Annotated in this window: 422 protein-coding genes, 15 pseudogenes and 2 riboswitches; of the genes and pseudogenes, 244 read left to right on the top strand and 193 right to left on the bottom strand. The window is 61.5% G+C overall.

Annotation, left to right across the window (positions count from 1 at the left end):
• The 3 genes from repC to repA form a co-directional block, all read right to left on the bottom strand.
• Positions 1 to 1215: a plasmid replication protein RepC gene (gene repC / locus RHE_RS26415; protein ID WP_011428312.1), complete on the bottom strand. Its 1215-nt coding sequence runs from the start codon at positions 1213 to 1215 to the stop codon at positions 1 to 3.
• Between the two features lie 154 nt (positions 1216 to 1369).
• A complete protein-coding gene (repB, locus tag RHE_RS26410) occupies positions 1370 to 2365 on the bottom strand; it encodes a plasmid partitioning protein RepB (RefSeq protein WP_011428311.1) in 996 nt (331 codons plus the stop codon).
• Complete coding sequence (gene repA, locus RHE_RS26405) at positions 2362 to 3558, bottom strand: plasmid partitioning protein RepA (RefSeq protein ID WP_042119915.1); 1197 nt, start codon at positions 3556 to 3558, stop codon at positions 2362 to 2364. The genes repB and repA overlap by 4 nt, the downstream gene beginning before the upstream one ends.
• A gap of 203 nt (positions 3559 to 3761) precedes the next feature.
• On the opposite strand from repA, the gene cobF reads away from it, so the two are divergent.
• From cobF to RHE_RS26380, 5 genes are all read left to right on the top strand, one after another.
• Positions 3762 to 4526 (top strand): precorrin-6A synthase (deacetylating), encoded by a 765-nt coding sequence (cobF, locus tag RHE_RS26400; RefSeq protein ID WP_011428309.1) that lies wholly within the window; start codon positions 3762 to 3764, stop codon positions 4524 to 4526.
• 63 nt (positions 4527 to 4589) lie between these two features.
• A complete protein-coding gene (gene cobG / locus RHE_RS26395) occupies positions 4590 to 5969 on the top strand; it encodes a precorrin-3B synthase (protein ID WP_011428308.1) in 1380 nt (459 codons plus the stop codon).
• A 2-nt stretch (positions 5970 to 5971) separates the two neighbouring features.
• The gene (locus tag RHE_RS26390) at positions 5972 to 6604 is read left to right on the top strand and encodes a precorrin-8X methylmutase (protein WP_011428307.1); all 633 of its coding nucleotides are present in this window, start codon (positions 5972 to 5974) and stop codon (positions 6602 to 6604) included.
• Positions 6601 to 7332 carry a precorrin-2 C(20)-methyltransferase gene (locus tag RHE_RS26385; protein ID WP_011428306.1) on the top strand — a complete coding sequence of 244 codons (732 nt, stop codon included), beginning with the start codon at positions 6601 to 6603 and terminating at the stop codon, positions 7330 to 7332. Before RHE_RS26390 ends, RHE_RS26385 begins: the two co-directional genes overlap by 4 nt.
• Complete coding sequence (locus tag RHE_RS26380; RefSeq protein ID WP_011428305.1) at positions 7329 to 8093, top strand: precorrin-3B C(17)-methyltransferase; 765 nt, start codon at positions 7329 to 7331, stop codon at positions 8091 to 8093. Before RHE_RS26385 ends, RHE_RS26380 begins: the two co-directional genes overlap by 4 nt.
• On the opposite strand, the gene RHE_RS26375 is transcribed toward RHE_RS26380, so the two are convergent.
• The gene (locus RHE_RS26375; protein WP_011428304.1) at positions 8057 to 8827 is read right to left on the bottom strand and encodes a cobalt-precorrin-6A reductase; all 771 of its coding nucleotides are present in this window, start codon (positions 8825 to 8827) and stop codon (positions 8057 to 8059) included. The two genes, RHE_RS26380 and RHE_RS26375, sit on opposite strands and share 37 nt — an antisense overlap.
• Here RHE_RS26375 and RHE_RS26370 point away from each other — a divergent pair.
• Positions 8826 to 10058, top strand: a complete 1233-nt coding sequence (locus tag RHE_RS26370) for a bifunctional cobalt-precorrin-7 (C(5))-methyltransferase/cobalt-precorrin-6B (C(15))-methyltransferase (protein ID WP_011428303.1) — start codon at positions 8826 to 8828, stop codon at positions 10056 to 10058. The genes RHE_RS26375 and RHE_RS26370 overlap by 2 nt on opposite strands.
• Positions 10059 to 10062: 4 nt before the next feature.
• Positions 10063 to 10821, top strand: a complete 759-nt coding sequence (gene cobM / locus RHE_RS26365; RefSeq protein WP_011428302.1) for a precorrin-4 C(11)-methyltransferase — start codon at positions 10063 to 10065, stop codon at positions 10819 to 10821.
• A gap of 59 nt (positions 10822 to 10880) precedes the next feature.
• Here the strand turns inward: cobM and RHE_RS26360 are convergent, their stop codons facing one another.
• Entirely contained in the window at positions 10881 to 11693 is an 813-nt protein-coding gene (locus RHE_RS26360; protein WP_011428301.1) for a TIM barrel protein, read from the bottom strand.
• 163 nt (positions 11694 to 11856) lie between these two features.
• Positions 11857 to 12885: a LacI family DNA-binding transcriptional regulator gene (locus RHE_RS26355; protein WP_011428300.1), complete on the bottom strand. Its 1029-nt coding sequence runs from the start codon at positions 12883 to 12885 to the stop codon at positions 11857 to 11859.
• Positions 12886 to 13014: 129 nt separating this feature from the next.
• On the opposite strand from RHE_RS26355, the gene RHE_RS26350 reads away from it, so the two are divergent.
• The 13 genes from RHE_RS26350 to RHE_RS26295 all read left to right on the top strand — a co-directional run bounded on the left by RHE_RS26350 (position 13015) and on the right by RHE_RS26295 (position 25798).
• Entirely contained in the window at positions 13015 to 14103 is a 1089-nt protein-coding gene (locus tag RHE_RS26350; RefSeq protein WP_011428299.1) for a fatty acid desaturase family protein, read from the top strand.
• Positions 14104 to 14125: 22 nt separating this feature from the next.
• Entirely contained in the window at positions 14126 to 14440 is a 315-nt protein-coding gene (locus RHE_RS26345) for a MocE family 2Fe-2S type ferredoxin (RefSeq protein ID WP_011428298.1), read from the top strand.
• 10 nt (positions 14441 to 14450) lie between these two features.
• Positions 14451 to 15677: an NAD(P)/FAD-dependent oxidoreductase gene (locus RHE_RS26340; protein ID WP_011428297.1), complete on the top strand. Its 1227-nt coding sequence runs from the start codon at positions 14451 to 14453 to the stop codon at positions 15675 to 15677.
• 25 nt (positions 15678 to 15702) lie between these two features.
• Positions 15703 to 16518 carry a 3-methyl-2-oxobutanoate hydroxymethyltransferase gene (locus RHE_RS26335; protein WP_187331741.1) on the top strand — a complete coding sequence of 272 codons (816 nt, stop codon included), beginning with the start codon at positions 15703 to 15705 and terminating at the stop codon, positions 16516 to 16518.
• A gap of 120 nt (positions 16519 to 16638) precedes the next feature.
• A complete protein-coding gene (locus RHE_RS26330; protein WP_020923246.1) occupies positions 16639 to 17535 on the top strand; it encodes an NUDIX hydrolase in 897 nt (298 codons plus the stop codon).
• A gap of 69 nt (positions 17536 to 17604) precedes the next feature.
• Complete coding sequence (nadA, locus tag RHE_RS26325) at positions 17605 to 18576, top strand: quinolinate synthase NadA (protein WP_011428294.1); 972 nt, start codon at positions 17605 to 17607, stop codon at positions 18574 to 18576.
• On the top strand, positions 18573 to 20114 hold the full coding sequence (locus RHE_RS26320) for an L-aspartate oxidase (protein ID WP_011428293.1): 1542 nt from the start codon (positions 18573 to 18575) through the stop codon (positions 20112 to 20114). Before nadA ends, RHE_RS26320 begins: the two co-directional genes overlap by 4 nt.
• 1 nt (position 20115) lies before the next feature.
• A complete protein-coding gene (gene nadC / locus RHE_RS26315) occupies positions 20116 to 20982 on the top strand; it encodes a carboxylating nicotinate-nucleotide diphosphorylase (RefSeq protein ID WP_011428292.1) in 867 nt (288 codons plus the stop codon).
• Positions 20983 to 21248: 266 nt separating this feature from the next.
• Entirely contained in the window at positions 21249 to 23204 is a 1956-nt protein-coding gene (locus RHE_RS26310; RefSeq protein WP_041679087.1) for a BTAD domain-containing putative transcriptional regulator, read from the top strand.
• 103 nt (positions 23205 to 23307) lie between these two features.
• On the top strand, positions 23308 to 23451 hold the full coding sequence (locus RHE_RS33860; RefSeq protein ID WP_166486945.1) for a hypothetical protein: 144 nt from the start codon (positions 23308 to 23310) through the stop codon (positions 23449 to 23451).
• A 13-nt stretch (positions 23452 to 23464) separates the two neighbouring features.
• Positions 23465 to 24727, top strand: coding sequence for a YcaO-like family protein (locus RHE_RS26305; protein WP_011428290.1), 1263 nt, complete (start codon positions 23465 to 23467; stop codon positions 24725 to 24727).
• Positions 24724 to 25467, top strand: a complete 744-nt coding sequence (locus tag RHE_RS26300; RefSeq protein WP_011428289.1) for a TfuA-like protein — start codon at positions 24724 to 24726, stop codon at positions 25465 to 25467. Before RHE_RS26305 ends, RHE_RS26300 begins: the two co-directional genes overlap by 4 nt.
• Positions 25468 to 25531: 64 nt before the next feature.
• On the top strand, positions 25532 to 25798 hold the full coding sequence (locus RHE_RS26295; RefSeq protein ID WP_004668299.1) for a hypothetical protein: 267 nt from the start codon (positions 25532 to 25534) through the stop codon (positions 25796 to 25798).
• Between the two features lie 41 nt (positions 25799 to 25839).
• Here the strand turns inward: RHE_RS26295 and RHE_RS26290 are convergent, their stop codons facing one another.
• The 3 genes from RHE_RS26290 to RHE_RS26280 all read right to left on the bottom strand — a co-directional run bounded on the left by RHE_RS26290 (position 25840) and on the right by RHE_RS26280 (position 28218).
• Positions 25840 to 26244 (bottom strand): helix-turn-helix domain-containing protein, encoded by a 405-nt coding sequence (locus RHE_RS26290; RefSeq protein ID WP_011428287.1) that lies wholly within the window; start codon positions 26242 to 26244, stop codon positions 25840 to 25842.
• A gap of 262 nt (positions 26245 to 26506) precedes the next feature.
• Positions 26507 to 27343 carry an amidohydrolase family protein gene (locus RHE_RS26285; RefSeq protein WP_020923242.1) on the bottom strand — a complete coding sequence of 279 codons (837 nt, stop codon included), beginning with the start codon at positions 27341 to 27343 and terminating at the stop codon, positions 26507 to 26509.
• An 89-nt stretch (positions 27344 to 27432) separates the two neighbouring features.
• The gene (locus RHE_RS26280; protein ID WP_011428285.1) at positions 27433 to 28218 is read right to left on the bottom strand and encodes an IclR family transcriptional regulator; all 786 of its coding nucleotides are present in this window, start codon (positions 28216 to 28218) and stop codon (positions 27433 to 27435) included.
• Between the two features lie 293 nt (positions 28219 to 28511).
• Here RHE_RS26280 and RHE_RS26275 point away from each other — a divergent pair, with 293 nt between their 5' ends.
• The 4 genes from RHE_RS26275 (at position 28512) to RHE_RS26260 (ending at position 31991) form a co-directional block, all read left to right on the top strand.
• Positions 28512 to 29246, top strand: a complete 735-nt coding sequence (locus tag RHE_RS26275) for an SDR family oxidoreductase (protein ID WP_011428284.1) — start codon at positions 28512 to 28514, stop codon at positions 29244 to 29246.
• Positions 29247 to 29324: 78 nt separating this feature from the next.
• Complete coding sequence (locus RHE_RS26270) at positions 29325 to 30602, top strand: L-fuconate dehydratase (protein WP_011428283.1); 1278 nt, start codon at positions 29325 to 29327, stop codon at positions 30600 to 30602.
• Positions 30603 to 31100: 498 nt separating this feature from the next.
• Positions 31101 to 31520 (top strand): hypothetical protein, encoded by a 420-nt coding sequence (locus tag RHE_RS26265; RefSeq protein WP_011428282.1) that lies wholly within the window; start codon positions 31101 to 31103, stop codon positions 31518 to 31520.
• A gap of 54 nt (positions 31521 to 31574) precedes the next feature.
• Entirely contained in the window at positions 31575 to 31991 is a 417-nt protein-coding gene (locus RHE_RS26260; RefSeq protein WP_011428281.1) for a hypothetical protein, read from the top strand.
• A gap of 140 nt (positions 31992 to 32131) precedes the next feature.
• On the opposite strand, the gene RHE_RS26255 is transcribed toward RHE_RS26260, so the two are convergent.
• Genes RHE_RS26255 through RHE_RS26240 form a run of 4 tightly spaced genes read right to left on the bottom strand, consistent with a single transcriptional unit; the run spans position 32132 to position 37165 of the window.
• Complete coding sequence (locus RHE_RS26255; protein WP_011428280.1) at positions 32132 to 32677, bottom strand: sarcosine oxidase subunit gamma family protein; 546 nt, start codon at positions 32675 to 32677, stop codon at positions 32132 to 32134.
• Positions 32670 to 35624, bottom strand: a complete 2955-nt coding sequence (locus RHE_RS26250) for a sarcosine oxidase subunit alpha family protein (RefSeq protein ID WP_011428279.1) — start codon at positions 35622 to 35624, stop codon at positions 32670 to 32672. The genes RHE_RS26255 and RHE_RS26250 overlap by 8 nt, the downstream gene beginning before the upstream one ends.
• Complete coding sequence (locus RHE_RS26245) at positions 35621 to 35902, bottom strand: sarcosine oxidase subunit delta (RefSeq protein ID WP_011428278.1); 282 nt, start codon at positions 35900 to 35902, stop codon at positions 35621 to 35623. Before RHE_RS26245 ends, RHE_RS26250 begins: the two co-directional genes overlap by 4 nt.
• 12 nt (positions 35903 to 35914) lie before the next feature.
• Positions 35915 to 37165, bottom strand: coding sequence for a sarcosine oxidase subunit beta family protein (locus RHE_RS26240; RefSeq protein ID WP_011428277.1), 1251 nt, complete (start codon positions 37163 to 37165; stop codon positions 35915 to 35917).
• Between the two features lie 87 nt (positions 37166 to 37252).
• Between RHE_RS26240 and RHE_RS26235 the strand changes: the two genes are divergently transcribed.
• The 17 genes from RHE_RS26235 (at position 37253) to minE (ending at position 53470) form a co-directional block, all read left to right on the top strand.
• The gene (locus tag RHE_RS26235) at positions 37253 to 38224 is read left to right on the top strand and encodes a GlxA family transcriptional regulator (protein WP_042119911.1); all 972 of its coding nucleotides are present in this window, start codon (positions 37253 to 37255) and stop codon (positions 38222 to 38224) included.
• A 79-nt stretch (positions 38225 to 38303) separates the two neighbouring features.
• Positions 38304 to 38987, top strand: a complete 684-nt coding sequence (locus tag RHE_RS26230) for a helix-turn-helix domain-containing protein (RefSeq protein ID WP_020923233.1) — start codon at positions 38304 to 38306, stop codon at positions 38985 to 38987.
• An 89-nt stretch (positions 38988 to 39076) separates the two neighbouring features.
• On the top strand, positions 39077 to 39982 hold the full coding sequence (locus tag RHE_RS26225) for a class II glutamine amidotransferase (protein WP_011428274.1): 906 nt from the start codon (positions 39077 to 39079) through the stop codon (positions 39980 to 39982).
• 56 nt (positions 39983 to 40038) lie between these two features.
• Complete coding sequence (locus RHE_RS26220; protein WP_011428273.1) at positions 40039 to 40725, top strand: GltB/FmdC/FwdC-like GXGXG domain-containing protein; 687 nt, start codon at positions 40039 to 40041, stop codon at positions 40723 to 40725.
• Between the two features lie 14 nt (positions 40726 to 40739).
• Positions 40740 to 42068, top strand: a complete 1329-nt coding sequence (locus tag RHE_RS26215; RefSeq protein WP_011428272.1) for an FMN-binding glutamate synthase family protein — start codon at positions 40740 to 40742, stop codon at positions 42066 to 42068.
• A gap of 80 nt (positions 42069 to 42148) precedes the next feature.
• Positions 42149 to 43456 carry a type III glutamate--ammonia ligase gene (glnT, locus tag RHE_RS26210; RefSeq protein ID WP_011428271.1) on the top strand — a complete coding sequence of 436 codons (1308 nt, stop codon included), beginning with the start codon at positions 42149 to 42151 and terminating at the stop codon, positions 43454 to 43456.
• An 88-nt stretch (positions 43457 to 43544) separates the two neighbouring features.
• Complete coding sequence (purU, locus tag RHE_RS26205; protein WP_011428270.1) at positions 43545 to 44429, top strand: formyltetrahydrofolate deformylase; 885 nt, start codon at positions 43545 to 43547, stop codon at positions 44427 to 44429.
• Positions 44430 to 44432: 3 nt separating this feature from the next.
• Positions 44433 to 45332, top strand: a complete 900-nt coding sequence (folD, locus tag RHE_RS26200; protein ID WP_011428269.1) for a bifunctional methylenetetrahydrofolate dehydrogenase/methenyltetrahydrofolate cyclohydrolase FolD — start codon at positions 44433 to 44435, stop codon at positions 45330 to 45332.
• 92 nt (positions 45333 to 45424) lie between these two features.
• Complete coding sequence (locus RHE_RS26195) at positions 45425 to 46558, top strand: aminomethyltransferase family protein (RefSeq protein ID WP_042119910.1); 1134 nt, start codon at positions 45425 to 45427, stop codon at positions 46556 to 46558.
• An 11-nt stretch (positions 46559 to 46569) separates the two neighbouring features.
• Positions 46570 to 47175 carry a dimethylamine monooxygenase subunit DmmA family protein gene (locus RHE_RS26190; protein WP_011428267.1) on the top strand — a complete coding sequence of 202 codons (606 nt, stop codon included), beginning with the start codon at positions 46570 to 46572 and terminating at the stop codon, positions 47173 to 47175.
• Complete coding sequence (locus tag RHE_RS26185; RefSeq protein ID WP_042119908.1) at positions 47172 to 48137, top strand: PDR/VanB family oxidoreductase; 966 nt, start codon at positions 47172 to 47174, stop codon at positions 48135 to 48137. Before RHE_RS26190 ends, RHE_RS26185 begins: the two co-directional genes overlap by 4 nt.
• 24 nt (positions 48138 to 48161) lie before the next feature.
• Positions 48162 to 49202, top strand: coding sequence for a heme-dependent oxidative N-demethylase family protein (locus RHE_RS26180; protein WP_011428265.1), 1041 nt, complete (start codon positions 48162 to 48164; stop codon positions 49200 to 49202).
• Positions 49203 to 49310: 108 nt separating this feature from the next.
• On the top strand, positions 49311 to 50648 hold the full coding sequence (locus tag RHE_RS26175; RefSeq protein WP_011428264.1) for an NAD(P)-binding domain-containing protein: 1338 nt from the start codon (positions 49311 to 49313) through the stop codon (positions 50646 to 50648).
• 179 nt (positions 50649 to 50827) lie between these two features.
• A complete protein-coding gene (locus tag RHE_RS34900) occupies positions 50828 to 51430 on the top strand; it encodes a methyl-accepting chemotaxis protein (protein WP_011428263.1) in 603 nt (200 codons plus the stop codon).
• Positions 51431 to 51640: 210 nt separating this feature from the next.
• A complete protein-coding gene (minC, locus tag RHE_RS26165) occupies positions 51641 to 52366 on the top strand; it encodes a septum site-determining protein MinC (RefSeq protein ID WP_011428262.1) in 726 nt (241 codons plus the stop codon).
• A 31-nt stretch (positions 52367 to 52397) separates the two neighbouring features.
• Entirely contained in the window at positions 52398 to 53213 is an 816-nt protein-coding gene (minD, locus tag RHE_RS26160; protein WP_011428261.1) for a septum site-determining protein MinD, read from the top strand.
• Entirely contained in the window at positions 53210 to 53470 is a 261-nt protein-coding gene (gene minE / locus RHE_RS26155; RefSeq protein WP_011428260.1) for a cell division topological specificity factor MinE, read from the top strand. The genes minD and minE overlap by 4 nt, the downstream gene beginning before the upstream one ends.
• 59 nt (positions 53471 to 53529) lie before the next feature.
• Here the strand turns inward: minE and RHE_RS26150 are convergent, their stop codons facing one another.
• Positions 53530 to 55899 carry a DUF1989 domain-containing protein gene (locus RHE_RS26150; RefSeq protein WP_011428259.1) on the bottom strand — a complete coding sequence of 790 codons (2370 nt, stop codon included), beginning with the start codon at positions 55897 to 55899 and terminating at the stop codon, positions 53530 to 53532.
• A 248-nt stretch (positions 55900 to 56147) separates the two neighbouring features.
• Between RHE_RS26150 and RHE_RS26145 the strand changes: the two genes are divergently transcribed.
• Complete coding sequence (locus RHE_RS26145) at positions 56148 to 57932, top strand: APC family permease (protein ID WP_011428258.1); 1785 nt, start codon at positions 56148 to 56150, stop codon at positions 57930 to 57932.
• A 133-nt stretch (positions 57933 to 58065) separates the two neighbouring features.
• Here RHE_RS26145 and RHE_RS26140 read toward each other — a convergent pair whose 3' ends face one another.
• Positions 58066 to 59097 carry an aldo/keto reductase gene (locus RHE_RS26140; protein ID WP_011428257.1) on the bottom strand — a complete coding sequence of 344 codons (1032 nt, stop codon included), beginning with the start codon at positions 59095 to 59097 and terminating at the stop codon, positions 58066 to 58068.
• A gap of 225 nt (positions 59098 to 59322) precedes the next feature.
• Positions 59323 to 60591: a flavin monoamine oxidase family protein gene (locus RHE_RS26135; protein WP_011428256.1), complete on the bottom strand. Its 1269-nt coding sequence runs from the start codon at positions 60589 to 60591 to the stop codon at positions 59323 to 59325.
• Between the two features lie 117 nt (positions 60592 to 60708).
• Between RHE_RS26135 and RHE_RS26130 the strand changes: the two genes are divergently transcribed.
• The 5 genes from RHE_RS26130 (at position 60709) to RHE_RS26115 (ending at position 65021) form a co-directional block, all read left to right on the top strand.
• On the top strand, positions 60709 to 61689 hold the full coding sequence (locus RHE_RS26130; protein ID WP_011428255.1) for a 3'-5' exonuclease: 981 nt from the start codon (positions 60709 to 60711) through the stop codon (positions 61687 to 61689).
• Between the two features lie 163 nt (positions 61690 to 61852).
• Positions 61853 to 61999: a DUF1127 domain-containing protein gene (locus RHE_RS32245; RefSeq protein WP_011428254.1), complete on the top strand. Its 147-nt coding sequence runs from the start codon at positions 61853 to 61855 to the stop codon at positions 61997 to 61999.
• Positions 62000 to 62536: 537 nt separating this feature from the next.
• Positions 62537 to 63373, top strand: coding sequence for a 5-dehydro-4-deoxy-D-glucuronate isomerase (kduI, locus tag RHE_RS26125; RefSeq protein WP_011428253.1), 837 nt, complete (start codon positions 62537 to 62539; stop codon positions 63371 to 63373).
• A gap of 4 nt (positions 63374 to 63377) precedes the next feature.
• Complete coding sequence (gene kduD / locus RHE_RS26120; protein ID WP_020923223.1) at positions 63378 to 64133, top strand: 2-dehydro-3-deoxy-D-gluconate 5-dehydrogenase KduD; 756 nt, start codon at positions 63378 to 63380, stop codon at positions 64131 to 64133.
• Positions 64134 to 64274: 141 nt separating this feature from the next.
• Entirely contained in the window at positions 64275 to 65021 is a 747-nt protein-coding gene (locus RHE_RS26115) for a FadR/GntR family transcriptional regulator (RefSeq protein ID WP_011428251.1), read from the top strand.
• 61 nt (positions 65022 to 65082) lie between these two features.
• Here RHE_RS26115 and RHE_RS26110 read toward each other — a convergent pair whose 3' ends face one another.
• The 3 genes from RHE_RS26110 to RHE_RS26100 form a co-directional block, all read right to left on the bottom strand.
• Entirely contained in the window at positions 65083 to 65856 is a 774-nt protein-coding gene (locus RHE_RS26110; protein WP_011428250.1) for a hypothetical protein, read from the bottom strand.
• Positions 65857 to 65894: 38 nt separating this feature from the next.
• Entirely contained in the window at positions 65895 to 69200 is a 3306-nt protein-coding gene (locus tag RHE_RS26105) for a GH36-type glycosyl hydrolase domain-containing protein (RefSeq protein ID WP_011428249.1), read from the bottom strand.
• A gap of 247 nt (positions 69201 to 69447) precedes the next feature.
• Entirely contained in the window at positions 69448 to 69936 is a 489-nt protein-coding gene (locus RHE_RS26100; protein WP_011428248.1) for a hypothetical protein, read from the bottom strand.
• A 253-nt stretch (positions 69937 to 70189) separates the two neighbouring features.
• Here RHE_RS26100 and RHE_RS26095 point away from each other — a divergent pair, with 253 nt between their 5' ends.
• Positions 70190 to 70600 (top strand): hypothetical protein, encoded by a 411-nt coding sequence (locus RHE_RS26095; RefSeq protein ID WP_011428247.1) that lies wholly within the window; start codon positions 70190 to 70192, stop codon positions 70598 to 70600.
• Positions 70601 to 70669: 69 nt separating this feature from the next.
• On the opposite strand, the gene RHE_RS26090 is transcribed toward RHE_RS26095, so the two are convergent.
• Complete coding sequence (locus RHE_RS26090) at positions 70670 to 72223, bottom strand: DHA2 family efflux MFS transporter permease subunit (RefSeq protein ID WP_011428246.1); 1554 nt, start codon at positions 72221 to 72223, stop codon at positions 70670 to 70672.
• A 35-nt stretch (positions 72224 to 72258) separates the two neighbouring features.
• On the opposite strand from RHE_RS26090, the gene RHE_RS26085 reads away from it, so the two are divergent.
• Positions 72259 to 72441: a hypothetical protein gene (locus RHE_RS26085; protein ID WP_042119907.1), complete on the top strand. Its 183-nt coding sequence runs from the start codon at positions 72259 to 72261 to the stop codon at positions 72439 to 72441.
• Here the strand turns inward: RHE_RS26085 and RHE_RS26080 are convergent.
• On the bottom strand, positions 72438 to 73346 hold the full coding sequence (locus RHE_RS26080; protein ID WP_011428245.1) for a flagellin N-terminal helical domain-containing protein: 909 nt from the start codon (positions 73344 to 73346) through the stop codon (positions 72438 to 72440). The two genes, RHE_RS26085 and RHE_RS26080, sit on opposite strands and share 4 nt — an antisense overlap.
• 315 nt (positions 73347 to 73661) lie before the next feature.
• On the opposite strand from RHE_RS26080, the pseudogene RHE_RS26075 reads away from it, so the two are divergent.
• Positions 73662 to 75684, top strand: a pseudogene (locus tag RHE_RS26075) (beta-N-acetylhexosaminidase).
• Positions 75685 to 75693: 9 nt separating this feature from the next.
• Here the strand turns inward: RHE_RS26075 and RHE_RS26070 are convergent.
• Positions 75694 to 76434 (bottom strand): helix-turn-helix domain-containing protein, encoded by a 741-nt coding sequence (locus RHE_RS26070; RefSeq protein ID WP_011428243.1) that lies wholly within the window; start codon positions 76432 to 76434, stop codon positions 75694 to 75696.
• Between the two features lie 278 nt (positions 76435 to 76712).
• Here RHE_RS26070 and RHE_RS26065 point away from each other — a divergent pair, with 278 nt between their 5' ends.
• Together RHE_RS26065 and RHE_RS26060 are read left to right on the top strand one after the other, a co-directional pair.
• Positions 76713 to 77627: a DMT family transporter gene (locus RHE_RS26065; RefSeq protein WP_042119905.1), complete on the top strand. Its 915-nt coding sequence runs from the start codon at positions 76713 to 76715 to the stop codon at positions 77625 to 77627.
• Between the two features lie 176 nt (positions 77628 to 77803).
• A complete protein-coding gene (locus RHE_RS26060; protein WP_042119904.1) occupies positions 77804 to 78109 on the top strand; it encodes a hypothetical protein in 306 nt (101 codons plus the stop codon).
• Positions 78110 to 78128: 19 nt separating this feature from the next.
• Here the strand turns inward: RHE_RS26060 and RHE_RS26055 are convergent, their stop codons facing one another.
• The 5 genes from RHE_RS26055 to RHE_RS26035 all read right to left on the bottom strand — a co-directional run bounded on the left by RHE_RS26055 (position 78129) and on the right by RHE_RS26035 (position 82808).
• Complete coding sequence (locus RHE_RS26055; RefSeq protein ID WP_011428241.1) at positions 78129 to 79331, bottom strand: ROK family transcriptional regulator; 1203 nt, start codon at positions 79329 to 79331, stop codon at positions 78129 to 78131.
• Positions 79332 to 79406: 75 nt separating this feature from the next.
• Positions 79407 to 80630, bottom strand: a complete 1224-nt coding sequence (locus RHE_RS26050) for an MFS transporter (protein ID WP_042119902.1) — start codon at positions 80628 to 80630, stop codon at positions 79407 to 79409.
• A 100-nt stretch (positions 80631 to 80730) separates the two neighbouring features.
• The gene (locus tag RHE_RS26045) at positions 80731 to 81507 is read right to left on the bottom strand and encodes an SDR family oxidoreductase (protein ID WP_011428239.1); all 777 of its coding nucleotides are present in this window, start codon (positions 81505 to 81507) and stop codon (positions 80731 to 80733) included.
• A gap of 25 nt (positions 81508 to 81532) precedes the next feature.
• Positions 81533 to 82396 (bottom strand): MurR/RpiR family transcriptional regulator, encoded by an 864-nt coding sequence (locus tag RHE_RS26040; RefSeq protein WP_042119901.1) that lies wholly within the window; start codon positions 82394 to 82396, stop codon positions 81533 to 81535.
• Between the two features lie 22 nt (positions 82397 to 82418).
• Positions 82419 to 82808, bottom strand: a complete 390-nt coding sequence (locus RHE_RS26035; protein WP_011428237.1) for a RidA family protein — start codon at positions 82806 to 82808, stop codon at positions 82419 to 82421.
• A 111-nt stretch (positions 82809 to 82919) separates the two neighbouring features.
• On the opposite strand from RHE_RS26035, the gene RHE_RS26030 reads away from it, so the two are divergent.
• The 5 genes from RHE_RS26030 to RHE_RS26010 all read left to right on the top strand — a co-directional run bounded on the left by RHE_RS26030 (position 82920) and on the right by RHE_RS26010 (position 87441).
• The gene (locus RHE_RS26030; RefSeq protein WP_011428236.1) at positions 82920 to 83402 is read left to right on the top strand and encodes a hypothetical protein; all 483 of its coding nucleotides are present in this window, start codon (positions 82920 to 82922) and stop codon (positions 83400 to 83402) included.
• 30 nt (positions 83403 to 83432) lie between these two features.
• On the top strand, positions 83433 to 84908 hold the full coding sequence (locus tag RHE_RS26025; protein WP_011428235.1) for a M81 family metallopeptidase: 1476 nt from the start codon (positions 83433 to 83435) through the stop codon (positions 84906 to 84908).
• A complete protein-coding gene (locus RHE_RS26020; RefSeq protein ID WP_011428234.1) occupies positions 84909 to 86009 on the top strand; it encodes a D-TA family PLP-dependent enzyme in 1101 nt (366 codons plus the stop codon). It begins immediately after the preceding gene.
• A 345-nt stretch (positions 86010 to 86354) separates the two neighbouring features.
• Positions 86355 to 86981, top strand: coding sequence for a TetR/AcrR family transcriptional regulator (locus tag RHE_RS26015; RefSeq protein WP_011428233.1), 627 nt, complete (start codon positions 86355 to 86357; stop codon positions 86979 to 86981).
• Position 86982: 1 nt separating this feature from the next.
• The gene (locus RHE_RS26010; protein ID WP_011428232.1) at positions 86983 to 87441 is read left to right on the top strand and encodes a cupin domain-containing protein; all 459 of its coding nucleotides are present in this window, start codon (positions 86983 to 86985) and stop codon (positions 87439 to 87441) included.
• 177 nt (positions 87442 to 87618) lie between these two features.
• Here RHE_RS26010 and RHE_RS26005 read toward each other — a convergent pair whose 3' ends face one another.
• Positions 87619 to 88377: an SDR family NAD(P)-dependent oxidoreductase gene (locus RHE_RS26005; RefSeq protein WP_011428231.1), complete on the bottom strand. Its 759-nt coding sequence runs from the start codon at positions 88375 to 88377 to the stop codon at positions 87619 to 87621.
• 172 nt (positions 88378 to 88549) lie between these two features.
• Here RHE_RS26005 and RHE_RS26000 point away from each other — a divergent pair, with 172 nt between their 5' ends.
• Entirely contained in the window at positions 88550 to 89449 is a 900-nt protein-coding gene (locus RHE_RS26000; protein WP_011428230.1) for an AraC family transcriptional regulator, read from the top strand.
• A gap of 51 nt (positions 89450 to 89500) precedes the next feature.
• On the opposite strand, the pseudogene RHE_RS25995 reads toward RHE_RS26000, so the two are convergent.
• The 5 genes and pseudogenes from RHE_RS25995 to RHE_RS25975 form a co-directional block, all read right to left on the bottom strand.
• A pseudogene (locus tag RHE_RS25995) lies at positions 89501 to 89790 on the bottom strand (ABC transporter ATP-binding protein); the annotation flags it as partial.
• Between the two features lie 13 nt (positions 89791 to 89803).
• Positions 89804 to 90313, bottom strand: a complete 510-nt coding sequence (locus RHE_RS25990) for a hypothetical protein (protein ID WP_011428229.1) — start codon at positions 90311 to 90313, stop codon at positions 89804 to 89806.
• Positions 90310 to 90798 carry a TspO/MBR family protein gene (locus RHE_RS25985; protein ID WP_041679081.1) on the bottom strand — a complete coding sequence of 163 codons (489 nt, stop codon included), beginning with the start codon at positions 90796 to 90798 and terminating at the stop codon, positions 90310 to 90312. The genes RHE_RS25990 and RHE_RS25985 overlap by 4 nt, the downstream gene beginning before the upstream one ends.
• Before the next feature lie 60 nt (positions 90799 to 90858).
• On the bottom strand, positions 90859 to 91083 hold the full coding sequence (locus RHE_RS25980; RefSeq protein WP_011428227.1) for a DUF378 domain-containing protein: 225 nt from the start codon (positions 91081 to 91083) through the stop codon (positions 90859 to 90861).
• Positions 91084 to 91109: 26 nt separating this feature from the next.
• Entirely contained in the window at positions 91110 to 91595 is a 486-nt protein-coding gene (locus tag RHE_RS25975) for a fasciclin domain-containing protein (protein ID WP_011428226.1), read from the bottom strand.
• A gap of 161 nt (positions 91596 to 91756) precedes the next feature.
• On the opposite strand from RHE_RS25975, the gene RHE_RS25970 reads away from it, so the two are divergent.
• On the top strand, positions 91757 to 92341 hold the full coding sequence (locus RHE_RS25970) for a helix-turn-helix domain-containing protein (RefSeq protein WP_011428225.1): 585 nt from the start codon (positions 91757 to 91759) through the stop codon (positions 92339 to 92341).
• Positions 92342 to 92518: 177 nt separating this feature from the next.
• Here the strand turns inward: RHE_RS25970 and RHE_RS25965 are convergent, their stop codons facing one another.
• The 5 genes from RHE_RS25965 to RHE_RS25945 form a co-directional block, all read right to left on the bottom strand.
• Positions 92519 to 93652: an ABC transporter ATP-binding protein gene (locus tag RHE_RS25965; protein ID WP_011428224.1), complete on the bottom strand. Its 1134-nt coding sequence runs from the start codon at positions 93650 to 93652 to the stop codon at positions 92519 to 92521.
• A 92-nt stretch (positions 93653 to 93744) separates the two neighbouring features.
• Complete coding sequence (locus tag RHE_RS25960; RefSeq protein ID WP_011428223.1) at positions 93745 to 94950, bottom strand: ABC transporter substrate-binding protein; 1206 nt, start codon at positions 94948 to 94950, stop codon at positions 93745 to 93747.
• A gap of 73 nt (positions 94951 to 95023) precedes the next feature.
• Positions 95024 to 95881, bottom strand: coding sequence for a carbohydrate ABC transporter permease (locus RHE_RS25955; RefSeq protein ID WP_004672438.1), 858 nt, complete (start codon positions 95879 to 95881; stop codon positions 95024 to 95026).
• Positions 95878 to 96762 (bottom strand): carbohydrate ABC transporter permease, encoded by an 885-nt coding sequence (locus RHE_RS25950; RefSeq protein ID WP_011428222.1) that lies wholly within the window; start codon positions 96760 to 96762, stop codon positions 95878 to 95880. The genes RHE_RS25955 and RHE_RS25950 overlap by 4 nt, the downstream gene beginning before the upstream one ends.
• A gap of 13 nt (positions 96763 to 96775) precedes the next feature.
• Positions 96776 to 97933 (bottom strand): Gfo/Idh/MocA family protein, encoded by a 1158-nt coding sequence (locus RHE_RS25945; RefSeq protein ID WP_011428221.1) that lies wholly within the window; start codon positions 97931 to 97933, stop codon positions 96776 to 96778.
• A 328-nt stretch (positions 97934 to 98261) separates the two neighbouring features.
• On the opposite strand from RHE_RS25945, the gene yghX reads away from it, so the two are divergent.
• A complete protein-coding gene (yghX, locus tag RHE_RS25940) occupies positions 98262 to 99149 on the top strand; it encodes a YghX family hydrolase (RefSeq protein WP_011428220.1) in 888 nt (295 codons plus the stop codon).
• Between the two features lie 65 nt (positions 99150 to 99214).
• Here yghX and RHE_RS25935 read toward each other — a convergent pair whose 3' ends face one another.
• Both RHE_RS25935 and RHE_RS25930 read right to left on the bottom strand, forming a co-directional pair.
• Positions 99215 to 99655 (bottom strand): DMT family transporter, encoded by a 441-nt coding sequence (locus RHE_RS25935; RefSeq protein WP_011428219.1) that lies wholly within the window; start codon positions 99653 to 99655, stop codon positions 99215 to 99217.
• Positions 99652 to 100137, bottom strand: a complete 486-nt coding sequence (locus tag RHE_RS25930) for a DMT family transporter (RefSeq protein ID WP_011428218.1) — start codon at positions 100135 to 100137, stop codon at positions 99652 to 99654. The genes RHE_RS25935 and RHE_RS25930 overlap by 4 nt, the downstream gene beginning before the upstream one ends.
• Before the next feature lie 313 nt (positions 100138 to 100450).
• On the opposite strand from RHE_RS25930, the gene RHE_RS25925 reads away from it, so the two are divergent.
• Positions 100451 to 100675, top strand: a complete 225-nt coding sequence (locus tag RHE_RS25925; protein ID WP_020923200.1) for a hypothetical protein — start codon at positions 100451 to 100453, stop codon at positions 100673 to 100675.
• A 372-nt stretch (positions 100676 to 101047) separates the two neighbouring features.
• Here RHE_RS25925 and RHE_RS25920 read toward each other — a convergent pair whose 3' ends face one another.
• The 3 genes from RHE_RS25920 to RHE_RS25910 all read right to left on the bottom strand — a co-directional run bounded on the left by RHE_RS25920 (position 101048) and on the right by RHE_RS25910 (position 104868).
• Positions 101048 to 103042, bottom strand: coding sequence for a glycosyltransferase (locus RHE_RS25920; RefSeq protein ID WP_020923199.1), 1995 nt, complete (start codon positions 103040 to 103042; stop codon positions 101048 to 101050).
• Positions 103024 to 104256: an HlyD family secretion protein gene (locus RHE_RS25915; protein WP_011428216.1), complete on the bottom strand. Its 1233-nt coding sequence runs from the start codon at positions 104254 to 104256 to the stop codon at positions 103024 to 103026. Before RHE_RS25915 ends, RHE_RS25920 begins: the two co-directional genes overlap by 19 nt.
• A 411-nt stretch (positions 104257 to 104667) precedes the next feature.
• Complete coding sequence (locus RHE_RS25910; RefSeq protein WP_041679080.1) at positions 104668 to 104868, bottom strand: hypothetical protein; 201 nt, start codon at positions 104866 to 104868, stop codon at positions 104668 to 104670.
• 564 nt (positions 104869 to 105432) lie between these two features.
• On the opposite strand from RHE_RS25910, the gene RHE_RS25905 reads away from it, so the two are divergent.
• Positions 105433 to 106575, top strand: a complete 1143-nt coding sequence (locus RHE_RS25905; protein ID WP_011428215.1) for a helix-turn-helix transcriptional regulator — start codon at positions 105433 to 105435, stop codon at positions 106573 to 106575.
• Between the two features lie 302 nt (positions 106576 to 106877).
• Here RHE_RS25905 and RHE_RS25900 read toward each other — a convergent pair whose 3' ends face one another.
• Positions 106878 to 107903 (bottom strand): LacI family DNA-binding transcriptional regulator, encoded by a 1026-nt coding sequence (locus RHE_RS25900; RefSeq protein WP_011428214.1) that lies wholly within the window; start codon positions 107901 to 107903, stop codon positions 106878 to 106880.
• A 172-nt stretch (positions 107904 to 108075) separates the two neighbouring features.
• Between RHE_RS25900 and RHE_RS25895 the strand changes: the two genes are divergently transcribed.
• From RHE_RS25895 to RHE_RS25870, 6 genes are all read left to right on the top strand, one after another.
• Positions 108076 to 109335: an ABC transporter substrate-binding protein gene (locus RHE_RS25895; protein WP_011428213.1), complete on the top strand. Its 1260-nt coding sequence runs from the start codon at positions 108076 to 108078 to the stop codon at positions 109333 to 109335.
• A gap of 60 nt (positions 109336 to 109395) precedes the next feature.
• Positions 109396 to 110277 (top strand): carbohydrate ABC transporter permease, encoded by an 882-nt coding sequence (locus RHE_RS25890; protein ID WP_011428212.1) that lies wholly within the window; start codon positions 109396 to 109398, stop codon positions 110275 to 110277.
• Positions 110270 to 111106: a carbohydrate ABC transporter permease gene (locus RHE_RS25885; RefSeq protein WP_020923192.1), complete on the top strand. Its 837-nt coding sequence runs from the start codon at positions 110270 to 110272 to the stop codon at positions 111104 to 111106. The genes RHE_RS25890 and RHE_RS25885 overlap by 8 nt, the downstream gene beginning before the upstream one ends.
• A 13-nt stretch (positions 111107 to 111119) precedes the next feature.
• Positions 111120 to 112262 carry an ABC transporter ATP-binding protein gene (locus RHE_RS25880; RefSeq protein WP_011428210.1) on the top strand — a complete coding sequence of 381 codons (1143 nt, stop codon included), beginning with the start codon at positions 111120 to 111122 and terminating at the stop codon, positions 112260 to 112262.
• Between the two features lie 54 nt (positions 112263 to 112316).
• A complete protein-coding gene (locus tag RHE_RS25875; RefSeq protein WP_011428209.1) occupies positions 112317 to 113678 on the top strand; it encodes a NosD domain-containing protein in 1362 nt (453 codons plus the stop codon).
• A gap of 108 nt (positions 113679 to 113786) precedes the next feature.
• Complete coding sequence (locus RHE_RS25870; protein ID WP_011428208.1) at positions 113787 to 115448, top strand: glycoside hydrolase family protein; 1662 nt, start codon at positions 113787 to 113789, stop codon at positions 115446 to 115448.
• Between the two features lie 134 nt (positions 115449 to 115582).
• Here RHE_RS25870 and RHE_RS25865 read toward each other — a convergent pair whose 3' ends face one another.
• Positions 115583 to 115990, bottom strand: coding sequence for a carboxymuconolactone decarboxylase family protein (locus RHE_RS25865; RefSeq protein WP_011428207.1), 408 nt, complete (start codon positions 115988 to 115990; stop codon positions 115583 to 115585).
• Between the two features lie 295 nt (positions 115991 to 116285).
• On the opposite strand from RHE_RS25865, the gene RHE_RS25860 reads away from it, so the two are divergent.
• Entirely contained in the window at positions 116286 to 117215 is a 930-nt protein-coding gene (locus tag RHE_RS25860; RefSeq protein ID WP_011428206.1) for a TauD/TfdA dioxygenase family protein, read from the top strand.
• A gap of 46 nt (positions 117216 to 117261) precedes the next feature.
• Here the strand turns inward: RHE_RS25860 and aspA are convergent, their stop codons facing one another.
• From aspA to RHE_RS25800, 12 genes are all read right to left on the bottom strand, one after another.
• Positions 117262 to 118689, bottom strand: coding sequence for an aspartate ammonia-lyase (gene aspA / locus RHE_RS25855; protein ID WP_011428205.1), 1428 nt, complete (start codon positions 118687 to 118689; stop codon positions 117262 to 117264).
• 92 nt (positions 118690 to 118781) lie between these two features.
• A complete protein-coding gene (locus RHE_RS25850) occupies positions 118782 to 119885 on the bottom strand; it encodes an asparaginase (RefSeq protein ID WP_011428204.1) in 1104 nt (367 codons plus the stop codon).
• Positions 119886 to 119954: 69 nt separating this feature from the next.
• The gene (locus tag RHE_RS25845; RefSeq protein ID WP_011428203.1) at positions 119955 to 121427 is read right to left on the bottom strand and encodes an amino acid permease; all 1473 of its coding nucleotides are present in this window, start codon (positions 121425 to 121427) and stop codon (positions 119955 to 119957) included.
• Between the two features lie 206 nt (positions 121428 to 121633).
• Positions 121634 to 122341, bottom strand: coding sequence for a FadR/GntR family transcriptional regulator (locus RHE_RS25840; RefSeq protein WP_011428202.1), 708 nt, complete (start codon positions 122339 to 122341; stop codon positions 121634 to 121636).
• A gap of 51 nt (positions 122342 to 122392) precedes the next feature.
• The gene (locus RHE_RS25835; protein WP_042119925.1) at positions 122393 to 123112 is read right to left on the bottom strand and encodes a FadR/GntR family transcriptional regulator; all 720 of its coding nucleotides are present in this window, start codon (positions 123110 to 123112) and stop codon (positions 122393 to 122395) included.
• A gap of 85 nt (positions 123113 to 123197) precedes the next feature.
• Positions 123198 to 124019 (bottom strand): bifunctional allantoicase/(S)-ureidoglycine aminohydrolase, encoded by an 822-nt coding sequence (locus RHE_RS25830; protein ID WP_011428200.1) that lies wholly within the window; start codon positions 124017 to 124019, stop codon positions 123198 to 123200.
• A 55-nt stretch (positions 124020 to 124074) separates the two neighbouring features.
• The gene (locus RHE_RS25825) at positions 124075 to 125931 is read right to left on the bottom strand and encodes an ABC transporter ATP-binding protein (protein ID WP_011428199.1); all 1857 of its coding nucleotides are present in this window, start codon (positions 125929 to 125931) and stop codon (positions 124075 to 124077) included.
• Positions 125932 to 125948: 17 nt separating this feature from the next.
• On the bottom strand, positions 125949 to 127145 hold the full coding sequence (locus RHE_RS25820) for an aminotransferase class V-fold PLP-dependent enzyme (RefSeq protein ID WP_011428198.1): 1197 nt from the start codon (positions 127143 to 127145) through the stop codon (positions 125949 to 125951).
• Between the two features lie 71 nt (positions 127146 to 127216).
• Positions 127217 to 127729 carry a RidA family protein gene (locus RHE_RS25815; protein ID WP_041679078.1) on the bottom strand — a complete coding sequence of 171 codons (513 nt, stop codon included), beginning with the start codon at positions 127727 to 127729 and terminating at the stop codon, positions 127217 to 127219.
• Positions 127730 to 127782: 53 nt separating this feature from the next.
• Positions 127783 to 128652 (bottom strand): ABC transporter permease, encoded by an 870-nt coding sequence (locus tag RHE_RS25810; RefSeq protein ID WP_011428196.1) that lies wholly within the window; start codon positions 128650 to 128652, stop codon positions 127783 to 127785.
• On the bottom strand, positions 128652 to 129593 hold the full coding sequence (locus RHE_RS25805; protein WP_011428195.1) for an ABC transporter permease: 942 nt from the start codon (positions 129591 to 129593) through the stop codon (positions 128652 to 128654). The genes RHE_RS25810 and RHE_RS25805 overlap by 1 nt, the downstream gene beginning before the upstream one ends.
• 79 nt (positions 129594 to 129672) lie before the next feature.
• Positions 129673 to 131199, bottom strand: a complete 1527-nt coding sequence (locus tag RHE_RS25800) for an ABC transporter substrate-binding protein (protein ID WP_011428194.1) — start codon at positions 131197 to 131199, stop codon at positions 129673 to 129675.
• A gap of 226 nt (positions 131200 to 131425) precedes the next feature.
• On the opposite strand from RHE_RS25800, the gene RHE_RS25795 reads away from it, so the two are divergent.
• The 12 genes from RHE_RS25795 (at position 131426) to RHE_RS25740 (ending at position 142286) form a co-directional block, all read left to right on the top strand.
• The gene (locus tag RHE_RS25795) at positions 131426 to 132010 is read left to right on the top strand and encodes a DUF1349 domain-containing protein (RefSeq protein WP_011428193.1); all 585 of its coding nucleotides are present in this window, start codon (positions 131426 to 131428) and stop codon (positions 132008 to 132010) included.
• A 95-nt stretch (positions 132011 to 132105) separates the two neighbouring features.
• Positions 132106 to 132202, top strand: a riboswitch (TPP riboswitch).
• Positions 132203 to 132242: 40 nt separating this feature from the next.
• Positions 132243 to 133046 carry a hydroxyethylthiazole kinase gene (thiM, locus tag RHE_RS25790; protein ID WP_042119898.1) on the top strand — a complete coding sequence of 268 codons (804 nt, stop codon included), beginning with the start codon at positions 132243 to 132245 and terminating at the stop codon, positions 133044 to 133046.
• A complete protein-coding gene (gene thiE, locus RHE_RS25785) occupies positions 133043 to 133678 on the top strand; it encodes a thiamine phosphate synthase (RefSeq protein WP_011428190.1) in 636 nt (211 codons plus the stop codon). Before thiM ends, thiE begins: the two co-directional genes overlap by 4 nt.
• Positions 133675 to 134508 carry a bifunctional hydroxymethylpyrimidine kinase/phosphomethylpyrimidine kinase gene (gene thiD / locus RHE_RS25780; RefSeq protein ID WP_011428189.1) on the top strand — a complete coding sequence of 278 codons (834 nt, stop codon included), beginning with the start codon at positions 133675 to 133677 and terminating at the stop codon, positions 134506 to 134508. Before thiE ends, thiD begins: the two co-directional genes overlap by 4 nt.
• Before the next feature lie 204 nt (positions 134509 to 134712).
• Positions 134713 to 135192 carry a GNAT family N-acetyltransferase gene (locus RHE_RS25775; protein ID WP_011428188.1) on the top strand — a complete coding sequence of 160 codons (480 nt, stop codon included), beginning with the start codon at positions 134713 to 134715 and terminating at the stop codon, positions 135190 to 135192.
• A 24-nt stretch (positions 135193 to 135216) separates the two neighbouring features.
• Positions 135217 to 136239 (top strand): glycoside hydrolase family 3 N-terminal domain-containing protein, encoded by a 1023-nt coding sequence (locus tag RHE_RS25770; protein WP_011428187.1) that lies wholly within the window; start codon positions 135217 to 135219, stop codon positions 136237 to 136239.
• Between the two features lie 43 nt (positions 136240 to 136282).
• Positions 136283 to 137929 carry an ABC transporter substrate-binding protein gene (locus RHE_RS25765; protein WP_011428186.1) on the top strand — a complete coding sequence of 549 codons (1647 nt, stop codon included), beginning with the start codon at positions 136283 to 136285 and terminating at the stop codon, positions 137927 to 137929.
• A 56-nt stretch (positions 137930 to 137985) separates the two neighbouring features.
• Positions 137986 to 138963 (top strand): ABC transporter permease, encoded by a 978-nt coding sequence (locus tag RHE_RS25760; RefSeq protein WP_011428185.1) that lies wholly within the window; start codon positions 137986 to 137988, stop codon positions 138961 to 138963.
• Position 138964: 1 nt separating this feature from the next.
• Positions 138965 to 139843: an ABC transporter permease gene (locus RHE_RS25755; protein ID WP_011428184.1), complete on the top strand. Its 879-nt coding sequence runs from the start codon at positions 138965 to 138967 to the stop codon at positions 139841 to 139843.
• A complete protein-coding gene (locus RHE_RS25750) occupies positions 139840 to 140643 on the top strand; it encodes an ABC transporter ATP-binding protein (RefSeq protein ID WP_011428183.1) in 804 nt (267 codons plus the stop codon). Before RHE_RS25755 ends, RHE_RS25750 begins: the two co-directional genes overlap by 4 nt.
• Positions 140640 to 141539, top strand: coding sequence for an ABC transporter ATP-binding protein (locus RHE_RS25745; protein ID WP_011428182.1), 900 nt, complete (start codon positions 140640 to 140642; stop codon positions 141537 to 141539). The genes RHE_RS25750 and RHE_RS25745 overlap by 4 nt, the downstream gene beginning before the upstream one ends.
• A gap of 69 nt (positions 141540 to 141608) precedes the next feature.
• Positions 141609 to 142286, top strand: coding sequence for a spermidine synthase (locus RHE_RS25740; RefSeq protein ID WP_011428181.1), 678 nt, complete (start codon positions 141609 to 141611; stop codon positions 142284 to 142286).
• Between the two features lie 6 nt (positions 142287 to 142292).
• Here the strand turns inward: RHE_RS25740 and RHE_RS25735 are convergent, their stop codons facing one another.
• The 3 genes from RHE_RS25735 to RHE_RS25725 form a co-directional block, all read right to left on the bottom strand.
• A complete protein-coding gene (locus tag RHE_RS25735) occupies positions 142293 to 143087 on the bottom strand; it encodes an HpcH/HpaI aldolase family protein (RefSeq protein WP_011428180.1) in 795 nt (264 codons plus the stop codon).
• A gap of 62 nt (positions 143088 to 143149) precedes the next feature.
• A complete protein-coding gene (locus RHE_RS25730) occupies positions 143150 to 143350 on the bottom strand; it encodes a hypothetical protein (protein WP_020923173.1) in 201 nt (66 codons plus the stop codon).
• Between the two features lie 85 nt (positions 143351 to 143435).
• Positions 143436 to 144344 carry a choline sulfate utilization transcriptional regulator gene (locus tag RHE_RS25725; RefSeq protein ID WP_042119897.1) on the bottom strand — a complete coding sequence of 303 codons (909 nt, stop codon included), beginning with the start codon at positions 144342 to 144344 and terminating at the stop codon, positions 143436 to 143438.
• A 95-nt stretch (positions 144345 to 144439) separates the two neighbouring features.
• Between RHE_RS25725 and betC the strand changes: the two genes are divergently transcribed.
• On the top strand, positions 144440 to 145954 hold the full coding sequence (betC, locus tag RHE_RS25720) for a choline-sulfatase (protein ID WP_011428178.1): 1515 nt from the start codon (positions 144440 to 144442) through the stop codon (positions 145952 to 145954).
• 8 nt (positions 145955 to 145962) lie between these two features.
• Here the strand turns inward: betC and RHE_RS25715 are convergent, their stop codons facing one another.
• Positions 145963 to 146823: a sugar phosphate isomerase/epimerase family protein gene (locus RHE_RS25715; protein WP_011428177.1), complete on the bottom strand. Its 861-nt coding sequence runs from the start codon at positions 146821 to 146823 to the stop codon at positions 145963 to 145965.
• A gap of 67 nt (positions 146824 to 146890) precedes the next feature.
• Positions 146891 to 148261, bottom strand: a complete 1371-nt coding sequence (locus tag RHE_RS25710; RefSeq protein WP_011428176.1) for an amidase — start codon at positions 148259 to 148261, stop codon at positions 146891 to 146893.
• 269 nt (positions 148262 to 148530) lie between these two features.
• Here RHE_RS25710 and RHE_RS25705 point away from each other — a divergent pair, with 269 nt between their 5' ends.
• Positions 148531 to 148806, top strand: coding sequence for a hypothetical protein (locus RHE_RS25705; RefSeq protein ID WP_187331742.1), 276 nt, complete (start codon positions 148531 to 148533; stop codon positions 148804 to 148806).
• A 108-nt stretch (positions 148807 to 148914) separates the two neighbouring features.
• Entirely contained in the window at positions 148915 to 149352 is a 438-nt protein-coding gene (locus RHE_RS25700) for a DUF1810 domain-containing protein (RefSeq protein ID WP_011428174.1), read from the top strand.
• Positions 149353 to 149388: 36 nt separating this feature from the next.
• Here the strand turns inward: RHE_RS25700 and RHE_RS25695 are convergent, their stop codons facing one another.
• Positions 149389 to 149895, bottom strand: coding sequence for a hypothetical protein (locus tag RHE_RS25695; protein ID WP_011428173.1), 507 nt, complete (start codon positions 149893 to 149895; stop codon positions 149389 to 149391).
• Between the two features lie 257 nt (positions 149896 to 150152).
• Between RHE_RS25695 and RHE_RS25690 the strand changes: the two genes are divergently transcribed.
• A complete protein-coding gene (locus tag RHE_RS25690; protein ID WP_011428172.1) occupies positions 150153 to 150671 on the top strand; it encodes a tetratricopeptide repeat protein in 519 nt (172 codons plus the stop codon).
• A gap of 111 nt (positions 150672 to 150782) precedes the next feature.
• Here the strand turns inward: RHE_RS25690 and RHE_RS25685 are convergent, their stop codons facing one another.
• From RHE_RS25685 to RHE_RS25620, 14 genes are all read right to left on the bottom strand, one after another.
• A complete protein-coding gene (locus tag RHE_RS25685) occupies positions 150783 to 151346 on the bottom strand; it encodes a hypothetical protein (RefSeq protein ID WP_011428171.1) in 564 nt (187 codons plus the stop codon).
• Between the two features lie 67 nt (positions 151347 to 151413).
• Positions 151414 to 152718 carry an ATP-binding protein gene (locus tag RHE_RS25680; RefSeq protein ID WP_011428170.1) on the bottom strand — a complete coding sequence of 435 codons (1305 nt, stop codon included), beginning with the start codon at positions 152716 to 152718 and terminating at the stop codon, positions 151414 to 151416.
• Between the two features lie 15 nt (positions 152719 to 152733).
• On the bottom strand, positions 152734 to 153678 hold the full coding sequence (locus RHE_RS25675; protein ID WP_011428169.1) for a type II secretion system F family protein: 945 nt from the start codon (positions 153676 to 153678) through the stop codon (positions 152734 to 152736).
• A gap of 7 nt (positions 153679 to 153685) precedes the next feature.
• Positions 153686 to 154639, bottom strand: coding sequence for a type II secretion system F family protein (locus tag RHE_RS25670; protein WP_011428168.1), 954 nt, complete (start codon positions 154637 to 154639; stop codon positions 153686 to 153688).
• Positions 154636 to 156066 (bottom strand): CpaF family protein, encoded by a 1431-nt coding sequence (locus RHE_RS25665; protein WP_011428167.1) that lies wholly within the window; start codon positions 156064 to 156066, stop codon positions 154636 to 154638. The genes RHE_RS25670 and RHE_RS25665 overlap by 4 nt, the downstream gene beginning before the upstream one ends.
• A 16-nt stretch (positions 156067 to 156082) precedes the next feature.
• Positions 156083 to 156646, bottom strand: a complete 564-nt coding sequence (locus RHE_RS25660; RefSeq protein ID WP_011428166.1) for a L,D-transpeptidase — start codon at positions 156644 to 156646, stop codon at positions 156083 to 156085.
• The gene (locus RHE_RS25655) at positions 156643 to 157785 is read right to left on the bottom strand and encodes a response regulator/pilus assembly protein (protein ID WP_011428165.1); all 1143 of its coding nucleotides are present in this window, start codon (positions 157783 to 157785) and stop codon (positions 156643 to 156645) included. Before RHE_RS25655 ends, RHE_RS25660 begins: the two co-directional genes overlap by 4 nt.
• 27 nt (positions 157786 to 157812) lie before the next feature.
• On the bottom strand, positions 157813 to 158439 hold the full coding sequence (locus tag RHE_RS25650; RefSeq protein WP_042119895.1) for a TadE/TadG family type IV pilus assembly protein: 627 nt from the start codon (positions 158437 to 158439) through the stop codon (positions 157813 to 157815).
• Entirely contained in the window at positions 158433 to 158912 is a 480-nt protein-coding gene (locus RHE_RS25645) for a TadE/TadG family type IV pilus assembly protein (protein WP_011428163.1), read from the bottom strand. The genes RHE_RS25650 and RHE_RS25645 overlap by 7 nt, the downstream gene beginning before the upstream one ends.
• Positions 158909 to 160510, bottom strand: coding sequence for a TadE/TadG family type IV pilus assembly protein (locus RHE_RS25640; protein WP_011428162.1), 1602 nt, complete (start codon positions 160508 to 160510; stop codon positions 158909 to 158911). Before RHE_RS25640 ends, RHE_RS25645 begins: the two co-directional genes overlap by 4 nt.
• A gap of 91 nt (positions 160511 to 160601) precedes the next feature.
• Positions 160602 to 160907, bottom strand: coding sequence for a hypothetical protein (locus tag RHE_RS25635; RefSeq protein WP_011428161.1), 306 nt, complete (start codon positions 160905 to 160907; stop codon positions 160602 to 160604).
• Positions 160891 to 162378 carry a type II and III secretion system protein family protein gene (locus RHE_RS25630; RefSeq protein ID WP_011428160.1) on the bottom strand — a complete coding sequence of 496 codons (1488 nt, stop codon included), beginning with the start codon at positions 162376 to 162378 and terminating at the stop codon, positions 160891 to 160893. Before RHE_RS25630 ends, RHE_RS25635 begins: the two co-directional genes overlap by 17 nt.
• A gap of 55 nt (positions 162379 to 162433) precedes the next feature.
• Positions 162434 to 163348, bottom strand: a complete 915-nt coding sequence (gene cpaB / locus RHE_RS25625; RefSeq protein ID WP_011428159.1) for a Flp pilus assembly protein CpaB — start codon at positions 163346 to 163348, stop codon at positions 162434 to 162436.
• 121 nt (positions 163349 to 163469) lie between these two features.
• The gene (locus tag RHE_RS25620) at positions 163470 to 163670 is read right to left on the bottom strand and encodes a hypothetical protein (RefSeq protein WP_042119892.1); all 201 of its coding nucleotides are present in this window, start codon (positions 163668 to 163670) and stop codon (positions 163470 to 163472) included.
• Positions 163671 to 163931: 261 nt separating this feature from the next.
• Here RHE_RS25620 and RHE_RS25615 point away from each other — a divergent pair, with 261 nt between their 5' ends.
• Positions 163932 to 164468 (top strand): prepilin peptidase, encoded by a 537-nt coding sequence (locus RHE_RS25615; RefSeq protein WP_042119891.1) that lies wholly within the window; start codon positions 163932 to 163934, stop codon positions 164466 to 164468.
• A gap of 36 nt (positions 164469 to 164504) precedes the next feature.
• Here RHE_RS25615 and RHE_RS25610 read toward each other — a convergent pair whose 3' ends face one another.
• Together RHE_RS25610 and RHE_RS25605 are read right to left on the bottom strand one after the other, a co-directional pair.
• A complete protein-coding gene (locus RHE_RS25610) occupies positions 164505 to 164705 on the bottom strand; it encodes a hypothetical protein (protein WP_042119889.1) in 201 nt (66 codons plus the stop codon).
• A 63-nt stretch (positions 164706 to 164768) separates the two neighbouring features.
• On the bottom strand, positions 164769 to 165392 hold the full coding sequence (locus RHE_RS25605; protein ID WP_011428157.1) for a TetR/AcrR family transcriptional regulator: 624 nt from the start codon (positions 165390 to 165392) through the stop codon (positions 164769 to 164771).
• A gap of 126 nt (positions 165393 to 165518) precedes the next feature.
• Here RHE_RS25605 and RHE_RS25600 point away from each other — a divergent pair, with 126 nt between their 5' ends.
• Complete coding sequence (locus RHE_RS25600) at positions 165519 to 165734, top strand: hypothetical protein (RefSeq protein ID WP_020923151.1); 216 nt, start codon at positions 165519 to 165521, stop codon at positions 165732 to 165734.
• A gap of 53 nt (positions 165735 to 165787) precedes the next feature.
• On the opposite strand, the gene RHE_RS25595 is transcribed toward RHE_RS25600, so the two are convergent.
• Complete coding sequence (locus RHE_RS25595; protein ID WP_011428155.1) at positions 165788 to 166315, bottom strand: winged helix DNA-binding protein; 528 nt, start codon at positions 166313 to 166315, stop codon at positions 165788 to 165790.
• Positions 166316 to 166400: 85 nt separating this feature from the next.
• On the opposite strand from RHE_RS25595, the gene RHE_RS25590 reads away from it, so the two are divergent.
• A complete protein-coding gene (locus tag RHE_RS25590; protein ID WP_011428154.1) occupies positions 166401 to 170012 on the top strand; it encodes a hydantoinase B/oxoprolinase family protein in 3612 nt (1203 codons plus the stop codon).
• A gap of 90 nt (positions 170013 to 170102) precedes the next feature.
• Here the strand turns inward: RHE_RS25590 and RHE_RS25585 are convergent, their stop codons facing one another.
• Positions 170103 to 170960: an SDR family oxidoreductase gene (locus RHE_RS25585; protein ID WP_011428153.1), complete on the bottom strand. Its 858-nt coding sequence runs from the start codon at positions 170958 to 170960 to the stop codon at positions 170103 to 170105.
• Positions 170961 to 171110: 150 nt separating this feature from the next.
• Here RHE_RS25585 and RHE_RS25580 point away from each other — a divergent pair, with 150 nt between their 5' ends.
• From RHE_RS25580 to RHE_RS25570, 3 genes are all read left to right on the top strand, one after another.
• Positions 171111 to 171950, top strand: a complete 840-nt coding sequence (locus RHE_RS25580) for an IclR family transcriptional regulator (protein ID WP_011428152.1) — start codon at positions 171111 to 171113, stop codon at positions 171948 to 171950.
• Between the two features lie 70 nt (positions 171951 to 172020).
• Complete coding sequence (locus RHE_RS25575) at positions 172021 to 172275, top strand: FitA-like ribbon-helix-helix domain-containing protein (protein WP_011428151.1); 255 nt, start codon at positions 172021 to 172023, stop codon at positions 172273 to 172275.
• Positions 172272 to 172718: a type II toxin-antitoxin system VapC family toxin gene (locus RHE_RS25570; protein WP_011428150.1), complete on the top strand. Its 447-nt coding sequence runs from the start codon at positions 172272 to 172274 to the stop codon at positions 172716 to 172718. Before RHE_RS25575 ends, RHE_RS25570 begins: the two co-directional genes overlap by 4 nt.
• Positions 172719 to 172739: 21 nt before the next feature.
• Here the strand turns inward: RHE_RS25570 and RHE_RS25565 are convergent, their stop codons facing one another.
• Both RHE_RS25565 and RHE_RS25560 read right to left on the bottom strand, forming a co-directional pair.
• A complete protein-coding gene (locus tag RHE_RS25565; RefSeq protein WP_011428149.1) occupies positions 172740 to 173948 on the bottom strand; it encodes an amidohydrolase/deacetylase family metallohydrolase in 1209 nt (402 codons plus the stop codon).
• 173 nt (positions 173949 to 174121) lie between these two features.
• Positions 174122 to 174991, bottom strand: a complete 870-nt coding sequence (locus RHE_RS25560; protein WP_011428148.1) for a sigma-70 family RNA polymerase sigma factor — start codon at positions 174989 to 174991, stop codon at positions 174122 to 174124.
• A 108-nt stretch (positions 174992 to 175099) separates the two neighbouring features.
• Here RHE_RS25560 and RHE_RS25555 point away from each other — a divergent pair, with 108 nt between their 5' ends.
• Positions 175100 to 175558, top strand: a complete 459-nt coding sequence (locus RHE_RS25555) for a carboxymuconolactone decarboxylase family protein (protein ID WP_011428147.1) — start codon at positions 175100 to 175102, stop codon at positions 175556 to 175558.
• Positions 175559 to 175623: 65 nt separating this feature from the next.
• Here the strand turns inward: RHE_RS25555 and rhaI are convergent, their stop codons facing one another.
• Both rhaI and RHE_RS25545 read right to left on the bottom strand, forming a co-directional pair.
• A complete protein-coding gene (gene rhaI, locus RHE_RS25550; protein WP_011428146.1) occupies positions 175624 to 176916 on the bottom strand; it encodes an L-rhamnose catabolism isomerase in 1293 nt (430 codons plus the stop codon).
• 217 nt (positions 176917 to 177133) lie between these two features.
• Positions 177134 to 179230: a bifunctional rhamnulose-1-phosphate aldolase/short-chain dehydrogenase gene (locus RHE_RS25545; RefSeq protein WP_011428145.1), complete on the bottom strand. Its 2097-nt coding sequence runs from the start codon at positions 179228 to 179230 to the stop codon at positions 177134 to 177136.
• A 198-nt stretch (positions 179231 to 179428) separates the two neighbouring features.
• Between RHE_RS25545 and RHE_RS25540 the strand changes: the two genes are divergently transcribed.
• From RHE_RS25540 to RHE_RS25500, 9 genes are all read left to right on the top strand, one after another.
• Positions 179429 to 180241 (top strand): DeoR/GlpR family DNA-binding transcription regulator, encoded by an 813-nt coding sequence (locus RHE_RS25540; protein WP_011428144.1) that lies wholly within the window; start codon positions 179429 to 179431, stop codon positions 180239 to 180241.
• 47 nt (positions 180242 to 180288) lie between these two features.
• The gene (gene rhaS / locus RHE_RS25535; protein WP_011428143.1) at positions 180289 to 181284 is read left to right on the top strand and encodes a rhamnose ABC transporter substrate-binding protein; all 996 of its coding nucleotides are present in this window, start codon (positions 180289 to 180291) and stop codon (positions 181282 to 181284) included.
• A 72-nt stretch (positions 181285 to 181356) separates the two neighbouring features.
• Positions 181357 to 182892, top strand: a complete 1536-nt coding sequence (locus tag RHE_RS25530; protein ID WP_011428142.1) for a sugar ABC transporter ATP-binding protein — start codon at positions 181357 to 181359, stop codon at positions 182890 to 182892.
• 10 nt (positions 182893 to 182902) lie between these two features.
• Positions 182903 to 183904, top strand: a complete 1002-nt coding sequence (locus RHE_RS25525) for an ABC transporter permease (RefSeq protein WP_011428141.1) — start codon at positions 182903 to 182905, stop codon at positions 183902 to 183904.
• Positions 183901 to 184908, top strand: coding sequence for an ABC transporter permease (locus RHE_RS25520; protein WP_011428140.1), 1008 nt, complete (start codon positions 183901 to 183903; stop codon positions 184906 to 184908). Before RHE_RS25525 ends, RHE_RS25520 begins: the two co-directional genes overlap by 4 nt.
• Complete coding sequence (rhaM, locus tag RHE_RS25515; RefSeq protein ID WP_011428139.1) at positions 184905 to 185225, top strand: L-rhamnose mutarotase; 321 nt, start codon at positions 184905 to 184907, stop codon at positions 185223 to 185225. The genes RHE_RS25520 and rhaM overlap by 4 nt, the downstream gene beginning before the upstream one ends.
• Positions 185222 to 186598, top strand: a complete 1377-nt coding sequence (locus RHE_RS25510; RefSeq protein WP_042119888.1) for an FGGY-family carbohydrate kinase — start codon at positions 185222 to 185224, stop codon at positions 186596 to 186598. Before rhaM ends, RHE_RS25510 begins: the two co-directional genes overlap by 4 nt.
• A gap of 88 nt (positions 186599 to 186686) precedes the next feature.
• Positions 186687 to 187445 (top strand): fumarylacetoacetate hydrolase family protein, encoded by a 759-nt coding sequence (locus RHE_RS25505; protein WP_011428137.1) that lies wholly within the window; start codon positions 186687 to 186689, stop codon positions 187443 to 187445.
• 100 nt (positions 187446 to 187545) lie between these two features.
• Positions 187546 to 188325 carry an ABC transporter ATP-binding protein gene (locus RHE_RS25500; protein ID WP_011428136.1) on the top strand — a complete coding sequence of 260 codons (780 nt, stop codon included), beginning with the start codon at positions 187546 to 187548 and terminating at the stop codon, positions 188323 to 188325.
• 7 nt (positions 188326 to 188332) lie between these two features.
• Here the strand turns inward: RHE_RS25500 and mmsB are convergent, their stop codons facing one another.
• From mmsB to RHE_RS25460, 8 genes are all read right to left on the bottom strand, one after another.
• Positions 188333 to 189214: a 3-hydroxyisobutyrate dehydrogenase gene (gene mmsB / locus RHE_RS25495; protein WP_011428135.1), complete on the bottom strand. Its 882-nt coding sequence runs from the start codon at positions 189212 to 189214 to the stop codon at positions 188333 to 188335.
• 9 nt (positions 189215 to 189223) lie between these two features.
• Positions 189224 to 190819: a GMC family oxidoreductase gene (locus RHE_RS25490; protein ID WP_011428134.1), complete on the bottom strand. Its 1596-nt coding sequence runs from the start codon at positions 190817 to 190819 to the stop codon at positions 189224 to 189226.
• Between the two features lie 30 nt (positions 190820 to 190849).
• A complete protein-coding gene (locus RHE_RS25485; protein WP_011428133.1) occupies positions 190850 to 191839 on the bottom strand; it encodes a branched-chain amino acid ABC transporter permease in 990 nt (329 codons plus the stop codon).
• A gap of 1 nt (position 191840) precedes the next feature.
• Complete coding sequence (locus tag RHE_RS25480; protein WP_011428132.1) at positions 191841 to 192728, bottom strand: branched-chain amino acid ABC transporter permease; 888 nt, start codon at positions 192726 to 192728, stop codon at positions 191841 to 191843.
• A 4-nt stretch (positions 192729 to 192732) separates the two neighbouring features.
• The gene (locus RHE_RS25475; protein WP_011428131.1) at positions 192733 to 193434 is read right to left on the bottom strand and encodes an ABC transporter ATP-binding protein; all 702 of its coding nucleotides are present in this window, start codon (positions 193432 to 193434) and stop codon (positions 192733 to 192735) included.
• Positions 193434 to 194216, bottom strand: coding sequence for an ABC transporter ATP-binding protein (locus RHE_RS25470; protein ID WP_011428130.1), 783 nt, complete (start codon positions 194214 to 194216; stop codon positions 193434 to 193436). The genes RHE_RS25475 and RHE_RS25470 overlap by 1 nt, the downstream gene beginning before the upstream one ends.
• Positions 194217 to 194221: 5 nt before the next feature.
• Positions 194222 to 195427: an ABC transporter substrate-binding protein gene (locus RHE_RS25465; protein WP_011428129.1), complete on the bottom strand. Its 1206-nt coding sequence runs from the start codon at positions 195425 to 195427 to the stop codon at positions 194222 to 194224.
• Positions 195428 to 195758: 331 nt separating this feature from the next.
• The gene (locus RHE_RS25460; RefSeq protein ID WP_041679072.1) at positions 195759 to 195998 is read right to left on the bottom strand and encodes a hypothetical protein; all 240 of its coding nucleotides are present in this window, start codon (positions 195996 to 195998) and stop codon (positions 195759 to 195761) included.
• Between the two features lie 216 nt (positions 195999 to 196214).
• Between RHE_RS25460 and RHE_RS25455 the strand changes: the two genes are divergently transcribed.
• Entirely contained in the window at positions 196215 to 197168 is a 954-nt protein-coding gene (locus tag RHE_RS25455) for a LysR family transcriptional regulator (RefSeq protein ID WP_011428127.1), read from the top strand.
• Here RHE_RS25455 and RHE_RS25450 read toward each other — a convergent pair whose 3' ends face one another.
• On the bottom strand, positions 197169 to 197507 hold the full coding sequence (locus tag RHE_RS25450) for a cupin domain-containing protein (RefSeq protein ID WP_020923129.1): 339 nt from the start codon (positions 197505 to 197507) through the stop codon (positions 197169 to 197171).
• Positions 197508 to 197681: 174 nt separating this feature from the next.
• Here RHE_RS25450 and RHE_RS25445 point away from each other — a divergent pair, with 174 nt between their 5' ends.
• The 4 genes from RHE_RS25445 (at position 197682) to RHE_RS25430 (ending at position 201368) form a co-directional block, all read left to right on the top strand.
• Positions 197682 to 198869: an acyl-CoA dehydrogenase gene (locus RHE_RS25445; protein ID WP_011428126.1), complete on the top strand. Its 1188-nt coding sequence runs from the start codon at positions 197682 to 197684 to the stop codon at positions 198867 to 198869.
• A gap of 89 nt (positions 198870 to 198958) precedes the next feature.
• A complete protein-coding gene (locus RHE_RS25440; protein WP_011428125.1) occupies positions 198959 to 199420 on the top strand; it encodes a membrane protein in 462 nt (153 codons plus the stop codon).
• Entirely contained in the window at positions 199417 to 200778 is a 1362-nt protein-coding gene (locus tag RHE_RS25435) for an FAD-containing oxidoreductase (RefSeq protein ID WP_011428124.1), read from the top strand. The genes RHE_RS25440 and RHE_RS25435 overlap by 4 nt, the downstream gene beginning before the upstream one ends.
• A 23-nt stretch (positions 200779 to 200801) precedes the next feature.
• Positions 200802 to 201368 carry a DedA family protein gene (locus tag RHE_RS25430; protein ID WP_011428123.1) on the top strand — a complete coding sequence of 189 codons (567 nt, stop codon included), beginning with the start codon at positions 200802 to 200804 and terminating at the stop codon, positions 201366 to 201368.
• A 15-nt stretch (positions 201369 to 201383) separates the two neighbouring features.
• On the opposite strand, the gene RHE_RS25425 is transcribed toward RHE_RS25430, so the two are convergent.
• Positions 201384 to 202427 (bottom strand): NAD(P)-dependent alcohol dehydrogenase, encoded by a 1044-nt coding sequence (locus tag RHE_RS25425; RefSeq protein ID WP_011428122.1) that lies wholly within the window; start codon positions 202425 to 202427, stop codon positions 201384 to 201386.
• A 464-nt stretch (positions 202428 to 202891) separates the two neighbouring features.
• On the opposite strand from RHE_RS25425, the gene RHE_RS25420 reads away from it, so the two are divergent.
• From RHE_RS25420 to RHE_RS25380, 8 genes and pseudogenes are all read left to right on the top strand, one after another.
• Complete coding sequence (locus RHE_RS25420; RefSeq protein ID WP_011428121.1) at positions 202892 to 203254, top strand: copper resistance CopC family protein; 363 nt, start codon at positions 202892 to 202894, stop codon at positions 203252 to 203254.
• A gap of 296 nt (positions 203255 to 203550) precedes the next feature.
• Positions 203551 to 203640: a K(+)-transporting ATPase subunit F gene (gene kdpF / locus RHE_RS25410; protein WP_020923123.1), complete on the top strand. Its 90-nt coding sequence runs from the start codon at positions 203551 to 203553 to the stop codon at positions 203638 to 203640.
• 53 nt (positions 203641 to 203693) lie between these two features.
• Positions 203694 to 205397 carry a potassium-transporting ATPase subunit KdpA gene (gene kdpA / locus RHE_RS25405; protein ID WP_011428120.1) on the top strand — a complete coding sequence of 568 codons (1704 nt, stop codon included), beginning with the start codon at positions 203694 to 203696 and terminating at the stop codon, positions 205395 to 205397.
• Between the two features lie 65 nt (positions 205398 to 205462).
• Positions 205463 to 207523: a potassium-transporting ATPase subunit KdpB gene (kdpB, locus tag RHE_RS25400; RefSeq protein ID WP_011428119.1), complete on the top strand. Its 2061-nt coding sequence runs from the start codon at positions 205463 to 205465 to the stop codon at positions 207521 to 207523.
• Between the two features lie 12 nt (positions 207524 to 207535).
• Positions 207536 to 208105, top strand: a complete 570-nt coding sequence (gene kdpC / locus RHE_RS25395; RefSeq protein WP_011428118.1) for a potassium-transporting ATPase subunit KdpC — start codon at positions 207536 to 207538, stop codon at positions 208103 to 208105.
• Between the two features lie 219 nt (positions 208106 to 208324).
• The gene (locus tag RHE_RS25390; protein WP_011428117.1) at positions 208325 to 211033 is read left to right on the top strand and encodes a sensor histidine kinase; all 2709 of its coding nucleotides are present in this window, start codon (positions 208325 to 208327) and stop codon (positions 211031 to 211033) included.
• Positions 211030 to 211722 carry a response regulator transcription factor gene (locus tag RHE_RS25385; protein WP_011428116.1) on the top strand — a complete coding sequence of 231 codons (693 nt, stop codon included), beginning with the start codon at positions 211030 to 211032 and terminating at the stop codon, positions 211720 to 211722. Before RHE_RS25390 ends, RHE_RS25385 begins: the two co-directional genes overlap by 4 nt.
• A gap of 53 nt (positions 211723 to 211775) precedes the next feature.
• Positions 211776 to 212223: pseudogene (locus tag RHE_RS25380) on the top strand (PTS sugar transporter subunit IIA).
• A 58-nt stretch (positions 212224 to 212281) separates the two neighbouring features.
• Here the strand turns inward: RHE_RS25380 and RHE_RS25375 are convergent.
• Positions 212282 to 213298: a porin gene (locus tag RHE_RS25375; RefSeq protein ID WP_011428114.1), complete on the bottom strand. Its 1017-nt coding sequence runs from the start codon at positions 213296 to 213298 to the stop codon at positions 212282 to 212284.
• A 361-nt stretch (positions 213299 to 213659) separates the two neighbouring features.
• Here RHE_RS25375 and RHE_RS25370 point away from each other — a divergent pair, with 361 nt between their 5' ends.
• The 5 genes from RHE_RS25370 (at position 213660) to RHE_RS25350 (ending at position 218528) form a co-directional block, all read left to right on the top strand.
• Positions 213660 to 214685: a sulfate ABC transporter substrate-binding protein gene (locus tag RHE_RS25370; protein WP_011428113.1), complete on the top strand. Its 1026-nt coding sequence runs from the start codon at positions 213660 to 213662 to the stop codon at positions 214683 to 214685.
• An 8-nt stretch (positions 214686 to 214693) separates the two neighbouring features.
• Positions 214694 to 215551 (top strand): sulfate ABC transporter permease subunit CysT, encoded by an 858-nt coding sequence (gene cysT / locus RHE_RS25365; protein WP_011428112.1) that lies wholly within the window; start codon positions 214694 to 214696, stop codon positions 215549 to 215551.
• A complete protein-coding gene (cysW, locus tag RHE_RS25360) occupies positions 215541 to 216413 on the top strand; it encodes a sulfate ABC transporter permease subunit CysW (RefSeq protein ID WP_011428111.1) in 873 nt (290 codons plus the stop codon). The genes cysT and cysW overlap by 11 nt, the downstream gene beginning before the upstream one ends.
• 10 nt (positions 216414 to 216423) lie before the next feature.
• Positions 216424 to 217464, top strand: a complete 1041-nt coding sequence (locus RHE_RS25355) for a sulfate/molybdate ABC transporter ATP-binding protein (RefSeq protein ID WP_011428110.1) — start codon at positions 216424 to 216426, stop codon at positions 217462 to 217464.
• A 245-nt stretch (positions 217465 to 217709) separates the two neighbouring features.
• Positions 217710 to 218528: a cell wall hydrolase gene (locus tag RHE_RS25350; RefSeq protein WP_011428109.1), complete on the top strand. Its 819-nt coding sequence runs from the start codon at positions 217710 to 217712 to the stop codon at positions 218526 to 218528.
• A gap of 30 nt (positions 218529 to 218558) precedes the next feature.
• On the opposite strand, the gene pepT is transcribed toward RHE_RS25350, so the two are convergent.
• Entirely contained in the window at positions 218559 to 219791 is a 1233-nt protein-coding gene (gene pepT, locus RHE_RS25345) for a peptidase T (protein WP_011428108.1), read from the bottom strand.
• Positions 219792 to 220097: 306 nt separating this feature from the next.
• On the opposite strand from pepT, the gene RHE_RS25340 reads away from it, so the two are divergent.
• Both RHE_RS25340 and ligD (RHE_RS25335) read left to right on the top strand, forming a co-directional pair.
• The gene (locus RHE_RS25340) at positions 220098 to 220412 is read left to right on the top strand and encodes a DUF982 domain-containing protein (protein WP_011428107.1); all 315 of its coding nucleotides are present in this window, start codon (positions 220098 to 220100) and stop codon (positions 220410 to 220412) included.
• Positions 220413 to 220585: 173 nt separating this feature from the next.
• Positions 220586 to 223234, top strand: a complete 2649-nt coding sequence (ligD, locus tag RHE_RS25335) for a DNA ligase D (RefSeq protein WP_011428106.1) — start codon at positions 220586 to 220588, stop codon at positions 223232 to 223234.
• A gap of 35 nt (positions 223235 to 223269) precedes the next feature.
• Here ligD (RHE_RS25335) and ligD (RHE_RS25330) read toward each other — a convergent pair whose 3' ends face one another.
• The 9 genes from ligD (RHE_RS25330) to RHE_RS25290 all read right to left on the bottom strand — a co-directional run bounded on the left by ligD (RHE_RS25330) (position 223270) and on the right by RHE_RS25290 (position 232501).
• On the bottom strand, positions 223270 to 224334 hold the full coding sequence (gene ligD / locus RHE_RS25330) for a non-homologous end-joining DNA ligase (RefSeq protein ID WP_011428105.1): 1065 nt from the start codon (positions 224332 to 224334) through the stop codon (positions 223270 to 223272).
• A gap of 3 nt (positions 224335 to 224337) precedes the next feature.
• Positions 224338 to 225156 (bottom strand): non-homologous end joining protein Ku, encoded by an 819-nt coding sequence (ku, locus tag RHE_RS25325; protein WP_011428104.1) that lies wholly within the window; start codon positions 225154 to 225156, stop codon positions 224338 to 224340.
• Between the two features lie 12 nt (positions 225157 to 225168).
• Positions 225169 to 226068 (bottom strand): non-homologous end joining protein Ku, encoded by a 900-nt coding sequence (ku, locus tag RHE_RS25320; RefSeq protein WP_011428103.1) that lies wholly within the window; start codon positions 226066 to 226068, stop codon positions 225169 to 225171.
• 228 nt (positions 226069 to 226296) lie between these two features.
• Positions 226297 to 227355: an ABC transporter ATP-binding protein gene (locus RHE_RS25315; RefSeq protein ID WP_011428102.1), complete on the bottom strand. Its 1059-nt coding sequence runs from the start codon at positions 227353 to 227355 to the stop codon at positions 226297 to 226299.
• 5 nt (positions 227356 to 227360) lie between these two features.
• Entirely contained in the window at positions 227361 to 228191 is an 831-nt protein-coding gene (locus tag RHE_RS25310; protein WP_011428101.1) for a carbohydrate ABC transporter permease, read from the bottom strand.
• 4 nt (positions 228192 to 228195) lie between these two features.
• Positions 228196 to 229131 carry a carbohydrate ABC transporter permease gene (locus RHE_RS25305; protein WP_011428100.1) on the bottom strand — a complete coding sequence of 312 codons (936 nt, stop codon included), beginning with the start codon at positions 229129 to 229131 and terminating at the stop codon, positions 228196 to 228198.
• 186 nt (positions 229132 to 229317) lie between these two features.
• On the bottom strand, positions 229318 to 230577 hold the full coding sequence (locus tag RHE_RS25300) for an ABC transporter substrate-binding protein (protein WP_011428099.1): 1260 nt from the start codon (positions 230575 to 230577) through the stop codon (positions 229318 to 229320).
• 32 nt (positions 230578 to 230609) lie between these two features.
• Complete coding sequence (locus tag RHE_RS25295) at positions 230610 to 231782, bottom strand: PLP-dependent transferase (RefSeq protein WP_011428098.1); 1173 nt, start codon at positions 231780 to 231782, stop codon at positions 230610 to 230612.
• A complete protein-coding gene (locus RHE_RS25290; protein WP_011428097.1) occupies positions 231779 to 232501 on the bottom strand; it encodes a FadR/GntR family transcriptional regulator in 723 nt (240 codons plus the stop codon). The genes RHE_RS25295 and RHE_RS25290 overlap by 4 nt, the downstream gene beginning before the upstream one ends.
• 200 nt (positions 232502 to 232701) lie before the next feature.
• On the opposite strand from RHE_RS25290, the gene RHE_RS25285 reads away from it, so the two are divergent.
• A complete protein-coding gene (locus tag RHE_RS25285; protein WP_011428096.1) occupies positions 232702 to 233277 on the top strand; it encodes a hypothetical protein in 576 nt (191 codons plus the stop codon).
• 32 nt (positions 233278 to 233309) lie between these two features.
• On the opposite strand, the pseudogene RHE_RS25280 reads toward RHE_RS25285, so the two are convergent.
• A pseudogene (locus RHE_RS25280) lies at positions 233310 to 233808 on the bottom strand (cytochrome c).
• Positions 233809 to 233999: 191 nt separating this feature from the next.
• On the opposite strand from RHE_RS25280, the pseudogene RHE_RS33855 reads away from it, so the two are divergent.
• The 4 genes and pseudogenes from RHE_RS33855 to RHE_RS25260 form a co-directional block, all read left to right on the top strand.
• Positions 234000 to 234248: pseudogene (locus RHE_RS33855) on the top strand (cytochrome b/b6 domain-containing protein); the annotation flags it as partial.
• Positions 234131 to 234955 (top strand): annotated as a pseudogene (locus tag RHE_RS25270) (TolC family protein); the annotation flags it as partial. The pseudogenes RHE_RS33855 and RHE_RS25270, both read left to right, overlap by 118 nt.
• A gap of 14 nt (positions 234956 to 234969) precedes the next feature.
• Positions 234970 to 235257, top strand: a complete 288-nt coding sequence (locus tag RHE_RS25265; RefSeq protein WP_011428093.1) for a copper-binding protein — start codon at positions 234970 to 234972, stop codon at positions 235255 to 235257.
• Positions 235258 to 235313: 56 nt separating this feature from the next.
• Positions 235314 to 235772, top strand: coding sequence for a DUF411 domain-containing protein (locus RHE_RS25260; protein WP_011428092.1), 459 nt, complete (start codon positions 235314 to 235316; stop codon positions 235770 to 235772).
• A 33-nt stretch (positions 235773 to 235805) separates the two neighbouring features.
• Here the strand turns inward: RHE_RS25260 and RHE_RS25255 are convergent, their stop codons facing one another.
• The 5 genes from RHE_RS25255 to RHE_RS25235 all read right to left on the bottom strand — a co-directional run bounded on the left by RHE_RS25255 (position 235806) and on the right by RHE_RS25235 (position 239744).
• Positions 235806 to 236174 (bottom strand): hypothetical protein, encoded by a 369-nt coding sequence (locus RHE_RS25255; RefSeq protein WP_011428091.1) that lies wholly within the window; start codon positions 236172 to 236174, stop codon positions 235806 to 235808.
• Between the two features lie 94 nt (positions 236175 to 236268).
• Positions 236269 to 236691, bottom strand: coding sequence for an EF-hand domain-containing protein (locus tag RHE_RS25250; protein WP_011428090.1), 423 nt, complete (start codon positions 236689 to 236691; stop codon positions 236269 to 236271).
• Positions 236692 to 236835: 144 nt separating this feature from the next.
• The gene (locus RHE_RS25245) at positions 236836 to 237141 is read right to left on the bottom strand and encodes a hypothetical protein (protein WP_020923106.1); all 306 of its coding nucleotides are present in this window, start codon (positions 237139 to 237141) and stop codon (positions 236836 to 236838) included.
• Between the two features lie 233 nt (positions 237142 to 237374).
• Positions 237375 to 238190: an endonuclease/exonuclease/phosphatase family protein gene (locus RHE_RS25240; protein ID WP_011428088.1), complete on the bottom strand. Its 816-nt coding sequence runs from the start codon at positions 238188 to 238190 to the stop codon at positions 237375 to 237377.
• 90 nt (positions 238191 to 238280) lie between these two features.
• Positions 238281 to 239744, bottom strand: coding sequence for a phospholipase D-like domain-containing protein (locus RHE_RS25235; RefSeq protein ID WP_042119922.1), 1464 nt, complete (start codon positions 239742 to 239744; stop codon positions 238281 to 238283).
• A gap of 161 nt (positions 239745 to 239905) precedes the next feature.
• Between RHE_RS25235 and RHE_RS25230 the strand changes: the two genes are divergently transcribed.
• The 4 genes from RHE_RS25230 (at position 239906) to RHE_RS25215 (ending at position 242836) form a co-directional block, all read left to right on the top strand.
• Positions 239906 to 240547, top strand: coding sequence for a UdgX family uracil-DNA binding protein (locus tag RHE_RS25230; RefSeq protein WP_011428086.1), 642 nt, complete (start codon positions 239906 to 239908; stop codon positions 240545 to 240547).
• 142 nt (positions 240548 to 240689) lie between these two features.
• Positions 240690 to 240962 (top strand): DUF2934 domain-containing protein, encoded by a 273-nt coding sequence (locus RHE_RS25225; RefSeq protein WP_020923104.1) that lies wholly within the window; start codon positions 240690 to 240692, stop codon positions 240960 to 240962.
• Positions 240963 to 241273: 311 nt separating this feature from the next.
• Positions 241274 to 241453: a hypothetical protein gene (locus RHE_RS25220; RefSeq protein WP_020923103.1), complete on the top strand. Its 180-nt coding sequence runs from the start codon at positions 241274 to 241276 to the stop codon at positions 241451 to 241453.
• Positions 241454 to 241630: 177 nt separating this feature from the next.
• Complete coding sequence (locus tag RHE_RS25215) at positions 241631 to 242836, top strand: MFS transporter (RefSeq protein WP_042119885.1); 1206 nt, start codon at positions 241631 to 241633, stop codon at positions 242834 to 242836.
• Positions 242837 to 242894: 58 nt separating this feature from the next.
• Here the strand turns inward: RHE_RS25215 and RHE_RS25210 are convergent, their stop codons facing one another.
• Genes RHE_RS25210 through RHE_RS25185 form a run of 6 tightly spaced genes read right to left on the bottom strand, consistent with a single transcriptional unit; the run spans position 242895 to position 248411 of the window.
• Entirely contained in the window at positions 242895 to 243587 is a 693-nt protein-coding gene (locus RHE_RS25210) for an amino acid ABC transporter permease (protein ID WP_011428084.1), read from the bottom strand.
• A 19-nt stretch (positions 243588 to 243606) separates the two neighbouring features.
• A complete protein-coding gene (locus tag RHE_RS25205; protein ID WP_042119883.1) occupies positions 243607 to 244314 on the bottom strand; it encodes an amino acid ABC transporter permease in 708 nt (235 codons plus the stop codon).
• 52 nt (positions 244315 to 244366) lie between these two features.
• The gene (locus RHE_RS25200) at positions 244367 to 245185 is read right to left on the bottom strand and encodes an amino acid ABC transporter substrate-binding protein (RefSeq protein WP_011428082.1); all 819 of its coding nucleotides are present in this window, start codon (positions 245183 to 245185) and stop codon (positions 244367 to 244369) included.
• A 15-nt stretch (positions 245186 to 245200) separates the two neighbouring features.
• Complete coding sequence (locus RHE_RS25195; protein WP_011428081.1) at positions 245201 to 245941, bottom strand: amino acid ABC transporter ATP-binding protein; 741 nt, start codon at positions 245939 to 245941, stop codon at positions 245201 to 245203.
• An 8-nt stretch (positions 245942 to 245949) separates the two neighbouring features.
• Positions 245950 to 247425: an NAD(P)-binding domain-containing protein gene (locus RHE_RS25190; RefSeq protein ID WP_011428080.1), complete on the bottom strand. Its 1476-nt coding sequence runs from the start codon at positions 247423 to 247425 to the stop codon at positions 245950 to 245952.
• On the bottom strand, positions 247422 to 248411 hold the full coding sequence (locus RHE_RS25185; protein WP_082239851.1) for a LysR family transcriptional regulator: 990 nt from the start codon (positions 248409 to 248411) through the stop codon (positions 247422 to 247424). The genes RHE_RS25190 and RHE_RS25185 overlap by 4 nt, the downstream gene beginning before the upstream one ends.
• 166 nt (positions 248412 to 248577) lie before the next feature.
• Here RHE_RS25185 and RHE_RS25180 point away from each other — a divergent pair, with 166 nt between their 5' ends.
• Both RHE_RS25180 and RHE_RS25175 read left to right on the top strand, forming a co-directional pair.
• Positions 248578 to 249060, top strand: coding sequence for a CMD domain-containing protein (locus tag RHE_RS25180; RefSeq protein WP_011428078.1), 483 nt, complete (start codon positions 248578 to 248580; stop codon positions 249058 to 249060).
• On the top strand, positions 249057 to 249632 hold the full coding sequence (locus RHE_RS25175) for a peroxidase-related enzyme (RefSeq protein ID WP_011428077.1): 576 nt from the start codon (positions 249057 to 249059) through the stop codon (positions 249630 to 249632). The genes RHE_RS25180 and RHE_RS25175 overlap by 4 nt, the downstream gene beginning before the upstream one ends.
• Positions 249633 to 249836: 204 nt before the next feature.
• On the opposite strand, the gene RHE_RS25170 is transcribed toward RHE_RS25175, so the two are convergent.
• Positions 249837 to 250319: an Lrp/AsnC family transcriptional regulator gene (locus RHE_RS25170; RefSeq protein WP_011428076.1), complete on the bottom strand. Its 483-nt coding sequence runs from the start codon at positions 250317 to 250319 to the stop codon at positions 249837 to 249839.
• A gap of 96 nt (positions 250320 to 250415) precedes the next feature.
• Between RHE_RS25170 and RHE_RS25165 the strand changes: the two genes are divergently transcribed.
• The 12 genes and pseudogenes from RHE_RS25165 (at position 250416) to RHE_RS25110 (ending at position 259362) form a co-directional block, all read left to right on the top strand.
• Positions 250416 to 251915 carry an aminotransferase class V-fold PLP-dependent enzyme gene (locus tag RHE_RS25165; RefSeq protein ID WP_011428075.1) on the top strand — a complete coding sequence of 500 codons (1500 nt, stop codon included), beginning with the start codon at positions 250416 to 250418 and terminating at the stop codon, positions 251913 to 251915.
• Entirely contained in the window at positions 251908 to 252786 is an 879-nt protein-coding gene (locus tag RHE_RS25160; protein WP_086005045.1) for an MBL fold metallo-hydrolase, read from the top strand. Before RHE_RS25165 ends, RHE_RS25160 begins: the two co-directional genes overlap by 8 nt.
• Positions 252787 to 252850: 64 nt before the next feature.
• Entirely contained in the window at positions 252851 to 253630 is a 780-nt protein-coding gene (locus RHE_RS25155; RefSeq protein WP_011428073.1) for a sulfite exporter TauE/SafE family protein, read from the top strand.
• Positions 253631 to 253891: 261 nt separating this feature from the next.
• Positions 253892 to 255271 carry a cation diffusion facilitator family transporter gene (locus tag RHE_RS25150; RefSeq protein WP_011428072.1) on the top strand — a complete coding sequence of 460 codons (1380 nt, stop codon included), beginning with the start codon at positions 253892 to 253894 and terminating at the stop codon, positions 255269 to 255271.
• Positions 255272 to 255334: 63 nt separating this feature from the next.
• Positions 255335 to 255622, top strand: a complete 288-nt coding sequence (locus RHE_RS25145; RefSeq protein WP_011428071.1) for a metal-sensing transcriptional repressor — start codon at positions 255335 to 255337, stop codon at positions 255620 to 255622.
• Between the two features lie 4 nt (positions 255623 to 255626).
• Complete coding sequence (locus RHE_RS25140; RefSeq protein ID WP_042119880.1) at positions 255627 to 256064, top strand: YqaA family protein; 438 nt, start codon at positions 255627 to 255629, stop codon at positions 256062 to 256064.
• Positions 256064 to 256795, top strand: coding sequence for a HoxN/HupN/NixA family nickel/cobalt transporter (locus tag RHE_RS25135; RefSeq protein ID WP_011428069.1), 732 nt, complete (start codon positions 256064 to 256066; stop codon positions 256793 to 256795). Before RHE_RS25140 ends, RHE_RS25135 begins: the two co-directional genes overlap by 1 nt.
• Positions 256796 to 256806: 11 nt before the next feature.
• Positions 256807 to 257355 (top strand): hypothetical protein, encoded by a 549-nt coding sequence (locus RHE_RS25130; RefSeq protein WP_011428068.1) that lies wholly within the window; start codon positions 256807 to 256809, stop codon positions 257353 to 257355.
• 28 nt (positions 257356 to 257383) lie between these two features.
• Positions 257384 to 257778: pseudogene (locus tag RHE_RS25125) on the top strand (PAS domain-containing protein); the annotation flags it as partial.
• A 138-nt stretch (positions 257779 to 257916) separates the two neighbouring features.
• The gene (locus RHE_RS25120; protein ID WP_011428066.1) at positions 257917 to 258231 is read left to right on the top strand and encodes a hypothetical protein; all 315 of its coding nucleotides are present in this window, start codon (positions 257917 to 257919) and stop codon (positions 258229 to 258231) included.
• 112 nt (positions 258232 to 258343) lie between these two features.
• Positions 258344 to 258634 (top strand): DUF3175 domain-containing protein, encoded by a 291-nt coding sequence (locus RHE_RS25115; protein ID WP_042119879.1) that lies wholly within the window; start codon positions 258344 to 258346, stop codon positions 258632 to 258634.
• Positions 258635 to 258636: 2 nt separating this feature from the next.
• Positions 258637 to 259362 carry a glutathione S-transferase gene (locus RHE_RS25110; protein WP_011428064.1) on the top strand — a complete coding sequence of 242 codons (726 nt, stop codon included), beginning with the start codon at positions 258637 to 258639 and terminating at the stop codon, positions 259360 to 259362.
• On the opposite strand, the gene RHE_RS25105 is transcribed toward RHE_RS25110, so the two are convergent.
• The 5 genes from RHE_RS25105 to RHE_RS25085 form a co-directional block, all read right to left on the bottom strand.
• Positions 259345 to 260373: a DNA topoisomerase IB gene (locus tag RHE_RS25105; RefSeq protein WP_011428063.1), complete on the bottom strand. Its 1029-nt coding sequence runs from the start codon at positions 260371 to 260373 to the stop codon at positions 259345 to 259347. The two genes, RHE_RS25110 and RHE_RS25105, sit on opposite strands and share 18 nt — an antisense overlap.
• A 15-nt stretch (positions 260374 to 260388) precedes the next feature.
• Positions 260389 to 262545: a glycogen debranching protein GlgX gene (gene glgX, locus RHE_RS25100; protein ID WP_011428062.1), complete on the bottom strand. Its 2157-nt coding sequence runs from the start codon at positions 262543 to 262545 to the stop codon at positions 260389 to 260391.
• A 98-nt stretch (positions 262546 to 262643) separates the two neighbouring features.
• Complete coding sequence (locus RHE_RS25095) at positions 262644 to 263438, bottom strand: SDR family NAD(P)-dependent oxidoreductase (RefSeq protein WP_011428061.1); 795 nt, start codon at positions 263436 to 263438, stop codon at positions 262644 to 262646.
• Positions 263439 to 263630: 192 nt separating this feature from the next.
• Positions 263631 to 264845, bottom strand: coding sequence for an MFS transporter (locus RHE_RS25090; protein WP_011428060.1), 1215 nt, complete (start codon positions 264843 to 264845; stop codon positions 263631 to 263633).
• 136 nt (positions 264846 to 264981) lie between these two features.
• Positions 264982 to 265464, bottom strand: a complete 483-nt coding sequence (locus RHE_RS25085) for a GNAT family N-acetyltransferase (protein WP_011428059.1) — start codon at positions 265462 to 265464, stop codon at positions 264982 to 264984.
• A gap of 327 nt (positions 265465 to 265791) precedes the next feature.
• Between RHE_RS25085 and RHE_RS25080 the strand changes: the two genes are divergently transcribed.
• Entirely contained in the window at positions 265792 to 266730 is a 939-nt protein-coding gene (locus RHE_RS25080) for a transglutaminase domain-containing protein (RefSeq protein ID WP_011428058.1), read from the top strand.
• A 172-nt stretch (positions 266731 to 266902) separates the two neighbouring features.
• On the opposite strand, the gene pcaF is transcribed toward RHE_RS25080, so the two are convergent.
• The 3 genes from pcaF to RHE_RS25065 are packed head-to-tail and all read right to left on the bottom strand — an operon-like array spanning position 266903 to position 269512.
• The gene (gene pcaF, locus RHE_RS25075) at positions 266903 to 268108 is read right to left on the bottom strand and encodes a 3-oxoadipyl-CoA thiolase (RefSeq protein WP_011428057.1); all 1206 of its coding nucleotides are present in this window, start codon (positions 268106 to 268108) and stop codon (positions 266903 to 266905) included.
• A gap of 10 nt (positions 268109 to 268118) precedes the next feature.
• Entirely contained in the window at positions 268119 to 268808 is a 690-nt protein-coding gene (locus tag RHE_RS25070) for a CoA transferase subunit B (protein WP_011428056.1), read from the bottom strand.
• A complete protein-coding gene (locus RHE_RS25065; protein WP_011428055.1) occupies positions 268805 to 269512 on the bottom strand; it encodes a 3-oxoacid CoA-transferase subunit A in 708 nt (235 codons plus the stop codon). The genes RHE_RS25070 and RHE_RS25065 overlap by 4 nt, the downstream gene beginning before the upstream one ends.
• A 147-nt stretch (positions 269513 to 269659) precedes the next feature.
• Here RHE_RS25065 and RHE_RS25060 point away from each other — a divergent pair, with 147 nt between their 5' ends.
• Positions 269660 to 270418: an IclR family transcriptional regulator domain-containing protein gene (locus RHE_RS25060; RefSeq protein WP_011428054.1), complete on the top strand. Its 759-nt coding sequence runs from the start codon at positions 269660 to 269662 to the stop codon at positions 270416 to 270418.
• Between the two features lie 204 nt (positions 270419 to 270622).
• On the opposite strand, the gene RHE_RS25055 is transcribed toward RHE_RS25060, so the two are convergent.
• The 3 genes from RHE_RS25055 to RHE_RS25045 all read right to left on the bottom strand — a co-directional run bounded on the left by RHE_RS25055 (position 270623) and on the right by RHE_RS25045 (position 274417).
• Complete coding sequence (locus RHE_RS25055) at positions 270623 to 271714, bottom strand: acyltransferase family protein (protein WP_042119876.1); 1092 nt, start codon at positions 271712 to 271714, stop codon at positions 270623 to 270625.
• Positions 271715 to 271800: 86 nt separating this feature from the next.
• Positions 271801 to 273315 carry a lipopolysaccharide biosynthesis protein gene (locus tag RHE_RS25050; RefSeq protein ID WP_011428052.1) on the bottom strand — a complete coding sequence of 505 codons (1515 nt, stop codon included), beginning with the start codon at positions 273313 to 273315 and terminating at the stop codon, positions 271801 to 271803.
• A 19-nt stretch (positions 273316 to 273334) separates the two neighbouring features.
• Positions 273335 to 274417, bottom strand: coding sequence for a polysaccharide pyruvyl transferase family protein (locus RHE_RS25045; RefSeq protein WP_011428051.1), 1083 nt, complete (start codon positions 274415 to 274417; stop codon positions 273335 to 273337).
• A 314-nt stretch (positions 274418 to 274731) separates the two neighbouring features.
• On the opposite strand from RHE_RS25045, the gene RHE_RS25040 reads away from it, so the two are divergent.
• From RHE_RS25040 to RHE_RS25000, 9 genes are all read left to right on the top strand, one after another.
• A complete protein-coding gene (locus RHE_RS25040; RefSeq protein WP_011428050.1) occupies positions 274732 to 275655 on the top strand; it encodes an ArsR/SmtB family transcription factor in 924 nt (307 codons plus the stop codon).
• Between the two features lie 211 nt (positions 275656 to 275866).
• Positions 275867 to 277375, top strand: coding sequence for an arabinosylfuranosidase ArfA (arfA, locus tag RHE_RS25035; protein ID WP_011428049.1), 1509 nt, complete (start codon positions 275867 to 275869; stop codon positions 277373 to 277375).
• A 177-nt stretch (positions 277376 to 277552) separates the two neighbouring features.
• Positions 277553 to 279457: an ABC transporter substrate-binding protein gene (locus RHE_RS25030; protein WP_011428048.1), complete on the top strand. Its 1905-nt coding sequence runs from the start codon at positions 277553 to 277555 to the stop codon at positions 279455 to 279457.
• Positions 279458 to 279574: 117 nt separating this feature from the next.
• Positions 279575 to 280579, top strand: a complete 1005-nt coding sequence (locus tag RHE_RS25025; RefSeq protein WP_042119874.1) for an ABC transporter permease — start codon at positions 279575 to 279577, stop codon at positions 280577 to 280579.
• Between the two features lie 2 nt (positions 280580 to 280581).
• Positions 280582 to 281439 (top strand): ABC transporter permease, encoded by an 858-nt coding sequence (locus RHE_RS25020; protein ID WP_011428046.1) that lies wholly within the window; start codon positions 280582 to 280584, stop codon positions 281437 to 281439.
• 1 nt (position 281440) lies between these two features.
• Positions 281441 to 282430: an ABC transporter ATP-binding protein gene (locus RHE_RS25015; RefSeq protein WP_011428045.1), complete on the top strand. Its 990-nt coding sequence runs from the start codon at positions 281441 to 281443 to the stop codon at positions 282428 to 282430.
• A 47-nt stretch (positions 282431 to 282477) separates the two neighbouring features.
• Complete coding sequence (locus tag RHE_RS25010; RefSeq protein WP_011428044.1) at positions 282478 to 283233, top strand: ABC transporter ATP-binding protein; 756 nt, start codon at positions 282478 to 282480, stop codon at positions 283231 to 283233.
• Between the two features lie 388 nt (positions 283234 to 283621).
• Positions 283622 to 286168, top strand: a complete 2547-nt coding sequence (locus tag RHE_RS25005) for an NB-ARC domain-containing protein (RefSeq protein ID WP_042119872.1) — start codon at positions 283622 to 283624, stop codon at positions 286166 to 286168.
• 560 nt (positions 286169 to 286728) lie between these two features.
• Positions 286729 to 287520, top strand: a complete 792-nt coding sequence (locus RHE_RS25000) for an 8-oxoguanine DNA glycosylase OGG fold protein (protein ID WP_157700423.1) — start codon at positions 286729 to 286731, stop codon at positions 287518 to 287520.
• Between the two features lie 281 nt (positions 287521 to 287801).
• Here RHE_RS25000 and RHE_RS24995 read toward each other — a convergent pair whose 3' ends face one another.
• Positions 287802 to 288698, bottom strand: a complete 897-nt coding sequence (locus RHE_RS24995) for a GGDEF domain-containing protein (RefSeq protein WP_042119869.1) — start codon at positions 288696 to 288698, stop codon at positions 287802 to 287804.
• A 446-nt stretch (positions 288699 to 289144) separates the two neighbouring features.
• On the opposite strand from RHE_RS24995, the pseudogene RHE_RS24990 reads away from it, so the two are divergent.
• Both RHE_RS24990 and RHE_RS34545 read left to right on the top strand, forming a co-directional pair.
• Positions 289145 to 289435: pseudogene (locus RHE_RS24990) on the top strand (ATP-binding cassette domain-containing protein); the annotation flags it as partial.
• A gap of 187 nt (positions 289436 to 289622) precedes the next feature.
• Positions 289623 to 289885 (top strand): annotated as a pseudogene (locus tag RHE_RS34545) (adenylate/guanylate cyclase domain-containing protein); the annotation flags it as partial.
• A gap of 3 nt (positions 289886 to 289888) precedes the next feature.
• Here the strand turns inward: RHE_RS34545 and RHE_RS24980 are convergent.
• On the bottom strand, positions 289889 to 290815 hold the full coding sequence (locus RHE_RS24980) for an AraC family transcriptional regulator (RefSeq protein ID WP_011428041.1): 927 nt from the start codon (positions 290813 to 290815) through the stop codon (positions 289889 to 289891).
• 243 nt (positions 290816 to 291058) lie between these two features.
• Between RHE_RS24980 and RHE_RS24975 the strand changes: the two genes are divergently transcribed.
• The 10 genes and pseudogenes from RHE_RS24975 to RHE_RS24935 all read left to right on the top strand — a co-directional run bounded on the left by RHE_RS24975 (position 291059) and on the right by RHE_RS24935 (position 300317).
• The gene (locus RHE_RS24975; RefSeq protein ID WP_011428040.1) at positions 291059 to 292489 is read left to right on the top strand and encodes an extracellular solute-binding protein; all 1431 of its coding nucleotides are present in this window, start codon (positions 291059 to 291061) and stop codon (positions 292487 to 292489) included.
• A gap of 129 nt (positions 292490 to 292618) precedes the next feature.
• Positions 292619 to 293497 carry a carbohydrate ABC transporter permease gene (locus tag RHE_RS24970; RefSeq protein ID WP_011428039.1) on the top strand — a complete coding sequence of 293 codons (879 nt, stop codon included), beginning with the start codon at positions 292619 to 292621 and terminating at the stop codon, positions 293495 to 293497.
• On the top strand, positions 293494 to 294327 hold the full coding sequence (locus RHE_RS24965) for a carbohydrate ABC transporter permease (RefSeq protein WP_011428038.1): 834 nt from the start codon (positions 293494 to 293496) through the stop codon (positions 294325 to 294327). The genes RHE_RS24970 and RHE_RS24965 overlap by 4 nt, the downstream gene beginning before the upstream one ends.
• Before the next feature lies 1 nt (position 294328).
• The gene (locus tag RHE_RS24960; protein ID WP_010052171.1) at positions 294329 to 294535 is read left to right on the top strand and encodes a DUF2160 family membrane protein; all 207 of its coding nucleotides are present in this window, start codon (positions 294329 to 294331) and stop codon (positions 294533 to 294535) included.
• A 4-nt stretch (positions 294536 to 294539) separates the two neighbouring features.
• A complete protein-coding gene (locus RHE_RS24955; RefSeq protein WP_011428037.1) occupies positions 294540 to 295580 on the top strand; it encodes an NAD(P)-dependent alcohol dehydrogenase in 1041 nt (346 codons plus the stop codon).
• A gap of 105 nt (positions 295581 to 295685) precedes the next feature.
• A pseudogene (locus tag RHE_RS32225) lies at positions 295686 to 295844 on the top strand (SDR family oxidoreductase); the annotation flags it as partial.
• A gap of 10 nt (positions 295845 to 295854) precedes the next feature.
• On the top strand, positions 295855 to 296925 hold the full coding sequence (locus RHE_RS24950; RefSeq protein WP_011428036.1) for an ABC transporter ATP-binding protein: 1071 nt from the start codon (positions 295855 to 295857) through the stop codon (positions 296923 to 296925).
• A 25-nt stretch (positions 296926 to 296950) separates the two neighbouring features.
• Positions 296951 to 297679, top strand: coding sequence for an SDR family oxidoreductase (locus tag RHE_RS24945; RefSeq protein WP_011428035.1), 729 nt, complete (start codon positions 296951 to 296953; stop codon positions 297677 to 297679).
• Positions 297680 to 297701: 22 nt separating this feature from the next.
• Positions 297702 to 298430 carry an SDR family oxidoreductase gene (locus tag RHE_RS24940; protein ID WP_011428034.1) on the top strand — a complete coding sequence of 243 codons (729 nt, stop codon included), beginning with the start codon at positions 297702 to 297704 and terminating at the stop codon, positions 298428 to 298430.
• 114 nt (positions 298431 to 298544) lie between these two features.
• The gene (locus RHE_RS24935; RefSeq protein WP_011428033.1) at positions 298545 to 300317 is read left to right on the top strand and encodes an adenylate/guanylate cyclase domain-containing protein; all 1773 of its coding nucleotides are present in this window, start codon (positions 298545 to 298547) and stop codon (positions 300315 to 300317) included.
• Between the two features lie 89 nt (positions 300318 to 300406).
• On the opposite strand, the gene RHE_RS24930 is transcribed toward RHE_RS24935, so the two are convergent.
• Positions 300407 to 301030, bottom strand: a complete 624-nt coding sequence (locus tag RHE_RS24930) for a response regulator transcription factor (protein ID WP_011428032.1) — start codon at positions 301028 to 301030, stop codon at positions 300407 to 300409.
• On the bottom strand, positions 301020 to 302930 hold the full coding sequence (locus RHE_RS24925; RefSeq protein WP_020923055.1) for a PAS domain-containing sensor histidine kinase: 1911 nt from the start codon (positions 302928 to 302930) through the stop codon (positions 301020 to 301022). The genes RHE_RS24930 and RHE_RS24925 overlap by 11 nt, the downstream gene beginning before the upstream one ends.
• Positions 302931 to 303337: 407 nt before the next feature.
• Here RHE_RS24925 and RHE_RS24920 point away from each other — a divergent pair, with 407 nt between their 5' ends.
• The 4 genes from RHE_RS24920 (at position 303338) to RHE_RS24905 (ending at position 306579) form a co-directional block, all read left to right on the top strand.
• A complete protein-coding gene (locus RHE_RS24920; protein WP_011428030.1) occupies positions 303338 to 304309 on the top strand; it encodes an alpha/beta fold hydrolase in 972 nt (323 codons plus the stop codon).
• A 98-nt stretch (positions 304310 to 304407) separates the two neighbouring features.
• Entirely contained in the window at positions 304408 to 305034 is a 627-nt protein-coding gene (locus RHE_RS24915; RefSeq protein ID WP_011428029.1) for a pyridoxamine 5'-phosphate oxidase family protein, read from the top strand.
• Between the two features lie 81 nt (positions 305035 to 305115).
• Positions 305116 to 305910, top strand: a complete 795-nt coding sequence (locus tag RHE_RS24910) for a GNAT family N-acetyltransferase (protein WP_042119917.1) — start codon at positions 305116 to 305118, stop codon at positions 305908 to 305910.
• A gap of 141 nt (positions 305911 to 306051) precedes the next feature.
• Positions 306052 to 306579 carry a cytochrome c gene (locus tag RHE_RS24905; RefSeq protein WP_011428027.1) on the top strand — a complete coding sequence of 176 codons (528 nt, stop codon included), beginning with the start codon at positions 306052 to 306054 and terminating at the stop codon, positions 306577 to 306579.
• 193 nt (positions 306580 to 306772) lie between these two features.
• On the opposite strand, the gene RHE_RS24900 is transcribed toward RHE_RS24905, so the two are convergent.
• Both RHE_RS24900 and RHE_RS24895 read right to left on the bottom strand, forming a co-directional pair.
• Entirely contained in the window at positions 306773 to 308125 is a 1353-nt protein-coding gene (locus RHE_RS24900; RefSeq protein WP_011428026.1) for a GAF domain-containing protein, read from the bottom strand.
• On the bottom strand, positions 308122 to 308607 hold the full coding sequence (locus RHE_RS24895; RefSeq protein WP_042119863.1) for a pyridoxamine 5'-phosphate oxidase family protein: 486 nt from the start codon (positions 308605 to 308607) through the stop codon (positions 308122 to 308124). Before RHE_RS24895 ends, RHE_RS24900 begins: the two co-directional genes overlap by 4 nt.
• 257 nt (positions 308608 to 308864) lie before the next feature.
• Between RHE_RS24895 and RHE_RS24890 the strand changes: the two genes are divergently transcribed.
• The 6 genes from RHE_RS24890 to RHE_RS24865 all read left to right on the top strand — a co-directional run bounded on the left by RHE_RS24890 (position 308865) and on the right by RHE_RS24865 (position 312714).
• Positions 308865 to 309326 (top strand): cupin domain-containing protein, encoded by a 462-nt coding sequence (locus tag RHE_RS24890; protein ID WP_011428024.1) that lies wholly within the window; start codon positions 308865 to 308867, stop codon positions 309324 to 309326.
• Between the two features lie 57 nt (positions 309327 to 309383).
• On the top strand, positions 309384 to 310229 hold the full coding sequence (locus tag RHE_RS24885; RefSeq protein ID WP_011428023.1) for an arylamine N-acetyltransferase family protein: 846 nt from the start codon (positions 309384 to 309386) through the stop codon (positions 310227 to 310229).
• 96 nt (positions 310230 to 310325) lie between these two features.
• Positions 310326 to 310877: a YceI family protein gene (locus RHE_RS24880; RefSeq protein ID WP_338060910.1), complete on the top strand. Its 552-nt coding sequence runs from the start codon at positions 310326 to 310328 to the stop codon at positions 310875 to 310877.
• A gap of 331 nt (positions 310878 to 311208) precedes the next feature.
• Positions 311209 to 311646, top strand: coding sequence for a curlin (locus RHE_RS24875; RefSeq protein WP_011428020.1), 438 nt, complete (start codon positions 311209 to 311211; stop codon positions 311644 to 311646).
• A gap of 66 nt (positions 311647 to 311712) precedes the next feature.
• Positions 311713 to 312108 carry a curli-like amyloid fiber formation chaperone CsgH gene (gene csgH, locus RHE_RS24870; RefSeq protein ID WP_011428019.1) on the top strand — a complete coding sequence of 132 codons (396 nt, stop codon included), beginning with the start codon at positions 311713 to 311715 and terminating at the stop codon, positions 312106 to 312108.
• Positions 312109 to 312300: 192 nt separating this feature from the next.
• Positions 312301 to 312714 carry a hypothetical protein gene (locus tag RHE_RS24865; protein ID WP_011428018.1) on the top strand — a complete coding sequence of 138 codons (414 nt, stop codon included), beginning with the start codon at positions 312301 to 312303 and terminating at the stop codon, positions 312712 to 312714.
• Positions 312715 to 312929: 215 nt separating this feature from the next.
• Here RHE_RS24865 and RHE_RS24860 read toward each other — a convergent pair whose 3' ends face one another.
• The gene (locus RHE_RS24860; protein WP_011428017.1) at positions 312930 to 313409 is read right to left on the bottom strand and encodes a VOC family protein; all 480 of its coding nucleotides are present in this window, start codon (positions 313407 to 313409) and stop codon (positions 312930 to 312932) included.
• A gap of 207 nt (positions 313410 to 313616) precedes the next feature.
• Here RHE_RS24860 and RHE_RS24855 point away from each other — a divergent pair, with 207 nt between their 5' ends.
• Positions 313617 to 316226 carry an AMP-binding protein gene (locus RHE_RS24855; RefSeq protein ID WP_042119860.1) on the top strand — a complete coding sequence of 870 codons (2610 nt, stop codon included), beginning with the start codon at positions 313617 to 313619 and terminating at the stop codon, positions 316224 to 316226.
• Positions 316227 to 316310: 84 nt separating this feature from the next.
• On the opposite strand, the gene RHE_RS24850 is transcribed toward RHE_RS24855, so the two are convergent.
• Positions 316311 to 317147 (bottom strand): AraC family transcriptional regulator, encoded by an 837-nt coding sequence (locus RHE_RS24850; protein ID WP_011428015.1) that lies wholly within the window; start codon positions 317145 to 317147, stop codon positions 316311 to 316313.
• A 96-nt stretch (positions 317148 to 317243) separates the two neighbouring features.
• Between RHE_RS24850 and RHE_RS24845 the strand changes: the two genes are divergently transcribed.
• Both RHE_RS24845 and RHE_RS24840 read left to right on the top strand, forming a co-directional pair.
• On the top strand, positions 317244 to 317495 hold the full coding sequence (locus tag RHE_RS24845) for a DUF1127 domain-containing protein (RefSeq protein ID WP_042119857.1): 252 nt from the start codon (positions 317244 to 317246) through the stop codon (positions 317493 to 317495).
• A gap of 46 nt (positions 317496 to 317541) precedes the next feature.
• Entirely contained in the window at positions 317542 to 318276 is a 735-nt protein-coding gene (locus RHE_RS24840) for a class I SAM-dependent DNA methyltransferase (RefSeq protein ID WP_042119855.1), read from the top strand.
• Between the two features lie 21 nt (positions 318277 to 318297).
• Here the strand turns inward: RHE_RS24840 and RHE_RS24835 are convergent.
• A pseudogene (locus tag RHE_RS24835) lies at positions 318298 to 319685 on the bottom strand (CpaF family protein).
• A 407-nt stretch (positions 319686 to 320092) separates the two neighbouring features.
• On the opposite strand from RHE_RS24835, the gene RHE_RS24830 reads away from it, so the two are divergent.
• From RHE_RS24830 to RHE_RS24780, 11 genes are read left to right on the top strand one after another with little or no spacing between them, the layout of a single operon-like run.
• Positions 320093 to 320296 (top strand): hypothetical protein, encoded by a 204-nt coding sequence (locus RHE_RS24830; protein WP_020923042.1) that lies wholly within the window; start codon positions 320093 to 320095, stop codon positions 320294 to 320296.
• Between the two features lie 14 nt (positions 320297 to 320310).
• Entirely contained in the window at positions 320311 to 320874 is a 564-nt protein-coding gene (locus RHE_RS24825) for a prepilin peptidase (protein WP_020923041.1), read from the top strand.
• A 5-nt stretch (positions 320875 to 320879) separates the two neighbouring features.
• A complete protein-coding gene (locus RHE_RS24820) occupies positions 320880 to 321677 on the top strand; it encodes a TadE/TadG family type IV pilus assembly protein (protein ID WP_011428011.1) in 798 nt (265 codons plus the stop codon).
• Complete coding sequence (locus RHE_RS24815; RefSeq protein ID WP_011428010.1) at positions 321674 to 323317, top strand: Tad domain-containing protein; 1644 nt, start codon at positions 321674 to 321676, stop codon at positions 323315 to 323317. The genes RHE_RS24820 and RHE_RS24815 overlap by 4 nt, the downstream gene beginning before the upstream one ends.
• Positions 323289 to 323969, top strand: coding sequence for a TadE/TadG family type IV pilus assembly protein (locus RHE_RS24810; RefSeq protein WP_011428009.1), 681 nt, complete (start codon positions 323289 to 323291; stop codon positions 323967 to 323969). Before RHE_RS24815 ends, RHE_RS24810 begins: the two co-directional genes overlap by 29 nt.
• Before the next feature lies 1 nt (position 323970).
• Positions 323971 to 324885 (top strand): hypothetical protein, encoded by a 915-nt coding sequence (locus RHE_RS24805; RefSeq protein WP_042119854.1) that lies wholly within the window; start codon positions 323971 to 323973, stop codon positions 324883 to 324885.
• Positions 324882 to 325811 carry a Flp pilus assembly protein CpaB gene (cpaB, locus tag RHE_RS24800; protein ID WP_011428007.1) on the top strand — a complete coding sequence of 310 codons (930 nt, stop codon included), beginning with the start codon at positions 324882 to 324884 and terminating at the stop codon, positions 325809 to 325811. The genes RHE_RS24805 and cpaB (RHE_RS24800) overlap by 4 nt, the downstream gene beginning before the upstream one ends.
• A 19-nt stretch (positions 325812 to 325830) precedes the next feature.
• Entirely contained in the window at positions 325831 to 327729 is a 1899-nt protein-coding gene (locus tag RHE_RS24795; protein WP_042119852.1) for an ATPase, T2SS/T4P/T4SS family, read from the top strand.
• A gap of 10 nt (positions 327730 to 327739) precedes the next feature.
• Positions 327740 to 328603 carry a type II secretion system F family protein gene (locus RHE_RS24790; RefSeq protein ID WP_042119851.1) on the top strand — a complete coding sequence of 288 codons (864 nt, stop codon included), beginning with the start codon at positions 327740 to 327742 and terminating at the stop codon, positions 328601 to 328603.
• A complete protein-coding gene (locus tag RHE_RS24785) occupies positions 328600 to 329505 on the top strand; it encodes a type II secretion system F family protein (protein WP_041679059.1) in 906 nt (301 codons plus the stop codon). The genes RHE_RS24790 and RHE_RS24785 overlap by 4 nt, the downstream gene beginning before the upstream one ends.
• Positions 329506 to 329507: 2 nt before the next feature.
• On the top strand, positions 329508 to 330383 hold the full coding sequence (locus tag RHE_RS24780; protein WP_020923034.1) for an FHA domain-containing protein: 876 nt from the start codon (positions 329508 to 329510) through the stop codon (positions 330381 to 330383).
• Between the two features lie 262 nt (positions 330384 to 330645).
• Here the strand turns inward: RHE_RS24780 and RHE_RS24775 are convergent, their stop codons facing one another.
• Both RHE_RS24775 and RHE_RS24770 read right to left on the bottom strand, forming a co-directional pair.
• Positions 330646 to 330888, bottom strand: a complete 243-nt coding sequence (locus tag RHE_RS24775; RefSeq protein WP_011428002.1) for a hypothetical protein — start codon at positions 330886 to 330888, stop codon at positions 330646 to 330648.
• Between the two features lie 515 nt (positions 330889 to 331403).
• A pseudogene (locus RHE_RS24770) lies at positions 331404 to 333335 on the bottom strand (adenylate/guanylate cyclase domain-containing protein).
• A 197-nt stretch (positions 333336 to 333532) separates the two neighbouring features.
• On the opposite strand from RHE_RS24770, the gene RHE_RS24765 reads away from it, so the two are divergent.
• On the top strand, positions 333533 to 334303 hold the full coding sequence (locus RHE_RS24765) for an SDR family NAD(P)-dependent oxidoreductase (protein WP_011428001.1): 771 nt from the start codon (positions 333533 to 333535) through the stop codon (positions 334301 to 334303).
• A gap of 116 nt (positions 334304 to 334419) precedes the next feature.
• On the opposite strand, the gene RHE_RS24760 is transcribed toward RHE_RS24765, so the two are convergent.
• Entirely contained in the window at positions 334420 to 335319 is a 900-nt protein-coding gene (locus RHE_RS24760) for a LysR family transcriptional regulator (protein ID WP_011428000.1), read from the bottom strand.
• Between the two features lie 118 nt (positions 335320 to 335437).
• Here RHE_RS24760 and RHE_RS24755 point away from each other — a divergent pair, with 118 nt between their 5' ends.
• Complete coding sequence (locus RHE_RS24755) at positions 335438 to 336301, top strand: NmrA family NAD(P)-binding protein (protein ID WP_011427999.1); 864 nt, start codon at positions 335438 to 335440, stop codon at positions 336299 to 336301.
• Between the two features lie 307 nt (positions 336302 to 336608).
• Here RHE_RS24755 and RHE_RS24750 read toward each other — a convergent pair whose 3' ends face one another.
• The 6 genes from RHE_RS24750 to RHE_RS24725 all read right to left on the bottom strand — a co-directional run bounded on the left by RHE_RS24750 (position 336609) and on the right by RHE_RS24725 (position 340426).
• A complete protein-coding gene (locus RHE_RS24750) occupies positions 336609 to 337436 on the bottom strand; it encodes an aminoglycoside phosphotransferase family protein (protein WP_042119848.1) in 828 nt (275 codons plus the stop codon).
• A gap of 44 nt (positions 337437 to 337480) precedes the next feature.
• The gene (locus RHE_RS24745) at positions 337481 to 337846 is read right to left on the bottom strand and encodes a VOC family protein (RefSeq protein ID WP_011427997.1); all 366 of its coding nucleotides are present in this window, start codon (positions 337844 to 337846) and stop codon (positions 337481 to 337483) included.
• Between the two features lie 102 nt (positions 337847 to 337948).
• Entirely contained in the window at positions 337949 to 338452 is a 504-nt protein-coding gene (locus tag RHE_RS24740; RefSeq protein ID WP_011427996.1) for an SRPBCC family protein, read from the bottom strand.
• The gene (locus RHE_RS24735; protein ID WP_011427995.1) at positions 338445 to 338792 is read right to left on the bottom strand and encodes an ArsR/SmtB family transcription factor; all 348 of its coding nucleotides are present in this window, start codon (positions 338790 to 338792) and stop codon (positions 338445 to 338447) included. The genes RHE_RS24740 and RHE_RS24735 overlap by 8 nt, the downstream gene beginning before the upstream one ends.
• A gap of 145 nt (positions 338793 to 338937) precedes the next feature.
• Positions 338938 to 339447, bottom strand: coding sequence for a nucleoside kinase (locus RHE_RS24730; RefSeq protein WP_042119845.1), 510 nt, complete (start codon positions 339445 to 339447; stop codon positions 338938 to 338940).
• A 94-nt stretch (positions 339448 to 339541) separates the two neighbouring features.
• A complete protein-coding gene (locus tag RHE_RS24725; RefSeq protein WP_042119842.1) occupies positions 339542 to 340426 on the bottom strand; it encodes a LysR family transcriptional regulator in 885 nt (294 codons plus the stop codon).
• Positions 340427 to 340551: 125 nt separating this feature from the next.
• On the opposite strand from RHE_RS24725, the gene RHE_RS24720 reads away from it, so the two are divergent.
• Positions 340552 to 340737, top strand: coding sequence for a 4-oxalocrotonate tautomerase (locus RHE_RS24720; protein ID WP_011427992.1), 186 nt, complete (start codon positions 340552 to 340554; stop codon positions 340735 to 340737).
• Between the two features lie 325 nt (positions 340738 to 341062).
• Here RHE_RS24720 and RHE_RS24715 read toward each other — a convergent pair whose 3' ends face one another.
• From RHE_RS24715 to RHE_RS24675, 8 genes are all read right to left on the bottom strand, one after another.
• Complete coding sequence (locus tag RHE_RS24715; protein ID WP_011427991.1) at positions 341063 to 341371, bottom strand: DUF982 domain-containing protein; 309 nt, start codon at positions 341369 to 341371, stop codon at positions 341063 to 341065.
• Positions 341372 to 342374: 1003 nt separating this feature from the next.
• Positions 342375 to 344780, bottom strand: a complete 2406-nt coding sequence (locus RHE_RS24705; protein WP_011427990.1) for a protein kinase domain-containing protein — start codon at positions 344778 to 344780, stop codon at positions 342375 to 342377.
• Positions 344781 to 344821: 41 nt separating this feature from the next.
• Positions 344822 to 346003 carry a serpin family protein gene (locus tag RHE_RS24700; RefSeq protein ID WP_011427989.1) on the bottom strand — a complete coding sequence of 394 codons (1182 nt, stop codon included), beginning with the start codon at positions 346001 to 346003 and terminating at the stop codon, positions 344822 to 344824.
• Positions 346004 to 346017: 14 nt separating this feature from the next.
• Positions 346018 to 348564, bottom strand: coding sequence for a trypsin-like serine protease (locus tag RHE_RS24695; RefSeq protein WP_011427988.1), 2547 nt, complete (start codon positions 348562 to 348564; stop codon positions 346018 to 346020).
• Positions 348561 to 350177 carry a caspase family protein gene (locus RHE_RS24690; protein ID WP_011427987.1) on the bottom strand — a complete coding sequence of 539 codons (1617 nt, stop codon included), beginning with the start codon at positions 350175 to 350177 and terminating at the stop codon, positions 348561 to 348563. Before RHE_RS24690 ends, RHE_RS24695 begins: the two co-directional genes overlap by 4 nt.
• A gap of 21 nt (positions 350178 to 350198) precedes the next feature.
• Positions 350199 to 352160, bottom strand: coding sequence for a DUF4384 domain-containing protein (locus tag RHE_RS24685; RefSeq protein WP_011427986.1), 1962 nt, complete (start codon positions 352158 to 352160; stop codon positions 350199 to 350201).
• 211 nt (positions 352161 to 352371) lie between these two features.
• Positions 352372 to 352749, bottom strand: coding sequence for a hypothetical protein (locus RHE_RS24680; RefSeq protein ID WP_042119838.1), 378 nt, complete (start codon positions 352747 to 352749; stop codon positions 352372 to 352374).
• Between the two features lie 215 nt (positions 352750 to 352964).
• Positions 352965 to 353552, bottom strand: a complete 588-nt coding sequence (locus tag RHE_RS24675; protein ID WP_020923018.1) for a hypothetical protein — start codon at positions 353550 to 353552, stop codon at positions 352965 to 352967.
• Between the two features lie 258 nt (positions 353553 to 353810).
• Between RHE_RS24675 and RHE_RS24670 the strand changes: the two genes are divergently transcribed.
• Positions 353811 to 355415, top strand: a complete 1605-nt coding sequence (locus RHE_RS24670; RefSeq protein WP_011427983.1) for an NHL repeat-containing protein — start codon at positions 353811 to 353813, stop codon at positions 355413 to 355415.
• 89 nt (positions 355416 to 355504) lie between these two features.
• Here RHE_RS24670 and RHE_RS34135 read toward each other — a convergent pair whose 3' ends face one another.
• Both RHE_RS34135 and RHE_RS24660 read right to left on the bottom strand, forming a co-directional pair.
• Complete coding sequence (locus RHE_RS34135) at positions 355505 to 356158, bottom strand: tail fiber domain-containing protein (protein WP_011427982.1); 654 nt, start codon at positions 356156 to 356158, stop codon at positions 355505 to 355507.
• Between the two features lie 23 nt (positions 356159 to 356181).
• Positions 356182 to 358770, bottom strand: coding sequence for a caspase family protein (locus tag RHE_RS24660; RefSeq protein ID WP_011427981.1), 2589 nt, complete (start codon positions 358768 to 358770; stop codon positions 356182 to 356184).
• Positions 358771 to 359182: 412 nt separating this feature from the next.
• Positions 359183 to 359294, top strand: a riboswitch (guanidine-I (ykkC/yxkD leader).
• Between the two features lie 74 nt (positions 359295 to 359368).
• Here RHE_RS24660 and RHE_RS24655 point away from each other — a divergent pair.
• Genes RHE_RS24655 through atzF form a run of 7 tightly spaced genes read left to right on the top strand, consistent with a single transcriptional unit; the run spans position 359369 to position 368970 of the window.
• Positions 359369 to 360442 (top strand): putative urea ABC transporter substrate-binding protein, encoded by a 1074-nt coding sequence (locus RHE_RS24655; protein ID WP_011427980.1) that lies wholly within the window; start codon positions 359369 to 359371, stop codon positions 360440 to 360442.
• A 52-nt stretch (positions 360443 to 360494) separates the two neighbouring features.
• Positions 360495 to 361313 carry an ABC transporter permease gene (locus RHE_RS24650; protein ID WP_011427979.1) on the top strand — a complete coding sequence of 273 codons (819 nt, stop codon included), beginning with the start codon at positions 360495 to 360497 and terminating at the stop codon, positions 361311 to 361313.
• Positions 361310 to 362134, top strand: a complete 825-nt coding sequence (locus tag RHE_RS24645) for an ABC transporter ATP-binding protein (protein ID WP_011427978.1) — start codon at positions 361310 to 361312, stop codon at positions 362132 to 362134. The genes RHE_RS24650 and RHE_RS24645 overlap by 4 nt, the downstream gene beginning before the upstream one ends.
• Complete coding sequence (locus tag RHE_RS24640; RefSeq protein WP_011427977.1) at positions 362131 to 362952, top strand: urea amidolyase associated protein UAAP1; 822 nt, start codon at positions 362131 to 362133, stop codon at positions 362950 to 362952. Before RHE_RS24645 ends, RHE_RS24640 begins: the two co-directional genes overlap by 4 nt.
• 10 nt (positions 362953 to 362962) lie before the next feature.
• Positions 362963 to 363613, top strand: a complete 651-nt coding sequence (locus tag RHE_RS24635; RefSeq protein WP_011427976.1) for an urea amidolyase associated protein UAAP2 — start codon at positions 362963 to 362965, stop codon at positions 363611 to 363613.
• Between the two features lie 2 nt (positions 363614 to 363615).
• Entirely contained in the window at positions 363616 to 367155 is a 3540-nt protein-coding gene (uca, locus tag RHE_RS24630) for an urea carboxylase (protein ID WP_011427975.1), read from the top strand.
• Positions 367156 to 367158: 3 nt separating this feature from the next.
• Positions 367159 to 368970, top strand: coding sequence for an allophanate hydrolase (atzF, locus tag RHE_RS24625; RefSeq protein ID WP_011427974.1), 1812 nt, complete (start codon positions 367159 to 367161; stop codon positions 368968 to 368970).
• Between the two features lie 248 nt (positions 368971 to 369218).
• On the opposite strand, the gene RHE_RS24620 is transcribed toward atzF, so the two are convergent.
• Complete coding sequence (locus RHE_RS24620) at positions 369219 to 369911, bottom strand: GntR family transcriptional regulator (protein WP_041679057.1); 693 nt, start codon at positions 369909 to 369911, stop codon at positions 369219 to 369221.
• Positions 369912 to 370250: 339 nt separating this feature from the next.
• Between RHE_RS24620 and RHE_RS24615 the strand changes: the two genes are divergently transcribed.
• From RHE_RS24615 to RHE_RS24585, 7 genes are all read left to right on the top strand, one after another.
• The gene (locus RHE_RS24615) at positions 370251 to 371378 is read left to right on the top strand and encodes a BMP family ABC transporter substrate-binding protein (RefSeq protein WP_011427972.1); all 1128 of its coding nucleotides are present in this window, start codon (positions 370251 to 370253) and stop codon (positions 371376 to 371378) included.
• Between the two features lie 20 nt (positions 371379 to 371398).
• A complete protein-coding gene (locus RHE_RS24610) occupies positions 371399 to 372529 on the top strand; it encodes an ABC transporter permease (protein WP_011427971.1) in 1131 nt (376 codons plus the stop codon).
• Positions 372529 to 373455 (top strand): ABC transporter permease, encoded by a 927-nt coding sequence (locus RHE_RS24605; RefSeq protein WP_011427970.1) that lies wholly within the window; start codon positions 372529 to 372531, stop codon positions 373453 to 373455. Before RHE_RS24610 ends, RHE_RS24605 begins: the two co-directional genes overlap by 1 nt.
• Before the next feature lie 104 nt (positions 373456 to 373559).
• Positions 373560 to 374261, top strand: coding sequence for a biuret amidohydrolase (gene biuH / locus RHE_RS24600; protein WP_011427969.1), 702 nt, complete (start codon positions 373560 to 373562; stop codon positions 374259 to 374261).
• Positions 374258 to 375808 carry an ABC transporter ATP-binding protein gene (locus tag RHE_RS24595; RefSeq protein ID WP_011427968.1) on the top strand — a complete coding sequence of 517 codons (1551 nt, stop codon included), beginning with the start codon at positions 374258 to 374260 and terminating at the stop codon, positions 375806 to 375808. The genes biuH and RHE_RS24595 overlap by 4 nt, the downstream gene beginning before the upstream one ends.
• Complete coding sequence (locus RHE_RS24590) at positions 375808 to 376476, top strand: cysteine hydrolase family protein (protein ID WP_011427967.1); 669 nt, start codon at positions 375808 to 375810, stop codon at positions 376474 to 376476. Before RHE_RS24595 ends, RHE_RS24590 begins: the two co-directional genes overlap by 1 nt.
• A complete protein-coding gene (locus RHE_RS24585) occupies positions 376469 to 376822 on the top strand; it encodes a cupin domain-containing protein (protein WP_011427966.1) in 354 nt (117 codons plus the stop codon). The genes RHE_RS24590 and RHE_RS24585 overlap by 8 nt, the downstream gene beginning before the upstream one ends.
• 193 nt (positions 376823 to 377015) lie before the next feature.
• Here the strand turns inward: RHE_RS24585 and RHE_RS24580 are convergent, their stop codons facing one another.
• From RHE_RS24580 to RHE_RS24570, 3 genes and pseudogenes are all read right to left on the bottom strand, one after another.
• Positions 377016 to 378512: a carboxy terminal-processing peptidase gene (locus RHE_RS24580; protein ID WP_406867030.1), complete on the bottom strand. Its 1497-nt coding sequence runs from the start codon at positions 378510 to 378512 to the stop codon at positions 377016 to 377018.
• Positions 378513 to 378524: 12 nt separating this feature from the next.
• Positions 378525 to 379132: pseudogene (locus RHE_RS35155) on the bottom strand (carboxy terminal-processing peptidase); the annotation flags it as partial.
• A 271-nt stretch (positions 379133 to 379403) separates the two neighbouring features.
• Positions 379404 to 381407, bottom strand: a complete 2004-nt coding sequence (locus RHE_RS24570) for a putative bifunctional diguanylate cyclase/phosphodiesterase (RefSeq protein WP_011427965.1) — start codon at positions 381405 to 381407, stop codon at positions 379404 to 379406.
• A gap of 252 nt (positions 381408 to 381659) precedes the next feature.
• On the opposite strand from RHE_RS24570, the gene RHE_RS24565 reads away from it, so the two are divergent.
• Both RHE_RS24565 and RHE_RS24560 read left to right on the top strand, forming a co-directional pair.
• Positions 381660 to 382703, top strand: coding sequence for a class I SAM-dependent methyltransferase (locus RHE_RS24565; RefSeq protein WP_011427964.1), 1044 nt, complete (start codon positions 381660 to 381662; stop codon positions 382701 to 382703).
• A gap of 184 nt (positions 382704 to 382887) precedes the next feature.
• Complete coding sequence (locus RHE_RS24560) at positions 382888 to 383187, top strand: hypothetical protein (RefSeq protein ID WP_011427963.1); 300 nt, start codon at positions 382888 to 382890, stop codon at positions 383185 to 383187.
• Positions 383188 to 383397: 210 nt separating this feature from the next.
• On the opposite strand, the gene RHE_RS24555 is transcribed toward RHE_RS24560, so the two are convergent.
• From RHE_RS24555 to RHE_RS24540, 4 genes are all read right to left on the bottom strand, one after another.
• The gene (locus tag RHE_RS24555) at positions 383398 to 384597 is read right to left on the bottom strand and encodes a mandelate racemase/muconate lactonizing enzyme family protein (RefSeq protein ID WP_011427962.1); all 1200 of its coding nucleotides are present in this window, start codon (positions 384595 to 384597) and stop codon (positions 383398 to 383400) included.
• Positions 384598 to 384614: 17 nt separating this feature from the next.
• Positions 384615 to 385976 (bottom strand): mandelate racemase/muconate lactonizing enzyme family protein, encoded by a 1362-nt coding sequence (locus RHE_RS24550; protein ID WP_011427961.1) that lies wholly within the window; start codon positions 385974 to 385976, stop codon positions 384615 to 384617.
• Positions 385977 to 386037: 61 nt separating this feature from the next.
• Positions 386038 to 387204: a mandelate racemase/muconate lactonizing enzyme family protein gene (locus RHE_RS24545; protein WP_011427960.1), complete on the bottom strand. Its 1167-nt coding sequence runs from the start codon at positions 387202 to 387204 to the stop codon at positions 386038 to 386040.
• A 53-nt stretch (positions 387205 to 387257) separates the two neighbouring features.
• A complete protein-coding gene (locus RHE_RS24540; RefSeq protein WP_029531946.1) occupies positions 387258 to 387968 on the bottom strand; it encodes a GntR family transcriptional regulator in 711 nt (236 codons plus the stop codon).
• A gap of 204 nt (positions 387969 to 388172) precedes the next feature.
• On the opposite strand from RHE_RS24540, the gene RHE_RS24535 reads away from it, so the two are divergent.
• The 6 genes from RHE_RS24535 (at position 388173) to RHE_RS24510 (ending at position 394635) form a co-directional block, all read left to right on the top strand.
• On the top strand, positions 388173 to 389651 hold the full coding sequence (locus tag RHE_RS24535) for an ABC transporter substrate-binding protein (RefSeq protein WP_011427958.1): 1479 nt from the start codon (positions 388173 to 388175) through the stop codon (positions 389649 to 389651).
• Positions 389652 to 389723: 72 nt separating this feature from the next.
• Positions 389724 to 390683: a carbohydrate ABC transporter permease gene (locus RHE_RS24530; RefSeq protein ID WP_042119832.1), complete on the top strand. Its 960-nt coding sequence runs from the start codon at positions 389724 to 389726 to the stop codon at positions 390681 to 390683.
• The gene (locus RHE_RS24525) at positions 390680 to 391570 is read left to right on the top strand and encodes a carbohydrate ABC transporter permease (protein ID WP_011427956.1); all 891 of its coding nucleotides are present in this window, start codon (positions 390680 to 390682) and stop codon (positions 391568 to 391570) included. Before RHE_RS24530 ends, RHE_RS24525 begins: the two co-directional genes overlap by 4 nt.
• A gap of 11 nt (positions 391571 to 391581) precedes the next feature.
• Entirely contained in the window at positions 391582 to 392679 is a 1098-nt protein-coding gene (locus RHE_RS24520; RefSeq protein WP_011427955.1) for an ABC transporter ATP-binding protein, read from the top strand.
• Between the two features lie 26 nt (positions 392680 to 392705).
• Positions 392706 to 393869: a mandelate racemase/muconate lactonizing enzyme family protein gene (locus tag RHE_RS24515; RefSeq protein ID WP_011427954.1), complete on the top strand. Its 1164-nt coding sequence runs from the start codon at positions 392706 to 392708 to the stop codon at positions 393867 to 393869.
• A 22-nt stretch (positions 393870 to 393891) separates the two neighbouring features.
• Complete coding sequence (locus tag RHE_RS24510) at positions 393892 to 394635, top strand: ribonuclease activity regulator RraA (protein ID WP_011427953.1); 744 nt, start codon at positions 393892 to 393894, stop codon at positions 394633 to 394635.
• A 143-nt stretch (positions 394636 to 394778) separates the two neighbouring features.
• Here the strand turns inward: RHE_RS24510 and melA (RHE_RS24505) are convergent, their stop codons facing one another.
• From melA (RHE_RS24505) to melA (RHE_RS24480), 6 genes are all read right to left on the bottom strand, one after another.
• Entirely contained in the window at positions 394779 to 396149 is a 1371-nt protein-coding gene (gene melA / locus RHE_RS24505; protein ID WP_011427952.1) for an alpha-glucosidase/alpha-galactosidase, read from the bottom strand.
• A gap of 24 nt (positions 396150 to 396173) precedes the next feature.
• The gene (locus tag RHE_RS24500) at positions 396174 to 397841 is read right to left on the bottom strand and encodes an ABC transporter ATP-binding protein (RefSeq protein ID WP_011427951.1); all 1668 of its coding nucleotides are present in this window, start codon (positions 397839 to 397841) and stop codon (positions 396174 to 396176) included.
• Between the two features lie 10 nt (positions 397842 to 397851).
• A complete protein-coding gene (locus tag RHE_RS24495) occupies positions 397852 to 398988 on the bottom strand; it encodes an ABC transporter permease (protein WP_011427950.1) in 1137 nt (378 codons plus the stop codon).
• A gap of 1 nt (position 398989) precedes the next feature.
• Entirely contained in the window at positions 398990 to 399997 is a 1008-nt protein-coding gene (locus RHE_RS24490; RefSeq protein ID WP_011427949.1) for an ABC transporter permease, read from the bottom strand.
• A 178-nt stretch (positions 399998 to 400175) separates the two neighbouring features.
• Positions 400176 to 402263 carry an ABC transporter substrate-binding protein gene (locus tag RHE_RS24485; RefSeq protein ID WP_041679054.1) on the bottom strand — a complete coding sequence of 696 codons (2088 nt, stop codon included), beginning with the start codon at positions 402261 to 402263 and terminating at the stop codon, positions 400176 to 400178.
• A gap of 124 nt (positions 402264 to 402387) precedes the next feature.
• Positions 402388 to 403854: an alpha-glucosidase/alpha-galactosidase gene (melA, locus tag RHE_RS24480; protein WP_011427947.1), complete on the bottom strand. Its 1467-nt coding sequence runs from the start codon at positions 403852 to 403854 to the stop codon at positions 402388 to 402390.
• Positions 403855 to 404098: 244 nt separating this feature from the next.
• Here melA (RHE_RS24480) and RHE_RS24475 point away from each other — a divergent pair, with 244 nt between their 5' ends.
• From RHE_RS24475 to RHE_RS24455, 5 genes are all read left to right on the top strand, one after another.
• Positions 404099 to 404941 (top strand): AraC family transcriptional regulator, encoded by an 843-nt coding sequence (locus RHE_RS24475; protein ID WP_011427946.1) that lies wholly within the window; start codon positions 404099 to 404101, stop codon positions 404939 to 404941.
• Positions 404942 to 405048: 107 nt separating this feature from the next.
• Positions 405049 to 405384, top strand: a complete 336-nt coding sequence (locus RHE_RS24470) for a helix-turn-helix domain-containing protein (RefSeq protein ID WP_011427945.1) — start codon at positions 405049 to 405051, stop codon at positions 405382 to 405384.
• The gene (locus tag RHE_RS24465; protein ID WP_011427944.1) at positions 405385 to 405645 is read left to right on the top strand and encodes a hypothetical protein; all 261 of its coding nucleotides are present in this window, start codon (positions 405385 to 405387) and stop codon (positions 405643 to 405645) included.
• A gap of 11 nt (positions 405646 to 405656) precedes the next feature.
• The gene (locus RHE_RS24460; RefSeq protein WP_042119829.1) at positions 405657 to 405896 is read left to right on the top strand and encodes a hypothetical protein; all 240 of its coding nucleotides are present in this window, start codon (positions 405657 to 405659) and stop codon (positions 405894 to 405896) included.
• A 287-nt stretch (positions 405897 to 406183) separates the two neighbouring features.
• Positions 406184 to 408745: a GcvT family protein gene (locus RHE_RS24455; protein ID WP_011427942.1), complete on the top strand. Its 2562-nt coding sequence runs from the start codon at positions 406184 to 406186 to the stop codon at positions 408743 to 408745.
• 56 nt (positions 408746 to 408801) lie between these two features.
• On the opposite strand, the gene RHE_RS24450 is transcribed toward RHE_RS24455, so the two are convergent.
• Positions 408802 to 409539: a phosphatase PAP2 family protein gene (locus RHE_RS24450; protein WP_011427941.1), complete on the bottom strand. Its 738-nt coding sequence runs from the start codon at positions 409537 to 409539 to the stop codon at positions 408802 to 408804.
• 190 nt (positions 409540 to 409729) lie between these two features.
• Between RHE_RS24450 and RHE_RS24445 the strand changes: the two genes are divergently transcribed.
• The gene (locus RHE_RS24445) at positions 409730 to 410272 is read left to right on the top strand and encodes a hypothetical protein (RefSeq protein WP_011427940.1); all 543 of its coding nucleotides are present in this window, start codon (positions 409730 to 409732) and stop codon (positions 410270 to 410272) included.
• Between the two features lie 13 nt (positions 410273 to 410285).
• Here RHE_RS24445 and RHE_RS24440 read toward each other — a convergent pair whose 3' ends face one another.
• The 5 genes from RHE_RS24440 to RHE_RS24420 form a co-directional block, all read right to left on the bottom strand.
• Positions 410286 to 411779, bottom strand: a complete 1494-nt coding sequence (locus tag RHE_RS24440) for an HAL/PAL/TAL family ammonia-lyase (RefSeq protein ID WP_011427939.1) — start codon at positions 411777 to 411779, stop codon at positions 410286 to 410288.
• A complete protein-coding gene (locus RHE_RS24435; protein WP_011427938.1) occupies positions 411776 to 412552 on the bottom strand; it encodes an ABC transporter ATP-binding protein in 777 nt (258 codons plus the stop codon). The genes RHE_RS24440 and RHE_RS24435 overlap by 4 nt, the downstream gene beginning before the upstream one ends.
• A 28-nt stretch (positions 412553 to 412580) precedes the next feature.
• Positions 412581 to 413285, bottom strand: a complete 705-nt coding sequence (locus RHE_RS24430; RefSeq protein WP_011427937.1) for an ABC transporter permease — start codon at positions 413283 to 413285, stop codon at positions 412581 to 412583.
• Between the two features lie 10 nt (positions 413286 to 413295).
• A complete protein-coding gene (locus RHE_RS24425) occupies positions 413296 to 414021 on the bottom strand; it encodes an ABC transporter permease (protein WP_011427936.1) in 726 nt (241 codons plus the stop codon).
• Positions 414022 to 414127: 106 nt separating this feature from the next.
• Complete coding sequence (locus RHE_RS24420; RefSeq protein WP_011427935.1) at positions 414128 to 414970, bottom strand: transporter substrate-binding domain-containing protein; 843 nt, start codon at positions 414968 to 414970, stop codon at positions 414128 to 414130.
• Between the two features lie 191 nt (positions 414971 to 415161).
• Here RHE_RS24420 and hutC (RHE_RS24415) point away from each other — a divergent pair, with 191 nt between their 5' ends.
• Positions 415162 to 415917 carry a histidine utilization repressor gene (hutC, locus tag RHE_RS24415; protein ID WP_011427934.1) on the top strand — a complete coding sequence of 252 codons (756 nt, stop codon included), beginning with the start codon at positions 415162 to 415164 and terminating at the stop codon, positions 415915 to 415917.
• Positions 415918 to 415949: 32 nt separating this feature from the next.
• Here hutC (RHE_RS24415) and hutC (RHE_RS24410) read toward each other — a convergent pair whose 3' ends face one another.
• Positions 415950 to 416672, bottom strand: a complete 723-nt coding sequence (gene hutC / locus RHE_RS24410; protein ID WP_011427933.1) for a histidine utilization repressor — start codon at positions 416670 to 416672, stop codon at positions 415950 to 415952.
• Positions 416673 to 416732: 60 nt separating this feature from the next.
• The gene (locus tag RHE_RS24405) at positions 416733 to 418079 is read right to left on the bottom strand and encodes a formimidoylglutamate deiminase (RefSeq protein ID WP_011427932.1); all 1347 of its coding nucleotides are present in this window, start codon (positions 418077 to 418079) and stop codon (positions 416733 to 416735) included.
• A gap of 122 nt (positions 418080 to 418201) precedes the next feature.
• Here RHE_RS24405 and hutI point away from each other — a divergent pair, with 122 nt between their 5' ends.
• The 6 genes from hutI (at position 418202) to RHE_RS24370 (ending at position 425087) form a co-directional block, all read left to right on the top strand.
• Positions 418202 to 419464 carry an imidazolonepropionase gene (gene hutI / locus RHE_RS24400; protein ID WP_011427931.1) on the top strand — a complete coding sequence of 421 codons (1263 nt, stop codon included), beginning with the start codon at positions 418202 to 418204 and terminating at the stop codon, positions 419462 to 419464.
• Entirely contained in the window at positions 419461 to 420996 is a 1536-nt protein-coding gene (hutH, locus tag RHE_RS24395; RefSeq protein WP_011427930.1) for a histidine ammonia-lyase, read from the top strand. Before hutI ends, hutH begins: the two co-directional genes overlap by 4 nt.
• 196 nt (positions 420997 to 421192) lie before the next feature.
• The gene (hutG, locus tag RHE_RS24385; protein WP_011427929.1) at positions 421193 to 421999 is read left to right on the top strand and encodes an N-formylglutamate deformylase; all 807 of its coding nucleotides are present in this window, start codon (positions 421193 to 421195) and stop codon (positions 421997 to 421999) included.
• A 29-nt stretch (positions 422000 to 422028) separates the two neighbouring features.
• The gene (hutU, locus tag RHE_RS24380) at positions 422029 to 423702 is read left to right on the top strand and encodes a urocanate hydratase (protein ID WP_011427928.1); all 1674 of its coding nucleotides are present in this window, start codon (positions 422029 to 422031) and stop codon (positions 423700 to 423702) included.
• Between the two features lie 5 nt (positions 423703 to 423707).
• A complete protein-coding gene (locus RHE_RS24375) occupies positions 423708 to 424301 on the top strand; it encodes a HutD/Ves family protein (protein ID WP_042119823.1) in 594 nt (197 codons plus the stop codon).
• A gap of 156 nt (positions 424302 to 424457) precedes the next feature.
• Positions 424458 to 425087: a J domain-containing protein gene (locus RHE_RS24370; protein ID WP_011427926.1), complete on the top strand. Its 630-nt coding sequence runs from the start codon at positions 424458 to 424460 to the stop codon at positions 425085 to 425087.
• Between the two features lie 20 nt (positions 425088 to 425107).
• On the opposite strand, the gene RHE_RS24365 is transcribed toward RHE_RS24370, so the two are convergent.
• The 3 genes from RHE_RS24365 to RHE_RS24355 all read right to left on the bottom strand — a co-directional run bounded on the left by RHE_RS24365 (position 425108) and on the right by RHE_RS24355 (position 427399).
• Positions 425108 to 425809: a DUF899 family protein gene (locus RHE_RS24365; RefSeq protein WP_011427925.1), complete on the bottom strand. Its 702-nt coding sequence runs from the start codon at positions 425807 to 425809 to the stop codon at positions 425108 to 425110.
• A 227-nt stretch (positions 425810 to 426036) separates the two neighbouring features.
• Entirely contained in the window at positions 426037 to 426435 is a 399-nt protein-coding gene (locus RHE_RS24360; protein WP_011427924.1) for a DoxX family protein, read from the bottom strand.
• 115 nt (positions 426436 to 426550) lie between these two features.
• Positions 426551 to 427399 carry a DODA-type extradiol aromatic ring-opening family dioxygenase gene (locus RHE_RS24355; RefSeq protein WP_086005046.1) on the bottom strand — a complete coding sequence of 283 codons (849 nt, stop codon included), beginning with the start codon at positions 427397 to 427399 and terminating at the stop codon, positions 426551 to 426553.
• A gap of 128 nt (positions 427400 to 427527) precedes the next feature.
• Here RHE_RS24355 and RHE_RS24350 point away from each other — a divergent pair, with 128 nt between their 5' ends.
• Positions 427528 to 428427: a LysR family transcriptional regulator gene (locus RHE_RS24350; RefSeq protein ID WP_011427922.1), complete on the top strand. Its 900-nt coding sequence runs from the start codon at positions 427528 to 427530 to the stop codon at positions 428425 to 428427.
• A gap of 407 nt (positions 428428 to 428834) precedes the next feature.
• On the opposite strand, the gene RHE_RS24345 is transcribed toward RHE_RS24350, so the two are convergent.
• Positions 428835 to 429017: a hypothetical protein gene (locus RHE_RS24345; RefSeq protein ID WP_042119819.1), complete on the bottom strand. Its 183-nt coding sequence runs from the start codon at positions 429015 to 429017 to the stop codon at positions 428835 to 428837.
• Positions 429018 to 429086: 69 nt separating this feature from the next.
• Between RHE_RS24345 and RHE_RS24340 the strand changes: the two genes are divergently transcribed.
• Positions 429087 to 429725 carry an alpha/beta hydrolase family protein gene (locus tag RHE_RS24340; protein ID WP_011427921.1) on the top strand — a complete coding sequence of 213 codons (639 nt, stop codon included), beginning with the start codon at positions 429087 to 429089 and terminating at the stop codon, positions 429723 to 429725.
• Here the strand turns inward: RHE_RS24340 and RHE_RS24335 are convergent.
• From RHE_RS24335 to pcaQ, 3 genes are all read right to left on the bottom strand, one after another.
• Entirely contained in the window at positions 429722 to 430417 is a 696-nt protein-coding gene (locus tag RHE_RS24335) for an RES family NAD+ phosphorylase (RefSeq protein WP_011427920.1), read from the bottom strand. The genes RHE_RS24340 and RHE_RS24335 overlap by 4 nt on opposite strands.
• Positions 430414 to 430926: an MbcA/ParS/Xre antitoxin family protein gene (locus tag RHE_RS24330; RefSeq protein WP_011427919.1), complete on the bottom strand. Its 513-nt coding sequence runs from the start codon at positions 430924 to 430926 to the stop codon at positions 430414 to 430416. Before RHE_RS24330 ends, RHE_RS24335 begins: the two co-directional genes overlap by 4 nt.
• Positions 430927 to 430996: 70 nt before the next feature.
• Positions 430997 to 431914 carry a pca operon transcription factor PcaQ gene (gene pcaQ, locus RHE_RS24325; RefSeq protein ID WP_011427918.1) on the bottom strand — a complete coding sequence of 306 codons (918 nt, stop codon included), beginning with the start codon at positions 431912 to 431914 and terminating at the stop codon, positions 430997 to 430999.
• Between the two features lie 263 nt (positions 431915 to 432177).
• Between pcaQ and pcaD the strand changes: the two genes are divergently transcribed.
• From pcaD to RHE_RS24285, 8 genes are all read left to right on the top strand, one after another.
• On the top strand, positions 432178 to 432987 hold the full coding sequence (gene pcaD, locus RHE_RS24320) for a 3-oxoadipate enol-lactonase (protein ID WP_011427917.1): 810 nt from the start codon (positions 432178 to 432180) through the stop codon (positions 432985 to 432987).
• Positions 432984 to 433388 carry a 4-carboxymuconolactone decarboxylase gene (pcaC, locus tag RHE_RS24315; RefSeq protein WP_011427916.1) on the top strand — a complete coding sequence of 135 codons (405 nt, stop codon included), beginning with the start codon at positions 432984 to 432986 and terminating at the stop codon, positions 433386 to 433388. Before pcaD ends, pcaC begins: the two co-directional genes overlap by 4 nt.
• A gap of 9 nt (positions 433389 to 433397) precedes the next feature.
• On the top strand, positions 433398 to 434147 hold the full coding sequence (gene pcaH / locus RHE_RS24310; protein ID WP_011427915.1) for a protocatechuate 3,4-dioxygenase subunit beta: 750 nt from the start codon (positions 433398 to 433400) through the stop codon (positions 434145 to 434147).
• A 2-nt stretch (positions 434148 to 434149) separates the two neighbouring features.
• A complete protein-coding gene (gene pcaG, locus RHE_RS24305) occupies positions 434150 to 434761 on the top strand; it encodes a protocatechuate 3,4-dioxygenase subunit alpha (RefSeq protein ID WP_011427914.1) in 612 nt (203 codons plus the stop codon).
• Positions 434762 to 434952: 191 nt separating this feature from the next.
• Complete coding sequence (locus RHE_RS24300) at positions 434953 to 435999, top strand: 3-carboxy-cis,cis-muconate cycloisomerase (RefSeq protein WP_042119916.1); 1047 nt, start codon at positions 434953 to 434955, stop codon at positions 435997 to 435999.
• Positions 436000 to 436323: 324 nt separating this feature from the next.
• Entirely contained in the window at positions 436324 to 437154 is an 831-nt protein-coding gene (locus RHE_RS24295) for an MBL fold metallo-hydrolase (protein ID WP_011427912.1), read from the top strand.
• Positions 437155 to 437241: 87 nt separating this feature from the next.
• Entirely contained in the window at positions 437242 to 437616 is a 375-nt protein-coding gene (locus tag RHE_RS24290) for a GFA family protein (protein ID WP_011427911.1), read from the top strand.
• Between the two features lie 29 nt (positions 437617 to 437645).
• A complete protein-coding gene (locus tag RHE_RS24285) occupies positions 437646 to 438488 on the top strand; it encodes an alpha/beta fold hydrolase (protein WP_011427910.1) in 843 nt (280 codons plus the stop codon).
• A 10-nt stretch (positions 438489 to 438498) separates the two neighbouring features.
• Here the strand turns inward: RHE_RS24285 and RHE_RS24280 are convergent, their stop codons facing one another.
• On the bottom strand, positions 438499 to 439251 hold the full coding sequence (locus RHE_RS24280; RefSeq protein ID WP_011427909.1) for a polysaccharide deacetylase family protein: 753 nt from the start codon (positions 439249 to 439251) through the stop codon (positions 438499 to 438501).
• Complete coding sequence (locus tag RHE_RS24275; RefSeq protein WP_042119817.1) at positions 439248 to 440339, bottom strand: glycosyltransferase family 4 protein; 1092 nt, start codon at positions 440337 to 440339, stop codon at positions 439248 to 439250. Before RHE_RS24275 ends, RHE_RS24280 begins: the two co-directional genes overlap by 4 nt.
• A 185-nt stretch (positions 440340 to 440524) precedes the next feature.
• Between RHE_RS24275 and RHE_RS24270 the strand changes: the two genes are divergently transcribed.
• Positions 440525 to 442237, top strand: a complete 1713-nt coding sequence (locus RHE_RS24270; protein ID WP_011427907.1) for an adenylate/guanylate cyclase domain-containing protein — start codon at positions 440525 to 440527, stop codon at positions 442235 to 442237.
• Positions 442237 to 443115: an FkbM family methyltransferase gene (locus tag RHE_RS24265; RefSeq protein WP_011427906.1), complete on the top strand. Its 879-nt coding sequence runs from the start codon at positions 442237 to 442239 to the stop codon at positions 443113 to 443115. Before RHE_RS24270 ends, RHE_RS24265 begins: the two co-directional genes overlap by 1 nt.
• A gap of 24 nt (positions 443116 to 443139) precedes the next feature.
• On the opposite strand, the pseudogene RHE_RS34540 reads toward RHE_RS24265, so the two are convergent.
• A pseudogene (locus tag RHE_RS34540) lies at positions 443140 to 443377 on the bottom strand (NAD(P)/FAD-dependent oxidoreductase); the annotation flags it as partial.
• A gap of 3 nt (positions 443378 to 443380) precedes the next feature.
• Between RHE_RS34540 and RHE_RS34535 the strand changes: the two are divergent.
• A pseudogene (locus RHE_RS34535) lies at positions 443381 to 443522 on the top strand (Rrf2 family transcriptional regulator); the annotation flags it as partial.
• Between the two features lie 139 nt (positions 443523 to 443661).
• Here RHE_RS34535 and RHE_RS24255 read toward each other — a convergent pair.
• Both RHE_RS24255 and RHE_RS24250 read right to left on the bottom strand, forming a co-directional pair.
• Entirely contained in the window at positions 443662 to 444162 is a 501-nt protein-coding gene (locus tag RHE_RS24255; protein WP_011427905.1) for a GFA family protein, read from the bottom strand.
• A 41-nt stretch (positions 444163 to 444203) separates the two neighbouring features.
• A complete protein-coding gene (locus RHE_RS24250) occupies positions 444204 to 444683 on the bottom strand; it encodes a class I SAM-dependent methyltransferase (RefSeq protein WP_011427904.1) in 480 nt (159 codons plus the stop codon).
• 124 nt (positions 444684 to 444807) lie between these two features.
• Here RHE_RS24250 and RHE_RS24245 point away from each other — a divergent pair, with 124 nt between their 5' ends.
• Positions 444808 to 445983, top strand: a complete 1176-nt coding sequence (locus tag RHE_RS24245; protein WP_011427903.1) for a DUF3095 domain-containing protein — start codon at positions 444808 to 444810, stop codon at positions 445981 to 445983.
• Here RHE_RS24245 and RHE_RS24240 read toward each other — a convergent pair.
• Complete coding sequence (locus RHE_RS24240; protein ID WP_042119813.1) at positions 445973 to 447310, bottom strand: nucleotide sugar dehydrogenase; 1338 nt, start codon at positions 447308 to 447310, stop codon at positions 445973 to 445975. The genes RHE_RS24245 and RHE_RS24240 overlap by 11 nt on opposite strands.
• Positions 447311 to 447663: the final 353 nt, after the last annotated feature.

Here is a 447663-nt window from a genome sequence, read left to right as displayed (position 1 = left end):
TCATCCCGTTTTTCTCGCCATCGGACCATTGGCCCGCATCAACGCCATGAGCATCGGACCGAGCGAGAATTCACCGCGCTCTGCCCGCCGCGTCAGATCACGCATATAGCCGCCCGCCGAATTGATATGGCCGCCGCGTTCCAGAATGCAGGCGATCACTGTGGCAGCATTTTCCGGTCCCATGACATCGCTGGCCTGCTGATAGGCGCTGGGACTGACGCCTAGGGTGGAACGGACGACGACGGCGGCGGCCATCAAATCCCGCCAGCTGCCGATCCCGCCGCCCGGCCCATAGGCAACAATCTCGGGGCAGGCCTGCAGCACCATGGCAAGGGGGAAGGATTTCGGCGGCTCCCGCCACGGCCGCGGTTCTTCCTCCGGCTTTGCGCCCTGCTTCGTTTCGAAGCTTGGTTCAAGTTCAGATGTGTGGTGTGGGTTTGAATTATGTATGTGCCAACCGCTCTGGCTGTCATTGGCGTCTGTTTTTTCTGCTTTCGTCTTCGATTCCAGCGTTTTGATGATCAGTTCGCGGAACGCTTCGAGATCGGTCAGCAGGCTCTGGATCTCCGCCGTCGATGGGCGGCGCGGCAGGCTTGTCGAGAGGCGATTGAAATGCTGCTGCATCTCGATCCATTCGCCGGCAATTTCCTCTTCCAGCGCGATCTCGATGAGCTTGGCGATATCACGCCGGCAAAGGCTCAGCCGCTCCCTCAGGCGCTTCCATTCGAGCTTGTCGGCAAGCACCTGCGCCGCCTGAGCTTCGATCTCGCCAGCACGCACGAGGAGTGGCGCCAGGCTGAAGCCGAAGGCTTCCCCAAGTCCGCCCTCGCCGTTGCGGCGGGCAAAACGTTTTCCATTCGGACTGTCCCGCCGGATGATCAGGCCGGCTTCCACCAGCATTGCCAGGTTTCGCCGCAGCGTGGTGCCGGCCATGCCATGGGCGCGCAGAGACAGCTGCTCATTCGAAGGAAAGACGACGAAGCCGTTGGCTTCGGTAATCTCGTTCTTCGGATAGAAGGTCAACAGCGCGTTGAGAACGGCAAGCGCGCGGTCGGACACGCCGATCACGTCTTTTGCTTCGCAGAGCGCGCGAAAGATCTTCCATTTGTCGACCGACGCGTCCGGATCGATCCTGCTGGCCCTTTCCTGACTTGCCAGCATGCCAAGCGTCATCGACCGCCGCCCGAAGGGCGTCGATACATATTGAGGCTCCATGTCCCTCACCTTTTTTCAAGGCAAAAGAAATCTACCACCCAAAAGGATGCCGAAGATGCTTGACACTGATTCGAGGAAGTGCGATTCTCAGATTGTCCAGATATGAGAAAGGCTTCCGCGACGGCAACGTTCGGAGGCTTTTTTCTTTTGCGGCCTACTCTCCTGCTTGCAACTTGCCGGCCTGATAGGCTTCGTAAAGCTCATCGAGACGGCGTGAAATGTAAGCGCCGAAATCCGGCGCATCGCCGGTCTTCAACGCGATTGTAAAGGAATTGCCGGCGCTCCTGATTCGGCCGGCAATCTTGCCGCCGCTCTTCGGCTTCCAGTCATATTCGGTGGGCTCCGGCTTCGCCTCTTTCCTGGCGAGTTCGGCGACCAGAAGTTCGAACCGGCGGTCACTCTCCTCCGCCCTGAACCCATCCGAGGCGATCAGCTTCGCAAGCCGCGCCGCCGTCGTCCCATTCCAGTCCTGAGCAAGTGCCATCCACTTGCGTCGTCCGATACCCGGTGCGGCCCCCACCGACCTGACGATCTCGGCCGGAATGGCCTTGGCGACCGACAACAGCTTCGACAGCTCCGTCTTATCAGTGGACAGCGCCTTCATGATGACCGGACGCTCAAAGCCCTTGAGTTCGAGAGTGAGAGCAAAGACGGCGCGTTCGATATAAGAAAGATTCCGGCGCGCCGAATTCTCGATGCCCTGCGCGATAACGACATCGGTGTCGTCGAGCTGACGGACGATCGCCTGCACCTTGCGCTTGAGCAGCTTGATAGCCTGTAGCCGGCGATGGCCGTAGGCGATCTGGTAACGCTCACCGTCTTCGGGATGGCGCCGAACAAGGATCGGCACTTCCTGGCCATTGTCGGCAATCGACTGCACCAGCTCATCCTCAAGATCGAGCGGCTGGTCGGCAAGGCGGTCGCGGACGAAGGAAGAATCGATCAGATCGGGATCGAGTTCGACGATGCGCTCGCCGGAGAGCAAAGCCTCCTGCAGCGCCCTGCTCTCTTCCTCCATGCGGCCGAGGGTCAGCGCCATTGTCCGCACCGGACCGGCCGATCCGCGCGAAGAAGGCTCCTCGTAGTTGGCCGCGGCCAACTCCTGCGCCGTATCGTCGAAAAGACCTTTCAGGCGATCGCGTCTGCTCATGTGCGGCCCCAGGCTTTGTGAATGCCGGCAAGAACCTCGCCATTGGCAGCGTTGACCGATTCCAGCGCCCGGTCATATGTCGAGCGGCGCACCTGCCCTTTCTCGATTTCGTAAAGCGTCTGCTTTGTCAGACCGGCATCGGCGATTGCCGTCGATTTGAGAATGGTTGCCGTCAGCACATCGTCGCCGAACAGGCTGCGCAGCAGCGCAACGATCTGCGACTGCGGCGCATCGAAGGGTTCGTGGCGGGTGACGACATATTTGATGAAGTCGTGCTGCAGGTCGCCGCCGGCCCTGCGAACGACAGAGAGAAGATCCGAGGTCATCAGCAGGAACTGCGACATAGAGGCGACATCGACCATCTGCGGGTGGATGGTGATGAGCAGCGACGTGGCGGCGCAAACGGCGCCGAGAGTGAGGTAGCCGAGCTGCGGCGGACAGTCGATCACCACCACATCGTAATCGGCCTCCACCTCGGCGATAGCGACACCGACGCGACGGAAAAACAGCTCGGCCGGTTTCTGGCGATCACTGAGCGCCCGCGGCGTCTCATGCTCGAATTCCATCAGCTCGAGATTGCCGGGCACCAGATCGAGTCCATCGAAATAGGTCTTGCGAACGATCTCCTTCAGCGACTTACGGGCCGCATCGTAGCGAATGGCGCCATAAAGCGTATCGCCGTCGGAAAGATCGAATTCCGGCTGAACGCCCAGCATGGAGGAAAGCGAGGCCTGCGGGTCGAGATCAATCGCCAGCACCCGGTAACCCTCCAGCGCCAGATATTGCGCCAGATAGAGCGTCGTCGTCGTCTTGGCCGAACCGCCCTTGAAATTGGTGACGGCGACCGTCTGCAGCTTTTCGCCTCGACGTCGCCACGGGAGGTAGCTCAGCGCATCCTTCGGCTTGAGATTCGCCATATAATGGCGCAATTCATTGATCTGACCGAGCGTATAGGAGCGTCGACCATTCGAGGAAAGTTCCGGCTGCGGCCCCTTGCCGTCCAGCGAAAGCTGACGAAGATAACCGTCGGAAACGCCGATCATCTGGGCGGCTTCGCCGGAAGAGAATGTGCGCAGCGTCTTCTGCGAAAGCGGCGGAAACAGCTTGTCGCGGAGAAGCTTCAGTTGCCGCGAGAGCTGGTTCGCATGCCGCTCGATCCGCACGTCTGTCGTCGATACGCTAATGTTGTCCAAAACACCCAATCCTTTTCGATGCGCTTTTCTGTCAACATAGCGTCAAAAAGCGTATCGAAAGTGACACGATTCGGGATTTACGGCAACAATAGGGGTCAAGCCGCCACGGCGGGCCGAGTTGGCCGCGGCCAACTTCCTGCCCCGCCCTTGCGGCCAGCCCGGTTTTTCGGCAAGACCGCTTGGACCCACGGGGAAATATCCGCTTGAAGCATATTAACATCATCGGAATCGGCACGGGCAATCCGGAGCACGTCACTATGCAGGCGATCAAAGCGATGAACGCCGCCGAGGTGATCTTCCTGCCGCTCAAGGGCGCCGACAAGGAAGAGCTCGCCGAGATCAGGCGGGAGATCTGCGAGCGCTACGTCACTCGGCCAGCTGTCCGAACCGTGGAATTCCAGGTGCCGCAAAGGCAGACCGCAGACAGAACCTACACACAAAGTGTCGATGCCTGGCACGGCGAGATCGCCGACATCTATGGAGAATTGATCTCGGGCCTGCCGGACGGCGGCACCGGCGCCTTTCTCGTCTGGGGTGATCCCAGTCTTTACGACAGCACGATACGCATCATCGAACGCGTGCGCCAAGCAAACAGCATTGAATTCGACTACAGTGTCGTTCCCGGCATCACCAGCATCCAGGCTTTGGCGGCCAGCCACAAAATCCCGCTCAACCTCGTCGGCGAGCCGGTCGAGATCACCACTGGGCGGCGGCTGGCGCGGGATGGACTTCGAGGCGGCAGCACGGTCGTCATGCTCGATGGCGAACAGACTTTTGCGAAGATCGACGATGCCGACGCCGAGATCTTCTGGGGCGCCTATCTCGGCACCGGGGACGAGATCATCCGGTCGGGGCGGCTTACAGACATCGCAGCCGACATTCAGGCGCTGCGGACCGAGGCGAGGCAGCGGCACGGCTGGATCATGGACATATATCTGCTGCGCAAGGGACGCGACTTCGAGGAGTAGCCGTCAGCGTCATGTTTTGCCGCACCGGCCGCGATCATGTAAGAGATGATCAGAGGATTGAGAATGGGCACGAAGGCCGCCAAGGCAATCGAGAGGACAGGCGAGGCGGATCTCGATGACCGGCCGCCGGCGAAGCCACACCCGCGCGGCGCCTGCCCGGCCCTTGCCGCACCGATGCCGACCGGCGATGGTTTGCTCGTACGGCTGCGTCCTGCCGGCGGCGCCTTGACGCTATCGCAATTCTCAGCCCTTGCCCGCTCGGCCGCGGAGCATGGAAACGGCATCGTGGAAATAACCGCACGCGGCAGCCTGCAGATCCGCGGATTGCGGGCCGAGACCGTGAGGCGTCTCGCCGCCGATATCGATGCCGCCGGGATCGCCGTGCCGGACGGGCCGGCAATCGAAATATCGCCGCTGCACGGCATCGATCCGGAGGAAACGGACGATCCGGCAGCGCTGGAAAAGACATTGCGCAGCAAGTTCGGAGAGCTGCTCGCCTCGCCGCGGCTCGCGCCAAAACTCTCGCTCATCATCGACGGCGGCGGCGCATTCGGCTTGTCGGCGCTTTCGGCCGATATCCGTATCGTCGCGCAACCCGGCGCACAATGGCTCGTAGCGATCAACGGCGACGGCGAGACGGCATTGCCGGTCGCGACGGGTGCCGCAGAGGCTGCAATATCAGCCGCTGGAGAGGTTCTCGATCTGCTGGCGGTCGGGCAGAGCAGGCGGGCAAGGGATATCGATCCGGCCCTTCTGCGGAGGCGCTTTCCCGCGATGGATGCCATCCGATCTCGTCAGTTACATCGAGCGAAGGTGCCGCTTTCCGGCTTGCACCGGCTGAAGGACGGAAGACACGTGCTTGGCATGCGGCCGGAATTCGGCCAGATGCGGGCGTCCGATCTGACCGCCCTGCTCGATGACGCAAAAGCTCGCGGCGCAACAGCCATCAGACTTGCCCCCGGACGTGGCTTCTTCTTCACCGGCTTTCCGGCAGATGCGGCGCCGGCTCTGCAGATCACCGCGAGCCAACACGGCTTCAGCGTGCACCCCGGCGAAAAAAGCGAATATGTCGCAGCCTGCGCCGGCGCGGGCGCCTGCGGCTCTGCCTTCTACGAGACGAGAGCCCTGGGGCGCCGCCTTATGGCCGCAGCACCCGTTCTCTTCGACGGATCCCTGACGGTCCATCTCTCCGGCTGTTCGAAAGGCTGTGCTCACGCCCGGCCGGCGCTGACCCTGACCGGATCGGCGGATGGGTTCGGCCTCATCCTCAACGGGCTTGCTTCGGATCTGCCGGATGAACGGATCGCTGGCGGTGCGATCGATTTCGCTATAGAGAGGCTCGCCCGGTCCATCGAAGACAACAGGCGCGCTGGCGAATCGGCCGCCGCCTGCCTTACACGGCTTGGCGCAACCAGCGTTTCGAAAGCGCCGCGACAGGAATAGGAATGCCAGACTACGATTACATCCGCAGCGGCGACGCGATCTACGAGCGTTCCTTTGCGATCATCCGCGCCGAGGCCGATCTTTCGCCTTTCACCGAAGACGAGGCTGAAATCGCCGTTCGCATGATCCATGCCTGCGGGCTCGTGGAAGCGGCGAAGCATTTCATCTTTTCCACCGATTTCGTCAGCACCGCGCGCGACGCGCTGACGGCCGGCGCGCCGATCTTCTGCGATGCGGAAATGGTGTCGCACGGCGTCACACGGGCGCGGCTGCCGGCGCTCAACGAGGTGATCTGCACACTGCGCGATCCCGCAACGCCGGAGCGCGCACGCGAGATCGGCAATACACGCTCGGCCGCCGCCATGCATCTCTGGCTCGATCGGCTCGGCGGGAGCATTGTCGCGATCGGCAACGCGCCGACCGCCCTCTTCCATCTTCTAGAACTTCTGCGCGACGGCGCGCCGAAACCCGCGGCGATCCTGGGCATGCCCGTCGGGTTCGTCGGCGCGGCGGAATCGAAGGACGCGCTGGCGGAAAATTCCTATGGCGTCCCCTTTGCCATCGTGCGCGGCCGGCTCGGTGGAAGCGCCATGACGGCAGCCGCCATCAATGCGCTGGCGAGGCCTGGCCTATGATGACATCAGGCCGTCTCATCGGCGTCGGCACGGGGCCCGGCGATCCGGAGCTTCTGACCCTCAAGGCCGTGCGTGCCATCGAAAGCGCTGACGTCATCGCATATTTCGCCAAGCAGGGCAGGGGTGGCAACGGCAAGGCGATCGTCGAGCCTCTGCTGAAACCAGCGGTGACGCTGCTGCCGCTCTACTATCCTGTCACAACCGAGATCGACAAAAACGACGAACGCTATCATAGCCTGATCACCGAGTTTTACGACCGGTCTGCAAGGGACATCGCCGGGCATCTCGACGCCGGGCGGACCGTTGCCGTTCTCAGCGAAGGCGACCCGCTCTTCTACGGCTCCTATATGCACCTGCATGTCAGGCTCTCCAAGCACTACCTCACCGAAGTGATCCCCGGCATCAGCGCCATGTCGGGCTGCTGGTCGCTGGCCGGCATGCCGATCGTCCAGGGCGACGACGTGCTCTCCGTACTGCCCGGTACGATGGCCGAGACCGAGCTGACGCGGCGCCTTGTCGATACGCAGGCCGCCGTCATCATGAAGGTCGGCCGCAATCTGCCGAAGATCCGCCGGGCGCTTTCGGCCGCAGGCCGGCTTGCGGACGCGCTCTATGTCGAGCGCGGCACCATGGCGAATGCGGCGATGGAAAAGCTTGCCGACAAGAGCGACGGCGATGCCCCCTATTTCTCGCTCGTGCTGGTGCCGGGCTGGGAGGGCAGCCGATGAGTGGCAGGCTTTTCGTCATCGGCACCGGCCCCGGCAATCCCGAGCAGATGACACCGGAAGCGCTGGCGGTTGTCGAGGCGGCGACGGATTTCTTCGGCTACGGACCTTATCTCGACCGGCTGCAGCTCCGCTCCGATCAGCTGCGGCATGCGTCGGATAATCGCGAGGAGCTCGACAGGGCAGGGGCGGCGCTTTCCATGGCAGCGGATGGCGCCAATGTCTGCATCGTCTCCGGCGGCGATCCCGGTGTCTTCGCCATGGCCGCTGCTGTCTGCGAGGCGATCGAGAACGGGCCGGCGGCGTGGCGCGCCGTCGATCTTACCGTGCTGCCCGGTGTCACGGCGATGCTGGCGGTGGCCGCAAGAGCCGGGGCGCCGCTTGGTCACGACTTCTGCGCAATATCGCTATCAGATAACTTAAAACCTTGGAATGTCATAGAAAACAGGCTTGAATTGGCGGCACGAGCAGGTTTCGTCATGGCGCTCTATAATCCCATCAGCCGGGCGCGGCCGTGGCAACTCGGTGAGGCTTTCAAGCTGCTGCGCCACCATCTGCCGGCAACGACGCCGGTAATTTTCGGCCGTGCGGCCGGGCGGGTAAACGAGCACATCGCGGTGCAGCCGCTATCGCAAGCGGACGCATCGATTGCCGATATGGCGACCTGTATCATCATCGGCTCCGCCGAAACGCGGATCGTCACCCGCCCCGGCAAGCCGGATCTGGTCTACACGCCACGTTTCATGGCGGGGGGGAAGAGGTGATCGATCGACGCAAGCGCCGCCTCGACGCTTTCCACCGATGTGATGATCGGCGACGGCGCGCGCGCTATCATCATCACCTCGATGCCGAGCAAACGGGCCGCCTCGATCTTCGCATAGGTGGCGGAGCCGCCGCTGTTCTTGGCAATGATGACATCGATATGATGCTGTCTCAGCAAAGTGCATTCACTTTCCAGCGTGAAGGGGCCGCGATCGAGAATGTATATGGCATTCGGAAGCCTAAGCGTTCGTTCGACGGGGTCGACGCTGCGGATGAGATAGTGATGTTGCGGCGCCGCTTCTGCGTGGTGAGCGCTCTGCCGGCCCGTCGCCAGGAAGACATGGCGGGGAGATTGGCCGAGCGCCGCGATGGCCGCCGGAATGCTCTGCGCTTTCCGCCAGCGATCACCCCGCAATCGTTGCCATTCGGGGCGGCGCAGAGCGATCGCAGCGACAGCGGCGGCTTTGGCCGCGATGCCGGCATTTTTGGAAATTCGTTCGGCGAAAGGGTGCGTGGCGTCGATCAGCAGCCCGTAGCCGCCGGCTTTCAGAAAATCGGCCAGCGCCATGGCACCGCCGAAACCACCGATACGGACCGGAACAGGCTGCACGGCCGGTCTCTCGGTACGTCCGGCAAGCGACAGCAGAATATCGCAATCGTCACGCGCTGCGAGCGCTTCGGCGAGCAGGCGCGCCTCGCCGGTGCCGCCGAGGATCAGGATGCGAAGTCTTCCCATGTCTGATGTCTTTCCCACTTGCACCCAGCCCTGGCTGACTATTATCGGCATCGGCGAAGATGGTCCAGCAGGGCTGGGTGAGGAGGCGAAGAGGCTGATAGCCATCGCACCCGCGGTCTTCGGCGGGGCGCGGCACCACGCGCTTGCCGCATCGCTGATATCGGGCGAAAAGCTTGCCTGGCAGAGCCCCTTCGAGCGTTCGGTCGATGCTGTTCTTGAAAGGCGCGGCACGCCTGTTGTCGTGCTCGCCTCCGGCGATCCGTTTCTCTATGGCGTCGGCGCAACCCTCTGCCGCCGTGTATCGGCCGAAGAGATGCGTGTCATTCCGGCGCCGTCGGCCTTCAGCCTTGCCGCCTCGCGGCTCGGCTGGCCGCAACAGGACGTGACGGCGATCTCGCTGCACGGACGCCCGCTCGACCTGGTCCGACCGCATCTGCACCCCGGGCGGCGCATCATTGCTCTGACCTCTGATGAGAAGGGACCTGGCGAGCTCGCTGCCTTGCTTGTCGCAACCGGCTTCGGTCAGTCGAGACTTACCGTGCTCGAAGCGTTAGGCGGTGCGCGGGAACGACAGAAACGCGCCGTGGCGGCGGATTTCGATCTCACTGACATCGATCCCCTGAACGTCTGCGCGCTTGAGGTTGCGGCAGGGGAGAGGGCTCGCATCCTGCCTTTTGCCGCAGGTCTCGAGGATGATCTGTTCGAGCATGACGGTCAGATCACCAAACGGGAGATCCGGGCGTTGACGCTTTCGGCGCTTGCGCCACGTCACGGGGAACTGCTCTGGGATGTCGGCGCCGGCTCGGGATCGATCGGCATCGAATGGATGCTGGCCGATCCCAGCCTGAAGACGATCGCCGTCGAGCAATCGCCGGAGCGGGCGGCGCGGATTGCCCGCAACGCATCCGCCCTCGGCGTGCCGCATCTCGCCGTCGTCGAGGGCTCAGCGCCCGATGCGCTGCAAGGCCTGCCGGAACCGGATGTGATCTTTCTCGGCGGCGGCGGCAGCGATCCTGATGTCATCGACACGGCCATCGCCACACTGAAGCGGGGAGGCCGGCTCGTCGCCAATGCCGTGACACTTGAGATGGAAGCGGTATTGATCGCCGAACATGCAAAACGTGGCGGCTCCCTCACGCGGATCGAAATATCGCGCGCTGCGCCGCTCGGCAGCATGAGCGGCTGGCGGCCGGCGATGCCGGTGACGCAATGGCGCTGGACGAAAGGATAACGGGATGACGGTGCATTTCATTGGCGCGGGGCCGGGCGCTGCGGATCTGATCACAGTGCGTGGCCGCGATCTCATTGCCCGGTGCCCGGTCTGCCTCTATGCCGGCTCGATCGTCTCGCCGGAACTGCTGCAATATTGCCCAACTGGCGTGCGCATCGTCGATACTGCCCCGATGTCGCTCGATGAGATCGAGGCGGAATTTCTCCGAGCCGCTGCCGCCGGCCAGGACGTCGCCCGGCTGCACTCCGGCGACCTCTCCGTCTGGAGCGCGGTCGCCGAGCAGGTGCGCCGGCTGCAGAAGCACGGCATCGCCTATACGATGACCCCGGGTGTTCCGGCCTTTGCGGCTGCGGCCGCGGCACTCGGGCGCGAACTGACGATCCCGGCCATCGCTCAAAGCGTGGTGCTGACCCGTGTGTCCGGCCGCGCGTCACCGATGCCGAATGAAGAGACGTTGGCGAAATTCGGCGCGACGGGCGCTACGCTGGCCATCCATCTGGCGATCCATGCTCTGAAGCAGGTGGTCGACGAGTTGACGCCGCTCTACGGCGCGGACTGCCCGATCGTCATCGTCGTCAAGGCCTCCTGGGCGGACGAGCGCATCCTCTCCGGCACGCTCTCCGATATCGAGGCAAAGGTTGCGGCCGAACCGATCGAACGCACGGCGATCATCTTCGTCGGACCGTCGCTCGCGGCGGAAGATTTTCGCGAGAGCTCGCTCTATGATCCGGCCTATCAGCGCCGGTTCAGGGGCCGGGAATAACGTCTCATGATCGGCCGCTCGCCGGCGGCCGATCATGAAGAGAAGCGTACCCGTGGGTCTTAGACCCGCGCGGTCAGATAATCCATGCTGGCGCGCAGCGCAGCGGCCGGGTCCTTGACCGCATGAACTTCCGCAGCAAAGGGTTCGAAGGAGAACGGACCCTTGTAGCCTGCCTGCAGCAGCGCCTTGATCTGCCCGGCATTGTCAAGCCGGTCGTCGCCGTCCACGAGTACGCGATGGGAGTCACGCATATCGGCAACGGAAACGGAGGGATCGCTGACGCCGGAAATGTGCACCAGGCCGGCCAGGTCGGGGAAGGTCGCGGCTTCGCCGGCAAGGTGATGGTGGAAGGTGTCGTGAACGAGCTTGAAGATCGACTGCGCGCCGAGTTCCCTGATCGCCTCGGCCGCCTCGGTCTTCGAACGCAGCGAGCAGATCTCGAAACCGAGCGGCTCGACGAGGCCGATGATGCCGGCTTTATCAAGCATCGGCTTCAGTGCTGCCAGGGACTGGCGCAGATTGGCCTGGCGTTCGCCGTCGGCGCAGCCGGTGCCGTCGTTCTTGGGGACGAGGACCAGCGCCTTGGCGCCGCAGGCCGCGGCATAATCGATCAGTTCCCGCGCTTCCTTGGCACGCGTCTCATTCCATTCGTTGAAACGCTGCAGGGCGTTGATCGAAATGATCGTCAGCCCGTGGCGGGCGGCGGCTTCTCTGATCGCTTCGGGTTTGGTGCCGTCGAGAATTGCGTTGCCGGAAAGGTCGTTGCGGATCTCGACCGAGTCGATGCCGAGCGACTTTGCCAGCGCGAAGAAATCATCGATAGCGAGCGACGGCGCAGCCATGTGGTTGAGGGCAAAACGGATCGAAGTCATGACGGATATCTCCTCCTCGTCTCCGCGACAGAAGCGGAGAGGTACTCGTGAATGGGCGAGCGAATCTCTATCCGAATTTGCCGGGCAATCCATCCGTCATTGCCGGCGTCCTCCCCTCATTGCTGAAAGAATTTCAGGCGCGATGATAGAATTCCATCACTCCTCAGATATTCTCGGAAATATAGATATCGAATGGCAGGAAGGATTGGCCGGGAACGGCGGCCTCACCATGCTCTATCGCGCCGAGCATCAGCGATAACAGCTCCTTGCAGAGAGCGGGCAGGGGAGTGGCAACCACCATGGTGACGATATCGTCGGCGAGACCAGCCTTGCTCTCCGGCGTCAGCTCATTGACGACAAGCACGATCCGGCCGCCGACATCCTCTTCACGGAACGCCGAAATCGCCCCCTCCATACCGCCGCCGCAGACATAAAGCCCGACGAGGTCGGGATGTTTCTGCAGCAGCGTCAGCGTTGCCTCATGGGTGATTTCGGCAGTCTCCAGGTTGATCAATGTTTCGACGACATCGAATTCCGGCGCATTCTCCCGAAAATAGGAGCGGAACCCGATCTCCCGCAATTCATGGCCGTGGAAGCGGTGGCTGCCGACAAAACAGGCCACTTTGCCGGGCTTATCGGCCGTCCGTGCGATCATCCAGGCGGCGGTGCGTCCGACCTTGCGATTGTTGACGCCGACATAGGCGTCACGCACGCCGGTGGCGAGATCGGAGAGCAGCGAGAAGACGGGAATGCCGCGCTCCTTCAACTCCTCCACCGCAGTCGTGACCGCGGGGTAGTCGGGACCGACGACGGCTACGGCCTGGTTGCGGGCGCCGAGCGACTTGATCTTTTCGTTGATGGCGGCAGGGGTTGTCGAAGACGGGTATTCGATCTGGATCTGCAGACGGGCGGTGGTGACGGCGCGCGCCGCCGCCTCGATTTCGCGGGCGAAGGTCTGATAGAAGGCCTGCGTCGGCTTCTGCAGCAGGAAGGCGAGCTTGTATTGCGGCAGATCTTCGAAGACGCGCTGCCGGATGAGGCCGACGGCATGATAACCGATCTCCTGTGCCGCATCATAGACCCGCCGCGCCGTTTCCTCCCGCACACGATGACGAGCGTTGAGAACGCGGTCGACAGTGGCGACGCTGACGCCGGAGGCGCGAGCGAGATCGGAGATGGTGGGGCGGCGCATGATATCCCTGATGTATTCGCTCATGGATGCGAGCCATTCATGATGGCTTTTGATAGATTACATCAAGCCTGCATTGAGCGTCGTCCAAAGTCAACCTATTCTCCCGACAACGGCATAGGGAGGCGGATAATGGCGATCCAGACAAAGAAACGAGACTACGATCTGCTCGGGGAAAGCGGCCGCACCGCGGTGGAGACGGGACTCGCGGCTGCCGAATGGTATCACACCGATATTCCCCGCAAGGAGATGAAGGCGCTGATGCAGCGATCCGATGCGCCGGCGATCCGTGACACGGTCATCTGGCTCGGCAGCATGGTGGTCTTTGCCGGTCTCGGCATCTATTTCTGGGGCTCCTGGATCGCGCTGCCCTTCTTCCTCGCTTACGGCGTGCTCTACGGCTCGGCCTCCGACAGCCGCTGGCATGAATGCGGTCACGGCACCGCCTTCAAAACGCGCTGGATGAACGACGCCGTCTACCAGATCGCCTGCTTCATGATCATGCGCAATCCGGTGACCTGGCGCTGGAGCCATACGCGCCATCATACCGATACGGTCATCGTCGGCCGCGATCCGGAGATCGCCGTCATGCGGCCGCCGGACCTGCTCCGGTTGATCCTCAATTTCTTCGGCATTCTCGACGTCTGGCATGCTGTCCTCGACATGCTGCGCAACGCCTTCGGCATCATCAGCGCGGCGGAAAAGACCTTCATTCCGGAGATGGAGCAGGCGAAGGCGATCCGCTTCGCCCGCATCTGGCTGACGATCTATCTCGCGACGATCGCCGTCGCGGTTGCCACCGGCTCGATCCTGCCGCTGATGCTGATCGGCCTGCCGCGCCTCTACGGCGCCTGGCACCACGTGCTGACCGGGCTCCTGCAGCATGGCGGCCTTGCCGACAACGTCATCGATCACCGGCTGAACAGCCGCACGGTCTATATGAACCCGATCAGCCGTTTCATTTATTGGAACATGAATTACCACGTCGAACATCACATGTTCCCGATGGTGCCCTATCACGCGCTGCCCCGGCTGCACGCAATGATCAAGCACGATCTGCCGGCGCCGAACCGGTCGATCTGGTCGGGCTACCGCGAGATGATCCCGGCTTTCCTGCGCCAGCTGCGCAACGAGGATTATTTCCTGAGGCGGGAACTGCCGGCCACCGCGCGGCCCTATCGCGAGGAATTCCACAACGAACTGGCGCCGGCGGCGCAATAATCGAAAATCGAGGAGGACAAAGATGAGCGGAAACTGGATCGAAGTCTGCGGCAAGGACGAGATCGACGAAGAGGATGTCATCCGCTTCGATCATGGCGGGCGCACCTTCGCGGTCTACCGCAGCCCCGACGACGAATTCTTCGCCACCGACGGACTCTGCACGCATGAACATATCCATCTCGCCGACGGGCTTGTGATGGATGAAATCATCGAATGCCCGAAACATAACGGCCGCTTCAACTACAAGACGGGCGAAGCCAAGGGTGCACCGGTCTGCGTCAATCTCAAGACCTATCCGGTCAAGATCGAAGGCGACACCGTCTTCATCGCTGTCTGAGGAGGCTGATGTGGCTCATTTCGTCATCCTCGGTGCGGGCGAATGCGGTGCTCGCGCCGCTTTCGCTCTGCGGGAAAAGGGTTTTGCCGGCGAGATAACGCTCGTTGGCGCCGAACCCCTTCACCCTTATGAACGGCCGCCGCTTTCGAAGGCGGCTGCCGCCGATGCGGGCGATCCGAAATTCATCGCGGCTGCGGACAAATACGCCGAAAGCGGCATCCGGCTGCTGATCGGTCTTGAAGCCAGGGATTTCGATCCTGCCTCCCGGACCGTCCTGCTTTCGGATGGCGCCGCACTCTCCTACGACAAGCTTCTGCTGGCGACGGGCGCGGCCGCGAGATCGTTCCCGGGCGCCTCCGAAGGCAATCCGCATATCCGTTCGCTTCGCACCCATGAGGATGCGGCCGCTCTGCGCGAGGCCATGAAGTCCGGCGGGCATATCGCCATTATCGGCGGCGGCTTCATCGGGCTGGAACTTGCCGCGACGGCGCGCTTGCTTGGCGCCGATGTCACCGTCATTGAGGGACTGGACCGCGTGCTGAAGCGCGGCGTGCCGGACGAGATCGCTCATCTGCTGACCGAACGCCACCGGGCCGAAGGTGTCGATATCCGCTGCGGTGTCTCGATTGAGACATTGACTGCGGAAAGCGGGAAGGCCGTCGTCAAACTATCGACTGGCGCGGTGATAGAAGCCGATCTCGCCCTCGTCGGCATTGGCGCGCGGCCGAATGTCGACATCGCCGAAAGGGCGGGGCTTACAATCGAAAACGGCATTGCCGTCGACACCTATCTCCGGACCTCGGCGCCTGATGTTTTTGCCGCCGGCGACTGCTGTTCCTTTCCGCTGCCTATCTATGGCGGCCGGCGGGTAAGGCTCGAATCCTGGCGCAATGCCCAGGAGCAGGGCACGTTGGCCGCCGCCAATATGCTCGGCTGCGACGAAGCCGTTTCAGCCGTGCCGTGGTTCTGGTCGGATCAATACGACATGACGCTGCAGATATCAGGCCTCGCCGAAGGGGCGGTCCTGCATCTGCGCCGCGACCTCGGACCGGACGCCTTCATTCTCTTCCACCTCGACGCTGATGGCCGGTTGATCGCCGCAAGCGGCATCGGCCCGGGCAATGCCGTGGCGCGCGACATCAGACTTGCGGAAATGTTGATCGCGGCTGGCGCCCATCCAGACCCTGCTGCGCTGACATCAAGCAACGTCAAGCTGAAATCCCTTCTGACCGCCTGAGCCCCCGATATTTTCAAAGGAATTGATGATGAAAAAACATAAGCGTGCAACCGTTGCCGATCTGCTTGCGGAAAAGGGCAAGCGCCAGCTGACCATGCTGCGCGTCACCTCGCTCGAGGAGGCCGAAGCCGCCGAAAAGTCGGGGATCGACATCGTCTCGGTACCACCGTCGCTGCTCGGCCCGGTCTTCCGCGAGGTCGCCCCCACGCCCTTTGCCATTCCGGGTCTCGAATATGGCGACCACGTCTCGGCCGAAGACTACCTGCGCGCCGCCTTTGCGGCCCTGAAGGCCGGCGGTGATGCCGTCTATTGCGCCGCGAGCCTGCAGACGATCCGTCGCCTGCGCGACGAGGGCATCCCCGTCTGCGGCCATCTCGGGCTGATCCCCTCGAAAGCCACCTGGACCGGAGGCTTCCGCGCCGTCGGCAAGACGGCAGCAAGTGCGGCCGAGATCTGGCGGCAGACCAAAGCGCTCGAGGAGGCCGGCGCCTTCGCCGCCGAAATTGAAGTCGTGCCGGGTGACGTTGCCGCCGCCATCAGCAGCAACACCTCGATGCTGATGATCTCGATGGGCGCGGGCAGCGGCTGCGACGCCCAATATCTCTTCGCCGACGATGTGCTCGGCGCCAATCGTGATCATTATCCGCGCCACGCCAAGGTCTATCGCAACTTCGCCGCTGAACATGACCGGCTGCAGCGCGAGCGCATCGCCGCCTTCATCGAATTCGCCGAGGACGTCAGGACCGGCGCCTACCCGGAAGAGCGTCATTGCGTCGGTATCGACGAGGCCGAATTGAAGATTTTCCGCGACCGGCTGACCAACGAGACGGGCAAGCGCTGACGCCTGCCCGGCGAGTCCCTTCTCCCCAGCGGGGAGAGGGGGAAAGTTGCATTGGCTTCCGTCGCCGCCTGTGGCAGGAATGATCCGTTCGATTCATTCGGAACGGAGTATTCGGCCCCTGTGACGATCGGCTTTGCGCATGCGGAACTGATTGCGGTGCTCGTCGCGGTGACGGGGGATGAGCCGCGCGTCATGACCATCCGCTCCGGCAACGCCCTGCCGTCGGGCCCATTCGAAATGGGCCATCGAACCCTGCAATCGGGCCTGCGCGAATGGGTGCAGGAGCAGACCGAGCACCCGGTTGGTTATCTCGAACAACTCTATACCTTCGCCGACCGCGACCGGAACAACGAGATTCTTGGCGGGCGGACAATCTCGATCAGCTATCTCGGCCTGGTCAACGAGCAGGCGGGCGCCGGCCGACCGGGATGGCACGGCTGGTACGACTATTTTCCCTGGGAAGACCATCGGCAGGGCAGGCCGGCCGTGCTGGACGAAATCGTGGCACGCCTCAGGAGCTGGGCGGATGCCGATCCGGCCCGGCGGGAGCATCGCCATCGCCGTGCCGACTTCAACTTCGGCCTCGACGGCGGCGGCTGGAATGAGGATCTGGCCCTGCAACGCTACGAACTGCTTTATGAAGCCGGCCTGGTGGCCGAAGCCGGTTGCGGGGTGGAAGCCAATCTCGGCCGGGCGATGTTTGCCGATCATCGCCGCATCCTGGCGACCGGGATCGCTCGGCTGCGCGCCAAGATCAAGTACCGCCCCGTCGTCTTCGAACTGATGCCGGAGAGTTTTACGCTCCTGCGGCTGCAGCGCACGATCGAGGCCCTGGCCGGGCTGACGCTGCACAAGCAGAATTTCCGCCGGCTCATCGAACAGCAGGAATTGGTCGAGGAAACCGGCGGAACGGAAAGCGAAACCGGCGGCCGACCGGCCAAGCTCTTCCGCTTCCGCCACACCGTGCTCGAAGAACGGGCGCTCGCAGGAACGAAATTACCGCTCTCCCGCAATTGACATATGCTCATAGCGAGAATATGTCTTTGCCTACAATATGCTCAAATCGAGCATAATTAGGAGCCGGTCATGAATCACGCAGTTTCCGCATCCTCGCTCTACAACCGCGTCAGCCGCGTCATCCCCAAAGCCGAATGGATGTCGTTCGCGGACGACGTGGACGCCATTCTCGAGCTCAAGCGCCGCCGTAATGCCGTCATTCTCGCTCACAACTATCAGACGCCTGAGATTTTTCACGGTGTGGCCGATATCGTCGGCGACAGCCTGGCGCTCGCCCGCAAGGCTGTCGAGGTCGATGCCGATGTCATCGTGCTGGCCGGCGTGCATTTCATGGCCGAGACCGCCAAGCTTCTGAACCCCGAAAAAACCGTGCTGATCCCCGATCTCGGCGCCGGCTGCTCGCTGGCGGATTCGATCACGCCGCAGGATATTGCGCTGCTGCGCCAGGCTCATCCCGGCGTGCCCGTCATCACCTATGTCAATACCTCGGCGGCGGTGAAGGCCGCCTCCGACATCTGCTGCACCTCGGGCAATGCCAAACAGGTGGTGGAGTCGCTCGGCGTGCCGAAGGTGCTGATGATCCCCGACGAATATCTCGCCCGCAACGTCGCCCGTGAGACCGACGTCGAGATCATCGCCTGGCATGGGCATTGCGAAGTGCATGAACTCTTCACCGCAGACGATGTTCGCCAACTGCGTGAAAACCATCCCGGCGTGACGGTGCTCGCCCATCCGGAATGCCCGCCGGACGTGGTGGCGGAGGCCGATTTCGCCGGCTCCACCGCTGTGATGTCCGATTATGTCGGCAGGCAGAAGCCGGCGCGCGTCGTGCTACTGACCGAATGCTCGATGAGCGACAACGTCGCAGTCCACCATCCCGACGTCGAATTCATCCGCCCCTGCAATCTCTGCCCGCATATGAAGCGGATCACCCTCACCAATATTCGCGCCGCACTTGAGGAAAACCGCCATGAAGTGACGGTCGATCCGGCAATCGCCGCAGCGGCGCGGCGCGCCGTCGAAAGGATGCTGGCGATATGAGCGAACGTCTCGATCATCTTGCCGGGCGCACCGTCATCGTCGGCAGCGGCCTCGCCGGGCTGATGACGGCACTGACGCTGGCGCCGGAACCCTCCGTCATCGTCACCCGCGCCGCCCTCGGCGCCGAAACATCGAGCGCCTGGGCGCAGGGCGGCATTGCCGCCAGCATCGGCGCCGACGACAGTGCGGCGCTTCATCTGGCGGATACGCTTGCTGCCGGCGACGGGCTCTGCGACCGGACCGTCGCGGCGGGCATCATTGCCGAGGCACCGGCAGCAATTGCCGCGCTGGAACAGGCCGGCGTGCGCTTCGACCGCAATGCGACGGGAGAATTCTCGCTCGGATTGGAGGCGGCCCATAACCGCCGCCGCATCGTCCATGCCGAAGGCGATGGCTCGGGTGCGGCAATCATCGCCGCATTGGTACGGGCCGTGGCGCAGTCGCCTGCCATTTCAATGCTCGAAGGCTTCGAAGCGCGGCGGATTCTGATGGACGGCGAGGAGGTCGCCGGCCTGCTCTGCGCGACCGCGGATGGGGCAGCCATCCTGCCGACCGCGAAGGTGGTACTCGCCACCGGCGGTATCGGCGGCCTTTATGATGCGACCACCAATCCGATCGGCAATTTCGGCCAGGGGATTGCGCTCGCGGCACGGGCGGGTGCGGAACTTGCCGACATGGAATTCGTGCAGTTCCATCCGACGGCGCTCGATTCTCGCCGCAGGCCCTTGGCGCTGGTCAGCGAGGCGGTGCGCGGCGAGGGGGCTCTGCTCGTCAATGAAAGCGGTGAACGGTTCATGGCCCGCATCCCGGGCGCCGAGCTTGCGCCGCGCGATGTGGTGGCGCGCGCCATCAGTGCCGAGATCGCCCGCGGCGGCAGGGTCTTCCTCGATGCCCGCGACGCGCTCGGCAGCCGGTTCGCTCCACGCTTCCCTGTGATCGCAGCCCTTTGCGGCGAAGCCGGAATCGATCCGGCGAAAGACCTCATTCCGGTGCGCCCGGCCGTTCACTACCACATGGGCGGCGTCGCAACCGATGCCAATGGCCGCAGCTCCGTTCCCGGCCTCTGGGTTGCCGGGGAGGCGGCCTCGACCGGCCTGCACGGCGCAAACCGGCTGGCCAGCAATTCGCTGCTGGAAGCGGCGGTGATGGGCATGCGGGCGGCGCGCGACGTAGCGGGCATGCCGGCACGAACCGGCAGTCCCTTGCAATCCGAAAGGCTGCCGGCGCTGGCCGACGCATCGCTGGTCCGCCCGGTCGTCTCGCGCCATCTCGGCGTGCTGCGCAATGGGGGTGCCGTCCAGGACGCAATTGCCGCCCTGCTGCCGCTTGCCGAAAGTGACGGCCCGGCCGCCGATCCGGCCATCGTCGCGCTTCTGATCGCCGTCTTTGCCGGTCTGCGGATGGAATCGCGCGGCGCCCATGCCCGCACCGATTTTCCTCTGAAGCTCGCCGATATCAAGCGCCGCCGGATGCGCCTTTCCCAAGCGCTGGAGATTGCCCGCGCCACACCGCCCTATTCGCTGGCCAGGAGCGCCTGACATGAGCCTCGCCCCGCTTCCGCGTCTGATTATCGAACCCTTGGTGCGGGCAGCCCTGCTCGAAGATCTCGGCCTTGCCGGCGACATCACCTCGGCGTCGGTCATTCCCTCAGATCACCGCTCCACGGTGGTGATGGCCGCCCGCCAGCCCGGCGTGATCGCCGGCCTCGATGCGGCCGACCTCGCCTTCACGCTCGTCGACCCCGAAATCGTCATGCGCCGCCACATCGAGGACGGCGATGCGGTCAAATCAGGCGACGTGATCGCCACTATCGAAGGTCCGTCACGCAGTCTCTTGACCGGTGAGCGCACCGCGCTGAATTTCCTCGGCCACCTCTCCGGCATCGCCACCGTCACGGCCGGCATTGCCGCCGCCATCAGCGGCACCAAGGCCTCGGTCGCCTGCACGCGCAAGACGACGCCAGGGCTGCGGGCGCTGGAGAAATATGCCGTGCGGGCCGGCGGCGGCATGAACCACCGTTTCGCGCTTTATGACGCGGTGCTGATCAAGGACAACCACGTGGCCATATCAGGCGGCGTTGCCGAGGCGATCCGCCGGGCGCGGGCCGGCGTCGGTCATCTGGTCAAGATCGAGGTCGAAGTGGACAGGCTCGATCAGCTGCAGGAGGCGATGGCCGTCGGTGTCGATGCCGTTCTGCTCGACAATATGACGCCGGACCAGCTGCGCGAGGCGGTCGCCATCGTTGCCGGGCGGGCAATCACTGAGGCATCGGGCCGGGTGACGCCGGCAACGGCCGCTGCAATCGCCGCTTCCGGCGTCGACCTTATTTCGGTCGGTTGGCTGACGCACAGCGCGCCCGTGCTGGATATCGGCCTCGATTTCGTCGAGGCCGCCGGCGCGGCATAAACCAGCGCCAAATAGATCGCGCCGATGCTGTGATCGATCAGGATCGGTCGCTGTTGGTTGCGGCTGTAGAGGCCGCAACGGCTGGAATAACGGATCAAAATCACGTCGGGGGCAAAGTGTTGGCAAGCATTTCCGGCCGCTTATGTGAGAAAATGCAAATATTCGGTGTAAAAACTTCTTTTTGCGCTATGCGCGGGCCTATTATCGCTCTAACATGTTCCTGACCGGTGCGTATGCGCGTCTGGTCTTCAGGGGTGAGAAGCGGGATGCAACGGACATCCGGACAGATGTCGACGAACAGGCTCTGCCTGCTCGGAAGACCGCGATTGCTGGCAGCGGGGAGGGAACTCCCCTTGCCGGAGAAGTCTTATTTTCTCTTCGCCATGCTCGCCGCCGAAGCCAATCTCGAACTCGACCGCGAAACCATCAGACGGCAGCTCTGGCAATCGGAAGCGCCGGAAAAACGCGCAGGCAGTCTGCGCCAGCTGCTGGCGCGCATCGAGCAAAGCATTCCCGCCGCCCTGCCGCCGCTGCTGAAAGCGACCCGAACCCATATCGGGCTTGCCGACGGCTGGGAAGTCGACGTCCATATGCTGAAGCAGAAAGGGCCGCTCGCAGCCGAAGACGGCGACATTCTCAATGGCGAATTGCTCGAAAGCGCCAAGTCGCCGACGCAGGGCGCCGAGGACTGGCTGACTTTCGAGCGCCAGCGCGTCGACGAATTGCGCGCCGCCCATCTGACCCGGCTGGTGGAAACCGCTGAAGACAGATCGGATGAAGAGCAGGTGGCCTTTGCCCGTCGCCTGCTGGAGCTCGACCCCGCCAGCGAGACGGCCTATCGGGCCCTGATGCGCACTTATGTCAGGATGAACGATCCGGCCGCGGCGCGCCAAACTTATCTGAAGTGCAAAAGCCAGCTGAAGGACGAGTTCGACGCCGAGCCGGAGGAAAGCACCACCGCGCTCGCCCGCGAACTCGGCCTGATCCCGGCAGCTCAGCCCGCTGCGGCCGAACGTCCATCGGCTGGGCCGAGTGGCTTCGCCGATCTGCTCGGCCAGCCGCGGATCATCATCCTGCCGCCGGAAAGCATTTTCACCGATCCGCTGATGGAGCGCGTCGGCAGGGCCTTGCTTGAGGACGTCACCATCGGCCTCAGCCAGCAGCGCGGCTTCAGGGTGATCGCAGCCCATACGAGCCTCGAAATCCTCAGCCGTTCGGTCGATCCGGCCCGTGCCGTGCCCCGCCCGCTCGACCTCAGCTTCGACTATGCGGTTTACGTCACCATCCAGGGCCGCGACGAGGATGTCTATGCGACCTGCCGTCTGACGCGGACGACGACATCGGAGGTGATCTGGGCTCTGGAATTGCCGCTGGTCATGCAGAAGATCAGTGAATCCTTCGCGCATCTGACACGGCGCATCGTCTCCTCGCTCGCCGACACCGTCGAACGCCACGAGCTGGCGATGCCGATCGGCGATGCGCCGCCATCCGCCTACCGTCTCTATCTGGAAGGCAAGCGGCTGATCGCCCAGACCGACCTGCAGCATCTGCGTCAGGCGCGCAAATGGTTCAAATCCTCGCTCAATCGTTACGAGAATTTTTCGGCCGCCCACGCCGGCGTGTCGCGTGCGCTCGGCATGGAATGGCTGATCCGCGGCATGCAGGACACCGAACTGCTCGACGAGGCGAATGGCGCCGCCCGGCAGGCGCAGCAGTCCGATCCGAACAGCGGCAGGGCCTACCGCGAGTTGGGTTTCGTGGCGCTGTACCGCCGCCGTTTCGACGAAAGCCTGGACTATTTCCAGCAGGCGCAGGATCTCAATCCCAACGATGCCGACATCCTCGCCGACTACGCCGATGCGCTGTGCCACTACGGCGACTTTGACAAAGCGCTGGACCTGAACAACGCGGCCTTCAAGCTCAATCCGCTGCCGCCCGATTATTACTACTGGAATCGTGGCGGGATTCACTTCGATCGCGGAGAATACCAACAGGCGATCGAGGCGCTTGAACCGGTGAAGTCCAAGCAGGCGACCGCCCGGTTACTCGCAGCCGCCCACGCCATGGCGGGGGATATGAAAAAGGCTGGCGGTTATGCGAGCGTCGTTCTGGATAATTTTCCGGATTTCCGCAGCGAGGACATCCGCCATTTCGTTCCCGATCGCGATCCTCGCTACACGGAAACGCTGATTCATGGCCTGCACCTGGCAGGACTTCCCTGATTATGCGGCCTTTTAACGAAGCCTGTAACGCTTAAATGACGCCGGCAGTGTTCCTCTTCAATGGTTAACGGCAGCCCGCTGCCTATCCCATTGGAGATGGACAATGAAAACCAGTGTTGAACCCAATGCCGCAATTCCGTCCCAGCCGCGTTTCTCGGCTGCAGCCAAGGCTGCGATGAAGCAGGACGAACTCACCATCAATGCGAACGCCCTCGAAAACCTGACTCATGCCCTGAAGTTCCGCTAAGGACGAGATGGGAATGTCCGCCTTTGCCGACCTTGAAACGCTAGCCGCTGATCTCAAACGATCATCCGCCGGCGTCAGCGAATATCACGACCGCGCAGTCATGCCGGCGCAGACACTTGCAGCCATCCGGCCGCATCTGCGCGGATTCGGCATCACGCGCGTCGGCCTGCTGACCGCCCTCGACGTTCTGAACATCCCAGTCGCCTTTGCGACGAGGCCGAACAGCCACACGCTTTCGGTCTTCCAGGGCAAAGGCATCGACAATGATGCCGCCATGGCCTCGGCCGCCATGGAGGCGATCGAGACGCGAATCGCGGAAATTGCGCCTGCCGACCTGACGAAGGCGACGGTGGAGAGCATGCGGGCGGAACGCGCCGCCATGATCGATCTCGACAATGTCGCACGATGCGCACCCGATGACATCGGCGGTGACCCCATCCCTTGGTGCTCTGGCCTCGACATTCTGTCCGGCAGCAGCGTCTTTGTCCCCTGGTGGCTCGTCGGCCTCGACCATCGCGGCGAGCGGCCGCCGGGCTTCGAGCAGTCGAGCGATGGGCTTGCCTCCGGCAATACGCCGTCCGAAGCGGTTCTGCACGGCCTTTGCGAGCTGGTCGAGCGCGACGCCTGGGCTCTGACCCAGCTGAAATCACCGCAGCGCCTCCAGGAGAGCCGCATCGACCCCGCCTCCTTCGACGATGCGGTCATCGACGTCATGACCGACCGGATCACCCGCGCCGGCATGCGGCTGCTGCTCATCGACATGACCACCGATGTCGGCGTTCCGGCTTTTCTGGCCGTCATCATGCCGGGCAATCTTTCCGACCGCGTCGACGCGCGCTGGTCGCATGTCTGCGGCGGCTGCGGCTGCCATCGCGATCCCGTGCGCGCCGCATTGCGCGCCATCACCGAGGCGGCGCAGAGCCGGCTGACGGCGATCGCCGGCAGCCGCGACGATTTCTCGCCGCGCATCTATCAGCGGCTCGACAAGAGTGCGGCGATGCAGCAGCTGGTCGAACTCTGCGAGAGCGACGGCCGGATGCGCGCCTTTCAGAGCCGCCATCGCCGTGCCGCGACGATCCAGGAGACCATCCACAACATAGCCGACCGGCTGGTGGCGAGCGGGATCGGGCAGATCGTCGCCGTGCCCTTTGCCCATCCGGCTTTGCCGGTCTCAGTCGTCAGGGTGATCGTGCCGGGCCTGGAGGTCGATATATCAGGTCAGTACATCCAGCTCGGCCTGCGCGCCGTCAACACCATGAGAGGAGCCCAATCATGAAGGTTCTGTTCGTCGGTCCGAGCCTTGGTAGCGGCCTTGCCGCAGCGAGAAATATCTCTCCTTGCATCGATTTCCGCCCGCCCGCCGCCCGCGGCGACATCCTGAAGGCGGTGGAGGATGGCGCCACCGCGATCGGCCTCGTCGACGGCTATTTCGGCGAGCTGCCTTCGGTCTGGCACAAGGAAATTCTCTACGCGCTTGAACATGATGTCGCCGTAGCCGGCGGCGCTAGCATGGGCGCATTGCGGGCTGCGGAATGCGCTCCGTTCGGGATGGTCGGCCTCGGCTCGATCTTCGAAGATTACGAGTCCGGGAGGCTGCTCGACGACGAGGCCGTCGCGCTGGTACATGCGCCGCAGGCGCTTGGCTGGCTGCCGCTCTCCGTACCCTGGGTCGATTTCGAACCGACGATCGATGCGCTTTATGCCTGCGGCGAGATTTCGACGGGTGAGCGCAAGAAACTGCTGCTCTCCGGTCGCTTCCTGCATTTTTCCGAGCGCACCTATGCGAGGGTGATCGACGAGTGCCATTTCCGCAAGCCGCGCCGCGACCACCTCCTAGCCGCTCTCCGCAAGAACCGCGTCGAACGCAAACGCAACGACGCGCGGCTGGTGCTGGAGTGGCTGCATCGCGACGAATTCGCACCCGTCAATCGTGACTGGCGCTTTGCCGCAACCTCGCATTGGGAGCTTTTGCACGCGGAAGTCACACGCAATGTGACTCCTGTAACGCTAGAATAACGGTCTCGGCGAAATGATGCAGTGGTGATGGAATCTGAGGCTTCACGGCCAAAGGGGCGGGACAATGTTTGAACAACATAACGAAGGTACAGGCAGTGAATACGCAAGGATCTTCCGGCTGCTGTCGGCAGCCAAGGAGGAGGCTGAAAAGCTTCAGCTGCGTAATCTGATGCACCTGACGAACATGGCGCTGCTGCAGGTCGTCATCGATTGGGACGGCATAGATCCGGACAGGGAACTTGACGTCAACCTCGAGAAACTGCTCGGCAGCAAGGCCAAGATCGCAATGAAGGACGCTAGCGAGAATCTGATCCTGATCGATCGCCATTGACCTTCATGCCGTCCGTTGAGATCGCGTGAAGGAGACCCGGCCTATTCGGCCGCTTCACCGTCGACCTGTTCGGTGTGGGCGATTGCCTGAACAAGCTTCAGGATCTTCTTGCGAAGAGCTTCGTTTTTGATCGAGAAGAACGCCGCATTCAGAAGGACACCCTCGCGCGAAATAACGAATTCCTCGCTGGGAGCCGGGTTGTCGTTAGCCGTTACAGGGGTCGACAGGTCGTCAAAGAACGTCCTGACGTCCACATTCAGCGCGCCGGCGATTTCAACCAGCATGCTGGCTGAAACGCGGTTGGAGCCTTTTTCGTATTTCTGGATCTGCTGAAACGTTACGCCGACACGATCGCCCAATTCCGTCTGCGAAACTTTGCGCAGCAGACGCTGTATGCGGATCGTCTTTCCGACATGAACATCTACTGCGTGCGGTTCTTCTTTCATTTGTTTTCCCTCCTGAGGACACGGACATGAGGTTATTCGCCATATCCGTGTCTGACAACTTGTAACTGAGACACACAAAGCTAGCAATTGTTTGGCTGTAAGTCGTCCCAAACCGAAACATTGCATCGCCTCATATTAGCAGCAGCAAAAAACATGCCAAAGTAGCACTTTTGGGGGGTACATCATCCGATTTCAGGGTGCCGAGCATGCTAGTTTGCGGCGGACCTTCCAGCCAAAGGATCTGGACGGCGTAAACAAAAGGTTACAATGACCAGAGGCGCTGGGCATTGGCGAAGAGCAGCTTCGACCGCTCCGCCTCGCTGCTGCCGGAGATGAGAGCATGGGTCGCTGCAACCCAGGTGGAAAGGCCGCCGCCGAGCGTGCAGACCGGCCAGTCGCTGCCCCAGACGACACGATCCCAGCCGAAGTTTGCGATGACATGTTCGATATAGGGCGTCAGCGTCTGCGCTGTCCATGTCTGCGCCTCCGCATAGGCGACGACGCCGGAAATCTTGCAGATCACGTTCGGCCGGCGGGCGATCTCCGATATTCCGGCTTTCCACGGCTGGAACGCATCGGAGCGGATATCCGGCACGCCGCAATGATCGAGTACGAACTGCACGTCGGGCGCGAGATCGATGAGAGCTGCGACGCGGCCGGCCTGATGCGGCAATGTGCAGAGGTCGAAGGTCAGGCCGCTGCCGCCGATGCGCCGGATGTTGTCCCGAAACAGGGCGCCTTCCGAGACGTTGTCGGGCACGACATGCAGCACGCGGCGGAATCCCTTGACGAAGGGATCGGCCTTCTGCCGCTCGAAATAGGCGGCAAAGCCTTCCTCCTCGGGACGGCAGGAGACAATCGCCCCGGCAATCAGGTTGCCTGGCCTTTTGGCGAGAGAGGCAATGTGGTCGGTCTCGGCCTGCATGACGGCTGGATCGACGTCCACCTCCATGTGCAGCGCCGTCGTAATGCCGCAGCGCCGCGCCTCGGCGGCATAGGTCTCATAGAGAAAGTCATGATCGAGAGCCGGCACACCGGAAAGCCAGGGATAGGAAAGCGCCGACCGGTCGATGATGTGCAAATGGGTGTCGATGAGCACGCGTTCCTCCTCCAGGAATGAGCTTTGCCGCAACCTATTTCTCGTGAATGAATTATTCAAATAGAAATTCTCGAGCTCCTCCCACCTGTTCAGCCGGAATTGACGACATCCGCCCCGGCCAGCAGCGAAAGCTGAGCGGCGGTCTTCTGCACCAGCGTGATCGTCTGGGTGATGTCGGGGGCGGACGGCGCGTTGACAAGGGCGATAAAGGGGCAGGTGAGGGCGGCGATGCAACGCCGATCCGGCCCGAGAACCGGCGCCGACAAATTGTAAACGCCCGATGTCTGGGCGCTTGCCATCATCTCGTAGCCGCGCTCGCGGATATGGTCGAGACGATCGTAAAATTCGGCGCCAAGGTCGATATCGGCGCGGTTGCGCGCATGTTCCGATATCATCATCTCCCGCTCCTCGTCGCTGCGGAAGGCGAGCAATACATGTCCCGAACCGGTGTCGAACAGGCTGATATGGGCGCCGATGCGGATCGAGAAGCCCCAATAGTCCGGTGCCTCCTGCTGGGCGATGACAACGGCGGCGCCGCGGTCAAAGACGGCGAGATGATTGGCCTGGCGCGTACGCTGGGCAAGCTCACGCATCAGCGGCGTGGCGTAGGAAGCGAGCCGGCGCACGGGCGCATGCAGTTGTGCAAGACCGAAGAGCTTGAGCGTCAGTGAATAGCGATCGCCATCCAGCCGGGTGACGTAACCGCGACGCACCAGCCGGTCGAGCATGCGATAGAATTCATTGGGGCTGCGATCGAGCCGCTTGGCGATCTCCGCCTGGGTGAGGCCGCTGTCGACGCCGGCGAGCAGCTCCAGGATATCGAGGCCCTTGTCGAGGGCAGGAGCGCGGTAACGGTCTGATTCGTCGATCTCCATTCCTTCCTCCTGTGAATATTGTTCTGCATATCCGCAGAACCACGGCCGGAAAAGGAAAACTTCACGCTTGACCCTTGGCCAATCGTCTGTTTGTCTATAAACAGACAAATCATAATTGAAGATAGCTGATCAGCAGAAACGAGGCGAGGCTTCGTGCCTTGCTCCAGACCGGACGAAACGCAAAGAGAGAAAATGGCAGGCTCTGATGGACGCCCTATTCCATCACTGCTCGGCCTTCGGCAAGATAACCGCATGCATCGTCTCATGTAGACAATCCAGAAGAGGCCCGTGACATGACAAACAGACTTTCCGGCAAGACCGTTCTCATCACCGCGGCCGGCCAGGGCATCGGCCGGGCGACGGCGGCGGCCTTTGCCGCGGCCGGCGCCAAGGTCCACGCAACCGACATCAACACCGATGCGCTGGCGACCCTTGCCGCGGAAACCGGCGTCTCCACCCATAAGCTCAACGTGCTCGATGGGGATGCGGTCACGGCGCTCGTCGCCGAAATCGGCGCTGTGGACGTGCTGTTCAACTGCGCCGGCTTCGTCCATGCCGGCTCGATCCTGGAAATGCCGGATTCCGATCTCGAATTCGCTTTCGACCTCAACGTCAAGGCAATGATCCGCACCATTCGGGCGGTGCTGCCCGGCATGCTCGAACGCAAGGACGGGTCGATCATCAACATGGCCTCCGTCGCCTCCAGCATCAAGGGCGTGCCGAATCGCTTCGCCTATGGTGTCACCAAGGCGGCGGTCATCGGTCTTACCAAATCGGTCGCCGCCGATTATGTTGCTCAAGGCATCCGCTGCAATGCCATCTGCCCCGGCACGGTGGAAAGTCCGTCCTTGCAGGACCGCATGCGCGCCCAGGGCGATTATGATGCGGCCCGCGCCGCCTTCATCGCCCGCCAGCCGATGGGTCGGCTCGGCACGCCGGAAGAGATCGCCGATCTCGCCGTCTATCTCGCCGGCGCTACCTACACGTCTGGCCAGGCGATCGCCATCGACGGCGGCTGGACGATCTGACGTCCGCTCATGACGCGGCCGGCAGACCGCCGGCCGATCCGGCTATCGCAATTGGCCCCATAAATCGGGAGGAACACCATGACCCGCATCACCGACCTTCGCGTCTTCGATCTCCGCTTTCCCACCTCGCAAAGCCTGGATGGATCCGACGCGATGAACCCCGATCCCGACTATTCGGCCGCCTATGTCATTCTCGCCACGGATGTTCCAGGCCTTGCCGGCCATGGCCTGACCTTCACCATCGGCCGCGGCAATGACATTTGCTGCATGGCGATCGAGGCGATGCGCCACCTCGTCGTCGGCGCCGATCTCGGCGACGTGCTTGCCCATCCCGGTAAGTTCTGGCGGCATCTGACGAGCGACAGCCAGTTACGCTGGATCGGCCCGGAAAAGGGTGCCATGCACCTGGCGACCGGTGCGGTCGTCAACGCCGTCTGGGATCTGCTCGCCAAACAGGCTGGCAAGCCGGTCTGGCGGCTCGTCGCCGATATGTCGCCGGAAGAAATCGCCGATATTGTCGACTACCGCTACCTCACCGACGTGCTGACGCGCGATGAAGCGGTCGCTATCCTCAAGAAGGCTGAAGCCGGCAAGGCGCAACGGATCGCCATCCTCGAAAAGGAGGGTTACGCCTGCTACACAACCTCGGCCGGTTGGCTGGGTTACGAGGACGAGAAATTGCGTCGGCTCTGCCAGGAGGCGATCGATTCCGGCTTCAACCATATCAAGATGAAGGTCGGGCGCGATCTTCAAGACGATATCCGCCGTCTGAGAATCGCCCGCGAAGTGATCGGTCCCGATCGTTACCTGATGATCGACGCCAACCAGGTCTGGGATGTCGGTCAGGCGATCGACTGGGTCAAGGCGCTTGCTTTCGCCAAGCCCTTCTTCATCGAGGAGCCCACAAGCCCCGACGACATCGCCGGCCACCGCAAGATCCGCCAGGCAATCAGCCCGGTGAAGGTCGCGACCGGCGAGATGTGCCAGAACCGCGTCATGTTCAAGCAGTTCATTGCCGAAGGCGCGATCGACATTGTCCAGATCGATTCCTGCCGCATGGGCGGGCTGAACGAGGTCCTCTCCGTCCTGCTGATCGCCGCCAAGTTCGGTTTGCCGGTCTGGCCGCATGCCGGCGGCGTCGGCCTCTGCGAATATGTGCAGCATCTGTCGATGATCGACTATGTCGCGGTATCGGGCACCAAGGAAGGCCGCGTCATCGAGTATGTCGATCACCTGCACGAACATTTCCTCGATCCCTGCCGGATCGAGAACGCCGCCTATATGCCGCCCACCCTGCCGGGCTTTTCTATCGAGATGAAGCCAACTTCGATCAGCGAATATACGTTCCGGAGCTAAACAAAGGTTTGATCCGGTTTTGAGGGCATTCGGAACCGGTCCAAGCCGTCGCACGACCTCGCACGCACCGCATCACCGGCGGCATGATGCTTGCGCAGGCCGCGTGTATGGTCTCGAGATTATCCAGCTCTGCGACAATCAGGCCGATGGTCTTCGATCCCTCCGTGCCATCCGGGAAAGTGATTGTTTTGCAATAGCTCTTTTGCGCCCGCACGAGATCATGCAACCGTACTGGAAATTGCAACTTTCCAAAGGTATTTTGCGCCAGCCCCTTGTTCAGCGGCGATAATTGTTTAAGAGCCCAAACTTGGATTTAAGTCATCTTTAATTGCAGCCAGGCAATGACGCTCTCGTTTCCAGATTTTCCATTTTGCCAGATACTGTTTTGTCTAGATGCTTTCCCTTCAATTCCAGACACCATCATCAGACCGGAGCCATCGTCGAGCAGCTAGGCGGGCCGGCCCAAACAACAAATCAACAATGACAACAGAGGGTCCAATGAGGAAAGCATTTCTTCTATCGATCACCGCAATGTCGTTCAATGCAGTATTGGCTGGTTGCACGACAGTAACTCCCGATGGTTTGACGCGCTATGAAAAGAACATCAGTGTGGCGAGCGGCGAGCGCACCAGGCTGGGTGTCGCCTTCCTCATCAATCCTGACTGCAGCATGAGAACAGTGCCCGAGGTCCGCATCCGTGAGGCGCCGAAGCACGGCAAGGTGGAGAGTGTGCGCGAACTCGCGTTCCCCAATGGCAAGGGCGAATATAAAAAGTGCAATGGCACAAAGGTACCCGCCACGGTAGGGTACTACACGTCTGACGAAGGCTTTGTCGGTAAGGACAGAGTTGTTGTTCGCACGTCCTATAAAAACGGCGTCGTCGACGAAGGGGTCCTGAACATTACCGTTGTCGAATAGCCATGCTGTGATGGCGGTCGCCCCAGAATCCAACCTCCATACTGTGAGCCTCACATGAACGTGCGATACGCACTTTTTTATTCGGCGCTCCTTCTCCTTGAGGGAGGGCACGCCCAAGCTCAGGCGATCGAGAAGGAGAGTACCTCCGCTACGGTCATCTCAGGCAGTCGAACCGTCATTTACCAATCGTCATTTGTGCATCCTGACTGCACGACGGCTGCCCTGCCGCGCCTAAAGGTTCTGGACGGCGGCAAACACGGAAAGATCCAAATCGTCCATGAAAAGGTGTTTCCGAATTTCGCGCGAAGCAGTCCTCGCTACAAATGCAATGGCCGCAAGGTCGACGGAGCTGTGGTTTACTACACGCCCGGCGCCGGGTTCACCGGATCCGATAAAGTAAGGTTGCGAGAGTCAAGCGAGTCGGAGGCCGGCGTTTGGGAGATCACCGCTCGTGTAACTGTCGTTGACTGACAGGGTTTTCGACTAGCCGATTGATCACAGGAGCGCGCAGTTGCGGATGACGCCTTCTGGATCGGTGGGGAGAGAAAACGGACAATTCGATCAAGCGTCGCGGCGACCCGTGCGAGGGAACTACCCGGTCCATGATGGTCTTATGCGCCGCTATCTTTTTCGGCGCTCGCCGCCATGTGCCGCAGATCTTCCCAGAGGCTTTCGGCGAAGCTGCGTAGGACCGTGAGTTCGAAACTGTCGTCGCCGGTGCGGGCGATCTGCACGGAGATGTGGCCGATCATCGTCATCACAGAGCGGCCTTCCGCAAAGACGCTGGGGTCAAGATCGACCGCCGTACCTTTGGAAAGAAGCAGCCTTGAGGAGTGGCCGGACACGCCGATGCGGATGCGGCCGTGGCTCTGGTCGGTGACGAAGGCTTTCCCTGCGAGCGCTGCCGTAAGAGCGTTAAGACCTGCGGGGGCAAGCGGCTCATCGCCGGCGACGAACCATTGCCGGAAACCGGCCTGACGGATCGAGCTTTCCGCAAAGCCCGCCTTCGTCAGTTCAGCGGCGAGCGCCGCCGGCTCGATTTCACCGAGCACATGCAGCAGATGGCCCTCCGGCAAGGCTTCCAGCCGGAGGCCGGGTCCCGTTACGTTATGTGCCGTCCCGGCGAGAACCGGTTTGTGCTGGGGAAGATCAGGCATGAAGCTTCTCGTTTTCGGGATCGATGAAGACGGGCTGGCAGAGCACCGCATCAGTGTATTCATTGTGCAGCCCGTTCCAGACCGTCACCTTCTCACCGATGCGCTCCGGCCCGCGCCGGACGAGCGCCAGACCGATCTTATGGCCGAGCGTCGGCGAAAAGGCACTCGACGTAACATAGCCCTGATCGTTTTCAAGCGTCGCCGCAGCGCCCTCGGCAAGAATATGCGAACCGGTGCGGAAGCTGCTTGCCGGATTGAGCGGCATGACGCCGACAAGACGCGGACGCTCGGGATCCTGCAGGCCCTCACGGGCGAGCATCGCCTTACCGATGAAATCCAGCTTGGTGGTCGAGACCATACGGCCGAAGCCGAGATCGCCCGGTGTGACCGTGCCGTTGATCTCGGCGTGGGTGACATGGCCCTTCTCGATGCGCAGGACGCCGAGCGCTTCGGCGCCGTAGGCGCAGATGCCGTGTTTTTCGCCGGCGGCCATGATGGCGTCGGCAACGCTTTCGCCGTAGCCGGCCGGCACCGCCAGCTCGTAGGCGCGTTCGCCGGAGAAGGAGATGCGGAACAGCCGGCCTTCGAGACGGCCGCCGAACAGCGAAATCTCGCGGGCGCTCATGAAGGGGAAGGCGGCATCGGAGATATCCTCGTCGACGATCTCGGCGAGGATGGCCCGGGACTTCGGCCCGGCAACGGCCATCTGCGCCCATTGGTCGGTCGAGGAGGCGAAGCAGACGTCGAGTTCCGGCCACAGCGTCTGGGCGCAGAATTCGAGATGGGTGAGTACGCCGGCGGCAAGCGCCGTCGTCGTCGTCATGAAGAAATGCTCGTCGCTGAAGCGGCTGGTGGTGCCGTCGTCATAGATGAAGCCGTCCTCGCGCAGCATGATGCCATAACGCGCCTTGCCGACGGCAAGCTTGGCGAAGCCGTTGCAATAGACCCGGTCGAGGAAGGTCGCGGCATCGCGGCCGAAGATTTCAATCTTGCCGAGGGTGGAGACGTCGCAGAGGCCGGCATTTTTGCGGATATTCAGCACTTCGCGGTCGACGCTGTCGCGCCACGTCGCCTCGCCCGCGCGCGGAAACCAGGAGGAGCGATACCAGAGGCCGGTTTCGACGAAGACCGCGCCGTTCTTCTCAGCCCAGCCATGCAGCGGCGATTTGCGCGCCGGCTGGAAATCCTTGCCGCGCGATGCCCCGGTCAAGGCGCCGAAGGAGACCGGCGTATAGAAGGGCCGGAAGGTCGTCGTTCCCACCTCCGCCGGCGAAACGCCGCGCGCTTCGGCCAGAATGCCGATGGCGTTGATGTTGGAAAGCTTGCCCTGGTCGGTCGCCATGCCGCTCGTCGTATAACGCTTGGCAAGCTCGACATGGCCGTAGCCCTCGCGCATGGCAAGACCGAGATCTTTGAGATGCACGTCGTTCTGGTAATCGACGAAAGCCTTGCCCTTCGAGCCTTTGACCGACCAGAGCGGCTTCGTGCGCTGAGCCGTCTCGGTGGCTGAGGCAAAGGCCGGTTCCGCTGCAAGGCCGATTGCCTTCAATGCCGCGGCAGCCTTTCCCGCCCCGTCGCCGAGGCAGGCTGCAGTCTGCGCAAGGCCGGCAGCCGAGCCGGTAATGGCAAGACCATCCTGCGCAGCCGGCGCCAGAAACGCTGCAGTCTCGTGCGACCAGTGCGGCTTGCCGCCGCGATGGCAGGCAAGATGGATGATTGGGCTCCAGCCGCCCGACATAGCAAGCGCATCCGCCTCAATCCGGCGAACACCGTCTTCGGTCCCGACGCTGACGCCGCGCAGGCGCTTGCCGCCGAACGCGTCGATCACCCGGGCGCCCTTCAGTACCTCGGCGCGGCCCTGCCAGCTCTTGCCGCCATCGGCGCGGCTGTCGACGATCGCCGCAACTCGAAGGCTGGCGGCTTCAAGGTCGGCGGCGGTGTCATATCCGGTATCGTTGGTGGTAAAGATCACCGTGCTTTGGCCCGGCGCGACCGCCTGCCGGTTGAGATAGCTGCGCATGGCCCCTGCCATCATCACGCCGGGAATATCGTTACCGCCGAAGACGAGCGGCCGCTCCTCGGCACCTGTCGCAAGGATCGCCTGCCGGGCGACGATACGCCACAACCGTTCGACCGGACGATCCGGATCGGGCATCGCCACATGCTTCTGCACACGTTCGAGTGCGCCGAAGACATTGTCGTCGTACCAGCCGAAAACCGTCGTGCGCGGCAGACGGCGCACATTCGCCAGTCCTTCGAGTTCGGCCAACAGCTCGCCGAGAAGAGCGTCCGCCGGTTCGCCGTCGACGGCGCCGCTGTCCGAGAGCAGGCTGCCGCCGAGTTCGGAGCCTTCGTCGGCGAGGATGACGCGGGCGCCGGCACGGCCGGCAGTGAGCGCTGCGGCAAGGCCGGCAGGGCCGGCGCCGATCACCAGCAGATCGCAATGCGCCCAGCATTTCTCATAGGCATCGGGATCGGCTTCGTAGGAGGCTCGGCCAAGGCCCGCCGCCTTGCGGATCACCGGCTCGTAGAGCTTTTCCCAGAGGGCCGCCGGCCACATGAACGTCTTGTAGTAGAAACCGGCGCTGAGGAAAGGCGCGAGCAGCCCGTTGACGGCGCCGACGTCGAAACCGAGCGACGGCCAGCGGTTCTGGCTCTTTGCCGCCAGCCCCCCGTAGAGCTCGATCATCGTCGCGCGCGTATTCGGTTCGGTGCGCCCGCCGCTGCCTATCGTCACCAGCGCGTTCGGTTCGGCCGCGCCCGCCGTCAGAATGCCGCGCGGGCGGTGATATTTGAAGCTGCGGCCGACGAGCTTGATACCATTGGCAAGCAGCGCCGAGGCGAGCGTGTCGCCCGGATGGCCTTCCAGCGCCTTGCCGTCAAAGCTGAAGCCAAGGGTCGTGGCCCGGTCGATGCGGCCGCCGGAGGAAAGACGGAAGCTCGTCATGCCGGTTCTCCGCCGAGCTTCGAACCGGCGGCATCCCTGACGCCATGGACGGCATGGCTGACGGTATCACGCTCGACGATCAGCCAGCGGCGGCATCCGGAGGAGTGATGCCAGTATTCGCTGTGCCTGCCCTTCGGATTGTCGCGCAGATAGACATAGTCGTACCAGACCTCCGCGCCGGCATCCGGCGCCGGCCGGACAAGGTTCGCATCGCCGCGGATTGAGAATTCCTCCTTGGGCCGGAGGCCGCAATGGGGACATGAAATCAGGCTTGCCATGGTCGAATGTCCTCAGTGCAGATTGGGCTGAGCGCCGACGCCTTTTTCATCGATCTGATAGCCGCGCTCGAAACGGTCGAGCCGGAAGGCGCGGGCCGTCTGATGCGGCGTATTGCGGGCGATCAGATGGGCGTAGCAGAAGCCGGAGGCGGGCGTGGCCTTGAAGCCGCCGTAGCACCAGCCGGCGTTGAGATAGAGATTGCCGATATGGGTGCGGTCGATGATTGGCGAGCCGTCCATGCTCATATCCATAACTCCGCCCCAGGAACGGAGAAAACGCACGCGCGACAGCGACGGGATCATCGCGATCCCGGCTTCGGCGACATGCTCGACCGTCGCCAGATTGCCGCGCTGGGCATAGGAATTATACCCGTCAATATCGCCGCCGAAGACGAGACCGCCCTTGTCCGACTGGGACACGTAAAAATGCCCGGCGCCGAAGGTGACGACATTGTCGATGAAGGGTTTCAACCCTTCGGACACGAAGGCCTGCAGCACATGGCTTTCGATCGGCAGGCGAAGGCCGGCCATATCGGCGACGACGGTGGAATTGCCAGCCGCCGCCAGCGCCAGCTTGCCGCAGCCGATGAAGCCCCTGCTGGTCTCAACCCCGGTGACTTGACCGTTTTCGCGGCGGATGCCGGTGACTTCGCAGTGGGTGATGATGTCGACGCCGTGACTGTCTGCGCCGCGGGCATAGCCCCAGGCGACCGCATCGTGGCGCACCGTGCCGCCGCGCGGATGGAACAGGCCCCCCATCACGGGGAAACGCGCATTGTCGAAATCGAGGAAGGGCAGTTTTTTACGCACCGCCTGCCGGTCGAGCAGCTCGGCATCGACGCCGTGCAGCCGCATGGCGTTGCCGCGGCGCGTATAGGCATCACGCTGCACATCGGAATGGAAGAGGTTGAGCACGCCGCGCTGCGAGACCATGGCGTTGAAGTTGAAGTCCTGCTCCAGCCCTTCCCAGAGCTTCATCGACAGCTCGTAGAAAGGGTTGTTGCCCGGCAGCAGGTAGTTCGAGCGGATGATCGTCGTGTTCCGGCCGATATTGCCGGAGCCGAGATAGCCCTTTTCGAGCACGGCGACGTTGGTGATGCCGAATTCCTTGGCGAGATAATAGGCGGTGGCAAGGCCGTGACCGCCGCCGCCGACGATGACGACATCGTAATGCGGTTTCGGTGCCGGGTCGCGCCAGGCAGGCGCCCAGCCTTTGTTGCCGCGAAGGCCGTTGAGAAAGATCGAAAGAACGGAATAGCGCATGGGTCAACCCGAAAAGAATGACAGCATGATGACAGAAGGGAAGGGATCGACTTGCGCAATTGGGACTTCAATGATTAGAAAAGAGACATGTCCTCAGCGGAAACTAGGCCCGATAGCAGAAGTGTCCAGGAGATCGGCTTCATCCTGATTCCGGAATTCGCTCTGATGTCCTATGCCTCGGCGACCGAGCCGCTCAGGGCGGCAAACCTTCTGGCGGGGCGCGAGATCTATCGCCTGTCGATCTTCTCGCCCGACGGTGCGCCGGCTCTTTCCTCCTCCGGCGTCACCGTGCCGGCTGAATCTCTTCCCGTAAGGGGGGCAGGCCTCGGCACGGTCTTCGTCTGCGCCGGCGGCTCGCCGCGCAACTGGCGATATCCGGGCGCGCTTGCCTGCCTGAGGCAATTGTCACGCGAAGGTGTCAGGATCGGCGGCATATCGGGCGGACCCTATCTGATGGCCGCCGCCGGTCTGCTTGCCGGCCGCGACTTCACCATCCATTGGGAGCATGCCGCTGCCCTTCTGGAATCCTTCCCAGATCTCACGCCGCGCCAGGCGCGCTTCGTGATCGACGGCAACCGCATCACCTGCGGCGGCGGCATTGCGCCGCTCGATATGATGCATGTGCTGATCGCCGAGCGCATGGGATCGGATTTCGCCCGCCGCGTCAGCGATTGGTATCTCCACACCGAAGTCAACGAGCCCGCCGCGCCGCAGCGCGCGTCGCTCGCCGAGCGCTACGGCGTCCATCATCCCGGCCTTCTCAGCGTTCTCGAGCGAATGGAAGAGACGATCGAGATGCCGCTCGGCCGCGCCGCCATGGCGCGCATCGCTGGTGTCACCCCGCGGCACCTCGACAGGCTCTTTTCAACCCATCTCGGCACGACCTTTCTCGATCAGTATCACCGGATCAGGCTTCAGCATGGCCAACGCCTGCTGAAGCAGAGCCCGCTTTCCATCTCGGAAATCGCGGTCGCCACCGGTTTTTCCAGTCCGAGCCATTTTTCCCGCATGTTCCGATCCGTCTACGGCACGGCTCCGAGTGAGGCGCGGCGAGACTAAGCTTTCTTCAAGGTTGAGGAAATTTCACTACCACGATAGGATTGCCTCGGACAAAAAAGAAGGCGGCAGCGGAAAATCTATGAAATCCAAACAGGAAGCGGAGAAGCAACCGGAACCGGCGCATGGCGGACGCGCTCCTTTTTCGCAGGATCCGCACGCTGTCCGGGAGCCGAAGGAAAACAACCTCGAAATGGCGATCGGCCATGAGGTGCGCGCCTACCGCAAAAAACTCGGCATCACGGTCACCGATCTGGCGGCCGCCACCGGCATTTCGCTCGGCATGTTATCGAAGATCGAGAATGGCAACATCTCGCCATCGCTGACGACGCTGCAATCGCTGTCGCGGGCGCTCGGCGTTCCGTTGACAGCCTTTTTTCGCCGCTACGAGGAGCCGCGCAATGCCGTCTTCGTCAAGGCAGGGCAGGGCGTCGAACTCGAGCGGCGCGGCACGCGCGCGGGTCACCAATATAATCTGCTCGGCCATATCGACAACAACACCAGCGGCGTCATCGTCGAGCCCTATCTGATCACGCTGACGGCCGATTCCGATGTTTTCCCGACCTTTCAGCATGAGGGCATGGAGTTTCTCTACATGCTTGAAGGCGAGGTCATCTACCGCCACGGCGACCAGCTTTTCCAGATGCAGCCGGGCGACAGCCTGTTCTTCGACGCCGATGCGCCGCATGGGCCGGAGCAACTGGTAAAACTGCCGAGCAAGTACCTCTCGATCATCAGCTATCCTCAACAGAGCTCGCGAAGCTGACTTGCCTTAGAAGAAAAATTTATTCCTGGCAGTTGAAGTCCTTACATAGACCTGCTAGTCCTTTCTCAACATGAAAGGAGGCACAGCCTATGTGCGGCATTGTTGGATTGTTCCTCAAGGACAAGAGCCTTGAGCCTCAGCTCGGAAACCTGCTCTCGGATATGCTGATCACCATGACGGATCGCGGACCGGACTCGGCCGGCATCGCGATCTACGGCGGCTCTGCCGAGGGCAAGGCGAAAATCACCATCCAGTCCAGCAATCCAGGCGCGGACTTCGAAGGCTTAGCCGCTGACCTCGAGGAAGCCGGCATCAAAGCCCATGTGTGGATCAAGAGCACGCACGCGGTCATTGAGCTTGATGCCTCCAAGCTTGGAGCAGTGCGCGACGCGCTCGAACGGATTCGCCCGGCAGTCCGCCTTATGGGCTCAGGTGAAAGCGTCGAAATCTACAAGGAAATCGGTCTCCCAAAAGACGTCGTTGCGCGGTTCGGCGTCCGCGCAATGAGCGGAACCCACGGCATCGGCCATACCCGCATGGCGACGGAATCCGCCGTCACCACCCTCGGCGCCCATCCATTCTCGACCGGCGCCGACCAGTGCCTCGTGCACAATGGCTCGCTGTCTAACCACAACAACCTGCGCCGCGAACTGGTGCGAGAAGGCATGACCTTCGAGACGCAGAACGATTCCGAAGTCGCCGCCGCCTATCTGACAGCCGAAATGGCGAAGGGCAAGGATCTCGGCCAGGCTCTGACCGGCGCGCTCGACGACCTCGACGGCTTCTTCACCTTTGTCGTCGGCACCAAATCCGGCTTCGGCGTGGTGCGCGACCCGATCGCCTGCAAACCCGCCGTCATGGCCGAGACCGAGCAATATGTCGCCTTCGGTTCGGAATACCGCGCGCTGGTCAATCTTCCCGGCATCGAGAATGCCCGCGTCTGGGAGCCGGAGCCGGCAACTGTCTACTTCTGGGATCACGACAAGGCCGCCTGAGGCGCGCTGAAAGCCAAGAGGCGGCGCGGACCGTCTCCCGGACCAATGAGGATTCAATGCCGACATTCGATCTATCCAACACGCCTCTTCGCGAACTGAACCGCGCGCTACACGCTCTCTCCAAAGGTGCCAACGACACTGAATTCGAGGTCATCAACCCGCGCGGCAGCCATGCCGTCGCTGTCGGCATCGACAGCCCCGTCACGGTCTCCGTCCGAGGATCGGTCGGATACTACTGCGCCGGCATGAATGACGGCGGCAGGGTCACGGTTCATGGGTCCGCCGGTCCGGGCGTTGCCGAAAACATGATGTCCGGCACCGTCGTCATCGAGGGCGACGCCAGCCAGTATGCCGGCGCGACCGGCCGGGGTGGCCTGCTCGTCATCAAGGGCAATGCCGCTTCGCGCTGCGGCATTTCGATGAAAGGCATTGACATCGTCGTTCATGGCAGCATCGGCCACATGTCGGCCTTCATGGGCCAGTCCGGCCATCTCGTCGTCCTTGGCGACGCTGGCGATGCGCTCGGGGATTCGCTCTACGAAGCCAAGCTGTTCGTCCGCGGTGAGGTGAAGAGCCTCGGCTCCGATTGCATCGAGAAAGAGATGCGGCCGGAGCATCTGGAAAAGCTTGCCGAGCTGCTTGAAAAGGCCGGCGTCACGGACGTCAGGCCCGAAGAATTCAAGCGCTACGGCTCGGCCCGCAAGCTCTACAATTTCAACATTGACAACGCAGATGCGTACTGAGGCGAGGGACACCCATGAGCTATCACAACCCCTATACCCCGCCACGCAAGTCCGCGACTTTCGACGACTATACGCTCGCCGAAATCCGCCGCGCGGCGGCCACGGGCATCTATGACATCCGCGGCGCCGGCACCAAGCGTAAGGTTCCGCATTTCGACGATCTGCTGTTTCTCGGCGCCTCCATCTCGCGCTATCCGCTCGAAGGCTACCGCGAGAAGTGCGATACGACAGTGGTGCTCGGCTCGCGCTTCGCCAAGAAGCCGATCACGCTGAAGACCCCAATCACCATTGCCGGCATGAGCTTCGGTGCGCTGTCCGGCAACGCCAAGGAAGCGCTCGGCCGGGGTGCAACGATCGCCGGCACGTCGACGACGACAGGCGACGGCGGCATGACGGATGAGGAACGCGGCCATTCGCAGACGCTGGTCTACCAGTATCTGCCTTCCCGCTACGGCATGAATCCTAGGGACTTGCGCCGCGCCGACGCGATCGAAGTCGTGGTCGGCCAGGGCGCTAAGCCCGGTGGCGGCGGCATGCTGCTCGGCCAGAAGATCTCCGACCGCGTCGCCAATATGCGCAATCTGCCGAAGGGCATCGACCAGCGCTCGGCCTGCCGCCATCCCGACTGGACAGGCCCCGACGATCTGGAAATCAAGATCATGGAACTGCGCGAGATCACTGACTGGGAAAAGCCGATCTACGTCAAGGTCGGCGGCGCGCGCCCGTATTACGACACCGCGCTTGCCGTGAAGGCCGGCGCCGACGTCGTCGTGCTCGACGGCATGCAGGGCGGCACGGCGGCGACGCAGGATGTCTTTATCGAGAATGTCGGCATGCCGACACTCGCCTGCATTCGTCCGGCCGTCCAGGCGCTGCAGGATCTCGGCATGCACCGAAAGGTGCAGCTGATCATCTCGGGCGGCATCCGCTCGGGCGCTGACGTGGCGAAGGCGCTGGCGCTCGGAGCCGACGCTGTCGCAATCGGCACGGCGGCGCTCGTCGCTATCGGCGACAACGATCCCCGCTGGGAAGAGGAATATCAGAAGCTCGGCACGACAGCCGGCGCCTATGACGACTGGCATGAAGGCAAGGATCCGGCGGGCATCACCACCCAGGACCCGGAGCTGGCAAAACGCCTCGACCCGGTTGCGGCCGGCCGCCGCCTTGCCAACTACCTCAAGGTCATGACGCTCGAAGCCCAGACCATCGCGCGCGCCTGCGGCAAAAACCACCTGCACAACCTCGAGCCGGAAGACCTCGTCGCACTGACGATCGAGGCATCGGCTATGGCGCAGGTGCCGCTCGCCGGCACCAACTGGATCCCCGGCAAGGGAGGCTTTTGATTTCTACCGGCCGGGCACATGTCCCGGCCGTCTCATATCCATAACCAAAGTGTCTCGAAGAAATCCAAAGGGGAACGAGAATGACACTGGACCTTGCTGCTTTTGCGAGAGACAAGAGCATCAAATATTTCATGATCAGCTATACCGACCTGTTCGGCGGCCAACGCGCCAAGCTGGTCCCGGCAGAAGCCATCGCCGACATGCAGAAGGACGGCGCCGGCTTTGCAGGCTTTGCAACGTGGCTCGATCTGACGCCGGCCCATCCCGACTTGTTTGCGGTTCCCGATGCTTCCTCCGTCATCCAATTGCCCTGGAAGAAAGACGTCGCATGGGTCGCCGCCGACTGCGTCATGGACGATCGGCCTGTCGAACAGGCGCCGCGTGTCGTGCTGAAAAGACTGGTGGCTGAAGCTGCGAAGGAAGGGCTCCGGGTGAAGACCGGCGTGGAGCCCGAATTCTTTCTCATCTCTGCTGACGGTTCGGTGATTTCAGACCAGTTCGATACCGCCGAGAAGCCTTGCTACGACCAGCAGGCCGTGATGCGTCGGTATGATGTCATCGCCGAGATCTGCGACTATATGCTGGAGCTCGGCTGGAAGCCCTATCAGAACGATCACGAGGATGCGAACGGCCAGTTCGAGATGAACTGGGAATATGACGATGTCCTGAAGACCGCCGACAAGCACTCCTTCTTCAAATTCATGGTCAAGTCGGTCGCCGAAAAGCACGGCCTTCGCGCTACCTTCATGCCGAAGCCCTTCAAGGGCCTGACCGGAAACGGTTGCCATGCGCACATCTCGGTCTGGGACGTCGATGGCAGGGTAAACGCCTTCGCGGACAAGGAAATGGCCTTTGGGCTCTCGGCTCAGGGGAAAACCTTTCTCGGCGGCATCATGAAGCACGCCCCCGCGCTGGCCGCGATCACCAATCCGACGGTCAATTCCTACAAGCGCATCAACGCGCCGCGCACCACCTCGGGTGCCACCTGGTCGCCCAACACCGTGACATGGACGGGCAACAACCGCACTCACATGGTGCGCGTGCCGGGGCCTGGGCGCTTCGAGCTGCGCCTGCCGGACGGCGCGGTCAATCCATACCTCTTGCAGGCGATCATCATCGCAGCCGGCCTCGAGGGCATCCGCAGCCAGGCAGACCCCGGCCAGCATTACGATATCGATATGTATGCTGAGGGGCACCTGGTGAAGGACGCGCCGCGCCTGCCACTCAACCTGCTCGATGCACTGCGCGCCTTTGATGCCGACGAAGGCTTGAAGGCGGCAATCGGGGCTGAGTTTTCCTCCGCCTATCTCAAGCTCAAGCACCTGGAATGGAATGCCTACTGCTCGCATTTCACCCAGTGGGAACGCGACAGCACGCTCGATATCTGAGCAGCCGGACCGACGTCTTTGCCATGCCGGGTTGGACAGCTCGGCATGGCCGGACTCTTATACCTGAAAGGGCGAAGGAAGAGACAGCATGAAGAGCTTCATACTCACCGTATCCTGCAAATCGACGCGCGGCATCGTTGCGGCGATTTCGAGCTATCTGGCCGACAAGGGCTGCAACATCATCGACAGCTCGCAGTTCGACGACCTCGATACCGGCAGGTTCTTCATGCGCGTCAGCTTCATTTCGGAAGAGGGCCTGTCCGGTTCCGCGATCAGCGCCGATTTTGCTGCCGTCGCCGCGCCGTTCGAGATGGACTATGATTTCCACGACAGCGAGAGCCGCATGAAGGTGCTGCTGATGGTGTCGCGTTTCGGCCATTGCCTCAACGACCTGCTCTACCGCTGGAAGATCGGCGCGCTGCCGATCGACATCGTCGGCGTCGTCTCCAACCATTTCGACTACCAGAAGGTCGTCGTCAACCACGACATCCCCTTCCACCACATCAAGGTGACCAAGGAGAACAAGCCGCAGGCCGAAGCCCAGCTCGTCGACCTCGTCGAGCAGACCGGCACCGAGCTGATCGTGCTCGCCCGCTACATGCAGGTTCTCTCCGACCAGCTCTGCAAGCAGATGTCGGGCAGGATCATCAACATCCACCACTCCTTCCTGCCGTCCTTCAAGGGCGCCAATCCCTACAAGCAGGCCTATCAGCGCGGCGTCAAGCTGATCGGTGCGACCGCCCATTACGTCACAGCCGATCTCGATGAAGGCCCGATCATCGAGCAGGACACCGCCCGCATCACCCATGCGCAGTCGCCCGAGGACTATGTCTCGATCGGCCGCGATGTCGAAAGCCAGGTGCTGGCGCGGGCCATCCACGCCCATATCCATCACCGCACCTTCATCAACGGCAACCGCACCGTCGTCTTCCCGGCGAGCCCCGGGAGCTACGCCTCCGAACGTATGGGGTGAGAGATGGTCGAGGTCATCGACGGCAAGCTTATAGCTGCATCGGTCATTCAGACGGTCAAGAGTGCGACGGCAGCGCTGGAAATGGTGAGCGGCGTCACCACCGGCCTTGCGGTCATCATCGTCGGCGACGATCCGGCAAGCCACGCCTATGTCGGCTCCAAGAGCCGCATGGCGAAGGAATGCGGTTTCAAGTCTGTGCAGCACACGCTGCCGGCCGAGACGACGCAGGAGGAACTGGCAGGCCTCGTCGCCACGCTCAACGCCGATCCGTCGATCCACGGCATCCTGGTGCAATTGCCCTTGCCAAAGCCGCTCGACAGCGAGCCGATCATCCAGTCGATCCTGCCGGAAAAGGATGTCGACGGCCTGAGCGTCGTCAATGCCGGCAAGCTCGCCACCGGCGACCTGAAGACCGGTCTGGTCTCCTGCACGCCGGCCGGCGCCATGGTCTTCGTTCGCCGCACCCATGGCGAGGATCTCTCCGGCCTCAACGCCGTCGTCATCGGCCGTTCCAATCTGTTCGGCAAGCCGATGGCGCAATTGCTTCTCAACGCCAATGCGACGGTGACGATCGCGCACTCCAGAACCAAGAATCTCGCCGAAGTCTGCCGCAACGCCGATATTCTGGTCGCCGCCGTCGGCCGGCCGGAGATGGTCAAGGCCGATTGGGTCAAGCCCGGCGCGACCGTGATCGATGTCGGCATCAATCGGGTGCCGGCTCCTGAGAAGGGCGAGGGCAAGACCCGGCTGGTCGGCGACGTCGCCTTCCGGGAAGTCTCCGAGATTGCCGGCACCATCACGCCGGTGCCCGGCGGTGTCGGGCCGATGACCATCGCCATGCTGATGGCCAATACTGTCATCGCCGCCCATCGCGCCGCAGGCCAGGTGCCGCCGAAGTTTTGAGTGGAATGCCGTCTGGCGGGCCTTGCCATGACGTGAAAGATTTATATAGTCAGGAAACAATTATTCCGTACAGGAAATAAGAGGGAACGGAAATGGCTCTATCATGGCGTTTCTCCGCCTTGGCGGATCGGCATCGCGCTCTGGGATCGAAGCTCGAAGACTGGAGCGGTATGGGAACCGCCTGGACCTACGAGAAGGACATGTCGGAAGAGCATGTCGCAGTCCGCACCAAGGCCGGCATCATGGATGTTTCCGGCCTTAAGAAGGTGCACCTGGTCGGCCCGCACGCCATCGCTGTCCTCGACTACATCACCACCCGCGACCTGACGAAGATCTATCCCGGCCGCTCGGTCTACGCGACCATGCTGAACGACCGCGGCCACTTCACCGACGATTGCATCGTCTATCGCACCGGCCCGAATTCCTGGATGCTCGTGCATGGCTCCGGCTCCGGCCACGAGGAAGTCGTCAAGCAGGCGGCGGGCCGCAATTGCGCCGTGCTGTTCGACGACGACCTGCACGACCTGTCGCTGCAGGGGCCGCTTGCAGTCGATTACCTCGCCAAATATGTGCCTGGCATCCGCGACCTCAAATATTTTCACCACATGCAGACGACGCTATTCGGCGCGCCCGTGATGATTTCGCGCACCGGCTATACCGGCGAGCGCGGCTACGAGATCTTCGTGCGCGGCCAGGACGCCGTGATGGTTTGGGACAGGATCGTCGAGGAAGGCAAGGAGATGGGCATCATCCCCTGCTGCTTCTCGGTCCTCGACATGCTGCGCGTCGAAAGCTATCTGCTGTTCTACCCCTACGACAATTCGCAAATGTATCCCTTCGCCGACCAGCCGCCCGGCGACAGTCTCTGGGAACTCGGCCTCGACTTCACCGTCAGCCCCGGCAAGACGGGCTTCCGCGGCGCCGAGGAACATGCCCGTCTCGAGGGCAAGGAGCGCTTCAAGATCTTCGGCATGCTGATCGACGCCGACGGACCGGCCGATCTCGGCGACGAGGTCTTTGCCGACGGCAAAAAGGTCGGGGTCATCACCTGCCCAAGCTATTCCTCACTGACGAAGAAATCCATGGCGATCGCCCGCCTCGACGTTGACAAGGCGGTGCACGGGACGAAACTCGAAGTCCGCGGCAAGACCGTCAAGGCAAGCGCCACCGCCCATACGCTTCCCTTCGACGACCCGGAAAAGAAGAAGAGGACTGCCGTAGGTTAAGGAGCACGCCAATGCTCGTTGCAGGCATCAAGAGCCGACCAGTCTATAAGGGCCTGACCATCCAGCCGCGCGCCCGGCGGCACATTTTCGCACTCGAGGGGGAGGGCGCCAGGGCTCTCCTGGATCAGCAGCCCGCGCTTGACGAAACGGCTCTTTCCCGCAGTGAGATCCTCTATGTCGCCCGCGGTTCTCAAGGCTCCGGCCTAGATGAGTCCCTGCGCCGGCTCGGCTCCGACATGTTCTTCACGGCGCCGACGATCGCAACGCTTCTCTTCCGGTTGAAGGGCTCGCTCGCGACGGCTCACATGGGCACTCGGCTTTATATCTCCGGCACGGAGGGCTTCATCGGCCAGGCGATGCTCGTGGCGCTTGACTACGGCATGGACCACGCCTCCATCATCACCGAGCATCGGGGCTCGCTGGCCAGGCGGGTGCAATGCGTCCATTGCAAGGGTATCACTGACGACGTCACCGCCAGCCCCTTCGCCTGCAGCCATTGCGGGCTGACGCTTCTCGTCCGTGATCACTATTCGCGGCGGCTCGCCGCCTTCCAGGGCGTCAACATCGACGCGGAAGAGCCCGGCAGCGCGCCTGGGCCAGAGGAGTTGTTCCTTTGAGCGGCGGTACTGAAATTCCCGTGCGCGTAGCGCGGATCACTCCGATCGCCGAGCGCGTCAAGCGTTTCCGCTTCGAGCGCCTGGATGGCAAGCCGATGCCGTATTTTTCAGGCGGCGCGCATATCATCGTCTCGATGAACGATGGCGGCCATATGCGCCGCAATGCCTACTCGCTGATGTCTCCCCCGCATGATTGCGCGGCCTACGAAATCAGCGTGCTGCATGTCGAGGATTCACGCGGCGGCTCCACCTTCATGCATGAGAAGGTCAGCGAAGGCGACGAGCTGAAGGTCAGTTATCCCGTCAACCTCTTCCAGCCCGACTGGCGCGGGCGCAAGCATGTTCTGATCGCCGGTGGCATCGGCATTACCCCTTTCATTGCGATGATGGAGCAGTTTTCCCGCGGAGGCGCCGCCTTCGAGCTGCATTACGCCATTCGAACGCGCGACCGCGGCGCCTACTGGCGGGAACTCCTGGAGCGCTATGGCCCGCATCGCATCAAGATCTATTGCGACGCCGAAGGCGGTGCCATCCCGCTGTCGCGTCTGCTCGACTGCCAGCCGCTCGGCACGCATCTTTATGTCTGCGGCCCCTCCGGCATGATCGACGGCGTGATGAAAGCGGGGCTCGATGCCGGCTGGCCAGAGCAGAACCTGCATTCGGAACGGTTTCTTTCCTCTTTGCCCGGGAAGCCCTTCACGATCGAGCTTCTACGCTCCGGCAAGACCGTGAAGGTCGGCCATCACGAAAGCATGCTGGAGGCGATCGAGGCGGCCGGCGTCGACGCCCCCTTCCTCTGTCGCGGCGGCGCCTGCGGTCAATGCGAAACGGCGGTCGCCGTCTGCGATGGCAAACTGCTGCACAACGACGTCTATCTGACAAGCGAAGAAAAGGCATCCGGCAGCAAGGTGATGATCTGTGTTTCCCGCTTCGAGGGAAACACGCTTCATCTTGATCTCTGACGGCATCAAAAAAGGAGACCGGACATGGCAATCGCCTTCAAGCAAGAAACATTCCGGGACGATTTCAGCTACCGGAACAGCCCTGGCAATATCCGTCGTTTCCCGTTTCCCTTCGATCGCGACGAATACATGTATTCGGTCAACATGGAACCGCATGTGCGCGGCCGGGCGGGAACCGTCTACGAAAACCTGATCGATGTCGACGAGCATTACGTCGCCGAGATGCAGGATCGAGCGCTGGTGCTGAAGGAAGATCCGCTGCGCTATCAGGCGCTGCCGCACATGATGAGCGCCCAATGGGACACGCTCGAACTGCTGATGGAAGAGCAGGCGGCGGGTTACCCCGAGCATTTCACCCTGATCCGCAACGGTGACCAATGGCGCTGGATCAACCGGCCGCTCGGCATCGACGACAGCTTCACCTTCGGCGATGCCTCGACGCTGCCCTATGAACCCTTCGAATATATCACCCGCCAGGCCCAGGGTGATTTCTGCATCGTCGACCAGCGCGACGGCAATTTGTGGATGGATGCCGGCATGGTGACGACGCAAGCCGATTGGTCGCTCGATTTCGACATCGGCATGAACTTCATGGAATGGCACGGGCCGGTGCCGCTCGCCCATCAGATCGGTGTCTTCGACCGGGCGCTGAAATTCCTTTTGAACCTGCAGCAGGGCAAGCCGACACGGCGCTTCAACTGGACGATGACGATCAATCCGCGGCTCGACACCAGCCCGGAGAATTATCACAAATGGGGCCCCGACCGTACGACGGTGACGCCGGAGAATGTCGGCGAGAAAGTGCATCTGCGAGTCGAGCTGCAAAGCCTCTGGCGCCTGCCGCGCTCGAACGCCATCCTTTTCGTCATACGCTGCTACCTGATGAACATGGAAGAGCTCGTCACCGTGCCGAAATGGGCGCGGCGCTTCCCGCGCGTGCTGAAGACGCTGCCGCCGGAACTCATCGACTACAAGGGACTCACCCGTTACCGCGAGACGACAATCGACTGGCTTTCGAAATATGACGACGGGGCTCCGACCAGCCCCGGCATTTATCCGGACTGAGAGAAATGCCGTAACAGTTTGAATTTCTGCATAATCCTGGCCTTCTTCGATTTTAGGTCGAGGAGTTATCCGGCACACAATGCCATATAATCAAGAGGGGAATGCTTCATGACAAGAGTAGCCGTGATCGGTGCCGGTCCTTCCGGGCTTGCGCAGCTGCGCGCCTTTCAATCGGCTGCCCAGAAGGGCGCCGAAATCCCGGAGATCGTCTGCTTCGAAAAGCAGTCGGACTGGGGCGGGCTCTGGAACTATACCTGGCGAACCGGCCTCGACGAATATGGCGAGCCCGTCCATGGAAGCATGTATCGCTATCTCTGGTCGAACGGTCCGAAGGAATGCCTCGAATTCGCCGATTATTCCTTCGAGGAGCATTTCGGCAAACCGATTGCCTCCTACCCGCCGCGCGCCGTGCTCTGGGACTATATCAAGGGCCGCGTCGAGAAAGCGAATGTCCGCCACTGGGTGCGCTTCAGCACGCCAGTGCGGATGGTCCGCTTCGATGAGGCCATGAAGAAATTCACGGTGACGGCGCATAACCGCATCGAAGACCGGATGTATGACGAGGAATTCGACTATGTCGTCGTTGCATCAGGCCACTTCTCGACCCCGAACGTGCCCTATTTTGAAGGTGTGAAGACCTTCAACGGCCGCGTCCTGCACGCCCATGATTTCCGCGACGCTCTCGAGTTCAAGGGCAAGGACATCTTGATCGTCGGCCGCAGCTATTCGGCCGAAGACATCGGTTCGCAGTGCTGGAAATACGGCGCGAAATCGGTGACGACGAGCTACCGTTCAAAGCCGATGGGCTTCAAGTGGCCGGAGAATTTCGAAGAACGGCCGCTGCTGACCAGGCTCGAAAACCGCACCGCGCATTTCCTCGACGATTCGAGCAAGGAAGTCGACGCCTTGATCCTATGTACCGGATACCAGCACCATTTCCCCTTCCTGCCCGACGATCTCCGGCTGAAGACCGCCAACCGCCTGTGGGCCGACAGCCTCTACAAGGGCGTAATCTTCGACAAGAACCCGCAGCTCTTCTATATCGGCATGCAGGACCAGTTCTATACCTTCAACATGTTCGACGTGCAGGCCTGGTGGGCGCGCGACGTGATGATGGGCCGCATCACCCTGCCGCCGGAAGAGGAACTGAAGGCGAATTTCGACATGTGGCGCGCCCGCGAGGAGACGCTCGAGGATGCCGAGCAGATGATCTGGTATCAGGGTGACTATGTGAAGGAACTGCTCGCCGAGACCGATTATCCTTCCTTCGACATCGAAGGCACCAACCGGACCTTCATGGAATGGGAACATCACAAGGCCCACAACATCATGGGCTTCCGCGATCATGCCTACCGGTCGCTGATGACCGGCAACATGTCGCCGAAGCATCATACGCCGTGGGTCGAGGCGCTCGACGATTCCATGGAGGAATATCTGCGCAACTGATGGCGGGGATGCCGCATAATTTATTAAATCCGAATCGATTTCCGGATAAAGTCATGCGGCAGATTCAAAGTGCTGCGGCCCCGCATGGCAGGAAGAGAGCCGTTCGCTGCGGCTCCTTCCAACGTTTAAAGTGAAGTGAGTAATCCAATTCGCAATTCCTCCTTTCGAGCGAGGCCCTCATGGATTTTCAAACAAGCATTCTCGGGCGCATGAGCGGTTTTCTTTACCGCTGCCGCGCCGACGAAAACTACACGATGCTTGAGATGACCAACGGCATCGAGCGCATCTTCGGTTACCCTGCCGACGAAATCATCGGCAACAGGACACGGACTTTCACCTCGATCATGTACGAGGAAGACGTGCCCTTGATGGACGAGGTGGTCGGGCGGGCGCTCGAGCAGCGGACGGACTGGACGATGGAATACCGCATCCGCCACGCCGGGGGCCATCTCATCTGGGCGACCGAGACCGGTGGCGGAATCTGGGACGAGAACGCTGAACTTCTCTATCTCGAAGGCAGCATCATCAATATCGAATCGCTCTATCAGCGAATCGACGAACAGACCGCCGACATGCGCGTCACCGCCTCGAAGACCAACGAGATCCTGCAGTCGCTGCGTTACCTCAAGCTGCTCGCCGTCAACGCCGGCATCGAGGCGGCGCGTGCCGGCACCGCTGGGTCAGGCTTTGCCGTGCTTGCCGCCGAGATGCGCACGCTCGCCAACTCGTCGGAAGAGGCCGCACGCGCCATTTCCGACGCCCAACGCAAGGCGCAAGGCTGAGCGTTGCCCAAGCGACGGTTGAATTTGCGGCTTGCGATGAAAGTCGCACCGTTAACTGTGCGGGGCGTCTTCTTATCGCTCTGTATTTCCAACAACTTGGCATTATCCCGGCCGCGAAAAACGTCGTGCCGTTATAGGGAATGTTAGGGCCGCGTTAACCTTTTGTTAACCATACCGGCGGTAGACATGGTCAACGATTTCTTCACATAGATGACCAAAGTGCTAACAGACGCTCGCTCTATCCGCATCAAGGGCCGCTCTTTCCTGGCGGTCATGCTGTCCCCGGACCTTCCGATCGATGATTGGTTGGCCAGGCTGGACGATCTGGCTGCCCGCTCGGCCGGCTTTTTCCTCGGACGGCCTGTCGTGCTCGATTTGACGGATCTGCAAATCGACCGGCCGCAGTTGAAGGACCTCATCGCCGAACTTGCCAAGCGCAATGTCAGCATCATGGGGATCGAGGGCGCGCGCCCGTCGATCCTGGGCGCGGGCATGCCTCCGGCGCTGAAAGGCGGCCGCTCCGCCTCCGACATCGAGGTTCAGCCGAATGAGCCTGCCGATCCGGTGGCCAAGCCGGCAGCGACCGAGACCCGCCCGGCAATGACGACGCAATCCATCGTCATCAGGGAACCGGTGCGCTCGGGGCAGTCGGTGATTTTTCCGGAAGGCGACGTCACCGTGATCGGAGCTGTTGCCTCGGGCGCCGAGGTCATCGCCGGCGGCTCCGTCCACATCTACGGCGCGTTGCGCGGCCGGGCCATGGCAGGCTCCATCGGCAACGCATCGGCGCGGATCTTTTGCCGCAAGCTCGAAGCCGAGCTGGTGGCGATCGACGGCATCTACAAAATGGCGGAAGACATGGCCCCCAATCTTCGCGGACAGGCTGTTCAGCTCTGGCTCGAAGAGGACGCGATCATGGCGGAAAAACTGATCTGACCCGGCTGCGGCCACGGCAAAGGAGAGAGAAATGGGGAAAGTGATCGTCGTCACGTCAGGCAAGGGCGGGGTCGGAAAGACGACCTCGACCGCCGCTTTGGGAGCGGCGCTGGCGCAACGCAATGAAAAGGTCGTCGTGGTCGATTTCGACGTCGGCTTGCGCAATCTCGACCTCGTGATGGGCGCAGAGCGCAGGGTCGTCTACGACCTGATCAACGTCATCCAGGGGGATGCCAAGCTCACCCAGGCGCTGATCCGCGACAAGCGGCTGGAGACGCTGTTCCTGCTGCCGGCCTCTCAAACCCGCGACAAGGACAATCTGACGGCCGAGGGCGTCGAGCGCGTCATCAACGATCTGAAGCGCTATTTCGACTGGATCATCTGCGACAGCCCCGCCGGAATCGAGCGCGGCGCGACACTTGCCATGCGCCATGCCGACGTTGCCGTCGTCGTCACCAACCCGGAAGTTTCGTCGGTCCGTGATTCCGACCGTATCATCGGCCTGCTCGATGCCAAGACCGCCAAGGCCGAACGCGGCGAGCGGATGGAAAAGCACCTGCTGCTCACCCGTTACGACGCCAACCGCGCCGAACGCGGTGACATGCTGAAGGTCGACGACGTCCTGGAAATCCTCTCCATCCCGCTCCTCGGCATCGTGCCTGAGAGCATGGATGTGCTGCGCGCCTCCAACATCGGTGCGCCGGTCACGCTGGCGGAAAGCCGCAGCGCGGCTGCGATGGCTTATTTCGATGCCGCTCGCCGGCTCGCCGGCGAAACCTTGCCGGTCACGATCCCCGAGGAAAAGCGCAATCTTTTCGGCAAGATCTTCGGACGGAGGGCAGCATGAATATCTTCCGTCTTTTCAACAAGCAGAGAACGGCACCCGCCGCCCGCGAACGCTTGCAGGTGCTCCTTGCGCACGAACGCTCATCGGCAGGATCGGACCTTGTTTCGCTGCTGCGCGAGGAAATCCTTGCGGTGATCGCAAAGCATGTCGAGCTTGACCACGACAAGGTGCAGGTGACGATCGACCGCAACGAGTTTGTCTCCACTCTGGAGATCGACGTCGAAATCCCGCTGAACGCAGCGGTACAGGCCGCTTGAGGGCAATATCCGGGAGACGACGGACGGAACCGATCGTCGTCTCCTGAACGCGAAATGGGTTACGAGCGCGGCCGCGTCTTCTGCGGATCGTAATGCGAAAGCGGCACGATCGTCGCCGGCAGGCGCTTCTGGTGGCCGTCCAGCTTGCCGATCTCAACCTCAGTGCCCGGGCTAGCATGCGTTACGTCGATGCGGGCAAGCGCGATCGTCTTGCCGAGAACAGGCGAGCGGGTGGCGCTGGTGACGACGCCGACCTGGGCGCGGCCGATGTGGATGCAGTCACCATGGCCGACCGACTCGTTGGCCTTGATATCAAGGCCGACGAGCAGATGGCGCGGATGTTCCTTGCGCCGGATCAGCGCTTCGCGGCCGATGAAATCGTCCTGCTTGGATTTCAGCGGCACGGTGAAGCCGATGCCGGCCTCGAACGGATCCGTCTGGTCGGTGAATTCGTGATGGGCGAAGATCAGGCCCGCCTCGATGCGGACCATGTCGAGCGCCTCCAGCCCCATCGGCTTCAGCCCGTGCGGTTGGCCTGCCTCCCACACGGCATCGAACACCGTCAGCGCATCCTTCGGATGACAGAAGATCTCGTAGCCGAGCTCGCCGGTATAGCCCGTGCGCGAGATCACCACCGGGGCGCCCTCGAATCCGCCCATGCGACCAACGGTGAAGCGGAACCATTCGAGTTCGCCGATCGCGGGCTGGCGCGGCGCCGTCCAGATGATCCCCTTCAGGATATCGCGGCTCCTGGGGCCTTGCAGCGCGATATTGTGCAATTGGTCGGTCGATGATCGAACCCACGCCTTGAAGCCCTTCTTCTCGGCCTGCTGACGCAGCCATATGCCGCTGAAATCATCGCCGCCGATCCAGCGGAAGTTCTTGTCGCCGAGCCTGAAGAGCGTGCCGTCATCCATCATGCCGCCATTTTCGTAGCACATCGCGGAATAGACGACCTGGCCGGTCGAGAGTTTGCGCACGTCGCGCGTCAGGCAGTATTGCAGCAGTTCCTCGGCGTCCGGACCCGTCACTTCGAACTTTCGCAAGGGGGAGAGATCAATGATGGCGGCGCGCTCGCGGCAGGCCCAGTATTCCTCGACCGGGCCTTCGGATGAGAAGCGGTTCGGCAGCCAGTAGCCGCGATATTCCGTATAATCTCGCGTCAACGCCGAAAGGCGAGGATGGAAGGCGGTTTCGCGCGTCAGTTCGGCTTCTGCATCTGGGGTCATGCGATAGGCTACCGCTCGTGAGAATTTCTCTTTTCCGGAAAAGGTGCGGACATGGATATCCGTCGGATCCCAGCCGTTCGCCGCATCGATATCGTCAGGACAGGACGACGAGACGCAAACGAGATCGGTCAGCGCGCGCATCAGCACGTAATCGCCGGGACGCGACCAGGGCTCGTCGAGATAGAGCTGGTTGTTGTGATCGATATTGGTGTTGTAGAAATAATTCAGCGCTTCCCAGCCCTTGCGCCCGGCAATGCCGTAAGGCGCCAGCGCCGCGTTGAAATTGTCCGTGCAATTGACGTGGCCGGGATAACCCATGTCGTCATAATAGCGCGAATTGCAGGCCGTCGCGAAAGCGTCGTGGCGGCCGACGGTATCCTGGACGATCTCGACCAGCGGCTCGAAGTCGCGGTCGAAAGCCTTGGACGGCAGGCCGGGCGTGGGATAGCTGCGGCCGAGCAGCGTGCGGGTGACGGTCGAATCGAGCGCGAGATCGAGGCCCTTATCGACCTTGCGGGCGGCAAAGGCCTGGAAATCGGTGCACTGGCGCCCATAGACGTCGATGATCTGGATGAATTCGCCGGCGCGCACGAAATAGGCGGCGGCGCTCGCCGCCCGGATGCGGATATCCTCGATCGGATCGGCCGCCGGTTCCGGCAGCGCGGAGGCATAGTCGCGAATCAGCAGGCTTCGCTTAATCCGGATCTCGATCGGCGTCGCCGTGTCCTGCGCCTCCGGCGACATGGCCCCGGCGGGTGCCGCGACGATCAGCAGACCCTTCATGGCAATCGTGAACTCCGCCCGGCTGCCCGGCGTCGATCCCGCCCCAAAGACGCGGAGCGCTCCGGCCGCTGCGAGATCGGCGCCTCGCCGCTGAAGTGCCGCGCGCGTACGGGCAGCACTCTCATCCGCTGCCTGAAGAATGGTCTTCAAACCATCCGCTGAATTGCTGAATGCCGTTCCGAGACCGGCTGCCTGGAAGCGACCTTTTTCGTCAAGGAGGGAGAGCTCGCAGATCTGCCCCCCTTCGCTGTCGATGACGCTCACGTGGTCGCCCGCCTCGACGCGCACGACGACCGATCCGCCGCCCTTTGCCCGGTAGCGTTCAGTGCCCTCCGGCAGGGCCGGAATACCGGGATAATGGACGAGGCTCGGAATGACCGTTCGGGGGCCTGGCATGACAGGATGAAGTTCTTGCATTCTACCCTCAGGGGGATCGGCATGCCGCTCGGCATAAGCCCACACAGGTTACAAAATGCCTGTGGAAAGTAAAGTGATGTTGACTAAAAAGAAAATATCTTCACTATGCATCAAGAGTTCAGACTCGGAGAATCCGTCGGGAGCGCGGATCGCCAAAATCATCCGGTCGGGCTTGAGACTGTCAGGGAGACACGTTCAGGGAGACGTACAGAGATACGTCCGGAACAATCGAATGGGGAATTTCACCGATGACAGATATTGTGGAGGCCGGAATTGCGCCCGGCACCGAAGGTAAGCTTATACGCGCACTCGACTGGAAGGGCGCGTTCTGGGTGGCCGCCGGCGTGCCGCCGCTCGTTCTCTTCTCGATTGGCGGCATCGCAGGCACGACGGGCAAGCTCGCCTTCGTCGTCTGGATCATCTCGATGGTAATGGGTTTCCTGCAATCCTTCACCTATGCCGAGATCGCCGGCATGTTCGGCAATAAATCCGGCGGGGCCTCCGTCTACGGCGCCACCGCCTGGCTGCGCTATTCGAAGTTCATCGCGCCGCTCTCGGTCTGGTGCAACTGGTTTGCCTGGTCGCCGGTGCTTTCGCTCGGCTGCGCCATCGCCGCCGGCTACATTCTCAATGCATTCTTCCCGATTCCGGCGGCCGATTCGCAAATGGTCCTCGACTGGATCGCCGCGCATGCCGCATCCGTTACGGCTGACAGCCCCCGCGTCGCCGAATATATCGCAGCCCATGCCGGCACCACGCCTGATGACGCCGTCAAGGCGCTGCTCGGCGCCGATGGCGTCGCCGCATTGACGCCGGCGATCCGCAGCTGGTCGCTCGCAAGCTTCAGCATTCCCTACCTCGCCACCGCCAACATCAACGCCACCTTTTTCATCGGCGGCGTCCTGATGCTGATCATCTTCGCGATCCAGCATCGCGGCATCTCGGAAACGGCGAGCGTGCAGAAATGGCTGGCGATCATCGTGCTGGTCCCGCTGCTGATCATCGGCCTCTATCCGATCATCAGCGGCCAGGTCGTCGCCGCCAACGTCACCGGCCTCCTGCCGCCGACGGCCGCCTATACTGCCTCTGACGGCACCTGGAGCAACGGCGGCTGGACGCTGTTTCTCGGCGGCCTCTATATCGCCGCCTGGTCGACCTACGGCTTCGAGACGGCCGTCTGCTACACCCGGGAACTGAAGAACCCGAAGACCGACACCTTCAAGGCGATCTTCTATTCCGGCCTGGCCTGCTGCCTGTTCTTCTTCCTCGTCCCCTTCGCTTTCCAGGGCGTTCTCGGCCATGCCGGTATGCTCGCCCCCGGCATTGTCGACGGCACTGGCGTTGCCGAAGCGCTCGGCGGCCTGATCAGCGCCGGCCGGGTCATCACCCAATTGCTCGTCATCCTCATGATCATGGCGCTCTTCCTCGCCATCATGACGGCGATGGCCGGCTCCTCGCGCACGCTCTATCAGGGCTCGAAGGACGGCTGGCTGCCGAAATATCTCGACCACGCCAATGAGCACGGAGCCCCGACGCGGGCCATGTGGACCGACTTCGCCTTTAACCTCTTCCTTCTGGCGATCGCTTCGGATGCCGGCGGCTATTTCTTCGTGCTTGCCGTCTCGAATGTCGGCTACATCATCTTCAACTTCCTGAACCTCAATTCCGGCTGGATCCACCGAATAGATTCCGGCCATATTGAACGCCCCTGGAAGGCGCCGAGCTGGCTGATCGGCCTCAACACCGTGCTCGCTTTCGTCAATGCGCTCTTTCTCGGCGCCGGCGCCAAGGTCTGGGGTTACTCCAATGCACTCTGGGTCGGGTTCATCTTCGCAGCCCTGATCCTGCCGGTTTTCGCCTATCGCCACTATGTGCGCGACGGCGGCAAGTTCCCGGCAGGCGCGATGGAGGATCTCGGTCTCATCGGCCAGGATCTCGGCATCAGGAAAGCCGGCATGCTCCCTTATCTTGCACTAGTCGGCGGCCTGGCAATCGTTCTGATCGCCAACTGGTTCTTCCAGCTCCCGGCCTAAATAGCCTCCCAAGGCCGAAGAGTCGCCATAGAAACATGGCGGCTTTTTTGCATTGATGTTGCCGGACATCGGAGAATGATCCGTCCGCTTCGGCAGGAAGCGGACGGTGTCGCTGCAAATCCAGGCCGAAGGCTCAGCGGCCGCCCTCGATCTTGCGGTGGCGCTGATTGATGCCGCCCTTGCCGTAGGGATAGTCCATGGGTTGGGGGGCGCTGACCTCATTGAGCTTGGCCATCTCCTCGCCGGAGAGCGCGAGCTTCATGGCACCGAGATTGTCGGCCAGCTGTTCGGACGTGCGGGCGCCGAGAATGACGGAAGTTACGGCCGGCTGCGCCGCCGTCCAGGCGAGCGCCACCTGCGCCATGCTGACGCCGCGGGCTTTGGCGATCTCCTCGACGGTCGCGATGATCGCCCAGGTGCGTTCCTGCGCATTGCGCGGCGCATAGGATTCGCTGCCGCGATTGGGGTTCTCGCCGAGGCGGGTGGCGCCGGTCGGCATCTCGTCGCGCTTGTACTTGCCTGTCAGCCAGCCGCCGCCGAGCGGCGACCAGGGCAGCAGGCCCATGCCGGCATCCTGGCAGGCGGCGACGATTTCGAGCTCGATGTCGCGCGCGAGAAGGCTGTATTGCGGCTGCAGCGTCACCGGACGGGTATAACCGCGCGCCTTGGCGATCTCGGACGCCTTGGCGATATGCCAGCCGACATAGTTGGAGAAGCCGTAATAGCCGATCTTGCCTGATGAAACCGCGTCGTCGAGGAAGCGCAGCGTCTCCTCGATCGGCGTCAGCGCGTCCCAGGCATGCATCTGATAGAGGTCGATCTGTTCGAGGCCGAGGCGGCGGAGCGAATCATCAAGCGCCTGGCCGAGATGCCGGCGCGACAGGCCGATATCGTTAGGGCCGTTGCCCATCGGAAACCGCCCCTTTGTGGCGACGATCGCCTGGCGGGCCTCGGTCGGGCGCGCCTTCAGCCAGCGTCCAATGATCTCTTCCGACTTGCCGGCGCTGTAGACGTCGGCGGTATCGATGAAATTGCCGCCCCATGCGAAATAATCGTCGAGCAGCTTGTGCGAAGCCGCTTCGTCGGCCTCCGCGCCAAAGGTCATGGTGCCGAGGCAATAGGCAGTGACGACAGTCCCGCTCAGACCGAGCTTGCGATAATCCATGTCTTCCTCCTCATGCGGATACCCGCGGCCGACGCGCAAAATCGTCGGGGTAGAAGCCGGGGCTCCTGCAATCAATGACAATATCGTGCTTGAAGCGGCCTCTGCCGCTGGATGAGGTACAGCGCCCCGGGCTAAGGTAGCGCGGGGGCGAGGTCAGAATAACCAATCCCGTCCGTGCTACAAGTGGGAAAAAATATTCCCGCCTGCCGTCACGACCGGCAGCCGTTATAGATTTCTCGACGACGAGCCGGCGATCCGGTCGGCAGCGGCAACACCGGTCTCGTAGGCGCCATGCGCCGTCGAATAACGCGAGCGCGAACAGGCTTCGCCGGCAAAGAAAATCCGCTCGTCATGCGGTTCGGCGAGGACGCCGCGCAGATCGGAGGCGCCGGGTTCCGCATAAGAATAGGAACCGCCGATGTGAGGCGTCGCGGCCCATGCCGAGATCGCCGCCACGGACAACTGCTTGCGGATGTCCGTGCCGAATTGTGCCGCCAGCTCATCCGCGGCGAACGAAAAGGCAGCCTTTGCTCCCGCCAGCTCCAGATCATGCGCGAGATCGCCGGCAAAATAAGCCTCCACGACGGGAGCGCCGAACGGCCGCAACTGATACGTGCCGGTCGCACCGCGACTGGTCGAGCCGAGCATATGCGTATCCGCCGGCAGCGCCTCCGGATCGGTGAGGCTGAGAAAGAGCTTATCGGCAAGCCCCAGCGGCAAGCGAGTTGCCGCTTCGATCTTGTCGGGCAGGGGAGGGTCGAAGGCGATCCTGCCGGCGGCAAGCACATTCGTCGAAACGGTGACGAGCACAGTTCGGGCGCTGATCATTCCCTGGCTTGTCTCGATGCTGATACGGCCGGAATGGCGGTGATCGACGCGCCTTGCTTCGACGCCGAGCGTTGTCCGGACCGGCGCGCCATAGAGCGCGATCAATGTTCCGTAGCCCTGCCGCACACGCCAGTCGGGACCGGCGCCGGGATCATATCTGTTGTAGTCGGCGATCGACGAGCGCTCCAATTCGGCGCCGGTGATGTAAGTGCCGATCGCCCGGATCTGGCCGTTCCAGCGACTGTCGGGCTGGAGCTTTGCTGCCAAGTCGGTATCGTTGCCTTCATGGCTTTCGAGGCGTTCAAAATAGGCGCCGATCGCCTGCTGCGCGCGCTCGATCTCCGCATCGTCCCGCCGAAGCCGCCGCCCGCCGTTCCAGGGCGCCGGCGAGCGGTCGACCGTCAGTCCGACCTCACCGGCAATCGCCGTCCAGGCATTGGTCCGCGCCCCGTGCAGCCAGCCGCATCCGAGATCGAAACCCAGATCGCCAGTTTCAGGCAGCCCAACCGTCCAGGCCCTCCCACCGAGACGGTCGCCGGCTTCGAGCATGAGGACGGAAAGACCGGGACGGATTGCCAGCAGGCGGCGGGCAGCGGCAATACCGGCAGCGCCGGCGCCGATAATGACGACGTCTTCGTCAGCGTCCCTGATGTGGTCACGAGGCATGTATTCTCCTTCAGCCGCTGCCGCTCAGCTAAACTTTCTTGTCCGTTAAACGCAAGGGCTGGGCATAGCGCGCCGCGGGCGATGGATTCGCCTGCGCCTCCGTGACATACAAGTTCGATGAGCGTGCACAGAGATTCGCAACTCGACATGTTTGCCAAGGCATCGCCTGCAATGGCCGAGGCACGTGGCCCTTCGCGTCGGCGGCCGTCACCGCCGGCGGTCCGCTCCGACGAAGACATGGCGCGCGCGCTTGAGGAGAGCGGCAATTACCGCATCCTGCGGAAACTCGCCGCCCGGCCGGTCGCGGCAGCGAGACGGCCGGGTTTTTCGCGGTTCGGCGTCATTCTCGATACCGAGACGACAGGCCTCAATCACCGCAGCGACGAGATCATCGAAATCGGCGCGGTCGCCTTCACCTTCAACGATGACGGCGCAGTCGGCGATGTGGTCGGCATCTATGGCGGCCTGCAGCAGCCGTCCAGGCCGATCCCGCCCGACATCACCAGGCTGACCGGGATTACCGACGTCATGGTCGAAGGACAGACCATCGACATGCCGTCGCTGAATGCCCTGATCGAACCGGCGGATCTCATCATTGCCCACAATGCCGGGTTCGATCGGCCGTTCTGCGAGGCCTTCTCGCCCATCTTCGCCGGCAAGGCCTGGGCGTGCTCGGTTTCGGAGATCGACTGGAGCGCCCGCGGTTTCGAGGGCACGAAGCTCGGTTATCTCGTCGGCCAGGCCGGTTACTTCCACGGAGGCCACCGCGCGGTGGACGACTGCCACGCGCTCCTGGAGATCCTCGATCGACAGCAAGGCGACGGTGAAAGCCCCTTCGCCGAGCTGTACCGGGCCAGCCAACGCTGCCGCGTCCGCATCTTTGCCGAACACAGCCCATTCGAGATGAAGGATCACCTGAAGGCAAGGGGCTACCGCTGGTCGGACGGAAGCGACGGCCGCTTGAAATCCTGGTGGATCGAAGTCGGCGAAGACGATCTCGGCGACGAGCTTTCCTATCTGCGTTCGGAAATCTATCGGTGGAGGGAGGCCGATCCGCCGCTCGTCCGGCTGACGGCCTTCGATCGCTTCAAAGCCTGACGTCGGCTGCTGCCCGTGAGAACCCATGCAGATATCGCATAGGTGCAGTGATGCATTGGCGCTGCAACAATCGCCAGTCCCGCATTATATCAAGCGCATCGAAGCAAACGAAGCGCCAAGGACTGGCGGCTAGGCTTCGAAAGCCCACGGAAAGGGGATCATCATGAACGTAGCACGCTCTTTCAACAATTGGCGCAAGTACCGTCAGACGGTCGCTGAACTGGGCCGTATGTCCACGCGCGAACTGGATGACCTCGGCATCGGCCGCGGCGACATCCGCAACGTTGCGCGCGCGGCAATCGCCCGGTAACGGCCAGACAGACCATCATTTTCGAGACTTGCCCAGCGCCTGCTTCCTCCCGAGCGGGCGTTTTGCTTTTGCACTTGCCTGCCAGATGGCGGAGCTGCCCGCTTTTCACATAACGCATAGCTGCCCTGCAAAGAAATGCCTATCATCTGAGCAGAAAATAAGTATGATTATTCCATCGAAGCGATGCACCTCCTCCCGCATCCTTCGATATGCAGGCGCTCCATCCTCCTCCCAGGGACGTCTGCGGGAACGACCGCACTCCTCCTCCCAGCTGTCGTTCGGTTTTCCGAAAGCCTGCCGCACCTCCTCCCGCGGCAGGCTTTTTTCGTTTTGGCGAGGAATATGCGGGCGCGACGAACGCGGCCGCTCGCGATCGCCTCACGTCTGCTCAGGCGAGTACCGGACAAACTTGTTGACACCAAACTTGTCGTACAACTATGTAACCAGACGGATACCGCCACAGCGGAAGACGGCTGATGGGCCGGCTTGCGCCATAGCGACGATGCGTGACGACAACGAAGCTGAAGGAAAACTGACATGCAGATCGACGTGAGGCACGCCTCCCATCCCGAGGCCGTGCGCGAATACGACACCGAAACGCTGCGGCGTCACTTTCTGGTGGAGACCGTCTTCGCAGGCGGCGAGATCCGGCTGACATATTCCCATTACGACCGGATGGTTATCGGCGGCGCCACGCCGCTCGGTGCCGCGCTGACACTGACGGCGCCGACGGCGATCGGCCAGGAAACTTTCCTCGCCGAACGTGAACTCGGAGCCCTCAACATCGGCGGCGCCGGCCGCATCATCGTCGACGGCATGAGCTACGACCTTGCCAAGTATGACTGCCTCTATGCCGGCAAGGGCGTCAAGGACATCCGCTTCGAGAGCGCGGATGCTGCCAATCCGGCGAAGTTCTATCTGGTCTCGACGCCAGCGCACCAAGCGCACCCGACCGTGCTGCTCACCCGCGAAAAGGCGCGCCACCTGACGCCGGGCGAAGCCGCGACGGCCAACAAGCGCTCGATTTTCCAGTTCATCCACCCGGAGGTCTGCCAGTCCTGTCAGCTCACCCTGGGCTTCACCATGATCGAGCCTGGCAGCGTTTGGAACACCATGCCGGCCCATACGCATGACCGGCGCATGGAAGCCTATCTCTATTTCGATCTCGAAGCCGACCAGCGTGTCTTCCATTTCATGGGCGAGCCGCAGCAGACCCGGCACATGTTGGTCGCCAACGAACAGGCGGTCATCTCGCCGCCCTGGTCGATCCATTCGGGCGCCGGCACGAAGAATTACAGCTTCATCTGGGCGATGGCCGGCGACAATAAGAGCTTCACCGACATGGACCATATCGCCATTGCGGATCTGAGGTAACACCGTGGCAAATCCCTTCGACCTCTCCGGCCGGACCGCCGTCGTCACCGGCGCCAATACCGGCATCGGCCAGGCAATCGCAGCGGCGCTCGCCGAGGCCGGTGCCGCGATCGCCGCCGTCGGGCGCTCCGCGATGGACGAAACCGAGGCGCTGGTGAAACAGGCCGGCAGCCGCTTCCATGTCATCAAGGCCGATCTCGGCACCATCGAACCGGTCAAGGGGATCGTTGCCGAGACCATCCAGACCTTCGGCGGACTCGATATCCTCGTCAACAATGCCGGCATCATCCGCCGCGCCGACGCGCTCGACTTCACCGAGGAAGATTGGGACGCAGTGATCGACGTCAACCTCAAGACCGCCTTCTTCCTGTCGCAGGCCGCCGGCCGCCACATGGTCGAGAAAGGCAGGGGCAAGATCATCAACATCGCCTCGCTGCTCTCCTTCCAGGGCGGCATTCGCATCCCGTCCTACACGGCCTCGAAAAGCGGGCTTGCCGGATTGACGAAACTGCTCGCCTGCGAATGGGCCGGCAAGGGCGTCAACGTCAACGCCATTGCGCCCGGTTATTTCGTCACCAACAACACCACGGCGCTGCGCGAGGACGCCGACCGCAACGCCGCCATCCTCGCCCGTATTCCGGCGGGGCGCTGGGGAACGCCGTCCGAACTTGGCGGTGCTGCCGTGTTCCTGGCGTCGCCCGCATCCGATTACGTGCACGGGACGGTGCTGCCCGTCGACGGCGGCTGGCTGGCGCGGTGATCGCTTTTCGCCGACTGACGAAGCACAGAGTCTCGGCTCGCGTCGTTTTTGCCTTTCCAGCCGGCATGCGCTAGAGCTTTTCCGGGTTAGCTTGAAGCATTCTGCCGGAGCAGCCGCCCCGAGAGGCAGGATTGACAAGGAATGACGGACAAGGACAACGCGCTCTTCAGCACCATTCGCCAGCCGCCGAACCTGCGTAGCAACCTTGCCGATACGCTGGCGGCGCAGATCGAGTCCGGTGACCTCAAGCCGGGCCAGCGCCTGCCGACCGAACAGGCGATTATGGCGGCGAGCGGTGTCAGCCGCACGATCGTGCGCGAGGCGCTCGCCACTCTGCGAGCCAAGGGACTGATCACCACGCACCAGGGCCTCGGCGCTTTCGTCTCGGACGATCCGACACCGAGATCCTTCTCCATCATTCCCAATGACCTGCAGTCGATCGATGAGGTTCTGCGGGTGCTGGAGCTGCGCATGGGGGTCGAATATGGGGCGGCCGGTCTCGCCGCACTGCGGCGCACGCAGGAAGATATCGACCGTATGCAGGATCGGCTCGATGCTCTCGACAGGGCGCTCGAAGAGGGTGGATACGGTGCTGAGGAAGACTACGCCTTCCACCGGTCGATCCTGGTCGCGACGCAGAATTCTTACTACGGCCGCCTCTTCGATACGTTCGGCAACATCATGGTGCCGCGTCAATGGGCGCGCTTGGACAAGATGACGGCTGCGGAGCGCAAGCGCCATGCCGCTCGCATGCGCAGGGAACACCATGCCATATTCACGGCGATCCGCGACGGCAACGAAGCGGCCGCGCGCCGTGCCATCCGCAGCCATCTGTCGAAGAGTGCTGCGCGGTTTGAAGAACTGCGCGGCGCGACCGACCTGTCCTGAACGTTCGCATCTTGACGGCGTTGCGTGGCTACCCGCTGAATAACGCAAATGAAGAAACGCGTTACGTGCCGCCCTCATCAGATAGCCAAATCCGCAATTGGCCGACCGGCCTGAAACCCAGTTTTGTCATTTCGTCCAGTGCTTCATCACGATCGTATCCGACAAGCGGCAGATCGGGTGAAAAGGCGACAGTGGCCAATGAGCTGGCATCCTGGAAGACCTGCGGCGTGCCAGCCAAGCTAAAGATGTTGGAGATCCCGACAGCCTCGGGTGATCGATTTACGATGCAGCCCGCGTCAAAGCCGTCGCCGGCCCATCGGCCATAGATGTGTATGTCGGGATCGGAGAGCAGAGCCGGTGTGAAGACGTTGGCATCTGTGGGGCTGCCCGACTCTTTCCACGAATGTTCCCAGCCTTCCAGGGCCGCGCCATCGCGAATGCGTGCCCAATCTTGCGGCGCACGCGCTGAGATTCTGTGAGGTTCAGCCCAAATCCATGATGCGGAAAACAACAACTGGAACCCTTTGTCGACAAGATCGAGCCTGGAAAACCCGTCTTTGCAGCCAGGACGCCGTCCTAGCCGATCTGTAAGCCGACCGATTTCAACCAGCTGTTCGTCCGTTGCATCCGGGTCGAGTGTCGTCATGTTGGAATAGTATGGCGGTGCGATCGCGTCGCTTGACCAAAACGCGCTGGTGCGCTGATCCGGCAGTCCACGGGCACGGAAAACCGCCTGATACAGGTCTGCGTTGTTAGCGGCACAAATGCGCGCTTTTTCGGCATCGGATCGTGCCGTGTGGTTCAGGGCTTTGCTTTGTGAGGAGTTGCGGATCATAAGAACCCCCGTTGCTTGGCGTTCTCTCTTGCCGTTGTTTAGCGTTCTCTCAACGCTATCCCCTCCATATTCGGCTTCATCAACCGCCGCCAAGCGGCGTGATCCGTCTGCAGATCGATGGCGGCATGCGCCGCAGGCAGGAGCGGTTTGCGCCTGCGCCGGCCGAAGCGTCGTTTGAAGCCCAGGATATTTTCGACGAAACTCCTGGTGTAGAGGCCAGGTCCGCTCGAATAGATGCGCCAGCCGCCATCGACGGCGATCTTTCCGCTCTTGGCGCGCGCCCATTGCGCCGCCGCCTGATAACGGTCATGGAAAGCCGCGTCGCTGCTGCTGAAATAGGTATTGCGCTGGCGCAGAGAAGCATGCGGCAAGGCCGTCGTGACGGCGATCGGATTGACGACGGCGATCGCCTTCCACAGCTCCTCCGCCGCAGCGTCGAGCGCGAGCGTTTCGCAATAACGCAGATGCGCATGCACATACATCAGCCCGATCTCGCGGCCGAAGAAGGACGAGGATTCGGCCCGGCGAAACAGAGTTTCGGGCCCGCCGGCGTAGGTCGCCGGCTTTTCCATCAGCCGCACGCCATCGGGGAAGAGCAGATGCTCTTCGATCAGCCGCATATGATGCCGCCTCTGCGCCGGCGTGAACAGCTTGCCGAGCATGGCCTGCGTCATCGAGATCAGCGAGAAGGAAAGGCCGGTACGTTTGTCGCTCGGATGCAGCAGCAATTCGACGCCGTCATGGGCGGGATCGAAGATGCCATAGCCGGCAACGACGCCGTCGCGCACGAGATGGCGGTTGAAATCCCGGCGCATCGCGGTTGCTATCTTCCGCAAGGCATTTGCCTCGCCGCTGTGGCCGCGGCGGCGCAGGATGGCGGAATAACGGACGATCTGCTCATAGAGCAGGGCGACGGTCCAGCTGCTCACCATCCAGTCGCGCAGATGCGGATCGGCCGGCTGCAGCGAATCGTTCCAGTCTCCCTCGCCATAGCGGATCAGATGCGTTCCCGGAATGAACTGTGTGCGGACAGTATCGAGCAGCTTCTCGACATGGGTCGCGATGGCATCGGCCTCGGGCGCCTTCTGCATGGTCTTTTCGTCACGCCAGGAGACCTTCTCGTCGAGGATGGCGAGATCGCCGGTCGCCTCGATATAGTCGCAGAGTGCCTTCAGCGGCCAGACGATGACGTCGCCGTGACTGTCGCCCGCGCGAATGTTGGCATAGGGCTCCAGCATGAACCATTGCGGCCAGTCGCCTCCTTCCAGATATTGCTCACCGAAGATGGTCTTCACCACTTCTTTGGCTTCGCGGTCGTGCTCATAGGCGAGCAGGAATTCGATCGGCCCCTGACAGGCGTCGCGCGTACCCCAGGCCGCACCCGTATATTGTTCCAGGCCGTGCGGCACGCTCAGATGCACGATGGCGTCATGCGCGAGCCAGGGCAGAAAGGCCGCCTGAGCAGCGAGATCGGGCGAAGGACTGTCGATGCTCATGCCGCGCACGGCGTTGCGCCAGAATGCCGATGCCGGCGCAAGCATGGCCTCATCGGTGACACCGGCCTCATAACGGCGCGCCAGCCGTTCGGCTTCTTCGTCATCGGCCATCGAACCGACGACGGCAAAGGAGAGCGCCCGCGTCCGTCGGGACCTCAGCGCGATGAAGGCGCCATTGCGCGCAACGCCATCGGCATAAAGCAGCTCGTCGCCGCCGATCTCGTCGATGACGTCAGGCGTCGAACTCACCAGCCAGTAAACGGCATTGGGGTAACGCTCGCCCCACAGCCAGGCCGGATCCGGCCGGAAAGAGATGCGTTTGCGGCCGGGATCGAATTCGATCTGCCCGCCGGCGTCATATTCGCGCTCCCCGAGCACCACATGACCAAACACCAGGAAGCGGCACGGCTTGCCTTCCACGGACACGCTCCACTGCATCGCCGAATCCTCGCCGGAAGCGACCGCCGTGACGATGATCCTGCGCTCCGGGCACTGATAGATCCAGCGGCAGCCGCTTAGTCCCATCTCGAAAGCCGACGGCGCCGCGAGAAGCTGCCAGCCCGCGCCGAGATCGGCCATGATGCGCAGCCCGCTGGCGCGCGTCAGATTATAGGGATCGCGGGACACCGAAAAGAGCTTGTGGAAGGAGGTATTGCCGATCGTCAGCTGCGCGGCGAAAATGCCTTGCATCCAGCAGCTGGCGGCAAGGGTGGAATCGTCGAGCAGCATGTTTTGACCGCTTCGCACGATCGCGCCATGGCGCCGCGCGACGATGAGTTCCTTGTCGCGCAGGACGACGTGGCGGTTGAGAACGCCGTCCGGCACGAAAAATGAAAGAAGCTTTCCATGCAAGCGCTCTTCGAGGCTCCGCTCCGGATAGAGATTTCGGATCGCGTTCAGATCCAACGTCTCGGCCTCCAGCAGGGGCGCATCCTGAAGCAGGCTGCGAACGGCCGCGGCCGCCCGCGGATCGGCGGCTGCACTCTCCGGCACCTCGATATCCTCGAGCCGCAAAAGGTCGGCATCGCTGGACGCCTCGGGATGATCGGCGGCGAACAGGGCAAAGAAACTCACAGTCGCGTCGCTTGCCGGCACGGAGAAGGATTTCGACTGAATGGCCGGACAGGCCGTCTCCTGCTGCCGCCGTTCGCTCGGCAGACTCGTTCCGAAGGGACCGACCAGAAGGTCGTCCTGGCGGTGTTTCGCCTGCACCAGCTGGATCGCATCCGTGGCATAGGCAGCCGCGCCATCGAAGCACCCCTGGAGGAGCCAGGGATTGCGGGCGCCCGACTGCTTGAGATTTTGCCGATTCATGACGACGGGGCCGTATGTCTTGTGATCGGCGATATGGTGATCGACATATTGCGAAGCATAGGCTTCGCTGTTCATCAGGAAACCGCGATCGCCGAGGCCGACGTCTTGGATAAGCACCAGATCCACCGGCAGCGTTCCCTTCTTCGGATGCTTGAGCGAGACGTGCCAGAACCAGGCCGTTTCGGAAGCATGAAGCTCGAGGCGGACGGTGTAGCTGATATCGCCGGCCTTGCCGCTCCAGGAAAAGCTCGTCGCGTCGTGCCCGAAGTTGCCATCGGCGCGAGGGCCGATGATCTCGACGACATCAGGCTTGCCGCCTCCGATGCGCAGGTAAAGGCGGCTGATGCCGCCGTAGAGCGGCGAGCCCTGGATCTGATTGATCTGCACCACCCCCTTGTCGTCGGCGTATTCGATCGCAAACAGCGTGCCGTTCGGCAGCGCCGAGATCGACAGTCCGGAACCGTTGCTGATCGCGAGGAGACCCAGCTCCTCGCGTCGTGGCATTTGCAAACTGCGATTGAGGTTCCGGGCCATTGAGATCTCGTCGATTGATATCAGAGGGGAATCAAAGGATGGCGCAAAAAGATTGAGAGAAATCTTACCGGTGATGGGAAGATCAACAAGGTGCCGCGACTGATTCACATGAGAGCGCCGCTAACACTGGCCTGGAAGCATGGTTGCTCCATGGGCTACCTTTGGGCGGCTCGGTGTCTCGGCATACCTGTATCAAAACGAGCAGAGTGAAGGGGGATATTCGATCTCGGTCGCGGTGCGCAAATGGCTACCGCCACTTCTCGATGAGAAATCCCGACGGTCCCTGAACAGGATCGGTATCGGGCAGGGGCACTGACGAGATTTTCGCCAGCATTTCGCTTGAAGCAGCCGAAGTCTGAATATCGGCATGCTGCCCTTTGGGATAAGCGCCGATGACCTCGAAGTCCGCCGTGCAGCCGAGGTTTTGGTGCCCGGTTCCGGCTGGAAGCACCAGACAGTCTCCCGCCGCGACTTCGAGCGCTCGACCGCCGGGACCACCGATCAGCAGTGTGGCGCTGCCACGCGCAATTCCCAGCACTTCATGAGCACCGGAATGGTAGTGCTGATAATCGAAGACTCCGTTCGTCCAGACACCGGTCCAACCATTTGCCGCGAAGTGACCTTCGAAATCACGAGGTCCACCGTCGGCAAAGACATCCCGGTAAAGCAGTACAGGAAGGCGCGGGTTGTTCGGAACCCAGTCGCTCTGCTCGAAAACAATCGTCTTGGTGTTCATGCTGAATTCCCACGGCAGGCGATGATGGCCTCAAATAGCTAAACTTTGGCGGCCGCCAGCGGTTCCTTTAACACGCTGGAGCCGCGTCTCGTTCCGAGGAGCGGTTTACTGCGTATACACCGCTGTGTATGCATCGGCAGTTGGAGCGTGCCGTGTTCGCGAAGATCGAGTGCAACTGCACATCCTTTTGAACTTTTTGCTTGGCGAATTGGCTTGACGCTAGGTAAGACGCCTCTTTTTGAAAGAGGGCAATATGCGAAAATTATTATCGATTCTATTCAGCTCGGTCATCGTGGCGGGAACAGCGCACGCTCAAGCGAGAGTCCAGGCCAACCACAGCAATCGCCTGATCGAGAGCTATCGCGCCTATATCGGCGAGGCTGATCTTTACAATTCGAATGGGGCTCGACTTGCCCAGCCGTGGCAGATCATCCGACAAGACAGGGCGAATTTCCATCAGTACCATGTGCGCGATCATGACGATCAATCAGACTCATTCTTTGCCGATCCGGTAAATCGCCAGGCTCTGGAGCAGATGCTTCGGAACGGAACGATGACGCGAGAGGCCGCCAATATGATCCTGCGTGGCAATGTATGGATCGACGTTGATATCTACGGTGGCCAAGGAACCGGTCGATGGATCGACGTTTCCGTATCTGATTGACAGTTCCCGTAGAAGGTAGCCGCGTCGACACATGGCAATATTTTGCGGCAGCTTGCTGCAAGATATGGATCACTGCCCGGCCTCATGCCGCGCTGGCCGCCTGGCGAAGGGGACTGAGAGCAGCGCGCAGCCGGTCAGGACGGCGACGACCATCCAGGCTTCGTTGATCGCCTGAACGCTGGCCGCGGTCTGGACCAACGGATCGAGCGTCGCCATGGTATCTGCATCGAAGCTGCCGCTATGTCGCGACATGATCTCGGCGGGCGCGCCGACAAACATGGCCGCCTCGATGTCGCCGGCCTGGACACGTGCCCAGAGGTCTTGTCCCAGCGGCTCCGAGCGTGTGTAGATGATGGTGTCGATCAGCGCGATGCCGATGGCGCCGCCGAGATTGCGCATGAGATTGAAAAGCCCGCTCGCATCGGGAACGCGATCGGCAGAAAGCGTGCCGAGCGCCAGCCGGGTCGGCGGCAGCAGGCAGAACATGATGGCGACGCCGCGCACGACCTGTGGCCAGAACATTGCGTCGTAATCCGAACGCGGATCCTGAAAGGCGCTCATGCCGACACCGATCGCAAACAGGGCAAAACCGACAGCCGACAGCAGCCGCGCATCCATGCGCTTCTCCAGCGCGACGGCGACCGGCGCGGTGACCAGCTGTGCGATACCGGTGACCAGCATGGTCACGCCGATCTCAAGGGCGTCGTGTCCCCTGATGAAAGCGAGAAAGACCGGCATGAGATAGACCGAGCCGAAGAGGCCGATGCCGAGTATGAAGCTCAAAACCGAGCCGACCAGAAAATTCCGATCGCCGAAATTGCCGAGATCGACGATCGGTCGGCCTCGGCGCAGTGTTCGCGTCATGAACGCGCCGCCCGAAAGAAGGCAGACGGCCAGCAGGCTCAGCACGTAGGCCGAGGTCCAGCCGCTGGTCGGCGCCTCTTTGAGGCTGAGTTCCAGCGCCGTCAGCGCTGCCGCCATCAAGAGGAGCGACAGACCGTCGAGATGCCTGAGTTCGGACGGATCGGCCGCCTGCTTCGGAAGGAAGCGGGCCGCCAGGATTGCCGATGCAAGCCCCGGAAGGATGTTGATCAGGAACAGCCAGTGCCAGGAATAGGTTTCGGTCAGCCATCCGCCGACGATCGGGCCGACGGTGGGCGCAAGCACCGCAAGCACGCCGGCGATGGTCGTCGCAAGCGCCTGCCGCTCGTTCGGAAACAGGATGAACACGGCCGAAAACACCGAGGGGATCAGGGTCCCGCCGGAAAAGCCCTGAAGCACCCGCCAGGCGACCAGCGTGCCGAAACTGCCGCTGGCGGCGCAGCCGGCCGAGGCCATCACGAACAGGCTGATGGCGACGACGAACAGCCACCGCATCGTCAACAGCCGCGTCAAGAGGCCGGTGAGCGGGATGGCGACCACTTCGGCGATCAGATAGGCCGTCTGTATCCAGCTCATCTGATCCGGATCGATGCCCAACGCCGACTGGATGGTCGGCAGCGATGTCGCCACCACCTGGACGTCGAGGATCGCCATGAACATGCCGACGCACATGGCCAGGAAGCCGAGCCAGACGATGGCGGGCGTTCGGTCAGGACGAGCAGCTTCAAGTTCAACCGACATGCGACGATCCCACCGGCGCGGCATCCAAGGCTGTCATGTTTGCGATCGAAACGATCGACCTGTCAATCGCCAGCTTGAGCAAGGCGCGATGCCCGGCGCAAGCAGCAGAAGGTAAAACACAACCGAGCCTGACCGGAAAGGCCAGGCTCGTGGTTCGATCAGCGAATATGATCCGGGCGTTCTATGCGCCCGGCTCCCGTTGCATCGACCAGGATTAGCCGCGGAAGAGCGACAGGATGTTCTGGGACGAGGAATTCGCGATCGACAGCGACTGGATCGCCAGCTGCTGCTGCGTCTGCAGGGCGGAAAGCTTGCTCGATTCCTCCTCCATATCGGCGTCGACCAGCCGGCCGACACCGGAGTCGATCGAATCCGACAACGCACCGACGAAGTCTTCCTGCAGATCGATGCGGGTCGAGATCGAACCCAGTTGCGCACCCGCCGACGTCATCGCCGAGAGCGCGGATTCGATGGTCGTCAGCGCCGACTGGATCTGACCGGTGGTAAAGTTGGTAATGTCGAGCGAGTAGACGGAATCGCCGTTTGCATCGGCCGTTCCGAGGATACCCGAGGAGGTTTCGATCGAGCCGCCGTTCATGCCGAACAGCACATTGCCGGTGGAGCTGGTATCCAGAACGTAATCCGTCATCTTGACGGAAACGGCGCCGGAGCCGTCGCGAACGAAGGACGATACGACGCTCTTCGTGCCGTCGGCGCCGGCGACCCAGTTCTCGCCCGAGAACGACGCCGACTGGGCGATGCTCATCAGCTGTTCCTGCAGCTGGCTGATTTCTTCCTGGACCTTGGATTTGTCGACGCCGTCTTCGGTCGCCGCCACCAGCTTGGCTTTGATCTCGTCGACGACGTCGATCGCGCTGTCCATTGCCGTGTAAGCCGTATCGACCTTTGCCGCACCGAGGCCGAGCGCGTCGGAGACGGCAGACAGCGCCTTGTTGTCGGAGCGCATCGTGGTGGCGATCGACCAGTAGGCGGCGTTATCGGATGCGGTGTCGACCCGATAGCCGGTCGAGACGCTGTTCTGTGTGGTTTCGAGATTGGAATTGATGCTGCGCAGCGTCTGAAGGGCAGCCATTGCGGAATTGTTGGTATTGATGCTCGTCATGGAAATTCGACCCGCTCATAGAAGTTGGATGTATGATCCCGGGACACCCGGGCCGTGGCGAGCAGCCTCATGCTTATTGACCTTTCGTTTCCGATCAATTCGCCATCGTTGGATTAATTATCGTACTTAAAAGTACCTTAATGGTTAACGCGATGCGCGCGGGCCGAATTTTTATTCGGAAGTCGCCGCACAGAAATTCCGCGCCGCCGATTGACGCTCCGGCGAAAAACCGACTATCAATATTAAATCAATTTGATTGACTTCAAATCGCATTTCGATCCTCGAAACCTGGTTTCCCTTGAAGGAAGAGTGATGATGTCGACACCGCGCCCGCAACGCCCTGCGGCTTGAAACCCTTTGGAACCCGCCTGCCGACGGCAAGGAATTCTCCTATGTCCTGCGCCTCAAGAACCTCGGCAGCGAACCGCTTTCGAATTTTTCCCTCTGCGTCAGCGGCCCGGGCCGCGTCGATCCGGCCGGACGCGTCGAAGGCGCAACGGTCTCAAAGCGGCTTTCCAATTTCACCGAATTCCAGCCGCCGGCCGGTTTCGTTCTCGGCGCCGGCGAGACCTGGACGGTCTCCGTCTATGCGCTGAGCTGGCAGTTCCGCCACTGGACGGACGGTGCGACGAGCGCCTATCTCGCGCTTGCCGATGGCAGCACTATCGTGCTCGGCGTCGAGCCGACGCGCTCTTCGGTCAGCAACGCAGCGCTGAAGCGCGGCGCCGAGATCTATCCCGTTCCCGCCAACGCGCCCGTTCAGATTTCGGTCATTCCCTGGCCGAACCATGTCACGGTCGCCTCGCGCCGGCCGCTGCCGGCCGGTTTTGCCCCGCAGGCGCGGAGCAGCGAAGGGGAGGCGGCGGCGAAAGGCTTCGCGGCGTTGGTCGACCATCTCTTCGCCGTCGAAGGCATCGTGCGCAGCGAGGCGGAAGGCGCAGTGCCGGTCATCCTGAAAGATGCCGCCGGCTTCGGCCCCGAAGCCTATCGGCTGAGCTTCGACGAGGACACCCTGACGGTCGAGGCGAGCGGCCGCACCGGCTTTCTCTACGGCCTCGTCACGCTCGGCCAGATCTGGCGCGGCGCCAGGCTGCATCCCGGCGTCTTCCAGTTTCCCGCATCCGGCGAGATCGTCGACGAGCCAGCGATGGGCTGGCGCGGCCTGCATCTCGATGTCGCCCGCCAGTTCTATGGCGTCGCCGAGGTCAAGAAGCTGCTGGCGGTGCTTGCCTGGAACAAGCTCAACCGCTTCCACTGGCACCTTTCCGACGACGAAGCCTGGCGCGTCGAGATCGACGCCTATCCCGCCCTGACCGAGATCGGCGCCTGGCGCGGCCACGGCCTTGCCGTGCCGCCGCTGCTGGGATCGAGCCCGACCCGAACCGGCGGCTACTACACCAAGTCAGTCATCCGCGAGATCGTCGCCCATGCGAAGAGCTTCGGCATCGAGATCGTGCCCGAGATCGATATGCCCGGCCATTGCTACGCCATGCAGCAGGCGATCCCGGAGCTGCGCGATCCGGCCGAGAAGGGCAGCTACTACTCGGTCCAGGGCTTTCCCGACAATTGCATCAATCCGGCCCGCGAGCAGACCTACGAGATCGTCGAGACGATCCTTGCCGAACTGATCGAGCTCTTTCCGTTCAAGGTTATCCATCTCGGCGCTGACGAGGTGCCGCTCGGCGCATGGTCGGGCTCGCCGGCAGCGCTCGCACGCCTGCGTGATGTCGCCGGCGAGGCGGTTGCCGATGCCCATGCCAAGCGGCTGAACGTCGTCACCAACAGGCATGGCGCCGACGATATCCACGGCTCCGGCGCGGCGATCCTGCAGGCGGAATTCCTGGAGCGCGTTCAGCGTTTCCTGGCGAGCAAGGGCTGCATCACCGGCGGCTGGGAGGAGGCGGCCCACGGCGACGTCATCGACAAGGAGAAGAGCTATCTCTGCAGCTGGCGCAATGTCGAGGTCTCGGCCGAGCTCGCCGAACGCGGCTATCAAATGGTCGTCTGCCCCGGCCAGGTCTATTACCTCGACATGGCGCTGAGGCCCGATTGGGACGAGCCGGGCGCCAGCTGGGCGGGGAATTCGGACGCGGAAAAGCTCTATAAGTTCGATCCGCTCAGTGGCTGGACGGCGGCGCAGAAGCAGAAGCTGCTCGGCATCCAGGCCTGCATCTGGTCGGAACCGATGACGGACCGCGCCGTCTTCGACCGTCTCGTCTTCCCGCGCATCTCGGGGCTTGCCGAAACCGGCTGGACGAAACCATCCGCCAAGTCATGGGACCGCTTCAAGGCGCTCGCTGGGCTGATGCCGCTGCTTTACGGGCTGCAGGAATCTTGAGCGCCGGCGTTACTGCCGCTGCCGGTAGGCCGAGGGCGTGAGACCTGTGCCCTGCTTGAAGGCCCGCGTCATGTGGCTCTGGCTGCTGAAGCCGCAGGCCGAAGCGATCTGCGCGATCGGCTCCATGTCTGATAACATCGATTTGGCGCGCTCAACACGACGGTGCGCCACCCAGCCATGCGGCGACACGCCAAAGCTTGCCCGGAACACCCGCTGAAAATGAAAGGCGCTGAGCTGGCCGATATCAGCCAGATCCTGCAGGCGGATCGTCTCGCCAAGATGGGCCTCGATATAATCCAGGGTTCGGCGCCGCACATGCGGCGCGAGCCCGCCGCTGATCGTGCAGGCACGCAGGCTTCCATAACGTGGATCGACGAAGAGATCGTGGATCGCCTGCGTCATCGCGTCTTCGGCCAGCAGATGACCGCCCGCCAACATCGCTTCCGTCATCTGCCGAAGCCTGTGCGCCAGGACCGGTGCATCGTCGAAGGTCACTTCGGGAAGGGCCATGAGCCGCGCATCGCGGTCGAAGGTCTCGGCAAACATCCGGCGCATCTGATCGTCGGGAATATACAGATGGACGAATTCGAAGAAGTCGGTGATCTCCCATTCGGACGAATGCCCCTGCGGCATGATGCACAGCACGCCAGGACGGCCGCGCGCGTCGGGGCCGCCATCCAGCCGACGCGTTCCGGCGCCGCCGCTCAGATAAAGACTGAACGTATGACCGTCCGGCCGCTGATAGCTCATCCTGTCATGCGCATTGCTCCAGATGGCAGCCGATCGCCCGAAACCGAGATCGATCGACTGTGACATCCGCGCAGTGGGAGAGGCGGACAAAAACCTGAAAACCGAGAGGCGGCTATCGTTCACTCATTCTATCTCACAGCTGGCCACGCGTTCAGAATAATACGGGGCGACCCCTGAGATGGCGAGGGGGGAAGTCCGGGCACATCGATTTCATAGCAAGAATCTGCAAGAGATCTGCTCACGGTTTGCCTATTCGTGGGGAAAACGAGGATACCTCCATGGCAAATGCCGTTCTTTTCATCGCGACCGTCCTCATCTGGGGGACGACCTGGATCGCCATTGCAATGCAGGTCGGTCCCGTGCCGGTGCTGGTCTCGGTCTTTTACCGATTTGCGCTCGCAGCCGTGATCTTCGTCGCCATCCTGGCTGCCATGCGCCGGCTCAAGCTCCCCGCCTTGCGCGATCAACCCTTCATCCTGGCGCAAGCGCTCTGCCTGTTCAGCCTCAATTTCATCTGTTTCTACAACGCCGCCGCCTCGATTCCTTCAGGGCTGATCTCGGTGATCTTCTCGCTTGCAACGATCTACAATGCCGTCAATGCGCGCCTCTTCTTCGGCGACCGCATTACCGGCCGCACGCTCTTCGCCGCGGCGCTCGGCGCAACCGGCCTTCTCCTGCTGTTCGGAGAGGAAGTTGTCGTCGATTTCGATATGGGCACCCTGAAAGGCATCGGGCTCGCAGCGCTCGGCACGCTGTTCTTCTCGCTCGGCAACATGGCCTCGCGCCGCAACAGCGCGGCCGGCATCTCGCCGCTGACCGCCAATGCCTGGGGCATGACCTATGGCGCAATCATCCTCCTCGTGCTGATTGCCGTTACGCGGACGCCGATCGTGGCACCACCCGGCATCACCTATCTTGCCGCGCTGCTCTATCTCTCGGCCATCGGATCGGTGATCGGTTTCACAACCTATCTCATGCTGGTGTCGCGCATCGGCTCCTCGCGCGCGGCCTACGCCACCGTGCTGTTCCCGATCGTCGCCCTGTCGCTGTCGACGGTCTTCGAGGGCTATCACTGGAGCGGCCTCGGCCTGATCGGTCTGGCGCTGACGCTGCTCGGCAACGTGATCATCTTTGCGCGCCCTCTCGCCCGCCGGTCGCCGCAACCAGATACGAGCCTGCCGGCACGCGGCTGACGAACGGGCGAGGCGCGCTAAGCGCGTCGCGATCTTTCAGGTCGTACGATCCGTTAACCACCTTTAATGTCGTAGAAGGGGAAGCAGAGGAGAACGCTCATTCCACTTGCGCGAGGAAAAAATCGCGAGATGCTGCGAGTATATGTGGGCGATTTTTCCAAGGGCTAGGGCAAGGAATGACGCACGGCGAAATCAACTTTGCGATCCGCGTCACGCTGGGAATTGATGTTGTCATCATCTGCGTGCTGATCGCATACCGTTATGTGCGCAACGAAATGCTCGCAGCACGCGCTGCCCGGATAGGGAATATAACTTACCACGCCGGAACTATTTTTACTGGAATCGCCTATGGCCACCCCGATTGTCCGCCCGAGATTGCGGCAGAGTATCTATCACTCAGGCGTAGACGTCTTATAATAACTACCATCGCCTCTTCCCCGATGATAATTTACATGATTTTCCTTCGGAAATACTTTCACTAGACCACAATACCCTGACCGTTTAGCCGACCGGCTTCTGCAGCACGTCGAAGCGTGGATTGGTTTCAGAGAAGATCGGCAGGGCCGCGGCGCCGAGGATGGCGGTATCCTTGCCGGTCATGCCGATCATGACGCGCGGCACCGTCCGCTGCCGGCCGGGGTCGATCGGATCGTGCAGCGGCTCCAGCCGCTCCGCAAGCCGGCGCATCAGCGATGTCGGCAGGCTGCCGCCGAGCACGATGGTCTCAGGATCGAAGGCGAGCTCAAGGAAATCGACGGTCTGCCGCAGCGGCTGGACGGCCTGGTCGAGCCAGGCGTCCAGCCCGTCGCTGCCCCTGTCGATCAGCGCGTCGAGCGCGTCGGGCGACAGCCCCTCGGTATCGGCGATGCCCATGAAGTCGTAGGCGACCGACGGCGAGACATAACGATCGAGGCAGCCGCGTTTGCCGCAGCTGCAGAGCCTGCCATGCGGCTCGACGATGATATGGCCGATTTCGCCGGCATTGTTGCGGCTGCCCTTGTAGAGATGGCCGTCGAGGAACATGCCGGCGCCGATGCCGCCGCCGCCGGCCAGAAACAGGTAGACGAAGCTGGCGAGGCCGCGGGCGACGCCGTGAAGGCGCTCGCCGATCGCCGCGGCCGTCGCATCGTTCTCGACCAGCACCGGCGCATTGAGCCGCTGTTCCAGCTCGGGACCGACGGGGAATCCCTGCCAGCCGGGCAGGCTCTGGGGGCTGAGAGAGGTGGTGCCGCCCTCGGCATAACGGCCGGGCAGGGCGATTCCGACGCCGAGCAGCCGCTGCTGGTCGAAGGCGAAGGCCTGTTTGAGATGCTCGACGATCGACTGGAGGACCGGCATCGCCTGCTGCGGATCGGGGTGTTCGACCTGGCGCTCGATGCGCGCGCAGACGGCGCCGGAGAGATCGGTCAGCACGCCGCTCGCCCGCCGGCGGCCAAGCTCGAGGCCGATTGAATAGGCGCCGGCCGGATTGATCGAATAGGGGATGATCGGCTGGCCGCGCGCCAGCTTCTGCGCCTCGGCGGCGACGAGCAGATGCGACCTCTCCAGTTCCTCGACGATGTTCGACACCGTCTGCGGCGTCAGCGCCGTCATCCGGGCGATCGCCGCCCGCGACAGGGAACCGTGCGTGCGGATCAACTCGATCACCACACGCCGATTGTGAGACTTGGCCTGCTCGAGATTCGTGCCGGAAATCGCCTTCATGTCGCCTTCAGAGGATAAGCCTCCCCACCCTTGTCACAAGACGCGTAGCGATGAAAGCCACATTCTTCGCGCCGCCTATTGAACCTCGGCGTCGGCAGGCGCAACGACATTGCGTCGTTGCAGCAGGCCGAGGAGGGTGATCCCCGAGAGACCGGTGACGGCGCTCAGAATGGCGGTTCCGGAATAGCCGGTCGCCCAGGTGCCGACCGCAAAGACCAGCGCGCCGATGCCCGCACTCGCAAAGACATTGACGGAGATCAGCGCGCTGCCGAGCCCCGGCCGATCGGCAATGAGATCCTGCAGATAGGTAATCGGGATGCTGATGATCGCCGCAGCACCGACGCCGGCAAGCAGGGTCAGCGCATAGAGGTGCCATGGCGCGGAGGCAAAGCCGAGCAGGCCGAGAAACAGCGCGTAGATGATGGTGCCGGCGGCCAGCGCCGTCATCTGGCCGGTCTGCCGGGCGATCCGCGACCAGACGATGATGAAGATGATCTCCAGCGCTGCGACGATGCCGACGAGAATGCCGACATCGCTGAGCCGGCCATGCGCCGCGCCCGTGGCGATCAACGGCAGCAGGGCGTCGTTCAGATGCAGCGTGCTGGTGATCAGCGCCACGCCTGCGATATGCGCCGAAATCCGCGGCGAAACCACCTGGCGGAGCGCTTCGAAATAGGTGAGGCGGCGAACTTCCGCCATCACCGTTCCCGCGCGCTTCGGAAGAGCAAAGAGGATGATGCCCTGGCAGACCACACAGGAGAGGCTGGCGAAGAGATAGGCCGGCAGCATGCTCGACGCGCCGGAGAGGACAAGACCCGTTATGCCGGGGATCAGCACCCAGGAGAGCGAGATCATCGCGCGCACGCCGGAATTGGCCGTCACCATGTCGCTGCGGCTCATGCCCTGCATCGCCGCGCGCGCATTGGCAAACAGCAGCGAGTTCAGCGCCCCGTAGATCGGCAGCGGCAGCAGCGCGCTGACGATGAAGGTCGCCGGGCTTGGAAAGGCATAGACCATGCCGTAGCCGACGATGCCGAACAGACAGGCCCCGATCATCGCCGAACGGTATTCGCCGAGCCGGTCGGCAAGATTGCCGAGCAAAACGCTGATCACCACATTCACCGCCGCCGAGGCAAAGGCGAGGAAGGAATAGAGCCCGTCGCTCAGCCCCAGCTCGCGAATGCCGACGATTGAACGATAGGGCGCGGTCATCGCCCCCGCCATGCCGAAGGTGAAAATGGCAATCATGCTGGCGCGGATCGCCGGATTGCGGAAGACATCAGGGAAGAGGCGGCTCATCGGATCATCAATCGAATGGGAAGATTCGCGGGCGCGGCCGCGGCGGGCAGTCCTGAAGGTCTGTCATGCTGTCTGTGCGCTCGAAGATCGGAGCGGCTGATCAATAATGCTCTGATTGGGAGAAAGTTCGCGCCAGCTCGGCCTGGCCTGCCGTCAGCCCGCAATCGACAGGCAGGCAGACCCCTGATATGGCGGCGGCGAGCGGACCGGCCAGGAAGCCCACGGCATTGGCGACATCGCGAGGATCGACGACGCGCTGCAGCGGATACCAGCGGCGCGCCTCCTCGAACACATTAGGATTGGCGGCGGCGCGCGCCTCCCAGGCCTGCGTCTTCACCGTGCCGGGGGCGACCGCATTCGAGCGGATGCCGAACTTGCCGTATTCCACCGCCACCAGCCGGGTGAAATGCAGAAGGCCGGCCTTGGCGGCGCTGTAGGCCGGGTGCCCGAAAACGTTCATGCCGTTGACCGAGGCGATATTGACGACAGACCCTTTGGACGCCTTCAGCATCGGTTCGAAGGCGCGGAAACACAGGAAAGCGGCTTCGAGATTGAGCGCATTGTCTGCCCGCCAGATCTCCGGCGTCGTGTCGTGCAGGCTGGTCGCCCGCGCCGCGCCGGCATTGTTGACAAGGGTTCGCACCAGCCCGGCATCGGCGGCGCGTTTTGCCAGTTCCGATATGCTCATCTCGCTGGTCACATCGCAGCCGATGGCGACGAAACGGCCGGCCGGCCCGAGTTTTGCAGCGACGGCGGCCGCAGCCGCAGCATCGATATCGGCGAGCAGCACGACGTCGTGATCTTCGGCGAGGCGTGCGGCGATCGCCGCGCCGATATCGCCCGCCGCACCCGTGACGATGGCTGCCGATTGGGTCATTTTCCCAGACTCCCGCTCATGGATTTCAGTCTCCAAGCAATTGCCGGTCGTCGCCGTCGCGGTGGATGACGAGCTGCTGCTTGATGCGCCGGAGCGTGGTCGTCGCCTTCGGCTGAACGGCATAGGCGACCAGGCTCGAGAGAATGTCGACCGTCGCGATATAGGCGATGCGCGTCGAGGTCGGACGGTAGATATTGTTGCCTTCGGGAAGGTCGATCGGCACGACGATTTCGGCGGCCTTGGCAACCGGGCTGTCCGTCTGGGTCAAAGCGATGGTCTTCACCTTGTTCTGGCGGGCAAGCTCGAAGGCGCGCACCAGCTCCATGTTGCGGCCGGAGAAGGACGAGCCGATCAGCACGTCGCCCGGCCGAGCTGCGGCGGCCATCATCAGCTGCATGCTGTGATCGGAACTGGCGGTGATGCGAAGCCCGAGACGGAAGAGGCGGTTCTGCAGCTCGTCGGCGATCATCGACGAATTGCCGCCGGAGCCGAAGGCATAGATCATCTCGGCCTTGGCGATATGGGCAACGGCCGCTTCGATCGCCGCCAGATCGAGCGAGCGATGCAGCAGAAACAGCGCGTTCTGCGCCTTGGTGATGATATCCTGGGCGACATCGGCCGGTTCGGTGCTCTTCGATTCCGGCTTCAGATAACGCACGCCGATATGGGCGGTGCGGGCGAGCTGTACCTTGAAATCGGAAAAGCTCTCGCAGCCGAGCCGGCGGCAGAAGCGGGTGACGGTCGGCGGCGAAACCTCGGCGCGTTCGGCGAGCTCGATGATCGAGGCATTCACCGCGAATTCGAAATCGTTGACGATGATCTCCGCGATGCGGTTCTCCGAAGGAGAAAGCCGGCTCTTATCTTCCTGCAATGTCGAAAAGATATCCAAACCGACTCCCACCGATTTTTCGCTATGCGTCCTTCTTCTTATAGGCCACGCAGTCGATCTCAACCTTGCAATCGACCATCATCGACGATTGCACACAGGCGCGTGCCGGCGGATGCTCGCCGAAATACTCCTGGTAGATCTTGTTGAAGGTCCAGAAGTCGCGCGGATCGTCGAGCCAGACGCCGACGCGCACGACATGCTCGACGCCGTAGCCGGCTTCCTCGAGAATCTTAAGCACATTGGCGATCGTCTTATGGGTCTGGGCGATGATGTTGCCGTCGATGATTTCGCCGTCTTCCATCGCAACCTGGCCGGATACATAGAGCCATCCATCGGCTTCGACCGCACGCGCGAATGGCAGCGTCTTGCCGCCGGCGCCCGTTTGAACCGTGCCATAGCGCTTGATGGGCATGCTGAAGTCCTTGCAAATTATTTTCTTGATACGTTGACAAATGACCATAGAAAGCGGAATTTGACCAGTGAAAAACGCGATTTATGAAAAGAATTTCAATCCGGGGGAGACATGCGCGATCCTTTTCAGAACCCTTTCCCCTCGGACGGCGCCCGGCAGGCGATCTGGGAAATGCTCGTTTCCCGCGATATCGATGCTTTTCTCGCCGCCGACTGGTCGATGGTGGAAGGTGACTTCGTCGAAGAGGGCTTCATCGGCATCGACGGCCGAAAGGAAGTGAATCCCGATCAATGGCGGCTCGCCTTTCCCTCGCTCGCTGCCTATCGCGAGGAGTGGCTGAGGCAGGCCAGAGATTTTGCCGGGCAGAGTTTCGCGGAAGATCCGCGCACGGCGATCTTCACCACCACGACGCTCGAAGATATCGAGATCGAAGGCGACACGGCGCTTGTCCGCAAGAAATTCGACGGCGGCATCACCAAGGCCGACGGCACCCGCGATGTCCTGCAATGGCAGACGCTCTATTATTGCAGGCGGCACCAGGGACGCTGGAAGATCTCAGGTTTCACCGGCTACCTGCCGAACCCGATGGGGTGACGCGGGGCCGACAACACGAAGGCCACTTTCTTGCGCATATTCACGGCAGCACTGGCGACCGAGACCAACACCTTCTCCCCGATCTGCGTTGATCGTCGCGCATTCGAAGCCTCGCTTTATGCCCCGCCCGGCCAGCATCCTGATACACCGACGCTCTGCACCGCGCCGATCACCGTCGGCCGGCGCGTCGCCAGAGAAAAGGGCTGGGAGCTGATCGAGGGCACCGCCACCTGGGCCGATCCGGCGGGCCTCGTCAACCGGGCGACCTATGAGGAGCTGCGCGACGAAATCCTCGGCCAGCTCAAGGCGGCCATGCCGGTTGACGCCGTCGTCATGGGCCTGCACGGCGCCATGGTGGCAGCCGGCTATGAAGACACGGAAGGCGATCTTCTCTCCCGCATGCGCGAGATCGTCGGCCCCGATGTCCTCATCTGCGCCGAACTCGATCCGCACAGCCATCTGACCGCAAAACGTGTCGCGGCGCTTAATTTCGCCGTCTATTTCAAGGAATTTCCGCATACCGATTTCGTCGACCGCGCCGAGGATCTCTGGCGCATTGCCGTCGATACGCTGGAAGGCCGGGTTAAGCCCCTGATGTCGGTGTTCGACTGCCGGATGATCGACGTTTTCCCGACCTCGCGCGACCCGATGCGCTCCTTCGTCGACAAGATCATGCGGATCGAGAAGGATGACGACGAGATACTGTCGATCTCGGTGATCCACGGCTTCATGGTCGGCGACGTTCCCGAAATGGGAACGAAGCTGCTGGTCGTCACCGATGACAAGCCGGAGAAGGGCGCCGCATTGGCGCGCGATCTCGGCCTGGAACTCTTCTCCAAGCGCGGCACTTTCATGGTCCCGCAGATCGACGAGAAGGAAGCTGTCGCGCGCGCGATGGCCGCCACCGCATGGCCCGTGGTGATCGCCGATGTCTGGGACAATCCGGGCGGCGGCACGGCGGGCGATGCGACCGTCATCCTCGCCGAGTTGATGGCCCGCGGCGTCACCAGTGCCGCGGTCGGCACCATCTGGGATCCGATGGCGGTCCAGATCTGTTTTGCGGCGGGCGAGGGGGCTGAGATCCCGCTGCGCTTCGGCGCCAAATCGGCGCCCGGCACCGGCAATCCGATCGACGGCACGGTCAAGGTCGTCAGGCTGGTGAGGAATGCCGAGATGCAGTTCGGCGAGAGCCTGGCGCCCTTCGGCGACGCCGCCCATATCGTGCTCGACGGCCTCGACATCATCCTCAATTCGACGCGCGCCCAGAGCTTCGATCCGAGCCTGTTTTCGGTGATGGGCATCGATCCGACCAAGCAGAAGATCCTGGTGATCAAATCCACCAATCATTTCTTCGCCTCCTTTTCGAAGATCGCCGCGGAAATCCTTTACTGCTCCGCCGGAACGCCCTATCCCAATAATCCGGCGACGACGCCGTACCGGCGGGCGCCGAAGACGATATGGCCGATCGTGGCCGATCCACATGGAAGAGAACGCGGAGCCGCCTGAATGCCTGATCGCAGCTTTGCCGTCGTCGCCAGGGCAGGAGACCGGATCGCCGATCTCTCGACGCCGCGCCCCGTGATCGACGAAGACCGGCTGGCCGCCAACATCGCCCGCGTTCAATCCTATATGGATGAGCACGGGCTGAACTTCCGCCCGCATATCAAGACGCACAAGATCCCGGCGCTCGCCGTCGCCCAGGTCGCCGCCGGCGCCAAGGGCATCAATTGCCAGAAGGTCACGGAAGCCGAAGTCTTCGCCGAAGCCGGCTTCAACGACATCCTCATCACCTTCAACATCCTCGGACAGCAGAAACTCGAGCGCCTCGCCAGGCTGAACGAGCGCATTTCCGATCTCAAGGTCGTCGCCGACAGCGAACAGACGGTCGACGGGCTCGCCGCGCATTTCTCCGGCCACAAGCCACTGACCGTGCTGGTCGAATGCGACACCGGCGGCGGCCGCTGCGGCGTGCAGACGCCTGATGAGGCGGCCTCGCTCGCCAGGCGCATCACTGCTGCCGACGGGCTCACCTTCGGCGGCATCGTCACCTATCCCAAACCGCAAGCAGCAGCCGCCGTCGAAGCCTTCATCGCCGAGACGCTGCAACGCCTGCAATCCGACGGCATAACCTGCCCGATCGTCAGCAATGGCGGAACGCCGAGCCTGTTCGAGGCGCATCTCGTCAAATCCGCCACCGAACACCGCGCCGGCACCTATATCTACAACGACCGCCAGATGGTGCGCATGGGCCATTGCAGCGAGGACGATTGCGCCATGCATGTGCTGGCCACCGTCGTCTCCCGCCCAACCGCCGACCGCGCCGTCATCGACGCCGGCTCGAAGGCGCTGACCTCGGATCTCCAAGGCTTCAGCGATTACGGCGTGATCGTCGGCTATCCCCAGGCGCGGATCACCAGCCTCTCGGAAGAACACGGCGTGATCGATTGCTCAACCTGCACCGGCCCGCGGCCGCAGATCGGCGAAAAACTCTTCATCATTCCGAACCACACCTGCGTGGTGTCCAACCTGTTCGACACGATGGTGTTTCATCGGGGCGGCATCGTGACCCGCGTCGAGGATGTCGCGGCTCGTGGGCTTGTCTGGTAGGGACGGTTCTGGTTGGGGGTAAAATAGCCCTAATCACCGCGGCGGCAGCTTTTGGAGAATTGTTGGCTCGCAGAAGGAATGCGGTCGCTGCTTTCGCGAGATGCGCCGCGCAGCGGATGCCCTCGTTGCCCCGCGGCTAATACCTTTCCATGGGACAATAGCTTCCCATTGGTTTTGTGGCGTTGGCTCAGACTTGGAGAGCCACCTCGTGTTCTCCACATTCAAAGTTTTCCGTCGCGGGAAAACCACCTGACAAGCGCGGCGTCATGAGCCCGTGAGAATGGCATTGATCTCTAACCAAAATCATGTCACTGATAACGACATAAATACACTACGAGAGACATAATGTCAGGATCGGCCGGCAGCACACGAAAATATTCATCCCCTCTGAGAGAGCAGCAGGCGCTCGAGACGCGCGAGAGGATTCTGCGCGCAACCTTGGATCTTCTGAACATCAATCCCTTCGGCGACATCTCGATGGATGACGTTGCCAAATCTGCCGGCGTCGAGAGGCGAACGGTTTTCCGGCATTTTGCAACGAAGGAGGCCTTGTTCGACGCATTCTGGATTTTCATCAATGAAGGCATGAACGCGCGGACTTTGCCATCAACGCTCGACGAACTCGTTCACGCGCCGATCGAAACGTTTCAGCAGTTCGACAAAAACCAGGGTGTTATACGCGCAAGCATTCACACTCCGGCGGGGTACGCCATGCGCATGCGTACGATTACGGCACGCCGGAAGGCATTCAAAGAGTGCTTTCGGGCCGCCGATATGGAGCCGGCTTCAGAAAACGGGAAGAGGGCCGAAGCTCTTTTCCACCTCCTGTACAGCGCAGGAGCATGGGAAATCCTCAAAGACTACGCCGGCTTAACCGGTCAGGAGGCCGGAGAGGTGGCATCATGGGCTATGCAGGTCATTTTGAAAGCCACAAAGCCCGACGCCGGATCAAACCTGTTCAATGGAGAGTGACATGGGCATGGCATACAAGACACAAGAAAGCGCGGAAGCCTTGTGGGTTGTCCGCGACAAGGTGCAGTTTATGGGCGAAGTTCCCGAAATGGGTTTGAGCGTCGTAGAGGTGACAGTGCCTCCCGGTTCCGGAACGCCGCCGCACAAACATCAGTCGATCGAGATATTCCGTGTTTTGAGCGGCGAAATCACCTTCACACTCTTTGATGCGGCGCTGCCTACTCAGATTGTGGCACATGCAGGCGACGTTCTCACACTACGCTCCTATCAGCCGCACAATTACGCAAATACCAGCAATCTGCCTGCACAGATGCTGGCGATCGTCGAAAATTCCATGAGTCGCTTTTTCCGGGACCTCGGCCACAGCGAGCTTCCGCCCGCCGGCCCGCCTTCGACCGAAGAAATCAAGGCTGTTATGGCTGCCTGCCAGCGGCATGGCATTGAAATCCTGAACATCTGATGCGTGCAGCAACCGGAAACCCGGTTGCGCCCTCGGACCGCCTTCGCCACGATATGATATGGATCTTCGACTTCCATGACCTCTGCCGCAGCCCTGCAGAGGTTCCGCTTTACGGCGCTGCCGCCACCCTCGGTCCGAAGTGCAGCAGAAGCGCTAGTTGCGCAGCCATCGCGGCAGTTACAACATTTGGCCACCTGAAATATCGAAGCAGGTGCCGTTCGCCCAGCCCATGTCGTCGGAGAGGATTGCGGCGACAGCGCTGCCGATATCGTCCGGCAGGCCGACGCGGCCGAGCGCGATGCCCTGCGCGACGAAGGCGTTAACGGCCTCGTTATCGCGCACTGCGCCGCCTCCAAAATCAGTCGCGATCGCGCCGGGAGCGATGGCATTCACCCGGATCCTGCGCTCACCCAGTTCGAGAGCCATGAAGCGCGTCAGTACCTCGGTCGCCGCCTTCATTGCCGCGTAGACGCTATAGCCGGGCAGGGTGAATCGGACGAAACCGGAGGAGACATTGAGGATACGGCCACCGTCCTCGATCAGCTGCAAGAGCTTTTGCGTGAGGAAGATCGGACCACGCAGGTGGGTCGCCACCAGGGCGTCGAACTGTTCTTCCGTCGTCTCCGCGAAATTGGCGAAGACGCCGATGCCGGCATTGTTGACGAGGTATTCGAACTGCCCGCGGCCAAAGGTACCGTCCAGCGCCGCAGCCACAGCTTCGGTAAAGAGCGGAAAGCCCGACGTGTCAGTCACGTCGAGCGGGATCATGGCGGCCTTGCCGCCCTTCGCTTCGATTTCGTGCCTCAACGCGGCGGCTTCGGCCGCGCCGGTGCGGTAGGTGCCGATGATGCCGACGCCACGGTCGGCGAGGTGAAGCGCCATGGCGCGGCCGAGACCGCGGCTAGCGCCGGTGATGAGAGCGATTCTGTCAGTCATGTTCTGCCTTTCAGAGAGGATAATGGCGAGCGGCAAATCGCGTGCGATGAGCGCCGCCTGCCTCTGCAAGGTAGCGACAAGCCTTCACCTAAACGCGCCTGATCGGATCAACATCTTGCCCAATTGTCTCAACTGGCTTGCCCAGTGCCAGAGCTACTGACATAGTCCCTGAATGACCGAAGTCTTCGAACAGCATCTTGCAATCGCCTTGCGCCACGCCAAGCCTGATACGCTGCTCACGCCGATCCCGCGCGTCGAGCTGCTGGTCGGCGATCGCCCGACCGGTGAGACGCCTTGCCTTTATCGGTCGATGGTCTGCTTCATTCTTCAAGGTTCCAAACGCGTCGCCTTCAACGACAGCCTTCTGAGCTACGACAGTTCGCAATATCTGGTGAGCGCCCTCGATCTGCCGCTGATGGGCCAGGTGTTGGACGCCGGCCGGCATCGCCCCTATGTCGCCGTCTCATTGACACTCGATCCCGCCTTGCTGGCAGAACTGGCGGCTGCCATGCCGCCCAAGCGGGAGAGCGATGGCGAGCAGATCGGGCTGTCCATCAATCCGATGACGGTCGAGCTTCGTGATGCGCTGCTCCGGTTGATTTCGCTGCTGGACAAGCCCGCCGACATCCCGGTTCTCGCGCCCATGGTTGAACGGGAATTGCTTTATCGTCTCCTGCAAGGCCCGCAGGGGCGTCTACTCCGCCAGATCGCCCAGCCGGAGGGGCCGCTGGCCCGCATCCGCCGCGCCATCGCATGGATCAGGGACAATCACGACCAGCAATTGCGGATCGATGCCATGTGCGAGGCGAGCGGCATGAGCCGGGCGAGCCTGCACCGGCACTTTTCGGCGATCACCGGCTTCAGCCCGCTGCAATACCAGAAGCAACTTCGCCTGCAGGAGGCCCGCCGGCTGCTGCTCGGAGGCGATTATAATGCATCAGGCGTCGCCTTCGCGGTCGGATACGAGAGCGCATCCCAATTCAGCCGCGAATACCTCCGACAATTCGGCGCTCCGCCCGCCCGCGATATCCGCCAGATGCGGAAACAGATCGACGCCGCGTCGGCCAGCTGATACCCTTAAAATAGGGGCTCGCCAGCGTCGCACCCCATGTCAATTTCCCCGAACGGCGGTCTGGCCGAGATAATCGACTTCGACGCCGGCGGCGCTGACGCTCTTGCAGGTGACGGGCAGAAAATTCATCTTCCGATTGCTGCTAAAGCCGGCGACGAACAGATTGGAGGGCTTGTGATAAAGCTCCAGCGGCCGCCAGTCTGCGAGATGTTGCCGGCGTCGAGCACGACGATGCGGTCGGCCAACGTCATGGCTTCGACCTGCTCATGCGTGACATAGATCATCGTCGCCTTCATCTGCCGGTGCAGCTTGGCAAGCTCGATGCGCATGTTCCAGCGCAGCAGCGGATGATCATTAAATCGAGCGACTGTCATATGCCCAATGCATCAAAGCCTGGCGCTGACGCGGCCGGCACCAGCAATCTCCAGGCTCGCAGGCTCGGCGAAGCTGAGCGACATGACGGCGAATGGCTTTCCAACGGGCGATCTGCCGCTCGTCCTCGCCGGGCATGCGGCGACCTTGGTAATAGCGGCAGTACCACTGGAACCAGCCACGCGGATCGTCGGGGTGTATCCATCCCTTGGCCCGCCAGACGCTGAGCGGTTGGCTGGCGTCGACACCGAAGCAATTCAGCGACGGATCTTTTCGCAGCGACGACAGACGGGCCTCTGCAAACCAACTTTCCGGGAATTCGTCGCGACAATCCGTCATGTACTTGCCGCCGAACACGCCAAGCGCAAGCATCTCGGCGGGTGTCAGCTCCGGCCGGAAATCGGGATGAAACTTGCTGCCGATTGGCGCAGCGAGAGCGTATCGGTAGCCTTGCTGCATCCGATCATTCACGACGAGCCACCGCACCTTCATCGGGCGCCCTCCAATAGTGGTTTCGAGCGGTTACGCCGCCAGATCGAGAGGTTCAGCGCCGCTGCAAAACTCACCCACATAAGGTAAGGAACAAGCAACAAGGCAGCCGCCGCATTCGCCGGGTAAAACAGGAGGATTGTCGCCAGGATCGCGGCCCAAAGCAGCATGATCTCCACCGCGGCCAACCCGGGCCGGTGAAGTCCAAAAAAGAGCGGCGACCACGCAGCATTGAGCAGAAGTTGGACTGCATAGACGCCGAGCGGGAGTGCTGCGCCAGTATTGCCTGCCTCTCGCCATAGGAGCCAGCCCGACAATCCGATCGATGCATAAAGAACCGTCCAGACCGGGGCGAACAGCCAATCCGGCGGACGCCAATCCGGCTTGTCGAGCTGCTTGTACCAGTCGCCTGGCCGAAACATCACGCCGGTAGCCGCCGCGGCAAAGCTCGCGACCTGGAAGGCGACCAGCACAAGGAGGGGATTCATATCCATCCGCCAAAAAATGGAGGGAACCGCCCACGCTGTAAGCGGGTCCCTCCGAACATCCTATCGGTTCTGGCGAGCGGCAAACTCGCCGGAGCCCATTGCAGAAGACAGGGGTATGACCTGCCAGGCCGCCGATAGCCCCACCAGGATGTAAACAATCCGGGCGAGAGCCCAGCCAGCCCCGAAGATGGCGGCCACAAGGTCAAAGCCAAATAGCCCGACCAGACCCCAGTTCACCCCGCCTACGACTAGGAGGGTGAGCGTGACAATGTTGATGATTTTCATGGTTGTTCTCCGGATCGAGGACGCGGTCAGCCTTCCGGCGGCATGACCACCTTGTCGATGACATGGATGACGCCGTTCGAGGCAGCAATGTCGGCAGAGGTGACGGCGGCGTCATTGACCTTGATTGTGGAGCCATCGACGTCGATGTCGATCATTTTGCCATTGACCGACTTCGCTTCATCGATACCGGCCACGTCCTTAGCCATGACCTTCCCCGCGACCACATGGTAAGTGAGTATCTCGGTGAGCTTTTGCTTGTTCTCCGGCTTCAACAGGCTTTCGACGGTACCGGCCGGCAACTTGGCGAAGGCTTCATCGGTCGGAGCAAAGACCGTGAACGGACCTGCTCCTTTGAGAGTGGTGACCAGGCCTGCCGCTTCGAGCGCGGTCGCCAACGTCTTGAATTTACCTGCCTCCACGGCAGTATTGACAACATCCTTCTCCGCGGCGACTGCGCTGAAGCTGCTGCCGAACACCATCGCTGCAGCGAACAAAAGGCTCTTCATTTTCATGTCATTGTCCTCTCGATGACGGGTGCCCATTGCACCTCACCATTTTCATTTGGAGAACATCGGTTTTATTGCCACTCAAATTTTCGTGAGGACAAATATAATTATCTTGTGGTGAAAATTTTCGCCGTGTTAGTTTCCCGAAACGAAAAGGAGTTTACGACGTGCTTTCCGACACGCTCTCCAACGAGCTTCAGCGCTACGCGATCGGCCCTCGTATCAAGGCACTGCGCCTGAGAAAGAAGCTGGGGCTGGTGCAACTGGCGGGGCATACAGGGCTCTCGCCCGCGATGCTTTCGAAGATCGAGCGTGGGCAGATGTTTCCTACGTTGCCGACGCTGCTTCGCATCGCCATGGTTTTTGGGGTCGGCCTCGATCACTTCTTCAAAGCCGACAAGGAGGAGCCGCTCATCGCGATCGTTCGAAAGGAGCAGCGTCTCAAACTTCCAAGCCCGCCGGGCGAAAAGCGCCCTGCCTTTTTCTTCGAAAGCCTGGACTATCCCGCTGCTGACCGCCGCATGGAGGCGTTCTACGCCGAGTTCCCGATCGATTCGCCACCCTCGGAGCCGCATCAACATGGCAGTGCTGAGTTCATCTACGTGCTCAGCGGTCGGGTTGTCGTCAATGTGGACGGCAAGGAGACGGCGCTGGATGCCGGCGACGCCATCTATTTTGACTCAAGCGTTCCGCACAGTTACCGCCGGGAAGGCGAGGGAATTTCCAGCGCTCTTGTTGTGATTTCTCCTTAGGCGGCCGTTGGCTGCGTACTCCCGGAAATCCCATGAATAGGCCGCGTTGGGTGGAGGATGTCTGAATCGAGACCGGGGCTAATCAACGGCCGAGATGAGAGAGCATTGCAGCCATACTCGCGGATGTCCGCGCCAGACAGCAGCGATGATCGACGGGATGTCTCGAATAGAGCCAGCTCACGCCGCCGTCGGATTGATCACGTTCATATCGATTTCCGTCAGCTCCACACGGCGCTCAAACGCAGTGCCCGTCTCGTCGAAGAGATGGCAGTCGGCGGCATTGATGCCGGTGGCAACAGGTGCGTCGGCACGGATGCCGACGCTGCCGGGGAGCATGGCGCAGAAATTTTCGGCCTCGCCGTTGAGCGAGGCGTAGGCGACCGTATTGGCGCCGAGGCGTTCGATGACCGTCGGGGTGACCGTAAAGACGATGTCGCCGCCGTTGAGCTGGATATGCTCCGGGCGGATGCCGAGTGTCAGGGTCTTGCCTGCCATGCCGTCGCGCGGCGTCACCGGCAGGAGCGCGCACTGGCCGAGATAATCGACTTCGACGCCGGCGGCGCTGACGGCCTTGCAGGTGACGGGGAGAAAATTCATTTTCGGGTTGCCGATGAAGCCGGCGACGAATTTGTTGGCGGGCTTGTGGTAAAGCTCCAGCGGCGCGCCGGTCTGCGAGATGTTGCCGGCGTCGAGCACGACGATGCGGTCGGCCATGGTCATGGCCTCGACCTGGTCGTGGGTCACATAAATCATCGTCGCCTTCAGCTGCCGGTGCAGCTTGGCAAGCTCGATGCGCATGTCGGCGCGCAGCGCCGCGTCGAGGTTGGAGAGCGGCTCGTCGAACAGGAAGATCTTTGGTTCACGCACTATGGCGCGGCCGATCGCGACACGCTGGCGCTGGCCGCCGGAGAGCATGCCGGGCTTCTGCTGCAGCCGCTGGTCGAGATGCAGGATGCGCGCGGCGTTTTCCACCTTGGCCTTGAGCTTTGCCTCTTCCATCTTTTCGACGCGCAGCGGGAAGGCGATGTTCTCGAATACCGTCATGTGCGGATAGAGCGCGTAGGACTGGAACACCATGGCGATGCCGCGCTTGACCGGCGGCAGGTCGTTGACCCTGACGCCGTTGATGACGATGTCGCCCGCCGTCGTCGCATCGAGGCCGGCGATCATCCGCAAGAGCGTGGACTTGCCGCAGCCTGACGGCCCGACGAAGACGACGAATTCGCCGTTCTTAACCTCGAGCTGCACGCCCTTCAGAACTTCGTAGTCGCCGTAGAATTTCTGAACGTTGTTGAGAAGGAGCTGTCCCAAAAATCTGTCTCCGCCGGCGGTCTTCGTCGCACATTCGATAGAGGGGAGGGGCCGCAGCTTGCGCCGCGACCCCCAATGAGCCTCAGCAGGGCTTACTTGAAGGCTTCGATTTCACCGGCAGCCTTCTTCAGTGCGGCTTCCGGTTCGGCCTTGCCTGTGACGACCGACTGGATCATCTCGATCATCGAGTTCTGGAAGCCCTTATAGTCGGTGAAGAGCGGTTCGGGGCCGCCGTAGCTGATGCCTTCGATGAGCGGCTTCCAATAGGGGTCCTTGGCGACGAACTCGTCGACCTTCTTCGAGGGCCGCAGCGGCGTGAGGCCGGCGCCGCCCTGCAGCTCGTATTCCGCCTGAACATCCGGCGAGGTGATGAACTTGGCGAATTCGGTCGCCTTGTCCTCGACGCCCGAACCCTTGAAGATCGCCAGGCTGTCGGTGATCAGCAGCGTGCCGGGGCCCTTGGCATCGGGGCCGAGCGGCAGCGTCGTGATGCCCCAGCTGATCTTCGTCTCCTTCAGACGGGAGGCCGCGCCCGATCCGGCCTGGATCATGGCGACCTTGCCGTCGAGGAAGATGGCGCGGACTTCGTTCTGCTCATAGGCCGTCGGGCCTTCTTCGGAGTAGGGAACGATATCCTTATAGGCCTTCAGCGCGGCGAGAATCTGCGGGCTGTCGAGGGTGATCTTGCCGTCGGCATCGATCACGCTGCCATTGTTGGTGTAAACCCAATGCATGAACTGGTGCATGGTGTTGTCGAAGGTCTTGGCCGAGAGACCGAAGCCCGGAATGCCGGTCTTTTCCTTGATTGTTTTGGCCATCTCGATTTCTTCAGCCCAGGTCTTCGGCGGCTTCTCGGGATCCAGTCCGGCCTGCTTGAACAGATCCTTGTTCCAGTAGAGCGCCTTGGTGGAGAAGGCGATCGGAACGCCCCACTGCGTGCCCTCGAAGGTCACCGTGTCGACGATGTGGGGATAGTAAGCCTTCTTTTCCTCATCCGTCATCGGCACCTTGACGATGAGATCGTTCTGGGCGAACTCCTTCAGGGTGCGCGAGCCGACATAGGCCATGGCCACCGGCGTGCCGGCGGCGGCAAGCGTCGTTGCCTTGTCCTGGCACTGCGCCCAGCCGACGACTTCAGGCGTGACCTTCCAGCCGGCGTTCTTTTCTTCCCACTGCTTGATGTATTTGGTGTGGACCGGGTCGATCGTGTCGCCGCAATAGATCCAGCTGATTTCCTTGTCGGCGGCATGGGCAGTGACTGCGGTCAATGCCGTCGAACCGAGCAAGGCGAGCGCCATAAGGCCTGTCTTGATTGTTATGCTCACGTCGTGACTCCCGTTTGGTTGTTAGCTGTTCACTCGTTTTTTAGTCTTATTGTTTCACCGCACCGGCGGTCAGGCCGCCGACGAGGTAACGCTGAAGGAAGAAGATGACGACCATCGCCGGCGCGATGCCGACGAATGAAGCCGCCATCAGTTCGTTCCAGATGACCTCCTGCTTGCCGAAGTAAGCAAAGAGCCCCACCGGCAAGGGCATGTATTCACTCTTCGAGTTAAAGGTCAGCGCGAAGATGAATTGCTGGGCGTAAGCGCCGATGAAGGTGGTGATGGCGACGACGATGATTCCCGGCATCGCGATGGGCAGGATGACGCGGCGAAGCGTGTAGAAGTGGCTGGCGCCATCCATGAAAGCGGCTTCGTTGAGCTCCTGGGGAATGCGGATCATATAGGTGCGCAGCAGCCAGATCGCCGACGGGATGAGGAAGGCGACTCCCGGCACGATCATGGCGAGATAGGTGTTGAGCACGCCCATGCTGCGCATCAGCCGGAAGAGCGGGATCAACAGCACGGCGCCGGAGAACATGTTCACCGTCAGGAAGGCGCCGAGCAGGATGCCCATGCCCTTGAATTCGAACTTGGCGAAGGCGTAGGCCGCCGGAATGACGAGGCAGAGCACGATCAGCGTGACGATGATCGAGATGAAGAAGGAGTTGAAGATATAGCGTCCGAAGCCCGGCACGCTGATCCACATCGTCCGGTAGGCTTCGAACGAGCCGTTCTCCGGCCAGAAACGATAGGGCGAGGAGAAAAGCTGGGCGAGCGGCTTCAGCGACACCAGGAAGCCCTCGACGAAGGGCGCCAACACGAAGAACAGGAACACCGCGATGCCGCAATAGATCAGGATGATCTCCCACCAGCGGTAACGGTCGATCATGGCAGCACTGCTCATGCGCGCTTCTCCGGGTTGAGGCGGCGGGTGACGCGGAAATAGGCGAAGCAGAAGAGCGACAGGAAGATGCAGATTAGCACAGCGCGGGCCGCACCTTCGCCGTATTTTTTCGAACCGATCGCCGTCTGATAGGTATCGATTATCATCGTCGTCGTCTCGCCGCTCGGGCCGCCCTGCGTCAGGATCCAGATAATGTCGAACGAGTTGAAGGTGGCGATCAAGGACAGCATCGACATGGTGATGATGGCCGGCACCATCAGCGGCAGGGTGATGCGGCGGAAGCGGTACCAGCGGCCGGCGCCGTCGGTCCAGGCGGCCTCGTAGAGATCCTTCGGGATCGACTGGATCGCAGCCAGAAAGTAGATCGTCACCAGCGGTACGCCGATCCAGACATCGGTGACGATCGTCGCCCAGAAGGCGGTGCTGCCATAGGCGAGGAAGGCGACCGGGCCATCGACGAGGCCGAAGCGCTGCAAAAGGCCGGAGATCATCCCGAACTGGCCATTATACATCCAGCCCCACATGAAGATGCCGATCGCCATCGGCACGATCCAGGGCGGCATGGTCAGGAGCCGGAACAGCGAGCGGCCGGGCACGGCGGCGTTCAGCATGCAGGCGCCGAATGTGCCGATCACCATTTTCAGGGCCACCGAGAAGAAGGTCCAGACGAAGGTGCGCAGGATCACCTCGGCGAAGGTGGCGTTGAAGATCTTCTCGTAATTGATCCAGCCGACCCAATTGGTCGTCTTCTTCAGCGACGCGTCGGTGAAGGAGAGAATGAAGGTATCGACCAGGGGATAGGCGACGATGGCGAGGACATAAAGAACAGCCGGAAGAAGAAGGATCCAGGCGAAGATGAAGGCGCTTCTTTGGACACTCATCTTGCCGCCGTCCTCAAGCCGCTCTTGCGTGAAGGGCCTCGTCGAAGCGGTCCCAGATCGGACGCAGGTCGACGACGGTTTTCTTCATCCTCGCTTCGTCCATCGCCAGCGCCAGGATGCCGGCCTCGAGCGCATTCAGGGTGGACACCGGCAGTTCGAGCCCGGTGCGCACGCTTTCCAAGAGGTCGCTCGCCATCTGTTCATCGGCGCCGTAATGCTGCGAGAGCTCGGTGGCGGCATATTTGTTTTCGACGATCTTGTTGCCGGTCAGCTGCTCGTGCACGTCGAGATAACCGCGGACGAAATCGCCTTCGGCCATGCCGCGCGAGCCCATGATGGCGAAGCGGCGGAACTGGTCGGGCACGTTGAGATTGGTGTGGAAGTTCATGCCGACGCCGTTTTCATATTCGACGATCGCCACCTGGTAATCGATGATGTCGGCGTCGCTGTCGAACACCTTGTCCGATCCCATCCAGCCGCTCGGCTTGCGGTGGAAAAGCTCGAGGTCGTTGATGCCCTCGCGGGCCGGGTCGTTGGCCGGGATGAAGCTCTTGCGGCCGCCGAAACTGGCGACCCGTTCCGGCCGCGCGCCGACGACGCCATTATAAAGGTCGAGGTCGTGGCAGCATTTCTCCAGCATGAAGCTGCCGGAATAACGCTCGTAGCGGCGCCAGTCGCGCATGAAGAAGGCGCCGTGATAGGGCTCGATATGTTCGGATGCCTCGATCGAGACGATCTGGCCGAGCTTGCCCTCGGCCTGGATGGCGCGCAGATCCTTGTAAAGCGGGGAGTAGCGCAGCACCAGGCCGACCATCAGCCGCTCATGGCCGAACTTCGCCATCAGATGCGCAAGCTCGATGCTTTCGGCGATCGTCGTGACGATCGGCTTCTCGCAGAAGACCTTGAGGCCGGCCTGCAGCCCGAGCCTGATATGGCCGAGATGCATGTGATTGGGAGAGCCGATCATCAAGAGATCGAGCTTTTCGGAGGCGAGCAGCTCTTCCGGCGAGCCGTAGGCCTTGCCGGCCGAAATGCCCTTTTCCGTCAAACCGGGAAGGCCGGCCGGATCGGGATCCACGTAGCCGACGATATCGAAGCTGCTATCGATCGCTTTGAAGACGTAGCCGAGGTAGCCGAGCCGGAATCCGAGCCCGATGATGCCCACTTTCATGCCGATCCAGTTCCCGATTAAGTAATTTATTTTCTTTAAGTTGGGACAAAAATCGGAAGGCGTCAATAGAAAACGGGCCGCAAGACGCGAGCATGAAATTAATTTTCATAATCCGATCGTCGGCTGCCGGATAGGTGCTGCAACCGGCGGCATGCGCACTTGCCCGATCGAAAGCGCGCCCGTTCGAAGCTGGAATCTCGCAGGCAAACGCGTGGCTGCAGACCGCTTTTGCGCCGGCAAGCTCACGCGCAACTCGCGAAAGATTGAAAAGAGCGGCGCGCTTACCTGTGTAGGATGCAGCGAGAACCCGAGGCCAGGAGGAGCCATCATGACCCGCATGACCGCCAAGGATTTCCCACAGGAACTGCTCGAACTCTACGATTATTACGCGCATGGAAGGATCACCAAGCGCGAGTTTCTCGATCGCGCGGCCAAATTCGCCGTCGGCGGCGTCACCGCGGCCGCTATTCTGGCGTCGCTGAGCCCGAATTATGCGCTGGCGACCCAGGTCGAGGCAACCGATCCTGATATATCCGCCGAATACATCACCTATCCCTCGCCGAAAGGAAATGGCGATGTCCGCGGCTATCTCGTCCGCCCCCAAAACGCCGCCGGCAAAGTCGCCGCCGTCGTGGTCGTGCATGAGAACAGGGGGCTCAACCCTTATATCGAGGATGTGGCGCGGCGCGTGGCCAAGGCCGGCTTCATCGCGCTGGCGCCCGATGGCCTCACTTCGGTCGGCGGCTACCCTGGCAATGACGAAAAGGGGCGCGAGCTGCAGCAGAAGGTCGATCCGGAAAAGTTGATGAACGACTTCTTCGCGGCGGTCGAATATCTGATGAAGAGCGACCTCACCACCGGCAAGGTCGGCATCGTCGGCTTCTGCTACGGCGGCGGCGTCGCCAACGCGGCGGCGGTCGCCTATCCCGAACTTGCCGCCGCCGTGCCGTTCTATGGCCGGCAGCCGCGTGCCGAAGACGTGCCGAAGATCAAGGCGCCATTGCTTCTCCACTATGCCGGGCTGGACAAGGGCGTCAACGAAGGCTGGCCGGCCTATGAAGCGGCGCTGAAATCAGCCGGCAAGACCTACGAGGCCTATATCTATTCCGACGTCAACCACGGCTTTCACAATGATACCACGCCGCGCTACGACGAGGCTGCCGCCAAGCTCGCCTGGCAGCGAACGGTCGACTGGTTCACCAAATATCTCGCTTGAGAATGCACTGACCTGAGGCGGCGGGGAGGCGCCCCGCCGGGCTGCCCGACAGACGTCTTCCCCGGTTATTGCGGACGGTCGACCTTGCGCCGTCCACGGCTCACCATCATTCCGCCGACGATGAGGAGAATTCCGCAGGCGTTCGCCCAGAAGGAGGCCGGCACGGCGCTGATATAATCAAACGCCACCCCCGTGACCATCTGCCCGCCGATGATCAGCAGAGCCGAGTTGACCGCGCCGATCCGCGCAATCGCCCAACTGCCGGCCGCCACGAAGACAACACCGAGCGGACCGCCGAGATAGGCATACCAGGGCGCCTCGGCAGCACCCGCAGGAAGCAGGCCGCCGACGAAGAGACCGAGGCAGGTGAGGGCGGCAAAGCCTATGGCGTGATTCCAGAAGGATGCGATCAGCGGCGTCGTCGAGACGCTCAGCCGCCCATTGAGCTGTCGGCTGAGGCCGACGAGCACGCCGCCGAGGCAAGCAAGCAGAACAAAGAGCGTCACGCCGCACCTCGCCCGAACAGGATGATCAGCGCCGCCCCCGCAACGACCAGGCCGAGCGCAACCATATCGCGGGTATCGGGATGCCGCTTTTGCATGCCGAACAGCCCCCAGCTATCGGCCGCGACGCTGAAGACGACTTGGCCTGCCAGCCCCAGAGCCAATGTGCCGGAGAGCCCGAGCGGCGAGTTGACCGTCGTCGAGGTCAGCATGACAGTTGCCGCGCCGGAAAGCCCGCCGAAATAGGCCCAGAGAGGCGCCCGCAAGCCTTGTTCCGGCTTTGGCTTGCGCCGCCGGTGGACCAGCAGGAGAAGAATGATGGCTGCGACCATGCCGGTGCCGTGCGCCGTCCAAGACGAAAACAGCGGGCTTCCATAGCGTGCCAGCTCGCCGTTCAGATGCACCATGAAAGTCAGGAGCCCGCCCGTGGCAAAAGCGCCGGCAAAATAGATCGGATGCGGATTTCGTCCGGCGTCGATGGTCATTGGAGATCCCGTCAGCGAATCGGTTGCGGCGTTCTTCACCCTCCTATCAAAATCCGCGATGCAAGCCGCAAAATATGGTGATTACCGCAAGTCGCTTCCGCTTTCGACAATTGTGCGGTAGCCTGTCCGTTCGTTCACATCGGGCGAAGATTTTCGCTGCGATCCCAGAGACGCCGAAGGCGGACGAAGTTGCGACCGTCCGGAGTTTCGCAACAGTTCCCGTCAGCCCTGATAAGGCTAAAAATGTGATGTGAACGGAACAAGCATGCCTGCAATTGGGTTTCGAACCTTAGCGTTCAAAAGGAGGAGCATTATGCCTACGGTTGCTGCGACACCCATCACTCCGCCCGACCAGCACGTTGTCACCGCACGCGAGGCCCTCGAGCCGCTGTATGAGAAGCTCGAACTTCAAACGGAATCCCTGGTTCTCTCCGCAGCGCTGGAAGCCGGATGGTCCCCCGATGAGGCAACGAAGGCACTGGCTGCGCTCAGGCTGCAGGACGCGCTTTCCACTCTGGACGAACAGTCTGGCCAGTAAGTCCGTTAGGAGTGGCGACTCCGGTCATGGCGGCAGATCTACCTGTCTCTGCTTCTGAGCTCCCACACCAGGTGGGATGCATAAGAGCTTTGCGCTGTGACCGCGGCACCGGCCTTCGGAGCGATCCTTCAATAATCAATTATCCCAGGCAAGTATCGCGGGCGCCCTTTCTTATCCCTTCAAGGCCGGGCACGCCCGAAATGTCATGATAGCCCCGCAGAATGTTCCCTGTGCGGACGTGGCGGGCGATGAGGGAACTTTCGAGAATGGCGGCTCGACGAATGTCTGCGGCCGAACGGGGCCGGTAAAACAGACACATTGCCGGCGGCTGATGCATGCGCGAAGACGCCACGAAGGCTCTCATGAGCCGGGCTACAACGTGCGCGTTCGCCCGAAGGACCGCAGCAACAGATTGAGAGAGACGGCAACCTTGTCGATGTCGCGAATGTCCCGCGAATATTGGCCGGTGTAGAGTTTGACAATCATGCTGTCGCGAGCAGCGCCGCTGAGCTCGAAATAAAGGTGCAGGTAATAGGCCTGCCTGTCGCCGCCGCGACTGATGCTGCTTCGTCGTTGGGTGACCTGTCCGAGCTCCGCTTTGATCGGGTCGAAGCCGGCGATTTTCAGCATCACCGATTTGGATTGAAATCTGGCCATGTTGTGGACGGCCACGACCGCCTTGTCCAATGCCAGGCTGACGATCTGGCCGGGGACATCGTCGACGACAGCGGGCTCATCGAGCTTGAACGCATGAAACAGGCGCCGGGGTTTCTCGAAGCAGATGAGCGAAGCGATGAGCAGGACGACGATATTGATGCCTGACCACCAGGCCGCGACCGGCGAAAACTGGCCTTGCACATGCGACGTTTCCGGCACGACGTTGACCAGCAGACCGAAGACGGTGATCGTGATCATGCCTGCGATCCAGGCGAAGCTGTAGCGGTCGAACTGGTTCGCCTCGTTGCCACTGCCCTTGGGCGTCACCCTGAACGGCTTGCCAAACGGTCTCACCAGGCTGGAGACCACTGTCGGCAGCATGCGGAATGTCGCAAAGGTTCCGACGGCGCTGGAAACAACAGGCAGATAACGCGTCGGCGTGATCCACAGCATAAGCAGGAAATACGCCGCCAGCAGCGGCACCTGATGCGAGACATAATCGGCTATGTCGGTGAAATAGAGCGGGAGCAGGCCGAACCAGAGATAGACGATCGGGACGAGCAAGATCATGAAGCGGACCAGATACTGCACCAGCCATGATGCCGGCAGGAACATGATCCGCTGGAAGAGCGTCAAGCCGGGGCCGCGCAGCGGGCCATTATACAGGTAGAGGGTTTGAATACCGCCCTGGCACCATCGCTCGCGCTGCACAAAATAACCGGTCAGGTTTTCGGCGGCCAGTCCCATCGACAGCCGCTCGTTCAGGTAGCGCGTCTTGTAGCCTTTGTTGAGCATCGACAGAGTGGTCAGCAGGTCCTCCGTGATCGACTCCGTCGGAAACCCGCCGATTGCGTCGACGGCCTTGCGTCGGGCGATCGAGCATGAGCCGCAGCAGAAACTGACGTCCCAGGCGTCGCGGCTGGGCGCGATCTCGTCGAAGAACAGGCGCTGCTCGTCGGGCCAGATATTCTCCAGGCCGAGGTTCGATTGCACCGGATCGACATTGAAGAAATGTTGAGGCGTCTGGACGATGCCGATGCTGTCATCGGAAAAGAAGGGCAGCGTCCGGCGAAGAAAATGCCGATAAGGAACAAAATCGGCGTCGAAGATTGCAATAAAATCGCCCGAGCTGACCTTCAGCCCATTGTTCATATTGCCCGCTTTGGCATGGCTGTTGTCGCCGCGCGTGACGTGGATGACGTTCTTTTCTTCGCAATAGGCCCTCAGCCAGTCGCGGCGTTGATCGTCAAGCACATACACCTTCAATTTGTCGGCAGGATAATCCAGCGAACGGGCGCCGATGATGGTTCGCTCGAGCACGTCGAGCGGCTCGTTATAGGTGGGAATGAAAACATCGACGGTCGGCAGTTCACGCTTGTCGCGCGCGAAGAAAACCCGACCGAGCCTGTCCGCCTCTGCGCTCCGGTCGACATACCGGCTCATCAATATCAGAAAAAGGATGACTTCGAAGCAGGCCAAAACTTCGACGGCAAAGAGGATCCAGACCCAGTAGAAACTCGGACCGTCGCTGGGATAGGGGAGCACTGTCTCCGTCAAGCGCCAGAACATGTAGCGCAGTGCGAGTGCTGCGACGAAGGCGCAGGTCACCGCCCGTGTCCAGCTGTGATGGCGCGACCAATTGAACGGCCCCAGGAAAAAGAAAGCCAAAACGACTAGGGTCGGAACCAGCGCTACAAGATACTGAACCACAGGCTTTTGACCCAGTTGGATAGGTTGATGCCGTGTTTGGAAAACCGGACCTGCACTGTGCGTCCCACCTGGCAGGAGTTCGCAAAGTCGTTATTCATGAAGGATGGATCGAGGCGAACCCGAATGCGGGCATTGCGTTGCGTCGACGGCGGCAAGCTGGCGGCAAAGGAATCGGTCTCGACCGAAGCCGAATTGCCCCTGACGGAAATGACCGTGCCTTTGAAGACATCGCTGCGGCCGAACAGCCGCACCTGCGCAACAAGTCCCGGGTAGATCTCGTCGTAATTGACCTCGGGAACGAGGATATCCACGAACAGCTCTCGACAGTCGAGGAGGCGCATCAGCTCGTCGTTCAGCACGACATTCGAACCGCTGACGATACTCCTGGTCCAGACAACGCCGTCGAACGGAGCTAATGCGGTTGCGGATTCAAGGCTGCTGACGCGCTCGGCCTCCTTGACCAGCTGCTTTTGAACTTCGGTCGCGCGTGTCTCATTTTCCGCTATGCGCGAGTTCAAGTCGTTGATGCGAACGACGACCTCGTCCTCGCGCTGCCGCGAATAGGGCACGTCATTCTGTCCGTCGCCGAAAACAAAGATACCTTGGCGGACCGCATTGAGCCTCTGCTCCAATTGATCGACAGTCAGGTTGCTGATTTCGACCTCGCCGCCAGTCGCAGCTCCGGCGGCACGCGCGGCCTCGACCAGCTTCTGCGTCAGAATGCCTTTAGACTCGAGCTGCACCCGCCTGCTCAGGTCGACTTGCGCGACCAGATCCTGAGCTTGCGACACTTCGACTTTTTTCCTGAGGATTTCAACTTCGCGTTCGAGATTGGCAATGGTGGTCTGCTTGTAGACTTCCAATCTGGCAGACAATTCCTCTCGCAGGGCGGAGAGTTCCTCTCGTTCCTTTTTGAGGGCGGCGACGCGGTCAAGCGCCGTGTTGCGATCTGCCTCGAGCGAAGCGAGGATTGCGCGATTGACACGCGTATTTCTGATTTCTGCGAGGGCTTGTCCCGCTTTGACCGGGCTGCCGGCCTTGAGCGGTTCTTCCGCGATCATGCCGTCGATCGGGGCATTAACGACGGCAAACCGTGCATTGACCGTGCCATCAAGGCTCGTAAAGCCGGTAATCGTCGGCAATGAGACGACTGCGACGAGTGTCAGCAGCAGCAGGCCGACAACGATGCGCGTGATGCGATGGTTCCAGAGCATGTTGACATCCGAAGGTATCGCTTTGCAGCCATCCGTCCCTATCGAGCCGGCACAAACGGATGCAACTCATTCTTGCAATTTAGCGCATCGAAAATTAGTAGACAAGTGATGGTCGTAAAGCTGCGACAGAAACGGTTCGGCTCTGTAGGAAATGCCCCGCCGACGGGAGGCCTGGCACCGCATCGATGCGGCGCAGGGAACATGGACAAGCCATCGGCGGCGCGGCGACCGACGGAATGGGGTGATGGAAATCACCGCGCCGCGCCACTGCTGCCGTCTTATTGAGCCAGAAACAGCATAATTTCACGCGATCTTTTCTAACGCGCATCGCATGAAACTTGATTTATGCGACGCGCATTAGTTCTGTTTTTATGCATGCCGGAACCGCCGCACACTTCCGGGCGACATGCATCAATGCGGTCGAAGCTTTTTGGTGGCGATCAGCATGACGAGATCTTCGGAGGCATCTGCAAGCTCCAATGCCAGTTCCGCAGCCGACCATCCGCGCTTCTGCAAACCGACGAGCATTTCCACCATCGCGACTTCGACCTCTCGTCTGCAGTTCGAAATCGGCTTCAGTTCGATCTGTTTCTCATCACATGCAGTGGTCATCTTAGCCTCCGTACTGCCACTGGTATGGGCAGCTTCGCAAAAATTCGCCAATGGGTGGATATGGTAAGGGTTGCGTGCAAGCCTCGGCCTTTTACGCATCGACACAGACGGCCACCGCCTGCGCGCAACCCTTGGCGCCCCTATTTGCCAATGTCCGGCCTCAGGAGCGTCTCGCACGAAAGTGAGCAGAGGAAGCCCGCACGACAGACGACAGGAATTTTTCCTGGCGCCTGATGGTTATGCGGAGAAGAATTCCAGTCGTAAGCCGATGCTCGTGCAAAACGCGCACGAATATTCCCCCGATAGTTCACGACCTATCCTCCTCTGCTTGCATATTTTGTTGTGAATTACTGTCGCATCACGTTGAAAGTGCTTTGGAACTGCATCGCACTGGCAAGTGAATATCTGGAATTTCCGAATGTCCGTCGGAACTAACCATTGCTTATTTAGATACAGGAACGGGAGGCAATTGTCGTTATCGCCGCATCCTGAAAATTATCGGTCCGTCCATTTCTGCTCGCCAGGGAATATGATAAGTAGCTTATGCACGCGCTGGAGGAGTGGATGGCTACGGAGTCTGGAGATAAGCCCGCTGCCGGACAGGTATGGCCGGCCCACCTGGAGCGGCGCCGCTGGCCGCGCGAACCGTCCCCGCAGAAAGAACATCGGGTGGAGGTTACGCCGGCACTGGTGCCCTTGCGATTTTCAACGCACGACCTGCCACCGAACGAACAGTTCCAGTCCTGGCGATCACACATGGCGCCCCTAGTCGATGTCCATCTGCCGGACGGAAAATCAGAGGATGACGGTTTTCTCGCGGAACAGACGGCCTGGCAGCTTGGCGATATTCTCATCGTCCAGCAGCGCACGCAGTCCTGCAGCTATATCCGCGATCAGGCCATGCTGCGATCGAGCCCGATCGATCACTGGAACGTCGGCATACTGCGCAGCGGCCGGGCCTGGACCGAGGCCAATCGGCAGGTAACGGAGACCGCCCCGGGTGAGATATTTTTCAGGTCTCTTGGTTATCCGTACCGCGGGCGGATGACCGATTCCGTCGCCGTGCTCGTCTTCTTGCCCTATGAACTGTTGAGCCGTGACGCGCCTCTCCTGCAGAACGCCAACAACATCGTCCTCTCCGGCAGCCTGGCTGAATTGCTCGCCAGCTATATCAATGGCCTGGAAGCCAATCTCGGCATTCTGACGGTGGAGGAGGTGCCGCGGATCATCCAGACGATCGGCGATATGGTCGTCGCATGCGCTGCATCGTCTACAAGTTCGGATCGCGGCCAGGAACAGACCAATATGGGGCTGATGGAGCGGGCGCATCGCTATATTCACCTCAATCTTCATTCAGACAGCTTGACGCCTGACGTCATGTGCCGTGCGCTGGGCATCTCGCGCACGCGGCTATACCAATTGTTCGAAACGAGCGGGGGCGTCTTCAATTACATTCGCAAACGTCGATTGCTGCAGGCCTATGCGGATCTGACCAACCCGGTCGACACCAGGCCGATCTCGGAGATTGCCGAGGCCGCCGGCTTCGACGTTGCGGCCAATTTCACGCGCGCCTTCAGCCATGAATTCGGGCTCAGCCCGCGTGAAGTGCGAAAGACCATAGCAACTGAGCGACCGGCCGTTCCCGCAACACGGCTCGCGCGACGTTCTGGGGCAACGATCGGTGATTGGCTAACCCTCGCACATTGATTTGGGAACGCGCCGAAAGCAATTGATATTGCTGCGTATTTTCAAAGCGATTAGGCAGCAGCGTTTGCCTTGCGCTTTCAAGTTCCATAAGACAGATTACGCCAGATTCGCCTGCCGCAAAGTTGAAGTGTCCTGTTTCTGCAAAGTAAGAATGTCACTCTCTCCCCGTCTTTGACGGCGGAGATTGCAGATGGGATTGTGATTGCGATGAGCGAGCGCGATCTGCAGCGGATCGAGGTTTTGTCGAAGGCAGCGCTCAAACCAGACGTGATCATGCGAGGCAGGCAGTAGATTCTCGACGCCTAATGAGGGCCAAAGGCGGCAGAGCTACGTTCAACCAGCTTGCAAGAGACAACCCGACTGCCCGGATAAATCTTCTCGCCCGCTATCAAATCGTTCAGCCACTTCGCACCCTCTCGGCCGAGATCGTAATATGGTAACGCCGCTGTGGTTAGCTCCGGCTTCAGCGCCATGGTGACTGTTCGAAAATCGTCAAAGCCGACGATGCTGACGTCTTGTGGAATCCGCAATCCCAGTGCCATGGCGGCAATGTAGATTTGAATTGCCATTTCGTCGTTGCCGCTCATGATCGCGGTCGGACGGTCGTCTTGTTTGAGCATTTCGGTCGCTGCCGCGAAGACGTAGTTGTTCTCTGCCCCCACAGGCCCATCCATCCCAAGGCTGATAGAGAGGTCGTTCTCTGTGAGACCGAATTCGCTTGTCGTTCGACGAAACGCATCCAGGCGCAGTTCGGCTCCCAATAGGATCGGATTGAGCCGGATGTAACCGATTCTGCGATGACCCCGTTCAAGCAGGTAACGGGTGAGATCTCGCGCCCCCTGATAATCATCGGGCTCGATAGACGGCAGGAGCTCCCTTGTTTGCGGCCGACAATTTATCATCACTGTCGGAATGCTGACATCGCCGGACTCCGGATCCACAATGCGGCGGTACATGGTTACATATAAGACTCCATCAATGCGATGGGACTGGAACATTTTCCAGATTTCCACTTCTCGCTCGGAAGAACCACCGGTGTTGGCTATCAGGATGGTTTTCCCATTCGCATTGGCCCAGTCCTGAATTCCGCGGACAATATCGACCGAATAAGGCGTCGTGGAAACATAATCGGTGATAATCCCAAAGGTGTTGGAACGGCTGGATCGTATGAGGCGCGCCGCCATATTTGGGATATAGCCGAGATCCCGAATGGCCTTTTCCACCCTCTCCCGGGTTTCCTCAGTCACGTAGGGCTCGCCATTGATGACCCGAGAGACTGTTTTATTCGAAACCCCGGCCGCTTTTGCGACGCTGACGATGCTCACCATGTCCGCCAATTCTCCTGATGCGGGTCCGTTGTAAACCACACCCATGACAACGTCGACATATTTTTCTGACAACGTCGACAATCGTAATTGACAACGTCGTCATAGCGCGCCTATGGTCCCCACACTGGAACAGCCTGAGGCAAGCGCCTCCGGCGGAACAAGGGAGGGATTCATGAAGAAACTGCTTGGCGCCAGCGCGCTCGCGCTCGTTTGCATTGCGGCCTCCGCCAAGGCCGAAACCATCAATATCCTCGTGGAAGGCGGCGGCGAAATGCTGCAGAAGGCCGCCGCAGAGAAGTTCACCGCCGAGACCGGCATCAAGGTGAACTTCACCGTCGTTCCCTATCAGGGCGTCTTCGACAAGTTTTCCGCCGAAATCGCCTCCGGTTCATCGGCGTTCGATGTAGTAACGATCGACGTCGTGTGGAACGCGAAATTCGCAAGCCATGTCGAAGACCTCGCGCCGCTTTTCACCGAAGCAGTTCGCGAGGACCTGCCGCCTGCCTTGCTTGCCGACGCGAAGATCGGTGACAAACTGATCGGCATGCCTGCGTGGGCCAATGCCGAAATTGTTTTTTATCGCAAGGACCTCTTCGACAAACCAGAGGAACAGAAAGCGTTCCAGGCAAAATATGGCTATCCCCTCGCCCCGCCGAAGACTTGGCAGCAATGGCGCGACATCGCAACATTCTTCACCCGAGATACAGATGGTGACGGCAAGGCCGACTTTTGGGGCACCGACACCATCGGCAGCTTCTCCGAAGAATGGATGGCGCATGTGCTTCAGGCGGGCTCCCCAGGTGTGATCCTCGACAAGGATGGGAAGGTGATCATCGACAACGAAGCGCATAGGAAGGCGCTCGAATTCTACATCGCGCCGCACTGCATCGATCATTCCGTGCCCGAAAACGTGAACGAGATCGGCTGGGGCGAGGCTCAGAACCTGTTCTATCAAGGCAAGACAGCGATGATGAAATTCTGGGCGCACGCCTACAAGATGACGCCCGCCGATTCCAAGGTCAGCGGAAAGGTCGGCGTCGTTCCAATGCTGGCCGGCGATGCAGGGATCGCGGCAATTCCGGGTCCTTGGTACAATGTCGTTCCGTCGACCTCTCAGCATAAGGACGCGGCCAAGAAGTTCATCGCTTTCGCAATCGCCAACAATGCCCTGGGTATCGAAGCGCCGCTTGGATTGGCTGCGACGAAGTCTGCCTATAACAGCTATGCCGGCAAGCCCGGTTATGAGCATTTCACGCCGCTGCTTGAGACGTTGAGTGCTCCTGCGACGCAGGGCCGTCCGATGAACGAAAAATATCAGGAAATTGTCGACGAAGCGGTTCTTCCCGCCGTGCAGCAGGCCCTGACGTGCAAAGCGGATGTCGGCGAGGTCCTGACGGACGCCAAGGAAACGATCGAAGACATTCTCGACTAGTCCCTCGGCGGCGAGGAGGACGGGTGGTCCTTCTCGCATCATCAGCTTTCGGAGAGCGCCATGTCGGGTGAAGACCGATTTGTGCTGTGCATGCTTGCGCCAGCCCTCGCCATCCTTGGCTTGCTGGTCGCATACCCGGTAGGGCTTCTGGTGTTCGATTCTCTTTTTAAGGTCGACACCATTACTCCCCACATACGAGAGTGGGTCGGGCTCAAGAACTATATCGACGCGCTAACCTCGAAGCGCGTCGCGGAAAGCGCATTCAGAACAATCCAGTACTCGATCTTTGCGCTGTTCTTCGAATTTACCTTCGGCTTCTGCGCCGCTCTGCTGTTCACGGCGCTCGCCGGTCAGTCGCGCTGGCACCGCACGATCTTTACGCTGCCATTGATGGTGCCGCCCATTGTCGCCGGCCTCTTGTGGCGCTTTCTCTTGGTCGGGAACATCGGCATCTTGAATTATGGGCTCGTCCAATTGGGCGTCATCGGCGATCCCGATGCGATTGCCTGGTTGTCCGACGAAGATATCGTCATCTATTCCGTCTCTTTTGCCGATATCTGGCTGACGACATCCTTTGTCGCCCTCGTCTCCTATGCCGGATTGACAAACATTCCCAAAGACCTGCTGGAGGCGGCGCGAATCGACGGCGCGAATGCGTTCAAGCGCTTCTGGCATGTCACGCTGCCGCTGATGCGCCCGGTGATCGCCGTTGTCGTCATCGTGCGTGGGGTGGATGCGGCCAAGACCTTCGACCTCATCTGGATCCAGACCCAAGGTGGCCCCAACCACGCTTCTGAAGTGTTTTCGATGAACATCTATCAGCGCATGGTGCGCTTCGGCGATCTCGGCGAGGCCTCGGCCTCCGGCACGCTGTTTCTGATCGTCATGATGCTTCTGGCCGCCGCTGCCTATTGGAAGATATGGAGGCCGGTCCATGCTTAGTGCCCGCCGCCTCCATCTCAACGGCATCGTGATCAATGCCGCCGCCCTCGTCCTCGTCCTGTCCTATGCGCTGCCTTACGTCTATCTGCTCATGACGTCGATCAAGCCGGCAGCGGATGTCCAGCAGATTCCGCCGCGCTTCTTTCCCGTCGTCATCTCTTTCGAGAATTTTCGCGATGTCCTGCAATCATCGACCCTGCCGCGGGCCTTCGCAAGCTCGCTGACGGTGGCGGTGCTGACAACCATCCTTTCCCTCGCTGTGGCGGTTCCCGCCGCTTATGTCGCGACCCACTACCGGCGCCGGATCACTACCCTGTTCCTGCTGTTCGCGCTGGTCACGCGCATGGTGCCCTCGGTGTCGCTCGGCGTGCCATTGTTCCAGCTTCTGAAGTCGCTCGGTCTGCTGGATACCGTTCCCGGTCTGGTGCTCGCCCATACATCAGCCGCGGTACCCCTTGCGATTCTACTTATGGCAGCCTTCTTCGAAGGCGTTCCGAAGGATCTCGAAGAGGCGGCGCGCATGGACGGCTGCACCCGTTTCCAGGCCTTTCTGAAAGTCATTCTTCCGATCATGACGGGCGGAATCGCGGTCACCGCGCTCTTTACCTTCATCACGAGCTGGAACGAGTTCCTCTACGCACTACTGCTGACGTCGGAGGCGACCAAAACGGCACCGATCGTCATTGCTGAATACAACTCAGTCTATGGCCTGGCCTGGGGAGCGATGACGGCGGCGGCCGTGCTCTATTCACTGCCCGTCATCATCGTAACACTCGCACTTCAAAAGCAGATCGTCGGCGGCCTGACTTTCGGCGCTGTAAAAGGATGAGGGAGGCGGAGATATGGCCGGTATAGAATTACGCAACGTCAACAAGATTTACGGCAACAGCTTTCATGCGCTGCACGACCTGAATTTCAACATCAGGGATGGTGAGTTTATGGTGTTTGTCGGTCCCTCGGGATGTGGGAAATCGACGGCGCTTCGGATGATCGCCGGCCTTGAGAGCATTTCGAGCGGCGAACTCAGGATTGGGGACAGGGTCGTCAACGATGTCGATCCCAAGGATCGCGACATCGCCATGGTCTTTCAGTCTTACGCGCTTTACTCGCACAAGACCGTGCGCGAAAACATCGCCTTTCCACTGCTAATGGCAGGGTTGCCAAAATCCGACATTGCCAGACGCGTGGACGAGGCCGCGCGCGTCCTCGAACTGACGGCTCTGCTCGACCGCAAGCCGGCGCTGCTCTCGGGTGGCCAGCGGCAGCGCGTCGCCATGGGTCGGGCGATCGTCCGCCAGCCGTCCGCCTTCCTGATGGATGAACCGCTGTCCAATCTCGATGCAAAACTGCGTGTGCAGATGCGCGCCGAGATTGCCAGGCTCCAGAGAAAACTCAACGTCACCACGATCTACGTCACTCACGATCAGGTCGAGGCAATGACGATGGGTGACCGTGTCGCTGTCATGAAAGGCGGTGTGCTGCAGCAAGTCGACACACCGCAAAATCTGTACAGTCGCCCTGATAACGTCTTTGTTGCGGCCTTTATCGGATCGCCCTCGATGAACTTGTACGAGGCCGTTTTGAATGGAAGGACTGTGACCCTGGGCAGCAACAGTTTCGAAATTCCTGACCGGGTTTTCGAATGCCGTCCCTCGCTCAATGGTGCGTCTAACCGTCAAATCCTCCTCGGTATCCGGCCGGAGTACATGAACGACGCTGCAATCCGGCCTTCTTCGGCCGAGATCTCGGCCCGGGTCACTCTTGTTGAGGCGCTAGGTTCTGAATCCATGGTGCATCTGAATATCGATGCACCTTGGGTGGATGCCGGCGACCCGGACGCCATCGCCGACATCGGCGACGAAAAAGCTGCTGTAGCCCGTTTTTCCCCAAAGAGCCCAGTGCGAGCAGGTGACATCGCGCGCATTGCTGTGGATGCCGAAGAACTTCACTTCTTTGATCCGGACACCCGCACCAGCATCTGGTGATGGCATAGCCAAAAGAAAACAAGATTAACTTCGCTGCCCGAGGAGACATTACAAATGGTTAGCGAAAATTATTACGACGTCACGAAATATGCAGCAGGAAATCCTGGCGAGGATATTGGCGCGGTCATCAATGACATCATTGCGGATATTAAAAACAGGCAAGCCGTTGCCGATGCAAATGACGGCGGCAAACCTGGATCGGTTATCTATATACCGCCAGGCGATTATCGTCTTTTCACTCAAGTCGTTATAGACGTGAGCTATCTGAAAATCGTTGGCTCTGGGCATGGTTTTACGTCGTCAAGCATCCGCTTCAACACACCCGCAAGCGAGTTGGCCCACTGGCACGAAGTGTGGCCGGGTGGAAGTCGTATACTTGTGGACACGTCTCCAGAGGCTGCGGACGGTGAGGCTGCTGGTGCCGCGTTTTATGTCAAGCGCAGCGGAAATCCTCGTATAAGCTCTGTGGAATTTGCTGACTTTTGCATCGATGGCTTGCATTTCACCGACGATGGTTCGGGGCAAAACGACGCAGAAAATACATACAGGAACGGCAAAACGGGAATTTACGTGGGCAGCGCCAATGACTCCTTCCGAATAACGGGGATGGGTCTTGTCTACCTGGAGCACGGAGTTATCGTTCATGATGGAGACGCGCTCGCGATAGATAACAATTTCATCGCAGAGTGCGGCAACTGTATCGAACTGAAAGGTATGGGGCAGGCCTCAAGAATAGCAAATAATTTTGTCGGCGCCGGATATAGAGGGTACTCTATCTACGCTGAGAATTACGCGGGCATTCTTGTATCCTCAAACAACGTATTTCCTCGAGGAGCGAGCAGTATCCATTTCTCCGGCGTGGTGCGTTCCTCGGTGACAGGAAACAGGTTCCATTCCTTTTATCCAGGGATGTTGGTTTTTGCTGCCAACTGCTGCGAGAATCTGGTCTCCTCAAATCACTTTCTGCGAGATCGCGAGCCATGGACGCCGATGCAGAAGTACGACAATGGCCTGGATGATCTGTTCGGACTTTTGCAGATTGACGGAAGCAACAATTCGCTGATCGCGAACCATATATCGGAAATAATAGATGCTCGATATATTCGGCCTCCCGCAGCAAAGCCTGTCATAATCAATGTAGTTTCCGGTAGTGGCAACTACATAGCCAGCAACCACATTGTGGCTGCAACCGAAATATCTCAAAAGGACAAGAGCGATGCGCCAAACAGCGCCTGCTTTTCAACACAGGTGAGCGCGTTGCTTTCGACCGGGAATTCGACATTACTAGACGTAACAACTGTGCTGGTGCAGAAGGAATCCGTACGGAATACAGTCCTGGACTCCGGAAATGACGAACAAGTTGTGATGAACAGAACGGTAAATGCATTCAGGGGCACTCCGGTTCTTGGGCAATAGAACCCGCAGCCGCCAGGCCTCTCCCGCCGGTGTGGGACCACAGGTCCTCTTCCCGAGAATAACTTGGGCCAGTCTTCGGACCGGCCGTTTCACAGATTGCGTCTCCAAATGGCTAAAGCGACTGTCTCTTTTGCTTCGGGCGAGCGTTTGGAATTCTGGGCAGTCGGCCCTGGGGCGGTCACCATTTCACAACAAGATGAGACCCTCTGGCATGTGCCCGCTTTCGAAGCTCATCCATCATACTATTCCTACCACCACCGCGAGGCCGGCAGCGTCGTCGTTGAATGGGATCGCCCGGAAGCATTCCTTTGGGCTTACTCCTACGATCCGGCAACTGTTGCGGAGGCCGGCATAAAGTTATGGGAATTCAGCACGGATGAAATTCCAATTCGCGCAGGAAAGGAAATTGACACATGGTTGCGAAGCGATTCTCAGCGGCCTCGAATTCATTTTTCTCCTTGTCGCAACTGGATGAACGATCCCGTGGGTCTCTGCAGGATCGGCGATTGCTGGCACCTGTTTTATCAATTCCATCCATGCGGCGGCGACTGGGGGCCAATGCACTGGGGCCATGCTACCAGCCCTGACCTGTTCACCTGGACACACATGCCGGTTTTTCTCCATCCGGAGCAGAACCTCTGGCGTCTCGGTGCAACCGGAGGCGCATTCTCCGGCAATGCATTTCAGGACAGGGATGGCAGCCTGATGTTCTTCTATACGGAACGCCTGCCTGCCTATGACCTTTTCAAAGGCTACCGAGAAATACAGAAGATTGCCCGGCCGGACCGTCGGATGATCAAGGCGGAGAGCATCTCGACCGTGCTCGAGCAGCGCCCCGAAGGCGTTGAGCACGATTTCCGCGATCCAAAGGTGTGGTGGGATGAAGCCTCCTGCGCTTATCGCATGGTGCTCGGCGCTTCTATTCATGGCGACCCGGCAGTCTTGCTTTACGGTTCGGAGGATCTGCTTGAGTGGAAATACCTGGAACCGCTGTACCGTGCACCACCCTTCTTCCGCGAGCAGGGCGCCAGAGCAGTTGAATGCCCCGACTTTTTTCCCCTCGACGGCAAATGGGTGCTGATCATGGGACTTGTCGGACACTGTGACCCTGACAGCGGGCGACACAACCTGCTCTATGGGCTCGTCGGAGATTTCGTCGATGACCGCTTCATTCCGGACTCCGATGCCCTGCAACTCCTCGATTTCGGCAGCGACTTTTATGCGATGCAGAGCTTCGCGACAGGTGGCAGGCAGATTGCCTTTGCGTGGCTCTTCAATTGGGAGTTCCGCAAGCCTGCCGGATCGCCGTATTCCGGCGAGTTGTCCTTACCCCGCCAGCTATCGCTGGATGCGCGCAACAGGATATGTATGAGACCCGCTGACGAAGTGGAGGAGGCCCTCACTCACGCGCCTCTGTCTTCCGCAGAGCCCGGCAGATATGTTCTGGACGAGACATCAATCGATATCCGGCTGAACGGGATGCTCGACGGAACAAGGATCACCGCGACCGAAGCTGGACAAATGTCATTTTCCATCGTGGTGGAAGGTCAAAGTATCTCCGTGCAGCTCCCGCAAGACGACGGATCCATCCGTTACGCCGCGGTGATTGCCGATGCGACGGATCTGAGAATCATCCACGACAAGGGCATTTTAGAGATTTTTGCTGACGGAGGAGCCGTCTGCGGCACGCGACGCAACTATCGCAACGTCAAACCGGACAAGCTTGTTATTCTGTCAAAGGCACATGTGAGCGCTTTCAGCGGGGAGTAATCGCATCATGCTGAAGGCGCTCTAAGAGGTAGCCGCAAAGCTAAACAAAGTTGGAATGCGACACACCCGCATTTGATGATGCGGGCAGATTGCGGACGGGACTGGTTGCATGTGCTTGATCCGAGCGTCGTTTCCTATCGCACCTCGAATTCCGGATCGGGCGGAACCTGCATAGCGAGAGCCAGATGATTTGTCTGCGCAGCAAGGCCGATGATCGTCAGCAGTTCGCCATGCTGGGCATCGGTCATGCCGCGCGCCCGGGCGGCTGCAGTGTGGGATTGAATGCAGTATTGGCAGGCATTGGCCGTCGACACGGCGATGTAGATCATCTCCCGCGTCAACGGATCGATGGCGCCTTCGACCGTCATGACAGATTTGAGCGTCTCCCATACCCGTTTGAGATTTGCGGGATCGTTTGCGAGAGCACGCCAGAAATTGTTGATGAAATCGGTCTTGCGTGTCGCCCTGATATCATCGAACACAGCTTGCACGGCTGGAATGGCCGCAGCCTCTTGATCCGATAGAAGTTTCACAGTTGCCATCGAAAGTTCCTTTCCGGGCGCCGGTCTATGGCCTCATGCATGTTGCGCGGCGATCTCCCGCTACGGCGGAAGATATGTAGAAATGACCGCGACCGCCAGCCTGCCCGCTAGGCCAGAGAATCGAAGCGACTGTTTCACGAACCCGGCCAAAATTAGAAATTATTGTCTACAGATTTTATAGATTATATTGTTCCATGGCCCTGTCGACTTCAGCGTTGAGACTGCGGACGCCCAATGGATGGTCCTTGGGCGCATATGACCTGCCGACTTCTTCACCTATCAACAGGAGATTTCCATGAGCAATCCGGTTCTCGTCAATCAGATCATTCCCGATTCCGATGTCGTCTCCCTGACCGGCCGTGTCGGAGCCGAAATCAAAGGCATCCGTCTTGGCGGAGAGCTTTCGGATGCAACGGTGGCAGCCATCAACCAGCTTCTCCTGAAACACAAGGTCATCTTCTTCCGCGATCAGGGACATCTTGACGATTCCGAACAGGAAGCTTTCGCGCGCCGCCTTGGCGATCTCGTACCGCATCCGACCCAGGGACCGGTCTCCGGCACGGCTTCCATCCTCAATCTCGATTCCAGCCGCGGCGGCGGCCGGGCGGACCAGTGGCACACCGACGTCACGTTCGTCGACGCCTATCCCAAATTCTCCGTGCTTCGCGGCGTCGTCATCCCGGCGGCTGGCGGCGACACGATCTGGTCCAACACCCACGCCGCCTATGAAAGCCTGCCGGCGCCGCTCAAATTGCTGGCGGACAATCTGTGGGCCATTCACAGCAATGCCTATGACTATGCGGCCGTGCGTCCTCGCGCCACAGCCGAAGAGAAGAAGCATTTTGAGGAGGTTTTCACTTCGACCATCTACGAGACCGAGCATCCGGTCGTGCGTGTCCATCCGGAAACCGGCGAAAGATCGCTGCTGCTCGGCAACTTCGTTCAGCGCCTGGTCGGCCTGTCGAAGAGCGATTCCGCGAAACTCTACGAGGTGTTCCAGTCTTACGTCACGGCGCCGGAAAATACCGTGCGCTGGCGCTGGCGGGCCGGGGATGTCGCGATCTGGGACAACCGCGCCACCCAACACTATGCCGTCAACGACTATGGTGACCAGCACCGCGTCGTGCGCCGCGCCACGGTTGACGGCGATATTCCCGTCAGCATCGACGGCCGCCGCAGCGTAACCCATGTCAAGGCTGCCAAGCCGCAAGCGAAAGCGGCGTGATCGCGAACATATGAGTGTCGCCCGAAAGCAAGATGCGCCGGATGCCTTACGAGAAGGACAGCTTCTCGCTCGGCCGGGTCAGCGTTTCCGGGCGCAGCACCGCATCGAGATGCTCCTTCTGCATCAGGCCGCGCTCGAGAAGGATTTCATAGACCCCCCGTCCCGAATGATGCGCTTCCAGCGCAACCTCTGTGGCGTTGCGGTAGCCGATATAGGGGTTGAGCGCTGTTACGATGCCGATCGATTGCTCGACCGTCTGCCGCAGCCGGTCGCGGTTGGCGGTAATCCCTCGAATGCAATTCGCCTCTAGCGTCAGGCAGGCATTGGTCAGGTGGCTGAGACTGCGATAGAGGCTGTAGAAGATCACCGGCTCGAAGGCGTTCAGCTGCAGTTGGCCTGCCTCGGCGGCCATGGTGATCGTCACGTCATTGCCGATCACTTCGAAGGCGACCTGGTTGACGACCTCGGGGATAACAGGGTTTACCTTTCCAGGCATGATTGAGGAGCCGGCCTGGCGCGCCGGCAGATTGATCTCATTCAAGCCGGCGCGCGGGCCGGAGGATAGCAGCCGCAGATCGTTGCAGGTCTTGGAAAGCTTGACCGCCACGCGCTTGAGAACCCCCGAAAGCTGCACGAAGGAGCCGCAATCCTGCGTCGCCTCCACCAGGTCAGGTGACGTCACCAGATCGATGCCAACAATGGCCGAAAGACGCTCGCGCACCAGCGCGGCATAATGAGGATGGGCGGTGATGCCGGTGCCGATCGCGGTCGCGCCGAGATTGATCTCACGGATCAAGGAGACCGCTTCCAAGAGGCGCGCCTCGTCCTCCGCCAGCATCAGCGCGTAGGTTCCGAATTCCTGGCCGAGCGTCATCGGCACGGCATCCTGCAACTGGGTGCGGCCCATCTTCAGCACGTCGGCAAACTCGACCGCCTTGGCCGCGAATGCGCGACGCAGGATCGCCATGGCGTCGACGAGGCGGTGAACGCCGATCCATGCGGCGAGCTTCAGTGCCGTCGGATAGACGTCGTTGGTGGATTGCGAGAGATTGACGTGCTCGTTCGGATGCAGGTGCTGGTACTCGCCGCGGCGGTGCCCCAGTATTTCCAGCGCCCTGTTCGCGATCACCTCATTGGCGTTCATGTTGGTCGAGGTTCCCGCCCCGCCCTGGATCAGATCGACGACGAACTGGTCGTGCAGCGCGCCGTCGCGGATTTCGATGCAAGCCGCGACGATGGCGTCGGCCCGCTGCTGATCCAGAAGGCCGAGGCTAACATTGACCTCGGCCGCCGCCTGCTTGATCGCCGCCAGGGAGGCGATCAGATCCGCCGATTCCTTCAGCGTCTGACCGGTAATTGGAAAATTCTCAACCGCGCGCACCGTATGCACGCCGTAATAGGCCGAGGCCGGCACGTCGCGGTCGCCGATCAGGTCGTGCTCAACGCGAATAGTGGTCATATCGGATGTCGTCATGGCAGTAACTTTCGAGTGGGGCGATGTGGGGTGTATTGCGACGGCAGGCTAAAGAAGAGAATGGCTGGAGACGCGACTCACGTCCGGAGGCGTCATCGGGCAACGGCGGCAAGGCGAGGATCGTCCACGTTCGACTTCGATCCGCGCAGCTTGAACGGAAAAGACACCCCGCCTGTCGTAACACCCATCGTGTTCACGCGCTGGGGATGATGGAACGACGCGAGCTGGCTGCGGACATCCGGCGAACCGATGCCGAGCCGCTCGAGGAGCTCCGTTACGACGGCGTAAAGCATTTCGAGATTGCCGTCTTCGATCTTGACGGAGATGCCGAGCGCACCGTCTGTTCCCAATTGCCTGGTTGCGTCCGAGGCCCGCACGCCGATCGCATAGCTGGCATCGGCCCCGAGCTTGCCGACGAGGGCGCCGTCGAATGCGCGCATCAGCATCGTGCAGTAACGTCCCTCGCCCGCGACCATTTCAGGATGACGCGCCATTGCCCGGAAGATGTGGGCGAGCGCCGCGCAGCGCGTTGACTGCCCCTCACCCGCATCGCTCCCATCTGCTGCCGAAGCAAGCTTGGCATAGATGCGCCCCAGACGATCCAGGGGAAAAGCGGGGGTCGGGAGATTGCATCCGTCGGTTCCCCATTCGACGTCCCCGGCATCCAGATCGCAGAGTTCGGCGACAGTGCGCTTGACCCTCCCCTGCATCGGATGATCCGGCAGGTGGTAGCCATCCGTGCCGGCTCCAATCGCACGGGCGCCGGCAAGCATGCCGACGTGCTTGCCCGAGCAATTGCTGCAAACCGCCGTCGGGATAAAGTCCTGCTTGATCCAGGAGCGGTTCACCATTTCGGACAGGGAAGGATGACCGCCGCAGCGAAGATCAGCCTCCTCGGCCTTGATCTTCGACAGCATGGCGCGCGTGCGCGCGATATGCCGATCTTCGCTGCTGTGGGACGCGCACATCAGTGCAATATCCGCATCATCGAAGCCGTACCCCGCGACACCCTCCGTCTCCAGTATGGCGAGCGCCTGCGCCGGCTTCGCCGCAGACCGGGCGAGCGTCATACGCGTCGGATTTCCCAGCGCGTAGAGCAGCCTGCCCTTCGCATCGACGACAGCCGCGTGGACGCGATGGCTGTTCTCGACGATCCCGCCACGATCGGTGACGACGAAATCCTCACTCGGGGTCATTTCTCTCTCCATTCATGCCGCGCTCCGGCGGCATAAGCCGCCGGAGCAAGCTCGGGTTACCGGGCAGTGTCAGGCCAGATCGAAACCGCCGCGCTCATCGCCCTGTTCGGCGGCTATCATGTGGATGCGCTCACGCATCAGTAGCCAGCCGACCACCAGCGCCGGAATGATCAGCAGCAGGGAGGCGACCGTATAGGTGCCGACCGGATAATCGAGGGCCATCAGGATCACGACGATGGCAAGGAAGCCCAACGTCAGCAGCCCGGTATAAGGCGCGCCGAACATCCGGAATTCAGGCCGCGCCAGCTTGCCCTGCCGCGACAGCTGCCAAAGCTTGAGCTGGCACAGGACGATAACGCCCCATGCCGCGATGATGCCGAGGGCGGCGACATTCAGGCCGATCTCGAAGGCTTCCGCCGGAACGACGGCGTTCAGCACGACGCCGAAGGCGGTCACGACAGCCGTCACCGCAATCCCGCCATAGGGCACGCCCGACCGGTTCATCTTCGCCAGCGCCGCCGGCGCCGAGCCGGAAACGGCCATGGAATGCAGGATGCGGCCCGTCGAATAGAGGCCAGCGTTGAGCGACGAGAGGACGGCGGTCAGCACGACGAGGTTCATGACGACGTCGGCGCCCTGGATGCCGATCTTGCCGAAGAAGGTGACGAACGGGCTCTCGCCGCCCTTATAGGCGGTGTAGGGCAGCAGCAGCGACAGCAGCAGGACCGAGCCAACATAGAAGACGACCAGGCGCAGCACGACAGTGCGGATCGCCCGCGGCATGACTTTGCGGGCGTTTTCGGTTTCCCCGGCGGCGGTGCCGATCAGCTCGATCGAGGCATAGGCGAAAACCACGCCCTGTATCACCACCAGCGCCGGCAGGACGCTGTTCGGGAACATGCCGCCGAAATCGGTGATCGTGTTCAGGCCCGGGACATGGCCGTCGATCGGCGTGCCGGTGACGACGAAGTAGACGCCGACGATCAGGAAGATGAGGAGGGCGAGAACCTTGACGAGGCTGAACCAGAATTCCAGTTCGCCGAAGACCTTCACCGACAAAAGGTTCATCGAGAGGACGAGGACCAACGCCGCGAACGCGAACACCCACTGATCGATCATCGCGATCCACGGGACATAGGCCTTGAAGAAATTCATGTAGAGGGCGACCGCGGTGACGTCGGCGACCGCCGTCATCGCCCAGGTCAGCCAATACATCCAGCCGACTGCGAAGGCGAGCTTTTCGCCGTAAAATTCGCGGGCATAGGATACGAACGAGCCCGAGGTCGGGCGATGGACGATCAGTTCGCCGAGGGCTCTCAGAACGAGGAAGGCGAAAAAGCCGCACAAGGCATAGACCAGCACAAGTGCCGGACCGGCAGCGGCAAGCCGGCCGCCGGCCCCGAGGAACAGCCCCGTGCCGATGGCTCCGCCGATGGCGATCATCTGGATCTGCCGCGGCTTCAGCGCCTTGTGATAACCAAGGTCTTCCTCGGCGAAAACTTGGCCATCGGCCTCGGTTCTGGTGGATTCCATGACTGTCATTTCTCCTCCCTATGGGTTCGGCAACCTCCCGGCCGCCCCTCCGCATAGCTGTCAGCAACATGTTAATCTGCTATGCGGTCTGATAGGTTTGGAATAGATGGAGAGATGCGCATCCGTCAAGAGTGTTTCGTTCGAGGCTGCGTCTATGGGGGAGACAGTCAGTGAAAGGGAAGCGGGAGTAGCGCGAGCAAGGCTTCAGGGAAGCTTTACCGAGGGTCGGCTCCGATGATGCGGCTGACCGCCGCCTCGACCTTCTTGAGATGAAATTCCATCGCCGCCTGGGCCTCGGCCTCCGCCCCTTTGCGGACGGCGTCGACGATCGCGCGATGCTCTTCGTTCGATTCCTCACGCCGTGGCCCAAAGGCAGTCAGCAGGCCGGATTGCTGCGCCATCGCCTCGCGGACATCATCGACGATGTCGCGGAAGACGGCATTCTTCGATGCCTCGGCGATCAGCCCGTGAAAATCCGAATCGAGCCGCACCCAGGCTCCGGTATCTTCTTCCTGCTCCATCCGGTCGCACAGGTGAAGCAGCCGGGACAGCTCATCGTCGGTTCGGCGTAGCGCCGCCCAGCCGGCAGCCGATACCTCGACGAATGCGCGCGCCTCCATCAGATCCCGCGCCGAATAATTGCCGTAACGGATATCTCCGTCACCGGCGGCGGCGAGCACATAGGTTCCGCTCCCGGTCCGCGTCTCCGTCAGCCCCAATATCTGCAGCGAGCGCAGCGCTTCCCGCACGATCGGGCGGCTCACGCCGTATTTTGCCGCGAGCTTCGCTTCCGACGGCAGCTTGGCGCCGGCGGCAAAACGGCCGGAAAGAATGAGATTGCGCAGCTCCTCGAAAACCAGTTCCGAGGCGCTTTTTCGGCTGAGGATCGCGGAATCGGATAGCCAGTATTCTAGATCGTTCATCGGTTTGCATTTGATCGGCAGCGCAGCCGGATCTCCGGGTGCAAATTGAAATCATACCTTCAGCGCAGATCGCTTTTCATCGGCAATCCCGATGATGGACCGTTTTACCTCCAGCAGGTGTTCCGCCATGGCGGCGCGTGCATCCGCCTCGCCGCCTGCGGCGATCGCCTCCAGAATCCGGCGGTGCTCGGCGTTGGAGGCTTTACGCCTTCCGCGAACATGCTCCACCAATTCCGATTGCGTCGAAAGAGCGCCGCGGACATCGGCGACGACTTTCCTGAAGATCGCATTGCCGGAGGCTTCGGCGATCTCTCCATGAAATTCAGCGTCCATCCCCACCCACGCCTGGACATCCTCCTCGTCATCCATCCGATCGCACAAGGATGAGAGCGAAGCCAGCTGCTCGTTCGAGCGCCGCAATGCCGCCCAGCCCGCCGCCGGTATCTCGATGCAGGGGCGCGCCTCCATCAGGTCGCGAGCGGAATAGGCGCCACCAGCGAGCTGCCGCGCCGGGCTTTCCGAAACGACGAAAGTGCCCCGGCCGGTTCTCGTTTGCGTGAACCCCAGCGTCTGCAACGAGCGGAGCGCCTCGCGCACGATCGGCCGGCTGATGCCGTAATGTTCGGCGAGCTGCACCTCCGCGGGAAGACGGGTTCCGAGCGCCAGTTTCCGACTGACAATGGCCGTGCGGATATCTTCGAAGACCGCTTCGGCAGCGTTTCTCCGGCCTATCTCTTTCTTCTCTGACAGCCATGAATCCATATCCTGCATCGAGGGACGATGCGGGCAATCGAGAGAGCTGTCAAGCAACCGGACAGGTGCGCGCAGACGCGCCGGCAGCATGCCGACGCGGGGCCTACCAGAGCTTCATATGGCGGTTGACGTCCTTGTAGAGCAGGTAGCGGAAGCGGCCGGGGCCGCCGGCGTAGCAGGCCTGCGGGCAGAAGGCGCGCAGCCACATGAAGTCGCCGGCTTCGACCTCGACCCAATCCTGGTTCAGGCGGTAGACGGCCTTGCCTTCCAGCACGTAGAGACCATGCTCCATGACATGGGTTTCCATGAAGGGGATCACCGCGCCCGGCTCCAGGGTCACGATGTTGACGTGCATGTCGTAGCGCACGTCTGCCGGATCGATGAAGCGGGTCGTACCCCAGCGTCCGTCGGTGTCGGGCATGGCGCGGATCGGATGGTCGTCCTCATGGCTGACGATCGCCGGCGGCGGCTCCAGCCCCTCGACCTCCTGAAACGCCTTTCGGACCCAGTGGAAGATGGCAGGAGCCGAACCATCATTTGTGAGGCGCCAGGCCGAACCCGCCGGAATGTAAACAAAGGAGCCGGCGCGCAGCGCATGGCTGACGCCTTCGAGCTCGACCGTCATGCCGCCTTCGACGACAAACAGCACCGCTTCGGCCCGCTTGTCGGGTTCCGGCCGATCGCTTCCGCCGCCCGGCTGAACTTCCATGACATATTGCGAGAAGGTCTCGGAGAAGCCCGAAAGCGGCCGGGAGAGAACCCATGCCCGCGTTCCCGTCCAATGCGGAAGGAGGCTCGTGACAATATCGCTCATGACACCGCGGGGGATGACCGCGTAAGCCGTGGTGAAAACGGCCCGGCCCGAAAGCAGCTGGCTCTGCGGCGGCAGACCGCCGAGCGTGGAAAAATACTCTGTCTTGTTCATCGGCGCGGCTTTCCAAGCATTTGTCTCTGCATCTGCTTTATGCGCCGCTGATCCGTTAGGCAACTCCCAGTCCGGAGGAGCGATCGGCCATAACCAGATGGCCCGGCCCGACCTCGCGATAGGAGGCTTTCGGAGGGGCATAGTCGATCGGGCGCATCGGGCTCTTGATCTCGTCGTTCGCCACCATGCGCTTTTCGTGGCGGCGGTCGGGATCGGGCACCGGCACGGCGGCGATGAGTTTCTTCGTATAAGGGTGCTGCGGATTTTCGAAGATGGCGGCGCGCGGGCCGATCTCGACGATCTCGCCGAGATACATCACCGCCACGCGGTGGCTGACACGCTCGACCACCGCCATGTCATGGGAGATGAACAGGAAGGCGAGGTTGAGGCTCTGCTGCAGGTCGAGCATCAGGTTGATGACCTGCGCCTTGATCGAGACGTCGAGCGCCGAAACGCTTTCGTCGGCAACGATGACCTTCGGTTGCAGGGCGAGCGCCCGGGCGATGCAGATGCGCTGGCGCTGGCCGCCGGAAAATTCATGCGGGTAGCGCGCCGCCATATCCGGGGAGAGGCCAACCTTCACCAAGAGATCGGCGACGACCTCCTTTGCCTGTTTCGCATTGCCCATCCTGTGCTCGAGATAGGGTTCGGCGATCGCAGCACCCACCGTCATGCGCGGATTGAGGCTGGCGAAGGGATCCTGGAAAATCATCTGCACGGATTTGCGCATTTCGCGCAGCTCCTTCCTGTCGAGGCCGAGCACCTCCCTGCCCTCGACGAGCACCGAACCGGCCTGCGGCTCGATCAGGCGCATGATCGCCCGCCCTGTCGTCGATTTGCCGCAGCCGGATTCACCGACGAGCGACAACGTCTCGCCGGCATGGAGATCGAAAGAGACGTTTTCGACCGCGTGCACGCGGCTCGTCAGCCGGCCGAACAGGCCGGAGTGGATGTCGAAGCGCTTGGTGAGGTTCTTCACCTCCAGGACGGGCGTCACTGCCACCGTATCGGCTGCCTCGGCGGGGACGTCCGATTCGCCCGTCGCCGTGTTGACCACGGGAAAACGCAGCGGCCTCTGCCGGCCCTGCATCGAGCCGAGCACCGGCACGGCCGACAGCAGCGCCCGTGTGTAGGGATGTCTGCCGCGGTGGAAGATATCGGCGGTGGCGCCGCTTTCGACCTGTTCGCCGCGATACATCACCACCGTCCTGTCGGCGATCTCGGCGACGACGCCCATGTCATGGGTGATGAAAAAAACGGAGGTCCCCTCCTCTTCCTGCAGCATTTTGATGAGATCGAGGATCTGGCCCTGGATCGTCACGTCGAGCGCCGTCGTCGGCTCGTCGGCGATCAGGAGCTTCGGCCGGCTGGCGAGCGCCATGGCGATCATCACCCGCTGGCGCATGCCGCCGGAAAAACGATGCGGATATTCATCGAAACGCGAGGCGGCGGAGGGGATCCGGACCTTTTCCAGGAGCCTGGTCGTCTCAGCCCTGGCCTCGGCCCGGCTCATATCGGAATGGCAGAGCAGCGCTTCGGAAATCTGGTCGCCGATGGTGAAGAGCGGATTGAGCGATGTCATCGGCTCCTGGAAGATCATCGCCACCTCATTGCCGCGCACCTGCCGCATGGCATGTTCCGGCAAGGCCAGGAGATCGCGGCCGCCGAGCATGACGCGGCCCTCGATGCGGCTCACCTCCGCCTGTAGCAGCCGCATGATCGACAGCGACGTGACGCTCTTGCCCGAGCCGGATTCGCCGACGATCGCCACGGTTTCGCCGGGCGCTACGGTGAAGGAGACGTCGCGGACAACGGGCTTCCAGGCGCCATCGACTAGAAAGGACGTCGTCAGCCCCTCGACGGAAAGGACGGGGATGGCGGTCTCGATCGATTGTGCTTGGACGCTGCCCATGCGGCTCCTCCTAAGGATCAATCCGGCCAGCGCAGCAAGCCGTCGAAGCGGTGGCGGCTGCGGTTTTCGATCGGGGTTGCGATGATCTCGTTGGAAGCGCGCGCCTTGTCGAGTTCCTCGGCCAGGCGGTTTGCGACGATGACCTCCTGGCCCGGATGCAGGTTGCACGGGTCGAGATAGAAATAGCGATGTTCGACCTCGTGATCGCGCACGATGATCGGCGGGCTGCCCTTCGCCAGCGCATCGGCGAGATCCCAGGCGGTGATATGGGCCTGCTCGGGATCGACGATCAGGCGCAGCCGGTCGAGCGGATTGTTGGTCGGGTCGGGCTCGATCAATGCGGTGATGCCGGGGCGGCCGTCGAGTGTGCGTTTCCACAGATTGAGGTAGCCGGTCTCGCGTTCGCGGATGCCGGCATGGTCGCGGCGCTCCCAGGCTTCGAGTGCGGCCATGACGCCAAAAATGCTTTCCTTGCCGACCTTCATGCCGCGGCCGATGCCCATATTCTGCAGGAAGGCGTTGCGCACCAGTTCCTTGCGGCCGGCGAGGATGCCCGAGGTCGGGCCGCCGAGGAACTTGTGGCCGGAATAGAGGGCGATATCGGCCTCCTGCTCGAGGAAAATCTTCAGATCGTATTCCGAGGCCGCATCGACGATCACAGGCACGCCCCTCGCATGGGCGATCTCGATGAATTCCTTCAGGTTCAGCAGGCCGTAATCGACGACATGGTGGGAGACGACATAGACGGCGGCGGCAGTCTTCTCGGTGATCGCCTTTTCCATGTGGAAACGATGCGTCGAGGTCGCCTGCCCCACAAGCACCACCTTGCCGCCGGCAAGCCGGATCGCCTGATCGACCGGCGCGCCGTAGCTCACCACATGGCCCATCTGCACCAACACCTCGTTCTTCTCGGGCACGACGTCCGGCAGCTTCTCGATCGCCAGCAGATTGTCGCCGGTGATGGCGCCGGCGACCGCCAGCGAAATGCCGGCTGAGCAGGAGGCGGTGACGAAGCCCGCTTCTCCGCCGGTCAGCCGGGCGATGACGCTGCTGGCCTTGCGCTGCAGGTCGTTGATCTCGACGAAATGCGGCAGGATCGCTGCCATCGCCTCGATCGCCTCCGGCACGACGATCGAGGCGCCGAGGCTGGTCATCGTGCCGGATACGTTGATGACGGGGCGAAGGCCGAGCGAAGGTCTGATATCATTGGGCATGAAGGTCTCCGGAAGTCTGGGGCGAGGAACGGGCCGTGGGATAAACGCTGCTCCAAATATGCAAGCTCTCGTCAGCCATTCAAGGCGACGATGGCCTCGATTTCGACGGTGATGTTGCCCGGCAGCGAACCGAAGCCGACGGCCGAGCGGGCATGTTCGCCGGCCGCGCCGAAGACCGCGATCAGCAGATCCGAGCAGCCGTTGATGACGCTCGGATGATCCTCGAACTCAGGCACGGCATTGACCATGCCGAGCAGCTTGACCACCCGCTTAACGCGGGTGAGATCGCCCAGCGCCTCCTGCATGACGGCGAGCAGGTTGATGCCGGTCAACCGCGCATGTCGATAGGCCTCGTCGACACCGACGCCGGCGCCGACTTTGCCTGCATGCAGGAAGCCGTCTGCCTCGCGCGGGCCTTGGCCGGAGAGATAGAGCATATTACCCTCCACCACATGCGTCACGAAATTGGCGATCGGCGGCGGCGGCGGCGGCAGCTTGATTCCGAGGGCGGCTAACCGTTGGTAAGGCGAATTCTCGACCTTGCCGGCGGCGTTGGGAAATTGATTCACGCAAACTCCTGTCATGCGAATTTGGATTGGCGAATTTGGTTTCGGATTGGCCGATTTAGGTCGGCGGATTAAAGGTCCTTGCGAAGTCTTGGGTCGAGCATGTCTCTCAGGCCGTCGCCGACCATCTGCAGCGACAGCACCGAGAGAATGATCGCCACACCGGGAAACAGCGTCATCCAGTCGGCCTGGCCGATATATTGCCGGCCGGCGGCGATCATCGTTCCCCAGGTCGGGATCTCCGGGCTGACGCCGAGGCCGAGGAAGGAGAGGCCGGCTTCAGCCAGCATGGCGCTGGCGAAGAGGAAGGTGGCCTGCACCAGGATCGGCGACAGCAGATTGCGCAGCACATGCCGGGTCATGATGTGGAAGGTGGAAATGCCGAGCGCCTTGGCCGCCTCAACATAGGGCAATTCGCGAATAACCAGCGTCGACGCGCGGACGATGCGGGCAAGGCGCGGGGAATAGACGATCGACAGCGCGATGATGACAGTGGTCAGCGACGGGCCGAGGGCGGCGACGAGGGCTATCGCCAGCAGAATATCGGGGAACGCCATCATCGCATCGATCAGCCGGGCGGTCGGCGTGTCGAGCTTCTGGAAAAAGCCGGCGAGCAGGCCGAGCGTCACGCCGATCACCGCAGACAGGCTGACGACCGCCGCCCCGACCAGCAGCGACAGGCGGCCGGCAAAGATCGTCCGCGAGAAGACGTCGCGGCCGAACTCGTCGGTGCCGAAGAAGAAGGTGCCACTCGGCGGTTTCAGCCGGTTAACGATCGAAAGCTTGGACGGTGAATAGGGCGCGACGATAGGCGCGAAAACCGCCAGCAGCACGAAGATCGCCAGGATCAGCAGGCCGAAGGCCACCGTCTTGCGCTTCAGCAGGCGGCGGAGGAATTTGCTGCCCTCTCTCTCGGCGGGCTTGATTGCGATATCGGCCATCAGTAGCGCACCCTCGGATCGACCAGCAGATAGAGCATGTCGATCGCAAAATTGATCAGCACGTAGAGGGCGGCGATGACGAGCAGCGCCCCCTGGATGACGGGATAATCGCGGCGCAGCACGGCCGAAACGACGAGATTGCCGACGCCCGGCAGGCCGAAGACGGTCTCGGTGACGACGGCGCCCGAAATCAGCACCGCCGCCGTCAGGCCGAGCACCGTCAGGATCGGGATCAGCGCATTCTTCAGCGCGTGCTTGAGGATGACCTTGCGCTCGACCAGCCCCTTGGCGCGCGCCGTGCGGATATAATCATCGCCTAGCACGTCGAGCATCGAGGCGCGGGTGAAACGCAGGATCAGCGCCGAGGAGACGATGCCGAGCGCAAAGGCCGGCAGCGTCAGATGATACATACGGTCGGCGAAGGTCGAGCCCGGCCCGGCATAGCCCGAGACCGGGAAGAGGTTGAGCCTGACGGCGAAGAACTGCATCAGGATGAGGCCGAGCCAGAAGCTCGGAATGCTGGCGGCAAACATCGCGAGCGTCGTTGCCGCCTGATCGACGAAGGAGCCGCGCCGATAGGCGGCATAGATGCCGATCGGCAGCGCAATGAGGCTGGCGATGGCAAGTGAAAACAGCGTCAGGAAGAAGGTCGGCTCGGCGCGGTCGAGCAGCGCCGAAGTGACCGGCATGTTGAGGAAGATCGACTGGCCGAGATCGCCCTTCAGCAGCTGGCCGATATAATAGAGATATTGCAGGCCGAGCGACTGATCGAGGCCGAGCCTGCTTCTGAGATCGGCAATATCCTGCGGCGTTGCATCCGGCCCGAGCATGACGGCGGCCGGATCGCCCGGCGTCACGCGCACGATGACGAAGACGATCGTGACGACGAGAAACATCACGACGATCATGCCGAACAGGCGCTGGAGGATGTAGCGGATCATCAATGCTGGCCTTCAAGCCCTTGCAAATGCGGCAGAAAAGCGGGCGCCGAACCCGGAGGGCCGGCACCGGCGGCGATGCTTACTTCTTGATCGAAGCGTTCCAGAAATACGGCCACGGGGCCGGATCGACGCCTTCGAGCTTAACCGATTTCGCCGAAACGGCGTTGAAATCACCGATCTTCATGAAGGGCGCATCGGCATAGACAGCCTTCTGGACATCGGCCCAGAGCGCCACCCGCTTCTTCGGATCGACTTCAGAGGTGAAGGCATCGACGGCAGCCTTGCGGGCCGGCGTGTCCCACCAGCCGGGCGAGCTGGTCGAGAGCGAGCCGATCAAGGCCGGCTCCGGCAGGAAGGGGCTGTGGGTGATGTAGATATCCCAGAGCTTCGGATCGGTGCGGCGCTGCGTCAGCGTCGCCCAGTCCACCACCTGCATATCGACGGTGAAGCCGGCAAGCTTCAGATATTCGGCGGCCACCTGCGCCATCTTGTAGTGGAATTCGTACTGGCGGCTGGTCAGGATGCGGATCGGCTCGCCATTATAACCGGCCTTCTTGGCGGCGGCCGCCGCCCCTTCCGGATCGGCGACATTATAGGCGCCTTCGACACCTGCATCGGTCGACCAGGAGAAGCTTTTCGGGTAGATGGCGCCGTCAAGTGCATAGAAATCCTTGCTGCCGAAGGCGGCGGCCAGCATGTCTTCCATGCTGAGCGCCTGGCGGATGGCCTTCCGAACCTCGACATTTCCGGCAACACCTTCCTTCGTGTTGAAGACGAAAACAGGATAGCCGAAGGGCTTCAGCATGACCGGCTGCGAGGCCGTCGAGTCCTTCAGCTTGTCGTAGGATTCGACCGGGATCGAATCGACATAATCATACTGGCCGGAGATAGCGGCCTCGACGCGGGTGTTCGGATCCGGCACCGGCACGAAGCGGATCTCATCGAGATATTGATGGCGGGCGCCGCCATACCCGTTGCTGTCGCCTTCGGGGGACTTGTAGCCGTCGAAGCGGACGAGCTGGATGTATTGGTCGGCCTTGCGCTCCTTCAGCATGTAGGGGCCAGTGCCGATGAACTCCTTCATCGGCTCGTCCTGTTTTTCGGCAGGAATGATGATCGCCGCCGAATTGTTGAAGGCGAGCAGCGAGGTCAGCGGCGCATAGGGCTGCTTCAGCGTGATGGTGACGGTCGCGGGATCGGCAGCCGTGATCTTGTCGATGAAGCCCGCCACCTGCTTGCCGCGCGAGGCGATCTTCATCCAGCGGTTCAGCGAGGCGACGACATCTTCGGACGTCATGTCGCTATTGTCGTGGAACTTGATGCCGGTCCTGAGCTTGATCGTATAGGTTTTGCCGTCGTCGCTGACCTCGGGCAGGCTTTCGGCCAGAAGAGGTGTGACATTCCAGCTCTTGTCGAAGGTGTAGAGCGTTTCGAAAATATGCTGGGTAACGATGCCGACGAGATCGGCCGTTGACGACATCGGATCAAGCGTCGGCGGCTCGCCGATCGTCGCGACATTGATGACGCCGCCCTTTTCCTGGGCAAACAGGGTCGAAGGCAGAGCGACGAGCGCGGTGCCGAGCAGGAATGCGACAAGCGTTTTCATATGAGGGCTCCCGTTAGGTTCCACAATTATGTAATTCATATTTTTGTAACAGAATAAGAGATGAAGTAATCGTGTCAAGCGGAAGCCCACGGATTATGTCGTGAGACGAGGGTCTCGACGGCCAACACCGCCGAACCGCGGGCGGCTGGCCGCCTTCGCGAAGCACGCGCATTATGCGGGCGCGAAGAATCGGCAGCGCCCGCGGCTTCAATAAAGCGAGGATGGAATGGACATCGATTTCAACGACGGAAAATGGCTGAACGAACCGACAAGCTGGCACGCCGACGCAACCGGTCTGACGCTGACGACAGGCGAGAAGACCGATTTCTGGCGGGAGACCTATTACGGCTTCACCCGCGACAGCGGCCACTTCCTCGCCTTCCCCACCGCCGATAGCTTCACCGCCCAGATCCGCGTGCAAGGCGAGTTCCGCACCCTCTACGACCAGGCCGGCTTGATGGTGCGCCTCGACGAAAAACGCTGGGTCAAGACGGGCGTCGAATTCACCGACGGCGAAGCCTTCCTCAGCACCGTCGTCACCGACGGCAAGTCCGACTGGTCCGTTTCGCAGCCCTTCAAGGAACTTGAGGATTTCCACATCCGCGTTACCGTCGCAGCCGGCGCGCTACGCATTCAGGCCTCCAGCGACGGCAGCCGCTGGCCGCTGCTGCGGTTAGCGCCCTTCCCGATTGCCGACAGATATGAGGTCGGGCCGACCGCCTGCACGCCGGAACGCAGCGGATTGACAGTGCAGTTTTCGGAGTTTTCAATCGGGGCAGCGATTACGACGGATCTGCATGATTTAAGTTGAGGAACGCTGTGATCCCTTCAACCAGCTTTGTCGGAAGGCAGGCGAAACGTCATTTTCGGGATGACAGCCGCGTCCTTCTCTGCGAAAAAGAGCGCGATGAGAGACAGGGGCGTTCGTCGACAGACGGGCTGAGAAGCACCCTTCGAACCTGAACCGGATAATGCCGGCGGAGGGAGTCGCTCGGGGCATCGCCGTCGACGCGCCCCGCGCCTGCCCCGCCTGAAAGGGCGCTATGCAGAGCAAAAAAACTTCGGGAGCCATGCTGGACGCGATGCGCGAAAAGCCGCCGCTCGTCCACTGCATCACCAATTATGTCGCCATGAACATCGCGGCCAATGTCCTGCTGGCATCGGGCGCTTCGCCCGCCATGGTGCATGCACCAGAGGAGGCCGGCGAATTCGCCGGCATCGCGAGCGCGCTGACTGTCAATATCGGCACGCTTTCGACGCAGTGGATCGACGGTATGCAGGCGGCGGCGAAGGCGGCGGCCTCAGCCGGCAAACCCTGGGTGCTCGATCCGGTCGCCCATTATGCGACCACCTTCCGTCGCCAGGCGGTCGCCGATCTGCTGGCGCTCAAGCCGACGATCATCCGCGGCAATGCTTCCGAGATCATCGCGCTTGCCGGCGGGGAGAGCCGCGGCCAGGGCGTCGACAGCCGCGATCCGGTTGAGCAGGCGGAGGATTCGGCCCGGCGGCTCGCGGAGCGGCAGCAGGCCATCGTCGCCGTCACCGGCGCCGTCGATTTCGTGACCGATGGCGAGAGAGCGGTGCGCATCAAGGGAGGATCGGTGCTGATGCCTGAGGTCACCGCGCTCGGCTGCTCGCTCACCTGCCTGATTGGCGCCTTTGCCGCCACAGCGCCCGAAGATCTGTTCGGGGCGACGGTCGCGGCACTCGCAACCTTTGCCGTCGCCGGCGAGGATGCCGCACTCGGCGCGGCCGGCCCCGGCTCATTCGCCTGGCGCTTCCTCGATGCGCTGGCTGCGCTCGACGGCGAAGCGCTGGATGCCAGGGCGAGAGTATCGCTCGCATGAAGGCTTTCGACCTTTCGCTCTATCTCGTGCTCGATCCGAATCTCTGCGCCCAGATCGGCATGGTCGAGACCGCGCGTCTTGCCGTTACCGGCGGCGCAACGATGGTGCAGCTGCGCGACAAAAGAGCCGGCACTTCGGAGATGATCCAGACCGGCCGCGCCTTGAAACAGGCGCTCGGTGGCACCGGCGCCCGCCTCATCGTCAATGACGATGTCGAGGCGGCGATCGCCATCGGCGCCGACGGGTTGCATATCGGCCAGGAGGACATGGATGCGCGCACGGCGCGGGAGCTGATCGGCCCCGAAATGATCCTCGGCCTCTCGGTCGAGACCGAGGCGCTCGCCGCTGCCGTCGATCCCGATCTCGTCGATTATACCGGCGTCGGCCCGGTGTTTGCGACACCGACCAAGGCCGACCACAAGCAGCCGATCGGCTTTGACGGCCTCGCCAGGCTGGTGCAGCTCTCGCCGGTGCCGTCCGTCGCCATCGGTGGGCTGAAGGCGGAGCATGTGGCCGAAGTCTTTGCCGCCGGCGCCAAGGGGCTTGCCGTCGTCTCCGCCATCTGCGGCACGCCGGATCCGGAAGCCGCCACCCGCCGCATCGCCGCAGAAATCCGAAAGGTCCCGGCATGATCCGCAACGTCCTCTCCATCGCCGGCTCCGATCCCTCAGGCGGCGCCGGCATCCAGGCCGATCTCAAGGCCTTTTCCGCCCGCGGTGTCTACGGCATGGCGGTGCTGACCGCACTGACGGCGCAGAATACGCAAGGCGTCACCGGCGTGCATCTAGTGCCGCCTCCATTCGTCGCCGAGCAGATCGATGCCGTGTTTGCCGATGTGCGCGTCGATGCCATCAAGATCGGCATGATCGCCAATGCCGAGATCGCCGAAGCCGTTGCAGCCGCACTTTCTAGAGCTCTGGCCACAGCCGAGGGCAACGGGCGCAGCATCCCTGTGGTCCTCGATCCCGTCATGATCGCCAAAGGCGGAGCCGCCCTGCTCGCACCCGAAGCGGTCGACGCGCTGACCCTCCGGCTGCTGCCGCTTGCCACGGTTTTGACGCCGAACCTGCCGGAGGCCGCCGCGCTGCTGCACCAGCCGGTCGCGACGAGCCGGGCAGAAATGGCGGCGCAGGCCGAACAGCTGCGCGCGCTCGGCCCGGCCGCCGTGCTGGTCAAGGGCGGCCATCTCGACAGCGACGAGAGCCCCGACGTGCTGGCCGCCGCCGACGGTCTGCACTGGTTCGAAGCCCAGCGGGTGCCTACCAAGAACACGCACGGCACCGGCTGCACGCTGTCGAGCGCGCTGGCTGCTGAACTTGCCAAGGGCGTCCCGGCGCAAGAGGCGGTCGCCCTCGCCAAGGATTACCTCGCCGGCGCGGTCGAAGCGGCCGGAAATCTCACCGTCGGCTCAGGCCACGGTCCGGTGCAGCATTTTCATGCACTCTGGAAAGACGGTGCATAAGCACTCAAATCGACAAACAGCTCCCATCGAACGGCCCGGATCTCCCCGGGCCGTTTTCGCTTGTGCCAACTACCCTGCATTGAGAGCGTAGCCAAAGCGGCTGCCGATCGAAAATCCCTGTTGACAAGCTCGGCAAGATCGCCAAGTCTATGACATAATAGGGGTATATATTCCGTAATAACGGAATCACAGGAGGAATGTCGGGTGCCGGACCTGCTTGTGAGCCTGTATTCCGCGAAATTCGCCGAGCTGAAACAGAGAGCCGACAGCGTCGGCGCCGCCATCCGCCCGGCCCTCCCCCCGGAACTGCATCTCGTCGTGAACTGGGTTCGCGAACACTTCAGCGAGAACTGGGCAAGCGAGATTTCGGTCGCCTTCTCCCGCCAGCCCGTCGCCTGCCTGATCGCCGTCGAAGGCGGAACGCTCCAAGGCTTTGCCTGCTACGACACGACGGCGCGCGGCTTCTTCGGCCCGACCGGCGTTGACCCGCAAGCGCGCGGCAAGGGCATCGGGCTCGCGCTGTTTTCCGCCTGTCTTGAGACGATGAAGACGCTCGGCCATGCCTATGCCTTCATCGGCGATGCCGGTCCGGTCGATTTTTACGCCAGGACCGCAGGCGCAATCACCATCCAGGCCCCCGACAAGGGCATTTACGAAGGCATGCTGAGAAGCATGCCGAAATGACCATCTGATCCCGGAGCACTAGACTTGCCCTCGACCCCGCTCGCCCTTTTTGTTGGCCTTCCCAATCCGGTTCTTTCGGATGATGAATTCGCGATGTTTCGCGAGACCAATCCGCTCGGCCTCTTCGTCGGCCGGCGCAATCAGCGCGAGCCGGAGCAGACCAAGCGGCTGATCGCACGCTTCCGTGAAGCCGTCGGCCGCGACGACGCCCCGGTCTTCACCGACCAGGAGGGCGGGCGCGTCCAGCACCTCGATGCGGGCCCCTGGCCGCTCTTCCGCAGCTTCGGCCAGTTCGCCGAACTGGCGCGCCGCGATTTCGAGCTCGGCAAAAAAGCATTGCGCCTTTCCTCCCAGGCAATGGCCGCGATGATGACGGAACTCGGCCTTTCCAGCGGCTGCTCGCCCGTTCTCGACCTCGTCTTCGAGACAACGAGCGCGGTTATCGGCGCCCGCTCCTTCGGATCCGATCCCGATGTCATTGCCGCCCTCGGCCGCGAGGTGGTCGACGGCCTGCTGGAGACCGGCAATATGCCTGTGATGAAGCATATCCCTGGGCATGGCCGCGCGACGCTCGACTCCCACAAAGAACGTCCGGTCGTCGATGCCAGCCGCGAGACGCTCATCGCTACCGATTTCAAACCCTTCGTCGCGCTGAAGGACACGCCTTGGGCGATGGTCGCCCACGTCGTCTATTCGGCCTACGACAGGGAATTGCCGGCCTCCGTCTCCCCGATCATGCACGACCTCATCCGCAAGGACTTGGGTTACGAGGGCGTGCTGATCTCCGACTGCATCTTCATGGAATCGCTTTCCGGGTCCCTGCCGGAACGCGTCAAACATGTGCTCGACGCCGGCTTCGACATCGCGCTCCATAGCCATGGCGACATCAGGGAAAGCGAAGCAGCCGCCAAGGCGGCGCGCCCGTTGACCGACGCCGCACTGCAGCGGATCGCCGCCGGCAAGGCCCGCCTCGGCAATCTCAAGATCGACTATCGGTCCGCCCATGCCGAGGTCGAAGACATATTTGCAAGCGCGTTGGCCTCCTGACCGGCGCGCCATCTCTCACCGTATAAAAGAAGGGGAATAAAACATGAAAAAATATCTTCTTGCCGTCGCCACGCTGACGCTGCTTTCGAGCTCTGCCATGGCGCAGACGATCCTGACGGCCAATATCGAACCGGCGACGACCTGGGTTCGCAACTTCAACCCGTTCAACCAAACCTCGGCGCGCCAGTCGACGCTCGACTTCATCTATGAGCCGCTTGTTATTTTTAATCGCTTCGACAGCAACAAGCCGGTCTATCGCCTGGCCGAAAGCTTCAAGCTGTCCGACGACCTGAAGAGCATCGAGTTCAAGCTGCGCCCCGACCTGAAATGGTCGGACGGCAAGCCGCTGACCTCAGCCGACGTCACCTTCACCTATGCCTACTTGAAGAAATTCCCGGCGCTCGACTTCGTCAGCATTTGGACGTTCGTTACCGACGTCAAAGCCGTCGACGCCCAGACCGTGCGCTTCACGCTCGCCAATCCGAGCTCGCTTGCCGCCGAGCAGATCTCGCAGCTGCCGATCGTTCCCGAACATGTCTGGAAGGACGTCGCCGATCCGGTCACCTTCGCCAACGAGAACCCGGTCGGCAGCGGCCCCTTGACCGAGGTTCCGCGTTTCACCGGCCAGACCTACGATCAGTGCCGCAACCCGAACTATTGGGACAACGCCCACCTGAAGGTCGATTGCATTCGCTTCCCGCAGCTCGCCGACAACAACCAGATCCTGACGGCAACGGCCGACGGCACGCTCGATTGGGGCGTCTCCTTCATTCCCGATATCGACAATGTCTATGTCTCGAAGGATCCGGCGCATTTCCACTACTGGTATTCGCCGAGCAGCATGGTCGCCTTCCTGTTCAACTTGGAAACCGCGAACGAGAATAACAAGAAGGCCTTCAACGACGTTAAATTCCGCCGCGCCGTGTCGATGGCGCTCGATCGCAAGGCGATGATCGACGTCGCCGGCTACGGCTATCCGACACTGAACGAAGACCCGGGCCTGATGGGCGAGCTTTACAAGAGCTGGGCGGATCCGTCCGTCAAGGCCGACTTCGGCAAGTTCGCCACCTATGACGCCGACGCCGCCAAGGCGCTGCTCGACGAGGCGGGCTACAAGGACAAGGACGGCGACGGCTTCCGCGACAATCCGGACGGCAGCAAGATCGCCTTCTCGATCATCGTTCCGAATTCCTGGACGGACTGGGTCGACACCGTCAACATCGCCGTCGAAGGCATGCAGGCGGTCGGCATCGACGCCAAGATCGAAACGCCGGAGGAAGCCGTCTGGACAGGCAACCTCATCAACGGCAGCTTCGATGCGGCGATCAACAGCCTGCCTGCCTCGGCCTCGCCCTATTATCCCTACAAGCGCGCCTTCAGTGCCTCGGACAAGGGCAAGACCCGCTTCACCGCGCAGCGCTGGTTCAACCCCGATGTCGAGAAGCTCGTCGTCGAATTCACCCATACCGCCGACCTCGCCCAGCAGAAGGACGCGATGAACAAGGCGCAGCGCATCGTCGCCGAAAACATGCCTGTCATTCCGGTGTTCAACAATCCGAACTGGTACCAGTACAACACCAAGCGTTTCACCGGCTGGTCGACCAAGGAAAATCCCTTCGTCAATCCGTCGATCTCGCGCACCAATTCGGCGCGCCTCTTGAACCTCCTGGCCCTGGAACCGGTCAAGTAATCATCATGGTTTTCGGGGGCGGTGTCGAACGCCGCTCCCGCCACGACGGAGTTTCCATGGCTTTTCTGCTTCGCCGTCTCGTCTTCTATATGGCGGCCTTCATCGCGGCAGCGACGATCAATTTCTTCCTGCCCCGGCTGATGCCGGGCGATCCCGTGCAGATCATGTTCTCGAGCGCCGGCGCCGAATTGCCGCCGGAAAGCCTGCAGGCGCTGAAGCTCACCTTCGGCTTCGTCGACGGCCCGCTCTGGCAGCAATATCTCACCTATCTCGGCAGCATCTTCACCGGCGATCTCGGCCGCTCGATCAAATATTTCCCACTGCCGGTCACCTCCGTGCTCGGCCATGCGCTGGTCTGGACGGTCGGGCTGATGGGAACCGCGACAATCATCAGCTTCGCGCTCGGCACCTTCCTCGGCATCGTCGCCGCCTGGCGGCGCGGCAGCAGGTTCGATGTCGTCGTCTCCGTCGGCGCGGTTTTTGCGACCTCGGTGCCGGCCGTCGTCACCTCGCTGATCGTGCTCTTCATCTTCGGTTTCACGCTCGGCTGGTTCCCGAACGGCTATGCCGCCGATCCCTCGCTCGATCCGGCCTTCAGCCTGCAGTATCTCGGCAGCGTCGCCTATCACGGCATCCTGCCGATGGTTACACTCTGCACCGTGCTGATCGGCGGCTTCACCGTCACCATGCGCAACAACATGATCAACCTGCTCGGCGAGGACTATATCGTCATGGCCCGCGCCAAGGGCCTGTCCGACCGCCATGTGATGCTCTGGTATGCGGCGCGCAACGCCCTACTGCCGACCGTCTCCAGCCTCGCCATCGCCATCGGCACCATCCTCGGCGGCTCGCTGGTGACGGAGGTCGTCTATAATTATCCCGGCCTCGGCAATATTCTCTACCAGGCGATCCTCGCCCGCGATTACCCGGTCATCCAGGGCCAGCTGCTGATCATGACCGCGACCATGCTGATCGCCAATTTCATCGTCGACGTCAGCTATGTCATGCTCGACCCGCGGCTGAAGGGAGCGTGAGATGAAGACCCTGCTTCGGAACCGCAAGGCGCTGGTTGGCCTTCTGATCATCGCATTCATCATCATGGTCGCGATCGCAGCGCCGCTGCTGACGCAATACGATCCCGCCGCCCGCACCGGCAGGCCGCACCAGCCGCCGTCGCTCGATCATCTGCTCGGCACCACCCGCATCGGCCAGGACGTCTTCGCCCGGCTGCTCTACGGCGCCCGCACCTCGCTTGCCGTCGGCTTCGGCGCCGGTCTGCTGATCACCCTCGTCGGCACGGCGCTCGGCATCATCGCGGGCTATCGCGGCGGCAAGATCGACGAGATCATCAGCTTTTTCACCAATATGGTGCTGGTCGTTCCCAACCTGCCGCTGCTGCTCGTGCTCGCCGCCTTCATCGGCCAGGCAAGCCCGCTGGTCATTGCGCTGATCCTCGGCGCCACCTCCTGGGCCTGGGGCGCCCGCGTCACCCGCGCCGAGACGCTTTCCGTCAAACACAAGGATTTCGTCAAATCGGCCTCGATGATGGGCGAGCCGCAATGGCGCATCATGACATTCGAGATCTTCCCCAATGTGATATCGATCGTCGGCATCAATTTCATCGGCAGCGTCATCTTCGCGGTCATCACCGAGGCGACGCTGGAATTCCTCGGCCTCGGCGATCCCAAGGCGATCTCTTGGGGCACGATGCTCTACAATGCCCAGAAGGCTTCCGCCCTTTCGGTCGGCGCCTGGTGGGATATCCTCACCCCCTGCTTCGCGCTCGCTCTTCTCGGCATCGGCATGTCGCTCCTGAACTTCGCCGTCGACGAGATCGCCAATCCGCGGCTGCGCACCGGCAATCATCTGAAGCGCTGGTCGCTGCTCGTCCGTTCCGGGGAGGGCCGCTTGTGACCCAGCCGCTATTGTCTGTGAGGAATCTTTCGATTGATTATATCGGCGAGGAGAAAGATTTCCGCGCCGTCGACGATGTCAGCTTCGATGTGGCGCCGGGCGAGGTCTTCGGCCTTGCCGGCGAATCTGGCTGCGGCAAGAGCACCATCGCCTTCGCCGTCAGCCGCCTGCACAGGCCGCCGGCGCTGATCCGCAAGGAGAGCCGCATCCTGCTCGACGGACGCGACGTGCTCGGCCTCGACCGGCAGGCGCTTGCCGCCTTCCGCTGGCGCGAAGTCGCCATGGTCTTCCAGAGCGCCATGAATTCGCTGAACCCGGTGCTGCGCATCGAAGCGCAATTTTATGACGTGTTGCGGGCCCATAAAGGCATGAGCCGTGCGCAAGCCCGCGAGCGCACCGCCGAGATGCTGACGCTCGTCGACATCGCGCCTGACCGGATGCGCGATTATCCCCACCAGTTTTCCGGCGGCATGCGCCAGCGCATCGTCATCGCCATCTGCATGGCGCTCGACCCGAAGCTCGTCATCATGGACGAGCCGACGACAGCGCTCGACGTCGTCGTTCAGCGCGAGATCCTGCAGCGCATCAACGAATTGCGCCGCCGCTTCGGCTTCTCCGTCCTCTTCATCACCCATGATCTCGGACTGATGGTCCAGTTCTGCGACCGGATCGGCATCATGCTGTCCGGCAGGCTGGTGGAGCAAAACACCGCCGAAGCGATCTACCGGACGCCGCGGCACGAATACACGAAGAAGCTCTGGGCTTCCTTTCCCTCGCTGCATGGAGGCGTGCTGCTATGAGCGAAGCCATCCTTGCGCTCGACACGGTGACAAAGACGTTCGGCCACGGCGCCTCCGCCGTTCATGCTGCCCGCTCCATCTCGTTTTCGCTGCGCGCTGGTCGGGCGCTGGCGCTCGTCGGCGAATCCGGCAGCGGCAAGACCACCTGCGCCCGCATGGCGATGCGCGAATATCTGCCGACATCAGGCCGCATTCTCTACAAGGGCCGGCCGGTCGAGACGGCGAATTCCGCCGAAATCGCCCGCTACCGCCGCTCAGTGCAGATGATCTTCCAGGATCCCTTCGCCTCGCTGAACCCCGCCCATACCATCGCGCACCATCTCCGCCGGCCGCTGAAGCTGCATCGCCCGGACATCAAGGGGACGGAGATCGACGTCACCACCCGCGAACTGCTTCAGCGCGTCAGGCTCGATCCCGATCTCGTCGCGCCGAAATATCCGCATGAACTCTCCGGCGGCCAGCGCCAACGCGTCAACATCGCCCGCACGCTTGCCGTCAAGCCGGAGGTGATCGTCGCCGACGAGCCGACCTCGATGCTCGATGTTTCGGTGCGTCTCGGCGTGCTCAACCTGTTGAACGAGATGAAGCAGGAGCTGAATCTCGGCCTGCTCTACATCACTCATGATATCGCCACTGCCCGTTATGTCGCCGAGGATATCGCCGTGATGTATGCCGGTCAGATCGTCGAATGGGGCAGCACCGCCCGAGTGATCGACAATCCTCTGCATCCCTATACCAGGCTGTTGCTCTCGGCCGTGCCGGATCCCGACGTCCAATTCGACGATCCGAAGGCGCGGCTGAGGCCTAATGAGGTCGACGAGATCCGCCGCCGTTCGGCCGCGCCGCAGGACGATATCGTCGAAGTGGAGCCGGAGCATTTCATGCGGATGGTCTGACGCCGGTTTGCTGGTTTCGCTCGTCTGCCTGTGCTAGGGGACGGCTCTTTCATGTGAGGCGAAACCGTCATGCTGCCCTGGATCCAGCTCGATTCGGCGACCATTCCCGGCGAAGGCGGCGAGTTGCGCCTGAAGCGGCGCGGCAGCGAGTTCTCGATCATGCTCGGCGCCAACGAGTTGATGAACAGTCGTCTCAGCGGCTCGGAAGAAGCCCTTGCCACACTGTCCTGGGAGCGGATCAAGACGCATCCGAAGCCGAGGGTGCTGATCGGCGGGCTCGGCATGGGTTTTACCCTGCGCGCCGCTCTCGCCGTCCTTCCCGATGATGCCGGCGTCACCGTCGCCGAACTGGTACCAGCCGTCGTCGCCTGGGCGCGCGGGCCGATGGCAGAGGTGTTCAACGGCTGCCTCGACGATCCGCGCGTCGGCATTCATCAAGGCGATGTCGGCGAGGCGATCTGCGCCGGCAAGAGCGCCTATGACGCGATCCTGCTCGATGTCGACAATGGACCGGATGGGCTGACCCGCAAATCCAACGACCGGCTCTATGATTTTAACGGCCTTCGCGCCGCCCGCGACGCGCTTCGCCCCGGCGGCGTACTCGCCGTCTGGTCATCCGGACCCGATCCGGATTTCACACGGCGTCTCAAGGACAGCGGTTTTTCCGTCGACGTCGTCAATACCCGCGCCAACCGCAAACGCGGCGCCCGCCACGTCATCTGGCTTGCAGTCAGATCGGCTGGCTGAACGTGCTTAGCTTCCCGAGGCGATCCTGCGGGCGGCGTTGATGGCCCGGCGGGCGCCGGCGCGCAGTTGCACGGTCTCGGCACCGGCAATGACCAGATGGAAGCCGAATTTCAGCAATTCGCCGGCCCGCTCGCCGTCGCCGGCATAGGCACAGGCGAACTTGCCGTGGGCGCGGCAGCGCGACACGGCATGCTGCATGGCGCTGTCGATCTCGGCGGCGTTCGGCGCCACCTGATCACCGTTCGACAGCGCGATCGAAAGGTCGGCGGGGCCGACGAAAATGCCGTCGATGCCGCTGACGCCAAGGATGCCGTCGATCGCGTCGAGAGCGGCGCGAGTCTCGACCATGGCGATGGCGACCGTGAGTTCGTTGGCGTTCTTGAGGTAGGCGTCGGCAGACAGGCCGGTATGGTTCAGCGCCAAGGACGGCCCCCAGCTGCGCTCGCCGAGGGGCGGATATTTCGTCGTCCGGACCAGGGCGCGCGCATCCTCGGCCGAATTGATCATCGGTGCGATGATCCCCGAGGCGCCGGCATCGAGCAACCGCGAAGCAGACGCAAAATCGCCGACGGGAATGCGGGCGATGGCCGGCTTGCCGGCAAGACGCGTCTGAGCGACGGCGTTTGCCGCCGACTGCATGTCCCACATGCCGTGCTGCATATCCAGCACGACGGCATCGAAGGCTTCCTGCGCCAGATGGTTGACGAGCATGGCGTCGGGAATGCCGACCCAGGCGGAAATCATGCCGCTCTGGTCCTTCCTGATCCGGTCCGCAAAGCCATCGATTTCAGCTGCGCTCATGCCATTCTCCTCATTTCGACAGGCCGTCAACGGCCGGATTGCCGCCAAACGGCAGCAGCAACTTATCCTCTGCGACGCCGCCGCGAGATGATGACGACCACAACGATGCCCGCCGCCGCCAGAATGGCGCCCCAGAGCATCCAGATCGGTTGGGCGATCATGAAACTGGATGCCGGATAGGGAAAATAGCCGCTTCCCTGCCCGATCCAGATCAGCCCAAGCAGGACCATAAGCAGTCCGATGACATATCCGATCATTCGCATGCATTCACCTTCTTCTTGGATTCGATCCCACAATGTCGATCGCCATCGCCGATGACAAGGCTTCTCCCCAGGAGAAATACAACCGCTACTCACCATTTCTCGTCACCTCATCCGACAGCCAGGCGCTGAGCCTTTCGCTGTGGACATTTGGAGATCGAGGCGGCACGAGCCAATAACCGCGGTCGGACGCCTCGAGCGGCGGGCCGGCTTCGACAAGCATGTGTGCCGAAAGAAGCGTATCGACGAGCCCCATCCAGCCGATCGCCACACCCTGCTCAGTGAGAGCGGCCTGGATGACCAGCGAATAGGTATTGAAACTGATATCGCCGCGGCCGGCATGGGTATCGCGCGGAACGGAGAACTCGGCAAGATATGTGCGCCAGTCGAACCAGGGCGATGGCAGCGGCGCGTCGAGATGGATCAGCCTTGCCTTGGCAAGCTGTCTCGGATCATCGAAAGGCCCGTTGCGATCGAGGAACCCGCGCGTGCAAACGGGCACGATGCTCTCCGGCAGCAGAAGCCTGCCGACGGCGCCGAATTCGTCGCGCGTACCGAAAACCACCGCGACATCTGCCTCGTCGCGAAATCCGGCTGCAAGCCGCTGCGTCGCGACAATCTGCATATCCGTTTCCGGGTGCAGACGGCGAAAGCCATCCATGCGTGGGATCAGCCAAAGTGCCGAGAAGGCATAATCGGTCCTCAGCCTCACGACTGGTCGTTGGGCCTCGACCCGGAAACTGCGGGCGAGTGCGTCGATGTCGCCGACTGCTTTTGCCGTCACCTCAAGAAGCCGCTCGCCTTCGACAGTCAGTTCGACCCCCCGCTGCCGGCGGCGCAACAGACTGACGCCGAACTGCTCTTCCAGCCGGCGGATCTGATAGCTGACGGCTGGCTGGGTTAGCCCGAGATGTGCTGCAGCCGCAGAAAGGCTCCCAAGCCGCGCCACCTCCAGGAAGAGGCGCATCCATCCGAGCTCAGGCGGTCGTTCTGACATAAAAATCCTTTTTCTCAGTTATCAGAAAAAGCTGTCTTTACAGCTGAGATGATAGGCGCTTCAATAAAATCGTCAAATAGCAAAAGGCAATTCACATGGCGCGCCCGAACATCCTCGTCCTGATGGTGGATCAGTTGAACGGGACCTTCTTTCCCGATGGCCCCGCGGATTTTCTTCACGCGCCCCACCTCAAATCGCTCGCCGAGCGCTCGGTGCGTTTCGCCAACACCTATACGGCAAGCCCGCTCTGCGCGCCGGCGCGGGCCTCCTTCATGTCCGGGCAATTGCCGAGTCGGACGCGCGTCTACGACAACGCGGCCGAATTTGCCTCCGATATCCCGACCTATGCCCATCATCTGCGCGCCGCTGGATACCAGACGGCGCTTTCGGGCAAGATGCATTTTGTCGGCCCCGACCAGCTTCACGGCTTCGAAGAACGCCTGACGACGGATATCTATCCGGCTGATTTCGGCTGGACACCTGACTACACCAAGCCCGGCGAGCGCATCGACTGGTGGTACCACAATCTCGGCTCGGTCACCGGCGCCGGCGTGGCCGAAATCACCAACCAGATGGAATATGATGACGAGGTCGCCTATCACGCCACGCGGAAACTGTACGACCTCTCGCGCGGCCATGACGAGCGCCCCTGGTGCCTGACCGTCAGCTTTACGCATCCGCACGACCCGTATGTCGCGCGCCGCAAATTCTGGGATCTCTATGAGGACTGCCCCGCCCTCGACCCGGCGGTTGAGCCGATCGCCTTCGAGCGGCAGGACCCGCATTCGCAGCGTCTGATGAAAGCCTGCGACCATCATGCTTTCGACATCAGCGGCGAACATGTCAGGCGGGCAAGACGCGGCTATCTCGCCAATATCTCCTATGTCGATGAAAAGATCGGCGAAATTCTCGACGTGCTGGAACGTAGCCGCATGGCCGACAATACGATCATCCTCTTCGTGTCCGACCATGGCGACATGCTCGGCGATCGCGGTCTCTGGTTTAAGATGAACTTCTTCGAAGGTTCGGCTCGCGTTCCGCTGATGATCGCGGCACCGGGCTGGAAGCCGAAGCGCATCGACCAGCCCGTCTCCACCCTCGATGTGACACCGACGCTCGCCGGCCTCGTCGGGATCGATATCGCCTCGCTGAAGCCGTGGACCGAGGGCTGCGATCTCGCAGCGCTTGCTCAAGGCACCGGCAGCCGCGGCCCCGTGCCGATGGAATATGCCGCGGAAGGGTCCGAAGCGCCGCTGGTCTGCCTCAGGGACGGACGCTACAAGCTCTCGCTGTGCGAGAAGGACCCGCCGATGCTGTTCGATCTTGAGACCGACCCGCAAGAACTCGAGAATCTGGCAGCCGATCCGGCGCATGCCGACACCTTGGCGCGGCTTGTCGAAAAGGCCGGGCAGCGCTGGAACCTATCCGATTTCGACGCGGCCGTGCGCGAAAGCCAGGCCCGCCGCTGGGTGGTTTACGCAGCGCTTCGCAACGGTGCCTATTATCCCTGGGATTATCAGCCGCTGCAGAAAGCATCGGAGCGCTACATGCGCAATCACATGGATCTGAATGTGCTGGAGGAAAGCCAGAGGTTTCCGCGTCAGGAATAATCAACTGCCTAAGCCGTCCTGAGCCCCAGCGCCTCGCGCAGGAAATCTTCGATGAACTGCTTTTGCAGCAGGATGCCGTCCCATTCGTCGGCGAAGAAGGGTGAGTCGTAGATCAGCGTGAAAGGGCCGGCATAGCCGGCTCTCTCGCACATCTCGAGGCATTTGCGGTAATCGTCTGCATCGAGGCCGGCAGCGCCGTAATCGGCCTTGGCGTGGCAGATTTCCGCCCGACCCATGATATCGGCGAGGCCTTCATATTTGGCGGGCGGAGCCCAATTGCCGAGGTCGCCGTTGAGTCCGACCTTGCCGTCCAGCCGGTCCAGCAGCCAGTTCATCTCGATGGGGGACGGCAGCAGATCGAACCAGTTTTCGACGACGACACGCACATTGCTGCCTTCCGCCTGTTCGGCCAGCCAGCCAAGATGTCGGGCGGCGCGGGCAAGGTTTTCCTGCGTCGGCTTCTGCTTGCCGGCGATGACGCGCATCCTTTGCGCCCCGAGTGCAGCCGCTATATCGATCCACTCTGCCATCCATCTGACATCGCGTTCGGCCGTTTCGGGATGGCTCGGATCGCCGTCCTCGACGAGCAGCGTCTGGAACAGCACGTTCGACGACACCATCGCATCGCTGAGTTCGCTTAGGTAAGCGGCATCGAGGCTTGGCAGATGGAAGGAGCAGACCTCCAGCCGGTGGATGCCGCGCGCAGCGAGCGCCGCCGGCATGTCGATCAGCGCCGCACCGCCGGGGCCGTAGGGCTCTTTCGGCGCCGCACTCTTGCCGGAATCGGGGCTATAGCCATAAACGGCGCCGAGCAGCCGATGGAGCGACCAGGTCGAAACCGCAAAGCATCCGTTCTGCAAAACCTGCACGTGCCGTCCTCCAGGATCTCCTCACGCCATCAATGGCAATAAACACCGGGCGGTTCAATTGCCAGTTTCAGACGAAATCGCCGCGGACGACCGCCTCCGCCGCAAGCGCGGCCCCCAGCAGCGCCTCGTCGCGACTGGCGGTCGCCGAAAGCAGCAGACCGACCGGCATGCCTGATTCACCCGTACCGCAGGGGATCGAGGCGCCGCACCAATCGAGGAAATTGCCGAGTGCGGTATTGCGCAGCGTCCTGTTATTCGTGGCGAAGAAGAGTTCATCATTTTCTTCCAGCGGCGCGATCGGCGGAGCGACATGCGCGACGGTGGGAAAGGCCAGTATACGGTCCCCCACGAGGCGGTCGACTCCCCCGATGAGGCGCCTGCGGGCTTCGAGGATCGCGATGTAATCGGGCGCCGTCGTCCTGCTCCCCAAGCGGGTGCGCATGACGACGCGATGGTCCATACGCTCTGCGTCCGGTCCCGCCAAACGTTCCTGGTGAAGGGCGAAAGCCTCCGCCGTCACCAGCGGACCATATCTCGTCATGAGATCAAGGATTTCGTTGAAGGCGGGAATGATGGTGCGGGAAACGGAAGCGCCGGCGCTTTGAAAGCGTTCCAAAGCTGCCTCGAAAGCAGCGACAACGCCGGGTTCAGCCGCATCGAAAACGACATTTTCGGGCACGAGCAATTCCAGCCCCCTCAAAGGACGCTCGATCACATCAGGCGCGGTCAGGCCGCGCATCGCCGCATCGATCCATACGGCATCCCTGACGCTGCGGCAGAGCGGGCCAAGCGAATCGAGGCTCTTTGCCAGCGGATAGACGCCGTCCATCACATGACGGCCTGATGTCGCCTTGTAGCCGACGATCCCGTTGAAGGCGGCGGGAATACGCACGGACCCGCCGGTATCCGTGCCCATCGCGACCGGCACGAGCCCGGCCGCGACGGCAACGCCGGCGCCGGACGAGGAGCCGCCGGGAATGCGCGGGAGATCGGTGCCGCGCGGATTGACTGGCGTGCCGTAATGCGGATTGATGCCAAGGCCGGAAAAGGCAAATTCGCTCATATTCGTGCGGCCTATGGCGACCATGCCCGCCCGCCTGAGGAGACCGACGATCGCCGCATCGCAGCTGGCGGGCGCCGTGGCGGCCAGAACGACGGACCCTGCCGTCGTCGGCAGGCCCTCAATGTCGAAAAGATCCTTCCAGGCGATCGGAATGCCGTCCAGCAGACCGAGCGAGCGCCCTTCCCGCAAACGTTTGGAGGAGGCACGCGCCTCCTCCATCGCCCGGCCTTCGAGCAATGTGGTGAAGACCGCCTTGTCGGCATAATTGGCGATGGATTCGAACACCGTCTCGGCCACATCGACCGGATCGGCGGCGCCGCTTTGGATGAGGACGGAAAGCTGGGCGACAGACATCGCACCGAAGGATTTACTCATGGGACGGTCCTGATGAGAGATGCCGCCAAGGACTAACCCGGATCATTCGAGCGGGCCAGAGCCTCACGATCTTTTACGTTTATTGGTACGAATTTTTGAACACTGAGTTTGAATATGGCCCCTTCAATTGCCACGATTGAAGACACACATGCATGCACGCATCGCGAGCCGGTTCGACGCGAGGGCGAGAGTTTACTCTTCGACCGGCCGCATGTGTTGCAGGAGTAATTATAATGACAGATTGTGAAACTTTAAGCCGTCGCCAGGATATGGTGACCCTCCACGTGAAAGAGGACCAAACTGCCGGTCCAGGCGAGCGCGACTATGTGGAACATGTCAGCGCCCAGAAACTTTCCGGTTTCGAGCGCATCGTCGTGGTCGCAGCGTTGGTTGTCTTGAGCTTTGTCGGTTTTGCCGCATATTCGTCTAGCGAGACGGATCCGGTGACGACATCGGCCATTGCCGCCACCCCTGGTGATACGCCGCACCATCAGCCTTACGGCCATTGCCGCGACAGCAGCCCCTATGCTGAAAGGGTCTGCTGACAGCAAGCCGACTACCCCGGGGCGATATTTTCGCCCAGGGGAGAAGTTTCTTCGCCAGGCACGGAGACCTCTGGCTCAAGCTGCGTTGACAGCAAAAGGGAGAGAACCATGGCCGGCAAGATCGATTACAATCTCGAACGTTTCGTCGATGCCCAAGACGGAATCTACGAGCAGGCGCTTTCCGAACTGAAAGCCGGACGGAAAACTTCTCATTGGATGTGGTTCATTTTTCCGCAGATCGCCGGTCTCGGCACCTCTGCAATGGCGGAAAAATATGCCATACGCTCGGCCGGGGAAGCCGCCGCCTACCTCGCTGATCCCACTCTCTCAAGCCGGCTGCTGCGCTGCGTCGAGGCGATTTTATCGATCGACGGCCGATCGGCCCATGACATCCTCGGCTCGCCTGATGATCTCAAGCTGCGCTCATCGATGACCTTGTTTGCGGCGATCAGCGATCACGGCTCGCCCTTCCATCGGGCAATCGAACGTTTTTATCAGGGAAAGTTCGACGAGCGGACGATCGAGATCCTCAGCGCCAAGCACTGAGCGGAGTTGATGAAGGACATGCGCCGCCAAGTTTTTCTACCGGGACGACATTGTACGCTTGATGATTGTTACATGGCAGCAAACGCAAGCCAAAAACACGGATATAAAAAGGACAGTCCCTAGCGGCGAGTAGGATAGCGGCAGGAACGACCAGTCGCCTCGCTGAAGCTGTGGCATCGCAAAGGCGGATAGGTCGGCTTGCGCGACTGCCGCCCGTCCCATGGTCAGACCGGTCGCGATCAGCGCGAGATGGGCATGGATGAACCCCGACCGGTAGTGTCTTTGCGGCTTCAGGGCCACTCGAATCCCAAAAATTGATGCAAGCATCAACAGGACGGTGGCACTCCAAATTCCAATGCCGGGTACCGCCAAAAGCAGATAAACCGGCTCGCGCATGACAGGAAGAATTGTCATATGCAGCCACCAGACGGAGGCGCTCGAGGGGAAGCTTTCCAAGAGCAGCATGCTGAGAATGAACATCGATGCTATCGCGTAAGCCAGTGATGGCCCAAGTCGCATCAGTGTGAAAATAGCGATCCGCATAGGGCGTCCCATCCTTTGACCTGAGAGCAGGGTAGGCGACGTAGATTAATTTTCTACTCTGAGAATCACCGAACGCATGATACCAACTTTGAATGGTTGGCATTTATCATGCTGACGCGTTCGGGCGTAGACCGCCTCTGTCGCTTTTTTGTGACTAATTGCTCAAATTCTTGAGTTGTTAGCTTTTTTTTACGATGATTCCCGGTGAGCGCATCCGGATCTTTGGTAAGAATATCTGATGGGGGATCAAATTGCCAATGTTGCAGATCAGAGCTGGGACCAAGTGCATCGCGTTTTTGATAGCGGCTGGAGCGATTTTAGCTGGTTGCCAGTCATCCAGCGATGGCCTCGCTGCTTATGGCGATAGTGCAAAGACCCTCGAGGATGACTCAGCCGTCGCCTTCTATAAGAACGACGAGTTGATAACCAACGGGAAATTGCAGTTCCAGGAAAAGAACTACGGAAAATCCTACGCCATCTACAAGCGAGCGGTTGATGTGTTTCCGCAAGATCCGGCCGCCTGGCTCGGCCTCGCGGCCTCGGCCGACATGGTTGCCCGCTTCGACACGTCGGACCGCGCCTACCAGCAGCTCTCCCGAATGATCGGCAACACCCCAGTCTATTACAACAATATCGGATACTCTCACCTGTTACGCGGTGACTTGCGTACTGCCAGGCGGTACTTCCTGAAAGCCTATGAGCTCGATCCCGGGAACGAAGTCACTGCCCGTAATCTCGAATTGATGAAGAACAGCGTGAAGTATGCTCAGCGCTGATAGGCCCCTCAGCGATCGGCAGTCTGTGTCGAGATGAGAGCGCCCTAGAATGAGCGAGGCAAGTCGTCCCTGGCCGGGCGATTGCCTTGGAGATTTCGGCGAAGTCGGTGTTTACCGAGCCTTTCGAAGGATGAGCTGGCCTTGCGGTGAGAGCGTTCGTTCGTAACGCGGCAGGTTATTGACTGGAATCCCGCCAGCTTCGATGGACGCAAGAGTGCTATCCAGCATTTGAGTTTCCGCTGGCATGCGAGGTGCGAAAAACTGCGCCGGCTCCTTGCCGGGCGCGCTCAGGACCAAAGCCGAGCCCATGCGTGCACCGCTGATGTCGTTGCGCATCCCCTCGTTCATCGACATGGACTTTTGCAGGCTATCCATCTGTTGACGGATAAGTGCGAGTTCGTCGGCCTTGGCGTTGGTCGCGATTTTGTCCGACTGCTTTTCCATTTGTCCTCTCAGGCCCTCAATGGACCTTTTAAGCGCTGCGATGCTCTCGCGGCTCTCGCGAACATCCGCTGAGTTTTTGGCAGTATAGATGAGAACGCCAGCATTCACGGGCAAGAGTATAAGGAGCAGACCGACGATGAGTGGGTTTCTTGAGGCTCTCGGCTCAATCACTCGCATGTTGCTTGGTCTCGCGCCGCCTGCTTCGCCGTCGATGCTCGGGATGCTGGTCATTCGTTTACTCCCCGTAAGTCGTTAACTGGATTGAATCAGGACGCCGCGCTCGGCGCAAGGTCCGCGATCATTCCGACGTGAATACACCTTCCCAGGCGCGGTCCAGCATATCGAGCGACGCGATTCTCTCTATGCCATTGAACTCGCAGTAAGAACCGACAAAATCCAAAAGATATTTCGGATGATAGCAAGACGCTAGCACATCGTCGTTGTACTTGCGATCGTAGAACAGGTGCAGGTCTGGATCACGGACGGCCAATCCGGCACCGCTGGCATAGGATTTGAAAATTCTGATGTATTCGTCACGCGAAGGCGTGTTCACATAGATCTTGTATTTGAGGCGCCGCAAGCCCGCCTCGTCGGAGAGGTCCTTCGGTGCGATATTCGTCGAAAAGACGACCAACTCGTCAAAGGGAACCTTGAACTTCTTGCCGGTGTGCAGCGTCAGGAAGTCGTATCCGCGCTCGAGCGGCACAATCCAGCGATTGATGAGCGCCTGCGGCGCCACTTGCTGACGCCCGAAGTCGTCGATGATGAAGACGCCGCCGGATGCCTTCAAGTGTATGGGCGCTTCATAGACATTTGGCCCGGCATTGAAGGTGAGATCGAGTTGATCGAGGGTCAATTCCCCGCCTGTCTTGATCACCGGACGGCGGCATTCGATCCATCGTTGATCTGCTTTCGGATGGGATTCCGCGTCAGCCTCCGATACTGGGTGATGCACAGCTTCATCATAGAAACTGATGACATGGCCGCCGACCTCGATGGCATAGGGCACCCAGACGGTTTGGCGAAACAGTTGCGACGTCCGTTCGGCGATGCTCGTCTTCCCGTTGCCGGGCGGTCCGTAAAGCAGGATGGAGCGACCGGAGTTCAGGGCCGGACCGAGCTTTTCGACCAGCGTGTGCGAGAGCACCAGCCCCTCAAGGCTCTCGGTTAGCCGCTCGGGGGTCACGCGTTCGTCATGGATGGACTGCAAAGAAATTTGCCGGCAGAACGCATCCAGCGACACCGGCGCTGGCCCGACATATTGGCTTTGACGCGACGCCGCCTGGGCATATTCGAACCCTTTCATTGACAGCGCATAGCGGACATCGGATCTCACATCCTCACCCGCCAGGCCGCGCGCCTCGAGATAGGCGAGTTTCACCAGTTCCTTGATCAGGATGTTGACGATCACTTTCGGCAATTTCATGCGCTCAGCGAGATGAGAGGCCGTGGTCGTATCCTGCTCGGCAGCACATTTTGCGGCCAGCCGGAGCAGGAACGACTGATCCAATCCCACTTGTTCTATGCTCGGCGGCGCCATCGGCATACGCGGATCGAGGGAAATGATGACCTCGTTACGATTCTGTTCGAGCGAATACTGCATACGACCTCGCTTGGCTCAACCGCCGGGTTTCATGCCGACGAGAAGACTGACGACACGCATAATAATGGGAACGAGAACGATGAGGAGGCTTACCGGAAAAAGGAAGGCGCCGAGCGGCAGCAGCATCTTGACGGGCAGAGCGTTCGCCTTTTCCTCCGCGCGAACCACACGCAGGTCGCGCATTTCGTTACTGTAGACCCGCAGCGTCTGCGTCACGCTGGTCCCGAGCTCCTCCGATTGGCGGAACAGAACGGAAAGGGCCCGGGCCTCGTCGATCCTCAGGCGGGTGGCAAGGTTGGCGAGCGCTTCGCGCAATCGCCGGCCGCCCCGCACTTCCAGCATCATGATCGACAGATGCAGGCCGAAGTCCTGCTGCTTGTCGACGAATTCGCGAGCAACCCGGTTCGCCGCCGCCTCGATGCTCATGCCCGCATCGAGGCAGACGATCAGCATATCCATGAAGTCGGGAAAGAGGCGGCGGTACTCCCTCTCCTTGGCGGCGCCACGCCGGTCGATATAGATGTTGACGAGAATGAAGGTTGCGCCCGCAGCAAACATGGCAATGATCAGGGCCGCCATCTGCGACATGGCTGGCGCGATCCGGTTTACGGCCCAGACCGCCGCGACGAGCATGCCGATACAGATCACCGCGCGAACGACCTGGAAAGTGGTGACGGCGCCGGCAGCGAAATACCCCGCCCGGATCAATCGGTTTTGGGTGGAGTTCACATTCGTGTCACGTCGCGTAATCTCGAAATAGCGACGGATCAGGCGGTTTTCCGCTTCACCGAGATCGGCAATCGTCGTATCGCCGAGTTGGAACTCCTCGCGGGCTGCCGCCGAGCTCTTCAACACCCGAACCGAGACCTCGCGCTGCCGAAAAAACAGTTCCGAGGCTGCTGCAGTAAAGATCAGGACCGCAAAGAAGACGATGAGGTAAATTCCATACTCACTCGACATGACCGCCTCAGTACTCGAAGTTGACCATCTTGTAGAGAATGACATTCCCGATCGCCATGACGACCAGGAGCACGCTCACCACGGCGGTTCCGTAGCCGCTATCCCAGAGGGGATCGAAGTAAGTCGGCGACAAAGCCTTGATCATCGCATAGAGCAGAAAGGGATAGACCGACATGAAGATCGCCGTGATGCGTCCTTCCGAGGAAATTGCCCTAACCTTCGCCTTCAGCATCGTCCGGCCTCGCAGCGTCTTCGAAAGGTTCTGCAAGATCTCGACCAGATTTCCGCCGGTTCCCGCCTGTACGCTCAACGATATCGCAAGCAGATTCAGATCCTCGACGCCGACCCGGTCGGCCAAATTGACAAGGGCATCGTCCAGCGTCACGCCGTAGGTGAGTTCATCGGAGAGGAGGCCGAATTCGGTGCCGATCGGATCCGGCATCTCGCGGGCCACCAGAGCAATCGCCGCCGGTAGCGGGTGGCCGGCCGCCAAGCTGCGATTGGCGACATCGAGCGCTTCAGGAAGCTTCAGTTCGAATTTCTTCATGCGGCGCGCCCGAGCGCGCCAGACGACGAGTGCAGGGGCGAGGAGACAAATCAGGAGAAAGACGGGTACTCTAAACAGAGTGCTCGGCACGAGGAACTGAATGACCAGCCACGTCAAAAGTGCGCCAGCGATCGCGAAGAGAGCAAATCGCCTGGCATCGAACTTGATCCCCGACTGGGCGTAGAACCGCAGCAGCCGCTGCATCATGGGGGTTTGCCGCCAACTGCCGGCTACACCGCGCTCCTTGAGCATATCGCTATAGGTCTTGCGATGATCATCGCTGAGCTCGAGCAAGCTCAGCCGATGGTTCACAGCGCGGTGGCGTTCGGATGTCTTGAAGTAGCCGCGCATGATCGCTTCGACAGCGACAAGGGCCGCCGTGAAAACGGCAGCGTAAACGAGGGTCAGGGTCATTGAACAGCTCCCGTGTGCAGCGGTTTACCGGGATCAAAAATCGCCACTGGAATCTCGATCCCGAGTTCGGCAAATTCCTCGACGAACCGCGGCCGGATGCCGGTGGCGCGAAATTCCCCATGGATCCTCCCGCCTTCATCAGTGCCGAGCTTCTTGAATTTCATGATCTCCTGCATCTGCACGACTTCGCCCTCCATGCCGGTGATCTCGGAAATCGAGACAACCTTGCGGCTGCCGTCGCTCAGGCGCTGGACCTGCACGATGACGGTGATGGCGGACGAGATCTGCGAGCGAATGCTCAACTGCGACATCGGCATCCCGGCCATGCCGACCATCTGCTCAAGCCGGCCGACGGCGTCGCGGGGCGTATTGGCGTGAATGGTCGTCATCGACCCCTCGTGACCGGTATTCATCGCCTGCAGCATGTCGAACGCCTCGTCGCCGCGGACTTCGCCGACGATGATGCGGTCCGGGCGCATGCGCAGGGCGTTTTTCAGAAGTTCGCGTTGCCGGATCTCGTTGCGTCCGTCGAGCGTCGGCGGCCGGGTTTCCAAACGCCCGACATGGGGCTGCTGCAGCTGAAGCTCGGCCGCATCTTCGATGGTGATCAGGCGCTCCTTTGGAGAAATCTGCGACGAGAGAGCATTGAGCAAGGTGGTTTTGCCGGAGCCGGTGCCGCCTGAAATCACCATGGACACCTTGCCCTTGACCGCAGCGCTGAGAAGGATGCGCATAGCATCGGCCATGGCGCCATATTGCACGAGGCGCTCCAATGTCAGCGGCTTGCGGGTGAATTTGCGGATGGAAACGAGCGGTCCATCGACCGAGATCGGCCTGATGGCGACGTTGACGCGCGAGCCATCCTTGAGGCGGGCATCAACCATCGGCGTCGATTCGTCGACGCGGCGGCCGACGGCCGAGACGATCTTGTTGATCACCCGAAGGAGATGGTCCTCGTCCTTGAACCGAACGGCGGTGCTCTCGAGCTTACCGCTCCGCTCGACATAGACGCTGTTGTAACCGTTGATGAGAATATCTGCGATCGTCTCGTCGGCGAGCAGCGGCTCGATCGGTCCGAGCCCCAGCATCTCGTCGGTGATATCGCGGATCAGATCATTGATTTCCTTGGCGTTCAGCGGAAAGTTGTTACTCCGGATATAATCCTTGACCAGCGGCCGGATCTCGGTGGCGATCTCCTCGTTGTCGAGCGTGTCGAGGATCCCGAGGTTGATGCGGTCGAGCAGGTATCGGTGCAGATTGACCCGCTCAGAAACCAGGTCCGGCCCAAGCAAAGCTTCGTCGCTACTTGCCATGGCGCTGTCAGAGACCGGTTGGGCAGGCATGTTCTGAGCTGCGACTAGAGACAGCTCCCGGCTTTCAGGCTCCTGCTGATGCTTGTAGAAACGCCCCATGATGCCGTTCGCCATATTTTCCACCCCTGAACTATTTTACAATGACCGTGGAGCCGACTTTCACCCTCTCATAGAGATCGATCACGTCGGCATTGCTCATGCGAAAACAGCCCGACGAGGCGAAACCGCCGACCGTCGACTGCTCGTTCGTTCCGTGAATGCGGTAGAGCGTGTCGGTCCCGCCCTTGTAGAGATAGATCCCGCGGGCACCCAAAGGATTGAGTGGCCCGGCAGGTACCAGGTCCGGAAGTCCGACCGCGCGCGCCTTCATCTCGGCAGGCGGGCGCCAGTCGGGCCACTCTGCCTTGCGTCCCACCTTGACGGTACCGCTCCAGCGAAATCCGTCTCGCCCGACCCCGATCTTGTAACGGATGGCGCGCCCTTCGGAGATGACGAGATCCAGCGTTCGGTTCGCGCTGACGACAACGATTGTTCCAGCCGCGTAACTTTTTTCGATCGTCACCACGGTGCTTGTCGTCGGCCCAAGGCTTCGAGGTACAAGCCCACCTGCCACGGCATCCCCGGCAACGGCCAGAACGGCCAGAACCACAAGGCCGACGCAGGACCTTACGCGGCCACTGTCAATCGCCTTCATCGCACCAATGCTCCAAGTTTACCCACCGCACCGCAGAATCGCGCCCGGGAATTCACCTGAACTGGCAGCACGCCGCGGTTGACCGCCTCGCTCAAAGTATCCCAGTCATCCGCAATGACATGCGTCGGGATGTCCTTGAATATCTTCTCCATTTGTTGTCGGCGCAGGCCGAGGCCGAAAAGCTTGGCGCGGTATTTGTTGATGACGACGAATATCTGATCCGAACTGCCTCGCAACCGCACCAGATTGGTAAACAGATCCTTGGCTTGAGAAAGCGCCGGGATCGTCATTTCGGTGACGATGTAGATACTGTTGACCGAAGTGAGCACCTCGTATTTCCAAGGCGTGTCGTAATAGGGCATGTCGACGATCGTATGGTCGCTCTCAAAGGCGGCCACGTCGAGCATGCGCAGCACGAGTTCACCGCCCTTCGGCGCCAAAAGGACGGATGGCTGTTTGAACGAAAGCAGTGAAAAGCCTCCAGGATGCCGCTTCCGGACGAGATCGATGAACTCGAGATCGACCCTGGAAGGATTGGCGATGACCGGTTTCAAGTCGTAGTCGTTGACAAGGTTGAGATAATAGCCGAGCGCCCCAGAACAAAAATCCGTGTCGAACAAGTCAATCCGCGGCGTGGAATTCTTGGTCGGCTGGGCCAGCACATGAGCGAGCGACGAAGCGATCATGCTGGCACCCGCGCCACCGACGGCCGAGACCACGGCATGCACCCGGCTGTCGCTGGCCCCGGTGCCTGGCGCATGGGTCGAAATCATGTCGATGAGGGCGCGGCGCTCGAGCGGCTTCTTCAGCCAGTCATTTCCGTTCAGGCGGAAGAGCAGCCGCATCAGGTCGTCCGGCAGGTCTTCGGAAACGACGACGAGCGGAATGTCCCGGTAGCTGGTGCGAAACGCGAAGAGCTCCAGTTGCTGCAGCAATTCCCCGTTGTCGACGTCGAGAACGATCAGTCCGAACTGCGTCGGATCGAGACGGCCCTTTTCCCCGAGTGCCTTCAGAGAGAGATGGCGGACATCGTAACGCGAAAGCGACCCGAACGTATCGAGCATGAAGCTCGCTGCGGCCGCGTCATCAGAGAGAACCAGGATCTTGGTGGATGCGGCAATGTTCATGTGCGCTGTCATTTTCGCTTTCCTACGCGTAACAAGAAGTCAGCAGGTTGAGCAGGTCTTCAGGTCTTCCGTCGTGATCGTCACCGGATGGGCAGGGATGGTGACCTCGTTAAGCCCCAGCAGCCCGCCGAGGATCGGCAGATCGAAGGTGACCTCACGCACCTCCAGCCGCATCGTCAGCACGGGCCCGTCAGGGCGGCCCCAATAGCCGAGTCCCGATCGCTGATAGGTGACAACCAAATTCTCGCGCTTGATGCGCCAGTTAAGGTCACAAATGCCGGGGTGAGGATCGGTTCCTACGTTGCAAACGCCATCGCTTCCCAGGACGATGCGGTTCAATGCCGCCATGCTGCAGTTGGCGAGAGCCGGTCCGCAGGTCGAAGATATCGTGGCGTCGTTCGGAGTGGCTTTGCCGTTGTTGAGCGGATCGGCAGCATCGGTCGGGAAAACGGCATTGAAATTGGTTGTCAGCGGATCTGATACGGCCGCAAGTCGGGCACCATATTGCAGTGCCTTGACCGTCTGATTCCACTGCGACATCGCATAGCCGAACTCGATGAAGGCGGCGAATACCAGCATGACGATCGGAAAGGTCAGCAATGCTTCGGTAAGACTGACACCACTGCTATCCTGGCAGAATGTCTTGAACGTCCGAAAGGTCACCATCCGATGTATCTCTCTTCATGGGAGGAATTGATGGTGATGGCATCGATCCCGAGGAAGCCGAACACCGGCGAGCTCTTGTAGAGATGAGCAGTCGAAAGGGTGATGTTCCCATCCGCATCGGGCGCGGTGATGGTGATGTCGGAAGGATCCTTCCAGTCGGGGACGCGGGGTTCAGCGTTGGCCGCAGGTGTTTGCGTTCCGTAAAAGGCGATCGTCTTCGCCGTCGCCTGACTACATGTCGGCACATAGGTTCCCGACGCGGGTCGGCATCGCGAGAGGTAGCGCCCGGCATCGCGCAAGCCCGCATCGATTTGCATGCGCTGCCAGAAGATGCTGCCGAACTCCAGTATGGCAGCCGCAAAGAGTGTGACAAAGGGGATCGCGAGCAGCGCTTCCGCAAGCACTGCACCTTCCTCCCGCGGCCAGAAGCCGGGGCAAAGCCGATGCAGGATAAAATTGCGGAGCGCCATCATCTGACCAGCTCCGCTTCTTCCCGCAAGAATTCGTCTGCCGTACCGCGACCACCCTTGCCGGTGATGTCGATCATCTCCAGGGAAAGGTATCGTTCGCTGGAATCCTTTATCGCCGGCTTGGTCAGGAACATGCGCGCGAAGGCGACGGCGCGAGTGGCCTTGTGACCGTTCAGATGGTCGACCGACGCTTCATAGCCACAATTGACGATGGCTGCGAAAATTTCGCGGCGATCACCGTATTCAGCCGCGGTATAGTTCGAAAGGTCCGGGCCGGTATAGCACTGGCCGCCGGTTGTCGGTTTGCCGGTTTCGCCATTCGCCGAGGCATGGTTAATCAGAGATGGGTTAGCAAGCTCGTAACGATAAACGTCGTAGGCGGAGGGCTGGTTCGGTGTTCCGGTCGCCTGAGGGGGATAACTGGAGTAGTTGCTGAGGACCGTGCTGACCGAGGGTGCAGCCGTGCCCTGCGCGACATTCCAATAGGTCGAGTAATTCCAATTGTTGCCGCTGCTGATCTTGCCGCCGGAAAGCGAGCTCATGGCCGCTCCGTAGCCGAGCGGCAAAGCCTGGGTCGCATCGCCGACAACATCACCGACCATGACCGGAGTATAGGTATCGCAGCCCGGCTTTCCCTTGGTGGTCGTCCGAGCGGAGCGCACGTTTCGGGCAGGACGGTATCGATAATCTCCCTTCGCCTTGTTGAAGGAGGAGGAGTAAAAGCCGAAGCGCGTATTCACCCCGTCTTCGACGGGCCCCGCCACTGCGCCGGTCTCGGTATCGAGATTGTCCTGTGTGTAGCAGGCGCCGGGATTGCCGGTGGCAAGAGCCTCCGCCAGCACGGACGCACCATTGCCCAAGGGGGTCCGCAGGAATCCGAAATTGCCGGGGCCGGGATTGGACGACGCTGTGCTGTGAAGCTCGATCTGTCGCCCGTAGAGATTGCCGGCCGCAAAATTGGTATGCAAGGCGGCAGCGGCATCTGCGTTGGCGCTTTCACTGGTGTTACCAGCAGGCTCGAACGGATTGCAGATAAAGATCGGTGTCACGTCGCAGGCGCTGGCGTGGTATACCGCCACGGCGTCGGCGGCAATATTGATCGTATCGCGGTTGAAGCCGACCGGGATCGGAAAGATCGTCTGCATCGCTTGCGGCTTGGCGATGACCCAGGCATAGGAAGCTTCGCTGGGCTCTGTCGTTTCCATCGAAGCCGGGATGGGCGTATCGTCGTCGGCCGGGATGCTCTTCAGAAAAAGCACGGTAACGGTGTTTCCGGCATCGTTGCCGGCCTCATAGGTCACGCTGCTATTCGAGCCAAGGGACATGCCGGTCCCACCGCCGGAGAAAGCCGCGCTGTTGGCGATTTTCTCGATCGCCGTCTGTGCCCTGGTAATGGCATCGTCGCGGCCATCGAGTTCACGGGCTCCGGCCAGCGCCATCGCGTCGACCGCGTTCTGGAGATCTGTATGCAGGTTGCTGCTGCGGCCGACATCTATGACCAGCAGCGAAAAGCCGAGAAGCATTGGCATGGCGATGAGCGTCAAGGCGATGACATAGCCGCGATGATCGTTCCAGAACCGTATGACAACCCTGCTGAGCATTGGCGTCCCCCCGTCACGGCGCTATCGCCGTGACGACCCCTTTTCGTGCATTTTCCCCTCCGGCGCTGCCGCCGTTCATGCCTTTCGCCAGCTACTGGCTGGCGGTCGCCCCGTTGGAGGCCCCATTCGCCCCCATGGCCGGCGACGGCTGAACAACGCCCAGCCCGCCGTTCTGATATTGAGTGACCACCCTGCGGATGACCTTGCCGTCGCTTGCGATCTGGGTTCGCTGAGCTTCCGGCGGGAACGGGTCCTGGATATGGATGGCCTTGTTTGCTTCCACGGCGTTCCCGACCCCGAAAGTGACCGAGTCGCGATGGTTCAAGTAGTCGGCGCAGCCGGAAGCGAGGCCGGCGGCTGCAAGGACGAGAAGGACGCGCTTAGCGTTTTGTAGCAACGGCTTGGACTCCCTGGTTCAGGTCGAGACGATGACCGTAAGGCCCGGTCACGCCTACGCCATTGCGAAAGCGTCGGAGCATGTCCTTGTCGACTTCCAGGACACCGAGCGCGAAGAGCTCCACGTCGTTAGACGAGCGCGTCTGATCGAGCGGACTGTAGAGGTCCTCACCCGGGCGGGCCGGGCGCACAATGTGTGGCGTGACAACGATAACGAGATCGGATTCCTTCTTCTGGAAACTCGTCGAACGGAACAGTGCGCCGAGGACCGGTATCTGCCCGAGGCCCGGCAATTGCTGGATGTCTTTGGCATTGATCGACTGCAGCAGGCCGGCCAAGGCAAAGCTCTGGCCGTCGCGGAGCGCAACCGTGGTGCTGGCAGCGCGCGAGATGAACCCCGGATTGCCGTTGACGTTGATCGACGGATCAATCTCGGAAACCTCAGGCTCGATCTCCAGGTTGATGAGGCCATCATCAAGAACCACCGGCTTGAAGGTCAGCCGCACACCGAAGGGGCGATAGTCCGTCTCGGTGGCGACAGTTGTGCCGTTGTTCGTCGTCTTCAGAATCGGCACTTCGCCGCCAGCATGGAAGCTGGCGGTCGAGCCGCTCATGGCGATGAGGTTCGGTTGAGCCAGGCGTCGCACCAATCCCTTCTGCTCGAGCGCGTTGATGACAACGTCGATGTGGCCGCCCGAGATTTCCAGCACCTTGGCGATCAACTGGCCGAAGGGCAGCGCACCCGTTGCCGCACCCTTGGGATCAAGGAGGGTACGGGCGAGGCTGCCGTCGTCCACGGCGATCCCCTGGCTGGTCGTGGCCTTGCCGATGCGGTTATTGTTGCCGTAGCCTGACCAACCGATCCCGAGGTCACGACCCGTCTGACGCGAGGCTTCAATGACACGGACCTCCAGCATCACCTGCTGGCTGTCACTGACGCGCAACTGATTCAGCACCGGCTGGTCGGAATAGGACTGGGCGATTTCCATCACCCGCTGCAGTTCGATGCCGTCACGGACGAAGCCCGTCAGCCGAATGCGATCGTTGGAGTTGATGACCCTGACCCGAGCCGAGGGCGCGGCAGAGCGAATGGCGGAGGCGACTTCGCTGAAGTCGCTGGCGACGCGGATATCGATGACGCCGAGAAGCGACTTGTCGTCGCCATAGACCGAGATATTGGTGGCGCCGGTCTTCTTGCCGCGGATGAACAGCGACTTGTCAGAAAGCGGCACCACGTCGATCATATCGGCGCTGCCGATGACGAGATCGCCGAAGGGTTGGCCGGTGTTGAGCGTCAGCGTCTCGTTCGGAGGCAAGGTCACATGCTGAACCGATTCGCCGAGCGTGATAGACTTTTCCTGTGCGCTGGCTGAGCCGGCAAATCCGGGCCCTAAACACACACAGGCTGAAAACACTGCCGCTAATGCCGCAAGGCTTTTGGTCCTTGCGATTCTTCTCCTGCCGTTCGCCATGCCTGCTTTAGCCCTCCCCTTCGGCCAGCCGCACCTGCGGCATGCCGCATACACCTCACTGGATCAGGCCGACTCGGTGCTCCTCGCGCTTCGTCGTGTTCCAGACCCCCACTGTCACCCACTTCGGCTCAACCGGCAACACCGGCTCAACCTTTTGTTCCACAATCTGCACTTGTTTCTCGGGTTCTGGCAACTGCTTTTCCAAATCCTTGCCCAGTTCTGTCGCCATCGCCCCGCCACCGAGGTCGGCGACGGTGATCGGCCGGGTCTGCTCGACAGAGGAAGAGGCAACATTGCGAAGCGCCAGCGACAGCGTGCCGATGCTGGAGCCGAGGGTAAGGCGCTGAGCCTCATCGGTCGTGACCTCAAAGGTCACGGTCTTGACGACGGATGGCTCGTCCTTTCGTTCGTCTGCGGTCTGGTCCACTGCAAGAACTTTGACGCCTTGCAGCAGCACGTCGACGAAGGTCTGATCGTTGCCTGCCGGTCCGCGCACGACCCGCGTCAGAAGAACGTCGACGCGATCGGAAGGCCTGACGAAACCGGCAACGCCGAGCACGTCGTTGACGCGGATGGAGACTGCCTTCATGCCCTGGTCGAGCGCCGCCGACAGCGTGGCGCGTTCGCCGGCCCCCGTGATCTTCGAGGAGAGCACCGGCTCGCCAGGGTCGATCGCCGCCATCGCATAACGCGGCTGGGCATCGTTGCCGACGACCAGATCGATACTAACGAATGAGCCCGTGGGTGTTTCATTGGAGGGCCACGGAATGGCCCTGAGGTTTTCGGATCGGATTCGGTCGCCGAAGCGCATTGGCGTGGCGGCGACCACAAGTGTCCGTTCCTCGGTCTTCACGCCGTTCATCGCCAGCAGCCGGGCCTTCTGATCGGAGAGATAGGCGCGCATGCCGAAAACTGCGGCGGCGGCGAGTACAAATGCAATAACGAGGCTTAAAATCGTTGAAGAACGCATCGCGGTTACTCGCTACACTGGACGGAGCGCATCCATTCATTGCTGCTAATTTAGAAGAAAGGGGTTAACAAAACCCCTCTCTTCAGCTCAAAAACGCTGCTCAGGAAGCAGCTGAGGTGCATCAGGCCGCCGGCGCTTCCAGATTTTGTGCTTGGAACCAAGTGGCCCACGATGCCCATGCCGTGTTGAGTTCATCGCCGATCAGGACAACTGATGCAACAACTCCGCCGACCAACAAACCAAGCAGAATAAGATATTCAGTCAGCGCGACGCCATCTTCTTCCCGCGCGAAAGCGCGTACGCTATTTACAAATGCTTTCATCGAGAATTACCTCCCAGGTAAGTTGTGCGCCGTAATTCCCCCGGCACGCTTTGTCGTTGAGACCGCCCCTTCGACTGGAAATATTAATAGTCTGTTAATTCTAATTTAGTCAATTGTTTTATACCCGCGCGAATTGAGAATTATACTTATGGTTAAGACCAAAACCCGAGGACGGGTCATAAAAGTCCGAGAAAATACGCCGACGCCTAGTAAAAAACGGACTTACGTGGTAGATTGTCATAGCCCAAAAGGTTGACTCCTATGATTGGAATGATAGTTGTTGTTAATTCGCTTTCGGTATTACTTTTTCTCTATGCCGCCTGGACCGATTTCCGCAGCTGGAAGATCCCCAATGCGGTCGTGCTTGCGCTCATGACAGTTTATGCACTGCGGGCGGTGGCCGCGATGCTTGGCTCCGAGGATCTCGGCGCTGCGCTGTTTGCCTCAAGCGGAATTGGCGGTGACGTCGGAGCCGGCCTGCTGATGTTCATGCTTGGGGTGGCGCTCTGGGCGTTCCGGCTGTTTGGCGCAGGAGACGCCAAGCTTTTCCTGCCGATCGGCCTTTTTGTCGGATGGCACGGAATGCTGCCGTTTTCGTTTTTGCTCCTCGTCCTCGGCGTCATGACGCTTCTGGCCCTGCGGCTGCCGGTGCCGCTGAGTGTCGCACACCTCGCCTTTTTCATGCGGATCGAGGAGATCCGGGCGAGCCGGAAGATACCCTATGGCGTCATCATGGTTTTCGCGACGCTTCTGACCATGGCTTTGCCCATGATCCGACAGCAGCTGCAGCTACGGTGACCTGGCATCGCACAGGCACACTTTAAATGCTGTAATCTAAGCCGAAAAGGCTCTGGCCGCCCTGCTCTCCAGCGCGGCGATCTCCTCGGAGACCTCGCTCAATCGCTGACGCAGGTCGCTGCCGGTGCCGTCATCGACCTCTTCCTCGCCAAAACAATAGCGTGCGTCGTGCAGCTCGAGCTTGGCTTCGAGCTCCGCGCGTCTGGCATAGAGCCGCTTGAGATAGGCGTGGTTCATCTCCCGGTCTCCACATCGTCCGGTGATGGAAGAACGGTGTGGAGGCGGTAAGGTTCCGGACAATCAGGTGACAGAAGCGATCGCTGCTCTGCAGGCCTTGGCGAAATGGCCGCAACAGCCGGCGGCGCCCATCGCCTGGCGACTGACGCGCGCGCCTTCGAGCAGCAGCGTCAGCGTATCGGCAAGAAGTTGAGGTTCGCGCGCACCGGCTGCCGAACAGAGCGCGGCCAGGCGATCGCGCTGTTCGGCCTTGTGCCGTTCGATCATTTCATGGGCGGGATGACCCTCCCCCTTGAGCTCGATGGCGGCGTTGGCGAGATCGCAGCCGGCCGGCTCGCCGTTCAGACACTGCGCCCGCATCTCCACCCAGGCGTCGAGCTGGGCGCGGGGATCGCCGGGATGAGCGGCCTCCAGATCGCGCCAGATGGCATCGGCCTTTTCCGAGGCGCGCCGCAGCGTCTCGCACACGAGTTCGTCCTTCGAGCCGAAATGGCGGTAGAGCGTCATCTTGTTCGTCAGGGCAGCATCGGCGATGGCATCGACGCCGATGCCGCGGATGCCGCGCTCACGGAAAAGCTCCACGGCCGTCGAGACGATGCGCTCCCGCGGCGGGATGCGATCTTCTGAAACGGCTGTGGAGATTTCATTCGAAGTTTCTGATTTTTTTGCGGACGAAGTCCTTGACATCAATGTGACCGATCGGTAACAACAGCACTGTTACTTACCGGTAACACCACAGGCCGCGAAAGTCAACGCAGAGGGTTGGCGGCGGATGTGGAACACGGGCGACCGCCCACGAAAGGAGGACAAGCCATGAGAAAGACCAGAGACGACCTGACGATATCCGAAGCGCTTCGCGACCCCCTGATCGCCATGGTATTGCGCGCCGACGGCGTGAAGCTTGAGGACTTCAAGCAACTCCTGGAGACGGCCGCCGACAAACGTCAACCGCGCCCGACGCCGGTGGGCAAGATGATCGGAGCGCTTGCGAGCCGCGCCAATCTGCCGGCCATTCCCTGCTTCGGCTGAAATAACCACCTGAAGACTGGGGGATCTGTCCCTGCCCCAGACAAGGGCTGTCGTCATAAAGAGGCGGCGGCCCTTGCTGCTTGATCGTAATGGCCGGAAAGGGCCCTGAGTGTCGCCGCCACGGCCGATGTCGCCGCGGCGTCGAGCCCGAGTCCCTTCATGGATTCCACCAGCAGCGCCTCCCGCACCGCCCGGTATTTCAAGCAGATTTCAAAACCCTTGTTGGTGGCAGCGATCAGTTTTTCCTTGCCTGCCCGCGCGCTTTTCACGAGACCGCGCTTTTCCAGCTTCTTGATCGCATAAATCACCAGATGCGTGTCCTCGACGCCGAGCACGCTGCAGAGATCGCCGAGCCGCTTCGGCCGCTGCCGGTGCGCCACCGAATGCAGCACCAGTACGTCGATCGCCGCGCAGCCGGGCTCGCCCGCCGCCGTCATGCAGCGCACCATCCAGCGGTCGAAGGCATTGCCGGCGAGGATGAGACCGAATTCCAGTTCCGAAAGAACGGGAAGCGCGCCATCGGCGAGATGCGAGGAGGAGACGATCGGCCCGATTTCCGGCTGCCCGCGCTCACCTGCCATTCCATCCCTCCACGACCAACAGCTCAACGTTGACATTTTATCGATAAATCGTCAATAAATTTTCAGTTCAACAGGAGGTCGGACGATGAGCGGACAGTGGGATTTCTGGATCGATCGCGGCGGCACTTTCACCGATATCGTCGCCCGCCGCCCCGACGGTTCGCTCGTCGCCCACAAGCTGCTTTCGGAAAATCCGGAAGCCTATCGCGACCCGGCGGTGCATGGCATCCGCGAATTGCTCGGCCTCAAGCCCGGCCAGCCGATCCAATCCGAGCTCATCGGCGCCGTAAAGATGGGAACGACGGTCGCCACCAACGCGCTTCTGGAACGCAAAGGCGACCCGACCCTGCTGGTGACGACAAAAGGCTTCCGCGATGCACTGGAGATCGGCTACCAGGCGCGCGCCGATATCTTCGCCAAGAAAATCGTCAAGCCGGAACTGCTTTACGCCGATGTGATCGAGGCCGACGAGCGCGTACTGGCGGACGGCACGGTGGAACGCCCCCTCGGCGAAACTGATCTGCGGCACGCGCTTGAAGCGGCCTATGCGCAGGGACTGCGCGCCGTCGCCATCGTTTTCATGCATGCCTACCGCTATCCCGAGCACGAACAGCAGGCCGCCGCCATCGCGCGCGCCATCGGCTTCACGCAGATCTCGCCGTCGCATGTCGTTTCACCGCTGATCAAGCTTGTCGGCCGCGGCGACACTGCCGTCGTCGATGCCTATCTATCTCCGGTTCTCCGGCGCTATGTCGATCAGGTCGCCGTCGAGCTCGGCGCCGTTGAAGGAAAGGGCCCGAAGCTGATGTTCATGCAGTCCTCGGGCGGACTGACCGACGCGCATCTCTTCCAGGGAAAGGATGCGATCCTCTCCGGCCCCGCAGGCGGGGTGGTCGGCGCGGTCGAGGTCTCGCGCATCGCCGGTTTCGACAGGATCATCGGCTTCGACATGGGCGGCACCTCGACGGATGTTTCGCATTATGACGGAGAACTGGAACGCGCTTTCGAGACCGAGGTCGCCGGTGTGCGCATGCGCGCGCCGATGATGAAGATCCACACCGTCGCAGCCGGCGGCGGCTCGATCCTGAGCTATGACGGTTCACGCTTCCGCGTTGGCCCGGAATCGGCGGGTGCCACGCCCGGCCCGAAATCCTATCGCCGCGGCGGGCCGCTGGCCGTCACCGACGCCAACATCATGACCGGCAAGCTGCTGCCGGAATTCTTCCCCACAATCTTCGGGCCGGAGCAGGACCAGCCGCTCGATGCCGAGGCGGTGCGCGCCGCCTTTGCCGAAATGGCGCAGGATATCGGCGGTGGCCGGACGGCCGAAGAGGTCGCCGACGGCTTCCTCGCCATCGCTGTCGAGAATATGGCCAATGCCATCAAGAAGATCTCCGTCCAGCGCGGTTATGACGTTTCGAGCTACGCGCTTACCTGTTTCGGCGGCGCCGGTGGCCAGCACGCCTGCTTGGTCGCCGACAGCCTCGGCATGAAAACGGTGCTGATCCACCCTTTCTCCGGCATTCTTTCGGCCTATGGCATGGGGCTCGCCGATATCCGCGCCACACGCCAGCGCGCGGTGCTGACGGAACTCGGAGCCGCCCTGGCGACGATCGGCGGCATCCGGGCCGAGCTGGAGAAAGAGGTACGCGGGGAACTGATGCTGCAGGGCGTCGAAGCCGGCGAGATGGACGTCATCACCCGACTGCACCTGCAATATAAGGGCACCGACACGGCCCTGCCCGTCGCCTTCGGGCCACAGGACGAGATGACGCAAGCCTTTGCCGCCGCCCACAAGAAGCAGTTCGGTTTCATCTTCGAAGACCGGCCTGTCGTTGTCGACTCCATCGAAGTCGAAGGCATCGGCGGCGGCGCCGATGTCGAGGAGATGGACGTGCAGGCGGGGAGCTTCGCACCGCAAGCGCTGCGCACGACCCGCTTCTATTCCGGCGGAACCTGGCACGAGGCCGGTATTTTCAGGCGTGACGCGCTGGACCCTGGTGCAGTCGTCAAGGGGCCTGCCCTCATCATCGAAGCGCATCAGACGATCGTCGTCGAGGCCGGCTGGCAGGCGCGCCTCACCGGTCACGACCATATCGTTCTCACCCGCGAGATCGCGCTTTCCCGCAATGCGGCGATCGGCACCAGCGCCGACCCCGTCATGCTCGAAGTCTTCAACAATCTGTTCATGGCGATCGCCGAGCAGATGGGCGTGACGCTGCAGAACACTGCTCACTCGGTCAATATCAAGGAGCGGCTCGATTTCTCCTGCGCCGTATTCGACCGCACCGGCGCCCTCGTCGCCAATGCGCCGCACATGCCGGTGCATCTGGGATCGATGGACCGCTCCGTCGAAACGATCATCGGGCTCAACAAAGGCCGCATCCGTGCGGGCGACGTCTTCGCGCTCAATGCGCCTTACAATGGCGGCACGCATCTGCCCGACATCACCGTCGTCACGCCGGTGTTCGACGAAGCCGGCGAGACCATCCTGTTTTACGTCGCCTCACGCGGCCATCATGCCGATATCGGGGGCAAGGCCCCGGGCTCGATGACGCCGCGGGCGACCAAGGTCGATGAAGAAGGCGTGCTGATCGACAATTTCCTGCTGGTCGACAAAGGCCGTTTCCGTGAGAGCGAATTTGCCGCAATGCTGCGTGACCATCGCTATCCCGCCCGCAACCCGGCCCAGAACCTCGCCGACGTGAAGGCGCAGATCGCCGCCAACGAAAAGGGCGTTCAGGAGTTGCGCAAGATGGTCGCCCATTTCGGGCTCGACGTCGTCGAAGCCTATATGGGCCACGTTCAGGACAATGCTGAAGAGAGCGTTCGCCGGGTGATCGCCCGCCTCAGCGACAGCGAATTCACCTATCCCACCGATCAGGGCGCCGTCATCAAGGTGAAGATCACCGTCGATAGGAAGGCGCGCGAGGCGACGGTCGATTTCACCGGCACGAGCGCGCAACAGCCGACCAATTTCAATGCACCGGAACCGGTGACTCGGGCCGCCGTGCTCTATGTCTTCCGCGTCATGGTCGAGCAGCCGATCCCGATGAATGCCGGCTGCCTTCGGCCGATCCGGATCATCGTGCCCGATGGTTCGATGCTGCGTCCGGCCTATCCGGCCGCCGTCGTCGCCGGCAATGTCGAGACCAGCCAGCATGTGACGAATGCGCTATTCGGGGCGCTCGGGACGCTCGCGGCCGCCCAGGGCTCGATGAACAACCTGACCTTCGGCAACGCCACCTACCAATATTACGAGACGATCTGCTCCGGCGGCCCCGCCGGCCTGCTCAACGACGGCACCGGCTTCAGCGGCGCCGACGGCGTGCACACGCATATGACCAACTCGCGGCTGACCGACCCCGAGGTGCTGGAATTTCGCTTTCCCGTCGTGCTGGAAGATTTCCATATCCGCCGCGGCTCCGGCGGCAAAGGCCAATACAGTTCCGGCGGCGGGACCGAGCGCACCATCCGCTTCCTTCAAGCGATGGATTGCAGCATTCTCTCCTCGCACCGAACAATCCGCCCTTTCGGCCTCTTCGGAGGCGAAGACGGGCAATTGGGGAAAACCGAGATCCGTCGCGCAGGCGGCAAGATTGAAAGGCTGGAGGGCTGCGACCAGGCAATGCTCGCTGCCGGCGACGCCGTGATCGTCACGACGCCGACCGGCGGCGGCTACGGCAAGCCACACTGAAGCGCCCATCCTACCAGATCGTGATTACGCGCTTCAGTTCCTTGTTTTCATGCATGCCTTCATCCCGGAACCAGTTCCGGGCGACATGCATCAAAGGATCGGCTTGCCACCTGTGACCGCGATTGTCGTGCCGGAGACATAGCTCGACAAGGAATCGGCCAGCATGACATAGGCGGTGGCCAGTTCGGCCGGCTGACCGGGCCTCTTCATCGGCACCTGCTTGCCGAAATTGCTGACACTGTCTTCGGGCAGCGTCGAGGGAATGAGCGGCGTCCAGATCGGCCCCGGCGCCACGGCATTGGCGCGAATGCCCTTCTCAGCTAGAAGCTGGGCCAGGCCGGCGGTGAAATTCTGGATTGCCCCCTTGGTCGTCGCATAGGCGAGCAGTGTCGGATTTGGATTGTCGGCGTTGATCGACGCCGTATTGATGATGGAACTGCCGGGTTTCATATGCGGGACGGCTGCCTTGGTCAGGTAAAACATTGCGTGAATATTGACCTTGAAAGTCAGCTCCCATTCCTCGTCGCTGATCTCGTCGATGCTCTTGAAACTGGCCTGATGGGCGGCATTGTTGACGAGAATGTCGATGCCGCCGAATTCCTGGACGGCCGTCTCGACGATCTGCCTGCAATGCGCCGGATCCTGGATATCGCCGCTGACGAGCACGGCCTTGCGCCCGGCCTGTTCGACGAGCCGCTTCGTCTCGTCGGCATCCTCATCCTCGTCGAGATATGAAATCAAAATATCGGCGCCCTCCCGAGCATAGGCGATCGCTACAGCCCGGCCGATGCCGCTATCGCCGCCGGTAATGATTGCCCGCTTGCCTTTGAGCCGCTCGGATCCGCGATAGGTTTTTTCGCCATGGTCGGGAACCGGATCCATCTGGGCGGTAAAACCCGGCATAGGTTGCTTCTGGGATGGAAAGGGGGGTGTCGGATAATTCGCCATTATAGCCTCCTGAGTTGAGGGACAAACTCAGGCTGCGGCTGGTTGTTCCCACGAGATTCGTCCCCCGTGATCATCGGTAAGATCTTGCGATTTGCCACAGCGACCGCTGTACCATAGTAATGTAATATGGTTGCAGTGTTCATGAGGTGCATGGAATTGGACGGAAAGACATCGCCCGCAGTTTACTCCGAAGATGAGAGCCTGGCCGCCGAAGCCGGCGGCAAGGGCGCGCGGCGCGCCCGCGTCAGCGGCATCGACCGCGCGCTCCAGGTGATCGATCATCTCTATGAGACAGGATCGCCGGCCGGTGTCTATGCCATCGCCAAGGCGGTGAAGGCGCCGCTATCGACCGTCTACGTCATCGTCGACGACCTCGTTGAAAAGAATATGCTGACTCGCCAGGCGGACGGCACGATCTGGCTCGGTGCGCGGCTTTATCATTATGGTCTCGCCTATGCGCGATCACTGGATTTTATGAGCATCGCCACCCACGAAATGCACGATCTCTGTCGCCAGGCCGGCGAAACCGTGCAGGTCTGCGGCCGCGACGGCGATCACATGCTGGTGCTTGCCATGGCCGATGGCCCGAGCCACTTCCAGGTGGCGTCGCGCGTCGGCACCCGGGTGCCGCTCAACTGGACGGCCTCGGGCCGGCTGCTCGTCGGCCACCTGCCCGAGGAAGAGCGCATTGAGCTTTTCAAACGCTGTGCCCGCTCGTCACCGACCGGCCGCGCCGAGATCGATCCGCGCACGCTGTCCGAAGCGGCCGGCAAAGCCTTCGAGTCGCGCCTGTCGATCCAGGCGGGTGAATCCGATTATGCGGTCGCCTGCATCGCCTCGCCGATCTGCGATCGCGACGGCCAATGCGTCGCGACCATCTCAATCGTACTGCCGGAGCAGAAGGCCTTCTCCGACGAAAACCATTATACCGCGCATGTGCGGAATTCGGCGGAGCGGATCGAAAAACTGATGGGTTGGCGCAACCGCTAGCGTTCCTGATTGCGACATGACTGCACAATGGCTATATTGCTGGCATTGACAGCATGTTCGGAGTTTGACTATGGCCATTCTGACAGTTCGAAATGTGCCCGATGAGGTGCATCGCGCGTTGCGTCTGCGCGCGGCGATACACGGCCGCAGCACCGAGGCGGAGGTCCGTGACATCCTGGAAAATGCGGTGAAACCCGAGCAACGTATCCGCATGGGGGATGCCTTGGCCGAAATCGGTCGACAGTCAGGGCTGTCCAATGCTGATTTCGAAGGGCTCGACCAGCTGCGCGATAGGGCGCCGGCGGAGCCATTGAGGTTTGAATGATCGTTCTCGATACGAACGTTCTTTCCGAGGCGATGAAACCAACCCCTCATTCGGCTGTGCGGTCATGGCTGAACGAGCAGGTCGCCGAGACCTTGTATTTGTCGAGTGTGACGTTGGCCGAGCTGCTGTTTGGCATCGGCGCGCTGCCGGACGGTCGGCGCAAGACGGCTCTAACAGAAACACTCGGCGGCGTACTCGAACTGTTCCGGGCTCGCGTGTTGTCGTTCGACGCGGAAGCGGCCCGACATTATGCCGATCTTGCCATCAGGGCTCGTGCGGGCGGCAAAGGATTTCCAACTCCGGACGGATATATCGCCGCCATCGCTTCTTCGAAGGGGTTTATGGTCGCAACACGTGACGTCAGCCCTTTTGAAGCCGCGGGACTTACTGTCGTAAATCCCTGGAACCACCAAACACCTCATGCCTTTCGGACGGATTTCTGATCAATCTGGCGCCGTATATCCTTAGCGGTAGGAATAACCATGGCTATGCCGCACGAGTTTGCGCGCCCGCGGCACGTAGCGGCTGGCGGCGAAGGCATCGGCGCCGATCACGGCATAGCGCGGCTCGAACAGCTTTTTGAGGACCGAGACGTCGCCGTTTGAGTCCGTCGCTTCGAGCTCGGAGTCGACCAGGTCGAAAATCGTGAATTCGGCTAGCGCGCCGACGGAAAGCCGGTCTTCCATCGGCAGTTTGATGACCGAGGCCGGTGCATGGGTGACGGCTTCCACGACCTTGTCGAAGGGCATGCCGACGCTCAGCAGCTTCGACATCGTCGTCGCCAGGTCCCAGACCGGAAAGTTCATCGAATGGCCGTGCAGGTCGGTCGAGATCGAGAACGGCAGAAGCCCGCGCGCGATCGCCGCTTCGGCGACCTTGAAGGAGAAGGAGGCGCCGCCATGGCCGATGTCGAGGCGGATGCCTTCGGAGGCGCAGCGCTCGGCGAGATTGAAGAGATCCTCGTCCTCCATGATGCTCGAACCGGCCTTACCGTTGAAGCAGTGGGTGACGACGTCACCGGGGCCGAGAATTTCGAGCACCTCGTCATAAAGCGCCGGCGGTTCGCCGACATGGACCATCATCGGCACTTTCAGGATCTTGGAGATCTTCTTGCCGAGCTTGACGGGAGTGACGCCCCAGGAGCCGGTGATGACATGGCTGGCGCGCACCTTGATGCCGATGATGTGTTCGCTGTTTTCGGCATAGACTTCGAGGATCCGGTCGAGATCGATATCCCTGATATCCCTGAGCTCGGCGACGCGGTTGCAGGCGACGAGGCCGATCGAGCCGAGGTTCAGGAAGGCCTTGATGCGCTCGCGTGAGGGCTCGATGATATATTCGCGGAAGCCATGGAAATTCGCCTCGCCGGCCGAACCGGCGTCGACTAGGGTGGTGACGCCGCGCTCGACACCGCATTCGGAGGGGCGGATGGAGATATCGGTGCCGCCATGCCAGATGTGTACGTGCAGATCGACCCAGCCCGGCGAAATGAAGGCACCCTTGCCGTCGATGCGTGCCACATCTTCAGAGGCCGGAAGCGACGGACCGATCCGGGCGATGCGGCCGTCGGCATTGACGAGAATGTCGATCGCCCCCTCGGATGCGCCCGCACCGAAGGCCATCGGCCTGACATTGGTGAGGAGAAGCGGCTTATTCGTCCGGCCGGCCGACATGATCATATTCTCGTAAATTCCATAGTTATGCGATATAAATCCTTATAATAGAATAAAGCCGACGAGACTGCTGTCAAGGGAAATGAAGCACTGCTAGCCGCACGGCAACGGCGGCAGCGCGCTGGCTCTGAACCGCGCTCGCCGTCAAGCAGCGAGAAATTTTGGCAGCGATTTCAATCCCGCAGGATTGAGTATTCAAGCTGTTCGAGATGGTCGGGATCGGCGATGGCTTCGATTGCTGCAATCCTGTCGTCGGCGAAAGTAAACGCCACCACGACGCGGGTCTGACCCGCGATGCGCACGACGAAGCCAAGCTCGCCATCGACGATGGCGATTTCTGCCGCCTGCGCCCGGCCCTTGAACAATTTCGCCACTTCGGATGCGCCGCGCCTTTCGCCGAAGGCGCCGAAACGCGCCGCCGTCGCATCCAGCCGAAACACGACATCGGGGGCGAGCACGGCAATCAGCGCCTGCAGATCGCCGTTGCGCGAAGCCCTCAGAAAGTCCTCCGCAATCGTTCGCTTGCGGCCGAGATCGACATCCGGCGTCTCGTCCCCGCCCTGCACCCGGCGGCGGGCACGGCTCGCGAGCTGACGGGCGGCGGCGGATGACCGGCCGATAATCGGCGCGATTTCGTCGAAGGGAAGATCGAACATGTCGTGCAGCACGAAGGCAACCCGTTCGGCCGGCGCCAGCGTCTGCAACACGACGAGCAACGCCACGCCCACCGAATCGGCGAAGGCGGCGTCGCGTTCCGGATCCTTGGCCGGATCGGCGATCGCTGCATGGACTGATGTCTCCAGGGGCTCCTCGCGTCGGGTCTTGCGGGCACGCAGCATATCGAGGCAGATGCGCGCCACCACCGTCGTCAGCCAGCCGCCGAGATTGCCGACGTCGGTCCTATCCACGCGGGTGAGCCGCAGCCAGGCCTCCTGAACGGCGTCTTCAGCCTCGCTGCGCGAGCCGAGCATGCGATAGGCGGCCGCCTTCAGATGCGCCCGATTCGCCTCGAATTGATCGGCCAGCCAGTTATTCTCGTTCATCTGTCACATTCCTCCGCTGCGTTCCGTCAAATCAATGACGAATGAAACCGGGCCGGTGTGACAGCACCGGCGGATCGTCGCACCCTAAACGTATCAAGGAGACATATCATGCAGGAGAGAATGGGAAATCCCGCCCTCGTGCTTCCAGAAGCCATGCAGGCGCTCAATGCACTCAGCAAGGTGCCGACCGAAACAGGCCTTTCGCCAAAGCTGCTCGAACTCGTCAATCTGCGCGCCAGCCAGATCAACGGCTGCAGCGTTTGCATTGATGGTCATTGGCGCGTTGCCCGCAAACACGGCGAAACGGATGAGCGGCTCTTTGCCGTCGCTGGCTGGCGCGACGCCCCCTATTATAGCGAGGCTGAACGCGCCGCCCTCGCCTTGACCGAGGCGGTGACCCGCACCAGCGACCGCGCCGACCCCGTGCCTGACCAGATCTGGGACGAGGCAACTCGGCACTATGACGGCCGGAGCCTTGCGGCTCTCGTCATCGCTATCGCCAATATCAATGTCTGGAACCGGTTGAACATCGCAACCCGTCAGATCGCCGGCGCCTGGAAACCATGAGCGGCGATTGCCGGCAGCGTTTCACCCCGCGCTGCCGGCGACCACACTTTATTCAGCCCGGCAGCTCAGATGATGCCGCCGCCGCCGGCAACGGACGCCGGACGCTCGGCGGCCACCTTTTTGCGGTAGCCGCTGGCGCGGTAGGCGGCGACCGGATCGATCGCGCCGCCGGCCCTGCGCCGGGCTTCGGCGAGGATCGGCTCGACATCAGCGCGATAGGCCCGCTTCAGCGTTTCCGACGCCATCAGCGCGTCATTGTCCTGCTGATAGCCCTCGAGCGCCTTGCGGTCGACGATCAGCGCCTGCGCATAGGCGCGGCGGATTTCGTTGGCGCTGTTGATCAGGCTCTCGATCGGATCGGTGACATTGTGCGACTGGTCGATCATGTGGGCGGGGTTGAAGTCGTTGACGCCGCGCTGCTCGGCATCGACTAGCTCATTGAAGACGAGGAACAGCCGGTAGGGATCGATCACGCCGGCATCGAGATCGTCATCGCCATATTTCGAATCGTTGAAATGGAAACCGCCGAGCTTGCCGAACTGGATCAGGCGAGCGACGATCATCTCGATATTGGTGTTCGGCGCATGATGGCCGAGATCGACGAGGCAATGGGCCTTGGGGCCGAGCGTCTGGGCAATCAAGTAGTTGGTGCCCCAATCCTGCACGATTGTCGAATAGAAGGCAGGCTCGTACATCTTGTGCTCGGTGAAGAGCTTCCAATCGTCGGGCAGCGCCTTGTAAATGTCAGCCATCGAGGCGAGGTAACGCTCGAAGGCCCTGGTGAAATTGCTCTGGCCGGGGAAGTTCGAACCGTCGCCGATCCAGACTGTCAAAGCCTTGGAGCCGATTGCCTTGCCGATCTCGATGCATTCGAGATTGTGCTCGACCGCCTGCGCGCGTGTTGCCGCGTCGGTGTGGCTGAGAGAGCCGTATTTGTAGGAATGAGCCTGCCCCGGGGCATCGGAAAAGGTGTTCGAATTCATCGCATCGAAACCGAGGCCGAGCGCATCGCCCTTGGCCTTCAATTCCTTGGCATCCGCCTTGTCCCAGGGAATATGCAGCGAGACATTCGGCGTCGCCTGCGTCAGCTGGTTGATGACGGCGCAGTCGTCGAGCTTGTCGAAGATGCCGCGCGGCTCGCCCGTGCCGGGGAAACGGGCAAAACGCGTGCCGCCGGTGCCCACGCCCCAGGAGGGAACAGCGACGAAGAATTCGGAAACCTTGCGGGTGATCGCTTCGATGTCGACGCCACGGCGCGCAAGCGTCGCGCCCAATGCCTCATATTCGGCTTTCAAGGCCGCAGCCCGCTTGTCGTTTTCTGTCGCGATGAGATCCTGCGCGATCCTGAACTCGGCCATTCTTTCCTCCCACTGATGCAATTTCTAAATTGGGACCGCCGTGGGGCCGCCCCTCATCCGCCTGCCGGCACCTTCTCCCCGTTCAGACGGGGAGAAGGTGGATGTGCCGCACCGTCTTCCTCCCACTCCAACATTTCGCTGGGCAAGTCCCTCTCCCGTCATGACGGGGGGGAGAGGGTTAGGGTGAGGGGCAGACACATCCGCCGCCAATCAAAAATTACCGCGTAAAGCTCTGCACGTTGCCGGCATCGACGTTGATGATGTTGCCGGTCGATTTTGCCGAAAGATCCGAAGCCAAGAAATAGATCGCCTCGGCGATATCTTCCGGAAACACGTTGAGCTTCAGCATCGAACGCTTGCGGTAATGTTCCTCGAGTTCGTCCACCTCGATCTTCGAGGAGGCGGCGCGCTGCTCGCGCCATTCGCCGCTCCAGATCTTCGAACCGCGCAGCACCGCATCCGGGTTGACGGTGTTGACGCGGATGCCGGCATCCGCGCCTTCCAGCGCCAGGCAGCGGGCAAGATGGATTTCGGCGGCCTTTGCCGTGCAATAGGCAGAGGCATTCGGCGAAGCGGCGAGGCCGTTCTTGGAGGCGACGAAGACGATGTTGCCGCCGAGCGCCTGACGGCGGAACAGCCGGAAAGCCTCGCGCGAAACCAGGAAATAGCCGGTCGCCAGAATATCGATATTGCGGTTCCAGGTCGCAAGCTCGGTCGCTTCGATCGGCGCGGACGAGGCAATGCCGGCATTCGAGACAAGGATGTCGACGCCGCCGAATTCGACTGAGGCTTCCGCGAAGGAGGCGATCACCGCATCTTCCTTGGTGACATCGAGCCGGAGGCTGCGCACGGAATCGGCGCCATATTTCTTGACGAAATCGGCCTCAGTCGATTCGAGCGCCGCCTGGTCGATGTCGGCAAGCACGACGCATGCGCCCTCGCCGACGAGGCGCGCGGCCGTCGCGCGGCCGATTCCGCCGGCGCCGCCGGTGACGAAAGCCACCCGCCCGGCAAGGCTCTTCGGCTTCGGCATACGCTGCAGCTTGGCCTCTTCGAGCAGCCAGTATTCGATGTCGAAGGCCTCCTGCTCCGGCAGGCCCTGATACTCCGAGACCGTGGAGGCGCCGCGCATGACGTTGATGGCGTTGACGTAGAATTCGCTGGCAATTCGGGCCGTCGCCTTGTCGCGGGCGAAGGACAACATGCCGACGCCAGGAACGAGGAAGATGACGGGATTGGCGTCGCGCATGGCGGGCGAATTGTCATGCTTGCAGTCGTTGTAATAGCGGGCGTAATCGGCGCGGTAATCTTCCAGCGCCTTGTCGAGACCGGCGACGATTGCATCGACATCCGGCCTGGCGGGATCGAATTCGACGATCAGCGGCCGGATCTTGGTGCGCAGGAAATGGTCGGGGCAGCTGGTGCCGAGCGCCCCGAGCGGGCGCAGGTTCTTCGAATTGACGAATTCCAGAACCGCATCCTGATCATCGAAATGGCCGAGCTTGCGTTCCTGCTTGCCGATGCGGCCGCGGATCTCAGGCATCAGCCGGGCGGCGATGGCGCGGCGTTCGGCAACGGGCAGGCTTTGCACGGCGGCACCGCCGAAGATCGTCTTGCCCTCGGTCTGGCCGGCAAACCATTCGATCGCCTTGTTGATGATATCGAGCGTCAGCTCGTAACAGGCCTTGGCCTCATTCGCCCAGGTGAACAGGCCATGGCTTTCGAGCACGACGCCCTTGGCATTCGGGTTCGCCTTGACGAAGGCTTCGAGATCGAGGCCGAGCTGAAAGCCCGGGCGACGCCAGGGCAGCCACCCGATCTCGTCGCCGAAGATCTGCTTGGTCAATTCCCGGGAATTCTTCGAAGCAGCGATCGCGATGATCGCGTCGGGATGCATGTGGTCGACATGGGTGAAAGGCACGAAACCGTGCAACGGCGTGTCGATCGAGGCGGCGCGGGCGTTCAGATTGAAGGTGCAGTGCGGCAGGAAGCCGACCATGCGGTCCTCGTCCTCGACACCCTTATAAATCGATTTCAGCGATTCTAGCTTGTCCTGGTAGAGGGTGGCAAAGCCGTCGAGCTTGATCGTGCCGACGTCGCCGCCCGAGCCCTTGACCCAGAGCACCTTGACCTTACTGCCATCGAGCGGATCGGTTTCCATCACCTTTGCCGAGGTGTTGCCGCCGCCGTAATTGGTGATGCGCTTGTCGGCGCCGAGCAGGTTGGAGCGATAGAGCAGCTTGCCGGGCTCATCGAGGCCTGCCGCGTAACCATCATCCCACCGGTTTTCCAGAAGCCGGACGTTCGCCGCCATGTCATCCTCCCATATCAGGCTTGTCGGGGGCCGCGATCAGCGTGCCCTTTCGCTCACGGTATCGCGCATCGAAAGTACGCTTGTCAATCGAAAACGATCAAATTCGATTATGCTGCATCGCAATATGAAATTTTATGATCGTTTATGATTGACAGCCTTTAACGGATACGAAATAAATATGACGAGAGGAGGAGCCCAATGCACGAACGCGAACGTCATCGCATCATCTTAAGCGCCGTTCAGGAAAAGTCCGTCGTTACGATCCAGGATATTTCCGAGCTGACGGAAGCTTCTGAAGCAACAATCCGACGCGATATTGCGGCTCTTCATGTGCAGGGCAAGATCCGCCGCGTCCGCGGCGGTGCGGAAGCGGTGCATCCGCCGCAGCTCGGCAGCCTCGCCGGCCGCCCCTTCCGAGTTTCGGAATCAGTCAACATCGATAAAAAGCGCGCAATTGCACGCGCAGCCGTCGATCTCTGCGAAGCGGGAGACGCCATCATCATCAATGGCGGTACGACGACCTTCCAGATGGTGCACTACATGGCCGGCCACCGCATGCAGGTCATGACCAATTCCTTTGCGATCGCCGAGCATCTGGTGAAGCATTCCAAAAACACCGTGACGGTGCCGGGCGGCGCGATCTATCGCGAGCAGAGCCTCATCCTGTCACCTTTCGACAATGACGCGATCCGCAATTTTTATGCGCGGCGCATGTTCATCGGCGCGCAGGGCGTCGGCCCGCTCGGCATCATGGAGGCGGATGCCCTCGTCATCCAGAGCGAGCAGAAGCTGATGCACCAGGCCGACGAGCTCGTCGTCATGGTCGATTCAAGCAAATTCAATCGCCGGTCGAGCCTCATTCTCTGCGCGCTCGACCGCGTCTCTGTGGTCATCACCGATGACGGCATCTCGGAAGAGGCGGCTCGCATGGTCGAGAATGCCGGCATCCGGCTCGTTGTCGCAAGCCCCGTGGCCCAGCTCGCGAAGGAGGATTCCTCGTCGGTCGCATGAGGCGCCGCCGAGGTGTGGAAGTCTAATCTCAATGGGAGGAAAGTGACATGAAACTCGCAAAGACACTTGCGCTCGGCGTAGCGCTCGCCGTCGCCATGATGGCCGGCACCGCAAGCGCCAAGGACATCAAGATCGGCCTCGTCGTCAAGTCGCTCGGCAACGGCTTCTTCGACGCCGCCAATAAAGGCGCCCAGGAAGCCGCCAAGGAGCTCGGCGGCGTAGAGGTCATCTACACCGGTCCGACGTCGACGACGGCAGAAGGCCAGATCGAAGTCATCAACTCGCTGATCGCCCAGGGCGTTGATGCCATCGCCGTTTCGGCCAACGATCCCGACGCGCTGGTTCCGGCGCTGAAGAAGGCGACCCAGCGCGGCATCAAGGTCATCTCCTGGGATTCCGGCGTTGCCCCCGAGGGCCGTATCCTGCAGCTCAACCCGTCGTCCAACGAGCTGATCGGCAAGATGTGCCTGACGCTCGCCAAGGACCATCTCGAAGGCGGCAAGGGCGACTTCGCCATCCTGTCAGCAACGACCACCTCGACCAACCAAAATATCTGGATCGACCAGATGAAGAAGCAGCTCAAGGATTTCCCGGGCCTCAACCTCGTCACCACGGTTTACGGCGACGACCTTTCGGACAAGTCCTATCGTGAAGCCGAAGGCCTCTTGAAGTCGAACCCGAACGTCAAGGTCATCGTCGCTCCGACTACCGTCGGCGTTCTTGCCGCCTCCAAAGTCGTCGAAGACAAGGGCCTTGTCGGCAAGGTCTACGTCACCGGCCTCGGCCTGCCCTCCGAGATGGCCGGCGCGATCAAGTCGGGCGCGACGAAGGAATTCGCCATCTGGAACCCGATCGACCTCGGCTACTCCGCCACCCAGATCGCCTACCGCCTCGTCAAGGGCGAGACGGATGGCAAGCCGGGCAGCGAGATCAATGCCGGCCGCATGGGCAAGATCAAGGTCGGCGACAACGGCGAAGCCGCCATGGCCGATCCCTTCGTCTACAATGCTTCGAACATCGACCAGTTCTCCAAGGTCTTCTGATCCGGAACGACGTTTAAAAGCCCGGCGGCCGACGGTCGCCGGGATTTCCCATTCGACACTGGTAGAAATCTGATGAACGCCGCCTTTCAACAACCCGTCACGGACAGCAAAACCGGCGACGCGCCCGCCATTCTGGAAATGCGCGGCATCTCCCAGATCTTTCCTGGTGTGAAGGCGCTCGACAATGTCAGCATCGCGCTTCATCCCGGCACGGTGACGGCGCTGATCGGCGAAAACGGCGCCGGCAAATCGACGCTCGTCAAGATCCTGACCGGCATCTACAGGCCGAACGAAGGCGAGATCCTAGTCGACGGCCAGCCGACGAGTTTTGCCAGCGCCCAGGCCGCCATCGACGCCGGCGTCACCGCCATTCATCAGGAAACCGTGCTTTTTGACGAATTGACGGTGGCCGAAAACATCTTCCTCGGCCATGCGCCGCGCACCCGCCTGCGCACCATCGACTGGCAGACGATGAACAGCCGCTCGAAGACGCTGCTGACCGCGCTCGAAAGCAATATCGACCCAACCATCCGGCTGAAGGACCTCTCGATCGCGCAACGCCATCTGGTGGCGATCGCACGCGCTTTGTCGATCGAGGCCCGCATCGTCATCATGGACGAGCCGACCGCCGCCCTTTCCCGCAAGGAGATCGACGATCTCTTCCGCATTGTCCGGGGCCTGAAGGACCAGGGCAAGGCGATCCTGTTCATCAGTCACAAGTTCGACGAGCTTTACGAAATCGCCGACGATTTCGTCGTCTTCCGCGACGGCCGTGCGGTCGGCCAGGGACGCCTCAAGGAAACACCGCAGGACGAGATCGTCCGTATGATGGTCGGCCGCGACGTCGAGAACGTCTTTCCGAAGATCGATGTCGCCATCGGTGGCCCTGTGCTCGAGGTCGAAAAATACTGCCACCGCACCGAATTTCGTGATGTTTCCCTGACCCTGCGCCGGGGCGAAATTCTCGGTATCTACGGCCTGATCGGCGCCGGCCGATCGGAACTTGCCCAATCGCTCTTCGGCGTCACCAAGCCGCTGTCGGGCAGGCTGACGCTTGAAGGCCGGGAAATTTCGATCAATTCGCCGCATGACGCCATCAAGGCCGGCATCGTCTACGTGCCGGAGGAGCGCGGCCGCCACGGCCTGGCGCTGCCGATGCCGATCTATCAGAACATGACGCTGCCGTCGTTGGCGCGAACGTCGCGAAAGGGCTTTCTCAAGGCGGCGGAAGAATTCGCGCTCGCCCGCAAATATGCCGAACGGCTGGATTTGCGCGCCGCAGCCCTCTCCGTGCCGGTCGGCACCCTGTCGGGCGGCAACCAGCAGAAGGTCGTCATCGGCAAGTGGCTCGCCACCATGCCCAAGGTCATCATTCTCGACGAGCCGACGAAGGGCATCGACATCGGCTCGAAGGCCGCCGTGCACGGCTTCATCAGCGAACTTGCCGCTGAGGGCCTTTCGATCATCATGATCTCTTCCGAACTGCCCGAGATCATCGGCATGTCGGATCGGGTGCTGGTGATGAAGGAAGGCCTGTCGGTCGGGCTCTTCGAGCGCGATCAGCTTTCGCCGGAAGCGCTGGTGCGTGCGGCGACCGGAAATGCATGAGGTGATGGGCATGGTCAGACTGATGAAAAAACGCGAAACCCTGCTCTTTGCCATCATCGTGGTGATGATTGCCGTCTTCTCGACGCGAGCCGCCGATTTCGCCACGCCGGATAATCTCGCCGGCATCTTCAACGACACCGCGATCCTTATCATTCTGGCGCTTGCCCAGATGACTGTTATTCTGACGAAATCAATCGATCTGTCGGTTGCTGCCAACCTCGCCTTTACCGGCATGGCAATCGCGATGATGAATGCCGCCTTTCCGGGCCTACCTCTGATGGTGCTGATCCTTGCCGCGGTCGCGATCGGTGCGGCCCTCGGCACCATCAATGGCTTTCTCGTCTGGCGTCTCGAAATCCCGCCGATCGTCGTCACCCTCGGCACCCTTACCATCTATCGCGGCATGGCTTTCGTGCTTTCGGGCGGCGCTTGGGTCAACGCGCACCAGATGACGCCGAACTTCCTCTCTGTCCCCCGCACGCCGATCCTCGGCCTGCCGGTACTGAGTTGGGTTGCTATCATCATCGTCGCGCTGATGTACACGCTGCTGCGCTATAGCCAGTTTGGTCGCTCGGCCTATGCAACCGGCGGCAATCCGACCGCCGCCGTCTATGCCGGCATCGATACCGGCCGGACGAAGTTCCTTGCCTTCGTGCTGTCGGGCGCGCTCGCCGGCCTTTCCAGCTATCTCTGGGTGTCGCGTTATGCCGTCGCCTATGTCGATATCGCCAACGGCTTCGAGCTCGACAGCGTCGCGGCCTGCGTCATCGGCGGCATTTCGATTGCCGGCGGCGTCGGCTCGGTCGCTGGCACCGTGCTCGGCGCGCTCTTCCTCGGCGTCATCAAGAATGCGCTGCCGGTGATCGGCATCTCACCCTTCACGCAGATGGCAATCTCCGGAACCGTCATCATTCTCGCCGTTGCCTTCAACGCCCGGCGTGAGCGCAACCGGGGCCGCATCATCCTGCGCGACCGCGCCGCAGCCGAAATCAGAACGGAGGCCGCAGCATGAGCACCGTATCCACCCACGAAAAGCGCGTCATCCCCGACCGCCTCGGCACGCCGCTGCGCCGCATTATCGCCAGTTGGGAGGTGCTGCTCTTTGCGGTCGCCGTCCTGATCTTCATCTTCAATTCCCTGGCCTCGCCCTATTTCCTCGATGCCTGGAACCTCTCGGACGCCACCTTCAACTTCACAGAAAAGGCGATGATCGCCTTTGCCATGGCGCTGCTCGTCATATCAGGCGAGATCGACCTCTCGGTCGCCGCCATCATCGCACTCGCCTCGACGGCAATGGGGGCGGCGGCGCAGATTGGCATCGGCACTCCGGGCCTGGTGCTGATCGGCCTCGGCACCGGCCTTGCCTGCGGCATCTTCAACGGCGTGCTGGTCTCGGTGCTGAAGCTGCCATCGATCGTCGTCACCATCGGCACGATGAGCCTTTTCCGCGGCATTTCCTATATCGTGCTAGGCGACCAGGCCTATGGCAAATATCCCGCCGACTTCGCCTATTTCGGCCAAGGTTACGTTGCCTGGGTGTTCTCCTTCGAATTCGTGCTGTTCATCGTGCTGGCGATCGCCTTCGCCGTGCTGCTGCATGCGACGAATTTCGGCCGCCAGGTCTATGCGATCGGCAATAACGACTTCGCAGCCCGTTTCTCCGGCATTCCGGTCGAGCGGGTCAAATTCATTCTCTTCCTGCTGACCGGCATCATGAGCGGCATCGCCGCCGTCTGCCTGACCTCGCGCCTCGGCTCGACCCGCCCGTCAATCGCCCAAGGCTGGGAACTCGAGGTCGTCACCATGGTGGTGCTCGGCGGCATCTCGATCCTCGGCGGCTCCGGCACGATCGGCGGCGTCGTCATCGCCGCCTTCGTCATGGGCCTCGTCACCTTCGGCCTCGGCCTGTTGAACGTGCCCGGCATCGTCATGTCGATCTTTATCGGCCTGCTGCTCATCATCACCATCGCCATCCCGATCATCGCCCGCCGCATCAAGATCATGAGCTCCCGATGACATCAGAAAAACACGCCTTCAAGATGCAGCTCAATCCCGGCATGGAAGCCGAATACCGCAAGCGGCACGACGAGATCTGGCCGGAACTGGTCGATCTCCTGCACAAGTCGGGCGCCAGCGACTATTCCATCCATCTCGACCGCGAAACTAACACGCTGTTCGGCGTGCTGACGCGCCCGAAGGACCACACGATGGCGAGCCTGCCGGAACATCCGGTCATGAAGAAATGGTGGGCGCACATGGCCGATATCATGGCGACGAACCCGGACAATTCGCCCGTCCAGAGCGACCTCGTCACTCTTTTTCATATGCCATGACCGCTCCCTATCGCCGCATCGCCGTTCTCGACATCGGCAAGACCAATGCCAAGGCGGTCGTGCTCGACGCTGGGACAGGCGCCGAGATCGCCGTCCTGAAACGGCCGAACGTTACGATCAAGACCGGCCCCTACCCGCATTACGACATAGAGGCTCTCTGGTCCTTCGCGCTCGACGCGCTGAAACGGCTTGCGCAGGCGCCTGGTTTCGACGCCATTTCGATCACCACCCACGGCGCCGCAGCCGCACTGCTCGATCGGGACGGCACGCTCGCCATGCCTGTGATCGACTACGAACACGAATACCCGCAAGAAATCCGCGATGCCTATACGGCCTTGCGTCCCTCCTTCGACGAAACCTTTTCGCCGCGCCTGGCGATGGGCCTCAATGTCGGCGCGCAGCTGCATTACCAAAAGAGCGCCTTTCCCGCGGCATTCGCCGAGGTGGCCACCATCCTCACCTATCCGCAATATTGGACAGCGCGGCTCACGGGTGTTGCCGCCAACGAGTTGACCTCGCTCGGCTGCCATACCGACCTCTGGAACCCCCGGGCGGGCGGCTATTCCTCGCTGGTTGACAGACTCGGCATCCGGGCGCTGATGGCGCCGATCCGCTCCGCCTTCGATGCGCTCGGGCCTGTTCTGCCTGATATCACCGCGGAGCTCGGCCTTGCCGCGCCCGTCCCGGTCTATTGCGGCATTCACGATTCCAATGCCTCGCTGCTGCCGCATCTCGTCCATCGCGAGGCCCCCTTCGCCGTCGTCTCCACCGGCACCTGGGTGATCAATTTCGGCGTCGGCGGCGATCTCGATCATCTCGATGCCGAGCGCGATACGCTCGCCAATGTCGATGCCTATGGCCGGGCCGTCCCCTCCTCGCGTTTCATGGGCGGACGGGAATTCGAGATCCTTTCGGCCGAGATCGGGCCTGTCGATGAAAAAGCCGCGCAGGCGGCGATCCGGCCGGTCATCGGCAAAGGTATGATGCTGCTGCCCAATATCGCTCCCGGTTCCGGTCCTTTTCCCGGAAAGGCCAGCCGCTGGATCGGCGCTGAAGAGGCAAGCCGCGCGGAACGCCATGCCGCCGCCTGCCTCTATCTCGCTTTGATGACCGACGCCTGCCTCGGACTGATCGGCGCCAAAGGCCCCGTCGTCGTCGAGGGGCCTTTTGCCCTGAACGAAACCTATCTGAAGCTGCTTGCCGCCGTTGCCGGCCGCGAGGTCCTCGCCCTTCCTGGCACGACCGGCACAAGCCAGGGTGCTGCCCTTCTCACCGGCATCCGGCCGGTATCAGGCGCCGAAACGCATGTTCCGCCGGCCGAAATCGCGGGGCTCGCCGCCTATCGCGATCGCTGGTACGCGGCGATGGAATAAGAGCTTTTCGAACTTCGGCCCGAGGCCACTTGTTCATTGCTGCCCTGCCGTTAGTGTGCCACCTCGAAAATCAGCTCGAGGAGACAGCATGACAGAGGCATTCGATCCACGCGCGCTCGCAGCTCGGCTTCACAGCCTGCGCCAGGCCGGAAGACAGGAGGAAACCGGCACTTTCCCGCTACCGGCCGATCTGCATCAGGCGATGGAGGCGCAGAATTTTCTGACTGCGGCCGACGGCATTTCCAGCAATGCCTGGAAGGTGACGGTCTCGCCGCAGGGGCAGGCGGTCACCGGCCCGCTGCATCCCTATGCCGAGGCCGCCTCGGGCGCGAGCATCCCCTGGTATCCGGGCATGAAATTCGAGACCGAGATCGCTGTGCGCCTCGGCAAGGATCTGCCGGTCCGCAAAGGCACTCGCTATAGCCGCGCCGACGTGGTCGAGGCGATCTCCGCTGCCTATCTCGGCGCCGAGATGCTGGTCAGTGCGGTCAGGGAAAGCGGCAGCGTCTCCTTCCTGCTGTTTACATCAGACCGGCTCGGCAATAGCGGCTATGTGCTTGGTCCAAGGCTCGACAAAAGCGTGGTCGATACAGCCGGGGGCACGCCGCTCAAGGTCACCCATGCCGGCCGAACAATCTATGATGGGCCGGCCCAGCATCCGAAGGGCGACGTTCTCACCTGGCTCGTCGATTACGCCAATGACGGCCTGCGCCCGGAGACATCGCTGAAGGCAGGCGCGCTGATCACCACGGGCACGTTGAGCGGCGCGATCGAACTGGCGGAGCCAGGCGAGATCGATATCCTCCTCGGCGACAGCCAACTTCGTTTCTCGGTGTCGAAGGGTTGATTTGAAGCCGAGCAGAAAGCGTAAGTTGACAATTCCGGTTTAGTTTCGCAGGGAAGGGAGGGCTCGCCCTCCCCGTGCGACACCGAACCCGGAGCAGATCATGCCTTCACCTTTCCTTGCCCTGTCGGCCATCGAGTATGCCATCGGACAAAAACCCGTCCTGCATGGCATCGATCTGACGCTCGAGCAGGGCCGCATCTACGGTCTGGTGGGTCCGAACGGCTCCGGCAAGAGCACGCTTTTGAAGATCATTGCCCGTCAGGCCGCGCCGGAGTCCGGCGCCATCGCCTTCGGCGGCAAGCCGGCGGGTGATTGGGGTGCCCGGGAATTTGCCCGGCACGTCGCCTATATGCCGCAATTTACGCCGGCGACCGATGGAATGACCGTGCGGGAGCTTGTGGCGCTCGGACGTTTCCCCTGGCACGGCACGCTCGGTCGCTTCACCGCCGCCGATCGCAACAAGGTCGAGGAGGCGATCGTCCGCACCGAACTCGAGGATTTTGCCGATCGTCTCGTCGCCAACATGTCCGGCGGCGAGCGCCAGCGTGCCTGGATCGCCATGATGCTCGCTCAGGACGCCCGCTGCCTGCTGCTCGACGAACCGACATCGGCGCTCGACCTCGCCCATCAGACAAGCGTCCTGTCGCTGGTGAAGGAACTCAGCCACGAGCGCGGGCTGACCGTCGTGATCGTGCTGCACGACATCAATCTTGCCGCGCGCTACTGCGATGCGATCGTCGCGCTCAACCGCGGCCGGATCACCGCCGAAGGCACGCCAGCCGAGATCATGCAGGCCGACAAGCTGCAATCGATTTTCGGCGTCGGCATGGGCGTCTTTCCCCATCCGGTGCGAAACGAGCCGGTCAGCTATCTCCTGTAGATATTGCCTACGTCTTTTCCCGAAACATCTCGATGATCGCGGAGAAATCCCTGCCGCCATTGCCCTGCTTTTCGAACAGCGCATAAAGCTGCGCCGCTTCCGCGCCGAGCGGCGTGGACGCGCCGCTCGCCAGAGCTGCCTCTTGCGAAAGCTTGAGATCTTTCAGCATCAAGGCTGCGGCAAAACCTGGCTTGTAACCATTGTTGGCAGGCGAGGTCGGCACCGGTCCGGGCACCGGGCAATAGGTATTGATCGACCAGCATTGGCCTGATGAGGTCGAGGCAACGTCGAACAGCGCCTGATGCGAGAGGCCGAGCTTCTCGGCGAGCACGAAGGCCTCGCAGACGCCGACCATCGAGATGCCGAGGATCATGTTGTTGCAGATCTTTGCCGCCTGGCCGGCGCCCGCTTCGCCGCAATGGACGATCTTCTTGCCCATGGCCTCGAGAATCGGCTTGCCCTTGAGGAAGGCGTCGTCCGAGCCACCGGCCATGAAGGTCAGCGTGCCGGCGCTCGCCCCGCCGGTGCCGCCGGAAACCGGTGCGTCGAGCGACAGGCAGCCTGCGGTCTTGGCCATCTCATGCGCCTTGCGGCTGCTCTCGACATCGATGGTCGAGCAATCGATAACCAGCGTGCCCTGCGCCGTCGACTGCAGGATATCGGCCCAGGCCGTCAGCACGTGCCTGCCCTGCGGCAGCATTGTTATGACGATCTCCGCGTCCTTGACCGCCTGGCTGGCATGGCTTGCCGGCTTGACGCCGCTCGCCTCCGCCGCCTTCAGCACCGAGGCCGCAAGATCGAACCCGAGCACCTCGTGACCCCTCTTGACGAGATTGGCCGCCATCGGCCCGCCCATATTGCCAAGCCCGATGAATGCGATCCTTGCCATGGTCTTCTCCTATCGGTTGTCTTCGAGGATCATCGCCGCTGCCTTTTCGGCGATCATGATCGTCGGCGAATTGGTGTTGCCCGAGGTGATCGACGGCATCACCGAAGCGTCGGCAATCCTGAGCTTGCCGAGCGCTCGGAACCTCAGCCGGGGATCGACGACACTCTCCCTGTCGGCGCCCATCCGGCAAGTGCCCACGGGATGGAAGATCGTCGTGCCGATATCGCCCGCCGCCCGCTCCAGATCGGCCTCGGTCTGATAGCTCGGGCCCGGTTTGAATTCCTCCGGCTTGAAACGGGCAAAGGAAGGCTGCACGACGATCTTGCGCGTCAACCGTATCGAGCGGACAGCTATGTCACGATCGCGCTGCGTCGAGAGGTACTTTGGGCTGATCGTCGGCTGGGCGGCGAAATCCGGGCTCGACAGGTGAACCGAACCACGGCTCTCCGGCCTTAAATTGCAGACGCTCGCGGTGATCGCCGGGAAAGGATGCACGGGGTCGCCGAATTTTTCGAGGGAGACCGGCTGCACGTGATATTGCAGGTCGGGCGTTTCCCGGTCCGGACCCGAGCGGGTGAAGATGCCGAGCTGGCTCGGCGCCATTGCCATCGGGCCGGAGCGGCGGACGAGATATTCGAGCCCGATCGCCGCCTTGCCGATCAGCCTCGTCGCCTTCTCGTTCAGCGTCGGAACGCCCGTCACCTTATAGGCCAGCCGCAGTTGCAGATGGTCCTGCAGGTTTTCGCCGACACCCTTGACCTCGGTGACGACATCGACGCCCGCCCGCTGCAGCACATCGCCCCTGCCGATGCCGGACAACTCCAGAATATGCGGCGAGCCGATCGAACCGGCGGAAAGGATAGTTTCTCTGCCCGCATAGGCGCGTTTCGCCACGCCCTGATGCTGGAATTCGACGCCGGCCACGGCCCCCTCCTCCACCAGCAGCCGCCGCACCTGCGCCTTGGTGAGCACCGTCAGGTTGGAGCGTTTCCGCGCCGGACGCAGGAAGGCTTTCGAGGTGTTCCAGCGAATGCCGGAACGCTGGTTGACGTCGAAATAGCCGGAGCCTTCATTGTTGCCGCGGTTGAAATCCGCCGTCTCCGGAATTCCCGCTTCCTTCGCCGCTTGCTGGAAAGCATCGAGCACGGCCCAGCGCACGCGCGCCTTCTCGATGCGCCATTCGCCGCCGGCGCCATGCATCTCGTCTTCGCCGCGATAAAAATCCTCGGACTTGCGGAAGAAGGGCAGAACATCATCCCAGCCCCAGCCGCTGCAGCCCATCTGCCGCCAAAGATCGTAGTCGCGCGCCTGGCCGCGCATATAGATCATGCCGTTGATCGACGAACAGCCGCCGAGCACCTTGCCGCGCGGATAGCTTAGCGCCCGGCCGTTCAATCCGGTTTCCGGCGCCGTGGTGAAGCACCAGTCGGTGCGCGGATTGTTGATGCAATAGAGATAACCGACCGGAATATGGATCCAGTGATAATTGTCGCTGCCGCCGGCTTCGAGCAGCAGCACCCGGCTCCGGCCATCGGCCGACAGCCGATTGGCAAGCACGCAGCCGGCGCTGCCCGCCCCGATGATAATATAGTCGTAATGATCCATCTGCCCCGCACGAAACTCAATGCCGCTCGTTCAGCGGCGATAGACGAAGCCCAGCTTCCGCCCCAGCCGGGAGGCGTAGAATTCGCCGATGATGCCGCGGCGGAAGATCAGCACGCAGACCATGAACACGATGCCGGTGATGATCGTCACCGGGAATTCCGAGGTGGCGAGGTAGTTTTCCAGCGCCACCACCAGCCCGGCGCCGAAAAGCGGGCCGATCAGCGTGCCGATGCCGCCGAGCAGCGTCATCAGGATCACCTCGCCCGACATCTGCCAGGCGACATCGGTCAAGGTTGCGAACTGGAAGACGATCGATTTGACCGCGCCGGCGAGCCCGGCAAGTGCTGCCGACATGACGAAAGCGCCGAGCTTGTAGCGCGCGACAGAATAACCGAGCGAGATCGCCCGCTGCTCGTTCTCGCGGATCGATTTCAGGATCATGCCGAAGGGCGAATTGATGAATCGCCAGATGATCGAGATACCAACGAGGAAAACGGCCAACACGAAATAATACATGTTGGTCGAGTCGTTCAGATCGATGAAGCCGAAGAGGTGGCCACGCGGCACCGACTGGATGCCGTCCTCGCCCTCGGTGAACTCCGCCTGCAGGCAGAAAAAAAAGAACATCTGCGATAGCGCGAGCGTGATCATCGCAAAATAGATGCCCTGGCGGCGGATGGCGAAGAAGCCCATGACCAGGCCTAAAAAGGCGGCCCCAGCCACGCCGATCAGGATGCCGAGTTCCGGCGGCAGGCCCCATGATTTCACCGTATAGGCAGTGAAGTAGGCCGCACCACCGAAGAAGGTGGCATGACCGAAGGACAAGAGGCCGGTATAGCCGAGCAGCAGGTTGAAGGCGCAGGCGAAAAGCGCGAAGCAGAGCAGCTTCATCAGGAAGATCGGATAGAAGAAGAACGGCGCGAGCAGCAGGAGCAGCAGCCCTGCGAGCAGGAAGCCGGCCTGGACCGAGAGGGCGGTCCGGCTCTTTTCCGTGCGGATGGTGTCGGTGATGTCAGCCATGTCAGGCATCCCGGCCGAAGAGGCCCGCGGGCCTGATGAGAAGCACGATCGCCATGATGACGAAGATCACGATATTGGAGGCCTCGGGATAGAAGACCTTGGTCAGGCCCTCGGCGATGCCGAGCACATAGCCGGTGATGATCGCACCCATGATCGATCCCATGCCGCCGACTACGACGACGGCAAAGACGACGATGATCATGTTCGAGCCCATCAGCGGCGAGACCTGGTAGATCGGCGCCGCCAATACGCCGGCAAAGGCGGCAAGGCCGGCGCCGAGCGCGTAGGTCAGCGTCAGCAGCACCGGCACGTTGACGCCGAAGACCTGCACCAGTACGGCGTTTTCAGTGGCGGCCCGGAGATAGGCGCCGAGCTTGGTCTTTTCGATCAGCAGCCATGTGCCGAGGCAGATGACCAGCGAGACGACGACGACCCAGCCGCGATAGATCGGCAGGAACATGAAGCCGAGGTTCGCCCCGCCGGCAAGGGCCGCCGGCGTCGCGTATGGCTGGCCGGACGAGCCGTAGAGATAGCGGAAGGTGCCTTCGACCGCGAGCGCCAGCCCGAAGGTGAAAAGCAGGCCGTAAAGCGGATCGAGATCGTAGAGCCGGCGCAGGAACAGCCGCTCGATGATCGCACCGGCAATGCCGACGATAACAGGCGCCAGGATCAGCGACGGCCAGTAGCCGATGCCGGCATAGGTGAGCAGCAGATAGGCGACAAAGGCGCCGAGCATATATTGCGCGCCATGGGCAAAGTTGATCACCCGGAGCAGGCCAAAAATGATGGCGAGGCCGAGGCTGAGCAGCGCATAGAACGAGCCGTTGATCAGGCCGATCAAGAGCTGGCCGAGCAGCGCCTGCAGGGGAATGCCGAAGATCATCGTCATCTGGTCATACTCCCAGAACCTTGTGCAGCGTATCCATGCGCTGCGGCAGTTCGCCGACCGGGAATTCCGACACCATCTGCCCATGATCCATCAGATAGAAGCGATCGGCAATACGGCTGGCGAAGCGGAAGTTCTGCTCGACGAGCAGGATTGTCATACCGCGTCCTTTCAGCGCCTGCAGCACCTCGCCGATGCGCTGGACGATAACGGGGGCAAGCCCCTCCGTCGGTTCGTCGAGAATGAGCAGCCGCACACCGGTGCGCAGGATGCGGGCGATCGCCAGCATCTGCTGCTCGCCGCCGGAGAGTTTGGTGCCGGGGCTGCTGCGGCGCTCGTAGAGATTGGGGAAGAGCTCGTAGATCTCGTCGAGCGTCATGCCGCCCTTCGCCACGACAGGCGGCAGCAGCAGGTTTTCCGACACGGTCAGCGTCGAGAAGATTCCGCGCTCCTCCGGCACGAAGCCGATGCCGCGATGCGCCGTCTTGTGCAGCGGCACCTGCATCATGTCGCTGCCGGCAAAGCTGATCCTGCCCTTGCGGGCCCGCACGATGCCGGTGATGGTGCGCAGCGTCGTCGTCTTGCCGACGCCGTTACGGCCGAGAATGGTGATCGTCTCGCCTTCGGCCACCCGCATGTCGACGCCGTGCAAGACATGGCTTTCACCATACCAGGCGTTCAGGCCCTGAACTTCGAGGAGAGCAGCCATCAATGCTCCTCCGTGCCCATATAGGCGACGCGCACGCGCTCGTCCTGGCTGACGGTGGCATAGTCGCCTTCGGCCAGGATCTCACCGCGCTGCAGCACAGTCACATGCTGGCAGATATTGGCGACGACGGAGAGATTGTGCTCGACCATCAGCACCGCCCGGTCGCGGGCGACGTCGCGGATGATCGCCGAGACGACGGCGACATCCTCATGCCCCATGCCGGCCATCGGTTCGTCGAGCAGCAGGACCTTAGGATCGAGCGCCAGCGTCGTGGCGATCTCCAGCACGCGCTTGCGGCCGTAGGAAAGGTCGGCGGCGATATGATCGCGCTCCTTGGAAAGGCCGACGCTTGCGAGCAGCTGTTCGGCCCGCTCGTTCAGCCGGTCAAGCGCCGAAAGCGGCCGCCAGAACTGCGTGGAAAGATTGTTCGGCCGCTGCAGCGCCACCCTCACATTGTCGAGAACGGAGAGATGCGGGAAGACCGCCGAGATCTGGAAGGAGCGCACCAACCCCATGCGCGCCACCTTGTCCGGCGGCGTGTACGTAATATCGGTACCCATCAGCGTGATGCTGCCCGCCGTCGGCTGCAGGAACTTGGTCAGCAGGTTGAAGACCGTGGTCTTGCCGGCGCCGTTCGGGCCGATCAACGCATGGACGCTCGCGTCATGGACGTCGAGATCGACATTCTTGACGGCTGTGAAGCCGCCGAAATCGCGACGCAGACCGCGGGCGGATAAAACCACCTGCGGCTTGTCCAGCGTTTCAGTCGCGGGAACCGCCATTGCGCTCACTTCACCAGATCGCAGCCGCTCTTGGCGGGATCGATGTAGGCTTCCTTGCCGGGAATGGTTGCGAGCACGTTGAAGTAATCCCACGGCTCCTTGCTGTCGGCCGGCTTCTTGACCTGCAAGAGGTACATGTCATGGATCATGCGACCATTGGGCCCGACCGTGCCGCCGCGGCCGAAGACGTCATCGACCGGCATTTCATGCAGCGTTTTGGCGACGGCTTCCGTTTCGTCGGTGCCGGCCTTCTGCACCGCCTTCAGATATTGTGTTACTGCCGAATAGGTGCCGGTATGGATCATGTTCGGCATCTTGCCGGTGCGGTCGAAGAATTTCTTCGCGAAGGCGCGGCTTTCATCGTCGCGGTTCCAGTAATAGCCTTCCGTCAGGGTCAGGCCCTGCGCTGCTTCAAGCCCGAGGCCATGGACTTCGGCAAGCGTGAAGAGCAGCGCCGCCAGATGCTGGCCGCCCTGGGTGATGCCGAACTCGGCGGCCTGCTTGATGGCATTCGAGGTATCGAGGCCGGCATTGGCAAGGCCGATCACCTTGGCGCCGGATGATTGCGCCTGCAGCAGGAAGGACGAGAAGTCCTGGGTCGACAGCGGATGGCGGACGGCGCCGACGACCGTGCCGCCGCTCGCCTTGACATAGTCGGTGGTCTGCTGCTCCAGCGAATAGCCGAAGGCATAGTCGGCGGTCAGGAAGAACCAGCTGTCACCGCCCTGCTTGACCAGTGCGCCGCCGGTACCGACCGCCAGCGCATGGGTGTCGTAGGCCCAGTGGAAGCCGTAAGGCGAGCAGGCCTTGCCGGTCAGATCCGTCGTCGCCGCACCGGTGACGATGTCGATCTTCTTCTTTTCCTTGGCGATCGCCTGCACCGCCAGCGCCACCGACGAGGTCGTCAGTTCCATGATCGCGTCCACCTGCTCGGTGTCGTACCACTGGCGGGCGATGTTGGAGGCGATATCCGGCTTGTTCTGGTGATCGGCATCGACGATCTCGACCGGAACGCCCAATACCTTGCCGCCGAAATCCTCGACCGCCATCTTGGCGGCCTCGACGGAAGACTTGCCGCCGAAATCGGCATAGACGCCCGACTGGTCGTTCAGGATGCCGATCTTGACCTTGCCGTCGGTCGCGCTTTGCGCGAGCACAGCGGTGCTGCTGGCGAGCAAAAATGCAGCGGACGCGATGAGACTCTTTCGCATATTCTCTCCTCCCAGAGATGAGCAAGATTACCGGTCTGTTCAAATTTGGCCGGTCGCACTCCTCAGAACGACGGCCCTCGTCTTACGATCATGGAAATTTCTCCTTGAGGCAACGGGTGGGGTACAACTAATTCCAAACAGTATCTGTTCATTTTTGCACAGAAAGAAGCCGCACAATCTCAAACTAAGCCTCGGGATGCGCAGGACGTAAGCGCTAAGCACTAGACTTAGGGCAGTTCCGACGGTTGTGCAGGGATAGCGGCGTTAGACGAAGGACCAATTATCTCTCGGTCCTTCGTCGGCGGCGGATTTGACGCGTTTGCGCCTGCCGTTACTTCCATCGGGTCCCGTTGTCGGCGGCGCAGCCATAGGGAGGCAAGGCGCTGCCGAAGGTCTGTTTCAGTTTAGCACAGCCCCAGGCGTTCAGCGGGCCCGGCATCGACGAGTTGAGCGTGATGCCGACTTCGTCATAGGGGCTGTCGGTGTTGGCGATGTACCGATACCAGCGAAAACCGATGACGACGACGAATGCGAGCACGATCGTCAGCAGCAGGCGAACCAATTTTTTCATCAATATTTCCTCAGGATGCAAACGTGGCCGTGTAGCATTCACCAATAGCAACTGAAAGCACCGTCTCCGGGGCATCGACCGGTTTCCAACAAGCGGCGTCCCTTGCCGGTGATTTCTCCGTTCTTCGCGACGTAAAATGCAAATCAAAACAACGAATTGTTTAGATATCTGCAGATCGTGCTATGCGTTAGCGCTTATTCAACGGAGGAAATGGCGATGAACAATCCGCCGCAGTTTACCTGGGACGATCTGCAGTTTTTCCTCGCCGTCGCCCGCACCGGGCAGCTGTCGACGGCTGCCCGGCAGCTGCGTTCCAGCCATGCCACCGTTTCGCGGCGAATCGATCGGCTGGAATTCACCCTCAAGGTCAAGCTGTTCGAGCGCAATCCGCGAGGTTATGTGTTGACGGCCATGGGCACGCGCTTCGTCGACACGGCCGAGAAGATGGAGCAGGAGACCGAGCGGCTGCGCGCCGATCTCGCCGACGGCTCGATGGCGCAGCGTGGCCTCGTGCGCCTTAGCGCGCCGGAAGGCTTTGCCAATTTCTTCTTCGCCACCGTGCTGCCGCGGTTTGCCGCCCAGCATCCGCATCTCTCGCTCGAACTGGTGACGATCCAGCAGATCATGTCGCTGTCACGCAAAGAGGCCGATCTTTCCGTCGTGCTCGACGAACCGAAGGAAGGGCCTTATTTCGCCGAGAAGCTGACCGACTATCACCTGCAGATCTACGGCTCGCGCGACTATCTGGCAAAGGCGCCTGCCATCACCTGCCGCGACGACCTGCTTGAGCATCCGTTCGTCAGCTATATCGAGGAGATGATTTTCGCGCCTGGCCTCGATTATCTCAGCGACGTACATCCACGCATCAAGCCGCAGTTCCAGAGCTCCAGCATCTTCGCGCAGCTGACCGCCACCCGAAACGGCCTCGGCCTCTGCATCCTGCCCTATTTCTTCGCCAGCCGTTATCCCGAGCTCGTGCGTGTGCTGCCCGAGGAAATCGACCTCAAGCGCCATTACTGGATCACCTGCCATCGCGACCTGAAACAGGCGCCGCGCGTGCGCGCCGTCATCGATTTCCTGCGCGAGGCAGTGCGCGGCGACGATGCGCGCTTCGTGCCGCCCTATGTCAGCGCCGCCGGCTCGGCGCGCCGGTCGGAGGCCGAAAGCTGATTACTTGAGAAATTCGGCACGATGGGGCGTGAAGCTATCGATCAGCCGGCCCTTTTCCAGCGCCTTGACGCCATGGACGAGATTGGGGGGCACGATGAAGCTGCCGCCCTGCCTGAGCACTTCGGTGCGGCCATCGATCGTCACTTCGAAGCTGCCCTCGGCGACATAACTTGCCTGAATGTGCGGATGCGAATGAGCCGCACCGACGGCGCCGCTTTCGAATGCCACCTCCACCATCATCATCTCGGGAAGATAGGTCATGATCCGCCTGGTGACGCCGGGCTCCGGATTGACCCATTCGGCGCCTTCGGCCGATACGAACAGATGGCTTGACGACATTTCCGCCTCCTCATTCCAGAATCGAACGCGGGCAAGGTGGATCATGCCGGCGCTTTTGAAAAGATGGCGGAGCTCGCCTTTTCGACGCGGCCGCGCTCTGTTGACGCAGTCGGCCGACGGGTCTATGGCCAATTTGACGAGACAAGCCTGAGTGAATGGTGAGGAGACGACGTCATGCAGCATACGCGCGAGGTTTTCGACTGGGCCGATCCGTTCCGGCTGGTAGAGCAGCTGACCAACGAGGAGCGCATGGTGCAGGACACCGCCCATGCCTATGCGCAGCAAAAGCTCGCGCCCCGTGTTCTCGATGCCTTCCGCAATGAAAAAACCGATCCGGCAATCTTTCGCGAAATGGGCGAACTCGGCCTGCTCGGCCCGACGATTTCTCCCGAATATGGCGGCGCCGGCCTCGGTTACACCGCCTATGGCCTGATCGCCCGCGAGGTCGAGCGGGTCGACAGCGGCTATCGCTCGATGATGAGCGTGCAGTCCTCGCTGGTCATGGTGCCGATCGAAACCTTCGGGTCTGCGGCGCAGAAGCAGAAATACCTGCCGAAACTTGCCACGGGCGAATGGATCGGCTGCTTCGGCCTGACCGAGCCCGATCACGGCTCCGATCCCGGTTCGATGGCGACACGCGCCAAAAAGGTCGACGGCGGCTACAGCCTTACAGGCTCGAAGACCTGGATCTCGAACGCGCCGATCGCCGATGTCTTCGTCGTCTGGGCAAAGACCGAGGACGGCCTCATCCGCGGATTCATCCTCGAAAAGGGCTGGAAAGGGCTTTCGGCGCCCGCCATCCACGGCAAGGTCGGCCTGCGCGCCTCGATAACAGGCGAAGTGGTGATGGACGGCGTGTTTGTACCGGAGGAAAACCTGCTGCCCGGCGTCACCGGCCTCAAGGGGCCGTTCACCTGCCTCAACTCGGCCCGCTTCGGCATCGCCTGGGGCGCCCTCGGCGCCGCCGAGGATTGTTATGCCAGGGCACGGCAGTATGTGCTGGAACGCAAGCAGTTCGGCCGGCCGCTCGCGGCCAACCAACTGATCCAGAAGAAGCTCGCCGATATGGCAGCGGAGATCGCGCTCGGCCTGCAGGGTTGCCTGCGGCTCGGCCGCATGAAGGAGGAGGGCCACCCGCCGGTGGAGCTGACCTCGATCCTCAAGCGCAACAGCTGCGGCAAAGCGCTGGAGATGGCGCGCGCCGCCCGCGACATGCTCGGCGGCAACGGCATCTCCGACGAATTCGGCATCGCCCGCCATCTCGTCAACCTCGAAGTGGTCAACACCTATGAGGGCACGCACGATATCCACGCGCTGATCATCGGCCGATCGATCACCGGCATCGCCGCCTTCGCGAACTAGATTCCGGTGCGGCAAGGCGAATTGCCACGCGCCTGACAATGTGCAACCTTCCCTCTCGCGGCACGAGGCCGGCATGAGGGGGATCGCGCATGTTTCTGCTTCTTGCATTGCTGATCGGGGTCATCTCGGGCCTTCGCGCCATGACGGCGCCGGCAGCCGTCGCCTGGGGCGCGGCGCTCGGCTGGTTCGACGTGTCGCAGACGCCGCTTGCCTTCATGGGCTACCAATGGGCGCCGTGGATCTTCACCCTTCTCGCCATTATTGAACTCATCACCGACCAGCTGCCGTCGACGCCCTCGCGCAAGGTGCCGGTGCAGTTTGGCGCCCGTATCGTCTCGGGGGCGCTGTCGGGCGCGACGATCGGGGCAGCCAGCAGCCTGCTCTTCGGCGGGCTGATCGCCGGCGTGATTGGCGCCGTCGTCGGCACCTATGGCGGCGCCGCCGTCCGCGGCAGACTTGCCGCCGCCTTCGGCAAGGACCTGCCGGCCGCCCTAATCGAGGATGCCGTCGCCGTCATCGGTGCGGTGCTGATCGCGGGAGCCGTGTCATGAAGAGCTTCGACGCCATCGTCATTGGCGCCGGCCAGGCCGGCCCGTTCCTTGCCGCCCGCATGGTCGAAAAAGGCATGAAGGTGGCGCTGATCGAGCGCAAGTTCCTCGGCGGCACCTGCGTCAATGCCGGCTGCATGCCGACGAAAACGCTGGTCGCCAGCGCCCGCGCCGCCCATGTCGCCAGAAGCGGCGCCGCCTACGGCGTCAATATTCCCGGCGAGATCGCCATCGACATGAAGGTCGTCAGAGCCCGGGCGGAAACGGTGACGATGAATGCCCGCAAGGGCCTGATCGACTGGTTTGCCGGCATGGACGGCATGAGCGTGATCTACGGCCATGCGCGTTTCGAGAGCCCGAACACCGTTCGCGTCAACGGCGAGACGCTGACGGCGCCGCGCATTTTCCTCAATGTCGGCGCCCGCCCCGTCATTCCCGAACTGCCGGGCATCGATCAGATCGACTATCTCACCAGCACCTCGATCATCCATCTCGACACGCTGCCGCGGCATCTGGCGGTCATCGGCGGCAGCTATATCGGGCTGGAATTCGCGCAGATGTATCGCCGTTTCGGTGCCGAAGTCAGCGTCATCGAGCACGGCCCGAAGCTCGCTTCGCGCGAGGACGAGGATATATCAGATGCGATCGCCGAGATCCTGCGTTCAGAAGGCATTGGCGTCCATACCGCCGCCAATAACATCGCCTTCGCGGGAAACGGCGGCGGCGTGAGCGTCACCGCCGGCGCGGCAAAGATCGATGCCAGCCATGTGCTGATCGCCACCGGCCGCAAGCCGAACACCGACGATCTCGGCCTCGATGCCGCCGGAGTCGCCACCGACAAGCGTGGCTACATCACCGTCGACGACAGGCTCGCCACCAATGTCGAAGGCATCTTTGCGCTTGGCGACTGCAACGGCCGCGGCGCCTTCACCCACACCTCCTACAATGATTTCGAGATCGCCGCCGCCAATCTGCTGGACGGCGACGACCGCAAGGTCTCGAGCCGCATTCCGGCCTATGCGCTCTACATCGACCCGCCGCTCGGCCGCGTCGGCATGACGGAGAAACAGGCGCGGGAATCGGCACGCAAGATCATGGTCTCGACCCGGCCGATGAGCCGCGTCGGCCGCGCCAATGAACGCGGCGAGACCAAGGGCTTCATGAAGGTGATCGCCGACGCCGACACAAAGGAAATCCTCGGCGCGGCGATCCTGGGCATCGAGGGCGACGAGGTGATCCATGGCCTGATCGATGCGATGAATGCAGGGACCACCTATCCCAAGCTGAAATGGTCGGTGCCCATCCATCCTACGGTTTCGGAGCTGATCCCGACGCTGCTTGGCGATTTGAAGCCGGTTTAGCTCCGACATCGGGCCAGGAAGGCGTGTCTATCGAACAGCTGATCGAGAATTATGGGCTGCTGGCGGTATTTCTGGGCGCCGCCTTCGAGGGCGAGACCGCCGCATTCCTCGGCGGCGTCATTTCCCATCGCGAGCTGCTCTCCTATTGGTCGGCGTCGATCGCGGCCGCGACAGGTTCCTTTGCCGGCGATCAGTTCTGGTTCTTCGCTGGCCGCTATGCTGCGCAATGGGCTCCCGTCCGCCAGCTGATGGAAAGACCCGCGCTCGCCCGGGCAACGCGGCTGCTTGAAAAATATCAGACCGGTTTCATACTGGCGTTTCGTTTTCTGGTCGGCTTGCGGACAATCAGCCCGATCGTCATCGGCACGACGCGGATAGCGACCGGAAAATTCGTCCTCCTGAATGCGGTGGCCGCTTTGGTATGGGGACAGCTTTTCACAGCACTCGGTTATATCTTCGGGCGCGGCATCCAGCAGACGCTGGGCCACCTGCCCCTCCACCGGCATCTGCTGATCGCAGTTGGAGCCGCGGCTGCCGTCGCGGGCGCGGCTCTGGTCTTTCGCAGAATGAAACGCAAAAGGCGCCCATAGCGGCGCTGCAGTGCCCTATTCCATCACGATCTGCAGCTTTACGTCGCTCGGCCGCGCTTCGGCCGCACGATCGAATGCCTTGATCGAATCTTCGAACTTGAACGTCTCTGATATCAGCGGCTTAAGATCGACGCGACCCGAACCAAGCAAGGCGATCGATCGCTCATACTGATGCGCATAACGGAATACCGTCTCGATGCGGATCTCCTTGGTGGTCGCCGTCGAGACGTCGAAACCAACAGGGTTGACTGGCAGGCCGACGGCGACGATGACGCCGCCCGGGCGCGGCAGCGCCATGATCGTCTCCCAGGCCTTCGGCGAACCGGAGCATTCGAAGACGACATCGGCGCCCCAGCCGTCGGTCAATTGGCCGACTTCTTCGATCAGATTCGTCTCGCGGATATTGACCGGGATGACGCCCTGATACTGCGCGGCGATATCGAGCTTCGGCTGGGCGAGATCGGCAACGATCGCCCGGGCGCAGCCGCCGGCAAGGGCGGCAATCGCCACCATCGTGCCGATCGGGCCGGCGCCAAGAACGATGGCGGTATCGCCCGGCGCAATCTTGGCCTTGCTCGCCGCCTGCATGCCGACGGCGAAGGGCTCGACCATCGCGCCTTCGGCAAAGCTGACATTGTCGGGCAGCTTGAAGGTATAGTTGGCGGGATGCACGACCTCTGGCGTCAGCACGCCATGAACCGGCGGCGTCGCCCAAAAACTGACGGCGGGATCGATATTGTACATGCCGAGCCGGCTTGCCTTGGAATTCGGGTCGGGGATGCCGGGCTCCATGCAGACGCGGTCGCCGACTTTCAGATGCCTGACACCGGACCCGACCTCGACCACCGTGCCCGCCGCCTCATGCCCGAGCACCATCGGCGCGTTGACGACGAAGGGGCCGATCTTGCCGTGGGTATAATAATGCACGTCCGAACCGCAGACGCCGACGGTATGAATCTTGATCTTGACCTGCCCCGCTCCTGTCTCCAGCGGCAGATCGATATCGCGAAGCGCAAGCTCATGTTGGCGCTCCAGCACCAGCGCACGGACTTTGGTCATGATCGGTTTCCTTCCCTTTTGCCCCGCGATTCATCGGGTGCCGTCGACACGGACTATAAGACCGTAAGCGGCGGCAATTCAATCGCACCATACAAGCTTTTGCTCAACATGTGATGAAATGCCCATTTTCTATAATCCGAAAGATTCACGTTCCAAGACCTCTGTATGATTTCAGCCGAGGCCGACGGCGAGTACATTCTCAACTCGAGATCCCGGTGATGAGGACCGGCAGAGAGATGAAAAACGGGCCAACATTATCCAGGTCATTTCGGAAATTCTGGCAGCGGCTTGCGAAGCTGATCGCCGCGCTGCCGAAGGGCCACCAGCCGCGGCCGGTGCGCCTTATCGCAAAAACTAGGGATCGAAATCATCCTCCGCAGCGTTCATAGTGATGCGTCGGCGTGGCGTCACGGAAGCATGAGGGCTCCGGGCACATGCGGATCGGCACGATAAGGAAGACCATCATGAAGTCGATCGCGTCATTCTGTCTGTTCGCCTTCCTTCTCTTCACCGCAAGTGAAGCGTCCGCGGCCTTGGAACAAGCCTCGCTCCCATCGCAACAGCAGGAACAACAGCTCGTTCCTGCCAATCTCGAGCTCACCTTCACCGGCCCGGTCGATCTCGCCCGCTCGACGGCCGTCCTGCTGGATGCCCAGGGGATGGCGCTTCCCACCGGCAAGCCGTTTCTCTCCGGCCCTGAAGGATCGATCTTCAAGATCCCTCTCGATCCTGCCATGGCGCCTGGCCTCTATACCGTCGACTGGCGCGTGCTCTCGATGGACGGCCGCAGCGCCGAAGGCCGATACCAGTTTCGGGTCGATCCTTAGCTCGCTACTGAAAAGCCTTTATAAGATTTTTATATAGACGGCCGCTTGCCCGTCTCGAACCTTTATGCCCTTCCGCTCCATATTCGTGGCCGAGAGATCGAACGATCATCTCCACGCCAGAAAGCATGAAAGGCGGCCCTCCCCCGGGGTGGCGCCCTTTGTCTTGTCTGACTCCAGACGAACGACAGGAGTCACGATCATGATGGATATCATTCTACTCGGCACCGCGATCATCTTCTTTGCGCTGTGCTTTGCCTACACCAGAGCCTGCGACAGGCTTTAGCGGGAGAAACGCCATGACCCTCGATTATGTCTTGAGCGGCGCGGTGACCGTGTTTCTCACCCTTTACCTCACCTACGCTCTGCTTCGCCCGGAGCGCTTTTGAAGAAAGCCGGCGCTTCCAGTTGCGAGGCGGCCGGTTATAGAAAGTCTACCTCCATGACCCTCAACGGATGGCTTCAGATTCTGCTTTATTGCGGGATCGTTCTTGCGCTCGTCCAACCGCTCGGCGGCTATATGATGCGTGTCTTCAGCGGCGAACGCACTTTCCTCTCCCCAGTCCTCGTTCCGATCGAACGCGGGCTTTACCGCGTCGCCGGCACCAGCGAAGGCGAGGAGCAGCATTGGACCTCTTATGCCTTCGCCATGCTGACGTTCAATCTTCTCGGCGTCATCGCCCTTTATGCGCTGCTGCGCCTGCAGGCCGGCCTCCCCTACAATCCGGCCGGCATGGCGGCCGTCCCGCCGGAGCTTTCCTTCAACACCGCCGTCAGCTTCGTCAGCAATACCAACTGGCAGAACTACGGCGGCGAAAGCACGATGTCCTATCTCACCCAGATGGCCGGCTTCACCGTCCAGAACTTCGTCTCCGCGGCAACGGGCATCGCCATCGCGCTCGCCTTCATCCGCGCCTTCTCGCGCGCCTCGGGCAAGGCCATCGGCAATTTCTGGGTCGATATGACAAGGGCAACCTTCTATGTGCTGCTGCCGATCTCGATCGTGTTAACGCTCGTCTATGTCTATCTTGGCGTGCCGCAGACGCTCGGACCCTATGTCACCGCAACGACGCTCGAAGGCGCGCAGCAGACGATCGCCGTCGGCCCCGTCGCCTCGCAGCTGGCGATCAAGATGCTCGGCACCAATGGCGGCGGCTTCTTCAACGCCAATTCCGCCCATCCGTTCGAAAACCCGGACGCGATCTCCAACCTCATCCAGATGGTGTCGATCTTCGCCATCGGTGCGGCGCTGACCAATGTCTTCGGCCGCATGGTCGGCAACCAGCGCCAGGGCTGGGCGATCCTTGCCACGATGGGCGTGCTGTTCCTCGCCGGCGTCACGGTCACCTATTGGGCGGAAGCCGCCGGCAATCCGCTGATGCATGCCTTCGGTCTTGGCGGCGGCAACATGGAAGGCAAGGAAGTCCGCTTCGGCGTGGCCCTGTCGTCACTGTTTGCGGTCATCACCACTGCCGCCTCCTGCGGAGCGGTCAACGCCATGCATGGCAGCTTTACCGCGCTCGGCGGCCTCATTCCGCTGATCAACATGCAGCTCGGCGAGATCATCGTCGGTGGTGTCGGCGCCGGCTTCTACGGCATCCTGCTGTTCATCATCGTCGCCGTCTTCGTTGCCGGCCTGATGGTCGGCCGCACACCGGAATATCTCGGCAAGAAGATCGAGGCGAAGGAAATGAAGATGGCCGTTCTCGCCATCCTCTGCCTGCCGCTCGCCATGCTCGTCTTCACCGCGATCGCCACCGTGCTGCCATCCGCCGTCGCCTCGATCGGCACCGCCGGCCCGCACGGCTTCTCCGAGATCCTCTATGCCTACACCTCGGCTGCGGCCAATAACGGCTCGGCTTTCGGCGGCCTGACTGGGAATACGCCCTGGTACAATGTCACGCTCGGCATCGGCATGCTCGCCGGCCGCTTCCTGGTCATCATCCCGGCGCTGGCCATCGCCGGCTCGCTAATTGCCAAGAAGAGGGTTCCGGCCTCTGCAGGCACCTTCCCCACCGACGGCCCGCTCTTCGTCGGCCTGCTCGTCGGCACGATCCTGATCGTCGGCGGCCTGACCTTCTTCCCGGCGCTGGCGCTCGGCCCCGTCGTCGAGCACCTCGTCGGCCTCGCCGGCCAGACTTTCTGAGGCGATGCCGTGATCCTGCGTCATAGGTTTCGTTCGCCATCCTCGTTTCAAAGCTGGAGTCTCTTATGAGCCAGGCAAAATCCGCGAGCATCATCGATTCTCGCATTCTCGTTCCGGCCGTCGGCGCCGCCTTGAAAAAGCTCGCCCCGCGCGCGCTGGCCAGAAATCCTGTTATGTTTGTCGTAGCCACGGTCTCGGTGCTGACCACCGTGCTCTTCCTGCGCGACCTCGCAGTCGGCAACGGCAATCTCGGCTTCTCCTTCCAGATCAATCTCTGGCTCTGGTTCACCGTGCTCTTCGCCAATTTCGCCGAGGCGGTCGCCGAAGGCCGCGGCAAGGCGCAGGCGGATTCGCTGCGCAAGGCGCGCACCGAAACCCAGGCCAAGCTGCTGACCGGCAATAATGGCAACGACTATCGCATGGTGCCAGGCACCAGCCTCAAGGTCGGCGATATCGTGCTTGTCGAGGCCGGAGACATCATCCCGTCGGACGGCGAAGTGATCGAAGGTGTCGCCTCCGTCAACGAGGCGGCGATCACGGGCGAATCCGCCCCGGTCATTCGCGAATCCGGCGGCGACCGCTCGGCCGTCACCGGCGGCACGCAGGTGCTCTCCGATTGGATCCGCGTGCGCATCACGGCGGCGGCCGGCTCGACCTTCCTCGACCGGATGATTTCGCTCGTCGAGGGCGCGGAGCGCCAGAAGACGCCGAACGAGATCGCGCTCAATATCCTGCTTGCCGGCATGACACTGATCTTCGTGCTTGCCACCGCGACGATCCCAAGCTTTGCCATCTATGCCGGCGGCTCGATCCCGATCATCGTGCTCGTCGCCCTCTTCGTCACCCTGATCCCGACGACGATCGGCGCGCTACTATCGGCAATCGGCATTGCCGGCATGGACCGCCTCGTCCGCTTCAACGTGCTCGCCATGTCCGGCCGCGCGGTCGAGGCCGCCGGCGACGTCGACACGCTGCTGCTCGACAAGACCGGCACGATCACGCTCGGCAATCGCCAGGCGACGAGCTTCCGCCCGGTGCGCAGCGTTTCCGAACAGGAACTCGCCGATGCCGCCCAGCTTGCCTCACTTGCCGACGAAACGCCGGAAGGCCGTTCCATCGTCGTGCTCGCCAAGGAGAAATATGCGATCCGCGGCCGCGACATGGCGAGCCTCAAGGCGACCTTCGTCCCCTTCACCGCCCAGACCCGCATGAGCGGCGTCGATCTCGAAGGCGCCTCTATCCGCAAGGGCGCGGTCGAGACCGTGCTTGCCTACGTCGCCGGTGACAGCCCCTCGAAAAACGGCAGCGAGGTCGTGCGCGAGCTGCAGTCGATCGCCGACGAGGTCGCCAAATCGGGCGGCACACCGCTCGCTGTCGCCCGCGACGGCCGGCTGCTCGGCATCATCCAGCTGAAGGATATCGTCAAGGGCGGCATCCGCGAACGCTTCACGGAGCTGCGCCGCATGGGCATCCGCACGGTGATGATCACGGGCGACAACCCGCTGACGGCAGCCGCCATCGCCGCCGAAGCCGGCGTCGACGATTTCCTCGCCCAGGCAACGCCGGAGATGAAACTGGCGCTGATGCGCGAAGAACAGGCCAAGGGCAAGCTGGTCGCCATGTGCGGCGACGGCACCAACGATGCCCCTGCGCTTGCCCAGGCCGATGTCGGCGTCGCCATGAACACCGGCACGGTCGCCGCCCGCGAGGCCGGCAACATGGTCGATCTCGACAGCGATCCGACCAAGCTCATCGAGATCGTCGAGATCGGCAAGCAGCTGCTGATGACACGCGGTGCGCTGACGACCTTTTCGATCGCCAACGACATCGCCAAATATTTCGCCATCATCCCGGCGATGTTCCTGACCTTCTACCCGCAGCTCGGCGTGCTAAACGTCATGGGACTGTCGACGCCGCAAAGCGCCATCCTCTCGGCGATCATCTTCAATGCGCTGATCATCATTGCGCTGATCCCGCTGTCCTTGAAGGGCGTGCGCTACCGCCCGATCGGCGCCGGCGCGCTGCTGTCGCGCAACCTGCTGATCTACGGCCTCGGCGGCATCATCGTCCCCTTCATCGGCATCAAGGCGATCGACATGGCCGTCGCCGCCCTCGGCCTCGCTTAAGGAATAGGAACAATGTTGAAAGATCTTCGCCCGGCGTTCGTCATGATCGTCGCCACCACCGTCATCACCGGTCTTCTCTACCCTCTCGCCATGACGGGTGCGGCCCAGGCCCTCTTCCCCGCCCAGGCGAACGGCAGCCTGGTCGAGAAGAACGGCCAGGTGATCGGCTCGACGCTGATCGGCCAGCCCTTTACGAGCGACAAATATTTCCACGGCCGACCCTCGGCTGCCGGCGACGGCTACGATGCCGCCGCCTCCAGCGGTTCCAACCTCGGCCCGACCAGCCAGAAACTGATCGGTCGGGTCAAGGGCGACTACGAGGCCGCCAAGGCGGAGAACCCGAATGCGGCGGTTCCCGCCGACCTCGTCACCGCCTCGGGCAGCGGTCTCGATCCCGATATTTCGCCGGAGGCCGCCTATTTCCAGGTTGCCCGTGTCGCCAAGGCGCGGAGCCTTGACGAGGCCAAAGTGAAAGCGCTGGTCGACGGCGCCGTTCATCACCGCGAACTCGGCCTTCTCGGCGAACCCACGGTCAATGTTCTAGCGTTGAATCAGAGCCTTGATGCTTCTATGACAGAGTGATGTTCGTTGGCTGGGTGCCGCCTTCTCCTTCTCCCTCCTCCCTGTGCTCTCAGGGCTTCGCCCAAGGGATGTCACAGGGATCCAGCAGCGCCGCGTCGGCGGCGCGGGAGACTCACGCGAAGGACTTCGCGTGGCTGGATTCCTGTGACGAGCACAGGAATGAGGAAGGAGGCGTAGCGCCCATCCTCAAGCACAGGCATTTGCAGAAAGACCACACGCATGCCAGACGACAATCGCGACCAGGCCGGCAGGCCCTCGCCCGATGCGCTTCTCGAAAAAGCCCGGGCGGAGATGCGCGGCCGTCTGAAGATTTTCCTGGGGGCCGCCCCCGGTGTCGGCAAGACCTATGAAATGCTGATCTCCGGCCGCGCCAAGATCGCCGACGGGCACGATGTCGTCATCGGCGTCGTCGAAACCCACGGCCGCAAGGAGACGGAGGCGCTCGTCGCCGGTTTCGAGATCATCCCCCGCGTCGAAATCGACTACAAGGGCCGGCTGCTCGAGGAAATGGATCTCGACGGCATCCTCGCCCGCCGGCCGGATCTGGTGCTGGTCGACGAGCTAGCCCATACCAATGCCGAGGGCAGCCGCCATCCGAAACGTTACCTCGACGTCAAGGAATTGCTCGATCGCGGCATCGATGTCTATACGACCCTGAACATCCAGCATGTCGAAAGCCTCAACGACGTCGTCTCGCAGATCACCCGCGTCCGCGTGCGCGAGACGGTGCCGGATTCGATCATCGACCTGGCCGACGATGTCGAAATCATCGATCTGACGCCGGACGATCTCATCAAGCGGCTGCATGACGGCAAGGTATACATGCCGAAAACGGCGGAGCGGGCGCTGACTAATTATTTCACGCCGGGCAATCTGACGGCGCTCAGGGAACTGGCGCTGCGCAAGACCGCCCAGCGCGTCGACGACCAGCTGCTGACCCATATGCAGGCTCATGCCATCGCCGGCCCCTGGGCGGCGGGCGAACGCGTCCTCGTTTCCATCGACCATCACCCACGCTCCGCCTCGCTGGTACGCTACGCCGCCCGCATGGCTTCGCGGCTGCGGGCACCCTGGGCCGCCGTCTATATCGAGACCAACCGCTCGATCAACCTTAGCGAAGCCGAGCGCGATACGATCGCCTCCACACTGCGGCTTGCCGAACAGCTCGGCGGCGAGGCGATCACCATTCCCGGCCGCGAGGTGGCCGAAGAACTCGTTCGCCACGCCAGCGCCAACAACGTCACCCATATCGTCATCGGCGCGCCGAAGAAGCCGACCTGGCGCGACTGGTGGGGCCGCTCGGTCACCGATGAGCTGATCCGCAAGACCGGCGAGATCAGCGTCCATGTCATATCGGGCACCGAGAAGGACGGCACCACCGCGCGTGGCATCAAGGCCGCCGCCGTCGCGCCGCAACTGGATATCAGGGCCTATCTGCTGGCGACCGTCTATGTCGCCATCGCGCTCGGCGTCAGCATCGTGCTCGACCAGGTGCTCGATGTGCGTAACCTCGCCCTGGTCTTTCTGATGGCGGTGCTGACCTCCGCCGTCCTCCACGGCCTGCGGCCGGCGCTTTACAGCTGCATTCTCGGCGCGCTGTCCTTCAACTTCTTCTTCTTGCCGCCGCGCTACACGCTGACGATCAGCGATCCGGAAAGCGTGCTCGCTTTCTTCTTCTTCCTCGGCGTCGCCATCATCGCCAGCAACCTGACCGCGACCGTGCAGCGCCAGGCTGCCGCCGCCCGGCAGCGGGCGCGCACAACGGAAGATCTTTATCTCTTCTCGAAAAAACTCGCCGGCACCGGTACGCTGGACGACGTGCTCTGGGCGACCGCCTTCCAGCTCGCCTCGATGCTGAAGGTTCGCGTCGTGTTGCTGCTGCCCGAGGAAGGCAGCATCGCCGTCAAGGCCGGCTATCCGCCCGACGACACGCTCGACGATGCCGATATCGCCGCCGCGGGCTGGGCCTGGGAGCACAATCACGCCGCCGGCCGCGGCGCCGATACCCTGCCAGGCGCCAAGCGGCTTTATGTGCCGCTCCGAACCGGGCGCACCGCCGTCGGCGTCATCGGCCTCGATAGCGACCGCCGCGACGGGCCGCTGCTGACGCCCGAGCAGCAGCGGCTGCTCGATGCGCTGGCCGACCAGGCCGCCCTTGCCATCGAACGCGTCCAGCTCGTGGCCGATGTCGATCGGGCAAGGCTTGCGGCCGAGGCGGACCGGCTGCGCTCGGCCCTGCTCACCTCGATCTCCCATGATCTGAAGACGCCGCTTGCTGCCATCCTCGGCGCCGCCGGCACGCTGCGCGACTATTTCGCCTCGATGCCGGAGGAGGACCGCAGCGACCTGCTGTCCACCGTCGTCGACGAATCCGAGCGTCTCAACCGTTTCATCGCCAATCTGCTCGACATGACCAAGATCGAGTCCGGCGCGATGGAGCCGAACTCTGCGCTGCACTATGCCGGCGATATCGTCGGCACGGCGCTGGCCCGCGCCGCAAAGATCCTCGAGCACCACAAGACCGAGATGAGCATTCCCGCCGAGCTGCCGATGGTGCGGGTCGATCCGGTGCTGTTCGAGCAGGTGATCTTCAACCTGCTCGACAATGCCGCCAAATACGCGCCCGAGGGATCGGTGATCCAAATCGAAGGCTGGGCCGATGCCGACAATGTCGTCGTGCAGATTTCGGACGAGGGCCCGGGCATCCCGCCGGCCGACCTTGCCCGCGTCTTCGACACTTTCTACCGGGTGCGCAAGGGGGACCAGGTGCGCGCCGGCACCGGGCTAGGTCTCTCCATCTGTCGCGGCTTCATCGAGGCGATGGGCGGCACGATCACGGCCGGCAACCGGAGGGGCCGCCCGGGCGCCGTCTTTACCATCCGGCTGCCGAAACCCAACGACATTCCGAAACTGGATGAACTCAAATGACAGGTTCAGCCGTCAAAATCCTCGTCGTCGACGACGAGCCGCCGATCCGCAAGCTGCTCCGCGTCGGCCTGACCGCGCAGGGCTACGAGGTGCGGGAGGCGCCGAACGCCGAAAGCGCCCGCCAGTCGGTCGCCGACGACATGCCCGACCTCGTCGTGCTCGACCTTGGCCTGCCCGACACGCCGGGCCATGACCTCTTGCAGGAATGGCGCGACGGAGGGCTTTCCGTGCCGGTCGTCATCCTCTCCAGCCGCACCGACGAGGCCGGCATCGTCAAGGCGCTGGAAAGCGGCGCCGACGACTACGTCACCAAGCCTTTCGGAATCAACGAGCTCGGCGCCCGTATCCGCGTGGCGTTGCGCCACCGGCTGCAGCAGCAGGGAGAAAGGGCGATCTTCCAGACCGGCGGGCTGTCGATCGACCTCGTCAAGCGCATCGTCAAGGTCGACGGCGAGGAACTAAAACTGTCGCCGAAGGAATACGACATTCTGCGCGTGCTCGTCCAGCATGCGGGCAAGGTGCTGACACACCAGTTTCTTTTGAAGCAGGTATGGGGGCCGGCGGCTGATGTGCAATATCTGCGCGTCTACATCAGACAGATCAGGCAAAAGGTCGAGAAAATTCCGGATCAGCCGCACTATATTACCACCGAAACTGGCGTCGGCTACCGGCTCAGAGAACCGGACTGACATCCCTCCCCTTCCCCGTTGCCGACCTTCGAGCCGACTATATAGAGAATCACATGAACCTTCCCAACATCATCCGGCCGGAACACACTTTCATCGGCGTGTCGGCTCCGACGAAATGGCGGGCGCTGCAGACCATTGCGGACAAGGCGGCCATGGCCTTTTCTGTCGACGCGCGGATCATCCTGAAGGCGCTCGAAGCCCGCGAAAAGCTTGGTTCCACCGGGATCGGCAACGGCATCGCCATTCCGCATGCGGCGATCGACGGCATGAGCACCCCGCGCGGTCTGCTCCTCCGCTTTTCCCGGCCGCTGGATTTCGAGGCGATCGACGATATCCCGGCCGACATCGCCGTGGTGCTGCTTTTCGGAGAGAACAACCGCGGCGAATATCTGAACGTGCTGTCAGCCCATCGCGCGGCGGCTGCAATCGGACGGCGTACTCGCCGCCATGCGCAGGGCAAGGACGGCCGAAGAATTCTATTCCGATTTCATCGCCGATTGACAGGTGTAACAAAGGCGCGGCCCGAAGGCCGCGCCCGCTCGTCTGCAATGAGACGATCTTAGAAATCGCGCTGGAAGCGCAGGAAGCCGAAGACTTCGTCGTCGCCTTCGTCCTCATCGTGATACTGCACGCTCAGCTTCGAACGCAGGTCTTCGACGATCTGGTAGTCGATCGTGACGCCTGTTGTGTAGGCGCTGCCGCCGGTGAAGCCATTGCCGTCAGCCTCGAGAGCGATGTTTTCGAAGTACTGGAAGCCGGGAGTGATCTTCCACTTGTCGTTGATCTTCAAGGCGTATTCTGCTGCGATCGTCCACTCGGACTCTTCGTAGTAGTAGTTGGCGCCGCTGGCCCACACACCGGCGATGCCGAGGGTGCCGGGGCCGATGTCGGCATAGACGATGCCACGGACGGCGACTTCGCTGGTGTCGGTGTCATAGCCGGCAAGCAGGTAAGCGCTGATGGCGCCGGCCTTGTAGGAGACCTGGCCTGCGACGCCGAAATTGTTCGGGCCTTCGCCCGGCTTGGTGGCATAGTCTTCTTCCAGCTCGTCGACCGAGAGACCGGCGGCGAAAGCGCCATTCTCGTACTGATAACGGATCGAGTTATGGGTGGTCTCGTTGCTGGCGAGCGTATCGGTTTCGCCGCTCATGTCGTCATCCCACCAGCTATAGAGTTTACCGACGCGGAAGCCGGCAATGTCGATATAGCCTTCATCGAGCAGCGCTTCCTGATCGGAGGCGTTGTCGACATTGTAACGCAGCGTCAGGACGCCGGTGAGCGTGCCGTACTCGGTATCGTTCTTGGCCTGGAAGGTGACCTGACCGCGAGTCCAGAAGTTTACGTCGGAATCGCCGGCAATATTGTCACCGAAGCGCACTTCGGTACGGATATAACCGCCGATCGAAAGGCATGTTTCCGTTCCCGGAATATAAAAATAGCCGGTCCCGTAAGCGTCGCAAACGCGAACATATTCCACGGGCTCGGGTTCTGCCGCCACGATGGCGTCGGCAGCGCGTGCTCCGGAGGCCGCGGCAAGGGCGGCAACGGAGGCAAAAAGGATAGTCCTGATATTCATTTTGAATGGCCCTAACAGGTTTGAATTGTGAGGCGCATTTCAAGGGATGCCCCCACGTAGCGGCCGGTGAACACGACCGCACGGATGCCATATAGGAATCCGCAAGTGTCATCGCGGCAAAACCATCGCAAAAATCGGCATCACCATGGCGCTTTCGTGGAAGAACTGTGGCCAAAAAAACACGGTCTGCGACATGGTCGGGGCCAAACCAATTGGCCGCGGCCAACTTCGGCACGCCCATTTCCAAATCAGCCTCGAAATGGAATGACATTCTAACGCCAAGGCCGGAACCGGAAGAACCTTTGTTTCATTATACGACTGACTTGATAGAGTTATGACACAAACAGGAGAGGGTTCCTCAATGCAGACACGACGGTTCACCCGGCTCATCGCAGCCGCGGTCATGGCAGGCAGCTTCGCGATCGGGGGCATCGCTCCGGCATTCGCCGATCAAACGCTTCTCAACGTTTCCTATGATCCGACTCGCGAATTGTATAAGGATTTCAACGCTGCCTTTGCCGCCAAGTGGCAGAAGGATACGGGTGAAACCGTGACGATCCAGGCCTCGCATGGCGGCTCCGGCGCTCAGGCCCGCTCGGTCATCGACGGTCTCGACGCAGACGTGGTCACCCTGGCCCTCGAAGGCGATATCGACGCCATCGCCAAGAAAACCGGCAAGATCCCGGCCGACTGGAAGACCAAGTTGCCCAACAATTCGACGCCCTATACGTCGACGGTCGTCTTCCTCGTCCGCAAGGGCAATCCGAAAGGCATCAAGGACTGGGGCGACCTAGTCAAGGATGACGTGCAGGTCATCACGCCGAACCCGAAGACCTCGGGCGGCGCACGGTGGAACTTCCTGGCAGCCTGGGCATGGGCCAAGCAGGCCAATGGCGGTGACGATGCCAAAGCGCAGGAATATGTGACGAAACTGCTGCAGCATGTTCCTGTTCTCGACACGGGCGCCCGCGGCGCCACGACCACCTTCGTCCAGCGCGGCCTCGGCGACGTGCTGCTCGCCTGGGAAAACGAAGCCTATCTTTCGCTCGAAGAACTCGGTCCTGACCAGTTCGAGATCGTGACGCCGAGCTTCTCAATCCGCGCCGACCCGCCGGTCGCCGTCGTCGACGGCAATGTCGACAAGAAGGGCACGCGCAAGGTCGCCGAAGCCTATCTCAACTACCTCTATTCGGATGAAGGCCAGAAGATCGCCGCAAAGCACTACTACCGGCCGATCAAGCCTGAAGCCGCCGATCCGGCCGATATCGCCCGCTTCCCGAAGCTGACGCTCGCCACCATCGACGACTTCGGCGGCTGGAAGCAAGCCCAGCCGAAATTCTTCGGCGATGGCGGGGTATTTGACCAAATCTACAAGCCGGCCCAATAATAGACTTCATGAAAGCACATAGCCCCACGCGGTGGCGGTTCAAGCGGCCGAGCGTCATTCCGGGTTTCGGAATGGCGCTCGGTCTTACATTGACCTGGCTCACCCTTCTGATCCTCATCCCGCTCTCCGGCCTTGCCGTCCGGTCGAGCGCGCTCGGCTGGGAGAAATTCTGGTCGATCGCGTTCGATCCGCGCATATTGAACGCGCTGCGCATCAGCTTCGGCAGCGCCTTCATCGCTGCGATCATCAACGCCGTCTTCGGCATCATCCTCGCCTGGGTGCTTGTACGCTACCGTTTCCCCGGCAAGCGCGTCATCGACGCCATGGTCGACCTGCCCTTCGCGCTGCCGACGGCCGTCGCCGGCATTGCATTGGCGGCGCTCTACGCGCCGAACGGCTGGGTTGGCCAGTTGCTGACACCGCTCGGCATCAAGATTGCCTTCACCCCGGCCGGCATCGTCGTGGCGCTGATCTTCGTCGGCCTGCCCTTCGTGGTGCGCACCGTGCAGCCTGTCATGGAGGAAATCGACAAGGAGGTAGAGGAGGCCGCGGCAACGCTCGGCGCCAACCGCTTCCAGACGATTTTCCGCGTGCTGCTGCCGGGGCTGGCGCCGGCCGTGCTCACCGGCTTCGCGCTCGCCTTTGCCCGCGGCGTCGGCGAATACGGCTCGGTCATCTTCATCGCCGGCAACCTGCCGTTCAAATCGGAAATCGCACCGCTGCTGATCGTCATCAAACTCGAAGAGTATAATTATGCGGCAGCGACCGGCATCGCGGCGATCATGCTGGTGATCTCGTTCGCCCTGTTGCTCGTCATCAATCTCATCCAGAGCTGGAGCAGGCGGAGGTACGGCTATGGCGCTTGATGCGACTGTTCAACCCGCGAAACTGCGTTCGGTGACCACCGAACACAGAATGGCGCGCTACACGCTGATCGCCATTTCGCTGCTCTTCTTGCTGCTAATCCTGCTGTTGCCGCTCGCCGCCGTCTTCGTCGAGGCTTTTCGCAAAGGTGCCGGCCCCTTCCTCGAGGCGCTTGGCGATGCAGAGACCTTCTCGGCGATCCGCCTGACGCTCGTCGTCGCCGGCATCAGCGTACCACTGAACCTCGCCTTCGGGGTCGCCGCCGCCTGGGCGATCGCCAAGTTCGAGTTCAAGGGCAAGGCATTCCTGACGACGCTGATCGACCTGCCCTTCTCGGTTTCACCCGTGATATCAGGCTTGGTCTTCGTGCTCTTGTTCGGCGCCAACACGTGGCTCGGCCATTGGCTCAGCGCAAACAACATCAAGATCCTCTTCGCCGTGCCGGGGCTGATCCTGGCGACGATGTTCGTCACCTTCCCCTTCGTCGCCCGCGAGCTGATCCCGCTGATGCAGGAGCAGGGAACGGCCGACGAGGAGGCAGCCCTGTCGCTCGGCGCCAGCGGCTGGCAGACCTTCTGGCACGTGACGCTGCCGAACATCAAATGGGGCCTGCTCTACGGCGTGCTGCTCTGCAACGCCCGCGCCATGGGCGAATTCGGCGCCGTCTCTGTCGTCTCCGGCCACATCCGCGGCCAGACGAACACCATGCCGCTGCAGGTCGAAATTCTTTATAACGAATATAATTTCACCGGCGCTTTTGCCGTCGCCACACTTTTGGCCTTGCTCGCACTCGTAACTCTTGTTTTGAAGACGCTGCTGGAAATGCGCTACAGCGCTGAAATCTCCGCCAGCCGGCGGCACTGAAGGATCTGGAATGGAAGTACGCGTTCAAAACATCCGCAAGGAATTCGATCGTTTTCCGGCGCTCCACGATGTCTCGCTCGACATCCGCTCCGGCGAGCTGATCGCACTGCTCGGCCCTTCGGGCTCCGGCAAGACGACATTGCTGCGGCTGATTGCCGGCCTGGAAAGCCCGACCGAGGGACAGATCTTCTTCGGTGAAGAGGATGCCTCGAAAAAATCGGTGCAGCAGCGCAATATCGGCTTCGTCTTCCAGCATTACGCCCTCTTCCGCTACATGACGGTGCTCGACAACGTCTCCTTCGGCCTGAGGGTCAGAAAGGGCGCGCGGCGGCCTGCGAAGCCTGATATCCGCCGACGGGCGCTGGAACTGCTTGACCTCGTCCAATTGTCCGGCCTTGAAAAGCGTTATCCTGCCCAGCTTTCCGGCGGCCAGCGTCAGCGCGTGGCGCTCGCCCGCGCCATGGCCGTCGAGCCGAATGTGCTCTTGCTCGACGAACCCTTCGGGGCGCTGGATGCTCAGGTGCGCAAAGATCTGCGCAAATGGCTGCGCGAGATCCACGACCGTACCGGCCACACCACCGTTTTCGTCACCCACGACCAAGACGAGGCGCTGGAACTCGCCGACCGGGTTGTCGTCATGAGCCAGGGCGCGATCGAGCAGGTCGGCACGCCCGACGAAGTCTACGATTATCCGAATTCTCCCTTCGTCTTCGGCTTCATCGGGCAATCAAACTGCCTGCAGGTCGAAATCGCCGACGGCGACATCCGCTTCGATAGCCGCTCGCTCGGCCTGAATGCCGAGGGCGAGCCGGACGGACCGGCGCAGCTCTACTTCCGCCCACATGACGTCAGGCTCTGCGAATCAGCGGAAAACTGTATTGCCGGCCAACCGGTCTCCAGCCGCCGCGTGGCCGGCACCCGTCATATCGAGCTCGATATCGGCAGTGACCGCCCGCACATCGAAATCGAATTGCCGCCGAGCGAGGCCGACAGGCTCGACCGGAACCGGGTGGCATTCAAGCCCACTCGCTGGAAGCTGTTTCGCAGCTGATTCGAATTTCAGCGTCCTTTCCGACGGGCAGCAGGCTCTCTAACAGCTTGACTTGGTGCATAATTCCTTAATTTTTGGGGATTATGCAGCAGACGGCCGCAGGCTAATCGCCGGAATCGCACCCGGCGAGAGTCTCTAAGGCCTTTTGTGATCTCTGGTTGTTTGTATTTCAGTCATATGACGAGTAAAAGATTTTTCGCGTTAATCATAAAGGGCTGGACTAATCCCATAGGAGGCACCTGGCGTTGAGGGCGGAGATTTCCTTTGGAAAATCCCTGGTCGGGATTTTATTCGTAGGACTGGCGGCCGCAGGCTGCACCACAACACCAAAGCCGGCGACGACGCCGGCAAAGACAAAACAAGCTCAAGCGGCGAAAGTCACTTTCAATTATACCGCGAAGGATCGCGACTGCCTGAAGCGCGCGATGTATTTCGAATCGCAGCATTCCGACGAGGATGGTTATCTGGCCGTCGGCACCGTCGTCATGAACAGGCTGACGTCGGGCGCCTACCCACCGTCGATCTGCGGTGTTGTCGCTCAGGAGAAGCAGTTTGCGCCTGGGGTCATGACGCGGGAAGTCAAGCCGCAGGCCGAGCCAGAACTCGCCACCGCGGCCGATGCGATCCTCCTGAAGGGTGCGCGCCATCCGGCCGTGAAGGACGCGATGTTCTTCCACACCGACGGTCTGAAATTTCCCTACGACAACATGCACTATGTGACGGTCGCCGGCGGCAACGCCTTCTACGAGAAGCGCGATTCCAACGGCATGCTCGAAACGCCGCCGCCGCTGCCTTCCTATGAGGTGGCGATGAATTATGTGCCCGGCGAAAGCATGCTGCCGCCGCAGTTCGAGGCGCTGATACCCTCGGCCGTTCCTGTTCCTCTGCCGGCGCCCGATCCGATGGCGACGGCGAGCACGGCGCCAATGCTGATAACGGCTCCGGTGACCCAGCCGGAAACCGCGCCTGCGCCCGAGCCGGCAATGCGGATCGCGATCCCGACGCCCCGTCCCGCCTATGACAGCGTGATGCTGCGCGGCGAGATCCCGGTAAATGGCGGATAACCTGTATTTCGTTCAAGTGGGAAGAGCGCCTTAGGCGCGCTCCTCCCAGATCTTCGCAACCTCCACGATCGTTGCGACCGCTTTTTCCATATCCTGGCGGCTCACCCATTCTAGCGGCGAGTGGAAGGCATGGCCGCCGGCAAAAATGTTCGGGCACGGCAGCCCCATGAAGGACAGCCGCGATCCGTCCGTGCCGCCGCGAATGCTGCCGCGCACCGGCGTCATGCCGGCACGGCGCACGGCTTCAAGCGCGTTCTCGACAATCTCGGGATGGCGGTCGAGCACCGTCTTCATGTTGCGATATTGTTCCGTCACCTGGAAATGGTAGCTTGAGCCGGGATAGGCTGACATCACCTGCTTGACGATGGTTTCGAGCATTGCCTCCTTTTGCACGAGGCCCTCGTCGGTAAAGTCGCGAATGATGAAGCTCAGCGACGCCTTTTCCATCGAGCCGGTGACGCCGACAGGATGGATGAAGCCCTGCTTGCCTTCCGTCGTCTCCGGCGCCACGTCCCTCGGCAGCCGGTCGATGATGGCGCCGGCGATCTTGATGGCGTTCTCCATGCGGTCCTTGGCGAAGCCCGGATGGATCGCAACGCCTGTTATGCCGATCTCGACGCCGTCTGCCGAGAAGGTTTCGTCCTCGATGTGACCCGCCGTCTCGCCGTCCATCGTATAGGCGAAGTTCGCGCCGAGTTTATCCAGGTCGACCTTGTTGACGCCGCGTCCGACTTCCTCGTCGGGCGTGAACAGGATCTTGATCGTTCCGTGCCGGATATCGGGATTGTCGACCAGAATCTGGGCCGCAGTCATGATTTCCGCCAATCCCGCTTTGTCGTCGGCGCCGAGCAATGTCGTTCCGTCGGTCGTGACGATGTCGTTGCCGATCTGGTTGCTGAGCTCGGGATGCTCGGCGACACGGATCACCCGGCTAGAATCGCCGACAAGCCTGATATCGCCGCCCGCATAATTCCTGACGATCTGAGGCTTGACGTCGGTGCCGCTGAAATCGGGCGCCGTGTCCATATGCGAGCAGAAACAGATGACCGGCACCGTCTTGTCGCTATTGGCCGGAATGGTCGCATAGACATAGCCATGCTCATCGAGATGGGCGTCGGAGAGCCCAATCTGCAGCAGCTCACCGACGAGCAGCCGCCCGAGATCCTTCTGCTTCTCGGTGGTCGGCTGCGTCGATGAAGAGGGATCGGATTGGGTGTCGATAACGATATAACGGAGAAAACGGTCGAGAACGGTGTCGGTCATTTCAATCCAGTCCAGTGAGATCACCAGAGGATATAGCCCTCCCGGGCGAAGCGGCAAAAGATTTTTCCGCTCGGCGATGGTGCTGTGACGGCTTTTCACTGAGGAGCCGGGATGACCTGGCTCCCCGAGCGTCCAGCCGCGGAGCTGTAGCAATCTTTCTCTTGCATCCGACGGCGGCAGGCGGAATTTGTCCTCTAGGCAGCATCCGACACACCGCCATTAACGGAATATCGCGGCGATCTTGAACAGCCGGAGGCCATTTCCAATATTCTTGGGGATCAAGCTGGCATCGAAAGGAGGAAGAAAATGCCGCTGAACGATGTGCTCTGGACTCGTCCAGTGACGGTCCGGCTGCAATGCGGCCTGGAACGAACTTTTACCGGCGTCTATGATGCCTTGGATTTCCTGGAAAACGAATGGCCATTAGGCCACGGGGAGCGCCACCAGCGCGCGGTCAAGACCTGCCGCGGCGCTCTAAACCGGGTTATTGCCCCGTTGATCGCGCGGGAGGCTTTCATGGCTGCGTGCGTCGAAGCCGGCATGCAGGCAGTCGTGGCTCCCTGGCAGGTGCAGGCCACCCGCCGCCCGGTGCGGCCCACGCGTGTCGCTGCACTCCGCTAAGGGCCAAGCGTGCGGAGGTCACGTCGGGATCCGGACTTCGAGATATCTATCGCGCGGCCCCGGGAGGAGCCGCGCCAGCTCAAAAGCCGAGGCACCTCGATCTTCTTCGCCTTCTGCGGCTGGAACAACGATCGCCGCTATTTCGTTTGAGGACCGAATATCCGGGAACAGCCATGGCCAGCGACAAGCTATCAAGCTATCGATCAAAACGCGATTTTCAGAAGACCGCTGAGCCCAGCGGCGAGCGGTCCCTCAAACAGAGCAACCGCCGTCGCTTTGTCATCCAGAAGCACGATGCGACACGCCTGCACTACGACCTGCGGCTCGAGCTCGATGGCGTGTTCAAGAGCTGGGCCGTCACCAAAGGGCCATCGCTCGATCCGCACGACAAGCGGCTGGCGGTCGAGGTCGAGGATCATCCCCTCGATTATGGCGACTTCGAAGGCACTATTCCGAAAGGCCAGTATGGCGGTGGCACGGTCATGCTGTGGGATCGCGGCTATTGGGAGCCGGAGGGCAGGAAGAGCCCGGAGCAGGCGCTTTCCAAGGGTGATTTCAAGTTCACGCTCGAAGGCGAGCGCCTGCACGGGAGCTTCGTGCTGGTGCGCATGCGCAACGATCGCGAGCGCAGCAAGCGTACCAATTGGCTGTTGATCAAGCATCACGACGAGTTCTCCGTGGACGAGAACGGTGCTTCCATCCTCGAAGAAAACGTCACCTCCGTGGCCTCAGGCCGCAGCATGGAAATGATCGCAGCCGGCAAGGGGCGCAAGCCGAAACCCTTCATGGTGGAGGGCGGCAAGGTCCAGGCGGACGCCGTCTGGGACAGCAATCACGGACTGGCCGCCGAGGAGCGGCAGTCGGAGGCGAGCGCGGGAAAGCGCGCCGGTACTGCGACGGCGGTTGATCTTCCGGATTTCATCGCGCCGCAACTCTGCGAGAAGGTCGAGCGACCGCCTGGCGGGGACGGTTGGATCCATGAGATCAAGTTCGATGGATATCGCATTCAGATGCGCGTGCTCGATGGCGAAGTCACCTTGAAGACCAGGAAAGGCCTCGACTGGACGGCCAAGTACCCCGAAATCGCCGAGGCGGCGTCTGGGCTTCCGGATTGTATCCTCGACGGCGAGATTTGCGCTCTCGACGAGCAAGGTGCGCCTAACTTCGCGGCACTCCAGGCGGCGCTATCGGAGGGCAAGACCGCCAGCCTCGTCTACTTCGCCTTCGACCTGCTCTATGACGGCGGCGAGGATCTCCGCTCGAAGCCCCTGATCGAGCGAAAGAGGCGATTGCAGGAGCTCCTCACCGAGGCCGGCAACGATCCTCGGATCCGCTACGTCGAACACTTCGAGACCGGCGGTGACGCCGTCCTCAGATCGGCATGCAAGCTCTCGCTGGAAGGCATCATCTCAAAACAGACAGATGCCCCCTATCAATCCGGACGAACGGAAAGCTGGGCGAAGTCGAAATGCCGGGCGGGGCACGAGGTGGTGATCGGCGCCTACGCCAAAACCAACGGCAGGTTTCGTTCCCTTCTCGCCGGTGTTTTTCGCGGCGATCATTTTGTCTATGTCGGCCGTGTCGGAACCGGCTACGGCGCCAAGAAAGTCGAAACGTTGCTTCCGAAACTGAAGGCGCTGGAGACGGCGAGATCGCCCTTCACGGGTATCGGTGCTCCGAAGAAGCAGGCCGAGGTCGTCTGGGTAAAGCCGGAACTTGTCGCCGAAATCGAATTCGAGGGGTGGACCGCGGACGGTCTCGTCCGCCAAGCAGCCTTCAAAGGATTGCGCGAAGATAAGCCTGCTCGGGAAGTCGAGGCGGAGCCACCAGTAAGACCCGCCAAAGCGGACATCGCGGAGCCGGTTCCGAGAGCCAGGCAAACACCGGCGCGCCGCAAGGGTGCGAAGGCTGATGTCATGGGAGTGCTCATCTCAAACCCGGACAAACCATTGTGGCCGGATGCCAACGGCAGCGAACCGGTCACGAAGGAAGAATTGGCGGGCTATTACGAGGCAGTCGGCGACTGGATGATCGACCACATCAAGGGCAGGCCCTGCTCTATCATCCGCGCCCCGGATGGAATTGGCGGCGAGCAGTTCTTTCAGCGCCATGCGATGCCGGGACAATCGAACCTGCTCGACCTGGTCAAGGTGTTCGGGGACAAAAAGCCATACCTGCAGATCGATCGCATCGAAGGCCTTGCCGCGGTCGCCCAGATCGCAGCGGTCGAACTCCATCCGTGGAACTGCGAACCCGGTCAACCGGAAGTTCCTGGTCGTCTGGTATTCGACCTCGATCCCGGGCCTGACGTTCCCTTTGCCACGGTCGTTGCCGCTGCCCGCGAAATGCGCGATCGGCTGGAAGACCTCGGACTGATCAGCTTTTGCAAGACGACGGGCGGCAAGGGCCTGCATGTCGTGACCCCGCTTGCGGTCAATAAGCGCAAGCCGCTGTCATGGCCCGAGGCAAAGGCTTTCGCGCATGACGTCTGCCAGCAGATGGCCCGAAACAACCCCGATCTCTACCTTATCAAGATGACGAAGAGCCTGAGGGGCGGTCGCATTTTCCTCGATTACCTGCGCAATGATCGCATGGCGACGGCCGTAGCGCCGCTTTCTCCTCGAGCCCGCCCCGGTGCGACGGTATCAATGCCTCTGACGTGGACGCAGGTGAAATCAGACCTCGACCCTAAAAGGTTCACGATCCGAACCGTACCTGCCTTGCTATCGAAGTCGTCCGCCTGGAAGGATTATTGTGAGGGGCAGCGTCCCTTGGAGCAGGCGATTAAGAAGCTCGGCCGCGCCGGCAAGCATGCCGCGTGACCAGGAGCGGGCGCAGCTCGCGGCCCTGAACGACTTCATCTGATCGCAGCCGGGCCATCAGCCATATCGAAGACGGCAGCATTATCCTGGATCTCGCGCAGCCCCTTATATGAGGGGTGGCGTAGGCTGCCCTCACGCGTCCAGCCGCGAAACTCGATTTCAGCGATGAGGGTCGGCTGGGAAAAGACAAGCCGCTTCCCTTTCAGCGGCACGATCGGTTTTTTCGTTTGGAGGCGGTTCAACGTCTTGCGCAAATATTCCGCCTCGGTTCGATTGAACCCCGTGCCGACGGACCCGACATAGATCCAGTCGTGACCCTTTCGACCCGCAAGCAACAGACTGCCGAGCCCGCCGCGGGTGCTGGCGGATTCCTCGTAACCGACGATCATGAAGCTTTCGCTCTGAACACATTTGATCTTCTGCCAATCCCCGAGGCGGCCACTGCGGTAAGGACTGTCCGTGCGCTTTGCGATGATGCCTTCCATGCCCAGACGACATGCGTGCTCGAGCAGTTCCTCGCCACCCAAATCCAGTTCTTGCGAGAACCGAATGGCGCCACCGTCGGCCGCGGGGATCAGATCTTCCAGTAAATGACGGCGCACCGACAGTTCCGTGCGCGTCAGGTCGTGACCGTCGAGATACAACAGATCGAAGGCGTAGAATATGGATTCGGTCGAGATCCGCTTGCCGCCCCTGCCGCCGAGCGAGCGCTGCAACGCTCCGAAGTCCGAGCGACCCTCTTCATCGAGGACGACGGCTTCTCCGTCGAGAATGCAGCTCGACACACCGAGTTCTCTTGCCCGCGCGGCGATCGTCGGAAATCGACGGGTCCAGTCATGGCCGCCACGAGTGAGAATGCGAATGCCCTTTGGCTCGATGTGGAGCGCCAATCGGTAGCCGTCCCACTTCACCTCATAAAGCCAATCCGGCCCTTGTGGCACCGTCTGCTTCAGCAGCGCCAGGCAGGGCTCCACTCTGGACGGCATTGCATCGAACGGCAGGTTTGGCTGGTCCGGATCACGCCGACGGACAGGTCGCGATTGTATCGAAGAACTGGAGTCGCGAAGGAGGGGGGCGGAGGGGCGCCGTGATCTGGTCATCACTCAATGCCTGTCGGATCGGTTTTCGGCATCGACGGATTTGCGCAGCGCCTCCATGATATTGATGACGTTGCTGGGAGCCGGCTCTGCCTTCTCCCTGCCCTTGGGTTTCGCTTTAACAGGCTTTTTCATCTGTTTCTTCTTGGCCTCGATGAGGTGGAGCAGCCTATCCTGCACCGGGTCGGAGGCCATCTTCGGATTCCAGTGCTGCGTCTGCTTCTTGATGAGTTGCTGCACCAGCGGCATCATCTGGCTGTCCGCCGGCTGATCGTCCACCCTATCGAAATAGTTTTCAGCGTCGCGCACTTCGTCGCCGTAGCGCAGGGTCCAAAGAACGATGCCCTTGCCGCGAGGCTCCAGCATCACGGCGCGCTCGCGGCGCGCGATCACCAGCCGCGAGATGCCGACCATGTCCTCAGCCGCCATCGCGTCGCGGATCACCGAGAATGCTTCCTGGCCGACCGGATCGTCGGGTGAGAGATAGTAGGGCGTGTCGAGCCAGATCCATTCGACACTGTTGCGCGGCGTAAAGACTTCGATATCGATCGTCTTGGTGCTTTCAAGCGCAACATTCTCCAATTCCTCGTCTTCGAGCAAGACATACTCGTCCTCGCCGCGCTGATAGGCTTTCACTTCGTCTTCGTCTTTCACGTCCTTGCCGGTGACGGCGTCCACATAGTGGCTAACGACGCGGTTTTGGGTGGCGCGATTGAGTGTGTGAAAGCGCACCTTCTCATTTTCGGAGGTGGCCGGCATCATCTGCACCGGACAGGTGACGAGCGATAGTTTGAGGTAACCTTTCCAGTAAGGCCGGATCGCCATGGAAGCCTCCGATCACCCGGCGCGGCGTTGGTGAGCGCCGCCCGAGCTGCGCGATTTCGGCGCCGACGCGCGCGCGGCCTTCTGCCTGTTCTTCCCGGCATTGGCATTTGCAGCGGTGCGCTTCGCCCTTGCCGGCGCCGCCATGCCGGCGCTTTCGCGCAGGGCCTGTAGCAGGTCGCTCGGTTTCGGAGGCGGCGGCGCCTTTTTCTTCGGAAGGGTGCGGCCTTCAATCTTGGCCTTCACCAGTTCGGCGACGGCGGCTTCATAGCGGTCGTCGAACTGCTTCGGGTCGAACTCACCCTTCTTGGTGTTGATGATGTGCTTGGCGAGCTCCAGCATCTCGCCTTCGATCTTGAGATCCGGCATCTCCTCGAATGCCGCTTCGGAGGAGCGAACTTCATAATCGAAGTTCAAGGTTGAGCCAACCAGCCCCTTTCCATGGGGGCGGATGAGAAGCGTTCGCAGGCGCCGGAAAAGCACCGTCCGGGCGATGGCCGCGACCTTGGCTTTCTCCATACCATCCCTCAGGAGTTTGAAAGCGTCGCTACCCATCTTGTCGGGAGCCAGATAATAAGGCTTGTCGAAATAGACGTCGTCTACCTCCTCAAAAGGAATAAAGGCCTCCACCTTCAGCGTCTTGTCGCTTTCCGGAATGGCAGCCGCGACCTCTTCGGGCTCGAGCACGACATAGCGACCGTCCTCGATCTCAAAACCCTTGACCTGGTCCTCGCGCTCGACCGGATCGCCAGTCTCGCCGTCCACGAATTCTCGACGCACACGGTTGCCGGTCTTCCTGTTCAGGGTGTGAAACGCGATCCGCTCGGATGTGGAGGCGGCGGTGTAAAGCGCCACCGGGAAAGCCACTTCCCCGAACTTGATAAAGCCTTTCCAATTCGCTCTCGGGGCAACCATTTCGCACGCGCTCCTGCCGCAACCAGTGCGAGTCAACCGAATCACTTTACGATTGGTTCCGAATCAAAACGAATCAAATTTCAATAGCTTAGCGAAAATGATTCACGCGTTTTCCGAGTCTCGATCATCCCCTTGAATCTGATTGATCTTTTTCACGCCGGATGCTTTCTGCGATGGGAACGAACCAGGAGATAGGCCCCCTGAGGAGTAGTTTTGATCCTCGACCGCTCAACCGACGCGTTGTCCTTCGCCATCGAACACATGCAGATATTGCGGCGGGAAGGCGACATTGACCTTCGGCCCCGCCTTCAGAGCTTCGCGGTCGAGCGTGAATATCTTGAACGGCAGGCCGTGAAGCGCGAGGTGCAGGATGATGCCGAATCCGGTGGGTTCGACGAGCTCCACAGCGGTTGCAAGCCCGGTTCCGTCATTTGTCATCAGCACATGCTCGGGCCGGATGCCGAGCGTGACCTTCGCGCCGTCTTCAAGCGGCAGCGGCTTTGCCAGCGGCACGATCGTTCCGTCCTTCAGCCGCACGCCGCCCGCCTCATAATTCGCCTCGAGGAAATTCATCCCCGGCGAGCCGATGAAACCGGCGACAAAGAGATTGGCTGGCCGGTCGTAGAGTTCCAGTGGACTGCCGACCTGCTGGACGACGCCGCCATGCATGGCGACGATCCGATCGGCCAGCGTCATCGCTTCGATCTGGTCGTGGGTGACGTAGATCGAGGTTGCCTTCAGTTCGCCGTGCAGCTTCTTGATTTCGGCGCGCATCTGCTCGCGCAGGCGCGCATCGAGGTTGGAGAGCGGCTCGTCGAACAGGAAGGCCTTCGGCTGGCGCACGATGGCGCGGCCCATCGCGACACGCTGGCGCTGACCGCCGGAGAGCGCCTTCGGCCGCCGTTCGAGCAGCGGGTCGAGGCCGAGCTTGGCGGCGGCCGCCGCCACCGCGCTGGTAATCTTTTCCTTCGCCGTCTTCCGCAGCCTCAGGCTGTAGCTCATATTGCCGGCGACATTCATATGCGGATAGAGCGCATAGGACTGGAACACCATGGCGATGTCGCGGTCCTTGGGATGCAGTTCGTTCACTCGGGCGCCGGCAATACGGATCTCACCTGATGTGACTTCCTCCAGCCCGGCAATCATCCGCAACAGCGTTGACTTGCCGCAGCCGGAGGGACCGACGAGCACGACGAATTCGCCATCCCTGATGTCGAGATCGACACCGTGCAGCACCTGCACGTGGCCATAGGCTTTGCGGATGTTCTGGATATCGATCGATGCCATTCTGTTTAACCCTTGACCGCGCCGGCCGTCAGGCCCTGGACGAGATAACGCTGGATGAGCAGGAAGAAGAGGCCGGCCGGAATGAGCGCCATGACGCCCGCCGCCATCATCTGCCCGAAATCAACCGAGAATTTCGAAACGAAGGTGAGAAGCCCCACAGGGAAGGTCGCGGCGTCATTGCCGTTGATCAGCATCAGTGCGAAAAGCAGTTCGCTCCAGGCTGCGGTGAAGACGAAGCCGAGTGTCGCCGCGATTCCGGGCAGCGTCAGCGGCAGGATGATCTGGCGAAACGCGGTGAATTGCGTCGCCCCGTCGATCATCGCCGCCTCTTCGAGATCCTTGGGAATGCCGTCGAAGAAGGACTGCATCAGGAAAGTGGCGAAGGGCACGTTGAAAGCGGTGTAGACGATGACAAGCCCGGTCAGGCTGTTGGTCAGATGCAGGGGCGACAGGATTTTGAAGATCGGCGCCACCAGCATGACGAGCGGAAACATCTGGGTCAGCAGCATCAGCGCGACAATCCAGTATTTCGCCCGAAAATTGAAGCGCGACAGCGCGTAGCCCGAGAGCGAGGCGCAGATCGTCACGGTCACCGCCGTCGAAGCCGAAACGATCAGGCTGTTCTTGAAGAAGGTCGGGAAGGCGCTGTGCTGCAGCACGAAGGCATAATGATCCCAGCTCGTGCGCGACGGCCACATGCGCACGCCTTCGGTGTAGAGCAGGTCGTTCGGCGTCACCGAGACCTTCAGCAGCCAGAACAGTGGGAAGAGCGCAAAGGCAATGTAGCAGAGGATCGCTAAGCGATGCGCGATGGTGGGAAGGATTGATCGTCTCATGGTGTCAATCCTTGTTCAGCAGCGTCTGCCGCAGCAGGATGATCAGCATCGAATAGGCAAGCAGCAGCGCGAGCAGCACCAGTGCGATCGCCGAGGCATAACCGAAATCGAGCCGCTTGAACGCCGTGGTGAAGATATAGCTCGCGACGATCTGGGTGCGGTCGGCGGGTCCGCCATTGGTCATGACGACGATGAGATCGGCGAAATTGGAAATCCAGACGGTGCGCAAGAGCACGGTGATGGCGATCGTCGGCGCCAGAAACGGCAGGGTGATCGAGCGGAAACGCTGGAACCAGCCGGCGCCGTCGATCGAGGCCGCCTCGTAGAGATCGCGCGGAATCGCCTGCAGCGCCGCAAGCAGGGTGATGGCAAAAAACGGAATGCCCCACCAGACATTGGCGACGATCGGCCCCCACATCGCATGATCGGGATCGGATAGAATGTTGCCCGGCTCATGCATCAGCCCGAGCGCGAAGAGCCAGTGCGGGATCGGCCCGATGACCGGATTGAACAGCCAGGCCCAGTTCAGACCGGCGAGAAAGGACGGCACCGCCCAGGGCAGGAAGACCAGCGCCTGCGCGATCGCCCGGCCCGGGAACGGCTTGTCGAGCAGTAACGCCAGGATGAGGCCGAAGATGAATTGCAAGACGACCGAGGCGCCGGTCCACCAGAGCGTATTCCTCAACGCGCCGTAAAAAGCCGCGTCGCTCGACAACTCGCGGAAATGCTCGAGCCCGATGAAGCCGCCGGAAAAGGGATTGAGCAGCTGGATATCGCGGAAGGCATAGGACAGCCCGAGTGTCAGCGGCACCAGCATCACCGCAATGATCAGGATCAACGATGGAGCACTGTAGAGATAGGGCTCCGAACCATCGGCAAGACGACGCAGCCACGGCCTGCGGTCGCGTCGCATGTCGAGCATATCGGCGGAAATGGTCATCGGATTGCGGTTTCCAAATGTGTGGATCAAGGCTGCGCATACGGCCCCTCATCCGACCCTTCGGGCCCCCTTCTCCCCGGTGGGGAGAAGGGAAATGAGGCGCCGCCACGAGTCTGTTCTCCCCAACGGGGAGAAGGTGCCGGCAGGCGGATGAGGGGGCTTCTGTCTCGAAGCCCCCTTATCCAGCTACTTCTTGCTCAAGAATTTCTGCTGCGCCTTGGTTAGATAATCCGCCCACTGATCGGCCAGATCCTTCGCCGAAATATCGCCAAGCAAGGCCTGCTGCGAGGTCTTGATCGCGAGCGAGTCCTTGAAGAAGGCGAACTCTTCCAGATAGGTCGGCATGACGGTCGGCACAGTATTCGGGTCCGCTAGTTCCTCGAACCAGCCCTTGAACTGATCACCGGCATAGAAGGGATCCTTTTCGGCCGCGGTATAGGCCGGCAGCGCGCCGATGCGCTTGTTCCACTCGATATTGCCTTCCGGCCCTTCGAGAGTGGCGATCAGCTTCCAGGAAAGATCCTTATTGGCGCTCGTCGAAAACATCGACCAGCCGCCGTAACCGATGGTCGGGAAGGACTTGCCGTCAGGACCCTTCGGCAGCGGCGCAACACCGAAGTCGTCCTTCTTCATGCGTTCGGCGATGGCGATCAGCGCATCCGGATCCTGGTCGAGGAAGGCGCAGGTACCGGAATAGAAGCCGGCGACGACTTCGTTGAAGCCCCAGTTGACGCTGTCCTTCGGCGCATAGCCCTTCTTGTAGAGATCGACCATCCATTCGATGCCCTTTGCCCAGCCTTCGCTGTTCATGGTCGAGGTACCGTCTTCCTTGAAGTACTTGTTGTCGCCGGCCATCGTGGCGGCAAAGATCATCCAGCCGTTCAGACCGCCCGGTCCGCCGCGCATGCAGTAACCGTATTTGCCGGGCAGCTTGGAGACCTTTTCCGAGGCGGCGGTAAACTCCTCCAGCGTCTTCGGCGGCGCGGCGACCCCGGCTTCGGAAAGCAGCTTCTTGTTGTAGAACATCGCCCTGAGATAGAAGCCGTAGGGCAGCATATAGGCGGTGTCCTTGACGTCGCGGCCGAGCTCGAGCGCACGCGGCGTCAGCTCCTTGGTGTGCTCCCACTTTTCGAGATAGGGCTCCAGGCTTTCGAGCATGCCGTTATTGGCATAGAGCGACAGCCAGGTATCGGGCATCTCCATCACATCGGGGACGTCGCCGGCCGACACCATGGTCGCAAACTTCTGGAAGGCTTCGTTCCAGGGCAGCGAGATGATGTCGACCTTGGTGCCGGGATTGGCGGCCTCGAACTTGCCGACGATCGATTTCAGCGTTTCGGTGCGCTCCGGGCTGGTGATGACTTCGACAAGCTTCAGCGTCGTATCGGCAAACGCCGTACCCGCCATCATCGAAGCAAAGAGCGTCGAGATTATTAGTTTTTTCATGCTCAGTTCCCCCTTGTTAGGTTCTCTCGGTTTCAAGATTGCGAGGCGGCGGCGAGCGCCTCCTCGATGTCTCTCCACAGCGCCTCGGTTCCTTCGAGGCCGACATGGAGACGTACGGATCGCGCATGGATGCCAAAGGTTTGCGCGGAATTCGGCTGTGCCTTCTGCTGCAGCACCACCTCGCCCGGTACGATCAGGCTTTCGTGCCCACCCCAGCTCACACCCAGTTTGAAAAGCTTGAGGTGATCAGCGAAGCGGCGGATATCGACGCCTTCGCGGAAGATGAAGGAAAACAGGCCCGACGTGCCGTTGAGCCCCGCGGGCAGACGGTTGGCGAGGCCTGGATGGCAGACGGTTTCCACCACCTCCAGCCGCTGCAGGCGCCTCGCAATTTCCAGAGCCGAGGCCTCATGCGCCTTCATGCGCAGCGGCAGGGTGCGCAGGCCGCGGATCAGCAGCCAGGCGTCGAAGGGCGAAAGCTTGCCGCCGAGATAGGGATAGGCCTCGGCCTTGACGCGGGCGATCATCTCCTTCGAGCCGGCGACGACGCCTGCCACGACATCGCTGTGACCGCCGAGATATTTCGAGGCCGAATGGATGACGAGATCGACGCCGAGTGTCAGCGGCCGCTGGAAGAACGGGCTCGCCCAGCTGTTGTCGATCATCGAGACGGCGCCGTGGCGCTTGGCCAGCGCTGCGAGCGCGCCAACGTCATGCGCCTCCATCACCCAGCTCGTTGGGCTTTCCAAGTACAAGAGCTTGGCGCCCGGCAACGCTCTGGCGACGGCCTCCTCGTCACGCCCGTCGACATAGGTCACCTCGATCTTCATCCGTTTCAGAATGGTGCCGAACAGGCGGAAGGCATCGGGATAGACGTGCTTGACGGCGACGATGCGGTCGCCCGGCTCGACGAAGCTTAGGACGGCCGAAGAGATCGCCGCCATGCCGCTGGCAAAACCCAGCGCATCCTCGCCGCCTTCGAGCTTGGCTAGCATGTCCTCGAAGGCCCGCACCGTCGGGTTCAGCCCTCGCGTATAGGTCGGCCGCACCTTCTCGCCGCGATAGACAGTGATCATCTCGTCATAATCGGAAAAGGTGAAAAGCGAGGTCTGGAAGATCGGCGGCACGACGGCGTCGGCGAAATTGCCGTCGTCATGGGCGGTGATGATGGAAGCAAGATCGAACGGGTCTGCGCCGCTGCTCATTTGGACATTTCCTTGATGTCTTCCTCGACGATATCGAGAATTTTCAACGTTTCGGCGCGCGCCGCCTCGGCATCTCCGGCGGCGATCGCGTTGAAAAGGGTGCGGTGAAAGGGAAAGGACCGGCGGGCAAAATCCTGCCGGTCGAAGGGATGCTCCCAGAAGCGCTCGAAGGTCTCGCGCATCTGTTCAAGCAACTGGCGAAACAGCGGATTATGGGTGGCGTCGTAGACGGCGAGATGGAAGGCCAGATCCTCCGGGCCCGATGTGCCCTTTTCCAGATGCACCCGCTCCATCTCGTTCAACTTCTCCTCGATGACGACGAGGTCCTTGGCGGTACGCCGCCGCGCCGCGACCATGCCCGCCTCGCATTCGATGCCGCGGCGCACTTCGAGCGTCTGCAGCAGCGCGTCGCGCAGATGCGCCGCGTCGAACGACAGCGGCATATGGATCGTTGCCCTCGAAACCGGTTTCAGCAGATAGGTGCCGCTGCCCTTGCGCGTCTCGATGACGCCGAGCGCCTGAAAATGGCGGATCGCTTCGCGAATGGTCGAACGCCCGACGGCAAGGGCGGCCATCAGCTCCCGCTCCGGCGGCAACCGATCCCCGGCCTGCAGGCGCGCGTCTTCGACATAATCCGCCAACGCATCGGTCACCTGACGCGCGCGGTCGATAACAGGAAGCGGCCGGATCACCGGCCTGTCGCTGCTGTTTGCCTTCATGGTTCCCCATTTTCTTATCAGGCAGTCAGAAATGAAATTGGTCTGACATCTTAGCATTTCGCAAAGTTGGGAAGGCGTCAAGCGCTGTTTGCACTCAGGAGCCGATCGCACCGAACCACATTGCCAAGTTCAGACATTGCGGCGTCGATTCTGCCGTGAGATGTTCCAGACGTTGCGGCCGAAAGCGGAGGCTCCGAACCATGCGCGACTATGTGAAAAGCAAAGATTTTCACCGACATATGCGCTCGCTGCTGGTCGCGAGATTTCAGGAGCTCGGCTGGCAATCGCAAGCGGCTGGCAAGTGCAGCTTTGTCCAAGGCAGACGAGTTTTCTGGCTACAGGTATCGCAATATTCGAACAGCCTTACCGGCGGCAAGTTTACGCTCAACCTTTCGGAAGGTGTGGGCGCCGCTGGCGATACGAGAATATTGCGCCATCTGGACGAGGCTGACCGAGCCATCGGCAAGGCTTTGGAAGAGCACATCATCGCCCGCCTTCCCCGGCCGGATCCCGATCCGGACGTCGAGGTTGTCGGAGACGACGGCGGACTTGTCTTGGTGAAACTCGGCGATCTGGCGAAAGCAAATCCAAGACAATGGGATGGTCCTTCCGACGTCTGGCTGCCCTACTTCACCAAGAGCGACCTCGACGACTGGGCCGCGTTTCTTCTGCCTCGGCTCGACCGGCTCACGCGGCTGTCCACGCCTGAAATCATCGATCCGATGATCTGGGCTAGGTGGTTTAATTGCCTCATGGGTTTGTTTCGCCGGCGATGAGCCGGACGCCGCCTGCGTGCAGGCTCCTCGCGTCAGCGCTCCATCCTGAACCGCGCATGGCAGGTCGTGCAGGTCTGCAGCATCAGGTGGAAAATGTGTTCGGCGGGAAGCGACGACAGGCTCGACGCGTTGGCGACATGGGTTCCGAGCGGTCCGCCGCCGATCGGCTCATCCGGCCGCATCCGCATGCTATCGGTCATCGCCCCGGGATTGGCTTTCGCCGCCGCGTCGAGTGCACGCGCATAGGCCCGAAGATCCCCGGCAAGACGATCGAAGCGATCACGCTCCTCGGCGATGTCAGGCTTCGCTTCCGATCTCGCATCCACAATGCCATCCGCGAAATGCCCTGGCAAGCACCTCGCCCGACTTCTCGGCGATGGTGCCGGCGGCGGCCGCGAATTCCTTCGACGAATAGGTGTTGGGGTTCCGGAACATCTCAGCCACGGTCTTCGCCGCCGCGGCCATGGGTTTCATATCGGCCTGACGGTCGCTGATGCTATCCGCACTCGCCGGTGCAACCAGCGTGGACACGGCGATGACGGCGCCGGAAGCATCGAGAACCTCGCATGTGGTTGTCCCGCCGGTCGCGCCAACGGAGAGGCAAACTGACCGACCAAAAAAGGGCGGAATGTCGGCACGCGGCGGGCGACGATCCTACAGTGCCTGAAGCGACGAAGCATTAACTGCGGCAGGATAGTTGTGGAGCATGTCCGGAGGGGATGATGAAAGGCAGCTATTCTACGACACAGATAGGCCTTCACTGGCTGATCGCTCTGCTTCTTCCCGTCCAGTATTTCACCGGCGGCAGCATCGAACGCACGCATCATGCCGCCCATATGGCCGTGACGCCATCATCCTTCGATCTCTTCCAGCACAACGTTCACAAATATGCAGGGATGTTGATCGGAGTTCTGATGGGCCTCCGTCTGCTTCTGCGCATCTTGAGTCCGCCGGCGCCGCAATGGCCGGCTTGACGGTCTGGATACAGAGCCAGGCCCGCTCGGCAGCCGCGCAGGTAAAACGCCTGCTAGCGAAAAACAAGGTCATTGATGTCGAGACTGCCGTTCAGATCACCCTGCTCAACAACAAGGGCCTGCAGGCCGCCTACGCCGATCTCGGCGACAGCGCGGCCAATGCTTGGCAGTCGGCGATGTTCATCAACCCGACCGTTGCCATCGGCATGACGGGCATAGGGACGCCGGAACTTCAGGCGTTCAAGACCATCGAGGCGATGATCACGACGAACATGCTGGCGCTCGAGACGAGGAACCGGGACGTAGCGATCGCCGACACCCGGTTCCGCCAAGCGCAACTGACCGCGGCCGTCAGGACGCTCCAGGTCGCCGCCGATACGCGACGTGCCTGGATTGGGGCGGTGGCGGCTTGGGAGACGGTCGGCCAGCTCCAGCGCGCCCAGGCAGCGGCGGACGCCGCTTCCGAACTGGCGGAGAAGCTCGGCGAGACAGGCGCGATGACCAAGGGCGCCCAGGCCCGCGAGCACGTGTTCGTCGCCGAACTTGCCGGCGAGACGGCGAAGGCCCGACTGGCGGCGCGGCTTGCCAAGGTGGAACTGACCCGGCTCATGGGCGTGTGGGGCTCGGACCTTGATTACCAGGTTCCGAACGGCCTGCCGCCGCTACCGAAATCCGTTGTTACACGGGACACTATCGAGGCCGAGAAGGAGATATGAAGATGAAATCCGCAATGATCAAAATCGGCATCGCCGCTTTGCTCTCGGCCTCAGCAGCCTTCGGTGCACTGGCTGAGGAATTCCCCAAGGGCGTCGTCAACAAGGTCGATGCCAAGGCTAAGAAGGTCACCATCAAGCATGAAGACCTGAAGAACCTCGACATGCCGGCGATGACGATGGTCTTTCGGGTCGAAGACCAGGCGCTGCTCGAAAAGCTGAAGGAAGGTTCGAGCATCGAGTTCGTTGCCGAACGCGTGAATGGCAAGCTGACTGTCACCGAGGTAAAATAACGTGCCACTGCCGCCCGGTTCAAAGCCGGGCGGCAGCACATCAAGGAGTGGAGACCATGCGCAGGAGAAGCTTCATCGCGATGGCAGCGTCCGTCCTCGCGCTCCCCGGCCGGGCAACCCTCGCCGGCCCGGCGAAGATGACGGTCTACAAGGACCCGAACTGCGGCTGCTGCCACGAATGGTCAAAGGCGATGGCCGCGGCGGGATTTTCCGTCGATGCCCGCGACACCGACGACCTCGCCGCCGTCAAGGCGCGGCGGGGTGTGCCCGCCGATCTGGAGGGCTGCCACACCGCCGTCGTCGAGAAATACTACCTCGAGGGACACGTGCCGCTCGAGGCCGTCCAGCGATTGCTGCGCGAGCGGCCGCGGCTTCGGGGGCTGGCCGTGCCGGGCATGCCGTCCGGTTCATTGGGGATGGGTGACGATCCGACGGCCTCATATGACGTTTATGCGATCCCCTCGGAGACCGGAGCGCCATACGTGTTCATGGAGGTGCGCCCTTCGAAAGGCTGAGGTCTGGGCCGATCGAGCCGCGTCGTACTGCGCTTATGAAACTGGAGCGTTGCAGAGCGCTGCCCAGAGATCGTGCTTCCAGTCGGCCCCAGGCCGCGCCGACACGTCGACCGCATAGTCGGCGGAATTGATCCGCACCATCGCGGGCGAAACGCAGCGAACGCTTGCCTGGTGTTTCCCTGCATCCCGATAGAGCACTGTCCCACCACCATCGAATTCCGACAGTATGATCACGACGTCGAAATCGAAGGTCGGGTTGCGGGCTGGTCTGCCCTCCGCCAGGCTGAGGCTCACCGAGCGGCTACTGCCGAACGAAGCGGTATGGAAAACCGAAAGCTCGGACGCCGCAGACATCGATGCGGACTGCGAGCAAAGGATCAAAGTCAAAAGGACGCGGCGCATTTACCCCTCCCGCGGTGAAATGCAGCCCGATCCTATCACATCGTCGGAGGCGGCGCGACCATTCGCACGGTTCCGAGCTACTCATCCGGGTTGACTAAGGTCGCCAGAATGCCTGCATCTCCTCGATCGTTACCTTTCCATCCTTGTTGGCGTCCACGCTGCCGAAAATCCGTTTGTGGATAGCGGTCACTTCATCGAACGAAAGCGCACCGTCGCCATCGGTATCAGCAATCGCGAACATGATCTTCATCATGGGTCCGCGCATGCCCATCATCGGCATGCCGCCCATGCCGGATCGCATCATGTTCCGGCCCATCATTCCGCCGGGCATCATGTCGGCGCCGGGCATTTCTCCCGGGCTTCCGGTCATTCCCTCCACGTCCGAAGGCGAGGTGGTCTGCGGCGCGTCTTCAGGATGGTGTGGATCCGGTCCATTAGCCTGAGCAAAGGTCATACCTGCCGTGCCGGCCGTTATAGCCCCGGCCAGCAGAACAGCGTTGCTAATCGGCACTCTCATAGGTCTTCTCCTTCGGCTGGTCACAGTTCACGCTTCCGCTGACGCGGCGGCGGGACGACTTCGAATTATGTGCTTCGCGTGCACGCCGCCGGCCCATTGACGGACGCAGCGCTTGGGCGACAGAGCCGAACGGCGCGTCGCCAATCAGCCAAACCGGCGGCTGATGACGTTGAAGATGGCTCCGAGCAATGCGCCCGCATAGCCGCCGAAAACGACGCTTTGAACCGTGCCGAGCACCACGCTCCAAAGGTCGAAGCCGGTGAGCCCGAGGTAGAACTGCAGCCACGGCCTATGGAGGCCCCACTCGGGAGCTATGAAGCCAAGAAGCATGCAAAGCAGGAACGATACGGCTGCAAAAACTGCCACCGTCGCGCTGAGAACAGGAACGGAAATTTGCGCAGGGGTCGTCGTCGGCGCATCGGAACGGGTGTGGAAGATTGTGTTCGCCATTGTGGTTCTCCTTCGGAGTTGTTGATGCCGCAAGAGTACTAGAGGACAGTAGATTCACCCTTTCGCGATGACCTTGATCCAGATCAAGAACGACACCCGGCTCGTCGAGACTACATGGCGGGTTTGCCGGAACTCCCACGAAATTGCTCGCCGCTGCGGCTCTATAGTGCGTCAGCCGCCAACCAGCTCCGCGGTTCAGACCGCAGGCCTCTGCGCGATTTTCTGGAGCTGATCTATCGGCCAGCCTGTTTCAAGTTGACAAGCGCCTTGATCGGCAAATGATCCGAAGCGGTGCGGGCGAGCGGCGTGTCATGCGCTTCCACCTCGGAGATAATCCCCTTGCGATTGGCGATGATGCGGTCGAGGGCGAGCAGCGGCAAGCCGGCGGGAAAGCTCGGGACTGCAGGCGGTAGCTCTCCGAAGGCGGATTGGAAGGTATTGAGCGAGGAGCGGTCGCCCAGCCGCCATTCGTTGAGGTCGCCGAGCAGGATGGTCGGCATCTCGTGCCTGTTGTTGATGAGTTCTACCAGTGTGCGGGCCTGCTGGGCTCTGTTATGGCGCAGCAGGCCAAAGTGTGCGGCGATGACGCGCAGCACACCGCCCTCTTCCAGCTCGATTTCGGCGACGAGCGCGCCGCGCGGCTCCAACCCCGGCAGCTTGACCTGGTGCACATCATGCACCAGCCCCTTCTTGAACAGCACGACATTGCCGTGCCAGCCATGCGCCTTGGCCATGCCGGCGACCGGCACCGGGATCAGCCCCGTCTCCCGCTCCAGTCGGCCGAGATCGAGGATGCCGGTGCGCTCGCCAAAACGCGTATCGGCCTCCTGCAGCGCGATCACATCGGCACCGATTTCATGGATCACCCGACTGGTCCGTTCAGGATCGAAGCGGCGGTCGGTGCCGACGCATTTGTGCACATTGTAGGAGGCGATCAACGTTCCGGCGCTGCGCGGCCGTGTCTCCGTATAGGCTGGATCAAGCCGCTTTTTCCTATTCCTGATCGAGGCGAGAATACTGGCCGGAAGATTTTCTTTTTTGGCGTGCATCGGAGGGCGCACTTGTTTCGTTGATCGAAAGGCTTCTCTCTCGCCAGTATAGGCAGGCAGGCTGAACTTGCCATGTCCGGGCACAAAAAATCAAAGGTAGGGCGAACCCAACCACAGCATCTTCTCGAGCAGCCGCACCGGAAAAGGTCGGGCGCGCAAGCCCTCAAGCGTCACCAGCGTTGCCGATTTCAGGGTTTCCTCGATATGCTCGTCGATCTCGGCGGCAAAGCCCTCGTTCAGCACTTCGAGATCGACCTCGAAATTCAGCCTGAGCGAACGTGGATCGAGGTTGGAAGAGCCGACATAGGCCCAGGTGCCGTCGATCGTCAAAAGCTTCGAATGGCTGAAGCTGCCGGTCGAGCGCCAGATGCGGCAGTAATTTTTGAGGATCTGATCGAATTGCGCCGTCATCGCCCGGTCGACCAGCATGAGATTGTTGAGAGCCGGCACGACGATATCGACTTCGACGCCGCGCCGCGCCGCCGTCACCAGCGCGCTGATGAGTTCGCGGTCCGGCAGGAAATAGGGCGACATGATGCGGATCGATTGACGCGCAACGGAAAAGGCGCCCATCAGCATCTTATGGTTGGTCTCGAGGCTGCGGTCCGGCCCTGAGGCGACGATGCGCATCAGGATGGGGTCGCCGGGGCTGCGCTGCGGTGGCTCGATGCGCCAGGCCTCGTCGTTCAACAGTTCGTCGGTGGTGAAACGCCAGTCTTCGGCGGCAAGATCGAAGAGATCGGCGACGACGGGGCCGGTGACGCTGAAATGCGTATCACGGGCAAAGGTCTCGCCCGTCGCCTCCTCACTGAAACCCGCCCTGATATTCATGCCGCCTGTCAGCGCAATGCGTCCGTCGACGATCAGGATCTTGCGGTGGGTGCGCAGATTGGCATAGGGCAGCCGCAAACCCATGATGACATTGCCGTTGAAGACGGCGACGGTGACGCCGCCCTCCTTTAGATGGCCGAGAATGCTCGGCACCGAATAACGCGCGCCGACGGCATCGATCAGCACCCGGACCGTCACACCCCGCTTCACCGCGGCAATCAGCGCGTCGGCGATGCGCAGGCCGATGACATCACGGTCGAAAATGTAGGTTTCGAGCAGGATGCTGCGCCTCGCTTCATCGATGGCGGATTTCATCGCGGCATAGGCCTCGTCGCCGGTCTCCAGCATGTCGATCGTATTGCCCGATGTCAGCGGGTTGCGTGTCACGCGATCGCCAAGCGTCTGCAGCGCGGCAAAGCGGCGGCCGAACTGGCTGATCACGGTCTCGGCGTCGGCATCGAACGTCTCCAGCTCATCGATCCCGGGAGCAAGCAGCAGGGCATCGCGGCGAATGCTTAGCGATTTGCGGCGGATGCGATTGATGCCGGCAATTGCATAAAACAGCGCACCGACAACAGGCGAGAGGATGATGACGCCAACCCAGCCGATTGCCGCGCGCACCTCCTCCTTGGTCATGGCGGCATGGATCGCCGCCGCGGCTCCCATGGCGATCGAAACGACAAAGAGGATATGCGGCCAGTATGTCGACAGGAGATAGAACATCGCTGGCCAATATAGCCGCGAAACGACGGCGTTCAATTATGTCGCCGCTCCCCCATGGCGCGAAATTTTTCCTCGGGATTGTTTTGCCGGGAATCCCCGTTCGATCGCGGGAACAATCCCGGTTGAGATCGATTCCTCCTCAGGAGATGAGGATCGTCATCATGAACATCGCCGCAAACATCGGCCCCGCCTTGGCGCTCGAAGTCGCGGATGCAGAAAGCATTGCCGAACTCCGGCATCAGGCCGAGGACTGCACCCGCTGTGACCTCTATCGCAATGCGACGCAAATCGTCTTCGGTGAAGGTCCGGGAAAGGCCGAGATCGTCCTAGTCGGTGAGCAGCCGGGTGACCGGGAGGATATCACCGGCCGGCCCTTTGTCGGCCCGGCAGGCCATCTGCTCGACCTCTGTCTCAATGAGGCCGGCTTGGACCGTCAACGCTGCTACGTCACTAATGCCGTCAAGCACTTCAAGTTCACGCCGCGCGGCAAACGGCGGCTGCATGCGAAACCCAATGCCGGCGAGATAAGGCGTTGCGCTTGGTGGCTCGGCGCGGAACTCAACATCCTGCAGCCGAAACTCGTGGTGGCGCTTGGCGCAAGCGCCCTCTATGCGCTGCTCGGGCCGAAGGCGAAATTGACGCCCGAGCGCGGTCATATCCTGCAGCCTGCAAACCATCCGCCGGTTCTGGTGACCATCCACCCCTCCTATCTCCTGAGAATCCGCGATGAGGCCGAGCAGGACAGGCAGCACCAGGCATTCGTGTCAGATCTGCACAGGGCGGCGGAATTTCAGCTTCGGTGAATGCCGATTCTCAACCTTGATATGCTGCAATGCGAAATATTTGCGGTTGCAGTTCGATTTCGCTTGAAACCGCGCTGCTCCTCTGGAACCATCCTGACAGTATCGCGTTCGAACGACGGCAAAATGTGACTGGAGATCAGCGATGGCAGAAACTCGGGAAGAGTGGATCAAAAAACGTGCATACGCCCTCTGGGAAGAAGAGGGCTATCCGACGGGGCGGGATTCCATCCATTGGGAACAGGCACGCCACGAGCGCGACGCGCTCGAAGGCTCTCCTGCCTCTTCCAACGGCAAAGAGGCTAAACCCAGGGCCAAGCGCGCCGCAACGACCACGAAGGCCGCCCCAGGCGCCAAGACGAACGGCGTCGTCACGCCGGCGCCCAAGCGGACTGCAAGCCGCAAGACGGCGACCTGAATATTGAAAACCGATGACATTGTTGAAAGGGCGTCGCCGTGGCGCCCTTCGGCCTCTCTTTGTCATACGTTTGAATTAGTTGTGTTATATGGAAGCTTGCAGGCGGGTTTCCGCGCGGGGGGTGAACAAGGGCCGGATGACGCTGCAACCTATGACGCTTCCAAAAATTTTGAGCCTTCGCCCGCAACGCGGGAACAAGACCATACAAAATCTGTTTATGGCGACACGAGGGAAGCAGCCATGAACGAACGTACCAAAATGCTCTTGATCACGCCTCTGCAACTCGCGCTTCCAAGGTAGTCGTGTGAGCCATGGAAATATCGCTCCTGCTCATTGCCGCTCTGCTTTATCTCGGTCTGGCGCTCGGCTTCGTCCTCATCGTAGACAACCTCGTCGGACTGGTTTTCCGTGATCCCCGTACGCCCCTGCAACTTCCTTCCTTCGACATCGGCCGCGCGCTCGCAGCGTCGCAGAAATTTTACCGGAAATAACGGCACTCAGCCGCCCCCTGCATGAAAGGCGGATGGATAGCGGATCGGCCCCGAAAATCGGAATCGATTTTCGGAAGCACGATGCATAGTTTCAGAGTGCTGGAACGTCCTTTCTGCTTCCGAGGGACCTATGGCGCTTTAGAGACAAGGGCTCGACGCAGGATGAGATCGAGGACAATGGGACAGGGGCGAAGCGTTCAGCCGGCGACATGGCTTTTTGCGGCGCGCTCCTTGCGAGACTTCGGCGACGGCTTCGTGGCCATCCTGTTGCCAGTCTATCTCCTTGCTCTTGGATATTCGCCCCTGCAGGTCGGCTTCATTGCGACGGCATCCCTCTTCGGATCCGCACTTTTGACGATCATCATCGGATTTCTCGGCGCGCATCATGATCTCCGCCGCCTGCTTTTGGCAGCCGTCGGCCTGATGGTCGCCACCGGTGTCGCCATGCCCATGATCAACGACTATGCGCTGCTGCTCGCCGTCGCCTTTGCCGGCACGATCAATCCGTCGGCAGGCAGCGTGAGCATCTTCGTGCCACTTGAACATGCGGTCCTTGCCCGGGAGGTGACCAACGCCGATCGAACGAGAATGTTTGCGCGCTACAGCCTGGTCGGGGCGCTCGCAAGCGCCGGCGGCGCGCTTGCTGCGGCGCTGCCTGACGTCATGACGCGGCTCGGGATGACGCAACTGAGTTCGATCAGGCTGATGTTCGTTCTCTACGCGTTCGTTGGCATTCTCGGCGGCCTTCTTTATGCCCGCATACCGCCTCGCCCGGTGACGCACGAAGACCACAAGCCTGCGGCGCTCGGACCTTCGCGCGCCATCGTCCTGAAGCTCGCAGCCCTCTTCAGTCTCGATGCCTTCGCTGGAGGTTTCGTTGTCCAATCCTTGCTCGCGCTGTGGCTGTTCGAACGATTCGATCTTTCGCTGTCCGAAGCTGGGGTGTTTTTCTTCTGGACGGGCGTGCTGTCGGCGTTTTCGTTTCCTGTCGCCGCCCGGCTATCGAAGCAAATTGGACTCGTGAACACCATGGTGTTCACCCACATTCCATCAAGCATAGCTCTCGGCCTTGCCGCATTCGCACCCACCTTGCCGTTGGTGCTTGCCTTGCTGCTGGTTCGGGCGGCGCTTTCGCAGATGGACGTGCCAACCCGTTCTTCCTACGTGATGGCGGTTGTCACCGAGGCAGAGCGAGCCGCTGCCGCTAGCTTCACATCCGTGCCGCGCAGCCTCGCATCGGCGGCCAGCCCTGCGCTGGCCGGTGCTCTTTTCGCCGCCTCTTATCGGGCTTGGCCCCTTGTCATCTGTGCCGGCCTAAAGATCATATACGACCTCCTGTTGTTGCTGCAGTTCCGTCACCTCAAGCCGCCTGAGGAATCCTGAGGTGCACTGCCTACCGCGGGTGGGAAGTACATCGTCCGCTGCAGCGGCGCATGCCCCATCAGGTCCGTACTCTGAGAGCTCGCTCCGTTCTGTCGGCGATTTGGGTCACGGCATAGGCGATCACCATGTAGATCACCACCGCGACCAGGAAGGCTTCGAGATAGTAGAAGTTCAGCGCCGCGGTCAGCTGCGACTGTGCGAAGATGTCGACTACTTCGATAGCGAAGCCTAGCGACAGCGCCTTCATGATCACCATGAAGGAGTTGGCGAGATCCGGGATTGCCGCGACGATGACCTGCGGCAGCATGACCCGGCGGAAGAGCTGCCTCTTCTTGTAGCCGAGCGAATAGGCGGCGTCCGCCTGCCCCGTGTCGAACGAGTTCAGCGCGCCCTTGACCACCTCCGCCTGGAAGGCCGCGACACAGGCCGTCAGGGCGACGATGAGCGTCACCCAGTTCGGCGTCGAGTGACCATTGTACTCCACACCGACGAGCGACGTCAGGAACTGCAGCGCCGACGGAAGTCCATAATAGGCAAGGAAGATCACCACCACCATCGGGACCCCCTTGAACGCCACCTTGTAGGCGACGACGAGCTGGCGAAGGACGGGGACCCGACGGTACTCGACCATGGCGAAGAGGCTGCCGATGATCGTCGAAAGCACGAAGATTGCGAGCGCCATGGCAAGCGTCAGGGGCACTGCGCCCAGGATGTCCCGGAGGTCGGGAAGAAGAACTTCGATATCGAACATGGTGTGCTCCTTCCTTGGATCAGACGCTTGCCATCAGCGCGGGCCGGGCGGGCGCAGCACTCGGAGCGAACTTCGCGGAACGAAGCTCGAAGAAACGGACGATCAGCCAGGCGGCCAGACAGAGGACCGAATAGAGCACCGCCAATACGAGGTAGGTTTCGAACTGATACTGGTTGTAGTCTCGCTCCATGACGAGGTGGGCGGTCGCCATCACGTCGGCCGCGCCGATGTACATGACCAGGGCCACGTTATGGATGAGGTAGATGATCGAGTTTCCGTAGCCGGGAAGCGCAATATGCACCGCCTGCGGCGCGACGACGCGCACCAGCTTCTGTCGGAACGTATAACCGAGGCTGTCGGCCGCGTCATGCTGCCCGCGCTCGACGGCAAGAAAGGCCGGACGCATGACTTCCGACAGATAGCCGCCGTGATAGAGGCTGAGGCCCAGGATGGCAGCGATCGTCGGCGAGACGAAGTCGTCGATGCCGAAAAGGCCGACAAGCACCGGAAGACCATAAAAGGCCACGAACAGCTGCAGAACCACAGGAACGCTCCGCGCGTAGGACACATAGAGGTCGGCCAGCTGGCTGATCACTGCAATCCTGCGCACGCGGAACGTCGTCGTAATCAAGGCCAGCACGAAGCCGGCGATCATCGCCGTGAACGTGATCGCAAGCGTCAGAGGCAGCGCCGAGAGCAGCTCCGGGATCATGATGGATAGGTCCACTTGGGAACACTCCTTCTGTCAGTCAGTGGCCTGGTCGCCGGCTTCGAAGCCGTTACTTCATGTAGGTGGTGATGTCCTCGCCGAACCATTTCTGCGAGAGCTTGGCGAGTGTGCCGTCGGCCTTGAGCTCCTTCAAAGCCTTGTCGATGCCGTCGGCGAGCGCCTTGTTTTCTTCCGAGCGGTGGATGAGCACGAAGGTGTTGTTGATCGCGACCGGCTCACTTGCCTGGACGTTCAGCTTCTGCTGGTCGATCACCGTCTGCTCGCCGAGATTCGATGGCAGGACGAGCGCATCATACTTGCCGTTCTCGACCTCCTTCAGGCGATCCGGATAGGGAATGCCGGCGCTCGAAGCGGTGATCTCGATCTTGTAGTCGGGGTTCTGTTCCTGCCATGCGGTCGCGAACTTGTAGATGCCACCGCCGGCCGTCACCGGCACGATCTTCTTACCGACGAGATCCTTCATCTCTTTGATGCCGCTGTCCTTGCGGCTGTAGATCTTGATCAGGCTGGCGCCGATCGGCGCTTCCGGAATGAGGAACTGCTTCTCGCGGGCGGGCGCACGGTAGTAGCCGCCGGTAGCGATATCGTATTTGCCGGTCGCAAGACCCGTCTCCTGGGCGATATCGGCAGCGCCTTCCATCACGAACTTGTACTGCGGCAGCTTGGCGTTGATCGCCTTCAGGACGTCGGGCTCGTAGCCCTGCGGTTCGACGCCGATCGCGCCCCAGGAGAGGGGCTTGGATTCCGCCGCGGTGGCGATCTTGATCGTCCGAACATCTTCGGCGAAGGAGGCGGTTGCGAACGCGATCGCGACGCCTGCTACGGCGAGACCGAGACCACGGCGCGAGATTGAACTCATGGAAGTCATTTCAGGCATCCTTTCTTACTGGATCGCGCGTTCGGAATTGAGAAACTGGGCGAGGCGCGGGTTGGAAGGCGAATCGAAGATTTCAGACGGACTGCCGTCGGCTGCGACGACACCCCGGTCCATGAAGACGATGCGGTTTGAAATGTTCTTGGCGAACTGCATCTCGTGCGTGACGAGAAGCGAGGTGATGCCCGAGGTGGTGACATCCTTGATCACCTTGAGGACCTCGTTTACGAGTTCGGGATCGAGCGACGAGGTCGGCTCGTCGAACAACATCACGTCCGGTTTGACCGCGAGCGCTCTGGCGATGCCCGTTCTCTGGAGCTGGCCGCCGGAAAGCTGCGACGGATAGTTGTCGAGTTTGTCTGAAAGCCCTACCCGCTCGAGCTCCTGCAGCGCGATGGCGCGGGCTTCGTCCCTCGCCTTGCCCTGTACGACCACCAGCGGATCCATGACGTTCTGGATGACCGTCATGTTCTTGAAGACGTTGAACTGCTGGAACACCATCGCGGTGCGCAGACGGATCGCCCGAACGGCAGCCTTGTCCGGCCGCGCGAAGTCCATCCTGATATCGTCAAGGGCAATCGTTCCGGATACCGGCTTCGCAAGGTGGTTGATGCACTTCAACAGCGTCGTCTTGCCGGTTCCGCTGGGACCGATGATCGAAACCACGTCACCTCGTTTCACCGAGAGATCGACGCCATTCAGGATCTGGGTGCGACCGTAAGACAGCTTCAGGTTCTTGATCTCAAGCATTGCGGGTCTCAGGTCCTTTCGGAAGATAGTTCGGGAAGCGCTTCGGTATTGTCATCGGCCCATTCGTCTCCGAGAAGTTCCGGCGTGTCGAAGGCCTGCAGGTTTGCGAAGTGCCTTTCACGGTCGGCAACGAAGAGCGATCTGACGATGCCGCGCGCCAGGCGGTCCGCGCCCTCGCTGATTGCGGGAATGTCACCTGTGAGCTTGCCGTGGCTGAGCGTCGCCGGGAAATTGAAGCAATGGATCTTCGCCAGAGCCGGGCACGAGCCCGGTTCCCGCTCACGAAATTCGAAAGCCTCTCCGAGATCGGGCGAACCTTCAAGTTCCGCATTCGCCATCCCGGCCGGCGTCGGAAAGCGGTCTCGCCAGAAACGGATGCATGGTTCCAAAGCGGCCAGTTCCGGCCGATTGCTCAGGTCGATCTTGAAGCCCGTGCCGAAGATCAGGAAGTCGACCGGGTAGCTTGCGCGACGGGTGGTCACAACGACATGGTCGTCTTCCTGGCGCAGCCCGCCGATTGGGCTTTCGAGATGAAGGTGAGCCTGCTCGAATGAACTGACGCGCAGCACGCTCGGGCGTGGCGGCGGCGTCTGCTGGCCCATGGCATAGTTCAGGAAGCGCCACTTCCACTCGTCGGGAAGGCCTGCAAATCCATGCACGACCCCTTGGCTGCCGATGCCGGTGAACTTGTTGATCCGCGGCAGCGCCTTCCGGCGGACGAACATATCGAGACGGGCGGCTCCGGCTTCGAGCGCGGACGCCGCGTTGTCCATCGCCGAGGCGCCGGCGCCGATCACGCCAACCCGCTTGCCGCGGAGCGCCCCAAAATCGATCTCGTCGGCGGTGTGCGCCCAGAATTTTCTGTCGATATGTTCGGCGATGTCGGGCACGTAGGGGCCACCGAGGCCGTCGCGCCCGGTTGCCAACACGACGTGGCGGCAGATAACCGTTTCCTTGGCGTCGCCCTGGCTGCAGAGGAGGTCGAGCATGCCGTCCTCGCGCGGGAGGATCGCATCGACCGTCACGCCGTTGCGCACCGGCAGCTCCAGCACCTTTCGATACCAGATCAGATATTCCATCCACGTCTCGCGCGGCGCACGCTCGAGCGCGTCCCACGCATCACGGCCGAAGCGCGCTTCGTAATAGGCCCGAAAGGTCAGCGCTGGCAGGCCCATGGCAGGGCCGGTAAGCTGTTTTGGCGAACGAAGCGTACGCATCCGGGCGAAGGTGGCCCACGGACCTTCGCGGCCAGCAATTGCCTTGTCGAGGACGACATGGTTGGCAACGCCGAGACGCTTCAGCATTCCGGAGGCAACGAGACCCGCCATGCCGCCGCCGATGATGACGACGTCGGTGACGGGCTGGCCATCGACTTCACGGGCGGGAACCCAAGCCTTGGCAGGCAGCTCCAGCCAGGCGAGGTCCTGACGCAGACGCGCTTCGAGGGCGTCAAGATTGTCAGGATGTGTGGCAAGCTCGCTCATGCAGGCGCTCCTTCGGGAATTGCCGCCTGCCCGTAAACCGTGTCCGCCAAGGTTTCGATACCATTTGCCTCCAGCAGGCGGCAGCCGGGCATCTTCAGCGCTTCCGTCCGCGCGGCATCGATTGCGGCGGCGACTGTCGGCGCGAGCGGCAACGCCGCCGCGGAGATCGCACCGAACAGGAACGGGATGGCCTGGTCGAGCGCGCGCATGACGATGCCATCGAGGGGCACGCCGCAGACGGTCGCCGGCTCGACGATGGCAATGCCAAGTCCTGCGCGCACCAACGAGAGGGCAGTCAGCGAGGCGTTGACGTCGATGATGCGATCCGGCGCCACCCCTGCCCGTTCCATCGCCTCGTCGACGCGATGACGAAGCCGATAGGGGTTTGCGAGCGTGATGATGCGATGCTCCGCGAGATCGGCCAGGCGAACGACGTCATTCGCAGCGAGAGGATCGTCGGCGCCGATGGCGATCACGCACGGTGCTTCCGCGATCCAGTGGATGTCGAGACCGGGATGTTCGAGCGGCAGGCTTGATATGCCAAGATCGGCCGACCGGGCGAGAACCGCCTGCACGACGTTTTCGGCGGCGAGCGCCTGGACGTGGAGATGACGCGGGATCAGGCCGGGCGAGAGGGCCGCCAAAGCCTGCGGCAGGATTCCTGCAGCAAGGGATGGCGTTGCGGCGATGGTCAGGGTCGCGGGCTCGTCGAGACCGATTGCCTCGGCCCGTTCGCGGATGTGCGTCAGGCTGGCGAGATGACGTTCGACCTCGGCATGGAAGCGTAAACCGCGCGACGTCGGCTGGATGCGCGGACCGCTTCGGTGGAGGAGCGCATAGCCCAGATCGGCCTCCAGATCCTGGATCTGCCGGGTCACGGCCGGCTGCGAACGGCCGAGCAGCCGGGCTGCACCGGTGACGCTGCCAGCCGACATCACTGCCGCAAAGGCTTCGAGCTGCCGGATGTCGATCGGGTTTTTATTCATATGCAACATGAACCACCCCCATCCATGCTTTGGAAGCATGAGCCTTCCATAACTTGAGCGGATAGTAGATTATTATTTCGCATTGATTGCAAGCCTCAATGCTATTTTGACATAATGAACTTTTCACCTATCTAATACTCTCCCGCGAGATGCAAAGGAGCCTGCCTTGACGCTTATCGAAACTCTTACCGCCGTCAGACCCGGCTCGGCCCTTGCCGAGGCCATGGAAAAGCGCGCGGAGATCCTGCGTCTCAGCGAAGCCGCCCACGACGCAGTCCTCCTTCCGCGTGATCCCGGTGGCCTGTCGCATGGCCTCAGGGCGGCGCTTGCCGCCCGTATGGCCCGTCATAACCACAATGAAAAACTGGCGAAGCACTACGACGAACTGGTAAAACGTGCCGCCGAGACATCGACAGCGCCGCTCGCCACGCCAGGTACTAGCGCAACCGATGAGCGCATCGCAGAGATCGTCCGCCATGCGGACCGACTGACGGTGGCGCCGCGGGAAGCGACCCGCGACCACATAGAACGATTGCGCAGTGCGGGAATGACCGACGCCGACATCGTCCGGCTGTCGGAGCTTGCGGCCTTCGTAAATTATCAGGCTCGCGTCATTGCAGGGCTGGCGCTGATCGGAGGAAGACAATGAGCGAAGTCGTCCATACCTTCACCACTCAGGTTCCGCGCTGGCAGCCTTATGTCATTCCAGTCGATCTTGAAACTGCGACCTCCGAGCAGCGGGAGGCAATGCAGGTCACGCCCTCCAACAAGGGCATCTCCCCCTACGTCCTGACGCTTGCGCATGACCCGGAATCCCTCGCCGTCCGCTCACCCCTGTTCAACCTGATTATGTACGGGAAGGACGGGCTTTCTCCGGGAGAACGCGAACTAGGCGCCACTGCTGCTTCCGTGGTCAATCGCTGCGTCTACTGCGCCGCCGTGCATGCCTCCCGCTTCATCAGCCATACCAAGCGGGCTGACGTGATCGACGCCATTTTCGCCGATGGGCTCGACGCCGAACTCGATGAGCACCTTCAAGCCATCTTCGATTTCTCCGCACATCTGTCGACGACGCCGCCGGAAGCAACGCAAGCTGACGCGCAGGCGCTGACGGACGTCGGTCTTTCCGAGCTTGAAGCCCTGGACCTCGTACTGTCGTCCGCCATATTCGGCTGGGCGAACCGGCTGATGCATACGCTCGGCGAACCAGTAATGGACTAGGTGCCTCGGCAGGCAGAAGGCCCGCATCGCGTCGCGGTCTGGAGTTGATCCGTCGCGCCCGGACGTGAACTCGTCGTAGCCAACGACGACACGGCGGTGCGACGGGGCAGTGTGGCCGCTGGCATTCGTACCTAACCCCGGAATTGTGCGGTCAGGTTTGAGTGCCACGCCGCTCGGGGGTGCACCGCGGAACCGGCGCAGGCGTTACCGCATGCGCATCAGGTCCACAGCGCGATTGCTTATGATTGCTTCCATCGAAAAATAGCCAGTCACTGTCGCAAGATCGAAATTCGTTATCAGCTTCTGGTAGAAAGCGTCATAGCCCGACATTCCTTTGGTGATGACCTTGATCAGGTAGTCCCAGTCGCCGCCTATTCGGTAAAAATCGACGACTTCCGGCATCCGGTCGACGTGCTTGCGAAAATTTTCCGACCATTCCTTTGAATGATGGCGAGTTCGGATCATGACGATCACCGTGAGATCAAAACCGAGCACCTCGAAATCGATGGAGGCGCGCGATCCTTTGATGACACCTGTCGCGTAAAGGCGCTGAAGCCGGCGCCAGCAAGCATTCTGCGACAGTCCGACCTGCTCGGCCAAGTCACGTTGAGAAAGCGAAGAATCCCGCTGCATGCACGTCAGAATTCTCAGATCAATTTCGTCAATTTTCAAACTGTTATCGATCATATGACCCAATTCTGCCGTGGTCTTCCAAAAAATCGGTGAAGTTTTCAACGGTGATGCAGATTAGAATCGTTGTCAAATCCTTCGCGGAGAATGACGATGCACGAACTGGCTGCGCGCTATCCATCAAAAGAACTCTCCACTGTTCTCGGCAAGTTCAAGAGTGATCTCAACCGAGATGACCCCATCGGAAGGTTCAGGGCGGGGCTGATAGGCTCAAAGGCGAAGGTCGACGGCCCGTTCGGTCCCAAGGACCTCGTCTATGCCGACTATGTGGCTTCGGGACGCGCCCTCAGACAGATCGAAGAATTCATCCTCGAAGACGTCCTTCCCTACTACGCGAACAGCCATACGGAGGCGTCCTACTGCGGAGGGATGATGACCCGCCTTCGACGGGAAGCCCGCTCAATCATTGGAGAGCTTTGCGGAGCTGATCGACAGCATGCCGTCGTCTTTGCCGGATCCGGCGCGACGGCGGGCCTCAATCGCCTGGTGAACCTGCTGGGCGTCACCGACGCGATCGCGGCCGGCAAAAGCGTACGCGTCGTCCTTGGCCCATATGAACACCACTCCAACATCCTGCCTTGGCGCGAGAGCGGAGCGGAGGTCATCGTAATTGCCGAGGGCAACGACGGTGGTCCCGATCCGGTCATGTTGCAGAAGGCACTTGAGAGCGCGCCCGCAGATCTGACCGTTTGCTCGTTCTCTGCGGCATCGAACGTCACCGGCATCCTGACCGACGTCGGGGCTTTCACAAAGATTGCAAAGGCCGCCGGCGCCAAAGTCGTCTGGGACTATGCGGGGGCCGGACCATACGTGCCGATTGCGATGACGCCCGAGCTTGGCGCCGAAATCGACGCAATCGTCGTGTCTCCTCACAAGTTCCTGGGCGGCCCAGGAGCCTCCGGGATATTGGTCGTGCGGCAGGACGCGGTAGTGACGAGCAAGCCATCCTGGCCCGGGGGCGGCACGGTGAAATTCGTTTCCCCCACGGGGCACGATTACAGCGACAGTCTGGAGTCTCGGGAGGAAGCGGGAACACCCAACGTCATCGGCGACATCCGTGCGGCGCTCGCCTTCCTCGTCAAGGATGCGATCGGACTTGATGCAATCAAGCGGCTGAATGACGAGTATACGCGGCGCGCCTTCACCGCGTGGAAGGAGGTTTCGGAGATCGAACTGCTTGGCTCCACCTCGATCGCACGCTTGCCGATCTTTTCGTTTCGCGTGCGCGATGGCAAGGGTGGCTACATCCACCAGCAATTGGTCACCCGCATGCTCAGCGACCGGTTTGGCATTCAGGCCCGTGGCGGCTGCGCCTGCGCTGGTCCCTACGTGCATCGGCTGCTTTCGATAGACACCCGGACGTCGGAGCGCATGCGGCAGGCGATCTTGGCTGGCAACGAGATCGAGAAACCCGGATTCACGCGGCTCAACTTGAGCGTCCTGGCATCGGACGAAACGGTTGCCTTTATTCTGGGTTCGGTCGCGCAACTCGCGCGGGATGCATCGGCGTATGTCGGGCACTACACCTTCGATCCGGCGCGGGCGATTTTCTCACCGGTGGCGCCCGGTCGACAGGAGGCGGTCTGTGCGTAGACCTGATGTCGCCGCCTTCTTCGACCCGCGTACCTCCTCGATCCAATACGTGGTCAGCGATCCGCAAACCAAGGCCTGTGCAATCATCGATCCGGTTCTCGACTTCGATGAGAAGTCAGGATCGACGACGACCCACAACGCCGAGATGCTGTTGGACCACATCAGGGACCAGGACCTGCGCCTGCACTGGATCCTCGACACGCATCCGCATGCCGATCACCTTTCGGCCGCCGCCTATCTGAAGGAGCTGACCGGCGCGCCGACGGCCATCGGAAGCCGCATCACGGATGTTCAGAAAATCTGGTCGAAGATCTACAACTGGCCAGCATTGCGCGTCGACGGCAGTCAGTGGGATCGGCTCTTCTTCGATGGAGAGACCTTCTCTATTGGGAACATCGAAGTCGGCGTCATGTATTCGCCCGGCCACACCCTTGCCTCGATCACCTACACGGCGGGCGACGCGGTGTTCGTTCACGACACTGTCTTCATGCCGGACAGCGGCACTGCCCGTGCGGACTTTCCAGGCGGTAGCGCCAGGTCTCTCTGGTCGAGTATTCAGAACATCCTGACGTTACCCGGCGATACGCGCGTCTTCGTGGGACACGACTATCAGCCCGGCGGCCGGGCGCCGCTCTGGGAAAGCACAGTGGAACGTCAGAGAGCGGAAAACATCCATGTCGCGCAATGTGCTTGCGCCGACGCGTTCGTCGCCCTTCGAGAGGCACGTGATCGGACGCTGCCAATGCCGAAGCTCATACTTCACGCGCTGCAGGTCAACATCAACGGCGGCCGGCTACCGGAACCCGAAGGGAACGGCCTTCGCTACCTCAAGCTCCCGATAGGTGCCTTTCAAGGTTCCGTCTGGTCCTGAGCAACCCGATTACGGCACCTCGTCCGCTGACTGAACATTCTGTCCTCAAGCAGGATCCTGAAAAATGGCGCTAGATCTTTTTCAATATAGCATGGGGACCCTCAGCGGCGCCTTGGTTGGTTTCACCCTCGCCCTTTTGGGCGGTGGCGGCTCCATCCTTGCAGTCCCGCTTCTTGTTCATGCCGTAGGACTGACCGACGCCCATACCGCCATTGCCACCAGCGCCGTTGCCGTTGCTTCGAATGCGTTGATCAGCCTGGTCATGCACGCGCGCCGAGGAACGGTGATATGGCGGTATGCGGGACTTTACTGCGCGACTGGGATCGTTGGGGCGCTGCTCGGCGCATCGATCGGAAAGATGCTCGATGGGAAGCATCTGCTTTTGTATTTCTCGGGGCTGATGATCGCCATCGCCATCTTGATGCTGCGTCGAATAAGCGCCGGCAGCGAAAATAGCTGCGTCTTCGAACGTCGGAACACCACCAAGGTTCTTGCGATCGGTGGTGGGTGCGGCGTCGTCTCCGGCTTTTTCGGAATAGGCGGTGGCTTCCTGATCGTCCCCGGCCTGGTGTTTTCCACCGGAATGCCGACGATCAATGCGGTGTCGACCTCTTTGGTCGCGATCGTGGCGTTCGGTTCGACGACGGCTGCCACCTATTCCATCTCAGGCCTCGTCGACTGGCCGCTGGCCGCGGTCTTCATCGCGGGAGGCGCGTTCGGCGCCGTCCTTGGCTGCAACCTTGTGCACCACCTTAGGCCCTATCAATCTGCGCTCAACAGTGTTTTTGCAGGCGCCATCCTCACGTTCGGCATCGCCATGGCGTGGAGCACCCTCCTCGGATAGCTTGCCGTTAGCCCGGGTCGATGCTTGTGCTTCCACATCCTCTTCAGATTGCCGAGCAGCGGCTCGAGATGGAGTGACGTCTCGCCGACAAGGAGGAAGGGGTTTTCGAACCAGATGAGAGAAGCCACGATACCATCGCCTGGAAGTACATAAACCGCCGGCACCTGCATGTAACGGATTACGAGTCGGCTGCGGTGTTCGAACTTGATTTATCCCCTCCAGGAGGATAGGATTGGCAAATTTTGAACCTGGAGCAGGCAAATGCTTTCGACTATCAAGGAATTGTTCGACTTCGGCCAGGCGGGCCAGGCGCATTCGCGCGTCCACGGGGCGCATGGGCACTCGCATGGTGAGGGCGGACACGGCCACACGCACGGCGTCGTCGACCCGAGCATCGCCTCGTCGGAGCGCGGCATCTGGGCCATCAAATGGTCATTCGTCATTCTGGCGATCACCGCAGCGCTGCAGTTGGTCGTCGTCTTCTATTCGGGCAGCGTCGCGCTTCTTGCGGACACCATCCACAATGTCGGCGACGCCGCGACGGCCATTCCGCTGTGGATCGCCTTCTCGCTCGTCCGTCGGGCGGCGACGAAGACTTTCAACTATGGCCTCGGCCGCGTCGAGGACTACGCCGGCCTGATTATCGTTCTCATCATCCTCTTTAGCGCGCTCGTCGCCGGCTATGAAGCGATTGACCGTCTGTTGAATCCGCAGCCAATCACCCAACTCGCGGCGGTCGCAATCGCAGGCGTCGTCGGCTTCGTTGGCAATGAGGCAGTTGCGGTGTTCCGCATCAGGGTGGGTCGCGAGATGAGCAGCGCAGCGCTGATTGCCGACGGTTACCATGCCCGCACCGACGGCCTGACGAGCCTAGCGGTCGTGCTCGGCGCGCTTGGCGTCTGGCTGGGCTTCCCGCTTGCCGACCCCATCATCGGTTTGCTGATCACGCTGGCGATCTTCGGGATCGTCTGGCAATCCGGGAGGGCCGTCGTCACCCGCAGCCTCGACGGCGTCGAACCGTGGATCACGGACGAGATCCGTCATGCAGCCGAACACGTCAGGGGTATCGACGAGGTCGTCGACGTAAAGGCCCGCTGGCTTGGCCACAAGCTCTTTACCGACGTGGTCATCGCAGTCGATCGGTCGAAGAACGTTTCGGAGGCGAACGCCATCGCGTCCGCCCTGCGCCGCGAGTTGCAGGGACATCTGCCCTCGCTTGGAAACGCCACCATCCAGTTCGACGACGGCGGCGCGACCCCGGCTGCGTCTTCCGCGGCGCGCGAGCATCATCACCGGCCGACACATGCCGCAGGCGGCCATCATTACGCGCCCGCTCCGTTCACGGTGAGTTCCCGATTGGCGACCGGACTGCTGGAGATGGTCGACACGCCGCACGGCGAGCGTATGCGCCTTTCGATTTCCAAGCACGTCAAGGGACTCGAGGCCGTGGTGGAGATCGCCCGCGACGGCAGCGTCGAACGGCTGCCGCTTCTTCCTTCGCCGACTGATCATCATGCTCTGATGAGCGCCGTCGCCCCGGCCGAACCGCACGAGTTCGACGCAGTGTTGAAGCTGATGGCGGGCGTCGAGATCGACGATCTTCCCTTCCAGATGAAAGAGCCTGAAGGCCCTCATCATTGACTTGTCCCGGGGTGGGTCGTCGGCGTAAGGTCGAGCCGCCTTCCCCTTGGAAGGATCGGGAACATGGACACGATGAGCGAACCGCACACCCACGCCACCCACCCGGAGATCGTCAAGCGCCTGAAGCGGGCCGAAGGCCATCTCCGAAGCGTCATCGCGATGATCGAGGGTGGCAAGCCGTGCCTCGACATCGCGCAGCAACTCTCCGCCGTCGAGAAGGCAATCGTCAACGCCAAGCGCATTCTGATCCAGGACCATCTCGACCATTGCCTCGAAGAGACCGTCGGCGCCCTCCCCCGTGACAAGCGGCAGTCGATCGACGAGTTCAAGACGATCACGAAATATCTTTGACGGCATGGCGGACCTGCTGGCCTATCTGGGATTGTTCGCCACCGCCTTCGGGGCTGCGACGATCATGCCGATGCAGTCGGAAGCCGTTCTGGTCGGCCTCCTCCTGTCCAAGAAGTTCCCTATCTTCTGGCTGCTCGTCGTCGCCAGTCTCGGCAATGTACTCGGTGCGCTGGGGAACTGGCTGCTCGGTTGCGGCATCGAACGCTTTCGGGAGAAAGGGTGGTTTCCAGTCGGACCGACGGCCCTCGACCGGGCGCAGCTATGGTATCGTCGCTTCGGCAAATGGTCGCTGCTCGCAAGCTGGCTGCCAATCGTCGGCGACCCGATTACGGTCGTAGCCGGTCTCTTGCGGGAGCCCCTGCCGACCTTCCTGCTGTTGGTGAGTGTCGCCAAAGTGGGGCGATACCTGGTGCTTGCAGCGGTGACAACGGGGCTGGCCTGATGTTTCAGCAGATCATCGACATCCAGCGGGAAATCTACCTGGGCTTTGCGGTCCATATGAAGGACTTCGCTGCGGGTGGCGGCTGGGCATCGTTTCTGGCATTCCTGCCGATGGGAGTGGTCTTCGGGGCCGTCCATGCGATGACCCCCGGCCACAGCAAATCGGTGCTCGCCACCTATCTGGCGGGCTCGTCCGCAAAAGCGCATCGGGCGCTCCTGGTGTCGCTCGCGCTGTCATTCACCCATGTCACGATGGCCGTGGTGATCGCGCTGCTCGCCCTTCCCTTGGTATCGCGCTCCTTCATCGACGCCGGCTCGTCTCCGGCACTCGAGGCCGTCAGCCGCGGGCTGCTGGGCGTCATCGGTCTCTGGATGGTGCTGACCGCGCTCCTCCGGCATAGCCACTCGCACGCTCAGGGTGAAGGCCTGCTGATGGGATTTGCCGCCGGCCTGGTGCCATGCCCGCTTACCTTGTTCGTGATGACCTTCGCGATGATCCACCAAGTCGTCGTCACCGGCTTGCTGTTCGCCGCCACGATGGTGATGGGCGTCGCCCTGACCTTGTCGGCGGTCGCCCTGCTCGCCATGGTCTTCCGGGACAGCATCTCCTATCTGATGAGAAGGCATCCGCAATTGCTTGCCTCCTTCTCGCGCGCGACGTCCGGTGTGGCTGGCCTCGTGCTCATCGCCGTTGCCGCGGGCGAGATAGCGAACTGGCTGAACGCGCGATGAGGATCAGAGCGATGCGAAGACTTCAGACTATACTCGTCTCGGCGGCGATTGCCTTCGGGCCTCTCACCGAGGGCCTGGCCGACGATGGTCTGTCTTCGTTCGACCGCTTCGCCGACCGCTGCCTGGACCGCGGGCCGCAGTACGATCGCTCGGCCGCTCTCGCGCACCGAAACGAGTGGCCGTCGCTTGCTGCCGACATGGTGTTGAGCATTTTGCCTCTTTCGGAGCCCGTGTCATTCGACGGCTGGATCACCGGGACGGGCAGCGCGGCGCCCTTCGAAGCCCTGGTCGTTGGAAGGGGTATGGTCGGCGAGAAGGCCGTCGAGAGCTGCACGATGGCCTTCGCCGGGATCGACGCCGCGGGCTTTGAGCGCAGTCTGGTTTCGACGAGAGCGGCAAAACCGTCCGGCGAGCAGAACGGTGAAGGGCGTATTCGGAAGTTCTTCACGATCGAGCGCGACGGGTTGAAAGAGGCGGTGACGCTCGATCTTCCCATCTACCCTAACGGCAGCGACGAGGTGCTCGCGAGCGTCGTCGCCGAGCAGCAAACAGAGCACTGAACTTGGCCTGATGACAAAGCACTGAATACCGGGCGGGGAGGTTTGGGCGGATATCTGGGAACAGTTCTCGCCCATCGTCGCCAGCACGCTCAAAGGCAGGCCGCGGCTCTTCAAAGAGCTGCTCATCCCGATGCGCCGGGACGGCCGCACCGAGGATACTTGGTTCACCTTCTCCTATACGCCGCTGCGCGACGATGACGGCGCCATCGCCGGCATCCTCTGCGCGACCCTCGACGTCACCGACCAGGTAGCCGCCAAGCGCGGCGAGAAGCTGGCGCTGGAAGAACTGCGCGCCAAATCGGAGGCGCTTGCAGTGGTCAACCAGGCGGGCGCCGCTATCACCATCGAGCCCGATGTCGAACGTCTCACCCAGATGTCGTCGATGCCGGCGTTACGCTGACGGGCGCCGAATTCGGCGCCTTCGCTCTTTAATCTACGCACCGGACTTACAGGCAATGATCGCGATTGTCGGGCCGATGCTGTAGGGAACTTTTCCTCTCGGCACCGGTTGGATTCTCTTACAAACCGCGTTCGATCGCTTTGCAACGACAGGAGGCGAAGATGCCGCGAGGAGACAAATCCGACTATACCGACAAGCAGAAACGCAAGGCCGAACACATCGAGGAGAGCTACGAGGAGCGTGGCGTCTCCGAAAAGGAAGCCGAACGGCGCGCCTGGGCGACGGTCAACAAGGAAAGCGGGGGCGGCAACAAATCCGGTTCCGGCCGCGGCAACAAGGATACGCATGAATCCTCCAGAAAGGGAGGTCGGGCCGGCGGTGCTGCATCCGCCGCACGCTCGAAGGAGGAACGTTCCGCTTCCGCTAAGAAGGCGGCCGCGACACGCAAACGCAACGAGCACCATAGCCACCACTAAGCATGTGCCGAAGGGTGTAAGCGTCTCGCCCGGCATCATGCTTCAACTCTGGAATCGAGGATCGGCAGGCGTCAGCCTATCGCCAGCCCGTCCGGCAAAAGGAATTTTCGCCATGACCAAATCGAAAAAGAAATGGTCGCAGGACGTAACCGAACACAGCAACGCGATGGATCTCAAGGAAGGCGTGTTCAAATCGGACGATCCGAAGAAAATTGCCCGGTCGATCAAGCACTCCGCCGAGCATAGCGATCGCCGCAGGTCGAGCCCGTTTCGCGCTGCCATGTCGATGCTGACTTTCTACATCAACCGCGCCGGCGAGCAGCTGTCGAAAAAGCGGCGCGGCACCCTTGAAAAGACCAAGGACGAACTGCGAAAAGACTTCGGTCGTCAACCGAGGCATTGAGCATGGCATATGAGCTTTATTATTGGGACGGCATTCAGGGCCGCGGCGAATTCGTGCGCTTGGCGCTGGAGGAAGCCGGCGCCGACTACGTCGACGTCACGCGTCAGCCAGGCCGGGGAACAGGCGCCATGCTCGAGATCATGAAGAGCGAAGGCGAGCCGCACATTCCCTTCGCTCCGCCCTTCCTGAAGGACGGCGACCTCCTCATCCCGCACGTCGCCAACATCCTGTTTTACCTTGGACCGAAGCTCGGCCTTGCGCCGGAGGACGAAAGCCTTCGCTTTGTCGCCAACGGCCTGCAGCTCACCATCACCGATTTCGTCGCCGAAGCGCACGATACGCACCACCCGATCGACCTATCGCTTTATTACGAAGACCAGAAGCAGGAAGCCAAAGCCCGCTCGTCTGCCTTCATCCGGGACCGCATTCCTAAATTCCTGGGTTATTTCGAGCGCGTGCTGACGCGAAATCCGCAAGGCCCCAATCACATGGTGGGCAATGCGCTCACCTATGTCGACCTTTCGCTTTTCCAAATGATCGAGGGCCTCACCTACGCCTTTCCCAAAGCCATGAAGAAGAGCAAGGCCGAATATCCCGCTCTCCTTGCCCTGCATGATGCGGTGGCGAAGCGCCCGAACATCGCCCGTTATCTCGCCTCCCCTCGCCGCCTCGCCTTCAACGAGGAAGGGATTTTCAGACGCTATCCGGAGCTAGACGCCGGGAGCTGAAGAGTTCAGTTCGGTCTCGCGTATGAGGAAATCAAGCAGCCTGTTTTCTTCAGCCCGCAGGCCCCGCAGCGGCTCGCTGCCGCCCTCGATCAAAGGATGATCATTGCCGGCGAGCGCGATGATTGCCGGATGGATATAGCTCGAGCGTGAGATCGCCGGCGTATTGTGCAGCGCCTCGGCCGCAGCCTCCGACATTTCCTTCACCGTCGGCCGGCCGCCGCCGACGATCCTTTCGCGGGCCAGACCGAAGGCCGCCAGCGATCCAGCCCAAGTGCGGAAGGTCTTGGCGGAAATCGGAACCCCCGATATTTCGGCCAGATAGGCATTCAGCCGGCCAGAATCGACCGGTTTCAGCGCGCCGCTGTCATCCTTCCAGACGAAGAGCTGGCGGCCGGGAAGGTCGGAAATTTCTTCCAGGATTTTCTGTAGCCTCGGATGCTTGAGGCTGCGCTGCACGCGCTTGCCGCCCTTGGCCCGGAATTTGAGCTCGATCCGCCCGTCGACGATTTTCAGATGTCGCTTCAGCAGGGTCGTTGCGCCATAGGTGCCGTTCTCCCTAACATAGGCCTGATTGCCGACCCGCAGATGCGCCTCGTCGAGCAGTGTCGTCAGAGCCGCCAGCACGCCGTTGACATCCTCGGCACCGGTGTCGAGATGCCGCAGGACGGTGCGGCGGATCTTGGGCAGTGCCTGACCGAATTCGATAAGCTGGTAGAACTTCCCGGCGCTGCGGAACGATTGCCAGTCCTTGTGATAGCGGTATTGTTTTCGCCCGCGCGCGTCTATGCCGGTCGCCTGCAGATGACCGTTCTCGTAGAGACAGATCCAGACATTCTCGTAGGCTGGCGGAAGTCCGAGCGCGCCGATGCGCGCCCGCTGTGATTCATCGGAAAGCGTTGTACCGTCAGGCATCACATAGCTGAAGCCCTTGCCTTTCCTTCGCCTGCGGATGCCCGGTTCGGTATCGCTGACATAGATCAGGCCAAGTTCGGTAATTGTTTCGGCATTCATGCTGTTGACGACCTGCTATTTGCCCCAGCGGCCGAGCTGAAACCACCGGCGCCGCTGGGCTTTGGTCGCCCCTTCCGGCGGTTGGGTCTGGCCTGTCGGCGCGAAGACGGCCACGCTCTGGGTATAGACCATGACGGGATTGACCTCGTCGTGCACGTCGAAAGCACCGGTCTCAGCCCCGGTGTCGAGAACCCGTGACCACTGTTTCAGTCCGTTCACGATGGGCAGATGAACTTCGCAATCACCGCCGGCGTTGAAGACGAGGAAGAGGTCATCCATCTTCTCCGTATCGAGTGCGTGCACGCTCTTCGAGAAGTACACGCCGAGGACCTGCAATCCATCGTCGTTCCAGGCCGCATCGTCCATGAAATTGCCGTCCGGCTTGTACCAGGCGATCTCGATCCGCCCGTCCTCGCTGGTCTCACCGGTCAGGAACCGCTCCTGGCGCAGGACGGGATGGGCTTTGCGGAAGGCGACCGCCTGCCTGCAGAAATCGAGGAAGGGATCCTCGAGCCCATCCCAACCCGTCCAGCCGGTCTCATTGTCCTGGCAATAGGCGTTGTTGTTGCCGCCCTGGCTGTTGCCAAGCTCGTCGCCGGCCAGGATCATCGGCACACCCTGGGAGAGCATCAGCGTCGCCATCATGTTGCGGCGGCGGCGTGCACGCGCCGCGTTGATGTCAGCATTATCGGTGGCGCCCTCGACGCCCATATTGTCGGAATGATTGTCCGAATGACCGTCCCGATTATCCTCGCCGTTCGCCTCGTTGTGCTTGCCGTCGAAGGAAACCGTATCCATCAGCGTGAAGCCGTCATGGGCCGACAGAAGATTGATCGAGGAGGTCGCGCCCCGATCGGAGTGATTGAATTGCGGCGCCGAGCCGGTGATGCGCGCCGCCAGCTCCGACACCATGCCGCCGTCGCCCTTCCAGAAACGGCGCACGTCGTCGCGGAACTTGTCGTTCCACTCGCGGAAGGGATGGGGGAAACCGCCGACCTGATACCCGCCCGCGCCGATATCCCAGGGCTCGGCGATCAGCTTGACGCCGGCAAGGATCGGATCCTGGCGAATGGCGCCAAAGAACAGCCCCTGGCGGTCGAATTCCAGATCCTGTCGCCCGAGTGTGCTGGCAAGATCGAAACGGAAACCGTCGATATGCATGACGCCGACCCAATAGCGCAGGCTGTCGAGCACCATGCGCATCACCATGGGATTGGCGACATTCAGCGTGTTGCCGGTTCCCGTCGTATCGAAGGTATGGCGGGGATCATCGGGAGAGAGGATGTAATAACTCGCATTGTCGAGCCCGCGGAAGGAGAGCGTCGGCCCTTTCTCGCTGCCTTCGGCCGTATGGTTGTAGACCACGTCCATGATGACCTCAATGCCGGCCGCATGGAACCTCTTTACCATGGTCTTGATTTCGGTGATCTTGTCACTCGAGAGATAGCGCGATTGCGGCGCGAAGAAGCCGAGCGTCTGATAGCCCCAATAGTTCCTTAGCCTTTTTTCCAGGAGATAGCGGTCGTCGACGAAATACTGGATCGGCAGCAGCTCGATCGCCGAGACACCGAGCTTGATGAGGTGGTCGATGATCGGATCGCTGCACATGCCGAGAAAGGTGCCGCGCAGCCGGTCGGGCACTTTCGGATGCGTCATCGTCAGGCCGCGCACATGCGCCTCGTAGATAATGGTATCCGGCCAGGGCCGCCGGATCGCCTCTTCACCCGCCCAGTCGAAATCCGGATCCTGCACGACGCCCTTGACCATGAAGGGCGCGCTGTCACGGTCGTCGAAGGAAAGATCGTCCTCGCCGATCCGATAGCCGAACAGCGCATCATGCCATTGCAGCTCGCCCGTCACCTGCTTGGCATAGGGGTCGAGCAGCAGCTTGTTCGGGTTGAAGCGATGGCCGGCACTGGGATCATAGGGGCCATGGGCGCGATAGCCGTATACGGTGCCCGGTCCGATACCGGCTATATAGCCCGACCAGATGTCGCCCTCGCGTTTGGGCAAGGGCAGCCGGGCGATCTCATCCTTTCCGTCAGGGGAAAACAGGCAGAGCTCGATCTGTTCGGCATGCGCAGAGAAGACGGCAAAATGAGTACCGGAACCCGTATACTCCGCCCCCAGCTCCGGCTTGAGGAAGTCGAGTTCCGAAAATGAAAAGCTCATGGCGCCCCGCTTGATGAAAAGACCAAGCGGGAAACGTGAAGGTGGTTCGAAAGTTCCGTAGGGGAAAAGCGAACGCCGTCGTTTGCCGATCGAAGCGTTTACGGCATCAGCTGGCCGCCGTTGACCTCGATGACCTGGCCGGTGATGTAGCCCGAGAGCGTCGGCGAAGCGAGGAAGAGATAGGCCCCAACGCAATCCTCCGATGTGCCGACGAAGCCCATCGGGATCGACCTGCGTTGCAGCTCCATCTGCTCGTCATTGGTATAACGCTCGTGGAAGGGCGTGGCGATCACACCCGGAGCCACGGCGTTGACGCGGATCCTGTCGGCGATGAACTCCTTGGCATGGCCGCGCGTGATCGTCGAGACGAAGCCCTTGGAGGCGGCGTAGAGGACCGCGCCATTGCCGCCGCCGTTGCGTGCGGCGATCGAGGTGGTGTTGATGATGAAGCCGCCCTGCTTCTTCAACCAGGGATGGGCGGCACGCGTCGCCGCCAGCACCGAGCGGGCATTGAGGTCCATGACGGCGGCATAATGGGCGTCGGTATATTCCGAGGTCGGCTTGCGCCCCAGCATGCCGCCGGCATTGTTGATCAGCCCGTCGAGATGGCCGAAGGTCTTGGCCGTCTCCTCGACGACACGCTCGGTCTCCCCTTCCCGCGACACGTCGCCCTGGATCAGATGCACCGTGCCGCCAGCAGCCCGGATCTCTTCGCCGAGCTTCTCCGCCGGCTCGCGGCTGGCGTTGTAATGCACGCCCACCTTGGCGCCTTGCGCCGCAAAGGCGCGGGCAACCGCCGCCCCAATCCCAGTCGAGGCGCCCGTGATCAGCACCGCCTTGCCTGATAGATCCGGCAATTTGATGGATGAGAGCATTTGAGCAAGTTCTGTCATGGCTATGACGCCTCCCGGAAAAACAGAGACATAGGTGATGAAACAGGCAGGGGAAGTCTACCAGCCGAAATCTAAGAAGGGCAATGCACGAAATGGCGAGAGCCGAGGTCCTTGCGACACCTCGAATTTCTCTCAGCGGGCATCATCGCCGATGCCCGCCGGAGGACGTTCACTGGACCTTGGAAGAAATTGTTAGGAAGACACACCGAAAGCCGGCTGCGGCTCCCGCCTGGCAAGAGGCGGAAAAGCAAGCGCGATCGCCGCCGCGCCGAGTCCGACCATGGCCGAGCCGATGAACAGCCAGGAATAATTGGCGAAAGTATCGAATATCCAGCCGCCGATGAGAGGGCCGAAGGCCATGCCGAGGCTGGAGAGCATAGTCGCCGCGCCAAGGACAGTGCCGATGATGCGCTGGCCGAAATATTCCCGCGCCAGCACCGCATAGAGCGGCATCACGCCGCCATAGGCACTCCCGAAGACGACGGCGAGCGCATAGAACTCCGTCAATTCGCTGACCAGGAGATAGGTCGCGAGCGCCGCCGCCTGCACCAGCAGGCCGGCAACGAGCACCGGCTTCACGCCGATCCGGTCGGCGAGGCTGCCATAGAGCAGCCGACCGCCAAGGCCCGCCAGGCCTTCGACACTGTAGATGCTGACGGCCGCCATCGGTGCGACGCCGCAGATCGTCGCATAATTTACCATGTGGAAGATCGGGCCGGAATGCGCCGCACAGCAGGCAAAGAAGGTGAGGCCGAGCACGATGAATTGCGGCGAGCGGAAGACTTTCGACAGCTGCGGCCGGGCGCCCTCCGCGGCAAACTCGGTGCCGGCATCGACGCTCTCGGCAGGCGGGCGCCGGACCAGCAGGGCGGCAGGCACCAGCAGCACCCAGGTGGCAATGCCGATGATCAGCATGGCGGGGCGCCATTCATAGGCCGAGATCAGCCAGCGGGCGAAAGGCGAAATCGTCATCGGCGCCACCCCCATGCCGGCGGAGACGAGCGACACGGCAAGCCCGCGGTTCACATCGAACCAGGCAGTCGTCGCCGCGATCATCGGCGCGAAGAAAGCGCTGGCGGCCAGTCCGACGAGGAGGCCGTAGGTCAGCTGGAATTCTATCAGCGTCCCGGCCCGGCTCGCCAGAACCAGCGCCAAGCCAAGCAGTGCGGAGCCGATCAGCACGACGATGCGGGGGCCGAAGCGGTCGCTGGCCGCCCCCCAGAGAAAGCCGCCGAAGCCCATGACGATGAAATTCAGCGTCATCGCGCTGGCAATGCCGACATGCGACCAGCCGGTCGCAGTCGCGATCGGTTCCTGGAAAATCGCCAGCGAGAACATCGCGCCGATGGCAACACACGACATCAAAGCGCCGACGGCGACGATGACCCAACGATAGGAAACACTCATGGCTTTATAACCTCCCGCGCCGAAAAAGTGATCGGGCACATGCGGCCGGCCTGCCGCGCTCTGCGCCTCGCGATCTAAAGACGTTCGAACCGCTGAGATTTCGACAGCCCCTCCTATCTTTTTTCCGTTGCGCTGTTCAGAGATTGCGGAACATCACCAAGGCGTCGACGTAACCCTGCGTGGGATGAAGGAAAACGCCAGGCAGCCGGCCGACGATGTCGAAGCCGAGGGATTGCCACAGCTCGACGGCGCGGCGATTGCTGCTGACTACGAAGTTGAACTGCATGGCGCGAAAGCCCCGCGCGCGGGCGTGCGCCAGCGAATGCTCATGCATTCGGCGGGCGACGCCGCGGCTAGCCGCGGCGGCATCGGTCATGTAGCCGCAATTGCAGACATGGCGCCCGCCGCCGGCCTGATTGGCCTTGATATAATAGGTGCCGAGGATGACGCCGCCCTCTTCGGCGACGAAGGTCTCGCGGTCCGGCCCCATCCAGTAGGCGAGCGCATCGGCTTCCGAGAGATCGCGGTCGAGCGCATAGGTCTCGCCGGCACGGATCGTCGGGCCGATGATCCGCCAGATGGCACTTCGGTCCTCGTTGTTTGCAGGTCGGATCAGCATGCCCGATTTCTACAGAAGCCTGATCTGGCGCGCAACCGACCCGGATCTGCCGGCACGTGCCGGAACCCCACGCGTAACCAGCCTCAGACCTTTTTCGAATACGCGAGTGCAACTGCTATCGCCTTGCCTGGCACAGATCCACAACGCCACCCGTGACTTTCGCGCGGGCTCCCGAAAGCTCCGGTGCCGTGATGCCGCGATGCTCGCCTGAGAATGCACCGCCGGCGGACGAACCAGCGCTCAAATCTCCGCAACGCGGATCAAACACCCGATTGAACACTGTGGCAGGACAAGTGAACCGGCATCTGGCCCCGAGGAGATTGTAATATGAACGTCGAAATCCTTTCCAACCATCGCGAGCACAACGACCGCGCTCAACATCGCGATCTTCGACATTATGCGAAGCATTCACTCTTCAGCGCGCCCGGGCGCCATTCCGCACTCCTCGATATGCTGCCGTCCGATCCATCGGGGGTCGCCCGCACGGTGCAGGCTCTGCTGATCTACGAACACGCCGCAGACCCACTCTATGGTTACAAGGTTCCCGAAGAGCGCCGCGCCGAAAGCCATATCCGTCCTATCGAGAAGATGGTTGATGCATTGCTGGCGCTTGACGATCGTCCGCTCTCCTGTGCCCGGGCGCCCGGGAAGCGCCTGGTCGGCATTTGCCGCCACTACATGTTGCTGTCCATCGCAATCCTTCGCCACCACGGCGTTCCCGCTCGAGGCCGGGGAGGGTTCGGCGCCTACTTTAATCCCGGCAAATTCGAAGATCACTGGGTTTGTGAATACTGGAGCGCGAGTGATGGACGCTGGGCGCTGCTGGACAGCCAGCTCGACGAGGTTTTCATCCGCAAGCTCGGAATTGGCTTCGACATCCATGACGTTCCACGCGACCAATTCTTGACCGCGTCCGACGCCTGGCGCAGATGCCGCACCGGAGAACTCGATCCGAACTTGTTCGGCATCGAGTTCGCGCAGCTTCGTGGTCTGTGGTTCATCGCCGGAAACCTGATCCGCGACCTCGCCACCCTCAACGGTCGCGAAGTCCTGCCCTGGGACGTTTGGGGTTCACAACCCGCACCCAATTCAACGCTTTCGGACTCCGAACTGGATTTCTTTGACGAGATCGCCTTGCTTACGGCCGATCCGGATGCAGACTTCGACGGGTTGAACCGGCGTTTTTTCGAAGATACGAGATTAAGGCTGCCCGGAAGCGTCTTCAACTCATTGCGCGAGCGTCATGAAAGAGTGTTAGAGGGCTGAGACGCCACGCTGCCCCGGCGAGTACCCTGGCTCTCCTGCGACCACTCTGCCCTGGTGCATCGGCCAAATGAGACATCCGGTCCCAGCATCTGTGCCTGTGATTGGTGGGTATGGCGCTGGAGCGCCGGGAGTTGGGGATGTGGCGGTCTCTCAGGATCTGACGTGCGCGCCCTCAAACCCTTTCCAGTGCGATTGCGATCCCCTGCCCGACGCCAATGCACATCGTCGACAGCGAGTATTTTCCGCGGGCTTCGGCAAGCTCCAGCGCTGCCGTGCCGGTAATGCGGGCGCCCGACATGCCCAAGGGATGGCCGAGGGCAATGGCGCCGCCATTGCGGTTGACCCGCTGATCGTCATCGGCAATGCCGAGCGCGCGCAGCACCGCCAGGCCCTGGCTGGCAAACGCCTCGTTGAGTTCGATGACGTCGAATTGTTCCTGGTTCATGCCGAGCCGGGCCATCAGCTTGCGCGAGGCGGGAATCGGGCCGACGCCCATGACGCGAGGCGGAACGGCGGCGGAGGCGCCGCCGAGGATACGGGCGATCGGCGTCAGGCCGTATTTCCGCGCCGCCGCTTCCGAAGCGACGATCAGCGCGGCCGCGCCGTCATTGACGCCGGAGGCATTGCCTGCGGTGACCGTGCCGCCTTCCTTTTTGAAGGGGGTCGCGAGTTTCGCCAGCGCCTCCATCGTCGTCGCACGCGGATGTTCGTCCCTGTCGACGACGACGGGATCGCCCTTGCGCTGCGGAATGGTGACCGGGGTGATTTCCTTCGCCAATCGTCCGCTCGCCTGGGCGGCGGCGGCCTTGGCCTGGCTGCGCACCGCGAAGGCATCCTGATCCTCGCGGCTGACATGATAATCCTCGGCGACGTTTTCGCCGGTCTCCGGCATGGAATCGACGCCATATTGCTTCTTCATCACAGGGTTGATGAAGCGCCAGCCGATCGTCGTGTCGTGGATTTCGGCCGTCCGCGAAAAGGCGGTCTCGGCCTTCGGCATGACGAAGGGCGCGCGCGACATGCTTTCGACGCCGCCGGCGATCATCAGTTCGGCCTCGCCGGCGCGGATGGCGCGTGCCGCCGTGATCACCGCATCCATCCCGGAACCGCAGAGCCGGTTGATCGTCGTGCCGGGGACGGCGACCGGCAGGCCGGCCAAGAGCACCGACATGCGCGCGACGTTGCGATTGTCCTCGCCCGCCTGGTTGGCGCAGCCGAAGATAACGTCGTCGACGGCGTCCCAGTCGACGGCGCCGTTGCGCTCCATCAGCGCCTTCAGCGGGATGGCGCCGAGATCGTCGGCGCGCACCCCTGAGAGCGAGCCGGCGAAGCGGCCGATCGGCGTCCTGATATAGTCGCAGATAAAGGCTTCGGTCATGGCTTGTCCTTCAGATTTTCGGCACGACGAGGTCGCCGATCGGCTCCTCGACATGCAACCGCGCACCGGTCATTGCCTGCAGCTCCTCCTGCGACATGGCGGCAAGCTTCTCGCGCAGGACGAAGCGCCCGTCGACGATGTCGATGACTGCATGGCTCGTATAGACGCGGGTGATGCAGGCGACACCGGTCAGCGGAAAGGTGCATTTTTCCACGAGCTTCGGCTCGCCCGTCTTGGTGACGTGCTCGGTGATGACGCAGACCTGCTTTGCGCCGTGCACGAGATCCATGGCGCCGCCGACGGCCGGCACGCCCTTGCTGCCCACCCGCCAGTTGGCGAGGTCGCCATTCTCTGCGACCTGATAGGCGCCGAGGATGGCGACATCGAGATGGCCGCCGCGCACCATGGCGAAACTGTCGGCGTGATGGAAGAAGGCGGCACCCGGTTTCAGCGTCACCGCCTTCTTGCCGGCATTGATGAGATCCCAATCCTCCTCGCCTTCGGCCGGCGGCTCGCCGAAATTCAATATGCCGTTTTCGGTGTGGAAGATCGCTTCGCGGCCGGGCGGCTGATAACGGGCGACCATTTCGGGAAAGCCGATGCCGAGGTTCACGTAGGCGCCGTCGGCAATGTCCTGCGCAGCGCGCCAGGCGATCTGCGCATTCGACAGTTTGATGTCTTCGCGAGTGTTGACCGTCATGCGTAAGCCACTCCGGCTCGAATGAGCTCTTCTTCTTGCTGGGGATCGGCAACGGCGACGACACGGTCGACGAAGATGCCGGGTGTCACCACATGCTCGGGATCGATGCCGCCGGCCGGCACGATCGACGAGACCTGGGCGATCGTCTTCGCTGCCGCCATGCACATCAGCGGATTGAAGTTGCGGCCGGCCTTGTTGTAGGTGAGGTTGCCGTGGATATCCCCCACCGCAGCCTTGACGATTGCGAAGTCGGCTTTCAGCCAGCGCTCCTGCACATAATGGCGGCCGTCGAATTCGGCGACGACCTTGCCTTCGGCAAGTTCCGTTCCATAGCCGGTCGGCGTGTAGAAGGCCGGAATGCCGGCGCCGCCGGCGCGGATGCGCTCGGCAAGCGTCCCCTGCGGCACGAGCTCAAGCTCGATTGCCCCGGCGAGATACTTTTCGGTGAAGGCGCGCGGATCGGACGAGCGCGGAAACGAGCAGATCATCTTCCTGACCATTCCGGCATCGATCATCGCAGCAATCCCGATGCGGCCGTTGCCTGCATTGTTGTTGATCACGGTGAGATTTCTAGGGCCTTTGTCGATCAGCGCGTGGATCAATTCGATCGGCGCGCCAGAACCGCCGAAACCACCGATCATGACGATCGCGCCGTCACCGATCTCGGAGACGGCCTCCGCCGTGCTCCCGATTGTCTTGTCCATGCGCGATCTCCCAGTTCTCCATCAGGCAGATAGTCGTGCCGCCCTCCTCCTCAGAGATAAGGCGCAACAGGAGGCCGCCGCAAGCAAATTTGTGCGTTATTTGACATTTGTTCGTATATCGCACATAGCATTACGAGGGAGATCGACATGCGTGAAACTGATTTTGTCAGCGGCTTTGCCCGCGGCCTGAAGGTCATCGAAGCCTTCGGCGAAACGCGCCAGCGGCTTTCGATCGCCGAGGCTTCGAAGCTGACGGCGCTTGATCGCGCCACGGTGCGCCGCTCGCTATTGACGCTCGCCGAGCTCGGCTATGCCGATTATGACGGCAAGTTCTTCACGCTGACGCCGAAGATCCTCAGGCTTGGCCATGCCTATCTCGCAGCGACGCCGCTTCCGGCGCTGTTGCAGCCGCATCTCGATCATCTCTCGGAAAAGGCCGGCCAGAGCGCCTCAGCCTCGGTGCTGGACGGCACCGAAATCGTCTATATCGCCCGCGCCTCGCAACGCCGGGTCATGTCGATCAATCTCACCCCCGGCAGCCGCCTGCCCGCTTATTGCGCCTCGATGGGCCGGGTGCTGCTTGCGGCGCTTCCCGAGAGCGAGGCGCGCGCCGTCCTTGCCCGCAGCGAGCTGAAGCAAAACACCGCGAATACCAAGACCGATCCAGAGGAACTCATCGCCGAATTCCGCCGCGTGCGCGCTGAGGGTTACGCCCTCATCGATCAGGAGCTGGAAATCGGTCTCTGCTCCATTGCCGTGCCTGTTGAAAACGATCGCGGCGAAACGGTCGCGGCAATCAATATCGGCGCGCCGGCCGCCCTCGTCCCGGCATCCGAGATGAAGGAGCGCTATCTCAAGCTGCTAACGGAAACGCAGGCGGCCTTGCGGCCGCTGCTGCGCCGCTGACGGTAGCAGTCGCTGTAGAAATGCGCACCGGCTTTGCCTTGGAATGCGTGCAGAAGGTCGATCTCGATTCGGTCGCCGATGAGGGTTGCGTGAGGATTGCCGCCACCGAAGCGCTCGCGACCTCCGAAGAGAGCAGCTAGCTTTCGCATCGGGCTGCTGCCCTTAGCACGCGATAATCGTAGCGCTCACGGCTGAATGTCATCGCTATACGGCGCGGCGCGCTTGTATAGCCGTTGCTCTGTCTACGAGACGTGCGGTCACATAAGCGAAACACGTGACCGCGCCGAGAAGTACCAGGAATGCGAAAGCGCCATTCAAACCGATCGAACCCGCGAACGGCTTGAAAACACCAATCACACCTCGATGCAAGATGTAGACGGGATAGGAGATATATCCGATCCACGTCGCTAGCCTTTCTGCTTTTGCAGGCATCTCCAGAAAGAGACCGAGCGTTACGATGAGCGGCGCCAAGGCAATCGCGAAGATCAGATCGTAGTATGGCCGCAACGCGACCGGAACCGGGGCTGCGATGCAGATCAGCAAAAGGAGGCATGGCGCCATCGCCGCCCAGCCTCTCCTCCATGCAGATGCGCCGTTGAATAGACGGCAGATGACAACACCTGCGGTAAATGAAAACATCACCCTCGGCAGTCCACCTACTGCTGATGGCCACTCCCAGCCAATATTCAACATACCGTAGTTCGCACCGACCAAAACCAAGAATGCAGCTGAGACGACGGCAACTCCGCAGAGGGCACGGACAGGGAGCCGGAAAAGCCACAGTGCGAAGACTATGTTGACCAGCAATTCCCAAAACATCGACCATGCCGGGCCGTTGATCGGAAACATCCCTTGCATTGGATGCGCTTGCAGGAAATACATCGGACTAGGTAGAAAGAACGTGTTCGTCGCCGTCGACACCAGAAGATCAATGTCGCTCTGAACCCGCAGTCCCCAACTCGTCAGCAAAATGATCTGTGTGAGACCGACGAGGACGCCGATCAAATAGAGCGGATAAAGGCGTTTGATGCGGGCTTTCATGAATGACTGGAATGGCAGACCGTGCGAAAGCCGTCTCCCGTAAATGTCGGCAATGATGAACCCGCTGAGAACGAAGAAAAAGTCGACCGCCAGATAAGCTGATGGTGCGTGTCTCTCCTGGAAGTGTGTGGCAACAACACATATAGCGGCAAACCCGCGCATCGCATCGAGAGTATAGTAGCGGCTGCGGCCAATGATCGAAGTGTCTGCACTGTGGATCGCCGGTGACGAGTAGCCGCGCTCAAGATCAGTCATCTTGTCGATTATCCTACGCTTGCGGCTGAAGGCCGTTTGAGAATGAAATTCGAGCCGCGAACAATTCGCCGCGGTGGACCAGGAAATCACACAGGGGTCGCCACTGCGCCTCTATCGGCCTTGCGTTGCCGAGCTTGCTTGATGCTGCCGATCAAGACATCCAAACGAGCTCTGCACAGAACGAATATCAAGCTGCAGTAAGCGATGCCACCTCCCAGGACTTCTATGGCCAGACGTGGGTACGGCGACCAATGACGCAGCAGTTCGTGGAGGAGCAAAACGACAGCCACCATCGCTGCACTAGCCACGGTAGGCCGCAGGAACTGCGCCAAATATGCCGGGATGCTCAGCTCTATATGTTGCGACACCTTCCAGCTCGTGATCGGCCAAAACAACAAAACTTCCACCATGATGGCAAAGACGATCGTCGTCACGCCATAAGGATAAAGAACTGCGATGGTCACGAGCGTGAGGAGATTGCGTGCCAGCTGGTAGTAAAACCACCAATCCATCTCTCCCTGGCTCTTTATCAAGGATGCCTGTACGTAGCCGATCCCCGCCATCAACCCGATAACGCAGTAGAATCGCACCGGCCAAACGGCCTCGATCCAGTGCGCACCGAAAATGGTCGTGATCGCATCATCCGCAACCGACGCGAGGCCGATGAATACGGGGTACGAAACCAGAGCACAACCAAACGTCGCCATCAGGAATGCTTCCCGGACCTTCTTCGGATCGGACCGCAATGAAGAAAGCAGCACATGCGTCACCGACGTCAGGCCGCCGGCGATGACGTTGTTGATCATGTCAAACAGACGTTTTGAAAAGTTATAGATCCCGAGCGCAGATGGGCTCAAGAGCACGCCGATGAGCAAGTTGTCCAAGCTCATCGTCTGTAAGAAGCGGGTGCCGGATGCAAAGAAACCATAGTGAAGCAGATCGTCGAGGCTTGCTCTCTTGATGTTCAATCCCGGAAACCAACCCGCACCCCAGAATGCGGCGCCACACGATGCTGCCGTGGCGGCGATCTGTGCAATCGCAAGCCCCCACAAGCCGAAACCTGCGAGAACCAGAACAAGGCAGATGCAAGCGGACGTAATGGTCGCGATAACTGTGCGGACGGCAACCAAATGGAACGACATCTTCCTGTTCACAATCGCGTTCGGAACGACGGCCGTGAAATCGAAGAATACCTTCAATCCCATGATGTAGATGAGATAGGTGACTTCCTGATGCCCGACGTAGGCCGCGATCGACGAAGCGGCTAGACATAAAGCGCCGTAAACCAAAAACGAAAAAACCAGCGAAAGCAGGAATATCGTGTCGAGATGGCTCCGCCTTATCTCGGCTCTCTGGATGATCGCCTCGCCAAATGCAGTCGGTCCAAAACTGGCTGCAAACGAGACGATGCTGAATGCCAGCGCGACAAGACCGAAGTCCCGAGGCTGGAGAACGCGAGAAGTGACCACAAAAACAGCGAAGGTGAGGACCGTCGGAATAAGGGTACTTACTGCCGACCAGAAGGCACCCTTCACGGCTGCGGCGGACCGGTTCTCACTGACATGGCTGAAGAGAATATCGTCGTCTTGCAAAACCGACAAACTGAACTCCTACCAATAATCAGACTGTGGAAGGTTGAGGGACTAGATCGGGGGTGGGAATGCTGGGACTCAGGTTCATGGGTCGGCTCGACTTGTACCAGGTTCCGCCGATCTCATAGGGCAGGCGAGACATTGCTGCGAAAATCTCGCTCGCATTCGTCGCTTTCTCGACCAGGGGGGTGTCGCCGGTCTGGCTACTGATGAAAGCGTGCAGACGGCTTCCGTCTCTCGCGACCGCGATATGCGGCTTATTGAGCAAGAGACAGAGAATATGACCGTGTAATTGGTTGGTAATTATCCGTTGCGCGCCGGACAGAATCCTCACGCCATAAGCTACATAACGGGCAGCGACCTCCTCGCGATGCTGGACCATCATCGCTGAGCGGCTGAAGCCATATCGCAGTGCTGCGCTGACCACACTCGACATGCGCATGCGCGACAAACGACCTGAACCGTTAATCCAGTTGGTCAGGGGGCCGTCAACAATCGCTCGCGCCTTGGCGATATCGACATCGTCCTCAAGAGGCTGCATCACATACAACACTCTAAGGGGATCAGCTTCGAAGGGTTTGAGCGTCTCGATACCGAATGCCGTGTCCGGGCCAGACTCGACGTCACAATCAAAGTTTGCTCTTGCCAGCTCAAAGCTCTGGTCATCGCGCGTTATGCAAAAAAAGTTGCGATGTCTTCCAATGCTGCGTTTGGCGTACTCCTTGAGCGCCTCGTTTGCGAAGTGAATCGATTGCGGCATCTGGATGATTGTCCGATCCGGATATTTCCACATCAAACGGCACCGAATATCATCCCTGCCCGCCCGCAAATCTCCAAAATGGCTCCAGCCGCAAATGAATATGGGAGCGTCGCCCGGCGTTGCTTTTATCTCGTCTATATTCTGAGATGCGCTGCACGTAAGGACAGGAATTCGGCCCGTTACTTTTTTCAATACTTCCAGAAGACCGAGCCAACTTGCATGGCGTCCCGGATCTGTTGTTGATGGAAAGTCCATTATTATGTATGGCTGTCCAGGTTTTACAAATTTCCTTACTATCTCAAATAATTTTTGTCTTTGTCTTTGCAGAACGACTTCACCAAGATGATTCATATATTCAGCTTTATCGTGATTCTATCTCGTGACACTTACACACCTCTGATTTGGAGTCAATTCGACTTCAGCGCGACATAGAAGCGCACCAAATTTACATTACATTTTGGTAAGGTTAACTCGGCACGCTCTGGTTTCGGGAGGCGGCGCCTCTAGCGCCCGCTGCGCCGGGATGCCTCCGGGCGCCCTCTCCACCAGGTTGAGGTGGCGTGCTGCGTCGTGTCGTTCCCGCTGATCACATCATTCGGAACTACTCCACTTGATGCATCATAAATTCTGATATACATCAGTACTCCGGAAATTACGGGGAAGTGATGGAACGTTCGTTTTTAACGATTGCCGCCGGCGAAAATAGCGAGGCCATACGGGCCCTGTCGGCGCCGGCGCGAATTGAGATACTCAAGCTGCTTTGCGCCAAGGGGCCTCTCAACATCAACGATATCGCGCAGGCGCTCTCCCTCCCCCAATCCACGGTCGCGACCGGGATCCAGATCCTCGAGGATGCCGGACTGGTCGATTCCAGGCTGGCCAAGGCGCGGAAAGGGAACCAGAAGATCTGCTCGGCGGTCTATAGCGAAATCCTGATCAGCTTCGAGGAAAGTGCCGCCCAGCGCGCCAATAATGTTATCGAAGTCGAGATGCCGGTCGGGCTCTATACCAGTTGCGACGTGCATGCGCCTTGCGGGCTTTGCTCGACCGAGAGCGTCATCGGGCCGCTTGATGTGCCCGATTATTTCCTTGATCCGCAGCGCATGCAGGCCGGACTCGTCTGGTTCGGCCGGGGCTATGTCGAGTACAAATTCCCGAACAATGCCAAGGTGTTGAACAAGGACATTCGCGCCATCGAATTTTCACTGGAGCTGTCGTCGGAGGTGCCCGGCACCAATCCGGACTGGCCGTCCGACATCACGCTCTGGGTCAACGGCATGGCGATCGGCACCTGGACGTCGCCCGGTGATTACGGCGACAAGCGCGGCGCCTTCACGCCGGCCTGGTGGAAGCTCGAAGGGTCGCAATATGGGATGATGAAGACCTGGCGGATCTCGACGCGCGGCACTTTCATCGACGGCGTGGCGGCGTCGAATGTCACGCTCGGCGATCTGGCGCTCGGCCAGCACTCCTCCATCCGCCTGCGTGTCGGCATCGCCGAAAATGCTGGCCATACCGGCGGCGTCAACATCTTCGGCCGCGGCTTTGGCAATCACGGCCGCGACATCACCATGCGGCTGCATGTGTGAATTTATAATATCGGATATCCTGATTTAAAAATCGCATTTATTTCGTGCATCAACAGTCGCTAAATTCATTCAAATAGCTGAAACTAAATGATTTTTCTCGATTTTTGCATTAGTATGATTAAATCCGCCTTTCGGTTGACATCACGACATTCCTGATATCAAGTTAAAGGCACGAAAACAAAATTCCTGATACATAAACGGGGAGGATCCGTTGAAGACGAATGTCGTTGCCCACCGCGATTTCCGCATCGCGACCATTGACGCCAGGCTCTACAGCTCGTTTCTCGAGCATCTCGGCAGAGCGATCTACGGCGGCATCTATGAGCCCGGACATCCGACAGCCGATGAAGACGGCTTCCGCCGCGACGTGCTGGATCTGGTGCGTGAGCTCGATACGCGCTACTGCCGTTATCCCGGCGGCAACTTCGTCTCGGCCTATAATTGGGAAGATGGGGTCGGCCCGCGCTCGGAGCGCCCGGTTCGCCTCGACCTCGCCTGGCGCACCCGCGAAGCCAACCAGGTCGGCGTCAACGAATTCGTCGACTGGTGCAAGAAGGCCAATACCAAGCCGATGCTCGCCGTCAATCTCGGCTCGCGCGGCCTCGATGCCGCCCGCAATTTCCTGGAATATTGCAATCATCCCGGCGGCACCTACTGGTCGGACCTGCGCCGCAAGCACGGCTGGTCCAATCCGCATGACGTGAAACTCTGGTGCCTCGGCAACGAGATGGACGGCCCCTGGCAGGTCGGCCACAAATCGGCCTATGAATATGGCCGGCTGGCCGACGAGACGGCGAAGGCCATGCGCGGCTTCGACAAGTCGCTCGAGCTCGTCGTCTGCGGCTCGTCGAACTCCGACATGAAGACCTATCCGCAATGGGAGGCCGAGGTTCTCGACCAGTGCTATGACAGCGCCGACTACATATCGCTGCACATGTATTTCGCCAACCGCGAAAAGAACACGCTGAACTACCTCGCCCGCGCCACAAAGCTCGACCGCTACATCACCACGATCGGCGGCGTGATCGACTACATCAAGGCGAAGAAGCGCTCGAAGAAGACGATCGGCATTTCCTTCGACGAATGGAACGTCTGGTATCATTCCAACCAGCAGGACAAGGAGATCCTGGCGCGCGACGAGTGGCCGGATGCGCCGCATCTGCTCGAGGACGTCTATAATTTCGAGGACGTGCTGCAAGTCGGCGGCATCCTCAACACCTTCATCCGCCGCTCCGACCGGGTGCGCATCGCCTGCATCGCCCAGCTGGTCAACGTCATCGCCCCGATCATGACCGAAGATGGTGGTGCGGCCTGGCGCCAGACGATCTATTATCCCTTCTACTACGCCTCGCGATATGGCCGCGGATCGGCGCTGCAGCTCGTCGTCGACGGCCCGACCTATGACAGCGACGAGGAGAACGAGGTTCCCTATCTCGACGTCTCGGCCGTGCATTCCGAGGATGGCCGGTCGCTGACCTTCTTTGCCGTCAACCGCCATCCGGACACAACGCTCGATCTCGACGTGCGGCTCGAAGGTTTCGGCGGCGCCCGGCTGATCGAGCAGGTGGAGATGACCCATGGCGATCTCGAAGCCGTCAATACGGCGCGGCGGCCGGAGACGGTCGCTCCGGTGCAGGTAGAGAGCGCCAAGATCGAAGACGGACGGGTGCGGGCGGCGCTGAAGCCGCTCTCCTACAACGTCATCCGGCTGTCGGTGTGACAGTCGCCGCCGGGTAAAGACCCGGCTAGAAAATCGGCTCCCTGCGAGGAGGCAGGCAGCCGGAGGATGGTTCTCCGAAGCGCAAGGTCCACAAGCCCGCTTCTGCGAACCGACAACCGCGACATGCCCATGCGTGCCCCAGCGGCCGCCGCATCGTCGCTTACAAGGGAGGAGTTCATGCAAAAGTGGAAGAGGTTTGCATTCGGCTTCGTGCTGGCCACGCTCGGTCTGACCGGTCTGGCCACCGCCGAGGACTACACCTCCTTGCCGCGCAAGGAGACGCTCATCGTTGAAAATCCGGAAGGGACGATCAAGAATCCCGGCTGGTTCAACATCTGGGTCAATGGCGGCGGCGGGGTCTCGACCGGCCTGCAGCAGCTGACCATGGATACGCTCTGGTATATCGACCCCGAACAGGGGCTTGGCGGCGCGGCATGGGACAATTCGCTCGCCGCCGACAAGCCGCAATATAATGCCGACTTCACCGAAATGACCGTGAAACTGCGCAAGGGGCTCTACTGGAGCGACGGTGTGGAATTCACGGCCGACGACGTCGTCTATACCGTCAAGACGCAGATGGACCATCCCGGTATGGTCTGGAGTGCGGCCTTCTCGGTGCAGGTGGCAAGCGTCGAGGCGACCGATCCCCAGACCGTGGTGTTCAAGCTGAAGAAGCCGAATTCGCGCTTCCACGCCATCTTCACCGTGCGCTGGAACGGCGCCTGGATCATGCCGAAGCACGTGTTCGAGAAGGTGGAGGATCCGCTTCGCTACGATTTCGCCAATCCCGTCTCGCTTGGCGCCTACAAGCTGAAGGCCTATGACCCGCAGGGCAAATGGTACACCTGGGAGAAGCGCGACGACTGGCAGCGCACCTCGCTTGCCCGCTTCGGCGAGCCGGCGCCGAAATATGTCACCTACACCGATCCGGGCCCGCCGGATAAGCGGACGATCGCCCAGCTCGAGCACAATCTCGATATCATTCACGACAACACGCCTGAGGGCATGTTCACCCTCAAGGAGAAGTCGAAGACCATCGACACCTGGTTCCCGGGCTTCCCCTTCGCCCATCCGGATCCGACGCTGCCGGCCGTCATCTTCAACACCCAGGAAGCGCCATTCGACAATGCCGACGTGCGCTGGGCGCTGGCGCTGCTGATCGACATCAAGGCCGTCGACATGGCGAGCTACCGTGGGGCGGCGACGCTTTCCGCACTCGGCGTGCCGCCGACGGCGGCCACGATGAAAGACTATCAGGCGCCGATGCAGGATTGGCTGAAGGACTTCGAGATCGATACCGGCAAGAGCAAGATCAAGCCCTATGACCCGACGGTCGGGCAACAGATCGCCGATATCCTGCGCAAGCAGCCGAAGTTCAAGGACCAGATCCCGACCGATCCGGAGGCGATCAGCGGTGCCTTCGGCTACGGCTGGTGGAAGCCCAATCCGAAAGCGGCCGGCGAACTTCTGGAAAAGGCAGGCTTCAAGAAATCCGGCGGCAAATGGCTGACCCCCGATGGACAGCCCTTCAAGATCCGGATGACGGTCGAAGGCGACACGCGATCGGTCTTCACCCGCGCCGGCACTCTGATTGCGCAGCAATGGGCGGCCTTCGGTATCGACGCCAAAGCCGTGCCCGCCGCGAAACTTTGGCAGACGGCGCTGCAGCCCGGCGATTTCCAGGTAGCGATCGCCTGGAGCGTCGAAACCTGGGGCGGCGATCCCGACCTCTCCTTCTTCCTCGACAGCTGGCATTCGCAGTTCGTGGCCAAGAAGGGTGACGTTCAGCCGCCGCGCAACTGGCAGCGCTGGTCCAATCCGGAGCTCGACAAGATCATCGAGAGCATCCGCGGCATCAGCGCCGATGACCCCAAGGGCATGGAGCTCGGCAAGGATTATCTGAAGCTGGTCGCCAAAGAAATGCCGACTATCCCGCTGATGTCCTACAACGTCTTCACATCGATGGATACGACCTATTGGACCGGCTATCCGACGATCAAGGACCCCTATACGGATCCGGTGCCGAACTGGGCGAACTCGAGGCTGATGATGGTCAAGCTGAAGCCGGCTCAACCGAAATAACCCTCCCAACGCCGGCGCGGGAGCCATCGCGCCGGCCCCCTCATCGACGGGCATGAGCCCCAGCTGCCATGCTCGTCGATCCTTTCAAGAAGGGAAGCAGAGAGGAAGCTCCGCCTTATGACGCCTTACCTGATCTTTGTGCTGAAGCGGTTTGGTCAGTTCCTGCTCGTCGTCTTTCTCGGCGTGACGATCACCTTCTTCGTCACCCACCTGACCCCGATCGATCCGGTCGAAGAAAGCATAGGCGCCATCACGCAGATGGGTCAGTCCGACCCGAACGCGATCGAGCTGATGCGCCAGTCGCTGCGCGAGCTCTATGGAATGCAGGGTTCGATCTGGCAGCAATATCTGCATTTCTGGCTGCGGCTTGCGACCGGCGATCTCGGCCCCTCGCTCTCGGCCTTTCCCACCCCCGTTTCGACCATCATCCTGCGGTCGCTGCCCTGGACGATCGGGCTGATGACGGTGTCGACGCTGATCACCTTCGTGCTCGGCAATGCGATCGGCGCGCTTGCCGGCTATTACCGCAAGGACATGGTGCTGAAGGCCGTCAGCCTCGTCTTCATCGCGATGCTGCCCATTCCCTATTACATCCTCGCCTTCGTGCTGCTCATCGTCTTCGGCTTCATCTGGCCGGTGCTGCCGATCAATGGCGGCTATGAGATGAACGCCAATCTCGACCTCTCCTTTGCTCTGGTCACCGACATCCTCAAACACTCCATCCTGCCGGCCCTTTCGCTCATCCTCGTCGGCGCCGGCAGCTGGCTGATCGGCATGCGGGCACTGGTTTCCAACATCATCACCGACGATTACGTCGTCTTTGCCGAGCTCGGCGGCGTGCCGAAGGGCAAGATCCTGCGCTCCTACATCGCCCGCAATGCCATGGTGCCGCAATTCACCGGGCTTGCCATGTCGCTCGGCGCGATTTTCAACGGCACTGTCATCACCGAGATCGTCTTCGGCTATCCCGGCATCGGCAATCTGCTGATCGAAGCGGTGCATGCCGGCGACTACAGCCTGGTGCTCGGCCTCAGCGCGCTGTCGATCGTCGGCGTCGCCGCCGCCGTCTTCATCATCGACGTGCTGAGCCCGCTGATCGATCCGCGCATCAAGGTGGAATAGCCATGTTTACCATCATCCGTGACCTCTCGCGCCACAACATGGAATTCCTCTGTGGCCTGCTGCTCTTCGCCGTGATCGTCGGCCTGGTGATCCTGTCCTATTTCTCGCCCTACGGCGCGACCGACATCTATCTGCTGCCGCCCGATATGCCGCCGGACGGCGAATATTGGCTGGGCACCACATCGCGCGGCCAGGATGTGTTCTGGCAGCTGACGATCGGGCTGCGCAACACGCTCTATTTCGGCATCGGCGTCGCCTTTCTCTCGCGCATCATCTCGCTGGTCGTCGGCCTCGTCGCCGGTTATGCCGGCGGGGCGGTCGACCGGGTGCTGATGGCGATCAACGACAGCGTCATGGTCATCCCGCAATTTCCGCTGCTGATCCTTTTCTATTTCGTGCTGAAGGACAACATGACCTGGATGGCGCTGATAGTCATCATGGCCTCGCTCGGCTGGTCCTATGATGCGCGGCTGATCCGCTCGGTGGCGCTCGGCCTGAAGACCAGGCCGTTCACCACCCAGAGCGTCTATTCCGGCATGACGATGCGCAAGATCCTGGTGGAGGAGCACCTGCCCTATGTGCTGCCGATCGTCTTTGCCACGACGATGAACAACATGATCTGGTCGATCGGCATGGAGATCACGCTTTCGGTGCTCGGCTTCACCGATATCGAGACGCCGACCATGGGCATGATGATCTATTGGGCCAATGCGCATTCGGCGCTGATTTCGGGCATATGGTGGTGGGTGGCCGCCCCCGTCGCCGTCATCGTCATTCTCTTCCTGGCGCTCTTCCTGCTCTCCATGTCGATGAACGAATACAATGATCCGCGCAGCCGGCTCAACCGGATGGGAAGTTAGCATGGAGAATTTGGTCGAAATCCAGAATCTGAAAGCCTATTACCGCGCCTTCCTCTTCGGCGTCGATCGTGAAGTGCGGGCCGTCGACGACATCAGCCTGACGATCGGCCGCGGCGAGGTCTATGGCGTGGCCGGCGAATCGAGCAGCGGCAAGACGACGCTGATCAAGACGATTGCCGGCGCCATCCGGCCGCCGCTCCGGGTCGTCTCCGGCAATGTCAAATTCCACTTCGGCGGCGGCACCCAGGATCTCTATGCGATGACGCCGGAGGAGCGCGTGGCGCTGCGCTGGAAGCATCTCTCCTATATCATGCAGGGCTCGATGAACGTGCTCAATCCGGTGCGCCGGATCCGCCACTCCTTCACCGATTTCGCCTTCCGCCACATGACGGTGAGCAGACAAATCTTCTTCGAGAAGGTCGCCGCCCACCTGCAGCGGCTGAAGCTCGACCCGCAGCTGCTCGACGCCTATCCGCACGAACTCTCCGGCGGCATGCGCCAGCGCATGACCATCGCGCTCGCCACCATCCTGACGCCGGAATTCATCATCGCCGACGAGCCGACGACGGCGCTCGACGTCATCGTCCAGCGCGACGTGCTGACGATGATCCGCGACATCCAGCGCGAGATGGGCTCATCCTTCCTGTTCGTCACCCATGACATGGGGGTGCATGCGACCGTCTCCGACCGCATCGGCATCGTCTATGCCGGGCGGCTGGTGGAGGAGGCGCCGACGCCCAAGCTCTTCAGCCTGCCGCTCCACCCCTATACGCAGCATCTGGTCGGCAGCCTGCCGAAGATCGGCGACCCCACGACGCGGCCCTCGCTGGAGGGGCGCCCGCCGAACCTCGCCATGCCGCCGGAAGGCTGCCGCTTTCACCCACGCTGTCCGAAACGGATGGATATCTGCTCGCAGAAAGTTCCGCCCATGGTCACCGTCGCGCCCGAGCGGCGGGTGGCGTGTTTTGCGGTTACGGGGGATCAGGTGTGACTCTGCTTAGCCTCTCGCATGTGACGAAAATCTACCGCCAGGGCGGCATGCTCGGCCGGCGGCTGATCACCGCCGTCAAGGATGTCAGCTTCGAACTCGGCGACGAGCCGGAGATCCTCTCGATCGTCGGCGAATCCGGCTCGGGCAAATCGACGGTGGCGGCGATGATCCTCGGCCAGACGCAACCGACGGAAGGCGAGCTGCAATTTGCCGGCAAGACCGTCGCGATCCACAACAGAGCCGAACGCACGGCCTTCATGAAGGAAGTCCAGCCGGTTCTGCAGAACCCGTTCGAAGCCTTCAACCCGCTGAAGCGGGTCGACCGCTATCTCTTCGAGACCGCCCGCAATTTCTCGGCGGGAAAACGGCCGGACCGGCGCGAGGCCGAGAAGATGGCCGATACCGCCCTCCATCATGTCGGCCTCACCCTGGAAGAGGTGAAGGGCCGCTTCCCCCACGAACTCTCCGGCGGCCAGCTGCAGCGCGTCGCCATCGCCCGCGCGCTGATCCCCGAGCCGCGCCTGCTGGTGGCCGACGAACCGGTCTCCATGGTCGACGCGTCGCTGCGCATGGCCATCGTCAACCTCTTCGGCCGGCTGAAGAGCGAGCTTGGGCTCTCGATCATCTACATCACGCACGATCTGGCGACGGCTTATTACGTCAGCGATAATATTATCATCATGCGCAAAGGTGAGATTGTTGAAAGGGGGCGGGCGCGGGCGGTGTTGGACGATCCGCAGCATGAGTATTCGCGGGCGCTGAAGGATGCGGTGTTGGCGGCGGATTTTAGTACGGTGGGGTGAGTGGGTGGGTGTGGCGGTAGCTCGGCTCGGTCACTTGGCTTGCCTGACGGAGATGGTGCTCATCCGCTCAATTCAGCTGACGATCGGTCGGCAATCGGCGCGTTCGCGAGCGTGGGCTAGAGAATCAGGGCCCCGCCCATGATAACCTGCGCAAGATTGTATTTTCCGCACGCTGCGATCACTCCAGCGTATTTCAACGATTGGACCGTTCGAGACGGTGTCAATCGAGACGACCGCGCGGTGGCTTCGACGAGGCCTGGGGCATTGAACAATTCTGTGCGGTTGCCCCTAATATCCTGTGGATTATTCGATCGCAGATTGCTTGGCGGCTAACCAATACACAACCGCCTGCTGTATAGTACAATCTTGGACGCGCGGGGAGGTCCTGTTGTCAAGCTATCAGCGAGTAGCTCTATTCATCTTTTTTGACTCGATTGAAAAAGATCTAGTGACGCACATTCGTTCTCTGGCCGGTCTCGTAACAACTGGCTTCTTAAGTGCGCAAGAACGCGACAAAGCTGCTCAACGAGCTGAGAAGTCGGACGAGCCAGGAACTGTCGCGAAGGACGATTTCGAACTTCTATATCAGTTGGATTTGGGCGACAAAATAGCAATAGCGCAACGTCTTAAGCAGCATTTTGGAGACGCATTTCGGAAGCACTTTTCTGCGAAAGCAGCGTCGTTGCAAGCGGCTGTACCCGTTCGCAACTCGGTGATGCACGGCCGGCCTCTAACTGTTGAAGAACATGCGACGGCGTTTGCGTTAGCCAATGACCTAGTCAAGAGCAACGGTTTCTGGCCTGTTCTGCACAAAGCTCTTGTCGACTACAACACTGATCCAGAAGCTATCACCCGGCGAGCGGTCAGCTTCCTCGAGCACCCAAGCGAAGGAGGTATTTTTCACAATCTACCTCTCCCCGATTATGACGATACAGGGTTTGTTCCGAGACCACAGCTTGAACAAGAACTGAAGAAAAAGATCCTGAGCCGGCATCCGGTCGTTACTGTGCTGGGCGACGGCGGCAATGGCAAGACGGCTCTCACGGTTCAAGCACTCTATAGCCTGGTCAATTCGGGTGATCACGACTTTGACGCGATTGTTTGGGTTTCAGCGAAATCGTCCAAGTTAACCGTGGGCGAAATCCAGAGAATTGAACACGCGATAACGACTTCAATGGGCCTTTTCGAAGAAGTAGTGGGGATATTTGAGGAAGATAAGTCCAATCCTATGTCGCGCGTGCGACAGCTACTGGAAAATAACAAGATCCTCCTCGCAATAGATAATTTGGAAACGGTCCTCGACGATACCATTCGTGATTTCGTGTCGGACATACCAGGGCAAAGTAAAGTTGTCCTGACATCTCGCATTCCCGTCGGCGGCGATTTGACGGTAGAGGTCAAACCGTTAACCGATAATGAGGGAGAGATCTATCTTCGCGCACTGATCAAATCATACAGCATAAAGACATTATCGTCGCTGCGGCAGGACGAGCTGCGTTACTTCGCCAGTAGACTGGAGCGGAGGCCGCTTCTATTGAAATGGTTTTGTATGGGCGTGATAGCAGGGTTGCCTGCCAGCAAAATCGTAAGCAATCCTGAGATGGCGCTCAGATTTTGTCTTGAGAACGTCTTCGACGCACTAAGCCCTGACGCGACAATGACATTGTCACTGATGTCGATCCTGCCAAGAGCCGTTTCGCTGGGGGTCTTACATTACGTCTCTTCGACAGACATCCGCAAGTTAGAGGCCGGGGTAGCCGAGCTCCTGAAGTTCTCTATCTTAGAGACCGAAAATCAGAGCGGCTATGAGTTGAACTATCGGATCAAGCCCTTTGCTCGCGCCTACGTAGCGCGCATCCTGCGTTTGACAGCGGAGGCTCAGGAGGCAGTAATACGAAAATTTCGGGGACTTAGTTTTGCATATCAAGCAGAACGAGGAGCCGAAGGCCAAGAAAAGTATAATTTCAGAAATTTCACAGTTCGTTCGATATCCGAGGCACTAGCCGCAGGAAAGCTGCGTGAAGCTGTTAAACTTGCTTACAATGATGAATTTGAAGCGGCTAACGCGATTATCGACACCCTGAAAGTTTCTAATCACGATTATTTTGAAGTCTTTCGTACGGATGCTTTTATTCGATTCCGCCAACATGACTTTGCTGGCGCAACCGACGCCTATCGCTCTGCTCTCGAACTGTCGCCGGAGACCCCGCAGCTTTATTTCTTCTTCGGCGGCTTCCTGTTACGTGGGTACGGAGATTGCCCGGCCGCGATTGCCCAATTCGAGGAAGCTTTAAAAAGGGACCCGGAGTCGACAGATGTGAAACGCGAATTGGCACGCGCAAAGATGTTCGATTACGATTTCGAAGGAGCTATGAAAATCCTTTCGTTAGAAAGGACGAAACCGCTCTCCAATATGCGAACCCAGCTGATTTTTGCAGACCTACAAACTCAAAACTTCCAGCGAATGATTACCCATAAGTCGGCCGTCGGTATTGATGCCGATCTTGAGGCGCCGTGTTCAGCCTTCGCCGATTTTCTCGTTACCCTTGACCCCCGGATAGTTGATTCCAAGATGACCGAGCATCTAAGAAAAGCTCGGTCGTCGATTGTGCAGGCTCTGCATACTAGAAGCGTTCGTGCCGGTGCCAGGGTTGTTGCCTTATTAGACAAATTAATCGGAGAACTGGAGGCCTCACGTGACGATACTACCGACCACTGCGCGTCAGCGTCCGGTTTGCTTGGCACCCTCAAAGAAAAGGGCCGAAAGCCAAATTTTGGTTTTCTCGTCGACCGGTCGAACCGAGAGTATTTTGTCGCGCGTGCTATGGTTTCAGATTTGGTTTGGGAAGGTTTAGAAGGGGGCAAGATCGCTTCATTCGAAGTAGAACTCGACAATCAGGGTCGCCCGCGCGCTACAAATGTTTATTTAATCTGAGCGTTATATATTCATCCGTTGCCTCGCCGACGTCTGCCCTCGGCTCACTGGACAAGTCCGGGATTATCACAGAGTTCAGATCAATTGCTGAGGGTGAGGTCTTGCGGTCGATCATATGACCGCCACACATACCCCAATTGTTGTCCATGCCGTCTCACGGTCACGCCATTAAGCCGCGATAGCTCCTTTCGTGGGGACGACAAACTTCAACCCGCTTAATCCAATCGAATTTCACGATAGATGCATTGCAATTGCTAACCTTCCAAGATGTACTTTGGATTGAAAGTTGATTCGCTTTAATGAGGAAGCCGTGCAAGCTGTTGGAGTGAGCCAATACAATAGGATGGGTGAAAAGCTGTATTCAGAATTTTTTTCGGTGACGTAGATCTGTCAGGGAAAAAGATCTGGCAGAGTCTCTCTTGGCGTATCAGTGTGAGAGACCGGGTATTGTTGGCAGCATAACGGATTGTCTTCATTTCTGACGAGCAGGTTTTCAGCTCTTCCGGGAAGATGACTCCGACGTTGGTCTCCGATTTCATCCACTTGTTACGGCTTTTAAAATGACCCTCAATCTAGTCGAAAAGCATGTTTTGGTTTTCGCGAAGGCTTATTCGTCGCCCCCTACTTTTGATACTGACGCGGAAGAGGGAGGCAGCCCTGCCCAGTGGTTCGCCGAGGTCAAGGGTTCAGAGCATGGTCTGAGCTGTAAAGATCTAGCTCGCACGACCAACCGGGCGCAACTCCTGGCAATGTCTGCTGACAAAAAGACCTGTATCGACGATCTATGTGTAAGTGTCTTAGCTTGGGGTGGCATGCATCGCGCCAACCGCGACCGCCTCTTTCAACGCAGCGCCGCCCGTTGGTTAGCCGTTGCAAAACGAATCAGGGCTGGCGGTCTCTCGCGCCGTGCGGCTTTCGACGAGTTCGCCAGTCTCAGGGCTGAAAAGAAAGAAAAGGCCATGCTGGGACTGGGACCGGCCTACTTCACGAAACTAATATACTTCCTCATGCCCGAGACACCCGGCAAAGGTTACATTCTTGACCAGTGGGCGGGGCTTTCCATGAACCTGATCGCGGGTGTGAATGTCGTAAAAATGGATGAGACGGTGACCTGGAAAGCAGACGGCAAGACTGTCGAACGAAGGGTCAACTCCCGGGTAAGCGACGTTAATACGGGTGAAGATTATGACAGGTTCTGCAGAGGTCTGGAATTGTTGAGCGCGCGAATGGGTGGCGCGTGGACTCCCGGCCAAGTCGAGCGAGCGCTCATGTCTGAGGGAGGTAGAAGTCCGCAGACGTGGAGAAGTCACGTTGTAGCGGAGAGACTGCGTGCGCTACCGCCATCGTCTTAAGCCCGCGACTGATACTTGAACCCAACCGCGCAGCTTTCGCATGTCCGCATCTCCCCATTTGGGGCGAGGCGAACTAGCCTAAATGCGACTAGGTGAAGTACATGCATCTATTGCGTTTCCTAAATGAACCTGATGAAACCGCTTAGATGTTTAATCCTGGTTGCGGCCTTGGCCGGTGTAACACGCGTCGGCTCCGCCAGCTCAGAGATCTGGCTGCGAGCGAGCATCCGGATGTAGTCGGCATTGTGTCCTGCCTCAGCGGATAAGTCCAAATTGTCGCCCTATGCCGCCCTCACCCTATCCCGCCCGCTCATCTTCGCGTCATACAGCGCCTGATCCGCCCGCCGATAAAGCTCCGACGCACTATCCGTCGGCACACAGGCGGCGATGCCGGCAGAACACGTGTAGCTGAAGTCGGGCGAGTCCGGCAGCGGCCGGGAGAAGCGGATCACCGTCAGCATGCGCTCGACCATGGCAAGGGCGTCTTCCGGGCCGGTGGCCGGCATGACGAGGAGGAATTCTTCGCCGCCGACCCGGCCGAAACAATCGTTGCGGCGGACATTCTGATGGATGCGGTGGGCGAAATCGCGCAGCACGAGATCGCCGGCGTGGTGGCCGAGCCGGTCGTTGATGCGTTTGAAATTGTCGATGTCGAAGACGGCGAGGCAGCCGCTGTTGCCATGCCGGGCGGCTTCAACCATGTCTTCGACGCGCGCCATGACGAAACGGCGGTTGGCAACGCCGGTGAGCTCGTCGGTATAGGAAGCCTTGATTGCCTGGTCGCGATCCTGCCGGACGGTGCGGCCATGGACCTTGAGACGGGTGATGTCGCTGGCGATGCAGAGCATCCAGCCGTTCTTCTGCACCGCCTCGGTCATCCACAGCCAGCGGCCGTCGGCAAGATCCGTCTCAAAGGCGCGATAGCCGATCTTGCCGCGGCGCGACTGGGTGGAGCGCAGCCATTCCTCGAAATCATTCGTGCGGATGACGGTGCCGCGGGCGAGCTCAAAATTGCGCCGCATCAGATCCGGCCAGAGCGGCGTTTCCTCCGGCTCGATGAAATAGGCCGCGCGGAAGGCGCTGTTGGCATAGCGCAGCCGGTCATCGCCATCATAGACCGCCATCAACGTTTCCGTCTGTGCGGAAAGATGGAGAAGCTGTTCGATTGTCTCGTCCATACCGGACCCTGTCTGGTTGCCCTGGCAAGAGATGGCGCAGAAATCCTATGAGAAAAGAGCCGCCCGGCAAGCAAAGGCGCTTGCCGTGATTACGGAAGCGTCAACAGGCAACCATTTCCGCTGGTGATCGGACATCGGCTGCAACCGGATCGGCGCGGAAGGTATCAATGCTGCACGGCTGGTCTCGCCGCCGTGGTGAAACGGCCGCCGTTGCGACCGGCAAGGGCTCGCCGCGGCGCATGCCAGGGAACCGCACAGTTGCCCCGGGCGCGGTAATGCACCTGGAAATTAGTTGACTGCGATAGTCAAGGATTATACGCGCTTCGGCCAGTTTTTGCCAATCCGAAGCGTCAGCATGATCCCCGCCAACCTGGACGAAAATCTACCGCCAGGGCGGCATGCTCGGCCGGCGGCTGATCACCGCCGTCAAGGATGTCAGCTTCTAAATCGGCGGTGAGCCCGAGATCCTCTCGATCCTCGGCGAATCCGGCTCCGGTAAATCGACGGTCGCGGCGATGATCCTCGGCCAGACGGAACCGACGGAAGGCGAGCTGCAATTTGCCGGCAAGACCGTCGCCATCCAGAACAGAGCCGAACGCAAGGCTTTCCTGAAGGAGGTCCAGCCGGTTCTGCAGAACCCCTTCGAAGCCTTCAACCCGCTGAAGCGGGTCGACCGCTACCTCTTCGAGACCGCCCGCAATTTTTCCGCCGGGGACAAACGGCCGGAGCGGCGTCGTCCTTCCCCAAAGCGAACGACAGGTGCTCAAAAAACCTCTCGGCGAGACTGAAAGAGCAGTTAGAGCGAGAGGCCAACAACGTTGGCTGCGTCTAGCTCAATCGCAACCAAGATCGCTCTCCGCACAGGCCAAAACTTCCTTCTTGCCCTCTGCCTCCCTGTCATCCCGAAGGCGAGGAGACGGCGCCATGAGCGAGATCCGAAAGCTGGCTGCAATCATGGACTCACACGTAGTTGGGTAGAGCAGGCTTCCCGGCGCCTGGCGCGGTTGCGGGCGCTGCGCAGCGATCTCATCGATCCGACGATCGCCGTCCATCATGGCCGGGTGGTGAAACGAACCGGCGATGGTGCGCTGGTCGAATTCGGCAGCGTGGTAGACGCCGTGTGTTGCGCCATCGAGGTGCAGAACGGCATGGTGGAGCTCAATGACGGCGTGCCGCAGGACCGTCGCCACTCACTGCACAGGCATATGATCTGTCGCTGTCTGAGTTAACGGAACGGTTCTGCGGTTGGTGGACAGTTTCCGGTATTTTGTCGGTGTCAAGTTATGGTGACGTAGAAACACCCGGTTGAAATTTGACAGATTGCGATAGCCCACCTCGAAGCAGATGTCGGTTATCGGCATAGAGGTATCGGTCAATAGCTGACCCGCCTTCCAGATTCGAAGCTTGTTGACGTGGTCGGTGAAGCTGTGGCCGCTGTTTTTCTTGAAGAATCGCGAGAAGGCGCTGTCGCTCATGCCGACCATGCGCGCCATATCAGGCAACCGAATGTCCTCCGACAGATTGGCGAAGAGATATGCGAAGACCTGTTGCAGGGCTTCCAGCGAACCATAGCTCAGGTCCGGCACATAAGCCTCTGAAGACAGCGTATCGAACTCGTCAGTGTCCCGCAGCAGCGAGAGCAAAGACAGGAAGGTCGAAAGCCGCACCGAGCCGGTCTGGAACTCCATGTCGAGTATCAGCGCCTCCGCCTGTTCCCGCGCCCGGCCCTTGAAGGAGAGCCCCCGCTTTGCGCGGGTAAGAAAGTCACGCAGCCCCGCCAGTTCCGGCAGGAAGGCCGAAGCCTGCTCCAGCTTGGCCGGCGCAAACTGGATGACGATGTCACGTCCTGGAATGCGCTCATTCGGTCCGAGCGGCGTCACCCAGTCGTGCGGCAGGTTGCTGCCGATGACGGAAATATGGCCCGGCGTGAACGCGCCGACGTGATCGCCCGCAAGCAGGACGCCGCTGGCGTTGGGAATATAGTGGATCTCCACCTCCGGGTGGAAATTCCAGACGTTGCGTTCCCACGGATAGTCGTCGCGCCGCCATAGGAACGACTCGTCTGCGCCGGTCAAGACATATTCAAATCTCGCGACGGTCGGCGAAATAACTGACATTGCGGACATCCTCCAGTGCTTCCCGCGATGCTCGTTGCGCTGCCAATCAATATTCGATTGTGCAATGCACACAAAAATTCATGATTATATTCGGCATTTCGCGCATGAGAGTATCAGTATTGCGCAACGGCCGCGCTTGTGTCCATCCGTTCTTTCTACAACTATTGTGGTCCGTTGAGCGTGTCGGAGGAGAGTTTAGCACGCACAACCGGACCGATTTTGCGATCCAAATGGAGGAGAACAATGAACAGTTTCGTCAAAGCCGTGGGCGTCGGCTTCATTTCGCTTGGCCTTTGGAGCTCGACCGCTCTTGCTCAGGATTCCTGGTGGAAAACTGCCGCCCAGCCCTATCAGGGCGCGACCATCCGGGGCATCTCGGAATCGACCCCAGCGTCGAAATATGTCGAGCAGGTGCTCGGTCCCAAGTTCACAGAAGAGACCGGCATCAAGGTCGAATTCGAGGCCACATCCTGGGACCAGATGTACGACAAGGCGATCAAGGACATGGAGGCCAATACCGGCATCTATGACTTCGTCTATATCGAGCAGGACATCGTCTATACGTATCTGGCCCGCAACTTCCTCGTCGATATTACCAAGTCGCTCGCCGACAATGCGAAGATCGCTTCGCCGGACTTCAAGCCGGAGAATTTCACCACTTTCCTGAACTATTTCAAGGATCCGAAGTCGGGCAATGTCATGGGCGTCCCCATGGAAGCATTCATCAAGCCTTACCTCTACCGCAAGGATCTTTTCGATGATCCGGCGATCCAGAAAGCCTACAAGGATTCCACCGGTGCGGATCTGAAGCCCGCGACGACGCATGACGAGTATACCCAGATCGCCAAGTTCTTCACCGAATATGGCGCGGACAAGGAGCTCTGGGGAACCACCGTACAGGCCTCGTCGAGCCACCCCGCCGCCTTCTACGAATTCTTCGAGTCGGTCGCGCCGACCTTCGGCGTTTACAACTGGGGCATCGATGGCAAGACCTTCGCGGCCACCGAAGCGAACGGCGGCCAGATGAACTCCGCCGCCGCGAAGAAGGCGCTCAACTACTGGGTCGGCCTGCTGAAATACGCGCCGCCGGAATCGACGTCTTCCACCTGGGATGAGGTTGCCGGGACATTTGCCGCCGGCCGCGCAGCCCAAGGCCTCGTCTACGGTGAAAATGCTGCGTGGATCGCCACCGACGAAAGCAAATCGACCGTCGTCGGCAAGGTGGGCGTAGCGTTGCCCCCGGTCGAGGCGGGTGTCATGGAAGCAGCCGAATCCGGCAAAGGATATATCGGCTATTACGATGGTGGCGCGTTCGGCATCCCGCATTCGTCCAAGAACAAGGACGCGTCTCTGCTGTTCCTGCAGTATATCGGTCAGGCTTCGGTGCAGACCGACTGGGCGCTGGCCGGCTCCCGCATCGTCATGAACTCGACCTACCACGATCCCAAGATTGTCGATCAGGACAAGAAGATGAACGGCTATTACACGCTGATGCGTGAGGACGGAAAGCTGTTCGCCGGAGCTCCGCCGTTCCCGTTCCACGCGCAAGTTCTGCAGGTCGTCGCGCCGTTCATCTACAAAGCGATCGTCGGGGAGATCAAACCGGACGATGCGCTGGACCAGGCCGCCACGGCAGCCGAAGCTGAACTCGTGAAGCTCGGCTACCGCAAGTAAAAGACCGCCTCCCAAGCGGCTGGCGGTCGCCTTCAGCAAGGTGACCGCCCCTTTCCTGACTGCGGTTTGCGGGCCTGCCCGCGACGCTGCAGGCGAATAAGTGTCAAGGACGATCTGACGGAGCGCAGGATGAGACAATCCAACATCGGATGGCTGTTTCTAACACCAGCCACGCTAATCCTGTTCGTTGTCGGGTTCGTTCCCTTCATCTACATTCTCTATGTCGGCTTCTTCGACTGGAACACCAACGCAGTCGACCCCACCCTGCGCTGGGCAGGCCTTCAGAATTATCGCAGCCTCGTTTTTGACACGACATTCCTGAACTCGCTGGCGCGCACCCTGGTCTTCGCATTCTTCGTCGTCGTGAGCGAACTGTTGTTGGGCTACGTTCTGGCCCGCGCACTGATGGCAGACCGCCTGTGGGGCCGGCAGTTCTTTCGCACGATCCACACGCTGCCGATCGTTGTCGCGCCCATTGCAGTCGGCGCTACCTGGCGGCTGCTTTGCGTTCCGGGCTTCGGCATCGTGCCCTATTACCTGAAACTGTGGTTCGGCATCGACTACAACATCTCGACCAATGCCTATCACGCCTTCGTCACGGCGATCATCATGGACCTGTGGCATTGGACGCCGTTCGTTACGCTGTCGCTCATGGCGGGGCTGACCGCCTTGCCGAAAGAACCGCTCGAACAGGCGCAGATCGACGGCGGCAACAAGCTGCAGATTTTCTGGTACGTGATCGTGCCGATGTTGAAACCGGTGCTGCTGACAACCGTCTTCATCCGGCTGATGGATGCATTGCGCTCGGTCGACGAAATCTGGATGCTGACAAAGGGTGGTCCGGCCGAGTCGACCCGGTTCATCGGCCTTCATATCTGGATCAACGTCTTTCCGAAAACCGATTACGGCTACGGTGCGGCCATGTCGCTGCTGACGCTGTATGTCACGATCGTTCTGAGCTGGCTGCTGTTCGTTGCCATGACCGGCCGCAAGGGAGGTGCACAATGAGACGCTCCGGTATAGCCTCCTTCGTCCTTTGGATATGTCTGACCATTCTGACGCTGCTTCCGGTCTGGTGGATGCTGGTCGTTTCCATGCGCCCCCGCGTGAAGCTTTATTCGAAGTCGTTCCTCATCGACGATCTTTACTGGAACAATTTCCTGGCGGTGCTGAACAGCTCGACCTTCCTGCAGTATCTCTTGAATTCGCTGATCGTGGCGACATCGAACGCAGCGCTGGTCTGCGCGCTCGGCCTGCTCGCGGCGTTCGGGCTGTCGCGTTACAAAATCGGCGGCGGCGACAATGTGTTTTTCTGGTTGATCACCAACCGCATGGCGCCGCCAGCCGTGTTTCTGCTGCCGCTCTTCCTGCTGTTCACCAAGTGGTTCGTGTTCGGCGATTTCATGCTGTTCGACACGAAGATTGGCCTGATCCTGCTCTACTGCGTCTTCAACCTGCCCTTCGCCGTCTGGCTCTTGAAGGGCATGCTCGACGGGATTCCGCTGGAGCTGGACGAAGCGGCGCGGGTCGATGGCGCGACAACCGGCCAGGTGCTGTCCAACGTCATCCTGCCGCTGGCGCGGCCGGGATTGGCCGTCACCTTCATCCTGACCTGGATTTTCGCCTGGAACGAGTACCTGTTCGCAGCCACCCTAACGTCGTCGGCTAACGCCAGGACCGTGACGACAGCGCTCGCTGAATATGTCTCGGTCACCGGAACGAACTGGGGCGAGATGGCGGCGATGGCGTTCCTGACCACGCTCCCGGCCCTGATCGTGCTCGGATTCGTCCAGAAGCACATCGTGACCGGCCTCACGTTCGGCGCATTGAAAGGGTAAGATGATGGCTGGCGTTCAACCCCAGAAAACCCAACGCGACGGATTCCTGCCGATCCGAACCAACGGCTTCGACAGGGGCTTCATCTCGGTCGTGATCCTGATCCTGGTGCATCTTCTATGGATGCGCTTCCTCGAGGGCGTGTTGCCCCTATGGGTGGCGACGGTGCTCTGCCTGGCGCTGGCCGTATTCATTATCCGAAAGGGCTGAAGACATGAGATCGCTCGTCCTCGAACGCAAAGACGAACTGCGCATTCGCGACCTGGACCCGAAGGAGGCGCTCGGTCCGACCGACGTGCGCATTGCCATCAAGACCGTCGGAGTCTGCGGATCGGACGTTCACTATTACACGCACGGCGCGATCGGTCCTTTCGTTGTGCGCGAGCCGATGATCCTCGGCCACGAAGCCGCCGGCATCATTGAAGAGGTCGGCAGCGCGGTGCAGAACCTGAAAGTGGGCGACCGCGTTTGCATGGAGCCCGGCATTCCCGACCCTCAAAGTCGCGCGTCGCGGCTGGGTCTCTACAACCTCGATCCCGCGGTGCGCTTCTGGGCGACGCCGCCGGTGCATGGCGTACTGAGACCGAGCGTGGTCCACCCGGCGGCCTTTACCTTTAAGCTTCCGGACAACGTTTCCTACGCCGCGGGCGCCATGGTCGAGCCGCTGGCTGTAGGCTTTCACGCAGTCTCCAAGGCGAGGCTGACGCCCGGTGCGATCGCGCTGGTTACCGGCGCCGGGCCGATCGGCATGGTGACAGCGATAGCGGCGCTATCGGCTGGCTGCGCCAAAGTTATCGTTACCGACGTTGTCGACGAAAAGCTTGCCGTGGCGCGCAGCCTCGGCCCTGCCATCATCACCGTCAACGTCCGTTCGCAGGACCTGAAGAGCGTCATAGCCCGCGAAACCGACGGCTGGGGCGTCGATGTCGTCTTCGAATGTTCCGGCGCGGCTGAAGTGATCGCAGACACGGCGCAGCATGGTTGCCCCGGCGGCGCCATCGTCCTTGTCGGCATGCCCGTGAAGCCGGTCCCGCTCGATGTCGTCATCGCCCAGACCAAGGAACTGCGCATCGAACACGTATTCCGCTACGCCCATGTCTACCCCCGCATCGTCGCGCTATTGGGATCGAACCAGATCAATGTCGATGCGCTGATCACCGATACCTACGCCTTCGAGGATTCCGTCGAAGCGTTCGATTACGCCGTGCGACCGAAGCCGTCCTCCGTGAAGATCCAGATCGAGCTTGGGAAGTAACATGTTCCTGCGGAAGTTGGAGCTCCGTGGAAGAGTGGCGGTCGTCACCGGCGCGGGGCGCAACATCGGCTATGCCTGCGGGACAAGGACTGGATGCACATGAAGCCGATGAAGCGAATGGGCGACGTCGAGGAAATTGCGTCGGTCGTGCTGTTCCCGGCCTTCGATGCTGCCAGCCTGATGACCGGCAGCATCGTCGTCGCCGATGCAGGATACCTCGTGGTGAAGCTGCCCGGCAGACCCGCCCCGACCACAACTGATTAAGGATTGACACATGGCGACGATCGAACTCGACAAGGTCGACAAGCATTACGGCTCCTATCACGCACTGCGCAACATCTCGTTCGATATAGCCGACGGTGAGTTCGTCGTGCTGGTCGGTCCGTCCGGTTGCGGCAAATCCACGCTGCTGCGGTCGCTTGCCGGCCTCGAGGAGATCACCGGCGGCACGATCAAGCTTGGCGGAAATCGCATCGACAACATCGCCGCCAAGGACCGCGACGTGGCGATGGTGTTCCAGAACTACGCACTTTATCCGCACATGACCGTTCGGGAGAACATGGCCTTCGCACTGAAATTGCGCGGCGAGAATCTTGCGGATCGCAACGCCAAGGTCGACAAGGCTGCCGAGATGCTGCGGCTTACGCCCTATCTCGACCGCTATCCGAAGGCGCTCTCCGGAGGCCAACGGCAGCGTGTTGCCATGGGGCGCGCGATGGTTCGCCGCCCGAAGGCGTTCTTTTTCGACGAGCCGCTGTCAAACCTGGACGCCGCGCTGCGCGTAGACATGCGTTCGGAGATCAAAGCTCTTCACCAGCGCCTCGGCGCTACTTCCGTCTATGTCACGCATGACCAGATTGAAGCCATGACAATGGCGGACCGCATTGTCGTGCTTCGCGACGGCAAGGTGGAGCAGATCGGTGCGCCACTGGAGCTTTACGACAGGCCGGCAAATACCTTCGTCGCCGGCTTCATCGGATCGCCGGCGATGAACATGCTGCCGGCCACCATCGATCTCTCCTTGAACTCGGCGCGGCTCGCTGACGGGTCGGGCCTTCCCCTTCCACAAGGCACGCGGGCAACCAACGGCCAGGAGGTGATATACGGGGTCCGTCCTGACCAGTGGATACTGTCGAACGGCGATGCGGGCGTACCTGCGACTGTCGAGTTGATCGAGCCGACGGGGGCCGAAATTCTGCTCGCAGTCCAATTGGCGGGCAAGCGTGTCCTGTGCGCCTTTCGCGAGCGCCACGCGCTGAAGCCCGGCGACAGGATACGGCTCGACGTCGATCCTGCCGCGGCTCATGTGTTCGACAAGCAAACCGAGCAAAGACTCCCGTTCTGAGCAACAGGCATCGGAAGGATCAACCATGTCCGACTTTACAGGAAAAACGGTAATCATTACCGGTGCTGGCAAGGGCATCGGTCGCGCCTGCGTTGAACTGCTCACCCACCGTGGCGCACGAATAGTAGCCCTGTCGCGTACCCAGGCCGATCTGGATGATCTTGCGGCAAAGTTCGGCGCGACGGTGATATCAGTCGATCTCGCCGACAATGCAGCAGCACGCGCCGCCATGAAGAAGGCGGGACTGGCAGACGCGTTGATCAATTGCGCGGGAACCAATGTGCTTGAGAGCGTCATCGATATGACCGAGGAGGGCTATGAGCAGGTCCTCGGCATCAACCTGCGGGCCGCGCTGATTTGTGCGCAGGAGTTCGCGCGAGCTCGCATTTCAAACGGAGGCGGCGGCACGATCGTGAATGTCACCTCGATCGCCGGACACCGGGGTTTCGTGGATCACATGGCTTACGCCGCTTCGAAGGCGGGACTTGAAGGCGCGACACGTGTCATGGCCAGGGAACTCGGCGCCTATGGAATCCGGGTCAATGCAGTGGCGCCTACGGTGACCATGACGGAGCTTGCCGCCAAGGCGTGGTCCGAGCCTTCCAAACGTGACCCGATGATTGTTCGCCACCCGATGGCGCGTTTTGCAGCGGTCGACGATGTCGCACGCTCGATCGCACTGCTTATGTCAGAGGACGCCCCGATGATCAGCGGCGCAGTCCTGCCAGTCGATGGCGGCTTCCTTGCTGTCTGAAAATCAAGAGCGAGACAAGATGATGACTAAACCACTCGAAGGAAAGATCGCTGCGGTCACCGGCGCAGCTTCCGGTATCGGCCTGGCGACGACCCGTGCCCTGATCGATGCCGGCGCCAAGGTCGTGATGGTCGACTACAACAGACAGGCGCTGGAAACCTATGCTGCCGAGTTCGGCGACGCCGTCGTCATGCAGGTCACCGATCTTCTGGACGCCGCAAGTTGTGCGGCCATGGTGCCGGAAATCCTGGCAAAAGTCGATCATGTCGACATCCTGCACTGCAATGCAGGGTCCTACATCGGCGGGGATCTTATCGATACCGATACCGCGGCAATCGATCGGATGCTGAACCTCAACGTGAACGCCGTCATGAAGAACGTCCGCGACATCGCTCCGCATATGATCGAGCGCGGGACCGGGGACATTTTGGTCACTTGCTCGGTCGCAGGCCATGCGCCGATCCAGTGGGAGCCGGTCTATTCCAGCTCCAAATGGGCGATTACCAGTTTCGTCCAGATCATGCGCCGGCAGTTGAAAAACCACGGCATCAGGGTCAGCCAGGTGTCGCCCGGCCCGGTTGTTTCCGCTCTGCTTGCCGATTGGCCCGCGGAAAACCTTGAGAAGGCAAAAGCCAATGGGAGTTTGATCGAGCCCTCAGAGGTCTCCGATGCCATCATCTTCATGCTGACCCGCCCGCGCAACGTCACGATCCGGGACATGATTGTCCTGCCGACAAATTTCGACGTGTAGGTAAGGAATAGCAAGTCATTGCGGAAGTTCGGTTTCGGGCCCCCTCCGCACCGGCTAAAACTTCTTCCTTGCCTCTTGTCTCCCTGCTATCCTTGGAAGCGAGGAGACGGCGCCATGAGCGAGATCCGAAAGCTGGCTGCAATCCTGGCCGCAGACGTGGTTGGGTACAGCCGGCTTGCCGGCGCCGACGAGGAGCGCATTCTGGCGCGGTTGCGGGCACTGCGCAGCGATCTCATCGATCCGACGATAGCCGTGCACCATGGGCGGGTGGTGAAGCGAACCGGCGATGGTGCGCTGGTCGAGTTCCGCAGCGTGGTGGACGCCGTGCGTTGCGCCATCGAGGTGCAGAACGGCATGGTGGAGCGCAATGACGGCGTGCCGCAGGACCGTCGCATCGAGTTCCGGATGGGCATCCATCTGGGCGACGTTGTCGAGGAAAGCGACGGCGATCTGATGGGCGACGGCGTCAACATCGCCTCGCGATTGGAGGGCGTCGCCGCGGCGGGAGCGATCTGCCTGTCGGAGGATGCCTATCGCCAGGTCAAGGCAAGGCTCGACCTCTCGGTCAGCGATCTCGGCGATACGCATCTCAAGAACATCGCCGAGCCGATCCGGGTCTATTCGCTGCAAGTCGGCAGCGCCGGGACCAAGGCAGCCGCGACCCTGGACACCGCGACGGGCCAACCGCCGGCGGCAGGGCCGCCGAAGCTGTCGATCGCCGTCCTGCCCTTCGTCAATATGAGCGGCGATGCCGAACAGGACTACTTCGCCGACGGCATCTCGGAAGACATCATCACGGCGCTATCGAAGCTGTCGCAGCTCTTCGTCATCGCCCGCAATTCCTCGTTCACTTTCAAGGGCAGGAATGTCCAGGTGCAGGAGGTGGGCGCCAAGCTCGGCGTGCGGCATGTGCTTGAGGGCAGTGTGCGCAAATCGGGGAACAGGGTGCGCATCACCGCGCAGCTGATCGACGCGACCACCGGCGGGCATCTATGGGCGGAGCGGTTCGATCGCGACCTGACCGACATATTCGCGGTTCAGGACGATGTCACGCAGCAGATCGTCGACGCGCTGGCGGTCAGCCTGACGGAGGGCGATCGGAAAAGGCTGGCGCCGGGGCAGACCGGCCATCCAGAGGCGTATGACTGCTTCCTGCGTGGCCGGGAGCTGTGGCACCGGCTGACGAAGCAGACGAACAGCGACGCCCGCGACCTGTTGCAACGGGCCGTCGAACTGGACCCGAACTTCGCCTCGGCGCACGCCTTCCTCGCCCTGACCCACGGGCTCGACTACCTGAACCGGTGGAGCGTCTCGCCGCAGCGCTCGATCGACCAGGCCGAAAAGACTGCGATGCTGGCGGTCGCGCGCGATGACAGCGATCCCGTGGCGCACTGGGCCCTGAGTGTCGTCAGGCTTTACTCACGACAGCACGATAGCGCCATCAGCGAGGCCGAGCGTGCGATCGTCCTTAATCCGAACTTCGCCGAAGGGCAGGTCAGCCTCGGCGAGGCCCTTCTCTATTCAGGCAGATCCGAGGAGGCACTCGCCTGCTTCGACCGGGCAAGGGTCCTGAACCCGTACTTCCCCGATATCGTTCTGCACTTTCAGGCCTGGGCCTGGTTTCAGCTGCGACGGTACGAAGAGGCCGTCGAACTGTTGCGGCAGCGCGTGAGCCGCAATCCCGTCACCGATGTCTCGCGCGCGCTTCTCGCCGCCTGCTACGGTCACCTCGGCCGGCTCGAAGAAGCTCGGGCGACGTGGCAGGAGGTGCTGCGCATCAATCCCGACTTCTCCTTGGAATACCGCCGCAAAGTCTTGCCCTTCAAGAATTCCGCCGATTTCGAGCTCGCCGTAGAGGGGTTACGCAAGGCCGGTATCGTACAATAACGGGTGATGGATGTCCGATCTGGAACCTATAAAAAGAGCGCGATCTCATGCGCGCCTCCCGGTCGAAGGGGATATCGAAATGTGCGCATTCAGCGCTCCAGAATGCCCGCGATCCTAACCAGATCCGCAACCGACGATGCGCGCATTTTGCGCATCATGTGACCGCGGTGAAGCTTTACGGTGGCTTCCGCCAGTTGGACTTCAGCCGCAATCTGCTTGTTCAGCTTCCCGGTGATGACTAAGGCCATGATCTGCCGCTCACGCACGGTGAGTTTGGAATATCTTTGGCGCAATGCAGCCGTTTGATCGGCCTCTTCGCGTCGAGCATTATCACTCGCCAGGGCACGGTTCACCGCTTCGAGCAAATCCTGCTCCCGCACCGGCTTGGTAAGAACATCGATAGCACCGGCTTTCATTGCGCGGACAGCCATCGCGACGTCGACATGGGCGCTGATCAGAACCACCGACCTTGGATGTTTGCTCTTCGCCAGCGCCTCTTGAAACTCCAGGCCGCTCTGGCCCGGCAGACGGATATCCAGAACAATACAACCCGCCTGATCCGGATCATCCGCAGCGAGGAACTCCGACACCGAGCCATGGGTTGCGGTGGCCAGACCAACGGATTCGAACAATCCCTTCAAAGCGTCGCGGACGCTTTCGTCGTCATCGATGATGATGACGGTCGGCGGGCCTCTTTTGCGATCATCGATCATCTGCGGCTGTAACCTCCGCCATCGGCAGCGTAAACGTGAACACCGCGCCAACCTGACTGTCTGTCGCCGAAGCCCAGATCCGGCCGCCATGGGCTTCGACAATGGAACGGCATATTGAAAGCCCCATTCCGATGCCATCTGCCTTCGTGCTGTAGAATGTTTCGAAAACCCGATCCAACGCGTCGGAAGAAATGCCGCGCCCCGTATCCGAGACACTGACTTTCACGAATTGGTGCTCGTCCTCGGCGCATCTGATGCCGATACGCCTGTCTCCTGAAGACGCGGCCATCGCTTCGGCGCTGTTCATGACCAGATTCAGCACGACTTGCTGCAACTGGGTTCGGTCAGCAATGACCTCAAGAGACCGTTGCGGAAGATCGAGATCGAGTTCGATATCTCGGTGACGAAGTTCCCCTCTCAAAAGATCCAGCACGTGATGCAAAGCGCCCTTCAAATCCGTTTGCTCCATCCGGGCTGGTGACTTCTGAGCCATTGCCCGGATGCTCGCGATGATGTCGCCGGCGCGATGACCATCCTTGACGATCCTCTCGGCCGCGAGCCGGGCCTGCTCGATATCTGTGTGTCCCGGTTGCAGCCAGCGCAGGCACGTGCCGGCATTTGTGACGATTGCCATGAGCGGCTGATTGACCTCATGGGCGATCGAAACGGCAAGCTCACCCGTGGCTGTCATCCGCGTCACATGCGCCAGGTTGCTCTGGCTTTGTCTCAAGGACTCTTCGGCCCGTTTGCGATCCTCGATATCGACGACGACGCCGTACCACCGCACGACATTCCCATCCCTGTCCAGAAGGGGGCTTTGCCGGAGGTTGAACCATCTATATTCGCCATCCGCCCGTCTGATGCGCGCGTCCACCGGACGACTTTTTTTCGTGGCGACGATATCGTCCCAGGCGACCCGCATCGGCTCGACGTCATCGGGATGAAACATGCGATAAAAGCCGAACCCGACGATTTCCTCGACGGGCAAGCCGACATAATCGATCAGGTTTCGATTGAAATATTCTAGCCGGCCATCTGGAGTGCAGGACCAAGCCATTGCCGGTATCGTGTTGATGATGAGACTGAGCTTGTGCTCGCTTTCCCTGAGCGCGGTTTCGCTTTCTCTCAGCGCATTCTCTGCGGCTTGCAGATCCTCGATATCGATATTGCAGCCGAACCAACGCACCACGCCGTTGGCATCGATCAGCTTGCGGCCCGAGAAATAGAACCAGCGGTAGTTGCCGTCGGCTCCGCGAATACGACCCTTCAGAACGGTATGGTCGGAATGTTCGAGATCTCTCTTCCAGATGGCGACCATGCCTGGAATATCATCCGGGTGGTAAAGGTCGAGGAAGCCCCATTCGAGGATCTGGTCGGCCGGACGGCCCGCATAATCCAACCAGCTTTGATTGACGAAATCGGCGCTGCCATCCGGTCGTGCCGACCATACGAGCACAGGCAATGAATTGATGATGAGGCTTAGATTCTCTTCGCTGGCGGCAAGTGCCGTCTTCGTCTCTTTCAGCGCATTTTCGGCCTGCTTGCGGTCCTCGATATCAAGCACCACGCCATACCATCTGACGACATTTCCGTCGGAATCGAACCGAGGCTTCTGACGAAGCGTGCACCAACGATAGTGGCCGTCCGCGCGCCTGAGCCTGCCCTCGACCTCCCTCGCATTTTTGGAAGCCATGATTTCATGCCATTCGGAAGCGAGACGCGACGTATCGTCGGGATGGAATATTCCATAGAATCTCTCTCCGGAGATTTGCTCGAGCGGCGCCCCGATAAAGTCGAGAAAGTGCTGGTTGGCGAAATCCAGCATGCCATCCGATGTCGCCGACCACACCATGGCGGGGATTAGATCGATGATGGGATCGGTTTCCGGCTCTCTATCCACAACACTCTCCGTGCAGAGTTGAGACGGAGCCCAAAGGCCCAGCCTCATTATCGTCCGCGGGAAATAGTTACGGGATTTCTGTGGGTTGCGTAAGGACAAATCGATATACCAAGGTCTACGTCGGCAATGCCATCGTCTAGGTGTGCGGAACCTAGATCGCAATTGAGAGTGATCACGAACCCGCCTACTCCTAACCATCGAAGCCCCTCGATGAAACGCGACGTCGGCTGTTCCAGCGTTGCGTCAAATCAGGCTTTTACGTGCAGCGAAATTCCATTGTTGCCGCAACCCTGACCGGGGCGACGGCCCGACACTGCCTATCGCGACAACTGATGTGCTGTCTGATGGCCGGATCAGCCGCCAGTCGACGCCAAATCTTGTTTCATCTCGATCATTGGGAGACCATCATGCGTCGTTTGATCATATGCCTGATGCTGGCTGCCGCCAGCATGACTGCCACGACAATCGCAAGCGCGGTTCCCGCGCACGCCACCGCCGACCGCCAAGCTCCGGCTCCAGTTCACTACCGCACCGCGAAAATCGACGGCCTCGACATCTTCTATCGGGAAGCCGGTCCGGCCGACGCACCCGTCGTGCTGTTGCTCCACGGCTTTCCGACGTCCTCCCATATGTTCCGAAATCTAATCCCGCTCCTTGCAGACCGGTACCACGTCATTGCACCGGACTATCCGGGGTATGGGCAGAGCGCCGCTCCCGATCGTGGCACCTACGCCTATACGTTTGCCGGGGCTGCCGACATCGTCGATAAGCTGATGGTTCATCTGGAGGCCAAGAGCTACGCGATGTACGTCATGGATTACGGCGCGCCTGTCGGCTATCGGCTGGCGCTGAAACATCCGGAACGGGTCAGCGGCCTGATCATCCAGAACGGCAACGCCTATGAGGAAGGGCTGAAGGAGTTCTGGGATCCGATCAAGACCTACTGGTCCGACGGATCAGACAAGAGCCGCGCGGCGCTGTCCGGCCTCGTCACCCTTGAAACGACCAAATTCCAGTATACCGACGGCATGGAAGACGTGTCGCGCATCAGCCCCGACAACTGGGTTCATGACCAGGCGCTCCTGGACCGCCCGGGCAACAAGGACATACAGCTCGACATGTTGTATGACTACCGCACCAATGTGCCGCTCTACCCTGACTTTCAACGCTTCTTTCGCGAGCGCAAACCGCCCACGCTGATCGTCTGGGGCAAGAACGACTATATCTTTCCTGAGGCCGGCGCTCATCCTTATCTCAAGGATCTTCCGGATGCGGAGATTCATATCCTGAACTCGGGTCACTTTCTTCTCGAGGAAAAGCTGGACGTCGCTGCTCCGCTCATCAATGATTTTCTTGATCGCAACGTCGCAAAGAAGTGACCATCATGCATGGTCGCCGGCGGTACGACCGCGGTTCCGCCAAGCCGAGGTCGCACCGCCGTAGGGCGAGACCACTGTTCCGATTTTTGGAGATCACGATGCCCTACCACTTTCTGGACGTCGCAAGCACTCCGAATGTGCGGCTGGCACAGGCCGAAATGGGTGCGGATCAGATCTGGTTGGGTGATCACCATCGCGAGTCGGATAGTTTCACAGAGAGCGAGCTCGCCTTCATTGCCGCAAGGGACAGTTTCTATATTGCCTCTGTATCGGAAACCGGTTGGCCGTATGTGCAGCACCGCGGCGGGCCTTCAGGCTTTTTGAAAGCCGTCGACCGGAAAACCCTGGCTTTCGCCGATTACAGGGGGAACCGTCAGTACATCAGCACCGGAAACTTTGCCGCAAACGACCGAGCCTGCCTCTTCCTGGTGGATTATCCCCGCAGAGCGCGTCTCAAGATCTACATGCATGTCGAGAAGCTGACACTCGATGCCGATCCCTCGCTGACAGATCTTGTTTTCGACGCCGGCTACCGCGCAAAGGCGGAGCGGATTTTCCGGCTGAGGCTGGAGGCGTTCGACTGGAACTGCCCTCAGCATATCACGCCTCGCTACACCGAGCAGGAAGTTGAGACAGCGGTGACGCCCTTGCGTGAGCGCTTGACGCAACTTGAAGCAGAGAACGCAGCTTTACGTGCTCGGCTCCAGGCACTTGGAGAACAATGATGGACACGACACGGCCATCTCAGGGACGGTCTTGGGTTGCCGCAATGGAAAAGGTGCGTCTCGCTGGGGATGATGGCTGGAATGACTGTGCCTGAAGAAGATATCATCGAGGCGAAAGCGTTCATCGACCTGTTCATGATCGCGCCTCAGACACTCGTGGACGAAACCGAGTTTCGCTTGATACAGTTGGGTGCAGGCTGCGCAATATCGCTGCCCAGTGCGCCCGCAATCGGCCTAAATCGTATTCTCGGTATTGCAGCACTCAATGACCTCGACGCGGCCTACCAGTGGATGCGCAACAAGGTAGGCCGTCGCTATTTGCAAATGAGCGCCGCAACCACACCCCAAGAGACAAGCGATTGGATCAGCAAACGCGGTCTTCTTGCCGAGGGTAATGGATGGGCAAAACTGCGAAGAGCGGCTCCTCCTACGCGGCTTGTTCACGCTGGGGAGGTTACCACCCGACAGGTCAATGTCGACGAAGCCGACACCTTCGGCGCAATGATGTGCGCCGGTTTCGGCTTTCTAGAGAACCTGATACCACTTTGGTCAGCGATCGTCGGCAAGGACGGTTGGACCTGCTTTTTCGCTGAGCTGGAAGGCAGGCCGATTGCGACAGCCGCCATGTACGCGTCAGACGGCTATGCCTGGCTCGGCGGTGGCGCGACGGTTCCCGCGTTTCGCAATCGCGGAGCACAGAAGGCCCTGATTGCCGCGCGTCTGAACGAGGGTGCCGTTCAGGGCGTTCGGACATTCGTCGTCGAAACCGCCCAGCCGTCGGCCGATGAGCCCAATATCTCTCACGCCAATCTCATCGCCCTCGGCTTCGAGCAGATTTACACGAGGATGAACTACCGCTTCCCGGATCGATTATAAGCATCTTAGGCTCGCTGCCGGCCCATAAGTGGTCATCTTCCCAGCAATCTTCGTTAATTCAATATGGCTAATATATAGAACATGTTCATCGTGATATTCAGTCCGATGGCAGTTGCGAGCTTCTGCATCATGGAGGGGAAGATGTTTCGGTTGAGCGTACGGTTGGCATTTTTTGCCGCCTCTGCCTTGGGGCTACACGCGAGCATTGCAGCTGCCGACGATGCGCAGACTGCGCGCGGCGAATATCTCGTCACGATCGGCGGCTGCAACGACTGCCACACACCGGGATACTTCTTCGGAAACCCGGACAGCTCGCGATTTCTGGGTGGATCGGATGTTGGTTTCGAGCTCCCCGGGCAGGGTGTTTTCGTCGGCCGCAACATTACGCCTGACAAGGAGACCGGCATCGGCAGCTGGACCCGGGAACAGATTGTGACTGCGCTTCAGACCGGGCAGCGGCCGGATGGCCGCCTCCTGGCGCCAATCATGCCGTGGCATGCATTCGCGCAACTCACTGAAGAAGACGTGACATCAATTGCAGTCTTCCTTCAAAGCCTGAAGCCGGTCAGCCATCAGATCCCTGGGCCTTTCAAGCCGGGGGAGAAGGTTTCAACGTTCATGATGCGGATCTTGCCGCCCGGTGAAACCGCGGCTGCCGCGCCAAAATAGAAAGTCCTGCGGCAGCTAGCGTCTTTCTCGCATCCGTTGCTTCGCTCCCGATCACCACGACCAGCCGGTTTGTCATTTACGCTCACGCGACGAGATTATCGATGACAAGGTGATTTCGGCAGCCGGAAAATCGGGAAAAGAGCCCAGGTGCCGGCAATTCGGCACCGATGGCCAAGGTCTGCCAATCCGAAACTCACGGATGATCTCCAGCGGCCGCTTCGAGGTTGAGGTGCCCGTCCACATCCAGCCGGACGCGGCCTCTGCCGATGCGGACGAGGCGTATCGGCGCCTGCTTTTCTTCAAGCCGGCGCCGGAGCAGAAGGAGGCGAGTTTCGAGATTGTCCTTGATCTCGGGCATGCGAGCGCCGGCGGCGAGCCGCAATTCCCGGTTCGTGAACTCGCTTCGCCCCTCGGACAGATGCCATTCGAGCATCAGGCGCAGCAGCATGCCGGCAACGCCCTTCACGACATATGCGCCATTGACGAAGACGCTGTCGTCAAAGCGGTGATGGGCGACGCGGACCTCTCGCCCGGCTGCAGCCGGCTCGGGAACGGGTGCTGCCTGTCTCGGTTCGGTGCTCGCCGCCTCCCATTCGCTCGCCCTCAGTGCGCCTCCGGCCTGCGAGGCCAGGATTTCGAGGGCGGCCTCGTCCTCCTCGCGGAAGGCCAGCCGTGCCGTGCTTTCGACGAAGAGGACGCCGGTCACCGTACCGCGGGCGGTCATGGGGACGGCGATCTGGCTCATGGCAGCAGCCAGTTGCGGGAAGGCAACGGTGCGTGTGAGGTTTTCACTCCCTTCCGTCTCCAGTCCGATTGCCTCGCCGAAACGTCGCACGCGGCTCATGTCGCTGACCTTGATCGTCTGGCCGCTCGTTGCGGCTGCACCGATCAACCCCTCGCTGCCCGCGACTTCCGATCCCAGTCCCGAATGCTCATAGCCGATGCTGCCTGTGGTGATCAGGCAGTCGCGATTGCTATCGCGGATGAGCACGAGGGCATTGTCATATCCGAGAACACGCTTGATGGCGCCGAGCAGGGTGTCGATGATCTCGTCGGCGACCGCATCCTGCTCGATGGCCTTGATCGCCTCCGAAAGGGCCGGAAGGCTAACGGGCGCGCGGCTATCCGCAGCCGGCGCGGTTTCCACCGGCGAGGGAACCTTTTCAATCCCATAGACCCGGTAGATATCGGCGCTCCTCAGCCGCATGACATCCGACATGCCGATCTGCGCGCTGCTCGCCTTGAGCTGGCGGGCGATCTTGTCGAACAGCGGGCCGGCATCGACGGCCCTGATAAAACCGATGTCGAGCAGGAACTGGTCGCCGGTCAGACCGTCGACAAGGATGAGCGTGACCTTGGGATTGGCGCGCACATTCGCCGCCGTCTTGGCGAAGAACTGGTTGGAAAGCGCGACATGCTCCTCATCGACCCGCACCACATGCGAGAGATAGGAGACATTCGGCATGCCGTCAGCCGAGGCGGTGGCGATGATCGAGGGGATGACACCCTCGAAGCAGGCGGAAAGATCGGAAAGCCGCAAACTCATCGGGACCCCGCGCCAGATCGCTCGCCCGCCAGCATGCCGGCGAGCGGACCGGGCGTCTGGACGTAGATTTCGCTGATCGCGAGCCGGGCGACCCGCGCGTCGCGCGCCGTCAGCCATGGGCCGATGAGGCGCCGGGGCACGCCGAGAGACTCGAGCGCATCGGTCGCCAACGTCATGAAGCGGTCGGCGCGATCGAGGTCGGGCTCTTCTGTCTCCCGCATCGCCGCGGCGCCTTTCAATTGGAAGCCGACATAATCCGCGGGACTGACGAAGGTGGCGGCAATCCGCTTTGTTGCCCGAATGCAGGGTTCAAGCCGTGGCCATTGCCAGGCGGAAAAGATGAAATCGACCGTCTCACGATCCTCCAACAGATGAAAGCCGACGCCGCGCCCGGCCGAGGGACGGCCGGCTTCGTCGGCAACCGCGATGATGCACATCAGCGGCCGATTGAAAAAATCCAGAAGCCTGTCGTCGAGCCTCATAACCATTCCCCATTGCGCCCTTGGCCTTCTTAGCAAACTTTTAGGATTCTCGGCATGCCTTGCACATTCATTTAGGAACGCCGGTTTTCTCGATGCGCTATAAAGGCGGCGTACCGGCTGGACAGCCTGGAAAATCATCGTCTGCGCGCCCTCGGGCGGCCTCGTCGGGCGAAACGACGCCACGCTAGGCCCGCCGGTACGCCGGCATGCGGGAGTGTGGCGCGGATTTCTGCGTCCTGCCGCAAAAGGAGAGAGAGATGAAAGAGTTCACCAATGCGGTGGCTTCGCCGTCGGGACATGGGACGCCGGCAATGGCATTCGGCAGGCATGTCATCCGCATAATGGCCGCCAGTACGGGCGGTTCGCTCGGCATGTTCGAGGCCTTCGTGCCGGCCGGCGAAGGTCCGCCTCTGCATGTGCACGAGCGCGAGGACGAGTTCTTCCGCGTCCTTGCCGGCCGCTTCGGCTTCTGGTGCGCCGGCGACTATATCGAACTGACCGAAGGCGGCTGCATCGCGCTGCCGCGCGGCGTGCCGCACCGCTTCCGCAATGTCGGAAAGACGGAGGGCCACCTCATGGTTGTCGTGACACCGGGCGGATTCGAAAGCTTCTTTCCGATCGTCGAGCTCTCCAGGCCCGAAACGCCCGAGCAGATCGCCTCGGTCGCCAGGGGCTTCGGCCTGGCCTTCCTGCCCGAGGGCGACCGCAAGGTCGCCTGAACCACCCAAACAGACAACCGGAACCCGGACAACGGTCCATCGAAAGGAGACCGAAGGATGACACACGTGCCTTCGAACGAAAACGCAATGACCCTGACAACAACGCAGCTCGATGCCTATCTGGCCCGGATCGGGCTCGAGCAGCCGCTGCGTGTCAGTATCGACACCCTGTCGCAGCTGCACCGCGCCCATCTCATGACCTTCACCTTTGAAGCGCTCGATGCCTTCATGGGTTGGCCCTCCGCGATCACGCCGGCCGCGGCCTTCGCCAAGATGGTCGAGGGACGGCGCGGTGGCTGGTGCTACGAGATGAACGGCCTCTTCGGCGCCGCGCTAGCTGCGCTCGGCTTTCGCGTGACCCGCCTTTGCGGCGGCGTGCAACGGGAAAAGCTCGGCGATATCGCCATTGGCAATCACCTCACCCTGCGCGTCGATCTCGACCGTTCCTATCTTGCCGAAGTCGGCGTGGCGGATGCCATCATCGAGCCGGTGCCGCTGGCCGTCGGGCCGATCAGCCAGCGCGGCTTCGACTTCTCGATCATGCCGGCGGATGGCGGCTGGCTGCGTTTCAACAATCACATGCATGGCATTGCCAAGAGCTTCGATTTCAAGGCAGACCACAGCGACGAGGCCGCCATGGTCGCAACCCATGGCTGGCTGATGCAGGATCCCGCCTCCCCCTTCACCAATGCGCTCGCCGTCCTGCGGCACACGGCAGACGGCTATGTCGCGCTGCAGAACGACTGCCTGCGCCGCGTAACCGCAAACAGCCTCAGCGAGCAGCGCATCACCAGCGCGGATCATCTCGCCGACACGTTCGAAACCGTGTTCGACCTCGACATTCCTCAGCCGGCAGAAGTCTGGAAGCGCCTCCAGTCCCTCTCCCGCAACAAGGCGGCCTGAGCCGGCCTCATCATTCCAGACTCAAGGACATATCCATGCTGCGCATCCCTGCATTTCTGCTCGCTCTTGCCCTGAGCGCGATCACCGCCCTCGCCGCTGCCGACGACCCGGGGCCCGGCGGGGCCTACAAGACCTCCCTCGCATTCGAGCTTCAACTGGTCCTTCAACCACTCCGGCCTGTCGCACTACACCGCGCGCTTCACCAGGGTCGACGCGCGGCTCGACTGGAAGCCGGAACGGCCGGAGACCTCCGCCCTGTCGGTCACGATCGATCCGCTTTCGGTCCGCACCGACTATCCCTGGCCTGAGAAGGTCGACTTCGATGCCGAGATCGGCGGCGACAAGACGTTCCTCGCCGCCAAGCCGATCACCTTCGTGTCCAGGGCCATCCAGATCACGGGCGAGAAAACCGGCACCGTCGAAGGCTTGCTGACCTTTCGCGGCGAGACGCATCCGGCAACGCTCGATGTCACCTTCAACGGCTCGATGGCCAAGCACCCGATGATGGGCGTCCCGAAAATCGGCTTCTCGGCGAGGGGCAGCATCAAGCGGAGCGAATGGGGGCTGGACTTCGCAATTCCCGAGCTCGGGGATGAGGTCACCTTCGCCATCGAAACCCAAATGGTGCCCGCCGACTACGCGTTCTAGCAAGACACGAGATGCGATGCAGGTCCTGCCGGACCTGCATGGACTCGACAATCAGCTTCGATCGCCAGAACCTTTGCCGTTTAGATACTTGTGCCGCCGGTTTGGGAATGCTCGCCGCCCGGCGTGGAGATGTCAGAGAGCGCTGCTGCCGCTGCTCCGTCAGCTCGAGCATGCCGTTATCGCAAACCGCCTGCACACCTTGCGTTATTTTCATCGAGCTCCGATCGCTGCCAATGAACCGCGACTGAATGGTGCCTTCAGCTTCCGTTCCAATGAGGGCGTCTAGAAGAAGAACGTTCAACCGCGGTCCTATCCGCCTGAGGAGACACACATGATCCGCACCTCTTTCATTGCAACCGCACTCGTCGCGCTCGTTGGCCTCACCGCCGCAGCTCCCGCCATGGCCAACGATGTGAGTATCGAACAATATGGCTGGTCGAACTCTGCCGGTGGCGCGCAGGAAGGGTACGCAAACCGGATCAGAACCTATCAGAGCGGTGGCTACAACCGGATTGTCGGCCGTCAATATGGTCGCCATAACCTTTCGGCTGTCGGTCAGGAAGGCAATGACAACTATGGCGCCACTTATCAGCACGGCAACCGCAACGTGGCCGGCGTCGGCCAGTTTGGCTCCAACCACACGACCATCCTGACCCAGGACGGCAATGGCAACATCGCCGCTGGTGTCCAGGTCGGTCGTGGCTGCAGCGCCAATGTCAGCCAGGGCGGCAACGGCAATGTCGCGGCCTTCGTCCAGGCCTGCCCGTAAGCGGCTGCGCGATGACGTAAAATGAGATCAAGGGACGCAACAGCAGACCATTAGGGAAGACGGCCCATGCCAAATAGCATCAAACATCCACGTCGCCTGATGACGATACTCGCGCTGGTCCTGTCTCCCGTCGGCGCGGTTGCAGCCATGACGACGGCAAGCCAATCTGAAGAGGCGCAGCTTTGCGAAATCAAGGCAAGGCCTGGAGCGGGTATGGTGAGACTGTATGCGCTCGTCCACGCCGACAGGCATGTCGGCGGGACTTACACCTTCCATGTCGAGAAATCAGGAGATGGCGGAAGCTCCACGATCAACCAGGGTGGCGACTTCGATGCCATAGCGGGACACACGGCTGTCCTCAGCTCGGTTTCGCTCGACTCCCAGGGAACCGAATACGAGGCGACGCTGGATGTCGTGATCGGAGATAAGCGTTTCAGCTGCACGAAGACCGGCGGCAACTGAACGGCCCCGACACGCTGCAGATCTCTTGAAAGGGGCGTCGGTATTGGCGCCTTTTTCTTTCGATCAGAGGCAACGACTGAACGACAACTGAACGGGCGATTCCGAATAGATTCAGCTTGAAGATGCGAAAGTTGATCATCGGCCAGAGCATGATGCCGAAAAGTGTGAGCGGTTTCGCAAATGGAGATCAGGATGACCCGCAATGTGTTCAAGACCCTTACCGTCACTCTTCTTGCCGCGAGCCTGGGGCAAGCAGCCTTGGCTGCGCCGGCTTATGCCGGCGGCCGGATCTCGTTCAGCCTTGCGCCGGACAATGCCGAGGATGCGGGTCTTTTCTCAACCGGGCTGCGCGTCTATTCGCTATACCGCGGCCTGAAAGACGCCGACATCCGGCAGTTGGGCCGTGGTAACGCAGCTGGCATCGCCCAGTTCGGCCGCGGCAACCTCGGCTTCATCCAGCAACGGGGCAATGGTCATTCCGCAACCTTGCGGCAGAATGGCAACAACAATGCCTATGGCATTTTCCAGTATGGGCGAAATACTGAAACCGACGTGGTGCAGGATGGGGACAACGGCAGCGGTGCAACCTTCAGCTATGGCTGGTAGGAAGTCACAACAGGGAGGCGAGCTTCATGCAGGCGGGCTTTTCAGAACGCGCGGCGCGAGCTTACGCGCGGATGACGGAGCTATCGCTTGGCTGGCTTTGACAGGCCTCAAGAGCCAATCTGTTGAGCCACATTTCACGACTCGTGACTGCAAAGACTTCGGCCAAATAGCCGAAGTCCCAGACCGCTCCGCGCCCAATACCAGCCAGGTCGCAGTCAGCCGTCAGCCGCGCGGGCTGCTTCGATCACGGCAACATCGATCTTCTTCATCGTCATCATCGCATCGAATGCACGCTTCGCCTCGCTGCCGCCGGCCCGCATGGCTTCCATCAGAACGCGAGGTGTGATCTGCCACGAGATGCCCCATTTATCCTTGCACCAGCCGCAGTCGCTTTCCTGACCACCGTTGCCAACGATGGCGTCCCAGTACCGGTCGGTCTCTTCCTGATTTTCGGTCGAAATCTGGAAGGAGAAGGATTCATTGTGCTTGAACATCGGGCCGCCGTTCAATCCGATGCACGAGACGCCCGCGACCGTGAATTCCACGACGAGTACGTCTCCCTGCTTGCCGTCCGGGTAGTCGCCGGGAGCGCGAATAACAGCGCCAACCGCGCTATCGGGAAAGGTCTTGGCGTAGAAGTGAGCAGCCTCTTCGGCATCCTTGTCGAACCATACGCAGATCGTGTTCTTTGCCATCACAGTGTCCTTTGCTCCTGTTTGCCAGGCCGTCCGCGACGACCCTTGTTTTGAAGACGCACCAGGTTGCGGTAATCCGACATGACGGTGCGCGGCCGAGCTCAAAATTGTTCGCCGCATCACGTATGCAGCCGCAAAATTAGTTGACTGCTATTGTCAAGGATTATACGCGCTTCGGTCAGTTTTCTGCCAATTCGAAGCGTAACCATGATCCCCGCCGGCCTGTTTTCTGAAATCGCGCGCGCCGATCAGCGCCCAGCCCTTATCTTGGCCGACGGTCGGACACTCTCCTATGCCGACCTCAACGCCCGGACGCTGCGCTTTGCCGAGCGGCTGGGACAGGGGCAAAAGCGGCTTGTCGCAATCTCGGCCGATATTTCGGAACATGTGATCGTCGCCTATCTCGGCGCGCTGCGCGCCGGCCATGCTGTGGCGATGCTGCCCCCCTGCGATGACAGGCTGTGGCAAGAGTTTCTGTCGGCCTTTCAACCTGATTTCACCTACCGGCAGGCCAACGGCCGCTGGCGGCTCGTCGAGGAAACCTCCCCTCAGCAAAGCGCTGCTCCGCTCCATGCGGATCTCGCCTTGCTGCTGATGACCTCAGGCAGTTCCGGGCGTGCGAAAGCTGTGCGCCTTTCCCAAGCCAATCTTGACGCAAATGCGCGTGCGATCGCCGACTATCTCGAACTCTCCCCTGCCGACAGAACGGCCCTCGTCCTGCCGCTTCACTATTCCTACGGCCTCTCCGTCCTCCATTCGCACCTTGTTGCCGGTGGCAGCATCTTCATTCCAGGCGTCTCGGTAGTGAGCGAGGATTTCGCACGGCTGCTCGGGGAAAGCGGCTGCACCAATCTTTCGGGCGTGCCCTATTCCTACGAGCTGATGGAAAGGACGCGCTTCCGAGGCCACGAGCTCAAGGCGCTGCGCCTAATGACGGTGGCCGGCGGGCGGCTGGCGCCCGAGCTCATCCGCCTCTACCGCGACCATATGCGCGCCAACGGCGGCCGCTTCTTCGTCATGTACGGCCAGACTGAGGCGGCCGCCCGCATCGCCTTCGTACCGCCGGAAGATCTGGCCGACCATGAGGAGCGAATCGGCATCGCCATTCCCGGCGGCAGCCTGAGCCTCGTCGACGAGGAAGGGCATCCGCTCGACCGGCCTGGCGTTGCCGGAGAGCTCGTCTATGCCGGCCCGAACGTGATGATGGGCTACGGCGCCGACCGCGCCGACCTTCAGCGGGGGGCCGAGGTCGCGGCATTGAAGACCGGCGACATCGCCATGCGCGACGCGGACGGTTTCTTCCGGATCGTCGGCCGCAGGAGCCGTTTCGCCAAGGTCGCCGGGCTGCGGATCGGCTTCGACATCATGGAGCAGGTTCTGGCCGAGAAGGGAATCGCCGCTGCCGTCGTCGGTGACGATCACGGCCTGCAGGCCTATGTGACCGATGCCGCTTCCGCCGCTCGGGCGCTTGATATCCTCCTCGAGGCGAGCCATCTTCCGGCGAGCCTGATTTGCGTCAGGGCGCGAAGCGAGCTTCCGCGGCTTGCCTCCGACAAGATCGACTATGCCGGCCTCACCAAGGAAATGGTGGCGACGCGCGAAACAAGCCGCGCGGCGGCGGTCAGCGTGCTCGATGCCTATACGGGGGTGTTCTACCCCCATATCGTCAGCCGCAACGACAGCTTCGTCTCGCTCGGCGGCGACTCCCTCCGCTTCCTGCAATTGACGATGGAACTCGACAGGCTTGGCATCGAGCTGCCGGACGGCTGGGAGCGGACGGCGATCGCCGAGCTCGATATCAACAGGCAGAATGCACGCACTGACTTTGCCGAGATCAGGGCGCTTCCGACCGATCTGGTTCTGAGGGCGATCGCCATCCTGCTCGTCGTGGTCCATCACGAGATGCTCTGGCCCATTCCCGGCGGATCGGGCGTGATGCTGCTCCTCGTCGGCTTCAGCCTGGCGCGCTTCCAATCGGGCCATTTCCTCGCCGGCAATTTTCGCCATGCGCTGCGGCCGGCAATCAATGTTCTCATTCCCTATTTTCTCATCGTCGCCGCCTATGGGCTCGCCTGGCGCACCATTCCCTGGGCCTCGGTCACGCTGACCGGCAATTTCGGCTATGCCGAGCCGGAGCGCCACGAGATGATTCCCTATCTCTACTGGTTTATCGAAGCCTATGCGCAGACGCTTCTCGTCTTCTCGCTGGTTTTTGCCGTGCCTGATGTGCGCAGGCTCGCGCGGGCGCGGCCCTTTGCCTTCTCGCTCGCGCTGCTCGGGCTGGCGGTGACGGCACGGTTTTTCCTGCCGCTCGTCTTCGATATCGGCAGGCGGCAGATTTTCACCATCTACTGGGGCCTGCATCTCGGCCTGTTCGGCTGGTGCGCGGCCCTCGCCGGCAAGCCGGCGCAGCGGATCATCCTGACGGCGGTGGCCGCGGCCGTGCTCGGCTATCTCGCCTTCTGGGAAACGCTCTGGATCGGGACAACGGTCAAATATCTGACGATCTTCGCCGCACTTATGGCGCTTCTCTACCTGCCGCGCATCCCCCTGCCTGTGCGGCTGGGGCGTCTGGTGACACTGATCGCCGTGTCGGCCTTTCCCACCTACCTGCTGCACCGTTTCGTGCCGGAACTGCTGATGCCTGAGGCTGCGGGCCTGCTGCCTGCCCCCATCTTTCATCTGTTGGCGATATCAGGCGGCCTGGCGGTCGGCGTCATGGCCAACAGAACCGCAGCGGATCTCCGCAACCTGCTGGGGGGTATGGCGATGGCCCGCGGCACGGGCCGGCGCGCCATTGCGGCGGAGACGGCCTGAGCCGTTTTCGAAGTGTCTTTGGAGACAACGTCCGATTGGCCGTCAGGCGATGATGCTGCCTTTGCCGTGTTGCGCCAGGACGCGTCATTGCGCCGGCCGCGCGGAGGATCCGGCGCCATGACCCGGAAAGGTTCCCTGGAAGTATTGTCCGGGAGAGACACCGAAGGCCGTCCTGAACACCGCAATGAAGGCGCTGGGGCCCGAGTAGCCGAGCGAGAAGGCGATATCGCCGACGCTTCGGCCGGCGGCGAGCCACTCCACTGCTTTGAGCAGTTTCGCCTGCTGACGCCAGGCGCGGAAACTCATGCCGGTCTCGGTGTGGAAATGGCGCTGAAAGCTGCGGGGGGACATGGCCGCTCGTGACGCAAGTTCATCGAGCGGCCAATCGGCACCCGGTTCGTTCCGGATGTCGGAAGCGATGCTCCGGAGGCGTTCGGATGCCGGCGAGGGAAGAGAGAGCGGCGCGACCGGGCTCGTCTGAAGCTGGTCGAGAATGACGGCGACGAGCCGTTCGGCACGGGCACTGCCGGCGTCCGCGCGCGGTATCTCCAGGAACGCCAGGATAGTTTCGCGCAGGAGCGGCGTCGTGCCGATCACTGAGACCTGGGAGGGCAGGTTCACGACCGCATCGGGCCGGAAGAAGAGGTAGCTGCGCTCCGTCTCCTGCAGGTATGTCACTTCGTGAAGGACACCGGACGGCACGAATACGGCACGTTCGGGCGGAACGATGAAGTAGCCCCGCTCGGTCTCCAGCCGCAGCGAACCGCGCACGATCTGGAAAAGCTGAGCGCGGTGGTGCGCGTGGAAAGAATAGGTTCGCCCTGCGGGCTCTGCTCCACCTTGGGCGACGGCCGTGTGCGGATAATCTCCAAATCCGTCTTCCGGCAGATGAACGTTGGTCAGGTTGTCGGGGGCGATCATGGCGTCTCACAGACATAATTTGTCAGACTGGCGATAACACGTCGGATGGCATTTCACTAGATTGAATATCACCGCAACACAACTTGGACGTAGGTTATGACATTCGAACTCCGGCACGTTGAAATTTCGGATCGTTTTGCTCCCAGCCTTCTGACGAAGATGGCAGCTTTGCGGTTCGCAGCGCCCGCCCTCATCCGCTGGTGGCAACGGCGCGAAACGGAACAGGCACTGCAGTGGCTGTCGGACCGCGATCTGGAAGACATAGGCGTCGCGCGCCACGAGATTGGCGAGCTGGTGCGATCGCTAGGACCAACTGATGCTTTGCCCGCGAAGCGGCGGGCAAGGTGATGGCACCACCGGTCCTCAGGCAAATGCTATCAGAGAGGTAAGAAAGATGCACGACGATGGTTTTTTTGACGATGAGGTCGCGGCTACCTACGATGACGCCGACGGGATCTCGGCCCTGGAGGTCGTCGATCCGGCGGTCGATCTCCTGGCCGAATACGCAGGAGGCGGGCGCGTGCTGGAGTTCGCGATCGGTACCGGGCGCCTGGCGCTGCCTCTCGCGCGGAAAGGGATAGAGGTAGAAGGCATCGAGCTTTCGCGAGCGATGGTGTCTCGCCTTCGCGCCAAAGAGGGCGGCACGGACATTCCGGTGGTGATCGGCGACATGGCGACAACCCGTGTCGACAGGCGCTTTTCCCTCGTTTATCTGGCTTTCAACACGATCAACAACCTGACGTCGCAGGAAGCCCAGGTCGCTTGTTTTCTGAACGCGGCCGCGCACCTTGAAACTGGCGGGCACTTCCTGATCGAGGTTGGCGTCCCGCCGCTTCAGCGGCTTCCGCTCGGCGAGACGATCCTGGCGTTCGACCGCACCGAGACGCATTGGGGGGTCGATGAGTACGACGTGGTAAGCCAGAATTTCACGTCCCATCACATCCGGATCCGGGACGGAAACTACAGGCGCTTCTCGGTCCCGTTTCGCTACGCATGGCCAGCGGAATTCGATCTCATGGCGCGGCTGGCCGGCCTGAAACTCAAGGACCGATGGGGCGGCTGGAAAAAGGAGCCGTTCACAAAGGTCAGCGATCAGCATGTCTCCGTCTGGCAGAAGATCGCAGGTTAGGCCAGGGAGATGAACCCGCCTCTACTGAGGACGGTGAGCGGTCGCCACGGGTTTCATCCAGCTCGGGAGCTCCACTTGGCTGCTTCCCAACTCCTCAAAGGCTTCCGTGGCAAAGCTCGGCACGGCGCCTGTCCAGCGCAACTCTCCATCCGCATTGGAATGGCCGCCGCCGTCGAGCTTGTAGATGCTCTCGACGATATACTGGCCGTCATCATTGAGGCCCTTGATCTCGGAAATTTCGATGACGCGTCGCCGTCCGGTGCGCTTGAACCGGGCAATCTGGACGACGACGTCGACGGCGGAGGCGATCTGCGAGCGCAGCGGCCGCAGCGGCATGTCGATATCGGACATCAGCGCCAGGGTTTCCAGGCGATGCAGGGCGTCATAGGGCGTGTTGGCATGCACCGTCGAAAGGCTGCCGCTATGGCCCGATGTCATCGCCTGGATCATATCAAGCGCTTCCCCGCCGCGGCACTCGCCGACGATGATGCGGTCAGGTCGCATTCGCAATGAAGAGCGGAACAGCTCGCGAATGCTGGCGCCGCCGCGACCGAACCTGTCGGGCTTGGTGACCTCGAGATAGACGACGTGCTCCTTGCGGATCTGCAGTTCTGACGTGTCCTCGATGACGATGACACGCTCATGATCGGCGAAGGCTTCAGACAGCGCGTTCAGCATCGTCGTCTTGCCGGTCCCGGTGCCACCGGAAATGATGACATTCTTCTGCAACCCGACCGCTGCCTGCAGCAATGACAGCGAGTCCTCCGTCAGGCTGCCCTGAGTGACGAGGTCGCGAATGCTGCGATGTTCCCTCAGAAAGCGGCGGATGGAGATGCAGAGCCCCGTGCGGGCGGCGGGCGGCTGGATCATCTGCACGCGCGAACCATCCGGCAGACGGGCTTCCACGCTCGGTTCCTCCGGCGTCAGGCGCTTGCCGGAAAACTGCGCAATGCTGCGCGCCGCCGATTCCAGATCCTCGCGACTGGCGAAACGTGTATCGGCACGCTCGAGCTTGCCTCGCCGTTCGACGAAGATGTCGGAAGTCCCGTTAATTAGGATTTCGGAAACGCTCGGATCCTCGAGCAGGAAGCGGATAGGCGCCAGGAGCTTGTCGAGCGCCCGGGTCAGAACCTGGAAGGTCGCCTGTTCGGCAGCGTCGTCGGAAACGGCTTTCATCAGAGCGGCATCCCGACAAGGACGGAGCTCATGCCGAACAGCGTTACCATCATCTGGACAGCAGTCGGAAAGAACAACATCAGTGGAATGAGGACCAATGCAAGTATCAAGACGCTGCTCATCGTTTCCATGGTTTTGTCTCCGGAACGACTGACGGGCCATACCAATATTCAGGACGAGCTTAATCCAGATCGGCAAGCAACGCCATGGGGGCGCCCTCGCCCGCCCGCCACTTTGGCCGCCTTGCTTCCGCCTCTTCTATCGCTTTGAAACCATTGACCAATAATGGAGCAGCCGACGATATCCGCGAAAATCGCTCCGCTGCATGCCTCACCGAAAAAAACTATAGCTTAATCAGCCTGTTAGCCTGAAAACGCCACCGTCAAGCGCCTGTCTGCAGGCGACGCCTCCAAGACAATTGGAACCCTGCCTTCCGTTTGCTTGACGGAGGGCTGGCCTTGGGCGCACTCTTGGGTCTTAATGATGTTGCTCAACAAGCGTTGGCGACCGGGGAAGAAAAGCAGAAGCAGAAAAAATCATTGGAACGAGCAACGTGCTGGTTCGGATCGATGGCGTATGCTTGCTTCTTCTTCACCAAGGTCTTCGATCCGAAACAAACCATGGAACGAGGAATACGCAGATGTTTGCAAAACTCAAGACTCTCGCAGTTGCACTTCACAAGGACGAACGCGGCGACATGGCCCAGATCGTCCTGGCCGTCGCCCTTATCGTCATTCCGCTGATGCTGCTCCTGCTCGCATTCGGCAAACAGATCGGCGAATGGTTCAACGAAAAGAACACGGCTCTCTCCGACGCCGAGAGAATTCCTGAGCCGGGTCAATAAGCGGGTTCGGTGTCATGGACATGACCTACGATCTGACCCTCATGCCAGCGGCGGCGGCTCTTGCCGTCGCCTGCGCCACGACCGCGGCGGTGTTCGATCACCGCTATGGTCAGATCCCCAACGCCGTCACCTACCCCTGCCTGCTCGGCGGGTTCATGCTGGCGGCGATCGGCGGCGGCCTTGCGGGGATCGGCCTGGCTTTTGCCGGCCTGCTTGCTTCAGGCCTGATCTTCATCATCGCCTTCGCAGCCGGAGGCTGCGGCGGTGGTGACGTCAAGCTGATGGCGGCGCTCGGCGCCGTTCTCGGCCTCTGGCCTGCCATCGACGTGACGCTCGCATCGCTGATGATCGGCGGCGCAATTGCCGTCTTCTCGATGGCGCGGCGGGTTCAATGGGGCGTGCTGGCGCGAACCGTCGGACTGTTCGCCCTGCTGCTGCCCGCAGGTTTCCGCGATGCAGCCACCGTGCTGAAGCCGCGAGAAACACATCATACCGTCCGTTTCGGCGTCGCCGCCGCTCTCGGACTTCTCTGGTGCCTGTTCATGCCTGATTTCACCCCTCTTTCACTCGTGAGGTAACGGCAATGCGCGCGGAACTCGAACGCCCCACTTTCGACGGTGCTTTCTGGAGTTCGATCCTGCACTCGCGGACCTTCTGGATCCCCCAGGATCACGGCGCGCTTCTCGGCACCTTCGCGATCGCCATGCTGTTGCTAACCTCAATGCTGCTGCTGCCGCGGCTCTCCGCTCGACGGCGCCGGATATCGGAGCTTCACGGCGATATGTCAGGCAGCACGACGATGATGGATTTCGTGCTGGTCACGCCGATCTTCGTCTTCTTCATGTTCGTGGTCTTCCAGTTCACGATCCTGGCCAAAAACCACCTCTTCACCCACTATGCCGCCTATGCGGCGGCGCGCAGCGCCCGCGTCTATTTCTGCCCGGCCCTGCCGATCACCATCCACAGCTTCATCGGCCCCAAGACCTGCGATGACGATGCTGCAGCGGGCAAGGCCGATCTTGCCGCCCGCCTGGCGCTGATTCCGGCCGCTCCCTACGACCAGCTGAAATGCGTCGGCGCCTGTCAGCCGCCGGAAGAGGCGCTGAAGAGCCTTGCCGACGCCTCGGGCCTTTCGAAGAACTGGCGCGCGATGCGCAACCAGGCCCGTTACATGTTCGACCCGCAGAACGTCACGGTCACCGTCGACCGCGCCCCGATGGCGCTCTATGCCGCCATCAACCGCTCGCCGCATGTGCCTGTCACGGCCAAGGTCGAAGCGCGCTTCCTGCTGCTCGAATATGCCGGCTGGGTCTTTGCCCGCGGCCATAGGAAGGACGGGCGCTACTACACGATCTCGACGGCGGAGGTGAACCTGTTATGACACCGTCCTTCATCAATCGACTCCACCGCGACCAGCGCGGCTTCCTGTCTCCGATCATCCTCTACATGACGATTGCGCTCGCGCTGATGATCGTGTGGATCCTGAACACCGGGCAGATGATCTATGACAAGCAGCGCACGCAGGATACCGCCGACGCCGCCGCACTCGTCCATGCCGATTGGGAGGCGCGCTATCTCAACATCATGGCGATGAACAATGTCGCCTCCTCGCAGGCCACCGTGGTCATGGCGACCTCGGTCGCCTACCAGCTGACCACCGCGGAACTGGCCCTGCGCTCGGCCGCCATTCTGGCGAAACTCGCCCAGTATTCCTTCACCGAAGGCTTCGGACCGGCGTCGCTATTGCCGCCGCTTCCGCCGATGCCCTATTGCCCCGGCTGGCAGAAAGTCCCGATCGTCGGCGGCATCATCTATGGCGCCTGCTTGGCATTCCAGGGGTTCCGCGCGACCGAAGCCACCAAGGCGATCGCCTATACGGTGGCGGCGCAGGTCAAATATGATCCCTTGGGTCTGATCAACAAATCCAGTGACATCATCGATGCGATGAATGATCTCAACGATTACCTCGTTGAAAGCTTTCCCGAGCGGGTCGGCAATGAGGCCTTGCATCTGGTTCGGTTGAACAAGTCGGATCACGTCGTCTTCCATCCGCCCTGCGAGTCTTGCGGACGGGCCGGAGAAGGCGCCGGCGGCAACCTGCCGGTGGACCGTGATGGCGTCAATCCAGCCGCTGCCTATACGGAAATGTGCCTTGCGATGTCCTATGGTACGCAGGGACAGGATCCGCTCTTGATGCGCGGCGAATACGCCAACCGCGGCTTCCCCAACGGCAAGGGCCCGTTGACGGCAGGCGGCGTCGACGGCAGCCATATCCGCGACTGGGTCAACCATGAGAGCGGCATCGATGATCAACTGGTGGAGTTCTACATCTTCTACGAAGCCTTCGGGCCGGCCTATCTGAGCAAGGTCCCGTTTAAGGCGATTGTCGAGCAATATGCCGGCGATCTCAGCTGGTGGCAGGAGCTGACGCTTGATGCCAGCTTCTGGATCGCGGACAAGGTCTTCGGCGTCGGCTTCGGCATCACCAACCCCTTCCAGCTGCCGATCGACGTGCCGCCGCGCTATTCCGACTCGCAGACGAAGGACGAGAACGACTTCACCCGCAAGTTCGACATGATCTGGAACCAGGTCTGCGGCCCGGCGGGCGGGGCGATCTCGGTGACTGGCGCCAATCTGCCGCTCCTTTCCTTCCCGAAGCCCTACTGGCTGAAGGGACGCATCCCCTTCAACTTCACGCCCTTCGGAGGCGATCAGCTCACCGACTACCAGACGCTGGCGATCGTTTCGCGTGCGCCGCGCGCCAGGCTCCAGGTCCGCTTGTTCAAGGACAAGACGCCGTCCGCCTATGCGCTGGCGCAGAGCTGGGTCCATAATTACACGGCCTTCGATCTCTACACCCAGGACTGGCTTGCCTCGCTGGCGCCGGCGACACTTGCCGACGATATCGGCGCGGTTTCCGGCACCATCAAGCAAAGCCCGGCCGCCGACAGCTTCACCGGCCTGACACGCGTCTTCGACCAGGGAGGAGCCAATGCCTGGGCTACCGTCAACACACACTGAGCACGCCGGCAACGCTCCGGCCGGCGGGTTCATGATGCGGCTGCACCGCGATCGCCGCGGTCTGGCCTCGATCGAATTCGTGCTCGCCGCGCCGGTTATCCTGCTGATCGTGATCTTCGTCATTCACGCCAACAAGATTTCCACCAAGAAGGTCGCGACCATGCTTGCCATGCGCAATTCCGCCTTCGCCGAGGCGTCCGGCCTCAACTGCACGTCGGATTTCTCGAAGGTGTTCCCGATCCCGGCCTTGCCCGCCCTGCCCGGAGGAGACGCGATCAACTGCTCACGCACGCCTTCGCATGAAGGCGACGGCGATCCTCAACGAACCTTCGTCTGGGACGACGTGCAGAACACCCTTAAGAGCAATGGTCGCGACTTCGGCGATGTGGTCGGCGAACTCGCCGACGAGAAGCCGCAGCTTGTGACCGCGACCGCCGACCGCGTCTACAAGTTCAGGGATTCCGACGATCTCGACACCATCCGCAGCGTCCGCTGGAAGGATGCGTTCACAGTGGACGACTCGACGCTCTTCATCTCGCACAACAACGACACCACGCGCCGTGGCTACGATCCGACGCTGCGCCGGGAAATCCGGGATGTAGCCAGCGATTCCGGCGATCTCTTCGACGGCGTCTTTCCGGGGGCGAAGTGATATGGCACAGCGGTCGCGCATTTCCGTTCATCTCCTCGGCACCGCCCTGGCCGTCGGGCTCGCCGTGGTATTGGCCACACCGGGGCGCGCCGAGATCTACAAGGATATCCGGGTGACGCTGAATTCGATGCTGGCCGGCATCCTCGGGACCCCGGAACGGGCGCCGCGCGATCTCGTCATCAACGGTCAGCCCCTCGAGTTCACGCCGTACCAGAGCGATCGCAGCATTTCCGATATCACCGACGACTGGCTGCGGGTGCTGGCCGCCAATACCCGGCCCGCCATGCCGAAAAGCAGCGACCGGGAGGAACTGACCGCCGTCATCGCCGCCAACATGATGATCGTCCCGAAGGTAAGCCGCATCCGCGACGATCTTGCCGTTGTCGTGCGCTTCTTCGACGGCGACGGCGAGGCTGCGCTCGACTATATGAGACGGCAGGATCCGAACGGCCCTTCGGCGAAAGCGCCGATTCCGGGCGTCTCGATCATGATCCGCCGGCCTGCCGATGCGCCGATGACCGAGGTGCTGATGAGCCGCTTCGACGATGTCGCGGCGACGCTGCCGGCCTTCGCCGCCCCTGCCGATGTCGGCAAGCTGCCGATGTCGCTGCGTCCGCCGGCCGGCGTCGAGGTGCTGAGCGATATCGGCGACCGTGACAAAGGCCATATGTCGCGCACGGTCGTGTCGAAAGGCACGCTCGCCGCCGCGCGCTGGTCCGATCAGCGCGCCGACCTGCTTGTCCGCGACGGCTTCACCATCGAAACGCCGCCGGCTGAGCGCGGCGGGGTCACCGCCCTTTACGGCCGACGCGGCAGCGTCGAAGCCAATGTTCTCTACACCAGAAGCAAAACCGACGGCAGGACCGTTGAGGTCATTCAAATCAGGCAACCCTTCGTAGGGGGAACAACACCATGAACTGGAAGCTCATTGCCGCTGTCATCGTCGGGCTCATTACCGGCGTTCTCCTCTACTTCTGGACCGAGAGCGTCAAGAACGAGCAGGTGGCCTATGCCTTCATGCGGCTCCAGCCCGACAAGAAGGTGACGAGGGGACAGGCGATCACACCGGACATGCTCGCCGAACCGGTGATGCTGCCGGAAAGCTTCGGCCCGCTTGCCAAGCTCGCGGTTCCAGCCGCCAGCGCCTATCAGGAATGGCTGAAGGACCGAACTGCCGCGGCCGACATTCCGGCCGGCTCGGTGCTGCTTTTCCAGTATTTCGACGATACCGACGGCGGGCGGCTGACGACGATGATCGCGCCCGGCAAGCGGGCGCTCACCCTGCCGGTCAACGCCGCCGAGGCGGTCGGCCATTTCGTCGAGCCGGGCAGCTATGTCGATATTCTCGGCACGGTCGACGAACCGGTCGAGCCGGTGGCGCCGCCCGCCGCGACGCAGCCGGGAACGCCCGGGCAGCCCCCGACCGCATCCGGCCAGGCGCCCGCCGCACCGGCAGCGCCGGCCCAGCCGCCCTCGCCGGTCGAGCAGATGCTGAAGAACTATCTCACCCAATATCCGGGCGCCGACGAGAACGACGTCAACGCCTACCGGAAGCAGGCACAGGACTACAAGCTCGGCATCAGCTCCCGCACCCGCGTCGTCACCCGCACCTTCCTGCAGAACGTCAAGGTGCTCGCCGTCGGCGCGGCGACCACCCCGGAAGGTGCGGTCACCAAGGCCAATAGCAGCTATAATCACGTGACGGTGGAAGTGACGCCGTCGGAAGCCGAGATGCTGATCTTCGCCATGGGCCAGGCGAATGGCAGCCTCAACCTCGTGCTGCGCAATCCGACCGACAATAGCGTCGAAGACCTGCCGAGCATCAACTGGACGCGCATGTGATCGTTTCGGGGATTGAGCCATGCTGTTGAAGATTTCCTATGAGGACGGCAGCGGACGGGAAGTGATCCCGCTCTCGGCGAACGAGACCTATTTCGTCGGCGAAAGCAGCACGCTTTCGCTTCCCGCCGGCGCCGGCGTCGTGCGCCTGCGCGGCAGCCACGTCTCCTCGCCGCAATTCGTGCTGCGCAAGTCCGGCCAGGGCTGGTCGGTGCAGCATCATGGCCGCAACCCGACGCGGGTCGACGACCAGCCGCTGAGGGCCGGCACGCCGGTGGCGGTTTCGGCCGGCATGTCGATCTGGGTGCCGAATGTCACCATCGAGCTCGTCGAGCCGGCGGCGGCGCCGGAGGCGGTGACGCAGTTTCCGGACCAGGAGCGGGTGCTGGCACTGCAGATGGAAATACATGAGAGATTGCTAAAAGACACGCAATATGACCGGCTGGTCAAATCCTCCGACTTCGGCCGCGAGGAGACGCGCAGCCGCATCCGCGAGCGGCTCGACCTGTTCATCAAGGAGGCGCTTGATGCAGCGCCGCAGGATCTGGTCATCCTCGTCATCAAGAACGCCGTCTACCGCTGGCTGGCAAAGCGCATCGCCCGCACCGGCCGGCGCGACGCTTCGTCGAACGCGGCGAGCCTTTCGCGCGAAGAGCAGGACAATCGCCGGCTCTTCGATGTCGGCAAGGCGCTGATCTCGGCGCTGCAACTGAAGCTGAACTTCGAATCCACTCGTTCCGATTTCGCCCAGCTCGACACCAAGTTCGGCGCCGCCTTCCAGGCCCGGCAGGCGCTGTTCAATGCCGGGGATCGCTACGAGATCGCCCATATGCACCTGCGCTCCAATATCGAGGAGCTGATGTATCGCTGGGGCACGATTTCGGAACTGATGGATCTCGACGTCATCTCGGAAATCATGGTGACGCGCTATGACGAGATCTACGTCGAAAAATTCGGCCTGCTCGAACGCTACCCCTTCGCCTTCGCCAACGAGCGGCAGCTGATGAAGGTGATCGAGCGCATCGCCGTCGATTCCAACCGCTCGATCAACGAGAGCGAGGCGATGGCCGACTTCCGCATGCCGGACGGTTCGCGCGTCAACGCCGTCATCCCGCCGCTCGCCGTCAAGGGCGCCTGCCTCACCATCCGCAAGTTCGGCGGCAAGTCGCGGCTCGACATCAGCAAGCTGGTGGCCGCCGGCGCGCTCAGCGAACCGATGCGCGCCTTCCTCGAGGCGGCGGTGCGTGCCCGCAAGAACATCGTCGTCTCAGGCGGCACCGGCTCCGGCAAGACGACGCTGTTGAACAGCCTGTCGCAGTTCATTCCGGTCGGCGAGCGCGTTGTCGCCGTCGAGGACACGTCCGAACTGCAGCTCGACGGCATTCATGTCGTCTATCTGCAATCGCGGCCGAAGACGGCGGAGAGCGAAACCAGCGTCACCATCCGCGACCTGGTGCGCAACGCGCTGCGCATGCGCCCCGACCGCATCATCGTCGGCGAGTGCCGCGGTGCCGAGGCGATCGACATGCTGCAGGCGATGAACACCGGCCATGCCGGCTCGATGACGACGGCGCATGCCAACACGCCGCAGGACATGATGACCCGCCTGGAGGTGATGGTGCTGCAGGGCCAGAGCTCGCTGCCGGTGACGGCGATCCGCCAGCAGATCGTCGCCGCCGTCGAGCTCGTCGTGCAGCTCAACCGCCTGGAAAGCGGCCGGCGCGCCGTCACCGAGATATCCGAAGTGATCGGCATCGATCCGGACACCGGCCTCATCATCGTCGAGCCGATCTTCAATCTCGTCGGCCGCGCCGGCGGCCAGGCGGTGCATGCCTTCACCGGCTATCTGCCGAGCTTCGTCGCCGAGCTCGTCGCCTTCGGCGAAGACGGCGAGATCAAGAACCTGGATATGTTTGTGTGAGGGTGGAACCATGGACATCAGCATTCTGCAGATCCTGACGATCGGCCTCGGCGCGGTGACCGCGGGACTGCTCGTCTGGGGCGCGCCGGTGCAATGGCCCGCACCGCTCCTGCGCGCCACCGAGCGTGATATCGCGCTCGCCAGCGAGGCAGCCCAGGTCTTCGGCCGTGATGCCGTGCCGCCCTATACGATGATCCTCGCCTATGCCATCACGGCAATCATCGTCTTTTCTCTGATCTCGCTGATCTTCGGGCCGATCGTCGGCATCGTCGTTGCCATTCCCGTCGCCGTCTTCCTGCCCAAGGCGACGATCCGCTACTTCCTGCAACGTCGCTGGCTGCAGATCGAATCCCAGCTTCCCTATGCCGTTGACCAGATCGTCTCGGCGGTGCGCACCGGCAAGCCGCTTGCCGTCGCCGTCAATGCGGTCGCCGATACCGGCCAGATGCCGGCCTCGCGCGAGTTCGAGCGCATTGCCCGCGAACAGAAGCTCGGCATCGGCCTGGTCGAGGCCCTCGACCGCCACGGCCGCACCGTGCCGAGCCTGCATTTCAAGATGGTCGATGCCGCCCTCGGCCTGTTTGCCCGCCAGGGCGGCGACATATCAGAGCCGCTGACGGAAATGTCGAAATCCTTCAAGGAGATCTGGAAGCTCGACCAGAAGATCAGCACCTCGTCGTCGCAGGCGCGGATGAACTTCCGCGTCGTCAATGGCGGCGCGCTGTTCATGATCCTGATGATCTTCTTCGGCCAGCCGGAGTTGATTGACAAGGTGTTCGGCAACGCCATCGGCATCGTCATCGCGATCGTCGGCGCCATTCTCTACGCCACCGGCTTCTTCTGGATGCGCTCGATGATGAAGGTGTCGGTATGATGTCGCAAATCCCCCTCGCCCCGATCATCATCGTCCTTGCCGGCATCACCGCCGCGCTCATCGTCTGGTGGATCGGCGATCTGCTCGGCAGCATCCAAGTGGTGCGCCGCACGGCCGGTGGCGACGGGCCGCCGCCGAATATCGTCGACAGCATCGGCATGCGCACGCCTGTCGAATTCGTGCTGAGACACTTCGAGCCGCTTCTCGCCGATTTCGGCGCCCAGCTCGAAAAGAAGCTGATCTATGGCGGCCGGCCGTTCGGCGGCGTCACGGGGCGTGAATATATCGCCCTTCTCGTCGTTCTCAGCCTCTTCGGCTTCATCCTGCTCGGTGTGCTGTTCGGCTTTGCGAGCGGCAGCGTCATCGGCGGGCTGGTTGCGGGCCTGATCCTCGGCTTCATCCCCGCCATCTATTTCTGGGTCGTGGCCGACGACAAGATGCAGGACCGCAAGGAACGCATTTCGCGCGAATTTCCCTATTTCCTCGATCTCGTCGTCATGACGCAGCAGGCGCAGGCGACCCTGCCGGAAAGCCTGAGGCTCTATGCCGAGGCCGCCCCCGGCACCGTGATGAGCGAGGAGATCGAGCAGACGCTGAAGGACGTGGCGCTCGGCACCGGCATGATCGAGGCGCTGCAGCGCCTGGAGGCGCGCATGACGGCCGAGGAGGTGGTGCGCGTCATCCGCGCCGTCATCCAGGGCGAGGTCGAGGGCAGCAATCGCGTCGAGCTGTTGCGCGAACATGCGCGCGACCTGCGCTTCCGCCGCTGGGAAAAGGCCGACAGGGCCAGTGAAAAGCTGAAAGCCAAGATCGTCATGCCGGCGATGATGATCGTCGTGTCGATCCTGCTTCTGGTGCTGGCGCCGGCAATCGTCGAGATGATGTCGAGTGGGATGTTCTGATCATGGTCTTTTCCTTCTTTCGCGGCAACAAACCCAGCCTTCTTCAGACCGGCCCCGGCGACCAGAGCCGCAGCCATGTGCTCGACCGGGCGGAAATGTCGATCGGCCGGGCAGCCAATGCCGATATCGTCGTCGACGATCCGTTCCTGGCGCCGATCCACGCGCGCATCGAAAAGCAGAGCGACGGCGGCTTCATCATCCGCCGCATGGGGCTGAACCCGATCATGCTGCGCGGCGAGGCGCTGCTGCAGACGGCTTCGCTGAAAGCCGGCGACAGTTTCCGCCTCGGCAGGGATGTCGAATTCCAGTTCCTGGAGAAGGCGCCGGCCAAGGAGGCGCCGAAGAAGGAGGCTGCCAAGGCAGACGACGGCAAGCCGAAAAAGCCGCTCTTCAAGCAGCCTGCCTTCCTCGCCGGCATGGGGCTCGTCTACCTCGCCGTCGTCGGGATCATCGGCTATGTGATCCTCTCCGGCGGCGGCAGCACGGAGGCCGGCCCGACGGCGGAGCGCATCAACGCGGAAGCCGCCCGCATCCCGACATGCATCAAGAACGCCAGGCGCCTGCGCCAGGTCTCCGAGCAGACTTTCAACGGCGCCGTCGGCGGCCGCGTCGGCCGCGATGGCGATGTCACCTATGCCGCGCTTTCGCTGGCAACCGAACCCGCCGACGATGCGGCGCTGGCAAAGGCGGCGGAGCCGATCGTCGAGGCCTACAAGCGTACGGCGCTTGCCGCCCTCGCCTCGGAAAACCGCGGCAACAACACGCTGGCGCAGAGCCTCTACCAGCAGACCTACGATCTCGTTCCCGACGTGAACTGCTCGGCCGCGCGTTTCGCGCTGCAGCGCCGCGCCGCCACCAAGCCGCCGGCGCGGAGGTGAGCGCCGGTTCGAAACTCTTCAAAACGGCTCGGAGGGTCGACCGGCCAGCGCGCGTCGTAGTCACGCCTACGGCCAAGCCGGCCGGTCGATCAGGCGGTCCGCAGCTTTGGTGACAAATCTGCGGACCCCCTGAATGCCGGAGGCACCTTGAGTATGCCCTCGCCACGCCTTTCGCCTGACGAAAATCTGCTCCGGCAGAGTTAGCCATCCAATGGCCTGGCTTTGCTACGTTTGTCCGGACGTAATAACGTCCGGATTAGCCTCATTTGTTGCCGGGCCCGGTCGAACCGCAGTCGTTGCAGTTGGTGTTGTCCGGGTTGCCCTTGTTTGTTGAGGTGTCCTTGGTGCCGTTGCTGCTTCCTGCGTTGTCGTTCGGTGGCGGGTTGCCGCTTTCGCCCATGGTTGTGGTCTCGTCCCGTGAATTGCTGCTGGCAGCAAACGTCGACTGAAGCCCACCGAGCAGAAGTGCGAGGGCGGTGAAAACCGAAAGCGTAAGTCTCGACATGGTACATGCTCCTTGATCGGGGTTCACTAACATCAGGCATGCGCCAGAGCGTTCCTTCTGGAGATGTGCTGGCTCCCCTCCGGCGTTGGTCGCCAACGAATACGACTCCTCGCCCCGCCTCGCGACGGGAGCTGAATCGGATGTTAGGATTCTCCTCGTTGGAGGTCGGCTATCGGCTTCAACGCGCGATACTCAAACCATCTGACACGTGAGATTGTTTGCCCATAGCAAAAGCCTCCATTTCCGACTGATCTCTGCAGTCGGAGGAGGATTTATGCCTTCCCATAAGATAAAAAGACTATAATCAGAGCGGCGACAGATCAACTTACTAATTGTGTGATTTTCTTAGTTAATTCGGGCTAGGACGTGAGTAGGCTTGCACGCCCGGGGATCGGACTCTGTTATTCCTAATGAAGACGAAGTACCGTGCGTTCTCATCGGAGGCGCGATGTTCGAGGCCCCTGCGGGGCACCTCACGATGAGGCTCTCTTGGAGGGCCGCGTTGCACGGCTGTTTTACGGTTGCCCGGGAGGCTCCACCTTCCCCGCCTCGCATTCCGGCAGTCGCACAGGTTTAGCGAGTTTCGCCAGCGCCTCGGGCGTGGCGCAAGCCGGGAAGCCGGCAAGCGGCATCGTCTCTATGAACCGGTTGCGCTCGATCGTGCTTAGGCCGGGTTCATTGATCATGCTCTCGACAGTCACCTCGGGGTGCTGTTTGAGAGCCTCCATGGCTGAAGCTTTCGCCTCATCGGTTCGGCCCAGTGCTGCAAGCGAGCTGCTGCGGACCACCCAAGTCCACCTTTGGTAGTTGTTGGGCGTCATGCGCTCCAGCATCGTCACCGCGTCCTGGTACCGCCCCGCCATAAAATAGGCAGGTGCGAAGAAGTTGGACGCCCACATCGGATGGTTCGGGTCGAGCCGCATGACCTTGTCGACCATTTGAGCACCGCGTTCCGGTTCGTTGAAGCGGGCGGCAAAGCCGCTGTAAAACGTCAGGATTTCGGACGAGCCCGGCGCCAGGCGAAGGGCGGTATCGAATTCGGACTTGGCGCGGCCCATGTCGCCCTTATTGGCAAGGCTCATGGCAAACACCACGTGGGCTTCGGCGTCTCACGGATCAAGGCGCACGGCGCGTTCAGCCGCATCGGCAGCCGCCTTGCGATTGCTCTCGGGATCGACGCCGAACACACCCAATACATCATGAGCGTGGTAAAGTTCGACCCAGCCCCGCGCCAGCCCCGGATCCAGCTCGACGGCGCGGTTGAGGAATGTAACTGCCTCCTCCGCATCGGCTTTGGTGATACTTTCAATCTTCTCGGTCCCGAGCAGATAATAGTCATAGGCATTCAGGTTTTCGGGCCGTTTGCGCTTGGCTGCAGCCCGCCCGGCCTCCTGAATCAGTCCCATGCCGCCGCCGAGCCGGTTGGCGACCTGCTCTGCGATTTCGGTCTGAACGGCGAACACGTCCTCGGCTGGCCGGTCCCAATTCTCCGACCACAGATGGCGGCCGGTTTTGGCATCGATCAACTGTGCTGTGATGCGCACCCGGCCACTCTGCCGCTGGATCGAACCTTCCAGAACAAAGCCGACATGGAGCGCAGTTGCGACCTGACGGGCATCCACCGGCTTGCCTCTATAGGCTTCAGTCGAATTCCGCGCCACCACCTCGAATTCGGGAAACCGCGCGAGGTCGGTGATGACGTCCTCGGTCAGGCCGTCGGCGAGACGCCCGCTGGCATCGTCGCCGCCATAATTGTTAAAGGGCAGCACCGCCACCGACGGCTTGCCGATCAGAGGCTCCGGCTGGAAGAACCACCAGGCGGCCCCGCCGCCTGCCAGAGCCAACGCAACGATCGCCGCCGCAGCCGTTTTGGCCCAGCGCGATCTCAGTGCGAGAAACGGGCGATGCGCCCGTTTGCCGTCGAGCCTCAGCCGGTACATCCGCACGGGGCGGCTGATGTTCTTGACCTGCTGCTCGCCGGCGAAATCGAGCGGCCACTCGAGTTTGCCCTGGAGATGATCGAATGCCGTCCCCGACACCATCACGCCGCCAGGCTCAGCCAAATGCTCCAGCCGCGCGGCGACATTCACCCCATCCCCATACAGATCGCCATCCACCAAGGCAACATCGCCCAGATTGATCCCGACGCGGAATACGATGCGCTCAGGCTCCGGCAGGTCGGCATTGCGCGCCGCCACGCTATTCTGAAACTCTGCGGCGCAGGCAACCGCATCGACGACACTGTCGAAGGCGACGAGCGCGCCGTCGCCCATCAGCTTGATAACGCTGCCATGGCGCTCAGAGATGGCCGGATTGATCAGCTCGGCGCGGATGGCCTTCAGCCGCCTGATGGTGCCGGCCTCATCGGCCTCCATCGCCTTGGAGTAGCCAACCATATCCGCCGCGAGGATCGCGAGCAGCTTTCGGTCGAGCGCGGGGGTGCCCATCATCGTTGCCTTGCATGAACATGCAATCGTCTCCGCAGTCTACACCCATCGAAGCGCCGCAACTAGCACACAGCCAGCGCGGCATGTCTGCTTGGGGTGCTTCTGCGTCCCAAGGCGACACTCCTCAGCACGCGCACAAAATCTGGCATCCGCTCGCCGACCTTGCCATAATTGGGTTTCCCAAGGGAGGCACCACGATGCAGAGGCATGCGCCGGACTTCAGCCTTGACGGCAAAGTGACTTTGGTAACAGGCGCGAGCCGCGGCATCGGCCGAGCTTGCGCGCTTGCCTGCGCCGCGGCAGGCTCCGATATTGTCTTGGGGGTCCGCAATGTCGCAGCGTCGGCGGACCTGGTCGCCGAACTCGAGGGCGCGGGGCGAAAAATCCTCGCCGTTGAACTCGACATTCCCAACAAAGCCCATATCGCACAGGCCGTCGACGCAGCGTTGACGACATTTGATCGGATCGACGTCCTCGTCAACAACGTCGGCGTGGCTCCCGGCAATCTTGCGGAACTCGTCGAGGAGAAGGACCTCGACGAGATCCTCGATGTCAACATCAAGGGCACCTTCCTGATGACCCAGGCCGTCGGGCGTCAGATGATCAAGCAAAATGGCGGCCGGATCATCAGCATCAGCTCACAGGCGGCCACCGTGGCGCTGCGCGGCGAGGCAATCTATTGCATGAGCAAGGCGGCCATCAATCACCTGACGCGCTGCCTTGCGGCCGAATGGGCACGCTACAATGTCACCGTCAACACCGTATCCCCGACCTTCATCCACACGGATGGCACGGCACCCTTTCTATCCGACCCCGCCAATCGCCAAGCGACGCTCGATCACATTCCCCTCGGCCGGATCGGTGAAACCAATGATGTGGTGGGAGCGGTCGTCTTCCTGGCATCGCCGGCTGCGAGCCTGATCACCGGCGCGAACCTATTGGTGGATGGTGGCTGGTCCGTCGCGTGAGCCGAAGGCCATATCGTCGGCTAGTGTGATGCGACGTATGCCGCGCTTTCGCGGCCGCTGAACCCGCCGAAGATGCTGGTTGGCAAAAGCCTTCGAGCCGATTTTTGCAGCGGCATCTAGCTGACGATTTCGACGCAAAAATCTATAAAGGCGCGAACCTTGGCCGGCACATGATGGCGCGAAGTGTAGAAGCAGTGCAGCGGAAAGGTCTCATCGGGCCAGTCCGGATAGAGATCGACCAACTGACCGCTGTCGATATAGGGCTTCATGCCGAGCGAGAAGACCTGGGCAATGCCGATCCCCGCGAGACAGGTAGCAAGCGCCGTGCCGGCATCATTGACGAGGACGCGGCCCCGAGTTTCGATCGGCACCACCTTCTTTCCGCGCCGCAACTCCCATTCGAAAGCCCTGCCCGTCAAAGGGTCCTGATATTGGATGCAGGTATGATCAGTCAGGTCGACAGGCAGCTTCGGCGTGCCGTGCCGTGCAAGATAGGATGGCGCGGCAACGGTGATCACCCTCGTGCGAAAAAGCTGCCGGGCAATCAGCGAGTTCTTCGCCGGGATTTCGCCGAAGCGCACCGCCACATCCATGCCGTCGGCGACAAGATCGCCGATCTCGTTCCTTGTCACCACCTCGATCTGAAGATCGGGATAGCGGTCGAGAAAGGTGCCGAGATTCGGCCCGAGAATCAGCCGCGAAAAATAAGGATCGACATTGATCCGCAGCCTCCCACGCACCGTCTGCGTCGTCCCGGCCGCATAGGCAGCGGCTTCTTCGATGCCGCCGAGTAGCGGCACGACCTGTTCGTAGAAACGCGTACCGTCATCGGTGAGCCTCAGGGAACGGGTCGTCCGCTCGAGCAGGCGCACGCCGATACGGCTCTCAAGTCGCGCCACTGCCCGGCTGACTCCAGAAGCTGTCAGCCCCAGCGCCACGGCTGCCCGCGCAAAACTGCCGCTCTCGACCACGGCGGCCAGCACGCCGACGCCATTCAGCAATCGTCCGTCGAACATCGTCCAATTCCTGATATTTTGTCATGAATTATCTGACAAAGGGGCAGTTCAGTCAAAAGCAACTTTGGCGCATCTTTCATTCATCCCGGCGCGGGCCGCTGCCAAATGGAGTCCGAGAATGTTTGCTGTGACTGGAATAACAGGCCAGGTCGGCGCCGTGGTTGGCGCGAAATTGCTAGATCAGGGACTGCCTGTCCGTGCAGTCCTGCGCAATACGGAAAAAGCAGGCGCCTGGCGGGATCGCGGTGCGGAGATCGCCATTGCCGACATGACGGACGCGCCGGAGCTCGCCCTGGCCTTCGAAGGGGCCGAGGGCGTCTTCCTGCTTCTGCCGCCAAGTTTCGATCCTGCGCCGGGTTTCCCGGAGGTAAAGGCTATCATCGAAGCGCTCAAGACGGCGCTCACAAAGGCATCACCGAAAAAGCTGGTCTGCCTATCGACGATCGGCGCTCAGGCAAAGGAGGAGAATCTGCTGAGCCAGCTCGGCCTCTTCGAGCAGGCAATATCGACACTTCCGATGCCGGTGGCTTTCCTGCGCGCCGCCTGGTTCATGGAGAATTCAGCCTGGGACATCGCGCCTGCAAGGGAGAGCGGCGTCATGCCAAGCTTCCTGCAGCCGCTCACCAAACCCGTGCCAATGGTTTCCGTGCGCGATGTCGGCGCCACTGCGGCTGAAATGCTGCAGGAGGACTGGACCGGCAAACTCATCGTCGAACTTGAGGGCCCTTTCCGCATCACGCCGCTGCAGATGGCGGAGGCCTTCTCTATCGTGTTCGGCAAGACGGTCCGTGCTGAGCCGGTTCCAAGAGAGACATGGGAAGCGCTATTTTTGAACCACGGCATGCAGAACCCCCGACCCCGTATGCGCATGCTTGACGGCTTCAACGAAGGCTGGATCGAGTTCGAAGGCGGCGAGGCTCGGCCGCGCAAGGGCACAACGAGCTTTGAGACCGCTATCCGCAAACTGCTTGAGCGCCGTTGATGAAAGGGGCATTGCGGCTTCAGCGATCCCACGGAGGTCGCCGAGACCATCCTCTTCCTGGCATCGCCGGCTGCGAGCCTGATCACCGGCGCCGGCTGGTGGACGGTGGATGGTCTGTTGCCTGAGATCGAAGCCACACCGTCGGTCAGGGCGATCCGCTGCGACCTAGGCCGCGCGTTCGCAGGCAGCTGAACCCGTCGGGAGTCCTATGGAGACGGCGTTGTTCGCGACGTGACTTTCGATCTCAACGTCGTCAAATAGACGGCGTGGGGCGGCGCCTCGAAGCTCGCGCAGCGTGATCCAAGTGTTATGACGACGCACCAAGTCGCTGCACCAATTCCCCTGCGTGTTCTTCCATCCAGGCCACTTCGAGCGCTCCTTCATCAAGGACGCCACGGCGTTCCAATTCCATTTCCCATGCAGAGCCGGATGCAGCGAGATCGCGCATATGTTGCTGCATCTGCCGCACCCTTTCGATGGCTGCCCTCATGATCTCAATCTCAGGCTCTACCCCATAGGCCTCTAGGAATAGCTGGAAGCGCCGCGCTTTCTCGCGCACGCCTTTCGGCAGACCATGCGCTTTGCATTTTTCGTCACGCCAAAATGGCACCCAACGCCACGCAATGAAGCCAAGGTCCCGAGAGCGCGGTCCTGGTGCTGCAGCATCCCAATCGATAAACGCGACAGGAAGGCCAGCTCGGAAGACGGTATTCCACGGTGACAGATCGTTGTGACAGATCGTCTCGACCGGTTCCTGAGGTTCAAGACGCCAGTTGCGCTCATTCCAGGGGAAGCTTGCTGCAGCATCGTGGTAGGATCGCAGCAATTTCCCTAGTTCGACAAGGGCCCGGTCACCCCAGACGTAGTCGGGAAGCTGGACCTCGAAGCGGCCAAGTTGATCCGGGATGAAGCCTTTGCCCAAGCCAACGTCACCTTCGACGTAAGTGAGACATTCGCGTCCCTTATCATCGAAGCCGAGCGCACGGGGAGCTCCTTCAAATCCTTGCCGTTCAACGTGGCGAAGCAGGTCGAGAACGGCAGAAGACCATGCGCGCCCACCGCGCCGAACCGTGCCGCCGACCCGGACAACATTCGAATCTGCGCCGCCTGTGAGAGTAATTTCCGGCTCGCCCATGGGGAACCTTAGGCGCGGGCAAACCAAGGGGTCAAGCCGCGACGCTATCTTCGATGCGTATCGAACGGCCGAGAGGGCGGCTCCGCAAGGGTGATGCGATTGCCGTCCGGATCCGCGATCTGGGCAATCCTTCCGTAGTCGCCCTCGGATTCACCTGTGAGCGTCACCCCACCCTCTTCGAGCGCTCTGCGGGCTTCATCCATTTTCGGCACCACAATGGTCAGCCTGCCGAACCCGGCATTCTCCTTGTCGAGGAAGATTTGAATATTCGCTCCGGCGATGTTGCGCCATTGGATCAACGCCTCCATGGGACGATCATCAGGCTCCCGGTCAAACAGCTGAGTGTAAAACCTCTCCGCTTTATCCATGTTGGCAGTTGCGAGCGCGGCGTAGATTCCTTGGATCAGCATTCCCATAACTCCCCTTTCTTACCGCCTCCACGGTAATGAAACAGGACGAGTTGCGTTCCAAACCAGTGTGGGTGGCGGCAAAGGCGGTCTAAGGGCCGTCCGCTATCCGATCAGGCCGGGAAGCAATTCGTCGAGCTGCTCCAACTGCTCCGGCAATGCGACAGCCGAGCCCTGCAGTGCTTCCACAAGCGCCTCCTTGGACGGATAGATTTCGTGGAAAACCAAAAGCGTCTTCCCGCCTTGGTCCTCGAAGGTCACGGTGGTGATCGCGCCCTCTTCGCCCTCGTCGTTGGTCCAGACGATGCGCTCGTTCGGCACCACCTCGAGATACTTGCCATAAAAGGCCATGGTGTCCGAACCGCCGGCGCCGAATTCCAGCCGATATTTGCCGCCGGTGCGGACGTCCATATCGCACGATACGAGCGAAATGCCGGGTGCTGATTTCGGCACCCACCAGCGCTGGAACAGCTCGGGCTGGCTCCACGCCCTGTAAACCGTGCTCGGCGGCGCATTGAACATCCGCGTTACCAAGAGTTCGCGATCCCCTCTGCGCTCCACTGACGTGCCGTTCTGCGTACCACCTGCCCTCTCAACCTGCTCAGTCATCGCTTCCCTCCCGGTTCATTTCGTTGATGATTTCGTCCAATGCTTCGAAGCGGGCCTCGAACAGCTTGCGATGCGCCTCGATCCACTCGGCCTCCGCCTTGAGGCCGCGCTTTCCAAGCTTGCAGGTTCTCACCCGTCCGACCTTCTGCGTGACGACAAGCCCCGCCCGCTCGAGAACCTGGACGTGCTTCTTCATACCGGTCAGCGTCATATGGAACTTATCCGCGAGACTGGTGATCGACGCCTCCCCTCGCCCAAGCTGATCGATGATCCCGCGGCGGGTCGCATCTGACAGCGCCGCGAACGAGAGATCGAGGGGAGGATCTAAATACTGAACCATCTAGTTCAGTGTATAGCCTGCTCACGCGTCAAGCGCAAGCCTCCGCAACTTTCCTTGCCGTAGAAGTGCCGCCGATCGGCGTTCAGGCGACCAGCGCATTTCCAACAGCGATCGAGCGCTTCGCATCCGATTCAGCTTCAGGAGTTCAGGTGAGTTGAGCGAGGATATCGTCGACCACACCCGTAACGCTCCCCGCCGCGTCGATATTGATACCGGCGGGAAGATACTCCCGGGTGTTGTGGTAACGGAGCACCAGAGCCCGCTCAGCCGGCTCGAAGCCCGGCTCATTGGGCCGCCCATCCAATCGTCGGTTCAAGGTCTCAACGTCGATATCGAGCACGAAAACCTTATCGAACAGGTGCAGGAATTTGTGGAAATTGCGCGATCCGCCACAGAAGAAAGTGACAGGGTGGGTGGTGTCGGCAGCAATGGCCCGGACCTTTTCGGCAGGCCAAATCCAATGCGCGTATCCCCAAGCAATGCGGTCGGCGCCTTCGGGAGGTCCCGCGAGTGCGCGGCCGGTCTCGGGGTCGCCCACATATGCCAGGACGCGGTCACCGTGGACAACATGGTAGCCCCGCCGCTCCAGTTCGGAAGCGACAGACGTTTTTCCAGTGCCCGAACTGCCTTCGATCAAATAGTTCCTGATGCCCATGAGCGCTTCTATCACGGGCTTTGATCCGGTGAGAAGAGTCTTACCGTGCGGAGGATGTGCCGGCACGCCCGTCGCTATGTCGACGTCGATCGACTTAGCCGAACCGTTCCACCAGGAAATCGATCACCGTCCGCAGCATCGCTGTCGGGCGCCGGTTCGGGGCGTAGATAAGGAACATCGGCACAGGCCTGTAGGACCATTCCGGCAGCACCTGTTCGAGCCGTCCTTCGGCGATGTCGGCGGCGAGCAGCAGTTCCGGTTGAAGCACGATTCCCGCACCGCTGAGCGCTGCCATGCGCAGCGCCGCGCCCTGGTTGGTGGAGAACTTTCCGGAGATCGGCACGTCGCGCATTTCGCCGCCCGGGCCGACCAGGTGCCAGAGATCCGACATGCGCCAATAGGAGTGGCCGAGGCAGAGATGGGTCGTCAGATCCTCCGGCGCGGCCGGCCGGCCATGGCGGGCAAGATAATCCGGCGCGGCCGCGAGAATGCGCCTATAGGGCGTGAGCGGGCGGGCGACGAGGCTGCTGTCTGAGAGCGGGCCAATGTGGATGCCGAGCTCGAACCCCTCGCCGACGAGATCATGGACATTGTTGTCGAGCGACAGCTCGATGCTGACCTCGGGATAGGCGTTCTGATACTCGATCAACGCCGGCACCAGCACTTGCGTGCCGAAGCTGACAGGCGCCACCAGCCGAAGTCGGCCGCGCGGCGCCGATTGCAGCTCGCTTGCCGAAGCCTCGGCCAGCGCCACTTCGGCAAGCGCGCGCTTGCAGCGCTCGTAATAGAGCTGGCCGACCTCCGTCAGCTGATGCCGCCGCGTGGTGCGATGGATCAGCTTGGCCCCGAGCCGGGTCTCGATCGTCTTGATGTGCTTGGCAACCATGGCCGGCGACACCTGCGCGATCTCCGCGGCCGCCGCGAAACTGCCATTGTCGATGACCCTGACGAACATCGCCATGCCGGCCAGCTTGCCCACGATTGCCTACCTCCAGGTTTCGAATGACGATACTGTGAACTTATTTATCAACCTCAGCATTTACAACATAGTCGTGATGCCGGCGCCAAGGCTACGGACAGCACCAACCCCACGAAGGAAAAACCATGCCCATTCTTCACCTGCAGATGCATCCCGGCCGCACCGACGAGCAGAAGCGCGCCTTCGTGCGCGAAGCAACCAGGGCCGCCGTCGACACCCTGGCCTGCCCGCCGGAATCAGTGGAAATCCTGATCACGGAAGTCGCCAAGGATTCCTGGGCGGTTGGCGGTAAGCTGAAATCGGAGGGCTGAGAGGCGAGCGGCAGGTGCCGAAGGGCGAGCTGCGGGCGGCGGCCGCCATGGCATTGGACAGGGAGCCAGCACTCGGCGGCTCCCGTGCGGACCGTCGAGGAGGACCGACACCTCACTTGTAAGGCTTAGAGCGGTTACGTCGGAACCAGTCGGCTTGGAACGCCCGTTTCGTGGTTCTTGGCTCGAAGAGTTATACCAAGGACGTAGCAGTGCACCTCGCCAGCTAGCCTTCCGAAAGAGCAGCCGCCCCTATGCGCCCCTGAAATCGAAATTTGTCATATGTTCGCTAACGCAAAAAAGGAAAGGCAGCCGCGTGAAATAGTGACTACCGCATCATCGGCGGCACGTGCGGGCGCCGCTCACCCATTCGCTGCGGAACGAGCGATAGAGTGCGGATGCCTGCCTCGTCGGCCGCACGCAGAAGCACTTCGCGGAATTGTTCCGGGGAAATTTTGCCGGTGATGGCGTCGACGCAGGCTTTGACGGCGGCCATATATTCCTCTCCGTCATCGCAAGGCCAGTCGTTCATCAGGAGACGCGCCGCGTCGCCCAATGTCCACACGATCTTGCGAGATTTCGGACCTCGCAAAGCAAACCCGACAGGCGTGAATGCTGATGATGTATTCCAGCACATTATCCCCGACCCTCAACGCACGGATACTGCAGTCCCCATGTTCAATGTACGCGCGTATTCAGAAATTTGGAATTGAAATCTTTGGGATAGACGCTGCCTAAACGGGAGATTATGAATCAAAAAGAAAATGGGCTCGGCCAGCCGACAGATGTCGTCGGGCGGCTGACATCGCAGTAAGAACAGTTCATATGTCGCGCGTAACCGGGTTGTGATTTCATGCGTATCGTGAGAAGGCGGTTTGAAGGATACGAGCGTAGCGGGGACGCGCCGCCAACAGCGGTTTCCAGACCTTCCACAGACCGTGGCGACCCATTGTAGAGATGCACAACTTGACCTTTAGCTGAGAACCTCAAACTCGAACTCTTATACCTTAGTCACTCAGCAAGCTCTTAAGGTCCACATCGTCACTGACTAAGAGCGAAACTTATTTCGAGAACAGAACGGCAATATGAATAATAAGAAATGCCAAAAACACTACAATAAGGAACGGTCTTCCATATAAAACCCTTGATCTGTTTGTCGCAAGATCTCGATCGTCGGTTGAGTCTCCCTTATATATCTTTCCTCCAATATTGCTGTCGAAGTCAAAATTCCAGTTATTTCTAATATAAAATAAAATTTCTCGCGCTTCCTCGATAGCCAAAAATAAGAATACCAACAACAATATTATTGCTCCGCCAACGACGCCGTCGGCATAGAGGCATCTCTCTACTGAAAGCATATTATTCCCCTTCGGCACCGAATGTATCGCGGCGCGCGCTGCGCGTTCAAATAATACCACTGGCAAATGAAATGGCGGATAGCAAGTTTCGAGCTCGCAACCGCTTATCGCGCCCATAAGACGAAATAGAATTGAAGACGTGAATGGTGTTCAGTCGCTCCGCCAGCACGAAGGAGCTCTCCGAGCCTGAGATGCGCGAGCAAAGGCGGTACCCCTTGTTGATACCGAACCCCAATAATCCCACGCCTTTCAGCGGACAATTCGACTCAAGGCCTCCGCCCCTCACCGCAATTCAGCGCTAACCCGAAAAATCCCACCAGCCGATGCATCCGAGCAGACGACGAAAGTGGAGCCTTCCTGGGCCATGAAGGCGACATTGCCGCCGGCTTCGCAGGGGGTGGCGCTCCATTGCAGGATGATGTCGCCATTGTCGGGCAGTTTTTCCGTCGTCAGCTTGACGGCGCTTGCCATCCATTCGGTCGCTGACGGCAGGTGAACGGGGGCGTTCAGCTGTTTCGACAGCCAGGCGGTATAGTTTTGCGCCTCGGCGAGCGGCACGTCGTCGGCCGGCTGCTCGGGGTTGCCGGCATAGGCCTGGGCGGAGGCCGGGTCTGCGTTGGCGGTGTAATACTCTGCCATTTCGGCGCGGGTCACCGCCTTTGCCTGCATGCAGAAGGACTTTTCGACCTTCACGGCGCCATTGGCGACGCCGAGCATGCCGCCGAGCTCCTTCAGCGACGAGGTCATCAGCCGGACATTGTCAAGCGAATAGCTGCCGGCCGGGATGGTCTCGAAGGCGACATTCGGTGCGACCGGGCAGAAGCCGCGCGCCGACAGCGCTTCGAGATCGGCAAGGATCGGCTGATAGGCAGCGATGGCGAGCTTGTAGGCCTCGGCGCTGTAGCGGCCATCGGCCTCGGTGAGCTTCGGCGCGAGCGCGGCAAGCGTCGGATCGGCGGGGCCGGCGCGTGTCGTCAGCGAGGCGTGGAGATCGGTGACCTTCCGCCTGAGCGCCGTCGCCTCATCCTTGGCCGCCATGACATCCGCAATCAGCGCGGCGAACAGCTTGGCGGCGTCGCCGTAGCCCGCGGTCGCGGCCGGCAGCTGCCATTGCTCGGCCTTGGCCTTGGCCTCGGTCATCAGGCCGCTCGCCTTGGCGAGGTCGGGGCTGTCGCCGGCGCCGATGCGGGTGACGGTTTCGCGTTTTGCCACGGCGTCCTTTTCGGCTGCCGTCAGCGCGGTCAGCCCCTTGGCGAGGTCCTCGTAAGCCGTTTTGGCGGCCTGGTAATTATCGACCGCGCCATGCATCTGCTGGGCGGCGGCGCTGTCGGCGGCGGCCTTCATCTTGCTGTCGGCCTCGGCAAAACTCGGCGCCTTGTCGCCGCCAGCGGCGGCAGCGGCTGATTTGGCCTTCTCGGCATTTTCTTTCGAGATTGTTATCAGCGACTTGCCGAGGCTGATGGCCGCCTTCTGGTAGCCGGGAAGCGCCTTTTTATAGTCTTCGTCCTTGAGGGCGGCATTGGCCTCGGTCAGTGCGGCGGCGCCGGCATCGTAGGAGAGCTTCGCCTCGTCATCGGAGGGGCGTTCCGGTGCCTTGGCGGCGATGGCTTTGTCCCTGCGGCTCTCGGCCTCCTTCTTCCAGGTGCCGACATCGGCGACGAGCTTGGGGTCGGGGCGCAGCAGCTTCGGGATGGTGACGACTCCGACGCCGATGCAGATCAAAATCAGCGCACCGATCATCGAGAAATGCGCGAGCGTCCATTTCTTCCGCTTCGGGGTTTCCGGCTGTTGCGGCATGCCGCCGCGCGGATCCCAGGCCATCGGCTGGATGCCGGTGGTGACGCGGCTGAATTCGCCGAGCGCATCGGCGCCCATGCGCGGGCGCTGGGCCGGGTCGCGGCTCAGCATTCTTTCGATCAGGCTGGCCAGTCCCTCGGGGAAACCGGGGATCAGCACGTCGAGGCGCGGGAAGATATTGGAGGGGTCGAGATGGATGTTCTTCCAGCTCTGCTCGCGCTGGTGCTCGTCCTCCCAGACCATGACGCTGTCGAAGACGCTGGCATAGGTCTGCCGCGGCAGGAAGAGCTTGTAGGCGATCATGCCCATCGCATAGATATCGAGCGCGGCGGAAGCGGAGAGGGTGCCGCTGGCATAGATCTCCGGCGCGCCGAATTCCGGCGCATAGGGCGGGATGATGTGCTCGCCGATCTTGGAGATCAGGTGCAGGTTGCCGATCCGGACCGAGAGGCCGGAATAATCCTCCGACACATAGATGCACTGGTCGGTCAGGGCATTGTGGGCATAACCCGCCCCGTGCAGCGTCGCCAGCCCTTCGAGGATGTGGCGGCCGATCTCGATAGCGCGGTCATAGGCCACCATCTCGGTTTCCTCGAGATATTGGTGCAGCGTCTTCGACGGCCGCTTCTCGACGATATAAAAATTGTCGTCTTCCGGCGACGGCGGGATGAGGTCCTCGATTTCGACGAAGCGCCGCGCCGTCAGCGACTTGGCCTCGTTGACCGAGGTCCAGACCCGCTCGAAGCGAGCCTTGTCCAGTTTCAGCGCAACATCAGGCGCGACAATGAAGACCGAACGATCCATCCGCTTGTCCTGAGCCGGATAGACGATGAACTCGTTCTCATAGACCGGCTCGCCGATCGTGTAGCGGGCGATCAGATCACTTCTCATGCACGTGTCCCCCTGCCATTTTGTCTTCTTCAAAGCGCATGTCATTCACCCGCCAGAAGCGGATCGCCGATCAGGCCGGCGGCGAGAAAGAGGCCGGTCTTCGTATCGCGGAGCGCGAAGGCGAAACGGGCATCCGCGCTCACCCGCACCAGTTTCGGATCGATGCTCCGTTCGGTGACCACGGCCGTTGCCGCCGCCGCTTCCGTGCCGTTCTCATCGACCTTGATCATCGTCTTCTGCAGAACGCGCGACAAGCTGATGTTTTCCGTGGTGAACCCGGGAAAAGCCGCATCGCTCGCTTTTTCCGGCGAAAGGCCCATCGCATGGAGTGTCGGCATCAAATCACGCCCGTCGTTGAGGGAAAAGCGGGGCAGGAAGATTTCGCCCTTGGCGGGTTCGAATTTCTCGCCCTGAAGCCAGGAGGCAAGGGTCTTGAGATCGGCGCCGCCGACGCCCTTTTCCGAGCGCGCCGCGATCACCACCATGCGGTAGGTTTCACCTGAATAGGCGAGGTCGACGGCTGCGAAACGATCGTCGACGCGGAATTTCTGGCCGTCGCCGACAAGATGCATCATCGGCACCGAGACCGTCGAGCCGTCCGGCCGCCGGAACGGGGCTGCCGGACTTGCGGACTCGAAGGCGGTTTTCCAGCGGGCTTTGAAGGAGAGCGCCCCGAGGCTGATGAAGCCGCCGCCTGGCGGCGTTTCCAGGATCGCCGGAATGGCGTCGCGCGTCGCCTGCCTGACCCAGCCATTGATGTGCTCGACGGATTGGGGCTGATCGAGATCCTCGATCGACGGCCTGATGCGGTGCTCGGCCAGCATAGAGAGAGCATCGGGAACGAGCGCCAGCTTGTCGTCGAAGACGATCGCAACGCCTGATGCGAGCGGCGCATCCGCCGCCGGCGGCGTCTTCGGGTTCATCTCGTCGAGCACCTTCTCCGGCCCCTTGACCGCATCGCCGAAACCCAGCCCCCTGGCGATCGCCCCCTTGCCCGCGTCCGAGGCGCCGAGGCTTGCGAGACCGAGCGCGGCGGCAAGGCTTGCCGGCGACACCATGATGTTGGCCGCCCCTTCCTTCGCCAGCGTGCGGTCGATCAGGTCGACGGCAAGCCCGGCCTGGGCGGCAAGCACCGCCCCGGTGTCTGTAGCATCGCCCGCGTGGGCGGGCGCCAGCGCCATCAGGGAAGCGGCGAGGCCCGTCAGCAGAAGAGATTTCGACATCATTCGCTCCTCTTTCAGCGGATGCGATAGAATTTGGAATCGAACGACCATTTGCCCTGGACGCCGGTCTCGTCGTCGCCGACGATCCTGAGGCTTCGGGCGAGGTCGTAGACATAGTTGAAGGCAGCGCGCTGGCCGACGAGCGGCGTCGGCACGTCTGGCAGGTCGAGCACTTCGATCGGCTTGTCGCTGAGGATGGCGACGACCATGCCGACGCCGGCCGGCCCCTCCACCACATATTCGAAGCCGATATAGGGATTGCGGGCATCGGGCACGACCACGGGCCGGGCCGGGTCGAGCCGGTTGTCGCCGCCCTTGGCAGTCGGTTTCAGGCCCATCGAGCGTTTGTTCGGATAGAGCTGCGTCAGCTTGCCCGCCGCGTCGATATCGACGAGGATCAGGTAACCTGATTTCTTGGTGGAGACGCGCATCGCCACCTTGTCGCCGATGCTGACCGAAGTGCCGGGCAGCACGTCGACGGCAACACCCGCCTCATTGTCGGTCTTCAACGTATTTTCGACGGCGGCGACCGGCGTCTTTGCCTCCTCGCCGGTAACGACGTCGCGGCCGAGCGCATCCGGCAGGCCGTAGAATTGCGGCACCGGTGTGAAGCGGCAGTCCTCAGAATGCGCCCGGCAATATTCGTCCGATTTGCGCCTGACATAATCGAGCAGGGCGGCATTGCTGACCTCAGGCTTGTCGGAAGCGCGCGCCACCCCTTCCTGCACGCCCTCGATGAAACGGCGGGTGAAGACGCCGAGCGGCGGTTTAGCCTCGGTATCGACCAGCGCCCATTGGCCTGCATTGACCGCCGACCAGACCATCGCCGTTTCGCCGCCGAAGGAGAATTTCGCCTCCTTGCCGGAGCGGTTCGGCGGCTGCAGCGACGCCAAAGCCGGGCCGAGGCAGCGCACCGTGCCGCCGGCGGGTGCGGCGACCGCGCTGCGGCTGCCGGGGCCGACATGGCAGGCATCGATCAGCAGCGTGACGCGGCGGTCCTTGAGGCTGTTCAGCCGGGCGGCGATTTCGGTCTCGCGGATCTGGTTGGTGACGGTCACCTTGCCGCCGTCCCGCACCAGCTTGGCATCGGCGGCAACCAGCGTCGGGCTCGTCGTCGCCTCGGCGCCCATTTCCTCGGAGCCCTGGCCGCTGAAATAGAGAAAGACACGGCTGCCGGTCTCAGACTGGCGCACGAGCCAGTCGTCGATCTCGGCAAGGATCGCCGCGCGGCTAGCCTTGCGGTTGGTGAGCGTGTGGATCTGTTCGGGACGGTAGCCGACCGTCTTGACCAGGAAGAGCTGCATCGCCTTCACATCGTCGACCGAGCCCGTCAGCTTCGCCTCGCGCATCTCGTAATCGTCGATGCCGATCAGCAGCGCACGGTCGCCGGGAGAACGCACGGCCATCGGCAGCTCGGCGGCCGGCGCCTGAACCTCGGGCTGGCTGCCGTCGGGCGAAGCGGCCGGTGGAGTCTCCGTCGTTCCCGCAGGCGCGTTCGTGCCGTCGGGCGGCGTGGTGATCGCAAGGTTGGCCTCCATCTGTGCGGCCGCAGTCTGTTTTTGCTTCGTCCCGGCCGCCGTCTCGCTGGGAGCAGGCCGGCGCTTGGTGCCGATCGCCGCCACCTGGTCGCCGGCGGAAGCAGCTGAGGTGTCGGGCGCGTTCGGCACGTCGCCGTCCGTCTTGGCGGCGATCCAATCGCGGAAGGCGGCGACGCGGGTGTAGACGCCGTAATGCTCGGCCTCGGCGCAGCCGGCGCCCCAGCTGACGATGCCGAGCTGGATCCAGCGCTTGTCGGGGCGCTGCGCGACCAGCGGCCCGCCGCTATCGCCCTGGCAGGCATCCTTGCCGCCCTCGGCATAGCCGGCGCAGACATTGCGCTCGTCGATCGGGTTCATGCGCATCGAGCTCTCGCGATAGGAGGCGCGGCAATCCTCGCGCGAGACAAGCGGCAGCTCGACCTCCTGCAGTTCGGTCGGCAGGTATTTGTCATCCCAGCCGTGATCGGCCTTGGTGTAACCCCAGCCGGTGACGACGGCGGTGTGTCCGGGGCTTTCCACGGCCTCGTCCGAAGCCGAGGCGAGGATTGCCGGTTTCGACACGGCGGGTTCGGCGAGCTTGATGAGGGCGATGTCGTTGGCAAAGACCTTGCGGTCGAAATCCTCGTGAATGATCACGTCTTCGACCGACAGACCGGGCTTATCGGGGCCGTCGACGGAGATCACCTTGTCGATCTTCGACTTTCCCTCGACGATCAGCAGGTCGCGGGCGAAGAGATCCTGCTTGCCGGAACGGCCGCTGGTGACGCAATGGGCGGCGGTCAGAATCCAGCGCGGCGAGATCAGCGAGCCGCCGCAATGACCGCCGAAGCGGCCGCGCTGCTCGGGATCGGGCGCCAGGATCTTCACCTGCCAGGGCCATTCGCCTTTTTTCGCCGCCTGGCCGCCGATCACCCGGCCGCCATCCTCGCCGGCAAAATCCGTGTCCTGCTGCGCCAGGGCAGGAGCGGCCAGAAGCAGGAGGACGGCCGCAATGTTGAGGACCCTACTGATCGACGTGCTCATAGCCTGGCTCCGGCGGAGGTATAGAGGACCGTAAATCCGACGCGTGCGCCCTCGGGCAGAAGTTCGCCGAGGTGTCTGGCGATGTTGCCGGCGGTGCGGCGCCTGTCGTTCTGTTTCAGGAATTCGACCAGACCAGGCATCGGCTGATCGGAGCTGACGGCGACGAGCAGGTCGGTGCCGAAGGGAGCGACGACGGAAAGGTCGAGATCGAAGGTTGCAGACATCTCGGCATCGGCTTCCCTTTCGCCGGGATAGAGGAACTGCACGGTGCCATCGCCGGTGACGTCGAACAGCACGAGCTTGCGCCCGGCAAGATCGGACACCGTGACGCCGACGCGCTCGCCGTCGCGATGGACCTTGTCGGACGGTGTCACCCGCACGGTTTGCGGGTTGGTCTCCGATAGCCGCTTCAGCGTGTCGAGCGCCGCCATCCGGTCGACGACGAAGGGCATGTCGCCGGCGCCGACTTCGGAGGCGACGACATCGCCGCCGGCGATCGCCTCGCGCTTTTGCGGATCGAAGACGAGCTCGGCATGGGCGCCGTCCGTCAAGTTGAACGGCGTGACGGCCGGATCGACACCCTGCAGTACCGGCTCGGAACCGAGGGCGGCAACGGTGATCGGGGCAGGCTCGGGCGGCGGTGGCAGCACGTTCGATTTCTGAGTTTCCGCCGGGCCTGCTTTGTCATAGGCATAGACAACGGCGTGGTCGAGATCCGCCCCGGGCGGGCTTTGCGTGAAGATGTTCTGGCGCTGGTCGGTGAACTGATAGACCGACTGGCGGACATATTCGAACAGCTCGCGGCGGGTCACAGTGCCATCGCCGTTGCGGTCGGCCGCACCTTCGAAAGCGCGGGCGGTAGCATAACTCAGCGCCCCGCGCTTCTCAGCGATGCCGGGAATTGTTATTTCCGGCGATTTGGTGTTGTCGTCGACGGCGGCGAGGAAGGTCAGTCGCTTGTAGTCGAAGCCGGTGGAGAGGGCGTCTGTTGTCGTCGAAATCGGCGCGAGGTCATCCTCCTCGATCGTGTAGGAGGGCGCCTGGCGCCAGGTGATCTCGGCGCCGCGCGGATCAACGTTGCGGGTCATGCCGCCGGCATGGCAGGTATCGGCGATGAACAGCACCTCGGCGCCTTTTTGCTCCAGCCTATGGATCAGCACCTTGAATTCGTCGCCGAAGATGCGCTCGCGCGATCCCGGCAGCCTGGTATCGAAGCCGGCCAGCACATAGACCTCATCGCGGCCGCTGGGCTTCGATCCTTTGACGCGTTCCGGCTCGCTCGATCCGTGGCCGGCGATGCCGAGCACGACGAGATCGCCCTCGCCCGCCCTTTGCGTGACGGCGCCGATCGCATCGAAGATGCCCTGGCGGTCGGCTGCGCCGTTCTTCAAGAGCGTCATGTCCTCGACGCCGAGCGAGCGCAGCGACAGGGAAAGATCCTCGGCATCGGCGACGGCGCCGTGCAGCGGCGGGACATTGCGATAGAGATCGATGCCGATCAGAACGGCTCTGACCGTGCCGCGCTCGGGCGCTTCGATCGTCCTGGCGAGGCTATCGGTGCCCGCCAGAGCAAGAAGGGCGAGTGCGGCGGCCATGGGAGCGAATGTGGACATGGCCGGTTCCCCTCGCCCCCTCTATTCGCGGCGCCATTCGACGCGGCGGTTGAGCGCGTCGATATCGTCTTCGGTGAGATTGGCGGTGGCGGTCACGTCAACCGGTTCGGAGGCGCCGCGGCCTTCGGCATCGATCGTGGCGTCGATGCCGTGGTTTTTCAGGAAATCGGCAACGGCCTGGGCGCGGCGCTCGGAGAGCTTCTGATTATAGTCGTCGCCGCCTTTGCGATCGGTATGGCCGATGAGGATGACGCGACCGGGCTTCTGCTCCTTCAGCGCTTCCAGCAGTTCCTCAGCGGCTTCGGTGCCGATTGAGGTGAAGGTCGATTTGTCGAAATCGAAGGTAATCGGCACCGGGATGGAGACCGGCACGATGCCGCGCACATTTTCCGAATAGATGCCCCCGAGCACGCCGCTGCGGTGATCCTTCTCGGCCGGCACGAAGCTGCCCTGCGGATTGTCGCTGGTGGGATTGGCGGCAAGGATGCGGGCCTGGGCGGCGCGCTGGATGAGATCGGAGATGGTCTCGGCCGGCGGCGCCTTCGGCGTGCGGGTCTCGTTCTTGATGATCTCGATCGCCTGCTGGTAATCGGCGGCGGCATCGGCGAAGCGGCGGGCGGAGAAATAGATCTCACCGAGCGTGGCGGAGGCCTGCCAGAGCACCTGCGGGCTGTCGGCGGCGACGAGCAGCGGTTCATACTCGGTGACCGGCTTGTTGGCCGCCATCATCTCCTGGGCGGCGGCGAGCCTGAGGGCTGCGACGCGGCGCTGGGCGTTGACCTGGAACTGGCCGCAATCGGCGCTGACGGCAATGGCATCTGCCTCGGAAGCAGCAGCGGTGATGTCCTTGGCGGCAACGGCGGTGTTCAGCTTGTCGAGCAGGGCGTTGCAGGCGGGCGTATCGGCATTGGCCACCTCGATCTCCTCGCCGGCGTGGCCGGGTTCGGCGGAACGGCCGAAGCTCAGCGGCGGCATCTTGATGCTGAAACCGCCAGGAAGCTTGAATTGCGGCATCTTGATCTGCGGCATCGGCAGCTTCGGCATCTTGGTCTGGGCAGACTGGGACGGCTGCTTATACGGCTGCTGATATTGGCTCGGTTGTTTATATTGGCTGGGGCGGGTGGAGGCGGTGGTGTCGGCCGGGCCGAGCAGCTGCAGCTCATCGGCGGCCAGCTCCTGGCCGGGCGCCAAATTGGTGACGATCTTGTATTTTTTCGGCGGCTGGGTCGTCGCCTGTTCGACGGGTTTCGGCGCGGGCTTCGGTTTTTCGATCACCTCAGGCTTCTTGGCGACCTCGGGTTTGACGGCCGGCTTCGGCTTCGGAGCGGCCGGCGGTTTCGGTGCAACGGGCGGCTTTGCCGCCTGTTCGACCGGCGCGGGTTTTGCGGCGGGAACGGCGGCGACGGGCGGGACGGCGGGAGGCGGCAGGGCCGCCGTGCTGTCGACGGTGGTCAGCGTCAGCGTCTTGCTGCTGATCTTGGTGCCCAGGCTGCGGGCTTCTTCGAGGCTGCGGGAAACGGCATCCATGCCGCCGTCGATCGAGCGGAACATGCCGCTGCCGCTGCCGCCGAGATCGGCGAAGATCGTCAGCGGCTTGGAGGAATAGAAGACCTTGATCTGCTCCTGCCCGACCGGGCCCGAAACCTGCAGCCTGGCGCCGCTGGCCGGATCCGGCACCTGCACGCGCTGGCCGGCGGCGACAAGGGCGTCGGTCTGGTACTTGTTCGGGAAGAGCTTGGTGACGGAGCCGTTCGGCGAGACGTTCAGCACCGTGACATAGGCATTCTCGCTCGACTGGATGAAGAGGCCGACGACTTCGCCGACGGCGTATCTCGCCTCGGCGCGATCGAAGGTGATGCTGACCGGCCCGCTCTGAGCCGGCGCTTCCGTCAGCGTGCGTTCGTTCTGCGCCCCGACCTCGGGGATCGGCGAAAAAAGCGAAAGACATGTGGCTGCGGCTAGGATGGCTTTGCGGCTGAGCATCGGAACCTCCCCCTTCGAACAATCTCACACTGTGCTGAAGATGAGAATAGCACCGACCGGTGAAATTGGGATGGTCTTGCCTGTCTTGCTTGAGGGAGGGTTACAAATTATTTGGAGCCGGAAAGATCGTGCGAAGGCGAAGGCGCGACAAGACTCGCGGCCGAAAATATCCGGCCTCCATTTATAGTCGGACCCGACCAGGGAATGACGGTTAGTTCTTCGGCCTTTGGCCGGCGGATTTCAGAATCGAGATCAGGTCGCTCATTCCCTCCGGCGAGGAATTGTAGAGCCAGAGAATATCCGGATTGTCCGATGTGAATTCCTTGCCGGAGCCCGAGCCCATGTCGCGGCCGGGCGATGTCGTCTGCGGCAGCTTGCCTTGGCCCGGCGTCAGCCCCTCGGCGCGTTCATGGTCGGCGATAACAGCAACGGCGGCGGCAAAGGCCTTTTCATCATGCTGGCGCAGCGCCGCAAGCGCGGGGTTTCGCGCCGCAAGCGCATCCTCAACCGGCCCGGCAAACCCGAGACCGGGCATCCCAAGCGCCAGAGCCAAGCCGATCGACAAGCTTATGAGCCGTGATTTCGTCATCGTCGTCACATCCGTCCAAGGGGCGCCATCGCGCGACTAGAGCAGTTCCGTTTTTCTTCGAATCTCTATCTCTATGTTTTCACGCAATTCCGAACGCAAAACCGCTGCACGCTTTTGCTGGAATTGCTCTAGAACGACAATAGGGAGAGGCCCGATGGAAGGCAACGGCGCTCGGCGCCAATCGATTGGGAGGGGTGAAATCGGCTGGAGAGAGGTCAGAGTATCTTCAGCTGCTGCAACGCGAGGCGGAGATTGCGCAGCATTTCGCCGAAAATTTCCTCGATCCTGCCGGTCGACCAGACCACCATGGTGCCATAGGGCGAGCGCTTGCGCTGCATGAAGCCGGCCGTCTCGAAATCGATCAGCGTCTTGCGGCAGGTCTCGCTCGACATGACGGCGACCAGGAAACGGGCGAGATTGGACTGATCGATGGCGCCCGCTTTCTCAGCCCAATTCTGGATCAGCCGCGGCTTGGTGTCGGCGGTGAACATCGAGGCCAGCGCCCGCTCCTGCGAAAGCCCGAGGCGCTGCAGCTTGGCCGGATCGCGGGTGAGCGACACCACGTAATCATTGTGCAGGTCGGCGAAGCGCTCGATATCGTCAGCCGTGTTGATGCCGAAGACCTTCATCGAATAGAGAAACTCGGCCATCAGATAGGTCGGCTCGGAGCGCAACTGGGCCAGATGTTTCTCATCCTTGCTGGCCGAGGCGGCGCAGACGCGATCAGAGAAGCCGATCCTTGCCGCGCGCACTTGCTCCAACAGACTGACATCGAGCGCCAGTTCGTCACCGTTATCCAGCATAGGCTTCCCTGCCAATAAAACTTCAAGACGATGAAGTTGTACTATCGCCGACGCCGATCTCCAAATCGTTTGGAAAGCAACGCCTTGCTGACGAGCCGCTTCTATCCTAACATTTTAAGGACTTGACGGTCATAAGGGGATGATGCCGAAAGTTGTGAACGGTTTTCGGACGACATCATTCTCTCACTCTTTAATTGTGAACAGGCTTCAGATTGAGGCCCACATGGCCAAAATGATCCTGTTCCGGGGTTCACGGCAATGCGCAGTTTCAGCTCGCACATTCTGATGGCCGCAGCGATCGCAATCGCCTGGCCTGTCCTCGCAAAAGACTCTGTGATGATCGAGCTTCCGAGCGGCGACGGCGCCCGTTCGGTCGGCATCATCTCCGCCAATGAGGAAGTCGAGGCGTCCGGGCCGGCGGCGATTACCGTCGGCGACGACGGCACCGTCTACATACTCGACCAGAACAATGGCCGCGTGCTCGCCGTCGACGGCGAACGCTCGCAGGCCGATCCCGAGATCCTGCCGCTGCCGGAGAATACGGCGCCGGAGGATCTCGCCGTCGTCCACAACGAACTCTACCTCTGGTCCGACGGCATCGTGCCGCTCGAGCGCTCCACCGGCGCCGATGGCCGCTCGCAGACCCTGCGCGCCATCGACGGCGGCGATGCCGACGACTACACCCGCTCGGTCTTCGCCTCGATGGGCTCGGTGCCGCCCGGCCCGCTGAACAGCATCATCGACGAGATCGGCCGCAGCACCAGCCGGCCGCAAGCCCGCCCGCCTGTTGTTCAATACGTGCCGAGCCGCGGGCTCGGCGATATCGTTGCGGAAGTCTCGGCTGCGAACGACAAGGCGGAAATCCTGCTGCGACGTGCGAGCTCGGAGGAGAATTTCCTCTCGCTTCAGCTCACTGGGGAAAACCGCATCGGCACCGTCGAACTGCTCGACATCGACACCACGGGCAGACCCTATGTCCTGGCCGAACTCGTGCCCGCCGACCGGCCGGAACGGACGGGCATGCTGGTGGTGCGCTTCACCCCGAACGGCATGACGGACCGCGTCTACGATCTGCCGATCGAAGCCGGCACCGTCTTTGCCAGGCGGTTCGTGGCGATCGGTCCGCGCGGCGACGTGCTTTTTCTGCGATCCGGGGAAAGCCGGGCGCAGGTGCTGAAACTCGAGGGCCGCGCGCCTGGCCGCAAGCTCGCCGTTGCCAAGCCGGCCAAGCCGGCAATTGCGGTCAGACCCGGAAAGCTGCCGAAGGTGGCGATCCTGCCGAAATCGCGCGGCGACGTCATCGAGCGGGCGATCGGCTTCGAGACGCTGAACTGGCTGGTGACGCCGGCGGCCTATGGCAGGGATCCGGGACCGGCTTGCGTCAACATGAACCGGCTGCGCCGGCCGTTCTATTTGATCGGCAAACGCGGCCAGACGGTGAAGGGCGTGCCCTATTGCTGGGGCTGCAAGACGCCGCTCGAGGATTTTACCAATGGCGTCATCGACGGCCAGACGGCCGGCAACGTCTGCACCAAGAGCGCACCGCAAACCAATATTCTCGGCGTCGACTGCTCCGGCTTCGTCAGCGAAGCCTGGGGTCTGAAGATGCATGTCTCGACGCGGGCGATCCCTGGCATCACCAGGCGGCTTGCCGATCCCTGGTCGCTGCAGCCGGGCGACGCACTGAACCGGCCGGGTTCACATGTCATGCTGTTCATGCGCTTCACCGACGACCGCAAAGTGGAAGTGATGGAGGCAACGCCCAACGCCTGCAAGGGCCGCGTCTGCCGCAACACCTATTCTCTCGGCAGCCTGCTGCTGCGCGGCTATCAGCCTGTGCGCTTCAAGGGGTTGGATGGCTGAACGGCCGGGTGGCTGCAGGGCGCAGTATTGCGGCTGGGCGCAAACAAACGTTGCGTCCAGCACGGCCGTTTGGATCAGATTGCCAACTGTTACAGCACGAATTCCGCAAGTCCGATCAAAGGCTGCGTCTTTGCAGCGTCGACCGAAAGCGCCGCGACGGCAGCGGCTGCCGCTGGCGAAGCCAGCGAAAGCTCATCCGCTATCGAAATCATTCTGATATCGAGCCTGGCATAGTCCACCATGTAGTATCCAGTTGCATCCTGAGACAGGACATCCGGCCTGATCAGCAGCAGGTCTTGCGCCATCGTACCGACAAAGAGCGGCCCGCCCCAGATGTAGCGGAATGCATAGATCGGGATGCCGGCAGGGGACGTGCCGAGGCGACGAATATCCGTCTTCAGACGGCGATCGGACCAACCAGGATCGCCGCCGCCGGGATCGCCGCCGGCGTCGCTGCCGCCGGAGTCACTGCCGGAACTACCGCTGTCGGAGCCGCCGCCCATTCCGGATGAGCTGCCTGAGCTGGAATCTTTGTCCGAACGAGCAAAAGTCGACTCCCGGTCGTCACTCTTGGCGACGACCCTTTTGACGGTCGGCGCCTTTTTGCGGGCCGGCTGCGCCGGCTCCTGAGTGGCGAAGAGCGTCTTGCCGCCGGGGTCAAAGATGCAGCCCTGCAGTATGACGCCGGAGCCGGCGATGAAGGTCGAGCAGAGGAGTACACGGATGAAGACTTTGCTGGTCATGTCAGGCGCCCCCGGAACACCGTTTAAAAAAGATCATATCGCGGATTTCGCTTTGCCCACGTCGCCTTCGCAAGAAGCGTCAGCCTCGCGTTGAGTGACTTCGTCTTCGGCAGAGCCTTCAGTTCCTGCGCGGTCAATTCGGCCGAAAACGCCTCTGCGGCCTTCTTTTTGGCAGGCTCCGGCAAGGATGCGAGCTCCTTGTCGGATTGCTTTTTGGGGTCGCCGGTTCCGGGCCTGTTCAGTGCGCTTGCAAGAGCGAAATAGTGAGCGGCGGTCACAAGGCTGTCAGCATCCGAACCGTCGGCCTTGGCCATCTTGGCCCGCTCGAGCGCGCTCCAATAATCGCCGCGCTCGGCCCCCATTTCCAGCCAGGAGAGGGCTGCAGCCTCGTCTTTAGCCACCCCTACGCCGTCTCTGTACATAAGGCCGATGTTCCGCGGGGCATAAGGCTGACCGCCGTCCGCTGCCTTTTTGAAGAGCTCCAGCGCCTTTTCGAGGTCCTGCGGCACGCCCTTGCCTGCGCGATAGATCATCCCGAGGCTGTTCATCGAATATATGTCGTTTCTCTTGAGGCCCGACTCGTAAAAGCGAATGCCGCGTTCCATGTCGGGTGGGACGTTGACCCCGTTCGAGAAGATGTAGCCAAGTTCGTTCATTGCATAGGTGTGGCCGAGGTCGGCTGCCTGGAGCATCAGCTTAAGGCCTTCCTCAGTGTCGGCTTTCACACCGCGGCCATAATAGAGGCTTTTGCCATAGGCATAGAGCGCGTAGGGATCCCCCTTCTTCGCGCCGATGGCGGCTATCTCGCTCGATTTGCCGAGATTTTCCGGGACGGACGCTCCGACGAGATAGAGCGCGGCGAGTTCGGAAATCGCCCTGACATGGCCGGCATCCATCGCCTTCTTGATCGTCGCAAAGGCCGTCTTGGCGTCGCGGTTGGCAAGCTGGGCGCGACCGAGCTGATAAACGAAGCGGGCAACTTTGGGATAGGCCTTCACCGCATCAGCGCAGGCAGCGAGCGCGACGGCGGGATCGATTTCATTCGGCAGCTTGCCCGCCGTCACACCCTGCAGGTCGAGCGGTGCGGCGGCTTCGGTATCGCAGGCGTCGAGCGTCGGTTTGAAGGTGATGGTGGCGGGCTGCAGGTCGTCGTTGGCGGCTTGCAGCGTCAGCGCGAAAGGCTCGTTTTCGGTACCGATCTGCGGCTCGTAGGAAAGAGCCGGAATATCGGCTGCTTCGAGCACGTGACCGGGCCCGATCACCCGATCTCCGGCACGCAGCGTGCCCTTGTCGGGCAGGGCCGCGACCTTGAAGGTCATTTCCGCAGCCGATGCCGGTACTTCAGGCAGGCGGGATTCGACGGGACCGACGCCGATCGTCGTGTCGACCTGGCGCGGCAGCGCTTTCAGATAGGCGTCGGCATCGGCAAGCCGCGCCTGCTTTTCGTGTTCGAGCTGGGCGAGCTTGGCGCCGGCATCCGCCGAGACGGTGATGGCGACGACGCCCTGCGTCGCCTGGCCATAAGGATCGCTGACCGTATAGCCGATCAGTCCGACCGTTCCGGCGGCAACGCCCGATGAATCATAGCTCAGCGCCGTCAGCGCCGCGGCCGGCATCTTGGCACCCTGGTCCACCGGCTTGCCGTCGACGCTGAGCTTGCCGGTCTGGGGAAGCTGGTTCAGGGTGACGAGCAGCGCCGAGCCGGTTTCGTCATGCGGCGGGGCGATCGGCAGTTTGGTCGCGGCCGCCCCTTCCGGTACGCTCACCTGCTGCATCGGCTCGACGCTCGGCGGCGGCGGCGCCGGGATGAAATAGAAGCTGTCCATCAGCGAGGAATTCTCCCAGGGGACCTGCTTGCCATTGGTCATCGCGATCACGTCGCGGCGCACATCGGTCAGGACCTGGCGGATTTCCTTGTTCGGCTCGCTGGCGCGCTTGATGAAGGATTCTGAATAGGGACTCAGCGCCCCCTCGCCATCGAGCGCCACCTGGCCCGGCTCCGTCGAGAAGGCAATCAGGCTGCCGAGATCGCTGTCGATGCGGGCCAGCCCGCGCGTGGCGCCGACCGGTTCCAGCTTTTCCGCCATCCAGAATTTCTGCGCATTGAACGGGTTGTTGCGGCAGGCATCGAGAAAGATCAGCTGCACGCGCGAATTCTGCTTGAGGTGGTTCAGGATGAGATCGAGCGGCATGGTCTGCGTCTCGACGTCATAGGGCGTTTCCAGCGTCGCATCGACCGGCACGATGAAATTCTGTCCGCCGACCTGGATGCCGTGGCCGGAATAATAGATGAGACCGGCCTCTGCATTATTGGCCGAGCGCAGGAAGCTGCGCACCGTGTTCTCAAGTCCGATGCGATCGACATTGATGCCGATCGTCACGTCGAAACCGGCTCTGCGCAGCGTGTTCGCGACTTCCTGGACATCATTGGCAGGATTGGGCAATGAAGGCAGCGTCTTATAAACGGAGTTGCCGACGATCAAGGCAACCCGCCGGCCATCCTGGTCACCGGATGCGGCGACAGCGGGCTGTTCAAGCCCGAAAAAGACCAATGCCGTCAGGAAGATCAGCAGTATAGCCGCAAGGCGGTTCTTTCCGTGAAACTCGGGCATAGCTCCACCGCAGATAGTACTGGTTGGACGATTTATTGCCGGCCAAATAAAAATATTCCCCTGACTGTAAAAAAGCAAGTTTGGTGACTTCCAAGGCAATTGGAGGGCTTCCAAAAATTGTATCGTCAAGGGTCACCCACAGTAAATCCGAACCATTACCGAGGCTTATGCAAATGCAGGGCTCCCCGATGTGATCGGTGCAAGCAAAGACCCGTTCCGGCCCAGTCAAGGACAGACACGGTGCCGGCGCACGGATGTGCCGGGTCATCGAAAGGACCGACACGCGCCGCGCTGACCGCTGCTCAAAAATTTAGCAAATGCCGCAAAGTGTACACAGTAATAGGCAATCGGGGAGCGGAGGCTAGAAAAATCAACATGTTATAAGCTGGCACTCCTCTTGCATGTAATATGCTGAGTTGGTGGCTAGGGTTCCGGCGTTTTTCTGAAGCGCGACTGGTCCGAGAGCCACCACCGGCGGAGGAGAAAACCCGTCGGGTGCACGGCGGGACAAAAGCCCGGGAGACCTCGTAAGCCAAGGGATTGGCGGCACGATGGTCTTTGCCGATCCCTTTTGAAGAAAAGCAGAAGGGGAATTTCAATGCAGACTTTTTCGAAGATTGTTTCTACCACAGCGCTGGCGGTATCGCTGATGCTTGGGCTTGCCTCAGTCGCAGAGGCGGAACAGAAGACGGAATTCAAGGTCGCCTGGTCCATCTATGTCGGCTGGATGCCTTGGGGTTACGCGGCCGACCACGGCATCGTCAAGAAATGGGCTGACAAATACGGCATCAAGATCGACGTCACCCAGTTCAACGACTATGTGGAATCGATGAACCAGTACACGGCTGGCGCCTTCGATGCGGTGACGCTGACCAATATGGACGGGCTGTCGATCCCGGCCGCCGGCGGCGTCGATACGACTGCCGTGATCGTCGGCGACTTTTCGAACGGCAATGACGCCGTGATCCTGAAGGACAAGGCAAGCCTTGCCGATATCAAGGGCCAGAACGTCAATCTCGTCGAGTTCTCCGTCTCGCACTACCTGCTCGTCCGCGCGCTCGAAAGCATCAAGCTGACGGAACGTGACGTGAAGGTGGTCAACACCTCCGATGCCGACATGGTCGCAGCCTATAAGACGCCTGACGTCTCTGCCGTCGTCACGTGGAATCCGCTGGTCTCCACCATCCTCGAAGATCCCTCGGCCAAGAAGGTGTTCGATAGTTCGCAGGTGCCGGGCGAAATCATCGACCTGATGGTCGCCAATAGCAGCGTACTCAAGGACAATCCGAACTTCGGCAAGGCGCTTGCCGGCATCTGGTATGAGACGGCCGCACTGCTGCGGGCAGACACCGCCGAAGGCAAGGCAGCCCGCGAGGCCATGGGCTCGGCTTCGGGCACCGATCTTGCCGGCTTCGAAGCCCAGCTTGCCGCCACCAAGCTCTTCGACAAGCCGGCTGATGCGGTTGCTTTCACCGCTTCGCCCAATCTGCCGGAGACCATGGATCTGGTGCGCAACTTCCTTTTCGAGAAGGGACTGCTCGGCAACGGCGCGCCATCCGCCGACGTCATCGGCATCGAAATGCCGGACGGCAAGGTGCTGGGCGACCCCGGCAATGTGAAGCTGCGCTTCACCGAGGCCTACATGAAGGCAGCCGCCGACGGTTTGCTCTGAACGCGGGCGCGGCCTGCCCGCGCTCCCTCCCTTCATAAGCGGAGCATTTCCCATGCGTTGGATCAACACGAGGCCGAGCCGCGGCGCCCAGTTCGCCCTGACGATGCTGCCCTTCGTGCTGCTTGCCCTTGCCTATGCCTTCGGCTCGGCCGCGCGACTGGCTGATAACGCCAATGACAAGCTTCTGCCGAGCCTTGCCGGCTTTGCCGATGCGATCAACCGTCTGGCCTTCGTCGCCGAGCCGCGTACCGGCGAGTTTCTGCTCTGGTCGGACACCGGCGCGAGCCTGGTCCGCCTGCTCTCCGGCCTCGGCATCTCGACGGCGATAGCGCTCATCATCGGCATGCTGATCGGCATGCTGCCTTATCTCAGAGCGCTGCTCGCTCCCTTCATCGCCGTCATTTCCATGGTGCCGCCACTGGCGCTGCTGCCGATCCTCTTCATCGTCATGGGGCTTGGCGAAACATCGAAGATCGCCCTCATTGTCATCGGTGTCGCGCCGACGATGATCCGCGATCTGGCTCTGAAGGCGCTGGAACTGCCGCGCGAACAGATCGTCAAGGCGGAGACGCTCGGCGGTTCCTCCTGGCAGATCGGTCTGCGTATCGTGCTGCCGCAGATCTTGCCGCGGCTGATCACCTGCCTCAGGCTGCAACTCGGTCCGGCCTGGCTGTTCCTGATTGCGGCCGAGGCAATCTCTTCCGACTCCGGCCTCGGCTACCGCATCTTCCTCGTCCGCCGCTATCTCTCGATGGATATCATCTTTCCCTATGTCGTCTGGATCACCCTGCTTGCGGTGGTCATGAACGCCCTGCTCGATCGCCTGCGCATCGCCGTCTTCCCCTGGTCGGAACTGGAGAAGCAGGCATGAGCGAGTTGAAGATCGAAAAGGTCTGGAAGGAATATGGGGACCAGATTGTACTTGAAGACGTGTCCTTGACCGTCGCCTCGCGCGCCTTCGTCGCCCTTGTCGGCCCTTCCGGCTGTGGCAAGACCACCTTCCTGCGCATGCTGCTCGGCCAGGAGCAGCCGACGAAGGGCAAGATCCTGCTCGACGGCGAGCCGCTGCCGCCGGAGCCGGGACCGGATCGCGGCGTCGTCTTCCAGCGCTATTCCGTCTTTCCGCACCTGACGGTGCTCGGCAACGTGCTGCTCGGCAGGGAGTTTTCCGGCGCGCGCTACAAGGCCAAGCTCTTCGGTGCCGCACGCCGCAACGCCATTGAGGAAGCACGCCAGTTGATCGCCGAGGTCGGGCTCGCCGGTTCGCAGGACAAATATCCGGCCCAGCTTTCCGGCGGCATGCAGCAGCGCCTGGCGCTCGCCCAGGCGCTCATCATGAAGCCGAAGGTGCTGCTGCTCGATGAACCCTTCGGCGCGCTCGATCCCGGCATCCGCGCCGAGATCCACACGCTGATGAAGCGGCTCTGGCATGAAACGCAGATGACCGTCGTCATGGTCACCCACGACATGCGTGAAGCTTTCACGTTGGCCAGCCGCGTCGTCGCCTTCGAACGCCGCCGTGACCGGCCGGAAGAGAAGGAGCGCTACGGCGCCACCATCACCAAGGACATTGCTATCTGGCCGCCGCGCCTTGCCGGCCAGTCATCGATCTTCAGCCCCGACCGGGACGGCCCGGTCGCTTCCCTGGGGCACAGCCGGGACGACCTGGCATCATCAGGAGAGACGCTATGATGCATGTGAGACGATCGCCCGAAGAAATTGCCGCCAATCGCGCGCGTTACGAGGAGCACCAAAAAAAGGGTCTGGAATTTGCGCCTAAGACCCTGCCCGGCCCAAGCCCAGTGCCGGCATCGGCCATCGCTGCCGCCGCGATCATCCATCAGGAGACCATTCCGGGCGGCTGGTACTGGTCGACGAAACTTCTGCGCGGCGAGGCGATCCGAATCGACCAGGGCGAGGGAAATTCCACCGTGGCGCTCGTCGCCTGGAATGCCGAGGATACGAGCGAGCGGATCAATCTCGTCGATACCGCCAAGGTCCAGTGGACGACCGCACTTGGCAAGGGGCGGGTGATCTTCTCGGATATGGGCCGCGTCATGTTCTCGATCATCGAGGATAGTTCCGGCGCCCATGACTGCCTGATGGGCGGCTCGACGGCCGCCTCGAACGCAGCGAAATATCCGGGCGAAAAAACGCGAAACACCCGGGACAACCTGATCATCATTGCCGTCAAGCTCGGCCTCGACAGGCGCGATATACCCGGCATCCTCAACCTCTTCGCACCCGTCCGCCTGGCCGAGGCCGGAGGTTTCGGCTGGCAGGGCAAGCGCTCTAACAGCGGCGATTACGTCGAGCTGCGCGCTGAGATGGACATGCTGGTCGGCTTTTCCACCTGCCCGCATCCGCTCGATCCCGATCCCGCCTATCAGCCGAAGCCTGTCGTCATCACCCGCTACAAGGCGGCAGCCCCGGCTGCCGATGATCTTTGCCGCACGGCAACGGCGGAAGCCGTGCGGGGTTTCGAAAACAACACTCTGATGCAGGCCTGAGGAGAAGACGATGTCCGATTTCATCCAGACCTCCCCTGCCCGTACTATTCAAAACGCTGTGCAGGATCATTTCATTCCGGCCGAAGCCCCATGGTCCGGCGTCGTGCGCAAGGGCCAGACGATCCGCATCGAAGACAGTCTTGGCCAGCAGGCGATCGACACGCTCTTCTATCGCGCCGACGATTTTTCGGAGCGCTATTCCAATCAGGATACAATGCGCATGCAGGGCGCCGCCTATATCGGCATCGGCACGAAGATCATGTCGAATGAAGGCAATGTCATGCTGACCATGACGGCTGACAGCTGTGGCCGCCATGATACGTCCGCCGGCGCCTGCTCCTGCGAGAGCAATACGGTGCGTTTCGGCCATGGCACGAAATACCTGCATGCCTGCCGCGACAATTTCGTCCTCGAAGTTTCGAAACACGGCATGGGCAAACGTGACATCGTGCCGAACATCAACTTCTTCATGAACGTGCCGATCAAGCCGACCGGCGAGATGACCATCGTCGACGGCATTTCCGCGCCGGGCGATTATGTCGAGCTCGTCGCGGAGATGGACGTCCTCTGCGTCATCTCCAACTGCCCGCAGATCAACAACCCGTGCAACGGCTTCGACCCGACGCCGATCCGGGTGCTGATCTGGGATGGCGAGGACTGAGCATGTTCAAGAAAGTCCTGATCGCCAACCGGGGCGAAATCGCCGTCCGCGTTATCAAGACGCTGCGTCGGATGGGCATTGCTTCTGTTGCTGTCTATTCCGATGCCGACCGCTTCGCCAAGCCTGCCGTGATGGCGGATGAAGCAGTACGTCTCGGGCCCGCGCCTGCCAGCGAAAGCTATTTGAATGTCGACGCCGTCGTTGCCGCGTGCAAGGCGACGGGGGCCGAGGCCGTTCATCCCGGCTACGGATTCCTGTCGGAAAATATGGGTTTCGCCGAGCGCCTCGCCGCCGAAGGCATCGCCTTCATCGGGCCACGGCCCGAGCACCTCTCTGCCTTCGGGCTGAAACATACGGCGCGCGAACTCGCCAGGGCGAGCGGCGTGCCATTGCTGCCTGGCACCGGCCTGCTTTCAAGGGCTGATGAAGCGCTCGCTGCGGTAGAACGGATCGGCTATCCCGTGATGCTGAAAAGCACGGCCGGCGGCGGCGGCATCGGGATGCAGCTCTGTGCCGATGCCGAAAGCCTGAAGGCGTCCTTCGAAAGCGTGCAGCGTACGGCGCGGGCAAGCTTCGGCGATGCGCGCGTCTATATCGAGCGTTTTGTGGCCGAGGCGCGGCATGTCGAAGTGCAGATCTTCGGCAATGGCCAAGGCAAGGTCATCGCGCTTGGCGAGCGCGACTGCTCGCTGCAGCGGCGAAACCAGAAGGTGGTCGAGGAAACTCCGGCCCCCGGCCTTTCGGCCGCGACCCGCGCCCGCCTGCATAAGTCGGCCATCGATCTTGGTGCTGCCGTCTCCTACGAATCCGCCGGCACCGTGGAATTCATCTACGATCCCCAGCGCGAGGAGTTCTACTTCCTTGAGGTCAACACCCGCCTGCAGGTCGAACATCCCGTCACCGAAGCTGTGTTCGGCATTGACCTCGTCGAATGGATGATCCGTCAGGCGGCCGGCGAGGACGTGCTCTCGGGCGCCGAGAGCCTGCAGCCGAAGGGAGCGGCGATTGAAGTGCGCGTCTATGCCGAGATGCCGCATGCCGATTTCCGCCCGAGCGCCGGGCTGCTGACGGAGGTGTCCTTCACTCAAGATGCGCGCATCGACAGTTGGATCGAGACCGGCACGGAGGTCACGCCCTTCTATGATCCGATGCTCGCCAAAGTGATTGTGTCAGCCGAGGACCGAACGGCGGCGATCGAAAAACTGAAGGCGGCACTTGGCGAAACATCGATATCAGGCATCGAGACCAATCTCGACTATCTCAGGGCCATCGCGAGCTCCGAGCTTCTGGCGAGCGGAAAGGTGGCGACGACGGCGCTGCGCGACTTTTCCTTCGTGCCTGATGTCATCGAGGTGATTGCGCCGGGCGCGCAATCGAGCATTCAGGAACTGCCGGGCCGGCTTGGCCTCTGGCATGTCGGCGTGCCGCCGAGCGGGCCGATGGACGAGCGCTCTTTCCGCCATGCCAACCGGCTCGTCGGCAATGGCGACATGGTTGCAGCGCTGGAGCTGACGGTCTCCGGCCCGGTGCTGAAATTCCATACCGACATAGTGGTCGCGCTTGCCGGTGCCGGGATGGCGATGAGCGTCGACGGGGTGAGATTGCCGCATGGCAAGGCCGTGACCATTCGTGCCGGCCAGATCCTCGTCATCGGCAGCATCGATGGACCGGGGCAGCGGGCTTACCTTGCCGTAGCAGGGGGCTTTGCCGCCCCTGTCGTGCTCGGCTCGCGCGCTACCTTCGGCCTCGGTCAGTTCGGCGGCAATGCCACCGGCACGCTGAAGACCGGTCATGTGCTGCATCTTGCCCGCCAGGCTGCAGCCGAACCACCGAAGCCGGCAACAGAGCCTTTGGAATTGACGCGCGAATGGGATGTCGGTGTCGTCTACGGTCCGCATGGCGCGCCTGATTTCTTTCAGGACGGCGATATCGAGACGTTGTTTTCGACGAGCTACGAGGTGCATTTCAACAGCGCCCGCACCGGCGTGCGGCTGATCGGTCCCGCGCCGAAATGGGCGCGTAGCGATGGCGGGGAGGCGGGCCTCCATCCCTCCAACCTGCATGACAATGCCTATGCGATCGGCGCGATCGATTTCACCGGCGACATGCCGATCATTCTCGGGCCTGACGGCCCGAGCCTCGGGGGCTTCGTCTGCCCGGCGGTGATCGCGCGCGACGAACAATGGAAGATGGGCCAGTTCAAGCCGGGTGATCGCATCCGCTTTCATCCCGTCGCGCGATCGGATGATCCGATTGCCGGCCCGGCCGTGCATCGGGCGAAGGAAGAGACCGGCTCGCCGGTTATCGCAAAAAGTGACGTCGGGTCTGTCTCCGTTGTCTATCGCCGTCAGGGCGATGACAATCTGCTGGTCGAATACGGACCGATGACGCTCGATATCGCCCTGCGGCTGAGGGTGCATCTGCTGATGCAGGCCGTCTCGCAGGCCCGTCTGCCCGGTATCATCGATCTCACGCCCGGCATCCGCTCGCTGCAGATCCATTATGACGGCACGACGGTGACCCGCAAAAGCCTGCTCGGCCTGCTGGCCGAGATCGAAGCGAGCCTGCCGGCGGCCCAGGACGTCACGGTGCCGAGCCGCATCGTGCATCTGCCGCTTTCCTGGAACGACCCGGACGCGGAACTTGCCATGCGCAAATATCAGGAACTCGTGCGGCCGAATGCGCCCTGGTGCCCTGATAACATCGAGTTCATCCGCCGCATCAACGGGCTGGCAGACGAACAGGCGGTGCGCGACGTCGTCTTCGATGCGAGCTACCTCGTGCTCGGCCTCGGCGACGTCTATCTCGGCGCACCGGTGGCGACCCCGGTCGATCCGCGCCATCGGCTGGTAACGACGAAGTACAATCCGGCCCGCACCTGGACGCCTGAAAATGCCGTCGGCATCGGCGGGGCCTATATGTGCATCTACGGCATGGAAGGACCCGGCGGCTACCAGCTCTTCGGGCGCACCATCCAAGTCTGGAATACCTGGCGCCAGACGCCGGTCTTTGCCAAGGGCAAGCCGTGGCTGCTCGACTTTTTCGATCAGATCCGCTTCTTCCCGATCAGCCATCAGGAATTGGCGGAAGCCCGCAGCGCCTTTCCGCATGGCGGTTATCCCGTCAAGATCGAGGAGACGGAATTTTCCTACGCCGCCTATGAGCAGCAATTGCAGGCGAATGCCGCCTCGATCGCGACCTTCAAGGCACGCCAGCAGGCCGCCTTCGACGCCGAACGCCAGCGCTGGAAGGAGGCGGGCCTCGACAGCTTCGTTACCGACGAAGGCACCGGCGAAAGCCCGGATGGGGACATTCCCCAAGGCTGCTTCGGTGTTGCCAGCGCCGTGCCCGGCAATATCTGGAAACTGCTGGTCGAGCCGGGCGCACCGGTTGCGGCTGGCGACACGCTTGCCATCATCGAATCCATGAAAATGGAAATCAACGTCACCGCACACGCGCCGGGCCGTGTCCGCGACCTCCGCGCTGGGCCCGGACGAAACGTCAAAGCGGGCGATATCATTGTTGTTCTGGAGGAGTGCTGACCCATGCTGCCGACCATTCTTGATCTGACCAGCCTTCGCGCAGCCTATGAGGCAGGCAAAACCCCGCTCGATATTATCGAGATCGTCATTGCCCGTCGCAATGACGCGACGGATCCCGCTATCTTCATCACGCCGGCACCTGATGAAGCCTTGCGGGGCGAGGCACGAGCTCTGATGGAACGGGCGCCTGATCCCAACAGCCTGCCGCTTTGGGGCATTCCCTTCGCGGTGAAAGACAATATCGACGTGGCGGGACTGCCGACGACAGCTGCCTGCCCTACCTTTTCCTACCGGCCGGAGAAGGACGCAACCGTCGTTGCGAGGCTGCGGGCTGCGGGCGCGATCGTCATCGGCAAGACCAATCTCGACCAGTTTGCCACCGGCCTCAACGGCACACGCTCGCCCTACGGAGCGCCGCGCTCGGTCTTCGACAAGAACTATGTGTCGGGCGGCTCGAGCTCCGGCTCGGCAGTTGCCGTCGCCTCAGGCCTGGCGAGCTTCGCGCTCGGCACCGACACGGCCGGCTCCGGGCGTGTGCCGGCGGCCTTCAACAATCTCGTCGGCATCAAGCCGACGCCGGGACTGGTGCCGAATGTCGGCGTCGTGCCGGCCTGCCGCAGCGTCGATGTCGTCACCGTCTTTGCTGCAACGGTCGGCGACGGCGTCACGATCCGCAAGGTGATGGAGGGCTACGATGCCGCCGATCCGTTCTCGCGCAAGGCCGTGCCATCCAGCCTGCCCGCCTCCGGTTTGCGGATCGGCGTGCTCGATGGAGCCGAGCGGGAATTCTTCGGCAACAGGCAGGTCGAGGCTCTCTATGACGCCGCAATCGAAAGGGCGCGCGACCTCGGCGCCACCATCGTTGCCTTCGACTACGCGCCGTTCCGGCAGGCGGCAGAACTGCTCTACAATGGCCCCTGGGTCGCCGAACGGCTGGCGGCAGTGAAGGATTTTCTTGCCACCAATGCCACCGACTTCGAGCCGACGGTTCGCACCATCATCGAGGGCGCGAAAGCCTATGACGCAGTCGCCGCCTTCGAAGGCAGATACAAGCTCGAAGCGCTGCGCCAGAAGACCGGGAAGGAATGGGAAAAGGCTGATCTCCTGATGCTGCCGACCTCTCCGACCACCTATACGGTCGAAGAAATGTTGGCGGATCCGATTGTGAAAAACGGCCATTTCGGCCGGTACACCAACTTCGTCAATCTGCTCGACTGCGCGGCGATCGCCGTTCCAGCCGGCTTCGACGCCGATGGTCATCTCCCGGCCGGCGTGACCCTGATCGGGCCCGCCTTTACCGATGATGCCCTTGCCCGATTCGCCGACGCCATGCACCGGACGGCGAACGCCGGCATGGGCAAGGACCGTCTGTCGGCAATCCCCGAGGCGAGCCGCGTGCCGCCCGCCGACGACGGCTTGGTGCCGATCGTCGTCGTCGGGGCGCATCTGACCGGCATGCCTCTCAACCACGAACTGACGCGACCGGGCGGCAGGCGCATCAAATCCTGCCGTACTGCACCGGATTACCGCCTCTTCGTGCTGCCGGGCACCGTCCCGCCGAAGCCAGGCCTGATCCGTGAACCGGGTTTTGACGGCAAGGGTCTCGAAGTCGAGGTGTGGAACGTCACTCCGGAGGCTTTCGGGCGCTTTGTCCAGAACATCCCGGCTCCACTCGGCATCGGCAAGGTAACGCTCGATGACGGTTCCCAAATTTCCGGTTTTCTCTGCGAGGCTCATGCCATCGAAGGCGCGCGCGAAATCACGGAATTGGGGGGCTGGCGCGCCTACGTCTCAGATCAAATGAAAAAAGCATGAAGCATCGTCTCAAAAAAATTCTGCTGGCGATACTTGCGGGCCTTGAGGCACGAAGTGCTTCAAGGCGGTTCGGCCACCGCAGGATTTCATGACGAGGTGGGGCCGAGACGATATCGCATTTGCCATATTTTTGCTTCGACGCCTGAGGACGATCGCGAACAAGAAGTTCGCTGCGTTATGGATAAAGGGCAGCCGCTGCAGTTGCGGCCGCCATGGCTGTCGCCTTGTCGTAGATGGCCTGCAAGATTTCAGGTGCCTCGCGCGCTCGGCTCTCCGGTTGTTGCAAACACCGCGCTCGCATCGCTGACCATCACCACGTGGGAATAAGCTGCCTGTGCGGCAGCGATGCCATCCGCTCGCATGACTGCCATCACGATCCGACCGTGTTCCTCGTAGGACCTTGCCAAGCGACCGGGCAGCCGAAACTGCGCCCGCCGAAATGGGGCGAGCCGTGCCCGTGTCTGCGTCACCATCTCAAAGATGTGATCATTATGCGCCCCGCGATAAAGGCGGGTGTGGAATTCCGTGTTATGCGCCGAATACTCCTCTTCCGCGCCGGCATGCACGAGCCTCATTGAGGCCTTATGCTCCAACTCCAGCGTGCGCCGCTCGTCGACCGTCATACGCTCGGCCGAGAGCCTGGCGCAGATCGCTTCGAGTTCCGCCATCGCCTCGAACATCGAATGCAGATAGGTTTCGGTCACGGTGGTGACGACGGCGCTGCGGTTCGGCTCCCGGTCGACAAGCCCCATCGCCCCGAGTTCACGGAGCGCCTCGCGCACCGGTGTGCGCGACACTTCGAAACGAGCAGCCAGCGAGACCTCATCGAGCTTCTCGCCAGGCAGCATCTGTCCGGTCACGATCATGTCGGCAATCGCCCGCACCATCTGCTCGACGGTCGTCCCTGCCCTGATGATTTCTCTGCGCCTGACTTGCTTCAAGGAATGATTCTACATTGTTAAGGTTGCATACACATGCCCGCCCAAGCGGGCAAAGTCAAATCTCAGTATATATTATTGATGTATCTAGCAAAAATGCATTCTTCACCATCGGCTTAACCAGCACCTCAAACCCAACGACGCAGATGTGAGACAATTTTATAGGCTATGCATATTTTTTAATCTTATTTCAAGATGAAATTGCATGCACTTCTGGCACATCGGGCGATGGAAAGACAATTTCCATCGTAGAATCAATGTAATAAATTCTGGCATGACCATTGCATACACTTTTCTGTAACCAATCGAAAACGGCAAAAACGCCGTCAGGGGAGCATTCCGATGACCAGACTCCTTTCCATGAAACGACGCCATTTTCTTCGGGCTTCCGCCGCCGCCACTCTCGTCGGCGCGGCGCCCGGTCTCCTCTCCTCGCGCGCGCTCGCGCAGACGGCCCTGACCGTCGGCTTCGTCTATGTCGGTCCCAAGGATGACTATGGCTACAACCAGGCGCATGCCGAGGGTGCTGCCGCCGTCAAGGCGGTGCCCGGCGTCACCGTCGTCGAGGAAGAGAACGTGCCCGAGACGGTGGACGTTCAGAAGACGATGGAATCGATGATCAATCTCGACGGCGCCACCCTGCTCTTCCCGACCTCCTTCGGCTATTTCGATCCGCATATGCTGGCCATGGCCGCCAAATATCCCGATATCCAGTTCCGCCATTGCGGCGGGTTATGGCAGGAGGGCAAGCACCCCGCCAATACCGGCTCCTATTTCGGTTATATTTTCCAGGGGCAGTACCTGAATGGCATCGCTGCCGGCCATGCGACGAAGAGCAAGAAGATCGGCTTCGTCGCGGCCAAGCCGATCCCACAGGTGCTGCAGAACATCAATGCCTTCCTGCTGGGCGCACGCGCAGTCGATCCGACCATTACCTGCCAGGTGATCTTCACCGGCGAATGGTCGCTTGCGGTCAAGGAGGCGGAAGCCACCAACGCGCTGGTCGATCAGGGCGCGGACGTCATCACCTGCCATGTCGACAGTCCGAAGGTGGTCGTGGAAACCGCCGCCGGCCGCGGCGCCTTCGTCTGCGGCTACCACGCCAACCAGAGCCCGCTTGCGCCTGAGAAATACCTCACAGGCGCTGAATGGGCCTGGGGCAATGTCTATGGCGACTTCGTCAAGAAGGCGCAGGCCGGCGAAAAGCTCGGCAATTTCGTGCGTGGCGGCCTGAAGGACGGTTTCGTCAAGATGAGCGCGCTCGGCCCCGGCGTTTCCGAGGCGGGCCGCAAGGCATTCGAGGCGACGCATGCCGACATGATGAAGGGCGGCTTCTCGGTCTTCAAGGGGCCGCTGAAGGACAACAAGGGCAACACCATCGTCACGGCCGACAAGAGCTACGCGGAAGACGCGATCGAGCTCGAAAGCATGAACTATCTGGTCGAGGGTGTCGTCGGGTCCACGGTGTAAACCGCGTGAGGGAGAAGCGCATGACCGTTCAGGCCAATCATCCCGCGATATCAGTCGCTTCCGACGATCCCACCGCGCTGCGTCCCCTGCTCGAATGGATCGCGCGCAGGGCGGAACCTGTGGCCATCGGCCTTGCGGCCATCCTGATCGGGCTCGGGCTCTTCTCCCTCTTCATCCTGGCGATCGGCAAATCGCCGGCCATGCTCTTCCAGCTCATGTATACCGGCGGCTTCGGCAGCTGGTTTTCGGTGCAGAACAGCTTAAGCCGTGCCGCACCCCTTCTCCTGACGGCACTCTGCGTCGCCCTGCCCGCCCGCCTCGGTCTCGTCATCATCGGCGGGGAAGGAGCGGTCGTGCTGGGCGGCGTTGCCGCCGCAGCCATGGCCATGCCGCTTGGCGGCGCGGCCCCCGCGTTTCCCATTCTTATTCTGATGGCGATTGCCGCCATGGTCGTCGGTGGCATCTGGATCGGCTTTGCAGGCTTCCTGCGCCATTACCGCGGCGTCAACGAGACCATTTCTTCGCTGCTGCTCTCCTATATCGCCATTGCCCTGATGAACCAGTTCGTCGAGGGGCCGCTACGCGATCCGGCCAGTCTCAACAAGCCCTCGACCAAGCCGCTGCCGCCCGAATACATGCTCGGCAACATTCCCGGCATGGATGTGCATTGGGGCCTCGTGATCGGCATCCTCGCCTGCATCCTCTCCTCGATCCTGATCGAGGTGACGAGCTTCGGTTTCGCCGCCCGCATCGCCGGCGGAAACGTGCGGGCCGCCCAGATCCAAGGCTTGCCGGTCGGCAGGCTGATCGCCGGCTTCACCGCGATCGCCGGCAGTTTCGCAGGTCTTGCCGGCATGATCGAGGTCGTCGCCGTCCAGGGGAGCGCCAATGCCTCGCTCGCCGCGGGTTATGGCTATACCGGCATCCTCGTCGCCTTCCTCGCCCGCCATAATCCGCTTGCGATCATCCCGGTCGCGATCCTGCTCGGGGGCATAGATGCTTCCGGCGGCCTCATCCAGCGCCGCATGGGCCTGCCCGATGCCACGGTGCTGGTGCTGCAGGGTACGCTCTTCATCATCATCCTCTTCTGCGAGACCTTCTACGGGCGCTTCAAGATCTTCAATCCCGACCTCTGGAAAAGGAGCCTCTGATGGAAGAGACGGGCATCGGCATCTGGGGCGTGCCGCTCGCGATCCTGGCGGGCGCCATCCGCGTTTCCACCCCCTTCATCTTCGTCAGCCTCGGCGAGACGATCACCGAGCGCTCCGGCCGCATCAATCTCGGCCTGGAAGGGACGCTCGTCTTCGGTGCGATGACGGCCTACGCCGTGGCCGTCATGACCAACTCGCCCTGGCTGGGCGTGCTCGCCGCCATGGCGACCGGCGCCATCTTCGGTCTCGTTCACGGCTGGATCTGCAAATGGCCGAAGGTGAACGACATCGCGATCGGCATCGCCATGATGCAGTTCGGCCTGGGCCTCGCCTTCTTCCTCGGCAAGTCCTTCATTCAGCCTGCAGCGCCGCATCTGCCGTCGATTCCCTTCGGCTTCTGGTCGAGCCTGCCGCAGATCCAGGCAGCGCTGAACATCAATGTTCTCTTCATCATTGGGGCCTTGCTGGCCTTCACCCTCTGGTGGGCCTTCCGGAATACGCGGCTGGGCCTCATCCTGCGCGTCGTCGGTGACAGCACGGATGCGGCGCGCGCCATGGGCATCAATCCCGATCGGGTGCGCCTGCTGGCCACCGCCGTCGGCGGGTCGCTAGCGGCGATCGGCGGCGCCTACCTGTCGCTCTATTATCCCGGATCGTGGAACGAGGGCATTTCTTCAGGCCAAGGCCTGATGGCCGTCGCACTCGTCATCTTCGCCCGCTGGAACCCGATCGGCTGCTTCCTCGCCGCGCTGCTATTCGGCGGCGCCGGTGCGCTCGGGCCGGCGTTGCAATCGATCGGCGTGACCCAGGGCTATTATCTCTTCTATGCCGCGCCCTACGTGCTCACCCTCGTCATCATGATCACGACCTCCTCACCGACACGTTCGCTTGCCGGTGCGCCGGGGGCGATCTCGCTGACGAAGTGAGGCGGGAGCAGCTGATGTCCAACCGCGGCGCATTGAACGGATCGAAACGGTCGAACCGCGGCAGCAAAACATTCAAACTTGCGGGTGAATAGGAGAAGAAGACGATGGACGCCATGGTCGAGACCAAAGGACATTATATCGACGCCGATCCCTATCCCTGGCCCTATAACGGCGCCCTGCGCCCGGACAATACGGCCCTCATCATCATCGACATGCAGACCGATTTCTGCGGCAAGGGCGGTTACGTCGACCACATGGGGTACGACTTGTCGCTGGTTCAGGCGCCGATCGAACCGATCAAGCGCGTGCTGGCCGCCATGCGCGCCAAGGGCTATCACATCATCCACACCCGCGAGGGTCATCGCCCCGATCTCGCCGACCTGCCGGCCAACAAGCGCTGGCGTTCACAGCGCATTGGCGCAGGCATCGGCGATCCTGGCCCGTGCGGACGCATCCTCACACGCGGCGAACCCGGCTGGGACATCATTCCTGAACTCTACCCGATCGAAGGCGAGACGATCATCGATAAGCCCGGCAAGGGCTCGTTTTGCGCCACCGACCTGGAGCTGATCCTCAACCAGAAGCGCATCGAGAACATCATCCTGACCGGGATCACCACCGACGTCTGCGTTTCCACCACAATGCGCGAGGCGAACGACCGCGGCTTCGAATGCTTGCTGCTGGACGACTGCTGCGGCGCGACCGATTACGGCAACCACCTCGCTGCCATCAAGATGGTGAAGATGCAGGGCGGCGTCTTCGGCTCCGTCTCCAATTCCGCAACGCTCGTGAGCCAGCTGCCATGAGCACGATCCGCGACACGCCACTCCCGCAGGCCGGCAAGGCCGTCGGCATCGATACTATGGACATGACGATGCGCTTCGGCAGCTTCACCGCGCTTGACCATGTCTCGATCAAGGTGCCAGCCGGTAGTTTCCATGCGCTGCTCGGCGAGAACGGCGCCGGCAAGTCGACGCTCGTCAAATGCATCATGGGTTTCTATCACGCGACAGCGGGCTCGCTCTCCGTCGATGGTCGCGAAGTGGCAATCGCATCGCCCAGGGACGCGGCGGCCTATGGCCTCGGCATGGTCTATCAGCACTTCACGCTGGTGCCGTCGCTGACGGGTGCTGAAAACCTCGTCATCAGCCGCGCCGAAGTGCCTGCTGTCATCAACTGGGCGAAGGAGCGGAAGGATCTCGCCGCCTTTATGGAGCGCATGCCCTTCCAGATCCCGCTGGATCGCCCGGTGAGCGAACTGGCCGCCGGCGAGAAACAGAAGCTCGAGATCGTCAAGCAGCTCTATCTCGGCCGCTCCTTTCTGGTCCTCGACGAGCCGACCTCGGTGCTGACGCCCACAGAAGCCGACGAGATGCTCGGCCTCGTGCGCGGGATGACGGAGCGCGGCGAACTGACCGTGCTGATGATCTCCCACAAGTTCCATGAGGTGACGAAGTTTGCCAATGCCGTCTCGATCCTGCGGCGCGGCAAGCTTGTCGGCTCTGGAAAAGTCGGGGAAGTCTCCACGACCGAGATGGCGACGATGATGATCGGCGACGTCAAGCTCGCCGAACTCGACAGCCGCGTTCCCACCCCGCAGAGCGTCAAGCCCGTCCTCAAGGTCGAGCAGGTCAGGGCGCCTGACCGCTCGGGTCTCAAGACCATCGAAATCGACGAGCTCATGGTTCACGCCGGCGAGATCGTCGGCATCGCCGGAATATCAGGCAATGGCCAGAAGGAATTGACCGAAATCCTCGCCGGCCAGCGCCCGACGGAGACCGGCCGCGTTATCGTCAACGGCGACGCCTATCGCGCGACACGGCCGGAGACGCGCAAGAACAATGTCCGTTTTATTCCCGAGGAGCCGCTACAGAATGCCTGTGCGCCGCGCATGACGGTCAGCGAAAATCTCGCCTTTCGAACGTTTGACCTCAAGGTAGACGGCAAGGACGCGATCTGGCTGAACAAGGGCAAGATGAGGAAGCGCGCCGCGGCGCTGATTTCCGACTTCAAGGTGAAGACGGCCTCGTCTGCCTCGCCGATCGCGGCACTTTCCGGCGGCAATGTGCAGCGCGCCGTGCTTGCCCGCGAACTGACCGGCAAGGTGGATCTGCTGATCGTCTCGAACCCGTGCTTCGGCCTCGATTTCTCGGCCGTCGCCGAAATCCGCGCCCGCATCATGAAAGCGCGCAACGCTGGCGCTGCCGTGTTGCTGCTCTCCGAGGACCTCGACGAGCTGCTCGAGATGTCCGATCGGATCATGGTGATTTCCGAAGGTAGGCTGGTCTACGAAACGCCGGCGCGCTCAGCCGACATCGGCGTGATCGGCGCCCATATGGCGGGGCATCACTGATGGCGGAGATCAAGGCAGAACCCTTCGCCTTCCCGGTGAAGCACGACCAGCTCGCGCTGATCGTCATCGACATGCAGCGTGATTTCGCCGAGCCGGGCGGCTTCGGCGCCAGCCTCGGCAATGATGTCAGCCGCATCACCAGGATCGTGCCCGATGTCAAACGACTCATCCATGGCTTTCGTTATGCCGGGCTGCCGGTCATTCACACGATGGAATGCCATCGGCCCGATCTTTCGGATCTGCCGCCGGCGAAACGCGACCGCGGCAATCCTACACTCAGGATCGGCGATGTAGGCCCCATGGGCCGCATCCTGATCTCCGGCGAGCCCGGCACCGCAATTCTGCCGGAGCTTGCTCCGGTCAAAGGCGAGGTCGTCATCGAAAAACCGGGCAAGGGCGCCTTTTTTGCGACCGAGCTCGACGAAGTGCTGCAGCAGAAGGGTATCAAACAGCTGGTTTTCGCAGGCGTGACGACCGAAGTCTGCGTGCAGACCACCATGCGTGAGGCCAACGACCGCGGCTATGAATGCCTCCTCGCCGAGGAGGCCACGGAAAGCTATTTTCCGGAGTTCAAGGCCGCAGCCATCGCCATGATCCGCGCCCAGGGCGCAATCGTCGGCTGGACGGCTCATGTCAACGACATATTGGAAAGCATCGCCCATGCCTGAAACCACCCGCGAATTGCTCACATCAGGCGGCTGGAGGGATCTGCACTTCGCCCCCTTCCGCGATCAGGTGACGATCCACTGGATCCGGCCCTTCGAGGGCGACCAGCCCGGCGTGGCGCTCCTGAAATACGAGGCCGGGGCTGGCGTTCCCCGCCATCGGCATGAGGGGCTGGAAACCATCCTCGTGCTCGACGGAGTGCAATCGGATGAAGCCGGCAATTACGGCCGCGGCAGCTACATCGTCAACGCAGCCGGTACCGAGCACTCGGTCTGGAGCGACACCGGCTGTGTCGTGCTCATCCAGTGGGATCGACCCGTCAGCATACTGGAAGAGAAAACAGCATGAAGCAAACGATACCACCGCGATGCAGGCGGCTGGGATGAGCAGATCGATGGGGTAATAAAGCTTCCGCTCCAATTCACCCCCAAGACTGGATTGCAGTTGAGCAGATTCGAACTGTCCTCACGGACATCTCGCATTATCAACGGGGTAAAGCGTTCCAAGCGAGACAGTAAGGTTTATCGGCGCCGGGTTACGCCTATTTCTGCTCCGTCTTTCCCGGCTGCTTCGTGGCTGCCTCTACAGCGCCGCGCTGCAAATCCGCTTCGTCCCCGACAATGGCGGCGGCCTCGTCGAGCAGGACGTCCTTGGCCTTTTTGCGGGCATTTTCCATGGCGATATCGGCGCTCAGGCTGCGCTCGTCCGCCTGCAGGCCATCGTCGCCTGCAAGATCTTCGCCATCGCCGGCTTCGGCCCGCGCCTTGAACCGCGCCTCGCGGGCGGCCGCTTCCTTGCGGCGTTCGGCTTCGTTCAGGGAAACGACGCCCTTCTCGCGCTGCGCCTTCAGATCGGCGATGTCCTGCAGCAGACGCTGGAAGTCCTGATCGCCCTTGACCCGCGCATCGTGGCGGCTCTGAAGGGCCGGCAGCAAGGCCGTAATATCGCCTTCCGGCGCATATTTCGCCGGCTTGATCTCCGCCCACGGCAGGGCATTGTCATAGCTGGTCTCGCCGAAGTTCGCCAGATCCGACAATCCCGGCAGGCTGATATCGGGGGTAACACCGCGCAGCTGCGTCGTGCCGCCGTTGATCCGGAAGAACTGAGCGATCGTCACCTTCAGCTCCCCGAATTCGGGTTTGCTGTTGTGAACCACCTGGTCGAGATCGACGACCGTCTGAACCGTGCCCTTGCCGAAACTGGGTTCGCCGATGATCACGCCGCGGCCGTAATCCTGGATCGCCGCGGCAAAGATCTCCGAAGCCGAGGCCGAGCCGCGGTTGATCAGAACCCCCAAGGGACCTGTCCATGCAGGCGTTGTCCGGTCGGCGCTCTTGACCTCGATCTTGCCGTTGCCGGCGCGCTGCTGAACGACCGGGCCCTTGCCGATGAAGAGGCCGGTGAGATCGATCGCCTCATCAAGCGAACCGCCGCCATTGTTGCGCAGATCGATGAGAACGCCGTCGACCTTTTCCTGGCTGAGCTCATCGAGCAGCTTGGCGACATCGCGGCTGGCGCTCTTGTAGTCCTTGTCGCCCTTGTTCTTGGCTTCGAAATCCTCATAGAAGACCGGCAGCGTGATGATGCCGATCTTGCGCGTGGCATCGCCCGCCTTCACCGACAGCACGCTCTTCTTGGCGGCCTGCTTGTCGAGGCTGATCTTATCGCGCACCAGGCTGACGACGCGATGGGTGGCATCGGCGCCGGCATCCGCGGGCAGAATATCCAGGCGCACGACGGTGCCCTTCTTGCCGCGGATCATCTGCACGACTTCATCGAGGCGCGTGCCCACCACTTCCTTGATCGGCCCGTCCTTGCCCTGGCCGACGCCGGTGATGCGGTCTCCGACCGCAAGCTTGCCGGAAAGTTGCGCCGGCCCGCCGGGCACGAGCTCGCGGATCGTCGTATAGTCGTCGCGCTCCTGCAGCACCGCACCGATGCCGAACAGCGAAAGCTTCATAGAGACATTGAAATCGGCCGAAGCGGCCGCCCCGAAATAATCGGTATGCGGGTCAATCGAGTTTGAATAGGCATCCATGAACGACTGGAAAACATCGTCGCTCTTGAACTTGTAAACGCGCTCAAGCGTGTTTTCATAGCGTTTGTCGAGCGTTTCGCGAATGGCCGCATCGTTCTTGCCGCCGAGCTTCAGCCGCAGCCAGTCGTTTTTGACGCGCTTGCGCCAAAGATCATTGCTCTCGGCTTCCGATTGCGGCCAGGCGCTTTCTCGCGCAGCACCGCATAATCTTCCCGCCCGGTGAAATCGAAGCCCTGCTTCAGCAGACTGCGGGCATAGGTCATCCGGTCGACGACGCGCTGCTGATAGGCGTTGAAGATCGCAAATGGAATCTTCAAGTCCTGCCGCTCGATGGCATCGTCGATCTCGCTGCGATCAGCCATGAACTTGTCGATATCGGCCTGCAGGAAGAGCATGCGGTCGGGATCCAGCGACTTGATGAACTGATCCATGACCCTGCCGGACAAGGCATCATCGAGCGGAACCGGCTTGTAGCTATAGCGCGACAGAAACTGCGCGCTCAGCTCCGCCGCCTGCGCCTGCCGCGTCAACGGCTTCAAAACAGGCGGCGCTGCGACCTCAGCATATGCGGATTGTGCGAGTGCAAGAAACGCAGCGAGAAAAACGTAGGCAATGCGCATTCAGTCTTGATCCAATTCTTAATGCCGAGGGCGGATGTGTGAACTAAGTGGGGCAATTGTGGTTTTTTGGCAAGCAGGGGGCAAAATCATGTATGCCGGTCGGATCGTGGCGACCGGCCTCCCCGGCGGAGGTGCTGACTGCAAGTCTCATCGCCGATGTGTTCGGCGTCTCAGCTGAAATCGAGCGTGACGAAGGCGGCGAGCTTCAGATCCGCTACCGCCGGACCCGGAAGCACAAAGCACAGCTGCAGCTGGTGCACGCCGGAGGACCCTATAGGCCATTCCGAAACTGACGTTTGGAATCAAGGTTTCTGGCTATGCTGAACGGCAGCACGTTATCAGCTTCAAGCTGCGCTGCCGGCGCGGGCCGTCCAATGTAATAGCCCTGGATCTGGTTGATTCCGTACTGCTGCATCAGCCGCTGATGTTCGATGGTCTCGACGCCTTCAATGAGAATTCTCACACCGCGGTTGCGTAGCAGGCTGATGATGTCAAGCAACATCCTTTTGCCTCTTTCCGTGCTGCAGTCATGGAGGAAGGATCGGTCGATCTTGATGGTGTCGAATTCTATGAGGCGAAGCCAGGAGAGCCCGGCGAACCCCGTACCAAAGTCGTCAAGCCAGACTTGAGCGCCAAGCTTTCTCAGGTCGCTAATGCAACGAACCACATCCTGGTCGATTTCCAGCTCCATTCCTTCGGTAATTTCGAAAGCAAGCCGAGCGCCCGTCACATTGAATTCCGCTAGTGTTGCTGCGACATACTTGGCGAAACCTGGCATCTGAAGTTCAATCGGCGAAACATTGACGCTGGCAACTTGCACCAGGTTGGTTGCCAAGAGGTCTCGGCATACCGTGCGAATTGCCCATCGGCCTAGTTCAATGATCGACCCTGTCCTTTCCGCAATTGGTATGAATATGGCAGGCGATACCGGCGTTCCGTCCAACATCCTCAAGCGCATCAAAGCTTCAACAGCGTCGGTCTCGCCCGTCTGGACGTTGCGGATCGGCTGATAGACGAGGGAGACAAGGCCGTGTTCGAGTGCGATCTTCAGGATCGCAGCTATATCCTCGCTGTCATCACTACTCTGCGGGTCTTCAGGATCGAAGACCACAAGGTTGTCGCGACCCGTCGCCTTGGCGGCGTAAAGTGCGCGATCAGCTTCATAGATGACCTTATCGACCTGCTTGGTCTCGTCCCGCGTATAAGATAAGCCGACACTGACGGTGATGACAGTGGTCCCGTCTCGCCGGTGCTCGTGTGGCCAGGCCAATGCCCGTACCGCAGCACACATTGCTTCTGCGAGGTCGGTCGCTCTTTCCAAATCTGGCATTGGTGTGACTACAAGGAATTCCTCACCCCCGTATCGCCCGATGATCGAGCCCCAGGACGAGGCCACGCTTTGGAGAATCTGGGAGACAGCGACAAGGCACCGGTCACCTTCTTGATGGCCGTAACAGTCGTTATAGCGTTTGAAATAATCGACATCGATAAGCAGGACGGCAAAGGGCGCCCTATGGTCCTGCCAGAGTTGCCAATGCTCACGCAGATGTTGATCGATTGCCCGGCGATTTTCCAGGCCAGTCAACGCGTCCGTGTTTGACAGGTGCAAAAGAGCCTTGCCCCTCTCGTCGGCAGCAGCTTGCTGCAAACGAGCTTCAAGAGCATTTAGGAACACTTTGTAGCGCTCTCTATTGAGCTGAAGGTTCACGTAAGAAGTAAAAATAAAGCAGGAAATGCAGAACGCGCCGAGGATCAGCTTGTGCAGTAGCAACATGGGCGCGAACAGACAGAGGGCGCCGATGAAGATGAGCACGTTCGTGGCGGAGGCGACAAGAGCAACCGGAAAACGGAAACTGAAGAACAAGTTGACGCTCATCATAAAGATCGCGCCAAAAACCATATAATATGAGAACGCGTCCCTGACCGTGGTCATCTGCCCGGTCAGAAGCCAGACAAGATAAGCTGCTAACACGGCCACCGCCGCGGCCATATCGACCGTATCGGCCTTTGCTTTACGACAGAGCAACAGTTCGAGCACGCAGAGCGCACTGAGGCCCACCGCCAAGCGGCCGGCGATTGTGTACTGGACTACATCACCGATAAAAAGATAGTCCGTGAAAGAGTATGCAAGGTAAGCTGCTACCGCTGTCCAGAGGCCCTTGCGCGTAACGCTCTTTCGACCGCTTTCGCTCTCCTGCTTATAAAGACGACGCAACTGTTCTGGCGACAGTGTCGGCCGCGTGGCGGCGACTGCGGTCTCGGCTAACACGTGCATCATGCCCCTGCCACCCAACATCTTGCAGCAGTTGCCCTACACAGACCGCTCGCTGAAGCTGGATAGCCCTGCGCCGACCCCACATCAACCAATAACGCTCGAAGGATCCCCAAGCGGGCCGAGTATCTCTTGGGTTCACTAATATTTTCTAAAGCTAAGACGTGCACGGGGACACTGCCACCAACCTTGACGCTTGAGAATGCTGAAGATTTTAGGCAAACTTTTAAATATCTATTCACCGATGAGGTTTCCGTGGCTCAACCCCTCTTTTCCCTTGATGGCCAAAGCTTGATTACACCGCAGTCCGTCAGCAATAAGTTCCCCTCACCTCACAACCATAATGAAACAGACCGCCTGCGAATCGCGGAGGCTGAGTTTGCAGTTGTCATCAACATTGCAGTGCAGCGGTTCGCCGCGGGCAAAAACCTGCCTGATGCAGTCAGATGGTTGATTGGTCAGCTCCATGACATCCGGCAAAAATTTGGCGCTGCTGTGTGGCAGAAGATCATCCCGATTATTCAGGCCCATCCCTCGGCCACGATTCTGCAGCAGTGCCCGTTCACTCGCTGGTCTTTTGAAAAACCCCGCGGCTACTCCGGTGATGCTGGTCTTATAGACTTTATTTATGGGCATCCGGCAGTGGCCGAAGAAGTGGCCAGATCTACCCCTCTCGGTCTGAATATCTTCGAATACACGATAAATGCTCCGGGCCCGGTAGCCGTAAGGGAACGTCGCGACACCCTGACCCGCTACGTCGACGAGACGGCTGTGCGAACGGGTTCGGATACCGAGATCCTGGCCATAGCCGCCGGTCACCTTCGCGAAGCGGAGGCGTCAAAAGCACTTGCGGAAGGCCGCCTTAAACGCTGGGTTGCTCTTGATCAGGATCCCGAAAGCATCGGCTCGATCTCGAGCCAGTTCCATGGAACTTCTGTCCAGCCTATCAATGGATCCGTGCGCGGCTTGCTGGCGCGAAAGCATCAGATTGGCACATTCGATCTAATCTACGCAGCAGGTTTGTACGATTACCTCACCGACAAGGTAGCAATCCGACTCACGCAGATTTGCATGGAAATGCTGAAACCGGGCGGCGTCTTTCTATTTGCCAACTTTTCAGACGAGATGGCCGATGACGGATACATGGAATCCTACATGAACTGGGAACTACTCCAGCGTTCCGAGGCCGATATGTGGCGAATTACCAATGCTGGTGCGACGCAAAACGCGGTTGATAAGACGGTCTGGTTCGGCGCCAACCGCAACATCATTTACAGCACTATCAGAAAGCGGTCGTAAGCCTCGATGGGCTGGCGGCGGTTCACAAAATCGATGCGCCCAGTCCGGCGCTGTCGCCGCTTGCGCCGGACTTTAACCTCTCGCTATTACCTCGGTCGTCAAGCAACGGATCCCGCAAAGTTTGAGTTGACCGCTTTCGATGGCGAAGCGACACTCGACCTGCAGCAAGGCAGGAGGAAACACGATGGACGACCCAGACCGCTGGCGCCAGATGGCAAGCGCACCGAGAGACGGCAGCCGGATCCTGGTGACGATCCGCGCGTCCGAGCAGGGGCCGGCGGAAGTTGATCTCGCCTATTGGTCGCATGGCGATCAGTTCGGTGGCGAAGGCTGGCGCGCCTCTGATTCCTCGCCCGGGCACATCATCGAATATGCCGAGCCGGAATTGAAGTGTTGGATGCCGATGCCCTCGGCCAATCGCGCCTCGATGCCTTCGCCCTGGGAAGGCGATGACGACGAGCAGCTCGATGGGTCGGGAATCTGAAGACTCGCGCCCAATCGTTGCTGCCTGGCGCCGACGCGGCCTACTCGAACGTTGTCGCAACATGCGGTCGAAATCCTTGACAGAGGTTGTGCCCACGCCCGCATCAACGTGACGTTACAATGGGCGACATTTGGGTCGCACTCTCCACCCACTTCAACAAGCACCCGTTTCCTGGCGCCCGACAACATAGGCACGGTGGATGGAAAGAGGTCAGTCGAAAAAGCCCGCGTCCTCTTCCCTGAGATACTTCCTTGCCCCTTCGGCGTCGATGTCGAGGCCCAGCCCCGGCGCTTCCAGTAGGTCCACCATGCTGTCCTTCACGATCTGCGCCGGCAAGCCGATGATCAGATCCTCCCACCAAGGGTCGGAGGCGGTCGGGTATTCGAAGGCGATATAATTTGCCGGCAACGTGGCGCAGACATTGATCAATGCGCCGAGTCCCAGCACGCCGTTAGCGACGCCGTGCGGCGCCATCAGGATCGAGTGCATGTAGGCGTGCTCGGCGATCCATTTGAGCTCCGCGATGCCGCCAACATCGGCCGGATCGGGCCCGATGACGCGGACCGCCTGCGTCTCGATCAGTTCCTTGAAATTGTGCCGCAAGTAAAGCTGCTCACCAGTGTGGATTGGCGTTGAGGTGGAGGTCGTCAGTTCCCGGTAGGCCTGCGGATTGACCCACGGCACGTAGTCGCCAGTCAGCATGTCCTCGAGCCACATCAGATTGTACTTTTCCACCGCCCGGGCGAATCTGATCGCATCCGGCAGCATCCAGCCCGGGCCGCAGTCGAGCGCCAGGCTGACTTTGTCGCCCAGCACCTCCTTCATCGCGGCCACGCAGTCGAGCATGTGATTGAAACCGCGCTCGCTGATCACGCCCTGATCCATGGCACCGTGATAGCCGGCCTTCTTCTGCATCACGCCGTAATGGAAACCCTCGATGGTGTCCTTCATATTGGAGTGGAACGAGATCCCTTGCTTGATCATGAAGAAGTTCTGCGGCTGCTCCATCATCCATTTGACGTCGGCGGCGTAATCCTCCGGCCGGTCGCCCGTGCGTATCTGACGGACCGAGCCGTTATAGACGCGCACCTTGTCCCGTACCTTGCCGCCGAGCAGCTTATAGGCCGGCACGCCCGCGGCCTTGCCGGCGATATCCCACAGCGCATGCTCGATCGCGCTAACCGCCGCGCCGTACGGCTTGAAAGAGCCGCGTTGGCGGATCTTCAGCATCACTCTCTCAACGTCGGTCGGATCCTCGCCGACCAGCGCCTCGCGGAAATGCAGCACCCAAGGCTTGAGATAGGCCTTGGTAAATTCGACTTCGCCCAAGCCATAGAGGCCCTCGTCCGTGACAATGCGGACGATCGGGTGTTTGCCGATGACGGCGCAGCGCAGGTCGGTAATCTTCATCTTCGGCCCTTTTCGCCTCAACTCCAGGTGCGATCCCAGGGATACTCATCATCCCAATGATCGGTAGGCTGCCAGATGCCGGTGACACCCGGCTGCAGATGCTGCGAGATCACCTCGTCGTCGATATCGTCAATCCCCAACCCCGGCTTGTCCGAAACAGTGATGAAGCCGTCCTTCACCAACGGCTTGGGAAGGCCGGTGACGATATCGTCCCACCAGTCGACATCGACGGAGTGGTATTCGAGCGCCATGAAGTTTTCGGTCGCCGTCGCGACGTGTGCGGCGGCCATTGCGGCGATTGGAGTTTCCGCCATGTGGATCGCCATGGCCACACCATGGTCCTGTGCCATATCACCGATCTTCTTGGTCTCAAGAATGCCGCCACTGGTGAGCAGGTCCGGATGGATGACGGAGACGCCGCCGCTCTTGAGCAGAGGCTCGAACCCCTCCTTGAGATATATGTCCTCGCCGGTGCAGATCGGCACCGTGGTGGAGTCCTGCAGTTGTCGGTACTGCTCGGTGTATTGCCATGGAATCACATCCTCGAGCCAGGCCGGCACGTATTTTTCAATTCGCCTGGCGAGGCGAATTCCGTTCTGCATGGAGATATGGCCAATATGGTCGATCGCGAGCGGGACCTGCATACCGATGACCTCGCGAACCTCGGCAATGTATTGCTCAAGCAGGTCGAGGCCCTTGTCGGAAAAGTGGAGCCCGGTAAACGGGTGCGCGACGTTATGCAGATCGTAGGTAGCATTGCGAACGCGCCGCTCTTCAATGGTCTTCAGCGGTCCGCGGCCGGGGCGGTCGCGGTACCCTTCAAGTGAGCCGGCAGGAAAAACGACAGCACCCGGCACATCCGCGATCTGCATCAGGCCCAGATCCATCTTTAGGAAGGTGAAGCCGAGCTCCATGCGCTGTTTGAGGCGTCTGCCGGTCTCGGTGCCGCTCGGCACCGTGGCGTCAGTATCGCAGTAGAGGCGGACTTTCTCCCGGAACCGGCCGCCGAGCATCTGATAGATGGGAACGCCATAGGCCTTGCCGGCAAGATCCCACAACGCGATCTCAATCGCAGATACGCCTCCGCCTTGCCGACCGTGCCCGCCGAACTGCTTGATCCGTCGAAACAGTCGATCGATGTTGCAGGGGTTCTCACCAAGCAACCGGCTCTTCAGCATCAGCGCGTAGGTGGCGCTGGCACCGTCGCGCACCTCGCCGAGCCCGACGATGCCCTGGTTCGTGTAAATCTTAAGCAGCACTGAGGTGAACGGCGCACCGACGATTTCGGCTACCCGCATGTCGGTTATGCGAAGGTCGGACGGTTTGGAATGCGTGTTCACCCGATTGAGCGCCTGGTCGGCTCCATATGCCTCTGGCATGATTTACCTCGTTTCGGTAGGCGGGCTCGTCGCCGCCCGCGCTGGGCGACATGGAGTGTTGCTAGTCCAGCTCTATCTCGTGGCTTTCAAGATAGTCGCGGTTCATCTCAACCCCGAGACCAGGCTTTGCTCTTAGCTTTAGGCTGCCGTTCGAAACATCGAGTGGTCTGTCGATGAGGTGATCGTATTTGCCGAGGTTCCACTCCGACGTTTCGAGTTTGTAGAAATTAGGAACGGTCATCATCACCTGCGCACCCGCAACCACGTTGATCGGCCCTGCGGCGTCATGCGGAGAGACCGGGATATAGTAGGCTTCACAGAGGGCAGAAATCTTCTTGAGTTCGGTTATGCCGCCGGTCCAGGTGACATCCGGCATGATGTAGTCGGCGAGCTTGTTTTCCAGCACCGGCACGAAATCCCACTTCGTATGGCCGCGCTCGCCCCACGAGATGGGAGCATTGACCTTCTCGCGGACCTGTCTGAGCGCATTGAGGCTCTCCGGTGGACAGGGCTCCTCGAACCAATCGATCTGGCCAGCCTCCTCGAGGCTTCGACAAAGGCGAATGGCGGTCGGAACGTCGAAGCGGCCATGCGCATCGATGAGGATATCGACATCTGAGCCGGCCGTTTCGCGGATCAGAGCCGTGAGTTCTGCGGCTTCGCGTTCATCCTTGCGGGTCATGCTGCCATCGAGGTAGCCGTCCCGCTGTTCGCGAGGCTGTCCATCGGCGGTGCTACCCTGGTAGGGGAAAGGATCGAACTTGAGCGCCGTGTGGCCGGACTCGACGATGTCTCGAATTTCGCGGACCACAGCCTCCTTGCTGATAAACTTGGCCTGGTTGGGATGGGTGTAGAGCCCGATTTCATCGCGTACCGGTCCACCCAACAGCTCGTAAATCGGCTTAGCCAGGACTTTGCCTCGGATGTCCCAGAGGGCTATGTCGATGGCGCTCACACATTCGACTGCGGCGCCGCGACTGCCCATGTAGGTGAAGCTGCGGAATATCTTGTGCCACAGATACTCGATACGAGCCGGGTCCTCGCCTGTCAAAGCGGCACCGATCTGGCGCAGGATCGTGCAGAGAGCGCGATTGGCAAGCCTTGTCGTGGTGGTGATCTCACCCCAGCCACTCAGCCCTTCGTCGGTCGTCACCTCGACGAACAGGAACTCTCCCCAATAAGAAGCATCGGACTTGATTAGCCACGGCCGAACGCTTGTGATTTTCATCTCAACTGCCCTTATCTGAAGTGTCGGATAAACGATATTTCAGGGCCGGTGTTCTACCCTGCGCGGGCGGCATTACGCGCGCGCATGTGTTCTAGGATGTGCCGGCCGGAACCCTCGACATGGCGCGCGATGAGGTCGCCAGCTTCGTCAGCATTTCCGGCTTTGACATGCGCGATGAGCTCGCGATGCTCGCTAAGGATCGCGGCACGCCGGGCGAGCGTGAAGTTGAAACGCCGGCTCACGGCTCGAAGCACTTCGCGATGTTTCCACCAAAGCTCGGCGGCATGGCGGTTGTAGTGCCTTTGGTACATTACGGTGTGGAAGGCCGTGTCCAGTTCACTGTGCCTGAACGTGTCGGCGAAGTCGTTCTCTTCAATCAGCCCCTGGATGCGTTCGAGTTCAGCAATGTCCTCGACGGTGGCCATATTCACGAACCAGCGCGTCAGTGAGGGCTCGATCAAAACGCCGATCTCGTAGATATCCCGAACAAAGTCCTGATCGATCGGCCGGACGCGCGCTCCGCGGTTGGGAACGAAGGTGACAAAGCCCTCGCCGCGCAACAGTTGCAAAGCCTCCCGCACGGGGTTGGTTGAAGTACCGTGGCGCCGGGCGAGATCGGTGATGACGAGCCGCTCGTTGGCCGCGAGCCGCCCTTCGATGATGTCGTCCCTGATCAGTTGGTAAACAGACGCGCCCTCGCTCGAGGCCCCGGTAGCGTCGATCCCCTCGGGGGGCTGTGCTTTAAATTCGCTCGTTTCAGCCAAGACTGTTCCCAATCCATACACATATTCTGGAGATATCATGCAAATCCTGCCAAAACAATGTACGATTTGGTCAGTTGACAGACAATCTTTGACGTGAAAACGTGTGATAAGGTCGAAGGGATACATTAAGTGGGAGAATCCCACGACCTGGGAGCAAGACCGCCTTGATTGAGAGCGGCTTGGGAGATACCTGGGAGAATGCCTATGACGAGTCTTTCGCTCGGCGGTGTCGTTGTACGCGGCACTGTATCCACTGCTTTGATGGTTTCGTTGATGTCCGTACCTGCGCTCAGTGCGCCGGTCGACTTGAGCCAGTGGTCGCCGCAATATGTGCGCTCCATCGCCGGCACGCAGGAGTTCGACACGGCGGCCGATTGCGGTAAGGTCACCCCCCTCGACTACAAGGGGCGCCTGACATTCTGGTATCAGGGCGTGTTCGAGGGCGACCCCGACCTGCTGCGCCAGTATTACAAGGACTTCTTCGCGAGCTTCCGCAAAACCTACCCAAACATCCAGCTTGAGGAACAGGCCCTCACCTATAACGACCTGCTGGACAAGTTCCGGACCGCGCTTCTTGGCAACGCAGCGCCGATGGCGGTCCGCCTGCAGATCCTGGGCGGCACCGAGTTCGCCGCCAAAGGCTATTTGCAGCCGCTCAAGCCCGAGGATGTAGGGTATTCGACCGAGGATTTCTGGCCCGGCGCAATGAAGGCTGTTACTTGGGAGGGGGTGACCTACGGCATCCCAACCAACAACGAGACGATGGCGTTCATCTGGAACGCCGACATCTTCAAGCGTGCAGGCCTCGATCCGGACAAGGCTCCGGCAACATGGGATGACGTCGTCAAGTATTCCAAGCAGATCCACGACAAACTCGGCATTGCCGGTTACGGCCTGGTGGCTCGCAAGAATGCCGGCAACACGCCCTACCGCTTCATGCCGCAATTGTGGGCCTATGGCGGCGGCGTCTTCGACGAAGCGACCGCGAACCCGACCTATAAGGAGGTCCGGCTCAATAGCCCGCAGAGCAAGGCGGCATTGCAAGCCTCCTACGATATGTATGTTCGCGACAAGTCTGTTCCGGTCTCGGCGCTCACCAACCAGCAGGCCGACAACCAGCCCCTCTTCCTCGCTGGCCAGCTCGGCATGATGATCTCGCACCCGTCCGACTACAATGTCATGCTCGACCTGCAGAAGAAGACGACAGGCAGCGACAAGGAAAAAGCGCAGACCGTGATCGACAATATGCGCTACGGCCTCATTCCGACTGGCCCCGACGGCAAGCGTGCTGTTGTGTTTGGTGGCTCCAACATTCACATCCTGAAGCCCGAATATGTCGAGGGCGGCAAGGTAGACGAGCCGGCTGCAAAGGCCATCATCTGCATGTGGACGAGCCCCGAATGGTCGCTGAAGATGGCCTATGCCGGCTCGAATCCGGGAAACCTGAACGGTTTCAAGACCAAATGGATGAAGGAACGTCTTGATAACATCAAGTTTCTTGATGTCACGACTTCGATGCTGCCCTACGGCATCCCGTTCCCGGCGCTGCCACAGTCGCCTGAGATCATGAACATCATCGTCCCCGACATGCTGCAGAATGCTCTGACCGGGGCCATGACAGTAGACCAAGCAGCGGACGACGCAGCCAAGAAGGTAAAAGACCTGATGGACGGCGGACTCTAGTCAAGCCTGACGATCTAGCCGGCTGTGCCCCGAGCGCAGCCGGTTTGTTCCGAAAAATAAGGGCACGGCACAGTGACGATCTTGACTGGCAAGGCCGAGACTCGCCGAAGACTGCAACCCTATCGATCCGGCGTGCTGCGAAAGATTTGGGAGCATCGCGCTGACTACGCGTATGTGCTTCCCGCGATCGCCGTAATGCTCATCGTCATTGCCTACCCGATCTACTACACGATCGAGCTGTCGTTCTTTAATACACCACCTGGGCTGCAGATCCGCGACAAGATCTTCGTCGGCCTCGACAACTACGTCGCCATCCTCACAAGTCCGGTGTTCTGGACGGTCACCTCGAACACTCTCATCTGGACAGTGGGGTCCACTTTTATCTCATTTGTGCTGGGGTTTGCCTGCGCCCTGGCGCTCCATCGTGACTTTGTCGGCCGCGGCATTCTGCGGGCCATCCTGATCATTCCCTGGGTCATCAGCGCGGTCGCCGGGTCCTATATCTGGAAGTGGATCTACCACTCGGACTTTGGGATAATCGGCGCCGTGCTGGTCGGCCTGGGATGGGCCGATCGGCCGCCGAATTTCATCGACAGCGTCAGCACAGTGCTGCCCTCCCTGATCGTCGTCAATATCTGGCGCGAGTTTCCGTTTGCAATGATCATGATGATGGCTGGCCTCCAGACGGTTCCCGACCAGTTGCTGCGCGCCGCAAAGGTCGACGGCGCCAATGCATGGCAGCGGTTCTGGCACGTCACCTTTCCGCATTTGAGAAACGTCTCGACGGTCACGATCCTTCTGCTGGCAGTGGCCAACTTCAATTCTTTCATCATTCCCTGGATCATGACCGGCGGCGGGCCGTCGAACGCATCGCATATCTGGATCACCCACATTTACGAACTCGCCTTCGGCCGCCAGCGCTGGGGGGTGGCATCGGCCTATTCGGTGCTGCTGTTCCTCATCCTGATGTCGCTCGGATATTTTTACGTCCGGGCGCTGAGCGGCAACGAGCAGAAGGATGGGAGCCAATGAGCGCAATTGCAGAAATTGCTCATCGGGGCCACGCGCGTCGGCGCTTGCGCATTGACGGCTGGCGGTGGGGCGGACGCATCTTCCTTGTGTTCATGCTGCTTTACACCGCATTGCCGATGGTCTGGATGCTGATCACCTCGATCAAGTCCGGCTTCGCCGCCATGCAATTCCCGCCGCAATGGTGGCCGGACCAACCCACCCTCGCCAGCTACCAAAAATTGCTCGATCCGCAAAACAGCGTCGGCCAGGACTTCCTGCGCTTCTTCTGGAACAGCCTCTTCGTCTCCACCACCACGACCATCCTTTCGGTGATCGTGGCAGTTCCTGCGGCCTATGCGTTTTCACGCTTCACCTTCCCGGGCCGGAACTTTCTGTTCTTCGCCGTCTTGCTTCGCAACATGTTCCCAGCGGTGATCTTTCTCGTGCCGCTCTTCATTCTGATGCGCGCGATCGGACTAGTGAATACGCATGGGTCGCTCGTCCTCACCTACCTCACATTCGGCCTGCCGCTGGCAATCTGGCTCCTCAAGGGCTTCTACGACAACATCCCGGTGCAGCTCGAGCAGGCGGCGCGCATCGATGGGGCAACGCGATTCCAGGCCTTTTTCCTGATCGTGATGCCGCTCTCGGCGCCCGGAATCATCGCCACCGCGATCTACTCCTTCATCGGCGCGTGGAACGAGTACATCTACGCCTACACCTTTCTCTCCAAGAACGAGCAGTTGACACTCCCGGTCGGCATCCAGCGCTTCTTCTCCGAAAATACCACGGACTTTCCGGGCCTGATGGCGGCCAGCTTCATGATGAGCGTGCCCGTCGTGGTCCTGTTCCTCGTCCTGCAGAGATACTTCGTACGGGCGCTTACGGAAGGCGCAGTCAAGCACTAGGGGAGTTGCCGGTGGCCCATGTGGTCCTTAAAGATCTGGTCAAGACCTATGGCGGCTTCAAAGCTGTCAACAATGTTTCGCTGACGGTCAACGACGGCGAATTCGTTGCGCTCGTCGGCCCTTCGGGCTGCGGCAAGACAACCACGCTCAACCTTGTGGCGGGGCTCATCCCCATCACATCTGGCGACATCGTCATCGGCGACCGGGTGGTCAACGACCTCGACCCCAAGGACCGGGACATCGCGATGGTGTTCCAGAACTACGCGCTCTATCCGCAGAAATCGGTCTACAAAAACCTGGCGTTCCCGCTTCAGATGCGCAAACTGCCAAGGGACGAGATCGACAAGAAGGTCAGGGAAGCAGCGCGCGTGCTCGACATGACGCAGCTGCTCGAGCGCAAGCCACGCGAGCTGTCGGGCGGGCAACAACAGCGCGTGGCGCTGGGCCGTGCGCTCGTTCGCGATCCGGCGGTATTCCTGATGGATGAACCCCTCTCCAACCTCGACGCAAAGCTGCGCGTCCAAATGCGGTCGGAGATCAAGCGTTTCCATCAGGACCTCCAGGCGACGATCATCTATGTGACGCACGACCAGCTCGAAGCGGTCACCATGGCCGACAGGATGGCCGTGATGAACGGCGGCTACCTGCAGCAATATGATTCACCGGCGCAGGTCTTTGCCCACCCGGTGAACATGTTCGTCGCCAGCTTCGTCGGCAGCCCGGCGATGAGCCTTGTTCCGCTGGAGGCATCAACGGCAGGCGGCAACACCGTCTTGACCAGCGCGGAGGGCTGGCGCCTCGAGCTTTCGCCACCCAACGCCCGGAAGGTAGAGAGGGCCACAACCAGGAAAGTCGTGCTCGGCGCACGTCACTCGACGATCAAGCTGCACAAGAGCGCGATGCCTGGAAGCATCCCTGCCAAGGCCTATACGGTGGAGCCGACCGGAGACGTCACCTTCGTGCAGGCGTTCCTGTCCGGCGCCATCGTCAATGTCAGCGTGCGGCCGACCATCGCCGTCGAGCCTGACGAACAGATCTGGCTCGAGTTCGATCAGGAGCGGATGCATCTGTTCGACGGCGAAACAGAAATGGCTCTCAAGGCCAACTGAGGGATGCATGCGAAAACGAGGCATGAATGACTACGAAGCTTAAAATCACGGCGATCAAGCCCTATCCAGTATGGGTCGGAACGCGCAACCAGATGCTGGTCAAGATCGAGACCGACAGCGGCATCTTCGGCTGGGGCGAGAGCGGCTTGAGCGGCCGCGAGAAAGCGGTGGCCGGCGCGATCGAGCACTATCGCGAGTTTCTCATCGGCCGCGACCCGATGCAGATTGGTCGGATCTGGCAAGAAGTTTATCGCAGCCAATATTTCGAAGGCGGGCGCGTTCTGCAGGCGGCAATCTCCGCCATCGACATTGCCCTTCATGACATCAAGGGCAAGGCGTTGGGGGTGCCAGCCTTCGAACTCTTGGGCGGCAAGCAGCGCGACCGCATTCCCACCTTCGCCTCGACCGGCGACGAGGCCGAGGGCGACGTGGCTATCGAACGAGCCCAGGAACTGCGCGCACAAGGATGGCAGGCGATCCGCTTCTTTCCCATCGGGCAAAACAATAAGGGCATCTTCGAGCCGCGGGAGTCGATCGGCGCTACCGCAACTATGCTGAACAAGGCCCGCGATGCGCTGGGAGACGACGTCGTCCTCGGCATCGACTATCACCATCGACTGTCGGTGGCAGAGGCGGCGAGCTTCTGCAACAAGCTCGGCCGCGGCGTGCTTGATTTTCTCGAGGAGCCGATAAGAGACGAGACCCCCGAGGCCTACGAATCCCTGCGCACGATGACCGACATCCCGTTCGCCATCGGCGAGGAATTTGCCAGCAAGTGGCAATTCCTGCCCTACATCGAGCGTGGCATCCATCAGTTCAACCGGCTCGATGTCTGCAATGTGGGCGGGCTCACCGAAGCGATGAAGGTCGCTGGCTGGAGCGAGGCGCACTATGTGGACCTGATGCCGCACAATCCACTCGGTCCAGTCTGCACGGCCGCGACCATCCATCTCGCCGCCGCGGTGCCGAATTTCGCCTGGCTCGAGACCAGGGCGCCCGAAGCAAGGCTGGGCTTCGATAATTCCGACTTCTTCCCCGTGCAACCACGGCTCGACGGTCCCGACTATCCGGTCAGCGATCTGCCGGGGCTCGGCGTTGAGGTCAACGAAGAGGCGATCAAGGCGGAGAGCTTTCGGTTCTGGGAAGCGCCTCACCTGAAGCGCCGCGACGGTTCTGTCACAAACTGGTAGTTTTTATCCACCGGAGCCTAAGATGACCCAAACGTCCGACATCACGCGACCGCCCAAAGAGCTGATCGACGCACTGAAGGAGATCGGCGCCGCGACGGTGTCCGGCACGCTTGGCCATATGGGCTTCCGCAATCCGCACATGCTCGGTCCCGTGTCGCAGAACCGCGGGAAGTCGATCGTCGGGCCGGCCCTGACGCTTCAATTCATGCCGCAGCGGCCGGACCTCTTCACCGAGGGAGAATATGCGGATCCGGAGACGCAGTTGCACCGCCATGTACTCTATCACGTGCAGGAGGGCGATGTGGTCGTGGTCGACGCGCGCGCCGACATGAGCTCCGGCGTCTTCGGCGATATGATGTCAACCTATTTCAAAGGCAGAGGCGGCGGTGGCATCGTAATCGACGGGTGCATGCGCGATCGGCCCAATGTCGAGAAGCTGGACCTCCCTCTATGGCTGCGCGGCTGGACGCCTAATTATCATGTGCAGACTAGCATCTACCCCAATGCCGTTAACGTTCCGATTGCCTGCGGCGGTGTCACAGTAATCCCCGGAGACATCATTATCGCCGACGATGACGGGGTGGTGGTACTTCCGGTCGCAATGGCCTCTGAGGTCATCGCAGAATCGCAAAAGCATCACGATTGGGAGGAGTTCTCGCGAGAGAAGCTTATGGGGGGTGCGTCGTTGCAACGCTACTATCCGCTGCATGACGATGCCCGCGGAGAGTACGAAGAATGGCGCAAAAACCGGTTGAGAACAACTTAGCCAATCGCTCATCCCCGCCAGGCAGCCGATTTTCGATCTGTCAGCCGGAATCCAGCCGAGTTTCGCCGTCACTTTCTAGATTGCAAAAGCCCCGCGGCCGTTGCCGCCGCGGGGCTTCTCGACGCCTCACCCGGGAGAGGGGATCAGGCGGCCTGGACTTTCTTCGATGTACGGGCCCATGCCGGCAGCCAGTCGCCATGGGTGGCGAGCAGGTCGTCGACCAGCGACCAGATCTGGTCGAGATCGAGTTCGGCGGCGGTGTGCGGGTCCATCATCGCGGCGTGGTAAATGTGCTCGCGATTTTCCGTCATCAGCGCCTGCACCGTCAGTTCCTGCACGTTGATATTGGTGCGGATCAGCGCCGTCAGCTGCGGCGGCAGGTCGCCGATGAAGGTCGGCTGGATGCCGGAGGCGTCGACCAGGCAGGGCACTTCGGCGGCGCAATTGGCGGGCAGCGAGGTGATGCAGCCATTGTTGCGGACATTGCCGTAGATGACGGAGGGTTCGCCGGTCCAGACCGAGTTGATGATCGAGGAGGCATATTCCTTCGACGGCGTCACCTCGATCTTGTCGGCGCTGCGGTAGGCCTCCGCCTGACCCTTCCAGCGCTCGATCTGCTCGATGCAGCGCTTCGGATATTCATCGAGCGGAATGCCGAATTTCTCGATCAGGTCCTCGCGCCCCTCCTTGATGAAATAGGGTGTGTATTCGGCGAAATGCTCCGAGCTTTCGGTGACGAAATAGCCGAGCCGCGTCAGCATCTCGTAGCGCACCTTGTTCGGGCAGCGCGGGTTCCAGCCGGGCTTCGGCGCCCTGCCCTCGCGATAGGCGCGCAGCAGATCGGGATAGAGGTTGCGGTAGGTGCCGTCGGCCTGGCGATGCTCGAATTTGAGATAGAAGGCCATGTGGTTGATGCCGGCGGCGCGGTAGCGGATTTCCTCGTAGGGAATGTCGAGATCGTGGGCGAGCTCCATCGCCGTGCCCTGCACCGAGTGGCAGAGGCCGACCTGGCGAATGGTCGGATATTTCTCCGCGATCGCCCAGGTGTTGATCGCCATCGGGTTGACATATTGCAGCATGATTGCCTCCGGGCAGACGGCGAGCATGTCCTCGCAGACCTTCCAGAGATGCGGCACGGTGCGCAGGCCCCGCATGATGCCGCCGACGCCGAGCGTATCGGCGATCGTCTGGCGCAGCCCGTATTTCTTCGGCACTTCGAAATCGGTGACCGTGCAGGGCTCATAGCCGCCGATCTGGAAAGCGACGACGACGAAATCGGCGCCTGATAGCGCGTTGCGCTGGTCGGAATAGGTCTCGGCCTTCGCTTTAACGCCGAGCGTCGAGATCAGCTTGTTGACGACGATGGCGCTTTCCTCAAGCCGCTGCGGATTGAGGTCCATCAAGGCGATCGTTGCGCCGGAAAGCGCCGGACGCTGCAACACGTCGCCGATGATGTTCTTCATGAAGACGGTGGAGCCAGCTCCGATGAACGTGATTTTGGGATTTGCAGCCATTATAACCTCCGGCATGCGGGTCAATCATGCTACCTCGAAAGCGGCTTTGACGAGCCGTTCGGTGTAGGCGGTCTTGGGATGGGTGAGAACTTCGTTGACCGGGCCTTCCTCGACGATCTTGCCATGCTGCATGACGATGACGCGGTGGCAGAGCGCCCTCACAACCTTGAGATCGTGGGAGATGAAGAGGTAGCTCAGGCCCCGCTCGTCCTGCAGCTTGCGCAACAGTTCGATGATCTGCGCCTGGACGGAAAGGTCGAGGGCCGATGTCGGCTCGTCGAGCAGGATGAATTCCGGCTCCAGCGCGATGGCGCGTGCAATGGCGATGCGCTGGCGCTGGCCGCCGGAAAATTCATGCGGGAAACGTGAGAGAATATTGCCGGGCATGCCGGCGGCAACAAGCGCCTCGCGCACCCGGTCCTGCCGTTCGCCGCGGGTCGCACCAAGTCGGTTGACGACGAGGCCTTCGTCGATGATCTGGCCGATCGTCATGCGCGGGTTGAGCGATGAGAACGGGTCCTGGAACACCACCTGCATGCGGGCGCGCAGCGGCCGCATCTCGGCCCGCGACAGCCCGTGGATCGGCTGGCGGTCGAAATGGATCTCGCCGGCCTGTGGCGTGTTCAGCCGCAGGATCGCCTGGCCGAAGGTGGTCTTGCCGGAGCCGGATTCGCCGACGAGGCCGAGCGTCTCGTGGCGGCGCAGCGTCAGGCTCAGACTGTCGACGGCAACGAGCTCGCGCATCTCCGGCTTCAGGAAAGTGCCGTGGCGCAGCATGAAGCCGACCCGCACGCCCTTGGCGTCGAGGATGATATCCGATCCTTCCGGCAGCGGATTGGCCTGGCCGCGCGGCTCGGAGGCGAGCAGGTGTTTGGTATAGGCGTGCTGCGGATTGGCAAACAGCGCTTCGGTGACATTGTGCTCGCGCACCTCGCCATGCTGCATCACATAGACATAGTCGGAGAACTGGCGCACGACCGTCAGGTCGTGGGTGATGAGGATGACGGCCATCCCCAGTTCCTTCTGCAGGTTGCGGATCAGATTGAGGATCTGCGCCTGCACGGTGACGTCGAGCGCCGTCGTCGGTTCGTCGGCGATCAGCACGTCGGGATCGTTGGCGAGCGCCATGGCAATCATCACACGCTGGCGCTGGCCGCCGGAAAGCTGATGCGGATATTGCCTCAGCCGCGCCGCCGGATCGGGGATCTGCACATGTTCGAGCAGTTCGAGCGCCCGCTTTTCCGCATCCCTGCGGCTCATCCGGCGATGCACGCGGATCGCCTCGACGATCTGGCTGCCGATCGTATAGATCGGGTTTAGCGAGCTCATCGGCTCCTGGAAGATCATCGAGATGCGGTCGCCGCGCAGCTTGCGGCGCGCCCGCTCGGAGAATTTCAGGATGTTGCTGCCGTCATAGGAGACGGTCGAATTGCCGGAGACGACGGCGCGCTTCGACAGCAGCCCCATCACCGTGCGCGCGGTCACCGATTTGCCGGAGCCGGATTCGCCGACGATGGCGATGGTCTCGCCACGATAGAGCTGGAAGGAGACGTCCTTGACGGCTTCGACCATGCCGTCCTCGACCTTGAAATTCACCGCGACATTGCGGGCGTCGATGATCGGCGTCTCCGAACGGCCATCATGATCGTGGCGGACGGGCGGGGCGAAGGAGTTGACCAGGGAAAGAGCCATATCAATCACCTCAATAGGGGTCGACTGCGTCGCGCAGTCCGTCGCCGAGGGCATTGAAGGCGAAGACGGTGACGAGCACGAAGCCGACGGGAGCGAGAATCCAGGGATAGGAGCCGATGACCGAATAGGTCGCCGTATCCTGCAGCATCAATCCCCAAGAGATCAGCGGCGGCTTGACGGCAAAACCCAAGAAACCGAGGAAGGATTCCAGGAGCACGACGCTCGGTATGTGCAGCGTCACCGCAACGATGACGTGGCTCATCACATTCGGGAAGATATGCTGGATGATGATGCGCTTGTCGGTGGCGCCGACGGCCATCGCCGCCCTGACATAATCGATGCGGGCAAGCGCTAAGGTCTTGCCGCGCACCTCGCGTGACATCTGCGCCCAGCCGAGCGCCGACATGACGAAGATGACGAAGGCGAGGAAGACATTGGTCGGCGCCGTCACCGGGATCAGCGAGGTCAAGGCGAGATAGAGCGGCAATTGCGGGAAGGCGAGCACCAGCTCGACGAAGCGCTGCAGCCAGACATCGAAGGTGCCGCCGAAATAACCGGAGACCATGCCGACCGTCGTGCCGATCAGGGTCACGATGAAGACGACTGTCAGCGCAATCATCAGCGAGATCCGCGAACCGATGATGGCGCGCGACAGCACGTCACGGCCGAACTTGTCGGTGCCGAGGAAGTGCACCGGCTGGCCGTCGGTCGAGCCGAAGAAGTGGCGGTCGGCCGGGATCAGGCCGAACAGCTTGTATTCGGCGCCCTTGACGAAGAAGCCGAGCAGCCTGGGATTGTCGTAATCCATGCCGACGATCGGCTGGAAGGTGACCGGGTCGAGCTCCTCGGAATCCGACAGCGCATAGACGCGCGGCTGGAAGACGAAATTGCCGTCCTTGTCATGGAAGCTCATCACCTGCGGCGGCGCAAAGCCGACATCGGTCGCCTTCGGGTCCATCGGCGCGAAGAAATCGGCAAAGACCGCCATCAGGATCAGGAGCCCGACCAGGATGAGCCCGGCCATGCCGGTCCAGGAGCGCCTGAGCCGGCGCCAGACCAGCGCCAGATAGCTCTCGCTTCCGTGCGACGGCTTCTTCACGGCAAGTTCGGTGGTCGGGGGCGTGGCGGACGAGTCGAAAGCAAGCATCTCAGGCTCCTCCGAATTGACGGACGCGCGGGTCGAGCAAGGCGAGCAGCATGTCGGCGATGATATTGCCGACGATCAGCGTTGCCGACAGCACCATCATGAAGGTGGCGGTGACATAGACGTCGCCGATCGCCATCGAGCCGACTATCGCCGGGCCGACGGTCGGCAGTGCGAAGATGATCGCGGTTTCGATCTCGCCGGTCAGCATGTAGGGCAGCACGACGCCCTGATACATCACGAGCGGATGCAGCGCGTTCGGCACGGCATGGCGCATCACCACGGCGCCGCCCGAAAGCCCTTTGGCCTTCGCCGTCTCGACATATTGGGCGTTCAGCGTGTCGAGCAGATTGCCGCGCATCACACGCATATTGTAGGCGAGCCCTCCGAAGGTGGCGATCGCCACGACTGGCCAGACATGCTGGACGAGATCGACGAATTTCGCCCAGGACCAGGGCGCCCCGCCATATTGCGGCGAAAAGAAGCTGCCGATCTCCGTCACGTTGAACTGGAAGACCAGGAGATAGACGATGATCAGCGCCATCAGGAAGCGCGGCACCGTCATGCCCAGGAAGGAAATGCCCGAAAGCACGCTGTCGATCCAGCTGTACTGACGCATCGCCGCCCAGATGCCGAAGCCGATGCCGAGCACCGAGGCGAAGATGTGGCAGACGAGCGCCAAAAGCAGGGTGCGCGGCAGGCGCTCGCCGACGACGTCGGCAACCGGCTTGTTGTAGAACATGCTGTAGCCGAAATCGCCGCGGGTGACGATGCCGCCGATCCAGTTGACGTATTGCACGACCATCGGCTTGTCGAGGCCGTGTTCGACCCGGTAAGCCTGCGCCTGGGCGTCGGCCTGGGCGTAGGAGGCGCCGCCCTGGTTGATCAGCTGCGATCTTATATAATCGGCATAGTCACCGGGCGGGGCCTGGATGATCGCGAAAGTCACCACGCTCAGAATGAAGAGAACGGGGATCGCGGAGGCTATGCGCACGAGCAGGAATCGCAACATCGGACGGTTCGCTTCTCTTTGCCGCCAGTCGCTCCTTGTCAGCGCGGCCGGCTTGTTGGTCATATCCGGCCGCGCGCGCCACGCGCGGCCGGAAGCTCATTTCAGCTGGGAGGGAACACTTCCCGCGCGCCGCATCACATGCGACGCGCTTTGGCTCTTTACTTGCTGATGCCATGCATCAGTTGGTCGGACCCTTGTCGCCGGGCTTGCCGGGCAGCTGCCCGGGGAACAGCTCATATTTGCCCTGCTTGTCGGCGGCGACCCACAGGCGTTCGCGAATGACCGAATCTTCAGCCCAGTTGAACATGAAGATCGGCGTGCCCTGGGGCACATTCGAGAAGCGCTTGTTGATGATCAGCGCCCCCGGATATTCCGTCAGACCAACCGTGTTGACGTGCTCGGTCGAGATCTTCTGATACTGCTTCATCAGATCGACGCGCTCGTCATTGTTCTGGCTCGTCGTGAACTTGTTGACGACGTCGACGAGTTCCTTTTCGAAGGGCATCAGATCGAGCTGATCATCCTTGCCGGCGCGGTGGTGCCAGCTGGTGCGCGGGCCGACCGGGGCGAGCTGCTCGGTATTCTGCACCACCGACGACAGCTCGGTCGTGTTGCGCTGGATCAGCCAGTCGAAGCGACCGGCATAATGGGCGTCGTCACGCTTGGCGCCGTCGAGCGCATTGATGACGATCTTGAGCCCGAGCTTTTCCATCTGGCCGACGACACCTTCGGCAAGGCTCTTGTCGGTCGTGTACTGATTGTTGATCAGCATGACGATTTCGACATTCTTGCCGCCGGCCGTGCCGGCCGGGAAGTTCACGATGCCGTCTCCGTCCGTATCCTTGAGCCCGGCCTTGGCGAGTTCTGCCTTGGCGCCCTTGAGATCGAAGGGATAGTAGACGCTGGAGTTGCGGTCGTAGAAGCTGGTGCCGGAAGAAAGCCCGCCCGGATAGATCGCCGTGAACGGCCCCTTGACCAGCGAGTCGCCGATCGCCTTTCGGTCGAGCGCCATGGTGACGGCCTTGCGGAAGTCCTCATTGCGGTTCAGTTCACGGATGGCCTGGCCGCGCTCATCCGGGTTGCCCCAGCCATTGGCGGAGAAGTTCATGCGCAGGTTATAGCCGATCAGGCGCGGCCCGAAGGCGAGACGAGCGGGCGCGGTCTTCTCGGCGGCGCGCTTCAGCGAGGCGACGAAGTTTTCCGGCTGCTCGAGGTTGGAAAAGTCGGCGGAGCCCGCCACCGCCTGCACGTCGCGGTCGGCCCAGGTCGAGAGCTTGTAGTGGAGCTCGTTCAGATAAGGCAGCTGATTGCCCTTCTCGTCCACCTTCCAGTAATAGGGGTTGCGGCGCAGCACGATGATGTCATCGGGGCGATATTCCACCGGGACCCAGGCGCCCATCACAGGCATGTTCATGTATTCCGGCGGGAAGGCGTTCTTGAACTGGTCGTAGGTGTTCTTCGAATATTTCGGATGCTGCGGTTTCAGGATATGCGACGGACCCGGGCAGAAGTTCGGGTAGGCCATCGTATAGAGATACTGTTTCGGGAAGGCCTCCTTGAAGGTCCATTCGACCGTGTAGTCGTCGATCTTCTTCAGCGTCGTGCCGACACCGAAAGCCTCGGGCGAAGCCCCGCCGCCGAGCGGCGAGACGTTCGGGTCGATCACTTCGTCGTCCCAGTAGAACATGATGTCATCGGCGTTGAACGGCGCGCCGTCCGACCACTTGGCGCCTTCGACCAGGTGCATGGTCAGCTTATGGCCGTCTTCGGACCAGTCCCAGCTCTTGGCGAGGTTCGGCAGCGGCTCAGTGTCCTGGGCTTTCACCTGGAACAGCGGCGCGGTGCGCGTGAGGCATTCGGACAGGCCGATGTCGATGCCGCCCCAGCCCTGCGTCTGGCCGGCGCCGTAGTTCCAGCCTTCCGGCCGGCCGCCGATGACGTGGCGCATCGTATCGCCGTAGACACCGATGCCGTCGGGCATATTGCCGGTCTTGAAGACCATCGGCTCTTTCGGCAGACGATCCTTGACGGGCGGAAGCTTGCCGGCGGAGACGAAATTCTTCGTCACCCAGTCGGGCTCGTGATATTCGGGCAGCGCCTTGAACTCCAGAATGGAGTCGCGCGCGACATAATTGATCTTGCCTTCGGCCGGAAATTCCGGCGGCACCGGCGGCACGGTGGGTTCGGAAGCATGGGCATGCAGCGCCAAGACCGAGACGCCGAGCGCCAGTCCGGCCAGAATGCCTGCTTTGCGGAAATTCATCATCGTTTCTCCCTCTTGTTCCGGAGCGCGGGGGCTGCCGGCTCCTTTCTCCTCGAACGGCGTGAAAGCGGGTTGATGTCATGGATTTCCCTCCCGGAAACCCATGACGACCCATCCCTCACAAAAATCAGACGGCCTGTCTCAGCGCCGCCTTTTCCGCGCGCAGCTCTTCGATCGAGCGGACGTTGCGGCGTGCGGCCCCTGCCCAGTCGCGGGTCTGCACCTTGGATTTCGACAGCCGCTCCTTGGCGGCCGGCACGGCATCGGCATATTGCGGCAACCAGCGCGCCTGGGCAACGACCATCTCGTCGACCATCTGCCAGACTTCCTCGGGCGTCGAGACGGCGCCGACCAGCGGATCGTGCAGCACGGCAAGCTTCAACAGGTCGATGTCGCCCGATATGGCGGCATGCACCGACATGCGCTGGACGTTGATCGAGGCGATGCAGGTCGCCGCACAGGCTTCCGGCAGGGTGACGCCTGAGACCATGTTAATGCCGAAGCGATCGACGAAGCCGGGCGATTCGATGATCGCATCGGCTGGCAGGTTGGTGATGACGCCGTTGTTCTTGACGTTGAAATGGCCGCGATAGACCCGGTTGGTCTCCAGCCCTTCCAGAATATGGCTCGCATGTTCGTTGGAACGCTTGGCGGGATCGATCGGCTTGGAGGCAGATTCGAGGAACTGCGGGAATTCCGTCTCGAACCAGTTGCGCGTCTCGGTGGAGTGGCGGAGATAGCCGCCGGTCTCGCCGTGGATCCAATCGGACATGTCGATCCAGCGGGTGATTTCTTCCGGCCGCTTGCGGTACCAGGGCAGGTATTCGGAGAGGTGGCCGTTGCTTTCGGTGGAATAGACGCCGAAGCGCTTCAGCACGTCGATGCGCAGTTTCTCCTGCTGCGAATAAACAGGATGTGCCTCGAAGGCGGCGACCAGTTCGTCCTTACCGATCTTACGGCCGTTGAGGCGCAGATCGATGAACCAGGTCTGGTGGTTGATGCCGGAGCAGATATAGTCGAGCTCGCGCACCGACTTGGCGCCGAGCACTTCCGCTATCTGTTCGGCCCCGTGCTGGACACCATGGCAGAGGCCAACGGTGTCGACCTTGCCATATTCGATCGCCGCCCAGGTGTTCATTGCCATCGGATTGGCATAGTTCAGGAATTTCGCGCCGGGCTCGGCGACCTCCCTGATATCTTTGCAGAAATCGAGAATGACGGGGATGTTGCGCTGGCCGTAGAGAATGCCGCCGGCGCAGATCGTATCGCCGACGCACTGGTCGATGCCGTATTTCAGCGGAATTCTGATATCGTCGGCATAGGCCTCGAGCCCGCCAACGCGGACACAGCTGATGATATAGCGCGCGCCTTCCAGCGCCTGGCGCCGGTTGGTGGTCGCCGTTACCTTGGTCGGCAGCTTGTTCGACTCGACGATGCGGTCGAGGATCGCCTTGATCATTTCGAGATTGTGTTCGCTGAGATCGGTCAGCGCGAATTCGACGTCGCGGAACTCCGGAACGCACAATATGTCGGTGAACAGCTTCTTGGTGAAACCGACGCTGCCCGCACCGATGATAGCGATTTTGAAACTCATGATCTTCACCTCGACCCGATGGAATGCTAGAGAAAATATGGTTGTGAGGGATCAGGCCGCATGCCGGCGCATGTGGTTGAAAGAGCCGTAAAACCTGCCTGTTTTCCTCCCGGCCGCTGTATCGGCCGCGTTCTCCTCGTTTTGTTGAGCGGGATTATGCCCAAATTCGGCAGGCCGACCAGAGAAGGATTATGCTTTCAGGGGTAATTTTGTGCTGCAGGATTTGATCGCCAACGGACAGTCGATGAGGACGGTTTCGCTGCCCCGCGGACGCCAGCGTCTGCACGCCATGCCGACCAGCGCCGGCTACGAAGTGCGGGAGAACGAGACCTATGACTGGGACGGCCGAAAACGCGGCCAGACCCCGTTCACCGTGCTGCAGCACACGATCAGCGGCAGCGGCCGGCTACGCTATTTGAATCGCAATTATCGCCTTCAGGGCGGCGACACGCTGCTGGTGCTCGTGCCGCACAATCACCGCTACTGGCTCGAGAAGGGCGAGCGCTGGGAGTATTTCTGGATCTCGATGAATGGCGAGGAGACGCTGCGCATTCATCAGCTGGTGCTCTCCACCGCCGGCCCGGTCTTGAAGCTGCAGCCTGCGACTATCGATCATCTCGCCGATTGCAGCCTGCGCCTCGTCAAGGGCGCGGCCTCACCGGGTGCGGCCTCGGCAATCGCCTATGAAGCGGCGATGGCGCTTTATGACGACGTCTTCAACTCACCGGCCTTTGCCGCCGAGCTCAGCCTGATGCAGCCGGTGATCGACCATATCAACGCCAATCTCGACAAGCCGCTGCCGGTCAGCGAGCTCGCCGCCATCGTCGGCCTCAGCCGCGCCCATTTCTCCCGCAGCTTCGCCGAAAGCGAGGGCGTGCCGCCGGCCGAATTCGTGCTGCAGCAGCGGCTGCAGCGCGCCGTCAAGTTGCTGACCAAGGCGGACTTCCTGCCGGTCAAGGAAGTCGCCATCATGTGCGGCTTCGAGGACGCCAATTATTTCTCGAAGGTCTTCCGCCGCGTTTACGGCACCAATCCCACCGAATTCCGCACGACCGGCATGTATGCCAGCATCGGCCGGCCGAAATAGCGTCGCAAGAGAGGCAGCCAGGCGATCTTCAGTCGGCAGCACCGGCTTGCTTTCGACGCCCGCGGGCACATCTTCAATGCTGACCCGGGCCAACGATTGGAGTTCCAATGCAAGGCGGTTCTTCGTGTCTATCTCCAGCCCAGTGCCGTGCCGCGCGTGCTCTCATCGCCTGGTCAAAGAAGGATCTGTCCGCAGCCTCCGAGGTAACCAAAGCGACGATTGCCGGCTTCGAGGCCGAGAGGCTTTTTCCGGACGAGCGAACGCTGCGGCATGTCAAGCGCGCCCTGGAAGACGCCGGCGTGCTTTTCATCCCGGAAAATGGCGGCGGCGCCGGCGTTCGCTTGGCAAAACCGGCATCGGCTTCTATAGACACTGACGAGACCGAGACGGTTCAATATGAAGAATATCTCAAAAACGACGCCCCTCCCGGCGCTGGCGGATGAATGACGAAGAAGCAGAAGCCTGAGCACTCGGAACTGGCCGGAGAATTCACCGACGACGGCATCACCGTGCTTGTCGATATCTTTCGAACCGCCGGCAGCAACGAAGACTGGACGATGGAAGTCGTCACCCAGTCGGAAGACCTGATCCGCTGGGACGAGCCCTTTGCGACCGACCGGGAGGCCTTCGACGAATTCCTGGCGGTGGTGGCGCGCGACGGCATCCGGTCCTTTCTCGAAGATGAAGAACCTTCCGTGCATTGAGGGGCAGCCCCGTGAAAAGCATCAATGATCTCGTCGCCTCGGCGAAAACCGTCTGCGACCGATACCGGGCCGGGCGGATGGAGCGCGAGACCGTGCGCGAATGGGTCCTCGGACTGGGCGCCTATCCATCGCCGCATGGGGAGCGCGTGCGCGAAGCGATGGAATGGTTCCGCCTGCACAGTCGCGAGCCTGTTTCCGAAGAAATCGTGCGCGTCGATATCGACCGGCTCCAGGCGATTTCCGTGCCGTGACGGGCGCGCAGGCATGAGAGGTTGGCGCTCGCCTTCGTGGGAATTGCTCCGGCCTCGCTGCCGACTGGCGTAATTGCGCCGTTACTCGGCGGCGTAGGACCAATGACGATCTTGAGCCTTATGCATAATAGTCCTATCGGAGCTTCCATGCGGAGGAACTGGGGGCCGCAGCTTCGGCAAATGTGGCACCCTTACGAGGCGGCATGGCTCCTGCATCCCGCGCGCGAAGCATCAGCCAAGCGCGGCTGGGTCATTTTTAGTTCGTGCGATTGTAGAAGGAACAGCACGTGGCAGCATTTCCGGAAAAGGCAAAGGTCGTCATCATCGGGCTCGGCGGTATCGTCGGCGCCTCCATCGCTCACCATCTCGTCGAGCGCGGATGGGACGATATCGTCGGCATCGACAAGTCGGGCATACCGACCGATATCGGCTCCACAGCCCACGCCTCGGACTTCTGTTACACCACCAGCCACGATTATCTGTCGGTCTGGACGACGCAATATTCGATCGATTTCTACGAGAAGATGGGCCATTACGCCCGCATCGGCGGCCTCGAAGTCGCGCGCACCGGCGATCATGCCTGGATGGAGGAAATCAAGCGCAAGCTTTCCTCGGCCCGCGCCTTCGGCACGCGCGCCCATTATGTCAGCCCCTCCGAGATAAAGGAGAAATTCCCGCTGATCGAGGAAGATCAGGTGATGGGCGGCCTTTACGATCCGGATGCCGGCCTTGTCATTCCACGCTCGCAGACCGTTGCCGGCAAGCTGGTCGATGCCGCCGAAAAGGCCGGCAAGCTCAAGGTGTTCGGCAACACCCCGGCGAAGTCGCTGATCGTCGAAGGTGGCCGCATCAAGGGCGTCGTCACTCATCGCGGCACTATCATGGCCGACCACGTCATCGTCTGTGCCGGCCTCTGGGGCCGCCTGATCGCCGAGATGGTCGGCGAAGACCTGCCGGTCATGCCGGTCGACCACCCGCTCACCTTCTTCGGTCCCTATAACGAGTTTGAAGGCACCGGCAAGGAAATCGGCTTCCCGCTGCTGCGCGACCAGGGCAACTCCGCCTATATGCGCGATACCGGCGACCCGGCGACGACCGAAGGTGGCCAGATCGAGTGGGGCTATTACGAAGCCACCAATCCGCGCATGTGCCATCCGCGCGAGCTTCTGGAAAAGCACGAAGCCCGTCTTTCGCCCTCGCAGCGCGACCTCGAGATGGAACAGATCATCGAGCCGCTCGAACGCGCCATGGAACTGACGCCGATCCTTGGCGAACTCGGCTATAACGAAGGTCACTCCTTCAACGGCCTGCTGCAGGTTTCCGCCGCCGGCGGCCCGTCCTGCGGCGAGAGCCAGAAGGTGCGCGGCCTCTGGTACTGCGTCGCCATCTGGGTCAAGGACGGCCCCGGCTACGGCAAGCTGATCGCCGACTGGATGACCGACGGCCGGACCGAAATCGACCACAACAGCATCGATTATTCCCGCTTCTATCCGCATCAGCTGACGGAAGAATTCATCGAGGGCCGCTGCTTCGAAGCCGCCCAGAAAATCTATTTCCCGGCTGTTCACACCCGCGAACCCTATGCCTCCGCCCGCAACGTCAAGCGCTCGCCCTTCTACGAACGCGAAAAGGAGCTGGGCGGCTACTTCATGGAGCTCGGCGGCTGGGAGCGTGCGCATGGCTACGCCGCCAACGAGCACCTTCTGGAAAAATACGGCGACCGCGTGCCGGTCCGCGAGAACGAATGGGACAGCCGTCATTTCTGGCGCGTCTCGAATGCCGAGCATCTGGCGATGAGCGAGGATTGCGGCATCGTCAATCTCAGCCACTTCCACATGGTCGATATCGAAGGACCTGACCATGTCGAGCTGATGGAATGGCTGTGCGCCGCCAAGGTCGGCGGCGATGCCAATATTGGCAAGGGCATTTACACCCACTTCCTCGACGACGAAGGCATGGTGCGCGCCGACTTCACCGTCTTCCGCATGGCCGACCGCTGCCGTCTCGTCAACGGCGCCGATGCCGGCCCGCGTGACCTGCACTATATGAGGCGCGTCGCCCAGGATCGTGGCCTCGACGTGACGATCACCGATGTCTCGGAGAAATACATCACCATCGGCATCTGGGGACCGAATGCCCGCGAGACGCTGAAGAAGGTCGTTGCCGACCCGGCTGGTCTCGATCAGGAAAACTTCGCCTTCGCGGCGATCAAGCCGATCGAAATCGCCGGCAAGACAGTCACTGCCTTCCGCATCTCCTATGTCGGCGAGCAGGGCTGGGAGCTGCACATGAAGTACGAAGACGGCCTCGCCGTCTGGGATGCGCTGCGCTCGACCGGGGTGATGGCCTTCGGTGTCGAGACCTATGCAAACTCGCGCCGCATGGAAAAGAGCCTGCGCCTGCAGAACGCCGACCTCCTGACCCAGTACAACCTGATCGAAGCCGATCTCGCCCGTCCGAAGGTCAAGGAAGCCGATTTCCGCGGCAAGGCGAAACATCTCGAATACAAGGCGCGCGAGCATCAGCCGGCCATGCTCTGCACGCTGGTGATGACCGAGAATACCGACAAATCAGGCGTCAAGCGCTATCCCGTCGGCAATATGCCGGTCGTCGATCCCGAGACCGGAGAGGTTCTGGTCGACGAACTCGGCCGCCGCTCCTACACGACCTCGGTCGCCTACGGCCCGACGGTCGGCAAGAACATCGCTTTGGCCTATCTGCCCTGGTCCTATTGCCAGGTCGGCCGCAAGCTGAATGTCGAGTATTTCGCCGAGACCTATCCGGTGGAGGTCGTCGGCGTCGGCTACAAGCCGATCTACGACCCGGAAAACCTTAAGCCGCGCACCTAAGCGGTGAAACTCTCGTGGCGCCCACCGGGCGCCACAGTCTTTTTACGCGATGTGCGCTAGTTGCCGTCGCGATCGTCACCTTCGGCGCCATTGTCCGGCGCTCTGCTCGGAACGAACCGTTTCGAGATCAGCCAGCAGCCGAGCGCCCACAGCGCACCGGCGCACCACCCGGCGAAGACATCCGTCGGGTAGTGGACGCCGAGATAGATCCGGCTCAGACCGATGATGACGGCGAGGAAAACGCCGGCCCCCATGACGAAGATCCGGGTCGAGCGGTAACGCTGTGTGCGCGCTACCAACGCCCCGAGCGTCAGATAGGTGACCGCCGAGACCATCGCGTGTCCGGAGGGGAAGCTGAGATCGCTGACCTCGATCAGATGCGGCACGACATCGGGACGCGGCCGTGCAATCAGGATTTTCAGCAGCGTGCTGGCCAGCCAGCCTGTTAGTACCGAGGAAAAGACGAAGAGGGCAATCGGCCATCGCCGGTCGAGCAGCAGATAGATGGTGATGAGGCCGGTTAGCAGCGACAGGACGGTGACGCCGCCGAGACTGGTGATGTCGTCGACGGCATGCGTCAGCCAGGCGGGACCGATCGGCACGGCGAGATCATTCGCCCGCCGCAGCGCCAGCAGGATCGCCTCATCGAAACGAAAGGTCTCGCCTTCGAGAACCTCGCTCGTCAGCCGCTGCAGCACGAACAGCCCGCCGGCGATCGATGCCATGGTGATCAAAGTCAGCGGCTCATATGCGCCGAGCCTCGCCCAAATTCCGCGTCGTTGAACCTCGCTCATGCCTGGCGTCGAACTCCCTTCTTATCACGCATTCCCCGCCAGATCGGCAAGCTGAGCCGCAAATTCAAGACCTTGCGACACTTGCGGCACGTACATAAAGGGCATCCGCCGCCCGTCCCCGCGGCTCGGTAGCAAAAGCTCAACCTTCTTTTGCTATCGCTGGAGCAATTGCCCTGGAGAGGTTTCGGCGATGAAAATTCTGACCGCGATGGTTCTGATGGCAGCCGTCCTGCCGCCGGTCTCGGCCTTCGGCGAGACCGAATGGATGGGCGGCGCGAGACAATGGTCGGTCGGCTTTGCCAGCGAACACCCTGCCTACTGCCGGCTGGTGTGGGACAGCGAACTGGGCAAGACGATGGAATTCCGCCAGAGCGGCACCGAAACCTTCTGGCTGGTCTCGAAGAACACGTGGGACATTCCCTCCGGCACCACGACCGAGGTGACGCTGACAGATCGAGCGGCAACGAAGGTGGTCGCCGCCGAATTCTTCGACAAGAACACGCTTCGCCTCTGGCCGAAAGGCAGCAAGGGCAGCGCCGGCCTAAAGAAGATCATCAAGAATTCCTTTGCTGGAACGCCCGACGTACAATTGACCTTTGCCGGCGACGAAGGCGACTGGACGCTGCCGCTATCAAGGGTCGACCAGCTCTATCCCACCTTCGCCCAATGCCTCAAACGGCTCGAGGCCAGCGAGCCGGCCAAGCAGGATTCGCCGACCAGCAAACCTTTCTGATCGCCTGTCCTGTTCACCTGACCGGTGGCGGCGCGGTCTCGCGGATCAGACTGCGCACCACCTCGATATCGCCGTTCAGCGGCCGTTCGTCGCCATAATGAGACACATGTTCACGCACGGCTTGATGGACGAGATCCGTGCCCACCGCCCGCGCCGCCGTCGCTGCCAGGAAATCATGCGCCTGCGCCGCGGCCATCAGCTCGATCGCCAGGATATATTCGGCATTGTCGATGACGGTGAGCAGCTTGCCGGCGGCGGCTGTCGGATGGGCGAGGAAATCCTCCTGCAGACCAGAGGTCAGGCCGCCGTCCAGGGCCGCCGGTGCCGCCAGCCGGCGGTTTTCGTTGCTGAGCGCGGCGGCGCTATATTGAGCGATCATGAAGCCGGAGTGACTGCCGGCATCGCTTGCCAGGAACGGCGGCAAGCCGCTCACCAGCGGGTTGACCAGCCGGTCCATGCGCCGTTCGCTGATCGCGCCGATCTGCGCCACCGCAATGGCGAGGCTGTCGGCGGCCTGCCCGAGCGCCGGGGCGACCGCATGCGCCTCGGAGGAGACGACAGGCTGTTCCGGCGTGCCTGACACAGCCGGGTTGTCCGTTACCGAGGCAAGTTCCTGATCGGTGATGCGGGCGGAATTGTCGAAAACATCACGGGCGGCGCCATGGGCATGCGGCACAGAGCGAAGGCTGAGCGCATCCTGAGTGCGCCGGCCCAGGGCGGCGGCGACGAGGCCGCTACCGGCAAGACGTGCCCGGAGCGCGGCGCCGACCTTTTCAATTCCCGGCGACGGGCGCAACGCCAGCACCGCCTCGTCGAAGGCAGCGATCTGGCAGCCTGCCGCCTCCAGCGTCAGCGCCGCGATGGCATCGGCCCAGTCGAGCAGCCGCTCGGCGCGGGAGAGCGCCAAGGCCGTCAGGCCGGTGGCGCAAGCCGTGCCGTTAACGAGGCTCAGGCCTTCCTTTGCGCCGAGAACCAGCGGCTGAAGACCGATCGCCGCCAGCGCTTCACGGCCGCTCATGCGCAGGCCAGCAAGCGTCGCGCTGCCTTCGCCGATCAGCACAAGCGCGGTATGGGCATTGTGGGTGAGATAACCGGCCGAGCCTTTCGACGGCACGTCGGGAATGCAATCATGCTCAAGCAAGGCGGCGAGATGCGCGACGATCTCGCGGCGCACGCCGGAATGGCCGTGAGCGAAGTTGGCAATCTGGGCGGCGATAATGGCGCGCACCTCGCGAGCAGCGAGCAGCGGCCCGACGCCGCAGGCATGGCTGAGCACGATGCTGCGCGACAACAGGCTCTGCGAGGCGCGATCGACCACGGTATCAGCGAGCGCGCCGACGCCGGTATTGACGCCATAGGCGCGCACGCCGGTCTCGACGATGCGCTCGACGATGCGGCTTGCCTGCTCGACCCGCGCCCAGGCGGCCGGCGACAGCGCAAGTGCTTCGCCCGCCCCGGCGCGCGCGACGTCGCGCCAGGTCAGCATTTGATCGATGATGACCGTCATTGGCCTGTTCCGAAATGGCCGATGAACTGGCGGAAGGCCGGCGAGGCGCCGCTGCCGAACATCTCGTCCGGCTTGCCGCTGCTTTCGACCAATCCTTCGCGCATGAAGACGACGCGGTTGGAGACGTTGCGGGCAAAGCTCATCTCATGGGTGACGACGAGCATGGTCATGCCTTCCTCGGCAAGCGCGCGCATGACGCGCAACACCTCGCCGACCAGTTCCGGATCGAGCGCGGATGTCGGCTCGTCGAAGAGCATGACCTTCGGCTTCATCGCCAAAGCGCGGGCGATCGCGGCGCGCTGCTGCTGGCCGCCGGAGAGATGGGCGGGATAGGCGTGGCGCTTGTCCGCGATGCCGACCTTTTCGAGCAGCGCTTCGGCCTCGGCGATGCAGTCGGCGCGCGGCCGCTTCAGCACATGGATCGGCCCTTCGATGACGTTCTGCAGGATCGTCATATGGGACCAGAGATTGAAGGACTGGAACACCATGCCGAGTTCGGATCTTATATGGTCCACCTGCTTCTGGCTGGCCGGCCTTGTCTTGCCGTTCTTGTGAACCATCTCGATGTGTTCGCCATCGACCCAGATCTCACCGTCGCTGGCGGTTTCCAGCAGGTTGATGCAGCGCAGAAAGGTCGATTTGCCGGAGCCGGAGGCGCCGAGCAGCGAAATCACGTCGCCGTCCTCGGCGTCGAGGGAAATGCCGCGCAGCACTTCGTGCGTGCCGAAGCTCTTGCGGATATTGCGGACCGAAAGTCGGGTTACGCCTGGCATGGTTGCTCCAATCGAAATCAGGTTCCGCTTACGCCTTCAGCGCCTGCGGGATCGCGCGGCGGTGTCGGGACAGCGAATATTCGAGCAGGGCCATGCCCTGCAGGATGATGAAGTTGAGGACGAGATAGATGATCGCCGCGCAGAGGAAGACTTCCATGGTGCGATAGGTCTGCGAGATCAGCCGCTGGGCCACACCGGTGACCTCCCAGACGGTGACGAGGCTTGCGAGCGCCGTCGATTTCATCATCAGCACGATCTCGGTGGAATAGGCCGGCAGCGCGTGGCGAAAGGCGATCGGCGCCAAGATGCGGCGCACCAGCAGGAAGCCGGACATGCCGATCGAGCGCGCCGCCTCGATCTCCTTCGGCGAAACGGCGCGGATGCCGCCGCGGAAGATCTCCGCTGTGTAACCGGCGGTACAGAGCGCCAGCGACAGGATGGCGCAGACCATCGGCTCGCGCAGGAACGGCCAGAGGAAGGAATAGCGGATGACGCCGAACTGACCGAGGCCGTAAAAGACCAGGAACATCTGGATCAACAGCGGCGAGCCACGGAAGACGAAGATATAGCCCTTGGCGAATCCCGACAGATAGCGGTTGCCGCTGACCCGCATCGTCACGATGACCAGCGCCAGCAGGCCGCCGAAGAAGATCGACAGCGAAAACAGGATCAGCGTCGTCGGCACCGCCTTCAGCAGCGTCACCATGGTCGAAGCGAGAAAGGTGAAATCCATCGTCGCCCCCTTACGCCTGGCCCATGGCGGAGGCCGGCATGCTGCGATTGGCGCGGCGCTCCGCCCCGTTGAAGATGCGGTCGGAAAGGCTGGTCAGGATCAGATAGAGGCAGCCGCCGGCAATGAAGAACAGGAAATATTGCCGGGTCGAGCCGGCCGCGACCTGGCTGGTGCGCATCAGCTCGGCAAGGCCGGTGACCGAGATCAGCGCCGAATCCTTGAGGCTGAGCTGCCAGACATTGCCGAGACCGGGAATGGCGAAGCGAAGCACCTGCGGGATGATGATGCGGCGGAAGCGCATGCCGCGATGCATGCCGATTGCGGACGCTGCTTCGAGCTCACCCTTGGAGATCGCCAGATAAGCGCCGCGGAACACCTCCGCCTGATAGGAGCCGGAGATGATGCCGACGGCAAGCGCGCCGGCGGCGAAGGACGGCAGCCCGAGAAACCCCTCGTAGCCCATCGCCTTGCCGATCGAAGTGACGGCGGAGGAACCGCCGAAATAGATGAGATAGATGATCAGCAGTTCCGGCACGCCGCGAAACACGGTCGTATAGACATTGCCGAAGGCGACGAGGAGAGGATTGCCGGAAAGCTTCGCGCCCGCGACGATCACGCCAAGCACCGCGCCGATCGCCAGCGCCGTCGCGGTGACGGCGAGCGTCATCAAGGCGGCGAGAATGAGCAGCGCGCCCCATCCCGTCGAGCCGAAGCCAAGCAGTTCCAAGCTTGCCATAGCGTCCGTTCCCCGTCCGTGGCAGTGTTTTATTGATCGAGAATAACACGCGGTCTCCGGCGATAAAGCCGGAGACCGGCGCCTGCGGGCCAAAGGGCCGAAGCGCTTACTGCTGCGGGCTGACGTCGACCTTGAACCACTTCATCGAAAGGTTCTTGACGGTGCCGTCGGCGAGCGCCGACTTGATCGCCACGTTGAACTTGTCGCGCAGATCGGTATCGGCCTTGCGGATGCCGAGGCCTTCGCCCTCGCCCCAGATCGAGCCGACGATCTCCGGACCGGTGAAGTCGAGCGCGCCATTGGCGGCCTGGAAGGCATTGGCGAAATAGACGGCGTCGTCGAAGCCGAGGTCGATGCGGCCATTCTGCAGGTCGAGATCGCGGTCGGCACCGGTCTTGTATTCGCGGATCTCGGCAATATCGCCGAAATTGTCATAGACGAACTTGGCGTAAACGGTCGCCGCCTGGATGCCGATCGTCTTGCCCTTGAAGGCCTCCTTCAGCGCGTCGATCTCCTTCACGCCGGTCTGGCCGGGCGTCATCTTGATCGTGGCGCCGGTGCCGGCCGCTTTCGCCAGCGGGCTGTCCTTGGCGGTGGCGAAGGCGGCAGGCGTGGCGGCATAGGGAATGGTGAAATCGATCACCTGCCTGCGCTCCTCAGTGATCGACAGCGCATCCATGATGACGTCGAACTTGCCGGCATTGAGCGCCGGGATCATGCCGTCCCAGTCGGAGGCGACCAGCGTGCATTCGATCTTGGCGCGTTCGCAAAGCACCTTGGCAAGCTCCGGCTCGAAGCCGCCGAGCGTGCCGTCGGCATTGGTAAGATTCCACGGCGCATAGGCGCCTTCAAGCGTGATGGTCGCCTTCGTCCAGTCCTTGGCAAAGGCAGGTGCTGCGAAGGCGGAAAGAGCGGCAGCGCCGCAAAACAGGATTGTGCTGAATTTCATTGATGAATTCTCCTCTGGAGTTGAAACAGACCTTGCGGCACCGCCGATCTCCGCCGGCTTGCCCATTCCGTCCTATTTCTGCAAGGAGGACCGATTGGGAGGTTGTATATGGTACCATATGAGATATTTTGTGATATGCAAGAGAAAACTCGATTATGTGGCAAATTGCATCCGTGCAAAAGGAATAGGCAATGAAGCGTTCCGGCGAGATGAAGCGCGACCTGGTTGGGAATGACAGCACGCCGCTTTATGCCGGCGTCAAACAGGTCATCCTCGATCGAATCCACAGTGGCGAATGGCCGCCGAAGTACCGCGTGCCGTCCGAGAACGAGCTGGTCGTCGAACTCGGCGTCAGCAAGATGACCGCCAACCGGGCACTGCGCGAACTCGCCAATGAAGGCGAGCTCGTCCGCATTCAGGGCATCGGCTCTTTCGTCGCCGAGCGCAAGGGCTATTCGGCGCTGTTCGAGGTCCGCAACATCGCCGAGGAGATCGCCGAGCGCGGCCATATTCACGAGGCCTCCGTCATCGTTCTCGCCCGGGAAACGGCCTCTCCGGAAGTAGCCGACGCCCTCGAACTCGAGATCGGCGCCGCCGTTTTCCACTCGTTGATCGTCCACAGCGAAAACGGCGTCCCCGTGCAGATCGAGGACCGTTTCGTCCATCCCGAAGCCGCTCCGGAATATCTCGAGCAGGATTTCACGACGCTAACGCCGAACGCCTATCTGACGGCCGCGGCGCCGCTCAGCGGCTCGGAGCACGTCGTCGAGGCGGCGATGCCGCAGGCTTGGGAATGCAAGCTCTTGACTATCCTGAAAACCGAACCGTGCCTGACGATCCGCCGGCGAACCTGGTCGGCAAAACAGGTGGTCTCGACCGCCCGCCTCGTCTACCCCGGCTACCGTTACCGGCTGGAGGCGCGCAGCGGCAAGATGTTCGAAGAGTAAAACACCGGTTCGCTTGTATATGGAACCAGCGGCTATTGTGACGCCGGCGTAAAACGCGCCACCAGCGCATGACGATCGCCGGGATAGGTGAAGCGCACATGCGTGACCGGGCCGGCGCCGCTCCAGGTGCGGCGCTCGACCACGAGGCAGGCGGTGTTGCGGGCAATATCAAGGGCAGCCGCCACCTCTGCACTGGCCGAAATGGCATGAATTCTGTGTTCGGCCGCGCTCCACGGCACCTGGTTCAGCAGCCACGGCCCCGGTGCTACCGAGCCGAAATCGGCATCGGCCGCCTCCGGCACGGTCGCAAGGCTGATCAGCCTCTCCTCCAGGCAGAATGGCCGCGCGCCGGCATTATGGATGCAGATGACCTCGAGCACCGGGGAGGCCGCCGGCAGCTCCAGCCGGAGGCTGTCTTCCGCCTTTGCCTTGCGGCTCGCCTGCTTCGACACCGCATAGGAATAGGGCAGGTTCAGCGACTGGACCTCGGCCTTGATGTCGTGGATTTCGAGAACGGCCGATTGCGCCTGCGGCTGGGTAACGAAGCTGCCGGACTTCTTGCGGCGTTCGATCAGCCCGGCCTTGGCGAGCTGGGTCAGCACCTTGTTCACGGTCATGCGCGAGCAATCATACTGCGTCGCGAGATCGACCTCGAAGGGAATGCGGTGCCCCGGCGGCCATTCGCCAGAGACGATACGACCCTCGATCTCGCCCAGGATGCGCTGGTGCAAGGTGGGATCCCTGCTTTGGTTCATCGCCACGTTCCGATTGGTCTCCCGATCTAGTGCCAATACCCAGCCGTGAAAAGCTCTTTTTCAGGAAGCCAGCAACTCACCCATGGCGGCGAGGAACCGCCGATCGATGGCGTCACGCTTGAGATGACGGCCCCCCGCCACCTGCTTGCGACCACGCGCCCAGACGCAATCGACGGAGAGGCCGCCGGCAAACAGCCAGTGATCGAGGATCTGGTCGCCGGAGAGATAGGGAACGGCTGACGTATCGAGTGAAAGGAAATCGGCATGATGGCCTTCGCCGAGACCGGCCGGGGCCTTCAGCGCCGCGGCGCCGCCGGCAAGCGCCTGGTTGAACAGCGAAAGCGCCGTCGACCCACCTGGCGCTGCAACGACGTTGCGGGCGCGCAGCGCCACGCGCTGCGAATATTCGAGCTGGCGCAATTCCTCCGGCAGGGAGATCCGCACGTTGGAATCCGAACCGATCCCGTAACGCCCGCCCTCCTCGAGGAAGAGCGGCGCGGCAAAGGCGCCGTCGCCGAGATTGGCCTCGGTGATCGGGCATAGGCCGGCGATCGCGCTGCTCTTCGCCATGCGCCGCGTCTCGTCCGCGGTCATGTGCGTCGCGTGGATCAGGCACCAGCGCTCATCGACAGGCATGTGATCGAGCAGCCATTCCACCGGCCGCGCGCCTGACCAGGCGATACAATCCTCGACCTCCTTCACCTGCTCGGCGACATGGATGTGGATCGGGCCGTCGCCGGCCATCGGCACGAGCTTCGCCAGTTCCTCGGGTGTTGCGGCGCGCAGGCTGTGCGGTGCCAGTCCGAGTTCAGCGCCGTCGAGCCGGCCGGTCACTCCACGGCATCCCTCCATCAGCCTTTCGAAGCTTTCGAGTGAATTGATGAAGCGCCGCTGGCCGTCAATCGGCTGAGTGCCGCCGAAGCCGGAATGGGCATAGAAAACGGGCAGCAAGGTCAGGCCGATGCCGGTCTCTTCGCAGGCCGCAGCGATGCGTTCGGCCAGCTCGGCGATATTGGCATAAGCGCGGCCATCCCGATCGTGATGGAGATAGTGGAACTCGCCGACGCGGGAAAATCCCGCCTCCAGCATCTCCGCGTAGAGCTTGGCCGCCACCGCCTCGACATGGTCCGGCGTCATCGCCAAAGCGAATTTGTACATGACGGTGCGCCAACTCCAGAAGCTGTCGTTTGCCGGGCCGCGCACCTCGGCAAGACCGGCCATCGCCCGCTGGAAGGCGTGGCTGTGCAGGTTTCCCATGGCCGGCACGATAAGCGCGTGGCGTTCGTCGCCGGTCTGAGGCGAAGCGCCGGCCTCGACCCGGGCGATGCGCCCCGCTTCGAGCGTCAGCCGAACATTCTTCTGCCAGCCTTGCGGCGTCAGCGCCGTGCCTGCGTGAAGTGTGGTCATGCCCGTCTCTCTCCTCTTGCCGCCCCGCCGCTCTTTCTTTTCCAGAAGAGCGCGCAAAATTTCTCTTGTCACCTGCTTATTATGTATATACATGTTTCGCCATAAGGAAAGGCGCAAAGCTGATGACCGGGAACAATTTTTCAGAAGAAGCCCCATCCGCCGATATCCGGCCGGCGCTTTTGCGCAATGCGCGGCTGGCCACCCTTGCCCCTGAAAAAGACGGGCTCGGCATCATCGAAAAGGGCGCCATTCTGATCGAGAACGGCCGCATCGCCTTTGCCGGCGCCGAAAGCGAGCTGCCGGCTTCCGCCATCGAACGCTCCGAGATTGTCGACCTCGAAGGCCGCTGGGTGACGCCTGGCCTCGTCGACTGCCACACCCACATCGTTCACGGCGGCCACCGCGCCCGCGAATTCGAGATGCGCCTTGAGGGCGCGACCTACGAAGAGATTGCGCGGGCCGGCGGCGGCATCGTCTCATCGGTCAAGGCGACCAACGCGCTTTCGGTTGAGGAACTCGTTGCCGAGGCTCTGCCGCGGCTCGATACGCTGCTGGCCGAAGGTGTGACGACGATCGAGATCAAATCCGGCTACGGCCTCAACCGGAGCGGCGAAGTGAAGATGATGCAGAGCGCTCGCCTGCTCGGCCATGTCAGGCCGGTGCGCGTCGCCACCAGCTATCTCGGCGCCCATACGACACCGGTGGAATATAAGGGCCGCAACGGCGATTATCTCGACGATGTCGTGCTGCCCGGCCTCGACGACATGCATAATCTCGGCCTTGCCGATGCGGTCGACGGCTTTTGCGAGGGCATCGCCTTTTCAACGGCCGAGATCGCTCGGGTCTTCGACAAGGCCAAGGTGCTGGGCCTGCCGGTCAAACTGCATGCCGAGCAGCTTTCCAATCTCGGCGGCGCCAAACTTGCTGCCAGCTATGGTGCGCTATCGGCCGATCATTTGGAGTATCTCGACGCCGAAGGCGTTGCCGCGATGGCTGTCTCCGGTACCGTTGCCGTTCTCCTGCCCGGCGCCTTCTACGCCATCCATGAGAAGCAGAAGCCGCCTGTGGAGGCACTGCGCCAGGCCGGCGTGCCGATCGCAATCGCCACCGACTGCAATCCGGGCACCTCGCCGCTGACCTCGATGCTGCTCACCATGAACATGTCGGCGACACTGTTCGGCCTGACCGTCGAGGAATGCATCGCCGGCGCCACCCGCGAAGGCGCCAGGGCGCTCGGCCTCATCGGCGAGACCGGAACGCTCGAAGCCGGCAAATCCGCCGATCTCGCCGTCTGGAATATCGAGAGCCTTGCCGAGCTCGTCTACCGCATCGGCTTCAACCCGCTTCATAAACGCGTCTTCAAAGGCGAAAGGAACGGTCGATGACTATCACGCTCCACCCGGGCTCCGTCTCGCTCAGGGATCTGGAAACCATTTATTGGACCGGCGAGCCGGCCAGGCTTGAACCCGCCTTCGACGCCGGCATCGCCAAGGCCGCCGCCCGCATCGCCGAGATCGCCGCCGGCAACGCCCCGGTCTATGGCATCAATACCGGCTTTGGAAAACTCGCCTCGATCAAGATCGACAGCGCTGACGTCGCCACGCTGCAGCGCAATCTCATCCTGTCGCATTGCTGCGGCGTCGGCGCGCCGCTGCCGGAGAACATCGTCCGGCTGATCATGGCGCTGAAGCTGGTCTCGCTCGGCCGCGGCGCCTCCGGCGTGCGGCTGGAGCTGGTGCGGCTGATCGAAGCCATGCTGGATAAGGGCGTCATCCCGCTGATCCCGGAAAAGGGCTCGGTCGGCGCCTCCGGCGATCTTGCGCCGCTCGCTCATCTGGCGGCGGTGATGATGGGCGAGGCCGAAGCCTTCTTCGCCGGCGAACGCCTTTCAGGCGCCGAGGCCCTTGCAAAAGCTGGGCTGAAGCCGGTCGTTCTCGCCGCCAAGGAGGGCCTGGCACTGATCAACGGCACCCAGGCTTCGACAGCGCTGGCGCTGGCCGGCCTCTTCCGCGCCCATCGCGCCGCGCAATCCGCCTTGATCACCGGCGCCATGTCCACGGATGCGGCCATGGGGTCCTCGGCGCCCTTCCACGCCGATATCCATACGCTGCGCGGCCATAAGGGCCAGATCGATACCGCAGCCGCGCTTCGCGGCCTGCTCGAAAACTCCGTCATTCGCCAGAGCCATATCGAGGGCGACGAGCGCGTGCAGGATCCCTATTGCATCCGCTGCCAGCCGCAGGTCGACGGCGCCTGCCTCGATCTCCTGCGCTCGGTCGCCCGCACCCTCGAAATCGAGGCCAATGCCGTCACCGACAATCCGCTGGTGCTGTCGGACAACTCCGTTGTGTCAGGCGGCAATTTCCACGCCGAACCCGTCGCCTTCGCCGCCGACCAGATCGCGCTTGCCGTCTGCGAAATCGGCGCAATCTCGCAGCGGCGCATCGCGCTGCTGGTCGATCCTGCCCTCTCCTACGGGCTGCCGGCCTTTCTCGCCAAGAAGCCCGGCTTGAACTCCGGCCTGATGATCGCCGAAGTGACCTCGGCGGCGCTGATGTCCGAGAACAAGCAGATGTCGCACCCGGCCTCGGTCGACTCGACGCCGACCTCGGCCAACCAGGAAGACCACGTCTCGATGGCCTGCCACGGCGCCCGCCGTCTGCTTGGCATGACCGAAAACCTGTTCGCCATCATCGGCATCGAGGCGCTGACCGCCGCCCAGGGCGTCGAACTGCGCGCGCCGCTTTTGACGAGTCCGGAGCTTTCAAAGGCGATCGCCGCGATCCGCGGCAAGGTGCCGAGCCTCGATAGCGACCGCTACATGGCGGGCGATCTCGCCGCCGCCGCTGAACTGGTGGCGACGGGCGCGCTGAACGCCTCGGTTTCATCCGGCATCTTGCCGGTTCTGGAGGGTTGATGGTGATGTATGTGCACTTGGTACCCCCCTCTGCGGGCATCTCCCCCAAAAGGGGGGAGATCGGCTGGGCGGACCCGCTCGCTCCAACATCGATTGTTTGGGGAAGTCTCATCTACTTGCCGATCTCCCTCCTTGTGGGGGAGATGTCCGGCAGGACAGAGGGGGGTGATGCCCCAGACGCCGGAGCGCTCTGCCCATGAGCACCCCCGTCTTCGAAATCCGTCGGGGCACCTCCCCCGTCGTCCTCGCCTTCCCCCACACCGGCACCGACGTGCCGCCGGCGATTTACGATCGCCTCAACGACAATGGCCGGATCCTCGCCGATACCGACTGGCACATCCACCGGCTCTATGACGGCCTGCTCGATGACGCCACGACCGTGCGCGCCACCTTCCATCGCTACGTGATCGACGCCAATCGCGATCCCGCCGGCGTCAGCCTCTATCCAGGCCAGAACACCACCGGCCTCGTCCCGGAGACGGATTTCGACGGCAAGCCGATCTGGAAGGATGGGCAAGCGCCCGATGAGGCCGATATCGCGGCGCGGCTTAGGGATTTTCATGCGCCCTATCATGCCGCCCTTGCCGCCGAAATCGAGCGGGTCAGAGCAATCCACGGCGTCGCGATTCTCTACGACTGCCACTCGATCCGCTCGCATATTCCCTTCCTCTTCGAAGGCAAGCTGCCGGATTTCAATATCGGCACCGATATGGGCAGGACCTGCGACGGCGCCATCGAGCAGGCGACGCTGACCGTCGTCGAAGCCGCGCAAGGCTATGACAGCGTGCTCAACGGTCGCTTCAAGGGCGGCTGGACGACCCGCCATTATGGCCGGCCCGAGACCGGCGTGCATGCGATCCAGATGGAGCTCGCGCAATCGACTCATCTGCAGACCGAGACGCCGCCCTTCGCCTATGACGCCGCCAAGGCCGACAGGCTCCGCATTCATCTCAAAGACATTCTGGTGCGCATCGAACAGATCGCACCGGGCCTGAAACGCTGACGATTGAAACCTGAGAACAGGGAACAGCCATGACCAATCCACGCCACAATATCCGTGAAATCCGCGCGCCCCGCGGCAACGATCTCAATGCTAAGAGCTGGATGACGGAAGCGCCGTTGCGCATGCTGATGAACAATCTCGACCCCGACGTCGCCGAAAATCCGAACGAGCTCGTCGTCTATGGCGGCATCGGCCGCGCCGCCCGCACCTGGGAGGACTTCGATCGCATCGTCGCCACGCTGAAGACGCTGACGGAAGAAGAGACCCTGCTCGTCCAGTCCGGCAAGCCGGTCGGCGTGTTCCGCACCCACAAGGATGCGCCGCGTGTGCTGATCGCCAATTCCAACCTGGTGCCACATTGGGCGACCTGGGATCATTTCAACGAGCTGGATAGGAAGGGCCTTGCCATGTATGGGCAGATGACGGCCGGCTCGTGGATCTATATCGGCACCCAGGGCATCGTGCAGGGCACCTACGAGACCTTCGTCGAGGCCGGTCGCCAGCATTATGGCGGCAACCTCAAGGGCAAATGGATCCTGACCGGCGGCCTCGGCGGCATGGGCGGCGCCCAGCCGCTCGCCGCCGCCATGGCTGGTGCCTGCTGCCTTGCCGTCGAATGCAATCCGGATTCGATCGATTTCCGCCTGCGCACCCGCTACCTCGACGCCAAGGCCGAAACGCTCGACGAGGCACTCGAGATGATCGACCGCTGGACCAAGGCTGGCGAAGCCAAATCCGTAGGCCTGCTCGGCAATGCCGCCGAAATCCTGCCTGAGATGGTCCGCCGCGGCATCCGCCCTGATATCGTCACCGACCAGACCTCGGCGCATGATCCGATCAACGGCTACCTGCCGAAGGGCTGGACGATGGCCGAGTGGAAGGCCAAGCGCGAAAGCGATCCGAAGGCAGTCGAAAAGGCCGCACGCGCCTCGATGCGCGAGCACGTCGAAGCGATGATCGCCTTCTGGAATGCGGGCATCCCGACGCTCGACTACGGCAACAACATCCGCCAGGTCGCCAAGGAAGAGGGCCTCGAAAACGCCTTCGCCTTCCCCGGCTTCGTACCGGCCTATATAAGACCGCTGTTCTGCCGCGGTATCGGCCCCTTCCGCTGGGCGGCCCTCTCGGGCAACCCCGAGGATATCTACAAGACCGACGCCAAGGTGAAGGAGCTGCTTCCCGACAACAAGCATCTGCACAACTGGCTCGACATGGCCAGGGAGCGCATTTCCTTCCAGGGCCTGCCGGCGCGCATCTGCTGGGTTGGCCTCGGCGACCGCCACCGCCTGGCTTTGGCCTTCAATGAAATGGTTGGGAAGGGCGAGCTTTCCGCCCCGATCGTCATCGGCCGCGATCACCTCGATTCCGGCTCCGTCGCCTCGCCGAACCGCGAAACCGAAGCGATGAAGGACGGCTCGGACGCCGTCTCCGATTGGCCGCTGTTGAACGCCCTGCTCAATACCGCGTCGGGCGCCACCTGGGTATCGCTGCATCACGGCGGCGGCGTTGGCATGGGCTTCTCCCAGCATTCGGGCGTCGTCATCTGCGCCGATGGCACCGATGATGCGGCCAAGCGCCTCGAGCGGGTGCTCTGGAACGATCCGGCAACGGGCGTCATGCGCCACGCCGATGCCGGCTACGACATCGCCATCGACTGTGCCCGCGAAAAGGGCCTGCGCCTGCCCGGCATTCTCGGGAACTGAATCCCGTGGAGATCCTGCTCGCCGGCGACCACAAGCGCATGCCGTGGAAGAACGGCAAGGGGGAGACGGTGGAGATCGCCGTCTTTCCCTCTGGTGCTTCCATCGAGGATTTCGACTGGCGCATCAGCATGGCAGCGGTCGCGGAGGACGGACCATTTTCGATTTTCCCGGGCATCGACCGGACGCTGGCGGTCCTCGACGGCAACGGCATGATGCTCGAGATCGACGGCCGTGCGCCCGCGCTGCTGACGACGGAAAGCGCGCCTCTTGCTTTCCCGGCCGATATTCCCGTTACCGCCAGGCTGGCAGACGGCGCGATCACCGACCTCAACGTCATGACCCGCCGGGGCGGTCTCACTCATAGTCTCATCCGAATCGAAATCGACGGCGCCACGCCCGTGCCGTTGCCATCGCCGACATGCCTGTTCCTTTGCCATCGCGGCACGGTGTCATTCCGGCGGAATGGCGAGACCGGGATGCTGAGAGACGGCGACGCGCTGCTGATCGAGCAGGCGACGGCGACCGTGCTGGAAATCGATGGCGAAGCCATCGCTTATCTCGTCGCGATTATCACTGGTCGACCTCAGGCAAACGGTTGAAAAAACATGGCAATATGGCAAATATCCGAGCGTGGGCACCGACCAATGCGATATCAGGCCATGGACGCCATTCCTGCTTTCGGTCTAAACTTTGCCCTTCTGATGCAGAAGAAGACCTAGACCGCCCGTGACATCAAGGGCGGCAAGGGAGTAGGTGTGACGGATCCATACGATATTCTCGGCGTTGAACGCGATGCGGACGAGGCGAAGCTGAAGGCGGCCTACCGTCGCTTGGCAAAGGTCGCCCATCCTGATTCGGGCGGCGATACGGAAGCTTTCGACAATTTGCAGAAAGCCTATGCGCTGCTGCTCGATCCGGTCCGACGCAAGGTCTACGACGATACCGGCTATGACGTCGAGTTCGCCGATGCCGCCGAGCTGCAGGCGCTTGTGATGATCGAGAAGCTCGTGACCGACGCCGTTCTCGACGAGCGGGCGCCGGGCAGTTTCGATCCGGTCGCCGTCATGCAGGAAAGCCTGTCCGAGGAACTGCGCAAGGCGCGTTTCAGCAAGAGCGAGCTGGAGCGCCACGCCTCACGCGTCGGCCTGCATCTGGAACGGCTGGAAAAGCAGTCCGGCCGGGACGTGCTCGCCCATATGTTCCGCGCCCGCATCGAAGCGATCTCCAAGGCGGTCGCGGAAACCGAGGCGAAGATCAAAGCGGCCGAACGGGCCGCCGACATGCTGAGCGGCTATGTCTACGATCTCGATCCATCGCTGCTGCCGGAGGCTTCGGTCACCAATCTCGAATGGATCGAGACCTCCAGAAACCGTTCCACCGGCTGACGCAGCACGCGCTAAAACCGTCAGTAGGACAGCTTCGGATACCAGTCCGGCGCCCGGCCTTCCGGCGTCGTATCGATCAGGGTCCAGAGCGGCATCAGATCGGGCGCGCCACGCGGATCCTCGCCGGGATCAGCCGTCACGCCGCCCATTTCCTGGCTCCAGAAGTGGCGGATGGTGCCGTCGCGCCGCGTGAAGACGTTGTAGGCGGCGTCATCGCCGCCGCCTCTGCCGATGGCGTGATAGTCGCGGCTGTAATCGCCCGACGGATCGGAATAAAGCGGCAGGTGATGCCAGCCGCGCTCCTTCTTGAAGGCGAGCAGCCTGCCGATCGGCGAAAGCGCAACGACAGCAAGGGCGGCGCGCTGCTGGATATCGGGCACCTCGCCATCCCAGGCCGACAGCAGCGAGGTACACATCGGGCATGGACGCTCGCGCTCCGGCCCGAACATGTAGCTGTAGACGATCAGCGTCTCCTTGTCGGCAAAAAGCTCGCTGAGGGAGATCGGGCCGTCGGCGCCCTCGAAGCGATAATCCTGCTTCACCTCGCCGCCTGGCGGCAGCGCCCGGCGCTGTCTCGCCACGCGCTCGATATGCCGGCGCAATTCGATCTCCTCGGCCAGCAGCGCGTCGCGGGCACTGCGATATTCCTCGCTCTCATTGGGAAAACGGACGCCGTTTTTTGCCGCGAGCACGGCGGCGGGTACCAGCTGCTGATCATCCATCACATATCCTCCTTCTGTCGTCGCGCGTCTCGAGCGCTCAAATGATGTGCCGCGATCGCAACGGATTTCCAGCACATCGTTGGGAAGACGATCCTCAGATGCGAAAATCGACAGGACCGGCGGGAAAAATCCGCCTTTGAGGAGGAATGGAACAGAAAACTACCTAAGCGACCGAAACGACCGGCATGAAGAACGCTGTGCCAGTGCGATTCCCGGATGATGCCGTCTCAGGCCGTGGCGGGAGGACGCGCGTTGTCGAGCGTACAGGCTCCGCCGCCGGCAAAGGCGATGTAGAGGAAGATGAAGCAGAACAGGATGGCACCTTCGCCCATGTTCAGCGCCGGCCAGAAGCCATACGGCGTGTGGCACATGAAGTAGGCGGCAGCCATTTCGCCCGAAGCGATGAATGCGGCGATGCGCGTTTGAAATCCGACGAGCATCAGAGCAGAGGTGATCACCTCGATTGCGCCTGCAACCAGCAGGAGGGCGGGCAGCGGATAGGGTACGCCTTGAATCGGACCCGGAAACTGCAGAAACTTCATTGTGGCGTGTTCGAGGAAGAGTAAGGCCGCCATGATGCGCAGAAGTGCGAGAATGTATGGCGTCCATTTGCCGGTATTGATCATCGAGTTTCTCCAAAGAGGTTGATGTGAGGTCACGCGGCGGAGGCCGCCTTCTGAGTTCCTGGTTTCTTTCCAGAGCCTTATCGACATGGCGAAGACGGCTTGAAGATTTCGCCGGTCATTGCGCATCTCCATATGATTGGGAGGTTGAGGGGGCGCAGCCGAAACGAAAGCTCGATGCGGTGAGCCCGCCAGCAAAATCCTTCTGGTGATAGGTGGTGGCGCCGGCTTCGTTCTCGGCGGCGCCGACCACCACCATCAGCGGGAGGAGGTGGTCTTCGCGCGGATGCGCCGCCCGGGCGGCCGGCGCCTGCTGCCATTCGATCAGCCGCTCGGTGCGCTTGTCGCAGGCTGTGTGAACCAGTGTTTCCTGAAGCCAGGCATCGAAGCGGCGGGACGGCTCATATCCGCCGGTGCCGCGCATGGCTGAAAGATTGTGATAGCTGAGACCGCTGCCGATGATCAGGACGCCCTCGTCACGCAAGGGCGCCAGCGCCCGGCCGACGCTGATGTGCAGCGCCGGATCATAACCCGCATCCAGCGAAAGCTGCACGACAGGGATGTTCTCTTCCGGATAGAGCGGCTTCATGATGCTGAACGTGCCGTGATCGTAACCACGCGTCGGATCAAGCGCCGCCTCGATACCGCTCGCCCGCAGCAGATGCTGAGCGCGGTTTGCGAGATCAGGCGAACCGGGGGCATTGTAGGTGATGTGATAGAGGTGTTCGGGAAAGCCGTGATAGTCGTAGACCATGCCCGGCTTGACGCCCGACGATATGGCAAAACCTTCCTCTTCCCAGTGCCCCGAGATCACGAGGATCGCCTTCGGCGCATCACCGAGTTCAGCGCGCATGTCGACCAGCGACTGTTCGAGCACGTCGAAGTTGCGACGGAATTCGCCTGTCATGTAGGGCCAGGGACCACCGCCATGGCTGACGAAATAGGTCGGGAGTCGAGAATCTGTCACCGGAATTGTCCTTCGTATCATTGCCGCGAGCATTGGGGCAGCGCTTCGATAGGAAGATTTTGATTTTATCTCCATCATTGATCAATGTGGCAGATAGTGAAGAACCATTTCCTGGATGTTGATGATCAATGGATACGTTGACGAGCCTGCGGGTATTTTGCACCGTCGCCGAACTGAAAAGCTTCACCGCTGCCGCCGATCGCCTGGGCGTTTCACCGGCAATGGCGAGCAAGCATGTGATGCAGCTCGAGAGCCGCCTGGGCACGCGGCTGCTCAACCGAACCAGCCGGCATGTCAGCTTGACGGAGACAGGGCGGCTTTATTTCAACCAGACCAGGGAGATGCTCGAACGGCTGGACGAGGTGGAAGATGCCATCAGCAAAGTGACGGTGGCTCCCCGCGGTACCCTGAAATTGAGTGCGCCGGTTTGGGCGGCAACCAGCTATTTTACGGACATGCTGGCAGCGTATAACCGACGCTACCCCGATGTCTGCCTGGACTTGGATCTCAGCGGCCGGCTGGTCAACCTGGTTGACGAAGGTTTCGATCTGGCGCTGCGGGCAACGTCGCAGGACCGGCTCGATCCGGGCCTCGTCGCCCGCCTGCTGACGAATGTGCAGTTCCGTCTCATGGCCTCGCCGGATTACCTCGAGCGAACCGGGCGGCCCCGGAACGTCGGCGAGCTCAACGGCCACGCACTGCTTCGGTACTCCGGTGTCAATTTCGGGGAAAGCATGTCGCTGGAAGGTCCGGACGGACCACACAAGATCACCTTCCGCACGGCGATGCAAAGCGACAACGAGACAATTCTACACCTGGCGGCCCTGCGCGGCATGGGCCTCGCTTTTCTGCCGACATGGATGGCTGAGCAGGATATCGAGGCAGGCCGTCTGGAGATCGTGCTTCCGGCCATTATGCTCGGCTTCAACAGCACGCTTTACGCCGTCTATCCGAGCCGCAAATATCTCTCGGCCAAGGTCCGTACCTTCATAGATTTTCTGACGGCGAGCACGCGGGAGATGGCATAATCCTCGCTCAGCGAGAAAACGCCGGCGCGAAAAAAATCCCACTTCGGAATCCCGAAATCCGCCCGCTTCGGGATTCCGAAATTCGACGCCTTTTCAGCCATGTGCCCGTGGAAAAACATTGAACGATTTCAACGATGCAGCCAATTTCGGGATTCCGAAGTGCTCTATAGATTATGGTAGGATTTTCTCGCTATCGCCACCAATGCAAACCCAAGCCGTGATTCCACGCGGCGTCGGAAAAGCAAAAAGGGCGCTCGACCCTTGCGGGGAGCGCCCTTATCCTGTCGGACAGCGAACAGCTCGACGACGTCGATACCGGGCGCATCCATTTTTCAGGCAGGCCCGGTATATGGACGCTTGCATTCGCCGTTTCAAGGGGTTTTTGCATCATCTTTATCGCACTGGCACTAAAGGGCGGCGCCGGTCACGGGATTGACCACCGGCCGCTCGCTTTTGTCGCCCTCCCCAGCCGGTTGCACGGTCGGCGGCGCCATCGATTCCGCGTCGGCGGGTTCCGGCTTGCCGGGAACTGTTTTGACATCCTTGGGGCGGCGCTGCTCGGGCTTTACGTTTTCATCAATCGTCGACATTGTCTTTCTCCTTTCCAGGGAAGAAGTCGGGGCTGCCGACATGGTTCCGGCGGCGGATGGAGGTTGCCGATGCTCGAGAGGTTTTTGCTGCAAGGGCCGCAGGATGCGCGCTTCACCGTCCTTCTTGCCCATGGCGCCGGCGCGCCGATGGATTCGGTGTCGATGACAGCGGCGGCCGACGCGCTTGCCGGCGTCGGCTTTCGCGTCGTCAGGTTCGAATTCTCCTATATGGCCGCCCGCCGCACCGGAGTCCGCAAGCCGCCGCCGCGCGCCGAAACGCTCAATCCCGAATATGAGGCGGCGATTGCTGCGCTCGACGCCGGCGGTCCCCTCATCATCGGCGGCAAGTCGATGGGCGGCCGGGTTGCGAGCATGGTCGCCGACGGTCTCTATGACAGGGGAAAGATCGCCGGCCTCATCTGCCTCGGCTATCCCTTCCATCCGCCCAGCCAGCCGGAGAAGCTGCGCACCGGCCATCTCAAGAGGCTCAAGACACCCACACTGATCTGCCAAGGAACGCGCGACGAGTTCGGGACAAAGGACGAAGTGCCGGGCTATGATCTCTCCGACAGGATCGAGATCCTCTGGCTCGAGGACGGCGACCACGACCTCAAACCGCGCAAGAAAATCTCCGGCTTCGCCGCTGCCGACCACCTCGCCACGATGGCAAAGGCGGCAAAGGCGTGGGCCGAACGCCTGCCGGTTTAGGCGCCGCCTTTTGGCCGTCGTCGGGCGGAAAGCTTCCTCACATCGATGCGCCGGTCGGCAGCGAAAACGGTGATTTCGAAATGAGCGGCCTGCACCACGTCGCGGATATTCCTCGGCCGGTGCGCCGCGATGTTCAGCCCGCCCCTCAGCCGCACGCTGTCATAGAGAATGCCGGCGCCGCCGCTCGCGCGCACCTGTTCGCCGAACAGCTGGGACGCCGCATAGCTCGTGTCGTCATAAATATCGGGCCGCAGAGCCTGTTCGCCGCGGATGTCGAGATAGTCGCCGATGAGCGTGGCGACATAACTTCGATAGGTGCGCGCCATCGTCGCCACCCCACGCGCCACAGCCTCGCGCCGGAGATGATGACCAACCTCGGCGGCGGCCGTCGTCAGATTGTCGGCGGCATACCAGGCGCCGAGATCGGGGCCGTTGAAGCGCATGCCACCGGGTGCGACATGCAGGAATGCCGCCATCACAATGCTGGCGTTGGGCGTGCCGTAGACCCATTCGGCCTCGGGAAGCCGCCGGATCCGGTCGGCCACGAGCCGGTCGTTGGTCCACCCTACAAGTTCCATTACGGCTTCCAGATCGGCCGCCCTCGCCACCGTATCGAAGAGGCCGATCGGCGGAAATTGCGATGGGATCAGCCGGTAGGACGGATGCGGCGCCTCGGCAAAACGATCGCTCACCGGAAGACGATGTCCGTATCTTCATAAGGCGTGAAGGCCTCGTCCAGCCTGTTGGGCGGCATGTAGAGCCCGCCGCGCGCGCCGTCGAGAAACCGGCGCACGGTCATCAGCCCGTCCTGGGTTCCGCTTGTGACGATATCGAGTGGCGCATGGCCGCCAAACACCGGCGCCTGATGCGGTGTCCGCAGCCAGGCGACGCCAGCGCGTTCGTCGGCAAACAGCACGCCGAGCGCCTGGTGGATGCCGAGCACGGCTGAGATGCGGGTCAGCGTATCGACGTCGAGGGTGAAAGCGCCGTGCTCACGCGCCTGCTTGGCCCAGCTGTGATAGGTCGAGCGGGAGGGATAGCCGAGCACGAGTAGACGCTGCTCCTCGCTCAAACCCCAGAGATCGGCGATCGCCAGAAAGGTTCGCAATGCCGGCGGGCTCAGCCGCCTGCGATTTGCCGGTGCAAACCGCTCCGTTTCCAGCCGCTCCGGCTCCTGCTCCTTGCGTCTTGCCTGCTGCATAGCAATCTCCTGTCTTGAACTAGATTTAGTCCAAATCTGGGCATCCGGCAAGCGAATTGGAAGAAGGACTTCAGGAAAGCTCTGCGGCCGCCTCACGGATCGTCTGCATCAGGATTGATTGCGGCGCCGACGGCACGGCATCGGCGCGTATCGTCAGCCCGACCGGCCCCTTGGTTTCGCCGGTGTCGACCGGCAGAAGCGCCAGCCGCCCATCGGCGACATCGCCTGCCACCACGCCGTTGGAAATGATCCAGATCGCATCGCTTGCCCTCAGGAAGGCGCGGCCGAAGGAATCCGACACCGTCTCGATCTGGTTCGGCAGGCTGGAGATACCGTTGGCGATGAGGAAATTTTCGACGACCGGCCGGATGATCGAGCCGCGCGTCGGCATCAGCACCGTATAATCGCCGAAACCTGAAAACAGCGATTGCCGGCCGTTGAGCAGCGGATGGCCGGCGCGCACGGCAAACACCACCTGTTCGGAATAGAGATGTTCGAAGGAGAAGCCCGCCATCTTCTCCGCCCCGGCCAGGCGGCCGACCACGAGGTCGAGATCGCCGACGCGAAGCTCTTCCAGCAGCACGGCGTTTTCGCCGGTGACGATCTTCACCCGGCTCCGGGTATTTTCCTTGAGGAAGAGTTCCATCGCCCGCGGCATGATCCGCGACGACACCGTCGGCAGGGCGCCGATCCGGATCGGCGGCGCACCGGCAAACTGCTCCTGCGAGACCGAATCGAGACCCTGACGCAGCGCCGTCAGCGCCGCCCCGGCATGGCGCAGGAAGACCTCGCCGTAGCGGGTGATCTTGATGCCGCGGCCGTCCCGCTCCAAGACGTCGACGCCCAGCACCTCTTCCAGCTCGCGGATCGTCTTCGTCACCGCCGGCTGGCTGACATGCAGCAGCTCGGCTGCCTTCATCACACTCTTCTGCCGCGCCACCTCGACAAAGGTCTGCAGATGGCGAAACTTCACGCGGCTGTCGATCATCGCCCCACATAACTCCGAGGTTATCGAAAAGCCAGAAAATATCATTTTACTTAACCGGATCAACCGGTCAGTTTCACAATTAGGAGTATTTCTGGTTGGATGGGCGAGTTTGGCGAGAAAGCCTACCCCAGGGCGAGGGGACGTGCCAAACGTGGCGTCGATGTTGAGGGAGACATTGCGGCATATTCCCTTCTCCCCGCTGGCGGGGAGAAGGTGGCGGCAGACGGATGAGGGTTGCCGCCGACTGAACTGAGGAGATTGACGTGCAATTTGCCCGCATAAACGACGTGACGATCCATTATCAGGTGATCGGTGCGCCCGCCGACCGGCCGGTGATCGTTTTCATCAATTCCCTCGGAACGGACTTCCGCATCTGGCGCGACGTCGTGGTGCGGCTGGCCGGCGACTACGCCGTGGTGCTTTACGACAAGCGCGGCCACGGCCTGTCCGATGTCGGCCAGCTTCCATCGTCGATCGAAGACCATGCGACGGATCTCGCCGGCCTGCTCGATCTGCTCTCGGTGAAGGATGCGGTTATTCTAGGCCTTTCCGTCGGCGGCCTCATCGCCCAATCGCTCCATCAGCGCCGCCCGGATCTCGTGCGCGCCCTGATCCTCAGCAACACGGCCCATAAGATCGGCACGGCGGAAAGCTGGAATGCCCGTATCGCCGCCGTGGAAAAAGACGGCATCGCCAGCATCGTCGACGCCATCATGGAGCGCTGGTTCACCCCGGCCTTCCGCCGGCCGGAAAACACCGCCTATTCCGGCTATTGCAACATGCTGACGCGGCAGCCGGTCGGGGGTTATATCGCCGCCTGCGAAGCGATCCGCGACGCAGATCTCACCCAAGCGGCCAAGTCGATCGCCGTTCCGACGCTCTGCATCGTCGGCGACCAGGACGGCTCGACGCCGCCCGATCTCGTGCTTTCCACGGCGCGGCTGATCCCGGGCGCCCGTTACGAGGTGATCCCGGACTGCGCCCATATCCCCTGCGTCGAGCAGCCGGAAGCGCTGACGGCGATCATGCGCGCCTTCCTCACATCCCTTCCGCCTGGAGAAAGCAGCCCATGAACGAAACCGCGTCCCCCTCCGAACGCTACCGGCAAGGCATGGCAACCCGACGCGCTGTGCTCGGCGACGCCCATGTCGACCGCGCCGCAGCCGGCGAGACCGGCTTCGACCGCCCGTTCCAGGAGTTGATCACCGAAGCCGCCTGGGGTCATGTCTGGTCGCGTCCGACGCTGACCAAGCGCGAGCGCTCGATCGTCACCATCGCCCTGCTGGCCGCGCTCGGCCAGGATGAGGAGGTCGCCATGCATGTGCGCGCCACCGCCAATACGGGTGCGACGCGCGATGATATCTGCGAGGCGCTGTTACATGTGGCAATCTATGCCGGAGTTCCCGCCGCCAATCACGCGATCAAGATTGCCAAGCAGGCCTTTGCACAGATGGACGCCGAAAAGGCGGCCTGAGGGGGAGAAATGTCCGAACGAGCAAACAGCAAGCCGGAGACCGGCGCCTTCTTCGCCCGCGACCGAGCCTGGCACGCGCCGGCGCTGACCCCAGGCTACAAAACCTCGGTGTTGCGCGCGCCGCAGCGCGCGCTGCTGTCGCTCGACGGCACGATCTCCGAAATCACAGGTCCGGTCTTCGGCCATTCGATGATCGGCGAACTCGACAACGACCTGATCCTGAACTATGCGCGCCCCGGTGAAAGCGCCATCGGCGAACGCATCATCGTCCACGGCCGCGTGCTCGACGAGCGGGCAAAGCCTGTGGCCGGCGCCCTGGTCGAATTCTGGCAGGCCAATGCTGGCGGCCGCTACCGCCACAAGAAGGAAACCTATCTGGCGGCGATCGACCCGAATTTCGGCGGCTGCGGCCGCGCCATCACCGACGAGGAAGGCCGCTACCATTTCCGCACCGTACGGCCGGGCGCCTATCCCTGGCCGAACGGCGTCAACGACTGGCGCCCCGCCCATATCCACTTCTCGATCTTCGGGCACGGCTTTGCCCAGCGCCTGATCACCCAGATGTATTTCGAGGGCGATCCAATGATCTGGAAATGTCCGATCGTCGGCACGATCCCGGACAAGGCGGCGATCGAGCAGCTGATCGCGCCGCTCGACTGGGGCAATACGATTCCGATGGATTCACGCGCTTATAAATTCGATATCGTGCTGCGCGGCCGCCGCTCGACGATGTTCGAAAACAGGCTGGAGGGCAACTGACCATGCAGCAGCTCGGCTATCTCAAGGAAACCCCATCGCAGACTGCTGGCCCCTATGTGCATATCGGCCTGACGCCGAATTTCTGCGACATCACAGGCGTCTACGACAGCGATCTCGGCACGCAGATGGTCAACGACAAGACGCTCGGCGAGCGCATCACCGTCACCGGCCGCATCTTCGACGGTGCCGGCGCACTGGTGCGCGATGCCGTCGCCGAGATCTGGCAGGCCGACAGCGCCGGCCTCTACAACAGCCCCTCGGAACTGCGCGGCGCCGCCGACCCGAACTTCGCCGGCTGGGGCCGCTGCCCGACCCGCGCCGAAGACGGCGTCTACAGCTTCGAGACCATCAAACCCGGACGGGTCCCGTTCAAGGACGGCCGCAGGCAGGCGCCGCACATCACCGTCTGGATCGTCGCCCGCGGCATCAATATCGGCCTGCATACGCGGATGTATTTCCCGGAGGAGACGGAGGCCAACGCCAGCGACCCGCTGCTGTCGCGCATCGAACATCGCGAGCGCGTCGCAACGATGATCGCCACCCGCGACGGTGCGACTTGTCATTTCGACATTCATTTGCAGGGTCCTCACGAAACGGTGTTTCTGGATATTTGAGGGTCGGTGGCTTCTATGGAAAACCCAGTGCCCGTAGCCCCCTCACCCTATCCTCTCCCCAAGGGGAGAGGGGATGTGCCATACGAGATCACATGCCCATAGGCGCCGGCGCTGCCCCAAAATCCTTCTCCCCTCGGGGAGAAGGTGGCGGCAGCCGGATGAGGGGGCCGCAGCTTACAAACGAGCAGACCATGACCGCATCGCCCTTCGATCACCCCTTCCTCTCCGGCCTCCTCGGCGATGACGAAATCGCGCCCCACTTCTCCGCCGAAGCCGATATCCGCGCCATGCTCTCCTTCGAGGCGGCGCTCGCCAGGGCCGAAGCCGCGCACGGCCTCATTCCCGCAGAAGCCGCAAGGAAGATTGCCGAAGCCTGTACCGGTTTTTCTCCGGATCTCGCCAGCCTTCGCTCGGCAATGGCGAAGGACGGCGTCGTCGTCCCAGACTTCGTCAAGCAGTTGCGGGCCAAGGTCGGCGAGGAAGCGGGCAAAAACCTGCATCTCGGCGCCACCAGCCAGGACGTCATCGACACCAGCCTGATGATCCGTCTGAAAGCGGTGGTCTTTCTGTTTGCCGGCCGACTTTCCGCCATCATCGCGGCGCTCGAAGGGCTCGACCGCCAGTTCGGCGGCAACCGGCTGATGGGCCATACCCGCATGCAGGCGGCGATCGCCATCAGCGTCTCCGACCGTCTCAACGTCTGGCGCGCGCCGCTCGCGACCTATCGCGACCGCCTGACCGAGCAGAGTTTTCCCGTCCAGTTCGGCGGTGCTGCCGGCACGCTCGACAAGCTCGGGCCGCAAGGCCCGGCCGTCCGTGCTTCGCTCGCCCAGGAGCTCGGCCTCTCCGACACCAGGCAATGGCAGAGCGCACGTCTGCCGATCGCCGATATCGCCGGCCTGTTCGCCTCGATCTCTGGCAGCCTCGGCAAGATCGGCCAGGACATCGCCCTGCTCGCCGAGATGGGCGGCGAGATCGAAGTCTCAGGCGGCGGCGCCTCCTCGGCCATGGCGCACAAGCAGAATCCGGTTGCCGCTGAAGTCCTGGTCTCGCTCGCCCGCTTCAACGCCACGGCGCTCTCCGGCATCCACCAGTCCCTCATCCATGAACAGGAACGCTCCGGAGCGGCCTGGACGCTCGAATGGCTGCTGCTGCCGCAAATGACGATGGGAACCGCTGCGAGCCTGCGGCTTGCCCGAGAACTGACCGGAAATATCAAGCGGCTTGGTACGGGCTGAGGCCGCAGCTGAAGGCCGGCGCGGCGGCAAAGAAATGCGGCGGGATGGTCACAAGCACAGCGATTTGCTTTTTCAATCGTGCGCAACCATCTAATAGGCATGACTTGCGGAAAACGCCCCGCCCGAGCAGCCCATTTACCGAAAACCAACCATACTGGGTTGCTTTCCGACGCGAAAGCCGATTGCTTAGGAGAATATACTTCTTCTTCCGCTAGCGGTTAGGAGAATGAAAGGGGGCGCAGGCAAACCCGTGGAATTCTGCTGCTTCGCATCGGGATAAACTACGATTACGATGGCGATGCGGGAAGGCCGGTTTGAAAAACGATGACGACAGAACTGTTTCAGATAAAATTTTGGGGCGTCCGCGGCAGTATTCCCGTATCGGGCCCCGAGTTCGATCGCTACGGCGGTAACACTTCCTGCATCGAGATTCGCTGCGGAAAACATCGGTTGCTTTTCGACGCAGGTTCGGGCCTGCGCGAGGCGGGGTTGTCGCTGCTCGCCGACGGCGTCAGCGACGTGGATCTGTTCTTCAGCCACTGCCACTACGACCACATCATCGGCCTGCCCTTCTTCAAGGCGATCTATTATCCCTCGATCAACGTCAACATCTGGTCCGGCCATCTCGACGGAAAGATGAGCACGCGTGAGATGGTCGAGCAGTTCATCAGCCCGCCCTGGTTTCCGGTGAAGACCGACATCTGTCAGGCGACGATGAACTTCCGCGATTTCCACGCCGGTCAGGTTCTGACCCCGCATGAGGGCATCGAGATCAAGACTTTCACGCTGAACCATCCGGGCGGCGCCATCGGCTACCGCGTCGAATGGCAGGGCCGTTCGATCGCTCTCATCTACGATATCGAGCATATCCCCGGCAGCTATGATCCGGTCTCGCTGGAGATGATGCAGGGCGCCGATCTCGTCGTCTACGATTGCACCTACAATGAAGACGAGATGCAGCGCTTCAAGGGCTTCGGACATTCGACCTGGGAGCACGGCACCGAGCTCGCCAAAATGGCGGGCGCCAAGTGCTTCGCCCTGTTCCACCACGCCCCCTCCCGCACGGACGAACAGCTAGCGGAGATGGAAGCGCAAGCGGCGGCCGCCTTCCCCGGCGCCTTCGCCGCGCGCGACAATCAGACCGTGGTGATCTAGCAGACTGAAGTCTGAACTTCTGGCGGAACCGATGCCGGGCCAGACCGTTTCCCCGAATTCGCAAGATCGATGAAACGGGGATCAGCCATGACCGTGCTTTCCGGACAATGCCTTTGCGGGCAGGTGCAGCTTTCTGTTCGCGGCGAACCCTTACGCGTCGGCATCTGTCATTGTACCGACTGCAGGAAGGAAAGCGGTTCGGCCTTCACCTTCTATGGGATCTGGCCCGCCGGGCAGTTCGAACATTCGGGGGAAACCGGCGCGTTCCAAGGCCGGCATTTCTGCACCGGCTGCGGTTCGCGGCTGTTTTCCGTCGACGACGAAGAGGCCGAGATCAAGCTCGGCATCCTGTCCGAGGCTCCTACGCCGCTGGTGCCGAGTTACGAGCTCTGGATCAAGCGCCGCGAAGCGTGGCTCCGGCCGGTGGAGGGCGCCGAGCAGCATGAGGAGGACCGAAGGTGAGCGCGGCCGCCCTCGTCCGGCATCGCATCATGACAGTCGCAGGCATCGAGACCTTCTACCGCGAGGCCGGCCGACAGGATGCGCCGGTCTTGCTGCTGCCGCACGGTTATCCCTGCTCGTCCTATGAATTCCGCAATCTCCTGCCGCGCCTTGCCGACCGCTGGCGCCTGATCGCTCCGGATTTTCCAGGATCCGGCTATAGCGGCACGCCCAATGATTTCGACTATGGCTTCGATGGCTATGCCGCCTGGCTGGACGCCTTCATCGGCGCGGTCAACATCGACCGCTTCGCTCTCTACCTCCATGATTTCGGCTCACCGATCGGCGCACGGCTGGCGATCAGAGATCCCAGGCGCATCGTGGCGCTGATCATCCAGAATGGCGATATCCCCTATGAGGACGCGCTCGGACCGAAATACGCGGATATTGAAGCCACATGGACGCTGCCGCGAGCGGAGATGAGGCAGGCGCTCGCGGAAGCGATCAGCGAGGAAACCTTCAAAGAGGAATTCCTCAACGACCTGCCGCCGCCTTTGGCCAGCACCATCCCGCCCGATCTTTGGAAACTGCATTGGTCGCTCACCACGCCGCGGCGCAAGGAAGTCGCCATTGATCTGATCGCCGGATTGAAGGAGAACCGCGCCTGGTTTCCGCAACACCGGAGATATCTCAGGGAAAACAGACCTCCGACCTTGATCGTCTGGGGGCCGAACGACCACTACATGCCGGAAAAATCGGCGCGGGCCTATCTGCGTGATCTGCCGGATGCCGAACTGCATCTGCTCGGCGGCGGCCATTGGCTGCTCGAGACGCATCTCGATGAGGTCACAGCGCTCATGCGAGATTTTCTCGGACGCGTGCACGCCGCCTGATCGCTGCTCGTCATCGCCTCAGAAGCGCGGCCGCCGCCGACCAGTGGACGGCAGGATGCCGGTCGGTCACCGCAAACAGGGCCGAGAGGAAATCCCAGGCGGCGGCGTCATGCACGAGATGGTGGGTGAGCAGCCCGACAGGCTCGTCGCGGCCGGCGAACCGGTCGCTGAGCTCCGCCACCAGCTCGGCCACCAGCTCCGCCTCGCTGCGTCCGCCGCGCGTGCCTTGCCAATCGATGATGTCGACATGGGTGTTGAGCAGCGGCAGTGGGCCGCCTGGCCTCGCCCGTCCGTAGACGGAAAGCGCTGCAAAGCCGAGGCCGGGCAGTGCCGGGATGAGCGCTGCGTCGATGCGGTTCCACGGCGGCACCAATATCGGCTGGAAGCGGTCCGGGTGCAGCCGCTCCAGCAGCCGGAGCCCTTCCCGCAACTCGGCGAGCACCACGTCCGCCGGCCGTTCGGCGCCGAGCTCCTGCTTCTTGCGCTCCGGCCCGGCATGGTTGGTATGCGACCAGCCATGAACGGCAACAGTAATGCCTGCGTCCCTCGCCAGCCGCGCCGCCAGCGCCTCGCCGGTCAGTGCGGGAATGACGGCGAGCGTCAGCGGAACCGCGCTCTCACCGGTCAGCTCCAGGAGCGTATCCAGATCAGGCGTCGGCTCGACCGCATCGTCATCGCGCAGCCAGAAGCGCGCCGTGCGACCGGCGGCCTGCCACCGGTCGAGCTCGCGGTACAGCGGCTCCCAACTCGTCCTGTCGTTCATTTCATCGCTCCTGTTGCCGCATAATCCCGCAAAATCCCGTCCAATCGGTGAGCCGCCACCGTCAGCGAGCGCTCCGCGAGCACGAAGCGCCGCGCCGCCTGCCCCATGCCATCGCGCGCCCCCGCATCGTCAAGCAGCGCAGCCACGGCTGCGGCATAGGCGGCGACATCGCCATCCGGCGTCAGCAGCCCGGTCACGCCAGCCTCGACCACCGCGGGCACGCCTGCTGTCTCCTGTGCGACGACGGGCAGGCCGGCGGCCTGGGCTTCGAGATAGGCAAGGCCGTAAGCCTCGCCGCAGCCCGGCCAGACATAGAGGCCACCGCGCCCGAGCAAGCCGGCGATCTCAGCCTCATCCCGCTCGCCCAGCCACTCGATGCGGTTCGTGGGACAACCGGCAAACAGCGCCTGGACTTCCTGGCGCATCGGACCGTCGCCGATGACGGCAAGCGTCCATGACCGATCGTCGATCAGCCGCAACGCTTTTGCCAGCATCGCATAACTCTCCATCTTGTCGCCGGGCCGCATCATCGCCACCGTCATCAGGCGGTGCCGGTCCGGCGCCGGCGACAGGCTCTCGAACAGCGACGTGTCGATAAAGGGTTTGAGGCCGGCAAGTCGCGCCTGCGGGAAAGCGGCCGCAAGTCCCGCTTGGTCGCGTCCGGTAAAGCCGATATTGACCGCCGCCCGCATGATCGCCTCGCCGACGAGCGCCTGATGAGCCGCCCAGCCGGTGCGGTCGCGTTTGGCCGCATAGGAGGCCTCGGCGGTGACATAGGGAATGGAGAGTTCGGCCGAAATCACCGGCCCGAAGGGATCGGGCGATTTGTAATAAGGGTGATAGCAGAACCAGAGGTCGGGGCGCGCGGATTGTGTTTTCAGTCGCAGCCGCTCCAATTCGGCGCGGATGGCGGGTTCGAGCGCCGCGGCCGCCTCCGGCGTCGCGGCATAGGCGCGGAAGTCGGAGATGACCTCGACCTCATGCCCGGCAACCTCCAGCGCCCGGATCAGCAGCCGCGCCATCAGCCGGTCGCCCGATGGCACCGGATGGTTCGGCGATTTCATCGGCGCGTAGAAAGCCACCCGCATTCAGCATCCCTCACGTAAGACAGACCGTTTCCAAATCGGCGCTCGCTGCCGCGCGAAAAAATCCGCTATTGTCCCTTTCTCTAAAACTTGCGCATAAGCATATGGATTGTGATCGCGATCGAAACAATTCCGCCTTTTTCCCAATCTCTATGGGCGCGCGGTTACATCGACAAGAACGGGAATGAATGACGACTGCCTCAGTCACAGGGATTTTTTCGGAGCGCTCGATCAGAAGGGCAAGGCTTGGTTCCGGCCTCGTCATTTTCATTTTCGTCCTGCTGCATCTGTCGAACCATGCGCTCGGGCTGATTTCGCTTGCCGCCGCCGATAAGGCCCGCTACCTTTTCCTCGCCATCTGGCGCAATCCCCTCGGCACCACGGTGTTTTATGCCTCCGTGCTGATCCATATGGGGCTGGTGCTGCGCGCCATCTACATGCGCCGCAGCCTGGTCATGCCGAAAGGGGAAACGGCGCAGCTCGTGCTCGGCCTGCTGATCCCGCTGCTTCTGATCGATCACGTCATCGGCACGCGCATCGCCCATGAGCTCTATGGCTATATCGACGATTACGAGACCGTGGTCGAGCAGCTCTGGATCAAGAACCCGGCGAATGGCGCCCGCCAGGTGCTGGGCGTGTTGGCCGTCTGGTTCCATGGCTGCATCGGCATCCATTTCTGGCTGCGCTACCGACCGTGGTATGCGGGCTCCGCGCCGCTGCTGCTGGCGCTGGCGATCCTCGTGCCAGTGCTCTCGGTCCTCGGTTTCGTCCAGATGGGCCGCACCCTTGCCGATCCCTCCTATCAACTGGCGACCAATCCTTACGAGGTCAACCTCAACGCCCACTATCTCCACGACCCCGAGGTTCGCGCCCGGATCGCCGCGGTGCGCGCCGGTCTCTACGGCGCCTTCTCGGCCTCGCTGCTCCTCGTCGTCGTCGCCCGGGCCCGGCGCCGGCTGAAGGAACGGCTCGACCAGGTAGCGGTGCATTATCCCGGCGGCGAGGTGATCCGGGTGCCGCGTGGCTTCACGGTGCTGGAAGCAAGCCGGCTCGGTGGCCTGCCGCATTATTCGGTCTGCGGCGGCAAGGGCCAGTGCTCCACCTGCCGCGTGCAGATCCTCGGCGATTACGAAAGCCTGCCCGCGCCCGACAAGATGGAGCAGACGACGCTCAAGCGCATCAATGCCGGCCCCGACGTTCGCCTTGCCTGCCAGCTGCGCCCGGACCGCGACGTTGCGGTCGCACCCCTTCTGGTGCCGGCGGTCGAAACCGCCCTGCCCGCAAACAGCCAGGAGACGAGCCCAGGCCGCGAGCGCGAAATCGCGGTGCTCTTCGTCGATATCCGCCATTTCACCACACTGACAGAAACGCGCCTTCCCTTCGACGTCGTCTTCCTGCTGAACCGCTATTTCGCCATCATCGGCAAGGCGGTGGAGCAGGCGGGCGGTCGGCTCGACAAGTTCATCGGCGACGGCGCCATGGCGCTCTTCGGTCTCAACACAGCACCGGAGGAGGCCTGCCGCCAGGCGCTGAAGGCGGCTGCCGCGATCGTCACGGAAATTGAGAAACTCGCCGACGAACTCGCCGACGAGCTGGTGCTGCCGCTGCGCATCGCGATCGGCATCCACACCGGCCCGGCCGTCATCGGCACGATGGGCTATGGCCGGGTGCGCAGCGTGACGGCGATTGGCGATACCGTGAATGTCGCAAGCCGGCTGGAAAGTGCCGCCAAGGAGTTCGAGGCGGCGATCGTCATCTCCGAACCGGTGGCGGCCCGTTCCGGCGCCGATCTTGCCGGCATCGAAAGCCATGAAATCAGCGTGCGCGGCCGGGCACTGCCCTTGAAAGTCTATGTCATTCCGAGAGAGAAAGCGGGAGAACCGCTCGAAGGAAAAGCCTGATGCCCGGCAAGCCCTGGCTCACCGCCAAATATTGGAGCCGCCGCCTGCGCAAGGCGCGCAATGCCGTGGTTTCGCGCGTCTTCGACACCCGCCTCGGCCGTCGCCTGCTGATCGAGAATATCGGCCCGCGCGTGGTCTCGATGACGGTCGATGCCGGTGATCATCTGATGACCTTCTCGCCCGCCGACTATATCGGCCGCAAGGTCTTTCGGAAGGGCCATTTCGAGCGCGACGCCGTCGACCGGCTGATCGTCATCCTGCGCGAGCGCGGCCTGCTCAGGAAGGATGCGACGCTGCTCGAGATCGGCGGCAATATCGGCACTCAGACCGTCTATTTCGCCCTGAGCGGCGTCTACGCCGGAATCGTCAGCGTCGAGCCCGACCCGCGCAATTTCCCGCTGCTTGAACTCAACATCCGCCAGAACCGGCTGGAGGAGAAAGTCCGGCTCGTCAACTGCGCCGCCGGCGAGCACGCAGGCGAGATCGACTTTTTCCTCAATCTTAACAATCACGGCAAGAGCAGCGCCATCCGCCAAAGCCCGACCGACCAGAAGATCAGCGTGCCGGTGAAACCGGTGTCCACAATCCTCGCCGACCTCGCGATCGACCCGGCCTCAATCGGCCTGGTCTGGATGGATATCGAAGGCTACGAGCCGATCGCCTGCCGCTCGATGCAGCCGCTGCTTTCCCGCCGCGTGCCGCTTCATATGGAGTTCACGCCGCTGTTCTATGGGCGCGAGGGCACAAAAGAATTCGTATCGATGCTGTCGAGATTCTATAAGGATTGCCTCGTGCTGTTCGAGGACCGCGAAGTGGAGATGAAGGTGCGGGATCTGCCGGATGAGTTCGATCAGTACAATGTGCTGTTTTTGCCGTAGCTTACATCCTGAAAACCGATCGTTGGCCTGGAGATTCGGACTATCGCCCAACAGCTCCACGATCGGGCTGCGCTCGATGCGTACCCCACGGGCCGTCAGCCGTGCCAGCTGCTCTTCATCGGGCTCGAACAGCAACTGGGTGAAGAAGATGGTCGCGCCCCAGTCCGGGTCATCATGGCGGCATGGGCCGAATGCGCATGGTTTGCGAGGACGCCGAGTTCGCCGCCGCTCACCTCTAGCCGTGGCAACAGGGGCAGTGCAGCACATGGATCAGCATCAGAATGCGGCGACCTCCGAGATGATCGCCAAGATGCTAAACCAACCCCGTCGTGGTCAGCCGCACCATGGCCAGACGTCGCGAGCAGGGCTATGTGCATTCGGAAAAAGGCCATGGCGGTTGGCTGGTGCGATGAAGGAAGCTGAGGCGCTGCTGCGGCGGCTGGGCGGCGTGACGCTCAAAGAAATCGCGACCAACTTCGAGGCAAAACTGACGGCGCGCTCGGCTGCAGCTTGTTCCTGTGCCTCGTGAGCGGAAGCTCCGAGGATTCAGCCGTGACGCCCGCTTACTGTCCACGAGGGGGTATCGCGATCGGGGTGCTGGTTGTTGCTCTGCTTGATCGCCGCGGCCCAGTCGGCACCGTTGTTTTCAGTCGCGCCGGTATTTTCTATGTCCGTGATCGTGTCGAACCATGCCACCATGTTCTCGGTGCAGGTATTGGCAAGCGGCGCGAAGGCGTTCGGTTTATCAAGCGAACCAATCATCAGGTTGGTTCGACCGTTTTCCAGATGGTGGAAGAACAATGGGGTGCCGCAATTGGCGCAGAAGCCGCGCTCGACAAGCTCCGAGCTCTTCCAGACGCTCGGCTTGCCGCGAGTCCAGCTCAGCGCATCATCGGGCGCGGCGACCAGCGCGGCAAAGATGTTGCCCGAGGCCTTCTGGCACATGCGGCAATGGCAGAGATGCGAATTGTCGAACATGGCGGTTGCGTGGTAGCGCACGGCACCGCACTGGCAGCCGCCGCTCACTTCCATCTCGATACGTTTCATTTTTCTCCTCCTTCAAAAGCGGGATGCGGCTTGCTCTCCCCTCACATCCTCCGATACAGGAAATAGCGCCCTTCCTTGATTCCCTCCGGCAGCGGCAGGGCCGTGAGATCCGGATGCTCCAGCGGCAGGCCGCTGACCGCAATCCCGTTCGGGGCGAGTACCCCGGCCATCAGCTGCGGCAGCCAGGTCAGCGTCACCGCGTCAATCTCGTCGTGGCCGGTGCCGATATCCGCGTGGGCAAGGGCGGCACCGATGCCGAGGAAGGCCTGACCGGAATCGCGGATGTTGCCGGTCACCATGTCTTGCGGCTCCGGGGTCGAGGCCGAATAGGAGCGGACCTCCCAGTCGAAGGCGATGATGCGGCGGCCGGGGAATTTTTCGCGCAGGTGATCATAGGTGCGGCCGTTGCCGAGGCCGAACTCGAGCACCGGGCCTTCGATGTCCTCGACCAGAGCGGTGATTGCGTTCAGAATGTCGCGTTGGGCCGTCAACCGGCGAATGAAGCTGTCGAGGCGGCTCATCGAAATCCGTATCCGTGATGAAAATCGTGAGCGCGTGCTAACACATGAAACCTTGCCAAGTCGATTGCCGTAATTGGGAATTGGCGTTGCAGCAGCGATATGGGTCCGTGCTAAGGTCGATGACATGACAACCGTGACCGACGAAGAATTCTTTGCGAGCGTGCCGCGCTTCAGCGCCTTCGAGGGCGTAACCGATGCCCGCAATTACCGGCCGCTGCCGGAGGGATGGGTGCTGGCGCTTGCCGATATCGTCGGTTCGACGCAGGCGATAGCCGGCGGCCGCTACAAGGACGTCAACATGGCCGGCGCCAGCGTGATTTCGGCGGTGCTGAATGCAGTCGGCAAGGGCGACTATCCTTTCGTCTTCGGCGGCGACGGCGCGCTGATCGCGCTTCCCGGTTTGCTGGAGAAGACGGCGCGGGATGCGCTCGCCGCCGTGCAGGTCTGGGTCGAGGAGGATCTCGGCCTGATGCTGCGCATTGCCATCGTGCCGGTCGCCGATACCCGCGCAGAGGGCCTCGACGTCCGCGTCGCGCGCTATTCGGCAAGCCAGCATGTCACCTATGCGATGTTCTGGGGCGGCGGCACGAGCTGGGCGGAACGACAAATGAAGCTCGGCCGCTACGGCGTCGAGCGCGCCGCTCCGGGCACGCGGCCCGACCTCACCGGCCTTTCCTGCCGCTGGAGCCCGATTGCGGCTGAGAACGGCGAGATCGTCTCGATCATCGCCGTGCCCGGCGAAGGCCGACCGGGCGAAGAATTTCGCGATCTCGTCAACGGCATCGTCGCCATCACCGCCGAGCAGAACCGCGGCAGCCATCCGGTGCCGGCCGACGGCCCGAAATTCGCCTTCTCGCTGAAGGGCATCAATCGCGAGGCCAAGGCGACTGCGCCGGCCGGCCGGCGTCTGTGGCAGAAGCTCTTCATCTTGCTGCAGCTCGCCATCGTCGTTGTCTGCTACAAGCTCGGCGTTCCGCTCGGACGCTTCGATGCCCGCCGCTACAAGGGCGACGTCGCCGGCAATTCCGATTTCCGCAAGTTCGACGACGGACTGAAGATGACGGTCGATGTCGACGCCGCCCGCTTGAAACGGATCGAGACGCTGCTGGAAGAAGCGCGGGCGAGAGGCATTGCCCGCTACGGCCTGCATCGCCAGTCCTCGGCGCTGATGACCTGCTTGGTGCCGACGCCGATCTCGCGCGACCATATGCATTTCATCGATGGCGCCGCCGGCGGCTATGCCGTCGCCGCCAGCCGCATGACCGGCAAATCGCTTTCGGCCGTTTCCGTCACGCCTTGATGACGTGAGAGGCCGAGAGGCCCAGCCGGTCGAAGACGTTCCGCGTATCGATGATCAGCGCCGCAGTTTTGGCGAGCATCGTATAATCGATCCTGTCATGGTCGGTCGCGACCAGCACGGCATCGTAGCCGGCCACCGCCTCCGGAGTCAGCGTCACCGACTTGCGGCCCTTCAGGGCCCGGTGTTCGCGCGTCGGCGGGATCTCGGCGACGAAGGGATCGTGGTAATCGGCTCGGCCGCCGCGCTCCTCGATGATCTCGATCAGCCGCAGCGACGGGCTCTCTCTTATGTCGGCGACGTTCTTCTTGTAAGCGAGCCCCAGCACCAGCACTCGGCTGCGGCTCAACGCCTTGCCGGCGCGCATATCGAGCGCTTCAGCCAGTTTGCCGACGACATAGCGCGGCATCGCCGAATTGATCTCGCCGGCAAGCTCGATGAAGCGGGTCGGCAGCTCGTATTCGCGCGATTTCCAGGTGAGGTAGAAGGGATCGATCGGAATACAATGGCCGCCGAGGCCGGGGCCCGGATAGAAGGGCATGTAACCGAACGGCTTGGTCTTGGCCGCGTCGATCACTTCCCAGACGTCGATGCCCATCGCCGCATAGACGGTCTTCAGCTCGTTGACGAGGGCGATGTTGACCGAACGGAAGATGTTTTCGGTGAGCTTGACGGCCTCGGCCGTCGCATTCGAGGAGACCGGAACGACGGTCGAAACGGCCGCGCCGTAGAAGGCCTTCATCAGAGCCAACGCCTCGGGCCCGTCGCCTGCGACAACCTTCGGAATGGTGGCCGTGTGGTAGTGCTGGTTGCCGGGATCCTCGCGCTCCGGCGAGAAGCCGACGAAGAAATCCACGCCGGATTTCAGCCCGGTGCCTTCGAGAATGACCTTGACGATATCGTCTGTCGTGCCGGGATAGGTGGTCGATTCCAGCGCAACAAGCTGGCCGGGACGCAGGCGCTCAGCGATCGAGCGTGAGGTCGCCTCGACGAAGGAAAGGTCGGGGTCACGATGTTTGGTCAGCGGCGTCGGCACGCAGATGATGATGACATCGCATGCGGCAAGGCCGGCGAAATTGGTGGTCGCCTCGAAACGGCCCGCATCGATCTCGGCGGCAAGTGCTGCGTCGCTGACGGCGTCGATATAGGAGCGGCGGCCATCGAGCGCTACCATCTTGGAAGGGTCGATGTCGAAGCCGGTGACCACAAAGCCGCTGCGCGCCACGGCAATCGCCAACGGCAGGCCGACATAGCCGAGCCCGATAATGCCTGCGCGCGCCGCGCGGGTTTCGATTTTCTGCAAAACCGTATCGAAGGTGGAGGTGGCCAAGGCGGGATCTCTCAAACGGAACAGGGGAAGCTGATCTAATGCATGATGGCGGGGAATTAAACCCGGGGCTAATTCCCGCGGGGCAATACCGTCGGTGGGCGACCCATGACCCCTCCCAACCCCTGCCCACAAGGGGAGGGGTTCACCCGCGGCGCCGGCCTGCCCTCTTTCCACATCAGCCTTCTCGACGATGAGTGACGCATTGGGGCAAGGTAAGTCCTTTCCCCTTGTGGGGAGGGTTAGGCGGCAGGGTTTTGCCTCGCGATTTCCCGGACATTCATACTCAAGATCTTTTAGCCGGAGGTGTGGCCGAAAAGCCCCGGCGCGCGCCTTTGCTGCAACCTGAACGGACA

Origin of the sequence: Rhizobium etli CFN 42, assembly GCF_000092045.1 — a bacterium.
Lineage (GTDB): Bacteria > Pseudomonadota > Alphaproteobacteria > Rhizobiales > Rhizobiaceae > Rhizobium > Rhizobium etli.
The sequence above is the reverse complement of the archived record's forward strand: the minus strand, read 5'-3'. Positions and strand labels throughout refer to the sequence as shown.

What these genes read in the sequence shown, in the direction of transcription:
- RHE_RS24935 (WP_011428033.1), top strand. Translation starts at nt 298,545, where the DNA reads ATGAGCGAGATCCGAAAGCTGGCTGCAATCCTGGCCGCAGACGTGGTT.
- RHE_RS25165 (WP_011428075.1), top strand. Translation starts at nt 250,416, where the DNA reads ATGCACGAACTGGCTGCGCGCTATCCATCAAAAGAACTCTCCACTGTT.
- RHE_RS24655 (WP_011427980.1), top strand. Translation starts at nt 359,369, where the DNA reads ATGCAGACTTTTTCGAAGATTGTTTCTACCACAGCGCTGGCGGTATCG.
- RHE_RS24945 (WP_011428035.1), top strand. Translation starts at nt 296,951, where the DNA reads ATGTCCGACTTTACAGGAAAAACGGTAATCATTACCGGTGCTGGCAAG.
- RHE_RS26180 (WP_011428265.1), top strand. Translation starts at nt 48,162, where the DNA reads ATGGCAATCGCCTTCAAGCAAGAAACATTCCGGGACGATTTCAGCTAC.
- RHE_RS25850 (WP_011428204.1), bottom strand. Translation starts at nt 119,885, where the DNA reads ATGACCCCGAGTGAGGATTTCGTCGTCACCGATCGTGGCGGGATCGTC.
- RHE_RS24695 (WP_011427988.1), bottom strand. Translation starts at nt 348,564, where the DNA reads ATGAGCACGTCGATCAGTAGGGTCCTCAACATTGCGGCCGTCCTCCTG.
- RHE_RS25880 (WP_011428210.1), top strand. Translation starts at nt 111,120, where the DNA reads ATGGCCGGTATAGAATTACGCAACGTCAACAAGATTTACGGCAACAGC.
- folD (WP_011428269.1), top strand. Translation starts at nt 44,433, where the DNA reads ATGGTCGAGGTCATCGACGGCAAGCTTATAGCTGCATCGGTCATTCAG.
- RHE_RS26080 (WP_011428245.1), bottom strand. Translation starts at nt 73,346, where the DNA reads ATGACGAGCATCAATACCAACAATTCCGCAATGGCTGCCCTTCAGACG.
- RHE_RS25910 (WP_041679080.1), bottom strand. Translation starts at nt 104,868, where the DNA reads ATGACCACTGCATGTGATGAGAAACAGATCGAACTGAAGCCGATTTCG.
- RHE_RS25755 (WP_011428184.1), top strand. Translation starts at nt 138,965, where the DNA reads ATGAAGACCCTGCTTCGGAACCGCAAGGCGCTGGTTGGCCTTCTGATC.
- kdpA (WP_011428120.1), top strand. Translation starts at nt 203,694, where the DNA reads ATGACCCTCAACGGATGGCTTCAGATTCTGCTTTATTGCGGGATCGTT.
- RHE_RS24495 (WP_011427950.1), bottom strand. Translation starts at nt 398,988, where the DNA reads ATGCTTGCTTTCGACTCGTCCGCCACGCCCCCGACCACCGAACTTGCC.
- RHE_RS24885 (WP_011428023.1), top strand. Translation starts at nt 309,384, where the DNA reads ATGACACACGTGCCTTCGAACGAAAACGCAATGACCCTGACAACAACG.
- RHE_RS25560 (WP_011428148.1), bottom strand. Translation starts at nt 174,991, where the DNA reads ATGAACGAGAATAACTGGCTGGCCGATCAATTCGAGGCGAATCGGGCG.
- RHE_RS25370 (WP_011428113.1), top strand. Translation starts at nt 213,660, where the DNA reads ATGCAGACACGACGGTTCACCCGGCTCATCGCAGCCGCGGTCATGGCA.
- RHE_RS25875 (WP_011428209.1), top strand. Translation starts at nt 112,317, where the DNA reads ATGGTTAGCGAAAATTATTACGACGTCACGAAATATGCAGCAGGAAAT.
- RHE_RS24560 (WP_011427963.1), top strand. Translation starts at nt 382,888, where the DNA reads ATGGACGACCCAGACCGCTGGCGCCAGATGGCAAGCGCACCGAGAGAC.
- RHE_RS25585 (WP_011428153.1), bottom strand. Translation starts at nt 170,960, where the DNA reads ATGGCGAATTATCCGACACCCCCCTTTCCATCCCAGAAGCAACCTATG.
- pcaQ (WP_011427918.1), bottom strand. Translation starts at nt 431,914, where the DNA reads ATGATCGACAGCCGCGTGAAGTTTCGCCATCTGCAGACCTTTGTCGAG.
- RHE_RS25730 (WP_020923173.1), bottom strand. Translation starts at nt 143,350, where the DNA reads ATGCGAATGATCGGATATGTCATCGGACTGCTTATGGTCCTGCTTGGG.
- nadC (WP_011428292.1), top strand. Translation starts at nt 20,116, where the DNA reads ATGAGCCTCGCCCCGCTTCCGCGTCTGATTATCGAACCCTTGGTGCGG.
- cobG (WP_011428308.1), top strand. Translation starts at nt 4,590, where the DNA reads ATGGGCACGAAGGCCGCCAAGGCAATCGAGAGGACAGGCGAGGCGGAT.
- RHE_RS24490 (WP_011427949.1), bottom strand. Translation starts at nt 399,997, where the DNA reads ATGTTGCGATTCCTGCTCGTGCGCATAGCCTCCGCGATCCCCGTTCTC.
- RHE_RS25260 (WP_011428092.1), top strand. Translation starts at nt 235,314, where the DNA reads ATGCGCAGGAGAAGCTTCATCGCGATGGCAGCGTCCGTCCTCGCGCTC.
- RHE_RS25210 (WP_011428084.1), bottom strand. Translation starts at nt 243,587, where the DNA reads ATGTTCGATATCGAAGTTCTTCTTCCCGACCTCCGGGACATCCTGGGC.
- RHE_RS25085 (WP_011428059.1), bottom strand. Translation starts at nt 265,464, where the DNA reads ATGCTGATCCGACCTGCAAACAACGAGGACCGAAGTGCCATCTGGCGG.
- RHE_RS25220 (WP_020923103.1), top strand. Translation starts at nt 241,274, where the DNA reads ATGGAAATATCGCTCCTGCTCATTGCCGCTCTGCTTTATCTCGGTCTG.
- RHE_RS24510 (WP_011427953.1), top strand. Translation starts at nt 393,892, where the DNA reads ATGACCCAAACGTCCGACATCACGCGACCGCCCAAAGAGCTGATCGAC.
- RHE_RS24435 (WP_011427938.1), bottom strand. Translation starts at nt 412,552, where the DNA reads ATGCCAGGCGTAACCCGACTTTCGGTCCGCAATATCCGCAAGAGCTTC.
- RHE_RS25490 (WP_011428134.1), bottom strand. Translation starts at nt 190,819, where the DNA reads ATGGATCATTACGACTATATTATCATCGGGGCGGGCAGCGCCGGCTGC.
- RHE_RS25425 (WP_011428122.1), bottom strand. Translation starts at nt 202,427, where the DNA reads ATGACCAAAGTCCGTGCGCTGGTGCTGGAGCGCCAACATGAGCTTGCG.
- hutH (WP_011427930.1), top strand. Translation starts at nt 419,461, where the DNA reads ATGACTATCACGCTCCACCCGGGCTCCGTCTCGCTCAGGGATCTGGAA.
- RHE_RS32245 (WP_011428254.1), top strand. Translation starts at nt 61,853, where the DNA reads ATGAACGTAGCACGCTCTTTCAACAATTGGCGCAAGTACCGTCAGACG.
- RHE_RS25930 (WP_011428218.1), bottom strand. Translation starts at nt 100,137, where the DNA reads ATGACCATCGACGCCGGACGAAATCCGCATCCGATCTATTTTGCCGGC.
- RHE_RS25450 (WP_020923129.1), bottom strand. Translation starts at nt 197,507, where the DNA reads ATGTCGTCAAGCCATCTGTTCGTATCGGCCGAAGGCGCCGAATGGGTC.
- RHE_RS25745 (WP_011428182.1), top strand. Translation starts at nt 140,640, where the DNA reads ATGAGCGAAGCCATCCTTGCGCTCGACACGGTGACAAAGACGTTCGGC.
- RHE_RS25135 (WP_011428069.1), top strand. Translation starts at nt 256,064, where the DNA reads ATGTTTCAGCAGATCATCGACATCCAGCGGGAAATCTACCTGGGCTTT.
- RHE_RS26055 (WP_011428241.1), bottom strand. Translation starts at nt 79,331, where the DNA reads ATGAAGGCGATTTCCGGCACGAATCTCGAGCAGGCCAAGTCTCACAAT.
- RHE_RS24430 (WP_011427937.1), bottom strand. Translation starts at nt 413,285, where the DNA reads ATGGATTTCACCTTTCTCGCTTCGACCATGGTGACGCTGCTGAAGGCG.
- RHE_RS25800 (WP_011428194.1), bottom strand. Translation starts at nt 131,199, where the DNA reads ATGAAAACGCTTGTCGCATTCCTGCTCGGCACCGCGCTCGTCGCTCTG.
- RHE_RS24420 (WP_011427935.1), bottom strand. Translation starts at nt 414,970, where the DNA reads ATGAAATTCAGCACAATCCTGTTTTGCGGCGCTGCCGCTCTTTCCGCC.
- RHE_RS26085 (WP_042119907.1), top strand. Translation starts at nt 72,259, where the DNA reads ATGTTTGCGATCGAAACGATCGACCTGTCAATCGCCAGCTTGAGCAAG.
- RHE_RS24515 (WP_011427954.1), top strand. Translation starts at nt 392,706, where the DNA reads ATGACTACGAAGCTTAAAATCACGGCGATCAAGCCCTATCCAGTATGG.
- RHE_RS26240 (WP_011428277.1), bottom strand. Translation starts at nt 37,165, where the DNA reads ATGCGCTATTCCGTTCTTTCGATCTTTCTCAACGGCCTTCGCGGCAAC.
- hutU (WP_011427928.1), top strand. Translation starts at nt 422,029, where the DNA reads ATGACCAATCCACGCCACAATATCCGTGAAATCCGCGCGCCCCGCGGC.
- RHE_RS25105 (WP_011428063.1), bottom strand. Translation starts at nt 260,373, where the DNA reads ATGAATGCCGAAACAATTACCGAACTTGGCCTGATCTATGTCAGCGAT.
- RHE_RS24720 (WP_011427992.1), top strand. Translation starts at nt 340,552, where the DNA reads ATGCCCATTCTTCACCTGCAGATGCATCCCGGCCGCACCGACGAGCAG.
- RHE_RS25445 (WP_011428126.1), top strand. Translation starts at nt 197,682, where the DNA reads ATGCAGCATACGCGCGAGGTTTTCGACTGGGCCGATCCGTTCCGGCTG.
- RHE_RS26345 (WP_011428298.1), top strand. Translation starts at nt 14,126, where the DNA reads ATGAGCGGAAACTGGATCGAAGTCTGCGGCAAGGACGAGATCGACGAA.
- RHE_RS25120 (WP_011428066.1), top strand. Translation starts at nt 257,917, where the DNA reads ATGCCGCGAGGAGACAAATCCGACTATACCGACAAGCAGAAACGCAAG.
- RHE_RS26360 (WP_011428301.1), bottom strand. Translation starts at nt 11,693, where the DNA reads ATGACTTCGATCCGTTTTGCCCTCAACCACATGGCTGCGCCGTCGCTC.
- RHE_RS26095 (WP_011428247.1), top strand. Translation starts at nt 70,190, where the DNA reads ATGCGAAAATTATTATCGATTCTATTCAGCTCGGTCATCGTGGCGGGA.
- RHE_RS24445 (WP_011427940.1), top strand. Translation starts at nt 409,730, where the DNA reads ATGAAAATTCTGACCGCGATGGTTCTGATGGCAGCCGTCCTGCCGCCG.
- RHE_RS25385 (WP_011428116.1), top strand. Translation starts at nt 211,030, where the DNA reads ATGACAGGTTCAGCCGTCAAAATCCTCGTCGTCGACGACGAGCCGCCG.
- RHE_RS24905 (WP_011428027.1), top strand. Translation starts at nt 306,052, where the DNA reads ATGTTTCGGTTGAGCGTACGGTTGGCATTTTTTGCCGCCTCTGCCTTG.
- rhaI (WP_011428146.1), bottom strand. Translation starts at nt 176,916, where the DNA reads ATGGCCGAGTTCAGGATCGCGCAGGATCTCATCGCGACAGAAAACGAC.
- uca (WP_011427975.1), top strand. Translation starts at nt 363,616, where the DNA reads ATGTTCAAGAAAGTCCTGATCGCCAACCGGGGCGAAATCGCCGTCCGC.
- RHE_RS25375 (WP_011428114.1), bottom strand. Translation starts at nt 213,298, where the DNA reads ATGAATATCAGGACTATCCTTTTTGCCTCCGTTGCCGCCCTTGCCGCG.
- RHE_RS25605 (WP_011428157.1), bottom strand. Translation starts at nt 165,392, where the DNA reads ATGTCAAGGACTTCGTCCGCAAAAAAATCAGAAACTTCGAATGAAATC.
- RHE_RS26105 (WP_011428249.1), bottom strand. Translation starts at nt 69,200, where the DNA reads ATGGCCCGGAACCTCAATCGCAGTTTGCAAATGCCACGACGCGAGGAG.
- hutI (WP_011427931.1), top strand. Translation starts at nt 418,202, where the DNA reads ATGACCGGGAACAATTTTTCAGAAGAAGCCCCATCCGCCGATATCCGG.
- RHE_RS25870 (WP_011428208.1), top strand. Translation starts at nt 113,787, where the DNA reads ATGGCTAAAGCGACTGTCTCTTTTGCTTCGGGCGAGCGTTTGGAATTC.
- RHE_RS24360 (WP_011427924.1), bottom strand. Translation starts at nt 426,435, where the DNA reads ATGATCAATACCGGCAAATGGACGCCATACATTCTCGCACTTCTGCGC.
- RHE_RS25255 (WP_011428091.1), bottom strand. Translation starts at nt 236,174, where the DNA reads ATGCGCCGCGTCCTTTTGACTTTGATCCTTTGCTCGCAGTCCGCATCG.
- RHE_RS25475 (WP_011428131.1), bottom strand. Translation starts at nt 193,434, where the DNA reads ATGGCTGCTCTCCTCGAAGTTCAGGGCCTGAACGCCTGGTATGGTGAA.
- RHE_RS24525 (WP_011427956.1), top strand. Translation starts at nt 390,680, where the DNA reads ATGAGCGCAATTGCAGAAATTGCTCATCGGGGCCACGCGCGTCGGCGC.
- RHE_RS25620 (WP_042119892.1), bottom strand. Translation starts at nt 163,670, where the DNA reads ATGAAAGCATTTGTAAATAGCGTACGCGCTTTCGCGCGGGAAGAAGAT.
- RHE_RS24535 (WP_011427958.1), top strand. Translation starts at nt 388,173, where the DNA reads ATGACGAGTCTTTCGCTCGGCGGTGTCGTTGTACGCGGCACTGTATCC.
- ligD (WP_011428105.1), bottom strand. Translation starts at nt 224,334, where the DNA reads ATGACCAGATCACGGCGCCCCTCCGCCCCCCTCCTTCGCGACTCCAGT.
- RHE_RS25340 (WP_011428107.1), top strand. Translation starts at nt 220,098, where the DNA reads ATGCCGCTGAACGATGTGCTCTGGACTCGTCCAGTGACGGTCCGGCTG.
- RHE_RS25945 (WP_011428221.1), bottom strand. Translation starts at nt 97,933, where the DNA reads ATGAAAGTGGGCATCATCGGGCTCGGATTCCGGCTCGGCTACCTCGGC.
- RHE_RS26065 (WP_042119905.1), top strand. Translation starts at nt 76,713, where the DNA reads ATGGCAAATGCCGTTCTTTTCATCGCGACCGTCCTCATCTGGGGGACG.
- pcaC (WP_011427916.1), top strand. Translation starts at nt 432,984, where the DNA reads ATGAACGAAACCGCGTCCCCCTCCGAACGCTACCGGCAAGGCATGGCA.
- glnT (WP_011428271.1), top strand. Translation starts at nt 42,149, where the DNA reads ATGACACTGGACCTTGCTGCTTTTGCGAGAGACAAGAGCATCAAATAT.
- RHE_RS25580 (WP_011428152.1), top strand. Translation starts at nt 171,111, where the DNA reads ATGGAATTGGACGGAAAGACATCGCCCGCAGTTTACTCCGAAGATGAG.
- aspA (WP_011428205.1), bottom strand. Translation starts at nt 118,689, where the DNA reads ATGACGACATCCGATATGACCACTATTCGCGTTGAGCACGACCTGATC.
- RHE_RS24340 (WP_011427921.1), top strand. Translation starts at nt 429,087, where the DNA reads ATGCTCGAGAGGTTTTTGCTGCAAGGGCCGCAGGATGCGCGCTTCACC.
- RHE_RS26295 (WP_004668299.1), top strand. Translation starts at nt 25,532, where the DNA reads ATGTTTGAACAACATAACGAAGGTACAGGCAGTGAATACGCAAGGATC.
- RHE_RS24970 (WP_011428039.1), top strand. Translation starts at nt 292,619, where the DNA reads ATGAGACAATCCAACATCGGATGGCTGTTTCTAACACCAGCCACGCTA.
- kdpF (WP_020923123.1), top strand. Translation starts at nt 203,551, where the DNA reads ATGACCCTCGATTATGTCTTGAGCGGCGCGGTGACCGTGTTTCTCACC.
- RHE_RS25040 (WP_011428050.1), top strand. Translation starts at nt 274,732, where the DNA reads ATGGAACGTTCGTTTTTAACGATTGCCGCCGGCGAAAATAGCGAGGCC.
- mmsB (WP_011428135.1), bottom strand. Translation starts at nt 189,214, where the DNA reads ATGGCAAGGATCGCATTCATCGGGCTTGGCAATATGGGCGGGCCGATG.
- RHE_RS26260 (WP_011428281.1), top strand. Translation starts at nt 31,575, where the DNA reads ATGAACGTGCGATACGCACTTTTTTATTCGGCGCTCCTTCTCCTTGAG.
- RHE_RS25230 (WP_011428086.1), top strand. Translation starts at nt 239,906, where the DNA reads ATGAACATCGCCGCAAACATCGGCCCCGCCTTGGCGCTCGAAGTCGCG.
- RHE_RS24865 (WP_011428018.1), top strand. Translation starts at nt 312,301, where the DNA reads ATGACCCGCAATGTGTTCAAGACCCTTACCGTCACTCTTCTTGCCGCG.
- RHE_RS25990 (WP_011428229.1), bottom strand. Translation starts at nt 90,313, where the DNA reads ATGAAGGTGCGGTGGCTCGTCGTGAATGATCGGATGCAGCAAGGCTAC.
- RHE_RS24750 (WP_042119848.1), bottom strand. Translation starts at nt 337,436, where the DNA reads ATGGGCGAGCCGGAAATTACTCTCACAGGCGGCGCAGATTCGAATGTT.
- RHE_RS24690 (WP_011427987.1), bottom strand. Translation starts at nt 350,177, where the DNA reads ATGTCCACATTCGCTCCCATGGCCGCCGCACTCGCCCTTCTTGCTCTG.
- RHE_RS25235 (WP_042119922.1), bottom strand. Translation starts at nt 239,744, where the DNA reads ATGTTCTATCTCCTGTCGACATACTGGCCGCATATCCTCTTTGTCGTT.
- RHE_RS26100 (WP_011428248.1), bottom strand. Translation starts at nt 69,936, where the DNA reads ATGAACACCAAGACGATTGTTTTCGAGCAGAGCGACTGGGTTCCGAAC.
- RHE_RS25070 (WP_011428056.1), bottom strand. Translation starts at nt 268,808, where the DNA reads ATGACGGTCAACACTCGCGAAGACATCAAACTGTCGAATGCGCAGATC.
- RHE_RS25095 (WP_011428061.1), bottom strand. Translation starts at nt 263,438, where the DNA reads ATGACAGAACTTGCTCAAATGCTCTCATCCATCAAATTGCCGGATCTA.
- RHE_RS24640 (WP_011427977.1), top strand. Translation starts at nt 362,131, where the DNA reads ATGATGCATGTGAGACGATCGCCCGAAGAAATTGCCGCCAATCGCGCG.
- RHE_RS26145 (WP_011428258.1), top strand. Translation starts at nt 56,148, where the DNA reads ATGACAGATATTGTGGAGGCCGGAATTGCGCCCGGCACCGAAGGTAAG.
- RHE_RS25820 (WP_011428198.1), bottom strand. Translation starts at nt 127,145, where the DNA reads ATGCCCAATGATATCAGACCTTCGCTCGGCCTTCGCCCCGTCATCAAC.
- RHE_RS24245 (WP_011427903.1), top strand. Translation starts at nt 444,808, where the DNA reads ATGACAACCGTGACCGACGAAGAATTCTTTGCGAGCGTGCCGCGCTTC.
- RHE_RS24890 (WP_011428024.1), top strand. Translation starts at nt 308,865, where the DNA reads ATGAAAGAGTTCACCAATGCGGTGGCTTCGCCGTCGGGACATGGGACG.
- RHE_RS26230 (WP_020923233.1), top strand. Translation starts at nt 38,304, where the DNA reads ATGAAATCCAAACAGGAAGCGGAGAAGCAACCGGAACCGGCGCATGGC.
- RHE_RS25525 (WP_011428141.1), top strand. Translation starts at nt 182,903, where the DNA reads ATGGTCAGACTGATGAAAAAACGCGAAACCCTGCTCTTTGCCATCATC.
- RHE_RS26005 (WP_011428231.1), bottom strand. Translation starts at nt 88,377, where the DNA reads ATGACTGACAGAATCGCTCTCATCACCGGCGCTAGCCGCGGTCTCGGC.
- RHE_RS24920 (WP_011428030.1), top strand. Translation starts at nt 303,338, where the DNA reads ATGCGTCGTTTGATCATATGCCTGATGCTGGCTGCCGCCAGCATGACT.
- RHE_RS25200 (WP_011428082.1), bottom strand. Translation starts at nt 245,185, where the DNA reads ATGACTTCCATGAGTTCAATCTCGCGCCGTGGTCTCGGTCTCGCCGTA.
- ligD (WP_011428106.1), top strand. Translation starts at nt 220,586, where the DNA reads ATGGCCAGCGACAAGCTATCAAGCTATCGATCAAAACGCGATTTTCAG.
- RHE_RS25925 (WP_020923200.1), top strand. Translation starts at nt 100,451, where the DNA reads ATGCCTACGGTTGCTGCGACACCCATCACTCCGCCCGACCAGCACGTT.
- RHE_RS25845 (WP_011428203.1), bottom strand. Translation starts at nt 121,427, where the DNA reads ATGACAGTCATGGAATCCACCAGAACCGAGGCCGATGGCCAAGTTTTC.
- RHE_RS25000 (WP_157700423.1), top strand. Translation starts at nt 286,729, where the DNA reads ATGACCCTCAATCTAGTCGAAAAGCATGTTTTGGTTTTCGCGAAGGCT.
- thiM (WP_042119898.1), top strand. Translation starts at nt 132,243, where the DNA reads ATGCAGAGCAAAAAAACTTCGGGAGCCATGCTGGACGCGATGCGCGAA.
- RHE_RS25815 (WP_041679078.1), bottom strand. Translation starts at nt 127,729, where the DNA reads ATGACAGGAGTTTGCGTGAATCAATTTCCCAACGCCGCCGGCAAGGTC.
- RHE_RS34900 (WP_011428263.1), top strand. Translation starts at nt 50,828, where the DNA reads ATGGATTTTCAAACAAGCATTCTCGGGCGCATGAGCGGTTTTCTTTAC.
- nadA (WP_011428294.1), top strand. Translation starts at nt 17,605, where the DNA reads ATGAATCACGCAGTTTCCGCATCCTCGCTCTACAACCGCGTCAGCCGC.
- RHE_RS26090 (WP_011428246.1), bottom strand. Translation starts at nt 72,223, where the DNA reads ATGTCGGTTGAACTTGAAGCTGCTCGTCCTGACCGAACGCCCGCCATC.
- RHE_RS25185 (WP_082239851.1), bottom strand. Translation starts at nt 248,411, where the DNA reads ATGAATAAAAACCCGATCGACATCCGGCAGCTCGAAGCCTTTGCGGCA.
- RHE_RS26235 (WP_042119911.1), top strand. Translation starts at nt 37,253, where the DNA reads ATGTCCTCAGCGGAAACTAGGCCCGATAGCAGAAGTGTCCAGGAGATC.
- RHE_RS25885 (WP_020923192.1), top strand. Translation starts at nt 110,270, where the DNA reads ATGCTTAGTGCCCGCCGCCTCCATCTCAACGGCATCGTGATCAATGCC.
- RHE_RS25115 (WP_042119879.1), top strand. Translation starts at nt 258,344, where the DNA reads ATGACCAAATCGAAAAAGAAATGGTCGCAGGACGTAACCGAACACAGC.
- RHE_RS24840 (WP_042119855.1), top strand. Translation starts at nt 317,542, where the DNA reads ATGCACGACGATGGTTTTTTTGACGATGAGGTCGCGGCTACCTACGAT.
- RHE_RS24755 (WP_011427999.1), top strand. Translation starts at nt 335,438, where the DNA reads ATGTTTGCTGTGACTGGAATAACAGGCCAGGTCGGCGCCGTGGTTGGC.
- RHE_RS25680 (WP_011428170.1), bottom strand. Translation starts at nt 152,718, where the DNA reads ATGCAGTATTCGCTCGAACAGAATCGTAACGAGGTCATCATTTCCCTC.
- pcaF (WP_011428057.1), bottom strand. Translation starts at nt 268,108, where the DNA reads ATGACCGAAGCCTTTATCTGCGACTATATCAGGACGCCGATCGGCCGC.
- RHE_RS26385 (WP_011428306.1), top strand. Translation starts at nt 6,601, where the DNA reads ATGATGACATCAGGCCGTCTCATCGGCGTCGGCACGGGGCCCGGCGAT.
- RHE_RS26195 (WP_042119910.1), top strand. Translation starts at nt 45,425, where the DNA reads ATGGCTCTATCATGGCGTTTCTCCGCCTTGGCGGATCGGCATCGCGCT.
- RHE_RS24270 (WP_011427907.1), top strand. Translation starts at nt 440,525, where the DNA reads ATGACGACTGCCTCAGTCACAGGGATTTTTTCGGAGCGCTCGATCAGA.
- RHE_RS26380 (WP_011428305.1), top strand. Translation starts at nt 7,329, where the DNA reads ATGAGTGGCAGGCTTTTCGTCATCGGCACCGGCCCCGGCAATCCCGAG.
- RHE_RS24590 (WP_011427967.1), top strand. Translation starts at nt 375,808, where the DNA reads ATGGCGGAGATCAAGGCAGAACCCTTCGCCTTCCCGGTGAAGCACGAC.
- RHE_RS25240 (WP_011428088.1), bottom strand. Translation starts at nt 238,190, where the DNA reads ATGCACGCCAAAAAAGAAAATCTTCCGGCCAGTATTCTCGCCTCGATC.
- RHE_RS25390 (WP_011428117.1), top strand. Translation starts at nt 208,325, where the DNA reads ATGCCAGACGACAATCGCGACCAGGCCGGCAGGCCCTCGCCCGATGCG.
- RHE_RS25505 (WP_011428137.1), top strand. Translation starts at nt 186,687, where the DNA reads ATGACAGAGGCATTCGATCCACGCGCGCTCGCAGCTCGGCTTCACAGC.
- RHE_RS25500 (WP_011428136.1), top strand. Translation starts at nt 187,546, where the DNA reads ATGCCTTCACCTTTCCTTGCCCTGTCGGCCATCGAGTATGCCATCGGA.
- RHE_RS24765 (WP_011428001.1), top strand. Translation starts at nt 333,533, where the DNA reads ATGCAGAGGCATGCGCCGGACTTCAGCCTTGACGGCAAAGTGACTTTG.
- RHE_RS25960 (WP_011428223.1), bottom strand. Translation starts at nt 94,950, where the DNA reads ATGGCGCTCGCCTTGCTCGGTTCGACGGCATTGACCGCAGTCACTGCC.
- RHE_RS24440 (WP_011427939.1), bottom strand. Translation starts at nt 411,779, where the DNA reads ATGACGGTCATCATCGATCAAATGCTGACCTGGCGCGACGTCGCGCGC.
- RHE_RS26030 (WP_011428236.1), top strand. Translation starts at nt 82,920, where the DNA reads ATGCGCGATCCTTTTCAGAACCCTTTCCCCTCGGACGGCGCCCGGCAG.
- RHE_RS25295 (WP_011428098.1), bottom strand. Translation starts at nt 231,782, where the DNA reads ATGAGCAGCGGCGCAGACCCGTTCGATCTTGCTTCCATCATCACCGCC.
- RHE_RS26220 (WP_011428273.1), top strand. Translation starts at nt 40,039, where the DNA reads ATGCCGACATTCGATCTATCCAACACGCCTCTTCGCGAACTGAACCGC.
- minE (WP_011428260.1), top strand. Translation starts at nt 53,210, where the DNA reads ATGAATATCTTCCGTCTTTTCAACAAGCAGAGAACGGCACCCGCCGCC.
- RHE_RS26010 (WP_011428232.1), top strand. Translation starts at nt 86,983, where the DNA reads ATGGGCATGGCATACAAGACACAAGAAAGCGCGGAAGCCTTGTGGGTT.
- cysW (WP_011428111.1), top strand. Translation starts at nt 215,541, where the DNA reads ATGGCGCTTGATGCGACTGTTCAACCCGCGAAACTGCGTTCGGTGACC.
- RHE_RS25090 (WP_011428060.1), bottom strand. Translation starts at nt 264,845, where the DNA reads ATGAGTGTTTCCTATCGTTGGGTCATCGTCGCCGTCGGCGCTTTGATG.
- RHE_RS24715 (WP_011427991.1), bottom strand. Translation starts at nt 341,371, where the DNA reads ATGTGCTGGAATACATCATCAGCATTCACGCCTGTCGGGTTTGCTTTG.
- RHE_RS25315 (WP_011428102.1), bottom strand. Translation starts at nt 227,355, where the DNA reads ATGGCATCGATCGATATCCAGAACATCCGCAAAGCCTATGGCCACGTG.
- RHE_RS24900 (WP_011428026.1), bottom strand. Translation starts at nt 308,125, where the DNA reads ATGAGTTTGCGGCTTTCCGATCTTTCCGCCTGCTTCGAGGGTGTCATC.
- RHE_RS25735 (WP_011428180.1), bottom strand. Translation starts at nt 143,087, where the DNA reads ATGAGCGCAGCTGAAATCGATGGCTTTGCGGACCGGATCAGGAAGGAC.
- RHE_RS24995 (WP_042119869.1), bottom strand. Translation starts at nt 288,698, where the DNA reads ATGGACGAGACAATCGAACAGCTTCTCCATCTTTCCGCACAGACGGAA.
- RHE_RS24465 (WP_011427944.1), top strand. Translation starts at nt 405,385, where the DNA reads ATGACGAAGAAGCAGAAGCCTGAGCACTCGGAACTGGCCGGAGAATTC.
- ku (WP_011428104.1), bottom strand. Translation starts at nt 225,156, where the DNA reads ATGGCGATCCGGCCTTACTGGAAAGGTTACCTCAAACTATCGCTCGTC.
- RHE_RS24760 (WP_011428000.1), bottom strand. Translation starts at nt 335,319, where the DNA reads ATGTTCGACGGACGATTGCTGAATGGCGTCGGCGTGCTGGCCGCCGTG.
- RHE_RS24485 (WP_041679054.1), bottom strand. Translation starts at nt 402,263, where the DNA reads ATGATGAATTTCCGCAAAGCAGGCATTCTGGCCGGACTGGCGCTCGGC.
- RHE_RS26305 (WP_011428290.1), top strand. Translation starts at nt 23,465, where the DNA reads ATGTCCGCCTTTGCCGACCTTGAAACGCTAGCCGCTGATCTCAAACGA.
- RHE_RS25600 (WP_020923151.1), top strand. Translation starts at nt 165,519, where the DNA reads ATGAGAAAGACCAGAGACGACCTGACGATATCCGAAGCGCTTCGCGAC.
- RHE_RS26245 (WP_011428278.1), bottom strand. Translation starts at nt 35,902, where the DNA reads ATGGCAAGCCTGATTTCATGTCCCCATTGCGGCCTCCGGCCCAAGGAG.
- RHE_RS26045 (WP_011428239.1), bottom strand. Translation starts at nt 81,507, where the DNA reads ATGACCCAATCGGCAGCCATCGTCACGGGTGCGGCGGGCGATATCGGC.
- pcaH (WP_011427915.1), top strand. Translation starts at nt 433,398, where the DNA reads ATGTCCGAACGAGCAAACAGCAAGCCGGAGACCGGCGCCTTCTTCGCC.
- hutC (WP_011427934.1), top strand. Translation starts at nt 415,162, where the DNA reads ATGAAGCGTTCCGGCGAGATGAAGCGCGACCTGGTTGGGAATGACAGC.
- RHE_RS25565 (WP_011428149.1), bottom strand. Translation starts at nt 173,948, where the DNA reads ATGTCGGCCGGCCGGACGAATAAGCCGCTTCTCCTCACCAATGTCAGG.
- kdpC (WP_011428118.1), top strand. Translation starts at nt 207,536, where the DNA reads ATGTTGAAAGATCTTCGCCCGGCGTTCGTCATGATCGTCGCCACCACC.
- RHE_RS24265 (WP_011427906.1), top strand. Translation starts at nt 442,237, where the DNA reads ATGCCCGGCAAGCCCTGGCTCACCGCCAAATATTGGAGCCGCCGCCTG.
- RHE_RS24975 (WP_011428040.1), top strand. Translation starts at nt 291,059, where the DNA reads ATGAACAGTTTCGTCAAAGCCGTGGGCGTCGGCTTCATTTCGCTTGGC.
- RHE_RS25300 (WP_011428099.1), bottom strand. Translation starts at nt 230,577, where the DNA reads ATGAAAAAACTAATAATCTCGACGCTCTTTGCTTCGATGATGGCGGGT.
- RHE_RS24685 (WP_011427986.1), bottom strand. Translation starts at nt 352,160, where the DNA reads ATGCTCAGCCGCAAAGCCATCCTAGCCGCAGCCACATGTCTTTCGCTT.
- RHE_RS24960 (WP_010052171.1), top strand. Translation starts at nt 294,329, where the DNA reads ATGATGGCTGGCGTTCAACCCCAGAAAACCCAACGCGACGGATTCCTG.
- csgH (WP_011428019.1), top strand. Translation starts at nt 311,713, where the DNA reads ATGCCAAATAGCATCAAACATCCACGTCGCCTGATGACGATACTCGCG.
- RHE_RS25355 (WP_011428110.1), top strand. Translation starts at nt 216,424, where the DNA reads ATGGAAGTACGCGTTCAAAACATCCGCAAGGAATTCGATCGTTTTCCG.
- RHE_RS24595 (WP_011427968.1), top strand. Translation starts at nt 374,258, where the DNA reads ATGAGCACGATCCGCGACACGCCACTCCCGCAGGCCGGCAAGGCCGTC.
- RHE_RS25080 (WP_011428058.1), top strand. Translation starts at nt 265,792, where the DNA reads ATGAACGTCGAAATCCTTTCCAACCATCGCGAGCACAACGACCGCGCT.
- RHE_RS25840 (WP_011428202.1), bottom strand. Translation starts at nt 122,341, where the DNA reads ATGAACGATCTAGAATACTGGCTATCCGATTCCGCGATCCTCAGCCGA.
- RHE_RS25285 (WP_011428096.1), top strand. Translation starts at nt 232,702, where the DNA reads ATGCGCGACTATGTGAAAAGCAAAGATTTTCACCGACATATGCGCTCG.
- RHE_RS25435 (WP_011428124.1), top strand. Translation starts at nt 199,417, where the DNA reads ATGAAGAGCTTCGACGCCATCGTCATTGGCGCCGGCCAGGCCGGCCCG.
- RHE_RS25175 (WP_011428077.1), top strand. Translation starts at nt 249,057, where the DNA reads ATGAGCGAAGTCGTCCATACCTTCACCACTCAGGTTCCGCGCTGGCAG.
- RHE_RS24425 (WP_011427936.1), bottom strand. Translation starts at nt 414,021, where the DNA reads ATGGCAAGCTTGGAACTGCTTGGCTTCGGCTCGACGGGATGGGGCGCG.
- RHE_RS25465 (WP_011428129.1), bottom strand. Translation starts at nt 195,427, where the DNA reads ATGCGAAAGAGTCTCATCGCGTCCGCTGCATTTTTGCTCGCCAGCAGC.
- RHE_RS25045 (WP_011428051.1), bottom strand. Translation starts at nt 274,417, where the DNA reads ATGAATCATCTTGGTGAAGTCGTTCTGCAAAGACAAAGACAAAAATTA.
- thiD (WP_011428189.1), top strand. Translation starts at nt 133,675, where the DNA reads ATGATCCGCAACGTCCTCTCCATCGCCGGCTCCGATCCCTCAGGCGGC.
- RHE_RS25615 (WP_042119891.1), top strand. Translation starts at nt 163,932, where the DNA reads ATGATTGGAATGATAGTTGTTGTTAATTCGCTTTCGGTATTACTTTTT.
- rhaS (WP_011428143.1), top strand. Translation starts at nt 180,289, where the DNA reads ATGAAACTCGCAAAGACACTTGCGCTCGGCGTAGCGCTCGCCGTCGCC.
- RHE_RS24250 (WP_011427904.1), bottom strand. Translation starts at nt 444,683, where the DNA reads ATGAGCCGCCTCGACAGCTTCATTCGCCGGTTGACGGCCCAACGCGAC.
- ku (WP_011428103.1), bottom strand. Translation starts at nt 226,068, where the DNA reads ATGGTTGCCCCGAGAGCGAATTGGAAAGGCTTTATCAAGTTCGGGGAA.
- cobM (WP_011428302.1), top strand. Translation starts at nt 10,063, where the DNA reads ATGACGGTGCATTTCATTGGCGCGGGGCCGGGCGCTGCGGATCTGATC.
- hutG (WP_011427929.1), top strand. Translation starts at nt 421,193, where the DNA reads ATGAGCACCCCCGTCTTCGAAATCCGTCGGGGCACCTCCCCCGTCGTC.
- RHE_RS24815 (WP_011428010.1), top strand. Translation starts at nt 321,674, where the DNA reads ATGACACCGTCCTTCATCAATCGACTCCACCGCGACCAGCGCGGCTTC.
- RHE_RS25145 (WP_011428071.1), top strand. Translation starts at nt 255,335, where the DNA reads ATGGACACGATGAGCGAACCGCACACCCACGCCACCCACCCGGAGATC.
- RHE_RS26265 (WP_011428282.1), top strand. Translation starts at nt 31,101, where the DNA reads ATGAGGAAAGCATTTCTTCTATCGATCACCGCAATGTCGTTCAATGCA.
- RHE_RS24405 (WP_011427932.1), bottom strand. Translation starts at nt 418,079, where the DNA reads ATGACCACACTTCACGCAGGCACGGCGCTGACGCCGCAAGGCTGGCAG.
- RHE_RS26020 (WP_011428234.1), top strand. Translation starts at nt 84,909, where the DNA reads ATGCCTGATCGCAGCTTTGCCGTCGTCGCCAGGGCAGGAGACCGGATC.
- RHE_RS25310 (WP_011428101.1), bottom strand. Translation starts at nt 228,191, where the DNA reads ATGAGACGATCAATCCTTCCCACCATCGCGCATCGCTTAGCGATCCTC.
- RHE_RS25895 (WP_011428213.1), top strand. Translation starts at nt 108,076, where the DNA reads ATGAAGAAACTGCTTGGCGCCAGCGCGCTCGCGCTCGTTTGCATTGCG.
- thiE (WP_011428190.1), top strand. Translation starts at nt 133,043, where the DNA reads ATGAAGGCTTTCGACCTTTCGCTCTATCTCGTGCTCGATCCGAATCTC.
- RHE_RS24475 (WP_011427946.1), top strand. Translation starts at nt 404,099, where the DNA reads ATGAGGACGGTTTCGCTGCCCCGCGGACGCCAGCGTCTGCACGCCATG.
- cpaB (WP_011428159.1), bottom strand. Translation starts at nt 163,348, where the DNA reads ATGCGTTCTTCAACGATTTTAAGCCTCGTTATTGCATTTGTACTCGCC.
- RHE_RS25675 (WP_011428169.1), bottom strand. Translation starts at nt 153,678, where the DNA reads ATGTCGAGTGAGTATGGAATTTACCTCATCGTCTTCTTTGCGGTCCTG.
- RHE_RS25805 (WP_011428195.1), bottom strand. Translation starts at nt 129,593, where the DNA reads ATGATCCGCTACATCCTCCAGCGCCTGTTCGGCATGATCGTCGTGATG.
- purU (WP_011428270.1), top strand. Translation starts at nt 43,545, where the DNA reads ATGAAGAGCTTCATACTCACCGTATCCTGCAAATCGACGCGCGGCATC.
- RHE_RS25710 (WP_011428176.1), bottom strand. Translation starts at nt 148,261, where the DNA reads ATGAGTAAATCCTTCGGTGCGATGTCTGTCGCCCAGCTTTCCGTCCTC.
- RHE_RS25705 (WP_187331742.1), top strand. Translation starts at nt 148,531, where the DNA reads ATGGTGACCCTCCACGTGAAAGAGGACCAAACTGCCGGTCCAGGCGAG.
- RHE_RS25010 (WP_011428044.1), top strand. Translation starts at nt 282,478, where the DNA reads ATGCTCGGCCGGCGGCTGATCACCGCCGTCAAGGATGTCAGCTTCGAA.
- RHE_RS26115 (WP_011428251.1), top strand. Translation starts at nt 64,275, where the DNA reads ATGACGGACAAGGACAACGCGCTCTTCAGCACCATTCGCCAGCCGCCG.
- RHE_RS26190 (WP_011428267.1), top strand. Translation starts at nt 46,570, where the DNA reads ATGCTCGTTGCAGGCATCAAGAGCCGACCAGTCTATAAGGGCCTGACC.
- RHE_RS24450 (WP_011427941.1), bottom strand. Translation starts at nt 409,539, where the DNA reads ATGAGCGAGGTTCAACGACGCGGAATTTGGGCGAGGCTCGGCGCATAT.
- RHE_RS25835 (WP_042119925.1), bottom strand. Translation starts at nt 123,112, where the DNA reads ATGCAGGATATGGATTCATGGCTGTCAGAGAAGAAAGAGATAGGCCGG.
- RHE_RS26000 (WP_011428230.1), top strand. Translation starts at nt 88,550, where the DNA reads ATGACCGAAGTCTTCGAACAGCATCTTGCAATCGCCTTGCGCCACGCC.
- minD (WP_011428261.1), top strand. Translation starts at nt 52,398, where the DNA reads ATGGGGAAAGTGATCGTCGTCACGTCAGGCAAGGGCGGGGTCGGAAAG.
- RHE_RS26070 (WP_011428243.1), bottom strand. Translation starts at nt 76,434, where the DNA reads ATGAGCTATCAGCGGCCGGACGGTCATACGTTCAGTCTTTATCTGAGC.
- RHE_RS24345 (WP_042119819.1), bottom strand. Translation starts at nt 429,017, where the DNA reads ATGTCGACGATTGATGAAAACGTAAAGCCCGAGCAGCGCCGCCCCAAG.
- RHE_RS25485 (WP_011428133.1), bottom strand. Translation starts at nt 191,839, where the DNA reads ATGGCTGACATCACCGACACCATCCGCACGGAAAAGAGCCGGACCGCC.
- RHE_RS25555 (WP_011428147.1), top strand. Translation starts at nt 175,100, where the DNA reads ATGCAGGAGAGAATGGGAAATCCCGCCCTCGTGCTTCCAGAAGCCATG.
- RHE_RS24910 (WP_042119917.1), top strand. Translation starts at nt 305,116, where the DNA reads ATGACTGTGCCTGAAGAAGATATCATCGAGGCGAAAGCGTTCATCGAC.
- RHE_RS25225 (WP_020923104.1), top strand. Translation starts at nt 240,690, where the DNA reads ATGGCAGAAACTCGGGAAGAGTGGATCAAAAAACGTGCATACGCCCTC.
- RHE_RS25915 (WP_011428216.1), bottom strand. Translation starts at nt 104,256, where the DNA reads ATGCTCTGGAACCATCGCATCACGCGCATCGTTGTCGGCCTGCTGCTG.
- kduI (WP_011428253.1), top strand. Translation starts at nt 62,537, where the DNA reads ATGCAGATCGACGTGAGGCACGCCTCCCATCCCGAGGCCGTGCGCGAA.
- RHE_RS24940 (WP_011428034.1), top strand. Translation starts at nt 297,702, where the DNA reads ATGACTAAACCACTCGAAGGAAAGATCGCTGCGGTCACCGGCGCAGCT.
- RHE_RS25795 (WP_011428193.1), top strand. Translation starts at nt 131,426, where the DNA reads ATGGACATCGATTTCAACGACGGAAAATGGCTGAACGAACCGACAAGC.
- RHE_RS25765 (WP_011428186.1), top strand. Translation starts at nt 136,283, where the DNA reads ATGAAAAAATATCTTCTTGCCGTCGCCACGCTGACGCTGCTTTCGAGC.
- RHE_RS26355 (WP_011428300.1), bottom strand. Translation starts at nt 12,885, where the DNA reads ATGCGCCGCCCCACCATCTCCGATCTCGCTCGCGCCTCCGGCGTCAGC.
- RHE_RS24545 (WP_011427960.1), bottom strand. Translation starts at nt 387,204, where the DNA reads ATGAAAATCACAAGCGTTCGGCCGTGGCTAATCAAGTCCGATGCTTCT.
- repC (WP_011428312.1), bottom strand. Translation starts at nt 1,215, where the DNA reads ATGGAGCCTCAATATGTATCGACGCCCTTCGGGCGGCGGTCGATGACG.
- RHE_RS25155 (WP_011428073.1), top strand. Translation starts at nt 252,851, where the DNA reads ATGGCGCTAGATCTTTTTCAATATAGCATGGGGACCCTCAGCGGCGCC.
- RHE_RS24950 (WP_011428036.1), top strand. Translation starts at nt 295,855, where the DNA reads ATGGCGACGATCGAACTCGACAAGGTCGACAAGCATTACGGCTCCTAT.
- RHE_RS25590 (WP_011428154.1), top strand. Translation starts at nt 166,401, where the DNA reads ATGAGCGGACAGTGGGATTTCTGGATCGATCGCGGCGGCACTTTCACC.
- RHE_RS25030 (WP_011428048.1), top strand. Translation starts at nt 277,553, where the DNA reads ATGCAAAAGTGGAAGAGGTTTGCATTCGGCTTCGTGCTGGCCACGCTC.
- RHE_RS26050 (WP_042119902.1), bottom strand. Translation starts at nt 80,630, where the DNA reads ATGAGCCGCCTCTTCCCTGATGTCTTCCGCAATCCGGCGATCCGCGCC.
- RHE_RS25905 (WP_011428215.1), top strand. Translation starts at nt 105,433, where the DNA reads ATGGCTACGGAGTCTGGAGATAAGCCCGCTGCCGGACAGGTATGGCCG.
- RHE_RS24915 (WP_011428029.1), top strand. Translation starts at nt 304,408, where the DNA reads ATGCCCTACCACTTTCTGGACGTCGCAAGCACTCCGAATGTGCGGCTG.
- RHE_RS25530 (WP_011428142.1), top strand. Translation starts at nt 181,357, where the DNA reads ATGAACGCCGCCTTTCAACAACCCGTCACGGACAGCAAAACCGGCGAC.
- RHE_RS24735 (WP_011427995.1), bottom strand. Translation starts at nt 338,792, where the DNA reads ATGGTTCAGTATTTAGATCCTCCCCTCGATCTCTCGTTCGCGGCGCTG.
- RHE_RS25810 (WP_011428196.1), bottom strand. Translation starts at nt 128,652, where the DNA reads ATGGCCGATATCGCAATCAAGCCCGCCGAGAGAGAGGGCAGCAAATTC.
- RHE_RS24585 (WP_011427966.1), top strand. Translation starts at nt 376,469, where the DNA reads ATGCCTGAAACCACCCGCGAATTGCTCACATCAGGCGGCTGGAGGGAT.
- RHE_RS26215 (WP_011428272.1), top strand. Translation starts at nt 40,740, where the DNA reads ATGAGCTATCACAACCCCTATACCCCGCCACGCAAGTCCGCGACTTTC.
- RHE_RS25140 (WP_042119880.1), top strand. Translation starts at nt 255,627, where the DNA reads ATGGCGGACCTGCTGGCCTATCTGGGATTGTTCGCCACCGCCTTCGGG.
- RHE_RS25650 (WP_042119895.1), bottom strand. Translation starts at nt 158,439, where the DNA reads ATGGTGACCTTTCGGACGTTCAAGACATTCTGCCAGGATAGCAGTGGT.
- RHE_RS25015 (WP_011428045.1), top strand. Translation starts at nt 281,441, where the DNA reads ATGGAGAATTTGGTCGAAATCCAGAATCTGAAAGCCTATTACCGCGCC.
- RHE_RS25570 (WP_011428150.1), top strand. Translation starts at nt 172,272, where the DNA reads ATGATCGTTCTCGATACGAACGTTCTTTCCGAGGCGATGAAACCAACC.
- glgX (WP_011428062.1), bottom strand. Translation starts at nt 262,545, where the DNA reads ATGAGCTTTTCATTTTCGGAACTCGACTTCCTCAAGCCGGAGCTGGGG.
- RHE_RS25950 (WP_011428222.1), bottom strand. Translation starts at nt 96,762, where the DNA reads ATGAGTGTCCAAAGAAGCGCCTTCATCTTCGCCTGGATCCTTCTTCTT.
- biuH (WP_011427969.1), top strand. Translation starts at nt 373,560, where the DNA reads ATGGACGCCATGGTCGAGACCAAAGGACATTATATCGACGCCGATCCC.
- RHE_RS25460 (WP_041679072.1), bottom strand. Translation starts at nt 195,998, where the DNA reads ATGAAAAAATTGGTTCGCCTGCTGCTGACGATCGTGCTCGCATTCGTC.
- pepT (WP_011428108.1), bottom strand. Translation starts at nt 219,791, where the DNA reads ATGACCGACACCGTTCTCGACCGTTTTCTCCGTTATATCGTTATCGAC.
- RHE_RS25865 (WP_011428207.1), bottom strand. Translation starts at nt 115,990, where the DNA reads ATGGCAACTGTGAAACTTCTATCGGATCAAGAGGCTGCGGCCATTCCA.
- RHE_RS24790 (WP_042119851.1), top strand. Translation starts at nt 327,740, where the DNA reads ATGGACATCAGCATTCTGCAGATCCTGACGATCGGCCTCGGCGCGGTG.
- kdpB (WP_011428119.1), top strand. Translation starts at nt 205,463, where the DNA reads ATGAGCCAGGCAAAATCCGCGAGCATCATCGATTCTCGCATTCTCGTT.
- RHE_RS24895 (WP_042119863.1), bottom strand. Translation starts at nt 308,607, where the DNA reads ATGAGGCTCGACGACAGGCTTCTGGATTTTTTCAATCGGCCGCTGATG.
- RHE_RS24295 (WP_011427912.1), top strand. Translation starts at nt 436,324, where the DNA reads ATGACGACAGAACTGTTTCAGATAAAATTTTGGGGCGTCCGCGGCAGT.
- cpaB (WP_011428007.1), top strand. Translation starts at nt 324,882, where the DNA reads ATGAACTGGAAGCTCATTGCCGCTGTCATCGTCGGGCTCATTACCGGC.
- RHE_RS25640 (WP_011428162.1), bottom strand. Translation starts at nt 160,510, where the DNA reads ATGCTCAGCAGGGTTGTCATACGGTTCTGGAACGATCATCGCGGCTAT.
- RHE_RS26275 (WP_011428284.1), top strand. Translation starts at nt 28,512, where the DNA reads ATGACAAACAGACTTTCCGGCAAGACCGTTCTCATCACCGCGGCCGGC.
- RHE_RS24470 (WP_011427945.1), top strand. Translation starts at nt 405,049, where the DNA reads ATGCAAGGCGGTTCTTCGTGTCTATCTCCAGCCCAGTGCCGTGCCGCG.
- RHE_RS24705 (WP_011427990.1), bottom strand. Translation starts at nt 344,780, where the DNA reads ATGAGAAGTGATCTGATCGCCCGCTACACGATCGGCGAGCCGGTCTAT.
- RHE_RS25520 (WP_011428140.1), top strand. Translation starts at nt 183,901, where the DNA reads ATGAGCACCGTATCCACCCACGAAAAGCGCGTCATCCCCGACCGCCTC.
- repB (WP_011428311.1), bottom strand. Translation starts at nt 2,365, where the DNA reads ATGAGCAGACGCGATCGCCTGAAAGGTCTTTTCGACGATACGGCGCAG.
- RHE_RS24955 (WP_011428037.1), top strand. Translation starts at nt 294,540, where the DNA reads ATGAGATCGCTCGTCCTCGAACGCAAAGACGAACTGCGCATTCGCGAC.
- RHE_RS26280 (WP_011428285.1), bottom strand. Translation starts at nt 28,218, where the DNA reads ATGGAGATCGACGAATCAGACCGTTACCGCGCTCCTGCCCTCGACAAG.
- RHE_RS25725 (WP_042119897.1), bottom strand. Translation starts at nt 144,344, where the DNA reads ATGTCAGAACGACCGCCTGAGCTCGGATGGATGCGCCTCTTCCTGGAG.
- RHE_RS24745 (WP_011427997.1), bottom strand. Translation starts at nt 337,846, where the DNA reads ATGCTGATCCAAGGAATCTACGCCGCGCTCGCAACTGCCAACATGGAT.
- RHE_RS25170 (WP_011428076.1), bottom strand. Translation starts at nt 250,319, where the DNA reads ATGATCGATAACAGTTTGAAAATTGACGAAATTGATCTGAGAATTCTG.
- RHE_RS26225 (WP_011428274.1), top strand. Translation starts at nt 39,077, where the DNA reads ATGTGCGGCATTGTTGGATTGTTCCTCAAGGACAAGAGCCTTGAGCCT.
- RHE_RS26270 (WP_011428283.1), top strand. Translation starts at nt 29,325, where the DNA reads ATGACCCGCATCACCGACCTTCGCGTCTTCGATCTCCGCTTTCCCACC.
- melA (WP_011427947.1), bottom strand. Translation starts at nt 403,854, where the DNA reads ATGAGTTTCAAAATCGCTATCATCGGTGCGGGCAGCGTCGGTTTCACC.
- RHE_RS25290 (WP_011428097.1), bottom strand. Translation starts at nt 232,501, where the DNA reads ATGAAGGCAAACAGCAGCGACAGGCCGGTGATCCGGCCGCTTCCTGTT.
- RHE_RS25480 (WP_011428132.1), bottom strand. Translation starts at nt 192,728, where the DNA reads ATGACGATGATCTTCGGCATTCCCCTGCAGGCGCTGCTCGGCCAGCTC.
- betC (WP_011428178.1), top strand. Translation starts at nt 144,440, where the DNA reads ATGGCGCGCCCGAACATCCTCGTCCTGATGGTGGATCAGTTGAACGGG.
- RHE_RS25695 (WP_011428173.1), bottom strand. Translation starts at nt 149,895, where the DNA reads ATGCGGATCGCTATTTTCACACTGATGCGACTTGGGCCATCACTGGCT.
- RHE_RS24275 (WP_042119817.1), bottom strand. Translation starts at nt 440,339, where the DNA reads ATGCGGGTGGCTTTCTACGCGCCGATGAAATCGCCGAACCATCCGGTG.
- RHE_RS24930 (WP_011428032.1), bottom strand. Translation starts at nt 301,030, where the DNA reads ATGATCGATGATCGCAAAAGAGGCCCGCCGACCGTCATCATCATCGAT.
- melA (WP_011427952.1), bottom strand. Translation starts at nt 396,149, where the DNA reads ATGGCTGCAAATCCCAAAATCACGTTCATCGGAGCTGGCTCCACCGTC.
- RHE_RS24255 (WP_011427905.1), bottom strand. Translation starts at nt 444,162, where the DNA reads ATGAAACGTATCGAGATGGAAGTGAGCGGCGGCTGCCAGTGCGGTGCC.
- RHE_RS26335 (WP_187331741.1), top strand. Translation starts at nt 15,703, where the DNA reads ATGATGAAAAAACATAAGCGTGCAACCGTTGCCGATCTGCTTGCGGAA.
- RHE_RS24300 (WP_042119916.1), top strand. Translation starts at nt 434,953, where the DNA reads ATGACCGCATCGCCCTTCGATCACCCCTTCCTCTCCGGCCTCCTCGGC.
- RHE_RS25195 (WP_011428081.1), bottom strand. Translation starts at nt 245,941, where the DNA reads ATGCTTGAGATCAAGAACCTGAAGCTGTCTTACGGTCGCACCCAGATC.
- RHE_RS25130 (WP_011428068.1), top strand. Translation starts at nt 256,807, where the DNA reads ATGCGAAGACTTCAGACTATACTCGTCTCGGCGGCGATTGCCTTCGGG.
- atzF (WP_011427974.1), top strand. Translation starts at nt 367,159, where the DNA reads ATGCTGCCGACCATTCTTGATCTGACCAGCCTTCGCGCAGCCTATGAG.
- RHE_RS26015 (WP_011428233.1), top strand. Translation starts at nt 86,355, where the DNA reads ATGTCAGGATCGGCCGGCAGCACACGAAAATATTCATCCCCTCTGAGA.
- RHE_RS26035 (WP_011428237.1), bottom strand. Translation starts at nt 82,808, where the DNA reads ATGCCCATCAAGCGCTATGGCACGGTTCAAACGGGCGCCGGCGGCAAG.
- RHE_RS25190 (WP_011428080.1), bottom strand. Translation starts at nt 247,425, where the DNA reads ATGAGCGAGCTTGCCACACATCCTGACAATCTTGACGCCCTCGAAGCG.
- RHE_RS25975 (WP_011428226.1), bottom strand. Translation starts at nt 91,595, where the DNA reads ATGAAAATGAAGAGCCTTTTGTTCGCTGCAGCGATGGTGTTCGGCAGC.
- RHE_RS24675 (WP_020923018.1), bottom strand. Translation starts at nt 353,552, where the DNA reads ATGCTGGATAACGGTGACGAACTGGCGCTCGATGTCAGTCTGTTGGAG.
- RHE_RS25305 (WP_011428100.1), bottom strand. Translation starts at nt 229,131, where the DNA reads ATGACCATTTCCGCCGATATGCTCGACATGCGACGCGACCGCAGGCCG.
- RHE_RS26300 (WP_011428289.1), top strand. Translation starts at nt 24,724, where the DNA reads ATGAAGGTTCTGTTCGTCGGTCCGAGCCTTGGTAGCGGCCTTGCCGCA.
- RHE_RS26250 (WP_011428279.1), bottom strand. Translation starts at nt 35,624, where the DNA reads ATGACGAGCTTCCGTCTTTCCTCCGGCGGCCGCATCGACCGGGCCACG.
- rhaM (WP_011428139.1), top strand. Translation starts at nt 184,905, where the DNA reads ATGACATCAGAAAAACACGCCTTCAAGATGCAGCTCAATCCCGGCATG.
- RHE_RS24580 (WP_406867030.1), bottom strand. Translation starts at nt 378,512, where the DNA reads ATGGATGCCTATTCAAACTCGATTGACCCGCATACCGATTATTTCGGG.
- RHE_RS25955 (WP_004672438.1), bottom strand. Translation starts at nt 95,881, where the DNA reads ATGAGCAGTGCTGCCATGATCGACCGTTACCGCTGGTGGGAGATCATC.
- RHE_RS26130 (WP_011428255.1), top strand. Translation starts at nt 60,709, where the DNA reads ATGAGCGTGCACAGAGATTCGCAACTCGACATGTTTGCCAAGGCATCG.
- RHE_RS24845 (WP_042119857.1), top strand. Translation starts at nt 317,244, where the DNA reads ATGACATTCGAACTCCGGCACGTTGAAATTTCGGATCGTTTTGCTCCC.
- RHE_RS24740 (WP_011427996.1), bottom strand. Translation starts at nt 338,452, where the DNA reads ATGACTGAGCAGGTTGAGAGGGCAGGTGGTACGCAGAACGGCACGTCA.
- RHE_RS26110 (WP_011428250.1), bottom strand. Translation starts at nt 65,856, where the DNA reads ATGATCCGCAACTCCTCACAAAGCAAAGCCCTGAACCACACGGCACGA.
- RHE_RS24570 (WP_011427965.1), bottom strand. Translation starts at nt 381,407, where the DNA reads ATGCACGTGTTAGCCGAGACCGCAGTCGCCGCCACGCGGCCGACACTG.
- RHE_RS25215 (WP_042119885.1), top strand. Translation starts at nt 241,631, where the DNA reads ATGGGACAGGGGCGAAGCGTTCAGCCGGCGACATGGCTTTTTGCGGCG.
- RHE_RS24730 (WP_042119845.1), bottom strand. Translation starts at nt 339,447, where the DNA reads ATGGGCATCAGGAACTATTTGATCGAAGGCAGTTCGGGCACTGGAAAA.
- RHE_RS25250 (WP_011428090.1), bottom strand. Translation starts at nt 236,691, where the DNA reads ATGAGAGTGCCGATTAGCAACGCTGTTCTGCTGGCCGGGGCTATAACG.
- RHE_RS25670 (WP_011428168.1), bottom strand. Translation starts at nt 154,639, where the DNA reads ATGACCCTGACCCTCGTTTACGCTGCCGTTTTCACGGCGGCCCTTGTC.
- RHE_RS25060 (WP_011428054.1), top strand. Translation starts at nt 269,660, where the DNA reads ATGCGTGAAACTGATTTTGTCAGCGGCTTTGCCCGCGGCCTGAAGGTC.
- RHE_RS26135 (WP_011428256.1), bottom strand. Translation starts at nt 60,591, where the DNA reads ATGCCTCGTGACCACATCAGGGACGCTGACGAAGACGTCGTCATTATC.
- RHE_RS24855 (WP_042119860.1), top strand. Translation starts at nt 313,617, where the DNA reads ATGATCCCCGCCGGCCTGTTTTCTGAAATCGCGCGCGCCGATCAGCGC.
- RHE_RS25860 (WP_011428206.1), top strand. Translation starts at nt 116,286, where the DNA reads ATGAGCAATCCGGTTCTCGTCAATCAGATCATTCCCGATTCCGATGTC.
- RHE_RS25645 (WP_011428163.1), bottom strand. Translation starts at nt 158,912, where the DNA reads ATGATGGCGCTCCGCAATTTTATCCTGCATCGGCTTTGCCCCGGCTTC.
- RHE_RS26310 (WP_041679087.1), top strand. Translation starts at nt 21,249, where the DNA reads ATGCAACGGACATCCGGACAGATGTCGACGAACAGGCTCTGCCTGCTC.
- RHE_RS25065 (WP_011428055.1), bottom strand. Translation starts at nt 269,512, where the DNA reads ATGGACAAGACAATCGGGAGCACGGCGGAGGCCGTCTCCGAGATCGGT.
- RHE_RS24850 (WP_011428015.1), bottom strand. Translation starts at nt 317,147, where the DNA reads ATGATCGCCCCCGACAACCTGACCAACGTTCATCTGCCGGAAGACGGA.
- RHE_RS25025 (WP_042119874.1), top strand. Translation starts at nt 279,575, where the DNA reads ATGACGCCTTACCTGATCTTTGTGCTGAAGCGGTTTGGTCAGTTCCTG.
- RHE_RS25830 (WP_011428200.1), bottom strand. Translation starts at nt 124,019, where the DNA reads ATGAACAAGACAGAGTATTTTTCCACGCTCGGCGGTCTGCCGCCGCAG.
- RHE_RS24645 (WP_011427978.1), top strand. Translation starts at nt 361,310, where the DNA reads ATGAGCGAGTTGAAGATCGAAAAGGTCTGGAAGGAATATGGGGACCAG.
- RHE_RS24365 (WP_011427925.1), bottom strand. Translation starts at nt 425,809, where the DNA reads ATGGATGATCAGCAGCTGGTACCCGCCGCCGTGCTCGCGGCAAAAAAC.
- RHE_RS24280 (WP_011427909.1), bottom strand. Translation starts at nt 439,251, where the DNA reads ATGAACGACAGGACGAGTTGGGAGCCGCTGTACCGCGAGCTCGACCGG.
- RHE_RS24795 (WP_042119852.1), top strand. Translation starts at nt 325,831, where the DNA reads ATGCTGTTGAAGATTTCCTATGAGGACGGCAGCGGACGGGAAGTGATC.
- RHE_RS25740 (WP_011428181.1), top strand. Translation starts at nt 141,609, where the DNA reads ATGCTGCCCTGGATCCAGCTCGATTCGGCGACCATTCCCGGCGAAGGC.
- RHE_RS25655 (WP_011428165.1), bottom strand. Translation starts at nt 157,785, where the DNA reads ATGACAGCGCACATGAACATTGCCGCATCCACCAAGATCCTGGTTCTC.
- RHE_RS25630 (WP_011428160.1), bottom strand. Translation starts at nt 162,378, where the DNA reads ATGGCGAACGGCAGGAGAAGAATCGCAAGGACCAAAAGCCTTGCGGCA.
- RHE_RS24965 (WP_011428038.1), top strand. Translation starts at nt 293,494, where the DNA reads ATGAGACGCTCCGGTATAGCCTCCTTCGTCCTTTGGATATGTCTGACC.
- RHE_RS25660 (WP_011428166.1), bottom strand. Translation starts at nt 156,646, where the DNA reads ATGAAGGCGATTGACAGTGGCCGCGTAAGGTCCTGCGTCGGCCTTGTG.
- RHE_RS25055 (WP_042119876.1), bottom strand. Translation starts at nt 271,714, where the DNA reads ATGACTGATCTTGAGCGCGGCTACTCGTCACCGGCGATCCACAGTGCA.
- pcaG (WP_011427914.1), top strand. Translation starts at nt 434,150, where the DNA reads ATGCAGCAGCTCGGCTATCTCAAGGAAACCCCATCGCAGACTGCTGGC.
- RHE_RS26150 (WP_011428259.1), bottom strand. Translation starts at nt 55,899, where the DNA reads ATGCAAGAACTTCATCCTGTCATGCCAGGCCCCCGAACGGTCATTCCG.
- RHE_RS25540 (WP_011428144.1), top strand. Translation starts at nt 179,429, where the DNA reads ATGCACGAACGCGAACGTCATCGCATCATCTTAAGCGCCGTTCAGGAA.
- RHE_RS25470 (WP_011428130.1), bottom strand. Translation starts at nt 194,216, where the DNA reads ATGGCGGTTCCCGCGACTGAAACGCTGGACAAGCCGCAGGTGGTTTTA.
- RHE_RS24825 (WP_020923041.1), top strand. Translation starts at nt 320,311, where the DNA reads ATGGACATGACCTACGATCTGACCCTCATGCCAGCGGCGGCGGCTCTT.
- RHE_RS26175 (WP_011428264.1), top strand. Translation starts at nt 49,311, where the DNA reads ATGACAAGAGTAGCCGTGATCGGTGCCGGTCCTTCCGGGCTTGCGCAG.
- RHE_RS25440 (WP_011428125.1), top strand. Translation starts at nt 198,959, where the DNA reads ATGTTTCTGCTTCTTGCATTGCTGATCGGGGTCATCTCGGGCCTTCGC.
- RHE_RS24680 (WP_042119838.1), bottom strand. Translation starts at nt 352,749, where the DNA reads ATGACGAAATCACGGCTCATAAGCTTGTCGATCGGCTTGGCTCTGGCG.
- RHE_RS24555 (WP_011427962.1), bottom strand. Translation starts at nt 384,597, where the DNA reads ATGAAGATTACCGACCTGCGCTGCGCCGTCATCGGCAAACACCCGATC.
- RHE_RS25020 (WP_011428046.1), top strand. Translation starts at nt 280,582, where the DNA reads ATGTTTACCATCATCCGTGACCTCTCGCGCCACAACATGGAATTCCTC.
- RHE_RS26390 (WP_011428307.1), top strand. Translation starts at nt 5,972, where the DNA reads ATGCCAGACTACGATTACATCCGCAGCGGCGACGCGATCTACGAGCGT.
- RHE_RS24775 (WP_011428002.1), bottom strand. Translation starts at nt 330,888, where the DNA reads ATGTCGAGACTTACGCTTTCGGTTTTCACCGCCCTCGCACTTCTGCTC.
- RHE_RS24635 (WP_011427976.1), top strand. Translation starts at nt 362,963, where the DNA reads ATGTCCGATTTCATCCAGACCTCCCCTGCCCGTACTATTCAAAACGCT.
- minC (WP_011428262.1), top strand. Translation starts at nt 51,641, where the DNA reads ATGACCAAAGTGCTAACAGACGCTCGCTCTATCCGCATCAAGGGCCGC.
- RHE_RS24875 (WP_011428020.1), top strand. Translation starts at nt 311,209, where the DNA reads ATGATCCGCACCTCTTTCATTGCAACCGCACTCGTCGCGCTCGTTGGC.
- RHE_RS25245 (WP_020923106.1), bottom strand. Translation starts at nt 237,141, where the DNA reads ATGGCGAACACAATCTTCCACACCCGTTCCGATGCGCCGACGACGACC.
- RHE_RS26350 (WP_011428299.1), top strand. Translation starts at nt 13,015, where the DNA reads ATGGCGATCCAGACAAAGAAACGAGACTACGATCTGCTCGGGGAAAGC.
- yghX (WP_011428220.1), top strand. Translation starts at nt 98,262, where the DNA reads ATGACCCGCATGACCGCCAAGGATTTCCCACAGGAACTGCTCGAACTC.
- RHE_RS25980 (WP_011428227.1), bottom strand. Translation starts at nt 91,083, where the DNA reads ATGAAAATCATCAACATTGTCACGCTCACCCTCCTAGTCGTAGGCGGG.
- RHE_RS25610 (WP_042119889.1), bottom strand. Translation starts at nt 164,705, where the DNA reads ATGAACCACGCCTATCTCAAGCGGCTCTATGCCAGACGCGCGGAGCTC.
- RHE_RS24805 (WP_042119854.1), top strand. Translation starts at nt 323,971, where the DNA reads ATGGCACAGCGGTCGCGCATTTCCGTTCATCTCCTCGGCACCGCCCTG.
- RHE_RS24810 (WP_011428009.1), top strand. Translation starts at nt 323,289, where the DNA reads ATGCCTGGGCTACCGTCAACACACACTGAGCACGCCGGCAACGCTCCG.
- RHE_RS24780 (WP_020923034.1), top strand. Translation starts at nt 329,508, where the DNA reads ATGGTCTTTTCCTTCTTTCGCGGCAACAAACCCAGCCTTCTTCAGACC.
- RHE_RS25665 (WP_011428167.1), bottom strand. Translation starts at nt 156,066, where the DNA reads ATGGCGAACGGCATCATGGGGCGTTTCTACAAGCATCAGCAGGAGCCT.
- RHE_RS25700 (WP_011428174.1), top strand. Translation starts at nt 148,915, where the DNA reads ATGGCCGGCAAGATCGATTACAATCTCGAACGTTTCGTCGATGCCCAA.
- RHE_RS25825 (WP_011428199.1), bottom strand. Translation starts at nt 125,931, where the DNA reads ATGGGCAGCGTCCAAGCACAATCGATCGAGACCGCCATCCCCGTCCTT.
- RHE_RS25690 (WP_011428172.1), top strand. Translation starts at nt 150,153, where the DNA reads ATGTTGCAGATCAGAGCTGGGACCAAGTGCATCGCGTTTTTGATAGCG.
- RHE_RS24830 (WP_020923042.1), top strand. Translation starts at nt 320,093, where the DNA reads ATGTTTGCAAAACTCAAGACTCTCGCAGTTGCACTTCACAAGGACGAA.
- RHE_RS24860 (WP_011428017.1), bottom strand. Translation starts at nt 313,409, where the DNA reads ATGGCAAAGAACACGATCTGCGTATGGTTCGACAAGGATGCCGAAGAG.
- cysT (WP_011428112.1), top strand. Translation starts at nt 214,694, where the DNA reads ATGAAAGCACATAGCCCCACGCGGTGGCGGTTCAAGCGGCCGAGCGTC.
- RHE_RS33860 (WP_166486945.1), top strand. Translation starts at nt 23,308, where the DNA reads ATGAAAACCAGTGTTGAACCCAATGCCGCAATTCCGTCCCAGCCGCGT.
- RHE_RS26290 (WP_011428287.1), bottom strand. Translation starts at nt 26,244, where the DNA reads ATGAAAGAAGAACCGCACGCAGTAGATGTTCATGTCGGAAAGACGATC.
- RHE_RS24660 (WP_011427981.1), bottom strand. Translation starts at nt 358,770, where the DNA reads ATGCCCGAGTTTCACGGAAAGAACCGCCTTGCGGCTATACTGCTGATC.
- RHE_RS26370 (WP_011428303.1), top strand. Translation starts at nt 8,826, where the DNA reads ATGTCTGATGTCTTTCCCACTTGCACCCAGCCCTGGCTGACTATTATC.
- RHE_RS24550 (WP_011427961.1), bottom strand. Translation starts at nt 385,976, where the DNA reads ATGCCAGAGGCATATGGAGCCGACCAGGCGCTCAATCGGGTGAACACG.
- RHE_RS25890 (WP_011428212.1), top strand. Translation starts at nt 109,396, where the DNA reads ATGTCGGGTGAAGACCGATTTGTGCTGTGCATGCTTGCGCCAGCCCTC.
- RHE_RS24290 (WP_011427911.1), top strand. Translation starts at nt 437,242, where the DNA reads ATGACCGTGCTTTCCGGACAATGCCTTTGCGGGCAGGTGCAGCTTTCT.
- RHE_RS26320 (WP_011428293.1), top strand. Translation starts at nt 18,573, where the DNA reads ATGAGCGAACGTCTCGATCATCTTGCCGGGCGCACCGTCATCGTCGGC.
- RHE_RS26375 (WP_011428304.1), bottom strand. Translation starts at nt 8,827, where the DNA reads ATGGGAAGACTTCGCATCCTGATCCTCGGCGGCACCGGCGAGGCGCGC.
- RHE_RS24700 (WP_011427989.1), bottom strand. Translation starts at nt 346,003, where the DNA reads ATGTCGAAATCTCTTCTGCTGACGGGCCTCGCCGCTTCCCTGATGGCG.
- RHE_RS25760 (WP_011428185.1), top strand. Translation starts at nt 137,986, where the DNA reads ATGGCTTTTCTGCTTCGCCGTCTCGTCTTCTATATGGCGGCCTTCATC.
- RHE_RS25595 (WP_011428155.1), bottom strand. Translation starts at nt 166,315, where the DNA reads ATGGCAGGTGAGCGCGGGCAGCCGGAAATCGGGCCGATCGTCTCCTCC.
- RHE_RS34135 (WP_011427982.1), bottom strand. Translation starts at nt 356,158, where the DNA reads ATGACCAGCAAAGTCTTCATCCGTGTACTCCTCTGCTCGACCTTCATC.
- RHE_RS26140 (WP_011428257.1), bottom strand. Translation starts at nt 59,097, where the DNA reads ATGGATTATCGCAAGCTCGGTCTGAGCGGGACTGTCGTCACTGCCTAT.
- hutC (WP_011427933.1), bottom strand. Translation starts at nt 416,672, where the DNA reads ATGAACCAAAGCAGGGATCCCACCTTGCACCAGCGCATCCTGGGCGAG.
- RHE_RS25900 (WP_011428214.1), bottom strand. Translation starts at nt 107,903, where the DNA reads ATGGTGAGCATCGTCAGCGTCGCAAAAGCGGCCGGGGTTTCGAATAAA.
- RHE_RS24605 (WP_011427970.1), top strand. Translation starts at nt 372,529, where the DNA reads ATGGAAGAGACGGGCATCGGCATCTGGGGCGTGCCGCTCGCGATCCTG.
- RHE_RS25685 (WP_011428171.1), bottom strand. Translation starts at nt 151,346, where the DNA reads ATGACCAGCATCCCGAGCATCGACGGCGAAGCAGGCGGCGCGAGACCA.
- RHE_RS24610 (WP_011427971.1), top strand. Translation starts at nt 371,399, where the DNA reads ATGACCGTTCAGGCCAATCATCCCGCGATATCAGTCGCTTCCGACGAT.
- RHE_RS24350 (WP_011427922.1), top strand. Translation starts at nt 427,528, where the DNA reads ATGGATACGTTGACGAGCCTGCGGGTATTTTGCACCGTCGCCGAACTG.
- RHE_RS25455 (WP_011428127.1), top strand. Translation starts at nt 196,215, where the DNA reads ATGAACAATCCGCCGCAGTTTACCTGGGACGATCTGCAGTTTTTCCTC.
- RHE_RS25110 (WP_011428064.1), top strand. Translation starts at nt 258,637, where the DNA reads ATGGCATATGAGCTTTATTATTGGGACGGCATTCAGGGCCGCGGCGAA.
- RHE_RS24615 (WP_011427972.1), top strand. Translation starts at nt 370,251, where the DNA reads ATGACCAGACTCCTTTCCATGAAACGACGCCATTTTCTTCGGGCTTCC.
- RHE_RS25985 (WP_041679081.1), bottom strand. Translation starts at nt 90,798, where the DNA reads ATGAATCCCCTCCTTGTGCTGGTCGCCTTCCAGGTCGCGAGCTTTGCC.
- RHE_RS25575 (WP_011428151.1), top strand. Translation starts at nt 172,021, where the DNA reads ATGGCCATTCTGACAGTTCGAAATGTGCCCGATGAGGTGCATCGCGCG.
- RHE_RS25150 (WP_011428072.1), top strand. Translation starts at nt 253,892, where the DNA reads ATGCTTTCGACTATCAAGGAATTGTTCGACTTCGGCCAGGCGGGCCAG.
- RHE_RS24330 (WP_011427919.1), bottom strand. Translation starts at nt 430,926, where the DNA reads ATGCAGCAGGCAAGACGCAAGGAGCAGGAGCCGGAGCGGCTGGAAACG.
- RHE_RS24980 (WP_011428041.1), bottom strand. Translation starts at nt 290,815, where the DNA reads ATGTCAGTTATTTCGCCGACCGTCGCGAGATTTGAATATGTCTTGACC.
- RHE_RS25545 (WP_011428145.1), bottom strand. Translation starts at nt 179,230, where the DNA reads ATGGCGGCGAACGTCCGGCTTCTGGAAAACCGGTGGGATGATGGTTAC.
- RHE_RS24285 (WP_011427910.1), top strand. Translation starts at nt 437,646, where the DNA reads ATGACAGTCGCAGGCATCGAGACCTTCTACCGCGAGGCCGGCCGACAG.
- RHE_RS24820 (WP_011428011.1), top strand. Translation starts at nt 320,880, where the DNA reads ATGCGCGCGGAACTCGAACGCCCCACTTTCGACGGTGCTTTCTGGAGT.
- RHE_RS24650 (WP_011427979.1), top strand. Translation starts at nt 360,495, where the DNA reads ATGCGTTGGATCAACACGAGGCCGAGCCGCGGCGCCCAGTTCGCCCTG.
- RHE_RS25510 (WP_042119888.1), top strand. Translation starts at nt 185,222, where the DNA reads ATGACCGCTCCCTATCGCCGCATCGCCGTTCTCGACATCGGCAAGACC.
- RHE_RS26060 (WP_042119904.1), top strand. Translation starts at nt 77,804, where the DNA reads ATGACGCACGGCGAAATCAACTTTGCGATCCGCGTCACGCTGGGAATT.
- RHE_RS24500 (WP_011427951.1), bottom strand. Translation starts at nt 397,841, where the DNA reads ATGGCTCTTTCCCTGGTCAACTCCTTCGCCCCGCCCGTCCGCCACGAT.
- RHE_RS26255 (WP_011428280.1), bottom strand. Translation starts at nt 32,677, where the DNA reads ATGCCTGATCTTCCCCAGCACAAACCGGTTCTCGCCGGGACGGCACAT.
- RHE_RS25420 (WP_011428121.1), top strand. Translation starts at nt 202,892, where the DNA reads ATGAAGTCGATCGCGTCATTCTGTCTGTTCGCCTTCCTTCTCTTCACC.
- RHE_RS25265 (WP_011428093.1), top strand. Translation starts at nt 234,970, where the DNA reads ATGAAATCCGCAATGATCAAAATCGGCATCGCCGCTTTGCTCTCGGCC.
- RHE_RS24670 (WP_011427983.1), top strand. Translation starts at nt 353,811, where the DNA reads ATGCGCAGTTTCAGCTCGCACATTCTGATGGCCGCAGCGATCGCAATC.
- RHE_RS24785 (WP_041679059.1), top strand. Translation starts at nt 328,600, where the DNA reads ATGATGTCGCAAATCCCCCTCGCCCCGATCATCATCGTCCTTGCCGGC.